Origin of the sequence: Pseudomonas syringae group sp. 243L2 (assembly GCF_032587875.1) — a bacterium.
In the GTDB taxonomy this organism is placed as follows: Bacteria; Pseudomonadota; Gammaproteobacteria; order Pseudomonadales; family Pseudomonadaceae; genus Aquipseudomonas; species Aquipseudomonas amygdali.
In genome coordinates, this window is the sequence record NZ_JAWHPL010000013.1 from 1 (window position 1) to 369,315 (window position 369,315).

The 369,315-nt window shown below is 58.6% G+C and carries 291 protein-coding genes, 2 tRNA genes and 8 pseudogenes; 183 read left to right on the plus strand and 118 right to left on the minus strand.

The genetic code is table 11. The features are described from left to right. Together RYB66_RS05790 and RYB66_RS05795 are read right to left on the minus strand one after the other, a co-directional pair. The coding region (locus RYB66_RS05790) for a contractile injection system protein, VgrG/Pvc8 family (RefSeq protein WP_316894044.1) at positions 1-313 on the minus strand (313 nt) is incomplete at its 3' end. Positions 314-381: 68 nt separating this feature from the next. Then, positions 382-900 carry an Hcp family type VI secretion system effector gene (locus RYB66_RS05795; protein ID WP_005777755.1) on the minus strand — a complete coding sequence of 173 codons (519 nt, stop codon included), beginning with the start codon at positions 898-900 and terminating at the stop codon, positions 382-384. 599 nt (positions 901-1,499) lie between these two features. On the opposite strand from RYB66_RS05795, the gene tssA reads away from it, so the two are divergent. The 12 genes and pseudogenes from tssA to tssM all read left to right on the plus strand — a co-directional run bounded on the left by tssA (position 1,500) and on the right by tssM (position 18,437). Then, positions 1,500-3,050, plus strand: a complete 1,551-nt coding sequence (gene tssA, locus RYB66_RS05800) for a type VI secretion system protein TssA (protein ID WP_016981947.1) — start codon at positions 1,500-1,502, stop codon at positions 3,048-3,050. A gap of 31 nt (positions 3,051-3,081) precedes the next feature. Continuing rightward, the gene (gene tssB, locus RYB66_RS05805) at positions 3,082-3,582 is read left to right on the plus strand and encodes a type VI secretion system contractile sheath small subunit (RefSeq protein WP_002553522.1); all 501 of its coding nucleotides are present in this window, start codon (positions 3,082-3,084) and stop codon (positions 3,580-3,582) included. Positions 3,583-3,610: 28 nt separating this feature from the next. Further along, a complete protein-coding gene (gene tssC / locus RYB66_RS05810) occupies positions 3,611-5,086 on the plus strand; it encodes a type VI secretion system contractile sheath large subunit (RefSeq protein WP_016981948.1) in 1,476 nt (491 codons plus the stop codon). An 8-nt stretch (positions 5,087-5,094) separates the two neighbouring features. Beyond that, a complete protein-coding gene (gene tssE, locus RYB66_RS05815) occupies positions 5,095-5,502 on the plus strand; it encodes a type VI secretion system baseplate subunit TssE (RefSeq protein ID WP_016981949.1) in 408 nt (135 codons plus the stop codon). 92 nt (positions 5,503-5,594) lie between these two features. Beyond that, positions 5,595-7,382: a type VI secretion system baseplate subunit TssF gene (tssF, locus tag RYB66_RS05820; RefSeq protein ID WP_044293270.1), complete on the plus strand. Its 1,788-nt coding sequence runs from the start codon at positions 5,595-5,597 to the stop codon at positions 7,380-7,382. Next, entirely contained in the window at positions 7,346-8,365 is a 1,020-nt protein-coding gene (gene tssG / locus RYB66_RS05825; protein WP_044293272.1) for a type VI secretion system baseplate subunit TssG, read from the plus strand. Before tssF ends, tssG begins: the two co-directional genes overlap by 37 nt. Continuing rightward, a complete protein-coding gene (tssH, locus tag RYB66_RS05830) occupies positions 8,362-10,956 on the plus strand; it encodes a type VI secretion system ATPase TssH (protein ID WP_016981952.1) in 2,595 nt (864 codons plus the stop codon). The genes tssG and tssH overlap by 4 nt, the downstream gene beginning before the upstream one ends. A gap of 1 nt (position 10,957) precedes the next feature. Beyond that, positions 10,958-11,899: pseudogene (locus tag RYB66_RS05835) on the plus strand (sigma-54 interaction domain-containing protein); the annotation flags it as partial. A 320-nt stretch (positions 11,900-12,219) separates the two neighbouring features. Next, positions 12,220-12,720 (plus strand): type VI secretion system lipoprotein TssJ, encoded by a 501-nt coding sequence (tssJ, locus tag RYB66_RS05840; RefSeq protein WP_316894143.1) that lies wholly within the window; start codon positions 12,220-12,222, stop codon positions 12,718-12,720. Continuing rightward, positions 12,717-14,048: a type VI secretion system baseplate subunit TssK gene (gene tssK / locus RYB66_RS05845; protein WP_005744160.1), complete on the plus strand. Its 1,332-nt coding sequence runs from the start codon at positions 12,717-12,719 to the stop codon at positions 14,046-14,048. The genes tssJ and tssK overlap by 4 nt, the downstream gene beginning before the upstream one ends. An 8-nt stretch (positions 14,049-14,056) precedes the next feature. Continuing rightward, positions 14,057-14,920 carry a type IVB secretion system protein IcmH/DotU gene (icmH, locus tag RYB66_RS05850; RefSeq protein WP_005777743.1) on the plus strand — a complete coding sequence of 288 codons (864 nt, stop codon included), beginning with the start codon at positions 14,057-14,059 and terminating at the stop codon, positions 14,918-14,920. A gap of 13 nt (positions 14,921-14,933) precedes the next feature. Continuing rightward, positions 14,934-18,437: a type VI secretion system membrane subunit TssM gene (gene tssM / locus RYB66_RS05855; RefSeq protein ID WP_016981955.1), complete on the plus strand. Its 3,504-nt coding sequence runs from the start codon at positions 14,934-14,936 to the stop codon at positions 18,435-18,437. Between the two features lie 43 nt (positions 18,438-18,480). Here the strand turns inward: tssM and RYB66_RS05860 are convergent, their stop codons facing one another. Then, positions 18,481-18,939 (minus strand): metallophosphoesterase family protein, encoded by a 459-nt coding sequence (locus RYB66_RS05860; protein WP_016981956.1) that lies wholly within the window; start codon positions 18,937-18,939, stop codon positions 18,481-18,483. Between the two features lie 123 nt (positions 18,940-19,062). Further along, positions 19,063-20,079, minus strand: coding sequence for a zinc-dependent alcohol dehydrogenase family protein (locus tag RYB66_RS05865; RefSeq protein ID WP_010202983.1), 1,017 nt, complete (start codon positions 20,077-20,079; stop codon positions 19,063-19,065). 181 nt (positions 20,080-20,260) lie between these two features. Between RYB66_RS05865 and RYB66_RS05870 the strand changes: the two genes are divergently transcribed. Then, entirely contained in the window at positions 20,261-21,160 is a 900-nt protein-coding gene (locus RYB66_RS05870; RefSeq protein WP_005744155.1) for a LysR family transcriptional regulator, read from the plus strand. A 58-nt stretch (positions 21,161-21,218) separates the two neighbouring features. Here RYB66_RS05870 and RYB66_RS05875 read toward each other — a convergent pair whose 3' ends face one another. After that, positions 21,219-21,797: an ATP phosphoribosyltransferase regulatory subunit gene (locus tag RYB66_RS05875; RefSeq protein ID WP_005777737.1), complete on the minus strand. Its 579-nt coding sequence runs from the start codon at positions 21,795-21,797 to the stop codon at positions 21,219-21,221. Between the two features lie 309 nt (positions 21,798-22,106). Continuing rightward, positions 22,107-22,610: a GNAT family N-acetyltransferase gene (locus tag RYB66_RS05880; RefSeq protein WP_005777735.1), complete on the minus strand. Its 504-nt coding sequence runs from the start codon at positions 22,608-22,610 to the stop codon at positions 22,107-22,109. Positions 22,611-22,748: 138 nt separating this feature from the next. Between RYB66_RS05880 and RYB66_RS05885 the strand changes: the two genes are divergently transcribed. After that, a complete protein-coding gene (locus tag RYB66_RS05885; RefSeq protein WP_005777734.1) occupies positions 22,749-23,588 on the plus strand; it encodes a TauD/TfdA dioxygenase family protein in 840 nt (279 codons plus the stop codon). A 92-nt stretch (positions 23,589-23,680) separates the two neighbouring features. Next, on the plus strand, positions 23,681-23,917 hold the full coding sequence (locus tag RYB66_RS05890) for a hypothetical protein (protein WP_005777732.1): 237 nt from the start codon (positions 23,681-23,683) through the stop codon (positions 23,915-23,917). A gap of 66 nt (positions 23,918-23,983) precedes the next feature. Here RYB66_RS05890 and RYB66_RS05895 read toward each other — a convergent pair whose 3' ends face one another. Further along, a complete protein-coding gene (locus RYB66_RS05895) occupies positions 23,984-24,523 on the minus strand; it encodes a Bro-N domain-containing protein (RefSeq protein ID WP_005777730.1) in 540 nt (179 codons plus the stop codon). A 392-nt stretch (positions 24,524-24,915) separates the two neighbouring features. Then, complete coding sequence (locus RYB66_RS05900; RefSeq protein ID WP_005744147.1) at positions 24,916-25,419, minus strand: GAF domain-containing protein; 504 nt, start codon at positions 25,417-25,419, stop codon at positions 24,916-24,918. Positions 25,420-25,651: 232 nt separating this feature from the next. Between RYB66_RS05900 and RYB66_RS26535 the strand changes: the two are divergent. Both RYB66_RS26535 and RYB66_RS26540 read left to right on the plus strand, forming a co-directional pair. Then, positions 25,652-26,689, plus strand: a pseudogene (locus RYB66_RS26535) (methyl-accepting chemotaxis protein); the annotation flags it as partial. 255 nt (positions 26,690-26,944) lie between these two features. Next, positions 26,945-27,544 (plus strand): annotated as a pseudogene (locus tag RYB66_RS26540) (methyl-accepting chemotaxis protein); the annotation flags it as partial. Positions 27,545-27,614: 70 nt separating this feature from the next. On the opposite strand, the gene RYB66_RS05910 reads toward RYB66_RS26540, so the two are convergent. Next, a complete protein-coding gene (locus RYB66_RS05910; protein WP_005744145.1) occupies positions 27,615-28,520 on the minus strand; it encodes a LysR substrate-binding domain-containing protein in 906 nt (301 codons plus the stop codon). A gap of 103 nt (positions 28,521-28,623) precedes the next feature. Here RYB66_RS05910 and RYB66_RS05915 point away from each other — a divergent pair, with 103 nt between their 5' ends. Both RYB66_RS05915 and RYB66_RS05920 read left to right on the plus strand, forming a co-directional pair. Further along, positions 28,624-29,826 (plus strand): aspartate aminotransferase family protein, encoded by a 1,203-nt coding sequence (locus RYB66_RS05915; protein WP_057404034.1) that lies wholly within the window; start codon positions 28,624-28,626, stop codon positions 29,824-29,826. A gap of 124 nt (positions 29,827-29,950) precedes the next feature. Beyond that, the gene (locus tag RYB66_RS05920; protein ID WP_016981959.1) at positions 29,951-30,496 is read left to right on the plus strand and encodes a DUF4174 domain-containing protein; all 546 of its coding nucleotides are present in this window, start codon (positions 29,951-29,953) and stop codon (positions 30,494-30,496) included. Between the two features lie 53 nt (positions 30,497-30,549). On the opposite strand, the gene RYB66_RS05925 is transcribed toward RYB66_RS05920, so the two are convergent. Beyond that, positions 30,550-30,990, minus strand: a complete 441-nt coding sequence (locus RYB66_RS05925) for a CBS domain-containing protein (RefSeq protein WP_002553546.1) — start codon at positions 30,988-30,990, stop codon at positions 30,550-30,552. A gap of 222 nt (positions 30,991-31,212) precedes the next feature. Here RYB66_RS05925 and RYB66_RS05930 point away from each other — a divergent pair, with 222 nt between their 5' ends. Continuing rightward, positions 31,213-33,576 (plus strand): DNA polymerase II, encoded by a 2,364-nt coding sequence (locus RYB66_RS05930; RefSeq protein ID WP_016981960.1) that lies wholly within the window; start codon positions 31,213-31,215, stop codon positions 33,574-33,576. On the opposite strand, the gene RYB66_RS05935 is transcribed toward RYB66_RS05930, so the two are convergent. After that, a complete protein-coding gene (locus tag RYB66_RS05935; protein ID WP_005744139.1) occupies positions 33,573-34,418 on the minus strand; it encodes an NAD-dependent protein deacetylase in 846 nt (281 codons plus the stop codon). The genes RYB66_RS05930 and RYB66_RS05935 overlap by 4 nt on opposite strands. Before the next feature lie 165 nt (positions 34,419-34,583). Here RYB66_RS05935 and RYB66_RS05940 point away from each other — a divergent pair, with 165 nt between their 5' ends. Next, the gene (locus tag RYB66_RS05940) at positions 34,584-35,426 is read left to right on the plus strand and encodes a PhzF family phenazine biosynthesis protein (protein WP_316886971.1); all 843 of its coding nucleotides are present in this window, start codon (positions 34,584-34,586) and stop codon (positions 35,424-35,426) included. A gap of 70 nt (positions 35,427-35,496) precedes the next feature. Here RYB66_RS05940 and RYB66_RS05945 read toward each other — a convergent pair whose 3' ends face one another. The 3 genes from RYB66_RS05945 to RYB66_RS05955 all read right to left on the minus strand — a co-directional run bounded on the left by RYB66_RS05945 (position 35,497) and on the right by RYB66_RS05955 (position 38,482). Then, positions 35,497-36,336, minus strand: a complete 840-nt coding sequence (locus tag RYB66_RS05945) for a TIGR03915 family putative DNA repair protein (protein WP_016981963.1) — start codon at positions 36,334-36,336, stop codon at positions 35,497-35,499. Beyond that, a complete protein-coding gene (locus tag RYB66_RS05950; RefSeq protein ID WP_316886973.1) occupies positions 36,333-37,553 on the minus strand; it encodes a putative DNA modification/repair radical SAM protein in 1,221 nt (406 codons plus the stop codon). The genes RYB66_RS05945 and RYB66_RS05950 overlap by 4 nt, the downstream gene beginning before the upstream one ends. Before the next feature lie 71 nt (positions 37,554-37,624). Then, entirely contained in the window at positions 37,625-38,482 is an 858-nt protein-coding gene (locus RYB66_RS05955) for a LysR substrate-binding domain-containing protein (RefSeq protein WP_005777714.1), read from the minus strand. A gap of 256 nt (positions 38,483-38,738) precedes the next feature. On the opposite strand from RYB66_RS05955, the gene RYB66_RS05960 reads away from it, so the two are divergent. The 13 genes from RYB66_RS05960 (at position 38,739) to RYB66_RS06020 (ending at position 51,658) form a co-directional block, all read left to right on the plus strand. Continuing rightward, a complete protein-coding gene (locus tag RYB66_RS05960) occupies positions 38,739-39,581 on the plus strand; it encodes a transporter substrate-binding domain-containing protein (protein ID WP_029240997.1) in 843 nt (280 codons plus the stop codon). Between the two features lie 67 nt (positions 39,582-39,648). Further along, the gene (locus RYB66_RS05965) at positions 39,649-40,488 is read left to right on the plus strand and encodes a transporter substrate-binding domain-containing protein (RefSeq protein ID WP_316894049.1); all 840 of its coding nucleotides are present in this window, start codon (positions 39,649-39,651) and stop codon (positions 40,486-40,488) included. Further along, positions 40,485-41,906: an FAD-binding oxidoreductase gene (locus RYB66_RS05970; protein ID WP_016981966.1), complete on the plus strand. Its 1,422-nt coding sequence runs from the start codon at positions 40,485-40,487 to the stop codon at positions 41,904-41,906. The genes RYB66_RS05965 and RYB66_RS05970 overlap by 4 nt, the downstream gene beginning before the upstream one ends. Next, the gene (locus RYB66_RS05975; protein ID WP_316894052.1) at positions 41,903-43,120 is read left to right on the plus strand and encodes an aminotransferase class I/II-fold pyridoxal phosphate-dependent enzyme; all 1,218 of its coding nucleotides are present in this window, start codon (positions 41,903-41,905) and stop codon (positions 43,118-43,120) included. Before RYB66_RS05970 ends, RYB66_RS05975 begins: the two co-directional genes overlap by 4 nt. Next, complete coding sequence (locus RYB66_RS05980; protein WP_005744131.1) at positions 43,117-43,851, plus strand: amino acid ABC transporter permease; 735 nt, start codon at positions 43,117-43,119, stop codon at positions 43,849-43,851. The genes RYB66_RS05975 and RYB66_RS05980 overlap by 4 nt, the downstream gene beginning before the upstream one ends. Then, the gene (locus tag RYB66_RS05985; RefSeq protein WP_005744130.1) at positions 43,841-44,629 is read left to right on the plus strand and encodes an amino acid ABC transporter permease; all 789 of its coding nucleotides are present in this window, start codon (positions 43,841-43,843) and stop codon (positions 44,627-44,629) included. The genes RYB66_RS05980 and RYB66_RS05985 overlap by 11 nt, the downstream gene beginning before the upstream one ends. After that, positions 44,616-45,452, plus strand: coding sequence for an amino acid ABC transporter ATP-binding protein (locus RYB66_RS05990; RefSeq protein WP_005744129.1), 837 nt, complete (start codon positions 44,616-44,618; stop codon positions 45,450-45,452). Before RYB66_RS05985 ends, RYB66_RS05990 begins: the two co-directional genes overlap by 14 nt. A gap of 44 nt (positions 45,453-45,496) precedes the next feature. Then, positions 45,497-46,090, plus strand: a complete 594-nt coding sequence (locus RYB66_RS05995; protein WP_005744127.1) for a hypothetical protein — start codon at positions 45,497-45,499, stop codon at positions 46,088-46,090. Positions 46,091-46,144: 54 nt separating this feature from the next. Further along, the gene (metC, locus tag RYB66_RS06000) at positions 46,145-48,952 is read left to right on the plus strand and encodes a cystathionine beta-lyase (protein ID WP_016981967.1); all 2,808 of its coding nucleotides are present in this window, start codon (positions 46,145-46,147) and stop codon (positions 48,950-48,952) included. A gap of 57 nt (positions 48,953-49,009) precedes the next feature. Continuing rightward, a complete protein-coding gene (locus RYB66_RS06005; protein WP_002553552.1) occupies positions 49,010-49,138 on the plus strand; it encodes a hypothetical protein in 129 nt (42 codons plus the stop codon). After that, entirely contained in the window at positions 49,135-49,884 is a 750-nt protein-coding gene (gene aztA / locus RYB66_RS06010; RefSeq protein ID WP_005733071.1) for a zinc ABC transporter ATP-binding protein AztA, read from the plus strand. Before RYB66_RS06005 ends, aztA begins: the two co-directional genes overlap by 4 nt. Beyond that, positions 49,881-50,750: a metal ABC transporter permease gene (locus tag RYB66_RS06015; protein ID WP_002553554.1), complete on the plus strand. Its 870-nt coding sequence runs from the start codon at positions 49,881-49,883 to the stop codon at positions 50,748-50,750. Before aztA ends, RYB66_RS06015 begins: the two co-directional genes overlap by 4 nt. Before the next feature lie 11 nt (positions 50,751-50,761). Beyond that, positions 50,762-51,658 (plus strand): metal ABC transporter substrate-binding protein, encoded by an 897-nt coding sequence (locus tag RYB66_RS06020; protein WP_016981968.1) that lies wholly within the window; start codon positions 50,762-50,764, stop codon positions 51,656-51,658. A gap of 52 nt (positions 51,659-51,710) precedes the next feature. Here the strand turns inward: RYB66_RS06020 and RYB66_RS06025 are convergent, their stop codons facing one another. Beyond that, a complete protein-coding gene (locus RYB66_RS06025; RefSeq protein ID WP_005777696.1) occupies positions 51,711-52,859 on the minus strand; it encodes an aldose epimerase family protein in 1,149 nt (382 codons plus the stop codon). A gap of 248 nt (positions 52,860-53,107) precedes the next feature. Here RYB66_RS06025 and RYB66_RS06030 point away from each other — a divergent pair, with 248 nt between their 5' ends. From RYB66_RS06030 to araH, 4 genes are all read left to right on the plus strand, one after another. Beyond that, positions 53,108-53,980 carry an SMP-30/gluconolactonase/LRE family protein gene (locus tag RYB66_RS06030; RefSeq protein ID WP_057404012.1) on the plus strand — a complete coding sequence of 291 codons (873 nt, stop codon included), beginning with the start codon at positions 53,108-53,110 and terminating at the stop codon, positions 53,978-53,980. Between the two features lie 187 nt (positions 53,981-54,167). Beyond that, positions 54,168-55,181, plus strand: a complete 1,014-nt coding sequence (locus RYB66_RS06035; RefSeq protein ID WP_004664986.1) for a substrate-binding domain-containing protein — start codon at positions 54,168-54,170, stop codon at positions 55,179-55,181. A 55-nt stretch (positions 55,182-55,236) separates the two neighbouring features. Further along, the gene (araG, locus tag RYB66_RS06040) at positions 55,237-56,760 is read left to right on the plus strand and encodes an L-arabinose ABC transporter ATP-binding protein AraG (RefSeq protein ID WP_005757844.1); all 1,524 of its coding nucleotides are present in this window, start codon (positions 55,237-55,239) and stop codon (positions 56,758-56,760) included. Between the two features lie 41 nt (positions 56,761-56,801). Further along, a complete protein-coding gene (araH, locus tag RYB66_RS06045; protein WP_004664988.1) occupies positions 56,802-57,767 on the plus strand; it encodes an L-arabinose ABC transporter permease AraH in 966 nt (321 codons plus the stop codon). 185 nt (positions 57,768-57,952) lie between these two features. Here araH and RYB66_RS06050 read toward each other — a convergent pair whose 3' ends face one another. The 5 genes from RYB66_RS06050 to RYB66_RS06070 all read right to left on the minus strand — a co-directional run bounded on the left by RYB66_RS06050 (position 57,953) and on the right by RYB66_RS06070 (position 62,150). Beyond that, positions 57,953-58,195, minus strand: a complete 243-nt coding sequence (locus RYB66_RS06050; protein WP_316894145.1) for a hypothetical protein — start codon at positions 58,193-58,195, stop codon at positions 57,953-57,955. A 264-nt stretch (positions 58,196-58,459) separates the two neighbouring features. Next, complete coding sequence (locus tag RYB66_RS06055) at positions 58,460-59,773, minus strand: sensor histidine kinase (protein ID WP_005777679.1); 1,314 nt, start codon at positions 59,771-59,773, stop codon at positions 58,460-58,462. Continuing rightward, a complete protein-coding gene (locus RYB66_RS06060) occupies positions 59,770-60,471 on the minus strand; it encodes a response regulator transcription factor (RefSeq protein WP_005744114.1) in 702 nt (233 codons plus the stop codon). Before RYB66_RS06060 ends, RYB66_RS06055 begins: the two co-directional genes overlap by 4 nt. A gap of 51 nt (positions 60,472-60,522) precedes the next feature. Continuing rightward, entirely contained in the window at positions 60,523-61,302 is a 780-nt protein-coding gene (locus RYB66_RS06065) for a MipA/OmpV family protein (RefSeq protein ID WP_005777678.1), read from the minus strand. A 206-nt stretch (positions 61,303-61,508) separates the two neighbouring features. Further along, positions 61,509-62,150, minus strand: coding sequence for a TetR/AcrR family transcriptional regulator (locus RYB66_RS06070; RefSeq protein ID WP_005744111.1), 642 nt, complete (start codon positions 62,148-62,150; stop codon positions 61,509-61,511). A 91-nt stretch (positions 62,151-62,241) separates the two neighbouring features. Here RYB66_RS06070 and RYB66_RS06075 point away from each other — a divergent pair, with 91 nt between their 5' ends. Continuing rightward, positions 62,242-62,976: a nitroreductase family protein gene (locus RYB66_RS06075; RefSeq protein ID WP_005744110.1), complete on the plus strand. Its 735-nt coding sequence runs from the start codon at positions 62,242-62,244 to the stop codon at positions 62,974-62,976. Between the two features lie 44 nt (positions 62,977-63,020). On the opposite strand, the gene RYB66_RS06080 is transcribed toward RYB66_RS06075, so the two are convergent. Beyond that, a complete protein-coding gene (locus RYB66_RS06080) occupies positions 63,021-64,337 on the minus strand; it encodes an APC family permease (RefSeq protein ID WP_117139937.1) in 1,317 nt (438 codons plus the stop codon). A 230-nt stretch (positions 64,338-64,567) separates the two neighbouring features. On the opposite strand from RYB66_RS06080, the gene RYB66_RS06085 reads away from it, so the two are divergent. After that, positions 64,568-65,428: a CAP domain-containing protein gene (locus tag RYB66_RS06085; RefSeq protein WP_394342688.1), complete on the plus strand. Its 861-nt coding sequence runs from the start codon at positions 64,568-64,570 to the stop codon at positions 65,426-65,428. A 50-nt stretch (positions 65,429-65,478) separates the two neighbouring features. On the opposite strand, the gene RYB66_RS06090 is transcribed toward RYB66_RS06085, so the two are convergent. Further along, complete coding sequence (locus RYB66_RS06090) at positions 65,479-68,973, minus strand: hypothetical protein (RefSeq protein ID WP_316894053.1); 3,495 nt, start codon at positions 68,971-68,973, stop codon at positions 65,479-65,481. A 550-nt stretch (positions 68,974-69,523) separates the two neighbouring features. Here RYB66_RS06090 and RYB66_RS06095 point away from each other — a divergent pair. The 7 genes from RYB66_RS06095 to RYB66_RS06125 all read left to right on the plus strand — a co-directional run bounded on the left by RYB66_RS06095 (position 69,524) and on the right by RYB66_RS06125 (position 75,356). Beyond that, the gene (locus RYB66_RS06095; RefSeq protein ID WP_004660836.1) at positions 69,524-69,685 is read left to right on the plus strand and encodes a hypothetical protein; all 162 of its coding nucleotides are present in this window, start codon (positions 69,524-69,526) and stop codon (positions 69,683-69,685) included. A 122-nt stretch (positions 69,686-69,807) separates the two neighbouring features. Then, complete coding sequence (locus RYB66_RS06100) at positions 69,808-70,746, plus strand: FHA domain-containing protein (protein WP_029241021.1); 939 nt, start codon at positions 69,808-69,810, stop codon at positions 70,744-70,746. Next, positions 70,743-71,102: a hypothetical protein gene (locus tag RYB66_RS06105; protein ID WP_004660832.1), complete on the plus strand. Its 360-nt coding sequence runs from the start codon at positions 70,743-70,745 to the stop codon at positions 71,100-71,102. Before RYB66_RS06100 ends, RYB66_RS06105 begins: the two co-directional genes overlap by 4 nt. Continuing rightward, positions 71,099-71,437, plus strand: coding sequence for a tetratricopeptide repeat protein (locus RYB66_RS06110; RefSeq protein WP_002553567.1), 339 nt, complete (start codon positions 71,099-71,101; stop codon positions 71,435-71,437). Before RYB66_RS06105 ends, RYB66_RS06110 begins: the two co-directional genes overlap by 4 nt. Beyond that, positions 71,434-73,617: a type III secretion system export apparatus subunit SctV gene (gene sctV / locus RYB66_RS06115; RefSeq protein ID WP_316894055.1), complete on the plus strand. Its 2,184-nt coding sequence runs from the start codon at positions 71,434-71,436 to the stop codon at positions 73,615-73,617. The genes RYB66_RS06110 and sctV overlap by 4 nt, the downstream gene beginning before the upstream one ends. Then, positions 73,614-74,927, plus strand: a complete 1,314-nt coding sequence (locus RYB66_RS06120) for a type II and III secretion system protein family protein (protein WP_316894057.1) — start codon at positions 73,614-73,616, stop codon at positions 74,925-74,927. Before sctV ends, RYB66_RS06120 begins: the two co-directional genes overlap by 4 nt. Positions 74,928-74,939: 12 nt before the next feature. Beyond that, the gene (locus tag RYB66_RS06125; RefSeq protein WP_316894059.1) at positions 74,940-75,356 is read left to right on the plus strand and encodes a hypothetical protein; all 417 of its coding nucleotides are present in this window, start codon (positions 74,940-74,942) and stop codon (positions 75,354-75,356) included. A gap of 2 nt (positions 75,357-75,358) precedes the next feature. On the opposite strand, the gene RYB66_RS06130 is transcribed toward RYB66_RS06125, so the two are convergent. Further along, on the minus strand, positions 75,359-76,141 hold the full coding sequence (locus RYB66_RS06130) for a tetratricopeptide repeat protein (RefSeq protein WP_005743510.1): 783 nt from the start codon (positions 76,139-76,141) through the stop codon (positions 75,359-75,361). 151 nt (positions 76,142-76,292) lie between these two features. Between RYB66_RS06130 and RYB66_RS06135 the strand changes: the two genes are divergently transcribed. The 13 genes from RYB66_RS06135 to RYB66_RS06195 all read left to right on the plus strand — a co-directional run bounded on the left by RYB66_RS06135 (position 76,293) and on the right by RYB66_RS06195 (position 85,302). Beyond that, positions 76,293-76,904 carry a hypothetical protein gene (locus RYB66_RS06135; RefSeq protein WP_011168634.1) on the plus strand — a complete coding sequence of 204 codons (612 nt, stop codon included), beginning with the start codon at positions 76,293-76,295 and terminating at the stop codon, positions 76,902-76,904. Between the two features lie 21 nt (positions 76,905-76,925). Beyond that, complete coding sequence (locus RYB66_RS06140; protein ID WP_002553572.1) at positions 76,926-77,144, plus strand: hypothetical protein; 219 nt, start codon at positions 76,926-76,928, stop codon at positions 77,142-77,144. A 9-nt stretch (positions 77,145-77,153) separates the two neighbouring features. Beyond that, complete coding sequence (locus RYB66_RS06145; protein ID WP_054077310.1) at positions 77,154-77,585, plus strand: hypothetical protein; 432 nt, start codon at positions 77,154-77,156, stop codon at positions 77,583-77,585. Between the two features lie 3 nt (positions 77,586-77,588). After that, the gene (gene sctJ, locus RYB66_RS06150; RefSeq protein ID WP_005733361.1) at positions 77,589-78,368 is read left to right on the plus strand and encodes a type III secretion system inner membrane ring lipoprotein SctJ; all 780 of its coding nucleotides are present in this window, start codon (positions 77,589-77,591) and stop codon (positions 78,366-78,368) included. Beyond that, on the plus strand, positions 78,365-78,985 hold the full coding sequence (locus RYB66_RS06155) for a type III secretion protein (RefSeq protein ID WP_316894063.1): 621 nt from the start codon (positions 78,365-78,367) through the stop codon (positions 78,983-78,985). Before sctJ ends, RYB66_RS06155 begins: the two co-directional genes overlap by 4 nt. After that, positions 78,978-79,571: a FliH/SctL family protein gene (locus tag RYB66_RS06160; RefSeq protein WP_005743515.1), complete on the plus strand. Its 594-nt coding sequence runs from the start codon at positions 78,978-78,980 to the stop codon at positions 79,569-79,571. Before RYB66_RS06155 ends, RYB66_RS06160 begins: the two co-directional genes overlap by 8 nt. Further along, positions 79,568-80,896, plus strand: coding sequence for a FliI/YscN family ATPase (locus RYB66_RS06165; RefSeq protein ID WP_019741913.1), 1,329 nt, complete (start codon positions 79,568-79,570; stop codon positions 80,894-80,896). Before RYB66_RS06160 ends, RYB66_RS06165 begins: the two co-directional genes overlap by 4 nt. A gap of 73 nt (positions 80,897-80,969) precedes the next feature. Beyond that, the gene (locus RYB66_RS06170) at positions 80,970-81,455 is read left to right on the plus strand and encodes a hypothetical protein (RefSeq protein WP_316886988.1); all 486 of its coding nucleotides are present in this window, start codon (positions 80,970-80,972) and stop codon (positions 81,453-81,455) included. Further along, positions 81,452-82,507, plus strand: a complete 1,056-nt coding sequence (gene sctQ, locus RYB66_RS06175; protein ID WP_316886989.1) for a type III secretion system cytoplasmic ring protein SctQ — start codon at positions 81,452-81,454, stop codon at positions 82,505-82,507. The genes RYB66_RS06170 and sctQ overlap by 4 nt, the downstream gene beginning before the upstream one ends. Then, on the plus strand, positions 82,504-83,160 hold the full coding sequence (sctR, locus tag RYB66_RS06180; protein ID WP_004658168.1) for a type III secretion system export apparatus subunit SctR: 657 nt from the start codon (positions 82,504-82,506) through the stop codon (positions 83,158-83,160). Before sctQ ends, sctR begins: the two co-directional genes overlap by 4 nt. A gap of 4 nt (positions 83,161-83,164) precedes the next feature. Then, positions 83,165-83,434 (plus strand): EscS/YscS/HrcS family type III secretion system export apparatus protein, encoded by a 270-nt coding sequence (locus RYB66_RS06185; protein ID WP_004665006.1) that lies wholly within the window; start codon positions 83,165-83,167, stop codon positions 83,432-83,434. A gap of 6 nt (positions 83,435-83,440) precedes the next feature. Further along, positions 83,441-84,259 (plus strand): type III secretion system export apparatus subunit SctT, encoded by an 819-nt coding sequence (gene sctT, locus RYB66_RS06190; RefSeq protein WP_057404003.1) that lies wholly within the window; start codon positions 83,441-83,443, stop codon positions 84,257-84,259. Next, entirely contained in the window at positions 84,256-85,302 is a 1,047-nt protein-coding gene (locus tag RYB66_RS06195) for an EscU/YscU/HrcU family type III secretion system export apparatus switch protein (protein WP_004665008.1), read from the plus strand. The genes sctT and RYB66_RS06195 overlap by 4 nt, the downstream gene beginning before the upstream one ends. A 16-nt stretch (positions 85,303-85,318) precedes the next feature. On the opposite strand, the gene RYB66_RS06200 is transcribed toward RYB66_RS06195, so the two are convergent. Beyond that, positions 85,319-88,153, minus strand: a complete 2,835-nt coding sequence (locus tag RYB66_RS06200; RefSeq protein WP_057404002.1) for an ATP-binding protein — start codon at positions 88,151-88,153, stop codon at positions 85,319-85,321. A 668-nt stretch (positions 88,154-88,821) separates the two neighbouring features. Between RYB66_RS06200 and RYB66_RS06205 the strand changes: the two genes are divergently transcribed. Then, the gene (locus tag RYB66_RS06205) at positions 88,822-92,142 is read left to right on the plus strand and encodes a type III effector HrpK domain-containing protein (RefSeq protein WP_057404001.1); all 3,321 of its coding nucleotides are present in this window, start codon (positions 88,822-88,824) and stop codon (positions 92,140-92,142) included. 163 nt (positions 92,143-92,305) lie between these two features. Beyond that, the gene (locus RYB66_RS06210) at positions 92,306-93,064 is read left to right on the plus strand and encodes a membrane protein (protein WP_016982085.1); all 759 of its coding nucleotides are present in this window, start codon (positions 92,306-92,308) and stop codon (positions 93,062-93,064) included. A 5-nt stretch (positions 93,065-93,069) separates the two neighbouring features. Here the strand turns inward: RYB66_RS06210 and RYB66_RS06215 are convergent, their stop codons facing one another. From RYB66_RS06215 to mqo, 3 genes and pseudogenes are all read right to left on the minus strand, one after another. After that, positions 93,070-93,447, minus strand: a complete 378-nt coding sequence (locus tag RYB66_RS06215) for a response regulator (protein WP_002553587.1) — start codon at positions 93,445-93,447, stop codon at positions 93,070-93,072. Then, positions 93,444-96,440, minus strand: a pseudogene (locus RYB66_RS06220) (ATP-binding protein). The gene RYB66_RS06215 and the pseudogene RYB66_RS06220 overlap by 4 nt, the downstream one beginning before the upstream one ends. A 359-nt stretch (positions 96,441-96,799) precedes the next feature. Then, complete coding sequence (gene mqo / locus RYB66_RS06225; RefSeq protein ID WP_002553589.1) at positions 96,800-98,443, minus strand: malate dehydrogenase (quinone); 1,644 nt, start codon at positions 98,441-98,443, stop codon at positions 96,800-96,802. Between the two features lie 894 nt (positions 98,444-99,337). Here mqo and RYB66_RS06230 point away from each other — a divergent pair. From RYB66_RS06230 to RYB66_RS06245, 4 genes are read left to right on the plus strand one after another with little or no spacing between them, the layout of a single operon-like run. Beyond that, positions 99,338-100,009 carry a (2Fe-2S)-binding protein gene (locus tag RYB66_RS06230; RefSeq protein ID WP_005733376.1) on the plus strand — a complete coding sequence of 224 codons (672 nt, stop codon included), beginning with the start codon at positions 99,338-99,340 and terminating at the stop codon, positions 100,007-100,009. Beyond that, positions 100,009-100,992 (plus strand): FAD binding domain-containing protein, encoded by a 984-nt coding sequence (locus RYB66_RS06235; RefSeq protein WP_005777643.1) that lies wholly within the window; start codon positions 100,009-100,011, stop codon positions 100,990-100,992. The genes RYB66_RS06230 and RYB66_RS06235 overlap by 1 nt, the downstream gene beginning before the upstream one ends. Before the next feature lie 9 nt (positions 100,993-101,001). Then, positions 101,002-103,218, plus strand: a complete 2,217-nt coding sequence (locus tag RYB66_RS06240; protein WP_316894069.1) for a xanthine dehydrogenase family protein molybdopterin-binding subunit — start codon at positions 101,002-101,004, stop codon at positions 103,216-103,218. Positions 103,219-103,220: 2 nt separating this feature from the next. Beyond that, on the plus strand, positions 103,221-104,189 hold the full coding sequence (locus RYB66_RS06245; RefSeq protein ID WP_005743532.1) for an XdhC family protein: 969 nt from the start codon (positions 103,221-103,223) through the stop codon (positions 104,187-104,189). On the opposite strand, the gene RYB66_RS06250 is transcribed toward RYB66_RS06245, so the two are convergent. Beyond that, on the minus strand, positions 104,170-104,793 hold the full coding sequence (locus tag RYB66_RS06250; RefSeq protein WP_117139930.1) for an NTP transferase domain-containing protein: 624 nt from the start codon (positions 104,791-104,793) through the stop codon (positions 104,170-104,172). The two genes, RYB66_RS06245 and RYB66_RS06250, sit on opposite strands and share 20 nt — an antisense overlap. Before the next feature lie 128 nt (positions 104,794-104,921). On the opposite strand from RYB66_RS06250, the gene RYB66_RS06255 reads away from it, so the two are divergent. Next, positions 104,922-105,506: a flavin reductase family protein gene (locus RYB66_RS06255; RefSeq protein WP_005777639.1), complete on the plus strand. Its 585-nt coding sequence runs from the start codon at positions 104,922-104,924 to the stop codon at positions 105,504-105,506. A 221-nt stretch (positions 105,507-105,727) separates the two neighbouring features. Here the strand turns inward: RYB66_RS06255 and RYB66_RS06260 are convergent, their stop codons facing one another. Further along, positions 105,728-107,119: an aldehyde dehydrogenase family protein gene (locus tag RYB66_RS06260; RefSeq protein ID WP_117139929.1), complete on the minus strand. Its 1,392-nt coding sequence runs from the start codon at positions 107,117-107,119 to the stop codon at positions 105,728-105,730. Between the two features lie 102 nt (positions 107,120-107,221). Here RYB66_RS06260 and ptrR point away from each other — a divergent pair, with 102 nt between their 5' ends. After that, on the plus strand, positions 107,222-108,100 hold the full coding sequence (gene ptrR, locus RYB66_RS06265; protein WP_117139928.1) for a putrescine utilization regulator PtrR: 879 nt from the start codon (positions 107,222-107,224) through the stop codon (positions 108,098-108,100). A 13-nt stretch (positions 108,101-108,113) separates the two neighbouring features. Here ptrR and RYB66_RS06270 read toward each other — a convergent pair whose 3' ends face one another. Further along, positions 108,114-109,208: a tartrate dehydrogenase gene (locus RYB66_RS06270; protein WP_316894070.1), complete on the minus strand. Its 1,095-nt coding sequence runs from the start codon at positions 109,206-109,208 to the stop codon at positions 108,114-108,116. Positions 109,209-109,321: 113 nt separating this feature from the next. Here RYB66_RS06270 and RYB66_RS06275 point away from each other — a divergent pair, with 113 nt between their 5' ends. Next, entirely contained in the window at positions 109,322-110,233 is a 912-nt protein-coding gene (locus RYB66_RS06275; protein WP_005777635.1) for a LysR substrate-binding domain-containing protein, read from the plus strand. 16 nt (positions 110,234-110,249) lie between these two features. Here the strand turns inward: RYB66_RS06275 and RYB66_RS06280 are convergent, their stop codons facing one another. From RYB66_RS06280 to ribBA, 5 genes are all read right to left on the minus strand, one after another. Next, entirely contained in the window at positions 110,250-111,404 is a 1,155-nt protein-coding gene (locus RYB66_RS06280) for an ABC transporter ATP-binding protein (RefSeq protein WP_005743538.1), read from the minus strand. Continuing rightward, on the minus strand, positions 111,401-112,216 hold the full coding sequence (locus tag RYB66_RS06285; protein WP_316894072.1) for an ABC transporter permease: 816 nt from the start codon (positions 112,214-112,216) through the stop codon (positions 111,401-111,403). The genes RYB66_RS06280 and RYB66_RS06285 overlap by 4 nt, the downstream gene beginning before the upstream one ends. Positions 112,217-112,222: 6 nt before the next feature. Next, a complete protein-coding gene (locus RYB66_RS06290; protein WP_005743539.1) occupies positions 112,223-113,179 on the minus strand; it encodes an ABC transporter permease in 957 nt (318 codons plus the stop codon). Next, positions 113,164-114,189: an ABC transporter substrate-binding protein gene (locus tag RYB66_RS06295; protein ID WP_005743540.1), complete on the minus strand. Its 1,026-nt coding sequence runs from the start codon at positions 114,187-114,189 to the stop codon at positions 113,164-113,166. The genes RYB66_RS06290 and RYB66_RS06295 overlap by 16 nt, the downstream gene beginning before the upstream one ends. Positions 114,190-114,480: 291 nt before the next feature. Then, complete coding sequence (ribBA, locus tag RYB66_RS06300) at positions 114,481-115,590, minus strand: bifunctional 3,4-dihydroxy-2-butanone-4-phosphate synthase/GTP cyclohydrolase II (RefSeq protein ID WP_316894074.1); 1,110 nt, start codon at positions 115,588-115,590, stop codon at positions 114,481-114,483. A gap of 94 nt (positions 115,591-115,684) precedes the next feature. On the opposite strand from ribBA, the gene RYB66_RS06305 reads away from it, so the two are divergent. Further along, complete coding sequence (locus RYB66_RS06305; RefSeq protein ID WP_004665021.1) at positions 115,685-115,975, plus strand: DUF1330 domain-containing protein; 291 nt, start codon at positions 115,685-115,687, stop codon at positions 115,973-115,975. 51 nt (positions 115,976-116,026) lie between these two features. On the opposite strand, the gene RYB66_RS06310 is transcribed toward RYB66_RS06305, so the two are convergent. The 6 genes from RYB66_RS06310 to RYB66_RS06335 all read right to left on the minus strand — a co-directional run bounded on the left by RYB66_RS06310 (position 116,027) and on the right by RYB66_RS06335 (position 120,997). Continuing rightward, a complete protein-coding gene (locus tag RYB66_RS06310; protein ID WP_005733394.1) occupies positions 116,027-116,590 on the minus strand; it encodes an NUDIX hydrolase in 564 nt (187 codons plus the stop codon). Position 116,591: 1 nt separating this feature from the next. Further along, the gene (locus RYB66_RS06315; protein ID WP_002553605.1) at positions 116,592-117,344 is read right to left on the minus strand and encodes a GntR family transcriptional regulator; all 753 of its coding nucleotides are present in this window, start codon (positions 117,342-117,344) and stop codon (positions 116,592-116,594) included. 188 nt (positions 117,345-117,532) lie between these two features. Next, entirely contained in the window at positions 117,533-118,018 is a 486-nt protein-coding gene (locus RYB66_RS06320) for a flavin reductase family protein (RefSeq protein ID WP_002553606.1), read from the minus strand. A gap of 13 nt (positions 118,019-118,031) precedes the next feature. After that, positions 118,032-119,513: an aldehyde dehydrogenase gene (locus RYB66_RS06325; RefSeq protein WP_005743543.1), complete on the minus strand. Its 1,482-nt coding sequence runs from the start codon at positions 119,511-119,513 to the stop codon at positions 118,032-118,034. After that, positions 119,510-120,358 carry an alpha/beta fold hydrolase gene (locus RYB66_RS06330; RefSeq protein WP_117139924.1) on the minus strand — a complete coding sequence of 283 codons (849 nt, stop codon included), beginning with the start codon at positions 120,356-120,358 and terminating at the stop codon, positions 119,510-119,512. Before RYB66_RS06330 ends, RYB66_RS06325 begins: the two co-directional genes overlap by 4 nt. Positions 120,359-120,406: 48 nt before the next feature. Beyond that, the gene (locus RYB66_RS06335; protein WP_316894076.1) at positions 120,407-120,997 is read right to left on the minus strand and encodes an amino acid synthesis family protein; all 591 of its coding nucleotides are present in this window, start codon (positions 120,995-120,997) and stop codon (positions 120,407-120,409) included. Between the two features lie 271 nt (positions 120,998-121,268). Between RYB66_RS06335 and RYB66_RS06340 the strand changes: the two genes are divergently transcribed. The 4 genes from RYB66_RS06340 to RYB66_RS06355 all read left to right on the plus strand — a co-directional run bounded on the left by RYB66_RS06340 (position 121,269) and on the right by RYB66_RS06355 (position 125,475). After that, complete coding sequence (locus tag RYB66_RS06340; protein WP_002553610.1) at positions 121,269-122,408, plus strand: glutathione-independent formaldehyde dehydrogenase; 1,140 nt, start codon at positions 121,269-121,271, stop codon at positions 122,406-122,408. Positions 122,409-122,515: 107 nt separating this feature from the next. After that, positions 122,516-123,376: a glucose 1-dehydrogenase gene (locus RYB66_RS06345; protein ID WP_005743546.1), complete on the plus strand. Its 861-nt coding sequence runs from the start codon at positions 122,516-122,518 to the stop codon at positions 123,374-123,376. Positions 123,377-123,605: 229 nt separating this feature from the next. Beyond that, the gene (locus tag RYB66_RS06350) at positions 123,606-124,001 is read left to right on the plus strand and encodes a low affinity iron permease family protein (protein ID WP_005733403.1); all 396 of its coding nucleotides are present in this window, start codon (positions 123,606-123,608) and stop codon (positions 123,999-124,001) included. A gap of 43 nt (positions 124,002-124,044) precedes the next feature. After that, positions 124,045-125,475 (plus strand): NAD-dependent succinate-semialdehyde dehydrogenase, encoded by a 1,431-nt coding sequence (locus tag RYB66_RS06355; RefSeq protein ID WP_005733404.1) that lies wholly within the window; start codon positions 124,045-124,047, stop codon positions 125,473-125,475. Between the two features lie 71 nt (positions 125,476-125,546). Here RYB66_RS06355 and pbpG read toward each other — a convergent pair whose 3' ends face one another. Beyond that, entirely contained in the window at positions 125,547-126,482 is a 936-nt protein-coding gene (gene pbpG / locus RYB66_RS06360; RefSeq protein ID WP_002553614.1) for a D-alanyl-D-alanine endopeptidase, read from the minus strand. 267 nt (positions 126,483-126,749) lie between these two features. Between pbpG and RYB66_RS06365 the strand changes: the two genes are divergently transcribed. Next, complete coding sequence (locus RYB66_RS06365) at positions 126,750-127,310, plus strand: hypothetical protein (protein WP_005757910.1); 561 nt, start codon at positions 126,750-126,752, stop codon at positions 127,308-127,310. A gap of 96 nt (positions 127,311-127,406) precedes the next feature. Here RYB66_RS06365 and RYB66_RS06370 read toward each other — a convergent pair whose 3' ends face one another. Next, positions 127,407-127,589 (minus strand): hypothetical protein, encoded by a 183-nt coding sequence (locus RYB66_RS06370; protein WP_016982074.1) that lies wholly within the window; start codon positions 127,587-127,589, stop codon positions 127,407-127,409. A gap of 172 nt (positions 127,590-127,761) precedes the next feature. Beyond that, entirely contained in the window at positions 127,762-128,118 is a 357-nt protein-coding gene (locus tag RYB66_RS06375; RefSeq protein ID WP_002553616.1) for a hypothetical protein, read from the minus strand. A 210-nt stretch (positions 128,119-128,328) separates the two neighbouring features. Between RYB66_RS06375 and RYB66_RS06380 the strand changes: the two genes are divergently transcribed. After that, the gene (locus tag RYB66_RS06380) at positions 128,329-129,144 is read left to right on the plus strand and encodes a shikimate 5-dehydrogenase (protein WP_044344002.1); all 816 of its coding nucleotides are present in this window, start codon (positions 128,329-128,331) and stop codon (positions 129,142-129,144) included. 40 nt (positions 129,145-129,184) lie between these two features. Here the strand turns inward: RYB66_RS06380 and RYB66_RS06385 are convergent, their stop codons facing one another. Then, positions 129,185-129,847 (minus strand): YceH family protein, encoded by a 663-nt coding sequence (locus RYB66_RS06385; protein ID WP_117139923.1) that lies wholly within the window; start codon positions 129,845-129,847, stop codon positions 129,185-129,187. A gap of 154 nt (positions 129,848-130,001) precedes the next feature. On the opposite strand from RYB66_RS06385, the gene RYB66_RS06390 reads away from it, so the two are divergent. Both RYB66_RS06390 and RYB66_RS06395 read left to right on the plus strand, forming a co-directional pair. Next, positions 130,002-130,511: a DUF1993 family protein gene (locus RYB66_RS06390; RefSeq protein ID WP_002553619.1), complete on the plus strand. Its 510-nt coding sequence runs from the start codon at positions 130,002-130,004 to the stop codon at positions 130,509-130,511. 210 nt (positions 130,512-130,721) lie between these two features. Beyond that, positions 130,722-131,877, plus strand: a pseudogene (locus RYB66_RS06395) (MFS transporter). Here the strand turns inward: RYB66_RS06395 and nhaR are convergent. Beyond that, positions 131,874-132,776 (minus strand): transcriptional activator NhaR, encoded by a 903-nt coding sequence (nhaR, locus tag RYB66_RS06400; protein ID WP_117139921.1) that lies wholly within the window; start codon positions 132,774-132,776, stop codon positions 131,874-131,876. The pseudogene RYB66_RS06395 and the gene nhaR overlap by 4 nt on opposite strands. 132 nt (positions 132,777-132,908) lie before the next feature. Here nhaR and RYB66_RS06405 point away from each other — a divergent pair, with 132 nt between their 5' ends. Both RYB66_RS06405 and RYB66_RS06410 read left to right on the plus strand, forming a co-directional pair. Beyond that, the gene (locus RYB66_RS06405) at positions 132,909-133,145 is read left to right on the plus strand and encodes a hypothetical protein (protein ID WP_057403989.1); all 237 of its coding nucleotides are present in this window, start codon (positions 132,909-132,911) and stop codon (positions 133,143-133,145) included. Positions 133,146-133,188: 43 nt separating this feature from the next. After that, positions 133,189-133,947 carry a TerC family protein gene (locus RYB66_RS06410; protein WP_002553623.1) on the plus strand — a complete coding sequence of 253 codons (759 nt, stop codon included), beginning with the start codon at positions 133,189-133,191 and terminating at the stop codon, positions 133,945-133,947. Between the two features lie 98 nt (positions 133,948-134,045). On the opposite strand, the gene RYB66_RS06415 is transcribed toward RYB66_RS06410, so the two are convergent. Then, on the minus strand, positions 134,046-134,246 hold the full coding sequence (locus tag RYB66_RS06415; protein ID WP_316894079.1) for a hypothetical protein: 201 nt from the start codon (positions 134,244-134,246) through the stop codon (positions 134,046-134,048). A gap of 219 nt (positions 134,247-134,465) precedes the next feature. Here RYB66_RS06415 and RYB66_RS06420 point away from each other — a divergent pair, with 219 nt between their 5' ends. Continuing rightward, complete coding sequence (locus RYB66_RS06420) at positions 134,466-135,161, plus strand: peptidase C39 family protein (protein ID WP_044299218.1); 696 nt, start codon at positions 134,466-134,468, stop codon at positions 135,159-135,161. Between the two features lie 59 nt (positions 135,162-135,220). Here the strand turns inward: RYB66_RS06420 and RYB66_RS06425 are convergent, their stop codons facing one another. Continuing rightward, complete coding sequence (locus RYB66_RS06425; protein WP_005743559.1) at positions 135,221-136,504, minus strand: NAD(P)/FAD-dependent oxidoreductase; 1,284 nt, start codon at positions 136,502-136,504, stop codon at positions 135,221-135,223. A gap of 181 nt (positions 136,505-136,685) precedes the next feature. Between RYB66_RS06425 and RYB66_RS06430 the strand changes: the two genes are divergently transcribed. Together RYB66_RS06430 and RYB66_RS06435 are read left to right on the plus strand one after the other, a co-directional pair. Beyond that, a tRNA-Val gene (locus RYB66_RS06430) sits at positions 136,686-136,762 on the plus strand. 166 nt (positions 136,763-136,928) lie between these two features. Beyond that, positions 136,929-137,005: transfer RNA gene (locus RYB66_RS06435), tRNA-Val, on the plus strand. Positions 137,006-137,141: 136 nt separating this feature from the next. Here the strand turns inward: RYB66_RS06435 and RYB66_RS06440 are convergent. The 3 genes from RYB66_RS06440 to RYB66_RS06450 form a co-directional block, all read right to left on the minus strand. Next, the gene (locus RYB66_RS06440; RefSeq protein ID WP_005757221.1) at positions 137,142-138,203 is read right to left on the minus strand and encodes an SDR family oxidoreductase; all 1,062 of its coding nucleotides are present in this window, start codon (positions 138,201-138,203) and stop codon (positions 137,142-137,144) included. 127 nt (positions 138,204-138,330) lie between these two features. Further along, the gene (locus RYB66_RS06445; RefSeq protein ID WP_005743561.1) at positions 138,331-138,693 is read right to left on the minus strand and encodes an NUDIX hydrolase; all 363 of its coding nucleotides are present in this window, start codon (positions 138,691-138,693) and stop codon (positions 138,331-138,333) included. A 318-nt stretch (positions 138,694-139,011) separates the two neighbouring features. After that, entirely contained in the window at positions 139,012-140,088 is a 1,077-nt protein-coding gene (locus RYB66_RS06450) for an NAD(P)-dependent alcohol dehydrogenase (protein ID WP_005743562.1), read from the minus strand. Between the two features lie 267 nt (positions 140,089-140,355). Between RYB66_RS06450 and RYB66_RS06455 the strand changes: the two genes are divergently transcribed. Continuing rightward, positions 140,356-143,238: an EAL domain-containing protein gene (locus tag RYB66_RS06455; RefSeq protein ID WP_162882914.1), complete on the plus strand. Its 2,883-nt coding sequence runs from the start codon at positions 140,356-140,358 to the stop codon at positions 143,236-143,238. Between the two features lie 178 nt (positions 143,239-143,416). After that, positions 143,417-143,971: a hypothetical protein gene (locus RYB66_RS06460; RefSeq protein WP_117139919.1), complete on the plus strand. Its 555-nt coding sequence runs from the start codon at positions 143,417-143,419 to the stop codon at positions 143,969-143,971. A gap of 221 nt (positions 143,972-144,192) precedes the next feature. On the opposite strand, the gene RYB66_RS06465 is transcribed toward RYB66_RS06460, so the two are convergent. From RYB66_RS06465 to RYB66_RS06500, 8 genes are all read right to left on the minus strand, one after another. Continuing rightward, the gene (locus RYB66_RS06465; RefSeq protein WP_057401403.1) at positions 144,193-145,131 is read right to left on the minus strand and encodes a carbohydrate kinase family protein; all 939 of its coding nucleotides are present in this window, start codon (positions 145,129-145,131) and stop codon (positions 144,193-144,195) included. A gap of 22 nt (positions 145,132-145,153) precedes the next feature. Continuing rightward, a complete protein-coding gene (xylB, locus tag RYB66_RS06470) occupies positions 145,154-146,635 on the minus strand; it encodes a xylulokinase (RefSeq protein WP_016982067.1) in 1,482 nt (493 codons plus the stop codon). 9 nt (positions 146,636-146,644) lie between these two features. Further along, on the minus strand, positions 146,645-148,126 hold the full coding sequence (locus tag RYB66_RS06475) for a mannitol dehydrogenase family protein (RefSeq protein ID WP_316894081.1): 1,482 nt from the start codon (positions 148,124-148,126) through the stop codon (positions 146,645-146,647). A gap of 17 nt (positions 148,127-148,143) precedes the next feature. Then, positions 148,144-149,250, minus strand: coding sequence for an ABC transporter ATP-binding protein (locus RYB66_RS06480; protein ID WP_010202752.1), 1,107 nt, complete (start codon positions 149,248-149,250; stop codon positions 148,144-148,146). Positions 149,251-149,280: 30 nt separating this feature from the next. Continuing rightward, the gene (locus RYB66_RS06485) at positions 149,281-150,114 is read right to left on the minus strand and encodes a carbohydrate ABC transporter permease (protein ID WP_316894083.1); all 834 of its coding nucleotides are present in this window, start codon (positions 150,112-150,114) and stop codon (positions 149,281-149,283) included. Between the two features lie 10 nt (positions 150,115-150,124). After that, complete coding sequence (locus RYB66_RS06490; protein ID WP_002553634.1) at positions 150,125-151,057, minus strand: carbohydrate ABC transporter permease; 933 nt, start codon at positions 151,055-151,057, stop codon at positions 150,125-150,127. Positions 151,058-151,144: 87 nt separating this feature from the next. Further along, a complete protein-coding gene (locus tag RYB66_RS06495; RefSeq protein WP_003434156.1) occupies positions 151,145-152,467 on the minus strand; it encodes an ABC transporter substrate-binding protein in 1,323 nt (440 codons plus the stop codon). A 240-nt stretch (positions 152,468-152,707) separates the two neighbouring features. Further along, positions 152,708-153,613 (minus strand): AraC family transcriptional regulator, encoded by a 906-nt coding sequence (locus RYB66_RS06500; protein WP_002553636.1) that lies wholly within the window; start codon positions 153,611-153,613, stop codon positions 152,708-152,710. Positions 153,614-153,742: 129 nt separating this feature from the next. Between RYB66_RS06500 and cobF the strand changes: the two genes are divergently transcribed. Further along, entirely contained in the window at positions 153,743-154,501 is a 759-nt protein-coding gene (gene cobF, locus RYB66_RS06505; protein WP_316894086.1) for a precorrin-6A synthase (deacetylating), read from the plus strand. Here the strand turns inward: cobF and RYB66_RS06510 are convergent. Beyond that, the gene (locus RYB66_RS06510; RefSeq protein ID WP_316894088.1) at positions 154,498-155,832 is read right to left on the minus strand and encodes a glycosyltransferase family 4 protein; all 1,335 of its coding nucleotides are present in this window, start codon (positions 155,830-155,832) and stop codon (positions 154,498-154,500) included. The two genes, cobF and RYB66_RS06510, sit on opposite strands and share 4 nt — an antisense overlap. Next, complete coding sequence (locus RYB66_RS06515; protein WP_002553639.1) at positions 155,825-156,184, minus strand: response regulator; 360 nt, start codon at positions 156,182-156,184, stop codon at positions 155,825-155,827. The genes RYB66_RS06510 and RYB66_RS06515 overlap by 8 nt, the downstream gene beginning before the upstream one ends. A 333-nt stretch (positions 156,185-156,517) precedes the next feature. Here RYB66_RS06515 and RYB66_RS06520 point away from each other — a divergent pair, with 333 nt between their 5' ends. The 5 genes from RYB66_RS06520 (at position 156,518) to RYB66_RS06540 (ending at position 163,209) form a co-directional block, all read left to right on the plus strand. Continuing rightward, a complete protein-coding gene (locus RYB66_RS06520) occupies positions 156,518-160,030 on the plus strand; it encodes a response regulator (protein WP_316894090.1) in 3,513 nt (1,170 codons plus the stop codon). Between the two features lie 49 nt (positions 160,031-160,079). Next, the gene (locus RYB66_RS06525) at positions 160,080-160,901 is read left to right on the plus strand and encodes a CheR family methyltransferase (protein ID WP_004658107.1); all 822 of its coding nucleotides are present in this window, start codon (positions 160,080-160,082) and stop codon (positions 160,899-160,901) included. Beyond that, positions 160,898-161,512, plus strand: a complete 615-nt coding sequence (locus RYB66_RS06530; protein ID WP_002553642.1) for a chemotaxis protein CheB — start codon at positions 160,898-160,900, stop codon at positions 161,510-161,512. The genes RYB66_RS06525 and RYB66_RS06530 overlap by 4 nt, the downstream gene beginning before the upstream one ends. Next, positions 161,506-162,687 (plus strand): hybrid sensor histidine kinase/response regulator, encoded by a 1,182-nt coding sequence (locus RYB66_RS06535; RefSeq protein ID WP_002553643.1) that lies wholly within the window; start codon positions 161,506-161,508, stop codon positions 162,685-162,687. Before RYB66_RS06530 ends, RYB66_RS06535 begins: the two co-directional genes overlap by 7 nt. 144 nt (positions 162,688-162,831) lie before the next feature. Next, positions 162,832-163,209, plus strand: a complete 378-nt coding sequence (locus RYB66_RS06540; RefSeq protein WP_002553644.1) for a response regulator — start codon at positions 162,832-162,834, stop codon at positions 163,207-163,209. A gap of 69 nt (positions 163,210-163,278) precedes the next feature. Here the strand turns inward: RYB66_RS06540 and RYB66_RS06545 are convergent, their stop codons facing one another. Together RYB66_RS06545 and RYB66_RS06550 are read right to left on the minus strand one after the other, a co-directional pair. Further along, on the minus strand, positions 163,279-165,309 hold the full coding sequence (locus tag RYB66_RS06545) for a response regulator (RefSeq protein ID WP_004665050.1): 2,031 nt from the start codon (positions 165,307-165,309) through the stop codon (positions 163,279-163,281). Beyond that, a complete protein-coding gene (locus RYB66_RS06550; RefSeq protein WP_016982062.1) occupies positions 165,306-166,790 on the minus strand; it encodes an ATPase domain-containing protein in 1,485 nt (494 codons plus the stop codon). The genes RYB66_RS06545 and RYB66_RS06550 overlap by 4 nt, the downstream gene beginning before the upstream one ends. 220 nt (positions 166,791-167,010) lie before the next feature. Between RYB66_RS06550 and RYB66_RS06555 the strand changes: the two genes are divergently transcribed. Further along, positions 167,011-167,823, plus strand: a complete 813-nt coding sequence (locus tag RYB66_RS06555) for a crotonase/enoyl-CoA hydratase family protein (RefSeq protein WP_002553647.1) — start codon at positions 167,011-167,013, stop codon at positions 167,821-167,823. 39 nt (positions 167,824-167,862) lie between these two features. Further along, positions 167,863-168,699 carry an NAD(+) diphosphatase gene (nudC, locus tag RYB66_RS06560; RefSeq protein ID WP_057403978.1) on the plus strand — a complete coding sequence of 279 codons (837 nt, stop codon included), beginning with the start codon at positions 167,863-167,865 and terminating at the stop codon, positions 168,697-168,699. Here nudC and RYB66_RS06565 read toward each other — a convergent pair. From RYB66_RS06565 to RYB66_RS06590, 6 genes are all read right to left on the minus strand, one after another. Continuing rightward, positions 168,667-169,446 carry a TSUP family transporter gene (locus RYB66_RS06565; protein ID WP_057404017.1) on the minus strand — a complete coding sequence of 260 codons (780 nt, stop codon included), beginning with the start codon at positions 169,444-169,446 and terminating at the stop codon, positions 168,667-168,669. The two genes, nudC and RYB66_RS06565, sit on opposite strands and share 33 nt — an antisense overlap. A gap of 92 nt (positions 169,447-169,538) precedes the next feature. Next, a complete protein-coding gene (locus tag RYB66_RS06570; RefSeq protein ID WP_057403977.1) occupies positions 169,539-170,687 on the minus strand; it encodes a Gfo/Idh/MocA family protein in 1,149 nt (382 codons plus the stop codon). A gap of 102 nt (positions 170,688-170,789) precedes the next feature. Next, positions 170,790-171,557 carry an SDR family oxidoreductase gene (locus RYB66_RS06575; RefSeq protein ID WP_005743582.1) on the minus strand — a complete coding sequence of 256 codons (768 nt, stop codon included), beginning with the start codon at positions 171,555-171,557 and terminating at the stop codon, positions 170,790-170,792. A 27-nt stretch (positions 171,558-171,584) separates the two neighbouring features. Continuing rightward, the gene (locus tag RYB66_RS06580) at positions 171,585-172,652 is read right to left on the minus strand and encodes a phosphotransferase family protein (RefSeq protein ID WP_316894092.1); all 1,068 of its coding nucleotides are present in this window, start codon (positions 172,650-172,652) and stop codon (positions 171,585-171,587) included. A 213-nt stretch (positions 172,653-172,865) separates the two neighbouring features. Then, positions 172,866-173,183: an SCP2 sterol-binding domain-containing protein gene (locus RYB66_RS06585; protein ID WP_002553652.1), complete on the minus strand. Its 318-nt coding sequence runs from the start codon at positions 173,181-173,183 to the stop codon at positions 172,866-172,868. Positions 173,184-173,238: 55 nt separating this feature from the next. Continuing rightward, positions 173,239-173,949, minus strand: a complete 711-nt coding sequence (locus tag RYB66_RS06590; RefSeq protein WP_057403975.1) for a histidine phosphatase family protein — start codon at positions 173,947-173,949, stop codon at positions 173,239-173,241. 205 nt (positions 173,950-174,154) lie between these two features. Here RYB66_RS06590 and sohB point away from each other — a divergent pair, with 205 nt between their 5' ends. Next, the gene (gene sohB, locus RYB66_RS06595) at positions 174,155-175,177 is read left to right on the plus strand and encodes a protease SohB (RefSeq protein WP_057403974.1); all 1,023 of its coding nucleotides are present in this window, start codon (positions 174,155-174,157) and stop codon (positions 175,175-175,177) included. Positions 175,178-175,685: 508 nt separating this feature from the next. On the opposite strand, the gene RYB66_RS06600 is transcribed toward sohB, so the two are convergent. Next, the gene (locus tag RYB66_RS06600) at positions 175,686-176,180 is read right to left on the minus strand and encodes a DUF934 domain-containing protein (protein WP_002553657.1); all 495 of its coding nucleotides are present in this window, start codon (positions 176,178-176,180) and stop codon (positions 175,686-175,688) included. After that, positions 176,164-177,822, minus strand: coding sequence for a nitrite/sulfite reductase (locus RYB66_RS06605; protein WP_002553658.1), 1,659 nt, complete (start codon positions 177,820-177,822; stop codon positions 176,164-176,166). Before RYB66_RS06605 ends, RYB66_RS06600 begins: the two co-directional genes overlap by 17 nt. 555 nt (positions 177,823-178,377) lie before the next feature. On the opposite strand from RYB66_RS06605, the gene RYB66_RS06610 reads away from it, so the two are divergent. Next, a complete protein-coding gene (locus tag RYB66_RS06610) occupies positions 178,378-179,478 on the plus strand; it encodes an ABC transporter substrate-binding protein (protein WP_057403973.1) in 1,101 nt (366 codons plus the stop codon). A gap of 12 nt (positions 179,479-179,490) precedes the next feature. On the opposite strand, the gene metH is transcribed toward RYB66_RS06610, so the two are convergent. Next, the gene (metH, locus tag RYB66_RS06615) at positions 179,491-183,210 is read right to left on the minus strand and encodes a methionine synthase (protein WP_316894094.1); all 3,720 of its coding nucleotides are present in this window, start codon (positions 183,208-183,210) and stop codon (positions 179,491-179,493) included. 332 nt (positions 183,211-183,542) lie between these two features. On the opposite strand from metH, the gene RYB66_RS06620 reads away from it, so the two are divergent. From RYB66_RS06620 to nfuA, 3 genes are all read left to right on the plus strand, one after another. Next, the gene (locus RYB66_RS06620) at positions 183,543-185,675 is read left to right on the plus strand and encodes a fatty acid cis/trans isomerase (RefSeq protein ID WP_316894147.1); all 2,133 of its coding nucleotides are present in this window, start codon (positions 183,543-183,545) and stop codon (positions 185,673-185,675) included. A 180-nt stretch (positions 185,676-185,855) separates the two neighbouring features. Further along, complete coding sequence (locus tag RYB66_RS06625) at positions 185,856-186,878, plus strand: acyltransferase family protein (protein ID WP_005743590.1); 1,023 nt, start codon at positions 185,856-185,858, stop codon at positions 186,876-186,878. 70 nt (positions 186,879-186,948) lie between these two features. Then, positions 186,949-187,542 (plus strand): Fe-S biogenesis protein NfuA, encoded by a 594-nt coding sequence (gene nfuA / locus RYB66_RS06630; protein WP_002553665.1) that lies wholly within the window; start codon positions 186,949-186,951, stop codon positions 187,540-187,542. A gap of 67 nt (positions 187,543-187,609) precedes the next feature. Here nfuA and RYB66_RS06635 read toward each other — a convergent pair whose 3' ends face one another. From RYB66_RS06635 to RYB66_RS06650, 4 genes are read right to left on the minus strand one after another with little or no spacing between them, the layout of a single operon-like run. Beyond that, the gene (locus RYB66_RS06635; RefSeq protein ID WP_316894096.1) at positions 187,610-189,559 is read right to left on the minus strand and encodes an acetyl/propionyl/methylcrotonyl-CoA carboxylase subunit alpha; all 1,950 of its coding nucleotides are present in this window, start codon (positions 189,557-189,559) and stop codon (positions 187,610-187,612) included. Next, positions 189,556-190,416, minus strand: coding sequence for a gamma-carboxygeranoyl-CoA hydratase (locus tag RYB66_RS06640; RefSeq protein WP_010202696.1), 861 nt, complete (start codon positions 190,414-190,416; stop codon positions 189,556-189,558). Before RYB66_RS06640 ends, RYB66_RS06635 begins: the two co-directional genes overlap by 4 nt. A gap of 14 nt (positions 190,417-190,430) precedes the next feature. After that, the gene (locus RYB66_RS06645; protein ID WP_316894098.1) at positions 190,431-192,038 is read right to left on the minus strand and encodes a carboxyl transferase domain-containing protein; all 1,608 of its coding nucleotides are present in this window, start codon (positions 192,036-192,038) and stop codon (positions 190,431-190,433) included. Between the two features lie 13 nt (positions 192,039-192,051). Then, entirely contained in the window at positions 192,052-193,215 is a 1,164-nt protein-coding gene (locus tag RYB66_RS06650; protein WP_005743594.1) for an isovaleryl-CoA dehydrogenase, read from the minus strand. 182 nt (positions 193,216-193,397) lie between these two features. Between RYB66_RS06650 and RYB66_RS06655 the strand changes: the two are divergent. After that, a pseudogene (locus RYB66_RS06655) lies at positions 193,398-193,655 on the plus strand (hypothetical protein). A gap of 283 nt (positions 193,656-193,938) precedes the next feature. Here the strand turns inward: RYB66_RS06655 and RYB66_RS06660 are convergent. The 3 genes from RYB66_RS06660 to RYB66_RS06670 form a co-directional block, all read right to left on the minus strand. Beyond that, entirely contained in the window at positions 193,939-194,838 is a 900-nt protein-coding gene (locus RYB66_RS06660) for a hydroxymethylglutaryl-CoA lyase (protein WP_005777544.1), read from the minus strand. Between the two features lie 18 nt (positions 194,839-194,856). After that, complete coding sequence (locus tag RYB66_RS06665) at positions 194,857-195,249, minus strand: MerR family transcriptional regulator (RefSeq protein WP_005743596.1); 393 nt, start codon at positions 195,247-195,249, stop codon at positions 194,857-194,859. Between the two features lie 165 nt (positions 195,250-195,414). Beyond that, positions 195,415-196,344 carry a LysR family transcriptional regulator gene (locus tag RYB66_RS06670; protein WP_057404949.1) on the minus strand — a complete coding sequence of 310 codons (930 nt, stop codon included), beginning with the start codon at positions 196,342-196,344 and terminating at the stop codon, positions 195,415-195,417. Positions 196,345-196,527: 183 nt separating this feature from the next. Here RYB66_RS06670 and RYB66_RS06675 point away from each other — a divergent pair, with 183 nt between their 5' ends. Beyond that, on the plus strand, positions 196,528-197,757 hold the full coding sequence (locus tag RYB66_RS06675) for an acyl-CoA dehydrogenase (protein WP_057404948.1): 1,230 nt from the start codon (positions 196,528-196,530) through the stop codon (positions 197,755-197,757). Between the two features lie 26 nt (positions 197,758-197,783). Here the strand turns inward: RYB66_RS06675 and RYB66_RS06680 are convergent, their stop codons facing one another. Together RYB66_RS06680 and xthA are read right to left on the minus strand one after the other, a co-directional pair. After that, positions 197,784-199,127, minus strand: coding sequence for a phosphate ABC transporter substrate-binding/OmpA family protein (locus RYB66_RS06680; RefSeq protein WP_316894101.1), 1,344 nt, complete (start codon positions 199,125-199,127; stop codon positions 197,784-197,786). Positions 199,128-199,259: 132 nt separating this feature from the next. Then, complete coding sequence (xthA, locus tag RYB66_RS06685; protein ID WP_004658827.1) at positions 199,260-200,072, minus strand: exodeoxyribonuclease III; 813 nt, start codon at positions 200,070-200,072, stop codon at positions 199,260-199,262. Between the two features lie 191 nt (positions 200,073-200,263). Here xthA and RYB66_RS06690 point away from each other — a divergent pair, with 191 nt between their 5' ends. The 11 genes from RYB66_RS06690 (at position 200,264) to RYB66_RS06740 (ending at position 220,279) form a co-directional block, all read left to right on the plus strand. Further along, complete coding sequence (locus tag RYB66_RS06690) at positions 200,264-200,935, plus strand: GNAT family N-acetyltransferase (RefSeq protein ID WP_005743603.1); 672 nt, start codon at positions 200,264-200,266, stop codon at positions 200,933-200,935. A 59-nt stretch (positions 200,936-200,994) separates the two neighbouring features. After that, positions 200,995-202,719 (plus strand): autotransporter assembly complex protein TamA, encoded by a 1,725-nt coding sequence (locus RYB66_RS06695; protein WP_005743604.1) that lies wholly within the window; start codon positions 200,995-200,997, stop codon positions 202,717-202,719. 5 nt (positions 202,720-202,724) lie between these two features. Further along, positions 202,725-206,405 (plus strand): translocation/assembly module TamB domain-containing protein, encoded by a 3,681-nt coding sequence (locus RYB66_RS06700; protein ID WP_057404946.1) that lies wholly within the window; start codon positions 202,725-202,727, stop codon positions 206,403-206,405. Between the two features lie 105 nt (positions 206,406-206,510). Continuing rightward, positions 206,511-207,428 carry a LysR family transcriptional regulator gene (locus tag RYB66_RS06705; protein WP_016982324.1) on the plus strand — a complete coding sequence of 306 codons (918 nt, stop codon included), beginning with the start codon at positions 206,511-206,513 and terminating at the stop codon, positions 207,426-207,428. A 90-nt stretch (positions 207,429-207,518) separates the two neighbouring features. Beyond that, a complete protein-coding gene (gene tpx, locus RYB66_RS06710; protein ID WP_005743607.1) occupies positions 207,519-208,019 on the plus strand; it encodes a thiol peroxidase in 501 nt (166 codons plus the stop codon). 152 nt (positions 208,020-208,171) lie between these two features. After that, the gene (locus RYB66_RS06715; RefSeq protein WP_010202672.1) at positions 208,172-209,473 is read left to right on the plus strand and encodes an MdtA/MuxA family multidrug efflux RND transporter periplasmic adaptor subunit; all 1,302 of its coding nucleotides are present in this window, start codon (positions 208,172-208,174) and stop codon (positions 209,471-209,473) included. Beyond that, entirely contained in the window at positions 209,470-212,580 is a 3,111-nt protein-coding gene (locus tag RYB66_RS06720; RefSeq protein ID WP_005743610.1) for an MdtB/MuxB family multidrug efflux RND transporter permease subunit, read from the plus strand. The genes RYB66_RS06715 and RYB66_RS06720 overlap by 4 nt, the downstream gene beginning before the upstream one ends. Then, positions 212,577-215,684, plus strand: coding sequence for an efflux RND transporter permease subunit (locus tag RYB66_RS06725; protein WP_316887019.1), 3,108 nt, complete (start codon positions 212,577-212,579; stop codon positions 215,682-215,684). The genes RYB66_RS06720 and RYB66_RS06725 overlap by 4 nt, the downstream gene beginning before the upstream one ends. Further along, positions 215,681-217,150 (plus strand): efflux transporter outer membrane subunit, encoded by a 1,470-nt coding sequence (locus RYB66_RS06730; RefSeq protein WP_316887020.1) that lies wholly within the window; start codon positions 215,681-215,683, stop codon positions 217,148-217,150. Before RYB66_RS06725 ends, RYB66_RS06730 begins: the two co-directional genes overlap by 4 nt. Positions 217,151-217,318: 168 nt before the next feature. After that, a complete protein-coding gene (locus tag RYB66_RS06735; protein WP_005777528.1) occupies positions 217,319-219,430 on the plus strand; it encodes a putative bifunctional diguanylate cyclase/phosphodiesterase in 2,112 nt (703 codons plus the stop codon). Positions 219,431-219,532: 102 nt separating this feature from the next. Further along, positions 219,533-220,279 carry an SDR family oxidoreductase gene (locus RYB66_RS06740; protein WP_005743615.1) on the plus strand — a complete coding sequence of 249 codons (747 nt, stop codon included), beginning with the start codon at positions 219,533-219,535 and terminating at the stop codon, positions 220,277-220,279. A 48-nt stretch (positions 220,280-220,327) separates the two neighbouring features. Here RYB66_RS06740 and RYB66_RS06745 read toward each other — a convergent pair whose 3' ends face one another. After that, positions 220,328-220,486 (minus strand): hypothetical protein, encoded by a 159-nt coding sequence (locus RYB66_RS06745; protein ID WP_080164653.1) that lies wholly within the window; start codon positions 220,484-220,486, stop codon positions 220,328-220,330. Between the two features lie 293 nt (positions 220,487-220,779). Here RYB66_RS06745 and RYB66_RS06750 point away from each other — a divergent pair, with 293 nt between their 5' ends. From RYB66_RS06750 to glgB, 3 genes are read left to right on the plus strand one after another with little or no spacing between them, the layout of a single operon-like run. Continuing rightward, positions 220,780-222,798 carry an alpha-1,4-glucan--maltose-1-phosphate maltosyltransferase gene (locus RYB66_RS06750; RefSeq protein ID WP_316894104.1) on the plus strand — a complete coding sequence of 673 codons (2,019 nt, stop codon included), beginning with the start codon at positions 220,780-220,782 and terminating at the stop codon, positions 222,796-222,798. Between the two features lie 19 nt (positions 222,799-222,817). Further along, positions 222,818-226,144 carry a maltose alpha-D-glucosyltransferase gene (treS, locus tag RYB66_RS06755; protein ID WP_005743618.1) on the plus strand — a complete coding sequence of 1,109 codons (3,327 nt, stop codon included), beginning with the start codon at positions 222,818-222,820 and terminating at the stop codon, positions 226,142-226,144. Then, positions 226,141-228,366, plus strand: coding sequence for a 1,4-alpha-glucan branching protein GlgB (gene glgB, locus RYB66_RS06760; RefSeq protein WP_005743619.1), 2,226 nt, complete (start codon positions 226,141-226,143; stop codon positions 228,364-228,366). Before treS ends, glgB begins: the two co-directional genes overlap by 4 nt. A gap of 16 nt (positions 228,367-228,382) precedes the next feature. Here glgB and RYB66_RS06765 read toward each other — a convergent pair whose 3' ends face one another. Together RYB66_RS06765 and RYB66_RS06770 are read right to left on the minus strand one after the other, a co-directional pair. Then, entirely contained in the window at positions 228,383-231,046 is a 2,664-nt protein-coding gene (locus RYB66_RS06765) for an autotransporter outer membrane beta-barrel domain-containing protein (protein ID WP_316894106.1), read from the minus strand. A gap of 252 nt (positions 231,047-231,298) precedes the next feature. Next, positions 231,299-232,492, minus strand: coding sequence for an MFS transporter (locus RYB66_RS06770; RefSeq protein WP_005743621.1), 1,194 nt, complete (start codon positions 232,490-232,492; stop codon positions 231,299-231,301). A gap of 164 nt (positions 232,493-232,656) precedes the next feature. On the opposite strand from RYB66_RS06770, the gene RYB66_RS06775 reads away from it, so the two are divergent. After that, positions 232,657-233,790: a lactonase family protein gene (locus tag RYB66_RS06775; protein WP_016981269.1), complete on the plus strand. Its 1,134-nt coding sequence runs from the start codon at positions 232,657-232,659 to the stop codon at positions 233,788-233,790. 63 nt (positions 233,791-233,853) lie between these two features. On the opposite strand, the gene RYB66_RS06780 is transcribed toward RYB66_RS06775, so the two are convergent. Beyond that, the gene (locus RYB66_RS06780; RefSeq protein WP_002553692.1) at positions 233,854-235,443 is read right to left on the minus strand and encodes an ABC-F family ATPase; all 1,590 of its coding nucleotides are present in this window, start codon (positions 235,441-235,443) and stop codon (positions 233,854-233,856) included. Between the two features lie 398 nt (positions 235,444-235,841). Further along, positions 235,842-236,690 (minus strand): hypothetical protein, encoded by an 849-nt coding sequence (locus tag RYB66_RS06785; protein WP_005777524.1) that lies wholly within the window; start codon positions 236,688-236,690, stop codon positions 235,842-235,844. Positions 236,691-237,548: 858 nt separating this feature from the next. Between RYB66_RS06785 and RYB66_RS06790 the strand changes: the two genes are divergently transcribed. From RYB66_RS06790 to RYB66_RS06855, 14 genes are all read left to right on the plus strand, one after another. Continuing rightward, positions 237,549-238,250: a DUF3053 domain-containing protein gene (locus RYB66_RS06790; protein ID WP_005732846.1), complete on the plus strand. Its 702-nt coding sequence runs from the start codon at positions 237,549-237,551 to the stop codon at positions 238,248-238,250. Between the two features lie 96 nt (positions 238,251-238,346). Continuing rightward, positions 238,347-238,913, plus strand: a complete 567-nt coding sequence (locus RYB66_RS06795) for a GNAT family N-acetyltransferase (RefSeq protein ID WP_162181495.1) — start codon at positions 238,347-238,349, stop codon at positions 238,911-238,913. A gap of 117 nt (positions 238,914-239,030) precedes the next feature. Then, positions 239,031-239,456 (plus strand): DUF3830 family protein, encoded by a 426-nt coding sequence (locus RYB66_RS06800; RefSeq protein WP_002553696.1) that lies wholly within the window; start codon positions 239,031-239,033, stop codon positions 239,454-239,456. A 115-nt stretch (positions 239,457-239,571) separates the two neighbouring features. Next, positions 239,572-240,015, plus strand: a complete 444-nt coding sequence (locus RYB66_RS06805; RefSeq protein WP_005743629.1) for a hemerythrin domain-containing protein — start codon at positions 239,572-239,574, stop codon at positions 240,013-240,015. 49 nt (positions 240,016-240,064) lie between these two features. After that, positions 240,065-240,424, plus strand: coding sequence for a hypothetical protein (locus RYB66_RS06810; RefSeq protein ID WP_004665522.1), 360 nt, complete (start codon positions 240,065-240,067; stop codon positions 240,422-240,424). 346 nt (positions 240,425-240,770) lie between these two features. Further along, positions 240,771-241,622 (plus strand): transporter substrate-binding domain-containing protein, encoded by an 852-nt coding sequence (locus RYB66_RS06815; RefSeq protein WP_005777518.1) that lies wholly within the window; start codon positions 240,771-240,773, stop codon positions 241,620-241,622. Positions 241,623-241,685: 63 nt separating this feature from the next. Further along, positions 241,686-242,348, plus strand: coding sequence for an amino acid ABC transporter permease (locus tag RYB66_RS06820; protein WP_005777516.1), 663 nt, complete (start codon positions 241,686-241,688; stop codon positions 242,346-242,348). Positions 242,349-242,357: 9 nt separating this feature from the next. Next, positions 242,358-243,020 (plus strand): amino acid ABC transporter permease, encoded by a 663-nt coding sequence (locus RYB66_RS06825; protein ID WP_004665521.1) that lies wholly within the window; start codon positions 242,358-242,360, stop codon positions 243,018-243,020. Then, positions 243,017-243,808 (plus strand): amino acid ABC transporter ATP-binding protein, encoded by a 792-nt coding sequence (locus RYB66_RS06830; RefSeq protein ID WP_057404568.1) that lies wholly within the window; start codon positions 243,017-243,019, stop codon positions 243,806-243,808. Before RYB66_RS06825 ends, RYB66_RS06830 begins: the two co-directional genes overlap by 4 nt. A gap of 40 nt (positions 243,809-243,848) precedes the next feature. After that, positions 243,849-244,235, plus strand: a complete 387-nt coding sequence (locus RYB66_RS06835) for a RidA family protein (RefSeq protein WP_005743631.1) — start codon at positions 243,849-243,851, stop codon at positions 244,233-244,235. An 82-nt stretch (positions 244,236-244,317) separates the two neighbouring features. Continuing rightward, positions 244,318-245,082 (plus strand): IclR family transcriptional regulator, encoded by a 765-nt coding sequence (locus RYB66_RS06840; RefSeq protein ID WP_005743633.1) that lies wholly within the window; start codon positions 244,318-244,320, stop codon positions 245,080-245,082. A 16-nt stretch (positions 245,083-245,098) separates the two neighbouring features. Continuing rightward, complete coding sequence (locus RYB66_RS06845; protein ID WP_005743634.1) at positions 245,099-246,304, plus strand: amino acid deaminase; 1,206 nt, start codon at positions 245,099-245,101, stop codon at positions 246,302-246,304. Positions 246,305-246,332: 28 nt separating this feature from the next. Then, positions 246,333-247,256, plus strand: coding sequence for a sugar kinase (locus tag RYB66_RS06850; RefSeq protein ID WP_002553706.1), 924 nt, complete (start codon positions 246,333-246,335; stop codon positions 247,254-247,256). A 129-nt stretch (positions 247,257-247,385) separates the two neighbouring features. After that, entirely contained in the window at positions 247,386-249,878 is a 2,493-nt protein-coding gene (locus RYB66_RS06855; RefSeq protein ID WP_016981275.1) for a UvrD-helicase domain-containing protein, read from the plus strand. A gap of 10 nt (positions 249,879-249,888) precedes the next feature. On the opposite strand, the gene RYB66_RS06860 is transcribed toward RYB66_RS06855, so the two are convergent. After that, positions 249,889-250,155: a DUF1652 domain-containing protein gene (locus tag RYB66_RS06860; protein ID WP_002553708.1), complete on the minus strand. Its 267-nt coding sequence runs from the start codon at positions 250,153-250,155 to the stop codon at positions 249,889-249,891. Positions 250,156-250,543: 388 nt separating this feature from the next. Here RYB66_RS06860 and RYB66_RS06865 point away from each other — a divergent pair, with 388 nt between their 5' ends. Beyond that, positions 250,544-251,623 (plus strand): polyamine ABC transporter substrate-binding protein, encoded by a 1,080-nt coding sequence (locus tag RYB66_RS06865; protein WP_005777506.1) that lies wholly within the window; start codon positions 250,544-250,546, stop codon positions 251,621-251,623. Positions 251,624-251,642: 19 nt separating this feature from the next. On the opposite strand, the gene RYB66_RS06870 is transcribed toward RYB66_RS06865, so the two are convergent. The 4 genes from RYB66_RS06870 to RYB66_RS06885 are packed head-to-tail and all read right to left on the minus strand — an operon-like array spanning position 251,643 to position 254,507. Then, positions 251,643-252,356 (minus strand): ABC transporter ATP-binding protein, encoded by a 714-nt coding sequence (locus RYB66_RS06870; protein WP_005777504.1) that lies wholly within the window; start codon positions 252,354-252,356, stop codon positions 251,643-251,645. Beyond that, positions 252,357-253,208, minus strand: a complete 852-nt coding sequence (locus RYB66_RS06875) for an ABC transporter permease (protein ID WP_005743638.1) — start codon at positions 253,206-253,208, stop codon at positions 252,357-252,359. It lies immediately after the preceding gene. Further along, positions 253,205-254,215, minus strand: coding sequence for an aliphatic sulfonate ABC transporter substrate-binding protein (locus RYB66_RS06880; protein ID WP_005777502.1), 1,011 nt, complete (start codon positions 254,213-254,215; stop codon positions 253,205-253,207). The genes RYB66_RS06875 and RYB66_RS06880 overlap by 4 nt, the downstream gene beginning before the upstream one ends. Beyond that, on the minus strand, positions 254,130-254,507 hold the full coding sequence (locus RYB66_RS06885) for a hypothetical protein (protein WP_155276258.1): 378 nt from the start codon (positions 254,505-254,507) through the stop codon (positions 254,130-254,132). The genes RYB66_RS06880 and RYB66_RS06885 overlap by 86 nt, the downstream gene beginning before the upstream one ends. A 209-nt stretch (positions 254,508-254,716) precedes the next feature. Here RYB66_RS06885 and RYB66_RS06890 point away from each other — a divergent pair, with 209 nt between their 5' ends. Next, positions 254,717-255,403 carry a hypothetical protein gene (locus RYB66_RS06890; protein WP_016981277.1) on the plus strand — a complete coding sequence of 229 codons (687 nt, stop codon included), beginning with the start codon at positions 254,717-254,719 and terminating at the stop codon, positions 255,401-255,403. Positions 255,404-255,422: 19 nt separating this feature from the next. Here RYB66_RS06890 and RYB66_RS06895 read toward each other — a convergent pair whose 3' ends face one another. Next, the gene (locus RYB66_RS06895) at positions 255,423-256,418 is read right to left on the minus strand and encodes an aldo/keto reductase (protein WP_005777499.1); all 996 of its coding nucleotides are present in this window, start codon (positions 256,416-256,418) and stop codon (positions 255,423-255,425) included. A gap of 181 nt (positions 256,419-256,599) precedes the next feature. Here RYB66_RS06895 and lexA point away from each other — a divergent pair, with 181 nt between their 5' ends. From lexA to RYB66_RS06920, 5 genes are read left to right on the plus strand one after another with little or no spacing between them, the layout of a single operon-like run. Continuing rightward, positions 256,600-257,217 carry a transcriptional repressor LexA gene (gene lexA / locus RYB66_RS06900; RefSeq protein ID WP_010202582.1) on the plus strand — a complete coding sequence of 206 codons (618 nt, stop codon included), beginning with the start codon at positions 256,600-256,602 and terminating at the stop codon, positions 257,215-257,217. Continuing rightward, complete coding sequence (gene imuA / locus RYB66_RS06905; RefSeq protein WP_005777496.1) at positions 257,217-257,837, plus strand: translesion DNA synthesis-associated protein ImuA; 621 nt, start codon at positions 257,217-257,219, stop codon at positions 257,835-257,837. Before lexA ends, imuA begins: the two co-directional genes overlap by 1 nt. A 7-nt stretch (positions 257,838-257,844) precedes the next feature. Beyond that, positions 257,845-259,260 carry a Y-family DNA polymerase gene (locus RYB66_RS06910; RefSeq protein ID WP_005777494.1) on the plus strand — a complete coding sequence of 472 codons (1,416 nt, stop codon included), beginning with the start codon at positions 257,845-257,847 and terminating at the stop codon, positions 259,258-259,260. Beyond that, entirely contained in the window at positions 259,257-262,352 is a 3,096-nt protein-coding gene (locus RYB66_RS06915) for an error-prone DNA polymerase (RefSeq protein ID WP_046832860.1), read from the plus strand. The genes RYB66_RS06910 and RYB66_RS06915 overlap by 4 nt, the downstream gene beginning before the upstream one ends. A 55-nt stretch (positions 262,353-262,407) precedes the next feature. Next, a complete protein-coding gene (locus RYB66_RS06920; protein ID WP_005777491.1) occupies positions 262,408-263,259 on the plus strand; it encodes an urea carboxylase-associated family protein in 852 nt (283 codons plus the stop codon). Between the two features lie 4 nt (positions 263,260-263,263). Here the strand turns inward: RYB66_RS06920 and RYB66_RS06925 are convergent, their stop codons facing one another. Continuing rightward, the gene (locus RYB66_RS06925; protein ID WP_005743647.1) at positions 263,264-264,193 is read right to left on the minus strand and encodes a magnesium transporter CorA family protein; all 930 of its coding nucleotides are present in this window, start codon (positions 264,191-264,193) and stop codon (positions 263,264-263,266) included. Between the two features lie 4 nt (positions 264,194-264,197). Beyond that, positions 264,198-265,784: a RimK family alpha-L-glutamate ligase gene (locus tag RYB66_RS06930; RefSeq protein ID WP_005777489.1), complete on the minus strand. Its 1,587-nt coding sequence runs from the start codon at positions 265,782-265,784 to the stop codon at positions 264,198-264,200. 93 nt (positions 265,785-265,877) lie between these two features. Here RYB66_RS06930 and RYB66_RS06935 point away from each other — a divergent pair, with 93 nt between their 5' ends. Both RYB66_RS06935 and RYB66_RS06940 read left to right on the plus strand, forming a co-directional pair. Further along, positions 265,878-267,038, plus strand: a complete 1,161-nt coding sequence (locus tag RYB66_RS06935) for a GNAT family N-acetyltransferase/peptidase C39 family protein (RefSeq protein WP_316894109.1) — start codon at positions 265,878-265,880, stop codon at positions 267,036-267,038. Continuing rightward, positions 267,035-267,937: a polysaccharide deacetylase family protein gene (locus RYB66_RS06940; RefSeq protein WP_005743651.1), complete on the plus strand. Its 903-nt coding sequence runs from the start codon at positions 267,035-267,037 to the stop codon at positions 267,935-267,937. Before RYB66_RS06935 ends, RYB66_RS06940 begins: the two co-directional genes overlap by 4 nt. 7 nt (positions 267,938-267,944) lie before the next feature. Here the strand turns inward: RYB66_RS06940 and RYB66_RS06945 are convergent, their stop codons facing one another. The 4 genes from RYB66_RS06945 to RYB66_RS06960 all read right to left on the minus strand — a co-directional run bounded on the left by RYB66_RS06945 (position 267,945) and on the right by RYB66_RS06960 (position 272,540). After that, positions 267,945-269,204: a metal-dependent hydrolase family protein gene (locus RYB66_RS06945; protein WP_010202549.1), complete on the minus strand. Its 1,260-nt coding sequence runs from the start codon at positions 269,202-269,204 to the stop codon at positions 267,945-267,947. Next, a complete protein-coding gene (locus RYB66_RS06950) occupies positions 269,201-270,511 on the minus strand; it encodes an MFS transporter (protein ID WP_016981284.1) in 1,311 nt (436 codons plus the stop codon). The genes RYB66_RS06945 and RYB66_RS06950 overlap by 4 nt, the downstream gene beginning before the upstream one ends. A 188-nt stretch (positions 270,512-270,699) precedes the next feature. Next, on the minus strand, positions 270,700-271,611 hold the full coding sequence (locus RYB66_RS06955; protein WP_005743654.1) for a LysR substrate-binding domain-containing protein: 912 nt from the start codon (positions 271,609-271,611) through the stop codon (positions 270,700-270,702). 23 nt (positions 271,612-271,634) lie between these two features. Further along, a complete protein-coding gene (locus tag RYB66_RS06960) occupies positions 271,635-272,540 on the minus strand; it encodes a LysR substrate-binding domain-containing protein (RefSeq protein WP_002553726.1) in 906 nt (301 codons plus the stop codon). A gap of 154 nt (positions 272,541-272,694) precedes the next feature. Between RYB66_RS06960 and RYB66_RS06965 the strand changes: the two genes are divergently transcribed. Further along, complete coding sequence (locus RYB66_RS06965; RefSeq protein WP_010202544.1) at positions 272,695-275,742, plus strand: FAD-binding and (Fe-S)-binding domain-containing protein; 3,048 nt, start codon at positions 272,695-272,697, stop codon at positions 275,740-275,742. A gap of 145 nt (positions 275,743-275,887) precedes the next feature. Here RYB66_RS06965 and yghX read toward each other — a convergent pair whose 3' ends face one another. Beyond that, positions 275,888-276,775 carry a YghX family hydrolase gene (gene yghX, locus RYB66_RS06970; RefSeq protein ID WP_005777470.1) on the minus strand — a complete coding sequence of 296 codons (888 nt, stop codon included), beginning with the start codon at positions 276,773-276,775 and terminating at the stop codon, positions 275,888-275,890. A 402-nt stretch (positions 276,776-277,177) separates the two neighbouring features. Between yghX and RYB66_RS06975 the strand changes: the two genes are divergently transcribed. The 11 genes from RYB66_RS06975 (at position 277,178) to RYB66_RS07025 (ending at position 288,617) form a co-directional block, all read left to right on the plus strand. Beyond that, positions 277,178-278,233 (plus strand): GGDEF domain-containing protein, encoded by a 1,056-nt coding sequence (locus tag RYB66_RS06975; protein ID WP_005777468.1) that lies wholly within the window; start codon positions 277,178-277,180, stop codon positions 278,231-278,233. A gap of 108 nt (positions 278,234-278,341) precedes the next feature. Continuing rightward, positions 278,342-279,292, plus strand: coding sequence for a LysR family transcriptional regulator (locus RYB66_RS06980; protein ID WP_002553730.1), 951 nt, complete (start codon positions 278,342-278,344; stop codon positions 279,290-279,292). 240 nt (positions 279,293-279,532) lie between these two features. Continuing rightward, entirely contained in the window at positions 279,533-280,993 is a 1,461-nt protein-coding gene (locus RYB66_RS06985; RefSeq protein ID WP_005743659.1) for an NAD(P)-binding domain-containing protein, read from the plus strand. Then, positions 280,990-281,964, plus strand: a complete 975-nt coding sequence (locus tag RYB66_RS06990) for an ABC transporter permease (protein WP_002553733.1) — start codon at positions 280,990-280,992, stop codon at positions 281,962-281,964. Before RYB66_RS06985 ends, RYB66_RS06990 begins: the two co-directional genes overlap by 4 nt. After that, positions 281,961-282,881 carry an ABC transporter permease gene (locus tag RYB66_RS06995; RefSeq protein WP_316894113.1) on the plus strand — a complete coding sequence of 307 codons (921 nt, stop codon included), beginning with the start codon at positions 281,961-281,963 and terminating at the stop codon, positions 282,879-282,881. Before RYB66_RS06990 ends, RYB66_RS06995 begins: the two co-directional genes overlap by 4 nt. Continuing rightward, positions 282,878-283,894: an ABC transporter ATP-binding protein gene (locus tag RYB66_RS07000; RefSeq protein WP_316894114.1), complete on the plus strand. Its 1,017-nt coding sequence runs from the start codon at positions 282,878-282,880 to the stop codon at positions 283,892-283,894. Before RYB66_RS06995 ends, RYB66_RS07000 begins: the two co-directional genes overlap by 4 nt. Further along, a complete protein-coding gene (locus RYB66_RS07005; protein WP_005732069.1) occupies positions 283,884-284,897 on the plus strand; it encodes an ABC transporter ATP-binding protein in 1,014 nt (337 codons plus the stop codon). The genes RYB66_RS07000 and RYB66_RS07005 overlap by 11 nt, the downstream gene beginning before the upstream one ends. A 51-nt stretch (positions 284,898-284,948) precedes the next feature. Continuing rightward, positions 284,949-286,514, plus strand: coding sequence for an ABC transporter substrate-binding protein (locus tag RYB66_RS07010; protein WP_057404699.1), 1,566 nt, complete (start codon positions 284,949-284,951; stop codon positions 286,512-286,514). 70 nt (positions 286,515-286,584) lie between these two features. Beyond that, positions 286,585-287,112, plus strand: coding sequence for a CMD domain-containing protein (locus RYB66_RS07015; RefSeq protein WP_005743664.1), 528 nt, complete (start codon positions 286,585-286,587; stop codon positions 287,110-287,112). Further along, positions 287,112-287,699 (plus strand): peroxidase-related enzyme, encoded by a 588-nt coding sequence (locus RYB66_RS07020; protein ID WP_005743666.1) that lies wholly within the window; start codon positions 287,112-287,114, stop codon positions 287,697-287,699. The genes RYB66_RS07015 and RYB66_RS07020 overlap by 1 nt, the downstream gene beginning before the upstream one ends. 120 nt (positions 287,700-287,819) lie before the next feature. Continuing rightward, positions 287,820-288,617, plus strand: coding sequence for a phosphodiesterase (locus RYB66_RS07025; RefSeq protein WP_042915739.1), 798 nt, complete (start codon positions 287,820-287,822; stop codon positions 288,615-288,617). 31 nt (positions 288,618-288,648) lie between these two features. On the opposite strand, the gene RYB66_RS07030 is transcribed toward RYB66_RS07025, so the two are convergent. Then, positions 288,649-288,984 carry a DMT family transporter gene (locus tag RYB66_RS07030; protein WP_004662130.1) on the minus strand — a complete coding sequence of 112 codons (336 nt, stop codon included), beginning with the start codon at positions 288,982-288,984 and terminating at the stop codon, positions 288,649-288,651. A 24-nt stretch (positions 288,985-289,008) separates the two neighbouring features. Next, positions 289,009-290,124 (minus strand): decarboxylase, encoded by a 1,116-nt coding sequence (locus tag RYB66_RS07035; RefSeq protein ID WP_005743668.1) that lies wholly within the window; start codon positions 290,122-290,124, stop codon positions 289,009-289,011. Positions 290,125-290,677: 553 nt separating this feature from the next. Here RYB66_RS07035 and RYB66_RS07040 point away from each other — a divergent pair. From RYB66_RS07040 to RYB66_RS07115, 16 genes are read left to right on the plus strand one after another with little or no spacing between them, the layout of a single operon-like run. Next, on the plus strand, positions 290,678-291,748 hold the full coding sequence (locus RYB66_RS07040) for a DUF6001 family protein (protein ID WP_004667599.1): 1,071 nt from the start codon (positions 290,678-290,680) through the stop codon (positions 291,746-291,748). Next, positions 291,745-292,302 (plus strand): DUF6031 family protein, encoded by a 558-nt coding sequence (locus tag RYB66_RS07045; RefSeq protein WP_005743669.1) that lies wholly within the window; start codon positions 291,745-291,747, stop codon positions 292,300-292,302. The genes RYB66_RS07040 and RYB66_RS07045 overlap by 4 nt, the downstream gene beginning before the upstream one ends. After that, complete coding sequence (locus tag RYB66_RS07050) at positions 292,299-293,555, plus strand: aspartate aminotransferase family protein (RefSeq protein WP_046832861.1); 1,257 nt, start codon at positions 292,299-292,301, stop codon at positions 293,553-293,555. The genes RYB66_RS07045 and RYB66_RS07050 overlap by 4 nt, the downstream gene beginning before the upstream one ends. A 12-nt stretch (positions 293,556-293,567) precedes the next feature. Continuing rightward, positions 293,568-294,035, plus strand: coding sequence for a type II toxin-antitoxin system RatA family toxin (locus RYB66_RS07055; protein ID WP_005732080.1), 468 nt, complete (start codon positions 293,568-293,570; stop codon positions 294,033-294,035). A gap of 1 nt (position 294,036) precedes the next feature. Then, positions 294,037-295,146, plus strand: a complete 1,110-nt coding sequence (locus RYB66_RS07060) for an SDR family oxidoreductase (protein WP_005777451.1) — start codon at positions 294,037-294,039, stop codon at positions 295,144-295,146. A 34-nt stretch (positions 295,147-295,180) separates the two neighbouring features. Continuing rightward, the gene (locus tag RYB66_RS07065) at positions 295,181-296,197 is read left to right on the plus strand and encodes a fatty acid desaturase family protein (protein WP_005743673.1); all 1,017 of its coding nucleotides are present in this window, start codon (positions 295,181-295,183) and stop codon (positions 296,195-296,197) included. A 4-nt stretch (positions 296,198-296,201) separates the two neighbouring features. Next, positions 296,202-296,714: a dCTP deaminase domain-containing protein gene (locus RYB66_RS07070; RefSeq protein WP_004667600.1), complete on the plus strand. Its 513-nt coding sequence runs from the start codon at positions 296,202-296,204 to the stop codon at positions 296,712-296,714. A 2-nt stretch (positions 296,715-296,716) separates the two neighbouring features. Continuing rightward, positions 296,717-297,394 (plus strand): dCTP deaminase, encoded by a 678-nt coding sequence (gene dcd, locus RYB66_RS07075; protein WP_005777449.1) that lies wholly within the window; start codon positions 296,717-296,719, stop codon positions 297,392-297,394. After that, positions 297,384-299,279, plus strand: a complete 1,896-nt coding sequence (locus tag RYB66_RS07080; RefSeq protein ID WP_005777447.1) for a PEP/pyruvate-binding domain-containing protein — start codon at positions 297,384-297,386, stop codon at positions 299,277-299,279. Before dcd ends, RYB66_RS07080 begins: the two co-directional genes overlap by 11 nt. Next, the gene (locus RYB66_RS07085; protein WP_054082906.1) at positions 299,276-300,454 is read left to right on the plus strand and encodes a hypothetical protein; all 1,179 of its coding nucleotides are present in this window, start codon (positions 299,276-299,278) and stop codon (positions 300,452-300,454) included. The genes RYB66_RS07080 and RYB66_RS07085 overlap by 4 nt, the downstream gene beginning before the upstream one ends. A 24-nt stretch (positions 300,455-300,478) precedes the next feature. Next, positions 300,479-301,615, plus strand: coding sequence for a hypothetical protein (locus tag RYB66_RS07090; RefSeq protein ID WP_005743677.1), 1,137 nt, complete (start codon positions 300,479-300,481; stop codon positions 301,613-301,615). Then, on the plus strand, positions 301,612-302,658 hold the full coding sequence (locus RYB66_RS07095) for a hypothetical protein (protein WP_005743678.1): 1,047 nt from the start codon (positions 301,612-301,614) through the stop codon (positions 302,656-302,658). Before RYB66_RS07090 ends, RYB66_RS07095 begins: the two co-directional genes overlap by 4 nt. Before the next feature lie 14 nt (positions 302,659-302,672). After that, a complete protein-coding gene (locus RYB66_RS07100; RefSeq protein ID WP_005743679.1) occupies positions 302,673-303,260 on the plus strand; it encodes a hypothetical protein in 588 nt (195 codons plus the stop codon). After that, complete coding sequence (locus RYB66_RS07105; protein WP_316894118.1) at positions 303,257-304,840, plus strand: alkaline phosphatase family protein; 1,584 nt, start codon at positions 303,257-303,259, stop codon at positions 304,838-304,840. Before RYB66_RS07100 ends, RYB66_RS07105 begins: the two co-directional genes overlap by 4 nt. A gap of 38 nt (positions 304,841-304,878) precedes the next feature. Then, the gene (locus RYB66_RS07110) at positions 304,879-305,676 is read left to right on the plus strand and encodes a TIGR01458 family HAD-type hydrolase (protein WP_316894120.1); all 798 of its coding nucleotides are present in this window, start codon (positions 304,879-304,881) and stop codon (positions 305,674-305,676) included. A gap of 28 nt (positions 305,677-305,704) precedes the next feature. Beyond that, the gene (locus RYB66_RS07115; protein WP_005732092.1) at positions 305,705-306,445 is read left to right on the plus strand and encodes a GntR family transcriptional regulator; all 741 of its coding nucleotides are present in this window, start codon (positions 305,705-305,707) and stop codon (positions 306,443-306,445) included. Between the two features lie 58 nt (positions 306,446-306,503). On the opposite strand, the pseudogene RYB66_RS07120 reads toward RYB66_RS07115, so the two are convergent. Together RYB66_RS07120 and RYB66_RS07125 are read right to left on the minus strand one after the other, a co-directional pair. Next, positions 306,504-306,800, minus strand: a pseudogene (locus RYB66_RS07120) (LysR substrate-binding domain-containing protein); the annotation flags it as partial. Between the two features lie 142 nt (positions 306,801-306,942). Continuing rightward, entirely contained in the window at positions 306,943-308,391 is a 1,449-nt protein-coding gene (locus RYB66_RS07125; RefSeq protein ID WP_039847620.1) for a fatty acid desaturase, read from the minus strand. A 232-nt stretch (positions 308,392-308,623) separates the two neighbouring features. Between RYB66_RS07125 and RYB66_RS07130 the strand changes: the two genes are divergently transcribed. Continuing rightward, entirely contained in the window at positions 308,624-309,289 is a 666-nt protein-coding gene (locus RYB66_RS07130) for a hypothetical protein (protein WP_005777433.1), read from the plus strand. Then, on the plus strand, positions 309,283-310,398 hold the full coding sequence (locus tag RYB66_RS07135; RefSeq protein ID WP_316894124.1) for a hypothetical protein: 1,116 nt from the start codon (positions 309,283-309,285) through the stop codon (positions 310,396-310,398). The genes RYB66_RS07130 and RYB66_RS07135 overlap by 7 nt, the downstream gene beginning before the upstream one ends. Here RYB66_RS07135 and RYB66_RS07140 read toward each other — a convergent pair. Together RYB66_RS07140 and RYB66_RS07145 are read right to left on the minus strand one after the other, a co-directional pair. After that, complete coding sequence (locus RYB66_RS07140) at positions 310,346-311,293, minus strand: hypothetical protein (protein ID WP_005777429.1); 948 nt, start codon at positions 311,291-311,293, stop codon at positions 310,346-310,348. The two genes, RYB66_RS07135 and RYB66_RS07140, sit on opposite strands and share 53 nt — an antisense overlap. A 24-nt stretch (positions 311,294-311,317) precedes the next feature. Then, the gene (locus RYB66_RS07145) at positions 311,318-312,184 is read right to left on the minus strand and encodes a metal-dependent hydrolase (RefSeq protein ID WP_005777427.1); all 867 of its coding nucleotides are present in this window, start codon (positions 312,182-312,184) and stop codon (positions 311,318-311,320) included. Between the two features lie 137 nt (positions 312,185-312,321). On the opposite strand from RYB66_RS07145, the gene RYB66_RS07150 reads away from it, so the two are divergent. From RYB66_RS07150 to RYB66_RS07160, 3 genes are read left to right on the plus strand one after another with little or no spacing between them, the layout of a single operon-like run. Beyond that, positions 312,322-313,239: a fatty acid desaturase gene (locus RYB66_RS07150; RefSeq protein WP_010202464.1), complete on the plus strand. Its 918-nt coding sequence runs from the start codon at positions 312,322-312,324 to the stop codon at positions 313,237-313,239. Then, entirely contained in the window at positions 313,239-314,840 is a 1,602-nt protein-coding gene (locus RYB66_RS07155) for a GH3 auxin-responsive promoter family protein (protein WP_005777423.1), read from the plus strand. Before RYB66_RS07150 ends, RYB66_RS07155 begins: the two co-directional genes overlap by 1 nt. Further along, positions 314,840-315,925 (plus strand): aromatic ring-hydroxylating oxygenase subunit alpha, encoded by a 1,086-nt coding sequence (locus RYB66_RS07160; RefSeq protein ID WP_005777421.1) that lies wholly within the window; start codon positions 314,840-314,842, stop codon positions 315,923-315,925. The genes RYB66_RS07155 and RYB66_RS07160 overlap by 1 nt, the downstream gene beginning before the upstream one ends. Before the next feature lie 12 nt (positions 315,926-315,937). Here RYB66_RS07160 and dhaL read toward each other — a convergent pair whose 3' ends face one another. The 7 genes from dhaL to RYB66_RS07195 form a co-directional block, all read right to left on the minus strand. Continuing rightward, the gene (dhaL, locus tag RYB66_RS07165) at positions 315,938-316,588 is read right to left on the minus strand and encodes a dihydroxyacetone kinase subunit DhaL (protein ID WP_316894129.1); all 651 of its coding nucleotides are present in this window, start codon (positions 316,586-316,588) and stop codon (positions 315,938-315,940) included. Positions 316,589-316,591: 3 nt separating this feature from the next. Then, complete coding sequence (locus RYB66_RS07170; protein WP_016981314.1) at positions 316,592-317,593, minus strand: dihydroxyacetone kinase subunit DhaK; 1,002 nt, start codon at positions 317,591-317,593, stop codon at positions 316,592-316,594. 40 nt (positions 317,594-317,633) lie between these two features. Beyond that, entirely contained in the window at positions 317,634-318,749 is a 1,116-nt protein-coding gene (locus RYB66_RS07175; protein ID WP_005777414.1) for an erythritol/L-threitol dehydrogenase, read from the minus strand. A 29-nt stretch (positions 318,750-318,778) separates the two neighbouring features. Next, complete coding sequence (locus tag RYB66_RS07180; protein ID WP_057404724.1) at positions 318,779-319,534, minus strand: SDR family oxidoreductase; 756 nt, start codon at positions 319,532-319,534, stop codon at positions 318,779-318,781. Between the two features lie 135 nt (positions 319,535-319,669). Further along, a complete protein-coding gene (locus tag RYB66_RS07185) occupies positions 319,670-320,680 on the minus strand; it encodes a substrate-binding domain-containing protein (RefSeq protein ID WP_057404725.1) in 1,011 nt (336 codons plus the stop codon). A 51-nt stretch (positions 320,681-320,731) separates the two neighbouring features. Further along, positions 320,732-321,709, minus strand: a complete 978-nt coding sequence (locus RYB66_RS07190) for an ABC transporter permease (protein WP_005743693.1) — start codon at positions 321,707-321,709, stop codon at positions 320,732-320,734. Continuing rightward, on the minus strand, positions 321,706-323,193 hold the full coding sequence (locus RYB66_RS07195) for a sugar ABC transporter ATP-binding protein (RefSeq protein ID WP_057404726.1): 1,488 nt from the start codon (positions 323,191-323,193) through the stop codon (positions 321,706-321,708). Before RYB66_RS07195 ends, RYB66_RS07190 begins: the two co-directional genes overlap by 4 nt. Positions 323,194-323,474: 281 nt before the next feature. On the opposite strand from RYB66_RS07195, the gene rpiB reads away from it, so the two are divergent. The 3 genes from rpiB (at position 323,475) to RYB66_RS07210 (ending at position 327,431) form a co-directional block, all read left to right on the plus strand. After that, complete coding sequence (gene rpiB, locus RYB66_RS07200; RefSeq protein ID WP_004667607.1) at positions 323,475-323,936, plus strand: ribose 5-phosphate isomerase B; 462 nt, start codon at positions 323,475-323,477, stop codon at positions 323,934-323,936. A gap of 67 nt (positions 323,937-324,003) precedes the next feature. Further along, positions 324,004-324,984 (plus strand): sugar-binding transcriptional regulator, encoded by a 981-nt coding sequence (locus RYB66_RS07205; protein WP_004662175.1) that lies wholly within the window; start codon positions 324,004-324,006, stop codon positions 324,982-324,984. A 71-nt stretch (positions 324,985-325,055) separates the two neighbouring features. Beyond that, positions 325,056-327,431, plus strand: a complete 2,376-nt coding sequence (locus RYB66_RS07210) for a glucose/quinate/shikimate family membrane-bound PQQ-dependent dehydrogenase (RefSeq protein ID WP_057404727.1) — start codon at positions 325,056-325,058, stop codon at positions 327,429-327,431. Between the two features lie 81 nt (positions 327,432-327,512). Here the strand turns inward: RYB66_RS07210 and RYB66_RS07215 are convergent, their stop codons facing one another. Beyond that, positions 327,513-328,286: a helix-turn-helix transcriptional regulator gene (locus RYB66_RS07215; RefSeq protein WP_005743697.1), complete on the minus strand. Its 774-nt coding sequence runs from the start codon at positions 328,284-328,286 to the stop codon at positions 327,513-327,515. 299 nt (positions 328,287-328,585) lie between these two features. Here RYB66_RS07215 and RYB66_RS07220 point away from each other — a divergent pair, with 299 nt between their 5' ends. Both RYB66_RS07220 and RYB66_RS07225 read left to right on the plus strand, forming a co-directional pair. Then, on the plus strand, positions 328,586-338,080 hold the full coding sequence (locus tag RYB66_RS07220) for a non-ribosomal peptide synthetase (RefSeq protein WP_316894134.1): 9,495 nt from the start codon (positions 328,586-328,588) through the stop codon (positions 338,078-338,080). Further along, positions 338,077-355,863, plus strand: a complete 17,787-nt coding sequence (locus RYB66_RS07225; protein WP_316894136.1) for a non-ribosomal peptide synthetase — start codon at positions 338,077-338,079, stop codon at positions 355,861-355,863. Before RYB66_RS07220 ends, RYB66_RS07225 begins: the two co-directional genes overlap by 4 nt. A gap of 126 nt (positions 355,864-355,989) precedes the next feature. Here RYB66_RS07225 and RYB66_RS07230 read toward each other — a convergent pair whose 3' ends face one another. The 3 genes from RYB66_RS07230 to RYB66_RS07240 all read right to left on the minus strand — a co-directional run bounded on the left by RYB66_RS07230 (position 355,990) and on the right by RYB66_RS07240 (position 359,209). Continuing rightward, positions 355,990-356,658 (minus strand): helix-turn-helix transcriptional regulator, encoded by a 669-nt coding sequence (locus RYB66_RS07230; protein WP_042915731.1) that lies wholly within the window; start codon positions 356,656-356,658, stop codon positions 355,990-355,992. A gap of 281 nt (positions 356,659-356,939) precedes the next feature. Further along, positions 356,940-358,376 (minus strand): coniferyl aldehyde dehydrogenase, encoded by a 1,437-nt coding sequence (locus RYB66_RS07235; RefSeq protein ID WP_016981323.1) that lies wholly within the window; start codon positions 358,374-358,376, stop codon positions 356,940-356,942. Between the two features lie 152 nt (positions 358,377-358,528). Further along, entirely contained in the window at positions 358,529-359,209 is a 681-nt protein-coding gene (locus RYB66_RS07240) for a TetR/AcrR family transcriptional regulator (protein WP_005777396.1), read from the minus strand. A gap of 163 nt (positions 359,210-359,372) precedes the next feature. Here RYB66_RS07240 and RYB66_RS07245 point away from each other — a divergent pair, with 163 nt between their 5' ends. Genes RYB66_RS07245 through RYB66_RS07275 form a run of 7 tightly spaced genes read left to right on the plus strand, consistent with a single transcriptional unit; the run spans position 359,373 to position 366,334 of the window. After that, positions 359,373-359,798 carry a DUF2147 domain-containing protein gene (locus RYB66_RS07245; RefSeq protein ID WP_016981324.1) on the plus strand — a complete coding sequence of 142 codons (426 nt, stop codon included), beginning with the start codon at positions 359,373-359,375 and terminating at the stop codon, positions 359,796-359,798. A 28-nt stretch (positions 359,799-359,826) separates the two neighbouring features. Then, positions 359,827-360,708, plus strand: coding sequence for a TorF family putative porin (locus RYB66_RS07250; protein ID WP_057404730.1), 882 nt, complete (start codon positions 359,827-359,829; stop codon positions 360,706-360,708). A 10-nt stretch (positions 360,709-360,718) separates the two neighbouring features. After that, a complete protein-coding gene (locus tag RYB66_RS07255) occupies positions 360,719-362,347 on the plus strand; it encodes a xylulokinase (RefSeq protein ID WP_005777391.1) in 1,629 nt (542 codons plus the stop codon). Further along, positions 362,344-363,027 carry a class II aldolase/adducin family protein gene (locus RYB66_RS07260; RefSeq protein WP_005777388.1) on the plus strand — a complete coding sequence of 228 codons (684 nt, stop codon included), beginning with the start codon at positions 362,344-362,346 and terminating at the stop codon, positions 363,025-363,027. The genes RYB66_RS07255 and RYB66_RS07260 overlap by 4 nt, the downstream gene beginning before the upstream one ends. Beyond that, positions 363,024-364,505 (plus strand): aspartate aminotransferase family protein, encoded by a 1,482-nt coding sequence (locus RYB66_RS07265; RefSeq protein ID WP_316894141.1) that lies wholly within the window; start codon positions 363,024-363,026, stop codon positions 364,503-364,505. Before RYB66_RS07260 ends, RYB66_RS07265 begins: the two co-directional genes overlap by 4 nt. A gap of 10 nt (positions 364,506-364,515) precedes the next feature. Further along, positions 364,516-365,136, plus strand: a complete 621-nt coding sequence (locus RYB66_RS07270; protein WP_005777384.1) for a hypothetical protein — start codon at positions 364,516-364,518, stop codon at positions 365,134-365,136. A gap of 22 nt (positions 365,137-365,158) precedes the next feature. Next, positions 365,159-366,334: an MFS transporter gene (locus RYB66_RS07275; protein WP_016981329.1), complete on the plus strand. Its 1,176-nt coding sequence runs from the start codon at positions 365,159-365,161 to the stop codon at positions 366,332-366,334. A 210-nt stretch (positions 366,335-366,544) separates the two neighbouring features. On the opposite strand, the gene RYB66_RS07280 is transcribed toward RYB66_RS07275, so the two are convergent. Together RYB66_RS07280 and RYB66_RS07285 are read right to left on the minus strand one after the other, a co-directional pair. Next, the gene (locus tag RYB66_RS07280) at positions 366,545-367,456 is read right to left on the minus strand and encodes a hypothetical protein (RefSeq protein ID WP_039847656.1); all 912 of its coding nucleotides are present in this window, start codon (positions 367,454-367,456) and stop codon (positions 366,545-366,547) included. Between the two features lie 133 nt (positions 367,457-367,589). Next, positions 367,590-369,315: pseudogene (locus RYB66_RS07285) on the minus strand (hypothetical protein); the annotation flags it as partial.

The window sequence follows — 369,315 nt, forward strand, 5'->3', positions numbered from 1 at the left end:
TGCGATGCCCGAGCCGGGCCAGATGCGGGCGCAGGGTGATCGAGTAGTGCGTGAGGCGTGTGCCGGAGTCGCCTTGGGATACCTGATCAATCAAGCCGTGAATGCCCCCACCGTCAGGCACGAACTGCAGAAATGCAGGACGATTCAGCAGGTCTTCAAGGTCCAGCGCCGTGCGCTCGCTGACCAGCTCAAGCGTAAAGCAGAAGGGCTGGTTGATGGCCTCATGGCCGGTAAATGAAAGGATTTGAAAGTCATGCTCAAGGCCGTCGACGCTCAGGCTGAAGTAAGGTCGATCAGCGGGGTTCAGCGTCATATGGACCACCGTGCCTAGCCGGTTTATGAAAACCCCGCCGATCCTGTCGGACCGACGGAGCAGTGGAGTTATGCCGACTTTGGGCTTCTCCAGTCATCAGATCCGGTAGTGTTGGCCTTTACGTGATCCCAGATTATTTTGCGATAGCTGAATTGAACGTCCTCGAGGTGTCCAAAGTGCGAGTTCTTCGGATCCTGGCAGTTGTGCATGTAAGACTTGATGTTGACGATGACCGCATCCTCAAGGGTGGTGGTGTAATAGTGTTCCTGCTTGCCATCGATAGACGTCCGGTACCACTTGATTTCGACTTTGCTCAGTGTTGAGCCCGAACAAAGGGCTTCCAGAAGCAATGGCGAGGTTTTGTCAAAAATTTTTGTGACACAAGCAGACCCATGAATGCGTTGGCCAGCAGGCTGGCCTGACTGCGTATCACAGGGTGTAATAATGTTATGGCTGAAAGCCTGGATTATTGCTTCATCTTCATGGCCTTCCTGATAGACGTTGCCAACAGAGTCTGCTGTGAAAGCTCTTGCTGTCAGCGTTTTTTGATTGGCGTCTATGACAGTCATATAGGCGGGTGTAGGCATTAACGTTCTTCCTTACAGTCGATGGTACCTCACAAGCGAATCGGCTTGGAGATCGAAGCATGGCTATAACAAGTTACGTGCCAGGTATCTCTTAAGTCAGTAATGTCAGCTGGTTTGGCCATTTGCAGGATATGCAGAAGACGCTTGTAGTGAGTTTTCTTCGAGTAAATTGTGCAAGCTTTTGCGCACCGTTATCATTTTTTTGCGCAGCTTTCCAAGCTGCTATCTGAAAATATTAATATTTTCATATCTGGTCTTTCTGTGTGGAAAGTCACATTTTTCGCACGTTCTCCTGACAAGTTTTTTGGCCGTTCAGTAGTCCCTTTCGGTGAATTTTAGACCGAATACATCTGTGAGTTCTGATATGCATATAGCTGCGTATCGGTCAATGGATAATTAAAGCTATAAATATTTTGGTACATAAATTAATTGCTTCCTACATATTTGCTCTGCTCGGGTGTAAGAATTTTCCGAAAGTTTAATATCTTTCAGGTGTCACCTTGCTTGCTGGTTTTTATGACGATAAGGTTTGCCTGGTTTTATGAGTGGCTGGAAAAGCTTTTCACAATGAAGTGTACGCTATGTGGGGTGTATGATCAGTGGCAGGTAAAGACAAGCTCTCCATTCTATATCTGGATCTGGCTCGGCACCCTGTAGCGGCGGACGATTACGCAGGCGAAGACATTCGTTTTTCTACGATGTTTGAAGTCCTGGAGCGTGAGCTGGGCTGTACGCAGGCCGTTTTCGGGGAAGTGAATGTAGACTGGCTGCGGATCAGAGAGGGCTGTGAACATATTCTTTCAAACCAGTCCAAAGACCTGCGCGTCGCTAGCTGGCTGGCCTGGGCTCTATATGAATGCGAGTCTGTCAGCGGATTAGCTGCGGGCCTGGGGTTGATTCATTATTTGTGCAAAGAGCGTTGGCTGCTCTTTCATCCCAGAAAGTTACGAACACGTTCGGCGAGCATGCAATGGCTCTTGCTGAAACTTGAAAAGGCACTGGGAGAAGATATTTCCATTACTCACCAGCTTCCTGAGTTCCAGCAACTGCTCAGGCAGCTTGATGGCCTGGATGAAATATTTAATCTGTATCTGGGAAGTGATGCCCCGTTGCTGCTGCCGTTGCGAAGACGGCTCGCCCGTATGATTCAGCGTGCTGAGCAGGTCGAGAAAGAGCCTGTCAAGGTGGTGGAGCGCGTCAAGCAGGCTGCGGTTCAGTTATTTTCAAGTGACTCCGACATTGACAACGAGAGAGATGCGCAGCGGGCTTTAAGTATGCAAGAGAACTCCGTACGCAGCCTTTGCAGATGGTGGCTCAAGCAAAAAACTACAGATCTGCGGGCTTTTCGCCTTGGTCGCTCGCAGGTCTGGTATGCGGTGGATAGTCTTCCTGAAAGAAATAGTGAGAAAATAACGCAGTTAAGGAGATTGCCCGCTGACAAACTAAGTAATTACCAAGAGCGATTCGAACAGGGCCTTTACGCAGACCTCATTGTAGACCTTGAAGCAAGTCTTGCAGGCTCGCCTTTTTGGTTTGATGGTCAGCGAATGGTCTGGAACTGTCTGAAAGCCTTGGGTGGCGAAGCGGCAATGCGCGAGGTGGAGGTTCAATTTGCTTTACTTTTAAAGCGCATTCCAGACCTTGTTGAACTTCGCTTTCACGATGGTGTGCCGTTTGCAGACGTGGAGACGTTACAGTGGATCGCCGCTCATATCCTGGTTCCTGAAGTTCATGTCAGTAATGCGCGTGGCAGCGAAAGTCAGCATGACGCCTTAGAACAAAGCTCGTTGTATCACGATGCACTGCCGGTTTTGCAGAAAAAAGGACTGAAGGCCGCTGTGCGATTGGTGAATGATCATTTGAAAGGCGTGGAGGGCGGGCGAGAGCGATTTTTCTGCAAGCTATGCATCGCACGTCTCTGTATAGATGCAAAAAAATACGAGTTGGCGAAGGTTCAACTTGAGCACCTTGATCAAGAACTTCAAACAGCAAGCTTGCCGGTATGGGAACCCACGGTCTTCCTGGATGTGTCGCGCTTGTTATACAGCTGTTACGAGCGCATTGCTCTGAACGAAAAGGCAGTAGCGCGCAAAGAAGTAATTTACCAGAGGTTGTGTCATCACGACCTTGAGCGGTTTATTGATAGCTAATGCACAGTTGAATGAATTGAGGGGAAATGAGATGGCCAGAGAAGGCTCTGTAGCGCCCAAAGAACGGATTAACGTGACGTTCAAACCTGCTGTTGGTGGCGCACAGGAAGAAATAGAGCTGCCGCTGAAGTTGCTGGTTCTTGGCGATTTCATACAACGCGCGGACGAGCGAAAGCTTGAGGACCGTAAATCAATCAGTATCGACAAGAATAATTTCGATGATGTATTGGCGAAACAGGAGCTTGAACTGGTACTGAATATACCTGACCGCTTGCAGGCTGATAGCGGGGCTGACGAGCTGACTGTCAGCATCAAGGTCTCTTCGATGAAAGACTTCAACCCTGCCAGTCTCGTCGAACAGATTCCGGAGCTTAAAAAGCTGATGGAGCTCCGCAACGCCCTAATGGCGCTCAAGGGGCCGCTGGGGAACATGCCTTCTTTTCGCAAGGCCATCGAGCATGTCATTACGGATGAAACATCGCGTAAGAACGTGCTGGATGAGCTTGGCCTGGATGTCGCGTCGCAACGGTAATGTCGGATTTATTGTCAGGAATTAATATATGAACACAAAAGCCATACCGCAGCGCGACGCAAATGAGCTTCATCATGGAATTCTCGATCAGATTATTGCGCATACCCGATTAGAGCCTTTTGACGACGCCTATGGCATTGCCAAACGAGGGGTGGCTGCATTTATTGAAGAGTTGCTGAAGCCGCGTAATAACAACGAACCGGTCAAAAAAGCGCTGGTTGACCGGATGATTACCGAGATTGACGTCAAGCTGAGTCGCCAGATGGACGAGATCATCCATCATGTAGAATTTCAGGCATTGGAAGCTTCATGGCGTGGGTTGCAGTTACTGATTGATCGAACCGATTTTCGTGAAAATATAAAAATCGAGTTATTAAGCGTTTCCAAACAGGATCTTCTAGAGGATTTCGAAGATTCACCTGAAGTGGTTCAGTCGGGCCTCTATAAACACGTCTACACCGCTGAGTACGGCCAGTTTGGCGGTAATCCCGTTGGCGCAATCATCGCCAATTATTTCTTCTCGCCAAGCGCCCCTGATGTCAAGACCATGCAATACGTTTCAAGCGTTGCCTGCATGGCGCATGCACCTTTCATCGCTGCCGCGGGTGCCAATTTTTTCGGGCTTGAGCAGTTCACCGGTCTGCCTGACCTCAAGGATCTGAGCGATCATTTCGAAGGCCCGCAGTTCGCCAAATGGCAGAGCTTCAGGCAGCAAGAGGATGCTCGGTATCTTGCCTTGACGGTGCCGCGTTTCCTGCTGCGCAGTCCTTACGAGCCAGCGGAAAACCCGGTGAAAACGTTTGCCTACAAGGAAAACGTCGCGAATAGCCACGAGCACTATCTATGGGGAAATACGGCCTATACATTTGCGACGAAGCTGACAGACAGTTTTGCCAAATTTCGTTGGTGTCCCAACATCATCGGGCCACTGAGTGGTGGTGCGGTGGAAGACCTTCCCTTGCACCGGTTCCACAGCATGGGTGAAATCGAGACAAAGATTCCGACGGAGGTCCTGGTCTCTGATCGCCGAGAGTATGAACTCGCAGAAGAGGGGTTTATCGCGCTGACCATGCGCAAAGGAAGCGATAACGCCGCGTTCTTTTCCGCGAGTTCGGTGCAAAAGCCCAAGTTCTTTGGCAACCATTCGGAAGGCAAAATAGCCGAGCTTAATTACAGGCTGGGGACCCAACTGCCCTACATGATGATTGTCAACCGCCTCGCGCACTACCTCAAGGTGTTGCAGCGAGAGCAGATCGGGTCCTGGAAAGAGCGAGCGGATCTGGAGAGTCAACTTAATAAATGGATTCGCCAGTACATTGCAGATCAGGAAAACCCGAGCGCGGAAGTGCGAGGAAGACGCCCGTTACGCTCAGCGCAAATTATTGTTAGCGACGTTGAAGGTGATCCAGGCTGGTACCGTGTCAGTTTGAATATCCGTCCTCATTTCAAATATATGGGGGCTGATTTTACTCTGTCGCTGGTCGGGAAAATGGAAAAGGAATAGGTAACGCCATGAGAGGCCTCGGTAGTCTTTTTGAACGCCTTGCCGAAGTGAGGTTACAGCCGCCAGGCTTTTCTGAGGAAGAACAGTTAACGGCATCGGTAGCGACACATTTGTCGAACATGCTTGGCGCTCGTGCAGGAAGCGTGAAAATGCTACCTGATTATGGCTTGCCTGACTTGAATGACATGAGCATGAGCGCTCACGATATATTGAGGCAATCCCGAGTGGCGATCGAGAAAGCTGTCAGGCTCTATGAGCCCCGCTTGTCAGAGGTTTACGTCATGTCTGAAGGGCACTCGGAAGATAGGCTGACACTGCAATTTTTTATTGATGCAATTTTAAAAGCTGACGGCATTAAAAAGGCTGTTCGGTTTTCCGCAACTGTCAGCGAAGCCGGAAGGGTAAGGGTGAGTTGACTATGCCAAGTGATTCTCGCGAATCGGTTGTTTCCTGTTTCTTTACATAAACTCCGTTATTCATTCATAAAACAAGATCCGGCGGGTGAGCATTGTCATTTAACCATTACTATCAAGAGGAACTGATGGCCCTGCGTCAGTCGGGCCGGCAGTTTTCTGATCGCAATCCGGCATTGGCTTCTTTTTTGGGGCAGGCAGGTCAGGATCCCGACGTTGAGCGGTTGCTTGAAGGGTTTGCTTTCCTGACGGGTCGTTTGCGTCAAAAACTCGATGATGATCTGCCTGAGTTGACTCATTCGCTTATGCAATTGTTATGGCCCAATTATATGCGACCGATGCCGGCAGTGAGCATGTTGCAATTCGATCCGTTGATGGCTGTAGGGCCTGGTATAAGGGTCGAGCGCGATACCCCGGTAGAAAGTGAGCCCGTGAAGGGGCAGGTCTGTCAATTTCGTACCTGTTTTCCAACCGATATTCTTCCACTGAAGTTGGTAAATGTTTCCTACTCGGCCAGCGCGGAGGCGACGACTTTGACGTTGTGTCTGGAGATGACAGGTGACGGGCACCTGGGGGCGCTGGAGCTGAATAGGCTACGCCTGCACTTTGCAGGCGATCGTGCTATTAGCCAAGCGCTGTATCTTGGCCTCATGCGCAAACTTAAAAGCGTTAAGTTATTACTGTTGGATGAACAGGGCAAGCCGCTTCTGAATGGGGATGGCAAATCATATGAACTGAGCATTTCTGCAGATCAAGTACAGCCAGTGGGCTTTGCAGAAGATGAGTCATTGATCCCTTATCCGCTGAACACTTTTCGCGGTTATCGCTACCTGCAAGAGTATTTTTGCTTTCCGGAGAAATTCCTTTTTTCTGATATTGGCGGTCTCCAGATCATCACATCAGTGAGTGAAGATGTATTGAAAGTTGCTCGTGGCTTTCAGCTGATCTTTGAAATGCATGGCGAGGATATGCTGCACCTTCGGCCGAAGGTTGAACATATAAAATTATATTGCACACCCGTGGTCAACTTGTTCAAACAGGATGCACTCCCCATTTTGGCCGACGCACGACAGGATGAGTATCTGCTGATTCCTGCGCACTACGGTCATGGCAAGTGCGGGGTTTACTCGGTTGATACCGTCACCGGATGGCAGCCAGGAGGCAGGGGATATCAGAACTATGTGCCCTTTGAGTCCTTCGAACATGATCCGGCCGTCGATGTGCAGAGCAACGCCCCTTATTACAGCGTGCGTCATCGTGACTCCGTAGCGCATGGAGGGCTGGATACTTACCTGAGTTTCGATGCGCGTGGCGACCGAGACAACGAAACGATCTCGATTGGATTGACCTGCACCAACCATAATCTTCCACAGCAGATCAGGGCCGGCGGGATATGCAAGCCGTGCGAAGGCACTCCAGACTTCCTGCGGTTCAGAAATATTACACCAGCAACTAAAAGCTATGCGCCGCCGATTGGACGTGACTTTCTATGGCGCGTCATTAGTAACATGTCGCTGAATTATCTGTCTCTGGCAAGTATCGAAGCGTTAAAAGTCATTATCGAAACCTATGACTTGCCGCGTTATTACGACAAGCAAGCGGAGAAGGTCAGTCAGCATTTGTTAAGTGGGCTGAAATCGATACGTCACCAGCACGTTGATCGCTTGCATGATGGCCGGCCGGTGCGAGGCATTAAAACCGAGCTGCTCATTGCCCCTGGCGCGCTTGCAGACGAAGCCAGTCTGTTTCTGTTTGCTTCAGTCCTAAACGAATTCTTTGCGCTTTATGCCAGTTTGAATTCTTTCCATGAACTGCATGTAAAAACCGCTCAGGGAGGTGCTTACGAATGGACGCCACGCATGGGGCAGCAGCCGCTGCTCTGACTACGCTCAGTCAGCATATACGGGAATATTCCGTGTATCAGGCGATACCTTTGATCCTCGGGGTTTTACGTGAAGTTCACCCGGATGCCGATGATGAGCAACTGCATGCTTTTCTTGAATTAAGGGCAAATCCCAGTCTTGGATTTCCGTGTAGCGACATAGAACGTCTGGATTTTTTTCATGAGCACACTGACCTGTATGTCCGGTTGTACCTCAACGTGATGAGCCTGGTTGGGTCCGGTTCACCGCTGCCGGCTTTCTATGCCGAGCAGGCGTTGGGGGAACGGGACAAGCCTAATGCCACTCGGGATTTCCTGGATATTTTTAATCATCGCCTGCAAAAACTGATGTTGCCTGTCTGGCGCAAGTACCGCTATCACGCGGTGTTCGCCAGTGGCGCAACCGATCCTTTTTCCGAACATCTCTTTGCATTGATCGGTTTACATGGCGCGCGCATTCGAGAAACAACCGAGTTGAACTGGAAGCGGCTGTTGCCCTATCTGGGGCTCTTGAGCCTGCGTGCTCATTCTGCCGCGTTGATCGAGTCGGTGCTTCGTTACTACTTCAAGCATGCCCGGATGTTCATCGAACAATGTGTCGAGCGAACGGTTGAGATCAGTCGTGCTCAGCTCAATTGCCTTGGCAAAGCCAACAACCAGCCAGGGCGGAATATGGTGCTGGGTGTTCGTGTTCCAGATCGGAGTGGCAAGTTTCGTATTCATATAAAACAGCTTGATTGGGAGCGCTTCCACGAATTTCTACCCACCGGCCGGAGTTACCAACCGTTGGGCGCACTTGTGCGGTTCACGTTGCGCGATCCACTGGATTACGACGTTTGTCTCGAGCTTCTGAATTCGGATATCAGGGATCTGCGCATTGGCCAATCGAACACCTGTCACCTGGGTTGGACCAGTTGGCTCGGGCGTGAGCATGCCCAGGGGCTTGTGACGTTCAACAGACCGACCAATAAGGACTATTCATGATCGATGTAGACCTGCAGCAGCTCGTCAGAGCCCTTGATGCCCCTACACGCAGCGAGCTTGAGGGGGCCGCCGAACGTTGTGTTTCCAGAGGCAGTAGTAAAATTTCGGTTGAGGATCTACTGGTTGCCCTGCTGGAACGGCCTGATGGAATGCTTGCGCGTGCGCTGCTGGAGGCCGATGTTGCAGCTGACGAATTTGCAGGCTTCCTTCGCCAGCCGATCGAGCAAAGTGCAATCCGTAACCCGGTATTCTCTGCCGAGCTTGTTCAGTGGCTTCAAGACGCGCTGTTGATTTCCAATCTGGATTTGGGCGAAAGCCTCATTGACCAGGCTGCGTTGATTCTTGCCTTGCTGCGCAATCCTTCGCGCTATGCGGACCGTCCATACCAGCCGTTATTGGGCAGGATCAACATTGAACGCTTTCGCGATTACGCCCTTGCCCAGCAATCACCGGGCGTAGCAAAGCCAGCCCTGAATCAAAGTGAATCGCTACTTGCACGTTTCACTCATAACCTGACGCAGCAGGCCCGAGAGGGTTTGCTGGATCCCGTACTATGTCGTGATGACTGCTTGCGCCAGATGGTCGACATACTGGCTCGTCGACGCAAGAACAATCCGATTGTGGTGGGCGAGGCGGGTGTCGGCAAAACCGCAGTTGTCGAGGGACTGGCGCTGCGGATCGTTCATGGTGAAGTGCCTGATCTGTTGAAGAATGTCGAGCTACTGTCGCTGGATATGGGGTTGCTCCAGGCGGGCGCCAGTATCAAGGGTGAGTTCGAGCGTCGTTTGAAGGGGGTCATTGAGGAAGTCCAGTCTTCACTCAGGCCTGTCATTCTGTTCATTGACGAAGCCCACACGCTCATCGGGGCCGGTGTTCAGGCCGGAGGGTCGGATGCGGCCAACCTGTTGAAGCCTGCGCTGGCACGCGGGGAGCTGCGTACCATTGCAGCGACAACGTGGGCCGAATACAGACAATATTTCGAAAAGGATCCGGCGCTTGCACGTCGCTTTCAATCGGTCCGCGTAATGGAACCCACGGTGGAGCAGGCCATCACCATTCTGCGTGGGCTCGCGCCGTTATATGAACGCAGTCATGGCGTCTATCTGCGCGATGACGCTGTGGTTGCCGCTGCCCGGCTTTCGGCCCGCTACCTTTCCGGGCGTCAGTTGCCGGACAAGGCAGTTGACCTGCTCGATACAGCGTGTGCTCGTGTGCGAATCGGTCTGGTTGCCGTGCCTGAACGTCTTGAGCATCTGCGAGGTGAACTTGCTCGGCAACGAAGGCATTTTGAGGCATTACAGCGTGATGCCACTGCCGGGTTGTCGGTTGATGAAAGCTTGCTGGTTACGCTGGTTTCTGACCTGTCACGGATGCAGAGCGAGGCAGATGAGCTTGAGTACAGGTGGGCCAATCAACTCGCAGCCGTCAAGCGGCTCATTGGTCTACGCAGTCAACTGGCTGACCGAAAAGTACAGCAGGCAGGCGAGGGGAGCGACTCTCAATACACGCACGCGCTGGAGTCCGAGTTGACTGAAGTCCGGCAGGCTCTGATCGATACGCAAGTGGACGAGCGTCTGGTGAGCTTTGAAGTGTGCCCCAGACTGATCGCAGAAGTGGTGAGTGCCTGGACTGGAATTCCGGTATCGCGATTGGCTCAGGAGCACAGTGAACGGATTGACCGCTTCTCTTCGGAGCTACGTTTGCGCATCAGGGGACAGGAGCAGGCGATGCAGGCGATTGAAAAATCGGTGAGGGCATCGGCTGCCGGTTTGAATACACCCGGTGCTCCAACCGGAGTATTCCTTTTGGTCGGCCCAAGCGGTGTCGGCAAGACCGAAACAGCTATTGTTCTGGCTGACCTGCTGTATGGCGGCGAGCGTTTTCTCACGACGATCAACATGTCCGAATTTCAGGAGAAACACACCGTTTCCCGTTTGATCGGCGCACCGCCGGGCTACGTCGGTTATGGCGAGGGAGGCATGTTGACTGACGCTGTTCGACAGAAGCCTTACTCGGTGATTCTACTTGATGAGGTGGAGAAGGCGGACCCGGATGTACTGAATCTGTTCTATCAGATCTTCGATAAAGGCGTAGCCAACGACGGAGAGGGCCGGGAAATCAATTTTCGCAACACGCTCATTCTGATGACCTCCAACCTCGGCGCCGAGGTGATCCATGCCAACTGCCACGAGAGCACGCTCCCGGATGCCAAACAGCTGGCGATGCGCCTAGAGCCAGTACTCAGCGCACATTTCAAACCGGCATTGCTGGCCAGAATGCGCGTTGTGCCTTACTACCCCATCACGGGTGTAGCGCTTCGTGAACTGGTCGAACTAAAGCTGAGTCGCCTTGGAGAGAGACTTGAATCCCGTGCTCTCACCTTCAGCTACTCGCAGAGTCTGGTTTGTCATCTGCTTGAGCATTGCACACAAAGCGACAGCGGCGCCCGACTGATCGATCAGTTACTCGAGTCCTCCCTGACCCCGTTGATAGCGGACCATTTGCTCAGTGCCATGAGCAGTGGTAAAGCCTTATGCAGGGTTCATGCGGCGCTGGACAGCTCAGGCGGAATTGTCTGTGAATTCGAATAACTATGGGTTTACAGGACGTAGCGCTGCCCTGGGCCGAACAACCCATCTTCTGGGCAAGATTCTCGACAGCACCTGCACTGTATTGCTCACTGGCGAGACCGGAACGGGCAAGGAGGTCGTGTCTCGCGCTATCCACGAGCATGGACCTCGCCGCTCCAACGCATTTGTTGTGCAGAATTGTGCTGCGTTTCCCGAAGCTCTTCTGGAAAGCGAGCTGTTTGGCTATTGCAGGGGCGCGTTTACCGGCGCTGATCGTGATCGACCTGGCCTGTTCGACATTGCTCATGGCGGTACGCTTTTACTCGACGAAATTGGCGATATGCCAATGCTGCTGCAAGCAAAGCTACTGCGGGTGTTACAGGAGGGAGAGATTCGGCCGCTGGGCGCCAACAAGGTTCGCAAGGTCGATGTGCGAATCATTGCTGCTACTCATCGCGATTTGCCAAAGCTCATTGCAGAAGGGCGTTTTCGTGAAGACCTTTACTACCGTCTGGCGCAGTTTCCCATTGAGCTTCCTCCGCTTCGTCAGCGCGTGGGTGATATAGAAATATTGGCCCGGCATTTTTCCGACAAGGCATGCCTGCACTCACAACGAGATCTGGTGCAATGGTCGCAGGCTGCATTGAGAGCTTTATCGGGATACGCCTTTCCGGGCAACGTTCGGCAGTTGAAGGGGTTCGTCGAGCGCGCAGTGTTGTTATGCGATGACGGTGAGTTGAAGCTGGAACACTTTCCCATCCCCGCCAACCCGATAAGCAATCCGGCTTGCCTTTCGCTACGTGAGCGCATCGAACAGTTCGAACGCGACGTACTGCTTGAGTGTTTGCGCGATTGTAACGGCAACCGGAGTCGTGCAGCACGCACTCTCGGAGTGTCACGACGCACGCTGCTTTATCGCCTGGCGCATTTGAAGATCGGTGCTGCTCACGGACGACCTGATTAACTGCCGAATCACCACGATTGCCTAACTCATTATCTGGGACTTTTTTCAATGAACGTTCATTGTCGGCGCTCTGCGCCTTTTATGCTTGCTGCGGTGATTTGCCTTGGAGGGTGCACTGGCCATTTCAAGTTCAGCGATGATCAATACCGGGCTTTAGGCAGCCCGGAACCCACCAGCCGAAACGAAGTAATAGAAGAGTCGAGTGTGGGGCTTTCGGACATTGCCCACCCCCGTGTCAACGCATTCGATGGGCGTGAGCTGTCATGAGCCGCCGTTCGGTTGTATCACTGCCTCCATCAGGATTTACAGGGCTGATTTCAATGTGTCTTCACGTTAGCCGAGTCAAGCGGTCACTAGTGTTACTGCTGTTACTCACGCTCAATGGTTGTTCAGCACTCTCACCGTACTCAACGCAAACCCGTGTGGATATTCGACTGAATGCAGACAATCAGCTTAACCCTGATGTCAATGGCAGGCCCTCGCCGATTGTTCTCAAGGTCCTGGAACTCAGGCGTCCGGTGACCTTCGAGAATATGGATTTCTTTTCGCTTTACCAACGGACTGCTCAGGCACTCGGGCAAGACCTGATTGCAAGCGAAGAGTTTGAACTTCGTCCAGGCGAGAGTATTGAACTGAAGCTGAAACTGGATCAAGGCAGTCGTTACATCGGTGTACTGGCTGCCTATCGAAATTTGCCGGAAACCCAATGGCGTCACGTGATCAAGGTTCACCCCAAACAGCAGAATCGAGCCGTTTTCGTACTGGGTGAATCCGGCCTTCAACGGGCAGATAGCCAGACAGGCACAGGAAATCCGACATGAACGCGCACAAGGTTATCTGGCAGGAAGGCATGTTGCTGCGGCCGCAGCACTTTCAACATAACGATCGTTACTACGACCATCAATTGCGGGTTCGCACTCAGTTGGCGGGCGCCTACAACTGGGGGTTCACGACCCTTGAAATTGATCCGCATTTTTTGGGCTCGGGACAGATCGTACTTGCTCAGGCCTCGGGCATCCTGCCGGACGGTAGCGTGTTCGACATACGCGACCGTAACAGTCCATTGGCGCTGGATATTCCTGCAAACACTTCAAACATGCCGGTGTACATAGCGCTGCCGACAATGGCGGGCAATTGCATTGAGGCACGCAGCCATGAACAGGCGGAGGTGATCGCACGCTTTACAGCCTACGCAACGGATGTCCTGGATTCGAACGCCGGAGCAGACTGTTCCACTTCGGTGTTTTGCGCGCGCCCGGAATTTCGTCTGTTAGTGGGAGAGCCTCGGGGAGAGCACGCCTACACCCTGCTCAAGTTGGGTCATATTCTTATCTGCAGCCCTGACAAGGCAATAACGCTGGACACCGGTTTTTCACCGGCTTTCATCAGCGCCAGTGGTTCACGCTACTTGATGTCGTGCCTCAAGGAGGTTGTAGGTCTGCTGCAGCATCGAGGCGACATCATCGCCGAGCGCATCGGTACATACGGCCAGGCGCGTGGTGCAGAGACGGGCGATTTCATGATGTTGCAACTGATTAATCGCAACGCGTTGGTACTTCAACACTATCTCACTACCCGGCAGGTGCACCCCGAAGAACTGTATCGGGCGCTGTTATCTCTTTTTGGCGAGTTGTCGACGTTCGGCGATGAAAGCAGACGTCCTCGACTGGAGGGCAGCTATCAGCACAGTGATCAGGGCGCAACGTTCAAACGTTTAATGTTTGCCATTCGACAAATGCTGTCGATGGTTCTCGAGCAGCACGCGCAGGAGCTTGAGTTGCAGCCCAGGCAGTACGGCGTTCTGGTCTCGCCTCGGGTGGACCGTGAGTTGCTGGGGGATGCCTCATTTGTCATTGCCGCTCGTGCTGATTGCGATACCGAAGAGCTGCGTGGGCGACTGCCTTCGCACCTCAAAGTGGGCTCTGTGGAAAGTATTCGCGAACTGGTGAGTCTGCACCTGCCGGGTATGCGGCTCAGGCCGCTGCCTGTGGCTCCGCGGCAAATACCGTTTCACGCTGCAAAAGCCTATTTCATTCTCGATATCGATGACCGGGACCAAAGCGGAATCGATAAGTCAGGGGGATTTGCTTTCCATGTATCAGGTGAATTTCCGGGGCTTGAGTTGCAGTTCTGGGCGATCAGAAATTGAGTAGACTGATGGATATGCAAAGCAGTCGCGAAGACCATGCCGTTACCTATGGCCGGGACAATGTCTGGCCGGGTGATGACATGTTCACGAGTCCCCACGATGCGAATCTTTTCGAAGGTCTGCAGGAACGGTTGATCAACAACACCCTGCAGGTATCCGAAAAGCGGGTCAGTATCCATGTCAATTCGCTGGTTGCTGCCGCGAGCGAATTGCTGGCTCAGGTGTCCAGGCTGTCTGCAGCCGAAGAGTTTGGCGATATTGCGCTGCTGAACGTACAGCTATCGGACCAGATCAAGCTGTTCGAGGCCGAGGGCCGGCGAAACGCTATAGAAAATGATCAGCTACTGGCTGCGCGCTACGTGCTCTGTACGGTCGTGGATGAAGCTGTGTTGAACACGCCCTGGGGCTGCAAGAGTGACTGGTCGAAGATCAGTCTGCTGAGCCGGTTTCACAAGGAGACATTTGGCGGCGAAAAATTCTTTCACCTCCTCGAAAAGCTTTCTGCCAATCCGTTCAAGCATCTGCCGATGCTCGAGCTGATGTACCTGTGTCTGGCGCTCGGGTTCGAGGGGAAATACCGCTCGCACCGCCTTAATGGCCATGAACTGGAAGACATCCGCGACAGCCTTTATCGGCAGATAAGGCATGTGAGAGGCGACGTGTCCCGAACTCTTTCACCTCGCTGGCAGGGCGCACAATCCAAGGCTTCTGAACGGCTGCGTGTCGTACCGGTATGGCTGGTCGTGCTGTTCACCGTTATCAGCCTGGCTGTGCTGTATTGCGGATTTACCTGGGTACTCGGCGAGCAGCGTGAGGTCGTGCTCAAACCCTATCAGACAGCGTATCTGGCAGCGCTTGAGCTCCGGTCTTGAAATGAGAGATGCAATGAAAACCCTGTTCAAAAAACTTATCGCGCTGCTGTGCAGTACCTGGGCCTGGTCGCTGCTGTTGGTGCTTGTGCTGGCTGCATGTATCTGGATGTTCGGGCCACTGCTGGCGGTGGCGGATAACAGGTTTTGGGAGAGCCCCATTGCGCGTCTCGTATCGATCAGTGTGTTGTTTCTGGTCTGGGGCCTCGGGATTGTCTTCAACAACTGGCGCATTGGTTTGCAGAAAAAACAGGCGCAAGACAGCCATGCAGGTCACGAACTTCTGCGTAAGTCTGTCGCCGTGGAAAAAGAGCACCTGGAGCTTGTCAGTCGTTTCAAGGATGCCCTGCGCGTGCTCAAGGATTCTGCGCTGTATGGCGAATTGGGTGCCCGGGGTCGAGTCGAGCTGCCCTGGTATGCACTGATCGGCCCGCAGAGCAGCGGCAAGACCAGCCTGCTGGATTTTTCCGGACTCGACTTTCCCCTCGACAGGGTCGGGCGCAAACTGACGCACGACACGAGCAGCACCAGCAGTTGTGGCTGGTATTTTACCGAGCAGGCTATTTTGCTGGATACATCGGGCCGCTATCTTGACCAGCCTGTACCCGAGGTCGACGGCAGCGCCTGGATGACCCTTCTGGGGTTGTTACGGGGCCGCTACCGCGTACAGCCGCTCAGCGGTGTGCTGGTGACGTTGCCAGTGGACATTTTGTTTGACGAGCGTGACAAGCGTCTGGAGAAAATGGCTGAAGATGTGCGCGCGCGCCTGGACGAAGTTTTTCAGCAACTGCACGTTGATGTGCCGGTTTATCTGGTACTGACCAAGGCCGACTCGATAGCAGGTTTCGATGATTTTTTTGATCAACTGTCCCGTGAGGAAAGTGAGCAGGTCCTTGGAGTCACGTTCCAAAACGGCCAGAGTGGCACCGACAGCGGTGTTCTCATTCAGGAGTTTGAGACGTTGCTGCAACGGCTTGGCAGCCAGGTCATCGCTCGCATTCATCAGGAACGAGACAGCCAGCGCCGTGGCAAAATGCTTGAATTCCCCAACCTGCTTGGAGGTATCGCACACAGACTGGGGGTTTTTGTCGAACTCGCGTTCTCCGGAAATCGCTATCAGCGCGCCAGCCAGTTTCGTGGGTTCTACCTGACCCGTGCGCCGCAACTTGTTCAGAGCTCTCAAAAAGCTGATGGGGAGGGCAGTACCGGATTACAGGTTCCACAACCTGGAAAAGCACGGTTCATTCACGATCTGTTGCGGCATGTGATTTTCCCTGAGTCCGATCTCGCTGTTCTCAACAAGGAAGCACGCGGAAAGATTCTTTGGCGTCAGAGGGCAGTGTATTGCTCCGCGCTATTGCTTTTATCTGTGTTCGGAGTGCTATGGACGACTGGTTTCAGTGCTAACCACGACCGGCTGGAGCGGCTTCGTATTCTGGGTGAACAGTGGACGCAACAGCGTTCATCGCTCACCGCCGAGGATGATCTACTGACAGTCCTTGATAGCCTGAACACCCTTTACCAGGCCGCTCAGGTATTTCCGGACAACAGTGATGTCACTCTGTATGAGCGCAACGGTCTTTATCAGGGCGAGCCTGCAAATGATGTGCTTCTGCGCGCTTATCATGCCCAGTTGCAGGGCCAGTTGCTGCCACGAGTGGTGCGGATGTTTGAAGCCCGCATAATGGCCAGCCTGCAGGATCGCGAGCAGTTACTGGGCAACTTGCGCGCCTATCTGATGCTGGTTCAGCGTGAACACCGGATACCTTCTGCGCTGAAGGAGCGAGTGGCGACCGACTGGTCAATTCGTTATGTCGGGCATGCACAGGCTCAGCACGAGTTGAATCAGCATTTTGGGCGTGTGCTCGAACAGTCTTTTGCCTATCCGCTAAACGACGCATTAGTGGCGCAGGCTCGGCAGGTGCTGCGTAACGAATCCTTCGCCAACGTGGTTTATCGGGTATTGCGTGAAAAAGCGCGTGTACTTCCGGACTACAGCCTTGGCCACAACACCGGCCCTCAGGCAAAGCATTTGGCTGGTACTGACTATCGGATTCCCGGGTTCTATACACGCCAGGGCTACGAGCAGTATTTCGTTACCCGTGGTACAGCCGTGGTAACTGAAATCATGCGTGACAACTGGGTCCTGGGTGAAAGTGAACAGTACAACGCACATCAGTTGCGAGCATTGATGGTCGAACTGGAAAAATTGTACTTTCGTGATTACGCCGATCATTGGGCCGAAGCGATCGGTCGGGTTTCACTGCAGCCCTTTGAAGGAGCCAGCCAGGCTGCCGTGCAACTGGCCGGGCTGACGGCAGCGCATTCGCCTTTGCTGCAGTTGCTGGTCGAGGTGCGTGACAACACACTTTTCCCGGTCCTTGCAGACAGTCTCGGTGCTATGAAGGCCGAGGCTGAAAAGATTGCACCGGGCCCTGTGGCGCTCACCCAGGTTGCTGCGATTGGCGATACTTTGCAGCAGACAGTTACCGATAGCCTGCCCACAACGGCGAAGCAATCATTGCAGCGTCGCTTCGATCCTTTGCACCGCTTGCTGGATGAAGAAAATGGTCCTGCCGCCGATCTGATTACAGCATTGAACGCCATCAATGAATTGCAGATGCAAATGGCCGCATTGGGTCGCTCCGGTCAGCCTGAACTGGCGGCCTACGAGATGGCGAAGGGACGAATGTCCGGGCAGCGAGACGCCTTGAGCAATCTGCGCAATGCCGCGGCTGTGTTACCCCAGCCTCTGGGCGGCTGGTTGAGCGCGTTGGCTGAAGATACCTGGAGCTTTGTGCTGTATCAGTCTCACCATTACCTCAACCAACGCTACAAGGCAGAGCTTTACAGTTTCTATGAACAGTCTCTCGCCAAACGCTATCCATTCCATGCGCACAGCAGCAGTGATGTGGCGCTTAATGATTTTCGCGAGTTCTTCGGCGCGCAGGGCATAGCCGAGCGCTTCTTCGATAGCTACCTGAAGCCCTTCGTCAGTGGCGATCCTGGTGGTTATCGACTGCGCACGATTGACGGCTACAGTCTGCCGATGAGTCGTGCCTATCTGGATCAGATGGCGGGTGTTTATAAAATCCGCAGTAGCTTCTTTGCTCACCGCACGCAGGAACCGCAGGTGCAATTCACTCTAGAACCTCACACCCTCGATCCTGCTGTACGCCGCGCTCAGTTCCGCTTGGGTGATCAGTCACTTGAGTATCGTCACGGCCCCATCGTACCGATGTTATTCAGGTGGCCCGCTGATACTGAGGATGGACGTACAAGTCTGGTGATGGAAGGCATGGTCGGCCGGCCGCTGGGCATCGAAAAGAATAGCGGCCCATGGTCGCTGTTCCGCCTCTTTGACCTGATGCAGACCGAGCCCCTGAAGGGCCGTGATGTACTTGTGCTCAAGGCCGATATCGGAGGCATGCGGGCCAACTACCTGTTGTCGAGCCAGCGTGCGCCGAATCCTTTTGACATGAGTGCATTACGCGATTTTCGTATGCCTGCTCAGCTGTGATGATATTCAGATGGGTTCTCACACTCGATGCCTATCTAAATTGTCAGTCAACCAACTGCACCAGCGTCGGCTCCATCGAATCCGCGCCCACCTCAAGCAGCGCCAGCGTCACCGGCAACTTGAAACGCCGCCGCCCGGCGCTGCCCGGGTTCAGATACAGCGTGTCGCCGCGCCAATCGATAAGGGGTTTATGTGAATGGCCGGTAACGACCAGTTTCACGCTGTCATCCAGTAGTGCCGGAACATCGGCGATGTCGTGAACCAGTAGGGTTTGCCAGCCTTCGATGTCGAAGCGCAGGTGATCGGCGATGTTTTTTGCCCACTCGGCGTCCCGGTCGTTGTTGCCGCGCACGATGTGCAGCGGGGCGATGGCGCTAAGTTGGTCGACGATGTCCTGGCTGCCGATGTCACCGGCATGGATGATGGCTTCGCAGCCCTCAAGCGCCGTAATGGCTTCAGGACGAAGCAGTCCGTGGGTGTCGGAAATCAAGCCAACTTTCATCAGGGGCCTCGGGTCAGGAGCAGGGTAGGGAGGCAGTGTAACCCTTTGAGTTCGAATGGTTGATGGGGGACTGTGGCGTGCGACGCTCAGGAAGTATCCGCGCGTCGCAACCTCAAGACCGTGTCAGGCCTGACCAACCTTGATTACCACCTTACCAAACGCGCCTCTGGCCAAATGCTCGTATGCCTCGCGAGCTTGCTCAAACGGGTAAGCGTGATCGATTACCGGACGAATCTTGTGCTCGTTGAGAAAGGCGTTCATCCGGTCAAACGACGAGCGAGGTGCCACGGCGATACCGCGAAAGGTGGTCTGGCGGAAGATCATCGGCATCAGGTTCAGCGCCGAAGTCTGGCCGGTCAGAAAACCGATCTGCGCGATGCGCCCGCCCGCTTTGGTGGCCGCAACCGACTGATTGATGCCGTCGCCACCGGCTACGTCCAGTAACAGGTCCACACCCTTGCCGTCGGTGAGCTTCACTATTTCTTCTGCCCACTCGGGATGGGTTCGATAGTTCACTCCGGCGACAGCGCCCAGCTTCTTCACCGCTTGCAGATTTTCGTCCTTGCTGGAAGTCGCGATGACCTTGGCACCTAAGGCTGTCGCGATCTGTACAGCGAAGATCGATACGCCGCCTGAGCCCTGTACAAGGACGGTTTGCCCAGCTTCGATCTGACCGAAATCGACCAGTGCGTACCAGGCCGTGAGTGCGGCAATCGGCAATGTGGCGGCTTCTTCATCCGACATGGCATTCGGTGCACGTACGGCACTGTCTTCATGGATGATCATGTATTCAGCAAGTCCACCCGGCAACGGCGAACCGAAGCAATAATCCGGTTCGTCCGGGCCTGGCGGGCCGTCGATCCAGCGCGAGTAGAGGTGCGAATTCACGCGATCGCCTACTGCAAAGCGACTGACGCCTTCGCCTACCGCCACGACAGTACCGGCTGCATCGCTGACCGGAATCAATGGCTTGGGCACGCGATGCGGCTCGTAGATGCCGTCGACGATGGCCTTGTCACGAAAGTTGAGGGATACCGCACCGACTTTCACCAGCAGTTCACCTGCTTTGGGAACCGGCGTTTCAGCTTCTCCGAGCACCAGATTGTCGAGCCCGAAATCTTTTAATAGCCACGCTTTCATTCAATGTCTCCAGCAATCATGTTTGGGCTCACAGAGGCGGTTGCCTTGTGGGCGCTGAAGTCATTGTTGGTAAAACGCTAGTGCAGATAAATGGGCGCAAATCGACAGGATTGTTATCCTGCCAGGCAACAATAGCTCGGTATTTGTTCGGGGGAATTCGGCGGTGGACCTTTTACAGTCAATGCAGGTGTTCGCGAAACTTGCCGAGCTGGGCAGTTTTACTAAAGTGGCGGAGGCCACGCAGATAGGGCGTCCCCATGTGACCCGGATCATTCAGGATCTTGAAGCGTCGCTGGATGTCCGGCTGTTTCAACGTACGACCCGCAGTGTAAAACTCACTGCGGAAGGTCAGCGTTTTTACGAGCGCGTGAAGAACAATCTGGCCGATCTTGCCGAAACTACTTCCATGTTCGACCGAAACGGCTCGACCCTGCGGGGGCGTCTTCGGATTGATATCCCGGCAGCGTTCAGCCAGCGTAGTTTCATGGAGAGCCTGAAAGGGTTTACCCAGGCATTTCCCGACATCGAGCTGGCCCTGGGAGTAACGGACCGCACCGTGGACCTGGTCGCAGAGGGCATCGATTGCGCGCTGCGCATCGGGGAGTTACCCGATTCAAGTCTGGTGGTCAGGGAAATAGGCAGGGCCACGATGGTCACCTGCGCCGCGCCGTCCTACCTGCAAGCCTTCGGCACGCCGGAAACGCTGGAAGAGCTGGCAGATCATTGCGGGGTCAGCTTTCTGTCTGGTCAGAGTAATCGACCGTTACCCTGGCATTTCTCGTTGAATGGCGACGACTTTCCTGTTCTGCCGCGTGGTGGCATTACTGTCAACGAGTCCAACGCCTATGTGCAGTGCGGCCTTGCAGGGTTCGGTATTCTTCAGGCTCCGGGAATTACCGTTGAGTCGTTTCTGGCCAGCGGAGAGTTGGTCGAAGTGCTTGAAGCGTTTCGCCCGTTGCCGCGCCCGGTTTCTGTGCTGTACCCGAGCCGTACACACCTTGCGCCGCAGGTGCAGGCATTCGTCGCCTGGCTGAAAGAACATTTTCCGAAACTTCATCCTCGTTGGTTTGAAGTTCGCTAAATACGTGTAGCAGAGTAGAGAAGCGCCTCCTTGCAAAGGCGCTCCTGGCCAAGCGGGATTAATTACGCTCAAGCGCCAACACCAGCCGCTCCAGCCCGATGCCAAACCCGGCACCTTCCCTGTAGGCTCCGCCGCCGACCACCTGTTGCTGGGCGCCCAGGCGAGAGCAGCGTACCTCGAAGCCGTTGCCGTTCAGGTAGTAACTCAGGCCGCGTTTGACGGCAGTATTGAGTTCATAGTCCAGCCCCAGCGAGTCCAGAAAGCCTGTGCAGATGGCTTGGCTGCGTTGCAAGGCTTGCTGCGGTGACGGGCCAAGAATTTCCAGCCCCAGCTGGGTGAACTCACGGTAGCGTCCGGCCTGCGGTCGCTCGTAGCGATAACAACGTGCGACATAGAAAAACACTGCTTCGCGTCGCCCGTTGAGCAGGGCCTCACTGCGCTCCTGGAACAGGGCCGTTGCTTCCGGGATCAGGCAACAGGCGCGTCCGGCCTTGTCGTTGAATGCCCACATCTGGCTGATGATCTCGCTGCCGCCGGCTTTTTCGATAAAAGTGTCCTGACCCCATAACGCGGGGACTATCGCTTCTTCAGCACCCGCTTCGATGAAGATAGCTCCGGAAGCGGCTTTCTGTCTCACGCAGGGTTGTGGCTTCTGTTCCGGTCACGATGCGGGTTCCGCGTAGCATGGTCATGGTGGTGATCTCCGTTGTTTTCAGGTGGTTGTTTTAAAAGTAATAGGCAATAAAAAAGGCGCCGTGGGCGCCTAGGTTTGTTTCACTGATGGGTCAGAACGTGGATCTATGTCTGGCCAATCGATGAGCATAAGCAACCGCGGCGCCTGAGGTGGGGCCGTGAGGGTGATGTCGGTTACTGTGAGGAAATTGATTCATGGCTGATCCTTGCATGCTTTCGGCTATCGCTCAAGCGGTAGCTTCAGGGGCACCGCTCACCTCAGCCGGGCCATGCTCAAGGCATCGACGAATACGCCATCGCGCACGGCGTAGTTGCGCAGGCGTCCTTCCTGTTCAAAACCGTACTTGCGATAAAGGCCTTGTGCAGCCTCATTGTCGGCAAACACGGTCAGTTCTACCCGGTGCAGGTTCATCCAGTTGTCTGCGATGTCCAGCGCCGCCGCCAGCAGTTTCGAGCCGATGCCCTTGCCCTGCCAGGCGGACGCTACGCCCATGCCTATAGCGCCGACATGGCTTTGTCGGCTGCGCGAGTATTGTTCCAGGCCGAGGCTGCCGATGACTTCGCCGCCACTCAGCGCGACCAGTTTCACATGTCGCTCTGTGCTGGCTGCTAGGCGTTTGCGCCACACGTCGATGGACTGAAACGGCATTTGCAGCACCTGACGACAGACCGCAGGCTCGTTGTAGAGCGCAGTAACGCCTTCAATATGGGTTTCGTCCATGCGCTGAATGAGGATTTGCGGGGCAGGGGCGTGCACGTTGATTCATTCCTTGAACGGTCAGTGGATGGCCAGTGTAAGACGCAGGCGAGGTGTGGGGCCAGTCGGCTCAATAAGAGGTTGCGCAGATTTTTCCATAAGTGTACCGTTGTGTTCACTTATGAAGAGGATCGCATCATGTTAGCCACTTCGCTCGTTCAGCTGTCCCAGGAGCCCATCAAGCCAGGTATTGGTACGCGTATTTTCAACAGCAAGCAGGAGCTGCTGTCGGGTCAATTCGCCGGGGAAATCCGGGAACTGCTGGAGCAGCGAGGTGTGCTGGTGTTTCCGCAGATTGATTTTTCCGATGCAGAGCAGATCGCTCTCACCCGCACGCTGGGCACTTTCTGTCCGGAAGCCAGTGATGGCCAGAACATCACCAAGATCAGCCTTGATGTCAAAGAGAACCCGGCAGGCGCTGAGTTTCTCAAGGGCTCGCTCTACTGGCATATCGACGGTACGAGCAGCGATGTGCCCGTTCTGGCGTCGTTGCTATCTTGCAAGGTGCCCGCCAGTTGGGGAGGCAATACCGGTTTCTGTAATACCTATGCGGCTTACGAGGCGTTATCGAGCGCTGATAAACAACGTTACGAACGCTTACGAGTAATTCACGCGCCATGGGCATCGTTACTCTATTACAATCCCGAGCCTGGCCTTGCGATGCTCAAGGCCATGCAGGCTATCGGCGAGAAGGAGTTGCCGCTGGTCTGGAGGCACCGGTCCGGTCGCAAGTCGCTGATTCTGGGATGCACTGCGCAGCAGGTCGTTGGCGTCAGCCTGGCGCAAAGCGCGCAGATTCTGGTCGGCCTTCGCGAATGGGCCACAGCCGAGGCGTTCAGTTACAGCCATGCGTGGCAGACGGGTGACCTGGTGATATGGGACAACACCGGCACCATGCACCGTGCGGAAGCTTACGACCCCGCGTGCGGGCGAATGATGCACCGCACCAAGTTGCAGGGCGAAGAGCCTTTCGAGTGATCTGCCGGGCGCGACAAACGGGTGACGCCGTGGCTGTTATATCGAGTTGCTCATTGTGAGCTGAATCGTTTTGCCGGATTGGAGAAACGAGAATGTGCAGACCTAAAGAGCCCATCGCGGGCGTATTTCTACTGTTGGTTCTGGCGGCCGGAGGCTGGGTGGCTCAGGAGCCATTTCCTCATTTCGGGATTGATCTGCCTGCCGAGGCGTTATTGGACGGAGAGCATCCGGTCAAACCTGTGTCGCCTCGACACCGAACGCAATTTGATGAAAGCCAGTTCAGCAGCGCCATGCTTGAGCTCGTGCCCATGTACGCGACCGTAGAGTAAACCGTAGGCTGTGTACGAAAAGTCGGCCAGCGCGGCCACTTTTTGTACAGAGCCTGTTTGAAGCGCTCAGGCAGCCCGTTTGCCCAGCAACTTCAGACGTTTCAGCCAGCCATTTTTCTTGCCGGTCGCCTGGACCTGAACGATTTCCGGCATGTCGCGCAACTTCACCCAGATATCCCCGCGCCATTGAAGCGTACTCAGGGGTGTGCCCTGCCACTGCATTTGGCAGTGAGTGGGGCCGTCGTTATTGATATCAAAGGCGCGGGCGCTCAGTGCGGGCAGCACGTCTTGTGTCAGCCAGCGTCGCAGGGCGCGGTTTTCCGGGATGTAATGGTGAATCAACAGGGCGAATACCGCAGACTCGCTGATCAGCAGGCATTTTTGCCATTCGCCGTGGGTCAACAACCATGCGGTGCGGCGCTGATCGGCGTCGAGCTTGCGGGTGTTGCGCTCGTCCAGACGCTTGCCCATCAGGCGGGCGATGTCTTCCAGCGGGAACCAGGCTTCTGCGTGCATGACAACAGCACGCAACATGCGACGGTGGCGCAGGAAGAGGGTGGGTTCGTGGTTTTCGGTGCAGGGAAGAAGGGGGAATGGGAGATCCATTGATTAAACGCTCCATAGCGAACATAGAGCCCCAATCACGTCGCTAAACGAGAAGGTGGCAGCTGTGCGAAGGTTAGCGAACCGGTCTCTAATCTTTCGCACACCGGCAGACCCGAAGGTCTCCGACGCACAGCCGCCATAACGCGATGTTCATGTTGAGCATGAAACGCGATGTCGAGAATAGAGATTCGGATCGCTAAATCCGGCCGCTGATTTTGCAGCGACGGCGCACCTTAAATCCTCGATACAGCCCGCGCAAGCAACTGAAGTCTTCTCGGAAACTTCACACAGGGCGAAGAGATTTTTCAGTCGAGCGACTTCATCCTTTCCTGCAAAATCAACGCTTCGTCCGCATGAAACGTGTTTTTCACCCGCATCAAGCGGCAGCTACATCAGTCTGTTTCGCTGATGTTGGCGAAGAAAATACAGCCGATCAATCTGGCAAACAGAGTCAGTGTTTCCGCCAGATCGGGGTCGTCAAACAACGTCACGTCCGAGTCCAGCGCACATAGCGCGCCGTACAACTGTCCGTTCGGAAGATGGATCGGCACGCCTGCATAACTCTCGATGGCGTAGCGCTTTACCACCGGCCGGTTCGCGTAGCGGCCGTTTTTGCTGATCTGCGGTACGAACAACGCTTCGGGGTTGACGCAAAACTCACTGCACAGCGTGGTTTCCAGTTTGAACACGTCCCCATCGTCGATGCCCAGGTCAGTCGGGTCGTATACAGAACAGGCGATCCAGTCCGCGTCGGTGAACTTTGCGATACCTGCAAAGCGCATGCCTGTCAGTCGGGTGACCAGCCTTAAAATGTTGGTCGTTGCCTCTATTTCGGCAATCGCAGAACGTTCCTCTGTGGTCAGGCCGTCTCGAGAAGCTGTCAACTCCAGACTCATGCAATTCTCCGAAATACTCGATGTGTAGGTACAGCGGCCCATGCTAACCGACTGGCGTGAAAGGCCATACGGGTTATTCGACGAGCCGATGTTTATTTTCGAGCATGAATTTTGACGTCAACTTTTAAAGTTTGAAGCTGCCCTGCCGACAACTGTGGGTTGTATCAATGGCAAGGACAAGCCGCTTATAACCCCCACAATGACCAGACAAGGGCAATTTACGGTGAACACTATGCTGAACAATATTTCTGTAAGGTCCAAGCTTGTGCTCGGGTTTGCCTTGGTCATTGTGCTGACCGTGCTGATTGCACTCACCGGCTGGACGGGGATCAGTTCGCTGAGCGAACGAAGCGAGAGGATTGCCGATATCGGCAAGCTGAGCACGCTGACCCGTGATGTCCGTATAGCCCGCCTGGCTTATGCGCTCAACTACGATGCCGAGCGCGCCAGCAACTGGCTGAAAGCTATCGATAGTCTCGAAAATCATGTGAAGTATGCGCAGAAAGTTTTCGACTCTCCGCTGAATACCCCGCTGGTAAATGCTTCTGCTGAAGCGATGAAGGATTATCGTGTCCACTACGACAATCTGATGCAGGCAACTGCCGCCCGCGAGGCGACCCGGTCAGTGTTTGGCCAGTACGCTGACGCAGCCGCTGACGATTTGCAAAAACTGAACGCCATTGCCCGATCAGATGACGGCAGCGCCTCGCAGCGTGACGACATTATTCAGGCGATGACGTTGTTTCAGAAAATGCGCTTCGACTTGCGTGGTTACACCTATTCCCTGAAAACCGAGAACCGGGCACCGGCTGAAACGTCGATGAACACGGTGATTAATTTTGTTAAAAGTCTGAAAGGCTTCGATAGCCAGTCAGCGACGATCAAGCACCTTGTGGACGCTCTGCTCAGCTATCAGAACACGTTGAATCAGTTCACTGCGGCGCAGGAAAAGATCGATCAGGCACAGGCAGGGATCACTAAAACTATCGCCATTCTGTTTGATTCTGCCGACAAGCTGTCAGCCAATCAGGTCAGTCTGAGAATAGAAGACGTGGGCGAGGCCAAGACTCTTCTGTCCGTCTGGCTGATTGCAGCGTTGATCATGAGCGCCTTGGCGGCCTGGGTGATCACTCGTCTTATCGTCGGCCCGTTGCTTGACACACTGAAGCTGGCCGAGCGTGTAGCGGATGGCGATTTGACGTACAACCAGCCGGTCACGCGCAAGGATGAACTGGGCTTGTTGCAAGGCAGCATGCTGCGCATGACCAGCAACCTGCGCGAGCTGATTGGCGGCCTGCGCGATGGCGTGACACAAATCGCCAGCGCAGCCGAACAGTTGTCGGCTGTCACTGAGCAGACCAGTGCCGGGGTGAACACTCAGAAGAGTGAAACGGATCAGGTTGCCACTGCAATGCACGAAATGTCTGCGACTGTTCAGGAGGTCGCACGCAACGCAGAGCAGGCTTCCCATGCGGCGGTTAATGCTTCGAAGGAAGCCCGCGATGGCGAAGGTGTGGTTTCCAAGGCGGTTGCCCAGATCGAGAAGCTCGCGACTGAAGTCAAACACTCCAAATCTGCAATGGACGAGCTCAAGAGCGAAAGCAACAAGATTGGCGGCGTGCTGGACGTGATCAAGGCCGTTGCCGAGCAGACCAATCTGTTGGCGCTCAATGCTGCCATTGAAGCGGCGCGTGCAGGTGAAGCCGGACGAGGCTTCGCGGTGGTGGCTGACGAAGTAAGAAGCCTGGCCCAGCGCACGCAGACATCGACGGAAGAAATTGCTGCGTTGATCAGTGGCCTGCACAGCCGTACATCGCAAGTGGCTACTATCCTCGACAATAGCCAGGCTCTGACTGAAAACAGTGTCGAGCTGACACGCAATGCTGGGGTTTCCATCAATAACATGACCCAGGCGATCTCGACCATCGAGACGATGAACCACCAGATTGCCGCTGCTGCCGAAGAGCAGAGTGCGGTTGCCGAAGAGATCAACCGCAGCGTTCTGAACGTGCGCGACATTTCCGAGCAAACGGCGTCCGCCAGTGAAGAGACCGCGGCGTCCAGCGTCGAGCTGGCGCGCCTGGGTGTGCATCTGCAGAGCATGGTCAGCCGATTCAAGGTCTGACCGGCAAACTCCGGTGCGGGCAGCAACGCGCGCACCGGCGTCGGTTCGATGACATTTGGGCGGTAAGTGCTTACCGCCCCCAGAGCCCCATCGCGTACTCCACAAAACTTCTCACTTTAGGCAGCCGATAACGATCCTGCACATACAGCAGGTTCATCGGTCGTCTGGGTAAGTGATAGCCCGGCAGCAGCGCAACCAGCCGGCCTTCCTGCAAGTCTCGCTGAACCAGCGCATCCGGTAGCATCACTACGCCCATTCCAGCACATGCCGCCTGATAAAGACCGGCAGAGGTGTTGGCAACCATCGAGCCGTCGACATCCACCAGCACTTCACCTTCGGGGCCGGTCATACGCCATTGGGTGCCAGCCGTGCGCCACTCGTCTCCTGCCGGGTAGGAGAACGCCAGGCAATTGTGCGCACCAAGGTCCTCGGGGTGCGCAGGCGTTCCATGACGAGCCAGATAACTCGGCGCAGCGCAGATGGTCAGGGTGTAGTCCTGCATGGGGCGCGCAATCAGTGGCGAGGATTGCGGGATGTTCCCCAAGCGTATGGCGATATCGAAACCATTGTCGATCATGTCCAGACGCTGGTTGGTCAGCACCAGATCAAGTTTGACCTCGGGAAAACGTAGCGAGAACCCGGCAAGGGCCGGGGCCAGCACTTCCGAACCGAACGTCAGCGGCGCGGTGATGCGCAACGTGCCGCTGGGATCGCCCTGGGCCTGCTCGGCCAATTGCTCGGACTCGGCCACCAGCCCCAGCACTTCAAGGCAACGCTCGTAATACGCAGTGCCGAATTCCGTCAAGCGCTGACGGCGAGTGGTGCGCTGCAACAGGCTGACGCCCAGGCGCTGTTCCAGTGCGCGCAGGTGGTTGCCAACCATCGTGGTAGAAATCGAACACGCCTGCGCTGCCGCCGTCAGGCTGCCTGCTTCGACCACCTTTACGTACACACGCATCGCCTGAAACAAATCCATTATCAAGCCCTGCTTTAAAATGATTGAAGTATTTGGCTGTTTATCCATAAAGAGTGGTTAACGATACTGCAAAAACCGAAACATACCCAAGGAGCTTCACGTCATGACCACTGCCTGCCTGATGAGCACTTACCAACCTCTGGCCCTGAGCTTCACCCGAGGCCTGGGCACGCGTCTGTGGGACCAGAGCGGGCGCCAATACCTGGATGCTGTGGCGGGCGTGGCGGTGACCAATGTCGGCCACTCGCATCCGCTGCTGGTTGAGGCCATTCGGGATCAGGCGGGGTTGCTGTTGCACACTTCCAATCTTTACAGCATTGACTGGCAGCAGCGTCTGGCGCAGAAACTGACCGGTTTGTCGGGGCTGGATCGGGTGTTTTTCAATAACTCTGGTGCCGAGGCCAACGAGACTGCGCTGAAGCTGGCGCGCCTGCACGGCTGGCACAAGTACATCGAACGGCCTTTGGTGGTGGTCATGGAAAACGCCTTTCACGGCCGCACGCTGGGCACACTGTCGGCCAGTGACGGACCGGCTGTGCGCCTGGGCTTCAGCACCTTGCCAGGGGATTACGTCAAAGTACCCTTTGGCGATCTGGCGGCGTTCGACAAGGTCTGCGTGACTCACGGGCACCGCATTGCCGCAGTACTGGTGGAGCCGATTCAAGGCGAAGGCGGCGCGCAGGTCGCGCCAACCGGGTATCTCAAGACGCTGAGGGAGCGCTGCACCCGGCGTGACTGGCTGTTGATGCTCGACGAAATCCAGACCGGCATGGGGCGGACCGGCAAGTGGTTTGCCTTTCAGCACGAGGGCATCGTGCCGGACGTCATGACCCTGGCCAAGGGCTTGGGCAACGGTGTGCCGATAGGTGCCTGTCTGGCAAGGGGCAGGGCGGCGCAATTGTTCACCCCCGGCAGCCACGGCAGCACCTTCGGTGGTAATCCGCTGGCCTGTCGGGTCGGCTGCACGGTGATCGACATCATCGAACAGCAGGCCTTGGTGGAGAACGCTGCCCTGCAAGGCAGCCGCTTGCTGGAGCGGCTGCGCAACGTGCTTGGCGCTCACCCGCAGGTGCTGGAGATTCGTGGCCTCGGGCTGATGATCGGTATCGAATTGCGGCAGGCCATACCCGAGTTGACCCGGATCGCGGCCGAGGACTACGGCCTGTTGATCAACGTCACGCGCGGTAAGGTCATCCGTCTTCTGCCGCCATTGGTACTGAACGCTGCGGAGGTGGAACAGATCGTTCAAGGCCTGCTGGCGAGCCTCGACAGCGCCCTTTACAAATCGCTTGAGCGCTCTGCCTGAAGCAAGGGATTAAGGAAAAGGACTACATCGGGCTGTACCGGGATGACCCATATGCGGTAGAACAGTCCAGCATCGCGTATGTCTGCGCGCGATGGCTACCCAATGGATTTGAAAGGAGCCCACCATGTTAATCCGGTCCCTGACCCTCGCCACCCTGCTTGTCGCTGCCGGTACAGCACTTGCCGCTGACAGCGATGGCCCTTTGGCCCAGGAGCGCGGCAAGTCGCGCCCGCTGATCATCATCGCACCCAGCCCGGCTGATCCGGCGCTGAGCCACCTCAAGGACGCGCTGAAGGAGTCTGCCAATCATAAAGACTTCACAGAGCGCAATATGGTGCTGTTCACGGTGGTGAACACTATCGGCGAGCGTGACGGCAAGAGCATGGACCCCCAGTCGACCATGGCCTTGATTCGTGAATTGAAGCTGGGCGCGGGTGTCGGTACCAAGGTCATTCTGGTGGGCAAGGACGGCGAGAAAAAGATCGACAAGACTATCGGCAAGTCAGAATCGGTAGACCTTAGAGAGATCTTCGCCACCATCGACCAGATGCCAATGCGCGAGAAAGAGGCATCCGCGCCGCCACCAGAACCAGAGGCCAAGCCTGCACCGGCCGAAAAACCGGGCAAGCCAGTCAAGGGCGGGGCACCTGGCAAGACGCTGGATGACTGAGTGACCGGCGCAGCGTGCGGTAATCGCGCGCTGCGCCTGGCGTGCCGTTCGGCTCACTCGCCGCGAATGTACTGCTCAAGCTGCTGAATGAGACTGGCCTGTTCGGCAATGGCTTCCTTCACCAGGTCGCCGATCGACAGCAGGCCCAGCAGTTGGCCGTCTTCCACGACCGGCAGATGGCGCAGATGGCTGTCGGTCATGATCCCCATGCACGCTTCGACGCTCTGTTGCGAGTCGACGGTAATGACTTTGTTGCTCATGATTTCTCTGACCGGCGTGCCCACCGAGGAGCGCCCCTTGAGGATCACCTTGCGTGCATAGTCGCGCTCACTGACGACGCCGACCACCACGTTGCCCTCGACCACCGGCAGCGCACCGATATTCTTTTCCGCCATCAGCCTGAGCGCATCGAGCACCATCTGGTCCGGGCCGATGGTATGTACTTGCTGGTTTTGCAGGTCTTTCAATTTCAGTAGTTGGGCGACGGTTTTCATGCTGCTCTCCGTGATCGGGACCTGTAAGACTGTAGTGCATTTTCAGGCGCACTACAGAATCGTGCAGCGCGCAGAATCGAGCAACAAATAAATAGGGATGAGGGGCATAGACGCAATTAATTGACGGCACCTGAAAATGGCCTGAATTCGACTGCCGACCGCGCGCTTGATCTCACAGCCAAGTAGAATCAACGGTTTCGCCATGCGGTCGAGGTAGCAGCGTTGGATTTACAGCAAGGCTTCATCCTGAGTCGGCACTGGCAAGATACGCCCGCCGGGACCGAGGTCGACTTCTGGTTGGCTACCGATCAGGGGCCTCGCCATATTCGCCTGCCTTGCCAGCCCTCTGTCGCCTTCATTCCCGCCGAGCAGGGCGAGCGTGCGCGGTCGCTGTTGCGTACCGAGCGCGGGGTGGAATTGCGTCCGCTGGAGCTTTGCGATTTTCGTCATCGACCTGTGCTCGGTGTGTATTGCCAGCAGCACCGCCAGTTGATGAACATCGAAAAACTGCTGCGTAGAGGCAATGTCGATGTTTACGAGGCAGACATTCGCCCGCCCGAGCGCTATCTGATGGAGCGCTTCATCACCGCGCCAGTGCAATTCAGCGGTACGCCGAATGCCGAGGGCGTGCTTTGCGACGCGCAAATCAGGCCGGCACCCGATTACCGTCCCAGCCTGAAGCTGGCGTCGCTCGATATCGAAACCACGGCACGTGGCGAGCTGTATTCGATCGCGTTGGAGGGCTGTGGTCAGCGCCAGGTGTACATGCTGGGGCCACCCAATGGCGGCGACGAAGGGCTGGATTTTCAGCTCGATTATTGCGATACCCGCGCGCAGTTGCTGGAGTGCCTGAATGGCTGGCTGGCGTTGCACGATCCTGACGCAATCATCGGCTGGAACGTCGTGCAGTTCGACCTGCGGGTTCTGCATGAACATGCCCAGCGCCTGCAAGTGCCATTGCGGCTCGGGCGTGGCGGTGAAGCAATGGGCTGGCGGGAGCATGGCAGCCGTAACAATCATTTTTTTGCCGAGGTCAGCGGGCGACTGATCATCGACGGGATCGAGGCCTTGCGTTCCGCGACCTGGAGCTTTCCGTCGTTCAGTCTCGAGAATGTCGCGCAGACCCTGCTGGGCGAGGGCAAGGCCATTGATACGCCTTACCAGCGCATGGACGAAATCAACCGCATGTTCGCCGAGGACAAGCCTGCGCTGGCGCGTTACAACATCAAGGATTGCGAGCTGGTGACGCGCATCTTCGCCAAGACTCAGTTGCTGACCTTTCTGCTCGAACGCGCCACCGTAACGGGCCTGCCCGCTGACCGCAGCGGCGGTTCGGTGGCCGCGTTCTGCCATCTGTACATTCCGCTGATGCACCGCCAGGGCTTCGTCGCGCCCAATCTGGGCGAACGAATGCCGGAGGCAAGCCCCGGTGGTTTTGTGATGGATTCCCAGCCGGGGCTCTATGAGTCGGTGCTGGTGCTGGACTACAAGAGCCTTTATCCGTCGATCATTCGAACCTTTCTCATCGACCCGGTGGGGTTGATCGAAGGCATGCGTCATCCCGAGGACAGCGCGTCGGTGCCAGGCTTTCGCGGCGCGCGCTTTTCCCGCACCCGCCATAGCCTGCCAGCGATCGTGGAACGAGTGTGGCAAGGTCGGGAGACCGCCAAGCGCGAGCACAATGCGCCGTTGTCCCAGGCCCTGAAAATCATCATGAATGCCTTCTACGGCGTGCTGGGGTCGAGTGGCTGCCGGTTCTTCGATCCGCGGCTGGCCTCATCGATCACCTTGCGCGGGCATGAAATCATGCTCAAGACCCGCGACCTCATCCAGGCACAGGGCTATACCGTAATCTACGGCGATACCGACTCGACGTTTGTCTGGCTGGGCCGTCCTCACGGGCAGGAAGAAGCGGCAAGCATTGGCAAGACGCTGGTGCAACAGGTCAACCAGTGGTGGCGCGAGCACCTGCACAATGAATATGGCTTGCACAGCGCGCTGGAGCTGCAATACGAAACGCATTTTCGCCGCTTCCTGATGCCAACCGTGCGCGGCGCGGAGGAGGGCAGCAAGAAACGCTACGCCGGACTGGTCACTCGCGCCGACGGTTCCGAGGAGATGGTCTACAAGGGCCTGGAAACCGTGCGCACCGACTGGTCGCCGCTGGCTCAGCAGTTTCAGCAGGAGCTATACCTGCGCATCTTCAAGCGCCAGCCGTATCAGGATTATGTGCGTGACTACGTGCAGCGCACCTTGTCAGGCGAACTGGATGACCTGTTGATCTACCGCAAGCGCCTGCGCCGCAAGCTCGATGATTATCAGCGCAACGTGCCGCCACACGTGCGCGCCGCGCGGCTCGCCGATGAATACAACGATCAGCAGGGGCGTCCGCGTCAATATCAGAGCGGCGGCTGGATCAGCTATGTGATGACCACTGCCGGGCCGGAGCCTCTGGAGATTCGTCACGCGCCGATTGACTACGACCATTACGTGACTCGCCAGTTACAACCACTGGCGGATGCGATCCTGCCGTTTGTCGACGATGATTTCAGCACGCTGATCGGCGGGCAATTAGGGTTGTTCTAACGCGCGCTGAGCTGCTCGGCGATCCACGGCAGTACCTGCTCGCATGATGCTTCGATCTTCATTTCAAGCAATTCGTCCGCGCGGGTCTTGCCGTGGTTGATGGCGATGACCGGTTTGCCCTGTTCGACCATTGCCTTGCACAGGCGGAACGCCGACCAGGCCATCAATGACGTGCCAACCACCAGCAAGCCTCCCGCCTGTTCGACACTCGACGTTGCCTTGGCAGCGGTCTGCGGCGCGACGTTCTCACCAAAGAACACAACGTCCGGCTTGAGTCTGTCGCCCTCGCAATGCGGGCAACGGGGCACCTTGAAACCAGCCTCGAAAGCCGGGTCCAGCAGGGTGTCGCCATCGGGTGCCTGTTTGGCATCAACGCCTAGCAGATAGGGGTTTTGCTCCAGCATCTGCTCTTGAATATCCGCCCGCTCGCTGCGTTGCTGACAATCCAGGCACAGTACACGGTGCAGGCTGCCGTGCAGCTCGATGACGTCCTGGCTTCCGGCCTGACTGTGCAGTGCATCAACGTTCTGGGTAATCAGTCCGCTGATGGCATTTTCAACCTGCAATGCAGCCAGTGCCCGATGCGCGGCATTGGCCTGCGCCGCGCGAATACGCGGCCAGCCCAGCATCGCCCGTGCCCAGTAACGTTGGCGCGCAGCGGGGTTGCCGACAAACTCTTGATACATCATCGGCTGTTTGCCACGCCGCACGCCGTCCTTGTCGCGGTAGTCCGGAATGCCGGACGCGGTGCTGATACCTGCGCCGGTGACGACCAGAAAGGACTTGCCGTTCATTGTCTCGCAAAGTGTTTCGAGCTGACTGTAGGTTGTAGTGTCCAGCATCTTCAAACCTCGAATGACTCATGTTGTCCGGACCTGTGTCTGCCAGATTAGCAGGCGAGTGCGAGCTGTGAGCGGCCAAGGCGAGCGTTGGTTCAATAGACCGTTGTCTACCCGGTGGCGTGCGTGGCAACCTTGGTTCTTTAACACCTTGCCAAGGAAGCTCAGATGCGCTCGTTTCATTTCAAACAACTGGATGTGTTCAGCGATCAGCCTTTGCTCGGTAATCCGCTGGCGGTGGTGCTGGGCGCGGACGGGCTGAGTGATGAACAGATGGCCGCCTTTGCACGCTGGACCAACCTGAGTGAAACCACGTTTCTGCTCAAACCGACAGACCCGCGTGCCGACTATCGTGTGCGTATCTTCACCACACTTGAAGAGCTGCCTTTCGCTGGGCATCCCACCTTGGGCAGCTGTCACGCCTGGCTCGAAAGCGGTGGCGCGGCGCAGGGTGAGGAAATTATCCAGGAGTGCGGGATCGGTCTGGTGCGCATTCGTCGCGAGGGCAGCGGGCTGGCATTCACTGCGCCGCCTTTGTTGCGTTCGGGCACCGTAGACCCTGAATTGATCGAGCAGATCCGCCTCGGTATGAAGCTGGGTGCGGGTGAGATTCTGGATGCACGCTGGGTGGATAACGGCCCGGGTTGGGTCGCCTTCAGGCTGGCAGATCGCGCCAGTGTTCTGAGCTTGCAGCCGGATTACACACTATTGAGCGGCCTGATACTCGGCGTCGTTGCGCCATGGGACCCGGCAATCGATGGGGATGAGGCGCAATTTGAAGTGCGTGCCTTTATCCCGGGCGACGGTATGGCGGAAGACCCGGTGACCGGCAGCCTCAATGCCGGAATCGCTCGCTGGTTTCTGGAAGAGGGGCTGGCACCGGACAATTACATCGTCAGCCAAGGCACCGTGCTCGGCCGCAAGGGGCGACTCTCCATTCAGCGTGTAGGTGAGGATATCTGGGTGGGCGGCTCGACGGTTACCTGCATTGAAGGGCGCGTTTCGCTTTAGGCGCTTGTCGTCATAGACAACACCTGAAGAGCACAGAGTGCCGGGTAACAAGAGCCCGCGAGTGAAAGACTCAATCCCTGTGCGCAATCTTCTTGCCACGTCTGGCGGCGATATCGCTGGCCTGGCCGTCGCGTTGTTTGCCAGTCCGGGCCTGGGTGATGAGCGCTGGAATCAAAGGGCCTTCGGGCAGATTCTTCCAGAAGCGCGAAGGGAAGTGGCCCTCCATGACTTTGGGGTTCAGGCGTGCAGGATTGAAGATGTGGCTGTAATAGGTGAGCCACAACTCGCCATGCGGGTCTTCGACCTGCCGGGCCATGGTCTGCCACGCTTCAGGGCAGCGGCGCTCGTGGATCAGCTGTTTGCCGTCGTAATACACGCCGTCCTGAGGGGTAGCGATCATCCAGCGGTGCTGGCCCATGCGGCCGATGAAATGCTCACTGGCACTGAGCAGAATATCGTGCGCCGGCTCATGCCAGGCCACGTACTGCGGGCGCATGATGGCCGCGTCATCAGCGACAGGCGGCAAAGCCACAAAACGTAGAAACGCGTGCAAATGATGCGCCTCACGTCTGACCGACTTGAGACGACGGTGCAGCTCGCTGCCGAGTTTGTCGCCGGCCATCATGGCCGTGCGATCACCGTGGGTGACGCGCCACAGCACTTCGTACAACAGGCTCCAGCGCTGATCGCCCCGGTAGCGCGAGGCGCTTTCCAGCAGTTGCACCAATTCCAGCGGGACCCGGGCCAGAAAGGGGCCCTGTTCCTGCGGGTATTCTTCTTCGCTGCCAAACAGGTCGGCGGCGTCCGGTGACTTCCAGCTGACCTGGCTGGGGTCGATCTCATGGCTCAGCAGCCAGCGTGCCTGTTGCCGCCAGGTGCCGAACAGGTCGTCGCAGTCCAGACAGATCATCCCCACAGCCCCATTTGCTGAGGCTGCGGCCGGTCACGCAGCTGGTGATGCAGAAATTCGCTGGTGGTTTCCGCATGCGGCGGGTGGTAATCGCTGGTAATGATAAACGGCTTGGCCTTGGCCAGTATGCAGCGCATGCGGGTGAGGTCTTCGTAGCGGATACGCCGCTGCCTACGCAGCTCGACCAGCCGCTGGGTGGTACGAATGCCGATGCCTGGCACCCGGGCAATCAGCGCCGCGTCGGCCTTGTTCAGGTCCAGCGGAAACACCTGCCGGTTGCCCAGCGCCCAGGCCAGCTTGGGGTCAATGTCCAGCGCCAGGTCACCGGGGCCGCTGAGCAATTCACCTGCAGTAAAACCGTAGCCGCGCAAAAGGAAGTCGGCCTGATACAGCCGGTGCTCGCGCATCAGCGGCGGTGCAGCCAGTGGCACACTGTTGGGGCTGTTGGGGATCGGGCTGAACGCTGAATAGTAGACCCGGCGCAGTTTGAAGTTGCTGTACAGCGATTGCGCGCTGCGCAGGATGGTGCTGTCGTCAGTAGCGTCGGCACCGACGATCATTTGCGTACTTTGCCCGGCCGGGGCAAAGCGCGGCGATCGCGGCTCGTTGCGCACGGTTTGCTCGCCGGTGTAAATGGTTTGCATGGCCTGTTTGATCGACGCGACGTCTTTTTCCGGTGCAAGGGTTTGCAGGCTCAGGTCGGTCGGCAGCTCGATATTGACGCTGAGGCGGTCGGCATAGCGACCGGCTTTTTCGATCAGCGCCGGATCGGCGTCGGGGATGGTCTTGAGGTGGATATAACCGCGAAACTCGTGCACCTCGCGCAACAACCGGGCGACCTCGACCAGTTGCTCCATGGTGTAGTCCGCAGAGCGAATGATCCCGGAACTCAAAAACAGCCCGCTGACGCAATTGCGACGATAGAAGTCCAGCGTCAGGGTGACCACTTCTTCGGGCGTGAAGCGCGCACGGGGCACGTCGCTGGAGCGGCGGTTGACGCAGTACTGGCAGTCGTAAAAGCAGAAATTGGTCAACAGGATTTTCAGCAACGACACGCAACGGCCATCCGGCGTATAGCTATGGCAGATGCCCATGCCGTTGGTGGAACCCAGCCCTGATTTGTCCTGCGAGCTGCGCTTGGGTGCTCCACTGCTGGCGCACGACGCATCGTACTTGGCGGCGTCCGCCAGAATGCTGAGCTTGTCGATAAGCTGCATGAAGTACCCCTTTACTGTTTGCATGTACAGTATAGGGCTGTGCGCCTCGCCACAAGTACCGCACGGCGGAGTTATAAGCCCTGGCTTGTCCTTATCAACTCATAGGCCTTGCGCACCAGCGGGTTCAGGGTATTGGGCCGGATCCACAGGTGGTAGGTTACGTCCGGTAGCCGTGGCAGGCCGTCGTTCTCACCCAGCACGCGCATATCCGGGCCGAGCATTTCCATGCTGCGCGGCGTTACTCCCAGGCCTGCTCGGGTTGCAGCCTTGATACCGATCAGGTTGGACGCCAGATACGCTTGACGCCATGGAATGTTGGCAGCTTCCAGCGCCTGCAAGGCATAGCGCCGGTAAATGCTCGGTTCGTCGACCAGAATCAACGGCAGCGGCTCGCTGGGTACATGGATGTAGTGCGCCGAGCAGATCCACCAGACCGGAGAGGTGCGCAGTGCGAAGCCCTCCAGGGTCGGATCTTCACGAGTGGAAATAACCATGTCGACCTTGCCACGATGCAGGTCGTCCATCAGAAACGGGCTACGCCCCACGTCGATTTCCAGCCTCAGGCGCGGAGCTGAGCGAGCGATGTGGCTGAGCAGCGGCGGCAAAATGGTGTCGGCGATGTCGTGTGGTGAGCCGATGCGCAAGATGCCGCTAAGGCTGCTGTCGCGCAAGGAATTCAGGGCGTCGTCGTTGAGCGACAGCATTTGCCGGGCATGCCTGAGCAACTGCCGACCCGATTCGGTCAGGTGTTTCTGCCGCCCCTGTTTCTGAAACAGGCTGACGCCGACCTGCTGTTCCAGGCGCTGCATGTGTTGAGTTACCGAGGATTGGGTGCGCGCCAGTTGTGCACCTGCCAGGGCGAAGCTGTGGTAGTCGACCACCGCAACGAAGGTGCGCAGCAGTTCCAGGTCGAGGGTCGATGTCGGCATTGTCGAGTCGGGCGTTTTCAAGGTCGAACTCATATCAGGGCGGTGGGTTAATACATTACGTAGTTTTATGTTTATTGTGCAGTCTGTGTGACTGACTTCCATAGCTATCAACGTTTATTGAGTTTTAAGCCTGCAGAATCGCTTGCCGTACTTAAAGTTATAACCATATTTGATATTTGAATTTCCGTTAACGGATGGCGATCCGTAGTGTCGCGGCATCAGGTCGGGGGACGCCGATCATCAGCCGGGGAATTTCATGTCGAACAAGCGCTCATCCGTTTCAGGTTTTTTTCCCGCCATGCTGGGTGTTCTGGCCAGCCTGACTGTGAGCAGCGCGGCGCTGGCCGATGCCACGCTTGACAGGATTCAGGAGCGCCATCGTCTGGTGGTCGGCGTGTTGCTGTCGGGTGGACCGTTTGGCTCTATCGACCCGCAAACCCGCAAGCCCAAGGGCGTCAATGTGGAACTGGCCGAAGATATCGGCAAGCGTCTGGGTGTCGACGTTGAACTGGTGTCGGTACTGACCGCCAACCGTGTGCAATTTCTGCAGCAGGGTAAGGTGGACCTGTTGATTGCCAACATGGAATGGACGCCCGAGCGCGGCCAGCTGCTGGGCTCGGTGCCAACGCCGTTTTACCGCGTCGGTGGCACGGCCGCTGTGCTCAAGGACAGCAAGATAACCCGCTGGGAAGACCTCAAGGGCCAGCCAGTCTGCACCTCGCAAGGCAGCAGCTATATCAAGGCGCTGACCGAGTTCGGTGCCGACATCAAGGCGTTCAAAAGCTCGTCCGAATCGCTGTTGGCGCTGCGAGGCAACAATTGCGTGGCTGCCGTGCACGACGCCACGCTGGTCAACCCGCTGCTGGCCGGAAATGACGAATGGAAGGACTATCGCGCCATCACTCCGGAACTCAACCCGGCCCCGTCGGTGATCTGGACTCGTTCCGGGGAGGCCGACACTCAGAAGCGACTGGACAGCATCGTTCAGGAATGGCACCGCAGCGGTTGGCTGATCGAGCTGGAAAAACGCTACAACATCACTCCTCCTTCTCCAGCTCTGGTCGAGCTGCATGAGCAGTTCACGAGCAAGGGCGCCTGATCTCACCTTTCCCGTTTCACCATTCCCACGCCGATTCGTACGACCTCGGCCAATAAGGAAGGCATTCATGAGCAGCATTTTTTCGGGCAGGACGTGGACGGCGCTCGGGTTGATACTGTGTGCAGGTCTGGCCCAGGCTGATGCGACACTGGAGCGTATCAACGAGCGCCACAAGGTCAGTGTGGGAGTCCTTCTCAGCGGTCCGCCGTTCGGCACTATCGACCCGGCAACCGGCAACCATCAGGGCTATAACGTCGAGCTGTCCAAAGAGCTTGCCAAACGACTGAGTGTCGACCTGGAAACAGTTTCGGTGCTGGCACCCAACCGTGTGCAGTTTTTGCAGCAAGGCAAGGTCGACCTGTTGATTGCCAACATGCAGTTCACCGAAGAGCGGGCGCAGATTCTGGATTACGTGCCCACGCCTTATGAAGAAGTGGGTGGCGCGGCGTTGGTGCGCAAGGGCTCGGGCATCAGCATGTGGGAGGACCTTAAAGGCAAGCCGGTATGCGTGTCGCAGGGCAGTAATTTCATCAAACCCTTGCAGGAACTCTACGGCGCGCAGATCAAGGCGTTCCGAAGCCAGTCCGAATCGCTGCTGTCGCTGCGCGGCAATGGTTGTGTCGCGGCCGTGCATGTCAGCCCGACCATGCGCACCTTGCTGTCCGAAAAGGAATGGTCCGGCTATGAAATACCCGTGCCGACCGATCTCATCCCGTCCAGCTCGGTGATCTGGGTTCGCAAGGGTGAGCACGATATTCAGGCTCGCCTGGATGCCATTGTCCGTGACTGGCATCGCAGTTGCTGGCTGATAGAACTGGGCAAGCGCACCGGTATGGAGCCATCGCAGGCGCTGCGCGATCTGCATGAAAAGTTTCGCGGCAGTGCGCCACTGGCTGTCACACCATGAGCGAGCCGTTGTTCGCTGCGTTGCAGCAATTGTTGGGCGACAGCCATGTGCAGCGGGGTGCCCAGGCCAGCGATCGCTTGATCGACCGGCAAGGGCGCTATACCGGGCAGGTGATTGCTGTGGTGCATCCGGGTGATACCGAGCAGGTTGCCGAGGTGGTACGACTCTGCGTGGCACATTCAGCGCCGGTGGTGGTGCAGGGCGGTAATACCGGTTTGATGGGCGCTGCGACACCCGACGCCAGTGGTCGGGCGGTGCTGTTGTTGCTGGATCGCATGAATCAGGTGCGCGAAATCGACACTGACAATGACACCCTGACGGTCGAAGCGGGCTGCATCCTGCAAGATTTGCAGGATGCAGCCCGGCAGGCGGATCGTCTGTTTCCGTTGAGCCTGGGCGCACAAGGCAGTTGCACTATCGGGGGCAACCTGGGTACCAACGCAGGAGGCAATGCGGTGTTGCGCTACGGCAACATGCGCGAGTTGACGCTGGGGCTTGAGGTGGTTACCGCCCAGGGCGAAATATGGAATGGCCTGCGTGGTCTGCGCAAGGACAATACCGGTTATGACCTGCGGGATCTGTTCATTGGCAGCGAAGGCACGCTGGGTATCATCACCGCTGCGACGCTGAAGCTTTTTCCGTTGCCCAAGGCTCAGGCAATTGCCTTTCTGGCGTTTGACTCCCTGGCCGATGCGGTTGCCTTTCTGTCTCACGCCCGCGCCGGCCTTGGCGCTGGGCTGACGGCTTTCGAGCTGCTCAGCGCCGATTGTCTTGCGCTGCTGCGTGAGCAGTTCACGCAGGGGGCGCAGCCGTTTCGTAACGCACCGCAACCCTGGTTCGCGTTGCTGGAATTGTCGGATAACCGCAGCGAGGAACACGCCCGTGAAACGTTTGAAACGGTGCTCGGTGATGCGATCGAGCAGGGTTTGCTGGCTGATGCGCTGATCGCCGAGAGCCTGGCGCAGGGTCAGGCGCTGTGGTTGCTGCGGGAAAACATGAGTGAGGCGCAGAAACGGGCCGGTCGCAATATGAAGCACGATATTTCTGTGCCGATTTCTCGCGTCGTCGATTTCGTGACCCACACCGATGCCTTGTTGCAAGCGCACTTTCCAGGTGTCCGTCATTTCACCTTCGGGCATCTGGGCGACGGTAATCTGCATTACAACGTCGCACATCCGCTGGGCTCCAGCGTCGAGGCACACATGGTCAACTACGCCGCGTTGAGCCGGTTGGTGCATGACAGCGCGTATGCACATGGCGGCTCGATCAGCGCCGAACATGGCATCGGGCAACGCAAGCGGGACATGTTGACCGATTACAAGAGTCCGGTGGAGCTGGACTTGATGCATCGTATCAAGCACGCGCTGGACCCGCTCAATTTGCTCAATCCGGGCAAGGTACTGGAGGCTCGGACATGAGTATCGTTCTGTCAAAGCGAGTGCAGCGCGTTTCGCTGTCAGCCAATGCTGCAGCCAAATCACAGGCGACGGCCTTGCGTGAGGGTGGTGCCGATATCCTCGACCTGACCACCGGCGAGCCTGATTTCGATACCCCGCAGCACATCAAGAACGCTGCGTGCGAGGCCATCGACCGTGGCGATACCAAATACACGCCAACACCGGGGGTGCGTGCATTGCGTGAGGCAGTGCAGCGCAAACTGCGACGGGAAAATCATCTGGATTACTCATTGGCGTCCGTCGTGATCGCCAACGGTGCCAAACAGATCATCTTCAATGCCTTTGCCGCGACGCTGAATGACGGCGACGAGGTGCTGATACCTGTCCCTTACTGGCCGTCGTTCCCGGACAGCGTGCGTTTCAATGGTGGCGAACCGGTATTCATCGAGTGCGGGCTGGAGCAGGGCTGCAAGCTGACCCCGGAGCAACTGGAACAGCACATCAATGAACGCACCCGCTGGTTGATCCTCAACGGGCCGGGCAATCCCAGCGGTGCGGTGTATGACCGAGAGGAGTTACTGGCTTTGGCGCACGTGCTGCGTCGTCACCCGAACGTGCTGATTCTTCTGGACGAGTTGTACGAACATATCCGCTTTGACGGTCAAGCGGCCCTGAGCCTGCTCAATGTAGCTGCGGACTTGCAGTCGCGCTGTCTGCTGGTCGGCGGCGTGTCGAAAACCTATGCCATGACGGGCTGGCGTATAGGTTTCGGTGCCGGTCCGCAGGACCTGACCAGTGCCATGACGGTCGTTCAGTCGCAATCGACTTCGGGCGCTTCATCGGTGGGCCAGGCGGCGGCGCTGGCCGCTTTCGAAGGCGGGCTAGGGTTTCTTGCGGAGCAGGTGGCGGCCTACCGGCAGCGCCGCGATGTGCTGGTGGCGGCGCTGGGGCAGGTGGCCGGGCTTGAGGTGCTGGTACCGCAAGGTGGCTTTTTTGTTTTTGTGCGCTGTGCCGGATTGCTGGGGCGTTATCGTCCGGACGGCCAGCGCGTGAACAGCGATGCCGACGTGGTTGCCTGGCTGCTGGAGTCCGGAGTGGCCGGTGTGGCAGGCAGCGTCTATGGCTTGTCGCCCTGGTTTCGGCTGTCCATCGCGACGGCGACTGAAACGGTCCGCGAAGCCGGTCGACGTATTGCCCGCGCCTGTGCGCAATTGCATTCCGGTGAAACCACATGAACCACTGGCTTGAGTCGTGGGTGCAGTGGGCGGCCAGCGTCGGTTTGAACTACACCTTTTTGCTCGATGCCTATCAGCGCGGCACGATGCTGGAGGGGGCCGTCACAACCCTGTGGTTGTGCCTGTTCACCATCATTGGCAGCTTGCTGACGGGTGTCGGTCTGGCGGCAATGCTGACCTCGGGCAAGACCTGGCTGGCAGTGCCTGCGCGGGTATTTATCGAAGTGACTCGCAACACACCGACGCTGGTGCAGCTGTACTGCGCTTTTCTGGTGTTGAACATGCTGCTGACCCAGGCGGTCGGTGCAGCGAACCCGTTGACGCCTTTCGCCTGGGTGGTGATCGTGATTTCCCTGCATAAGGGTGCATTCCACGCCGAAGCGCTGCGGGCCGGTATCGAGGCAGTGCCCGCCGTGACCCTGGAAGCTGCCAGTTCACTGGCCTTTAACAGTCGCCAGTTGTTGTGGAACGTCCAGTTGCCGCTGGCCGTGCGTTTCGCTTTGCCGTCGTTGGTCAACAACCTGATTGATCTGGTGAAGATGACCGCCGTGGCGTCGGCCATTGCGGTGAATGACATCACTTACGCATCAATCATGATCTGGACACAGAGTGACAACGTGCTGGAACTGATGATTCTTCTGCTGAGCTTTTTCGCGTTACTCAGCTTTGCGGTCAATTGTGCGGGGCGTGCCCTGGAAGCCCGTTTGAGGATGCCCGGTTATGGCGATTGATTCTTCACTGACGACGCTCCCTGCGTGGTCGCGTCGTCACCTGGTTTCACTAAGCCTGTTGGTGCTACTGGTGATCGCGCTGGCGTGGTGGACTGCGGAAAGTCCGGTGTTCAGCGCGCTGCTGCAATGGTCGCCTGCGCTGGCGGCCGGATTTGCACAGAACATTCTGATCAGCCTGGTCGCCATCGCTCTGGGTTCGATATTCGGCCTGTTGGTCGGGGCGCTGGGGCTTTCGCCATTCAGGTTGCTGCGTCTGCCGGCACGGCTCTGGGTGCAGGTGTTTCGTAACGCGCCCTGGCTGGTGCTGATCTACTTTACTACCTATGTTTTTCCGTTCGAGATAAAAGTCGCCGGGACTTACATTGCCTTTCCTGACTGGGTGAAAGTCACCCTTGGCCTGGCACTGCCCGCCAGCGCCAACGTGGCCGAAATCTTTCGTGGCGCTGTGGCGTCGATTCCCGCTACCCAGTGGGAAGCGGCGCGCTCGCTGGCGTTTACCCGCGGGCAGATTTTTCGCTCGATCATCCTGCCCCAGTGCCTGAAACGCATGCTGCCGCCGTGGATGAACCTGTATGCAGTGATCACCATGGGCACTGCACTGGCTTCGCTGGTGGGTGTGCATGATGTGATCGACACAGCGCAGATCGCCAGCAATACGGTCAACCAGACCAGCTTCACCGTCATCATTTATTGCAGCCTGCTGGCGCTGTTCTTTGCCTATTGCTACCCCATTTCCCGTCTGACTCACTATCTGGAGCGACGTTATGCTTTCCATTGATCCCGCCGCACGCTCACTGGTCAGCCTGCGCGACCTGCACTTGTCGTTTGGCAGTAACCGTGTGCTCAAAGGCATTGACCTGGATGTCGAGCGCGGCCAGGCGGTGTCGATCATCGGGCCGTCCGGCTCCGGCAAGTCGACCATCCTGCGTTGCATCACCGGTTTGTTGCAGGCGCAGGGCGGCAGCATTCGTGTGGGCCAGACGCAAGTTGATGAGCTGACGCGTGAAGCCGAGCGTATCGAGCTGCGCAAGCGCGTGGGTTTTGTGTTTCAGCAATACAACTTGTTTCCGCATTTATCGGTGTTGGAGAACCTGGTCATAGCGCCACGCAAGGTGCTGGGCATCGAGCGCGGCGAGGCTGAAAAACAGGCGCGTGCATTGCTGGCCAAAGTACGCATGGAACACAAGGCTGATGCCTATCCAGGGCAGTTATCCGGTGGGCAACAGCAGCGCGTGGCCATTGCTCGTGCGCTGACGATGCGCCCGGAACTGATCCTTTTCGATGAGGTGACATCAGCGCTGGACCCGGAGACAGTCGGCGAGGTGCTGACTGTGATCCGCGAACTGACCGAAGAGGGCATGACCTGTTTGCTGGTCACCCACGAGATGCGCTTTGCCGAAGAGATCAGCGACCGGGTGTATTTCACCGAGAACGGGCGGATTGTCGAACACGGCAGCGCCGAGCAGATATTCCAGCGCCCGACCAGCGAACGCACGGCAGAATTTCTGCGTCATGCATTGGGCGAATCGGGACGTCGACAAGCGGCTGTAGGCGATCCGTTTTTATTGAGCAATATCAGCCGCTACAGCTTGTCCGTTTGAGCCAGAACTTCCAGCGCCAGAACTTGAAAAACCGGAGCAACTGCATGAGTCATCACGACCGAACCCACGTAATAGAAACATTTCTGCAACAGGTACGTATCATCCATCAGCGCGGCGTAGACCGTAAGGCCCTGACTGAAATCGTTGCGCTGCTGGAGACCCTGGCCGAGCGTCACGACCTGTTCAATTTCAGCGAGTTTCCCGCACCGGTTCCGGGCGAGGGCGATACTGCGTTCCGCTATCGTCTTAACGACGATGGGGAAACCCCGACGCTGTACATGAATTCGCTGCTGCCCGGTAAAAGCACGTTGCCGCACAACCATGAAACCTGGGCGGTGATCGTTGCGGTACAGGGCCAGGAAATCAATTACGTGTGGGCCCGTACCGATGATGGCAGCGATCCGGCCTTTGCCCGGCTGAAACTGGAAAAAGAAGTGGTGGTTCAGCCGGGCACGCCGATTTCGTTCCTGGGTGAAGACCTGCACGGCATCAAGGTCGAAGGCGATCAGCCGACCTTGCATTTCCACCTCTACGGGCGTCCGCTGGAATCGCTCAACGGCCGCTATGGAGTCAACCAGGAGGGGCGCGTGCTCAATTACAACGCTTCACAGATGGCACCTTCAATTCAGGCGTATTGAGCCGACGCCGCCTGCGTTCAGCGTTGTTTCCCTTCAATTCAAACGAGCCACCCAATGAGCCAGATCATCACCCCGGCGCAACTTCAACAATGGCTGTTCGACGGTCAGGAAATTGCCCTGTTCGACGTACGAGAGCACGGCCAGTATGGTGATGCGCATTTGTTTCACGGGGTAACGCTGCCCTACAGCCGTCTTGAACTGGACATCCGTCGTCTGGCACCCAACCCCAATGTCCGGTTGGTGATTTACGATCAGACAGGTAGCGACGTAGCGCCGCGCGCAGCCTTGCGCCTTGTTGCGTCGGGATACTGCAACGTACACCTGCTTGAGGGCGGTGTGCAGGGCTGGCAAGCGTCGGGGCGACAATTGTTCGCCGGTGTGCATGTACCGTCCAAGGCATTTGGCGAGTTGGTCGAGCAGGTCAGCCATACCCCGCACGTCACTGCCACCGAGCTGGCGCAGTGGCAGGCGAGTGGCGAGCCGTTGGTGGTGCTGGACGGTCGGCCGTTTGACGAATACCGCAAGATGACCATCCCCGGTTCCGTGTGCTGCCCCAACGGCGAGCTGGGTTATCGCATCCCGGAACTGGTCAGTGATGAAAGCACGCCGATCGTCGTCAACTGCGCCGGGCGCACGCGCAGCATTATCGGTGCCCAGACCCTGATCGACATGGGCGTGAAGAACCCCGTCTATGCTCTGGAAAACGGCACTCAAGGCTGGTATCTGGCCGATCTGCAACTGGAGCACGGCAGCGTGCGGCGTTACCCGGATCAGGTCGCGTCTGCGGCATTACCCCGTCAGCGCAGCGCTGCCGAGGCGCTGGCAAAACGGGCTCAGGTACACACCGTGACCGCCGAACAGGTCAGGCGCTGGGCGCAGGATTCAGCGCGCAGTCTGTTCCTGTGTGATGTGCGCAGCGCTGAGGAGTTTGCCACAGGCAGCCTGTCCGGTGCGCGGCACACACCGGGTGGGCAGCTCATCCAGGCCACTGATCTGTACATCGGGGTGCGTAACGCGCGGCTTGTGTTGCTGGACTCCGACGGCATTCGCGCACCGATTGTGGCCAGCTGGCTCAGACAACTGGGGCATGACGCTTGTGTGCTGGCTGACGGTGTCGACAGCGGGTTGTCATTGCCCACGACGTTGCCGGATGTGACGGTCAGCGACGTGTCCGCGGTTGAGGTGCCTGCCATTGGCGCCCAGGCACTGGCGGATGCGCTGAAAGACGCTGCGGTGGCACTGATCGACCTGCGTTCAAGCACGCGCTATCGCAAGGCCCGTATCGATGGCGCGCGCTGGTCGATTCGTCCGTTGCTGGCCAGTGCTCTGGCCTTTGAAACGAGGCCGGTTGTGTTGGTGGCCGACGACCCGATGATTGCGCAACTGGCCGTGCAGGAACTGCCGTTTGCGCAGCGCCAGCAGGTTCGCCTGCTCGAAGGCGGAGTTGATGCCTGGCAGGCAGCCGGGTTGCCGATGAGTGAGGGCAAGGCGAGTCTGGCCGATGAGCAATGCATCGACTTTTTGTTCTTTACCCACGATCGACATTCAGGCAACAAGGATGCTGCACGTCAGTACCTGGCTTGGGAAATCGGCTTGCTGGGGCAAATGACCGACGAGGAGATCGCTGGCTTCAAGCCATTGCAGCCCGACCACGCAATCGGCAAGGAGCGTGACCCGCTGGTGCGCACCCGCCTGGTGCATGCCGCACGCACGCTCAAGGGTAGCGGGGTGCGTGGCGTGAATGTGCCGGTCACGCGCTTGAGCACGGTGCTGTTCGACAGCCTGAGCGAGATGCGCGATGTACGTAAACGTCGCGACAGCGAGCGCTTGTTGAGTTATGGCGCGCGGGGCAACCCCACAGGCTTCGCTCTGGAAGATCTGGTCACAGAACTTGAAGGTGGTTATCGCACCCGGCTGTTCAGCAGTGGCCTGGCTGCGGTGGCGCAGACGTTTCTGGCCTATCTGCGTCCCGGTGATCATGTTCTGTTGACCGATGCGGTCTACTCGCCGGTGCGGCGCGTGGCGCAGGAGTTCCTGCAGCCCTTCGGCATCGAAGTCAGTTATTACGCTGCCGATGGCCAGGGGCTGGAAGCGCAACTGCAGGACAACACGCGAATGGTCTACGCCGAGGTGCCGGGTTCGCTGCTCTATGAGCTGTGCGACCTGCCGGCGCTGGCTGGCCTTTGCCGACCCCGCGGCATTCTTCTGGCGGTGGACAACACTTGGGGCAGCGGCTACCTGTACCAACCACTGCAACTGGGCGCGGACATTTCGATCATGGCCCTGACCAAATACCTGTGCGGCCATAGCGATGTGGTGATGGGCAGTGTCTGTACGCGTGAAGAGGTCTGGTCGCCGCTGGGGCGGATGGGCGACACCCTGGGCAACGCGGTCAGTCCCGATGATGCCTGGCTGATACTGCGTGGCGCACGCACTCTGGCTTCACGCATGGATGTTCATGAGCGTCAGGCGCTGGACGTAGCGGTGTGGCTCGCTGCGCACCCTCAGGTCGGCCGGGTTTTTCATCCGGGTCTGCCCGAGCATCCGCAGCATTCGCTGTGGAAACGAGATTTCAACGGCAGCAACGGCTTGCTATCGTTCGAATTGCGTGAAGACAATCCCGCGCTGGCAGAGCGATTTATCAGCGCTTTGCAGCTGTTCGGTCTGGGGGCTTCGTGGGGCGGTTATGAAAGTCTGGTTACGGTTGCCGAACTGGGTAATCGGCAAGGCGAGCAGGGCAGCCAACTCAATACCGTGTTGCGTCTGCACATAGGGCTGGAAGATGTGTCGGCGCTGATAGAGGATTTGCAGCGAGGATTTGACGCTTGTCTGGAGGTACAATCTCGCATGAATGTTATTTAATAACATTTTCGTGACTGGTATGTAATACTGTAACAAATAGTTGCAGGTTACTTTCGCGTGAAAACTCCTTTTGCCTCGATAGCAGGCTCCGTGCTGGCCCAATCGGCCTGGAAGCGGGTCCTGTTTTCTCTTGCGGTGCTGATATTGCTCTGGCTGGCCATCGGCTGGTCGGTGGCCATTCCATGAGTGCAGCCATTGCTCTGGAAAACCTTACTGTGGCCTATGAGCGCCGCCCGGCGGTGCACCACATCAGCGGGCGGTTCGAGGCGGGCAGCCTGACGGCCATCGTCGGGCCGAACGGGGCGGGTAAATCGACCTTGATCAAGGCCATCGCCGGCACCATGAAGCCCGCTCAGGGGCGCGTCGACCGTGGCCGCCTGGCGACCCGCACGATCGGCTACCTGCCCCAGGCCGCAGAAATCGATCGCAGTTTTCCGCTGAGCGTCGCCGATACCGTTTCGATGGGGGCCTGGCACAGCATCGGGCCGTTTCGCAGCCTGACACGCAATCATGCGCGACTGACCGGAGAAGCGCTGAGCACGGTCGGCCTGGAGGGTTTTGAAGGGCGCAGCGTCGGTTCGTTGTCGTCCGGCCAGTTCCAGCGGGTGCTGTTTGCTCGATTGCTGCTGCAGGATGCTTCTGTGATTCTGCTCGACGAGCCATTTACCGCCATCGACGCACGCACCACCCGTGATCTGCTGGAGCTGGTGCGCGCCTGGCATGGGCAGGGGCGCACAGTGATCGCGGTCCTGCATGATATCGAACAGGTTCGTCAGCACTTTCCGCAAACCCTGCTGATGGCCCGTGAAGCCATTGCCTGGGGCGAAACCTCGCAAGTGCTCAGCGCCGCCAACCTGCGCAAGGCGCGCAACATGGCCGAGTACTGGAGCCCGGACGCCTTGCTGTGTGATAGCGAGGACGAGCGCTCATGATGCTCTATAGCCTGGTCGTCGAGCCTTTTATCGAATTCGGTTTTATGCGCCGCGCGCTGGTGGCGTGTCTGGCACTGGGGATTGGTTCCGGGCCGGTGGGCGTGCTGTTGATGCTGCGCCGTATGAGTCTGGTGGGCGATGCCATGAGCCATGCGGTGCTTCCCGGCGCGGCAGTGGGCTTCATGGTCGCCGGTCTGTCGTTGCCCGCGATGGGCTTCGGCGGGCTGATCGCCGGGCTGGCAGTGGCTTTGCTGTCAGGGTTGGTGAGCCGGCTGACTTCGCTGCGTGAAGACGCCAGTTTTGCCAGCTTTTACCTGACCTCTCTGGCGGCCGGGGTGCTGATCGTTTCGCTGCATGGCTCCAGTGTCGACCTGCTGCATGTGCTGTTCGGCACCATTCTGGCCATTGATGACACGGCTATCTATATGGTCGGCAGCATTGCTTCCTTCACGCTGATTCTGTTGGCAGTGATCTATCGCCCATTGGTGCTGGAATGCTTCGATCCGGGCTTTCTGCGTGCGGTCGGCGGACGCGGCTCGCTGTACCACGTGTTGTTCCTGCTGCTGGTGGTGCTGAACCTGGTCGCAGGTTTTCAGGCGCTGGGCACCTTGATGGCCGTGGGCATGATGATGCTGCCGGCAACCGCGGCACGTTTCTGGACCAACTCGCTGAGTGGCCTGATGGTGATTTCGACACTGCTGGCGACCTTGTCAGGCCTGATCGGCCTGATCGTTTCCTACCACCTTGGCGTCGCCTCGGGCCCGGCCATCGTGCTTACCGCCAGTGCGTTCTACGGCCTTTCCCTGTTATTCGGGCGCACGGGAATCGTGCGCCGACTGTTTCCCAAACCTCACCTGGCTAACTGAAAAGGTACGTCATGAAACGATTGATGGTGTTGAGTTCCATAGCTGCACTGGCGCTGTCTGCGTTCGCCAGCCTGGCCCAGGCCAAACCGCTGGAAGCCGTTGCGTCGTTCACGGTCATCGCGGACATGGTCAGTACGGTCGGCGGCGACCGTGTTCACGTAAAGTCCCTGATCGGCCCGAACGGCGACCCGCATGTCTACGAGCCAACGCCAAGTGATGCTCAGGCATTGAAAAATGCCGACCTGGCGTTTGTCAGTGGCCTGCATCTGGAAGGCTGGATGGATCGTCTCATCAAAGCGTCGGGCTACAAGGGCAAGCCGGTAGTGCTCTCTGAAGGGACCAAGACCCGCAGCATGGACGAAGATGGCAAGCGTATTGTCGACCCGCACGCTTGGAACAGCGCCGCCAACGGGGTGATTTATGTGCGTAACATTATCGCCGCGCTGAAGAAAGCCGACCCGGAAGGAGCAAGCGAGTATCAAGCCAATGGCGATCGCTACATCGTCGAGCTGCAACAACTGGACATTTACGCCCGCGATCAGATTCATTCGATTCCGGCCGCCAAGCGCAAGATCCTCACTTCTCATGATGCATTCGGCTACTTTGGCGATGCCTATGGCGTGACTTTCCTGTCACCGTTGGGCTTGTCTACCGAATCGGAAGCGTCGGCAGCTGATGTCTCGAAACTGATTCGTCAGATCAAGGCCGAGCATGTCAGTGCCTACTTCTTCGAAAACTCCAGCGACCCGCGTCTGGTCAAGCAGATTGCCGAAGCCAGTGGTGCCCAGCCAGGCGGTGAGCTGTATGTCGAAGCCTTGTCGCCAGCCGACGGCCCTGCGTCAACCTACGCGAAGATGTTCCGTTACAACGTCGATACCCTGACTGCGGCAATGAAGCGCAATCAGTAACCTCGAGAGTCGCCACCCCCTGGGTTTCAGGGGCTGGGCGACTTCAACGTCCCTAGTTATTGAGAAACTTGAACACGGTGGTCTGGGTGTAGGCTTTGCCTGGGTCCAGTCGTGTGCTGGGGAATTTTGGCTGATTGGGCGCATCAGGATAGTGCTGGGTCTCCAGGGTAAAGGCACCCCAGTGCGGGTAGACCTTGCCCGCCTTGCCATGAATGCTGCCATCCAGGAAGTTGCCGGTATACAGCTGTACGCCTGGCTCTGTGGTGAACAGCTGCAGCCTGCGTCCTGATTGCGGGTCGCTGACCTCGGCGGCCAGTTTCTTCACATCACCCTTAGTGTCGAGTACCCAGTTGAAATCAAAACCGCCTTGTTTGGGTTCGGCATATTTCAACTGCTGGTGATCATCCTTTATGTGCTTGCCGAACGCGGTGGGCTTGAGGAAGTCCATCGGCGTGCCCGCGACGGCAGGCAGTTCGCCGGTCGGTATCAGCTTGTCGTTGACCGGTGTGTAGTGCGAAGCGTGCAGGGTGGCGACCTGTTTGAGTACATCACCACTGCCTGCACCCGCCAGGTTGAAATAGCTATGGTTGGTCAGGTTCAGCACTGTCGGCTTGTCAGTGGTGGCGCGGTAGTCAATCTTCAGCTCGTTTTTCTCATTCAGGCTGTAAGTGACTTCAGTTTTCAATGTGCCCGGAAAGCCCATCTCGCCATCCGGCGACACGTAGGTCAGCTTCACGCCGACCGAATCACCGGTCTTGGTTTCTTCTGCCTTCCAGAGTCGTTTGTCAAAACCCTGAGTGCCGCCGTGCAGGGCATTGGTCTTGTCGTTGAGCGGGACCTGGTAGGTCTTGCCATCCAGGCTGAACTTGCCGCCTGCCAGGCGGTTGCCGAATCGGCCGATGGTCGCGCCGAAATAAACCGTGCCGTTGTTCTGGTAGCCCTGAACATCGTCGAAGCCCAGGACGATGTCCTCGACCTTTCCGGCCTTGTCAGGCACCAGCAGCGATTGCAGCGTCGCGCCGTAGGTGATGATGCTGGCCTGCACGCCGTGACTGTTGCGCAGGGTGAATTTCTCGACGGCAGTGCCGTCGGGCAGTTGGCCGAAAGTGCTGTGCTCGCTGGAGAGTGCCGCGGCCTGTGCAGTCAAGGTGCTGATCATCAAGGACAGTCCAAGGGTGCTGAGGAGAGCATGTGTTTTCATCTGATCTGCCTGCTTTTATTGTTATTGGTAAGACTATTTGATCGGATTAAAGCCGATGCATGGATTTATAGCCTATAAAATGCCACTTGAAAAATAAATTGTAATACTATTTAGTAGTGCCAGCTTCACTGAAGCCGGTCGATCCGCTGGATGCCTGCGAAACAGGTCGACTGAGCACGCAGGTTGGACAAGACTGCGACGCAAACATCCAAAAAGTGCCTTTACAACAATAACAAAGGACATTTTCCATGAACTGGCTGCCCGTTTCCGAGCACCGTTTCAAGCTGGCCGAGGGCTCGTTCTGGGATGCCGCAGAGCAGGCCTTGTACTGGGTCGACATTGCCGGTTTTCTGGCTTGTCGGCTGGTTGCCGGGGAGTATCGCCAATGGCGCATGCCCGAGCCGGTGTCTGCGTTTATACCGACCGGGCAGGGCGACGCACTGGTGACTCTGGCCAGCGGCGTGTATCGCCTGGACCTCACATCCGAAAAAACTTCACTGGCGTTGTTTTGCGTCGCAGACCCGACCCCTGGCAATCGCGCCAATGAGGCCCGTTGTGACGCGCGTGGCCGCCTGTGGCTGGGCAGCATGCAAAACAATATCGATGCCGAAGGCGAAGACGTACCTTTGGTCCGTCGTTCGGGCGGGCTGTTCCGGGTTGAACCCGACGCCCGCGTGACGCGTTTGCTGGACGGGCAGGGCATCGTCAATACCCTGCTGTGGAATACCGACGGCAGCGTGCTGTACAGCGCCGATACCCTCGACGAAGTGATCTACCAATACCCTGTGCAGGAAGATGGCTCGCTGGGACCACGTCAGGTATGGGCGGCCGAGCAGGGCCAGGGTTCGCCCGACGGCTCGGCAATGGATGCCGAAGGTTATGTATGGAACGCGCGCTGGGGAGGCAGTTGCCTGATCCGCTTTGCCCCCGACGGCAGTGTCGACCGGGTCATCGAGCTGCCCGTCAGCCATCCCACCAGTTGTGTGTTCGGAGGTCCTGACCTGGAGACACTGTATGTCACCAGTGCAGCGCCTGCCGATGCTCATGGACGGCTCGATGGCGCGGTACTGATGGCGCATGTCGGCGTCAAAGGAACGCTGTGTCAGCGCTTCAGCGGTTGAAAAAAAATGCCGCGCCGTCGCCTTTTCTGCGGCGGCGTCGCGGTGGGAAATGCAGGAGTGACATTCGGTTACATAGCGGTCATTCATTGTATGGTATGACTATTTAATCGGTTCTCGGACGCCTCCGCGTTTGCAACCGCCACCTCGCTGAACGCTGTAGCTATTCAATAAAAATAAGGAGTTAGCTATGTTGAGTCGTCACGGGATTCGTTCCCTGTGCTGTGCCGCCGTCACCACCGCCATTCTGGGCATGAGTGGCATCACCTCCGCTGCTGATGAAGTCAAAATCGGCTTTCTGGTCAAACAGGCTGAAGAGCCATGGTTCCAGACCGAATGGGCGTTTGCTGAAAAGGCAGGCAAGGAGCATGGTTTTACCGTGCTCAAGATTGCCGTGCCAGATGGTGAAAAGACCCTTTCCGCTATCGACAGCCTGGCCGCCAACGGTGCCAAGGGCTTTGTGATCTGCCCGCCTGATGTTTCTCTGGGCCCTGCAATCGTGGCCAAGGCCAAGGCGCTCGGTTTGAAAGTCATGGCCGTGGACGATCGTTTTGTCGACGCCAACGGCAAATTTATGGAGGACGTGCCGTATCTGGGCATGGCAGCCTTTGAAGTGGGCCAGAAGCAAGGTGCCGCGATGGCCACCGAAGCGAAGAACCGCAAGTGGGATGAGGGCGGGTGGAAAGGCACCTACGCGATCATCAACACTTACAACGAGCTCGACACCGGTAAGAAACGCACTGACGGTTCGGTGAAGGCGCTAGAGGAGGCCGGTTTGCCGAAAGATCACATCCTGTTCACCGCGCAGAAAACTCTTGATGTACCAGGCAGCATGGACGCCACCAACTCGGCGCTGCCAAAACTGCCTGGCGATGCGAAAAACCTGATCATCGGCGGCATGAACGACAACACTGTTCTGGGGGGCGTACGCGCGACGGCGAGCAATGGTTTCAGCGCGAAAAACGTTATCGGGATCGGCATCAACGGCACCGATGCCATTGATGAGCTGAAGAAAAAAGAGAGTGGCTTCTTTGGCTCCATGCTGCCAAGCCCGGACAAGGAAGGCTACAACACCGCGCTGTATATGTATAAGTGGGTCACCGAGGGCGTTGAACCGCCTAAATATACCGCTATGGACGATGTGACACTGATCACCCGCGCCAACTTCCAGGAAGTATTGACCAAGATCGGTCTGTGGAAGTGAGTTGACTGGGGGGCCTGATTTTCAGGCCCCTCACACGTGCGAGGAGGTTGGTTTCATGCAACAGGCTATCGAGCAAACATCCATAAACGGTGCCTTGCGCTTCAATGGCATCGGCAAGGTCTTCCCCGGCGTAAAGGCGCTTTCGGACATCAGCTTCGAAGCGCGCCCCGGCAGTGTTCACGCCTTGATGGGCGAGAACGGTGCCGGTAAATCCACGCTGCTGAAAATCCTCGGCGGCTCTTATCAGCCCAATAGCGGCACCTTGCAGATCGGTGAGCAGAGCTACCAGTTCAAATCCACCGCCGAGAGTATTGCGGCGGGTGTGGCGGTGATTCACCAGGAATTGCATCTGGTGCCGGAAATGACCGTCGCCGAGAACCTGCTGCTTGGGCACATGCCCAATCGTTTCGGTTTGATCAATCGTGGCGCGATGTACCGTCGGGCAGGTGAGCTGCTCAAAGGCCTGGCTGACGAAATCGACCCGCGCACTCGCCTGGGTGATCTTTCACTGGGCCAGCGGCAATTGGTGGAGATCGCCAAGGCCATGTCACGCAATGCGCACGTCATCGCCTTTGACGAACCCACCAGCAGCCTGTCGGCACGTGAAATTGACCGGTTGATGGCGATTATCGTGCGGCTGCGCGACGAGGGGCGGGTGATTCTCTACGTGTCTCATCGCATGGAAGAAATCTTCCGTGTCTGTGATGCCGTAACAGTGTTCAAGGACGGTCGTTTTGTAAAAACCTTTGAGCAGATGGCTGATCTGGATCATGACCGGCTGGTGACCTGCATGGTCGGCCGGGATATTCAGAACATCTACAATTATCGTCCGCGCCAGCATCAAGGGCCTAGCCTGCGAGTGACCGGGTTACTGGGGCCGGGGCTGCACGAACCCGTGAGTTTTGCCGTAGAGAAAGGTGAAGTGCTGGGTTTCTTCGGGCTGGTGGGCGCCGGGCGTACCGAGCTGTTCCGTCTGCTGTCGGGGTTGACGCGCAGCACGGCAGGCACGTTGCAGTTGGACGGCAAGCCATTGACGCTCAAGTCCCCACGCGATTCGATCGAAGCAGGCATTCTGCTCTGCCCGGAGGACCGCAAGAAGGAAGGTATCGTGCCGCTGTCCAGCGTCGCGGAGAACATCAACATCGGTGCACGGCCCCGGCATGTGAATCTCGGCTGCCTGATTCAGGGCCGCTGGGAGCGCGACAACGCACGCAGCCAGATCAAGTCGATGAACGTCAAGACACCATCGCCTGAGCAACAGATCATGTTCCTCTCCGGCGGCAATCAGCAGAAGGCGATTCTCGGTCGCTGGCTGTCGATGCCGATGAAGGTCCTGTTGCTGGACGAGCCCACCCGCGGGATTGACGTCGGTGCCAAGTCCGAGATCTACGAGATCATTCACAACCTGGCCGCCGACGGGATTGCGGTCATTGTGGTGTCCAGTGACCTGATGGAAGTCATGGGTATTTCCGACCGCATTCTGGTGATGAGCGAAGGCGCGATCACTGGTGAACTCAACCGCGATGAGGCTGATGAATCGCGACTCCTGCAATTGGCTCTGCCTCGCACGCGCAGCTGATAACCGGTCCCCTGACCATGAACAATAATAAAGAGGTGCATATGTCTACCGAATCCAGCCTGCAGGCTCCCCGTCAGGGCATGAACCTGCGTCGTTTTGCCGATGACTGGGTGATGCTCCTGGCTGCCGTGGGAATCTTCCTGCTGTGCGCCGTGTTCATCGACAACTTCATGTCACCGCTGAACATGCGGGGGCTAGGCCTTGCGATTTCCACCGTGGGCATTGCTGCCTGCACCATGCTCTTTTGTCTGGCGTCCGGGCACTTCGACCTTTCGGTCGGTTCGGTGCTGGCCTGTTCCGGGGTCATCGCCGGGATTGTTATCCGCGACACCGACAGCGTGTTTCTCGGTGTTTCTGCCGCGCTGGCGCTGGGGCTGGTGGTTGGTCTCATCAATGGCATCGTGATTGCCAAGCTGCGCATCAATGCCCTGATCACGACCCTGGCGACCATGCAGATCGTGCGCGGCCTTGCGTATATCTTCTCCAACGGCAAGGCCGTCGGCGTCTCCAACGAGGATTTCTTCATCTTCGGCAATGGCCAGATATATGGCGTGCCGGTGCCGATCCTGATCACCATCGCCTGTTTCATATTCTTCGGCTGGTTGCTCAACTACACCACCTACGGGCGCAACACCATGGCCATCGGTGGCAACCAGGAAGCTGCATTGCTGGCGGGTGTGCATGTCGATCGCACCAAGATCATCATCTTCGCGGTTCACGGGCTTGTCGGGGCACTGGCTGGCGTGGTGCTGGCTTCGCGTATGACCTCCGGGCAGCCAATGATCGGTCAGGGCTTCGAGCTGACCATTATCTCGGCTTGCGTACTGGGCGGTGTTTCGCTGAGCGGCGGCATCGGCATGATCCGCCATGTAATCGCTGGTGTGCTTATTCTGGCGATCATCGAGAATGCGATGAACCTGAAGAATATCGATACGTTCTACCAATACGTGATTCGCGGCACGATTCTGTTGCTGGCGGTGATCATCGACCGACTGAAACGTCGCTGAACCTGTTGGCCGCTGTTATGGCATTGCTGTTTAGTCGCGAGGGCATGAGCGACATGGATGGAGATGCAAGTAGCGGCTGAGTTCAGGGGGCTGATCACTTGCAGAGTGGACAGGTAACAACGCTATTGTTCTATAACAGTGCAGCCGCAAAGTGACTACTTTGCGGCTGTTTTTAACCGGTGCTTTTAGCCGCGAGGAGGGCAAGGGAGGCCGGTATCGTCACAGGCGTTGTTGATACTGAAGCCGTTTTTCAGCCTTGTCGCTACTTGCAGTGGTGCAGATGTGGTGCGGGTGGCTTCAGTCTTGCCGGCCTCTTGCACGAGCGCATGTTTGCCATCGACAGCTGGTGCGGTTTGTATACCGGTGGCGGCAAATGCCGTGCCCTGCAGGCCGATGATTGCAATGGTTGTCACAACGAGAGCTTTCAATGCGGACTTTGCTGTTACTCGGTTCATGATGTTTTCTCTGCGTGGCTTAATGATGGGGTGGCTATAAATAACTGCATTAAAGTTGCTGAATAGCAGGTTATTGGCCACGTGAATAATGTATATTTTTTTTATGACGGTAAGGCTGTTTTTTGGCCTGTGAAAAAAATTTAACTTAGCGTGCTTATTAATAGTGTCGCACCGTTAATCTCATGATGTTTCTCATGCCATTCATGACGCTGAAGTTATAGAGGCTTGCTGTCGAATTTACCGGTACTGCACTAGCCGAGTCCGGAAATCCAGCTCCGCTCTGGTGCCTAGCGTCGGCATCGACTCCAGGGTCAGCGTCCACCGAAATCGTTCGCAGATGCGCCGCACCAGAAAAAGCCCCAGGCCTTTCCCGGTGCCCGCTCTGGTCGAGTTTCTCAGCAGAGACAGGTAATGGAGGGACGCCTGCGCAGTGTCGAAGCCTTCGCCCGAGTCGGTCACGCTCAATACACCGTCCTTGAGGCGCACGGTGATTGTTCCGTCATAGGTGTTTTCGGCAGCGTTACGCAACAGGTTGCCGATGGCAATGCGTAACATCGCCTCGGGCACTTGCAGGCAAAGCGTCTGGTGGATGTGCACCGAAAACTGCACGGGTTTGCCGTCCAGAAGGTGTTGGTGGTCCTTGACCAGGCCTGGCAACAGGCGGTCCAGCTCGACGGGGTCGTCCGGCGCTGAGGACATGGGCTCGCGCGACAAATACAGCAGCGCGACCATGATCTCGGTCAGGTTATCCACGGTTGCCCGCATGCGTTGAATCGGTGGCGCTGCACACGCGGGTAGCGCTTGCCTGGCCAGCACATCCAGCGCGCCGCTGATCACCGCGATCGGCGTACGAAACTCATGACTGGCCTGATCGAGAAGGGCGCGTTCCCGGGCCATGAATTGCTCGACCCGTTCCAGATGTGCGTTTATACCGCAGGCAATGTCTTTGAGTTCTTCCTGGTCGTATTGCACTGGCAGGCGTTGCGAAAGGCTTTCCGGATCGAGTTGCTTCATGCCTAGCGCAAGCGCCTGAACCGGGCGGTGCAGGCGCACGTATAGCCAGGCGATTACGGCAATGATCAGTATCAGGTTCATGATCAGAAAAATGCCACCGATCAGCGCGATGAGGTTCTGCTCCTGCTCCAGATCACTGATGTCGATTGCTGCTACCAAGCGTTCATTGCCCAGCGACGTCACCAGCACGGCATAGTCGGGATCGGTGAAACTCGAAGCCCTTCGATCCATATCGCCCTCGTTGTAGAAGCCTGGGGCGAGTGAAGCCAGTAAGGGCGGCATGCCGGGCGCGGGCGTTTCGCCCGACAGTCTCCAGACCTGAATCCTTCCGGCTTTCTGTGGCGCTGGCTGCAGCGAGTTTTCGAGAGCATTGTTTGTCGCAGTTTCAAGCAGCTCTTTCCAGATCGGGTGATCGACGAGTTCCTGGCTCATGAACGCCTGAGTGGTCAGGCCGATGGTCATCAACAGCCCGAAGCCGAGCAGAATTGCACTGATCAGGCGATGCAGGCTGCCTCGACGACCGGGAAGATTGATCATGGGCACACGCACAGGCGAAAACCGACGCCCGGCACCGTGTGGAGTAGCTTTTGCCGGTTGACCCGGTCGCCATCGATGGTCTTTCTGAGTAAATGCATGTGCGAGCGCAGCAGGTCGCCGTCGGGCACGCTGTCGCCCCAGATGAGCGACTCCAACTGTGCGCGCGTCACGACGTTTGGAGAGTTGCGCATCAGAACTTCCAGCAGGGTTCGTCTTATCGGCGAGAAGGGTAACGGGACGCCGCCACGCATGATGGTTTGGGTGCTCAGGTCGAAGCACAGATCGGCGACTTCCAGCACCTGCCGTACATCCGAGCGCTTGTGGCTGCGTGCGGCCAGCACCCGCAAACGAATTTCCAGTTCAGGCAGAGCCAGTGGTTTGACGATGTAATCGTCCGCGCCCGATTCAAAGCCTTGCAGCTTGTCGTCCAGTTGATCCTTGGCGGTCAGCAACATCACCGGCACCGGATTGCGCAGTTCAGTGCGCAGATGACGCAGGAGACTGATGCCGTCCATACGCGGCATCATCCAGTCCAGCACAATGACGTCGTAATGGTTTTCGGTAATCAGGCGCATCGCGGACTTGCCGTCGGGTGCGGCATCCAGAGTGTGTCCGCATGCTTCCAGGTAGTCGAACATGTTGGCGGCCAGCGCCAGGTTGTCTTCGACGATTAATACACTCAGTGACCGTTCGATCATAATGGGCTCACAGTGAGTCAACTCCAGGCGCTGCACAGACAGTTTTCGGCATCAGAACTTTCTCGAAATACCGATGAACATCGAGGTAGAGCTGTCGGTATCATGCTCTACCAGCGGGCTGTCGCTCAGTTCATCCGGCAGGGCGCTGTAGCGCAGGTTACCCGAGACTTCCCACTGTTTGCCCAAGGGTTGGGAAAAACCCAGACCGACATAGGAAACCGTAGCGCTGCCAGGACGGTATCGGGCAATCCCGCGTTGCTCTTCTTCTTTCAGCGTGCCGTAATAGTAATCCACCAGGTTGCCGGACATATGGGTAACACCGATGTTGGGTTTGAAGCGCGTTTGGCCCCAGTTGAAGGGGTACGCATATTCGAGGTTCATCGAGTAGCCGTCGCTCGCACCGCTGATGTCGTTTCTGGCGACCGCTTCAAGCTGCCCTGCAGTGCCACGCAGTTTGGCTACCAGCCCTGCGTCGATACCATTGTCGCGGTCTTCCAGCAGATCGCTGTTGATGCCGTTTCTGGCCAGTTCGCGGCGACCAAAGTCGTCACGGTCAATGCCGTCCATCTGCAAGGCGAGAATGGCATCCAGGGAGAACGATCCGGTGTTGATCAGGTGGTAACCCGCGGTTACACCTTTCACGTAAAAGCGCTCGCCTTCATAGTTGATCAACGGGATCGGATTGACCTGTGTACCGACACCGGCATAAGGGCTTTTGCTGATTGCAGCGCCCAGGCCCAGGCTGAAATCACCCGGCTCGGCATGGGCGAACTGCAACGACAGGGCAGGCAAGGCAACAACGGTCAGCGCGGGAAGGAAAAGCGGTTTCATGGCGGCGGCTCTCTGAGTGATCTTTCTGACGTGCATCAGTGTGCGATGGCGTGTGTCGTCTGCATGTCGCTGTCGGTGATCTGGCCACGTGTAACGCTCATCCTGCTCAGACAGCTCTCTATTGCCGCACCTTTGCTTTAGCCGGGCAGGCGCTGAAAAATGCTGGCTATGCGTCGAAAGCTGGTATTCATTCCTGCCATCATCTATCAGTTGGCGCGGCCCACTTCCTTGCAATCAGGCCTGAAAAGATAGTTTTCAAGCAAAGTCACTACCTCTTGAACGAATCCTGGTTGTGCGAGGAGCTTCGGCCGATCAGCTGTGACAGTGTGGATAATTGCGTGTACAGCGATACCCATCAGATAGATCGAGAGATCCGGATCAGGAACATTCTTCATAAATGGCCTTAGCACCTGAGCAAACTGGTGTTGTAGAGCATCCTTATCGTCCTCCAGCTGCCGGATCGTACGTGGCAATTCCTCATGAATAGCCTTGTGCAGGGCCGGCGCAACACGATGCTCAGCGACAATCATCTCGATGATCATGGTCAGTGCCTCTCGAAGCGACGGCTGATCAGGCAGAACCTGTAACGCGTTGAGCAGATCTGTGCGCGTGTCGGCGGCGTGCCGTCTCTGTAATTCAGCGATGACTGCTTCTTTGTTCGGGAAAAACTGGTACAGCGAGCCGATGTTCACGCCTGCGCGTTCAGCAATCGCGTTGGTCGTCAGTCCCTCCCAGCCGACCTTGGTCAAAATGTAAGTCGCCGCTTGAATAATTGCGTCAACTGTCGCGCGAGAACGCGCCTGAGCCGGGATTTTCCTGGGGTTGACGGGTGTTCGGCTTTTACTCACGGGCAGCTCCAGAACATGAGTTTTTAAAATATAAGCTTTAACTTACGATTTGAATTGTGACAACACAACGTTGATCACGAATCGAGAACTCATGACCATGAACACACAGGAATATTTACTTCCCTGGGATGGCTTTCAGGCAGCCAATCGCTTTCGCCGGGCCATACGCAAATTCAACTCGAACCCCATTGTCCCTGGCGACATTCAGTTGCTGCTTGCAGAAGCAGCCTATGCCCCCTCCAGCGGGAACATGCAGCCTTATCAACTGCACTGGGTCCGCGATCCTGGGCTCAAAGCGAATTTGGCGGTCGCTTGCAACGGCCAGAAAGCTGCAGCATCAGCGGCCGAGCTCATCGTGATCGTGGCGAGTCCTGCGCTGGGGCTGCGTACAGCCAACGCACAACTTGACCACGTTGAAGGTTCGTCTGTGTTGGGAACAGATTCGAAGGCCTACTACCGCAAACAGATAGGTATGTTTCAGAAGGTTCTCGGAGTGGGATCTTCTGTCTTGTGGTCGCCGATTGTTGCGCTTGCAGCGCTGATCCGACCGACCCTCTCGCTACTCCCCATCGGCCATATCGGCGGTCGGCAATGGGCGGCACGCAATGCCATCTTCGCAGCTCAAACCATCATGCTTGGCGCAGCCGCGAAGGGCATCGATACGTGCCCGATGGAAGGATTTTCAGGCGCGAAAGTTGCCAAACTTCTCCAGCTGCCACGTGGTGCCGTCATACCGCTGGTTATCGCTCTTGGCTATCGAGCAGACGATGCAAGAATCGAAGAGCGGTGGCGCAATCCGATTTCAGACATCGTCGTTACACACTGAAGTAAAGCCTGACTCACGCGCGTGGCATGCATCACAAATGCCGTTCAGCGCGGGTGTGAAACCAGCACTGAACTGCCTAATCGGGTCAGTCCATAAAGCGCGGCTCCGACAGCGAGCATCATGCCGGCACGCAACCAGGTTTCAGGGCCTTGCTGGGTCAGCAAAAGCAGGCAGGAAAGAATCGCCAATACCGGAATGACCCAGTGAACCTGAAAATGGCCGGCTTCGACCTTGTCACGCTTGAGCACCAGAACCGCGATATTGACGCTGAGAAACACGAACAGCAGCAATAACACCACGGTTTCAGCGAGCGTGGTGAGGGTGCTGGTAAAGGACAGCGCGATGGCAACCACTGTGGTTGCGAAAATGGCCACGCCGGGTGTGCGCCGTTGAGGCAGAACCGAACCCATCACCGCGGGCAACAGTCCTTCACGAGCCATCCCGAAGGTCAGTCTGCTGGCCATGATCATGGTCAGCAGTGCGCCATTGGCAACTGCAATCAGCGCGATCACCGCGAACCATGGGGCAGGTATCCCCAACCCTGAAGCACTGACGACATCCATCAGCGGGGCCTGCGAAGCTTTCAACTGTTCGACGGGCAGCACCATGGCCGCGCCCACGCCGACCAGCATGTAAACCACGCCTGCAATGAGCAGTGCACCGAATAGCGCCCGTGGATAAACCCTGCGCACATCCTTGATCTCTTCGGCCAGGTTGGCAGACGTTTCAAAGCCCACAAATGAATAAAATGCCAGTAGCGATGCGGCAAGAATCGCGGTGGCGGGTGAGGTAGTGTCCAGTTCGAATACACGTTGCGGCACACCATTGCCCTGACTGACAAACCAGACTGCGGCCGCAATCACCATTGCCAGCCCGCTCAGCTCAATCAGGGTCATTACCAGATTGGCCGACAACGACTCCTTGATGCCACGCGCATTCAACAGCGCGACAATCACCAGAAAGCCCACACATACCCACTGTGCGGGCCAGCTTACCAACGCCTGGAAGTAGTCGCCGGCAAACGCGACCGCCAGCCCGGCAGCACTGGTGACACCTGCCGCCACCATGGAAAAGCCGACCAGAAACGACAGCAGTGGCTTGCCAAAGGCTTTTTCGGCGTACACCGCCGCACCGCCCGCACGAGGGTATTTAGTCACCAGTTCCGCGTAGGATGCAGCGGTCAGCAAGGCGAAGCACAGGGCAATCAGCAGGGGTGCCCAGATGGCTCCGCCGACACGTCCGGCGATGGTGCCTGCCAATGCATAGACGCCAGCACCCAGCACGTCACCGAGGATGAACAGTGTCAGCATCGGTGCCGTGATTGCCCGGCGCAGCGACGGAGTTTCGGGAGGAGTGGCCATGGTGAAAGAATCCTTTCTCGGCAGTTACAGGAGGTCTGTAAGGAAGATCGTGATGGTCCGGGTAAATTCAACGTGATCGCGAGAGGCCCGGATCAGCGGTGCTTTTTGCCGGAACAGGCATTTGAATAACCACTGCACCTGAACATGCAGCATGAACCAAGAGGCTTTTTCAGGGTCCTATTCGGGCCTTGAAATTCATGGCGTGCCTTTTCCTTTTCGAGTCTGTGTTCATGCCTGAATCGCACCGTTATTTCTGGCGCATGTGCGTGTACCTCGTGCCTCTGCTGCCCATGTACGCCAGCCATGCCAGTGCCAGTGACGAGCGACAACTGGTCCAGGCCATTAACGATTTTCGGGGGCAACCTCAGCGCTGCGAAGCACGGATGACAAAAATCTCCAGGGCGCTGACGCTCAACACCAGCGTAGCGTTGCCGATCAATTTCGCTGGCAGTTCACGTGATGCGCTCAAGGCATCCGGTTACCAGGCGGTCACCGTCCGGACCATACGACTTGCGGGTGCGCAGAGCGCTGGTGAGGCGTTCGGCATGCTCGAAAAACGCTATTGCGGCGCTTTGCTTGACCCGCAATACGCCGACATCGGTATCACTCGCGAGCGTGGCGACTGGCGTGTGGTATTGGCGAAACCGTTGATCGACGAAAGCCTGGAAGATGCACGCTCGGCTGGCCGCATACTTCTGGCGCAGGTCAATGCCGCGCGAGCCAAGCCGCGCATGTGTGGCAAGCAGCCGTTTCCTTCGGCCAGACCGTTGAGCTGGAACACGACCCTGGAAATGGCTGCACAGGGGCACAGCCAGTCGATGGCCAGCGAGAATTACTTCACGCATCGCGGCTTTGATAACGACTCACCGGCAGATCGCGCCCGTGCGGCAGGTTACGGCGGACGGCAGATCGGTGAAAACATCGCAGCAGGGCAGAGCACCGTCAGCAAGGCAATGGCCAGCTGGCTGGCCAGCCCGGGACATTGCGCCAACCTGATGAACCCGATGTTTACCGAGGTCGGCGCGGCCTATGCGACGGCTACCAACGCCGATTACGGTGTGTACTGGACCATGCTGTTTGGCGCTCCCTGATCAACCGAAAAGCCGCCTGAACGGCGGCTTGTCGAACATGCATGAATGGCTCAGACCTTCGAGCCGCTCCAGCGCGGTGCTTCTCTCAATTCGTCACGCTTCTGTTGATCCGGCGATTTGTGTGGCTCGCCGTATTCCACGTGTAACGTGTCATCAAGGCGGTTGGTGGAAGAGCCGCCTTCCTGCGGCGTTTCGTCGAAATGCTTCCACTCGGCACTCTGGAAGCGGAACAGGCTGTCGTCTTCAGGCGCTTCGCGTTCGCGATAGTGGTGGATCGAGTAGTGTGCATATTCGACCTTGTCGCCCCAGTCGGACTGCAGCAAACCGTCTGCCGCCAGATCGCGATACCAGTCGTTTTCCTTTTCGGATGCTTTCTGCTTTTTGTTATGGTCGACGAAATAGCCAATGATCCCGCCAACGACAGCAATCACAACGCCGACGAGGAAGAATGGCCCGGCCAGCGCGGTGGCCGCCGCGCCGCCTGCACCCACCAGCGCCGCGGTTCCCAGTACGCCGGCTGACGCGCCGAAGGCACCGCCGGCAATCTGCAGGCCGCCTGCGGCCTGAGCGAGCTTGTCACCTGACTTCACGCCGTCCTTGATGGTGAATGCACCCAGTACGATATCGGCAAAACCACCAGCCAGATCCGTTGCAGGCCCCAGCACTTTGACGACCGAGCCCGCGATTTTATTGGCAGTTCCAGAGGGCAGTTTGGCCCCTGAAGCCTGCACGGCGTCATCCAGCCGCTGGGTGATGCCGCCCATGGCCTGGCGTTCCGCTTCTGCACCGCCAGCCATGTCGCCCAGCGTCGAATTGAGCCGATATTCATCAGTCGCATCCAGTGCGGTGCGGATCTCGCTCAGGTTGCTTGCGGAAATGCCGCTGACCCTGACTTCCTTGGCCTTGCCAAAGCTTTCCTTGCCCCAGATCTCCGGTAACGTCTTGTCCAGCCCCAGCATGTCCACCAGGCCGCCTTTGCCCATCAGGTCGCCAACCTGATCAGCCAGACGTACAAAATGGCTGGCACCGCCGGCAAAGCTCAGAAAGTCCTTGGCAATGCCCAGGCGCTGAATCGGTGTCTCGCCTAGCTTGCCGCCGTTGCCGACCAGTTGATAAATCGCCGAGAACAGCGACACGCCTGCCGCAACGGAGCCCATGACGCCTTTGCTATTGAGCGTATTGAAGATTTCGCCCAGTTTGCCGCGATCAGCGACCGGTATGTAGGGTTTGGAAAGGGCTGTCTTGATGTCTGCTTCGCTGACCGTGCCGTTTTTCTGATAGGCATCACCGACCTCCTTGAGCGCTTTGGCGATGTCTGCGGGCTTGGCGTTGCCCACGACACCTTCCTGAAGGAATTTTTCGAAGGTGGGCTGCAGGAAGCGCGGCATATCGACCAGAAAGCCCTTGAGCTCTGCCTTGAGCAGGCCGAACAGGTCCTTGGTGGCGAGGGCGTTATTCTCGTCGCTGATCTTCGACGGATCGGCGACCAGATCGTTGAGATCGCTGGTCAAACCGTCGGCCTGAATAGACTGTGCCGCCTTGCTGGCGCCTTCTGGATCGACCAGTGCAAGTGAGGACAAGGTGTCGCTCAGGTCTTTCTGCGCCTCTTGGCCAAGGCCCTGCTTTTTCAGGTCCTTGAGGTAAAGTACGTAATCGGGATTGGCGGTAAGGTCGAGCAGCTTCTGCTTGATTTCGTCCTTGCTGGGCACTTTGCCCAGTGCATCGGTCATCTTGCTCTGGTAGTCCTGCTGCACGGTAGGATCAGAGAACAGTGTGGTCAGTTGTTCTTGCAGCTTGCCGCCATCAATGATGTCGTGCATGTCGGCCGAACTGAGTTGGGTCTGTTTGCTGTCGAATTCGCGCCAGGTGCCGCCGAAAGCGCCTTTGGCCTCTTCATAACCGGTCAGGCCGCGACCGTTGTCATAAGCAGCCTGCGCCTCGATTGCCCTGACCAGTTTTGCGCGAGGGTCATCCTTGGCAATATCCCCTTTGTTCACACCGTCGCGGTATTGGTCGAGCAGTTCCTTGGTCGCCAGTTCGCCGACGTTCAGCTCTTCGGAATTCTCGTCATCCTTGTCGGCTTTCACGCCGGTTTTCTGCCCCATCAGATCCAGCTCGGCCACGGGCGGCAAGTTATGCCGACTGCGGGTTTCACCGATATTGCCGGTGCCCAGCTCATTCCATTTTTCCACCACGTCATCGTACAACTGCGGGCTGGAATCCTTGGAGACGATGAACTTGCCATCGCCGTTCTCGAAACGAATCAGACCCGCGCCTAATTCGTCCGGTGAACCGATGGTTATGTCCTGATTCTTCAAAAAGTCATGAGGCTCTGCCAACGTGTAACCTTCTTCCCGGCTGCTGTTGATCTTGTTCCAGGCGTCATGGAGGGTGGTTACTTTGTCGAATAGTTCAGGGGTCAATGCTTCAGTGACGACAATCCGCTCACCGCTCTGATTCTGATAGCTGATCTGGCTTCCTTCCTGGCCAGACACCCAAGTGAACTGTGTAATGTCGTTCAAGCTGGGAATTGGGGTGTTGCGGTCAGCAAGAATCTGCCCTTCGTTGACTGCTGTTTCCATCGCAGCTCTTTTTTGCGGGTCCGACACTATGGTTTGCAGCGCTGCCAGATAATCGAACAACTTCGGATTGTCGTCACGGGTGACCACGACCTTCTCTCCGTTGTGCTCGTAACGGATAGTGTCCGGGCCGACCTCATTCAACGGGCCGACGGTGGTGCCGAATACGGGTGGCCATACTTCGTTGTCACCCGCCCTGCGATAACCTTGCGCTTCGCTCGTGTTCAGCCCGGTCAGGGTATTGAAAGCGTCTTTGGCCGCGCTGTACAGCTCAGGATTGTCGCTCTTGGCCACGACAATTTTATTGCCGTCACGGTCGACATAACGCATCACGCCCGGCCCGACTTCATCCACCGGGCCGACCACTGCAAAGCCTGCAATGTTTTCCGGCGGCTTTTCGTCCGCGCCTGCCACCCTGTAGCCTTCGCGCTGACTGCTGCCTACGCCGGATAGCGATTTGAAATCCGATGCCACCTGTTTGAAGAGTTCCGGGTTCTGTTGCTGCGAAACGATGACCTTGCTGCCATCGGCGGCTTCATAGCGAATCAGCCCCGGCCCCATTTCGTCCGGTGCTCCGATACGGGCATAGCCGCTCAGCGTCGCTGGCGCGGCAGCATCAGCCTTGGCTGGGGAGTAGCCAGCAGCCACACTGGCCCTGAAACCTGCCACTCGGGGTTGGTCTTCGACGACCTGACGATAGAGCTCCGGGCTGGTGGATTTGCTTACCAGTACATGATCGCCTTCCTGGGTGACGTAGCGCACTGTGTCAGCCGCCACAGTGCCGGGCTTTTCTATCGATGCGTAACTGCCCAGCGCAGGTGCCTTTTCGTCTGCGCCCGCTGGCCGGTATTGGCCGCCATTGCGGTTGCTGGTCTGCAGCACCTGATTGAATCGCGTTCGGGCATTCGCGCCCGGTGCGGGGGGCGGAAGAGGGCCAGGCGCCGGGCTGATCGTGGACGTCGACATAGCATATAACTCCTGTTGTTAACCGCTGGACGTGGAGCAGGCGACTCAATAATTGAGTGCCGCGAGGCGAACGAAACCCTGTGTTCAATGACGAACTCTTTATTCGTGTGAATAGTTTGAACGGCGTCTCGTTTTCAAATCAAAAGAACAGGGCTTATGGGCCGACACTATCATTCCGACAAGTGAAGTGGCGGATCGCTAATCTCTTTTCACAACAATTCACACGCGTCGATAAATAATAACGGCTCTGGCGAACACCCCGTAAACGTTGGAGCCCCGTCTCGTGGTACATAAAAAATTAATATCACCAGAAATAAACCAGAAATAAATATCACTTTGATATCACCTTGGATTTACGGTATTAATTCGTTGTGAAATCTGATTTCACAACGTTTCACAGCATCGAACAAGTTTCGCTGATTACTATTAATTGGCAGCGCGGCAATTAGCTTAGTGTCTCTGCACCGTGTTGTGTAATGGCACATTGACCTGCTCTTGAGCCGGTTGTTAATCAGCAGATAGATCCCTACTCGAAGCAAGGAGAAACAACATGAGTTCGACTCCACCCGTAAGCTCCGGCAATTCAGACGCAGCAATCGATAAAATGTCGGCGACCTTTGATATGGCTATCGAGAAATCGGCCAAGATCACTGAAATCTCCACTGCCAAGAAAGCAGAGCTGGATGCTACCAAGCAACGTCCACAGAACTGACGTTGTCATGCAGGCAGCGCTACAGCTGCCTGCATTCACTGCGCATCGAAATTCTTCCGATCGACAGTTTTGCCCGGCTTTGACATGCCGTTTCCGGTAGATCACACGGTGGTGACTCGATCATGACAGCCTTGATCTCATTGAGCGGAACGCCCGACGCTGCTGTGCAGGAAAGCGGCGTAGCCCGGCTCGAAATTCTTCATGGTTTGCATCAGGGCGTTTCGCTGCTCCTGGACAACCCTGTCTATGTGATTGGCAGTGCTGTTCCGGCCGACCTTGTGCTGGGCGATGCTGATGTGGCCGAGCAACATGTTCGTCTGCGATTCTCCGTCGAACACGTCGCAATAGAAGCCTTGGGCGACGATGTGACGGTTTTCGACAGCCTTGGCCAACGTCGGGTTGTCAACGTCGGCCATGGTCAACGCATCTCCTTGCCTGTCGAGTTGCTGGTCGGACAGAGCAGGCTGTGCTTGCGCAGCACACGAAGTGCCCGACCCATCCCCGCTGTGTCCCGCCGCCTGGCGCTGCTTAAATGGCCAGCACTGGCTGCACTTTTGTTGCTGGTGACATGTGCCACTGCATTTGCCTTTCGTGCACCTGCCGAGTCGGTCCGGCACTCCATTGCAGATTCCGTCCCTGGTTCGTCAGTGCCCGGCAAGAACGCCCCTACACTTAGCCAGGCCCGAAGCTGGCTTGAGGGTGCGCTACAGGACGCCAGGCTCACGCAATTGCGGGTTGAGGAACGGGGCGGGCAGCTCAATGTTGAGGGCGCTTTTCCCGCTGCCCAAAAAAGCAGTTGGCTGCAGATTCAACAGGCCTTTGACACTCGGTTTGGCCAGCATATTGTCTTGACGCCCAACGTGCAGGCAAGCACGGCGCTTGCGGCACCTCGCGTGCGTTTTCAGGCGGTGTGGTTCGGTCGCAATCCCTACGTGATCGATGAGCATGGCAAGCGTGTCTACCCCGGCGCACTGTTACCAGACAACTGGAGGCTGGAGAGTATTGAGGGCAATCAGGTCCGTCTTGTACGCGGTGATGAACGGTTTGCCTTCACCTTATGAAAGTCGATCTGCGGCCCGTAGCGCCGCCTTCAGCCGACTCTTTGCCCGCTGTCGAGCGTGTTGCTCCGGCGCAGCCGCGTCAGGGAACCCGTTTCGAAGCGCTGCTTGATCAGCGCGAGCGCAAGGTTCGTCGGTCGTTGCGCGGCGAGCTGGAGCAGACCGGGCAGGCTTCTGGTGTCAATGCGCAGCTTTTTGGCACAGCGCGTTCGCTACAAGTACTGCGCTATGTGCTGGACGAAGTGTTACCGGCACTGGACGCCGAACCGGAGATCCGCGAACTCGCCGAAGACGTGATTCGTGAAGAGATCGACATGCGGCTGCTATTGGAACAGCAACGCGCCGAGGTGCAGTCATGAGCATCAGTCAGGATCGCGAATGCATAGAGTTGCTCCACGGTATGGGTGATCTGTACCGGCGCAGTGGCCAGCCACAACGTGCACTGGTGATGTTGCTGATTGCGATACAGCTGGCACCGACGAACAGCGCGCTGCTGCACAGCCTGGTGCTGGCGTTCACCGACAGCGGAGACACCGACCGGGCCATTGCGGCACTGGACAGGCTGGTCGAGCAGCAAGGCGAGAGCGCCGCGCTGCTTCTGTTGCGTAGCCGCGCGTTGTGGAAGGCCGGCCGCAAGGACGACGCGCGGCAATGCTTCAGACGCTACCTGGAAGCCCGGAGGGCTGCGCAATGACCCTCATGAATGCTCTGAATCGCCTGGCGGTAACTGCGTCTAAACGCACCGATGTGATCATCGTTGCGTTCATGCTGATGGCTATCGCGATGATGATCATTCCGATGCCGACCTATTTGGTGGACGCGCTGATCGGAGTCAACATCGCCCTGAGCCTGCTGATTCTCATCGTCGCGTTCTACATCAACCACTCGGTGGAGTTTTCCGCGCTGCCGCCGCTGATCCTGCTCAGCACGCTGTTTCGTTTGTCGCTCTCGATCACCACCACTCGCCTGATTCTGCTGGACGGCAATGCTGGTCATATCGTCAAGGCGTTCGGTGATTTCGTGATTGCCGGTCAGGTCGTTGTGGGGCTGGTCGTATTTCTGATCATTACGGTTGCCCAGTTCGTGGTCATTACCAAGGGCGCTGAGCGGGTCGCCGAAGTCGCTGCGCGTTTCACCCTGGATGCGATGCCCGGCAAGCAGATGAGCATTGATAACGACTTGCGCAACGGTGACATCGACCAGTTCGAGGCCAGACGTCGTCGTTCACGCCTGGAGCGTGAAAGCCAGATGTTCGGAGCTATGGACGGCGCCATGAAGTTCGTCAAGGGTGATGCCATTGCCGGGTTGGTGATTCTGTTCGTCAACTTGCTGGGCGGCATGATGATCGGCATGGTCCAGCGCGGTATGCCGTTCGCCGAAGCCGCGCATGTCTATTCGTTACTGACGGTCGGTGACGGCCTCATCGCGCAGATCCCGGCACTGTTGATTTCCGTAGCCGCAGGGACCGTGGTGACCCGCGTCAACAGCGACGGCGAAGAGCGTGACCTGGGCACCGAGATTGTCAGGCAGCTGAGCGCCAGCCATCGTGCGCTGGGTCTGACTGCGCTGATTCTGCTGGGCGTAGGCATGCTGCCGGGGTTTCCGTTGCTGGTGTTTGTCGGTCTGGCCGCCGTGCTGGGCGGCAGCGCGTTTATGCTCTGGCGCCGGGATCGTCGTGCCGCCCGGTCACTGGTCAAGGACGAGCTGCAAGAGCATGAAACGATGGCCGAGCCCGGGGCATCCTCTGGCGCTTCCAGGGCTTCGAACGATGCCGCGGAAGATGCCTTGGAAAGCGCCGAGCGGCCACGCGACAGCCAGGTGCTGCTGAGTATCGGAACCGGACTGGCCGAGGCCGCCCCGTTGCAGCCCCTGCGTCAGCGTATCGAAGCGTTGTGTCACGACATTCGTATCAATCTGGGTGTCGAGGTGCCGCTGCCCGAGGTTTATCTGGACCGCAGCCTGCCAGCCGATCGTTTCCAGGTCGAGCTTGAAGGTGTACCCGTCAGTGAGGGCGAATTCAGCGGCATGGCGCTTTTGCTGCAGGACGATCCGGTGCATGCACAACTGGTTTCTGTCGAAACCTTTGAAGCGCCTTCGCCGATCGGTTCCCGTCCCGGCCGCTGGGCAGGGCGCGAGCATGCGGAACGTTTGCAGGATGCCGGTATTGGTTTTCTGTTCGCCGATGAAGTGTTGCGCGAAGTACTGGACCGTACGTTGCGCCGTTATGCCGCCGACTTTCTGGGTATTCAGGAAACCCGCCTGATGCTGGAACAGCTTGAGGGTAAGTACGGTGAGCTGATCAAGGAAGTGCTGCGCATTCTGCCGCTGCAGCGTATCGCAGAGGCCTTGCGTTTGCTGGTCTCTGAAGGGGTATCGATACGCAATCGTCGCGGCCTGCTGGAGTCGATGGTGGAGTGGGGCAGTATTGAATCTGACGCGGGCAGACTGACCGAGCATCTGCGCGCAGGACTTGCGCGGCAGATCAGTCATCAGTATGCCGATCGCAACCGGGTGATCAGCGCCTTTGTACTGGCACCTGCGCTTGAAGAACAACTGCGCGCCACGCTGGCTCGCCAGGAAAAGAGCCGTGATTCGCTGCCCGATGACATCGGCCGGACCGTACTGGTACAGCTGCGTCGCCTGTGCGACATGCTGCCGGAACATGATTTGACGGTATTGCTTGTGCATTCGGAGCTGCGTCGGTGTATGCGCCGTCTCATCGTGCGCGGCGAGCTGCAACTGGCGGTTCTGTCCTTTCGTGAACTGGCCAGTGAATACAACCTTCAAGCGGTCGGCACTGTCAGCCTGACCGATGTCCTTGCACGCCCGGCATCCAGGGCCGGTGCTGTCACTCCTCTGGCGACTGCCTCATGACCTCAGTAAGCGTAATCCGGATGTTTCTCGTGGGTGTGGGCGCGTTGCTCATTGGCACAGGTTCATTTGCCGAAAACATTGCCAAAGGGGCCAAAGGCACAGTCGATCTGGCCATCGGTGAAGGCCGCGTTCTGCATTTTTCAGCCCCCGTGGACTCGGTGATGGTGGCCGAGCCGGGTATTGCCGACTTGCAGGTGGTGTCACCCGGCGTGATCTACGTGTTCGGCAAGGCCGCAGGGCAGACCAGTCTGATTGCCCTGGACAGCGAGGGCCGTGAGACCGCTGCGTTGAGTCTGGCGGTAAGCAGCGGCACTGCTGCTGTGACACGCCCGCTCAAGGCGTTGCACCCGCATAGTCAGGCGCGGATCAATGCCTCCGGCAGCCGGGTGATTGCCAGTGGCTCCGTGCAGGATGTCGGTGAAGCAACCGATCTTAATGCCTTGCTGAGCACCGAGGGGCAGAACTTTCAGTCGACGGTAAACAGTGCCACTTACGCAGGGTCGGCCCAGGTGAATATCCGCGTGCGTTTCGCCGAAGTCTCGCGCTCCGAGCTGTTGCGCTATGGCGTGAACTGGAATGCCTTGTTCAATAACGGCACTTTTTCATTCGGCTTGCTGACGGGGGGCGCTTTGGCCGCCGATGCAGCGGGCGGCGCATCGAACGTAATCAGCGCCGGGCTAGCGTCGGGCAATGTCAACATCGACGCGATGCTGGAGGCGCTGCAAAGCAACGGTGTGCTCGAAGTTCTGGCCGAGCCGAACATTACCGCCATGACCGGGCAGACTGCGAGCTTTCTGGCTGGCGGTGAAGTGGCGGTGCCGGTGCCGGTCAACCGCGAAGTCGTCGGTATCGAATACAAGCCTTACGGCGTGTCGTTGCTGTTCAGCCCGACGCTGCTGCCCAACGGGCGCATTGCGTTGCAGGTGCGTCCCGAGGTCAGCAGCCTGATGAGTACCACCACACTGGACGTTAACGGCTATCAGGTGCCGTCGTTCAGGGTGCGACGTGCCGACACTCGTGTGGAAGTCGGCAGTGGTCAGACGTTTGCCATTGCCGGGCTGTTCCAGCGTGAAAGCAGCCAGGACATGGACAAGGTGCCGATGCTGGGCGACATGCCGATTCTGGGCAATCTGTTCCGCTCCAAGCGCTTTCAGCGCAACGAAACCGAACTGGTGATTCTGATCACTCCGTATCTGGTCGAGCCGGTCAAGGATCGCGTGGTGGCGACGCCGCTGGACAAACAGCGCGCCGCCAGCACCGCGTCGGCAGGTCCGCGCAGTGGTGGCGCATTCGGCTTTTACATGAACTGAAAGGGAATGGCCATGAACCTTATCTGCGCTATGTCACGCCCGCCGGTTCTGATGCTTTTATGTCTGCTGGCAGGCTGCAAGACCCACCTCGACCCAGTGAGCTATTCACCGGATTATGCGGGGATCACCCGTGCCGATGGCCGTGTGGAGCTGGTGCCCCAGGCCTGTGTGCAATCGGCTGCACAGGACGAGATCGGTGTAGGTGAGGATTTTCAGCCATTGTTGCCGCCGGGCTGTGCCAGCAACCTGATTCTGCTGCAAATGGTCGAGCAGCGCGTAGATGTCATGCACGGCCGTGACACCGGGCCTGTCATGGCTGCACCGGTCGGGCGCGCCGCGCAGGTTTACATCGACGGGTATGACCGCGAAGAGCTGCGTCGGCGTCAGGCAGAGCAACAGGCCAGTACTGACACGCAGGAGGCCCGATGACCTCAGTTAGCGTCAATCAGCCCCAGTTCACGAGCCTGCTCGGCGCGGTCCGGTATGGCCTTGACACGCCGGGCTTCGGCGATCAGCTTGCCGCGTTCGGCCTTGGTGATATCGTCGAAGGTCATGTTTTTGAGATCTTTCTCTTTTCCGGCCAGGACCATGACCAGCAGCTGGTTGCGTTGATGCCGCGGTTGCGCAAGGGGCGACTGGCTGACGCTGCGGATGGTCTCCAGGGCCTTCTGGTCGTCATCGCCCAGGGCGTATGCCAAGGCCAGATTGCATCGGGTGTCGAGGTCGTTCGGGGCCAGTCGCAGGCTGGTGCCGAAGGCGCTTTGAGCAGCGTCGGCCTGGCCACTCAGAATGTGCGCGATGCCCAGACGGTTCCAGGCCTGTGGCTGCTGCAACGCGTCGGCGGCCTGGGTCAGCGCAGTGATGGCGCGTTCCAGCTTACCCTGACGCAACTGCGCAGTACCCAGGCCCAGCAGCGCATCCGAGTCGTCGGCTTTCAGCTCAAGCGCCCGCTGATAAGCGCGCTCTGCGCCACGCGTGTCGTTGCTGACGAGCAGGGCTGCACCGAGTTTGCGCCACGCCTCGACACCCGCTTCGGGCTGCTGCGTGGCGCGCTGGTAGAACGACGCTGCCGTCGTCGAGTCGCCGCGTTTCTCCAGGTCGGCGGCCAGTTGCATGAAGCGCTCGTAGCTGGCGTCGGATTTGGGCTGAGTCGAACACGCCGCCAGACTCAGGCAGCCGAGCAACAACAACGTGGGGACGGAACGAGGTGGCATGGGCAAGGCTCTTGTGAAAGGGGGCGGGGCGAGGCGTATCAGCCGTCGACAGCCTTTGAGGGCGAGCGCCATTTTATAGCCCCTGCGCTGAATAGCGACCGTTTTCTGAAGCCTGTCTGCCAGCGGCCGTCGCATTGTCACGGAGGGCGCCATGAAGCACTTCAGGGCTGACCCGCCAGTTTCAAAATTGCTGATGCTGATCCTGCTGTGCCTGTTATCCGGCGTGCTTAAGGCCGCCTCGGAGCGCCAGCCCGACTGGTTCTCAGAGCCTTACGCCTACGTGTTGGTTGATCAGGATATTCGCGGTGCGCTGACTGAGTTCGGTCAACACCTTGGCCTGATCGTGGTGTTTTCCGAGAAGGTCCGGGGCAACGCACGAGGCACGGTACGTGGCGAGGATGCCGGTGAGTTTCTCACCCGCTTGTGCGATGCGAATCAACTGAGCTGGTACTTCGACGGCAACGTACTGCACATCGCCGGTGCCGATGAGGTCGCCACCCGTGTGTTCGACCTGCAAGGGCCGCGGCTTGAAGAGTTGCAGCGTTATATGGCGCGGCTGGAAGTGTCCGGCCAGCCGATGTCCAGCCGCGTCAGCCCCGACAGCGACAGCCTTTTTGTTTCAGGGCCGCCAGCCTGGCTGGCGCAGATTCAGCACCATGTGGATCGTCAACCTGCCGCCGAGGTCGCGCCTGTAGTGCGTGAACGCGGCGTGCGGGTGTTTCGTGGCGGTGTCGTCACTCAAGTCGCTACCGACCGTCAGTAAACCGAAGAAGGAGCACTACCCATGTCCATCAACGCCGTAGACAGCAATGTAGACATCAATGTTTCCAGTCAGGAATCGCGCTTCAACGCCGCCGTCGAAAACGCCGAGCAGGCTGCCAGCGACAGTGAGTTCAACGATGCCCTGATTACCCAGGCGGTCACCATTGGCGGGCAGTTCATTATCATGCCGCGCGCTCAGGAAATGCTCAACGAAGCCCAATCTGACGACGACTCTGAATAGGTTCCGACCATGACCGTCAATCCAGCTGCATCACCGGCGGCGGCTGCCTTGCCTTCGCCGGGAGGAGGCGGGGTTCCGCAGGCTTCCCAGAACCTCTTCGAACACATGGCCGAGACTTCCAAAGGCATGCCGCAGGGTGCCAGCCCGCATCAGATCGGTAGCAACCTGATGGAGCGACTGGATGGTTTTATTGACCGCTCGCGGCAGTTCTCAGAGCGGGCCGATGCGCTGACTCAGGGTAATGCATTGCAGTCCGCCAATCATGCTCCGAGCCCAGCCACCAGCGCTGCCCAGGCGCCGGGCAAGGTAGGTGAGCCGCAGGTCGATCGCATCGTCCAGTCGCTTGGACGGATGTTCGATTACTCCATCGAAACCCAGATGGTGGTACGCGGGGCAACCCAGATATCCGGCTCTGCCAACACCCTTCTAAAAGGTCAATGAACCATGCCCAAACGCCGCCGTGTCTTGCGCCTGTTGATAGTGGCGACGCTTGCAAGCCTGTTGCAGGCCTGCGATATCGATCTTTACACCAACCTCGGCGAGCGTGAGGCCAACGCCATGCTGGCGGTGCTGTTGCGTGATGGCATCCCGGCCTCGCGCAAGGTTCAGGACAACGGTCAGCTCAAGGTGATGGTCGACGAAAAGCGCTTTGTCCAGGCGATGGCGGCTTTGGACGACGCAGGCCTGCCAGGGCAGAGCTTTTCCAATATGGGAGAGATTTTCAAAGGCAATGGCCTGGTGTCCTCGCCAGTGCAGGAGCGCGCGCAGATGGTGTATGCGCTGAGTGAGGAGCTGTCCCATACCGTTTCGCAGATAGATGGCATTCTGTCCGCGCGTGTGCATGTGGTGCTGCCTGACAATGATTTACTCAAACGGGTGATTTCGCCGTCCTCGGCATCGGTGCTGGTCCGTTTTGACCCGCGAACCGACATCAATGTGCTGATCCCGCAGATCAAGACGCTGGTTGCCAACGGCATCTCCGGTCTGGGCTACGACGGTGTTTCAGTCACGGCGATCAAGGCAGTCATTCCCGACAAGGCCAGTGCCCAGCCGCAGTTGGGCAGTTTCCTGGGCCTGTGGATGCTTGAAGATGACCTGCCAGCGGCACGCTGGCTGTTTGGCACTCTGCTGCTGGTTGCGCTGGTGCTTGCCGGACTGCTGGGCCGACAGTTCTGGCAGCGACGCCGGGGCGAGGGCTCATACGTGTTGAGTGAAGCGTCATGAATAAGGCGCTGACCAGCCAGTGGCATGCACTGGCCGAACGTCCCTTGGTCTTTGTCCGCGAGCGCTGTCTGGCCGAATGCCTTGAACGTGACGTTGATGCGGCCCGACTTGCAGCGTTACGCGATTCACCGCGCTTTACCGCGCGCCTTGAACAATTGCTGACCGGACATTTCAAGCTACAGCCGCTGGCGCAGCTGGACCTGCCTGTGGAACAGGATCTGGCTGTACTGCTGCTGAGCGAAAGCGATTTTTCGCATTTGACACGCCTGTGTGGTGCGGTCTGGCACGCGGCAACGCTGAGTCGGGAAATTCGTGGCGAAGTGGTCAGTGAGTACCGTCGCCTGCTGGGTAACGACACATTCTCGCTGGCCCTCTCTCATCGGCATCTGGCCGGTGCGGCCGATCTATTGCGTACACCTGCCGAGTTGCTCCAGGCCATCGATCGCGATGGTGCTGCCTGTGTGGCCGCCTGGCTACAGTCCTGTCCTGCACAGCTGCAGGCCTGGCTGCGGCTGCGTCTGGCTGAACCTGTGCACGCTGCATCGGATGATGCGAAACAGGTGACGGTGGTGCAAACCGTTGCTCAACATCTCACGGAGATCAGCAGCCATGAGTGATCTGCCAACACGACCAGGCTCCCGGGTGTTGCGTGCTGCCGACGCCGCTCGCTGGATCGACGGATTTGCCTTCATCGAAGCCGCGCATGAAGAGGCACGTTGCGTGCGGGAAAACAGCGCGCGATGGCTCGAACAGGCTCGCGCCGAAGGCTTCGAGCATGCCAGACAGGAGGGCGCCGAACGGGCCGCTGCATTGCTGGCACAGACCAGCGCCGAGGTCGACCGCTACCTTGCCGGCCTGGAAACTTCGTTGGCTGAACTGGCACTGGGTATCGCCCGACAGGTACTGGGAGAGATTGACGAGCGCGAGCGGCTGTTACGTTGTGCTGCGCAGGCGTTGGCAGCGTTTCGTCAGGATCAGGCGTTGACTCTGCATGTACCCGGCGCTGAAGTCGAAGGTCTGCGCCAGCACCTGGCCCATGCGCCGCTGCCCCTGCATTCGCTGAGTATCGAAGGCGATGACCAGCTCGAAGCAGGGCAGGCGCGGTTGGGTGGCCCGGCGGGGTCCGTGGAACTCGGGCTGGAGGCCCAGCTGGATAATCTGCGCCGTGCGTTGTTGCCGCTGGCAGAAGGTGATACGCGATGACTGAGGCCCTGACGACGCTGCTGCCCAACCTCGGGTTGCGCTTGCAATTCGCCCAGCCCAGGCCCATGCGTGGGACGCTGCGCAGTATTCGTGGCGTGTTGCTGCGCGCCAGCGTCGCCGGCGTAGGCATCGGAGAGTTATGTGTGCTGCGCGATCCGGGTAACGGCCGAGAGCTGTCGGCGGAAGTTATCGGCTTCGATGAAGATGACGCGATCCTGTCGCCTATCGGCTCGATGGAGGGCCTTTCGACGCGTACCCAGATCATCGCCACAGGCCAGGCGCTCGGCGTGCAGGTTGGCGATGCCTTGCTGGGTCGTGTGATCAGCCCTATGGGCGAGTTTCTCGACGGGCCTGCGCCGACTGCCACGCTCGGGATGCAGCATTATCCGTTGCATGCAGAACCTCCGGCGCCCTTCAGCCGCCAGCGAATCGTCAAGCCACTGTCATTGGGCATACGAGCTATCGACAGCCTGTTGACCCTTGGCCAGGGGCAACGCATGGGTATTTTCGGCGAGCCGGGGGTGGGCAAGTCTTCCTTGTTGGCGAGTATCGTTCGCAATAGCGATGCCGACGTGATCGTCATCGGGCTTATCGGCGAGCGTGGCCGTGAAGTACGCGAACTGCTTGAAGGGCAACTCGACGCCACGGCCCGGGCACGTACCGTGGCGGTGGTTGCCACCTCTGACCGGCCCGCCGCCGAGCGGGTCAGGGCGGCTTACGTAGCGACCACTCTGGCTGAGTATCACCGTGATCAGGGGCGCAATGTGCTCTTGTTGATGGACAGCCTGACCCGTTTTGCCCGTGCCCAGCGCGAAATTGGTCTGGCAGTGGGGGAACCGCCGACCCGGCGCGGTTATCCGCCTTCTTTTTTCTCGGCATTGCCGCGCCTGCTGGAGCGCGCCGGCCCTGGCCCGCAGGGCAGCATCACGGCGCTTTACACCGTATTGACCGAAGGTGATGCGGCCATGGACCCGGTGGCCGAGGAGACTCGCTCAATCCTTGATGGCCATATCGTGCTGAGCGCCGAACTGGCGCAGCGCGATCACTTTCCGGCAATCGATGTTTTACGCAGTCGCAGCCGCTTGATGGACCACATTGCGACTGCCGAACACAGGCACCTGGCATCACGGCTGCGTGAGTTGATTGCCCGCCGTCAGGAAATCGAACTGTTGATTCAGGTGGGTGAGTACGCGGCTGGCAGTGACCCGATAGCCGACGAGGCAATTGCCCGCCATTCGCCGATTGAGGCATTTCTGCGTCAGCCGCCCTCCGAACATGACAGCCTTGCGCAAACTCTGGCCCGCCTGCGCAAGGTGCTGGCATGAGCCCGTTTTTCGATTCGGCTCCTGATTCACTCTACGACTCGACGCCGATGGGTCTTTGCTATGGAAAAAAACGATGAAGAAGGCCGACCTGTACAGCCTGCAAGCCTTGCGTCTGTTGCGTGAGCAGCGCGCTGCCGCTCATCTTGGCACTCAACGGGAGCGCTGCCGTGATAGCCACACCGAGCTGGATCAGGCACGGGAAAAGTTACGCCTGCACCGGGAACAACTGGCTCAGGAGGCCGAGCAGGCGGTCGGCCAGCTCAGCGAGGGCCTGTCGGTCAGCGAGTGGAAGGTCGTTCAGGAGCGCTTGAAGCAACTGCATGACGAACGCAAGGCATTGCAGGCCGATGCCGATAATGCGGTGTTGAACCTTGAGACTGAAGAGCAGGCACGCAAGCGGCTCAGGCAGGCGCACCTTGAACAGTTGAAAAAGTCCCGAGCCTGGCAGAACCTCGTCGAACAGCGCATGCGCAACGATGCGCGGACCAGTGAGCAGCGCGATGAGGCCGATCAGGCAGACCTGCCCGTCAAAGGGTCCCAGCCTGGAGACGAGCGATGACGGTGTGCGTACAGCCAATGCCTTCGCCTCCAGGCATTGGTTCGGTCCGAAGCCGGCTTGCCCGGTTCGATGCTGATCTGCTGAGTTTGCATAACCTGTTGCATCGCCAGACAGCACCGTGGCGGATCGTTCTTGGGCAGCGCTCCATGCACGTGAGCTTGGCCAGCGCAGGTGGCGAGTGTCGCCGACCGGTGAGGGTGGCCATCAGGTTCGGACAGGCCTACCTCGAACTTGTCGTTCCGTCGCGTCTTTTCGAGCTGTCAGGGCTGGGCTGGCTGCCAGGTGCGTCAGTCGATACCCAGACCGACACCTTGTTACTGGAGCAGGCCTGGCTTAGCTGGATCGAGCCTCTGGAAACATTATCGGGCGAGCCTGTTCAGGTGCTCTCGTGGCCTGCACATCCGCTCGAAAATCCACTCAGGCTCGCGTTGGAAGTGCGGCCTGATGAGGGGCAGGCACAGACGCTGGAAATACATTTGAATGCTGACAGCGCCCGGCACGTCATCGCGCTGCTCGACCGTAACGCTGTTACAAGACCGCTGCCGCTTGATGCATTGGTACTCACGCTGAGTGTCGAGGCCGGGCAGGCACCATTAACCACCGCAGAGCTGCACAGTCTGGTGCCGGGCGATGTGGTCATGCTCGACACCCTTGCCGACACGCAGGTGCTGCTGCGACTGGGCAAGCGCTACCAGACGGTTGCCAGGCACCAGGGTGAAACCCTCGAATGGCTGGGTCCTCTGCGCACCGTCAGTCCCCATTATGTCTCCCACACTTTCAACAGGAACGATTCGATGAGTGAAATGACCGACGGTTCCGATCTGGATACTTCGCTGGATGAGCTGCCGCTTACGCTGGTCTGCCAACTGGGCAGCGTTGAACTGACGCTGGCGCAACTGCGCGAGATGGCGCCGGGCAGCCTGTTGCCGCTGGCCGGTTCGAGGCACGATGAGGTGGACCTGATGGTCAATGGCCGCCGTATAGGCCGTGGCGAGTTGGTGAGTATCGGCGACGGTCTGGGTGTGCGACTGCTGGGTTTCACTGCCTCATGAACGGTTACCAGCCGAACCTGATCGAAATCATTCTGGTCGTCGCTACTATCGGTTTGATTCCACTGGCCGTCGTGACGCTGACAGGATTCATGAAGATATCCGTGGTGCTGTTTCTGATCCGCAATGCGCTGGGCGTGCAGCAGACGCCGCCCAATCTGGTGCTTTACGGCATTGCGCTGATTCTGTCGGTATACGTGACCACGCCGCTGATCGGTGACATGTACCGGGAGGTGCAAGGCCGCGATCTGAGCCTGCAGAATGTCCAGCAACTGGAGGAACTCGGCAGCGCCTTGCGCCCGCCATTACAGGCGCACCTTTCGAAGTTCGCCAATGAAAGCGAACGCGGTTTTTTCGTCCAGGCCACTGAAACCATATGGTCGCCCGAAGCGCGAGCCGATCTGCGCGATGACGATCTTGTCGTGCTGATTCCGGCGTTCGTCAGCTCTGAACTGACCCGTGCCTTCGAGATCGGTTTTCTGCTCTATATCCCGTTTCTGGTCGTCGATCTGTTGGTCTCCAATGTGCTCATGGCGATGGGCATGTCGATGGTCTCGCCCACCTTGATTTCAATTCCGTTGAAGATTTTTCTGTTTGTGGCGCTCAGTGGCTGGTCACGACTGATGCACGGTCTGATCCTGAGCTACGGAGGCTGACGCTGTGGGCCAGGATGTTTTTCTCTCGCTGATGAACAAGGCGCTGATGACTGTCTTGCTGCTCTCCGCTCCGGCATTGGTCGTGGCCATTGTCGTCGGCCTTAGTGTGGGACTGTTACAGGCGCTGACCCAGATTCAGGACCAGACACTGCCGCAAGTGGTCAAGCTGGTAGCGGTATTGCTGGTGATCGTGTTTGTCGGGCCGTTGCTGGCCGGGCAGGTGGCAGAGCTGGGCAATCAGGTGCTGGACAACTTTCCCTTGTGGACCCGATGAGTCGTAATGGGCGCTGATCTGACCAATGCGTTCATCGAAATCGCTTATCCGGTGATCAGTTCCGCATCGCTGGCAGCTTCGCGGGCGATGGGTGTGGTGATCATTACCCCGGCATTCAATCGTCTGGGCCTGACCGGCATGATCCGTGGCTGCGTGGCAGTGGCGATCTCGGTGCCGATGATCTTGCCGGTGTTCTCGGCGTTCACTTCTATGCCCGAGCACAGCGGTTTTTTCCTCGCGGGGCTGATGATCAAGGAGTTGCTGATCGGGCTGCTGATCGGCCTGTTGTTCGGCATACCGTTCTGGGCTGCCGAGGTGGCTGGCGAACTGATCGACCTGCAACGGGGTTCGACCATGGAGCAGCTGGTCGACCCTTTGGGGCAGGGGGAAGCGAGCGTGATGGCCACGCTGCTGACCGTCATGCTCATTACACTGTTTTTCATGTCGGGCGGCTTTATTCTGATGGTCGACGGTTACTACCACAGCTATCAGCTCTGGCCAGTCACCGAGTTCACGCCGTTGTTCAGCAGCGCTGCCCTGACCTCCATTCTGGCCATTCTCGACCAGGTGATGCGCATTGGTGTGCTGATGGTCGCGCCCTTGCTGATTGCGATGCTGATCACTGATCTGATGCTCGCGTACCTGTCGCGCATGGCACCCAGTCTGCATATTTTTGACCTTTCACTGCCGGTCAAGAACCTGTTTTTTGCGGTGTTGATGGTGGTTTATATCGGGTTTCTGATTCCGGTCATGATTGACCAACTGGCGCAATTTCGAGGAACGGTCGAGGTTCTGAAAACGCTGGCCAGCGAGGGCTCGGGATGAGTGAGTCGAGCGAGGAAAAAAGCCAGCCGGCCTCGGACAAGAAGCTACGCGATGCACGCAAGAAGGGGCAGGTTGCCAAGAGCCAGGACCTGGTGTCGGGCATGGTCATCCTGATGTGTACCTTGTGCATCTCGGTGCTGCTGCCCAAGGCACGTGCGCAGGTCGAGGCACTGATAGATCTGACCGCACTGATCTATATCGAGCCGTTTGCAGAGGTCTGGCCACGGCTGCTCGATCACGCCGAGCAGATTGTCATCGGCATTACAGTGCCTGTGGTGGCTGTGACTGTCGGCGCGGTGATCCTGACCAACATCGTAACCATGCGCGGTGTAGTGTTTTCGATCGAGCCGATTCAGCCGGATATCAAACGTATCAACCCTACCGAGGGATTCAAGCGCATTTTCGCGATGCGCAACCTGATCGAATTTCTGAAGGGGCTGGTCAAGGTTGTGTTACTGGCGCTGGCATTCTATGTCGTCGGCCGCCAGGCGCTGCAGGCCCTGATGGAGTCATCGCGATGCGGCGAAGGCTGCATCGAGTCGACGTTCTATCTGGTCCTCAAACCACTGGTATTCACCGTGCTTGCAGCGTTTCTGCTGGTCGGCGCGGTAGACGTGCTGATGCAACGCTGGCTGTTTGGCCGTGAAATGAAAATGAGCCATAGCGAGCAGAAACGCGAACGCAAGGACATTGATGGCGACCCCATGATCAAGCGCGAACGCCAGCGTCAGCGTCGCGAAATGCAGGCACTGGCCACAAAGCTTGGGTTGGGGCGCGCCTCCTTGGTGATTGGCGACAGCGGAGGCTGGGTGGTGGGCGTACGCTATGTGCGCGGTGAGACACCGGTGCCGATAGTGGTCTGTCGTGCCTCCTCACAGGATTCGAGCACCTTGCTGGCAGAGGCCTTGTCGCTGGGCATTGCCCGCTGGCCCGACGCAAGTCTCGCCGAAATGATCGCCCGGCGCAGCGTAGCTGGTGATCCGGTGCCGGAAAATACGTTTCAGGCAGTGGCCGATGCGCTGGTGGCGCAGCGGCTGATCTGACGCCTGAAGCAGTGTTTCAATGCACCGCCGGGCAATGGCGATGGGCTGGTGTGCCGGGGGCGATTTTCAGCCGGTTGAGGTCAGCGTTGATGCGCCACGCCCAGAAATGTGTACCGTCCTGCCGAGCGATGTCCAGTGCCTGGGTCAGCATCTTGCGTACTTCTTCCAGCGCATGAATGTGCGGTTGACTGAGCATCAGCTGTGCCTTGACTCTCATGATCTCCGGCAAATACCAACGATCATGGTGTTCAACAGCGTTGGTGTGAATTTCATCCAGCGTTTCCAGCGCAAGGGGTTCAAGCCGCAGCGCGGCCAGACCTGATACGTACTCGGTATGCAGCATTGAACACAGCGGCGTTTCCACATGGTTGCGCAGCTGTTGAAGCGCTTCTCCCAGCAATGGCACGCCTGCTGCCGGGTCGCCTTCACGAATCAGCAGGATACTCTCATAGCAACTGGTCAACTGACGCCAGATATGCAGCGGTTGCCGTTCGCTGCTTTTTTTAAGCACATCCAGAAAGTGACGTGTCTTGTGCAACGTGCCTGCAATCAGCGTTGCGGGGATCGCACTGATGGCCAGGGTATACCAGAGCGTCGCGGGGTGACTCAGGGCAATGGCCTGCTTCACGTTGGTGTCCAGGGCAACCATCGCCTGGCCGGTATTGCCAACCAGCAACTGTACCTGGGCACGCAATGATTGTGCGGCAATTCGCTGGTCGAAATGCATGTCGATGATATGTGACGAAGCAGACCTTGAAGCGCCCAGAGCTTCTTCGATCGCCTGCCCGGCGGTTTTCATATCGCCCATGTAAAACGCGCTGGTGGCGCGCATTCGCCTGCCCAGCAACTGGCAGTCGGCGATTCTGTAATCCTTGCCCAGCGCGAGGAACCGCAAGGCTACTTCCTTACCCTTGCTGTGCCTGTTGCTGCAGGTGTGGTCGTTCCACTGGCCCCACAAAGCGCGCAGGCGGTATTCGGAGTCGTTAAGCTCTTCTGCATCCTCACTGACCTGTTGCCAGACCTCGCGCATTTTCTGCCCGGCACCGTAGGTAAGCATCAAAATACTGCCGGACATGGTCAACAAGCGCATACGCTGACGACGATCCATCTGTGCCTTTTCTTCGACGTGGCGCGGCGTACCGAGGCTGACCCAGTCCTGGTACTCGCGCACCAGCGACAGCCTGAGCCACAGGGGCGAGCTGCTCAGGGTCAGTTCTACACCAAGTTGTCGATCACCCTCGGCTGAAAAGGCCCAGGTCAGTGCTGCGCGAATGGTGTCGATCTCTGCGGCGTAGCGCTGGGTCCAGACGTCTTGTGTCAACTGATCGAGATCGAGTCTGGCCTGGTTGAGCAGGCGCAGTGCCCACTGGGCGTGGGCGCGGCACAAACGCGGCACATCATCGAGCTGAACGAGCTTGTCATGAGCATATAGACGCGTGGTTTCCAACAGCCGAAAGCGCTTGCCCTGGCTGTGGTCAAAGGTTCCGAGAAGAGATTTGTCGAGCAGGCTTTCCAGCATCGGTAGCGTCATGCGTACATCCGGCAAGCCGATATTGACGATTGCCATGACGCCATCAAGCGTGAATGAGCCGTTGAAAATGGACAGTTGACGCAGGAGTGCCTGCTCGTGCCCGGTGAGCATGCCGTAGGTCCAGTCCAGCGTGGCGCTTAGCGAACGCTGACGCGGTAACGCGGTGCGCAGCCCGGTCATCTGCAAGCGAAAACTGCCGTCCAGCAGCCCGACCAGATCGGCAATGCCGAATGTCCTGACGCGTGCAGCGGCCAGCTCGATTGCCAACGGATTGCCGTCCAGTTTGCGGCAGATGGCTGAGACCGCTTCGGTATCGTTGTCAGTCAACACAAATGCGGGGTCCTGCTCTCGGGCACGTGTGACAAACAGTTCCACACCCGAGTAGGCAATGGCAGTCTCGGCGCTGACAGTCTGGTTTTCGTCCGGTACTTGCAGGGGGCTGAGTTCATGCACCCATTCGCCTTGTACGCGTAATGGCTCACGGCTGGTGACCACTACGCAGCACAGTGGGGCATTGGCCAATAATGCTTCTACGGCAGAGGCGGTTTCATCAAGTACATGCTCGCAGTTGTCCAGTACCAGCAATTGCGGCCGCTTTGCCAGTGAGGACGGGATGTCACGCAGCGGCTGTTCGTTTTCAGTGCTTAAACCCAGGGCGAAGGCAATGCTGCCCACGACAGGCTGAGCGCAGGTGACCGGCGTCAGGTCAACGAACGCCGTGCTCAACGAGGCATGTGCAGCCAGGCTATCTGCCAGCGCCAGCGCCACAGTGGTCTTGCCCACGCCGCCAGGACCGGTCAAGGTCAGCAAGCGACGCTTCAGCGTCAGTTCATGCAACTGCCGGACCAGCGCGTCACGGCCAAGCACCTGGCGCTTTATCGCCGGTGCCGCAGCAAATGTGTCTTTTGCAGGTGCAGGTGCAGGTAGCACAGGAGCGGTTGCTGGTTGAACGCTCACCGGGGCGCTGAATCGATAACCCCTGCCTGGCACGGTGACGATATAAGTGAAATCGTCCTGCTCTTCCAGCGCTCTGCGCAACGTCACGATCTGCGCGCGCAGGTTGCATTCTTCCACCACCGCCTTGGGCCAGGCCAGTGTCAGCAATTCGGCCTTTTCCAGCAGTTCGCCGGGGCGTGTTGCGAATGCCACCAGCAGAGACATGGCGCGACTGCCCAGCGGTACCGGCTGCGAGTGCCTGAACAACAGCTGCTGTTGCGGGTGCAGCACAAAAGAGCCGAAGCGGATAGCTTCCTGCCCCTGGAGAGCGTCACGTGTTCTGATATCGACCATTGTACCCGGGCCGCCTGTTTCAAAATCCATGCTTAGACCTGTATCAGAAGTAACAACTGTGCTACCGCACCTTGCAGGAGCATGAAGTATTGATCTTTAAACGGTTTTTTTGATCTGCTTACATCCCGTAACGTCAGCTCGATGAGCTTGACGCGGCTGTTCGGCTGGGACGCTGAATCTTAATTAGCTGATGTGACCGTTTAGTTAGCTATGCATAAACCACGCCCGTAGTAATGGACACCATTTGCCGGTCAACCCGAGTACCGTCTGTCGACTGAGCGATAATTTTCTACAACCCTCATAAAGCGTCTCGGTGAGTTCGACGACTTCGGGCCCTGGACCGTTGGGATATTCATGCGAAAAACCGGCAATGTGCTGTATTTACCGTGCCTTCAAGGCTGTATGACTTGTCAGCGTGTCATCAGAAGTAAACCGTCTTGTTACCCGTAACGCGCTGCGTAATGAGGGCGCTGAGACAGCTGTTCGAGGTAACTTTCCGGTCTGTGTCATCCCTTCTTAACGCAAGTCCGATTTAATCGAGTGTGATCGCGGATGCCTGGTCTTTGATCAGGTCCCGTGCCTCTGCCTTTTAGTCAGGCCCAGCTCGCACCAGTCTGACTCATGGCGCAGCTCGTTCTTTTGCGCGGGCAGCAGTTGTCGCTGTGATTTTTCTGGTGACCAATGGAAGGATAAAGACAATGACCTCCGTCAGCAAAATCACCACTGAAAAGCCAAAAGACCCGTTAGACGCCAAGGCCTGGGAGCAGGCCGTGCAGCAGTCCAGGGATGCCGGTATCCAGTGGGAGTTACCTTCAGATGACAAGCGCTCTGCACAGGAAATCATTGACGACAACCCGTTGCTCAAAAGTCTGGGCGGACGAGGCGACCGTGGCGAAGCCAAACAGAACCTGATCGCTCAGGTAGGGGATTACACCAAGGATTCGAGCGCCGCATTCCGAGCTGTGCAACTGCTTGAACACATTGAGACCTTTGACGCCAATGGTAACCGTCTGGCCAGTAACGACATCGGCAATAATCGCATCGACGGGTATACCAGCAGCAGCGACGCGAAGCATGGCAGCGAAGCGGGTCGTTTGAAGGATTTCGGCAAGTTCGGTTTTTCCAGTCTGAAAGGCAAACTGCATGAGGTGCGATCCCCGGCTGACGACCCTGCCATCCGTGAGCAGGCCGAGAAACTGGGCATTCAGTGGGAGCGACCGAAAGGTGACGAGCGCGACGCGAAGGCCATAATCGACAGTGACCCGTTGTTGAAAAATCTGGGTAACCAGAGTGACGTCAAGGACATGCTCAAGGAGCAGGTCGGCGATTTCGAGCGCGATGCCGACGCAGCCTATCGCGCGACCCAGGTGCTGGCTCACATCGAACAGTTCGATGGCAACGGCGTGCGGATTGTCGGTAGCGATGTAGCGAACGGTAGCATTAACGGTTTCACCAAGAGTGGCGAGGCGAAGAACGGTACTGAAGCCGGTCGCCTGCAGGACTTTGGCAAGGACGGGTTTGCAAGCCTCAAGGGCGAGATGACCAACGTGTCGTCAGTGGGTGACAACAAGGAAGCACGTGAACAGGCCGAGAAACTCGGTTTTTTGTGGGAGTTGCCCAAGGATGACAAGCGTTCGGCCGAAGAGATCATCGACGCTAATCCGTTGTTGAAGAATCTGGGAAATCAGAGCGGCGTCAAGGACATGCTCAAGGAGCGGGTCGGCGATTTCGAAAAAGATGCCAATGCCGCGTTTCGTGCGGCTCAGGTGCTTGACCGGGTGACCCTGTACAACGAGAAGGGCGAGGTTCAGTCGGGTGGCCAGGTGTTCAACAGCAGCATTGATGGCTTCACCAAGGGCGCCGAGGCAAAGCATGGCACCGAGGCCGGACGGTTGCAGGATTTTGGCAAACTGGGCTTCGCCGCGCTGCCCGAGCTGAAAAAGACCGAAGACATCGGTAGTTACAAGGATTTTCTCAAGGCCAACCCTGACGCCGATGAGGCTTCAAGGCAGATCGCCAGATATGCGGCGATCATCGACGAAAATTACGACGCGATCAAAGGCAAGACCGGCTCTTCGGATTTCAACGCTGAAGCACTGACAGCCTACAAAGAGAAAAACCCTCAGTTGAGTGATGAGGTCAAGGAAGCGTTGGACTTCTGGTCGCAACCCGGTGCCTTTGCGTTGCTCGACAATGCGAAGAGCCCCCTGGAGCAGGGCACAGATGGCAAGGCCAGCCGCGGTGACATTCAGGCCTTCATCAAGACGGCTTCGCCGAAGGACGTCGGGGCGGTAGGTACATTGCTGGAAGCCGTTGCCGAAGGCAATCTGCTGGACAAGGTCAACACCGACCCGCTCAACAAGGATGTGTTCGATAACCCGCAAAATTACAGCGCAGAGCAGAAGGCTGCCGTACTTCAGGAACTCAAGGCTGCACAGAGTCTGATCGTGCAGGGCAGCGGTGCCGGGATGTGGAAGGACGACAAATCCAAGGTCCAGATCGCCAACAATGTACGCAGTCATCCCGATGCGCAGAAGCTCCTCGATGATGTCAACAAACATGTAGCGATGCTTGAAAAGGATGCCGCAGTAGTCAAGTTCTATAACGAGAATGCCACCAGCGAGGCAAGCAAGGTGCTGGAGGGCAGCGACGGGCTCAAGCGCGCGCTGCAAAGTACTTACGACAACGATATCAAGACCGGTGCTGCGCTGGACAAGCTGTGGGACGCCAATACCAAGGATGGCAAGACCGACCAGCAGACAGCGCTTGCTCAGTTCTACAGCTCGGCGCAAAGCGTTCAGGGCGCGCTGGGTTTCAGCAAACCGGGCGAAATTCAGGAAGCAGTGCAGAAATCCTCGCATAACAAGGATTTCGAGGCTTTCTATGAAAAATCGCTGGTGTCCGGTGAGCGCCTCAAAGAGCTGTTGAAAACTGAAAGCTTTGAAGTGGCGACCAGCCAGTTCAGCATGGAAGTGGCGATGTACAACGCCGCGCTGAACCCAGAGTTCACGGGTAAATACGACGACAAGCTGACAGAGAACTACACCGCGATTGCTCAGGAGAACGTCTTTAACGATGCCAGCTTCGAGGACCTGAAAAAAGCGTTCGGCAAGGAAGGCAGTGAAGCGCTGGATGAGGAGAAGGTCAAGGCACTGATCGATGAGATCAGCAAGAGCAACCCCGAACTGCTGATGAATGCCGATGGCAAACCCGCTACGTCTGACCAGATTCTTGGCGTTTTCAGAGGCAATTGGGATTTGCTGCGTCAGGGCACCAAGTCCATTTCCGAGCTGGGCCTGTTCAGCGATAACTCGTCGATAAAGGCCGCTTCCGGTGCCGGAGTCCTGCATGGCGTCAGCGGCCTCTTCATGGCCGGTATCACCATTGCTAAAGGCGCAAATGGCGCGGGGGCCCTGACTGATCGGCAAATCGTCGACATCACTACCGGTTCGGTACAAAGCGCAACGTTGCTGGTCGAGGGCGGCATCAAGAACGTCACGACCATGTTCAAGGACATCAAGGACGTACTGGAGCCGGACGTTTACAAAGACATCACGACTAACCTGTCGAAATTGGAAAACGCCGCGAAGGGGCTCGGTGGACTTGCCGGTGTGGCTGCGGGTGCTTACGGCATCTTTGATGGAGTGAAGTCGATCAGAAGAGGCGAGCTGGTTGCCGGTGGCATGAGCATCACTGCCGGATCTCTTGGCGCTATGGCAGGTCTGGCATCTGCAGCTGAAGGCGCTGCGGGCGTTCTGCAACTGACGGGCAGCGTGGTCCGTGCTTTGCCGCTGCTCGCTGGCAGCCTTGGTATTGCCGCAGCCGGCGTGGGCGCTCTGGCGTTGCTGATTCCCGGTCTGATCGAGGAAGGCAAGCAGGAAACGCGCGTTGACCGCTTCTCCGATCACCTCAGGGACTACCTGACCCAGTACGAGATCGACGGCGTCGAGAACGGCGACATCTATGATGTGCCGGACAGCGAGTGGCCGGGCCCAGAGGAAACCACGATCGCTTCGTGATGTGAGCAGGCTGGGGTAACCCGGCCTGTTTTTTTATGCGAATCCCTGCCTGCTTCAATCAGTTTTTCATTTCGGCCTCACACATTTCAAACATCTGGAGCCTGATCATGGCGACATTCGCGCTCTGCGAAACACGCCTTTATTGATCATCCAGGTAGACACAATGAACAAGCTGCCCCAGATAACCCTGGCCTTCTGGATCATGAAGATCTGCGCGACCACACTTGGTGAAACAGCGGGCGACTTATTGTCGATGACGCTTGATGTCGGGTATGCGATCAGCTCTCTGATACTGATAAGCCTGTTTGTAGCCACGCTCGTGACACAGCTCGCCGCAAAACGTTATCACCCGATGCTTTACTGGTTGGTCATTCTTTCCACCAGTACCGCAGGCACCACGATGTCGGACTTCATGGACCGGACACTCGGGCTTGGCTACGCAACGGGTTCTGCAATTCTGATTACCCTGCTGATGGTCATTTTTTGCGCGTGGTATGTCAGCGAGAAATCGTTGTCGGTAGACAGAGTCTCAACGCTGAAAGGTGAGCTTTTTTACTGGTTCGCGATTCTCATCTCCAACACGCTGGGCACAGCGCTCGGCGATTATCTGGCCGACGACTCGGGGCTCGGTTTTGCCGGGGGGGCAGTGCTGATCGGTGCTGCGATAGCGTTGGTCGTCGTCCTGCATTTCACTACCAGACTGTCCTCGATCATGCTTTTCTGGATAGCCTTTGTGTTGACGAGGCCATTCGGGGCAACGCTGGGTGATGTGCTGACCAAGCCCTACGAGAAGGGCGGGCTGGATTTCGGCACGATAGGGTCGTCCGCAGTGCTGCTCGCGGTGTTGCTGGTGCTGGTGGTGGTGGCGACTTACCGTGAGCGTAAACCTTCGCCAGCCGATAACAGGCTGATTGAGAGCTGACCCGGTCAGGCCTGAAGCAGTTCGCTCAAGGCCTCATTCAACTGCTCTGCACTGAACGGTTTGGCGACGCAGCGCCGGTCAACCCATACCTCGGGGATGCCCAGTCGCCCATACCCGGAGCAAAACATGAAGGGTATGCCGCGATGGGCAATGGCCGCTGCTATCGGGAACGAGTTACCGCCGATGATATTGATATCCAGAATGGCCAGGTCATAGTCGCCGTTGCGAGCATATTCAATGCCTTCGCCAAGCGAACTGGCGTGGTAGGCGGTAGCGAACCCCAGGTCCTCAAGCATCATCTCCATCAGCATTGCGAGCATTGTCTCGTCCTCGACCAGCAGCACTTTGGGGAGCGAGGTATGGTCGTCTGATTCTGAACTCATAAGCTGCCTTCCGGTTTGTCTGGCCAAGGGATCAGCATCGACCAGATAATGCCTGTGCTGGCGAACTGAATGTCAGCCTTGCCTTTGAGTTCTCTTTCGATACTGCGGCGTATCAAGCGAAAGCCAAAGCCTTTTACCGTGCTTGCGGCAATCGGCGGGCCGCCTGTTTCACTCCATTCGATCTTCAGCGTGGGAGGATTGTGCCCGGCGTCCAGGGTGGAGATCACCGTCACCTGGCCTGCTGCTGATGAAAGTGCACCATGCTGCACCGCGTTAGCCATCAGTTCGTGCAGAACCATTGAGAGCGTCAATGACACGCGCGGCTCCAGAGTTACCGGATTGCCTGTGAAGCTGATCTTGTGCGCCCCCGCGTTTACCGCTTGAAGCTGCTCGATCAGGTCGACCAGTTCAGTGGATATCCACTCTGCCCGGGCCAGGGCATCATGCGCCTGGCTCAGTGCAAACAGACGTGCATCGAAGCTTTTGCGAAAGGACTCCAGTGAGGCAGAGCTGTTGACCGTGAGAGAGGCGATGGCCTGAACGGTTGCCAGGGTGTTTTTGACCCGATGGTTCAGTTCGTTCTGCAGCCCCGCGCGGGTCAGGCGATCTTCCAGTTGCTGGCGCTCCAGTTTGCTGGAGATCGATTGCGCCAGTCGATGAGTCGTGCCGCTCTGTTTTAAAAACGTCGCCTCGCCAATGACATCCTGCCCCTGATGCATAGGCAGCGTGAAGGAAAATACACTTCCCGAATCGAGTGAGCTTTCGGTCCACAAGCGTCCACCGTGGGCGGTGATAATACCCTGGCATATATAAAGACCCAGGCCGTTGCCTCGCGGGTTGCCTTCCTTGACAGACCAGTAACGCTGGAAAATATAGGGCAAGTGTTCCGCCGGGATACCTATCCCGTCATCACTGACCTTGAACAGGACTTCATTTTCACTGGCGACCGCATTGATGTTGATTCGGCCACCTTTGGGGGTGAACTTAATGGCGTTACCCACTAGGTTGGAAAGCACCTGAAAGATTCGCTCCGGATCCGCATTGATGACCAGACCCTGCGCGGCTGTGCAATTGAGTTCGATATTCTTTTCAGTGGTCAGCATGACCAGAAGGCTGCATGCCTCTTCAAGCAGACTGGTGACACCCAGCGGCAAGCGTGAGAGCTGATAACGGCCTGCTTCAATCTGTGCGGTATCGAGCAAGTCTTCAAGAAGACTGTTCATGCGGGTTGTCGCTTTCTCGATGGTGCCCAGTGCGCGCCGGATGTTGCGGTTTTCAGAGTGTGTATCGCCGATTGCCCATCGCTGCATCATGCCGCACTGCATGATGATGATCGACATCGGGTTGCGCAGGTCATGGGACACCACCGCGACCAGCTCATCGCGCAAACGCACCGCCTCCTGCTCGCGCTGAACCTGGCGCTCCAGGTCGTTCTCCAGCGCTGAGCGGCGTATGTCTTCAGCACCATAAAGATCGCCCCGCGACCAGGGGCTGGCGATGCCTGTGACCTGCTGTTCCCACGCGTCGAAAGACTGTCTCGGGCGCAAGCGGTGGCGTGCGGAGCCTTCCGGGCTGGTACTCACATGGTGGGCCGGGTTTCCGCTCCAGTTCATTGTCGAGGTGAGCTGAGCACGAAACCACATGACCGCGTTATCAATCGGCTTGGGCAATGTAAAGGCAATGACGCCGCTCGCGACATCTCTGTAGGCCGCGCTTTCGGGATACTACTTGTGCATGGAGTGGGTATGAAAAACACCCAGACCCTGCAAGCCTGTCGTTCGCTGCGTCGACCGCTGGCGTGCCAGCCCTGTGTCCCGAATCCAGAGGTACAGCGCTTGCACCTGCTCGGTCGTAGGGCATACGCCGAACAGGTGAACCCGGTCGTCAATCAGAACCGCGACGCCGTCCGCCAGTGTCAAGGACTGAAGCAGTTCGGGTCGGCTCACCAGGCCGTCGAGGATTTCATGGTCGGCGCGACTCATTGCGTCTGCCAGTTGCCCGAGCAGGACAACTTTCTCTTCCCGTTCGCGCTGAATATCAGTTGCAACAATTGCGGAAATTTTTACCGACAACAGTTGCCCGATCATTGCACAGGCATCGCGCAGCTCTCTGGACACCAGCAGCGGTTCAGGATGCCCACAGGCGATAAGACCCCAAAGTTCGCCGCCGTCCAGCAGCGAGATGCTCATTGATGAGCGCACGCCCATGTTCTTGAGGTATTCGCAGTGAACAGGGGACACGCTACGCAGCGTCGAGAAGCCCAGATCGAGTGGCTGGCCTGTTGCAGGTCGCAGTGTCGGTATCAGGGGGACGGGAACGTAGGTTGCGTCCGGAATCACCCGAATCCAGTTCAAACGATACAGCTCTCGCGCCTGGGCAGGAATATCCGAGCCTGGGAAGTTCAAACCACTGTAACTGGGTAATAGCCCGGTCAACGCCTGGGCAACGACTTTGCCATGCCCCTCGGGCTCGAACCGGTAAATCATCACCCGGTCGTAGCCGGTAAGTGCCTGAATCTCGTGAACACTGATATCGAACAGCGTTTCCAGCGTGGTCGCTGCCTGCAGGTTGCGCAACACACGGGTAATGATTCTGGACTGTTCGTGGCCGGCTTCGACGAAGGGTTCCAGTTCAATAATCAGCACGTCATCGGTACGGTGCAGCGAAGCACTGTAGTGAGCGCTTCTCAGCGTCAGTCGTATCGGATCAATGTGTGGAGCAGCAGGGTGGTGGTACGCATTTTCGATAATCGTCGCCTGCTCGGGCGATAACAGCAATGACAGGGGCCTGCCCAGCAACGCGTCGCTGTCCAGCCCAAGCTCATTTGCGCAATTGGCGCTGACTTGTTCGATACAAAGCGGGTTGCCTGCAACGCTCAGCAACACGCCATGAGGCTGGATTGCGCCGGGCACCCGAATCGGTTCACGGGCACACTCGGCAAGCGCGGCTTCAAGCGCTGCATCTGGGCCTGTAGCCAGCATGGGCTCGATCATTTGCGTGAACTCCATAGGGTATTTCAACCGGAAACAGCCTGCCGCTGCCTTGGTACGACATGCAGTCGTTAAGCACAAAGAGCGATTCGGATAGTTTTTGTCAGCCGCGACAAAACTTTGAGCGACTAACAGCCCGGATGGACAGCGCAAGAAAATGCGAGGTTGCCGCGAAGGTGCGGCGTGGAGACCTGGATAATACAGCTCTGCTGATGCAAGCCAGAGAGTGAAGGAGGTGTGCCACCATAACAGGTGCCAAGAGGACGCGTGGCTTTAACTGTTTTTTCGGCCAGAAGGCGCCAATTACAAAAAAGCCCCGCCAGACATTGTCTGGCGGGGCTTTGCTTCAAGCTGTGAAAGCCTTAGAGCGCCATGTCACTGGCTGGATTGCTTTTCGCTGGCTGTGCAGCAGGTGCAGGTGTTGGAGCATTACCTGTCTTGTTCACCGGCGGCGGCGGAGTCAGTTGCAGGACTTCGGCTGTGTAAGCCCATTCCTCGGCAACGCGATCCGGGTTGTTGTTCAGCTTGGTGCCGTAGCTAGGCACGATCTGGCGCAGTTTTGCCTGCCATTCCGGAGTCGCTACCTTGTCCTTGAAGACTTTCTCAAGCACGCCCAGCATGATCGGCGCTGCAGTCGAAGCACCTGGCGATGCGCCCAGCAGACCGGCGATGGAGCCGTCCTTGGAAGCAACGATTTCGGTACCCAGCTTCAGAACGCCGCCTTTTTCTTCGTCACGCTTGATGATCTGTACGCGCTGACCGGCTTGCATCAGGCGCCAGTCTTCTTTCTTGGCGTTCGGGAAGTACTGCTGCAGAGCAGCGAAGCGATCGTCGTCAGACATCATTACCTGACCTGCCAGGTATTCGATCAGCGGGTACTGTTCGATACCAACGCGAGTCATCGGCCACACGTTATGCGTGGTGGTGCTGGTCAGCAGGTCGAAGTAGGAGCCGTTTTTCAGGAACTTGGTCGAGAAGGTCGCGAACGGGCCAAACAGGATCACGCGCTTGCCATCCAGAACACGGGTGTCAAGGTGCGGAACCGACATGGGTGGCGCGCCAGTCGACGCGATACCGTAGGCTTTGCCCATATGCTGCATGGCCAGAGTCTGGTTGTCGGTGACAAGCCACGAACCGCCGACCGGGAAGCCGCCGTATTCCTTGGCTTCAGGAATACCGGATTCCTGCAGAAGGTGCAGGGCAGCACCGCCAGCGCCGATGAACAGGAACTTGGTGTCGGTCTCGGTGACAGTACCGTCTTTCAGGTTCTTGTACTTGACGCGCCAGGTGCCGTCGTCGTTGTGATTGATGTCTTCGACTTCGCTCGACAACTGCAGATTGAAATTCTGCTTGGCTTTCAGATTGGCGACGAACTGGCGGGTGATCTCGCCGAAGTTGACGTCGGTGCCAATCGGGCTCCAGGTCACGGCCAGCTTCTGCGCCGGGTCACGACCTTCCATCATCAATGGAACCCACTTCTTGATCTGCTCGTGGTCTTCGGAGTACTGCATGCCGCTGAACAGCGGGCTGGCCTGCAATGCTGCGTAACGCTTGCGCAGGAACTGGATGTTGTTGTCGCCCCACACGAAGCTCATGTGCGGCGTGGAGTTGATGAACGAACGCGGGTTCTTCAGAACGCCGGTCTTGACCTGCCACGACCAGAACTGACGGGAAATCTGGAACGCTTCGTTGATCTCGATGGCCTTGGAGATATCAACGTTGCCGTTCTTGTCTTCCGGGGTGTAGTTCAGCTCGGCCAGGGCCGAGTGGCCGGTACCGGCGTTGTTCCAGCCGTTGGAGCTTTCTTCGGCCACGCCATCGAGGCGCTCGACCATTTCCATCGACCAGCTCGGCTCCAGCTCGTTGAGCCAGACCGCAAGCGTTGCACTCATGATGCCGCCGCCGACGAGCAATACGTCGACTTTCTTGGTTTCAGCCGCCTGCACGGGCATCAGGCCCATGGAAATGGCCAGACCCAGCAGGGCCGTGTTCACTTTTTTAAACATTCTGTCATCCATCTGATAAACGCCATCCGCCGACTACTCCTGAAGAAACGGCCTGTCACATGCATCGAAGCCTGCGACAAACGCTCGCACCCACAGGGACTAGAGGTGGACATACAAGGCCAATATAATACCGCTCGAGACCTCAATTTATGTCCTGCTGCGCTGACTTCTTATCATCATTGGATTCAGCGTCATGAGTGACATTTGCTCTGTTGGTGTGCGGCGACGCCCGGGAATATCACCCCTCGGCATCCTCCAGAAAACACACCTGGTCAGCCTGTTCACGGAGTCTGAGACGCCGCATCGGGGCATGGAGGCACGCCTGATGTGCAATTTAATGCACGCGTGCTGCGACATTCCCACGGTGGCATACCGGCAAAGACGCGGCATTTTCGCATAATGTGCACCTCGGTTGCGAGATGCCATCATCAAATCGGGCGCGAATGCCTTGATTTAGACGCTTCACAGCCTGCCCCCCATCTATATCGTCGTTTATGCGCGGGTCTTTAGCCGCTTGCCAGAATGTGGCAATCCGCCGGACCCCGTCGCCCGCGCACATTTTTAACTGCCGCACGGCATTCATGAGCCAGTTTCACAAGGGTGTTTGGATTTGCCTGGCTAATCAGCATCCCGACCACCTGCTAGTGTCAATACACGACTGTGGTGTGTGGTGGCTGCAATCTCCGGATACAGACGCCCGTCAAACAGTTGGAACTTTACCAGCGCTGGCCAGTTAAACACTTAACCGGTGATAGCGTTTTGGCTCTGATCACCCATGAAAGCCCGATGAAAGATCAAGGCAGCACGCCGTTGAGCAGGAGTACGCCCAGGCGGCTGACCACACAATAACGCCCGGCGCTTTACAGCAGCGTCGGCTATTACCGAGTGACCCTGATGAGTGAACCCAAAAAGCACAAGGATTCTGCTGTGGACAGCAGTGCCGTGCAGCCTTCGCGCCGAAACTTTTTGAAGTTCGGTGCTTCCGGCATTGCTGCGGCCACGCTGTCTACCTGGATACCCTCCGACGGCATGCTGCAGGCAGCCCCGGCGGCTCCTGTAATCGAAGACAGTGACGCGCCTGCAGCGGGCGAGCAGCGCATCCAGTTGAAGGTCAATGGCCAGGTTCATACCCTGAACGTGCCGGCCAACGCCGTTCTGCTCGACGTGCTGCGTGACCGCCTGCAACTGACGGGCACCAAAAAAGGCTGCGACCATGGCCAGTGCGGTGCTTGCACGCTGCTGGTCAATGGCGTGGCGATCAATTCCTGCCTTTCCATTGCCGTCCAGCATCAGGGCGACAGCATCACCACCATCGAAGGCCTGGCCGAGAACGGCAAGCTGCACCCGGTACAGGAAGCCTTCTGGGAGCACGATGCCTATCAATGCGGTTATTGCACGTCTGGACAGATAATGAGCGCGGTCGCGATTCTCCAGGACCCGAACATCCCTTCCGATGACGCCAGCGTCAGAGAAGCCATGAGCGGCAATATCTGCCGCTGCGGCGCCTACAAGAACATTCTCTCGGCCGTGCAGTCTGCGCGTTCGAAAATGGGAGGAGCTGCCTGATGCGAACGTTCGATTACGCTCGGGCTGCATCGCCCGCGCAGGCATTCAGCACTGCGTCGGGTGAGGGGCAGCGCTTCTATCTGGCAGGCGGCACCACGTTGCTTGATCTGGTCAAGCTGGATGTGATGCAACCGCAGCAACTGGTGGACATCAATCATCTGGCGTTGAAACAGGTCGAGTCGCTGCCCGATGGGCGTCTGCGCATCGGCGCGCTGGTGAGCAACACTGATCTGGCCAGGCATCCACTGGTGCAGCAGCGATATCCGGTGTTGTCTGAAGCGATTCTGGCAGGTGCTTCGACCCAGTTGCGCAATAAGGCCACCACCGCTGGCAATGTCATGCAGCGGGTGCGCTGCCCGTATTTCCGCGATGGTATTTCAGCCTGCAACAAGCGCCAGCCGGGCTCCGGTTGTGCAGCTATCGGCGGCATGAACCGCAGTGTGCATGCGGTGCTGGGCACCAGCGATCACTGCATTGCAACGCATCCTTCGGACATGTGCGTCGGCATGGCGGCCATCGGCGGGCAGGTAACCGTTCAGGGGGCCAATGGCTCGCGAGATATTCCTTTTGCCGACTTTCATCTGCTGCCCGGTGATACGCCGCAGCGTGAAACTGCGCTGGCGGCTCACGAGCTGATCACCCACGTGACGCTGGATGCACCGCTGGCAGGTGGTCGTTCTTCTTATCTCAAGCTGCGCGACCGTACCTCTTACCAGTTTGCCCTGGCGTCCAGTGCAGTGATTCTGGTGATGGACGGCAAGCGAATCACCGATGCGCGTATCGCGCTGGGTGGCGTGGGTACCAAGCCGTGGCGGGCCGTGGAGGCTGAACGTGCACTGATCGGTCAGCGTGCTGACATGGACACCTTTGCGCGGGTCGCAGCGCTGGCGATGAAGGGCTCCCGGGCCTATGAACATAACGCCTTCAAGATCCCGCTGGGTCAGCAGGTCATTGTCCGCAATCTTCGTGACCTCACGGCTTAGGAATCTCTCATGAGCGAAAACATCATTGGTGTGCCGCAGCGTCGTATCGACGGCGGCAAGAAAGTCAGTGGTCAGGCGCGCTATGCCGCAGACCATCCGATGGGCAAGATGCTGTATGCCTATGGCGTCTACAGCACCATCGCCAACGGGCGCGTGGTTGCCGTAAAGGATCAGCAGGCCAAGGCGATGCCTGGCGTTGTCGATATCTTCCATCATGGCAATTTTCCTGCTTTGCACCGTACTCCGAACACCAAGCTGAGCTTCGCCAAGATGCTTTCGGCCAGCAAGGCGGACGAGCATCGCCTGCCGTTCGAGGATGACCGGGTCTATTACCCTGGCCAGTTTGTCGCTCTGGTGGTGGCCGAAAGCTTCGAGCAGGCGAGGGCGGCTGCCCACCGCGTGACGGTCGAGTATGACGAGCGCCCGGCGGTCAAGGACCTTGACGAAGGCATGCGGGTCAATGGTGCCCGTGATGGCGGTGCCGGGCACAACCGGGGTAAGCCGGACAGCGCGTTTGACAGTGCAAAAGTCAAAGTCGATCAGACTTACACCACGCCGGTTGAAGTGCATAACCCGATGGAGATGCACGCCAGCACGGCGTGGTGGCAGGACGGTAAGCTGTTTGTTTACGAAAGCACTCAGGGCGTGGTCAACCACCGCAACCTGCTGGCCAACGTTTTCGACCTTTCGCCCGACCGCGTTGAAGTGCGCGCACCGTTCATAGGCTCGGGCTTTGGCGGCAAGCTGTGGCCATGGCCGCACTCCGTGGCAGCCTGCGCCGCGGCCAGGGTTACCGGTCGCCCGGTGCAACTGGTGTTGCCACGCGCGCAGATGTTTACCACCGTGGGCCATCGTCCGGAGACCCGCCAGCGCTTGCGTCTGGCCACCGATGCCAGCGGCAAGCTGGTGTCGATCCGTCACGAGTCGTTCAACAACACGTCGATGCTGGATGATTACACCGAAAACTGCGGTGGCGTGACCAAAAGCCTGTATGCCTGCGACAACGTGCTGGTCAGCCACAAGATCAGCTCTATCAACCGGGGTACGCCGACTTCCATGCGCGCGCCGGGTGCGGCACCAGGACTGTTTGCGTTGGAGTCGGCCATTGATGAGATGGCGTTGGCCAGTGGCATGGACCCGCTGGCATTTCGCAAGCTGAACCTGGCCGACAAGGATCAGAGCGTCGGCTTGCCGTGGTCCAGCAATCACCTGCCGGAAGCTATCGACAAAGCCGCCGAGCGATTCGGCTGGCACGCGCGCAAGGCCGACATTGGCTCAATGCGCGAAGGCGATGAAATCATTGGTTACGGCATGGGCGCCTGCAACTGGGAAGCCTATCAGGTGCCCACCGATGCGCGAGTCATTCTGCGTTCTGACGGTACGGCGCTGGCCCAGTGTGGCTTGCAGGACATCGGCACCGGCACATACACCATCGTGGCGCAGACTGTCAGCCAGTTGACCGGCACTCCCGTTGAGCGTGTTGAAGTAGAGCTGGGCAGTTCGTCCTTCCCGGCCGGTCCCGTTTCCGGTGGTTCATGGGTGACCGCCAGCGTAATGCCGGCGATTGCCGGGGCCACGCGTGAAGCGTTGCAGAAGCTGCGCCAGTACGCTGTCAGCAAGGATGCGGTGTTCGCCGGGCAGGACGCCGAGTCGATCAAGGTCGAAAACGGGCAACTGGTGATCGGCGAACAGCGCGCCAGCTTTGTCGACGTGCTGAAGGGGCAGCGCCTGTCGCGCGCTGAGGGTAATTTTCAAAGTGGCATGCCGGAGGCGGGCAAGTATTCCTTCCGCTCGTTCGGTGTGCATTTCGTCGAAGTGCGCTGGGATCCGGGCATTTCCAGCCTGCGCGTGTCTCGGGTGGTCAGTGCCATTGACGTGGGCAAGGTGGTCAACCCGCTGGCAGCGCGCAATCAGGTGGAAGGCGCAATCGTGATGGGTATCGGCATGGCGTTGTTCGAAGCCGGTGAATATGACCCGCGCAGTGGCATGCCGGTCAATAACAACTATGCCGAGTACGTAGTGCCGGTGCATGCGGATCAGCCGGATATCGACGTCTTGCTGCTCGATTATCCGGACTACAACCTGGGTGAGTTCGGTGCGCGGGGTATCGGCGAAATCGGTGTGACCGGGCTTGCAGCTGCCGTGGCCAATGCGGTGTATCACGCGACCGGCAAACGGGTGCGCAGCCTGCCGATCAGCAAGGAAAAACTGATGGCGGGGTTGTAGCAATGAAACAGCTCGATTTGCAGGTGGTGCAACAGGCTCGTGACTGGCTGGCTGGCGGCAAAGCCGTCTGGCTATGCACGGTTCTCTCTACGTTCGGCTCGGCCCCACGCGGGCCCGGGGCAATGCTGGTGGCGCTGAGCAGCGGTGAGCATCGCGGTTCCCTGTCTGGCGGCTGTGTGGAGGAGGACTTTCTCGAACGGGTCGCTGCAGGGCAGTTTCAGCCGGTCAATCAGGTCGTTCGCTACGGCGACGGCGGCTTCGCACCGACGCGGGCCTTGCCGTGCGGTGGTGTGCTGGACGTATTGATCGAGTTCATTGCACCGAGTCCGCAATCGGATGCACATCTGGGGGCTATCGAGCAGGCGCTTGCCGGACGCGAGCTGGTCAGCAGGCACGTGCAATTGGGCGGTGGGCAGAGAGAAATCGGACCTGCAACGATGGGCGAGGCGCGGGTGCAGGTGGACGGCGAACGCATCAGCATTCGTATGGGGGCGGTGTATCGCGTGCTGCTTGCCGGGCTATCGCCGGTGGCGGAGTTCTGCGCCAGTTTCGCCGTCGCGATGGGCTATGAAGTCATCGTCTGTGACCCGCGTGTCGAGGTCACCTCAGGGTTTTCGATGCCGGGTGTCGAGGTGCGCGGTGTATTGCCTGCGGTGTTCATTGCCGAAGGTGGCTGTCACAGTTCGACGGCGGTACTGGCGTTGACCCATGATCCGAAACTGGACGATCTGAGCATGCTTGAAGCCGTACGCACTGAGGCGTTCTACATAGGCGCGATGGGTTCGATGCGCACCAGCAGCAAACGTCTGGAGCGTCTGGGCCGGATTGGCGGGCTGGATGCCAGGGTGCTGGAGAGAATCCATGCCCCCATCGGCCTGAACCTGGGCAGCAAGACGCCTTCCGAAATCGCCATTGCGGTGATGGCTGACATCCTGCGCGTGGCCAACGGTGTCAGTCGTGCCGAGGTTTAAGGTATTGCGCACAGGCTTGCGCCAGCGCTGACGGAGTGTCGGCGTCGCGCAGAATGCCTGGGTCATCGCAATTCAGTACGTCACACACCTCCGGGTTGTTCATGATCAGGGCTTTAGCGCCCTGATCGCCTTCCAGCGTCAGCAGTGTCGGCCAGAACTGCCGACCAATGATCACCGGATGGCCGCGCTGGCCGCCATGCATTGGCACGGCAATGCGTTGAGGATTGGCCATTGCGGCCAGGTCACGCAGGGTCTGCGGCTTTATCCAGGGCATATCTGCAAGCAGAATGGCTACGGCCTCGGCAGCGGATTCCATTAAGGCGGCAATGCCGCTGGCGAGACTGTGGCCCATCCCCAGGTCGGCATGTTCGCTGCGGATGATTGTTACGTGTGCGGGAATACCCAGTGCTTCAGCGTCATCGTCCGTACGCAGTACCAGCCCCACATTGCAGAATTCGTTTCTAGCGTTTTCAAGACTTGCGGTCAGCAAGGTACGTCCACAGGGCAATGCTGCCTGTCGTTTATCGCCACCAAAACGCCTGCTTCGGCCTGCCGCCAGTACCAGGGCGAACACTTTGGGGTTCTGGCTGTCTATGCTGCTCAATCCGATGCCTTATGAGTCGTGAGAGGGTTCGCGTGCAACCACACCATGCAGTACGGCTGGTGTACGCAGAATGCCTTATTTCGCTGCTCTGCCGGTAGCGGTACGAATCATGTTTTCGAGGGTTTCAAGTGGACAATCACATTCGTCCTGTCGAGCTGGAAAAAGCCTACCGTCTGCTCAATCACGGCCCGACTGTGCTGGTGTCCTCCAGTCATGAAGGCACTCACAACGTCATGTCTGCAGCATGGGCCTGCGCGCTGGATTTCTCGCCGCCCAAGGTGACCCTGGTGATCGACAAGATGACCAAAACCCGCGGGCTGGTGGAGAAGAGCGGTTATTTTGCGTTGCAGGTGCCCAATCTGGATCAATTGCAGATGACCTTCGACGTCGGCACCCAGAGCAAGGTCTTCACCCCGGACAAGCTTGATAAAGCCAATGTCGACCTGTTTCTGATTGAAGATCATGTCACGCCGCTGGTTGTCGGTTGCTCTGCCTGGCTGATCTGCAAGGTCATCCCGGAGCCGCACAATCAACAGACCTACGACCTGTTCATTGGCGAAGTCATCGGCGCCTGGGCTGACACCCGTGTGTTCAACGACGGGCACTGGGAATTCGAAAAGGCCGACCCGAAATGGCGCAGCCTTCATTACGTGGCGGGCGGGCATTTCTATACGATTGGTGAGCCTGCGGTGGTGGAAACGGGCGAGGAGTAATCGCCCTGGACGCTTGGAAGACTGGACGCAGAGCGTCCGGAACGGCATGTCGACGCAGAGCGTCGCACGATAGTTGAAGTTCACGCACCCAGAGGTTCTTGTGGGAGCGAGCTTGCTCGCGAAGAGACCCGCATGACCGCCAAAGATTTATGCTGATGTGAGTCCGCCTTCGCGAGCAAGCTCGCTCCCACTGGGACATGTGTACTGGTGTTTCCCAACCCTCAGTGCCGATCGCGCCATACGGTCTGTGCATTGCAGAACTCGCGTACACCGAAGTGCGAGAGTTCACGGCCAAAGCCGCTTTTTTTCACGCCGCCAAACGTCACGCGCGGGTCTGAAGCGCTGTAGCCGTTGATGAACACACCACCGGTTTCCAGTTCTTCGGTCATGCGCTCTGCCAGTTGCAGATCACGTGTGTAGACCGTCGCGGTCAGGCCGAATTCGCTGTCATTGGCCAGCTCCAGAGCGTGCTGCGCGTCGCGGGCGGTAATGATTGATGCTACCGGGCCGAACAGCTCCTGCCTGAAGGAAGTCATCTGGTCGGTCACGTCGCCCAGTACGGTCGGCTCGTAGTAGTTGCCTTGGCCATCAGCCTTCTTGCCGCCCAGCAACAGTTTCGCGCCTTCGGCAAGGGTGTCCTGAACCTGAGCATCCAGTTCATCGCGCAGATCGAAGCGTGCCATCGGACCAATGTAGGTCTCGCCGGACAACGGATCGCCGATCACCAACTGGCGAGTCTGCTCAACGAACCTGCGCGTGAACTCCTCGACCACACCTTGTTCGATGATCAAACGCTTGGCCGCGGCACAGACCTGCCCAGTGTTCTGGAAACGACCGATGACAGCCGCTTTCACAGCCTGATCCAGGTCTGCGTCATTGAGCACGATGAACGGGTCGGAACCGCCCAGCTCCAGCACGCACTTCTTGAGCGCCGCACCGGCCTGAGCACCAATGGCCTGGCCAGCGCGAACACTGCCGGTCAGCGTGACGGCCGCAATGCGTGGGTCGGCAATGGCCTTCGAGACGCCCTCGGCGGTCACGTTGATGACTTCAAACACGCCCTCCGGAAAACCGGCACGCTTGAAAGCTTCCAGCATCAGGTAAGCGCAACCCATAACGTTGGGTGCATGCTTGAGCACGTAGGTATTGCCTGCCAGCAATGTCGGAATTGCGCCGCGCAATACTTGCCAGATCGGGAAATTCCACGGCATCACCGCAAGAACAGGGCCCAGCGGACGGTACTCGATGCGTGCCTTGTCATGCTCGACCTGAGTCGCCTCGGCCATCAGCATTGCCGGGCCTTGCGCTGCATACCAATCGCATAACTGCGCGCATTTCTCGACTTCGCCTCTGGCCTGCGTCACAGGCTTGCCCATTTCCCGGCTGATCATCTGGGCAATGTTTTCGGCGTCGTCGCGCAGGGCCTGGCCCATGGCGATGATCAGTTGCGCACGTTGCTGGACAGGCGTGCGCTTCCAGCCTGCAAAGCCGGCCGTCGCACGCGACAGGCTGCGATCCAGCATGGCGTCGGATTCGAAGGCGTAGTGGCCGATCTGTTCGCCTGAGGCGGGGTTGATCGAGATTGCGTGGGTGTTGCTGGTGACAGTAGTCATTGCGCCATCCTGTTGAGGTGGGAAGTGGGACCAGAATATAGGCGTGCAATGCTTTCTAAAACTGAATAATAATGATCGCATCGTTCATGATTGGAGAATGAAATGGATCTGGTTCAGCTGGAGATGTTCAAGGCGGTGGCTGAACACGGCAGCATCAGTGCCGCCGCGCAGCACATCCACCGGGTGCCCTCGAACCTGACCACGCGCATCAAGCAGCTGGAGCAGGATCTGGGCGTCGACCTGTTCATTCGCGAGAAGCACCGCTTGCGCCTGTCTCCCGCAGGCTGGAATTTTCTCGACTACACGCGACGCATCCTGGATCTGGTGCAGGAAGCGCGGCTGGCGGTTTCTGGCGAAGAACCACAAGGGCCTTTTTCACTTGGCTCGCTGGAAAGCACGGCGGCCGTGAGGATTCCGGCGTTGCTGGCGGTCTACAACCAGCAAAACGCCAAGGTCGAACTGGACCTGTCCACCGGGCCGTCCGGCACCATGATCGACGGTGTGCTTGCCGGGCGCCTGGTTGCCGCGTTTGTCGACGGGCCGGTGCTGCATCCATCACTCGAGGGTGTGCCGGTATTCGAAGAGGAAATGGTCATCATCGCGCCACTCAACCACGCGCCGGTCAAGCGCGGGCGGGATGTGAGCGGTGAAAGCATCTACGCGTTTCGTGCCAACTGCTCGTACCGGCACCACTTCGAACGCTGGTTTACCGAGGACGCCGCAGTACCGGGCAAGATCCACGAAATGGAGTCTTACCACGGCATGCTGGCCTGCGTCAGCGCCGGTGCCGGGTTGGCGCTGATGCCACGCAGCATGCTGGAAAGCATGCCCGGTTGTGCCATAGTCAGTGTCTGGCCCTTGTCCGAAAAGTTTCGTTACCTGCACACCTGGCTGATCTGGCGTCGAGGCACCGTATCGCGCAGCCTGACCCGCTTCGTGGAGTTGCTGGAAGAACAGGCCAGACCGCCGCAAGCCGGATGAGGTAACGTCAGCACTACTGCGCGGCAGATACCCGTCCGGCAATCGCTGCACCCACTTCCTGGGTCGAACGCATGCCGCCCAGGTCCGGTGTGACGTCGCCACTGGCAATCACTTGCTCGATAGCAGTGATGATCTCGTCATGAGCCGCTGTGAAGCGTTCATCGCCCTGGCCGAGGAATTCCAGCATCAGCGCGCCTGACCAGATCATCGCAATCGGGTTGGCGATGTTCTTGCCGAAGATGTCGGGCGCCGAGCCGTGCACCGGTTCGAACAGCGAGGGGAAATTACGCTCCGGGTTGAGGTTGGCCGACGGCGCAATGCCGATGGTGCCGGCACACGCCGGGCCGAGGTCGCTGAGGATGTCGCCGAACAGGTTGGATGCCACCACCACGTCGAAGCGCTCGGGTTGCAGCACGAAGCGCGCGCACAGAATATCGATGTGTTGCTTGTCCCAGCTGATGTCCGGGTACTGACTGGCCATCGCCTCGGTACGCTTGTCCCAATAGGGCATGCTGATCGCCATGCCGTTGGATTTGGTCGCGGACGTCACATGCTTGCGCTCGCGTTTGCTGGCCATCTCGAAAGCGAACTTGAGAATACGGTCGACACCGCGACGGGTGAACACAGATTCCTGCAACACGAACTCGTTTTCGGTGTTTTCAAACATGATCCCGCCCAGCGACGAGTATTCACCTTCGGTGTTTTCCCGCACCACGATGAAATCAATGTCGCCCGGTTCGCGATTGGCCAGCGGGCAGGGCACGCCGGGAAACAGGCGCACCGGACGGATGTTGGCGTACTGATCGAACTCGCGGCGAAACTTGAGCAATGAGCCCCAGAGAGAGATGTGGTCTGGCACTTTTTCCGGCCAGCCCACGGCACCGAAAAAGATCGAGTCGAAGCCTTTGAGCTGTTCAAACCAGTCGTCCGGCATCATCTTGCCGTGCTTCAGGTAGTAATCGCAGCTGGCCCATTCGAAGTATTCGAACTCCAGCTCCAGACCGTGCTTCGCGGCGGCAGCCTGAACCACGCGTACGCCTTCGGGCAGTACTTCAAGGCCGATGCCGTCACCGGCGATGGCAGCAATACGCAGCTTCTTGTTGTTCATGTCGGGCACTCTTGTCGGGCGGCTTGTCAGGGATGAGTCACACAGGCCATCCATGCTATAAGCACACGATATAAAGATAATCAGTCGATTAATGGATTGAGAAAATACGAATCGTGAATTATCCAAACCTTGATGACCTGAACGTGTTCGTCCACGTTGCTCGACGCTCAAGCTTCGTAGGTGCTGCCAATGAGCTGGGCATGTCCGCTGCTTATGTCAGCAAGCGGGTCAAACTGCTGGAGCAGAATATGAGCGTGGTGTTGTTGCACCGCTCAACGCGGCAAGTGTCGATTACCGAAGACGGCGAGCGAGTCTATGAGTGGGCTAAAGGCATTCTGGAGTCGGTGCAGCAGATGGGCGACGAAGTTGCCGCGCTGCACGGCGAGCCCAGTGGCTTGCTGCGAGTGGTCAGCAGCCAGGGCTTCGGTCGCCGTTTCGTAGCGCCTGCCTTGTCGGAGCTGGCGGCGCTTTATCCGAAGCTGGATATACGTCTGGATATTCAGGACCGGCTGGTCGACCTGATCGAGGAGGGCGTCGACCTGGACATCCGCGTCGGCAACGAAATTGCCCCGCACCTGCGTGCAAGACACCTGGCCAGCAACTGGCGCGTGTTGTGCGCGAGCCCCGCTTACCTGAAAGATCATGGGGTGCCACTGAGTATCGGTGAGCTGGCCAACCACGATTGCCTGGTGATCAAGGAGCGCGACCGTCCGTTCGGCATATGGCATCTCAATGGGCCGCAAGGCGCTGAAACCGTCAAGGTAACCGGCAGCCTGTCCACCAACCACGGCGAAATCGCCCGCCAGTGGTGCCTGGACGGGCGCGGTGTGTTGCTGCGTTCGCTCTGGGATGTGCGCACTGACCTGGCCGAGGGTCGGCTGGTTCAGATGCTGCCGGAATACCGTCAGGATGCAGACATCTGGGCGGTGCATACCTCGCCGCTGATGAGTTCGGCCAAGGTCCGCGTCACGGTGGAGTTTCTGCGTGACTACCTCGCCTTGCATCCCTCACCGGCAAACCGCTGACCCGTGCAGACCGGCGTCAGTGCGCTCCCGCTGCCTTGTTCAGGTCGCTGTCCGTCCATTCAGTGTAGATACACGCGTCGGCAGCGGCCCAGCGTACCCGCACCGGTTCGCCAGCTCTGAGCAGCATGCCGGTCGCTGAAAGCGCTTTGACAGTCATGGCAGTACCGCCTGTGGTGACCACCGAGCAGGTCTGGCTCTCGCCGAGAAAAAGCACCTCATTGACCTTGGCACTCACTTCGTTCCAGCCTGCTTCCAGTGGTGTGCCAGCAGCCTGTTCAACGCTCAGCGCCTGGGCTTTCTCCGGGCGAACCATCAGCAGAACGTCCTGATCGGTCTTCAGGCCCGGGGTCAGGCGAATCGCCAGCGCAAGGCCTTCAAACGTAGCTACGGCGTTGCCCTGTGCTTTGAGCCTGAGGAAGTTCGAGTTGCCGAGAAACGACGCAACGAAGGCATTTGGCGGGTCCTGATACAGGTCATAACCCGAGCCCAGGCCGACGATTTTACCGTGGCTGAAAATCGCGATGCGCTGGGACAGGCGCATGGCTTCTTCCTGATCGTGGGTCACATAGACGATGGTGATGCCCAGCCGACGATGCAACTGACGCAGTTCGTCCTGCAGGTCTTCACGCAGCTTCTTGTCCAGTGCGCCCAGCGGCTCGTCCATCAGCAGGATGCGTGGCTCGTAGACCAGCGCCCTGGCAATGGCGACTCGTTGCTGCTGGCCACCGGACAGTTGCGAAGGGCGGCGGTGAGCAAACTCTTCCAGCTGGACGAGCTTGAGCATCGCATCGACTTTCTTTTCGCGTTCGGCCGCAGGCAACTTGCGGATCGCCAGCGGGAAAGCAATGTTGTCGCGTACCGACAGGTGCGGGAATAGCGAGTAGCGCTGAAACACCATGCCGATGTCGCGCTTGTGCGGCGGCACATTGACCAGCGATTTGCCACTGACCAGAATCTCGCCCGAACTGGGCGTCTCGAAACCGGCGAGCATTGACAGCGTGGTGCTTTTACCCGAGCCACTGGAACCGAGAAAGGTCAGGAATTCGCCGTCCTGAATATCCAGGGAAATGTTGTCGACGGCGGCGAAATCACCGTAGTGCTTGTTCAGGTTGCACAGGCTGACCAGCGTTTTCTGATCCTGATGGGCGGGGTCTTTGATCACGGCACTCATGAAGTACTCCTGGCTTCGTTGCGGCGACGCAGGGTCGCGGCGATGAACATGATCAGCACCGACAGGGCGATCAGCAGCGTTGAGGCAACAGCGATGACCGGCGTCAGGTCCTGACGCAGGGTGGTCCACATTTTTACGGGAAGGGTTTGCAGGGTCGGGCTGGCCATCATCACGCTCAGCACCACTTCGTCCCACGAGACCAGAAACGCGAACAGTGCGCCAGCCATCATGCCCGGACGGATGCCGGGAAAGGTAACTTTGTAGATCGCCTGCAGGCGTGACGCGCCACAGATTACCGCGGCATCTTCAATGGACTGATCGAACAGTTTCAGCGAGTTGATGATCGAGATGATGGTGAACGGCAAGGCGACGATCACATGGCTGACGACGAAGGAAAACAATGTGCCGGTGTAACCGAGTTTGAGAAACAGGGCGTACACGGCAACAGCGATAATCACCAGCGGCACAATCATCGGCAAGGTGAAGACGCCGTACAGAAAATCGCGCCCGGGGAAACGGCCGCGCACCAGCGCGAAAGCGGTGGGCAGGCCCAGCGCCACCGAGGCAATGGTGGTCAGAATCGCGACCTTGAGGCTGGACATGGCGGCGGCCATCCAGTCCGGGTTGGAGAAAAACTGCTGATACCACTTCAGTGTCCAGCCGGGTGGCGGAAATACCATCCACTGTGATGAACCGAATGACAGCAGGACGATGAACAGGATCGGCAGCAACAGAAACAGCGCGATCAGGCCAGTGGTCAGGTACAGACCCGTACGCAGGCCTGGGCTCATGGCATTGGGTGTCAGGAGCATGGCGGTTTACCTCGCGTTACTGGCACCGACCGGCGATTCCGGCTGGAGCTTCAGGTAGAAGTAGAACAGCACCAGCGTAATCAGCACCAGCAACGCAGCGGCGGCACTGGCCAGCCCCCAGTTGAGGAACGACTGCACCTGCTGGACGATGAATTCGGGCAGCATCATGTTCTGCGCGCCACCCAGCAGCGCCGGGGTAACGTAGTAACCGAGCGACATGACAAACACCATCAGCCCCCCGGAAAACAGTCCCGGACGGCACAGCGGCAGGAATACCCTAAAGAAGTTGGTCCATGGGCTGGCACCGCAGATCGAGCCGGCCTGCAACACCATCGGATCGATGGCTTGCATGGTCGCCTGCAACGGCAGGACAATGAACGGAATCATGATGTAGCTCATGCCGATCACCACACCGGTCAGGTTGTGCACCATCTCCAGTGGCTGATCGATGATGCCCATCGCCATCAGCGCCTTGTTGACCACCCCGGACGCCTGCAACAGCACCAGCCACGAGTAGGTGCGCGCCAGCAGGCTGGTCCACATCGACAACAGCACAATGTTCAGAATCCAGCGTCCCCAGCCACGCGGTACCAGGGTGATGACCCAGGCCAGCGGGAAGCCCAGCAGCAGGCTGAACAAGGTCACCAGACCAGCGACGGAAAAGGTATTGAGCAGCACCCGCGAGTAAGCCGAGTTGGCGAACAGTTGTTCGTAGTTGCCAAGGCCCGGCACCGGCTCAAGCACACCGCGCAGCAGCAGGCCGATCAACGGGGCGAAGAAAAACAGTCCGAGAAAGATCAGCGCCGGAAGCAGATTGCGGCTGCCACGCCAGCGCTGAGCGAGGGAAGGGGATCGCTGCATGCTCGTCGCCTTGTCGTGTGCCGCACCGGCGGTGCGCGGAGCACCACCGGCCGGGATGGGTTGACGAGGAGCGACCGCTGTCATTTTTACTTGACCAGCCATTCGTTCCACCGTGTCGCAATGTCTGCGCCATTCTTGGCCCAGTATGCGAAGTCGAGAGTGATTTGATCGGCAACATGGGCGGTCGGCAGGTTAGGTGCCAGTGTTGAGTCCAGGCGCGCAACGCTCTGAGTGTTTACCGGGGCATAGGCACTGAGGTTGGAGAAGTCTGCCTGGCCTTTGGCGCTGGTTGCATTGGCGATGAACTTCATCGCGGCATCCTTGTTTTTTGCGCCTTTTGGCACGACCAGAAAATCAGCCATGACCAGATTTTGTTTCCAGCTCACACCCACCGGTGCGCCGTCCTGTTGCAGGGCATAGACCCGGCCGTTCCACATCTGGCCCATCGACACTTCGCCAGAGGCCAGCAGTTGTTGAGACTGTGCGCCGCCGCCCCACCAGACGATGTCCTTCTTGATGGTGTCGAGTTTCTTGAAGGCGCGGTCGAGGTCCAGCGGGTAGAGCTTGTCAGGTGCTACACCGTCGGCCAGCAGAGCCAGTTCAAGCACGCCAGGGCTTGGCCACTTATACAGCGAGCGTTTGCCGGGGTAGGTTTTGGTGTCGAACATGGCGGCCCAGTCGACGGGTGGTTTGGCACCCACTTTGCTTTCGTTGTAGCCAAGCACGAAGGAGAAGAAGAACGAACCGGCACCGTGGTCGGTGACAAAGCGCTTGTCGATCTCGTCGCGTTTGATGGTGTTGAAGTCCAGAGGCTCCAGCAGGCCTTCGCTGGCGGCACGCAGGGCAAAGTCGGCTTCGACATCGACAACGTCCCACTGCACGTTACCGCTTTCGACCATGGCCTTGAGTTTGCCGTAGTCAGTGGGACCGTCCTGTACGACCGTGATCCCGCTGGCCTTGCTGAACGGAGCTGCCCAGGCTTCTTTCTGGAAGTCCTGGGTGGAACCGCCCCAGCTCACGAAGTTGACGCTCTCGGCGGCGCTCGCGGCGACACTCGAGAGAGCCAGCACGCCGGCCGCCAGAACTGCTGCTGCACGTTTGTTCAACACCATTTTCACGCCCTCATTTGTTGTGTTTTGAGCGGGCTTTTCTTGCCCGCGTAATCGGGAGCAGTAGGTCCAATGGGCCTTGAAACCTGGTACAGGTCAGGAAGCTGTTATTAGTGCTGTCCCTTGGCGGGTGCGCCTGACTAAATCGTGTTTTTATGGAATGTCATATTATGGTATTCCAAACTTTCTGCAAGCGTTTTGCCCTGTCAAAATGCCTTCATCGAGTGTTTTTGCGGTAAACCCATGCGGTTGCCGAGCGGAGGCCGTGGGGTGTGCCCGTGGTACTTTTGCCGGTCAGCCGGGAAACGGAATATTTTCAATCACTTCCAGATCGTAGCCGGTCAAACCTGCGTATTTCAGTGGCGGGCCGAGGTGGCGCAGTTTGCCGACACCCAGATCCTGCAAGATCTGAGCGCCAGTACCGACCTCGGAATAGATACGCGATTGCGAGCGAGTGTATTGGCGCGGCGGCTGGGTAAGTTGCGGAATTCGCTCCAGCAACGCTTGTGAGGATTCGTGATTGGCCAGCACCACGACCACGCCGCGACCTTCTTGCGCCACCCGTTGCAGCGCGGCCCAGAGCGTCCAGTTCGACGGGCCGGTGTATTTGGCACCGACCAGGTCGCGCAACGGGTCGACCACATGCACGCGCACCAGAGTAGGGTCGTCGCGGCGGATATCACCCATCACCATGGCCATGTGTACGCCACCTTCGATGCGGTCTTCGTAGCTGAACAGGCGGAAGGTGCCGTGTACGGTGGGCAGGTCGCGCTCCCCAATCCTGACGATGGTGTGCTCGGTGCTAAGCCGGTAATGGATCAGGTCGGCGATGGTACCGATACGTATTCCGTGTTTCTCGGCGAACAGTTCCAGATCAGGGCGACGCGCCATTGTGCCGTCGTCATTCATGACCTCGACAATCACCGAGGCGGGGGAAAAACCAGCCATACGTGCCAGATCGCAGCCCGCTTCAGTGTGCCCGGCGCGGGTCAGAACACCGCCGTCACGCGCGCGTAACGGGAAGATATGACCCGGCTGCACCAGGTCTTCCCGTACTGCGTGCGGGTTGACGGCGGCCTGAACGGTACGCGCACGATCTGCCGCGCTGATGCCGGTGGTCACGCCCGTTGTCGCTTCGATGGACACCGTGAACGCGGTGGCGAAGACACTGCCGTTGCTCGGCACCATTTGCTCCAGGCCAAGACGCTGGCAGTGCTCATCGGTCAGCGTCAGGCAGATCAGCCCGCGTGCTTCGCGAGCCATGAAGCTGATTGCCTGTGCTGAACAGCAATCAGCGGCAAGCAGCAGATCGCCTTCGTTTTCCCGGTCTTCGTCATCAACCAGCAAAACCATTTTGCCCAGGCGGTAGTCTTCAATGATGTCTTCGATGCGGTCGAATGCCATGTTCAGTATCCCGGTTTTATGGGTAAACGAATCGTGGTATACCATAAGACAGAATATTTCACAGATTCCCCATCATTGAAACAGTGAGATCACGATGAAGGCTTATTGGATTGCACACGTCGATGTAACTGACCCTCAGCAGTACACTGAATACACCCAGCGTGCCCCCGCAGCGTTCGTGCTGTTTGGTGGCAAATTTCTGGCGAGGGGCGGGCGTTCCGAAGCGCTGGAAGGGCGTGCGACGCCACAACGTACGGTGATTATCGAATTTGAGTCCTACGAGCAGGCAGTTGCCTGCTATCACTCGCCGCAATACCAGAACGCCATGAGCCATCGACAGGGCGCAGCCAAGGCCGAAATCGTGATAGTCGAGGGGCAGCCTTGAGCAGCAGGCAAAATCCAGGTGCGGCCCGGACTGCTTCGCCTGGAGCTGCACTTAACGAATAAAATGGACCTTGCCGGTGTCGTCGTTGCCGATGTAGATGCCATACACCCCCGCCTGACGCTCTTCGATATAGCGTTCCAGTATCTGGCGGATGGCGGGGTAATAGATGCTGTCCCACGGGATGTCTTCAGGGGCGAAGAATTGGTAGTCCAGGGTTTCCGGGCCGAACTGGCCGGTGACTTCCAGGGCGATGGCACGGAACACGATGTAGACTTCGCTGATCCGCGGCACGCTGAAGATGGAATAGGGCGAGACGATTTCGGCACGCACTCCGGTTTCTTCCCAGACCTCACGCAGCGCCGCCTGCTCGGTGGTTTCGCCGCTTTCCATGAACCCGGCAGGCAGTGTCCAAGTGCCGGGGCGCGGCGGTATGGCGCGTTGGCACAGCAGATATTTGCCTTCCTGCTCGATGATGCAGCCGGCAATGATCTTCGGGTTGACGTAATGAATGTACTGGCAGCCGCCGCATATCAACCGCGCGTGGGTATCGCCCTCGGGGACGCGCTGAGCCAGGTCAGCGCATCCGCATTGAGGGCAGAAGCGCGGTGTGACCATGTCAGCGCCCTATGCGGGGTTCTTTGAGTGCCACGGGCGCGATGATTTCGCGGACTTTGGTGTCTTCGTCCTGCTTGGATTTCAAATATTCCAGTGCCACGCGTGCGGCGTTGCGCACGTGATCGACCGAGGCCTGATGCGCGGCCATCGGGTCGCCGCTCTTGATGGCCTCGACCATCAGTTCCATTTCCTTGTTGCTCGCACCGCGGCGGTTTTCCTGGGAGACCGATGTGGCGCGTAGATAGCTGATGCGCGCCTGCAACTGACGCAGCTGTGTTGCGGCGACGTGATTACCGGAGCCTTCCAGCAGCACGTCATAGAAACCCTGAACCGAATCGATCACTTGCTGCAGCTCGCCTTCCTTGAGCGCCTGGCGATTTTCCTCCAGAGCTTTTTCCAGGGCGCGAATGTCCTTGGGCTTGGCGCGCAGGGTGAACAGCTGAACAATCAGGCCCTCCAGTACGCACCGCAGCTCGTAGATATCGCACGCGTCTGCCAGGGTGATAATGGCAACGCGCGGGCCCTTGGCATCGGCGAACTCGACCAGGCCTTCGGATTCCAAATGGCGCAGCGCCTCGCGCACTGAGGTGCGGCTGACGCCCAGACGGTCACACAGATCACGCTCGACCAGACGATCGCCCGGCAGCAGCTGAAAATTCATGATCGCGCTGCGCAGCTTGTCCAGCACAATCTCCCGCAGGGTGACGGGGTTGCGGTTGACCTTGAAGGTGTCATCGAGTGGCAGGCGTTTCATCGGGTGTGCTCGGAATGGGGCTGTCAAAGTAAAAACGTGACTGGAAACCGTGGCTGGAAACAAAGTCTCGCTCATGTCGGCAGCCCACGAACCACGCGGGCTGCTGCATGGCCCGGACGGATGAACCCGGGTCGCGGCCGAGTTTATCACGCCGATGCCTGCAACCACCAAAACCGCCCGGCGCAGCCTCAGACGATGGCTGGCAGTGCGCCCATCTTGCCGCGGTGATAAACCATTGGTGTGACTGGTACAGCGGGCAGGATCAGGTTTTTCACTGCGCCGACAATGATTGCATGATCGCCACCGTCGTATTCGCGCCACAGCTCGCATTCAATGATAGCGGTTGCCTTGCCCAGCAGCGGGTTGCCCAGCTCGCTCAAGTGCCACTCGATGCCTTTGGTCTTGTCCTTGCCCTTGCTGGCGAACGCATAGGCTTCGACCTGCTGGTCGGCAGACAGCAAGTGAATGGCGAATTTTTTGCTGTCGCGCAGCACCGGGTAAGTGTCCGATGCGTAGTTGGGGCAGAACAGCACCAGCGCCGGGTCGATGGACAGCGCACTGAACGCACTGGCGGTGATACCGACCAGATTGCCCTCGGGGTCCAGCGTGGTAACAATCGTGACGCCTGAAGGAAATGACGCCATGACTTCTTTGTAGATACTCGGTTCGATCATCGCAGCGGCCTCGTTAACGCATGACAAATGGATCAGGCATGGGCGCCTGCGAAAGGTTGATCCACACCGTTTTCAGTTCGGTGTAGGCCAGTACGGAGTCTATCCCGCTCTCGCGGCCGTAGCCGCTGTTTTTGAAACCGCCGATAGGCGCCATGGCCGACACGGCACGATAGGTGTTGACCCAGATGATACCCGAGCGAATATCCCGCGCCAGGCGATGCGCACGGCCCAGGTCACGGGTCCAGATTCCGGCAGCCAGGCCGAACTGTGAGTCGTTGGCAATGGCCAGCGCCTCCGCTTCGTCCTTGAAACGAATCACCGATGCCACCGGGCCGAACACTTCTTCCTGCATGATTTTCATCGAGTTGCGGTCGCATTCTAACAGCGTAGGTTCATAGAACCAGCCTTTGCTGTCCAGCCTCGGGCGCTTGCCGCCCAGACGCAGGCGTGCACCTTCGGCCAGCGCGTCCGCCACCAGGCCTTCTACCACGGCCAGTTGCTGGGCTGTGGCCATCGGCCCCATTTCGGTAGTTTCATCCTGCGGATTGCCGATCCGGATACGACTGGCGCGCTCGGCCAGGCGTTCAATGAACTCATCGTAGATTTCGTCCTGCACCAGCAGTCGCGAGCCGGACACACAGCTTTGCCCGGACGCTGCATAGATGCCTGCGACCGCACCATTGATGGCACTGTCCAGATCGGCGTCGGCGAAAATGATATTCGGTGATTTTCCGCCGAGTTCCAATGACAGTTTGGCGAAATTCTCGGCGCTGCTGCGCACCACGTGGCGAGCCGTGGCCGCGCCACCGGTAAAGGCAATCTTGCGCACCAGCGGGTGGCGGGTCAGTGCAGCGCCTGTTGTCGGGCCGTAACCGGTGATGACGTTGACCACGCCGGGCGGGATACCCGCTTCAAGCGCCAGCCGCGCCAGCTCAAGCACGGTGGCCGAGGCGTGTTCCGATGGCTTTAGGACGATGGTATTGCCAGCCGCCAGCGCCGGGGCCAGCTTGATGGCGGTCAGGTACAACGGGCTGTTCCACGGAATGATTCCGGCGACCACGCCCATCGGTTCATGCACGGTGTAGGCGAACAGGTCCGGCTTGTCGAGGGGCAGGGTGCCGCCCTCGAGCTTGTCAGCCAGCCCGGCGGTGTAATGAAAGAACTCCGGCAGGTAACTGACCTGACCACGGGTTTCGCGAATCAGCTTGCCATTGTCGCGGCTTTCCAGCTGCGCCAGATTCTCTTTGTTTTCGGCGATCAGGTCGCCCAGTTTGCGCAGCAGCTTGCCGCGTGCCGTGGCAGTAAGGCCTCGCCACGCTGGGCCCTCGAAGGCTTTCTGAGCAGCCTGCACAGCACGTTCGACATCGGCTTCGTCGGCGTCGGGCAGTTGCGCCCACGGTTCAGCCAGCGCCGGGTTGAGGCTGTCGAAAGTCTTGCCGGACAACGCATCGACCCATTGGCCGTCGATGCACATCTGAAAGCGGGTAAGGCTCATGCAACTATCCCCTTGATCGAGTTGTGGGCAGTCGCCAATTTGTCGAGACCGGTTTTTTCAAAGAAGTCGAGTAACACCTGGTTGACCAGGCGCGGCGACTCAACCGGCATCATATGGCGTTGATCGGGCAGTATCGCGACTTCGGCACCGCTGATGCGCATGGCCAGCTCACGGGCCATTTCCGGCGTTGATCCAGGGTCAAGTTCGCCAGTGGCAATCAGGGTCGGTGCGCGAATATCGCCCAGATCTTCGGCGCGGTACATATCCTGGGTAGCAAACAGCTTGTAGGTAGTCAGGTAGCCTTGCGGATCGTTACTGGCCAGATTCTGCCGAATGGCCGCAATCTGCGCCGGGTTGGCCGCCTGATACTCACGGCTGAACCAGCGTGACAAAGCTTCGCCTGCGTTGGCGTCCGGCCCGTGCTCGGCGGCCTGGCTGGTGCGCGCAATGACGCCTGCACGCTGTTCAGGGCTGCGGTTGAACACGCTGTTGAGAATCACCAACCCGGCGAGAAGCTGCGGAAACTCCAGCGCGAATGCCCTAGCCACCAGCCCGCCCATCGAGAAGCCGACGACCGTCGCCTGGGGCAGTTGCAAATGCTCGAGCAACTCACGAAGTTGCTCGGCATAGCCCGGAAGGCCAGTGTCCGGGTCCGGACGCGGGCTGGCACCATGGCCGAGCATGTCATAAGCGATTACCTGATAATGCGTAGCCAGGCCAACGATCTGGCCGCCCCACATTTCCTTGTTCAGGCCCACCCCGTGAATCAACACCACGGGGTGACCTTGGCCGGTAGCCAGATAGCTGGTACCCGCCGGGGTGTGTTCAGCGGTGAGCTGAATCATGGATCGCTCCTGCGCAGAGGTTGGAAGATTGATCGCAGCTTTTATGGATTACTGAGCCTTTTCGGCGGCCAGTTCTTCCAGGTCGATATAACGATTGCCGATCCGCGCGTGCAGGCGTCCGCCGTTGGCGGCACCGAGGACTACGATGATTTCGTCGGCACGGGGCGAATCTTCGATGTGCATCTCCAGCGTGATGTAGTGCGAGCGCAGGCCTTCATCATCCTTGTGCATCATCGGAATCTGGATGGACGTGCCTGGGCCACCGCGCTTATTGGTAAAGCTCAGGTAGCTCTTGGCCTTGACGGCTTCACGGTAATGATTGCCAAAGCGCAGGGTATGGATCACCGCCGAAGCGTGTTCGATTTCGCCTTCCGCCCCGACCACTGCAGCCTTGCCATAGGCCTCGATGTTCTGCGCGCCGCCAATCGCATCGGTGAGGCGCTTGACCATAAACTCGCCCAGTGCGGAGCAGTTGGCGCGAATCTCCGGTTTCAGGTCTTCGACGAAACCACGGCCCAGCCAAGGGTTCTTGATCACGGCCGCCAACCCGATCATGGTGACCGGCTTGTCGGCGGCCTTGCCGCCCTCGATAAAGGTTTCTTCGGTGTACGTGACGATCTTGCGAATTTCAAAACTCATGAACGACTCCCGGAGTAAGTGCTTTTGTATTTCGTATGATGGTATACCATAAGATTGGGTGTGCAAATGCTTTCTTTGCAGTGAATACAGGGGCCGGGACTCATTTCATATTCCCGGATCAATACGCACGAACCGCTCTGGCTCGCGCTCATCAATGACCACTCGTCAGGTATGAAGGCAATCACTTTGAACAGGCGTCTTCTGGTCGTGACAGATATTCGGTGAGCCTTAAAAAGCCCTACCGAATTTTTCACCTAAGGAGACTCAGAACATGAAAGCCATCGTCTATGGCGGTCCGCGTGACGTCAGTGTCAAAAACGTACCGGATGCGAAGATCCAGAAGCCAACAGATGCTCTTGTCCGAGTGACCTCCACCAACATCTGTGGCTCGGACCTGCACATGTACGAAGGCCGCACGTCTTTCGAGACCGGGCGCATTTTCGGCCATGAGAATCTCGGCCAGGTGATCGAAGTCGGCGCCGGCGTCGACCGCATCAAAGTGGGCGACTGGGTGTGCCTGCCGTTCAATATTGGCTGCGGCTTTTGCGAAAACTGTGAGAAAGGCCTGACCGGTTATTGCCTGACCGCCAACCCGGGCAGCGCGGGTGCGGCTTACGGCTTTGCCGACATGGGCGATCATGAAGGTGGCCAGGCCGAGCTGTTGCGCGTGCCGTATGCCGACTTCAACTGCCTGCTGTTGCCTGAAGATGCTGCCGAGCGTGAAGAAGACTACGTCATGCTCTCGGACATCTTTCCTACCGGTTGGCATGCCACCGAGCTAGCCGGCCTGCTGCCTGGCGAAAGTGTTGCCATTTACGGTGCCGGTCCGGTTGGTCTGATGGCTGCGCACTCGGCAATGATCAAGGGTGCTTCGCAAGTCTTCGTGGTCGACAACCACCCGGATCGCCTGGCACTTGCAGCGAAAATGGGCGCGACGCCGATCAATTCGCTGGAGCAGGGTGCGGTGGATCAGATTCTCAATCTGACCAATGGCAAAGGCACTGATCGTGGTTGCGAGTGCGTGGGTTATCAGTGTTGCGACCGTCATGGTCATGAGGCCAATCACGTCACCATGAACAACCTCGTGGCCTCGACCAAGGCCACTGGCGGTATCGGTGTCGTGGGTGTTTTCGTGCCACAGGACCCGGGCGCGCATAACGATCTGGCGAAGGAAGGCAAAATGGCCTTCGATTTCGGCTCGTTCTGGTTCAAAGGCCAGCAGATTCGCACCGGACAGGCCAACGTCAAAGCCTACAACCGTCGCCTGGCCGAGCTGATCCACCATGATCGGGCCAAGCCTTCGCAGATCATTTCCCATCGTCTGAAACTTGAGGAAGGTCCTGCGGCCTATCAGCATTTCGACGCGCGCGATGAAGGCTGGACCAAAGTGGTTCTCAAGCCGAGTGCCTGATTGCTGCAACTGATCAACCCCCTTGTCGCCTTTGGCCGTGCCCGGCGACAAGGGGCAGCGCTATTTTTATTCAGTCAGTTTTTATTGAGCCAGGGAGATTTATTCAGATGAACGAAGAATACCCAAAGCCACCGTTTGCCAGTCAGCCGCAAGAGGTTCCAGGGTTGCAGGGTAAGATGGACCCTTATCCGGATTGCGGCGAAAAAAGCTACAAGGGCTCCGGGCGCCTGCAGGGCAAGATTGCATTGATCACCGGTGCCGATAGCGGCATCGGTCGCGCTGTCGCCATAGCCTTTGCACGAGAAGGCGCGCAGGTTGCAATCTCGTACCTGAACGAGCATGAAGACGCGGAAGAAACCAAGCGCTGGGTCGAAGAGGCCGGTATGAAGTGTCTGCTGTTGCCGGGTGATCTGGCTCAGAAGCAACAGTGCGAAGACATCGTGAGCAAGACGGTGGCTGAATTTGGCCGTATCGATGTGCTGGTCAACAACGCCGCGTTCCAGATGAATCACGAGACGCTGGAAGAAATCTCCGACGAAGAGTGGGTCAAGACCTTCGATATCAACATCACTGCGATGTTTCGTATCTGCAAGGCCGCGGTCCCGCATATGCCGAGGGGTGGCTCGATCATCAACACCAGTTCGGTCAATTCGGACATGCCCAAACCGACGCTGCTGGCGTATGCGACCACCAAAGGCGCGATTGCCAATTTCACCGGTGGCCTGGCGCAGTTGCTGGGCGACAAGGGTATCCGCGTGAACAGCGTGGCCCCTGGCCCGATCTGGACGCCACTCATCCCGGCGACCATGACCGACGAAGACGTCAAAAGCTTCGGCAGCGAGACCCCGCTGGGCCGTCCAGGTCAGCCGGTGGAAGTTTCGCCCATCTACGTTTTGCTGGCCTCGGACGAAGCCAGTTACATTTCCGGCTCGCGCTATGCAGTGACGGGCGGCAAGCCGATTCTGTGAATACATAGAACGTTAGTGCGGTTGAAGCGGTGCCTGGAGGGTGCCGTTTCTCCCGCATCAGGCGTGATATTTCAGGCGCGATGAATGGTCGGTGCCACTGCGGATATACACCTTCCGGGTTTAATAGGCATTGAAGCCTGTCAGTAAGCTGAACGGATCCAACTGTTGCAAGAAATTTCAATGCGTTAGCGGTGTCCATGTAAGACATCCCGTGTTCAGGCAGTTGTTAATGAAGTTCTCCAGATTTTCCCAATCCCTTTCGAAATGGGCCGGCAGCCCGGCCACTTTTGCTTCAGCCGTCGTGCTTATTTGTCTCTGGGCATTCACCGGTCCGTGGTTTCACTACAACGATACCTGGCAGTTGATCATCAATACGTCGACTACCATCATTACCTTCCTTATGGTGTTCTTGATCCAGAACACGCAGAACCGTGACAACGACGTCCTGCACCTGAAAGTCGACGAGCTGTTGCGCGTGACCAAGGATGCGCAGAACTCGTTGCTGAACCTCGACGGCCTCACGCAGAAGGACCTCAGGGCCCTGCGCAAGAAATACGAAGCCATGGGCGGCGAGCACGATATCGAGGCCCCTTTGCCAATGGCTGGTGCCGAGCAGCGAGTCTGATCGCTCAGTAACGCCGTTTTTTCAATTACCTATGGAGGTTTTCATGTATCCAGACGTACAGCTTTATATCGATGGCCAATGGCGCGCGAGCCGCGATGGCCGTTCCATTCCGGTCATAGACCCTGCAACCGGCCAGTCGCTGGGCAGTGTTGCACATGCCGGTATCACCGACCTTGACGAAGCCCTGGCGGCAGCCGAGCGTGGCTTTGCCACCTGGCGCGCCACCTCGGCCTATGATCGCTACAAGCTGATGCAGAAAGCCGCGAACCTGATTCGCGAGCGTGCCGACAACATTGCCCGGATCATGACCCAGGAGCAGGGCAAGCCCTTGGCCGAGGCGCGGATGGAAACCCTTTCTGCCGCTGATGTCATCGACTGGCTGGCCGAGGAAGGGCGTCGCAGCTATGGCCGTATCGTGCCTTCGCGTGGCGTGGCCATTGAGCAGAAGGTCGTCAAGGAGCCGGTCGGTCCTGTTGCGGCGTTCACACCGTGGAATTTTCCGATCAATCAGGTAGTGCGCAAGTTGTCGTCTGCACTGGCAGCCGGGTGCTCGATCATCGTCAAGGCTCCGGAAGAAACTCCGGCGTCGCCTGCCGAGCTGATTCGGGCGTTTGCCGATGCCGGTGTTCCGGCAGGCGTGATTGGTCTGGTCTACGGCGATCCGGCTGAAATCTCTGGCTACCTGATCCCGCATCCGGTGATTCGCAAGGTCACGTTTACCGGTTCGACACCGGTCGGCAAGCAACTGGCTGCACTCGCCGGGAAACATATGAAGCGGGCAACCATGGAGCTGGGTGGTCATGCGCCGGCGCTGGTGTTCGATGACGCTGATATCGACCTCGCTGCGCGCGTGCTGGCCACCGCGAAGTTCCGCAATGCCGGCCAGGTCTGCGTATCGCCGACGCGGATTCTGGTGCAACGCAAGGTGCTGGATGCGTTCACCGAGAGATTTGTGGGCCTGACCCGCGAGATCAAGGTCGGCAACGGTCTGGAGGCGGGCACCACGATGGGGCCGGTAGCCAACGAGCGACGTATTCCTGCGCTGGTCGATCTGATCGAAGACGCTGTGCGTGGCGGTGCAACCCTGTCTGCCGGAGGTAAGGCTGTCGAGGGGCCGGGCTATTTCTTCGAGCCAACCGTATTGAGTGGCCTGACACCGCAAATGCGCATCATGAACGAAGAACCTTTCGGGCCGGTTGCGCTGCTGGTGCCGTTCGACACGGTTGAAGAGGCTATTGCCGAATCCAACCGGGTGCCGTTCGGGTTGGCGTCCTACGCGTTCACGACCTCGATGAAGACCGCTCAGGCGCTGAGTACTTACATTGAGGCGGGCATGCTGTCGATCAACCATCAGGGTATCGGCTTGCCCGAAGTCCCGTTCGGCGGGATCAAGGATTCCGGTTACGGTTCCGAAGGCGGCACCGAGGCCATTGAGGCTTACCTGAACACCAAGCTGGTCACTCAGTACAACTGAGTGCGCAACGGGTAAATAAAAACGGTCGCGATGTGCAAGCATCGCGACCGTTTTTTTGTTGCACGTACCCTTCAGTCTTTGGCTTGAATACCGGTCTGTCTCATGACCAGATTCTTTTCTTTCTTGTACTGCAGGGCAACTTCAGGTGCCGGGCCGCTCTGGCCGGTTTCCATCCACTTGCGTATACGGCTGGCGTCAGCGAAGTGGGTGTACTTGCCGAAAGCATCCAGAATAACCACGGAAACCGGACGATTGGCCATGCTGGTCAGCAGCACAAGGCAGTGGCCGGCCTGATTGGTAAAGCCGGTTTTGGTCAGTTTGATATCCCAGTTGTCCTTGCGCACCAGGTGGTCGGTGTTGCTGAAACCCAGGGTGTAGGTCGGTTTGCGGAACGTCACCGTCTTTTGCTCGGTGGTGCTCAGTTCACTGAGCATCGGGTATTTGCGTGCCGCCATCACCAGCTTGGTGAGGTCGCGTGCGGTGGATACGTTGTAAACCGACAGGCCGGTAGGTTCGACATAGGCGGTATGTTTCATGCCCAGTGCCTTGGCCTTGGCATTCATCGCCAGAATGAACGCGGGATAACCACCGGGATAGCTGTGCGCCAGGCTCGCCGCAGCGCGGTTTTCCGACGACATCAGGGTGATCAGCAACATGTCGCGGCGGTTCATTTCACTGCCGAGTTTGACCCGGGAGAAAACACCTTTCATTTCCGGGGTCTGGGAGATATTGACCGGTATGACTTCGTCCATCGATTGTTTGGCATCAAGGACTACCATCGCGGTCATCAGTTTGGTGACCGAGGCAATCGGTACAATCACGTCCGGATTACTGGAGTACAGAACCTTGTCGGTTTGCAGGTCGATGACCATTGCGCTGCCTGAGGCGAGGTGCAGATTGGAAGGATCACGATTCAGAACAGCGGATTCGTTTGCCAGCGTGGTAGTGGAAAGCGCCGGGCCGGTAAGTACAAATAATAGGCCCAGAAGAGACAGACGAATTTTCAAGAGCAAGGCTCACTCGATAAAGGTGGTAATGGAAGGGATCGCGTCAAAACGCTGCATTTTATGAGCAGACTTTGCGGTATGTCGATGGGTGTCGTAGGGCGTTTCATTAATAAATGCAGGAAACGGGATTTCGTTAAGTTGCGGTTAAGTGGCTTTTTGCTTTCAAACCTGTTTAAAACCGAACCACAATTGAATAGTCGTGGTGTGAAAGGCCTGCACCGATTAGCATTCCATGCCATTCAGGTCACCGATTCAAGGAGTCATGCAATGCTCAAGGGGTTTGTCAGCAAGGATTACGCAGTACTGGTGATCATCGCTTCGCTGGTTGTCATCCTGCTGCTGGGTGTCGGCTTTACATCGCGCCCCAGTGACTGGGCAGGCTGGATGCAGGCCATCGGCCTGATCGTAGGCTTGATGGTTGCCGTGGCTGTACCCGCCATTCAGCGCAAGCAGGAAGCGGAGCAGGCGCGCAAGCAGGTACGTGACCGCGAAGTTGGCTACGCGCGGCGCATGCAGTATCTGTGTGGCGAGCTAAGCGAATTGCAGGGCCGTATCAGTCTCAACCTGACGCACCTACGCGCCACTGACCGGCACAGCTTGAAATACACATTGCAGGACTACCTGCATCGCCTGTTCGAGTCTCACAAACAGGACCTGAACGATGATCGCGTGGTGCTGGCTCACGAGTTGCGTCAGGTTGCCAATGACCTGATCGATGAACTCGACAGTGGTCGGACCGACCGTGTGGTGTTCATGGCACTGGAAAAGCGCTTGCAGAAGCTGGCACATCGTTGTCAGGTCAATGCTGCTATGGCCGAGCGCGGCTGAGGCGGATCGTCTGCTTTCCCTGGCTCAAAAAAAGCCCGCCTTCAAAGAGGCGGGCAAGGGGATGTGCGGAGCAACGCACGAGGTTCGCAGAAAAAATCAGCTGTTGAGGGGCTGGCACTGCATTTGCCGCGACAAGGCTTCCGCCACAGGCAAAGACGCCAGAGGGCCGCTGACCGGCTCGCCATCCTGAATCAGGTACCAGCAGGCCAGCAGACCTCGCTCTCTGAGCGGCGCTGGAACTGCACTGCCGACGACGGACATGATGTGTACCTTGGTCATAACTGCCTCCTCAATCCATGCCGCTACTGTAGAGGCCGATCGGGAAAGGTAGAAATCGACACTCTCAATAGTGGTCATTGATAACAACGAGGGTCGGGCACATTGCATCGGCAGGCGATAATGTGAGCACACCAATGAAAAACCCGCCTGAAGAGGCGGGTTTTTTGTTCGGTTACCAGCGGCCGCGTGGCGGGCCGTAGTAATAGCCCGGGCCTGGTGGTGGCCCGTAGCGATGGTAGTAGCCTGGCGGTGGAGGCGGTGGGTAGCGCTCGACAACCTGGTAGACCGGGGCCGGCTGATAATAGACCGGTGGTGGTGCGTAGTAGACCGGCTGTTGTTGCACATAAACCGGCTCGCGCTCTACGTACACGGTTCTATCGCGACTTGAAGATACCGCCGCCCCGACAACGGCAGCGCCTACGATAGCACCTACCACGGCAGGGCCACCCCAGCCACGGTCAGCATTCGCCTGGCCAGCAAGGGCCAGGGCACCTACAAACAAGGCGATCTTGGGGATTTGACGAATCATGATTGTTCCTCGCTCTCAACCCGTTGTCGCGCGCCTGCATCACTCTCAAGCACTGCCACGGGATAACACTATGACATCGAAATTGTAAGAATCTGCGAAAGTGCTGAGTAAATTTTATGTAAGGTGTGCGGCGCGTGTCCTCGCATTCACTGGTGCGTAGCATACGCTTTTATCGAATATTCAAGCCATTACCGTCTGGAGGAAACCCATATGCCCATTACTGCAAACAGAGACACATTGTTGTGCATGTCCATGGCCGCCCGTCCCGGCAACTTTGGCGTGCGTTTCCACAATCATCTTTATCAGCAGTTGGGCCTTAACTTCTATTACAAGACCTTCTCACCCAATGACCTTGCCGCTGCCGTGGCGGGCATTCGGTCGCTGGGGATACGCGGCAGTGCGGTTTCGATGCCGTTCAAGGAAGCCTGCATTGAACTGGTCGACGAACTTGATGCTTCCGCCGCCGCCATCCAGTCGATCAATACCATCGTCAACACCGACGGGCATTTGAAGGCGTTCAACACGGATTACATCGCGGTTGCGCAGCTAATGGAGAGCCACGCCGTCCCTCGTAGCGCATTTGCCCTGCGCGGCAGCGGGGGCATGGCCAAGGCGGTTGCGTTCGCGTTGCGCGATGCGGGTTTCACCGATGGCCTGATCGTGGCCCGCAACGAGCAGGCCGGTCGACGCCTGGCCGAGGCGTGTGGCTTTCGCTGGCAGGCGGAGCTGGGAAGCGTGCGACCACCTTTACTGGTCAACGTTACGCCGCTAGGCATGCAAGGTGCCCAGGCTGACGAGTTGTCGTTTGACTTGCAGGCCATCGATGCGGCCGAGACGATTTTCGATGTGGTGGCTACCCCTGCCGAAACGCCGCTGATCCAGGCTGCACGTCGCCTGGGCAAGCGCGTCGTGAGCGGCGATGAAGTCGCGGCGATCCAGGCACTGGAACAATTTGTGCTGTATACCGGCGTCCGCCCGACCGATGAGCAGTATCAACAGGCTGCGGCGTTCGCCAGGGCTGTATAGCCTTAGCCTGAGCGCCGGGCCGGACGGGGAACGCCGGGCATCACTCCAGTCTGGCAAGGCGCTCTTCAAGGGCCGCGACGCGCGCTTCCAGCTCGTCAAGACGCTGGCTGGCAGCCGGGTTTGCCGCATTACGCTCAGGCGCGTGTTGACGGGCTGCAAGCAGCTCTTGCAGATCATCCGGGTCGCCCAGCAGGTGCATGTAACGATCTTCCCGTTGACCGGACTGGCGGGGTACGAGCATCGCCAGGCCTCTGGCGATGAGCCGTTCCAGTTGATGGATGAGTTGCTCGCTGTCCTCGAAATCGTGCATACGGTGACTGCGCGTGAGCAGTTCGCTGACGGTTTGCGGGCCGCGCAGCAGCAAAAGGCCGGTCAGTATCACCTGCGCGGGGACCAGCTCAACGGCCTTGTCGACCCGGTGCTCCCAGCGATCAGCGCGACTGCCCATCACCAGACGCGTCAGGCCTCGACCCTCAAGAGCGCGCAGGCTCTGACCGACCTGGCCTTGAGTCAGGTTCATGACCGGATCGCGACTGGTCTTCTGGTTGCAGGCAAGCACCAGTGCATTAAGGGTCAGCGGGTAGGTTTCCGGGTTGGTCGCCTGTTTCTCGATCAGGCAGCCCAGAACACGCACTTCAGTGCTGTTGAGTTGCAGGGTCTCGGCATTCGGGGAGGATTCGGAGGAGGGCGATTCAATGGACATGACGCTTCCCTGAGTGATGGCGGTGGATCAGCGTAGGGCGTGGCGCACATTATTGCCAGTGTCTGTTGCGCTGATCTGCAGGGTCGCTGAAAAGTGTCACGGTGTTTGCCGTCAGGTGGGTCTATAATTGCGCCTTTCTCAATCAGGATATGTCATGTCTATTTCCCTGTACGCCGCTTCCATTCCTGTCTTTCAGCAAATGCTCAATGCGCTGAGCGATGTTCTGACCAAGGCCGAAGCCTACGCGACCGAGAAGAAAATCCAGCCGCCAGCACTGCTGCAGGCGCGTCTGTTCCCGGACATGTTGCCTTTTACCCGTCAGGTGCAGATTGCCGTCGATTTTGCCAAGGGTGCTTCGGCCCGCCTGGCAGGCGTCGAGATCCCGCAATACGATGACACCGAAACCACCTTTGCCGAACTGCAGGCACTGCTTGCCAAGACGCTTGCGTTCATCGGCAGCATCACGCCCGAACAGGTCGACGGCAAGGAGGGTATCGAAATCGTCCTGCGCCCCGGCACTGAAAAGGAAAAGCGCCTGAACGGTCAGGCTTATCTGCTCAGCTACGCCTTGCCGCAGTTCTTCTTCCATGTCACCACCGCTTACGACCTGCTGCGCCATAACGGCGTTGAAATCGGCAAGCGTGACTTCATGGGCAAGTTCTGATTCTGAAACGTGCGGTGCTGAAGCCTCGCTGATGTACTCGTCCCTCGGCGTTATGCGCAAATCCAACTGACTATCATGCCAATGCTCCGCATTGGCATGCATTGGCTGACGCAGAGCGTCACGAAATGCATTACCACGCGGAGCGTGGGAGCGAGAGTTGTTGGGGTGTCAGCCCTGTTTTTCGGGCTGTAGTGTTGTTCTGGAGTATTCATGTTGTTGCCCATACTTCTGTTGTCGGCCGCCGGTTTTACCGTGCTGACCACAGAATTCGTCATTGTCGGTCTTTTGCCTGCGGTTGCCCGCGATCTGGATGTCACGGTTTCGCAAGCGGGGCTGCTGGTCACCCTGTTCGCATTCACGGTTGCAGCGTTCGGTCCTTTTCTGACCGCTTATTTCTCGCGTTTCGAGCGCAAGCGTCTGTTCATCAGCATTCTTGTGCTATTCGGCTTTTCAAATCTACTGGCAGCGCTGGCACCCAATATTGCCGTGATGGGGCTGGCGCGGCTGATTCCTGCGTTGGGGCTGCCGGTATTCTGGGCGCTGGCCAGTGAAACCGCCGTGGACATCGTCGGGCCGCAGTTCGCTGGCAGGGCGATTGCCAGAATCGGTTTCGGCATCGTTTGCGCCACTGTGTTCGGCATCCCCATAGGTACTTTGATTTCCGATGCTTTCGGCTGGCGCAGTGCGTTTCTGGTGCTCGCCGGTCTGGCATTTGCCAAGGCTCTATTGCTGGCGGTCTATCTGCCACGGGCCGCGGCGAAGAAAAACCCGGTGTCGATCCTCAACCAGTTCGGTATTTTGCGCAGCCGGATGATGCAGGGGCATGTGCTGCTGTCGGTACTGGTATTCAGCGGCATGTTCACCGCCTACACCTATCTGGCGGACATGCTGGAGCGTCTCGCCGGGTTCGATGGCAGCCTGGTGGGCTGGTGCCTGATGGGGTTTGGCGCGGTCGGCTTGCTCGGCAACTCGCTGGGCGGGCGCATGGTTGACCGGCATCCGCTGATTGCCAGCCTGGTATTCTGCGCCTTCATGGTGGTCGGCATGGTCGCTGTGGTGCCCAGCATCCACTCGGTGTTCGCCTTGCCAGTCGCGCTGGCAATATGGGGTATCACCCAGGCAGCCTTGTTTCTGGTCAGTCATGTGCGGTTGATCAAGGCCGCGCCGCAAGCACCTGCGTTCGCGGCGTCGCTTAACATCGCCGGAGCGAATCTTGGCATCGGCATTGGTGCGATGATCGGTGGCAGGGTCATTGATCACCTCGGTCTGGGTTAACGTCGGTTTCGCCGCCGCTGGCATTATCGCTCTTGCGATTGTGCTGGCAGTGCTGCTGATCAGACGTGATTCCGGCCCGCTTGCCGCCTAATTTGCGTCGGTAAACAACTGGTTTCGTGCGCTTTCGGCGATGGCGACAACGCCAGGGTGTTTGACCTTGCGCTCTACGGTGATGGCGTAGAAGGATTCGGTCACCGCATCAGTGTGGCCTATCAGTTGTACGCCATACTGGTTCTGCACCTCATCGGCGATGACGCTGGGCGCAACAAAGACACCGCTGCCGGATTTGCCAAACGCCTTCATCAGCGCACTGTCATCGAACTCGCCGATGATGCGCGGCTGGATGCTCTGTTCGGCAAACCAGCGCATCAGCCTGCCGCGAACGACGGTTTCCTGGCCTGGAATCAATAGCGGCGCACCGTGCATGCACTGCGGAAAGCCACTTCCGATACGTTCTGCCACTTCACGGGTCGCAAAAAAGCTGACCCCGCATTCTCCCAGTTTCTGGCTGTAGCCCTTGATATCCAGGTGCTGCGGCATGGGGCTGTCCGAGATCACCAGGTCCAGACGCTGAATTGCCAGGTCTGCCAGCAGCCTTTCCAGTTTATCTTCCCGGCAGGTAATGCGAATGGACTCACTGAGGTTCATGGTCGGGGCAATCAGCCGGTACACGATGGACTTGGGCACCACATCAGCGACCCCGATGCGCAACAGCAGTTGCTGTTCATCGGGCTGCGAGCGCAGCAGGTTTTCCAGATCATTGCCCAACTGAAACATCTGTTCGGCGTAGGGCAGGGCCAGGCGACCCGCTTCAGTCATTTCCAGTTGCCGGCCTACGCGCTGGAACAGATCGACACCCAGTGATGCCTCCAGCAGGCTGATCTGCCCGCTGACGGTCTGCGGGGTGAGATTCAACTGCTCGCAGGCGCGCACGATGCTGCCGGTTTTGGCTACTACCCAGAAATAGTGAAGCTGACGGTAATTGAGCATGATCTCTGCCGATTCGGTAAAACCGAAGTATAAGCCTTATAAAATCGAATTTTCCGTATGTTTCAAAATGTCTAGAATCTGCTTCCAACGCCGGGCTGAACACGCCGCCCAGCCTTGCTTAACGAGGAAGCCATGAATAAAACTCTTTACGCTGCACTGCTGGGCTGCTCGCTGCTGGTAATGTCAGGATGCGATCAGATAGAGTCATCCACCAAGCATGTGGTGAATGCAGCAGCCGACACTGCAAAACAGGCGATTGACGAAACACATCAAGCCGCAACCAAGGCCATTGATGAGGCAAAACAGGAACTTTCGGTGCAGCAGCCACCACAAAGCTCGGCTGAAACCGAAAATACGACCGATAAATAAATCTGACTTACAACTAATATTGGCTCAGGCAGGGCAGTGATCTATGGAATACCTATTGGAACTCGCAACAAGTCCGGCAGCCTGGATCGCGCTGGCAACACTGGTGGTCATGGAAGTCGTATTGGGTATCGATAACCTGATCTTCATCTCGATCATCACCAACAAGCTCCCTGAGCACCAACGAGAAAAGGCCCGCAAACTGGGTATCGGTATGGCGCTGGTGATGCGCCTTGGATTGCTCAGCACCGTGGCGTACATCGTGCAATTGACAGAGCCGGTATTCGAGGTGTTCGGCCAGGCGTTCTCGTGGAAGGACATGATTCTGATCGCTGGTGGCCTGTTCCTGGTCTGGAAAGCGACGACGGAAATTCACCACAGCATGGACGTCAAGACCGAAGAAGAGAAAGCCCTGGGTTCGGTCGTGGCATTGAGCATGAGCGCGGCCATCGTGCAGATCCTGATGCTGGATCTGGTGTTCTCCATCGACAGTATCATCACTGCCGTGGGCATGACCGAACACTTGCCGATTATGGTCATTGCTGTAATTACTGCCGTCGTCGTGATGCTTGTTGCCGCCAACCCGCTGGCGAAGTTCATCAACGATAACCCGACGGTGGTCATGCTGGCCCTGGGCTTCCTGATCATGATCGGTATGACGCTGATCGCCGAAGGCTTTGGCGCTCATGTGCCCAAGGGCTACATCTACGCTGCCATGACCTTCTCGGCAGCCATTGAAGGCCTGAACATGCTGGTACGCAGAGCAAGACGCAAAAAGGCTGCTGCTCAGGTGTCCGCGCACTGATAGCAGGCCAGGCTGAAAAAAGGTCGACCCGGGTAACCGGGTCGACCTTTTTTGCATTTCCACTGCCGACAACTTTATTCGAGCGGCACAACTAACTATCAGCTGGCCACAGCAGCAGGTACTTTGACAGCCTTAGGTACTTTGACAGCCTTTACCAGGCTCGGCCGTTTTGCCGCAGGTGACGCTGCACTGTGCGGCTGGTGATGGCGACGGGATATGCGCATTACGCCCCACAGCATTGCACTGGCTACAGCAAGCCACGAAGCGAGCAGCATCACGATTGTCAGTTCCAGGCTCATAAGTGCCTCCACATTCCTGCTTTTGTTGCGGTCTTGATAACTGACAGTCTAGTACGGGGCATGTTTCGGTTAATTGACCAGTGGCGCAGGGCTATGAACTATTTTCTCCATTCGGCCCGATGAGCCGCAGTGCCTGACTATACCCTGAACCCCCAGAGCTCTATGATCGGTGTCCAGGCCGGGTCGTGGGTTGCCCGGCATCAGTTGAAGCGAGTGAACATCTTGTCGGTCTCTTTCTATTCCGGTACTGCCGGTGCATTACGTTCATGGCTGGTTTTAGCCTTGCTCACGGGTCTTGTCGGCTGTTCTTCAATGGTCACGCCCGAGATGAAACGCCTTCCGGACCGGGTCGAACTGACGTCGGTGCCTTTCTTCCGTGGGAACGCCTACCAGAGCGGACCAATGGTGCTGGCAAGCATGCTGGCCAACCAACAGGTACAGACCACGCCCGGCTTGCTCGACAAGCCGCTGCAACTGCCAGGTGCCGAAGACCGGCTCGAACAGAATATGCAGAAGGTTGCGCGGGAATACGGGTTCATGGTCTATCCGCTTGATGGTCAATTACACGACCTGCTGACTCAAGTGTCGGCGGGCTATCCGGTCATGCTGCGCTTTTCCCAGGGCTCTGCACTGTGGAAGAGCCCACGTTATGCCGTGTTGATTGGTTACAACCGGGTAAAGGAGACGGTGTTGTTGAATGCAGGCATGGATCGTCGCTATTCAATGAGTTTCAGCCGCTTCACATCGGCGTGGAAAGAGGCCGGCAGTTGGGCGGTGCTGGTTCAGTCGCCCCGGCAGCTGCCCGCCAACGTCGATCAGCAGCGCTGGTTGCAGGCCGCTGAAGCTTTATCGAAGTCCGGACAGGAGCAGGCGGCGGGCGAGGCGAAACGAACGCTGGCACGCGGCGTTAAATGAAATAAACGCGGCACAAACAAAAACGGCACCGATAAGGTGCCGTTTTACTGTCAGCGAACTTAAAAACCCAACCTGTCACGCAGGCTGTAATACCAGGCACCCAACGCAGTAAGCGGGGTGCGCAGCATCTGCCCGCCAGGGAAAGGATAGTGGGGCAGGTCGGCGAACGCATCAAAGCGCTCTGCCTGACCGCGCAACGCCTCGGCCAGTACCTTGCCCGCCAGATGCGTATAAGTCACGCCGTGTCCGCTGCAACCCTGCGAGTAATAGATGTTGTCGCCAAGCCTGCCAACCTGAGGCAGGCGAGACAGGGTCAGCAGAAAGTTGCCGGTCCATGCGTAGTCGACCTTCACATCCTTGAGCTGTGGAAACGCCTTGAGCATCTTCGGCCGGATAATGGCTTCGATGTTGGCGGGATCTCTGGCACCGTAGACCACGCCGCCGCCGAAGATCAGGCGCTTGTCGGCGCTGAGGCGGTAGTAATCCAGCAGGTAATTGCAATCCTCGACGCAGTAATCCTGCGGCAGAAGTGTTTTGGCCAGTTCATCGCTCAGCGGCTCTGTGGTGATCACTTGAGTGCCACAAGGCATCGACTTGGCAGCCAGCTCCGGAACCAGATTGCCCAGATAGGCGTTGCCGGCCACGATGATGAATTTCGCGCGGACCTTGCCTTGCGCCGTATGGACCACAGGGCTGGCACCGCGCTCGATGCGAATGGCCGCCGACTGCTCGTGAATCGTGCCGCCCAGGGTCTCGACCGCGGCCGCTTCACCCAGCGCCAGATTGAGCGGGTGAATATGGCCGCCGGTCATGTCCAGCAGCCCGCCGATATATTGATCACAGGCAACGACTTCGTTGATCCGGCGCTTGTCCATCAGCTCAAGGCCGGTGTGGCCGTAACGCTCCCACAGTCGCTGCTGGGCTTCCAGATGCGCCAGTTGCTTCCCGGTCAGCGCTGCAAATACACCGCCATCCTTCAGGTCGCACTGGATACCGTAGCGGGAAACCCGATCACGAATGATGGATGCGCCCTCAAAGGCCATCTGCCCCAGCAACTGCGCCTGGCGTGGCCCGACGGTTCGCTCGATCACATCAATGTCACGGCTGTAACTATTGACGATCTGCCCGCCATTACGCCCCGACGCGCCAAAGCCGACTTTTGCCGCTTCCAGCACCGTGACCCGGAATCCATTCTCCAGCAGGAACAGCGCACTCGACAGGCCTGTATAGCCAGCTCCGATGACGCACACGTCGGTTTCGACTTCACCCTGCAACGCTGGACGTTCCGGGGCGGCATTGGCTGAAGCGGCGTAGTAGGACTGCGGATAGGGCGTATTTGCCATCCTGAGACTCCGTTTAATATTCTTGACGATGTGGCGATCGTACCCGAGAACCAAAAGCTCTGCCAGCAACAGGCGAAAAGTGTCATTCCCTGCCAACGGGCAAAAAACGCTGTAATTCATAGGCTTAGAGAAAAAACAGATTGACAGGTATCTGAATATCCGTAGAATGCGGACCCACAGCAGGCACGTAGCTCAGTTGGTTAGAGCACCACCTTGACATGGTGGGGGTCGTTGGTTCGAGTCCAATCGCGCCTACCAGATAAAATCCGCTCTGCTGGGCGGTAAGAAAAGGGTCAGCCGAAAGGCTGGCCCTTTTTTGTCTATGGGTGCTGAACCCCAAGGTAAAAATTTCGCGTATTCAGAGAGTTACTGCAAAAAAGAATTTGACAGGCATTCGAATATCCGTAGAATGCCGACCCACAGCAGGCACGTAGCTCAGTTGGTTAGAGCACCACCTTGACATGGTGGGGGTCGTTGGTTCGAGTCCAATCGCGCCTACCAGATAAAATCCGCTCTGCTGGGCGGTAAAAAAAGGGTCAACCGAGAGGTTGACCCTTTTTTGTTGCGTCTGTTTCACTCGAAGCCAGTGCCTGCTCTTATGCCAACGCAGAGCCTTGGCACAAGAGGGCAAGCAGCTTCAGGGAATCAGTCGGTCACGGCGCAGCTTTTCAAATACCTCGAAAAACGCATCGTCACTCGCCTGGAACGCCGTGAAGCCCAGTTTGCGACTTTTCGACATATCCGTAACCACTTCGATCGGACGGCCCAGGTCGGCGTCGGTGTGCCATGGCGAAATCAGGCGATTGATATCACCTTCCTTGAGTTGATGCTCGCGGACAATATCGGTCCAGGCAGCCTGATCATCGGCCATCTGCGTTTCCAGCGGGGCTGGCTCGCTCGGAAAATCGGCTGGCTGCAGGTCGAAGTACTCGGCGATCTGCCCCCACATCCAGCTCCAGCGGAATACGTCGCCATTGGTGATGTTGAACGCCTGATTTGCCGCAGCAGGCGTCGTGGCGGCCCACAGTTGCTGATGGGCGAGCTGACGTGCATCGGTCATGTCGGTCAGACTGTCCCACTGCACGCGTGAGCCCGGAAACACGAAAGGTCGGCCGGTTGCCTTGCAGATCGAGGCATAGACGGCGAGGGTGGTCGCCATGTTCATCGCATTGCCGACCGCGACACCTGTCACGGTGTGCGGGCGATGGACGCTCCAGGTAAAACCGTCTTTCTCGGCGGCAGCGAAGACTTCATCTTCCTGCGCGTAATAGAAGTTCTCGATATCCAGGCGCGCTTGCGTCTCCCTGAACGGCGTTTGTGGCAGCGTGCCCTTACCGTAGGCTTCGAACGGGCCAAGGTAGTGTTTGAGCCCGGTGACCAGCGCAACGTGTTTCACACTGCCAGCGGGCCGTACAGCATCCAGCACATTGCGCACCATCGCAGCATTGACGCGGATGTTCTCTGCTTCAGTGGCCTGACGCGACCATGTGGTGATGAAAACGTGGGTGGGCTTCAAATCAGCCAGGGCCGCACTGACGGACTCCGGGTTCTGCAGGTCTGCAGCCACTGGAATTACGCCGGGCCGCGCTGACGGACTACGGGAGAGGGCGGCAACCTGCCAATCGTTTTCCAGTAACAACTGTGTGATTGCACTGCCGACAATGCCACTTGCGCCAACAACCAGGGCGGTCTGAGTCATAGGGGATCTCCTGAGACGGGGATGAAGGTAATGAACCGTCTGCTCTCTCAGAACAGCTTCAGGCCTGACCGTTCAACCCGATCTGGCTGATCACCCTTTGGCGTTGCGCCAGATGCTCGAAATGCTCTCAGGCCCGCTGGGCATATGACTTGACGATGGTCTTGGTCGCACTGCTGGCCTTCAAGTCTGCGAGTTTCTTCGGAGCCAGCCATTTGCAAGCGGCAATCTCATTCTGTGGCGAAGGCTCGCTTGAGGCCGGGACCTGCGTAGTGAACACGTAGTGAGTAACCTGATCTTTCTCATAAACCTCGAGATAGAGCAGATCAAGATTTTTCAGGCCTGTTTCCTCGCACAATTCACGCATGGCGGCCTGAGCAGGCGTTTCACCAGCCTCGATCTTGCCACCAGGCAATGCCCAGCGCGATTTTGGTTTGCGCACGTAGAGGACCTGGCCGTCGCGTTTGCAGATGACTGTCGCTCGTTGTTTCATGATTTGTTCACCTGTTAAAACGTCCGTTGACATGAGTATCTGCAAGGACTTCGTGAACTTGAGACCCAAAGGCAGTCAATGATAGTCACTAAAATGTAATAAATAGTTCATTTTTCTGGCCAGGACAAGCTCATGCCAGCATGAAGCAGGGTGGGCCAGGCGCAAGTGCGGGCTTCAAGCCGTTACCGACACTTACAGTGAGTATGAGTATCAGTGGGTTATTGTCTGTAGTCAGTTCATGCCTTGCGACGTACGGCATGTCTCGTGCGCGCAGCCATCCATGGCAGCGCTAGGCTCTTCAGGTGCATTCAGCCCGCATCATGCGGCGTTTGAGTCAGCAGGAATTTCCTGCTTGAGGCTGGCCATGTCGATGACGAAACGATATTTCACGTCGCCTTTGAGCATCCGCTCGTAAGCCTCGTTGATGTCCTGCATGGCGATCATTTCAATGTCTGAAACGATGCCGTGTTCGGCGCAGAAGTCCAGCATTTCCTGGGTTTCCTGAATGCCGCCGATCAACGAGCCTGCCAGACTGCGGCGTTTGAAGATCAAATTGAAGACTGCCGGAGACGGGTGCGGCTCTGCCGGTGCGCCGACCAGCGTCATGGTGCCGTCACGCTTGAGAAGGGACAGAAATGCATCCAGATCATGCGGTGCTGCGACTGTATTGAGGATGAAATCCAGGCTATTGGCCTGGGCTGCCATCTGCGCAGCATCTTTGGATACAACAACTTCGTCGGCACCCAGCCGCAAGCCATCTTCACGCTTGTCGGGCGATGTCGTGAACAGCACCACATGAGCGCCCATGGCGTGCGCGATCTTGACGCCCATGTGGCCGAGCCCTCCGAGCCCGACAATGCCCACTTTTTTGCCCGGGCCGACCTTCCAGTGGCGCAATGGCGAGTACGTGGTGATACCTGCGCACAACAGCGGCGCGACGGCGGCCAGATTGGCGTCGTGAGAGATGCGCAGGACGAACTTCTCCTTGACCACGATCTTGTCGGAGTAGCCCCCGAAGGTGTTCTCGCCGCCAAATACCGGGCCGTTGTAGGTGCCTGTGAAGCCGCTCTCGCAATATTGCTCGTCACCCTCTGCGCAGGGTGTACATTGCTGGCAACTGTCTACCATGCAGCCGACACCCGCGAGGTCGCCGACCTTGAAATGTTTGACGTCTGCACCGACTGCCGTTACCCGGCCAACGATTTCGTGGCCCGGAACCGAAGGATAGAGTGTGTTGTGCCACTCATTGCGTGCGGTATGCAGGTCCGAGTGACAAACGCCGCAGTAGAGAATGTCGATCTGAACGTCTTCGGCACCGGGTGAGCGGCGTTCGAACTGATACGGTTTGAGCACTTCCTGAGCAGACTGCGCTGCGTAACTGTAAGTCTTGACCATGACTGTCACCTGTTCAGTGGGGGAAGAATATGTAACGCCGCGAGCAAGCATAGCCGAGCCCTGCTCATTCACCTTGGCGGTCTCGCGACACACCTGAATCTGACCCGTATGGCAGCCGTGTAGTGCCCCATGTCACATGGATGTCATCTGACAGGCAAAGGGTCTGCCAAAAAGGTATGAACTTTGCAACAATGCAGCAGCACACTTGTTACCTTTGGTCATGGTTTTTACGGATGACCGTCGTCGGCTCATGCATCTGGTGTTTCCATGACAGTCTCACATCTGGCCACGGGTATATGCCCGAGCGTAGCGTTCAGTCCAGACACCACGTTGGCTGCCAACCATGACCGATTCGCCGGTCACGCGCCCATTGACGCACTTTTGAGCGCTGCACGGGAACAGATACCGGATATCGCCTGGGCAGCCTACGCTGCAGGCGAGCTGAAATGTCTGCTCGGGCAGGGCGACCCTGCAGTCGTCTGGCCTGCGCACATCGCTGCTGAAGACTTCGACACATACTGTGCTCAATCGCAGCTTCATTGCCGAGTCGCCGGGCAGGGCGAGGGCGTGTTGGGCTGGGTGCTGGCGCCAATGGCCGAAAAAGACCATCCCGCGCTGGTGGATCTCGCTGCCAGACTGGGTTCACTGTTGCAGACCGCTGCGTTGATCCGGGCGCAGAACACCCAGCGGGTTCTCTATGAAATCAGCCTGCTGGCCAGCTCCACGCTGGATCGTGGGGCTTTTCTGCAGGGTATTCATGAGCAGTTGAGTGCGCTGATCGATGCCGAGAACTTCTACGTCGCGCTGTATGACCAGCAAAGCCGCAAGATCACTTATCCGTATTACATCGACCGTTTCGATGACGAAGCGATGGGCCACGAGACGTTCGAATTCATCGACGCCGATCGAATGTCGCTCACCGGGTATGTCTTGAGCACCGGGCAACCCTTGTTTCTGGAAGCAGCCTGTATCGAGCGGGCAAAAGCCGAAGGTCGTTTTTTCTGGGTGGGGCGTCTGCCAGAGTTCTGGATGGGCGCGCCCCTGAAAAACGCCTCGGACGAAGTATTCGGCATGGTTGCGATGCAGGTCTATGACGTGTCCCGCGTCTACAGTGCTCAGGATCGCGCGTTGTTTTCCGTGGTGTCACGGCATGTGGCGATGGCCTTGGACCGACTGCTGCGCCGTACCGACCTGGAGCAGATTGTGGCACTGCGCACACAACAGCTTTCGGCAGCCAATGACGCCCTGCGCCAGGAAGTGCGCGACCGTGAACGCGCCGAGCACTTGCAGAGTGCTCTGTTCCAGATTGCCGAGCTTTCCAGCCAGCCGGGCGATATGAATGAGCTGTTTCGCAGCCTGCACATGATTGTCGGCGAGCTGCTGGTAGCACTCAATTTCTACATCGCCCTTTACGACAGCGCTACAGGCGAAGTGACCTTTCCTTATTACATCGACGAATTCCAGCCCACGCCGCCACGTTCACGGCGTGGGCAGCGCGGCTTTACCGAGTATGTGATAGGCCAGCGGCGACCGTGCCTGATCGATTACGACGATGCCCGCAGGCTGGAAAGCCTGGGCGAAATCGAGGTGCAAAAAAATACCGGTCGTTCTTCTTCCTGGCTGGGTATCCCGCTGTTCGATGGCGAGGAGGTGCGCGGCGTGCTGGTGGTGCAAAGCTATTCGAAGGATGTCAGCTATACCTTGCGTGATCAGGAACTGCTGACCTTTGTCTCTCGCCACATCGACACGGCACTGTCCCGGCGCAGCGCGGCAGAGGCAATCCACACCGCCAATGTGCTCCTCGAAGCCCGGGTTCGCGACCGGACCCGGGAGCTGGATCAGGCCAACGCCAGATTGCAGCATGAAAACTCCCACGACTCGTTGACCGGACTGCCTAACCGCAGTCACTTGCAACATCGCCTGAAACAGGCGTGGCAGGACTTTTGCCTGAACGGCCAGCAGCTGATTGTCATGTTCATCGATCTGGATCGTTTCAAGATGATCAATGACAGCCTTGGCCACCACTGCGGCGATATCCTCCTGGTGCAGGCCGCCGAGCGGCTGCGCAGTTGCATGCGTGAAGGGGATCTGCTGGCCAGGCTTGGAGGTGACGAATTTGCGGTGCTAAGCATCGATGCACCGTTACAGGCCGGTACGGATATAGCCCAGCGGATCCTGACCGCGTTCGAGCAACCGTTCGTGATTGACGATCACAGCGTCTTTTCTTCTTGCAGCATCGGCGTGGTGGGTGCTGACAGCCGCTTCCATCAGGAGCCGGCGGACCTCTTGCGTGATGCCGACACCGCCATGTATCGGGTCAAGAATGGTGGGCGTGACAGCTTCGCCGTGTTCAATCAGGCTCTGCGTCGGGAGGTGTCGGATCAGGTCGAGCAAGAGGGAGCGTTGCGCACGGCCCTGAAGCGTACTGATCAACTGATCCCCTATTTTCAGCCGGTCATCTGTGTCAGGACCGGAGAGTTACTGGCGTTCGAAGCGTTGATCCGCTGGCGCATGCCGGATGGACGGATCGTCGGGCCGGAAAGCTTTTTGCCCGCGCTGGAGGGTTTGCGCCTGATTGGTCGTCTGGATATCTACATGCTCAAATGCGTGGTGAACATCCTGGCGCAACCCGAGAACGGCCACTGGCCGCCAGTGCATGTGAACTGCTCCAGCTACAGCATCACCCGCCCGGCATTCGCTGCAGAAGTGCTGGCGATGCTTGCTGAACAGAATGTTGCGCCCTGGCGTCTGTGCCTGGAGCTTACGGAGGGGGCATTGGTGGCCGACCCTGAGCAGGCACGCCTGTCAATGAAGCAACTGGCCGAGCAGGGCATGTCGGTCATGCTGGACGATTTTGGCGCGGGGTTTTCTTCGCTCAGCTATGTGCATCAGTACCATTTCAGCGGCTTGAAAATCGACAAATCGTTTATCTTCGGACTGGCCTCCAGCATACGCAGCCGGGCCATCGTGCGGGCCATCGTACGCATGGCCGAATCCCTTGATCTGAACGTCGTCGCCGAAGGTGTCGAAGATCTGGAAACACTCGAGTTGCTGCGCGAGATCGGCGCGACCCAGGCGCAGGGTTACTACTTCTCTGAACCGTTGCCGATCGAGCTGTTGAACGTCAATACCGGTCGTGCGGCAGGCTGAAAGCAGCCTGTGTCGGCGAATGTTTGCCGCAAACGGCAGAATGTATGGGTTTTTTTGACAGTGCCGATCTTTAGCTTTTGAATTTAAGTTATAAAAATCAGTAACTTATGGATTTACTGTGCACTTGGCACTGGACTTGCTGTTGAACCTGAGCAACAGGTTCATCAGGAGGTGAAAGATGATTATTGGCACGAGTGCGCTTGAGCAGCTTGTTTCCCGGGCTGTGGTTGGGCGCAAAACCGTAGATGAGGTGTCTCAGGACGCATTCAGCTCGGTTGCCGCAGCTGGCCTGACATCAGGTTCAGCACCGGTTACCACGCCGGTCAGCAATTCAACATCGCAAGACAGCAAGCAGGACAACAGCGGTTACAACGAATCCTTCGCGCGGATGATGATCAATCTCAAGTCTGCCGGTGATTCGTCACTGTCGGAAAAGACGGCTGATCGCGACAACGGTGTCATCGGTTCAGGGGCCAGCGCCACCAGCACCACTGACACTGCGTCGACGGGTTCGGTAGAACAGAAGTTCATGGACTCTCTGAAGCAGACAGCCGAAGAGAAAGTGCGCGAGAAGCTGACGGGCGTCACCCAGAAAGACTACGACGCCATGGCACCTCAGGACCAACTGGCCATTGACCAGAAAGTCCAGGACGCGCTCAAGGACAAGCAGAACAACGTTGCAGATGACATCAACACCCGCATCAGAGGTATCAAGGCCGGCATGCTGGCTTGACCGGGCAGTGGGTTCAGTTGCTTGTTCGGCGACTGTAATGGCTCTTTCGTGAGCAAGCTCACTCCCACAAATGGAATGCTTTCCAAATGGGAGTGAATCCTGAAACTTCTCCCGCTTGGAACAGGTTCGGAATGTGGGAGTGAGCTTGCTCACGAAGACTTTAGTTCATGCGTTACATGTTGCGGATGTACCGCTGTTTTTGTTTCTCGTCGAAAACTGAATCACCCCAACTGATGCCGATACGGCAGATCCGGCCCGACCTTTGTGCAGGTCAGCGCGGCTGCGCCGACGGCAAAATTCAGCATCTCGTCCAGGGTTTCCCGTGACAGCGTCGACAAGCCTTGTGGCGTATCGAGCTGACGCTCGCTGAGGAAGGTCAGCAGCGCCGCCTGAAAAGTATCCCCGGCCCCGACGGTATCGGCGGTGACCACCGTTTTTGCCGGCACTGACCAAGTACCATGCTGCCGGGTAAAGACGCTGGCACCTTGCGTGCCGCGGGTGACGATGACCAGTTGCGTACGCTTGCCGAGCCAGCCTTCGGCGATTTTTTGTGGGTCACTGTCCGGGTACAACAGGTGCAGGTCTTCGTCACTGACCTTGATCAGGTGCGCATGTTCGGCGAACGCTGCGACCTGGCTGCGCCAGCGCTGAATGTCCGGTGCCGGGTTGAGGCGCACGTTGGGGTCCAGTGAAATCAGGCGTTTCGTACTTTCGCGGGCGACCAGCGCCAGCAGTGTGTCGGCAATCGGCTGCACCACCAGCGAAAAGGAGCCGACGTGAATGCCGCGTACCTGCGCATCGAGTTCCGGCAGATGTTCAAGGCGCAACTGCCGGTCCGCGCAGCCGTCGCCGCGAAAGCTGTAAGTCGGCGAGCCGTCGCTGCCCACGGCGACCATGGCCAGTGTCGTGGGCGCGTCGAACTCAACCAGGTGATCGGTATTGACCGTTTCCTTTTCCAGCACGGCACGCAGACGGCGGCCCAGGTAATCGGTGGACAGCCCGGCAAAGAAGCCTGCCTCCACACCCAGGCGGCGCAGTCCGATCGCAACGTTGAATGGAGAGCCGCCGGCAATCGCATCAAACCCCAATCTGTTCAGGGAACCGCTGTCATCAGCGCGGGTAAAAATATCGAACAGTGCTTCGCCACAAACCAGAAACATAAGTGCTCCATGAAAAAACGGTTCAAACCTTGCGCAGTTGCGCCTGATAACGCTGATAGACCTGCTGATAGGCGGCCACATTATGCACCACGGGGTGCGTCTCACTGCTTTGATCGAGACTTACACAGCGTTCGCACAGTTGCTGCAGGCCCTCAGCCTTACCGTTGGCGTGCGACCAGCACCATGCGGCCTGAATGGCCGCGCCCAGCGCGGCGGCTTCTGCGTGGTCGGTGCAGATCACCGGAGTATTCATGATGTCAGCTACGATCTGCCGCCATACCGCACTTTTGGAACCGCCGCCAATCAGGCGGATTTTCTCGCTTTTGATACCACTGTCGCGCAGCAGGTCCAATCCGTAGCGAAGGCCGAAGGTGGTGCCTTCGACCACGGCGCGGGACAGGTTGGCCTGGGTCAGATTGGTGCTGTCCAGGCCGACGATGCTGCCGGTGGCATCGGGCAGAGCGGGCACACGTTCGCCGTTCAGAAAAGGCAATATCAGCACGCCTTCGGCCCCTATCGGTGCCTGGGCGACGGCCTGGTTGAACCCGGCGATATCCAGAGCGAACAACTCACGAATAGCCGTGGTCGCATTGGTCAGGTTCATGGTGCAGATCAATGGCAACCAGCCACCGGAGGATGAGCAGAAGGTAGCGACCGACTCATGTTCGCTGACCCGCGCCTCATCGGCGTAGGCATAGACAGTGCCTGACGAGCCCAGGCTCATGGTGATCAGACCGGGCTGGATATTGCCCGTGCCAATGGCGCCCATCATGTTGTCGCCGCCACCACTGGACACCAGTGCGGCGGGGTTCAGGTCCAGCAGTCGGGCGATTTCAGGACGCAGCACGCCAACCGCTTCGTGTGCTTGCACCAATTGCGGCAGCGCCTTGCCCAGACGGCCGCTCGGGTCGATGTGCGCGAGCAGCGGCAGGTCCCACTCACGGGTGCGCACATTGAAATAACCGGTGCCCGATGCGTCTCCGAATTCAGTGCAGCAGCGGCCGGTCAGCCAATAGTTGAGGTAGTCGTGGGGCAGCAGCACCTTGTCTATATGCTCAAACAGCTGCGGGTACTGTTCCTTGGTCCACAGCAGTTTGGACACGGTATAGCCCGGCGCAATGACCAGACCAAGGCGTTGCAGGGAACCCTGCGCGCCGCCCAGGTAATCCAGCAAGCGCTGGTTTTCCGGGGCCGATTCAGTGTCGCACCACAGTTTGGCCGGGCGCAGCACCTCACCTTGAGCATCGAGTAGCACCAGACCATGTTGCTGGCCCGATACGCCGATGCCGAGAATCTGCTGCCCCGACACGCCAGACTGTGCCAAGGCATCGCGGGTGGCCTGTTGCAGCGCGTTCAGCCATTGCCCGACGTCCTGCTCGCGGCGGCCGTTATGGTCGCTGATCAGGCTATGCGAGGCCGAACCCTCGCCCAGCACAGTACCGCTTTCGGTATCGAGCACCAGCACCTTGGTGCCCTGGGTGCCGCAGTCAATTCCAAGAAACATGGGCGCACCTCAAAGGCGGTTGGCCAGAAGTTTTTCCAGCGTGCCACTGACGCCCAGCGTGCGCAGGTCATTGAGGTTCTGCTCGAACGCTGCGACAAACTCGGCTGATTTCGGAATGGCAACGCCAAATATTTCCTCAACCTGCAACAGCCGCTGGGTAATCAGCTCGTCGTCGGCCACCAGTGCCTGACAGAACTCGGCGCGCGGGTCGGGAATTTTGTAGGTCGTGCCGTTCTCGTCCACACCCTTCAGATACAGCGCCCACGCGGCAACGACCAGCGAGGCTCGCTCGAAATTGCCCTGATCGACGATCAGACGATTGATCGTCGGAATAGTGAACTTGGGAAATTTGGACGAACCGTCCGAACAGACCCGTTCCAGCTGATCGGCGATCGCCTGGTTGGAAAAGCGCTCGATCAGTGTGTCTTTATAGCCTTCCAGGTCGATGCCCGGCACCGACGCCAGCTGCGGCGTGACGTCCAGGTCCATGTAAGCGCGGATGTAGCGCACGAACAGCGGGTCATTCATGGTTTCGTGGACAAAACGATAACCCTTGAGGAAGCCTAGATAGGTCAGGGCAAGGTGGCTGCCGTTGAGCAGCTTGATCTTCATTTCCTCATAGGGCGTTACATCATCGGTGAACTGCACGCCGACCTTTTCCCAGGCTGGGCGACCGTTGACGAACTTGTCTTCCAGCACCCATTGCACGAACGGTTCGCAGACCACCGGCCAGGCGTCGTCGATGTGCTTCTCGTCCGCCAGCTTCAGCCGGTGAGCAGCGCTGGTCATGGGGGTGATGCGGTCGACCATCGCGTTGGGGAAGCTGACGTTGTCTTTGATCCAGTCATGCAGATCGGCATCGCGCAAGGTGGCAAACGCCAGCAACGCCTTGCGAGTGACTGCGCCATTGTGCGGCAGGTTATCGCAGGACATCAGGGTAAAGGCTGGCGTACCTTCGGCACGGCGGCGCGCCAGTGCAGCGCAGAGGAAGCCGAATACCGTCTTTGGCTGGTCCGGGTGTGCCAGGTCATGCTGGATCTGTGGCAGATGCGCCATGAACTGGCCATTGCTGTCGTCGATGCAATAGCCGCCTTCGGTGATGGTCAGCGAGACGATGCGGATGTCCGGGCTGGACAGCTTGTCGATCAACGCCTGAGTGCTGTCTTCGGCCAGCAGCATGCCGCTGATCGAGGCAATGACGCGGGTTTCGGTATCTGGCGTGTCGCCCAGTTCGTAGAGCGTGTACAGATAGTTCTGCTGCGCCAGTGCGTCACGTACGGCTTTGTCTTCAGGGCGCAGACCGACGCCGCAGATGCTCCATTCAAAGCCTTCGCCGCTGTTCATCAGTGCATCGGTGTAAAACGCCTGATGCGCCCGATGGAAGCCGCCAACGCCGATATGGGCAATGCCCTGGCGAGTGCTTTCGACGGTGTAGGCGGGCAGGGCAATGTCGGCGTCCAGTCGGGACAGATTGTTTTTGGTCAGTTTCATGAAGGGCTCTCCGGAACTCAGGCGGCGACAGTCTGCAAGGCTTTGGCAATCACCAGACCTTGAGCGTCGAACAGGTGGCATTGGGCACTGTCCAGGTGCAGGTTCAGCGTCTCGCCGTACTGGCTGGCCAGGTCGCCACGAATACGCATGGTCAGCGCCTCGCCCGAACGGGTGCGCACATGGCAATAGGTGTCGCTGCCAAGACGTTCGCTGACATCGGCAATCACCTGCAACTGGCAATCTTCGCTCTGGGCAAGGTTCAGGTGTTCCGGGCGGATGCCCAGCGTTACAGCCGCGCCAACGCTCTGTCCTGCGCCATTGACCGGCAGACTGATGCGCGTTCCGGCATCCAGCTCGACTTCACAGCCGGCGTTGTCCACTCGACTGATCTTGCCCTTGAGGAAGCCCATTTTCGGCGTGCCGAGAAAGCCTGCGACAAACAGATTGGCCGGGTGGTGATAAAGCTCCAGCGGCGAGCCGACCTGCTCGACCTTGCCGCCGTTGAGCACGACCACCTTGTCGGCCAGGGTCATGGCCTCAACCTGGTCGTGGGTCACATAAATCATCGTGGCCTGCAGCTCTTTGTGCAGGCGCGACAGCTCCAGGCGGGTTTGCACGCGCAGCGCGGCGTCGAGGTTGGACAATGGTTCATCGAAGAGAAAAATCTTCGGGTTGCGCACGATGGCTCGACCAATCGCAACACGCTGTCGTTGCCCACCGGACAACTGCTTGGGTTTGCGTTCCAGCAACGGGCCGAGTTCCAGAATGCGCGCGGCTTCATCGACCTTCTTCTTGATCTCGGCCTTGTCGCCACCCGCCAGATCCAGCGCGAATGACAGGTTCTTGCCTACCGTCATGTGCGGGTAAAGCGCGTAGGTCTGGAACACCATCGCCAGATCGCGTTTGGCCGGCGTGACCTGGGTAATGTCGCGGCCATCGAGTTCGATGGTCCCCGAGGTGACTTCCTCAAGCCCGGCGATGAGCCGCAGCAGGGTGGATTTGCCACAGCCCGAAGGCCCGACAAAGACCACGAACTCGCGGTCATTCACGTCCAGATCGATACCCTTGATGATTTGATGACCATCAAAGCCTTTTTGCAGGTTGCGGATGCTCAGGTTAGCCATGTTGGATTCCTTCTTGTTCTTTGAGGCGGGCTATTTGACAGCGCCGAACGACAGGCCGCGAACCAGCTGTTTCTGACTGATCCAGCCGAAAATCAGGATGGGCGCACACGCCAGGGTCGAGACCGCCGACAGCTTGGCCCAGAACAGCCCTTCGGGGCTGGAGTAGGAGGCGATCAGTGCCGTCAACGGTGCCGCTGCGGACGAGGTCAGGTTCAGTGACCAGAACGCTTCGTTCCAGCACAGGATCAGCGATAGCAGTGCTGTAGAGGCCAGCCCGCCCTTGCAGATCGGCATCAGCACGCGAAAGATCTCCTGGCGGGTGCTGGCTCCGTCCAGCCGTGAGGCCTCAAGGATCTCACCGGGAATATCCTTGAAATAGGTGTAGATCATCCAGACCACGATCGGCAGGTTGATCAGCGTGTAGATGATGATCAGCGCCAGCCGCGAATCCAGCAGGCCAAAGGTCTTGGCCAGCAGGTAGATCGGCATCAGCACGCCCACTGGCGGCAGCATCTTGGTCGAGAGCATCCACAGCAGGGTGCTTTTGGTGCGTTTGGTTTCGAAGAACGCCATGGAATACGCCGCAGGAATGGCGATCAGCATGGCCAGGGCGGTGGCGCTGAAGGAAATCAGCACCGAGTTCCAGGCAAAATGGAAGTAATCGCTGCGCTCCTGAATGTGCAGGTAGTTTTCCAGCGTTGGGGTAAAGAACAATTGCGGCGGCGTCGCAAAGGCGTCGATCTCGGTCTTGAAGCTGGTCAGCACCATCCAGAAGATCGGGAAGAACACCAGCGCAGCGATCAGCCAGCACAAGCTCCCGAGTAGCAGGCTTTGCAGGCGGCGTGATTGTTTGAGGGTCATCATGGCAAGGTCCTCATGACTTGTCGGTGAGGTTTTTGCCGATCATCCGGATCAGGATGATCGCCGCGATGTTGGCGATTACTACGGCGATCAGTCCGCCCGCCGAGGCCATACCGACGTCGAACTGCAGCAGCGCCTGGATGTAGATCAGGTATGCCAGGTTGGTCGAGGCAAAGCCCGGCCCGCCATTGGTGGTAGTGAATATTTCAGCGAACACCGAGAGCAGGAAGATCGTCTCGATCATGACCACCACGGCAATCGGACGTGCCAGGTGCGGCAGGGTCAGGTGCCAGAAGATCGCGATGGGGCCGGCTCCATCCAGACGCGCCGCCTCTTTCTGTTCCTGGTCCAGCGACTGCATGGCGGTCATCAGGATCAGAATCGCGAACGGCAGCCATTGCCAGGACACGATGATGATGATCGACAGCATCGGGTAATGGGCAAACCAGTCGATGGGCTGCGCACCAAAGAACTTCCACACCGCCGCGAGTACGCCGGACACCGGGTGGAAAATCAGGTTTTTCCAGATCAGCGCACTGACCGTGGGCATGATGAAGAACGGCGAGATCAACAGCACACGGACGATGCCACGACCGAAAAACTCACTGGCTTCGAGCAGCGCCGAAATCAGCACGCCGAGGATTACACTGATCGCCAGCACGCTGCCGACCAGTAGCAAGGTGTTACCGGCACCGGGCAGAAAGCCGCTGTCGGTGACGAAATACTGGAAGTTCTCCAGCCCGACGAACTCGTTTTCGCCGGGGGAGAGCAGGTTGTAGCGGATCAGCGAGAAATAAATGGTCATGCCCAGCGGCACGATCATCCACACCAGCAGAAGCGCCACTGAAGGACTGACCAGAAACCAGCCCGGCTTGAATCGACGGCTTTTGAGCGGTTGCTGTTCGCCGGACAGGTCCGTGCGTTCAGGGGAGGCTGAGGTATTCATGGGGAGCTCCGAACCGGATTGCACCAGAGTTGTTGCACAGGTGAGCGGCAGGGCGAAAGCGTTGGCCTTCACCCTGGTACAGGACGGTTACTTTTTCGGGTAACCCGCTCGTTTCATGTCACGTGCAGTCGCTGTTTGCGCATTCTGCAAGGCTTGATCCACAGTGGACTGACCTATGAGTGCTGCGGAGAACTGCTGACCGACGCTGGTGCCGATGGCCTGGAACTCGGGAATGGTGACCAGTTGAATGCCGACGTAAGGCACGGGCTTGAGGGTTGGCGACTTGGGATCGACCTTTTTCAACGACTCAAGCGTGATGTTGGCAAACGGCGCTGCCTTTTTGTACTCGTCGGTGTAGGTCGAGGCGCGGGTGCCCGGCGGTACGTTGGACACACCGTCGGTATCGGCAACCAGTTTGGCGTACTCTTTCGAGGTGGCCCACTGGGTGAACTCGGCAGCATCCTTGGTGTTCTTGGCGCTGGTCGGGATCGCCAGCGACCACGAATACAGCCACGACGAGCCCTTGTCGGTTACTTCATGCGGTGCGTAGGTGAAGCCGACGCTGTCGGCCACTTTGCTCTGCTTCTTGTCGGTCACGAACGAACCGGCAACGCTGGCGTCGACCCAGATGGCGCACTTGCCGCTGTTGAACAGCGCAAGGTTCTCGTTGAAACCGTTGCTGGAGGCGCCCGGCGGCCCGGACTGCTTCATGGTGTTGACGTAGAAGTTCAGCGCATTCTTCCACTCTGGCTGATCGAACTGTGGCGTCCACTTCTCATCGAACCAGCGTCCGCCAAAGGCGTTGGCCAGCGTGGTGATCAGCGCCATGTTCTCGCCCCAGCCAGCCTTGCCGCGCAGGCAGAGACCGTACTGTTCCTTGGATTTGTCGGTCAGTTTGCCGGCGAACTCGGCGATCTGCGTCCAGGTAGGGCGCTCTGGCATGGTCAGGCCGGCCGCCTTGAACAGGTCGGTGCGGTAGTAAGTGATCGAAGCTTCAGCATAGAACGGCAGGGCGAACAGTTTTCCGTCCACCGACAGGCCGTCACGCACGGAAGGGAACACATCGTCCAGCTCGTAACTGGCAGGCAGGTCTTTCATTTCCTGCAACCAGCCTTTCTGACCCCAGAGTGAGGCTTCGTACATGCCGATGGTCAGCACGTCGAACTGACCGCCCTTGGTGGCGATGTCGGTGGTCAGTCGTTGGCGCAGGACGTTCTCTTCCAGCACGACCCAGTTGAGCTTGATGTCGGGGTGCTTTTCTTCGAAGGTCTTGGAGAGGCGCTGCATGCGAATCATGTCGCTGTTGTTGACCGTGGCAATGGTCACGGTGCCTGCCGTGGCGCTGCCACTGAAGACGAAACAGGTACTGAGGACGGAACTGGCGAGCAGAAGTTTTGCTGAGTTCTTCATTGATCACTCCTCTTCCACGCCCAGTGAGCAGTAGAAGGATGGTTATTGTTTTTTTCTCTTCCGGAGGTGAGGAAGATGTGGATTGATTACACCGGCGTTCGGTCGGAAAGACAAATCCTGCGCCGCACTCTGACTGATACTTTTTTGCACTGATGCACGAAAGGCCGATAGAGCCGAATCGCCCATAGGCTGGCTTCGCCGCAACTGCAGCGTAGACGATAGGCGCAAGGGCAGGGTGAATCAGTACAGGTTTTGTTCGGTCAGGCGCTGCACGGCCAGGCGGCGATAATGCGAAGGCGTCATGCCCTTGAGTTGCTGGAAGCGCCGATTGAAATTGGAGATATTGTTGAACCCGGATTCAAAGCACACATCAGTGACCGGTTTGTCGCCATCAGCCAGCAATTCGCACGACTTGCTGATGCGCAGTCGATTGACGAACTCTACAAAGCATCGCCCCGTGGCCTGCTTGAACACTCTGGAAAAATAGGTTGGCTTCATGCCCAGATACTCGGCCACTTCCTCCAGCGGCAGCTCCCGGCCATAGTGGGCAAAGATGTAATCCACCGCCCGGTTGGTGCGATCGACGCTGTGCTCGTCAGCCGTATGGGCGACCGCAGTGCCAGAGAGCAACTGATAGTCGTCGCTGGCCGCCAGCAACTCGAGAAGAATGAAGAAATGACCCAGGCGGGTGATGCCACGTGAGTCGGCAATCTTCTGCATCAGCTTCATGGCCTGACGAATCGTACGTTTGCAGCGAAATTCGATGCCGTAGCGGGCGCGTTCCAGTAATGGCGTCAGGGTTTTTAGTTCGGCAAACACCTGATTGCCACTTTCCAGCAGTTCATCGGTGAAGTTGACCAGCATGTCGCGTTTGGCCACAACTTCACCCTCATCGATCTGGCTGATCCAGTTATGCGGCAGGTTGGGGCCGGTCAGAAACAGGCTGGCAGGGTTGAAATTGCCGATGTAATCGCCGACAAATACCTTGCCTGAGCTGGCCACAATCAAATGCAGCTCGTATTCCTTGTGAAAGTGCCAGCGCACCAGCGGACAGGGGAATCCGTGCTCGCGATAAATGATCGACAGCCCGTTGTGGTCGTCCATCAATTCGTAGGAAGGGTCGGCGATTCTTGTTGTTTTACTCATGGCTATGTCGTGTTCAGCAGTTGCCAGAACGATAATGTGCCTGATTTTCAGCTTCAATGCCCGGTCGCTGACAAAAATCACCTACGATCAGCCGTCTCACATGATTTGCCACAGTGGAGTGGTTATCCGATGAAACAGATCCTGCTGATTGGCATGGGGGCCGGTGATCCCGAGCAGATTACCTTGCAGGCCATTGCTGCGCTGAACCGTGCCGACGTGATCTTCATCCTCGACAAGGGCTATGTCGACGATGAGCTGCTGCGCCTGCGCAAAGCGCTTTGCCAACGGCATATCACTCATCAGGACTATCGTCTGGTACAGGTTCAGGACCCTCGGCGCGAAGGCGACCCTGATGCCTACGAGCGGGGTATCGAAAGTTGGCACGAGCAGCGCGCTGCATTGTTCGAACGGCTGTTGACCGATGAGCTTGGCGCAGATCAGGTTGGTGCATTTCTGGTCTGGGGCGATCCGTCACTGTATGACAGCTCCATGCGCATCCTTGACCGCGTATTGGCGCGCGGCAGGGAAACATTCGAATATCAGGTGATTCCCGGCATCACCAGTGTCCAGAGCCTGGTGGCGCAACACCGGATACCGCTCAATCGTATTGGTGAGTCGATTCACATCACCACAGGGCGACGCCTGGCGGCGGCAGCGCTTGAGCAACACAGCAATGTCGTGGTGATGCTGGATGCACAGTGCACATTCGAGCGTTACGTCGGGCAGGGGCTGGATATCTATTGGGGCGCTTATCTGGGCACCGCGGACGAGATACTGGTGTCTGGCAGGCTCGATGACGTGTGTGAGCAGATCAAGCTGTTGCGCGCCGAAGCGCGCGACCGCAGGGGGTGGATCATGGATACCTATCTGCTGCGCAAACCAGCTTAGACCGTATCTTCAGCCTTGTTACGGTTCTTGGCTTCGATCCACTGCGCCATGTACTTGGTGCTCTTGTGGTGATGATGGCGAAGCATGGCGCCGGTGAAGTTCGCCAGACGATGCTCGGGCAACTGGTTACGAAGGGTCTGAATGCGCTCGATCAGGCTCGCACAGTGTTGCCGATGCTGGTAACGCGCCTGCAGCATCGCCAGCCCGGCGTTCTGCGCCTCTAGCCAGCGGGTCTGGTCTTGATAGAGTCTGACCGCAGCATCAGCGATGTCTTTCGGGTTATCGGCGATGACGCCAGGCCACGGCAGCCCGCCGCTCATGGCTTCTGCGCCGATCACAGTGGTGATTGACGGAGTGCCGCAGAGCATGGCATCCATCAATTTGCCCTTGATGCCGGCACCGAAACGCAACGGCGCGAGACAAATGCGTGCTGATGACATGACCTGCAACGCATCTTCAGCCCAGTGCTTCACATGAAACCCTTGAGCGCCATTGTGCAGCGCTGTTGCCTTGGGTGGCGTGTAGGCACCGTAAATATGCAGCTGCGCTTCAGGCAATTGATGACGGATCAGCGGCCAGATTGCGGTTTTCATCCATAGCACCGCATCCCAGTTGGGGGCGTGACGGAAATTACCGATGCTGAGGAAGTGCGCGCGCTCTGCAAAAGGCCGAACGCTGTCGGGAACGCCGTCAATCATTAGCGGACACCAGTGCAGCAGCGAGGCGGGCAGCCCAAAGGAACCGGTCAGCAATGCCATTTCAACGTCGGATGTCATCAGGTTCAGGTCGCAGCGATACAACGATGCGACCTCGCGCTGCGCCAGCTCGCTGGAGGCGATCTGCTTGAAAAGCCCCGGCGTTGAAGTGTCGCAGATATCGCTCGGATCACCCGCGAAATCGCTGTTCAGCGAGTCCTTCAACATCTGATGGCGTGCATGGCGCAGGCTTTGAAAATCCGACGTTTCCAGAATGCGCAGGGCGTCGGGGCATTGTTGCTCGACGCGCCAGCCGAACTGCTCTTCGATCATGAACTGATCAAAAACAACGATATCGGGCTGCAATCTGCTGACAAAAAGGTCAAAACTGCTGTCATTGAGCGCGATTCGTACTTCCTCGATGCCCAGGCTGACCAGATCGGCCCTATGTTCACCTTCAGTGGCAGGGCTGGCAAAGGTAATCTGCCAGTTCTGCTCGAGGAAGCATTGGATCAGTTGCATCATGTGCCCGCTGGCAGCCGAAGAGCGTGGCTCGGGCCATACGTAGCCGATGATCAATACACGTGTACTGGCGTGCGTGTCGGTGTGACTGAAAGCAGCTTTGATGTCAGTCAAGGATGCTTTTTACCTTGTCACGCAACTGGTCGATCGAAAAAGGCTTGCCGATCGAATGCATGCCTGGCGGCACATCGATGTTCTCGGAGTAACCGCTGGCGAACAGTACCGGCAATTGAGGCCGCAGTTCGATGACCTTTTTAGCCAACGCGGTGCCCTTCATGTCGGGCAACCCCTGATCAGTCATCAACAGGTCGATGTGCCTGGTATCGTCAACAACGAAAGTCAGGGCTGAAGTGGCGTCCTCGGCTTCCAGTACCTTGTATTCCAGCTCTTCGAGCACGTCGACAATCAGCATGCGCACAATGGCGTCGTCTTCGACCACGAGAATGGTGCGGGCTGTGTCCGGCATTGTTGACTCCTTAAACCTGAAAAATGGTGATAGCGCAGACAGCATGGAATGCCATGCTTCCTTTTCCGGCAGCTCAGAGTAACCGAGCGCCGTCCTGTCCACTGTTGATACTGTCCCTGTATCAGTAAATAAAAACCGGGTGGAAGTTCAATCGGCGCACAAATACGGTGAATTGTGAGGGTGATTGATGGCTTTACGTCATGAACGCGATATGTGCGTGAGCTTATCACCGATTTATGTGTGAAATTTCAATCCTCTATGTCAGAAATAAGAGTGTTTTTCGTGGGTTTACGGCAAACTCTACGGTTTTGATCCACTCGTCAGGGATATTTCATGAATCGGACGTCTGTTGTCGATGAGCAACGCTTTCGAAAACTGCTGGGGCGTAACGTCGGCTTGCCATTGGGTGTGGGGGTACTGAGCGCCGTTTTCTTCATTTTGCTGATCAGTTATCTGCTCACGGCCATACAGTGGGTCGAGCACACTGACCGGGTGATCAATAACACCAACCGTTCGATGAAACTGTCGATAGACATGGAAACCGGCATGCGCGGTTTTCTGCTGACCGGCGATCAACACTTTCTCGACCCCTATGAAATCGCCAAACCGTTGCTGGTTGCCGAGCTGGACGGACTCAAGAGTCTGGTCGAAGACAACCCGACGCAACAGGACCGGTTCAGGCGTCTGTCCACGATGCAGCAGGAGTGGAATGCGTTTGCTCAGGAGATGATCAATCTGCGGCGCAACAACGGCGACTATCAAACTGCTGTGCTGGCCGGACGTGGCAAGCGAATTACTGATCAGATCCGCACCGAGTACGATCAGGCTGTCGAAATGGAACAGCAACTTCGGTTGACCCGCAACGCAGAGGTCACGCGCAGTACCATTCTTTCCGTCTGCCTGTATCTGATATTCGTGGTGATTGTCAGCGCTATCCTGGCGTATATCGGACGACGTGATTTGCTGTCGCTTTCGGCCACCTACAGCGAAAACCTCAGGCTGCAAGAAATCAATGCCGAGCGTCTGCAAAAAGTCGCCTGGTTGCGCAACGGTCAGAGCGAACTGGCCGAACAGGTACTGGGTCAGTTGACACTCGATATGCTGGGTCGAAACATCCTTCAGTTTCTGACTCAGTATCTGGGCGCGTCGGTGGCGGCGGTCTACATTCGCCAGGATCACGGCGGCTTGACGCGTGCTGCTTCCTACGGTTTTTCTCGCGAACAGGAGCAGCAGGAGCAGACCATTCATAGCGATGAAGGCATTGTGGGGCAGGCCGCACAACAGGACCGGATCATCACGCTGGATGAACTGCCCGAAAATTACTTCAAAGTGGCTTCCGGTTTGGGTGAAGGCTCGCCGCGCAGCATTGTGGCAGTGCCTACCAGCAATGACGATCAGGTCAACGGGGTGATCGAGTTGGGCTTTCTGCGCCCGCTTACCGAGCAGGATCTAGAGTTTCTTGAGCTGATCGCGGACAACATCGGCACTTCGATTGAAGCGGCCCGTTATCGCCAGCGTCTGCAAGAGGTGCTGGCCGAGACCCAGCAACTCAACGAAGAATTGCAGGTGCAGCAGGAAGAATTACGCACGGCCAACGAAGAGCTGGAAGAGCAGTCGCGTATTCTCAAGGAGTCTCAGGCACACCTGGAAACTCAGCAGGCCGAGCTGGAACAGACCAACGAGCAGCTGGCCGATCAGAGTCAGGCGCTGGCCGATCAGCGTGATGCGCTGGACCGCAACAACGAGGAACTGAGCATCGCTCAGGCCGAGTTGCAGGCGCGTGCGGACGAGCTGCAGCGCGCCAGCAAATACAAGTCCGAGTTCCTTGCCAACATGTCCCATGAGCTGCGCACGCCGCTCAACAGTTCGCTGATCCTGGCCAAGCTGCTGGCCGAAAATCCTGGCGAAAATCTGACCGCCGAACAGGTCAAGTTTGCCGAGTCGATCTATTCGGCGGGTAATGACCTGTTGAACCTGATCAACGACATTCTGGATATTTCCAAGGTTGAAGCCGGCAAGCTCGAAATGCGCCCGGAAAACAGCAGCGTATCTCGTCTTGTCGAAGGCCTGCGCAGCATGTTCCAGCCGCTTGCCGCCGAGAAAAAGCTGGCGTTCACGGTCGACATACAGGCAGGCGCGCCGACCATGCTGTTCACGGACCGCCAGCGTCTTGAACAGATTCTCAAGAACCTGCTGTCCAACGCGATCAAATTCACCGAAGCGGGCGCCGTCAGCATGGTCGTTTCGCGCCAGCCGGGTGCAGGCATCGTGTTTATCGTGCGCGACTCGGGCATCGGCATCGCCGAGGAGCATCAGCAGGGTATATTCGAGGCATTCCGTCAGGCAGATGGCACCACCAACCGGCGTTATGGCGGTACCGGGCTGGGGTTGTCGATCTCCCGCGATCTGGCGGCATTGCTGGGCGGCTCCATCAGTGTGACCAGCGCGCCAGGGCAGGGCAGTATTTTCAGCCTGGTGTTGCCGGAAAGCTATGTCGAGCAAGGCCCTCAAGAGCCAGGCAATGAGTCTGCGGTCATGCTTGCGCCTCCCGCGCCATCGTTGCCGGTTCCTGCCGCGCCGGTCATCCAGCAGTCGGCCCCGGTGCCGGTGGAAACACCTGTAGCCGTGTTTGCCGATGATCGTGACAAGGCACCGTTTCAGCGGCGCTGCATTCTGGTCATCGAAGATGAAGTGCGCTTCGCTCAGATCCTATTCGATCTGGCCCATGAGCTGGGCTATGACTGTCTGGTCGCACATGCCGCGGATGAAGGGTTCAACCTGGCGTCACGCTACACGCCGGACGCGATCCTGCTGGACATGCGCCTGCCGGATCACTCGGGCCTGACCGTGCTTCAGCGTCTCAAGGAGCTGGCACCTACCCGACACATTCCGGTGCATGTAATTTCGGTCGAGGATCGCCAAGAAGCTGCGCTGCACATGGGCGCCATTGGCTACGCCGTCAAGCCGACCACCCGCGAAGAGCTCAAGGATGTATTCGCCAAGCTGGAGGCCAAACTGACCCAGAAGGTCAAACGCATCCTGCTGGTCGAAGACGATGCGCTGCAACGTGACAGCATTGCTCGCCTTATCGGCGACGATGATATTGAAATCACTGCGGTGGGTTTTGCCCAGGAGGCATTGGACCTGCTGCGCGAGAATGTCTACGACTGCATGATCATCGACTTGAAACTGCCGGACATGCTCGGCAATGAGCTGCTCAAGCGCATGTCCACGGAAGACATCTGCGCCTTTCCGCCGGTGATTGTCTATACCGGGCGCAACATGACCCGTGATGAAGAAGCCGAGCTGATGAAATATTCGCGCTCTATCATCATCAAGGGCGCACGCTCGCCTGAACGCCTGCTGGACGAGGTCACGCTGTTCCTGCACAAGGTCGAGTCGCAACTGTCCAACGAGCGACAAAAGATGCTCAAGACCGCGCGCAGCCGTGACAAGGTCTTTGAAGCGCGCAAGATCCTTGTGGTCGATGACGACGTGCGTAACATCTTCGCCCTGACCAGCGCCCTGGAGCACAAGGGGGCAGTGGTGGAAATTGCCCGCAATGGTCTTGAAGCGATTGCAAAGCTCAATGAGGTCGAAGACATCGATCTGGTCCTGATGGACGTGATGATGCCTGAAATGGACGGTTACGAAGCGACCATCGAGATCCGCAAAGACCCGCGCTGGCGCAAGCTGCCGATCATCGCCGTTACTGCCAAGGCCATGAAAGATGATCAGGAGCGTTGTCTGCAGGCAGGTTCCAACGATTACCTGGCCAAGCCCATTGACCTGGATCGACTGTTTTCACTGATTCGCGTCTGGCTGCCGAAGATGGAGCGCATTTGAATGAGGGCTCAGTGGCCGTGCTTTCCGGGGCGCAAAAACGGATGGCATCATGCACCTTGATCGAAGCATAGAGATCGAGCTGCGCCTGCTGATAGAGGCTATCTACCTCCAGTACAGCTACGATTTCCGCGACTATTCCGGTGCGTCGATCAAGCGCCGCGTGATCCATGCGTTGCGTCAGTTCGATTGCGCGACCATCTCGGCCCTGCAGGAGCGTGTGCTTCATGACCCGGCAGCATTCATGCAGCTGTTGCAGATTCTCACCATCCCGGTGAGTGAGATGTTCCGTGACCCCTCGCACTTTCTGGCGATCCGCAACGAGGTCGTGCCGGTGCTACGCACTTACCCGTCGATCAAGGTGTGGATTGCCGGTTGCAGTACGGGTGAGGAGGTTTATTCAACGGCTATTCTATTGCGCGAAGAGGGGCTGCTGGAGCGGACCATCATTTATGCGACCGATATCAATCCCAGCTCTTTGGAGAAGGCCAAGCAGGGCATCTTTTCCATGGATAACCTGCGCACCTATACGGAGAACTACCGTAACTCGGGAGGGCAGCGCAATTTCGCCGATTACTACACGTCTGCCTACGATTACGCGATCTTCGACAAGACACTGTGCGAGAACGTCACTTTTGCCGATCACAGTCTGGCTACAGATAGTGTATTCTCCGAAACGCAATTTGTTTCCTGCCGTAACGTACTGATTTACTTCAACAAAAAACTTCAGGATCGAGCTTTCGGGTTATTTCATGACTCGCTGTGTCATCGCGGCTTTCTGGCGCTGGGCAGTAAGGAAACCCTGGATTTCTCTGCCTACGGCGGGGCGTTCGAGACGCTGGTGAAACCCGAGCGGATCTACCGGAAATTATGAGAACCACCTTTGACGATGACCTGTCCTGCGGCCCGTTGCCCGTGGTCGATGCTATTGTCGTAGGCGCGTCAGCGGGGGGTGTAGAGGCCCTGCTGAAAATATTCAGAAATCTGCGGCCGGGTTTCAGTCTGCCTATATTGATGGTGTTGCATTTGCCCGATGACCGGCGCAGCCAGTTGGCCCATGTATTTCAGAATCGCTTGGCGATCCCGGTCAAGGAAGCCGATGACAAGGAAGATATCGTGCCGGGCACTTTGTACGTTGCGCCAGCGGGTTACCACGTCTCGGTGGAGTCTGACTTTTCACTGTCATTGAGTCAGGAAGACAGGGTGTTTTACTCAAGGCCCAGTATCGACATTTTGTTCGGTTCGGCCGCGGATGCCTACGGCCCGCGACTGGCTGGCGTATTGCTGACTGGTGCCAATAATGACGGCGCACAAGGTTTGCTGCAGATCAAGAAGTATGGTGGTTTCACGGTGATTCAAGACCCCTCGCAGGCCCAGGCGTCGACCATGCCCGAAGCGGGCCTGGCGTTGCACTCGCCGGATTACCTTCTTTCCCTGAACGATATTGGCCGCTTGCTGGTCGAGTTGGAACGAACCGCATGTTAAGTGAAATTCAGGCAAAACTGCTCATCGTTGATGATTTGCCGGAAAACCTGCTGGCCCTCGAGGCGCTGATCAAGCGCGGTGATCGACTCGTCTACAAGGCACTCTCGGCGGACGAAGCGTTGTCACTGCTGTTGCAGCACGAGTTCGCGCTGGCCATCCTCGACGTCCAGATGCCTGGAATGAACGGGTTCGAGCTGGCCGAGATGATGCGCAGCACCGAGAAGACCAAGAGCATACCGATCGTTTTCGTCAGCGCTGCCGGTCGCGAGCTCAATTATGCCTTCAAGGGCTATGAAAGTGGTGCCGTGGACTTCCTGCACAAGCCGCTGGATATCCATGCGGTAAAGAGCAAGGTCAATGTTTTCGTTGATCTGTATCGGCAGCGCAAGGCCATGAAACTACAGGTCGAAGAGCTGGAGCGCAGTCGCCAGGAGCAGGAAGCCTTGCTCAAGCGTCTGCAGTCGACCCAGGGCGAACTGGAGCACGCGATCCGTATGCGTGATGACTTCATGTCCATCGTTTCCCACGAGGTGCGTACGCCGCTCAACGGTCTGATTCTGGAGACCCAGCTGCGCAAACTTCACCTGGCCAAAGACAACGCTTCAGCGTTCACCATGGAAAAGCTGCGGGCAATGGTCGACCGCGACGAGCGGCAGATTCAGAGCCTTATCCGCCTGATAGAAGACATGCTTGATGTCTCCAGAATTCGTACCGGCAAGCTGTCGATCAGGCCGAGCCCGTTTGACTTGAGCGAACTGGTCTGTCAGTTGCTGGAAAGCTTTGCCGCACAGATTGCCGCCGCCGATTCGACGGTCACCCGGTTTGCCGAAGAGCCGGTGATCGGCGTCTGGGACGAGTTCCGTATCGAGCAAGTGGTTGCCAACCTGTTGACCAATGCGCTGCGCTACGGTGCGCGCAAACCGATTGAAGTGCATGTGTACAGCAGGGAGGGCGAAGCCTTCATTGAGGTTCGGGATCAAGGCATCGGTATTACTGCTGAAAACCAGAAGCGCATCTTTCAGCAATTCGAGCGAGTATCGAGCAATCACGCTGTTGCCGGGCTTGGCTTGGGGTTGTTCATTTCCGATCAGATCGTCATGGCTCACGGCGGTCGTATCGAGGTGGAGAGCGAAGAAGGCAAGGGTTCGGTCTTTCGTATCTGCCTGCCTTTATAGATGACAGCTGCTGTCGATACAGGTGACAGCCGTTGGCGATGTAGGTGATAGCCACTGGCAATCAAGTTTAATCACACATCGGCGCAACCTCCCATGCATGCCGTGGTCGTAATGGCAGCTATTTATAAGATCAAAGGCAGTTCAATGAGCGCTGATGCAGAAAACGTCGTATTAATCGTCGAAGACGAACCCCTGATCCTGATGCTCCTGGCCGATTATCTGTCTGGTGAGGGGTATCGAGTCCTGAAAGCCGAGAATGGTGAGCAGGCTTTCGAGATTCTGGCGACCAAACCCCACCTTGACCTGATGATCACCGATTATCGATTGCCGGGTGGTGTCTCGGGTGTACAGATTGCCGAGCCTGCGGTGATGCTTCGACCGGAGTTGAAAGTGATCTTCATCAGCGGCTATCCGGCGGAAATACTCGATTCGGGCAGCCCCATTGCGCTGAAGGCACCCATTCTCGCCAAACCGTTCACCATGGAAACGCTGCATTCGCGTATTCAGGAACTGCTGGCCTGACAACGCGCTTTAACCGTCGAGTGAGCAGGCCGCCTTTCAGGCAGGAGTCGTGCACAGCCTGAGCGTTTCTCAGGCTTCTATCATTTCCCGCACTTTCGAGGTCAGGTGATCGAACGCAAAGGGTTTGGTGATCAGTTGCATACCGGTGTCCAGAAAACCTCCGCGAACCGCGGCATGTTCTGCATAACCTGTGATGAACAACACTTTGAGTCCCGGTCGCAGCTGCCTTGCGATTTCTGCAAGCTGCCGGCCATTCATGCCCGGCAGCCCTACATCGCTGATCAGCAAATCAATACGCTGGCCTGATTCCAGTATCGGCACGGCATCCAGTGCTTCGCCGGCCTCGATGAAGGTGTAACCCAATTCGCTGAGCACCTCACTGACCAGCGTCCGGACAGCAGGGTCGTCTTCGACAATCAGCACGGTTTCGCCATTTTCGGCGTAAACGGCATTGCTCTGGAAACTCTGCTCGGCTTCATCTGCAAGCCCCTTAAAGCGCGGCAGGAACAGCTGTACGGTAGTGCCTCGGCCTACTTCACTCTTGATTGAAACATGACCATGCGACTGTTTGCTGAAACCGTAGATCATTGAAAGACCCAAGCCGGTGCCCTGGCCGATAGGCTTTGTGGTAAAGAACGGGTCAAACGCACGGCTGATCACTGTTTCCGGCATGCCGCAGCCATTGTCACTGACGCTCAGCACCACGTAATCACCGGGCAGCAGGTTCTCATGGGCATTGGTAAACGATCTGTCCAGCTGCTGATTGAAGGTTTCGACTACCAGCGTGCCGCCGTCGGGCATTGCATCGCGTGCGTTGAGCACCAGGTTGAGCAGGGCGCTCTCCAGCTGGTTAGGGTCCGCTTCTGCAGTCCACAGATCGCTGGCCATGCGCAATTGCAAATGAATGCTCTCGTTGACACTGCGCTGCAACAGTTCGTCCATGGCATTGACCAGATGGTTCATCTCCACCGGCTTTGAGTCCAGTGACTGGCGCCGCGAGAATGCCAGCAAGCGATGGGTAAGTGCTGCGGCGCGATTCGCCGAGGTCACACCCAGGTCGATCAGGCTGTTGAGGTCCTCTATATTGCCGCGCGCCAGGCGTCTTCTTATCAATTCCAGGCTGCCGATGATCCCGGTCAGCATGTTGTTGAAGTCATGCGCAATACCGCCGGTCAATTGGCCGACTGCTTCCATTTTCTGTGACTGACGAAGAATGTCTTCCTTGTGGCGCAACTGCGAGGTGCGCTCTTCGACCTGTTGCTCCAATGTTTCATTGAGACGCCGCAATTGCGACTCGGCTTGCTTGCGTTCGGTGATGTCAGAGGTCACGCCTGCCAGAGAACTGACCAGACCGTTCTTGCCGCAAATGGCGCGGGCGCGCACATCCACCCAACTGAGTGAGCCATCCGGCCAGACGTTGCGGTATTCGATGATCAGATCAACACCGGTGTCCAGGCTGCGCTGAAGCGCCGACTGCATTCTGGGCTGATCTTCGAAATACACAGCAGCGAGCCAGTCGTCGTAATTGAACGTGTCCTGTTCGTTGCGGCCATAGTGACTTTTAGTAATATCCGAACAAGTCAGTTTGAGGTATTCCGCTTCCAGCAACCAGGAGCCCAGCCTGCCGGCCTTGAGCGCATTCTGCAGACGGCCTTCACTTTCGTGCAGGTCCTCCATGCGCGCTCGTGCTTCATACTGACGTCTGCGCCCGCGCACGGCCGTGACGACCAGGCTGACCAGAGTCGCAGGATGGAAGGGGCGTTCGAGAAAGGTCACATTGCCCAGTAGATTACCCATCCGTGCAGACGGATTGTGATCCGGACCGCCATGATGAGTCATCAGGACGATCGGCAGATCCGACCACGCTGGCTGACGACTGATGAGGTCCAGCAGCGGTTTAATGTCACTGTTGCGCAACGCCTCATCGGCGATGATTGCCAGGCCAGCGCCCGAGCTCAACTCTTTGACCAGTTCGAACAAGTCATGGGCCACCGTTGCCAGGTAGCCGGCTTCATCGAGGATCCGCATAGCGATCTGACTGTCTCGACCTCTGGGCGCCAGAATGATTGCGCGCTCCGACAACAGTCCTGGAATACTCACAGGTCGTCATCCTCAAGCAGCGGTTTCTTGTCGCCAAAGTATGACGGCACCCCGCGCAGTACGCCTTGGAAGGCTTCAAGCGGCTTACCGATCTTCAGACCGTTGGCACTGATGCGGTATTCACGAATAGTGGACTCGTGAGTGCCCGTGCGCTTCTTGATGATGGATATCGCGCGACGCACCTGACCCAAAGCTTCGAAATAACGCAACAGAATAACGCTGTCGGCAAGGTAGGTAATGTCGACCGGTGAGCGCATGTCACCGACCAGCCCGTGTTGTGCAACGGTCATGAAGGTCGATGCGCCCTGGCGATTGAGGTAGAGCAGAAGCTCATGCATGTGCAAAACCAGTGCGCTCTCTTCCGGCATTGCCGCCTGATAACCGTTGATGCTGTCGATGATCACGGTCTTTATCTGCTTACGGTCCACTGCGCGCCTTACGCGGTGCGCAAACTCGCCAGGAGAAAGCTCAGCCGCGTCGATCTGCTCGACCACCAGATTGCCGGTTTCCTGAAGCGCCCGCAGGTCAATCCCGAGCTTGAGCATGCGTTCGAACAGCAGGCCCATTTCTTCATCGAATATGAACAGCCCCACGCGCTCGCCACGTGCCACTGCCTGTGCCGCGAAAACCAGTGAAATAAGCGATTTACCGGTCCCGGCAGGGCCCAGAATCAGCGTGCTGGAGCCGCTTTCTATGCCGCCGCCCAGCAGGTCGTCCAGTTCTGTGATGCCGCTGCTGACCTGAGTGCGGGCGTAATTGGAGCGGTGTTCGGCCGCTACAAGACGTGGGAATACATGGATGCCGTTCTCGGCGATGGTGAAGTCGTGGAAACCGCCGCGGTATTTCTGGCCGCGGTATTTGACGATCTTCAACCGTCTGCGCTCGGCACCATAGGTGGGTGTCAGCGCTTCAAGACGGATAACCCCGTGGGCCACACTGTGTACGGTTTTATCCAGCGCTTCGGTGGTCAGGTCATCGAGCAGCAATACCGTCGCGTTATAACGCGTGAAGTAATGTTTGATGGCCAGAATCTGGCGTCTGTAGCGCAATGAACTTTGCGCCAGAAGACGAATTTCCGAGAGGCTGTCGATCACCACGCGAGAGGGTTTGACCCGCTCCACCACCTCGAATATCTGCCGCGTCGCTTCGCCCAGCTCCAGATCCGAGGAGTACAGCAGGCTTTGATGATGATCCGCATCAAGCAAGCTTTCAGGCGGCGTCAGCTCGAAAATATTGATCTGCTCGTCAAGCTCCCAGCCGTGTGAGGCAGCACCCGAGCGTAGCTCGCTTTCAGTCTCGGAAAGGGTGATGTACAGCGATATTTCACCCGCTGCTGCGCCTGCCTGCAGGAACTGCAGTGCCACAGTTGTCTTGCCGGTTCCGGGTTCTCCTTCAAGGAGAAAAACATGACTGCGTGAAAGACCACCCGCAAGGATGTCATCCAGACCTTCAATCCCGGTTGCCGCTTTTGACGTATTCAAGTATCGCCCTCTAATAACCCATATAGGTTTTGCTATCACTGATTACTGGACCTCCCGGCATTCTGACCGTTCACACTATTTAACGGTAGCGGGTACAGCGAATATATAAACGCGGCTGGCGGTCGGTCCGGTAAATGTCACTTAAGCCCGGTTACGATGATTGCGTCGCTGTTGTTATAGTCCAGCGCCTGAATACTCAACATGCCCTGAGGATCACGTCGTGACCGATTATCAAAGTTTCCGGGTCGAGCTGGCTGACAGCATTGCTCACGTACAGATCAACCGGCCTGAAAAGCTCAACGCAATGAACGAGGCGTTCTGGACTGAAATAATCGGCATATTCGACTGGATTGAGCGCAATGACGAAGTGCGGGCAGTAATACTCAGCGGAGCGGGTAAACATTTTTCGTCGGGTATCGATCTGGCATTGCTGGCTTCTGTTGCCAACCAGATGGGCAAGGATCCAGGCCGTAATGCCCGGCTGTTGAGGCGCAAGATCCGTGACATGCAGGCTTCGTTCACTGCAGTGGCAAATTGCCGAAAGCCGGTTCTGGCTGCTATTCAGGGCTATTGCCTGGGTGGTGCCATAGACCTGATTTCGGCCTGTGACATGCGTTACGCCGCCGCCGACGCCCAGTTTGCCATTCGCGAGATCGACATGGGCATGGCGGCGGATGTAGGAACCCTGCAACGTCTGCCGCGAATCATCGGCGATGGCGTGCTGCGTGAGCTGGCTTATACCGGGCGTACCGTGGGAGCTGAAGAGGCGCAGAGGATCGGGCTGGTCAATCGCACCTTCGATGACCTGGAAGGTCTGTTGCAGGGCGTCTTCGCGGTGGCCCGGGAGATAGCCGGCAAATCACCCATTGCCATCGAAGGCACCAAGCAAATGATCAGCTACATGCGCGATCACCGAGTGGAGGACGGCCTGGAACACGTTGCCATCTGGAACGCAGCCATGCTGCAATCACCTGACCTGAAGCTGGCGATGGTTGCGCAGATGAACAAGCACAAGCCGGTCTTCGATAATTGATTCATGATAGAGCTCGAATCTGAGCAAAGGAGTTTTTCCATGGCGCACCCGGAGCGTTGGACAACTGCAGTTCTGGATGTCGAGGCCGATGGTGGTTTGGCTGTGGTCCAGAGTGATCAGGGTTTTTTGCTGGATACCAATGGGGCAATGTTCCCCAGAGGCTGGCTGGCGGGGCTGGATTTGCCAGTGCAGAGCGAGCACGGCATCGGCTATTTTGAGGGTGAGTCTGTCTACCTGCTGGTGCTTGAGCGCTCGGTTGCGGTCGAGGGCTGTTCGTGGCAAGGCTTGCGTCAGTTCATGCTGGAAGGCGATTTTGCGGTCTTCCAGATGCTCGGCTACGCCGCGCAAGTCAGTACGTGGGCCAGAGAACATCGCTTTTGCGGAGCCTGCGGTCGTGCGACGGTGCAGATCCGTGGAGAGCGGGCGATGTTCTGCGAGCACGACAACCTGCGTCTGTACCCGCGTATTTCCCCGAGCATGATCGTGCTGGTCACGCGGGGCGATGAAATACTGCTGGCCCGCTCACCACGGTTTGTCACCGGCATGTACAGCGCGCTGGCAGGGTTTGTAGAGCCGGGCGAGTCTGCCGAAGACTGCGTGCACCGCGAAGTGATGGAAGAAGTGCAGGTGCGCATCAAGAACCTGAAATACATGGGCAGCCAGTGCTGGCCGTTTCCGCACTCGATGATGCTTGGCTTCCATGCCGAATATGATAGCGGCGACATAGTGCCCCAGGCGGAAGAAATCGAGGACGCACGCTGGTTTCATGTTGATGACTTGCCGCCGTTACCGGCCAACCGTTCTATCGCCCGCTATCTTATCGAGGCGTATCTGGCCGAGCGCTCAGGCGCCCCCGAACCAGTGCTGCCAGGCTAGGCGCACGGTCAGGCCCAATACCACGGTGATGAACACAGGGCGGATGAATTTGGCACCGCCCTTGATTGCAGTGCCTGCGCCGAAGTAGGCACCCAGCATTACCGCAAGGCCCATGCTCAGGCCGATGATGTAGTCCACCTGGCCGGAAAATATGAATACCGAAAGCGCCACGGCATTGCTGACGAAATTCATGCTGCGTGCCACGCCGCTGGCCTTGACCAGATCCACCGGGTAGAGCAGCAGTGTGCTGACCGTCCAGAAGGCGCCGGTACCGGGCCCGGCAACACCGTCATAGAAGCCCAGCCCCAGCCCTTGTGGCAGTTGCCATTTCTTTTTGATCGGAGCATTGCTATCCAGTGGTGCCTTGGGCGTGCCGCCAAACAGCAAGTACAGCCCGCAACCGAACACAATGACCGGCAACATCTGGTTCAGCCATTCGGCTGGCAGGTAATGAGCAATGATCGCGCCGGCTGCAGCACCCACCGCAGTGCCGACCACTGCGTGTATCCACTGTCTGGGGTGAAACAGTTTGCGGCGATAGAACGTGAAACTGGCGGTTGCCGAACCGAACGTCGAACTGAGCTTGTTGGTGCCCAGCACCAGATGCGGTGGCAGACCGGCTGTCATCAGGGCGGGTGTAGTAAGCAGTCCGCCACCACCGGCGATGGCGTCTATAAAACCCGCGATGAACGCAACGACAGCAAGAATGGCGAGGGTGGTCAGGTCGACGCTGAGTTCAAAAGGCATGGTGGCAAGCGTGCTTATAGGGGAGGCGGGAGGGGGCAGAATGGCTGCCTGAATGTGGCCCATTCTACCCCCTTGCCAAGCGTTGCAGGAAGTCAGATATCGCTGAGCGCGACCCAGCGCTGCTCGGCGGCGGCGAGGCGAATGGCAGTCGCCAGACGCTCGATCTGCCAGGCTTCTTCGAAGTCCGGACCACGGCTGCCCTTGCCGCATACCGCAAGAATGAGTGCCTGTACCTCAAGTGCCTTGAGTTCGTTGTAACCCAGCTGATGGCCCGGTGCCGGGCAGAATGCCGCGTAACCGGGTTGCGCAGGGCCTGCCAGAAGACGTTGAAAACCATCGCGCCCAGCTGCGCCAGTGCGGTAAATGCGCAGTTCGTTAAGGCGTTCCTGATCGAATGCCAGTGTGCCCTTGGTGCCGCTGATTTCGAAACTCAGGTGGTTTTTGTAGCCGTGTTTCAGCCAACTGCTACTGAAGGTTCCGCGCGCACCGTTGGCAAAACGCAGCAGTGCGTGGGTCTGGTCATCCACTGCGATGCTGCGCATTTCCTGGCTTCCGTTACTCGCAGGGCGTTGGCGGTGTACGGTGCTGGAGTCAGCGCAGACCGCTTCGACATCGCCCAGCAAATGGCGAGCCATCGCCAGCAAGTGGCTGCCCAGATCAGCCAGCGCGCCGCCCGCATGCGCCGCTTCGCAACGCCACGACCAAGGGGACGACGGGTTGCCCATGAAGTCCTCGCAGAACTCACCCTGAAAACTGACGATATCGCCCAGTTCGCCCGCGTCGATCATTTCCCTGGCAAGGCCGATCATAGGGTTGTGCTGGTAGTTGTAGCCAACCTGAGTAACAACCCCGGCGGCCTTGGCGCTACGGCGCATGTCGTCGGCTTGGGCGAGGCTCACCGCCAGCGGTTTTTCGCAATACACTGCCTTGCCTGCGGCGATGGCGGCCATGGCCATGGGGAAATGCAGGTGATTGGGCGTTGTGATCGCCACGATCTGCACCTGCGGATCACTGATCAGGTTCTGCCAGTCAGCGTGGCTGTGATCGAAGCCCCAGGCGCTAGCGCACTGCTCGGCCCTGACGCTGTCCGCATCCGCCAGGGCGGTCAGCCGAATGCGTGCCGGCAGATCAAGGGCGGCATTGGCATTGCCGAAGGCCAGGGCGTGGGCACGGCCCATGAAACCGGTGCCGATCAGCCCGATGCCCAGTTGCGCCAGCGACGTAGAAGGGTTTTCCCGCATGACATTCTCCAGAGAGGATTGTTGTTATGCGGAAAATATATTCCATAAATATAAAATATGGAAAATTAATTCATTTTTCAGCGTGGCAGTCAGTTCCAGACATCAGGATAAAAATCCGCCGTCGACATTAAGTGCAACGCCGGTGGTGTAGCTGGATGCTGCGCTCGCCAGATACAAGACCGCGCCAGCCATTTCGCTGGGCGCTGCGACGCGTTTCAGCGGAATCTGCGCCAGGGCCATGTTGAGAATCGCATCGTTCTTGACCAGCGCCGATGCAAATCGGGTATCTGTGAGGCCGGGCAGCAAAGCGTTGCAGCGAATTCCGAACTCGGCGCATTCCTTGGCGAACACCTTGGTCATGTTGACCACCGCCGCTTTGGTCATTGAATAGACACCTTGATAGGCACCCGGCGACACCGCATTGATGGATGCAACATTGATAATGCTGCCACCGCCGCCTTCGCGCATCAGCTTGCCGGCTTCCACCGACATGAAGAAATAGCCGCGAATGTTAACGTCGATGGTCTTTTGAAACGCGCTGAGGTCGGTGTCCAGCACATTGCAGAATTGCGGGTTGGTGGCTGCGTTGTTGACCAGTATATCCAGGCGCCCGAATTGCTCGCGAATCTGGGCGAAAACGCTGGTTATCTGCTCCATCTCGCCAATATGGCAGGCAATGGCTGTGGCCTTGCCGCCCTCGCTGATGATGGCGTCGGCAACCGCCTGACACCCGTCGAGCTTGCGGCTCGACACAACAACGTGCGCGCCCTGTTGAGCGAGCAGCCTGGCAATGGCTTCACCGATTCCCCGGCTCGCACCTGAAACAAAAGCAACCTTGCCATCAAGGTCGAAAAGCTGGGTTCTGGACATGTCGTTTCCTTGTCTTGGCGTTGGCGGTCAAAGGCTGGATTTGGTGATTACATTCAGGCTCATCTGCTCCAGTAGCCTGTTCATGTCAATGAACCGGGCAAAGCGTTTGTCCTGAGTCTGTCCATGGAAAAAACGGTAGTAAATCTGTTGCACGATACCGGCCAGACGAAACAGGCCGTAGGTGTAGTAGAAGTCGAAATTGTCGATACGGATGCCCGAACGTTCGGCGTAATAGTCGACGAACGCCTGGCGCGTCAGCATGCCGGGGGCATTGCTCGGCTGGCGACGTGTCAACTGAACCGGCAGCGGGTCGTCAGCCTGGACCCAGTAGGCGAGGGTATTGCCCAGGTCCATCAGCGGATCACCGAGCGTGGTCAGTTCCCAGTCCAGCACGCCGATGATGTTCATCGGGTTATCCGGATCGAGGATCACATTGTCGAAGCGGTAGTCGTTATGCACGATGCTGGAGGTGGGCGAGTCGGCGGGCATTTTGTCTGCCAGCCACGCCTGGACCTGCTCCCATGCCGGGGCGTCCGGGGTTCGCGCTTTTTCATAACGCTCCGACCAGCCCGAAATCTGCCGTTGCACGTAACCCTGGGGTTTGCCCAGATCACCCAGGCCGCACGCTTGGTAATCAACGCGGTGCAAGTCCACCAGTTTGTTGATGAAGCTCTTGCACAGGTCTTCAGTCTGTCGTGCATCCAGCGCCAATTCGGGCGGCAGGTCAGAGCGCAGGATGATCCCCTTGACGCGCTGCATCACGTAAAACTCCGAGCCGATCACCGACTCATCCGTGCAGTGCAGGTACGCTTGCGGGCAATAGGGGAAGGCATTCCTGAGCTGATTGAGAATGCGGTACTCACGACCCATGTCATGTGCCGATCGCGCCTTGTGTCCGAACGGCGGGCGCCGCAGCACCAACTCGCGCTCTGGGTACTGAATCAGGTAGGTCAGGTTCGATGCGCCTCCGGGGAACTGACTGATCGCCGGGGTGCCATGCAGATCCGTCAGATGCGCCTTCAGGTACGGATCTATCAGGGAGGAGTCCAGTTCTTCGCCGCTGCGAATCCCGGTGGGCTGGTCAGTCAGTGCCATACGTATACCTTGTGTTTATTATGGTCAGCTCAAACTATTGACTAATCTAATGATCGTCTGAACCACGAGCAAGCTCGCGGCAGCGTTATAGACTAGCGTGTTGCCGGGCAATCAGCGGCTCTGATTGCTGCTTTGTACAGAGCGGCACAGACAAAAAAACCGAAGCCGGCGGGGCTTCGGTTTTTTGGGTGCAGCTTGCAAAGCGTCAGGTGTTTAAACCGGGAACAGTTCGCTGAGCTTCATGGCCAGCATCATGTCGCCTTCGGCGCGCAGCTTGCCGCCCATGAATGCCTGCATGCCATCGGTCTCGCCGCTGACAATGCCCTTGAGGGTTTCGCTGTCCATGACCAGGGTCACGTTGGCGTCCGGGTTTTCGCCTTCCTGCAATTCGCAGGTGCTGTCCTTGACGATCAGGGCGTAGTGCTTGTCTTCGTCGGTAATATGGAAACCGAAGACCAGGTCCAGACCGGCAGCAGCAGCCGGGTTGAACTTGTTCTTCATGGTTTGTACGGCGTCTGCTACTGAGGTCATGTCTTGATCCTTTTGTGGTGAGTACTTGCGTCCGCAAGGACGCGATTGGCCGGGCTCAGCGATAGGTAATGAGCGCCGGCGTCTTCAGCAGTTGCAAGTGTGTGTAACCGTTGAAGGAAGCCAGGGTAACGTCGTTGCCTTTGAATTTGAGCTGATGCAGCGAAGTGTTGACGATATGCCAGTGCAGCTCCAGTGCCTTTGCTGCAGGCATTCCGGTAACGAGGTGGAGCAGGGCAGTAATGGTGCCGCCGGAGGTGAACACGGCAATACGCTCATGCGGACCTGCGTCCTGAAGAACTCTGTCCAGGCCTGCCTTGACGCGGTCTACGAAACCTTGCCAGCTTTGCAGCCCCGGTGTGTCGTGCTCGCCACTCAGCCAGCGTTTGGTAATCAGGTTGAACAACCGATGAAACCCTGCGGGGTTGCCGGCGACGTCGCGCAGAATATCCAGTGCTTGCGGTTCATCGACAAGCATCGCCGGTATCAGCGCCCTGATCACGCCTTCAGCGTCGAATTCATCGAAGGCGCTGTCGAGCTGTACGGGAGGCGTTTCAATACCTGCTTCTGTGTACTGGCCCAGCACATGCTGTGCCGTGTCTTTCTGGCGCAGGAGCTCACCCGATACACACCGGTCAAAGGTCATGCCCGACTGCGCGAGGTGAGCCCCCAGCACTTGTGACTGACGAATGCCCATGGGCGACAGGACGTCGTAATTGTCTGCACCAAATGAGGCCTGGCCATGTCGTATCAGATAGATGCTGCCCACGTCCGTGTTGTCTCGGTACGTTGAAGGTGGGTCGAGGTTATGAGGGATGCCGGGCGACTGTCAATGAAAAAACATACGCTCGTTTGAAATCATCGTTTTAATGGTTTGTAACGGCTCGATAGCTGGTGCGTCGCACGGGGCGTCGGTATGCTGCATTCATTGGGGCCCTTGATTGGTAAGGGCCTGACGCAAATGAGGGATATTCGTGGATTTCGTTGTCGATTACGCAAGTTTTCTGGCCAAAACCGTGACGCTGGTGATCGCCATCGTGGTGGTGCTGGTTGCCATTGCGTCCATGCGTGGCAAGGGGCGTCGCAAAACGGCCGGGCAACTGCAGGTCACCCGGCTCAATGATTTCTATAAAGGCCTGCGTGAGCGGCTCGAGCAATCCTTGCTCGACAAAGAGCGCCTCAAGACGCTGCGCAAGGAGCAGGGCAAGGCCCTGAAAAAAGAAAAAAAGCAGGCCGAGCCAAAATCCCGTGTCTATGTGCTGGATTTCGACGGTGACATCAAGGCCTCGGCTACTGAAAGCATGCGTCATGAAATTACCGCTCTGCTGACGCTGGCCACCGACAAGGACGAAGTGGTCCTGCGTCTGGAAAGCGGTGGCGGCATGGTGCACAGCTATGGTCTGGCGTCCTCGCAACTGGCACGCATTCGGCAGGCCGGTATTCCACTGACCGTATGCATCGACAACGTTGCGGCCAGTGGCGGGTACATGATGGCCTGCATCGGCAACAAGATCATCAGCGCACCCTTCGCCATCCTCGGGTCCATCGGCGTCGTGGCGCAGTTGCCGAACGTCAATCGCTTGCTGAAGAAGCACGACATCGATTTTGAAGTGCTGACCGCAGGCGAATACAAACGCACCCTGACGGTGTTTGGCGAAAACACCGAGAAGGGTCGCGAGAAATTCCAGCAGGACCTGGACATCACCCACGACCTGTTCAAGAACTTCGTTTCCAGCTACCGCCCGCAGTTGTCCATCGACGAAGTGGCGACGGGTGAGGTATGGCTGGGCATGGCAGCGGTCGACAAACTGCTGGTCGACGAACTCAAGACCAGCGACGAGTACCTGGCCGAGCGCGCCAAGGATGCAGACGTGTTCCACCTGCACTACGTGCAACGCAAGAGCCTGCAAGAGCGCATGGGCATGGCTGCAGCCACCTCGGCGGATCAACTGGCCACAAAGTGGTGGGGACGTTTGACTCAGCAGCGGTTCTGGTAGGCATTGTTTAAGGGGGTAACGACTTGCGCCAATGCTCCGGTGCGAGCGATAACCTCAACTATCGTGCGGCGCTCTGCGTCGCACATCAAGATCGGACGCAGAGCGTCCAGAGCCGCGTTTCCACGCTGGAGCGTGCGGAACGATAATCTCCAACTATCGTGCGACGCTCCGCGTCGTCACGCTGTCTCGTGACGCTCTGCGTCACAATTGGGCTGCCGCGCAACGTCATGCCTTGCCCGTAATCACGGCACATAAACCAAAGCGCTTTTTATCACGATGGCACTGGCGACGCAGAGTGCGACGTTAGTGACAGGGTGCCTGATCTCGCAGGACGACCATGTGACGCAGAGCGTCACGAAAGACATTACCACTCGGGGCGTGGGAACGATAATCTGAGCCGAACGCCAATCACCTGACACCACAGAACCACGAACTGCATGCCTACGCGGAGCGCAGGCACGATAGTCATCTCAAGTGAGCGAAGGGACGATGGAGCAGGTCGCCTGAATCAGCGGCGCCGGAACAGCGGTAGCGGCTCGTCGGTTGCAGCCTGATAGGTCACCGAAAAGTCCTTGAGGCCTTCCAGCGCCTCGTACGGGTCCTTGTCGGCACGCACTGCAAAGGCGTCGAAGCCACAGCGGCGCATGTAGAACAACTGATCGCGCAACACGTCGCCGATGGCACGCAATTCGCCCTTGTAGCCAAAGCGATCACGCAACAGGCGGGCGTTCGAGAAGCTACGACCGTCAGTGAAAGCCGGAAAGTTCAGGGCGATGACCTGAAACTGGTCCACATCTGCGCCAATCTCTTCGGCTTCTTCATCACTGTCCAGCCATACGCCCAAACCGCCATCGCGTGCCTTCAATGCATGCGCGTGTTCGCGCCACAGTGCCAATGGCACGATCAGGTCGTCGCAGTTCGACAGGCTGTCAAAGGTGGTTTCCTTCGGCAGCAAGTGCCAGGTTTCATCAATGACTTCGTTGTTCTTAATGATTCGCTGCATAGACGCGCTCCTTGAAAGGGTCAATGCCAATACGTTGGTAGGTGTCGATAAAGCGCTCGTCTTCGGTACGTTTTTCAACGTAGACGTCGATCAGCTTCTCGATCACGTCCGGCATCGCCTCCTGGGCAAAGGAAGGGCCGAGGATCTTGCCGAGGCTCGCATCACGGCTGGCACTGCCGCCGAGTGAGACCTGATAAAACTCTTCACCTTTCTTGTCCACGCCCAGCACGCCGATATGGCCGACGTGGTGGTGGCCGCAAGCATTCATGCAGCCGGAAATATTCAGGTCCAGCTCGCCGATATCGAACAGGTAGTCCAGATCGTCGAAGCGGCGCTGGATGGATTCTGCAATCGGAATCGACTTGGCGTTGGCCAGCGAGCAGAAATCACCGCCAGGGCAGCAGATGATGTCGGTCAGAAGACCAATGTTCGGTGTGGCAAAACCATTGTCGCGCAGCTCGTTCCACAGGGTGAACAGCTCGGCCTGCTCGACGTCGGCCAGGATGATGTTCTGCTCGTGGGAAGTGCGCAGTTGACCAAAGCTGTAGCGATCAGCCAGATCGGCGATGGCGTCCAGCTGCTTGTCGGTCACGTCGCCCGGCGCAACGCCGGTGGGCTTGAGCGACAGGGTCACAGCAATGTAGCCAGGCTTTTTGTGGGCCAGCACATTGCGTTGACGCCAGCGAGCGAAACCTGGGTGTTGAGCGTCCAGTGCTGCCAGTTCGGCGTGCTGGTCGCTGAGAGCCTTGTATTGCGGGTCGACGAAGTGCCGGGAAACGCGCTGCACTTCGGCTTCGGTCAGGGTGGTCTGGCCACCACGCAAGTGCGCCATTTCGGCGTCGACCTTGGCGGCGAACACCTCAGGCGTCAGTGCCTTGACCAGAATCTTGATCCGCGCCTTGTACTTGTTATCGCGACGGCCATAACGGTTGTAGACCCGCAGAATGGCGTCGAGGTAACTCAGCAGGTCCTGCCACGGCAGGAACTCGTTGATGAAGGCACCTACAACCGGCGTACGGCCAAGGCCGCCACCCACCAGGACACGAAAGCCCAGCTCGCCGGCTTCGTTGCGCAACGGTTCAAGACCGATGTCATGTACTTCGATGGCGGCGCGATCACTGGTCGAACCGTTGATTGCGATCTTGAACTTGCGCGGCAGGTAGGCAAACTCCGGGTGGAACGTGGTCCACTGACGGACGATTTCGCACCATGGGCGTGGGTCCACCAGCTCGTCTGCAGCAACACCGGCAAACTGGTCGGTGGTCACGTTGCGCAGGCAGTTGCCGCTGGTCTGGATCGCGTGCATCTGCACGGTCGCCAGTTCAGCGAGAATATCCGGTACATCTTCAAGCGCAGGCCAGTTGAACTGTACGTTCTGGCGAGTACTGATGTGCGCGTAGCCCTTGTCGTAGTCACGGGCAATTTTGGCCATCATGCGCGCCTGACGCGAGGTCAGCTGGCCGTATGGAACCGCCACACGCAACATCGGCGCAAAGCGCTGCACATAAAGACCGTTTTGCAGGCGCAACGGTCGAAACTCTTCTTCGCTCAGTTCCCCGGCAAGGTAGCGTCGGGTCTGATCCCGGAACTGCTTTACGCGGTCCTCGATGATCTTCTGATCGTAATCGTCGTATACGTACATATAGGTCCTGTTCTCAGGCTTCGTCATGAAGCAGGGCAGTTGCGTCAGTCCGGGCACACGCCCGTCACTTGCGGTAGCCTGCTTCATCTGGTCAATTCTGCGCGCACGGCCGCGCACTCCGTCGGGAGCGAAGGCGACGATAGCAGCTTGCAGATATCGATAAAAGTGATGTTTATATATATGCAAATCACTAAAAGCGATAAGCAAAAAGGCGTTCGGTCATATCCCTGCTTGCCGTGTGGGCAAGACTCGACTTAACTGTGAATTGACCGATGCCGAATGAGTGTCGTAACCCTTCCTTTCATATGCAATCACCCATAAGACCGACAAGAGGCGATGCGATGAGCAAGCACCCGAAAGTAACCAAGCCGGGCAGATCCGTGGACACCTGGGCCATTCTATTCATTGTCGTACTGGCCGTGGGCGCCGCGATGTTCTGGGCCAGCAGCCAGTGACAGGCTGAACAAAGAATTTGCCGGAGTCTCCAGAACCTTGCTGTAGCAGCCGATAACTCGCGTGTAGCGATAAATTCCTGCTACCTCAAGGTTCGTTGATATGAAGGCGCTATTTGTTGGCTGGCTAATGCTATTCGGCTTTTGGTGGGCCGGATCCGCATGTGCCGCCTCGGTGGTATTTCTGAGTCCCGGTACAGAAACCGATGGCTATTGGCAGAGCCATGCCCGGGTGATGCAGACGGCCGCCGATACCACCGGTATGTCACTCAAAATTCTCTATACCGATCGCGACACCCGCAAGTTGCTGGCCATGGCGCGCGATACGCTGCAAGGGTATGTGCGTCCGGACTACCTGATGTTTTCCAATGAGTTGAATGTCGCCCCTGAAATCCTGCGTATGTCTACAGGCAGCGGGGTCAAGCTGTTCGCCGTCAACAATACACTGACGGCGGATCAGATTCGTATTCTGGGTGATCTGCCGTCGCGCTATCCGGATTTCATTGGCAGCCTGGTCGGCAACGACGAGCAGGGTGGTTATCTGACGGCGAAAAGGCTTATCAGCCTTGCTCACCCGGTCATGGACGGGCAGGAGGTTGAAATGCTCGCGTTCTCGGGCACCAACACCACGCCTGTGTCCCTGTTGCGTGAAAAAGGCATGCTGCGCGCCTTGTCAGAGCACCCGGAGGTGCATTTGCGGCAAATTGCGCTGGGAGGATGGCGTCGGGATCGCGCACTCGAGCAGGCGCGCGTGTTGTTCAAACGCTACCCGCAGACACGCCTGGTATGGGCTGCCAATGAGCAAATGGCGTTCGGTGCGATGGATGCATTGCGGGAAAAAGGCGGTAAACCGGGTGAAGATGTGTTGTTCAGTGCCATTAATGGCACCTCGCTTTCATTGCAGGCCCAGCTCAATGGCAACCTGAGCGTGGTTGCTACCGGGCATTTCACCCTGGGCGGATGGGCAATCATCCTGTTGCACCGCTATGACACTGCCCAGCGGCAAGCCCGGCAACAGGTCGGCGCGCGCACTATCGATGTACTGCACCTGGTCGAGCCGAAGGACACGCAGCGCTTTCTGAACGCAACCCGCGAGGAGCGCTACCGGCTTGATATTCAGGCATTCAACGTGGGGGCTTTTGGCGCGGACTCACCGTTTTCCCTGAAAAACATGTTGCCGCCTGATCGCCCAGGCGGCAAGTAGCCGGGTCAGTGCTTACTCGTCATAACCCAGGTTCGGTGCCAGCCAGCGCTCGGTGACGCTCAGGTCCTGGCCTTTGCGGGCGGTGTAGCTTTCGACCTGATCCTTATCCACCTTGCCTACCGCAAAGTACTGCGCCTGAGGATGGGCAAAATACCAGCCGCTGACGGCCGCAGCCGGGAACATTGCGTAGTGCTCGGTCAGGAACACGCCGCTTTTGCCGGGCGTATGTTCGGGTGTGCCTTCCGGCAGTGGATCGAGCAGGGCGAACAGGGTGCCTTTTTCGGTGTGATCCGGGCAGGCCGGGTAGCCGGGAGCCGGACGAATGCCCATGTATTGCTCCTTGATCAACGCCTCGTTGTCCAGCGCCTCGTCTTTCGCGTAACCCCAGTATTCCTTGCGCACCTGCTGGTGCAGCCATTCGGCACAGGCCTCGGCCAGACGGTCGGCGAGCGCCTTGACCATGATCGAGTTGTAGTCGTCGCCCTTGTCCTGATACGCCTTGGCAACTTCTTCGGCACCAATGCCGGCTGTGGTGATGAAGCCACCGATGTAGTCGGTCAGGCCACTGTCTTTCGGCGCGACGAAGTCGGCCAGCGAGAAATTCGGCTTGCCGTCAGGCTTTATGGTCTGTTGGCGCAGGTGATGCAGCTTCGCCAGCGGCTTGCCGTCGTCGCCATAGACTTCCAGATCATCATCGTTGACCTGATTGGCTGGCCAGAAGCCGAATACTGCACGAGCGCTGATCAGTTTCTCGTCGATCAGCTTGCGCAGCATCTGGGTGGCGTCCGCATACAGCGCGGTGGCCGCTTCACCGACCACTTCGTCGGTCAGGATGCGCGGGTATTTACCGGCCAGATCCCAGGAGATGAAGAACGGTGTCCAGTCGATGTATTCGGCCAGCACGTTAAGGTCGATATCCTGCAGAACCCGGGTGCCGGTGAAGGTCGGTTGGGCAGGGGTGTAGTTTTCCCAGTCGAACTGCGGCTTCTTCGCCACCGCCGCGCCATAGCTCAAACGCTCGGTGCGCGCACTGCGTGCCGAGGTACGCTCACGTACTTCGACGTATTCCAGGCGGGTCTTTTCGATGAAGGCCGGTTTCAGTTCTTTCGACAGTAACTGGGTCGCCACGCCCACTGCACGTGAAGCGTCGGTGACGTAGATGACTGCATCATTGCTGTATTTAGGCTCGATCTTGACCGCAGTGTGGGCTTTGGAGGTGGTCGCGCCACCGATCATCAAGGGCAGATGGAAGTCCTGGCGCTGCATTTCCCGGGCAACATGGACCATTTCGTCCAGCGATGGGGTGATCAGGCCTGACAGACCAATGATGTCGCACTTTTCGTCGCGCGCCACCTGAAGGATTTTCTCGGCAGGCACCATCACCCCGAGATCGACGATGTCGTAACCGTTACAGCCCAGCACCACGCCAACGATGTTCTTGCCAATGTCATGGACGTCGCCCTTGACCGTGGCCATGAGGATCTTGCCCTTGGCTTCGGGCTTGTCGCCTTTTTCCAGCTCGATGAACGGGATCAGGTGCGCGACTGCCTGTTTCATGACCCGTGCGGACTTCACCACCTGAGGCAGGAACATCTTGCCTGCGCCAAACAGGTCACCGACCACGTTCATGCCCGCCATCAATGGGCCTTCAATCACTTCGATGGGGCGGGTGAATGCCAGACGCGACTCTTCGGTGTCCTGCACGATATGAGTGGTGATGCCCTTGACCAGCGCATGCTCCAGCCGTTGATTGACCGGCCAGCTGCGCCATTCCTCGGTTTCCGCTTCCTTGACGCTGCCATCACCCTTGAACTTGTCGGCAATTGCCAGCAGTGCGTCGGTGCCTTCGGCGTTACGGTTGAGCACCACGTCTTCGACGCAGTCACGCAGTTCAGCAGGGATCTGGTCGTAGATTTCCAGCTGGCCGGCGTTGACGATGCCCATGCTCAGGCCATTGCGGATCGCATGCAGCAGAAACACCGAGTGGATCGCTTCACGCACCGGATTGTTGCCACGGAACGAGAACGACACGTTGGACACGCCACCCGAGGTCAGCGCATACGGCAACTCGTCACGGATGTAGGCGCAGGCGTTGATGAAGTCCACGGCATAGTTGTTGTGTTCTTCGATACCGGTGGCGATGGCGAAGATGTTCGGGTCGAAGATAATGTCTTCCGGCGGGAAGCCCACTTCGTTGACCAGAATGTCGTAGGAGCGCTTGCAGATTTCCTTCTTGCGCGCCTCGGTGTCGGCCTGCCCCTGTTCATCGAAGGCCATGACCACCACGGCTGCCCCATAGCGCTTGCACAGGCGGGCGTGATGAATGAACTGCTCGACGCCTTCCTTCATGCTGATGGAGTTGACGATGCCCTTGCCCTGGATGCATTTGAGGCCGGCCTCGATCACTTCCCACTTGGACGAGTCGATCATGATCGGTACGCGGGAAATGTCCGGCTCGCCTGCGATCAGGTTGAGGAAGGTCACCATGGCCTTCTTCGAGTCGAGCATCCCTTCGTCCATGTTGATATCGATCACCTGGGCACCGGCCTCGACCTGCTGCAGGGCGACCTCCAGCGCTTCGGTGTAATTGTCTTCACGGATCAGGCGGGCGAAGCGGGCAGAGCCGGTGATGTTGGTACGCTCGCCGACGTTGACGAACAGCGACTGGCGATCGATGGTGAAAGGCTCAAGGCCCGACAGACGGCAGGCCTTTGGAATGTCCGGAATTTCGCGTGGCGCATAGCCCGAGACTGCCTCGGCAATCGCCTTGATGTGCGCCGGGGTGGTGCCGCAGCAGCCGCCGACAATGTTCAGGAAACCGCTCTGGGCGAACTCTTCGATGATCTTCGCCGTCTGGCTCGGCAGTTCGTCGTATTCGCCAAAGGCGTTGGGCAGACCGGCGTTGGGGTGCGCAGATACATGGGTGTTGGCCTTGTTGGCCAGCTCTTGCAGGTAAGGGCGCAGCTCGCTGGCACCCAGCGCGCAGTTCAGACCGACCGAGATAGGTTTGGCGTGGCTGATCGAGTTCCAGAAGGCTTCTGTGGTCTGTCCCGACAGGGTACGTCCCGAAGCGTCGGTGATAGTCCCGGAAATCATGATCGGCAGTTCAAAACCCACTTCTTCGAACACGCCCTGCACGGCAAAGATCGCCGCCTTGGCGTTAAGTGTGTCGAAAATGGTTTCGATCAGGATCAGGTCGGCACCGCCCTCGATCAGCCCCTTGGTGGCTTCGCTGTAGTTCTCGACCAACTCGTCGAACGTGACGTTGCGATAGCCAGGGTTGTTGACGTCCGGCGACAGCGAGCAGGTGCGACTGGTAGGGCCCAGCACGCCCGCCACGAAGCGCGGCTTGTCCGGCGTTTCAAGGGTTTTGGTGTCTGCGACCTTGCGTGCCAGGCGCGCGCCTTCCACGTTCAGCTCGTAGACGATCGACTCCATGCCATAGTCGGCCTGGGAGACCTGAGTGGCGTTGAAGGTATTGGTTTCGAGAATGTCGGCACCGGCATCCAGATAAGCCTTCTCAATGGCGCCGATCACGTCAGGCCGGGTCAGGATCAACAGGTCGTTGTTGCCCTTGACATCGCTTGGCCAATCGGCGAAACGCTTGCCCCGATAGTCCTGCTCTTCAAGCCTGTAGCTCTGAATCATGGTGCCCATGCCGCCATCGAGGATCAGAATCCTCTGTTTCAGAGCAGTGAGAAAGGCTTGATGGCGGGCGCTGCGGTCAGACATGGGGGCTACCTTGAGAAGGTCGATACTTTAAAGGACGGGATGATAGCAAACCGGAACGGTTTTGGTGGTGCTGCGGCTTTTGCATGAAAATCATTCATGTTGGAGGCAATGACGGCCTAGTAGAATTGTGCCATTTTTAATGACAGAGCCTACGGGATATGCCGCACCGTTTGTTGGCAAGCATCGCCTTGCTTTTTATCTGCTGTGCTGCACAGGCCCAGACACCCTCATCCACACCCGCAAGCCCGGCTATTTCCTACGTAAAGGATATTCAGCCGATCCTTACCGAGAAATGCGTTGCCTGCCATGCCTGCAACGACGCTCCCTGCCAGTTGAACCTGGGCAGCGGGGAAGGCGTGAGCCGTGGTGCCAGCAAGATCCCGGTTTACCAGGGCGAGCGCAGTGAGGCGGTAGCGCCGACCCGACTGTTTTATGATGCGCGTGATACCGAGGCGTGGCGCGGCAAGGGTTTTTACTCTGTGCTGGAGGCCCAGGGCAGTCAGGCAGCCCTGATGGCGCGCATGCTCGATCTGGGGCGCAGCGCGCCTTTGCCAGCCAACAGCAAAATTCCGGACGAGATCGCACTGGGCATCAATCGCGAAAATGTCTGCCCGCTGCCCGGCGAATTCAACGCCTATGCCGCAGCTCATGCGCAACAAGGCATGCCACTGGCGGTGGCTGGCCTGACCGATGCCGAATACCAGACGCTGCAGCGCTGGCTGGCTGCCGGTGCCCCGGTCGAGCAGCAGGGCATTACCCCGAGTGTCACGGAAACGGCGCAGATCAATGCCTGGGAGGCGCAGCTCAACGAGCCTGGCGCGAATCAGGCGCTGGTCGGTCGCTGGCTGTTTGAGCACCTGTTTCTGGCACACATCTATTTCGAGGGCGGCGAAGCGGGGCACTTCTTTCAGTGGGTGCGCTCGCGAACCCCAAGCGGCAAGCCTGTGGACCTGATCGCTACTCGTCGCCCCGACGATGATCCGGGCAGTGACTTCTATTATCGATTGATCCCTGTGCAGGGCGTGATCGTTCACAAGACCCACATTACCTATGCCATGAGCCCGCAGAAACTGACGCGGGTCAGGCAGTTGTTCTATGGTAACGACTGGAAGGTCAACGCACTGCCTGGCTATGGCCCTGGCCATCGGGCCAATCCGTTTCTGACCTTTGAAGCCATTCCGGCAGCGTCGCGCTATCAGTTCATGCTCGACAATGCCGAGTATTTCGTCCGCACCTTCATTCGCGGACCGGTTTGTCGCGGGCAAATCGCGACCGATGTGATTCGCGATCAGTTCTGGGTGCTGTTTCAGGACCCTGCGCACGACCACTACATCACCGATGCGGCTTATCGCGGGCAGGCCACGCCTTTACTGGCCATGCCGGGGCAGAACGATGATGTCGGCAGCGTGCTCAGCCTGTGGCTGTCGTACCGGGACCGGCGTAATCAATATGAAGACATGCGCCGCGACAGTTACGCGAAAATGCCGGCACCGGGGTGGAGCACGCTGTGGGCTGGCAACGACAATGCCTTGCTGACCGTTTTCCGTCATTTCGACAGCGCTTCGGTCAATAAAGGCCTGATTGGCGACGTGCCGCACTCCATGTGGTTGTTCGACTTCCCGTTGCTGGAGCGTACCTATTACCAGTTGGCGGTGAACTTCGATGTCTATGGCAATGTTTCACATCAGGCACAGACCCGGCTGTATTTCGATTTGATCCGCAACGGTGCCGAAATCAACTTCCTGCGCCTGATGCCCGCCGATCGCCGGGAAGACATACTCAGCGATCTTTATCAGGATGGCGGCAAGATCAAGATGTGGATGGATTACCAGAAGATCGATGACGATACGCCAACCGGTATCAAACTCGATGAAAAGGCCCCGCAGCGCGACTTTGCGTTCAAGCTGATCGAGCGTTCCGGCAGCCTCAATGCCGCGCCTGATCCAATCAACCGCTGTAGCGGGGCGTATTGTTCTCGGCCGAACCTCGACAGCAGTTTTGCCCAGGCGGAACAGGCACTGAGCCGTTTGACCTCACGCCCGGCGGCGGGCCTGAAAGTCATCGATCAATTGCCGGAAGCAAGCATGCTGCGCATCGAGGGCAGCGACGGCAAACGCATGATCTACAGCATGCTGCGCAACCGTGCGCACAGTAACGTCGCGTTTCTGCTGGGCGAGTCTTATCGCTATATACCGGGGCTGGACACACTGACCGTCTACCCGGGCGTGCTCAGCAGTTATCCGAATTTCATCTTCAATATTCCGGTCGCACAGGTGCCGGCCTTTGTCGATGCCATGCAGCAGAGCAAGGATCAGGCGAGTTTCGAACAAATCGTCCAACGTTGGGGCATCCGTCGTACTCATCCACTGTTCTGGAGTTACTTCCACGATCTGAATCGCTACGTTCAGGAAACTGAACCACGCGAAGCGGGTGTGCTGGACATGAATCGCTACGAGAGCCTCTGAAAAACCGGGGCTTCACGCCGCAGGCCCTTGTGCAACATGGCCTGCGGCCATCTTTACTTCCTGAACGAAATGTATCTCGCGCGATCTTTTTTCCAAAAAGGGGGTCCGAAATGGTGCGCGTCATAGGCCGGTTTATCAAACGACCCATGATTGAAAGTCAGGCAGTAGAGGTTTTTTGTGATGTTGATTTCAGTTCAGGCGCTACGGGCGTTCGCAGCGTGGGTCGTGGTGTGTCATCACTTCATGCAGATTTTTTTCGATTTCAAGGCCAGCGGCCCGGTGGGACAGTTCTTTGTGTCGAAGGGCGCGGTCGGCGTTGATATCTTCTTTGTCATCAGTGGTCTGGTTATCTTTTTGTCGACGCAGAACAGCGATATGCCTGCACGGCGCTTCATTCTGCATCGTCTGATTCGAATTGTTCCAGCCTATTGGCTGTATACCGCCGCCATGGCGTTATTGTTGCTGATTGCAGCACCGATGCTCCCGCATCAGGTCATCGGCTGGCAGAACTTCCTCTTGTCACTGGTATTCATTCCTTCCGAAAACCCCGGTGGTTATGGCCTTTACCCGACGCTTAACGTCGGCTGGACGCTCAACTATGAGATGTTTTTCTACCTGCTGTTCTCGGTGGTATTCCTCTTTCAACAGCGTCACCGGCCGCTGATCATTGCCGCAGCGCTGTTTGCGGTCAGTGAGGTTCTGGCCCGCACCGGGCTGATCAGCCGCTTCTATGGCAACGACATTATTTACGAATTCCTGCTGGGTATCGGCATCGGCATCCTCTATCGCCGTGGCTGGATCAAACAGGCGCTATGGCTGCCGCTGGCGGGTATTGCGGTAGGGCTGTATGCGATCAATCACCTGACCAATGAGCAGCGTCTGCTCAACTGGGGCCTGCCGAGTGCCTTGATCGTGCTGTCGTGCATCTCGCTGGAACCGTATTTCCAGGGCAACAGGTTGCTCAAGGTACTGGGCGATTGCTCGTACTCGGTCTACCTGCTGCATGTCTTGGTGCTGTACGGCGGGTTGCTGATGGCGCAGCGCTTTGGCCTCAGTCCTTATGTGGTGTTCGCGTTCTGCGTGCCGATTATCGCCATCGGTGCCTGGGTCAGTTATGAGTGGATCGAGAAGGGCCTTTACCGAAGGATGAAGAGCTGGCTGGACGGACGCCGAGCGGTCAGCCGGGCGCAGGCATTAACCTGACAAAAATACTAGGACTTTGTGTGACGGTGCCGATTGGCGTAAACTGCTGGCACGTCTGCGAGGAATTTTCATGACCGCTATCACTATTACCGATGCCGCCCACGATTATCTGGCCGATCTGCTGGAAAAGCAGAACACCCCGGGCATTGGCATCCGCGTATTTATTACCCAGCCCGGCACTCAGTACGCCGAAACCTGCATTGCCTACTGCAAGCCGGGTGAAGAAAAGCCGGAAGACAAGGCTATCGGCCTGAAGAGCTTCACCGCCTGGATCGATGGTTTCAGCGAAGCCTTTCTGGATGATGCCGTAGTTGATTACGCCACTGATCGCATGGGTGGCCAGTTGACCATCAAGGCACCAAACGCCAAGGTGCCAATGGTCAATGCCGACAGCCCGATCAACGAGCGCATAAATTATTATCTGCAAACCGAGATCAATCCGGGCCTTGCCAGTCACGGCGGTCAGGTCACGCTGATCGATGTGGTTGAAGAAGAGGCAAAAAATATTGCTGTTCTGCAATTCGGTGGCGGTTGCCAGGGTTGCGGTCAGGCTGATGTCACGTTGAAGGAAGGTATCGAGCGTACGTTGCTTGAGCGCATTCCCGAGCTGTCGGGCGTTCGCGATGTGACCGACCATACGCAGAAAGAAAACGCTTACTACTAAGCCGTTCTCTGATACGCAAAACGCCCTGACTGTTCAGGGCGTTTTCATGTGCGGCCGTCGCTGGTGGTCAGGTCAGTTCCACCAGTGCTGCGCCTTCGTTGACCATCTCTCCCTCATGGCAGTAAAGCGCTGTAACGACTCCGGCACTGGCTGCGCGGATGCTGTGTTCCATCTTCATGGCCTCCAGCACCACCAGTTGCGCCCCGGACTTGACCGCCTGACCCACTTCAACCAGCACGCGCACTATGTTGCCATTCATGGGGGCGGTCAGGCCGCCATGCTGGCTATCGCTGAGGTCGGCCTGCGCGATGGGGTCCAGTCGCGTGATGGTGTGCAGGTCGCCTTGCCATTTGAGGTAAAGCGTATCGCCACGGCGTATCGCCAGATGCGAGCGGCGCACGCCGTTGTGTTCGACAGTCAGATGCTCGTTGCTGAGTTTAAATGGTGAGTCGCTGCTGTTGCGCAGGTAGACGGTTCGGGTTTGACCATTGCAGCTCAGCCGCAGATCCGTCTCCGCAGGCAGGCCTGCACGAAAGCCTGTCGTGACCGCCCAGGGCGAGTGCAAGTCGTCTTGATCGACACGTGCCGGTTCGCTCTGGCTGAAGGCCTCGGCGGCGGCCTGCCAGAGTTCCTCACACAGTTCACCCGTTTGCGGCAGCAATTTATCCTGATAGCGGGGGATGAAGCCGGTGTCCAGTTCCGCGGCGGCAAACGCTGGATGGGCGATGATTCTGCGCAAAAATGCGAGGTTGGTTCTGACACCGCCCACTGCAAACTCATCCAGCATAGCGAGCAGGCGCAAACGGGCCTGCTCACGGTTTTCGCCCCAGGCAATCAGTTTGCCGAGCATGGGGTCATAGAAGGGTGAAATGTTGTCACCCTCGCTAACGCCACTGTCCACACGCTTGCCGGGGCCGGACGCGGATTCTCTGTAGAGTTCCAGCGTGCCGGTCGCAGGCAGAAAATCGTTGGCCGGGTCTTCGGCGTATAACCGGACCTCAATGGCGTGACCGATCAGTGGCACTTGTTCCTGAGTAATAGGCAGCGGTTCGCCTCTGGCCACCCGAATCTGCCATTCCACCAGATCCAGGCCCGTGATGTACTCGGTCACCGGGTGCTCGACTTGCAGGCGAGTATTCATCTCCATGAAGAAAAACTCGCCGCGCGCGTCCAGCAGGAATTCCACCGTGCCTGCACCCACGTAGCCGATTGCCTGTGCGGCCTTGACCGCCGCTTCACCCATGGCCTTGCGCAGTTCGGGTGTCAGGCCGGGCGCAGGTGCTTCTTCGACGACCTTCTGGTGTCGGCGCTGAATGGAGCAGTCGCGCTCATTGAGGTAGAGACAGTGACCATGGCGGTCGGCAAACACCTGAATCTCGACGTGGCGTGGGGTGAGGACGTATTTCTCCACCAGCATTCGCGCGTCGCCGAACGATGAGAGCGCCTCGCGTTGCGCAGAGGCCAGCGCTTCGGCCAGTTCGCCGCTGTGCTCCACAACCTTCATGCCTTTGCCGCCACCGCCTGCCGTGGCTTTCAACAGCACGGGGTAACCGATGCGTTCAGCGGCGCTGCGGAACGTCTCGATGTCCTGTGCGTCGCCGTGATAGCCAGGCACCAATGGCACGCCAGCTTGATCCATCAGCGACTTGGCGGCAGATTTGCTGCCCATGGCGTCGATGGCCGAGGCGGGTGGGCCGAGGAAAATCAGCCCGGCCTCTTCAATGGCACGGGCAAAGTCGGCATTTTCGGACAAAAAACCATAACCGGGGTGAATCGCTTGCGCGCCGCTTGCCCTGGCCGCATCGATAAGCTTGTCGATCGCCAGGTAGCTTTCTGCTGCCTTGCTGCCTCCAAGGTCCACACGGATATCAGCCTCACGGCTATGCCGTGCGTCACGGTCAATGGCACTGTGCACGGCGACTGTGGTGAGCCCCATGGTTTTCGCGGTACGCATGATACGACAGGCAATTTCACCACGGTTGGCGATCAACAGCGTGGTCAGCTCGGGGGTGCTCATGATTGCGAGTCCTTCTGTGATTCTTGCCGGGCTGCAAGCGCTGCTGGCGTTTGATCGCCGTGTGGCTGCCAGCCGGGTGTACGTTTTTGCAGGAAGGCGCGCAGGCCTTCCTGGCCTTCGGCGCTGGTGCGGATGCGCGCGATGGCGCTTTCACAGTAGCGACGCAATGCGGGTGTGAGTTCGCCGCTACCGACTTCGCGCAGCAACTCCTTGCTGACTCGCATGGCCTGCGGGCTGTTGAGCAGCAGGTTGTCGATCCACTCCTGCGTGCGGGCTTGCAGGTCGGCAGCCGGGTAGCACTCAGCTATCAGCCCCATCTGCTGCGCTCGCTGGCCATCGAAACGCTCGGCGGTCAGGGCGTAGCGCCGCGCGGCGCGTTCGCCGATGGCCTGTACCACAAACGGACTGATAACCGCTGGAGCCAGACCTATGCGTACTTCTGACAGGCAGAACTGCGCATCTGCCGTCGCAATGGCCATGTCGCAGCAACTGATCAGGCCCAGCGCGCCACCGAATGCTGCACCTTGCACCACCGCAAGCGTCGGGATTTTCAATTTGGCGAGGCTGTACATCAGCTCTGCCAGTTCACGGGCATCGTCCAGATTGGTGTTGTAGTCCAGCTCTGCGGCCTGCTGCATCCAGGCCAGATCGGCACCGGCGCTGAAATGCCTGCCACGCCCGCGCACCAGCAGAAAGCGCAGGCCGGCATCACTTTGCACCTGGTCCAGCGCGAGGATCAACTCGCGAATCATCTGCGCATTGAAGGCATTGTTCTTGTCCGGTCTATTTAGCCACAGCGTGGCGAAACCACGTGGGTCGGTGATCAACTCTATGGTCGCGAACGAGGTCGAAGTCATGGTCATTTCCCGCCTCACATCCGGAACAGGCCGAAGGTGGTAGGTTCGATGGGCGCATTGAGCGAGGCGGACAGGGCCAGCGCAAGAATGTCGCGGGTTTGTGCCGGGTCGATGACTCCGTCGTCCCACAGTCGGGCGCTGGAGTAATAAGGATGCCCTTGATGCTCGTACTGATCGAGAATCGGCTGCTTCAGTTCGGCCTGCTGCTCGGCGCTGAAGGCCTGGCCGGCACGTTCCGCCTGCTCGCACTTGACCTGCACCAGCACGCCCGCTGCCTGCTCACCGCCCATCACGCCGATTCTCGCGTTGGGCCACATCCACAGGAAGCGCGGGTCGTAGGCGCGGCCGCACATGCCGTAATTTCCTGCGCCGAAACTGCCGCCGATGATGACCGTGAATTTAGGCACCTTCGCGCAGGCCACGGCGGTCACCAGCTTGGCACCATGCTTGGCGATGCCCCCCGCCTCATACTTCTGACCGACCATGAAACCGGTGATGTTCTGCAGAAACAGCAGGGGAATTCCCCTTTGGCAGGCCAGTTCGATAAAGTGCGCGCCTTTTTGCGCAGCTTCTGCGAACAGAATCCCATTGTTGGCTAGAATCGCGATCGGGTAGCCATGCAGACGAGCGAAGCCGCAGACCAGCGTGGTGCCAAACAACGCCTTGAATTCATCCAGTACCGAGCCATCCACCAACCGCGCGATGACTTCGCGTACGTCAAACGGCTGCTTTGTGTCGGCCGGGATAATGCCGTACAGGTCATCGCTTGCGTACAACGGCGCAATCGGTGTGACAGTGTTCAGTTGACCCTGCTTGCGCCAGTTCAGATTGGCGATGCTGCGTCGCGCCAATGCCAGCGCGTGCTCGTCGCTGTCGGCATAGTGATCGGCCACCCCTGAGGTGCGGCAATGCACATCGGCACCGCCCAGGTCTTCAGCGCTGACTATTTCTCCGGTGGCAGCTTTTACCAGTGGCGGGCCTGCGAGGAAGATGGTGGCTTGCTGACGCACCATGATCGCTTCGTCGGCCATGGCCGGAACATAGGCCCCGCCTGCGGTACAGGAACCCATGACCACGGCAATCTGGGGAATGCCTTGTGCGCTCATGTTGGCTTGATTGAAGAAGATTCGCCCGAAGTGTTCGCGGTCCGGAAACACTTCGTCCTGGCGCGGCAGGTTGGCACCACCGGAGTCCACCAGGTAAATGCACGGCAGGCGGTTTTGCTGGGCGATGGTCTGCGCGCGCAGGTGCTTTTTGACGGTCAGCGGGTAATAGGAGCCACCTTTGACCGTCGCGTCGTTGGCGATGATCATGCACTCGACGCCCTCGACCCGGCCAATACCGGCAATTACCCCAGCGGCTGGAACCTCTTCGCCATACACCTGATGGGCGGCCAGTTGGCCGATTTCCAGAAACGGCGAGCCGCTGTCCAGTAGACGGTTGATACGTTCGCGCGGCAGCAGCTTGCCGCGTGACGTATGACGCTCCTGTGCCTTGGGCCCGCCGCCTTGGCGAACGGTGCTCAGCAACATACGGAGCTCTTCGACCTGCTTGAGCAGCGTGGTGCGATTAAGGGCAAATTCCGGCGAGCGGGCGTTGATGCGAGTCTGCAGAATGGTCATGGTAGCTCCGCAATCAACGGGTTTCGTTGAACAGTTCGCGACCGATGAGCATGCGCCGGATCTCGCTGGTGCCTGCACCGATCTCGTAGAGTTTGGCGTCGCGCAACAGTCGACCGGCCGGGAATTCATTGATGTAGCCATTGCCGCCCAGAATCTGGATGGCATCCAGCGCCATCTGCGTGGCGCGTTCGGCGCTGTAGAGGATCACGCCCGCTGCGTCCTTGCGCGTGGTCTCGCCACGATCACAGGCTTGGGCGACGGCGTACAGGTAGGCCCGGCTGGCGTTAAGCTGGGTGTACATGTCTGCGACCTTGCCCTGAATCAGCTGGAACTCGCCGATGCTCTGGCCGAACTGCTTGCGGTCGTGAATGTAGGGCACCACCACGTCCATGCAGGCCTGCATGATTCCGGTCGGCCCGCCAGAGAGCACGACGCGTTCATAATCGAGGCCGCTCATCAGGACTCTGACACCACCGTCCAGTACGCCCAGCAGGTTTTCCTCAGGCACCTCTACGTTGTCGAAAAACAGCTCGCAGGTATTGGAGCCGCGCATGCCCAGCTTGTCGAACTTGCTGCCGCGCGAGAAGCCTTTCCAGTCACGCTCGACGATGAATGCGCTAATGCCATGCGCAGCCTTTTGCAGATCGGTCTTGGCGTAGATCACGTAGGTATTGGCGTCAGGCCCGTTGGTGATCCAGGTCTTGCTGCCGTTGAGTACGTAGTGATCGCCGCGCTTGTCGGCGCGCAGCTTCATCGATACCACGTCCGAGCCTGCATTGGGTTCGCTCATGGCCAGCGCGCCAATGTGCTCGCCGCTGATCAGCTTGGGCAGGTATCGGGCTTTCTGCGCCGGGCTGCCATTGCGGTTGATCTGATTCACGCACAGGTTGGAATGTGCGCCGTAGGAAAGTGCCACCGATGCCGAGCCACGGCTGATTTCTTCCATCGCCACGACATGCGCCAGATAACCCAGGCCTGCGCCACCGTATTCCTCGCTGACCGTGATGCCGAGCACGCCCATCTCACCGAATTTGCGCCACATGTCGACTGGGAACAGGTTGTCCTTGTCGATCTGCGCGGCGCGCGGGGCAAGCTCTGCGGCGACGAAGGATTGCAACTGGTCGCGCAGCATGTCGATGGTTTCGCCCAAGGCGAAGTTCAGGCTGGGGTAACTCATGGGTAGCGTTCCTGTTTTATTCTTGGAGATGATTCTTTGCGGATTGGCTATGACCTTTACGTTAACGTAAACCTGCGGATGTGTGCTGTCAATCAGGCTTGTGCGCAGAGGGTGGGGGAGAGTCGGGAGGCAAAAGCAAACGCTGGAAAGCACGAAGGGGAGCCTGGGCTCCCCTTCAAGGTATGTCTCTATGCTCTTTTTTGTTTTTCGGGTGGCCTGTTGTTGTTTTTGGCGACCTGGCCCTTCACTGCTTTTTTGAGCGGTCCGCATGCGGGACCAAGAGCAAACGTATTTTTTTGAGCGCTGATCAAGCTTTCATCATGTGATCCAACCAGTTCGGGAGCTGCCTCAGGGCAGTTTTGTTATTCTCTGTCTGGCTGCAGAACGACTTGCAAGGCAAGCAGTTCAGAAAAGCTGTCCACTTCAAAAAAATCTGTTAGCTACGTCTCTGTCCGTGTTGTTCTTGTTGTGTCAGAGCCGGTACGTGTTGTTTTTATTGGGTTGCTGCGTGTTTTTATTTTTGTTGTACAAAGGATATAGCAGGACCCGTGCCAGTTTTTTAAAAGCCCCGTAATACCAGGAGCTGAACGTCTTTTTCGGGCATCGGGCCATCTGATTCAGTGGCCGAGTGTTTCTGTGTTACCCGTTTGTCTCGACTGAACGCGGGGCAGGGTAACACTGTGTGACAAGTTGTCGCACCCTGTTACCGACAGGTGACAGTCGTTACGCAGACAGCCGGGCCCTGGCCACGCGCGAGCCATTGCTGCGTTGCAGTACGTCGCAGATGCGCTGGCCTGCGGCGATGACCTGGTCCAGATCTACCCCGGTTTCAATGCCCATGCCCTGCAACATGTACTGCACGTCCTCAGTGGCAACATTGCCGCTGGCACCCTTGGCGTACGGGCAGCCGCCCAGGCCTGCCACGGAACTGTCGAAGACCTGGATACCTTCCTCCAGGCTGGCGTAGATATTCACCAGCGCCTGACCGTAAGTGTCGTGGAAGTGCCCGGCAAGCTTGCCTCGCGGGATCTGCGCAGAGACGGCGTTGAACAGCGCTCGCGTGGCCCCCGGCGTGCCGGTGCCGATGGTGTCGCCCAGCGAAACTTCATAGCAACCCATCGCGTAGAGTTCGTTGGCGACGGCTGCGACCTGCTGCGGCGAGACACTGCCCTCATAAGGGCAGCCCAACACGCACGACACATAACCCCGAACCTGCACACCATGCATCTGCGCCGCCGCCATGATGGGCGCAAAGCGCTCCAGGCTTTCGCTGATCGAGCAATTGAGGTTACGCCGGGAGAACCCTTCGGTTGCCGCTGCAAACACCGCGACCTCTCTGACGCCGGCCGCCAACGCATCTTCGAACCCGCGCAGGTTGGGTGCCAGGGCAGAGTAGATAACGCCTTCACGCCGCTGGATATTTTCGAACACCTGGGCGGAGCCAGCCATCTGCGGCACCCATTTGGCCGAGACAAAACTGCCGACTTCAATGTGGCTCAGTCCGGCTGCCGTCAGGTCATCCACCAAGCGCACCTTGTCGTCGATACTGATCGGTTGTGCTTCATTCTGCAGGCCGTCACGCGGGCCGACTTCAACGATATTTACCTTTTGTGGAAGAGACATGGCAGTGCCTTTTGGTGGTCAGTGTGAAGTGGCAGCAGTTTTATCGAGCGCAGCCCGGCAACGCTCTTCGGCGGTGTCCAGCTCCAGTTGCATTTGCCGGATGTCCAGCAATTGTTGTTCGAGCTGTTCACGGCGCTCGGCGATCTTGCCGAGCATGGTCTGCAACTGCTTCTGGTTATCACCGGCAGGGTCGTACAGCGAGATCAGTTCCTTGCATTCAGCCAGCGAAAAACCGATGCGTTTGCCGCGCAGGATCAGTTTCAGGGTGACTTTGTCACGGGCGGTGTAGATGCGCTCCAGTCCCTTGCGTTCAGGGCTGAGCATGCCTTGCTCTTCGTAAAAGCGGATCGCGCGGGTGGTGATATCCAGCTCACGGGCGAGCTCGGAAATGCTGTAAGTCTGACTGCTCATGGTGTCGCTCAAAGAGATATTCAGCACTCAACCTACGGCGTGCTTTACGTAAGCGTCAAGCAGAAGTCGTGTTGTCAAGGCGCGCCAAGCCGCGCCTGCCAAATTAGAAACGACTTTAACAAATTTAAATATTTAATTTAAAAACAATGGCTTGGTGTTTTTATCTCATGCTTTCTCGAGGCTTTGTTCCTGCGCCACGACCCGCTGTGAAAGCTCGATGATCTGTTCGCGCATCCAGCGGTTGGCTGGGTCCTGATCAGTGCTTTCATGCCAGTACAGATGGGTTTCGACCGAAGGCACATCGTTGACCGGTAAGTGGACATAGTGCAAATCGTTACGGCGGGCGAAGCGTTCCGGTATGGTCATGACCATATCAGTCTGCTGCAGGACCTGTGTCGCCATCAGGTAATGCTGCGAGCGCAACGCAATCCTGCGCTGAATGCCCATCTTGCCCAACGCCAGGTCCACGTGCCCCAGTCCGCTACGCCGACTGGAAATATGGATGTGTGCCTGGCTCATGTAATCATCCAGCGTCAACGTGGCCTTGTTTGCCAGCGGATGCGTCTTGCGCATGCCGCACACATAGCGGTCTTCCATCAGTTTGACGTGGCGAACCTGCGGGTCGGTATTGAGCGGTGCATCCACGGCGAAGTCGAGGCGCCCGGCAGCCAGCTCCTTGGTGGTTTCCCGACGCTTGGACAGAAAGCTTTCGATGGTCACTGCAGGCGCAAGGCGTCGCAGCCGCTGGAACAGCGTCGGCAGGATCACGGCCTCGGTCAGGTCGGTCATGCTGATGCGGTAATTCTTGTTGGCCTGCAACGGGTTGAATATACGGCTTTCCTGCACTGAGACCCTGAGCAATGAGAGTGCACTGCGCACCGGGCCGATGATGTTTTGTGCCATCGGTGTCGGCACCATGCCTTGAGCCGTGCGCACAAACAGTGGGTCGTTGAAGGTCTCTCGCAGCCGCGCCAGGGCGTTGGACACCGCAGGCTGGGTAATGCCGACGATCTGCCCGGCCCGGGTCAGATTGGCTTCGGTGTAGATGGCGTCGAAGACAATGAAAAGATTGAGATCGACCTTGCTCAGGTTCATTGATGAGCGCCTCGTGCTGTTATTTTGATTCGCTGTTCGGCAGGCTGGGGACGCCGCAGCGGTGATGGATCATATATCGGTTATGAATGTTTATACACGCCGAGAATAGATTAGATAAATGTATGGCGTTTCTCTAGCATCAGGATCATGCATTCGACACCCTGATCGAGAAGGTAGTGGCCCATGGATTTCGCGTATTCCCCAAAGGTGCAGGCATTGCGTGAGCGCGTCACCGCGTTCATGGATGCATACGTTTATCCGGCCGAGCCGGTTTTCGAACAGCAAGTGGCCGAAGGCGACCGCTGGCAGCCCACCGCGATCATGGAAGAACTGAAAGCCCGTGCAAGGGCTGAGGGGTTGTGGAACCTGTTTTTGCCGGAGTCTGCGCTCGGTGCTGGCCTGAGCAATCTGGAATACGCGCCGCTGGCGGAAATCATGGGGCGTTCGATGCTGGGCCCCGAGCCGTTCAATTGCTCTGCGCCTGACACCGGCAACATGGAGGTGCTGGTTCGCTATGCCAGCGAGGAACAGAAAGCTCGCTGGCTGGAACCGTTGCTGCGCGGCGAAATTCGTTCTGCTTTTGCCATGACCGAGCCCGAGGTGGCGTCATCGGACGCCACCAATATGGCCGCGCGCGCCGAGCACGATGGCGACGAATGGGTGATCAATGGCCGCAAGTGGTGGACTTCAGGTGCCTGCGACCCACGCTGCAAAATTCTGATTTTCATGGGCCTGAGCAATCCTGACGGGCCGCGCCATCAGCAACACTCGATGATTCTGGTCCCGGTCGACACGCCGGGCGTGAAGATTGTCAGGCCGCTGCCTGTGTTCGGCTACGACGACGCGCCCCACGGGCATGCCGAAGTGGTGTTCGATAACGTCAGGGTGCCGTTTGAAAACGTCTTGCTGGGTGAGGGGCGCGGCTTTGAAATCGCTCAAGGCCGGTTGGGACCAGGCCGCATTCACCACTGCATGCGCTCCATCGGTATGGCTGAACGGGCACTTGAGCTGATGTGCAGGCGCTCCGTAGACCGGGTTGCCTTCGGCAAACCACTGGCCAGGCTGGGGGGCAATATCGACAGGATTGCCGATTCGCGCATGGAGATCGATATGGCCCGCCTGCTGACCCTGAAGGCTGCCTACATGATGGACACAGCAGGCAACAAGGTCGCCAGAAGCGAAATCGCGCAGATCAAGGTGGTAGCGCCGAACGTGGCGCTGAAGGTCATCGATCGGGCGATCCAGATGCACGGCGGTGCGGGTGTTTCCAATGATTTCCCCTTGGCCTACATGTATGCCATGCAGCGCACGCTGCGTCTGGCAGACGGCCCGGATGAAGTACACCGCGCCGCTGTCGGCAAGTATGAACTGGGCAAATACCTGCCGGCAGACAGGGAGCGCAGCCAGTCCTGAACTGGTAGTCGATAATTGCGCCCAGGCTACTGCACCCAGACTTCGACCCGACGGTTCTTGATCCGGCCGTCATCGATCTCATTGGTGGCTACCGGCATCTCATCTCCCAGGCCAACGATGTCGCGAAATGTCACGCCGCTTTTCAGCAGCTCGCGGCGCACTGCCATGGCGCGCAGCCTTGAGAGCAGGGCTGCGCGAGCCGGGTCGCTTTTGGCATCACCAAAGCCGACCAGCGTGACATGTTGATTGAGCTTATCGCTGGTTTTCAGGTACTCCGCTACCCGCTTGAGGTCCTGCTGCGCCTTGTTGTCCAGCCTCGCGCTGCCCTGGGCAAAGCGAAAGTTGACCGACAGCCGTTCGGCGTTGCGCGCCAGTGCCTGATAGTCCGCAGGCATCTGCGCGGTAGGCTGCACCTTGAGTGCCTGCACGGTCTGCGCGACAAAGCCGCTCTGTGCGACGATGGCCTGACCCTCGGCGCTCTGCGCGAAACGGACCAACGCCTGCGCCCAGCGTTGATGAGTTGAGGTGGGCACATAAAAGTAGAGCCGTCGCGACAGAGGATAATCCTCGGTGGCAATCAGACTGACAGTCGGGAGCATCGGTCTGGAGTCACCATCGGCAATGGCCACCGCTTTGGCACGCCTGATGGATGGTAGCCCGATAAAACCGATGCCATTGATGTCCTTGCTGACGTCGTCGGAGAGCTGTTCGCTGGACTCAAAGCGCGCGGCTGTGCCGGACAGGTTCTTGCCGTACTTTACAAGTATCAGGTCCTTGAATGTTTCATAGGTGCCGGACTTCTCATCGCGAACATAAAGATGAATCGCTCCCGGATTTCCACCCACTTCGGCCCAGTCCCTGACTTCCCCGCTGAAAATGCGCGCCAGCTGCAGCGTATCCAGCTGTCTGACCGGATTGCCTGGATGCAGAATCACAGCAACGCCATCGATGGCAATGGTTTGCTCGCTTGCTGCGCTTTTCAGGTCGCCCAGGCCAGCCAGGTCCTTGGCTTCCTGATCCTTGATAGGTCGTGAAGAGGCGGCAATATCGGCGTTACCTGCTTTGAGCGCAGTAAACCCGGTGCCTGAACCATGTGCGGCGACTTCGATACTGACCGTCTGCCCTGCGGCGGTAGTACCGACGACGCGCTGTTCATTCATGACACTGCCGGCAACAGTCTGCACTGATTGCAGGCCTTGCTGGCGCATCAACCCTTCAGCCAGTGCGGGGCCCAATTGGGCATTGATGGTATTTGAGCCTTGAATGCGCAAGGCCGGTATTTCACCCGCGGGCAGCGGCAGTGCCGCCAGCGCAAGGGCGGGCAGGGTGGCGCTCGACAGAGTCAGCGCCGTTAGCAAAGCGCGCAACATCGGCGTCACCATGAGTCACGGGAGGGTGCCGGGAGAATAAGACAGAAAGATTTCCGGAATATGACGATTGCTCGACCACTGCGCGCGCGACCCGTTTATGCATAAAGCCGGATCGCACGATAGGGCGCTTTTTCAGTTCAGTTCCAGCCAGATCGGCGCATGGTCCGACGGCTTTTCCATGCCGCGCAAATCGTAGTCCACCCCGGCCGCCTTGATGCGTGGCTGCAGGCCGGTAGAGGTCATGATCAGGTCGATGCGCAGGCCGCGCTTGGGTTCGTCTTCAAAGCCGCGGCTGCGATAGTCAAACCAGCTGAATCGGTCGACGACTTCAGGGTACAGATGACGGAAGCTGTCCACCAAGCCCCAGTTTTTCAAGCGTTCCATCCACTCGCGCTCTTCGGGGAGAAAGCTGCACTTGCCGGTCTTCAGCCAGCGCTTGGCGTTGTCGGCACCGATGCCGATGTCGCAGTCCTGCGGAGAAATGTTTACGTCACCCATCACGATAAGCGGCTGCTCGTTGCTGAAATGGCTCTCCAGCAAGGTCTGCAGATTCTCGTAAAAACGCTGTTTGGCTGGAAATTTGGTCGGGTGATCACGGCTCTCGCCCTGCGGAAAGTAGCCATTCATGATGGTGACCGGCTGCCCATTGCTGTCGGCATAAGTGCCCCAGATGAAGCGCTTCTGCGATTCCTCGTCGTCGCCTTCAAAACCCTTATGCAGGGCCAGCGGAGGATTGCGTGATAGCAGGGCAACACCGTAATGGCCTTTCTGGCCGTGGAAATGCACGTGATAGCCCAGCGCTTCGACTTCCGCGTGGGGGAACTGCTCGTCAGAAACCTTGGTTTCCTGAAGGCCGATTACGTCAGGCTGATGTTTGTCGATCAGCGCCGCCAACTGATGAGGTCGAGCGCGCAGACCATTGATGTTGAACGAGACGATTTTCATAAAACGGCGGTCCTGAGCAAAAACAAACAGCGATGCTAGCTGACCTGTGGTTTCAGGACCAGCACCGTGTAAGGCACCGCGCAAACACAGGCCCGGACAAATCGTTGGAACTGTTATCAAGTGCCATCACTCGAAAGCCTGCTTGCCAAAACTGCTGCGCCAGACGCAGTTCCGTTAACACGAGGCCCTTTATGTCCCTACCTGCTGCCATCACGGGTGAAGTTCGTCAACTCGACAGTGGTTATTCCCGTGAAACCCGCTCCTTGCTGTTCAGGGCCTATCGGCACGATCCGACGTTCGCCTATCTGTTCAATGCCGAGCGCGAGGGATATGAGCAACGCGTATTGGCGACCATTCGCCAACTGGTCAAACAACACTTCCTGCAGGACCAGCCTGCACTCGGTCTGTTTCTGCAGGATCGGCTGGTCGGCGTAGCGCTGATCGCGCCACCGCAACGTCGTCTGGGCGTCACTGAAAGCTGGGCCTGGCGTCTGCGCATGGTGATGGACACCGGCCTTGGTTGCACCCAGCGTTATCTGGCTTATTACAACGCGGTGCTGGCCTGTGTTCCGTCCGAAACCGTGCATGTGCTGCCGTTGATAGGCCTGGACCCGGAATTTCAGGGTCAGAAGCTGGGGCAGGATTTGAGTGAACAACTGCTTCGGGCGCTGCACGATTGGTGCGCGGTGGATGAGCACTCTCAGGGCATCGTCGTAGACACGGGAAATCCTCGTTATCTCGAGTTCTATAAGCGACAAGGCTATGAGGAAATCGGCGAGATTGCAGTAGGACCTGTCCGAGAGCATGTGTTTTTTCACCCTAATCCTCAGGTTTCACTGCCGGTCCCTGACGTAACGGTCTGAATCTCCGACAATTCGTGGGCTTCCAGTGCGGCCCGTCGATCGTGTTAGCATCTACGCCCATGAAGCTTTTCAGACTATTCAGCAGCCTGTTTCTGATGACCATGAGTGCAGCGGCGCTTGCACAGGCCCGCCTCGACGTCAGGATCAAGCCCGCCAACCCGGAACTCAAGGCCAACGTCGAAGGGTATGTGGGGGACCTGGGCGAGCGTGACGTTCAGGCGTTGCGTAACTTCAGCCTGGGTGCCGAACAGCAGGCAGAGAAAGCGGCTCAGGCGCTTGGCTATTATCAGGCGCAGATCGACAGCGAGATCAAGGACGCTGACCAGCCGCGCCTGGTGATCAATATCCAGCCGGGCGAGCCGATTCACCTGCGCAATGTGGTAATCCGCGTCGAGGGTCCGGCAGCATCGCTGAAAGCCTTTCGGGTACCCAAAAGCGACGCGCTGAAAACCGGCGCGGTGCTCAATCATGGCAACTATGAGGATGCCAAACGCCTGATCCAGAATCAGGCGTCGCGTTACGGCTTTTTCAGCGGCCACTTTACCAGCCAGCGCCTGGCTGTTGACCCGCGAGCCGGGCTTGCCGACATCGAGCTGGTCTATGACAGTGGTCCGCGCTACTCGCTGGGCAAGGTCATGTTCAGTGGCAATGCGCCCTTCGATGAAGATTTGCTCAAGCGCATGGTGCCGTTCAAGGAAAATACTCCTTACGATTCACAACTGATCGCCGAATTGACCCAGGCCATGCAGGGCAGTGGCTATTTTGAAGGCGTGCGGGTCGATGCCGCGCCTACCGCAGCTGACCATCAGGTCATTCCGGTAACCGTTCAGCTTGAAACCCGTAAACCCCGAACCATGGGCCTTGGCCTGGGGTACTCAACCGATGTCGGTCCGCGTGGCAAAGCCAACTGGACCCGACACTGGGCCAATCCACAAGGGCACAGCTACGGGTTCGAATCGGAAATATCCGCGCCTCGGCAGAATGTCGGCCTGTGGTACGACGTGCCGCTCGATCCGCCGTTGACCGATAAACTGCGTTATGCCGGTGGCTATCAATACGAAGAGATTGCTGGAACCGACAGCCTCAGCAAGCTGCTGACTGCCGGGCCCGAATGGCACAGCAAACTGCCCAGCGGCTGGGAACGGGTTATCTCACTGAAATGGCAGCGTGAAGAATACCGGCTGGGCGACGATTCGGGTCTGAGCACGCTGCTAATGCCCGGCATCAGTTATTCGTACCTGCGCAGCGATAACAGTATCGATCCCCACCAGGGCTACCGTTTACAGTTCGACACCCAGGTGGCCAAGGAGGGCATGTTGTCGGATGCCAATCTGGTGCATGCCAATGTGCTGCTCAAAGGGCTGACGACAGTCGCTCAGAACCATCGCTTTCTCGGGCGCGTGCAACTGGGTGGCAACCTGACTGACGGTTACACCTCGATACCGCCGTCGCTGCGTTTTTTTGCCGGTGGCGATCAAAGCGTACGAGGGTATGACTACCAGAAACTGTCACCGACCAACTCGGACGGCGACCGCATTGGTGGGCGTTACATGTTTGCCGGGAGCGTCGAGTACCAGTATTCCATTGCGGATAAATGGCGGCTCGCGACTTTCATCGATCAGGGCAACTCATTCAACAGTCTGGACAAGCCAGACCTGAAAACCGGCGTCGGTTTTGGGGTGCGCTGGGTATCTCCGGTGGGTCCGCTGCGTCTCGATCTGGCGCACGCGCTGGATGACGACGGTGGCATTCGCCTGCACTTCTCGATGGGGCCGGAACTTTGAACAGGATGAACATCAGGCGTGGTGCAACGATTGCCGGACTGAGCGTGATCGCATTACTGCTGCTGGTGATCGTCAGCGTCGGGGTGCTGCTTGGGACCCAGGCAGGCAGCCGGTGGGCGCTGGCTCGCGTGCCCGGCGTGCAACTGGAAAACTTTCAGGGCCGCCTGGGCGGGCAGTGGAGTGCCGAGCGCCTGGTGTGGCAGCAAGGCGCAGACCGTGTCGAGGTGCATTCTGTCGATTTCGCCTGGACGCCAGCCTGCCTGCTGAAGATGACCTTATGCATTGATCGCCTGCACGCGGGTCAAGTACTGCTGCGCTTTCCTCCAAGCAGTGCGCCGAGCGACGAAAGCCCCATGAATTTGCCAGCCGTCAAGTTGCCGCTCGCCCTGCAACTGGGTGATATACAGCTGGGCAGCCTCCAGCTGGATGGCGTCGAACAGCTGCGCGACCTCAAGCTGGAGGCGCACTGGACCGCCGAAGGCTTGCAAATCGACAGCGCGCACCTGCAACGTGATGCGCTGGTGCTGGACCTCAATGGTCTGCTGAAGCCCGAGGGCGACTGGCCATTGAGCGTAAAAGGTCAGCTGCAACTGCCGCCACAGGACGGTCAGCCCTGGACGCTGGCGCTGGATATTCACGGTGACGTGCTCAAGACCCTGCAACTCAAGGCGGACAGCAGCGGCTATCTACCAGGGCAACTGACCGGTGAGCTGCAACCTTTGACCGAGCATTTGCCAGCACGATTGAAACTGACGGCAGAACATTTCAAACCCAGCGCAGCATTGCCCGATACCCTGCAACTCGACCAGTTGCTGTTGACGGCCGAAGGCGATCTCGTCTCGGGTTACCAGATCAACGGCACTGCCAGCCTGCCCGCAGAAAAAGGCCCTGTAGCGTTGTCGTTGCAGGGGCGTGCGGATGCCAACGGGGCAACCATTGCAGCGCTTGATCTGGCCGCCAACGATCAACAGCGTCTGGCCATCAACGGCACGTTGAACTGGCAGAGTGGTTTCTCGGCTGATGCGAGCATCGACTGGCTGGATTTCCCCTGGCAGCGTCTGTATCCGCTGGCGTCCGAACCGCAAGTGTCGTTGCACGCCTTCAAAGGTGAGATTTCCTACACGGACGGCAATTATCTTGGCAATTTCAACGCCAGCCTCAAAGGACCTGCTGGTGCGTTCACGCTGATCAGTCCCTTCAGCGGCAATTTGCAGGAAGTCCATCTGCCGCAACTGGAGCTGGTCGCAGGGCAGGGTAAGGCCAGCGGTTTTCTGAACCTGCAATTTGCCAATGGCTTCGGCTGGGACACTGCACTTGATCTGAGCGCGCTGGACCCTTCATTCTGGGTTGCCGAATTGCCCGGCACACTGGCAGGGCCCTTGCGCAGCAAAGGTCAACGGGTCAACGAGAAGCTTGAACTGACTGCCGACCTGGACCTCAAGGGACGTCTGCGTGGCCAGCCTGCGCTGCTGCAAGCCAAGGCTGACGGTCGTGATCAGCAGTGGAATGTCAGCAATGTGAACATTCGATTGGGTGACAACCGGGTTCAGGGTAATGGCAGTTTGCAGGAGCGTCTCAAAGGGCAGCTGGATCTTGACCTGCCGCGTCTGGCTCAGTTGTGGCCGCGCTTGCAGGGGCAGGCCAAAGGCAGGCTCGACCTGACAGGAACGCTTCAGGCACCACAAGGGCAACTGGCATTGCAGGGCAGTCAGCTCGCCTTGCAGGACAATCGTCTGCAAAGCCTGACTCTCAATGCCCGCCTGGATCAATCGCAGCGCGCGACCATCAACCTAAAGGGCGTTGGCATTCAGGCCGGCGACACCGGGTTGGGTACGTTGCTGGTGGACGGTCAGGGTACGCTCAAGGCGCAACAATTGAAGCTGGACCTGCAAGGGCCGTTGCTCAAGCTTGCGATCGCATTGGACGGCGGCCTGGACAAGGGCGACTGGCGTGGTCGGCTGGCCAGCGGCACCGTACAGAGCGGCGGACAGAACTGGCGTTTGCAGCAACCGGCGAAGATTGAACGCCTGGCCGATGGTCGGCTGAACTTCGGTGCGCATTGCTGGCTGTCCGGTGCCTCCAGCCTGTGCGGTGGCGATCAACGACTGATGCCGGAGCCACGTTTGCGCTATCAGCTGAAGAACTTTCCGCTCGACAGCCTGGCGCAATGGATGCCAAAGGATTTTGCCTGGCAGGGCGCGCTGAATGCCGACGTTCAGCTTGATCTTCCCGCAGCGGGCCCCTCCGGCAAGGTTACGATTGATGCCGGAGGCGGCACGCTGCGGGTGCGCAACAAAGACCAGTGGCTGGACTTTCCGTATCAGACACTCAAACTCAACACCACACTGGCACCCAGACGTATCGATACGCGTCTGGATTTCGAAGGCGGCAAGCTGGGCCGGTTACTGCTCAATGCGCAGATCGATCCACTGGCCAGAGACAAGCCTCTGTCAGGCGATTTCGGTCTCTCCGGGCTGGACATCTCGGTAGCACGACCCTTTGCGCCAATGGTGCAGAAACTCAATGGCCGCCTGAACGGCAATGGTCGATTGTCAGGCAGCTTGCTGGCACCTCTGGTCAACGGCAGCGTGACACTTGAAGGCGGTGAAGTGGCGGGTGCCGAGTTGCCGATGGAACTGCATGACCTCAAGGTGCAGGCGTTGATCGCCGGGGAGAGCGTACAGCTCATCGGTGGCTGGGAAAGTGGCAGCACCGGGCAGGGGAGCATCGGCGGTCAGGTGGCCTGGGGGCAGAATCTGAACGTTGATGTGAGCCTCAAGGGCGCGCGTCTGCCGATCAATGTCGAGCCCTACGCGGAAGTGGAGGTAGCGCCTGACCTGAAAATTTCCATACAGGGTGAGCGATTGGCTATTTCTGGCAAGGTGCTGGTACCTAAGGGAGCTATCACCGTGCGTGAGCTGCCGCCGTCTACGGTCAAGCTCTCGGGCGATACGGTGATCGTTGGGCAGCAGACCGAGGAGGGCGCGCCACCGCTGGCAGTGGCCATGGATATCGATGTGGAGGTTGGTCAGGAAAAGCTCGCCTTCAGCGGTTTTGGGCTTACTGCCAATCTGGTCGGAAGGGTGCACATTGGCGACAACCTGGACACCCGTGGTGAGCTGAACCTGAACGACGGCCGTTACCGTGCCTACGGGCAGCGGCTGACCATCCGCAAGGCGCGCCTGCTGTTTGCAGGCCCTGTGGACCAGCCCTATCTGGATATCGAGGCCATTCGCCAGACAGATGACGTGATCGCAGGCATTCGTCTGACCGGCAGTGCCGAGCAACCCACCACCGAAGTGTTTTCCGAACCCGCGATGAGCCAGGAGCAGGCGCTCTCCTATCTGGTCATGGGCAGACCGCTGAGTACCTCGGGCGAAGACAACAACATGGTCGCTCAGGCTGCACTGGCGCTTGGCGTTGCCGGTAGCTCGTCGACCACCGGCAAGCTCGCGGACAATCTGGGTATCAAAGACTTCGAACTGGACACCTCGGGAACCGGCGACAAGACCAATGTGGTTGCCAGCGGCAAAATCACCGAGAAGCTCAGCCTGCGTTATGGCGTCGGTGTGTTTGAACCGGCCAATACCATTGCGTTGCGCTATCTGCTCAGCAAGCGCGTGTACCTTGAGGCTGCAAGCGGTGTTGCCAGTTCGCTGGATATTTTCTATAAAAGAGACTTCTGAATACTGGCCTGCGGCTGTAATGGCGCTGGCCTGCGTTCAACCGGTTTACCCTGTTAAAACAGTGTGACCCTTCTCACGCTCTCTCTATTCAGGCTGCCGGTAATCATGGATCGATTCAACGCCATGCGCGTATTCACCCGTATCGTCGAGCTGGGCGGTTTCGCCAGGGCGGCCGAGAGCCTGCATATGCCCCGTGCATCCGTGACGATTCTGATCAAACAACTGGAAGCTCACCTGGGCGTGCAGCTCTTGCAACGCACTACGCGTCAGGTCAGCACCACGCCTGACGGCAAGGCCTACTACCAGCGCTGCGTAAGCCTGCTGGCCGATCTGGATGACGCCGAAGCTTCCTTCTCTGCGGCAGGTGCCGAGCCCAAGGGGTTGCTGCGTGTTGACCTGCCAGTGAGCCTGGGGCGCATGATCGTGATACCCGCGTTGCCTGAATTTGCCCGGCGCTACCCGCAGATCCGGCTGGAAATCGGCATGAGCGACAGACCGGTCGACCTGATCCGCGAGGGCGTGGACTGTGTCTTGCGCGCCGGAGCAGCATTGGACGAAACGCTGGTCGCCAGGCCGCTGGGCAGCCTGACCCAGATCACTTGCGCCAGTCGCGATTACCTGCAGCGATACGGTATGCCGCTAAATCTGCCGGACCTCGCGCAACATCAGGTAATCGAATATTTCTCGACCAGCACCGGCAAACGCTATGGTCTGGAGTTCATGGCCGGTGGCGTGGAGGTCGATCAAGCGTTGGCCTGTTCTATTTCGGTCAACAGTGCCGACGGTTATGTAGCGGCTTGCGAGGCGGGTTTCGGCCTGATACAGGTGCCGCGTTACCATGTCGCCGCACAATTGCGCAGCGGCATACTGGTCGAGGTGCTGCGGTTGCATCGTCCGCCGCCGCTGGCGTTGACGGTGCTTTACCCACCTCATCGCCAGCTGTCACGACGGATCAGGGTATTCGTCGATTGGCTGGTGGAATTATGTGCCCACCCAGATATCAGGGACAGACTGGTTTCCTGAGAAAATTCGGAATTATCCTATATAGGACACGGCACACTTTCGTGTTTAACTTCCGGTTCTTTTATTCATCTCAAAAAAGGAATGTGTTTCATGGCTCAAGTAACCCTCAAAGGCGGCCCTGTTCAAGTCAATGGCAAGCTGCCTGAAGTCGGCAGCAAGGCACCTGCCTTCACGCTGGTGGGTGAAGGTCTTGCCGACAAGACCCTGGCTGACTTCGCTGGCAAGCGCAAGGTGCTGAACATTTTTCCGAGCGTCGATACACCGACCTGTGCAACGTCGGTACGCAAATTCAACGCCCAGGCAAACGAGCTGAGCAATGCTGTTGTTCTGTGTATCTCTGCTGACCTGCCGTTTGCCCAGTCCCGCTTCTGCGGCTCCGAGGGTCTGGAAAACGTCAAGAACCTGTCTTCTTTCCGCGCTGCCGATTTCAGCGAGCATTACGGCGTTGCAATTGCAGACGGTCCACTGAAAGGTCTGACCGCTCGTGCGGTGGTTGTTCTGGACGAAAACGACAAAGTGCTGCACAGCGAACTGGTAACAGAGATCGCTAACGAACCCGACTACGACGCTGCATTGGCTGTGCTTAAGTAACTTTCCGCAACACTTCGACGGCCTGAATCCGCTCAGGCCGTTTTTTTGTTTGTGCTTCATACGTTTATCGAAAGTAAGTGCTTGGTAAAGGCGCTTTGCTTGTAACGCATCTGTGCTTATTGTTCAGCCTTCTGAAGAAGCCCCCACCTGTAATGGTTGATTTATTCATGCAATCGTCTGGCTCTCGTAAATCCCGTCGCTGGTTGATCAGTTTGTTGATCCTGTTGGTCATTGTTGCCCTGTGCTGGTGGCTCTGGCCTGCCTCCACTCCCGGCAAAGGGGCCGAGAGCAAGAAGCATGGTGCAGGTGGCATGGCGCGGCCTGGCTTCGGTGCATCGGCTGTCGCTGTCCCGGTGCGGGTCGCCCCGGCAACCGAAGGCGATTTCCCTATCTACTACAAGGCGCTTGGCACGGTAACGGCGATGAATACCATCAATGTGCGCAGCCGTGTGGCGGGAGAGCTGGTCAAGCTTTATTTCCAGGAAGGGCAGATGGTCAAGGCGGGTGACCTGCTGGCGGAAATCGATCCGCGCAGCTATCAGGTGGCATTACAGCAGGCCGAAGGTACGCTGGCCACCAATCAGGCGCTGCTCAAGAATGCTCAGCTCGACGTACAGCGTTACCGTGGGCTTTTTGCCGAGGACAGCATTGCCAAGCAGACCCTCGACACTGCCGAGTCGCTGGTCAATCAGTACAAAGGCACGATCAAGACCAATCAGGCTGCCGTGGCTGACGCGAAGCTGAGCCTGGACTTCACACGCATTCGTGCGCCTATTGCAGGTCGTGTCGGCCTCAAACAGCTGGATGTCGGCAACCTGGTTGCCGCCAACGACACCACGGCGCTGGTGGTGATTACCCAGACCCAGCCCATTTCGGTCGCCTTCACGCTCCCGGAAAAGGACCTGTCGAAAGTCATTTCCCGATACCGCACCGGCGACAAGTTGCCCGTCGAAGCCTGGGACCGTGGCGATACGAAAATGCAGGCTTCCGGTGTACTCGCCAGCCTCGATAACCAGATCGATGTGACGACCGGCACACTGAAGTTCAAGGCCCGTTTCGATAACGGTGACGAGATCCTGTTCCCCAACCAGTTCGTCAATGTGCGTCTGCGCGCCGATACGTTGAAACAGGTGACACTGGTGCCAACGGCTGCCGTGCAGTTCGGCACCGACGGGACCTTTGTCTATGTCCTGGACGGTGACAAGAAGGTCAAACTCAAATTGTTGAAGACCGGCCCGAGCGACGAGACATCGACGGTGATCACCGAAGGTCTGGCAGCCGGCGAACGGGTCGTGCTTGAAGGCACCGACCGTCTGCGCGACGGCGCTGAAGTCGAGGTCGTCAACGACAGCAAGGATGTACCGGCGGGTCCGGTTCAGAAGCTGCAGGGCAAGCCTGACAGCAAGACTGACAAGTCGGCAGCACTCGGCAAGGTGGAAAAACCAAACGTATGAACATGTCGCGCCTGTTCATCCTGCGTCCGGTTGCCACCACGCTGAGTATGCTGGCAATCGTCCTGGCGGGTCTGATCGCCTACACCTTGCTGCCGGTGTCGGCGCTGCCTCAGGTCGACTATCCGACCATTCGGGTGATGACGCTGTATCCCGGTGCCAGTCCGCAGGTCATGACCAGCTCCGTCACTGCGCCTCTTGAGCGTCAATTCGGGCAGATGCCCGGTTTGACCCAGATGGCCTCGACGAGCTCGGGCGGCGCGTCGGTCATTACTTTGCGTTTCAGCCTCGAAATCAATATGGATGTGGCTGAGCAGCAGGTCCAGGCCGCGATCAACGCGGCCACCAACCTTCTGCCTACCGATCTTCCGGCACCGCCGGTCTATAACAAGGTCAACCCGGCAGACACGCCGGTTCTGACCCTGGCGATTACCTCGAAAACCATGCTGCTGCCCAAGCTCAATGATCTGGTCGATACACGCATGGCGCAGAAAATCTCGCAGATCAGCGGTGTCGGCATGGTCAGCATTGCCGGCGGCCAGCGTCAGGCTGTGCGGATCAAGGTCAATCCGGAAGCGCTGGCCGCCAACAGCCTGAACCTGTCTGATGTGCGGACCCTGATCGGCGCGTCCAACGTCAACCAGCCCAAGGGTAACTTCGACGGGCCAACCCGGGTTTCGATGCTGGATGCCAACGACCAGTTGAAGTCTCCAGAGGAGTACGCCAACCTTATTCTGGCCTACAAGGATGGCGCTCCCCTGCGTCTGAAGGATGTGGCCGAAATCGTCGACGGTGCCGAAAACGAACGTCTGGCGGCCTGGGCCAATCGGAGTCAGGCGGTGCTGCTGAACATTCAGCGCCAGCCGGGCGCCAACGTGATCGAAGTGGTCGACCGGATCAAGGCATTGCTGCCGTCAATCACCGAGAACCTTCCGGCCGGCCTCGACGTCGTGGTCCTGACGGACCGCACTCAGACGATCCGCGCGTCGGTGACCGATGTTCAGCACGAACTGTTGATCGCGATTATCCTGGTGGTGCTGGTAACCTTCCTGTTCCTGCGTCGTTTCAGCGCGACGATCATTCCCTCTATCGCCGTCCCGCTGTCACTGGTAGGCACCTTCGGCGTCATGTACCTGGCGGGCTTCTCGGTCAACAACCTCACGCTGATGGCCATGACCATCGCGACCGGTTTCGTTGTTGATGACGCCATCGTGATGCTGGAAAACATCTCCCGGCATATCGAGGAGGGCGAAACACCTCTGCAGGCCGCCCTGAAGGGCGCGAAACAGATCGGTTTCACCCTGATTTCCCTGACCCTGTCGCTGATTGCAGTACTGATCCCGCTGTTATTCATGGCTGATGTGGTCGGGCGGCTGTTTCGCGAGTTCGCGATAACCCTGGCAGTCGCCATCCTGATATCGCTGGTGGTATCGCTGACCCTGACGCCCATGATGTGCGCGCGGTTGCTCAAGCGCGAGCCAAAGGAAGAAGAGCAGAGCCGTTTCTATCGTGCCAGCGGTGCCTGGATCGACTGGCTGATCGATATCTACGCGGGCGGGTTGCGCTGGGTGCTCAGGCATCAACCACTGACCCTGTTGGCGGCATTGGCCACTCTGGCACTGACTGTGCTGCTGTACATCGTTGTGCCCAAGGGCTTCTTTCCGGTGCAGGACACCGGCGTGATCCAGGGTATTTCGGAAGCGCCACAGTCGGTCTCCTTTGCTGCCATGAGCCAGCGTCAGCAGGCGCTGGCTGACATCATTCTCAAAGACCCTGCAGTGGTCAGTCTGTCTTCCTACATTGGTGTTGACGGTGATAACGCAACGCTCAACAGCGGGCGTCTGCTGATCAACCTCAAGCCCCACGCAGAGCGTGACCTCACCGCATCCGAGGTGATCCAGCGCCTGCAGCCAGAGGTAGACAAGCTTTCGGACATTCGTCTGTTCATGCAGCCGGTGCAAGACCTGACCATTGAAGACCGGGTCAGTCGTACTCAGTACCAGTTCAGCATGTCATCGCCCGACGCCGAGCTGCTGACGCTGTGGAGCGAAAGGCTGGTCGAGGCGCTCGGCAAACGGTCCGAGTTGACGGATGTGGCCAGCGACCTGCAGGACAAGGGCCTGCAGGTATATCTGAACATCGATCGTGATGCGGCCAGTCGGGTAGGGGTCACCGTTGCAAATATTACCGATGCGCTGTACGACGCATTCGGTCAGCGACAGATTTCCACCATCTATACCCAGGCCAGCCAGTACCGCGTGGTGCTGCAAGCCGCGTCGGGCAGTGAGCTCGGTCCTGCCGCACTTGAGCAGATCCACGTCAAGACCACCGATGGCGCACAGGTAAAACTGTCGAGCCTGGCACGCGTCGAGCAGCGTCAGGCGCAGTTGGCCATCGCTCACCTCGGGCAGTTTCCGGCAGTGATGATGTCGTTCAACCTTGCGCCCGGCGTTGCATTGGGCAAGGCCGTGCAGGTCATCGAACAGGTTGAGCAGGACATCGGCATGCCGATTGGTGTGCAGACCCAGTTTCAGGGCGCTGCCGAGGCATTTCAGGCATCGTTGTCGAGCACGTTGCTGCTGATTCTGGCGGCTGTAGTGACCATGTACATCGTGCTGGGCGTGCTCTACGAGAGCTATATCCACCCGATCACCATCCTCTCGACACTGCCGTCGGCAGCAGTGGGTGCCTTGCTGGCCTTGCTGATCAGCGGAAATGATCTGGGGATGATCGCGATCATCGGTATCATTTTGCTGATCGGCATCGTCAAGAAGAACGCGATCATGATGATCGACTTCGCGCTCGACGCAGAGCGCAACCGGGGTGTTGCACCGGAAACGGCGATCTACGAAGCGGCGCTGCTGCGTTTCCGGCCGATTCTCATGACCACCCTGGCAGCATTGTTCGGCGCCATTCCGTTGATGCTTGCCAGCGGCTCCGGCGCAGAGTTGCGCCAGCCACTGGGGCTGGTGATGGTCGGCGGTCTGCTGGTCAGCCAGGTACTGACGCTGTTTACCACGCCGGTCATCTATCTGTATTTCGACCGGCTTGGCCGTCGCTGGAGTCGCAGGCCTGCCGACCCGGACCGGCTGGAACGGGCTGACGCATGAACCTGTCCGCACCGTTTATCCGTCGCCCGGTTGCGACCGTACTGCTGAGCCTGGCGATCCTGCTGCTGGGCGCGGTCAGCTTCCGCTTGTTGCCGGTCGCGCCGTTGCCGAATATGGACTTCCCGGTGATTGTGGTGTCCGCCAGTCTGGCGGGTGCCAGCCCCGAGGTAATGGCCTCCACTGTGGCCACTCCGCTGGAGCGTTCGCTGGGCAGTATTGCCGGGGTCAATACCATGACCAGCAATTCAAGCCAGGGCACGACACGGATCATTCTGCAGTTCGATCTCAATCGCGACATCAATGGCGCGGCGCGGGAAGTGCAGGCGGCAATCAATGCTTCACGCAACCTGCTGCCCAGCGGTATGCGCAGCATGCCGACCTACAAGAAGGTCAACCCGTCCCAGGCGCCGATCATGGTCCTGTCTATGACGTCGACGGTGCTGGAAAAAGGTCAGCTTTACGACCTGGCATCCACCATCCTGTCACAGAGCCTGTCGCAGGTTTCCGGGGTCGGCGAAGTGCAGATCGGCGGCAGTTCGCTGCCAGCGGTGCGTATCGAGCTGGAGCCACAGATGCTCTCCCAGTACGGCGTATCGCTTGACGACGTGCGTACCGCGATTACCGGTGCGAACGTGCGGCGGCCAAAGGGTTTTGTGGAGGATGATCAGCATAACTGGCAGGTTCAGGCCAACGACCAGCTGGAAACCGCAAAGGACTATGCGCCGCTGATCATTCGCTACAAGGATGGGGCGACCTTGCGCCTCAAGGACGTCGCGAAAGTCAGCGATGCCGTGGAAGATCGCTACAACAGCGGGTTTTATAACAATGACCGGGCGGTGTTACTGGTCGTCAACCGCCAGGCGGGTGCCAACATCATTGAAACCGTGGCGCAGATCAAGGCGCAATTGCCAGCCCTGCGGGCCGTGCTGCCTGCCAGCGTGAGCCTCAACGTCGCGATGGATCGCTCGCCGGTGATCAAGGCGACGCTTCACGAGGCAGAGATGACCCTGCTGATTGCCGTGGTTCTGGTGGTGATGGTGGTATTTCTGTTTCTCGGCAGTTTTCGCGCATCGCTGATCCCCACTCTGGCGGTTCCGGTATCGCTGGTAGGCACCTTTGCGATCATGCACCTGCTCGGTTTTTCCCTGAACAATCTGTCGTTGATGGCCTTGATCCTCGCCACCGGACTTGTGGTGGACGATGCAATCGTGGTGCTGGAAAACATTTCCCGGCACATTCACAACGGTCTCGACCCCATGAAAGCGGCCTTTCTGGGGGCCAAAGAGGTGGGCTTCACCTTGCTGTCGATGAACGTCTCGCTGGTGGCGGTGTTCATTTCCATTCTGTTCATGGGTGGGCTGGTCGAAAGTCTGTTTCGCGAGTTTTCCATTACCTTGTCGGTGTCGATCGTCGTCTCGCTGATCGTATCCCTGACCCTGACGCCGATGTTGTGCGCGCGCTGGCTCAAACCCCACGATTCGGGCAAGGACAATGCCTTTCAGCGCTGGAGCGAGCGGGTCAACGACCGCATGGTCGCTGGCTATGACCGCTCGCTCGGCTGGGTCATGCGGCATCGCAGGCTGACACTGCTCAGCCTGCTGATTACCGTTGTGGTGAATGTCGCGCTGTATGTGGTGGTGCCCAAGACCTTTCTGCCACAGCAGGACACCGGGCAACTGATGGGTTTTGTACGCGGTGACGACGGTCTTTCGTTCTCGGTCATGCAGCCGAAAATGGAAATCTTTCGCCGTTCGATTCTGGCAGACCCTGCGGTGGAGAGCGTTGCCGGTTTTATCGGCGGTAGCGGTGGCACCAATAACGCCTTCATGATCGTACGCCTCAAGCCGATTGCCGAGCGCAAGCTGTCTGCCGAAAAAGTGGTCGAGCGCCTGCGCAAGAACATGCCGCATGTGCCCGGTGGCAGACTATTTCTGGCGCCTGATCAGGACCTGCAACTGGGGGGTGGTCGCGAGCAGACCAGTTCGCAGTATCAGTACATTGTGCAAAGTGCAGACCTGAGCAGCCTGCGGCTGTGGTATCCGAAGATCGTTGCGGCGCTCAAATCGATTCCGGAGCTGACGGCCATTGACGCCAGGGAAGGGCGTGGGGCGCAGCAAGTGACCCTGGTGGTCAATCGTGATACGGCCAAACGGCTGGGCATCGATATGAACACGGTCACGGCGGTGCTCAACAATGCCTACAGCCAGCGTCAGGTCTCGACCATCTATGACAGCCTTAACCAGTACAAGGTGGTGATGGAGGTCAATCCCAAATACGCTCAGGACCCGGCGACGCTCGAGCAGGTTCAGGTGATTACTGCCGACGGGCAGCGCGTGCCGCTGTCGAGCATTGCTCATTACGAGCGCAGTCTGGCGAATGATCGGGTTTCGCATGACGGTCAGTTCGCTGCCGAAAACATTTCCTTTGATCTGGCCGAAGGTGCCAGCCTCGACAAGGCGACGGTGGCTATCGAGCGCGCAATTGCCGCCATCGGACTGCCGTCCGACATCATTTCCAAGATGGCCGGGACCGCCAACGCCTTCGCCTCAACCCAGAAAAGCCAGCCCTGGATGATTCTCGGTGCGTTGCTGGCGGTGTATCTGGTGCTGGGGATTCTTTATGAAAGCTACATCCATCCATTGACGATACTCTCGACACTGCCATCGGCAGGCGTGGGTGCATTGCTGACGATCTATGTGCTTGGCAGCGAATTCAGCCTGATCTCCCTGTTAGGGCTGTTCCTGCTGATTGGCGTGGTTAAGAAGAACGCAATCATGATGATCGACCTGGCCCTGCACCTTGAACGTGATCAGGGAATGACGCCGCAAGAGTCGATACGCAGTGCATGCCTGCAACGCCTGCGCCCCATTCTGATGACCACGATGGCCGCCATTCTGGGTGCATTGCCGCTGCTGCTAAGTACCGCGGAGGGCGCTGAAATGCGCAAGCCGCTGGGCCTGACCATTATTGGTGGGCTGATCTTCAGCCAGATCCTGACCCTCTACACCACCCCGGTGGTTTACCTTTATCTCGACCGTCTGCGCCATCGTTACAATAAATGGCGTGGCGTGCGTACCGATGCTGCTCTGGAAACCCCGCTATGACCGAACGCCTGGCCTTTATATCCCGCCCGACAGGGCTGATTCGTCCACTCGCGCTGGGGCTCTGCGTTGTGCTGCTCAGCGCTTGCGCTGTTGGTCCGGATTACCAGAAACCGTCGATGGCCGCGCCTGCGAAGTTCAAGGCCGCTGAAGGCTGGCGTGCAGCTACACCCAGTGATGCGATGGCCAAAGGTGCGTGGTGGGAGGTGTACAGGGATCCGCAACTGAATGCGCTGGTCGAACGGCTCAACACCTCCAACCAGACCGTCGCCCAGTACGATGCGCAGTACCGGCAGGCACAAGCACTGGTGCGTAGCTCCAGAGGCGCATTTCTGCCGACACTGGATCTGACCACCGGCAAGACCCGCTCGGGGCAGGGCACAGGCACATCCAATACCGGTACGAATACCGGCGCCTCGGGAATTCGCAACAGTTACAACGCTCAACTGGGCGTCAGTTGGGAAGCCGATGTGTGGGGCAAGTTGCGCCGTGGGCTGGAGGCTGACACCGCCAGTGCGCAGGCAAGTCTTGCGGACCTGGCAGCGATGCGCCTCAGCCTGCAATCGGAGCTGGTGCAGAATTATCTGCAATTGCGGGTCATTGACGAACAGAAACGTCTGCTGGAATCCACTGTGGACACCTATCAGCGCTCTCTGACCCTCACCCAGAATCAATACCGCGCCGGTATTTCAGGAAGTGACGCTGTCGCCCAGGCGCAGACACAGTTGAAAAGCACTCAGGCCGACCTGATCGATCTGGCCTGGCAGCGTGCACAATTCGAGAACGCCATAGCCGTGCTGATGGGTATGGCGCCCGCTGACTTCAATCTGCCGGCCAGCACTTCGATTCCGCAATTGCCGCAGATCCCGCCAGGGCTGCCGTCACAGTTGCTTGAACGCCGACCGGACATTGCCGCGGCCGAACGCTCGGTCATGGCGGCCAATGCCAACATCGGCGTCGCCAAGGCCGCTTACTACCCAGACTTCACGCTGAGCATGAGCGGCGGTTACAGCAGCAGTACGTTCGCCAACTGGATCAGCCTGCCCAACCGCTTCTGGTCGGTAGGGCCGCAACTGGCGTTGACGTTGTTCGACGGTGGCAGGCGGACGGCGGAAGTTGATCGTACCGAGGCCGTGTACGACCAGACTGTCGCCCAGTACCGGCAGACCGTGCTGAATGGTTTTCAGGAAGTCGAAAATTACCTCGTTCAACTCAAGGTCTACGAGCAGGAGGCCGCCGTGCGCCAGGAAGCGCTGGTATCGGCTCGCGACTCGTTGCGCCTGACCAACAACCAGTACAAGGCCGGGCTGATCGGTTATCTTGACGTCGTCAACGTACAGGCCACTGCTTTGAGCAATGAACGCAGTGTGCTGAACGTCCTGCAAAGTCGCTTGATTGCCAGCGTTCAGTTGATTGCCGCATTGGGTGGCGGCTGGAATGCCGAAACAGGTTTGACCCTCAGGGAGTGAGTGCTTCACGGAGCAAAGGCGTTTTTTCTTGAACTGTTCGTGATAAATGAAAAATCAATAGCTAGTTGCCATCTTTTCGACCAGATACCGCGACATTTGGCAGCTATTGCGTACAATCATCCCCCGCAGTATCGGCATGGACGCGCTCATTGGGTTCCAGGTGCGTTTATGTTGATTGGCAGCTACACCCCGTCGCTCGTCGTGGTCTCCGTTCTCGTCGCAATTGTTGCTGCGTACACTGCTCTCGATCTGGTTGGCCGTATTATTTCGGCCAGGGGCCGCGCCGTTTATGTATGGATTGCGGGCGGCGCATTCGCAATGGGCGTTGGCAGTTGGTCGACGCACTTCATCGGTATGCTGGCATTCGTCCTGCCTATCGACGTTGGCTATGATGTGCCGTTGGCACTGTTGTCCTTGCTGATCGCAATACTGTCTTCCGGTTTCGCGCTGTGGCTGGCCGCCCGGCCACTATTATCCGCCGCGCAGATTGGCCTGGGTGGGTTGTTGCTGGGGCTTGGCATCAGCGCCATGCATTACACCGGCATGGCGGCAATGCGCATGCAACCCGGCATCGAATACACGCCCTGGTTGTTTGCGCTTTCCCTGGCGATCAGCATTGCCGCCTCTGCGGCGGCGTTATGGATAGCGTTTCGTCTTCGCCAGCAAAGGCCCAGGGTATACCTGATGCGTGCGGTAGCGGCAATTCTGCTGGGAACGGCCATCATCGGTATGCATTACACCGGCATGGCGGCGGCCACCTTTGCCGATGGCAGCTTTTGTGGTGCGTTGCCCGATGGGTTGAGCAGCAATGGACTGGACCGAATTGTTCTGGTCGCCAGTCTTTCGATACTGGGTATCGCGTTGTTCAGTTGTATTCTCGACTCCCACCTCGAGACACGTACCGCTGTCCTGGCCAATTCCCTGACTGAAGCCAATCAGGAGCTTACCCACCTGGCTCTGCATGACAACCTCACCGGACTGCCGAACCGTGTGTTGTTGACGGATCGCATCGAGCAGGCGATGAAGAAAGTCAGCGAAAGCGGCGGCTGCTTTGCGTTGATGTTCATGGACCTGGATGGTTTCAAACCGGTGAATGACGCATTCGGCCACCATACCGGGGACTTGCTGTTGCGGCAGGTCGCTTTGCGTCTTCGTAACAACCTGCACCGGCACGACACGCTGGCAAGGATCGGTGGTGATGAGTTCGTGCTGCTGGTCGAACTGCATGACCCGCAGGATGCGTTGGCTGTCGCAACGCGTCAGGTCAATGAAATAGGCAATCCGTTTACCATCGGCGAGCATCAATTGCAGATTTCGCTGAGTATCGGCATCTGCATGTACCCCGGCAATGGCAATACCCAGCACGAACTTCTGATCAACGCCGATGCCGCCATGTATCACACCAAAGCGGCCGGCAAGAACGGCTACAGCTTTTTCGATGCGTCGATGAACAGCAACGCACGCAATCAGCTGCAGATGTCTCAGGACTTGCGCAAGGCGATCAAGCACAGGCAGTTCTGTATCTATTACCAGCCCAAGTTCGACGCTTTGACCGGATTGCCCCTCGGCGCAGAAGCGCTATTGCGCTGGAACCATCCGGAACAAGGCGTTATGGGCCCCGATCAGTTCATCGCCATGGCAGAGAAAACCGGCCTGATCATTCAGATCGGCGAGTGGGTACTGGATGAGGCTTGCCGACAGATGCGTGAGTGGTACACCCAGGGCTACGCGCACTGGCGCATTGCGGTGAACCTGTCAGCGTTGCAGTTCTGTCATGCCGGGCTGGTCACTGCGGTGGCGGATACCCTGGCCAGACATCAGCTCCCGGCCAACTGCCTGACCCTGGAAATCACCGAGACTACGGCCATGCATGACGCCGATGCCAGCCTGGCGGTGTTGCAAAGGCTGTCGGAAATGGGCGTGGATCTATCGATTGACGATTTTGGCACCGGTTACTCCAGCCTGATGTACCTGAAGCGCCTGCCCGCCAATGAAATCAAGATTGATCGAGGTTTCGTGCGTGACCTTGAGCATGACACCGACGATGCCGCCATCGTGTCTGCCATTGTTGCGGTAGGGCAGGCGTTGAACCTGCGGATCGTCGCTGAAGGCGTAGAAACAGCGGTTCAGAAGCGCTTCCTGACGCACTTGGGATGTCACTCCCTGCAAGGCTTCCTGCTCGGTTATCCTTTGCCGGCTGAGCAATTTCTCGACGAAATTCGCGCCGCCGAGGCGAAGGCGGCAGTTGACGTGCCCGATGTTGGGCAACCGGCTTTCTGAAGCGCATGGATGGCGCTGGACGGCAAAGGCTGGCACGATCAGAAACGTCTGGCTAACCTGCGGGTGTTAGCTGCGCCTTGATGCTGGCTTCAGAGAAAAATCATGGAAAAAGTCCTCATTATTACCGGTGGCTCGCGCGGAATCGGCGCAGCCACTGCGCGTCTGGCCGCTGTACAGGGCTATCGGATCTGTATCAATTATCTGTCTGACCATGCCGCAGCCGAAAAGACGGCAGGGCAGGTCAGGGCCCTGGGTGCTCAGGCGATCACCTTGCAGGCCGACGTCAGCAACGAAGACGAGATCATGCGCCTGTTCTCCAGGGTCGATTCGGAACTCGGCCGCGTTACCCATCTGGTCAACAATGCAGGCACGCTCGCTCAGGCTTCTAGAGTCGAGGACATGTCCGAATTCCGCATGCTTAAAATGATGATGAGCAACGTCGTCGGGCCGATGCTGTGCAGCAAACATGCCTTGTTACGCATGCTGCCGAGTCACGGCGGGCACGGTGGCAGCATCGTCAACGTATCCTCGCTCGCGGCCCGTCTGGGCTCGGCAGGCGAATATGTAGACTACGCGGCTTCGAAAGGCGCGCTGGACACGTTCACCATCGGGCTTTCCAAGGAAGTGGCCGGGGAGAACATTCGCGTCAACGCAGTGCGGCCAGGGTTCATCTTCACCGACTTTCACGCCCTGAGCGGCGATCCGTTCCGCGTCAGCAAACTCGAGGGCGCACTGCCAATGGGCCGTGGCGGTACGGCGGAGGAAGTGGCCGAGGCCATTCTCTGGTTGCTGTCGGACAACGCGTCGTATGCCACTGGAACGTTCATCGATCTGGCGGGCGGGCGCTGAAGGCGTGCATGATCTGGCAAGCGCCTTCAGACACCGCTTACTGATCCGTCACACTGTTACAGGTGGCGCATTGGCGGGCGGATCGCCTACCGGCGTCTGATTGGGTGGCGGCGTTGAGGGCGGTGGCTCCTGCTCGGGTACTGGCTCGGGCAGAACGGGGTCGTCGATGTTTGGATCAGGTACTTCTACAGGATTGGGTAGAGTCATGGTTGCTGCCTCCTTGTTGACCCTTTTTACGACCCCCCGGCCTGATTGATGATTCAATTGATTTGAACCGGATAACCCTTGCCCGATTGTTCTGCCCTGCGTTTGGCTCATGTTCAATGCGCCCACCTGACAACCTCAAAACCTTTGAACTTTACCTTCGTTGACCGCTCGGAACCTAGGCAGCTGAATTCGACGAGTCTTCTGCATTTCGCGATTGTCCGCTGCCATACCGTCAATTTTTCCATTGCATGGAATGCACAGGAGCGTCCCTGGGGCGTGAGGAGTGATGCTCGATGAGTGAACAGCCATACGGTCCGGATTCCCTGGCCACCGATGTACCGCACCCAACCCAACCCTTGTCACTGATCCAGGCGCTGCAATTGCCCCGCATCGTGATCGAAGACACGTTGCCAGTGATCGACGGTGGCCTGTTTGCGGCCAAGGCGATCATCGGGCAACCGGTCACCGTGACCAGCAAGGTCTACGCCGACGGGCACGACAAGATGGCGGTCAATATCCGCTGGCGCGCTGCCGATGAAGACACCTGGCATAGCGCGCCAATGCACGAACTGGGCAATGACAGCTGGGTCGGTGAGTTCACCCCGACCTCGGTCAGCCGCTATGTGTTCCGCCTTGAAGCCTGGATCGATCAGTTCGGCAGCTATCGTTATGAACTGGACAAGAAGTTCGGCGCTGGCGTGCCTGTCGACCTGGAACTGGAAGAAGGGCGCATTCATCTGGTGCATGCCGCTGAACGCAGCCAGCACGAGCAGCGCCAGCAGATTGAAGGCCTGCTAGGCCAGCTGGAGCAGGGCGATAAAGACGAGAAAGTCGCGTTGCTGTTGCACAGTGAAACCGCAAACCTGATGAAGCTGGCCGATAATCAGGCCTTCTTGAGCCGTAGCGTTGAATTTCCGCTGGATGTGGAGCGTGAGCTGGCGCAGTTTGCCAGCTGGTACGAGCTGTTTCCTCGCTCGATCACTGACGACCCTGCGCGCCACGGCACCTTCAACGATGTCCATTCGCGTCTGCCGATCATCCGCGACATGGGTTTCGACGTATTGTACTTCCCGCCGATTCACCCTATCGGCCGTGCCCATCGCAAGGGGCCGAACAACTCTCTGACCGCAGGGCCGGATGATCCGGGCAGCCCGTACGCAATTGGCAGTGAGGATGGCGGCCATGAAGCCATTCACCCGCAGTTGGGCAGCCGTGAAGACTTCCGTAACCTGGTGAAGGCTGCGGCCGATCACGGGCTGGAAATCGCACTGGACTTCGCCATTCAATGTTCGCAGGACCACCCTTGGCTCAAGCAGCATCCGGGCTGGTTCTCATGGCGTCCGGACGGCACGATCCGCTATGCGGAAAACCCGCCGAAGAAGTATCAGGACATCGTTAACGTCGATTTCTACGCGCCTGATGCCATTCCCGGTCTGTGGCTGGAATTGCGTGACATCGTTCTGGGCTGGGTGAATGAAGGCGTGAAGATTTTCCGCGTCGATAATCCGCACACCAAGCCGCTGCCTTTCTGGCAGTGGATGATCGGCGAGGTGCGCAATCAGCATCCTGAGGTCATGTTCCTTGCCGAAGCGTTCACCAAGCCTGCCATGATGGCGCGGCTGGGCAAGGTCGGTTACAGCCAGAGTTACACGTATTTCACTTGGCGCAACACCAAGGCAGAGCTGTCCGAGTATTTCACCCAGCTCAACGAAGTGCCTTGGCGTGACTGCTATCGCCCGAACTTTTTCGTCAACACACCTGATATCAACCCGCGCTTCCTGCACGAGTCTGGCCGTCCTGGATTTCTGATCCGTGCAGCGCTGGCCACCATGGGCTCCGGGCTGTGGGGCATGTATTCGGGGTTTGAGTTGTGTGAAGCGGCACCGATTCCCGGCAAGGAAGAGTATCTGGACTCGGAAAAGTACGAGATTCGCGTTCGGGACTATGCCGCACCGGGCAACATCATTGCCGAGATCGCCCAGCTCAACCGCATTCGCAGGCAGAACCCCGCGCTGCAAACGCACTTGGGCTTGAAACTGTATAACGCGTGGAATGACAACATTCTGTACTTCGGCAAGCGTTCGGCGGATGGCAGCAACTTCATTCTGATTGCCGTCAACCTTGACCCCTTCAACGCACAGGAAGCAGATTTCGAGCTGCCGCTGTGGGAAATGGGCCTGCCGGATGACGCGGCGACGTCGGGTGAAGACCTGATGACCGGACACCGCTGGACCTGGTACGGCAAGTATCAGCACACGCGTCTTGATCCATCACAACCGTTTGGAATCTGGCGTATCCAGGCTGCGCAATAACACTCCCAAGGAGTCAGTAATGGCCAAGAAGCCCGGTGACGCGACATTCATCAAAGACCCGCTCTGGTACAAGGATGCGGTGATTTACCAGGTTCATGTGAAATCGTTCTTCGATTCCAATAACGACGGGATCGGCGATTTCGCGGGCTTGATCGAAAAGCTCGACTACATTGCCGCGCTGGGGGTCAACACCATCTGGTTGCTGCCGTTCTACCCGTCGCCGCGCCGGGACGATGGCTACGATATTTCCGAATACCGCGATGTGCATAGCGATTACGGCACCATGGCCGATGCCAAGCGCTTCATTGCCCAGGCGCACAAGCGTGGCCTGCGGGTGATCAGTGAGCTGGTTATCAACCATACGTCCGACCAGCACCCGTGGTTTCAGAAAGCGCGTCATGCCAAGCCCGGCTCCAAGGCACGGGATTTCTATGTCTGGTCGGACACCGACCAGAAGTACGACGGCACGCGGATCATTTTTCTCGACACAGAAACGTCCAACTGGACCTGGGACCCGGTCGCCGGGCAATACTTCTGGCACCGTTTTTACTCCCACCAACCAGACCTGAACTTCGATAACCCGCATGTACTTGATGCGGTGCTTGAAGTCATGCGCTTCTGGCTGGACCTGGGCATTGACGGTTTGCGTCTGGACGCTATCCCGTACCTGATCGAACGCGATGGCACCAATAACGAGAACCTTCCGGAAACCCATCAGGTGCTCAAGCGTATTCGCGCCGAGATCGATGCGAACTACCCGGACCGCATGCTGCTGGCCGAGGCCAATCAATGGCCGGAAGACACCCAGCTGTATTTCGGCGACAGCAAGGGGCCGGATGGAGACGAATGTCACATGGCGTTTCACTTCCCGCTGATGCCGCGCATGTACATGGCGCTGGCGCAGGAAGACCGCTTTCCGATCACCGATATTCTGCGCCAGACACCGGAAATTCCGGAGAATTGCCAGTGGGCGATTTTCCTCCGCAACCACGACGAGCTGACCTTGGAAATGGTGACGGATCGTGAGCGTGATTACCTCTGGAATTACTATGCCGCTGACCGCCGCGCGCGGATCAACCTGGGTATTCGTCGACGCCTGGCACCACTGGTTGATCGGGACCGCCGCCGGGTCGAACTGTTGAACAGCATGCTGTTGTCGATGCCCGGCACGCCGACGCTGTATTACGGCGACGAGATCGGCATGGGCGATAACATCTACCTGGGCGACCGGGACGGTGTGCGCACGCCCATGCAATGGTCGATCGACCGCAACGGCGGCTTTTCGCGGGCCGACCCGGCCAGCCTGGTATTGCCGCCGATCATGGACCCGATGTACGGCTTTCAGTCGGTCAACGTCGAAATTCAGGAGCGTGACCCGCACTCGCTGCTGAACTGGAATCGACGCATGCTGGCGGTGCGCAAACAGCAGAAGGCATTCGGGCGTGGCACGCTGAAAATGCTCTCGCCGTCGAACCGCCGCATTCTTGCGTATACCCGCGAGTACACGGCACCCGATGGTCACAGCGAAGTGGTGTTGTGTGTTGCCAACGTTTCCAGCGCCGCTCAGGCTGCAGAGCTTGAGCTGTCGGCTTACGCAGGCACAGTGCCGGTGGAAATGCTCGGTGGCAGCGCATTTCCGCCTATCGGGCAGTTAAGCTATTTGCTGACGCTCCCGCCGTATGGTTTTTACTGGTTTTTACTGGCTTCGGAGAATCAAATGCCCAGTTGGCACGTTGAACCCGCGCAGAGCATGCCGGACTTCCCGACTCTGGTGCTCAAGAAGCGCCTTGAGGAGTTGCTCGAAGAGCCGCTGCGCAGCACCATGGAAAAAACGTCACTGGCTGTTTACTTGCCAAAACGCCGCTGGTTCGCAGGCAAGGGCAAGGACATAGAGCAGGTCAATATCGCGTATGCGGTGCGTTTCGGCGATGAGGCGCACCCTGTGTTGCTCAGCGAAATAGAAGTGACTGCAGACGGCCAGACCGATCGCTATCAGCTGCCATTCGGCTTGCTCGCCGAAGACGACATCAGCAGCGCGTTGCCACAGCAACTGGCACTTGCCAGAGTGCGGCGTAATCGTGATGTAGGGCTGATCACCGATGCGTTTACCCTGGAAACCTTCATTCGTGCAGTGATTCAGGGCATGCAGTCGGATACGGTCATCCCCTGCGCTGACGGCGAGTTGCGTTTCGAGCAAAGTTCGCAGCTGGCACCGCTCGCCCTCACCGCAGAGTCGGAAGTGCGCTACCTGTCTGCCGAGCAGTCGAACAGCTCGGTGGTCGTCGGTGGCAGCCTGGTGCTCAAACTGATTCGTAAAGTCAGTGCCGGGACGCACCCGGAGCTGGAAATGGGTGCTTTCCTGACCAACGCTGGCTTCAAGAATATCTCGCCGTTGCTGGGCTCTGTGGTGCGTGTCGGCAACGACGGAAAACCGAATCTGCTGATGATTGCCCAAGGCTACCTGAGCAATCAGGGTGACGCTTGGGAGTGGACACAGAACAATCTGGAACGCGCAGTACGCGATGAGTTGGCGCATGGCGTTTCCGGCCAGGAACAGCATTACAATGCGTTGCTGGAGCTGGCGGACTTTTCGCGTAGCCTTGGTCAGCGTCTCGGTGAAATGCACCAGATTCTGGCGTCGCCTACCGACAATGCAGACTTCGCTGTTGAAGTCACCAGCAGTCAGGACAGCAAGGCCTCCGGAACCAGCGTCAATGCTCAGCTTGAGCGCGCCTTGCAACTGCTTGAGCAGCGCAAGGGCGATCTGGAACAGGACGATCAGCAACTGGTCAGCGATTTGCTTGCACAGCGCAAGCAGATTCGTCAGCGCGTCGAAGGTCTGGCCAAGCGCTCGGCAGGTGGCCTGCGGATTCGCGTGCATGGTGACTTGCACCTCGGGCAAGTGCTGGTGGTCAAAGGCGATGCCTACCTGATCGATTTCGAGGGTGAACCGGCCCGCGCACTTGAAGAACGCCGTGCCAAGCACAGCCCGTTCAAGGATGTCAGCGGTGTTTTGCGCTCGTTTGACTACGCTGCCGCCATGGCAGTACGCAGCGCACAAAGCGTCGATACCTCGCCTGAGGCTGCCGGTGCTCGCAAACGTGTCGCCGAGACCTACCTGGCGCAGGCGCGGGAAGCCTTTATCGAAGGTTATCGCTCGGCAACGAGCGGAATGGCTCATGCCTGGAAAGATGCAAAAGGGGAGGACGCCGCACTGGAATTGTTCACTCTTGAAAAAGCTGCTTATGAAGTGATCTACGAAGCCGAGAATCGTCCAGCCTGGTTGGCCGTTCCCTTGCAAGGCTTGCGTGGGTTGCTGCAACCGTCTGATGGAGAGCCAATATGAATGCGCCTCACAAAACCGGCACAGGCCGCCGCGCGATTCCCGCTGCTGCGGACCTCGACGCGCTGATCCGCGCGGAACACCGTGATCCTTTCTCGATCCTGGGTCCGCACGGTGACGGCGGCAGCGGGCAATACGTTCGTGCCTATCTGCCCGCTGCGTTGAGCGTGCGTCTGCTGGCCAAAGATGATGGTCGCGAGCTGGGCGAGATGGAAATGAGCGAGGTGCCGGGGTTTTTCGTCGGTCATCTCGAGCAGCCACAGCCTTACCTGCTGAAAATCCAATGGGCTGGCGGCGAGCAGATCACCGAGGACCCTTACAGCTTCGGTCCGCTGCTGGGCGAGATGGACCTTTATCTGTTTGCCGAAGGCAACCACCGCGACCTGAGCAGTTGCCTGGGCGCGCAAGTGACCAACGTCGATGGCGTCGACGGTGTGCGCTTTGCGGTCTGGGCGCCGAATGCCCGCCGTGTGTCGGTGGTCGGCAGTTTCAACAGCTGGGATGGTCGTCGTCACCCGATGCGCCTGCGTCACCCGACCGGCGTATGGGAGATTTTCGTTCCGCGTCTGCAGCCCGGTGAAGTCTACAAATACGAGATCCTCGGTGCCCACGGGATTCTACCGCTGAAAAGCGACCCTATGGCTCTGGCCACTACGCTGCCGCCCGACACCGCGTCAAAGGTCTCTGCGCCACTGCAATTCGAGTGGAACGACCAGGAATGGCTGCAATCACGGACAGGCCGCCACGATGTTGCCGCGCCGCTGTCGATCTACGAACTGCACGCAGGCTCGTGGCAGATGGAGCAGCACGAAGACGGTCAATGGCGACAGTACAACTGGCGCGAGCTGGCTGACCGCTTGATTCCCTATGTGAAGGAACTCGGCTTCACCCACATTGAGCTGATGCCGATCATGGAGCACCCGTTCGGGGGGTCATGGGGCTATCAGTTGCTGGCCCAGTTTGCACCGACTGCTCGCTACGGTTCGCCGGAAGATTTCGCCGCGTTCGTTGACGCCTGTCATCGGGCTGAAATAGGCGTGATTCTTGACTGGGTGCCTGCGCATTTCCCGACCGATACCCACGGCCTGGCGCAGTTCGACGGCACCGCGCTGTACGAGTACGCCGACCCCAAGGAAGGCTTCCATCAGGACTGGAACACGCTGATCTACAACCTGGGGCGCACCGAAGTTCACGGCTTCATGCTGGCTTCGGCGTTGCACTGGCTCAAGCATTACCACATCGACGGTCTGCGCGTGGATGCGGTGGCGTCAATGCTGTACCGCGACTATTCGCGTAATGCAGGCGAATGGGTGCCAAATCGCTTTGGCGGACGCGAAAACCTCGAGGCAATCGACTTTCTGCGTCATTTGAACGACGTAGTTGCGCTGGAAGCCCCAGGGACCATGGTGATTGCGGAAGAGTCGACCGCGTGGCCGGGTGTCAGCGAGCCGACCCAGCAGGGTGGGCTGGGCTTCAACTACAAGTGGAACATGGGCTGGATGCATGATTCGCTGCAGTACATGGAGGAGGACCCGATCAATCGCGGACACCACCACGGCAAGCTGAGCTTCGGCCTGGTGTACGCGTGGTCAGAGCGCTTCGTACTGCCTATTTCCCATGACGAAGTGGTACACGGCAAACATTCGCTGATCGACAAGATGCCGGGTGACCACTGGCAGAAGTTCGCCAACCTGCGCGCTTATCTGTCGTTCATGTGGACGCACCCGGGCAAGAAACTGCTGTTCATGGGCTGTGAATTCGGTCAGTGGCGTGAGTGGAATCACGACCGTGAACTGGACTGGTACTTGATGAAATACGCTGAACATATTGGCGTGAAGAAGCTGGTCAGCGACCTGAACCGAATCTATCGTCAGGAAAAGGCGTTGCACCAGCGCGATGCTGATCCAGCGGGCTTCCAGTGGCTGATCGGCGACGACCAGGCCAATAGCGTGTTTGCCTACCTGCGCTGGAGCAATGATGGCGAGCCGCTGCTGGTGGTGGCCAACATGACGCCAGTGCCGCGCCTGGATTATCGTGTCGGCGCGCCGGTGTCAGGTGCATGGACTGAGTTGCTGAACAGCGACGCGGAAACCTACGCAGGTTCTAACATGGGCAATGGTGGGGAAGTGAACACCGAAGACGAGCCAGCACATGGGATGGAGGCTTCACTGAAACTGAACCTGCCGCCACTTGCCGTGCTGATCCTGAAACCAGTCAAGGTGTAAGCCAAAGTTTTATGCATTACCACACCAGCCTGATGCCCAGGCTGGTACTTGTTCCGACTGCGCCGTGGTCGTCCAGATCACGGAGGCAGTCAGCATTCCAGTGCACACTGGCGCTGTTGCTCATTTTCGCAATCATTCCTGCGCCCAGGCTGCCCGTCGTTGACCGATGCTGAGCCCTGATCTGCTCTGCATGATCGAACGTAAGCGCGTCATGGCCACCCGCAGTGCGCCAAAAGCTGGCCCGTAGGTAGGGCTCTAGCGGTGCGCCTGCTACCTGATAGCTGCCCTTGAAACGCATACCAATACGCCCTGTGGTGTAAGCCTGGCTGTCGAATCCAAGATGGGCAATGCCGTCATGCTGGTCCTGAAGGTCTATGCGTTGGTAGATGATCTGTAGCTGAGGCTCTGCAACCCAGCGCTGTGAGAGTGGCAGCGGATACCCGGCCTCTGCAGACAGGCTCATCACATGGCCTTCAATGTCGACACCTGAGCCCCAGACGGAGCGGCTGCGGCCGTCCAGGCGAGTGCCCATCGCGACTGCGTCAACGTACCCGCCACCGGGTGTCGTCAGCGTCCAGTAGGCACCCAGGCTTTCCCCGTTCAGTTTCAGATGGCCTGTTTCGTAGTTTCTGAAACCTTCAGCAAAACCCTTCACCTTGCCATCCAGACGGTTATGCGCGACGAACAGCCCGACGCGCTGGCTCCACCCGTTTTCCAAGTGCCAGGCATACAGATCATGGCCGATCTGGTAGCCCTTGAATGAAGCGTCCAGGCTTGGGCTCACGTCTCCAGACCAGCGTTGCCTGAAGTCGCTGCCAAACACACGTGCCCATCCGGCAGGCGCCATGCCGTATTGGGCCAGTAGCGCCTGATCACCCTGGCGCTCATGAAAGGTGCCCAGTGAACTCTGGGTCAGTAATGCTGCTACGGGCGTCACTACCGAGTAATTGGCGACCTCGGGGCGATACAGGGCAATCGGCGCTGCGCCGCGAACAGGTTGCGGTAATGGCGGGGTTCCCGGGGCGGGTACTGGCAATGTAGCTGCGGGCAGGGAAGGCACCGGGCTGACCGGTGGATTGGGCGGTGCGGGCTGAGGCGCAGGCTCGGAGGTTGTTGGTGGCTCGGCTATAGGCTCAGGTTCAGGTGTCGGGATGGGTGACGGTGAAGGAGACGGTACTGGTTCAGGTGCTGGCTCGACAGGCGAGGGCGCTGGCTGCGGCGGAGAAATCATGGCAGAGCGCAGGAACCAGCTATTCTCTGAGCCGGCAGAGGCTCCTCCCTTGAACAGATAATATTGATAGGCACCAGCGGACAGTGGGTCTTGCAACGAAAACGCTGCATTGTCGCTGCTGGCACCCTCGATAGCTTGCACCACTTCGATGCCATTGCCTTGAGTCAAGGCACCCAGGCCGCCCGAACGGCTGACGGTTATCCGGGTTGAACCACTGATATGTCCCTGTGCAACTACCAGCGTGTCGCTGGCAGATGCGTCATCGCCAAGCGCCGACTGCAACAGCAGTCTCCCATCGCGACCGGTGTAATTGCCTCTCACAGTCAGTGTGTCGGTGAGCGAATGACCTGCGCCGATCAGGGCCAGCGTTCCGGCATTATCGAGCGTGGCTTGGGATGCCGGGTTAAACGGGACGACACTGCCGGAGGTTGAGGTCAGCCTACTGCCCGCGTCGATATTCAGCGCACCTGTATCGCTTGTGCTGTCGCCCAGCACCAGCGCCCCGGCCAGATCCAGCTGCGAGCCGTTGCTCAGGTTGACGGTCTCCCAGTTGCCATAGCGACCCGGCTGCAAAGACACAGTGTTATCAAACGTCAGCACGTCATTGCCAGGGCCGCCGTCAAGCAGCGGGTTGGCGCTCAGGTAATATTCGCTCAGGTTGTACAGCCGCGCCGCATCATCGCCGTCGGCCATCAACACACTGTTGCGGGCGTAGCCACCGTTCAGCCAATTGAAGCTGTCATTACCGGCGCTGGCACGAACTTCACCACGAATATCGCCACCGCTGAGGGTGATCAGGTCGTCGCCGCCGCTGACGCTGACATTGCCGCCCACAGAGCCGCCCAAGAGGGTGATCGTATCCCTGCCAAAGCCGGTTACCAGGTTGTTGATGATCGTGCCACCGGACATCTCGAACACGTTGTTGTCGAGCTTCATGTCAACTCGGCCAATGCTGCCGCCGGTCATCACCGCAACGTCGCCGTCCTCGAACGCACGAGTGATGGTGCCTCCGGTCATCAGAAAGGTATCTCGCCCGTCGCCCTGGGCCAGCGAGCCCAGCGTACCGCCGCTCATGAAAAAGTCGTCGGGATCGTCGCCCTGGTTCAGGCCGCCGCTGATCTCGCCCGCCGACAACGTGAATGAGTCGATTCCGGCACTCTGGGTGACGTTGCCGAGAATACGGCCTGACTGCATATCAACGCTGTCGATTCCTGACCCATAGCTGATATCGCCGGCGACCGTGCCTGTTCCGCCTTTGGGAAATATCAGAATGTGATTGCCGCTCAGACCGATAAATGGGCCGCTGATGTCACTGTCGCAGACTTGAACGCCGGACGACGTCGAGGACCCAAGTGCGCAGGCTCCCTCCGCACAGGACGGGATAATGGCCAGCATAATGAATGGCAGAACATTACGGGTGTGGTACAGATGAATACAACGGATTTTCATGACAGCTCTCCCGGCCAGGCAGGCAGCAGGGAGGCAATCGAAACGGATCAAGGCGCCAGACTGCCACGCTCAGTGACGTCGCCCCAAGGCTGGCGACGGTCGCTTTGCGGGCCTGTTTTCAAGGCCCGCAGTACGAAGTCAAGAGGTCGTTGGCCGATGCGTCAAGAAGTTGACCGACCGGTGGCGAGATTTAAACTTTTTCTACCAACTATTGGAATTACAAGTAAAAAACTTATGCGCTAAAAGTAGTGTTCATGCTGGATATGTTTGGTTGGCGGTGCGGCGTGATAACCAGATTGTCAGCGCCAGCGCGCACACCGACAGCAACGCCGCGTAAAAAAATATCCAGTCATAGCCCTGACCCAAGGCAATAGCCCCCATTACAGGGCCGGCAATTGCCAAGGCCAGATCGAAGAACACAGCGTAGGCACTCAGGCCTGCGCCTCGGCTGGGGGTAGGTACGCTTTTGATCGCTTCCACGCCCAGCGCCGGGTAGACCAGTGAAAGCCCCACACCGGTTAGTCCGGCCCCAGCCAGAGCAATGCCGCTGCTCGGTGAAAGCCAGAGCATCAGCAGTCCGCAGATCTCCACAGCCATGCAGACGATGGCCGCGTTGTAGCCGCCGAGGCGGTTGATGGCACCGATGAACAGCAGGCGGGCGAGGATAAAGCACACGCCAAACATGCTCAGGCAATAGGCCGCACCTTCCCAGCCGCGGCTTAGATAAAACAGGGTGATGAAGGTGGTCAGCGTGCCGTAGCCGATGGAGGACAACGTCAGTCCCAGACCATAAGGCGCGATCCGGCCGAACACTGACCAATAGGGCAGGCGCTCACCGACTACGACCGGTACCGATGGCTTGTTGCGGATCAGCCAAAGTGCCAGCCCTGCCATCACGATCAAGGCGATCCCCAGGCTGTTGAAACCCACGGCATCGATGACAATCACGCCCAGCGGTGCACCAATGGCTATCGCACCATAGGACGCGATGCCGTTCCACGAGATTGATCGGGCCGTATGTTCTGCGCCGAGTTTGCCGATGCACCAACTGATAGTGCCAACTCCGATAAGCCCTTGGGAAACGCCGAGAAACAGTCGCGCAACGATCAGAATCAACAGGCTCAACGTGGCGAACTCCTGAAGCAGCGTTGCCAGTAACGTCATGCTGCCACTGATGACGATGCCCCACAGTCCGAACACGATAGAGCGCTTGCTGCCCAGCGTGTCGGTCGCCCGGCCGGCAAAAGGTCGACTCAGCAGCGTTGCCAGGTATTGCGAGGCAATGGTCAGGCCTGCAATCAACGGGCTGAAACCCAGCTGGTCGTGAACATAGCCGGGCAGCACCGCAATAGGCAGGCCGATGCACAGGAAGGCGATGAAGGTGTATAAAACGATGGAAACGATCTGCAGGGTAATCGTCATGGAACCGGAGTGTGCGGCAGGCATTGGGCTCTTCGCTGGCAGGCGGTGGGAGTGCCTCATCATGGCGTGCACTGTGACTAAAAGAAAGCAGGCTAACGGTTTTATGGGGGCTGATTATCAGGCAGTTGCTGTTCTGTAGATATGGTCATAGGATGACTGATCACACCACAATAATAAAAAGGTTCACCATGAGAAATATTCTATTGCTGGCCGCTGCAGTCGGTTGTTCGTTTGGCCTGCCTGCCCAGGCAGCCACGTTTGCTTACATTTCCAGTCCCACTGACGGCCTTATATCCCAATACCGTCTGGATGAGCAGAGCGGCGCGCTCAGCCTGGTCGAGCAGACCAAAGCCGGAGACCAGGTCAATCCGATGGCCATCTCACCGGACGGCAAAGCGTTATTTGCAGCGCTGCGTTCCAAGCCTTATCAAGTGCTGAGTTTCAGCATCGAGCCTGCAACAGGGCATCTCAAGCCGCTGAGCCAGGCACCATTGGCCGAGAGCCTGGCCTATTTGTCTACCGATCGCAGCGGGCGCTTCCTGTTCGGCGCATCCTATGGTGCCGATTTGCTCAGCGTACAGCCCATCGATGCGCAACACCGCCCAAGCGACAGTATCCAGACCTACAAGACCGGCATGCATGCGCATTCGGTGCGCACCGACCCGAGCAACCGTTTTGTATACGCCGGTAATCTTGGCGTTGATCGTGTTCTGCAATACCGGCTGGAGCCAAAAGACGGCAAGCTTGTTCCCATTGGCGAGGGCTACGTTGCGGTTGCCGAGAATACCGGCCCGCGCCACTTGGCATTCTCTTCCGATGGCAAATTTCTGTACGTGGTTGGCGAAATGAGTGGCACCGTCACTGCCTTCGCGATCAACCAGAAAACCGGTGCGTTGAAGCAGACAGGCGAGGCGGACGGTATCCCGAAACGCTTGAACCTGGCGCAGGGGCAAGCCCGCGATGCACGCAACAACGATCTCAAGGACGATCCTACCCCGCGTATCTGGGCGGCAGACATTCGCCTCGCGCCGAATGGCAAGTGGCTGTTTATCAGCGAGCGCACTACCAGCAGCGTGTCGGTGTTCAAGGTCGAGCCTGCCAGTGGCAAGGTGACGTTTGTCGAAAACTATCCGGTGCAGGAAAAACAGCCACGCAACATTGCGGTGTCACCCAATGGGCGCTGGTTGCTGGTGAGCGGTGAGAAAAGCGACAAGGTCGGTAGTTACGCCATTGCGGCGAACGGTGCCTTGCAGCGGGTCAGCGAAGCGCCCTCGGGCAAGGGTGCGCTGTGGATTGAAATGCTCAGCCAGCCGGGCCAGTAGCGGTTTTGAAAATAAAAAGCCCTGTCACAAGACAGGGCTTTTTGCTGTAGCAGCCTGACAGGCTTAGAACGAAACGCCCTGGCTGCGCAGGTAGTCGTCGTAGGTACCGCTGAAGTCGATCACGCCGCTTGGGCTGAGTTCGATGATGCGGGTTGCCAGCGAGGACACGAACTCGCGGTCGTGGCTGACGAAAATCAGGGTGCCCGGGTAGTTTTCCAGCGCAAGGTTCAGCGCTTCGATGGATTCCATGTCCAGGTGGTTGGTCGGTTCGTCCATCACCAGCACGTTCGGTTTTTGCAGGATCAGCTTGCCGAACAGCATGCGGCCCTGTTCACCACCGGAAATCACTTTGACCGACTTGAGGATCTCGTCATTGGAGAACAGCATGCGGCCCAGAGTGCCACGTACCATTTGCTCGCCGCCTTGCGTCCACTGGCCCATCCAGTCGAAGAGGGTAGATTCGTCTTCAAAATCGTGAGCGTGGTCCTGAGCGTAGTAACCGATTTCCGCTGCTTCGGTCCACTTGACCGTGCCTGCATCGGGTTGCAACTCGTTGACCAGGGTGCGCAGCAGGGTGGTCTTGCCGATGCCGTTCGGACCGATGATTGCAACACGTTCGCCGGCTTCGACCTGGAAGCTGAAGTCCTTGAACAGTGTCTTGCCATCGAAGCCTTTGGCCATGCGATCGACAATGACCGCCTGACGGTGCAGCTTTTTGGTTTGTTCGAAACGAATGAACGGGCTGACACGGCTGGACGGCTTGACCTCGGCCAGCTGGATCTTGTCGATCGCCTTGGCTCGGGACGTTGCCTGCTTGGCTTTCGATGCGTTGGCCGAAAAGCGGCTGACGAACGATTGCAGCTCGGAGATCTGTGCCTTCTTCTTGGCGTTGTCGGACAGCAATTGCTCGCGGGACTGGGTCGCGACGGTCATGTACTCGTCATAGTTGCCCGGGAACAGGCGCAACTCGCCGTAATCCAGGTCGGCCATGTGCGTGCACACGCTGTTCAGGAAGTGACGGTCGTGGGAGATGATGATCATCAGGCTGTTGCGCTGGGTGAGGATGTTTTCCAGCCAGCGAATGGTGTTGATGTCCAGGTGGTTGGTCGGTTCGTCGAGCAACAGCACTTCCGGATCGGAGAACAGTGCCTGCGCGAGCAGCACGCGCAGTTTCCAGCCGGGCGATACTTCGCTCATAGGACCGTTGTGCTGCTCGATGCCGATACCCAGGCCCAGCAGCAGTTCGCCGGCACGGGACTCGGCAGTGTAGCCGTCCATTTCCGCAAACTCGGTTTCCAGCTCGGCCACGGCCATGCCGTCGTCTTCGCTCATTTCCGGCAGCGAGTAGATGCGGTCGCGCTCGGCCTTGACCTTCCACAGCTCTTCATGGCCCATGATCACGGTGTCGAGCACCGTGAATTCTTCGTAGGCGAACTGATCCTGGCGCAGCTTACCCAGTCGTACGTTCGGCTCCAGCATCACCTGACCGCCCGAAGGCTCGAGGTCGCCACCGAGGATTTTCATGAAGGTGGACTTGCCGCAGCCGTTCGCGCCAATAAGGCCGTAACGGTTACCGGCGCCAAACTTGACCGAGACGTTCTCGAACAAGGGTTTGGGGCCGAACTGCATCGTGATGTTAGCTGTGGAGATCAATTACTTTACCTATCAATAACTTGGGCAATAACTGGGGAGCGCTGGTGTCAGCGGGTGTCGGGTTTTAGACCCGACCGGAGCTGTTCAGCCTGCTCCGCCTGAGCATGAGCTGATCCAACGGGCATACGTCTACAGCAACGGCAGCCTGCCATGGCCGCGTTGCCGGGATATGAATGTGGGGGTTCATGCCAGACATTGGCGCGCATTGTCGCATAGGTCGGGCGGCAGTGACATGGTGGACGGTGCCGGATTGCCGAGTTGTCCACGTTCCGGCCTGCTCAGGAGCCTGTTGGGTAGCCTTGCTCAAAGCGTGTGCACAAGGCAGAGGCAGGCGCGATTTCAAAAGAAGTCGCAGAAGAAAGATACTGAGTCGTCACATTGCCTGATCGGGAGGTCGTTTACGTTCGGCTAGCGCTGTAACGGGCAACGCTCACTTTAAGTCGGGCCTCATCAATGCTCAACTTGGGAATGACTTCATCCGGAACTCGCGAGCTGTCGGATAAATTGAACACTTGAAAATCATCCCCGACTACATGCTTCGACATAAGTTCCAGTGACGGGAGAATTCTTGATTCGTAGTGCTGGTCCAGTCCACAAGGCGAGCACACATCTGTCGACGATTCATAGAATCGGCCTGCAGACTGGTTCATATCAAAGCCCACAAGAAAGACGCTATCAAAACCAAGGTGATAAGACAATTGCAAGGCGAGATACATGACCGTGCGAGCGTCGAAAAACCCCAATTCCAGGTTTTTGCTGAAGCCGATATCCCTGCTTCTATGACTCCATAAAGACACTTTTCTGACCAGTGCGTCGTCTCGTGAGCAGAGCGCCGCAACCGTGGATAACCTCGGTGATTTCTTCAGCGCATAGGCGCGCCCGGAAGGCCTGGGAATGCCGGAGCTGAACTGGTCTTCCCAGAGGCCGACATTCTCGCTCTCGCGCATTGCCGCGGCGAACAGCTCGGGCTGCTGATTGGGAAAGTCCCGGTCAGTACACACGTAGAACAATGGTTTGATGTTCGTTTCTGCAAACATCGAGAACGCCCCGTTCATGGTAATCATAGGGACGTCCGAAAAATCTTGAATCGGGAAGTTTCGGGCAGATTGACCTGAGCCAATCAGAAGAACCGGGCCTTTTCTGGTGCCTCTACATTTGCCGAAATCAAGTACGCGGGTCGGCTTCGGAATGTGGTCTTCAGCCGATTTGCGAAGATAAGCAGTCGCATTGATGGATTGACTAGTCATGACTACCCTGTAAGCACTAGTGGCAAATTAGTTGGGACATTTTGCGCGCAATACTACTGGCTGGTGGCCATTAGTTCAACATCAAAGAGTTTCGAAAGCGTATCATACTGGAAACATCACGCCACAGATTGATGGCTCATTTTTGAGAATTTGCCATTTCTTTACAATGTTCTCGGATGTAAGGCATGGCGCGCGGCGTTGTTTAATGTTAATTGACTAGTATCAAACTAGTGGTTAATGCTCCTGTCGCTAGATGCACTTAACGCAACAATACTGTGTATGCACACAGTCTTGGCGCTGTGCGGGGGAAGGAAGGCGCGAGAGGGTGAGGCTGCAAGGCCCGGCTATTACCGGGCCTCCTTGTTGTGACGAATTTGTTGGTGGCTAATCGGATTTCCGTTCCTGCCGCTTCCTCCTGAACCAGCTCCCCAACGCGTGGAAAGGGTGAATGAACATCGCAATCGCTCCGAGCAGAAAGACGATGGAGACAAGGATCAGGCCAAGGCCCTCGTGTGCAAACATAGTGATTGACTCCTGTTGTTCACTTTGTCGGTCCGCTGAAGACTAGCCGCTGAAACGTTTCACCTCATGAAGAAAAGTTAATGAACTTTCCAGGCGGGCGCCGCGAGGCGAGCTTTTGCCTGGCTAGTGCTGTCGCGCCGAAGCTATGAAGTACTCGCGTTTGTTGACTCAAATAGCTGAGAAGGAGCGGATTTTCCGTGAGCCGGTCTGGGGACGGGACTTCTCAAAATTCACCTGTCGCGGAACTAGATGAGGTGACGACGAGACTATAAGCACGCTCGCGTTCATCGGGCCGTGCCTATGAGCGCGCATTCTCATCACCCGGAGGTTCCTGACATGAAGTCCCTTTTCCGTCCAGTCTTGCTGCTGGCTGTTGCTTTACCCCTGTTGCTGACTGGCTGCGGGGATAAGGAGCCCGAACAACGCACTGCGTTCACTCAGTTTCTGCAAACCCGAATTATCGACAAGCCAGGTGTGCACGTTCCCAAACTGACGGACGATGAAAAGAAAGCCTTTGGTGACTACAGCTCGCACTATGCCGTTATTTCCGACTTCGGCGCGGGCATGGACACTGCAGTGCAGCCTCTCGCTGGCTTGATGCAGAAAGGATCCTTTCGCTCGGTAAGCGATGTCATTCAACGTCGCGCAGACCTGGCTGCCGTGCAGACAGGTCTGGATGAGGTCGGCGAGAAGTTGACCATCGAGCAGGGCAAGGCCGATGCGGCACATGCCAAACTCAAGCAGCCCGATGACTTGAAAGTCGTTTACGACAAGGCTTATGACCGGACTGTGAGCGTGCCCGCCAACACGTTCCGTGAAGTCTTGCCGCAAATAAAGGGCACGTTTTCGAGCGGTCTGAAGGTTGCCGATTATGTGGACGCGCACAAATCGCAAATCGATATCTCCGGTTCGGCGATAACCGTCAAGGATCCGGTCGTACAGGCTGAACTCAACAAATTGCTGCAAGAGCTGAACGAGCAGGGCAAAAACGCTCAGCAGGCTCAGGCTCGCCTGCAATCGCTCATGACCGGTCGCTGAGACTGATCTGGCAGCTTGCCCCGGCCTTGTTGCCGGGCCAGGCCGTATGTCGGGTATGATTCGCGTGTCTGTTTGCCTGACCCGGGGCCTGCCTGTTTGATAATCAAACCTCTCTTATCGACGATTGCCCTGCGTGAAGCAGTGCCCGCTGACGCTATATGCCTGAGCGCGCTGGGCATGCAGGTCTTTCTCGACACCTACGCAACGCAGGGCATCCGTGAGTCCATCGCACGCGAAGCCCTCGACGCATTTTCCCCGCAGGCGTTTGCGCATCTGCTTGGCGCATCGGAAACGCTCATTATCGTGGCTGAATCTCTTGGGCATCTGATCGGCTTCGCTCAGGTAACGCTGTGCGTCGATCACCCGATGCTCGGCGTATCGACGGCTGCCGAGTTGCAACGCCTCTATGTGCAGGAACGCTTCACTGGATGTGGAGCAGGGCGACTGTTACTCGAAGCCGCCGAGCAGCGCGCTACGGCCAGAAAGGCGGCGTTGATGTGGGCGACTGTCTGGGTTGGCAACCCGCGCGCGTTGGGGTTTTATCCGCGGCAGGGTTATGAAGTAAAAGGTTCGCCACGTTATGAGTTTCAGGGCGAAACGCATGAGAATAGGCTATTCGCCAAACTGCTCGGCGGGTCAAATCTGACGCGGAATTCTGTTTGATCAACGATTGCAGATGTGTGTCCCTGTGAGCGCAGCGGAACTCCGTGACGCCTCACAAGACTCGCGTTTATCCTTGCGCATCATTCTGAGCATTGTTGCCTTCAAGGAGTCGTTGCAGTGACCACCATCAAAATTACCGCAGGCGGATACGAGTTTCTGGCCGAAGCCAATCCGGATGCGCCGCAAACGGTGGAAGCGTTTCTCAAGCTGCTGCCTTATCGGCAGAAATTCATTCATGTGCGCTGGAGTGGCGAAGGCTGCTGGGTGCCGCTGGATGATTATCAACTGAAGCTGAATGACACGTTGATCGGTTTCGAGAACGCAACGAGTCATCCTTCTGTGGGCGACATTCTGTTTTATCCGGGTGGTTACAGCGAAACCGAGATTATCCTGGCGTACGGTTCGTGCTGTTTCGCCAGCAAGATGGGGCAACTGGCCGGCAATCACTTTCTGACCATCACTCAAGGCAAGGAAAACCTTCGCAAACTGGGCGTCAAGACGCTTTGGGAAGGCGCTCAGGATGTGGTTTTCGAGCTGGCCTGAGCCTGCGGTTATTGCGCAGTAGTCATTTGCCAGCATTTCTCGGAACTGCTGATCTTCGCCAGGGGTCTAGTCCACAATGCTTCCAGCTCCCGGAAGCCGACCTGGAGACAAGACCTTGAATATCTTTGAAGCATTGCGTGAAAGCCATGATCGTCAGCGCGGTTACGCCGACGCACTGATCCAGACCAGCGGCGACAGTGTCGAACGGGAAAAAGCCTACAAACAGCTCAAGGATGAGCTTCAAGCTCATGAGACAGCCGAAGAGCGGTTTTTCTACATTCCCCTGATGGCCCACGACAACGGCGTGGACCTCAGTCGCCATGCCATTTCCGAGCATCATGAAATGGACGAGATGATGGAAGAGCTCGATGAAACCGAGATGTCGAGCCCGGCCTGGCTGGCGACTGCGAAAAAGTTGTCGGAAAAAGTGCATCACCACTTGAAGGAAGAAGAGCAGAAGTTCTTTCAGATGGCAGGCAAGTTACTTGATGAAAAGCAGAAAGAGAGCCTGGCTGGTGAGTACGTGAAGGAATACGAAGAGCAATTGGCTGAGGGGTAACAGGCCCGTGCAGTGCTAGAATCGGCTTTTTTATCAGCTAAGGCACGACATGAAGCTTCTGTTTTTGACGAGCGCAACGGTGATTGCGGCAACGGTTCTGGCCGGGTGCGCAGCGCCTTCAAACTCAGCACGTGCGGCAGGGCCATTCAAGGTCCTGTCGAGTGCCAAGCAGGATGCCGCCGTTGCCCAGTGCATTCAGGTGACCTGGCAGAACGAAGCGATGTTTGGCACATCTTCAGATGTGTTCCTGCATGATCTTTCCGGTGGCGGCTTCACCGTGTTCACTACCGAATCCAGGTATTTCGCAGACGTACACGCCAAAGGTCCTGCCACTGCTGTCGAGTTCTACGCCCCGCAGGGCGATACCCAGGCCGCCTTGCGATCTGCTGCGATTGCTACCTGCCTCTGACTGAATCTCTTGCCAATGCTCCCGCATTGGCAAGCAGTTCGTGGCGCTTTGCCTCCTATCTTCACTGCGGCGCGACCATTGCGCCTGCACCAGTACTGCGTACTCGATAGCGCGCGCGCACAAGAGTGGGGCCTTACCACTCAAACGTGACAAATGGTAGCGATGTCCTCAAGCCGTAATATCACCCAGCCATCAACTCCTTCATCTCCAGCCTTTTGATTTGCCTCGACATTTTTATGCGGTGTTTTTCGCAGGCCTCGTATGGCACACTTTCTGCTATCTATTCCGTTGTTACATACCATTGTCCGCTATAGCGGAATAAAAATACTTCGGCGGAGTCTATGTCATGCATCGCGGACCTTCTTTTGTGAAAGCTTGTGCGTTTGTCCTTGCAGCCTCATTCACGCTGGTCAACGCGGCTCAGGCCGCCGAAGGCAGCAAGCTGGATGCAGTATTGAAACGTGGCAATCTGGTGGTGGGTACAGGCAGTACCAATGCCCCATGGCATTTTCAGGGAGCGGACGGCAAGTTGCAGGGTTTCGATATCGACATCGGCAGGATCATCGCCAAGGGCCTGTTCAATGACCCGAGCAAGGTCGAGTTCGTGGTGCAGTCCTCGGATGCGCGAATTCCCAACCTGCTGACCGACAAGGTTGACATCAGTTGCCAGTTCATCACCGTTACCGCCAGTCGTGCACAGCAGGTGGCGTTCACCTTGCCGTACTACCGCGAAGGCGTAGCGTTGTTGCTGCCTGCCAACAGCAAATACAAGGAAATAGATGACCTTAAAGCCGCAGGCGACGGCGTGACCGTTGCCGTGCTGCAGAACGTATATGCCGAAGAACTGGTGCATCAGGCACTGCCCAAGGCCAAGGTCGATCAGTACGACAGCGTTGACCTGATGTACCAGGCGATCAACTCGGGGCGCGCCGACACGGCAGCCACCGACCAGTCTTCGGTGAAATACCTGATGGTGCAGAACCCTGGGCGCTACCGCTCGCCGGCTTTTGCCTGGAGCCCGCAAACCTACGCTTGTGCCGTCAAACGTGGCGATCAGGACTGGTTGAACTTCGTCAACACCGCCTTGCATGAAGCCATGACCGGTGTCGAGTTCCCGGCTTACGCCGCTTCGTTCAAGCAATGGTTCGGTGTCGATCTGCCTGTGCCTGCAATCGGTTTCCCGATGGAATACAAATAAGTCCACTCTGACCTTCAAGGGCAGGGCAGGCCATCGGGCTTTCCCTGCCAGGTACGGGCAAGCATGAATTATCAATTGAATTTTGATGCCGTATGGCGCGACTTTCCCAGCTTGCTGGCGGGGTTGGGCCTGGGGCTGGAACTGGCCCTGATCTCGATCGCCATCGGCTGTGTGATCGGGTTGGCAAATGCATTTGCGCTGCTGTCACGTTACAAGGCACTGCGAGTTGTCGCGTCGATCTACGTCACCGTGGTGCGCAACACGCCCATTCTGGTGTTGATCCTGCTGATCTACTTCGCCTTGCCCGGGCTGGGCATTCGCCTGGACAAGCTGGCGTCGTTCATTGTCACGCTGTCGCTGTACGCTGGCGCCTATCTGACCGAAGTTTTCCGTGCCGGTTTGCTGAGCATCCACAAAGGTCAGCGCGAAGCAGGGTTGGCCATCGGTCTGGGCGAGTGGCAGGTGAGGGCATACATCATCGTGCCGGTCATGTTGCGCAACGTGTTGCCAGCGCTATCCAACAACTTCATTTCGCTGTTCAAGGACACCTCACTGGCAGCCGCCATTGCGGTGCCGGAGCTGACCTACTACGCGCGCAAGATCAACGTCGAAAGCTACCGGGTGATCGAAACCTGGCTGGTGACCACTGCACTCTATGTAGTGGCCTGCTATGTGATCGCCATGCTCTTGCGCACCCTCGAACAACGTCTGGCGATTCGCCGCTAGGAGGTTGTCATGTATCAACCCCCTGGCTGGTTGCAGGAGTTGTGGACCGCGCGAGAAGTGCTCTGGTCCGGCTTTTTGACCAGTATCCAGTGCTCGGCGCTGGCGATTGCCGCAGGTACGCTGATCGGCATGCTGGCCGGTCTGGTGCTGACCTACGGCGGATTCTTCGCACGGTTGCCGATCCGACTCTATGTGGATCTGATACGCGGTACGCCGGTGTTCGTGCTGGTACTGGCAGTCTTTTATATGGTGCCAGCGCTGGGCTGGCAAATCAGCGCGTTTCAAGCTGGCGCAATAGGCCTGACGTTGTTCTGCGGCTCTCACGTATCGGAAATCGTGCGCGGTGCCCTGCAGGCCATTCCCGCTGGCCAGCTGGAGGCTGGCAAGGCGATCGGGCTGCGTTTCAATCAGTCGCTGCGCTATGTGTTGTTGCCGCAGGCCATGCGCCAGATCCTGCCGACGTGGGTCAATTCCTCGACCGAGATCGTCAAAGCTTCGACACTGCTTTCAGTCATCGGTGTGGCTGAACTGTTGTTGAGCACTCAGCAGGTGATTGCGCGCACGTTCATGACCCTGGAGTTCTACCTGTTTGCAGGTTTTCTGTTCTTTCTCATTAATTACGCCATTGAGCTTCTTGGGCGGCAAATCGAAAAACGGGTGGCATTGCCATGACACAGACTCATAACGCAACCCCCGGCCCGGCGCTGCTCAGCATCGAAGGCCTGCACAAGTCCTATGGCGCAGTGGAAGTGCTCAAGGGGGTCGATCTGCGTATGCAGAAAGGCAACGTTGTTACCCTGATCGGTTCCAGTGGCTCGGGCAAGACCACCTTGCTGCGCTGCGTCAATCTGCTGGAAGAGTTTCAGGGCGGTCATATCCGGCTTGAGGGGCAGGATATCGGTTACAGCGACGTAGGCGGCAAGCGCACCCGTCATCCGGAGCGGGTTATTGCACAGCACCGGGCAATGACTGGCATGGCATTTCAGCAATTCAACCTGTTTCCGCACCTCAGCGCTCTGCAGAACGTGACCCTGGGCCTGCTCAAGGTCAAGAAGATGCCCAAGGATCAGGCCATTGCCCTGGCGGAAAAGTGGCTGGACCGGGTCGGGCTGCTGGAGCGCCGCAATCACTTCCCCGGCCAGTTGTCCGGTGGTCAGCAGCAGCGGGTCGCAATTGCCCGTGCCATTGCCATGAATCCCAGCCTGATGTTGTTCGATGAAGTCACTTCTGCGCTCGACCCGGAGTTGGTCGGCGAAGTGCTGAGCGTTATCAAGGACCTGGCCGAAGACGGCATGACCATGCTGCTGGTGACTCACGAAATGCGTTTCGCCTATGAGGTTTCAGACCAGATTGTATTCATGAATCAGGGGCGTATCGAGGAGCAGGGGCCACCCAAGACACTGTTCGAGCAACCGAAATCGACGCGCTTGAGCGAGTTTCTCAAGAACATCCGTTTTTAACGTTTCACGACGTCCAATGCTTCAAGACAAGGAAAAACTCATGACTATTACCCGTTATGGCGCAGGCAGCACCGCAGGGGGCGGCCAGCCACGTCCATTCGCCCGAGCAGTCGAGGCCGACGGCTGGTTGCACGTTTCTGGCCAGGTGCCTGCGCAGGATGGCGAGATTATCGTCGGCGGTATCGTCGAGCAGACCCACCAGACCATGCGTAATCTGATCGCGATCCTCGACGAAGCCGGTTATGCGCTCGAAGACGTAGTACGTGTCGGCGTGTGGCTGGAAGACCCACGGGACTTCTGGAGTTTCAACAAGGTGTTCGGTGAATACTTCAGCCCCGAGCATGCACCGGCGCGCGCTTGCGTGCAGGCCAGCATGATGGTCGACTGCAAGGTCGAAATCGACTGTATTGCCTACAAACGCAAATAGCACACGTACAGCTACACGTTGCAAGCCGGAAGCCCGATCACCTGAGGCTTTTGGCTTGCCGCTTTCCCAAGGAACGAATCTCATGACCGAAGACACTATCAAGCGCCGGGCACGTGGACTGGACCGGGCGTTCGATATCCTGGATTTTCTCAAGGAAAAGGCCAGGCCCATGCGCCCCAATGAGATTGCCAGCGGGATCGGCAGCCCCAAATCGACGGTTTACGAGCTGGTGGCATCGTTGCTGGAGCGGCGGATTCTGGAGACGGTGGGCAAGGACGGGCATGTCTATCTGGGCCGTCAATTGTATTTTCTGGGGCAGGCACACTTGCGGCACTTCGATTTCACTCGCGAGGCGGAAGTCTGCCTGGGCGAGATCGTCAGCCAGACGCGGGAAACCGCGCAGATGTGCCTGCTCAACGGCCGGAAATACACCGTTGCGCTGATGAAAGAGGGTGAGCGGCATTTCAGGATTTCCTCGGACATCGGTGAAAACGCGCCCATCCCGTGGACCGCTTCCGGGCGTCTGCTGCTCAGCCACCTCAGCGATCAGCAGATCATCGACCTGATTGATCCCGAAGATTTCATCCTCCCGGGTGGCGAGCGTCTGCCGCTGGAAACCTTTTTGCGGGAGATCCGTAAGGCAGGCGAAGAGGGTTTCTTCTCCTTCGATAGCGTGGCCGACACCTTCACGCACTGCTTCGCCGCGCCGGTGAAAAACGAGCACGGTCAGTGCATCGCAACCCTGTGCATTGTCGCGCCGCGTGCCGATGCCAAGACCCATTACGACGATTATCGGCGGGTGCTGATCGACAGCGCCAACAGCCTGGCTCGTCGAATCAACGAATAACTGCAGGAGATTACTGATGAGCACCGCCGTAATGGACAAGGGTATTGCGCAACCGGGTGACAGCCTGGTCACTGATGTCAGCCTGCCTGCACTGGTCATCCATCGTCAGGCGCTGGATCACAATATTCGCTGGATGCAACGTTTTGTCACTGACAGCGGTGCAGAGCTTGCACCGCATGGCAAGACCAGCATGGTGCCAGCGCTGTTTCGGCGACAGTTGGACGCGGGCGCATGGGGCATGACCCTCGCCACGGCGGTCCAGACCCAGGCCGCTTATGCGCATGGCGTACGGCGGGTGTTAATGGCCAATCAACTGGTCGGCGCGCCGAACATGGCGGTGATTGCCGATCTGTTGGCTGACCCGATGTTCGAGTTTCATTGCATGGTCGATCACCCAGACAATGTCGCTGCACTGGGCCAGTTTTTCGCGGCACGCGGCCTGCGCCTGAACGTGATGATCGAATATGGTGTACCCGGTGGACGCTGCGGCTGCCGTACCGAAGAGCAGGTCTTGGCCCTGGCGGATGCTGTTCAGGCGCAACCGGCGCTGGCGTTGACGGGTATCGAGGGTTACGAAGGCGTCATCCACGGCGACCATGCCATCGATGGCATCAAGGCTTTTGCGGCGTCGCTGGTGCGCCTGGCTGTCGACCTGCAGGACAAGGGCGCATTCGCTTTGGATCGCCCGATTGTCACTGCATCCGGCTCGGCGTGGTACGACCTGATCGCTGAAGCATTCGATGCCCGGGCCGTTCGCGAGCGGTTCCTCAGCGTGTTGCGCCCTGGCAGTTATGTGGTGCATGACCACGGCATCTACAAGGACGCGCAGTGCTGCGTGCTGGACCGACGTGCCGAGCTGAGCGAAGCGCTGCACCCTGCGCTGGAGGTCTGGGCGCATGTGCAGTCCATGCCGGAGCCGGGTTTTGCGGTGATCGCCATGGGCAAGCGCGACGTTGCCTACGATGCAGGGCTGCCCAACCCGCTGCTGCGTTACAAAGCTGGCGTGCAGCCTGCATCAGGCGACGACGTCAGTGCCTGCAAAGTGACCGCCGTGATGGATCAGCACGCTTTCATGACCGTCGCGCCCGGATGCGAGTTGAAAGTTGGCGACATCATTTCCTTCGGTACCTCACACCCGTGTCTGACCTTCGACAAGTGGCGTTCAGGTTGTCTGGTGGATAATGACATGCGAGTGATCGAGCCTTTCAGCACCTATTTCTAATTCCGGTATTGGCAGGAGTAATCGTCTCATGAGCCTTCCACGGGTCGCCCTGATCGGCGAATGCATGATCGAGTTACAGCAGCATGCCGACGGCAGCCTGCGTCAGAGCTTCGGCGGTGACACGCTCAATACGGCGGTTTACCTTGCCCGATTGTTGGGTGAGCGGGCCAAGGTGGATTACGTCACGGCGCTGGGTGACGACAGCTTCAGCGATGCAATGTGCCGGATCTGGGCCGATGAGGGCATTGGTCTGGGCAAGGTGCAACGCCTGCCGGGGCGTTTACCCGGGCTCTACTGCATTCAGACCGATGCCAATGGCGAGCGTCGTTTCCTCTACTGGCGCAACGAAGCCGCCGTGCGGGACTGTTTCATGACGCCTGCGGCCGAGCCGATCCTCGCGGCGCTGGCCAGCTACGACGTGCTGTATTTCAGTGGTATCACCCTGGCGGTACTTGGCGAGCAAGGCCGCGCCCGATTGCTGGAAGCACTGGACCGTGCTCGTCAACGTGGGGTCAGGGTTGCCTTCGACAATAACTATCGGCCTCGGCTGTGGGCCAGCGTGGAGCAGGCTCGCGAGGCCTATCAGGCATGCCTGCAGCATGTGGATCTGGCGTTGCTCACCGAAGACGATGAGCAGGCGCTCTATGGTTATGCCGACAGTGAGCAATTACTGGCGGCCTATCGAGGTCGCGGCATCGGTGAGATCGTCGTCAAGCGCGGCGCGCAAAGTTGTCTTGTGGAAGCCGGCGGCGAGCGTTTCGACATTGCGTCGCAAAAGGTCGAGCGTGTCGTCGATACCACGGCAGCAGGGGACTCGTTCAGCGCTGCCTATCTGGCCGCCCGCCTCATGGGGGAACACCCGCGACAGGCTGCCGAAGCAGGTCATCGTCTGGCCAGTGTGGTGATTCAACACCCGGGTGCGCTGGTACCAAAATCGGTCATGCCAGTCTGATGGCACCTGCGACGGAACATGCAGTTGATCGGCTAACGCACTGACAGACAAGCATTTCGCTGGAACCTGCGCGCAAATCCGGCCACCATAGGCGACCTTTTTGCCTGCAAGCCATCCACCGGAGTCTGCGTGCCTGACGACCTTCCTTCTGCGCTTCCTCATGACCTGGATGTCGATCTCATGCCGCCTCGGCAACTGCCGTTTTTCAGGCGTCTGTTATCGCGCCTGATGGGCCGCGGCCTTACAGCGTTGGGCTCGCAGCACACGCCGTCGTGGTTCCAGGGCCATGCCGACGGCTATCTGAATGGGCACATAGAGGGCGTGCGCGAGGGTTATGCCGACGGCTACCTGGATGGTGAGGAAGCAGCGCGTCAGGTGCTGGTCATCAACGATACCCGGCCTGTCCGACATCGCGGCCCCAGAGTTGACGACCATCTGTTCGACGACTGGCGGCTGGCGCTCACGCCTGAACTGAAAAAGCGTATCAAGGCCGATGTCGCCGAAAAGCTCCCTGCGCATGCTCAGCCCAGCACGGCGCAGTGGAAGATGATTTTCAGCGATACGCCATCTACCTACGTCATTGCCGGGGCGGGCGCAGGCAAATCTACATCGCTGGTGCTGCGCATTCTGCTGTTGCATCACTACCTGGGCTTTGAACTGAATGCGATGACAGTCGTGACCTTCACCCGTGAGTCGCGCAAGGACTTCATCGGCAAGCTGATCGAGGTGATGGCCTTGTGGGGGCATGTGACGGGGCAGAAACAGGCTCGTGACCTGGTTCGCACCTTTCATTCGCGTATTCTGCCGCTGGTGCGCAGCCTGCCGGGTTTTGAGCAGCTCAGGGCGTTCGAGAACCTGAGCAGCCAGTCATCCGGCCTGGAAGAGGCGGACAGCAATCCTTTCGACCTGCGGATCAACGACGCGCAGCGTCAGCAACTCAATCTCTGCTACCGCGACCTGTACGCCGGCAATGAGCGTTTCCGCGAAGTCATGGCGCCGCTGTATCGCCATGCCTTGCAGCTCAAGGAACTGGATCGCGACCATCCTGACGTGCAGAAGCGTGTCGCGGTGACCGAGCTATCCTCGAAACGGGATGAGGAGTGGTGTGACACCGTCGAGGACTTGTGGATTCGCGCAGGAGCATGGCCTATAAAGGGCATTGAGCCTATGCGCCAAGCTGTTGAAATAAATGGATTTACCTTTTATTTTCACGGCTATATTGCCGAGCTGGACGCCTGGGTTGTGCTGGGCCTGGACGCCAGTGAAGACCAGCAACTCAAGCGGCCGGGTGCCAAATTGCCAGTGTGGGCCGAGGGGGTCATAAAGCGCACCCTGTTTCAAGCTTTCTGCAGTAAGCCTTTGATCTGGCTGGATAACTATCAGTCTGCCAGCAAGCTATTGCAGTCATTGGCGGGCGACGCAGTTGCCGGGCCCGGATTCGACTATCGGGTCAAGGGTGAGCTCGGTGCTGCGCCGCTACTGGACTGTTTTGTCACCGCCGCCAGCTTCATCGAGAACCTGGGACTGGATGTACCCAATGCCGTGTCCGAGATGAGCTTTGCCAGCGACGACCCGGATCGTTTCTTCTTCGAAGCGCTGAGTCTTTTCTGGAAAGCTTTCGAAACGCACCTGCTGGCTCAGTCGCCTCCGATCATGACCTATAACCGGATGTTTGCGTTGTTCGGTGAAACATCGCCGGAAAACCTCAAACACGTCAGCGACCAGATGCTCAGACCGCTGTCGCATTTGATGATCGACGAGTTCCAGGATGTGTCGCCGCAGATCGTCTCATGGATACGCGCCAGCCTGCGCGAAATCCGGCGTCGTGGTCCCGCTCTGCATACAGGCCGGATCGCTCAGCATTCATCACTGCTGTGTGTCGGCGATGACTGGCAATCGATCTACGGCTGGCGCGGCAGCTCACCCAAGTATTTCATGGAGTTCGCCAGGGAGTTTTCGTCACCGGCGACCACCAGAGTCATGCTCAGTGACAACTTCCGCAGCCATCAGCACATTATCGATGCCGCAGAGCATATTGTCCGGGCAGCTCCGGCGATTGCGGGCAAGAAGGCTCGTGCCAGCGGCATGCCGCAAGAGTTGCTGCCGGTCACGGTGCTGGATCGTGACGAAGACGAACTGGCCGAGCGTGTAGCCGAGCACTACAACGACGGTGACTCGATTCTGCTGCTGTACCGCAAAGGCAGCGAGAAAAGCCGGTTCTCGGAGCGTTTGCAGACATTGATCGATGCTGACGCGGCGATGGGCGCGCAAGGTCGTCGCATCAGGACGTTGACGTACCACAGTTCCAAAGGCTTGCAGGCGGATGCTGTGTTTTTGTTGGGCGACTGCCAGCATCTGACTGTCTCGCCTTACAAGAATCAGGTTTACCGTTTGGCAGGGCTGGGTGATGCGAGCGATCTTCAGCCCTTTGATACAGCGCAGAAGGATGAAGTCTTGCGCCTGGCTTATGTCGCCATTACTCGTGCGGCGCTGCATTGCTATTGGTATATCGATCAAGGCACCGGCGGCGGGGAAAGTGCCCAGATGCCTAAAGCTTCAGACAGAATTGCCCATGACAAGCCTTTCTTTGAAGACTTGCGCGGTAAAGTCCGAACAGGCTGAGGCTGTCATCTCAGGAAAAACCGGCGACCTGTTGCTGCGTATGAGTGCCGAACAATTCCAGCTCATCCTCGATGGCTTCGATGATGCGCTCTACATCTGCGGCATTCATCACCGTGGAACACGGCAGGCCTGCGATGGCGACGACTGTCTCACCGCTGGCGCGGTCGAAAAGTCGTGCAATCATGCTGCCGGGAGCATCCATCGAGGCTTCAAAGCCTACCGGATGGAAGTGCCAGCGCATCAGTTGGCACGCATTGGGGAATGTGACTTTGTTCATGACAATGGCCCACCTTAATCAATCGAGCATTTCCCTTGCTCCAATGGGTAGGCAGACAGCCAGAATTCGTCCGGTAAAGCATGATGCCGAGAAGATAATCAGCGCAGCGGACTATCGGTCGGTCGGGTTGCTTTCCAGCAGGATCGCTGAGCGGTCTGACGAGTACTGAAAATAGCATTTGCCAGCACCGTTCTGGAAAAATTTTTTATGACGCAGCACAAAAAAATCAATTATATGGCTGTCATCATCGCAAGGTATCAATGGGCACGTTCCATGCATTTGTCATTCACCCCGGAGAAGGCCCCGTAGTGAACTGAATTTGCTTGACGAAGGTGGTTTTCATGCCCGGTCTGGGGCAAGCTATCGATATTGACCCGAGGAGCTGAAAATGCTGAGAAAATCCCTTGCTGCACTGATGTTGCTGGCCTCGACCAGCCATGCGGCGGAGACGGTCAATATCTACAACTGGACGGATTATATCGCCCCGGACACTCTGAAAAATTTTGAAGCGGCCACCGGTTTCAAGACCTCTTACGAGACTTTCGAAACCAATGAGACGCTGAACACAAAGCTGATTGCTGGCCATTCCGGGTACGACCTGGTCTTTCCGTCCATTCATTTCATGGGTCGACAGATTGAAAACGGCTTGCTCAAGACCCTCGACAAACGGCAGCTCCCCAACTGGAAAAACCTCAACCCGGTTCTGCTCAAGGCACTGGAGGGCAGTGATCCGGGCAACCAGCATGGGTTTCCCTACCTGTGGGGCAGCACCGGAATCGGCTATGACATGGCGAAGGTCAAGGCCATTCTTGGCAAGGACACACCGCTTGACTCATGGGATCTGGTGCTCAAGCCGGAAAACATGAAAAAGCTCGCCCAGTGTGGTGTCGCTTTTCTGGACAGCGCACCGGCGCTGATCCCTATCGCTCTGAACTACCTCGGCCTGCCACCGCACAGCGAGGTGCCGGACGACTACAAAAAGGCCAAGGCGCTGCTGGATGAGGTACGGCCGTATGTGCGCAATTTCAGTTCAGCCGACTATATTGGCGACCTCGCTACGGGCAAGATCTGTGTGGCAGTGGGCTACTCAGGGGATATTTCCCTGGCGCAGGAGCAGGCCCAAAAAGCGGGTAACAACATCACAATCAGCTATGTGGTTCCAAAGGAGGGCGCGCCAATGTGGTTTGACATGATCGCCATCCCGGCTGATGCCCCTGATGTCAAAGGTGCCTACGCGTTCATGAACTACCTGCTGCGCCCGGAAGTGATCGCCAACATTACCAATACGGTGCATTACGCCAACGGTAACGAAAAGGCCGACGCCCTGATCAATCCCGGCCTGTGGACGGATACCACTGTCTATCCAGACGCCGACATGCTGAGCCGCTTGTTCGTGATGTCTCAGGTCCCGGTTAATATCGAGGCGTTGCGCCAGGGACTCTGGAAAGAGTTCAAGGCCGACAAGTAAGGCTGCGAGGCGACCGACGTCAAATGATATGCGCCTGATGCAGCTCGGTCAGTGCCTGAGCTTTCAGTCGAGCCAGTAACGGATCGCGGCGATCCCTTGGTGCTTGCAGCCCGACCGGCAGTTGCTGGGTGATCGTGCCGGGGCGGCTGCCCATCACTAATACCCGGTCGCTCAGGTACAACGCCTCGTCGACATCGTGAGTCACCAGCAACAGGGTGATAGCGTGACGCTCGGCCAATTGCAGCAGCAGGTCCTGAAGCTTCATTCGGGTAAACGCGTCCACTGCGCTGAAAGGCTCATCCAGTAGCAATACCGTAGGGTGCGAGTACAGACCGCGAGCAATGGCCACGCGTTGCGCCATGCCTCCGGACAATGCTTTTGGCAAGGCATCGGCGAAACCGGACAGGCCCACTTCCTCGATCAATTGACCGACCCATCTGCGGTCGTAGCCAGCATCGTCACTGAAGCCGATATTCTGTTCGACGGTCAGCCAGGGCATCAGGCGCGGTTCCTGAAACACAAACGCGACTTCTCCCTCAATGTTGTCCACCGAGCCACGAAAGTCCTGCTCCAGCCCGGCGACAATTCTGAGCAGCGTGCTTTTACCGCAACCGCTTGGCCCCAGCAGGCTGACGATCTCACCTGACTGTAATGACAGATCGATATCCTGCAGTATGGTATTGCCAGCGAATGCCTTGCGGTCTACGCGTATGTTCATCAACGATTCCGGCATCTATCGACCCTCGCGGCTTTGACCGGTGAATGTGTCCCGCCAGGCCAGAAAGCGTTTTTCCAGGCCTGCCAACAGGCCGTCGCTCAACTTGCCCAGTGTCGCCAGAACGATGATGGCCGCCAGCACGATGTCCGGGCGCGAGGTTTCGCGTCCATCACTGAGCAGGTAGCCCAGGCCTTTTGTGGCCGCGATCAGCTCGGCGGCTACCAGAAACATCCATGACAGGCTCATGCCGTTGCGCAAACCGGTGAACAGGCCGGGCAGGGCGGCGGGCAGAAGAATACGCCGGGTCAGGCGATAGCGACTGAAGCCATACATCTGGCCGACTTCCACCAGCTTTCGGTCAATGCCCCGAATCGCGGCCACGCCGTTGAGGTAGACCGGAAAAAACGCACCGATGGCGATCAGCACAATCTTGGATGTCTCGCCAATGCCCAGCCACAGCAGTAGAAGCGGCACCCAGGCCAGGCTGGGGATGGAACGAAGCCCGGCGAACGTCGGCTCCAGATACGCCTCCGCCTCACGGCTGAGCCCCACCCACGCGGCAAATACCAAGGCCAGGCTTGCGCCGATCACAAAGCCGCTGAGCACACGCAACAGGCTGGCACTTATGTGTTTCCACAACGCACCATCGGCCAGATCGCGCAGTGTCAGCACGATCTCGCTGGGTGCTGGCATCTGGTAGGAGGGCAGCCAGCCGATGCGCACGATAATTTCCAGCAAAACAATGATTACAGCGGGGACTACCAGGCCTTTGAGCGGCGTTTTGTAGCGCTGCCAAAACGTGCGCTGCGCCTTGTCAGGCAAGGCCGCCTGCGCACAGGCAGGCAGGGACTTGTCTGGGCTGGTCATGGCGTTGCGATCACGGCTTTGGAAAACTCTGGCGTGATCAACTGATCGATCACTTGTTCGACTTTCACGCCTTTGCGCACCAGGTCCTCGGACACCAGAATCGGTGCTGCGGACTTGGATGCTTCTACATCTTTTTCGCTCAGCTGCGGGTTGCTCAGGTCTGTGCGGGTCAATTGCAACCTGGCGACTTCCAGCGGCAGGCCTGACTCGTCAGCCAGCAATCTGGCCAATTCGTCGGGGTTCTTCAGCGCCCATTCGCGGGCTTTTTCATAAGCGCTCAATACCGTCCTGATCGCCTGTGGATGCTCCTTGGCGTAGGTTTCCGTGACGCTCAGTACGCCATAGCTGTTGAAGTCCTTGTTGCGGTAAAGCAGGCGCGAGCCGGACTGTATTTCACTGGCCGCCATGTGCGGGTCAAGCCCTGCCCAGGCATCTACGTCGCCTTTTTCGAGGGCGGTGCGTCCATCGGGATGCTGCAGGTGCAGCAACTCGACATCATCCTTTTTCAGCCCGGCCTTCTGCAGCGCGCGCAAGGTGAACAGATAAGGGTCGGTGCCTTTGGTGGCGGCGATTTTCTTGCCTTTGAGTTCGGCAACCGATTGCAGGGGAGAATCCTTGCGCACCACCAGAGCCGTCCATTCTGCCCGGCTGTAGACATACACCGATTTGATCGGGCTGCCGTTGGCCCTGGCCAGCACCGCAGACAGGCTGGCCGACGAAGCAAAGTCGACGCTGCCACTGTTCAGGTATTCCAGCGAGCGGTTGCTGCCCTGGCTCAACACCCAGGTGACTTTCGCCTCCGGCAGGGCTTTCTCCAGCCAGCCAAAATGCTTGAGCGCCAGGCTGACCGGCGAATAATAGGCGTAATCCAGGCGGACTTCGGCAGGCGCGGTTTCAGCGGCCTGTGCTACTCCCTGCAGGCTAATCGCCAATGTGCAGGTCGTTACCATCCAGCGAATCAGGGCTCGCGGCGTTTGCAACCAAAAAGAAATAGGGGGTTGTGGCATAGTGAGCGTCCAGATCGGGGAGACAAGGGCTGCAAGACTGGTTTGCATATTTCAAAAACAGCAGTCCAGAGAGCATGAAATTCACAAATGGAATATTGCATGCTCTGTGCCAAGGGTCCGGGTGCTTGAACAGCAAGGTATCAGGGCAATTTTCCAGTGTGAGTGATGTTGATCTGGCAGCAAGGTGTTGAACTGTTGTTGCCTGGTAAACAGTAAGGCTCACGGCCTGTTTTTCGACGATTTTCTGACAGTTTTTCTGCTTTTCGGGTGATTTTTTTCGCCAGGTTTGCAACAGAATCGTTTTTTGACACTCCTAATCGTCCACATTCTTAATTTCGAAACATGTGAGCACTAAGATTCGCGCGTGATCCATGAGTGTGCGCCCACTGCGCCCTTGGTTGACTGATCCGCAGAAATTCTTGGGGCGAGCTGCATAAGCCTGCGTATTCGCACCAGCCAGATGGCTGATCCCTTTCAAATGCGCACCGGACTCAGAAAATAATGAATATGCCGAAAATGCCTTCGATCACCCGACTCCAGCGCCGCATCGCATGGTGCTTCTTCCCATCATTACTGGTGGCTTCTGCCCTGGCCCTGTTCACCATGGGCAAGGGGGTTCATGCCGAGCCCAAGAACGGCACGCAGACACTGGTATTTCTTCGTCATGCCGAAAAACCGGCCATGGGGCTGGGGCAACTGAACTGCCAAGGGCTCAACCGGGCCATCGAACTGTCGGAGGTCTTGCCCAGGGAATTCGGCAAAGCTGACTTTATCTTCGCCGCCAACCCCAGCCGACACGTGGAAGAGGGTGAGGGCGACCTGTCCTACAGCTACGTGCGTCCGCTGATGACGGTAGGGCCCAGCGCAATCAAACTGGGTCTGCCCGTCAACCTCGACTTTGGTGCCAACGACACCGCAGACCTGGCCGATGAGCTGATGCGGGACAAGTACCACAACGCAGTTGTCTACACCGCCTGGTCGCATGGCTACCTGCCGGAGCTGATCAACAAGGTTGCTGAAGAAGCGTCCGGCAAGAGCACTAACCTGCTTGATGACTGGACGAACGATGATTTCGACTCAGTGATTGTCGTCACCCTGAAATGGGTCGATGGCAAGGCCACGCTCGATTACAAGAATCAAAAACAGGGCCTCAACAACGGCACCGAGACCTGCCCTGAGGCGACCTGATCTCGAACCACAAACGTTTTCAGCCGTTGAGCGACTTCATCGACTCCGGGCTGTAACGCTCGCCCGACACGGCCCCTTGCGCCGGGAAGATCGCATCCAGTTGAGCCAGCTCATCGGTACTCAGCGTCAATGAAGCTGCTGCCACATTGCTTTCCAGGTACTTGCGCTGTTTGGTGCCCGGGATCGGAATGATGTCGTCGCCTTGAGCAAGTACCCAGGCCAGCGCCAGTTGCGACGCGCTGACGCCTTTGGCCGCAGCCAGTGCCTTGACCTTTTCTACCAGTGCCAGATTGCGTTTGAAGTTTTCGTCCTGAAAGCGCGGGCTGAAACGACGATAGTCATCGGCAGCGAAATCGTCCGGGGTGCGCAATGCGCCAGTCAGAAAGCCACGGCCCAGCGGGCTGTAAGCCACGAAAGCAATACCCAGGCGACGGCAAGTGGCGAGCACATTGTCGTGCTCCGGATCGCGTGACCATAACGAATATTCACTTTGCACGGCGGCCAGCGGATGCACGTTGTGGGCTCTTTCGATGGTCGCTGCGCTGGCTTCGCAGATACCTATATGGCGAACCTTGCCAGCCTTGACCAGCTCGGCCATGGCACCGATGGTGTCCTCGATGGGCACATTGGGGTCGACACGGTGCTGATAGTAGAGATCAAGATAATCGGTATTCAGCCGTTTCAGGCTGGCATCGATGGACTGGTGAATGTACGCCGGGCTGCCATTCACGCCACGCGCATGCGGGTCATCGCCACGCACGATGCCGAACTTGCTGGCCAGGTAAATACCTTCGCGTTTGCCTTCAAGAGCCCGGCCGAGCAACGTCTCGTTGGTGTGCGGGCCGTACATGTCCGCTGTATCGAAAAAGGTGACACCCAGCTCCAGTGCGCGGTGCAAGGTGGCGATGGATTCCTTTTCGTCGATGCCGGTGGTGTAGAAGTCCGACATTCCCATGCAGCCCAGCCCGATGGCAGAAACCTGCGGACCGTGGTGACCCAGTTGGCGCGTGATCACAATGAACTCTCCTGATCGTTGAAAGAGCCATCAAGTCTCTACGCTTTGGCTGGCGCAATAAACCGGGTGTTTCTTATTTCACTGTTGTGAAAATCCGAATAATTAACGTTCACAAAGCGCGAGAGCGTGCGGCGTCAATCCGACAAACCGTACTAGTCATAAAATCACGAGTGGAGTACAAATGTACTCCATGAGCACATTATCTCCCCGTCGCAGCGCAATCCTTACCTTCATCCGCGATCGCATCGCGCAGCAAGGGCAATCGCCGAGCCTGGCGGAAATCTCCGAGGCTTTCGGTTTTGCTTCACGCAGCGTGGCGCGCAAGCACATTGTGGCCCTCACAGAAGCCGGTCTGATCGAGGTCGTAGCGCACCAGGCCCGGGGTATTCGCCTGCTCAACAGTGAGCCACGGCCCGAATTGCTCGAACTTCCGGTATTGGGGCGCGTAGCTGCGGGCGCACCTATCGGGCCGGACCTCGATATTCACACCACACTGCATCTGGACCGCAGCACGTTTACCCGTGTGCCGGACTACCTGTTGCGCGTGCAGGGCGACTCGATGATCGAAGACGGTATCCTTGATGGCGATCTGGTCGGCGTGCACCGTAACCCGCAGGCCAGTGACGGCCAGATCGTCGTTGCCCGCCTGGACGGCGAAGTCACTATCAAGCGCCTGCATCGCAGTGCCGATCAGGTGCGCCTGTTGCCGCGCAACCCGGCCTACGAACCGATCATTGTCACGCCTGATCAGGACTTCGCCATCGAAGGCGTATTCTGCGGGCTGGTCCGGCGCGAATGATGGGCGCGGTGGTCAGCCTTGACGCCTTGCTGGATGAGCGCAGGGTCTGGAAAGGCCGTCAGCAGAGCGCGCCGCAGGTCAGCCCGCACCCCAGTGGCCATGCGCTGCTCGATAGCGCCTTGCCCACTGGCGGCTGGCCTGCTGCCGCCCTGACTGAAATTCTCATCCCGGCCAATGGCAGTGGGGAATTGCGTCTGCTGTGGCCAAGTCTGGCAAGGTTGTCCGCGATCGGTGAGCGCATTGTGCTGGTTGCACCGCCCTACATTCCGTACCCGCAAGCCTGGCTGGCCGCCGGGGTCGATCTGCGCCAATTGGTCGTCATCGAGGCCGGTCCGCGCGATGCCCTGTGGGCTGCCGAACAGTGCCTGCGCTCCGGCAGCTGTGGCGCGGTCGTGTGCTGGCCCGGCATGGTCGATGACCGTGCGCTGCGACGTTTGCAGGTCGCTGCCGAAACCGGGCAGACCCTGGCGTTTGCCTGTCGCCCGCAGCAGGCCGCCGCCAATCCGTCACCGGCGGCCCTGCGCATCGCTGTCGATACCCGTCCTGCACAATTGCGGGTGCTCAAGTGCCGTGGCGGGCTTGCGCCGCCTTTCCCCATTCCATTTTCGACCGACGCCTGAGGTTCTTATGCTCTGGGCCTGTGTCTTGCTGCCGCAACTGGCGCTCGACGGCGTCATGCGTCGTCGTAACGATCCCGATGAACCTCTGGCGCTGATCAGCGGCAGTGCTCAACGTCGCGTGTTGCAAGCCGTCAATCCGGCGGCGCGTGCGCTGGGTTTGAAAGCCGGGCAGTCGCTGACGGCCGCTCAGGCGCTGGTGTCGAACTTCTCCACGGTCGAGCATGACCCGGCCGACATTGAGCGCTTGCAGCAACTGCTCGCGGCCTGGGCGTACGGTTTCAGCTCCAATGTCAGCCTCAAGTACCCTCGAGTGTTGCTGATGGAGATTGAGTCCAGTCTCAAGCTGTTCGGCCCTTGGCCGGTGTTCGAGGCACGCTTGCGTGAAGAGCTGACCACGCAGGGTTTCCGGCATCGCATCGTGGTCGCGCCCAACCCGATAGCCGCACGGATGCTGGCCAACATGCATGACGGGCTGAGCATTGATTGCCCGCAGGCGTTGCGCCGCAGCCTGGAGCATATGCCGCTGGAACGCATCGGTCTGAGCCGTGAAACCGCCACGGCCCTGACACGCATGGGGCTGCGCTCTGTGCGGCAGGTGCTGGCCCTGCCGCGCGATACACTGGCGCGGCGGTTCCCGGCCAGCGTGCTGCAGCATCTCGATACATTGCTTGGCGAACGACCGGTGGCACTGGAGTGCTACACACCGCCGGACTTCTTCGATGTACGCATCGAGCTGAATTTCGACGTCGAGTCGCATCAGGCCCTGTTGTTTCCGCTCAAGCGGCTGATCGCCGATCTGGCTTTGTTCCTGGCCGGACGCGACAGCGGTGTGCAGCGATTTTCCCTGCATCTGGAGCACGTTGAAGGTCCGGAGACTGTGGTGCCAGTCGGACTGCTGAGCGCCGAGCGCGATGCGTCGATGCTGTTCGAACTGGCCCGCGGCAGGCTTGAGCAGGTGCTGGTCGCGTCGCCGGTACGTGCCGTGCGCCTGCTGGCGCGAGACTTGCCGGATTTTGTCCCGGCGCACCGTCAGTTGTTCGATGAGCGCGTGCAGCAGACCTTGCCCTGGGAGCAACTGCGCGAGCGCCTGCGTGCGCGACTGGGTGACGAGTCTGTGAATGGCTTGCGCGCTCAGGCCGATCACCGTCCTGAATGTGCCTGGCAACCACACAGCACAAGCAAACCGGTCTTGCCGGCCAAAGCTTGTATGCGCCCGGGCTGGTTGCTGCGAGAACCCCAGCCGCTGCCACTTCATGCCACGCGCATCGTGGCGGGGCCCGAGCGAATCGAGTCAGGCTGGTGGGACGGCGGCGATGTACGCCGCGACTACTATCTGGTCGAAACCTCCAGCGGCCAGCGCGCCTGGGCCTATCGCAGCGTGGGCGAGCAGGGTGAACTGCTGCTGCATGGCTGGTTCGCATGACCAGCGAATACGCCGAGCTGCATTGCTTGTCCAACTTCAGTTTTCAGCGCGGCGCCTCAAGCGCCCGTGAGCTGTTCGAACGAGCCTTGCGCCACGGCTATCAGGCGCTGGCCATCACTGACGAGTGCACGCTGGCCGGTATCGTACGTGCCTGGCAGGCGTCCATCAGCACCGGCCTGCCGTTGATCATCGGCAGCGAAATGCACATCGAGAACGGGCCGAAAGCCGTGCTGCTGGTGGAAAGCCAGACAGGTTATGAGGCGTTGTGCAAATTGATCACGGTGGCACGCCGCAGAGCCAGAAAAGGTGAGTACCGGTTGTTGCGTGAAGATTTCGAGCCGTCTCCGGACGGGTTGCTGGCCATCTGGCTGCCGGAAATCGAAGGCGACGCGCAAGCCTGCCTGGCGCATGGACGCTGGTTGCGTGAGCGCTTTGCCGAGCGCCTCTGGCTCGGCGTGGAGTTACATCGCGGCGCGGATGACGAGCAGCGTCTGGCCGACTTGCTGGCGCTGGCGCAATCGTTGGGTATCCCGGCAGTTGCCAGCGGTGATGTGCACATGCACGCGCGCGGTCGGCGTGCCCTGCAGGACACCATGACTGCCATTCGCCATCACACGACCGTGGCCGAAGCAGGGCACCTGTTGTTTGCCAACGGCGAGCGCCATTTACGGCCACTGGATGCGCTTGCCGAGCATTACCCGGACTGGCTGCTGGCCGAATCGGTGCGTATTGCCCGGCGCTGCACGTTTGATCTCAAACAATTGAAATATGAATACCCGCACGAGCTGGTCCCCAAAGGCCAGACACCCACGTCGTGGCTGCGTGAACTGACCGAGCGCGGTGCCCGCAAACGCTGGCCGAACGGGCTGACGCCAGCCACCCGCGCGCAGGTCGAGAAGGAACTGGCCCTGATCACGGAAAAGAAGTTCGACAGCTACTTTCTGACCGTGCATGACATCGTCGAGTTTGCCCGCAGCCAGCACATCCTTTGTCAGGGACGCGGCTCGGCGGCCAACTCGGCAGTGTGTTATGCGCTGGGGATCACCGAGCTGAACCCGGAAAAGAGCAACCTGCTGTTCGAGCGCTTTATCTCCAAAGAGCGCAACGAGCCACCGGACATCGACGTGGATTTCGAGCACGACCGCCGCGAAGAAGTCATTCAGTACATATTCAGGCGTTATGGTCGGGGCAGGGCGGCGCTGACCGCAGTGGCCAGCACGTATCACGGCTCGGGCGCAGTGCGTGATGTGGCCAAGGTGCTGGGTTTGCCGCCTGACCAGATCAACGCCCTGGCCGATGCCTTTAGCCGCTGGAGCGATTCGCTGCCGTCGCCCGAACGCCTGCGCGAATACGGCTTCGATGCCGACATGCCAATCCTCAAGCGTGTGCTGGCACTCACCGGCGAGCTGATCGGCTTTCCTCGGCATTTGTCGCAACATCCGGGCGGCTTCGTGATTTCCGAGCATCCGCTGGAGACGCTGGTGCCTGTCGAGAACGCCGCGATGGCCGACCGCACGATCATTCAGTGGGACAAGGATGACCTGGACCTGGTCGGCCTGTTGAAAGTCGACATACTTGCACTGGGCATGCTCAGCGCTTTGCGCCGCACGTTCGATCTGGTGCATCTGCACCGGGGCAAGCGCTGGACCCTCGCAGACCTGCCGGGCGACGACCGGAAAACCTACGAAATGATCAGCCGGGCCGACACCATCGGCGTGTTCCAGATCGAGTCGCGTGCGCAGATGGCCATGCTGCCGCGCCTCAGACCGGAAAAATTCTACGACCTGGTCATCGAAGTCGCCATTGTCCGGCCGGGGCCGATCCAGGGCGACATGGTTCACCCATATCTGCGTCGGCGTAATAAAGAGGAAGCCATTACCTATCCGCCTAAACTAAAAAGCGTCTTTGAGCGCACCCTGGGCGTGCCGCTGTTCCAGGAGCAGGTCATGGAAGTGGCGATCATCGCCGCTGGTTACACACCGGGCGAGGCGGACGAACTGCGCCGAGCGATGGCCGCGTGGAAACGCCACGGCGGGCTGGAGCCGCATCGCGAACGGCTGCGCACGGGCATGCTGAAAAACGGCTATGAAGCGGACTTTGCCGACCGGATCTTCGAACAGATCAAGGGCTTTGGCAGTTATGGTTTTCCCGAATCCCATGCCGCCAGTTTCGCCTTGCTGACCTACGCCAGTTGCTGGCTTAAGTGCCATGAACCGGCAGCGTTCACCTGCGCACTGATCAACAGCTGGCCGATGGGGTTTTACAGCCCGGATCAATTGTTACAGGACGCCCGTCGCCACCACATTGAAATCCGCCCGGTGGATGTGCGCTACAGCGACTGGGATTGTTCGCTGGAGCCGCTCGATCATCCCGACAGCACGCGCAATCTGGCGATTCGCCTGGGGCTGCGCATGGTGCGTGGTTTTCGCGAGGATGATGCCCGGCGCATCGAAACGGCCCGCTCGAAACGGCTGTTCAGCGATGCCACAGACCTTAGCCTGCGTGCCGGTTTGGACGCTCGCGCCGCTGAAGCACTGGCGGATTCCGGGGCCTTGCGTGGCCTGATTGGTCATCGGCACCGGGCGCGCTGGGAAGTGGCAGGGGTGGAAGCCCAGCGACCGTTGTTCAACGACTTGCCCAGCGAAGACACACAGGTAACGCTGCCGCTGCCGACGGTGGCCGAAGACCTGATGGCCGACTACGCCACTCTGGGTACCACCCTTGGTCCGCACCCACTGGCCTTGCTGCGTCGGCAACTGGCTGCCAAACGCTTTCGCAGCTCACAAGACTTGCTGAGCTTGGAAAACGACCGAACCCTCAGCGTGGCGGGGCTGGTCATCGGCCGCCAACGACCGGGCACCGCCAGTGGCGTGACCTTCGTGACGCTGGAAGACGAATTCGGCATGGTCAACGTCGTGGTCTGGCGCGACCTGGCCGAGCGACAGCGCAAGGTCTTGGTGGGCTCGCAATTGCTGCAGGTGTTCGGGCGACTGGAATCGAAAAGCGGCGTACGGCACCTGATCGCCCAGCGGCTTTATGACCTGACGCCGCTGTTGACTGGACTGGATGTGCGCAGCCGGGATTTTCAGTAATCGGGCCTGTAATTTGCAGTAGCAATCGGTACATCCTGCCAACGAGAAGCCCTGTATGTACAAAGACTACCCAGCCGCTTACCAGGTCAGCAAAGGCGCGGCGCTGCAAGTGGATACGGCCTTTTACGAGCGTATCCGCACGAATGCGCAGCAGCGTAACCTCGTCGAGCAATTTGAAGTGCCGATCCGCACCGGACGGGCCTGGAAGGTCAAGGCCGGTCAGGTGTTTCGTGTTACCACACCGGTTGGCCCGCAGGTGGGCGATTTCAATCTGTGGAACGCCAACGACCCTCGGGAACGCCTGTGGGCGGCGCGCACGCGTCAGTTGCAGGGCGCGCATGTCAGCACCCATGACCGGCTGTGGTCGAACCTGCCGTTTTTACGGCCGCTGGTCACCATCACCGATGACAGCCTGGCCAGCTCCGGGATCGACGAGCATGGTGGCCGCCTGCACGATTTGCTCGGCACGCGCTGTGATCCCTACGTCAACAAGATGCTGACCGGCGAAGACTTTCATCATCACTGCCATTCGAACCTGACCCGCGCAGTGCTGCCGCACGGGCTGACCGAATTCGATGTGCATGACGTGTTGAATATCTTCCAGTGCACCGGCCTGAACCATGACGACATGTACTTCATGAAAGCCTGTCCGGCGCAAAAGGGCGATTACCTGGAGTTCTTTGCTGAAATCGACCTGCTGTGCGCCTTGTCGACCTGTCCGGGTGGCGACCTGTCACTGCCGATGTGGGGGCCTGACGCGCAGGACCCGTTAAGCGTTTGCCGTCCGCTGGGCGTCGAAATCTACGATCTCGACGCTGCGTTGCTGGAGGGTTGGCAGTCTCCCGAACGTGCAGCTTATAACGGTCAGCATGGCTTGCAGATTGCCAAGGCTGAATGGGAAAAATAACCGCTCAGGCTGCGCGAGCCATCTTGCGCAGCCCCCAGACCATCACCGCCCCCAGCCCGAGCATGGCCAGAAGCAGTGCCGGGTAGGCCACCCACCAGTGCAGCGGGGCGGTCATCATGCTGAATTCCGACATGCCGCCGATCCCGGCAATCAGGTTCAGGGGCAGAAACACCACATTGATTAGCGTCAGTTTGCGCAGCAGGGTGTTGGTGCTGTTATTGACCAGATTTCCGCGTGCATCCATCAACCCGGCGAACACCGTGGAATAGATCTCCGCCTGTTTGTAGCACTGGTCGTTCTCGATGATCATGTCGTCGATCAGCGCCAGGCTGTCGGCTGCGTATTGCCGGCCTTGCGCATGGTTGCGCAAACGCGTCAGGACCGCCCCGTTGCTGTGGATGGCATTGATGTAATACACCAGACTTTCGCTGAGGTTGAACATCTGCAGCAAATGGCGGTTTTCCAGGGAAGAGTTGAATTTCTGCTGCAATTCCCGGGCGACCATCTTGATGACTTTCAAATGGCCCAGATAGTGATGAATATTGTTGAACAGCAGCTCCAGAAGGATATCCAGCGGCTGGTCTAACGGGCGGTGAGCCCCCAGCGCGCTCAAGGGTAGCTCGTCATCGCAGATCAGCACCAGCTGGTCCCGGCTCAACAGCACGCCAAAGGACGAAACGTCGAACGAGAAGCTGTCCTTGCCCGAATAGTTCTCGGGACGTTTCCAGATAACGAACAACGCATCAGGGTGAAACTCGATGCGCGAAATTTCGTCGGGGTCGAGTGCCGAGGCAACGGCATGCTCATCAAGGTGAAATCGCTCCAGCAATAATCTGCGTTCCCCGGCATCGGGTTTGCTGAACCACAGCACCTGAGCCTTTTGCGGGTCACATGCCAGCAACTGGTTGTTGTCGAGTTTCAGGCCCTGAATCATCGTTTCACCATGCCTGGCCGAGGCGTTTGAGCTCAAGACGGCGGACGAATTCTTCCAGCACCAGGCTGTACAGATCATCCTGCAGATAAGCGTCTTCGATGCCGGCGTCCAGATTCGGGTTGTCGTTGACCTCGATCACCACCACTTGATCGCCTGACTGTTTCAAGTCCACGCCATACAAGCCGTCACCAATCAGGTTGGCGGTCTTGAGCGCCAGTTCGACCACGGCGCGCGGCGCTTCGTGCACCGCCAGGGTACGGCATTCGCCAATGACCTCGGCACCGATTGCCTTGTGGTTGTAGATCTGCCAATGCCCTTTGGACATGAAGTACTGGCAGGCGAATATCGGTTTGCGGTTGAGAATGCCAATGCGCCAGTCGTACTCGGTGTAGAAAAACTCCTGAGCCAGCAACAACACCGAATGCTCGAACAGCTGGGTCGTTGCCGTGTGCATTTCCTCGGGTGTGCTGACCTTGATCACGCCTCTGGAAAAACAGCCATCGGGAATCTTCAATACCAGCGGGAAACCCAGGCGTGTGGCCACGTGCTGCAGTTCTTCCGGGCGATCCTTGTAGAGGATTTCCGTTCGCGGCATGCCCAGATCATGGCTTTTGAGCAGATCGGTCAGGTACACCTTGTTGGTGCAGCGCAGGATCGAGGTGGAGTCATCCATGACCACCAGCCCCTCGCTTTCGGCTTTCTTGGCAAAGCGATAGGTGTGGTTGTCAACGCTGGTGGTTTCACGAATCAGCAGCGCGTCGTACTCGGCCAATCGGGCGTAGTCTTTCTTCTCAATCAGCTCGACATCGATGCCCAGGCGCTGACCGACGCGGATGAAATTGGCCAGCGCCTCGGTGTTGGACGGTGGCAGCTGTTCCTGCGGGTCATGCAGGATCGCCAGGTCATAGCGGGCCATGCGCCGGGAGCTGGGCTGGCGCCAGACGTTGCGGCTGAAGCCTTCCAGCGCCATGGCGAACTCATCCTGCTGATCATCGCGCAGGCGCGGCAGAGCGCCGGCCTTGATACCAGCAATGTGCCAATTGTCACGCTTGCGAAACTCCACCATCAGGATCGGGCAGGGGAAGACTTCAAACAATTGACGGGCGAGATCCTTCAACGGCTCAAGTGTGGTCTGACCGAAGTAAAGTGTCAGGGTAAACCCTTCGGTGTCGTCATAAGGGTGATCCTGAAGTGCGGTTTCCAGCAACTTGTCCAGGTCATCGAGGGCCAGGCCGTAGAGTGACTTGCGGGTCAATTCGCTGATGGTCTTTACCGAGGGAATGACATTGTGCTGGCGCGCTTCGGCCAGCAGGGAACAGTAATAACCGTGGCCCAGGTATTTGTAGCTGCGGCACAGGTTGATGACTTGCACACGCTTGCCTGCCGTGGCTTTCAGCGGCTTTTCCAGATAATCCTGGGCGCTGATCAGGTTTTCGCTGGGGAAGTACGATGCCCAGTCTTCGAGCCGTTCGACAATAATCACCAGTTGCCTCTGCGCTGCAAAGAGTGTTGTGGGGTCTGCTCGTCGGGTTGTTGCTGAAAGCGCAAGTTGCGCAGATACTTCGTTCATCTTCACCTGTGCCGCTGACATGTGTAATCGATCCGATGGGAAACAAGTCCTTTCTATTAAGCATGTGCTTTTTGAAATGTCCCGTTTCGTTACACAACTTTTACGGCGGTGCAGATGGACTTTATATTTCGCGATGCAGTTGAAACCGATGTCGACGAATTGCTGCTCTTGGAGAACCAGTGCTTTGACGGCGACCGTCTGACCGCGCGCAGCTTTCACTGGATGATTCGCCGCGCCAATGCCAGCCTGATCGTCGCCGAGCAGGCCGGACAGCTCACCGGCTATGCGCTGGTGCTGTTTCATCGGGGCACCTCGCTGGGGCGTTTGTATTCGCTGGCGATTGCCGATGCGGCGCGGGGCAAGGGGCTGGGCAAGCAGTTGTTGCAACGTGCCGAGCAGCAGGCCGTGGGCCGCGACTGCGCTTACCTGCGCCTTGAGGTGCGCCCTGATAACCACGCGGCTATCGGGCTGTACGAACGCAACGGCTACCGGCGCTTCGCTCAGGTCGACGACTATTACCAGGACCATGCCCCGGCGCTGCGTTACGAGAAGCGCATCGTCGAGCATGCCCGGCTGGACAGTCGTTCAGTGCCTTACTACCAGCAGACTCTGGAATTCACCTGTGGCCCGGCCTGCCTGTTGATGGCGATGAAGGCTCTGCAACCTGCGCGTTTGATGGACCGCGCCGAAGAACTGCAGATCTGGCGCGAGGCGACCACGGTGTTCATGACCTCCGGCCACGGTGGATGCAGTCCTCAAGGGCTGGCGCTGGCTGCCCGGCGACGGGGCTTCGCCGTGAAGTTGCTGGTGTCGGTGGCAGGCCCGCTGTTTCTGGGCGGCGTGCGCAGCGACAACAAGAAACAGGTGATTCGCCTGGTTCACGAGCAGTTCTGTCATGAGCTGCGAACCTGCGGTGTAGAGACGCTGCCCAACCGCTCATTGAACCTGCCTCGCGTACTGGCCGAGGGCGGCAAGCCGCTGGTGCTGATCAGCAGCTATCGCCTGACACGCTCCAAGGCACCGCACTGGGTGATGGTCACCGATTGCGACAGCGATTTTGTCTACCTGCACGATCCTGATATTGATCACAGCCTGCATCGCCAGGCCATCGACTGCCAGCATATGCCGGTAAGCCATGCCGATTTCAATCGCATGAGTTGTTTCGGCACCGATAAACTGCGCGCCGCAGTGATTGTGTTTGCCGCGCCTGTGGATGATCATGCGTGCGCTTCCCAAGCGGCTTCAGCAGCCCGGCCACAGGATCCCGTACATTGATCAAGTCAGCCCTCAAGGCCCTTTGCGCACTGGCCATCGCCGCGAGCCTGTCGGCCTGCATCAGCGCGCCAGTCCCTCTGACGCCAAAAACTGCCGAACAGTTGCGGCAGCAGCCACCAGTGCGGTTCCTGCTGAGCTTTGATGACGGCCCCAGTGCGTCGACTTTTTACAACCCCAGTATCACCGTACTCGACAGCCTGGCCGACAATCCGTTGCAGCCGAACATCAAAGCCGTGTTCTTCGTGCAGACCGGCGCCACAGGCGCAGGGAATAGTGATCAGGGGCGGGCGATCATGCATCGTCAGCATGAAGAGGGGCATTTGCTCGGCTTTCATACCGCCACGCCGCACCACACCAATCATCGTTCGTTGACCGATGAGGAGCTGGAGCAGTCCCTGACCCAAGGCTGCGCCATCATCGCCTCGATTACCGGCGTGCCGACCACGTTGTTGCGCCCGCCGTTCTGGAACTACGACAAACGCACGTTCAGCGCCTACCAGCGTCATGACCTGCATGTATTACTGACTGACCTGAGCGCCAATGACGGCAAGATCTGGGGCTATAACTTCAGCCTGCGCCGCCGTTCGAACATGGTCAGTCAGCTCTCGCAAGTACGTGAACGCATCGCCGCCGGAGAGCTGCCTGCGGTGGACGGGGTGATTCCGGTGGTGGTGACCTTTCACGACCTGAACCGCTACACCGCGCGGCATGCGCGAGAGTACCTGCAGATACTGGTCGACAGCGCCCATCAGACCGGCGTGCGACTTGCCGACAAGCCGTTCTACGACGACAGCGCGCAGTTGCAGCGCGCTGCCCTGGCGCGCACGGTCAAGGACGCGGGGCAGCCTGTAAGGCTACCCGGCGCATGGAACTGGATCTGGGACCACAACGCTCACTGACGCCCGGTCAGACCAGGGTGTTCTTACGCACGTGACCGCCCTGAACAATCATCGCCAGATGCTCGCCCTGACCGACCAGGCAACCGATATCGCTCAGCGGGTCGCCATCCACCACCAGCAGATCGGCTATCGCACCGGCGCTGATGCAACCCAGTTCACCCTCGCGCTGGAGTATCTGCGCCGCAACACTTGTTGCACTGCGTAACGCCGCCAGATTACCGAGCAGTTCGGCGCGAATCTTCAGTTCGTGGGTCTGGTACTCATGCATTTCCCCCAGTAAATCCGAGCCATAGCCCATCGGTACGCCCGCTTCGGCGAACAGCAGCAGGGCGTTGCGGCCGGCCTGGCGCACATCCTCGATTTTGGCCACCGAGTCCGCTGGCAGGCCGAAGCGCTCGCCGTACTCGGCAAGCATTTCATAGGTGACCTGAGTCGGTACCGCAAATGCGCCTTTTTCGGCCATCAGTCGGGCGGTGTCGGCATCCACCAGGTTGCCGTGCTCGATGGTTCTTACGCCGCATTCTATGGCGCGCCGAATCGCTCGTGCGGTATAGGCATGGGCCATCACGTAGGTGTTCGCAGCGGCGGCTTCGTCAACGATGGCGCGAATCTCTGCCTCGCTGTATTGAGTGTTGGCAATCGGATCGGTTGGTGACGAGACGCCGCCCGAAGCCATGATCTTGATCTGGTTGGCGCCCTGTTGCAGCTCTTCGCGCACGGCCAGACGCACGTTATCGACGCCGTCCACTACGCGGGCGATGGCCCCGGCCCGAAAGCAGCACGAGCAAGGCTCGTTGAGCAGCAATTCGCCGCGTGCGCGCATGTCGCCATGGCCGCCGGTCTGCGACAGTGCTTTGCCCGATGCGAAGATGCGCGGACCTGGAATCAGCCCCATCTGGATCGAACGCGCCAGCGCCCAGTCGGCACCCCCGGCATCACGAACAGTGGTAAAACCGCGGTTGAGCATCGCAGCCAGAATCGGTAATGCGCGGTACATGATGATTGCGTTGGGTTGCAGGGCATTCATGCCCAGGTTGGCGTTGGAAGCCAGCACATGCACATGGCAGTCGATCAGGCCGGGCATCAGGGTTCTGCCGCCCAGATCGATAATCCGCGCGCCAACCGCGGCAGGCTCGCCTTCGGCACGCACGTCGATAATGCGCTCACCCTCGATCACGACTTCCTGGCCGGAAATCAATTGCCCTTTTTGCAGGTCCAGCAGGCGACCGTTGCGCAGGATCAGGCGTGTAGGATCAGCAATACTCATTGGAAAGCTCCAGACAGGGGACGATGGGCAGCAGGCGCACGGTCGCGATACAGCAGCGCACCAATACCGCTGACGACGGCCGCGAACATGATGTAGAAAGCGGGTGCCAGGTTGCTGCCGGTCGAGGCAATCAGCCAGGTGATGGTAAAGGTGGCAAAGCCGCCGAAAATGGTGACGGCAAAGTTGTAGGCCACCGAAAGCCCGGTGGATAGCACGTGGGTGGGCAGTAATTCGCCAAAGGCCGCAAGGATCGAACCGATGTAACCGGAAATCAGCAGGCCGAGTACCAGCTCAAAGACCAGCAGCGAAAACAGTCCCGGCATCTGGTTGATGAACAGGAACATCGGGTAGGCGCTGAAGAAGATGGCAATTGCCGAGCCCAACAACCATGGGCGATGCCCGCTACGGTCTGCGAGGGCGCCGACAATCGGTGTGGCGACGATCAGTACCGCGCCGCCCATCATGCCGGCGCTGAAGCCCATCCATGACGGCAGGCCGAGCACGCGCTGGGCGTAGGAGGGGATGTAAAACAGGATGGCATAGGTGCAGACGGTCCACAGCACGACCAGCGAAAAGCTGATCAGGGTCTGGCGCGGGTAGGTCTTGATGACTTCGCGCAGAGGCGACTCGACTGGTTTTGCGGCCTTGTAGGCAGGCGTCTCATCCACCCGGCTGCGAATATAAAAGCCGACCGGCCCGATCAGTGTGCCGATCAGAAACGGCACCCGCCAGCCCCAGCTTTCCAGCTGCGCCTGGGTCAGGTAACTGGACAGCACCGCGCCCAGCGCGGAACCCAGCAGCACCGCGACGCCGATGCTGGCCTGAATCCAGCTGGAGTAAAAGGCTTTTTTGCCCTCAGGCGCATGCTCGGTCAGGAATGCGGTGGCACTGCCCATCTCGCCACCGGCAGAGAACCCTTGCAGCAGTCGCGCCAGAACAATCAGCAGCGGTGCTAGATAGCCAATTTGCGCGAAGCTGGGCGTCAATCCGATGATCAGCGTCCCCAGCGCCATCAGCAGGATGGTCAGGGATAAAGCCGCCTTGCGCCCGCGCCTGTCACTGTAGATGCCCAGAACAATGCCGCCCACCGGACGCATGAAGAAGCCGACCCCGAAGGTCGCCAGCGCCAACAGGTAAGAGGTCAGCTCGCTGCCGGTGGGGAAGAACACTTTGGCAATGATCACCGAGAAGAAGCTGTAGACCGTGAAGTCAAACCATTCCAGGCCATTGCCGATCACCGTAGCGGTCACCGCGCGGCGTGTCTTTTGTTCATGGGTGCGTGAAGCAGAGGATCGTAATGTGCTCACTGAATAGGCTCCTGCATGCGATACACGCAGGGAGGCCCCCTGCAGTGGCTGCATTGATTAAGGGGCAGGGTTGATGTAAGTGCGGCTGAGTCAGGTCTTTTTGCCCGTTTCAGTCGAGAGTAGGTGTTGGGCCGATTTTAAGAAAACGCTTATTGCGCAGGTTTGCATGCGCCAGACGCATGCAAGCGTCAGGGGCAGGGTGTCAGCGTGGCTATTTCATCTGTCAGCCATTTCTCGAACGCTCGCGCAGCGCGCCGGGGCGTCTTGCCGCTGGGGGTCAGCAGGTAATAGCCGCCTATTGCACCCACACTTTTCTGGCAGGCCGGCACCAGCGCACCGGACTGCACGTGACGGTCAATCATCGGTTGCCAGCCAAGCACGATACCGTGCCCGGCGACAGCCAGGTCGACCAGCACCGGATACAGGTTGACGGTCATGCGCTTGCGGATCAGCGACGCATCAACGCCCTGACGGCCGAACCAGTCTCCCCAGGACAGCCACTGACGTTGCCCGTCTTCCAGCATCAGCAGGCAGTGGTCCAGCAACTGTGCAGGTTCCAGCAGTTGGCCGTTCAGGTAGTCTGGCGAGCAGTAGGCATTTACCGATTCGGCGAACAGCAAACGACTGTCGAGGCCCGTTGGTGATGTTTCGCGCAGGAAATACAGCGCCAGATCGAATTCCGCACGAATCAGCGAGTCCAGCCCGTCGACCACTCGCAGGCGGATATCCACGGCGGGGAAGGCATCGCGATAGCGTCCCAGCAAAGGGCCCAGCCACAGTGCGGCTACGCCGCTGGAACACGCCAGCGTCAGTTGTTGTTCGCCGCTATGGGTAATGACTTGTGCCGTGGCCTCTGCACACAGGGTCAGCACGCGCTGGATCTGCTCGGCGTAAATCTGCCCGGCGACCGTCAGATGAATGCGCTTGTGCTCGCGACGAAACAGCGCGCGGCCGAGAAATTCCTCCAGTTGCGCGACCTGACGGCTGATCGCGCTCTGGGTGAGGTTCAGTTCGCTGGCGGCACGGGTAAAACTAGCGTGCCGAACGGCGGCTTCGAAGGCGATCAGGTTCTGCAAGGGTGGAAGGGGCTCGATACGCACAGCGGCTCCTGTTGCGGGCAGGTCTACAAAGGGTCGGGAAATGGCGTCGATAGCAGCCAGTCCCTGAACACGCACAGCGATGGCAGGTTCTGAAAGCGCGTCGCGTACGCCAGGTAGTAATTGCGCCCACTGTCCAGCGGCTCGAACAGGGTGACCAGTTCTCCGCTGTTAATTTCGTCCTGCACCAGAATGCGCGGTACCAGTGCGATACCGATGCCCGCCGCCACAGCCTGGATCAGGTGCGAGGTCAGTTCGAAACTCGGGCCGGGGCGCATGATGTGGTGGTCCAGCCGATTACTGTCGAACCAGTCCGACCAGGCATTGGGCCGCGATACCACGCTCAGCAACGAATGCTGGGCCACCTGCGCCGGGGTGATCGTCTGGTAGCCAACAAGCGCAGCAGGGCTGGCAATGACCACCAGTTTTTCGCTGACCAGCGGGTGGGCGATGTAACCGGGCCAGTTGCCGTTACCCGCACAGATGATCGCGTTCATTTCGCTGGCTGCCGGCGTCAGGTCGGCATGCACGATGCGTGAGTGGATGTGCACCACATAGCCCGGATGCCGGGTGTAAAAATCATTCATCCGCGGCAGCAGCCATTTGGAGCCGAAGGTGGGCAGCACGGCCAGGTGCAGCGTGCCGCCTTCTGCCTTGTGCGCAATGGTTTGCAGGGTTGCGCTGCGAATACGGCCCAGCGCCGCGGCCAGCTCATGCTGGTACAAGGCACCGGCAGTGGTCAGTTCGATACGTCTGCCATCACGCTTGAACAGCTCGACTTCCAGTTGGGCTTCCAGCGCCTGCACCTGGCGGCTGACGGCGCTCTGGGTCAAGGCCAGTTCGTCTGCGGCTTTGGTAAAGCTGCCATGCCGCGCGGCCGCCTCGAAAGCGAGCAATAAAGACATGGAGGGCGTCAGTCTTCTGGTGTTCATTCATAAAACTCATGGAAAAACGGCATCTTTTACGTTTGCACTGAAGCATGACACGCCGGAGAATCACGATAACCGTTGATGACGCCATGCATACGAGCGTTTCGAAGCATACGTGCTTTGCATATAAAACGCCTAGCCAGCCAGGAAGACCACCATGATTGCGCTGTTGAAACCGACCTCCGAGCAGGTCGGTCACTATGACCGTTTCCTCAATGCCTTGGTGGAGGGCGGCTTTCGCGGCGAAATAGCCAGGGACCTCGGCTCGCGTACTGTGCTGGCCACTGACAACTCCATCTACCAGCGCCTGCCGCAGGCTGCGGTGTTCCCGATGGACAGCCATGATGTGGCAATTGTCGCCCGCCTGGCAGCGCGGCCCGAGTACAAGCAGGTGGTGCTGACCCCGCGTGGCGGAGGCACAGGGACCAATGGGCAGTCGTTGACCGACGGCGTGGTGGTCGACCTGTCGCGGCACATGAACAATATCCTTGAAATCAACGTCGAGGAACGCTGGGTGCGGGTGCAGACCGGCGTGGTCAAGGACCAGCTCAACGCAGCGCTGAAGCCGCACGGGCTGTTTTTCGCGCCGGAACTGTCGACCTCCAACCGCGCCACGATTGGCGGCATGATCAACACCGACGCCAGCGGGCAGGGCAGTTGCACCTACGGCAAGACCCGTGACCATGTGCTGGAACTGACGACCGTGCTGCTCGGTGGTTCCTACGTCAACAGTCAGGCATTCAGCGCTGAGCAGCTGGCCAGCGAGCAAGCGCGTGTTGACCGTGCCGGCGATGTGTATCGCTGTGCGCAGCAGATCGCCGATACGCAGGCGCAATTGATCAAGGACGTTTTTCCGCCGCTCAACCGTTGCCTGACCGGTTACGATCTGGCGCACCTGCGTGAGGAAGACGGGCGTTTCAACCTCAACAGCGTGCTGTGCGGTTCCGAGGGGTCGCTGGGGTTTATCGTCGAGGCCCGACTCAACGTCCTGCCAATCCCCAAACATTCGATTCTGGTCAACGTTCGTTATGCCGGTTTCATGGACGCTCTGCGGGATGCCAAGGCGTTGATGGCGCACAAGCCGCTGTCCATCGAGACCGTGGACTCCAAAGTGCTGATGCTGGCCATGCAGGATATCGTCTGGCACGGCGTGGCCGAGTATTTCCCGCAGGACCCGGCCACGCCGACTCTGGGCATCAACCTGATCGAGTTCAGTGGTGATGAGCTGGACGAAGTGGAACAGCGCGTCCATGCATTCGTCGCTCACCTGCAAAAAGACACCTCGGTGGTGCGCCTAGGTCATACCCTGGCAACCGGCAGCGCTGCGGTAAACCGCGTCTACGCCATGCGCAAGCGTTCGGTAGGGCTGCTCGGCAACGTCAAGGGTGAAGCGCGGCCGCAGCCGTTTGTTGAAGACACGGCTGTGCCACCGGAAAACCTTGCCGATTACATTCAGGAGTTTCGTGCGCTGCTGGACAGCTACGGCCTGCAATACGGCATGTTTGGCCATGTTGATGCAGGCGTGCTGCACGTACGACCGATTCTGGACATGAAGGACCCGGCGCAGGCGGCACTGATTCGCCCGATCTCTGACGCCGTCGCCGCGCTGACCAAGCGCTACGGCGGGCTGCTGTGGGGCGAACATGGCAAGGGCCTGCGTTCGCAATACGTGCCTGAATATTTCGGCGAGTTGTATCCCGCATTGCAGGCCCTTAAGGCTGCCTGCGACCCGTTCAACCAGCTGAACCCCGGCAAGATCGCCACGCCTGCGACGGTGCCGGAATCACGCTTGACGCTGGTGGATGAAGTGACGTTGCGCGGTGATCTGGATCGCACTATCGATGAACGGGTCTGGCAGAGCTACGACAGCGCGCTGCACTGTAATGGCAACGGTGCCTGTTACAACTACGACACCGACGATGCCATGTGTCCGTCATGGAAAGCCACGCGTGACCGCATTCACTCACCCAAGGGCCGCGCTTCGCTGGTCCGGGAATGGCTGCGTCTGCAAGGCGAGCAGGATGTCGACGTCCTGACCGGCAGCGCCAGGGCGCGGAATGCCAATGTGCTGAAAAGCCTTGCCGAGCGAACTGTCAACAGCGTGGCCAGAGTAGCAGGGCAGAAGGATTTCTCTCATGAAGTCTACGATGCCATGGCCGGTTGTCTGGCCTGCAAGTCCTGCGCGGGGCAGTGCCCGGTCAAGGTCAACGTGCCTGAGTTCCGTTCGCGTTTTCTGGAGCTGTACCACAGCCGCTACCTGCGCCCGATCAAGGATTACCTGATTGGCTCGCTGGAGTTCAGCATCCCGCACCTGGCGCGGTTTCCCCGGTTGTACAACGCGATCATGGGCGCAAAACCGGTGCGTTACCTGCTTGAGCACGTCGCCGGTATGGTCGACAGCCCATTGCTCAGCCTGATGGACTTTCGCGCGGCCTGCGCGCGCTGGAATGTCGGCATTGCCACGCCGCAGCGTCTGGCCGCGTTGAGCGAGCAGGAGCGCAAACGTACGGTGGTGCTGGTTCAGGATGCGTTCACCCGATACTTTGAAACCTCGCTGGCAGCAGACTGGCTGGAGCTGATCTCGCGCATGGGTTATCAGGTTTATCTCGCACCGTTCGCACCCAACGGCAAGCCGCTGCACGTGCAGGGTTTTCTGGCCGCGTTCGAGAAGGCTGCCAGTTTCAACAGCCAGTCGCTTGGCAAGCTGGCAGGGTACGGCATTCCGCTGATCGGTCTGGACCCGGCCATGACCCTGGTCTATCGCCAGGAGTACAGCAAGACGCTGGGCAGCGAGAGCGTACCGACCGTCATGCTGCCGCAGGAATGGCTGGCTTCTGCGCTTGAGGAGCAGTGTGACGCTCCGTCAGGTGAGACGTATTACTTCCTGCCGCATTGCACTGAAAAGACCAACGAGCCCGCCAGTGTCGGCCTTTGGCAGAAAGCCTTCGCTCGCGCCGGGCTCAGGCTTGATGTGCTGGCCAGCGGTTGCTGTGGCATGTCCGGCACTTATGGGCATGAAACCCGAAACGCGAAAACCAGCGACACCATCTATCGTCAGTCCTGGCAGCCGCTGGTGGCCCGGCATGGCGTTGAAGGTCGACTGGTCGCCGATGGCTACTCATGCCGCAGCCAGGTCAAGCGCCAGGATGGCAAAGTGGTGCAGCATCCACTACAGGTACTGCTGGAACGGGTGAGGGCGCTATAGAGAGGACGCAGAGCGTCCAGAACGGCATGCCCACGCGGAGCATGGGCACGATAGTTACAAAACTATCGTTCCTCACGCTCCAGCGTGGGAATGCCTTGCGTGATGCTGCGCGTCACAGATCTGTGCCGCGCCGTTCGGCCAGAACTTAGACCAGGTACTTGTTGAACCACCCCAATGTGCGGTCCCAGGCCAGTTTGGCCGCGGCTTCGTCGTAACGCGGGGTGGAGTCATTGTGGAAGCCGTGGTTGGCGCCCGGATAGATGTACGTTTCGTACGTCGTGCCAGCCGCTTTCAGGGCTTTCTCATACGCGGGCCATCCTTCGTTGATGCGGATGTCCAGTTCGCCGTAGTGAATCATGACCGGCGCCTTGATCTTCCCCACGTCTTCGGCGTTGGGCTGGCGGCCATAGAACGATACGGCAGCGCCCAGTTCCGGGTACGCCACGGCTGCAGCATTGGCCACGCCGCCGCCATAACAGAAACCGGTGATGCCGACCTTGCCGGTGCTCGCGTCATGCTTCATCAGCCACTCGATGGCAGCGAAGAAATCGTTCATGAGCTTTTCCGGGTTAACGGTCTGCTGGAGCTCCCGACCCTTGTCGTCATTGCCCGGATAGCCGCCGACCGAGGACAGGCCGTCAGGTGCCAGCGCGATGAAACCGGCTTTGGCCACACGGCGGGCAACGTCTTCGATATAGGGGTTCAAACCGCGGTTTTCATGCACCACGACCACTGCCGGTACTTTGCCGGTGGCTTTTGCCGGGCGTACCAGATAGCCACGAACCTGACCATGCCCCTTGGGGGAGGGGTAGGACACATACTCGGCAACGATATCCGGATCGGTGAATTCCACCTGTTCGGCCAGCGCGTAGTTGGGGCTGAGGGAAGCGAGCAGCGCGCTGGCGGTCAGGCCGCCGAAGGTGAACAGCGCAGCCCGATCGAGAAACTCGCGTCGATTGATCCGGCCGTGCGCGTAGTAGTCGTAAAGCTCAAGCAATTCAGGGGCAAAGTCTTTTGCAGTGAGACGTTCCATCAGTACGCTTCCTTCTGAATCATTCAGGGCTGCCTGCGTGTTGGCGGGCTGATGGGCGCAGCGCGATCAACACAATGTCCGGTCCCGATAGTATTTCCAGAACACCGGGATCGCTACTGCAAATTGAAGAAAAGCCGTCATCCCTTACCGATCTCGCCAACGAGCCTGATGTGCAGGCCCGTGCCTGCTGCCAGTGGTTCAGGAAAATCAGGCATCTAATTGCACTACTTGCCATCAGTGATGTCCATTTGACTCCTTCGGCACATGCCATGGCGTTTGCGCTGTGCAAACCAACATATTATCGAGCCGCCGTATCAAGCAGCGTCGGTTCAGGCCGACAACACATCATGATCTTCACCCCACGCTCATGGTCATATTCCACCTGCATTTCGAGATAACGTGATGATGACCCTCCCGACGGAAGACCGCACCCAGCTGTTCAAGGACACGGCTATCCAGTTCTGGAACCACATCACTCCGATCGTGTATGTCGCGCTGGGCATTCACTGTGTCTTGCTGGTGGTGTTCCTAGGGCTGGGCATGAAGGTCCTGTGGGTAGCGAACATCGTCAGCACGCTGCTCTACATCAACTGCCTTTACCTGATCCGCAGACAGCGCTATCGCCAGGCCGGACAGCTGATGTGTCTGGAAATCATCGGCCATGCACTGCTCGCGACATGGGAGTTGGGCTGGGAAAGCAACTTCAGCTTCTACCTGTTCTGCGTGATCCCGATCATTGCCTTTACCTTTCAACTGGTCGCTATCAGACGCATTGCCTATAGCCTGGCGATACTCCTGTCGCTGGTCGGATGCTTCGCCTTTCGCCGGCACATGGGCCAGGAATCAGGCCTTAGCCAGAACGTGCTCGATGCGTTCGGTATCGTCAATGCGCTGGTGGCCACTGTCCTTTCGATTTATGCCACCGCACTCTCGGTACGTTTCACGTCGTCGATGCAACTGAGCCTGTTTCATATTGCCAACCGCGACAGCCTGACCAATCTTTATACGCGCAGGAGAGTCCTGCATCGCATACGCGAGCTGGAGGCAAGGCGTCAGGGGTTCTCGGCTTCACTGATCCTGCTCGACATCGATCATTTCAAACAGATCAATGATCTTCATGGGCATGAGACCGGTGACGCGGTGTTGCAGCGGGTGGCCGAAGTCATCAGTTCAAGCGTGCGCAACAGCGATATGGCTGCCCGTTGGGGCGGTGAGGAGTTTTTGGTGCTGATGCCGGACACCGCGCCCGATGATGCACTGCGGGTGGCGGAGCGCATCTGGCGGCGTATTGCTGAAGAGGCCGGTCAGATCGATGAACGCAGCATTGCGGTCACCGCAACCCTTGCCATGGCAACCCTTGCCGCGGGCGAGACCTTTCAGATAACCCTCAATCGTGCCGACACGTCGCTTTATCTGGGCAAACAACAAGGCCGAAACCGGGTAATGATCGCCGGGTGAGGTGTTCATTCACCCAGTGCTCCATCAGCGTGTAGACTTTCGCGCTTTGAACAGAGGGCGCATTGCGTCGCGCTTCCTCATTGGCTATGTATCGATCAAGGCATGCTTATGGATTTGCGTCAGCTCGAAGCCTTCGCGGCGGTCATGTCGGCAGGCAGTGTCACTGCTGCCGGGAAAATGCTCGGCCGTTCCCAGCCATCAGTGACCCGAGCCATTCAGGAGCTAGAGCAGGAGTTGGGTTTTGCATTGTTTGAGCGCAGCGGGCCGAAGGTCACGCCTACCCACAAGGCGTTCATGATGTATGGCGAAGTGGAGAGCGCGCTGCTGGGCGTGCGGAATATCCGCCAACGTGCGCAGCATATTGCCCAGGAAGAAAATCACCAGATCAAGCTGGTAGCGATCTCGGCCCTGGCGGCTGGTTTGCTGCCCACGGCCTTGTCGCGCTTGCCTGAACATCTGCGTCCGCAACAGATCCAGTTGCAGAGCATGTCCCCGGAGAATGTGGTTCAGGCTGTATTGTCGAAAACCATGGACCTGGGCGCGGTCAGCCTGCCGCTGGAGCATCGCGGCCTGGAAATCCACTGGATCGGCGAAGCGCCTTGCGTGGCGGTATTGCCTGCCGATTCTGCGCTCGCCACCCATGAAGTGCTGTCGATGGAGCTGCTGCGTCAGCAAACGCTGATCACCATGGCCAACCCGTATCGCTTTCGTCGACGCATCGACAAGGCGTTTCAGGACGCGGGCGGTCAGCCGCCGCGCATGCTTGACACCAATACGTCCCTGATCGCCATGCAAATGGCCAGAGTCGGGTTGGGTATTGCGCTGGTCGATCCTTTCACCGCCATCGGCGTGCCGTTGCAAGGTGTGGTGGTCCGGCCGATCGCCTGCAACATCCCGTTTTTCTTCGGTCTGATTTCAGCCTTCGCCAGCCCGTTGTCCGATGTGGCAAGCGCGCTGATCGATGAGATTGCCGACAGCGCAAAAACCCTGTTGCCGGCAATGATCATGCACGAAGCCAGCGCGCACGATGCCCTGTTGCAGAGCATTTATGCCGAGTGAGCGTGAGGTGCAATGCGTGTCGTGACGCTCCACGGCACCGCACGCAGAGCCCGTTAAAATTCCATTCAGTAATATCAATATGCTTTTTTGCGCATTGCGAGAATAAAAAGCGCCTCTTACTATTCGAATTAAGCATTCAAAGGCTTAAAGAATTCATTTAATGCGACATTGGAATGATTCTTGAAGTGTTTGAGTCACCGCTTGGGCTTGTGGCCCGAACATTTTTTCGAGTACCGATCAATGTCAGATGTAAATGCACCTGCCGGTCTGGCGGCCCTGGAAGCTCGTTTGCAGCAGGATCTGGCCTGGCTGGACCTGCCCGCCAGGCCCTGGGTCAAAGCCAGGATGAGCGCCGGGCAGGCAGTGCTTGATGTGGCGATCATCGGCGGTGGCATGGCTGGTCTTGCTCTGGCCGCAGAACTGCGCAACCTCGGCGTGGCGGCGGTGATTTTCGATCAGTCCCCGGCCGGTTTCGAAGGCCCTTGGGCAACCACCGCGCGAATGGAAACCCTGCGTTCGCCAAAGCAACTGACCGGACCGGCGCTGGGGCTGCCGGCGCTGACGTTCCGCGCCTGGTACGAAGCGCAATTCGGTATCGACGGCTGGGCATTACTGGACAAGATTCCACGCCTGCAATGGGCCGAATACTTGCGTTGGTATCGCAAGGTGCTGGCGCTGGACGTGCGCAACGAACACCGGGTGAGCCGGGTCGCACCCAGAGCGGACGGCCTGATCGAACTGGATATCGTGACGCCTGTGCAAACGCAATTCCTGCTGGCCCGGCATGTGGTGCTCGCCACGGGCCGTGACGGTCTGGGCGGCCCCTGGGTGCCGGATTTTGCCCGGCAGTTGCCGAAGCATTTGTGGACGCATTCGGCGGCGGGCCTGCAGGATGACTGGTTCACCGGCAAACGTGTGGCAGTCATTGGCGGTGGCGCATCAGCCATGGACAGCGCCGCCACTGCGCTTGAAGCGGGCGCAACGCGGGTTGACCTGCTCATCCGGCGTGCCGAGCTGCCTCGCATCAACAAAGGCAAGGGGGTCGGTAACCCGGGCATGGTTCACGGTTATTGGCGCCTGCCGGATATCTGGAAATGGCGTATTCGCCACTACCTGAACACTCAGCAAGTGCCACCGCCACGCGGCAGTACGCTCAGAGTTTCTGGTTCGGGCAAAGCCCGCTTCATGCTCGACAGCCCGGTGCTTTCAGTCGAACAGAACCCGGCTGGCGGCGTGTGGCTGAACACGCCCAAAGCGTGTATCGAGGCCGATTTTGTGGTGTTTGCCACCGGGTTTCGTACCGACTTCCGCCAGCGCCCTGAATTTGCCCCGTTTTCGTCGCAGATTCGCGTCTGGCAGGATCGTTTCGAAGCGCCGCAAGGCGAAACCGACAGCGAACTGGCGTTGCTGCCGGACCTGGGCAATTGTTTCGAGTTTCAGGAAAAGACCCCCGGCGGCTGTCCAGGGCTGAACCATATCCACTGCTTCAGTTACCCGGCAGCGCTGAGCTATGGCGCGGTGTCCGGGGATATTCCTGCCATCAGCGAAGGCTCCAAGCGTTTGGCCCATGCCTTGGTCGGGCAGCTGTTCAATGAGGACATCGCGCTGCATTTCGACACCATGCTCGATTACGCCGAGCCAGAGCTGCTGGGCGATGAGTGGGTGGCCAGCCAGCCGACCGCCGAAGAGCTGCGCCAATGATCGGCTGGGCGCTGCGCAGGCTCACTCAGTCGTTGCTGGTCATTCTGTTGATGACCGTGGTGGTGTTCGTCGGCCTCAATGCCATTGGTAATCCGATGGATATTCTGGTTGGTGAAGACCTCAATCAGGCCGAACGTCTGCAGGCCATCGCTCATCTGGGGCTGGATCAGCCGCTGTGGCAGCAGTACCTGATTTTTCTCAAAGGCGCGGTTCACGGCAATCTTGGGCAAAGTTTTGTGTACCACGAAGATGCCATGCGCCTGATTCTGCAGCGCTTGCCCGCGACCTTTGAGCTGGCGTTCAGCGCCTTGTTTCTGGCCGTAGTCATCGGTGTGCCGTTGGGCATGTTCGCTGGTATGTACCCCGAGCACCCGCTTTCCCGGCTGATGATGGCTGCCAGCATCGTCGGTTTTTCGCTGCCGGCGTTCTGGGTGGCATTGATGATGATCATGCTGTTCTCGATCACGCTGGGCTGGCTGCCGGCCAGCGGTCGGGGCGAAACCCGTGAATGGCTGGGTGTGCAATGGTCATGGCTGACGCTGGACGGTTTGCAACATCTGCTACTTCCTGCGCTGAACCTGGCGCTGTTCAAGATTTCGCTGGTGCTGCGCCTGACCCGTGCCGGAGTGCGTGAGGTGCTGCCTCAGGAATTCGTCAAATTCGCCCGGGCCAAGGGCCTGTCGCCGATGCGTGTGATGTGCATGCATGTCATGCGCAACACCATGATCCCGGTGGTGACGGTGCTGGCCATGGAACTGGGTTCGACTATCGCCTACGCCGTGGTAACCGAGAGCATTTTTGCCTGGCCCGGTGCCGGCAAGCTGATCCTCGACAGCATCAACATGCTTGATCGCCCGGTGGTGGTCGCTTACCTAATGGTGGTCGTGGTGATTTTCGTGGTGCTCAACCTGATCGTGGATGGCCTGTATTACCTGCTGGACCCACGCGTACGCATCGAGGCCTCCCGATGAATGTCATTGAAAAAGCCCCGATCGGCAGCACGCTGTTGCAGGCTCAATCGCCATGGCGGCGGGTGCTGACCGAGTTCTTCAGCTCACCGACTGCGGTGACAGGCCTGATGGTCCTTTTGGTCATTGTGCTGGTGGCTGTCCTGGCACCCTGGATCGTGGTGCAGAACCCCTACGACCTGATGCAGCTCAACGTGATGGATGCGCGAATGCCGCCAGGCAGCCTCAACATGGACAGCGGCTATACCTATTGGCTGGGCACCGACGGACAGGGTCGCGATCTGGTCTCGGCGATTATCTATGGCCTGCGCATCAGCCTGTGGGTCGGCATTGGCTCGGCGCTGATTGCGGCAGTGATCGGCACGTTGTTGGGGCTTGTATCTGCGTATGTCGGCGGCTGGGTCGATGTCTTGCTGATGCGTCTGGTCGACTTGCTGCTGTCATTCCCGGTCATTCTAATGGCGCTGATGATTCTCGCCTGGCTGGGCAAGGGCGTCGGCAACGTGATGCTTACCCTGATAGTGCTTGAATGGGCCTATTACGCCCGTACAGCGCGTGGTCAGGCGCTAACCGAAAGCCGTCGCGAATACGTCGATGCAGCGCGCGGGCAGGGCGTTGGTCCGCTGCGCATTGTGATCGGCCACATTCTGCCCAACTGCCTGCCGCCGCTGATCGTGATCGGCGCTTTGCAAATCGCCCGCGCCATTACCCTGGAAGCGACCCTGTCGTTTCTCGGTCTGGGTGTGCCGGTGACCGAGCCTTCACTGGGGCTGCTGATTGCCAACGGCTTTCAGTACATGCTCAGTAATGAATACTGGATCAGCCTGTTTCCGGGGCTGGCACTGTTGATCACCATCGTGGCGATCAATCTGGTCGGTGACCGTCTACGTGATGTTCTTAACCCGAGGTTGCAGCGATGAGCCTGCCTGAAGTGTCATTCGCGTCAACCCCGGTTACACAGCCAACCCTTGATGTGCGAGGGCTGTGCACCTCGTTCCATACCCGCGCAGGCGTGCTGCCGGCGGTGCGTGATGTGTCCTTGAGCGTGCAGCCGGGGCGTATTCTCGGCCTGGTCGGTGAGTCGGGTTCGGGCAAATCGGTCACCGGGTTTTCGATTCTCGGCCTTGTCGATGAGCCAGGGCGCATCAGTGGCGGGCAGGTGCTGTTCAAAGGGCGTGATCTGACCAAACTGTCTGCCTCGCAACTGCGCGGCATTCAGGGCAACCGGGTGGCGATGATTTTTCAGGACCCGATGATGACCCTCAACCCGGTGCTACGGGTCGACACGCAAATGATCGAAGCGGTGCGCGCGCATAGCCCGCTCGGCAGGCGAGAGGCCCGTGAGCATGCCAGTCGTACTCTGGCGCTGATGGGCATCGCCAGCCCTGAAGAACGCCTGCGCGCCTATCCGCATCAACTGTCTGGCGGCATGCGCCAGCGAGTGGCGATTGCCATTGCGCTGCTGCACGCCCCGGACCTGATCATTGCCGATGAGCCAACCACTGCGCTGGACGTCACCATTCAGGCGCAAATTCTCAGTGAGGTGCAGAAGCTGGTACGTGAGCAGGGCACCTCACTGATCTGGATCACCCATGATCTTTCCGTGATTGCCGGGCTGGCTGATGACGTGGCAGTGATGTACGCCGGACGCATTGTCGAACAAGGCCCGGTCGCCGAGGTGCTGGATCGCCCGCAACATCCTTATACACAGGGGCTGATCGACAGCCTGCCAAGTCGCAACAAGCGTGGCCAGCGCCTGCGTCAGATACCCGGCATGGCGCCGGACCTTCTGTCTACGCCTGCCGGCTGCGCCTTTGCGGCGCGCTGCTCCAGAGCGTCGCAGATATGTGTACAGAGCGACCCCGAACCCCACGAGGCGGGACCGCGCCAGACGGTTCGCTGCTTTCATCCGGGAGCTGCCGATGCCCAGTGATCTGATTCCCCTTATCGAGCTGCACCAGGTCAGCAAGACCTTCGGCAAACCGGTGGCCGAACACTCTCTTCAAGGACTGCTGCAGCGACTGCACCTGACCCGTCCGAAACCGGTGACCCATGCTGTGGATCGAATCGATCTGCGGATCATGCGTGGCGAAGTGGTCGGGCTGGTGGGCGAGTCGGGCTGCGGCAAATCGACCTTGGGACGCATGGTCGCCGGGCTGCTGCCGGTCTCGTCAGGTGTCGCGTCGGTGGACGGCAAGCCGCTCGACAGCCTGACGACGCAGGAGCGCAAGGCGCTGCGCCTGAAAGTACAGATGATTTTTCAGGACCCGTCCTCAAGCCTCAACCCGCGCCTGCGGGTCGACCGTATCGTCGGGGAGGGCGCGCTGCTGCATGGCCTGACCGACCGCAAAGGGGCTGATGATTACGTCAGTGCCCAGTTGCAACGTGCCGGGCTCAGCCCGCAGTTGCGCCAGCGTTATCCCCATCAATTCAGTGGCGGTCAGCGTCAGCGCATCGGCATTGCCCGTGCACTGGCGGTGCAGCCGGAACTGTTGGTATGCGACGAGTCGGTAGCAGCGCTGGACGTGTCGATTCAGGCCCAGATTCTCAACCTGTTCATGGACCTGCGCGACGAGCTGGGCCTGACCTATCTGTTTATCAGTCATGACCTGGGCGTGGTCGAGCATCTGTGCGACCGCGTGGTTGTTATGTACCTGGGCCGTGTGGTCGAGACCGCATCGGTCGATGACCTGTTTGCGCGTGCCAATCACCCGTATACCCAAGCCCTGCTGGCGCAGATCCCGCGCTTTGATATCCGCAGTACCCGTTATGACGCGATCCAAGGGGAAATCCCCAGCCCGCTGAACCCGCCAACCGGGTGTCATTTCCACCCTCGCTGTCCGCACGCCATGGCGCGCTGCCGCGAGGAAGTTCCAGCGCTGAGGGAGGTTTCGCCGAACCACCAGAGCGCGTGCCATTTGAATGATCAACGCTGAACGAGCGCCTGAAGCTCGTCACCCTCTGCCATTGCGTACAAGGAATCACCCATGAAACCACTCGTTCGTTCGTTGTTAGCGTCGGCCCTCGTTCTGGCCGCTGGCAGTGTCTCGGCGCAGGACTTGCGTATCGGTTATGCCGACCCGGTATCGTCGCTCGATCCCCAGCTCAACAACTATGCCGGCGACCGTTCGGTGGCGCTGCATGCCTTTGAATCGCTGGTCAGCCGCCGCGATGACAAGACCCTGCCGGGCCTCGCCAAGAGCTGGAAGGTTGTCGACGACACCACTTGGGAATTTGCCCTGCGCGATGACGTGAAATGGCAGGACGGCACGCCGCTGACCGCCGACGATCTGGTCTTCTCCTTCGAGCGCGCCCGCAGCGTACCCGGCAGTGTCGCGTCTTATGCAGGTGCCATGCGCACCGTTGAATCGGTCAAGGCCAAGGATGAGCACACGCTGATCATCAAGACTCGTCTGCCTAACGCCAACCTGCTGCCGGACGTCGATTCGATCTACATTGTCAGCCGTCATGCAGGTGCGACCGCCAGCAGCGCCGATTACAACTCGGGCAAGGCCATGATCGGCACCGGCCCTTACCGGTTTGTCTCATTCGTGCCGGGTGATCGCACTATCTTTGCCCGTAACGACAGCTACTGGGGCGCGAAACCAACCTGGGACAAGGTTGATTTTCGCTTCATCGCCACCGCCGCCAACCGTACTGCGGCCTTGCTGGCGGGTGATGTGGACGTGATCGACAAGGTGTCGCCCACCGATGTAGAGCGCCTGCGCAAAACGCCGAGTGTCAATGTCTTCGCCTATCAGGGCCTGCGTGCGCTGATCATTCAACCGAGCTTCCGTGCCGGACCGAATGAGTTCATTCGTGACAACGCAGGCAAGCCGCTGGCCGAAAACCCGCTGCTGGATGTGCGGGTGCGCAAGGCGCTGTCCCTGGCGATCAACCGCCCGGCCATCAATGAACGCATCATGCAAGGCACCGTCACCGAGGCCAATCAATGGATGCCGGCCAATACGTTCGGTTACAACCCGCAGATCAAGAACATTCCCTATGACGTCAAACAGGCCAAGGATCTGCTGGCGCAGGCAGGCTTTCCCGAAGGCTTCCAACTGACTGTGCATGTGCCAGGCGACCGTTATCCGCAGGCACCGGAGGTCATGCAGGCGGTGGCGCAATTCTGGACGCGGATCGGCGTCAAGGTCCAGCTGGAGGTATTGCCGTGGGCTGTGTACGCGGGCAAGGCCAACAAGAATGAACTCGCGATCAGTGTGATTGCCTGGGGCAACGGGACTGGCGAAGCGGCATATGCCCTGACCAACATTCTGACCACGGTCGACAGCAGCAAGGGGCAGGGCGCGTCCAACTGGGGGCATTACAGCAATCCGCTGGTAGACAAGGCACTGGCTGATTCGACCGCCGAATTCGACGAGGCCAAACGGCGCAAGATTCTTCAGGACTCGGTTCAGGTGGTCAGCGACGACGTCGGCATCATCCCGCTGTTCCACTACCAGAACATCTGGGCGGCGCGCAAAGGCCTGAAGGTCGAGCCGCTGGTCAGTGACCGCACGGCGGCAACCATGGTTACCGAACAGCCTTGATCTCCTTTCATTCACGTGCCGCTTCTTGAAGCGGCTGCGCGCATGCAACCACAGCATTGCAGGACCTGTCATGACATCGACCACTGAACATTCGACGCCTCCGGACACTCTGGATAGTCTGTTGGGCATCGCGCCAGCCAGCCCGTTGCACGCAATTCGGCATGCGCGGGACAAGGTCGCACTGGCGACCCAGGGTAGTCAGGATTTGTTTTTTGCCCCGACGCTGGAGCACAACCTGTCGTTGAACGAGCGTCTCTGGGTTGCCTATTACGCGACCCTGCTGAGTCTGCAACCGACCCTCAGCGAGCATTATCTTTCGCAATTGCAGGCGACTGGCGCGCAGGCAAGCGTACTGGCCGATGTGAGCGCCAGCCGAATCGACCTGCTGGAGGACCCGCGCCTGGCTGCGATCCTGCGCTTTACCCGCACCCTGATCGAGTCTCCGGTACACGGTGATCAGAGCGCGTTGCAGGCGCTGCAAAAACAGGGCCTGAGCACCGCTGAAATAGTGGTGCTGGCGCAACTGATCGCATTCCTGTCCTACCAGGTGCGTCTGGCCGCAGGGCTGGGTGCGTTAAAGTCTGCCGGAGCAGCCTGATGAGCGAACTGATTGAAATTGAAGGCTTCACCAATCAGGTACTGGGCTGGAAAGCCTGGCTGCCAACCGTGGACCTGAACAGCGCGACCGCCGGGCAGGTTGCGGTGCTTGAAGAAAGCCATCCGCAGGCCAAGACCTCGGATTACTACCTGACCCTGGCACATCACCCTGACATCCTTCGTCAGCGCTCACAGGCGTTCAACGCGATCATGTACGCACCGGGTGGCCTGTCGCGCGCCGAGCGGGAGCTGGCGAGCACTGTCGTGTCGCGGATCAACCGCTGCGTCTATTGCGCGTCAGTGCACGCGCAACGCTTCGAACAACTGGCCAAGCGCAATGATGTTATCGCCCAGGTATTTGCCGACCCCCATACGGCAGGTACGACCGCGCGTGAAAAAGCCATCGTGCAGTTCGCCATCGACCTGACGCTCGAGCCGGCCTCGCTCAACGCCGGGCATATCAATGCACTGCGCGAGCAAGGGCTGGACGATGCGCAGGTGCTGGACCTGATTCACGCTATCTCGATATTCGCGTGGGCCAATCGGCTCATGCTCAATCTGGGAGAACCAGTGTTTCCCGAGGTTTAAAGACTGCGGTGTTCTCAATCGCTGCCGCGCTTCAGTAATGGCCGGGGCGAAGTCTGGCCCGGTCGTTGCAGGTTCGCTGTACTAGTGGATAAGCGACCTGGTCACGATTGAGGTAACGGAATGCTGATAGCGCACATTTCTGACACGCATGTACGACCCAGAGGGCTACTCTATCAAGGCGTTGTCGATTCGAATGCAATGCTGGCGGCTGCCGTCGACACGATAAACGCCCTGGATCCGCCGCCTGATCTGATTCTGTTCAGCGGTGATCTGGTGGACGAGGGGCGACCCGAGGAGTACGCAATGGCCCGAGAGCTGCTGCAGCCGCTGCGCCAGAGGCTTTTGATGATACCGGGCAACCATGATCATCGGCAGAACCTGCGTAATGCCTTCCCGGAGCACGATTACTTCATCAATGAGGAAAACTGCAGCTTCGTCGACTCAGGTTCCGCGCCGATGCGCATTATCGGGCTGGATATCAGCGTGCCCGAACAGCATCACGGCGATATGACCGATACTGCCACCCAATGGCTGGATCGCATACTGGCGCTGGAGCCTGACAAACCGACGCTGATCATGATGCATCAGCCGCCGTTTTCAAGTGGCATTCACTGCATCGACGCCTATCGCTGTGAAAGGGGCGAGCGGCTGGCCGAGGTGGTCTCCAGATACCCGGCTGTCGAGCGAATCGTCTGCGGTCATATTCATCGTTTCATGCAGCTGCGCTTTGGCGGCACGCTGATGTGCACGGCCCCGAGCACGACGACGGCCATTGCCTTGCAACTGCGCCCGGATGCTGCCGACGCTTCCTATGTCGAGCCTCCCGCGCTGTTGCTGCACCACTGGAAGGCCGACACCGGTCTTATTACCCACTGGGTGCCAATAGGCCGTTTCGAGGGGCCTTTTGACTTCGCTTGAACCGACATATGAGCCTGGCAACCATGCGCTGTCAGGCCACTTGTTCCTTGGCCAGATTGACCAGAATGATGCCCGCGATGATCAGGCCGATACCGCTCACGGCCATTAACGTGGGCACCTGTTGATAGCGAAACGCGGCAATGACAGTGATCAGCGTAATGCCCAACCCTGACCACATGGAGGTGATCAGGGACATGGGCAAGTCCCGTTGTGCATACCCCAGGCAGACGATTCCGAGCCCGTAGCCCGCGATAGAGGCAATAACCGGGACCCAACGGGTAAACCCGTTACTTTCTTTCAGTGCGATGGTCGCCACTGTTTCAGCGACAATTCCTGCAAGCAGGAACAAATAGGCTTTTATGAGCATGGCGGCAGATCGCTTTTCAGGCATTCAGGAAGGGAGAGAAATGATGCGGTCGGCGTAAAACCCGTTGAACGGGGTGCGCAGGGACACCGAGTAAGCGCCGGTCGATTGGAATTCCAGCCAGTCGCTTTCCCTGATATCGCTGGCGAGCGAGTAGGGGAAGGCCAGGCGATCCATGCTGTCGCAGGTGGGGCCGAAGATATTGAACGTGTTTTCCGCAGCACCGGTGTAAGGGGTGCCTTCTCGCCACACGCGTGCGGGAAATTGCAGCCACTGCTGGGCTGAGAGCAAACCGCCAAAAATACCGGCACCACAAAAAACGCTCTGTTCGCGTCTTGAAAGCACCCGTGCAAATAGCGACATGCCGCCGTAGACCAGACCACGACCCGCTTCGCAGATCAGGTTCAGGTCCTTCAGTGTCGGGCTGGTCTGGATATGCTCGCAGACTCTGCCAACCAGGTCTGGCGTGTTACCCATGGAGTTCAGGTAATTACCCGGAAACCCGCCACCGATATCCAGGTGCCTGACGTGCTCGGCGGTGTCGCGCACAATGGCATCGGCGTCATTGAGGGCCGCGAGCCACGGGCCGTCTTCAAGGGCTTGCGAACCGACATGGAATGACAGCCCGAGTGACCACTCGGTGCTGGACGCCACTTGATGCACCAGTTGCGTCGCTAACACCGGACTTGCCCCGAATTTTCCTCTGAGATCATAAACCGCCGTCGACTCGGAGGGTGCGTAGCGCACGAACAGGCTGATCGTGCTGTCGCGTTCGGGCAACACGTCCCGCAACTTCGAGAGTTCCTCCTCACTGTCGAGCACAAATGAACGCACGCCATACCGATAGTAAGCCTCGTGCAGGCAATGGCGGGACTTCACTGGGTTCATCAGGTATTGAACTGCATTGGGCAGCGTGTTGTGTACCGTCTGCACCTCTGCAAGCGACGCCACGTCAAAATGATTGATACCGCCCTGGCTCAAGGCTTCAAGTACTTGCTCAAGTGGATTGGCCTTCATTGCATACAGCACGGTACCTGGAAAACAGCCACTGAATTGCTGCGCATTCCGGGTGATCCAGCGCGGGTCAACGGTATAGAAGGTGTCGTTGGTGTCGTCGGCTAATTGTGCAAGAAGTGTGTCCACGTTGAACTTCCCTGGCTTCGAAGTGTGAGCAGAGCTTGAGCAAGCTTCGTGCCACTGCTTTATCAGACGGCTGAACAAACTTAACGGCAGTGATCTAATAAACATGTATACAAGACGATAATCCAAAACAGTGCGATTTCGACGTTATCGAGTCGGCGTGGTGCAGTTGCTTACGCGCCCTGAAATAATAAAAATGGATAGCACTTTGCTACTTTTAAAAGTGGCTTATACATAATTCGATACATATATTAAAGTTTTCATATTTCGAAAGTTCACGGAAAAAAGTCATTTAAATTAAAGGCTTGCCGATCTTTCAGTCACGCTTTAGGCCGGCGTTGGCGATTATCTGGCACCTTGCCAATACACGATGATCAATAACGGTGGCACGCCACTTGCTGGGTACAACATCGTGAAGTAATGGGGCTTGTTCCATTGCGTCAGCGCTCGCGTTAACGACGACAAAGTAATTCATGGTCATGGATCAGGCAGGGGGTTGCTCGGCAAGCCGAATAGCAGCCCCAATGAAGTCACCGTTATCGAGTGGAAGGTGTACATGGATTTTCGTGCTTTTTATTCAGGCAACGCCCTGCAGTTTCTGGCCTCGCGCCAACTTGCTTTTTCTGAACTGGAAGAGGTTGTAAAACGCCAGTATGCCGATGCACAACTGGCGCTGATCAGCAGCTCTCCCGTACATGGCATCGCTAATGCGGCCAGTGATATAGACCTGATATGTGTGACCGATGATCGGCAGTCCGATCAATCGATGGCCTCGCAGATTTACCACAATGAACACCATATGGAAGTGGTGGCATTTGCCCGAGAAGAAGTTCACAACGCGTTCTCCCAACTGGCGACGGACGCACACAAAACTACCGCACAGAAACTCGTTGCATTCAAGCAGTGGGACAAGCAGCAGGCGGTATCGCGAAAGTACCTGGAGCGCCTGGTCTGCGCGGTGTCGACCGATCAGTCGCTTCCTTATCTGGACAGTCAGAAGGACTTGAGTTCGATCTGGTCGGTGGCAGCGTTCGACGACTTCCGCCAGAGCGCCTGCTTTTCAGTGCTGGCCTGGCGCAGTGGCGAATACCGCGCGGCCGCCGCCTATGCCTGCAACGCCGCACTGTTTCTGATGAACGCGACGCTGGCCAGCCACGGCTGGGTCAACTCCAATCGCAAGTGGACACTCCTGCGATGGGACCGCGCGCTCAACCGGCACGGCATGCTGAATGACGACGGCCTTGCCCGTGCCATCGGGCAGTTGTGGCAACGCGCCTATCCTGCCTGCCGCAATGGATTGCAGGGAGCAGGCCTCATGCAATTGTGTGAATTGACCCAGCTCGCCGAGCAAACCTTTGCCTGCGAAGCGGACTATGCCGCATTAAAACCAGGTATCGAGCGTTCCGCCGCCAGTGCGTTTTTGCCGGGGGTCGACTTTGTGCTCACCGACGATCAACAGGCGACGCTATTGGCACGTCTGGATGTGCCAGAGCTGTCCAGCACCCGCCCGATCGATCTTGCCGAGCAATCACCTGAGGCTGCCGCCTGTCTTCTGCGCGCTGCGCGTGCCGGACTCGTCAGCTTCTCACTCAAGGATCACAACCCGATGCAGGGAGCACACGCATGACTGCAATTTCAGCACAGGCAGCCGGTCGCCAGTGGTTTCCCCGGCTGAGTGGCGGCTATGTATACCCGGCAGGGCCTTACGCGCAAAAGCTGATATCAGTGGCCTGGTTGCTGATGACCGAGCTTGAAGCCTATCTGGAGGACCTCGAAGGCGCGGCGAACGAGCCTCAAGTGGTGGATGCGCTGAGAATCAAGCTGGCTGAATTGATGGTCGACATTGACTGCCGACTCGCCGGTGCCGACACCCCGAACGAGTTGCACCAGTTCGCCTTGTTCAGTGAATACGGGCTCACAGACGTCGTTGCTCACTCCGGGCCAGTCGCCGTCGAATGGCTGGGCGTGCCCACGGATACCGATGCCGACCGCAGTGATGAGGCGAGCCGGTTAATCGAGCTGTTCAAGGAAGTTCTGCAGGCCTTTCCCGGAAAGCTGTTCAACCCGTTGCTGCCGGGTACTCAGGGCCAGGTCCTGCGGACCCTGCGTGACTGGGACCGCTCCTGCCGCCTGGCAGGACGCGATGCTGCCTTTCTGGCTCCTTTGATGAGGTCTCTATGAACAGTCATGTCATGACCGCGCCTGCAAGTGTGCCGGTGCGCAAATCATCGTTTGTCGAGCGTTACGGGGCGGTTTTCGGCCGCGAGCAAGGCCTGATGCTGCGAATGGCAGGGCTTACCGCAGCCGAGCACTCGGCCCAGGGTTCGTGGATAACCGATGACACCGGCCGGCGCTGGCTGGACTTTGGTTCATTCGGGCTGCATCTGCTGGGCCATCGGCACCCCGCGGTGGTCGCTGCTCTGACGCGGCAAGTGACGTCGCTGGGCCTTTCAAGTCGGATATTGGCCAACGAACCCAGCCTCAGCGCAGCCGAGCGCCTGGTGGCCTGTATCGGTCGGCCGGGCAATGGCGTGCTGTACGGCAACAGCGGTTCGGAGGTCATCGAAGCGGCGCTCAAACTGGTGCGCATGCAGACCGGCAAGCGGCGAATCATCGCGTTGACTCATGCTTATCACGGGCGCACGAGTGGCGCGCTGGCGGTCAGCTATGGCTACAGGGGGCACGCCTCGCTGATGCATGCCGAAGATGTGGTGTTCATCGATGCCGGTGATCTGGACGCTGCACGCAAGACACTGGCAGAAGGCGATATTGCAGCGGTCATCGCCGAGCCTGTTCAGGGAGAGGGCGGAATCAGGCCGGTGGACCTGAGCTTTCTGGGAGAACTTGCCGGGCTATGCCGCGAGCATGACGCGTTCATGATTCATGACGAGATTCAGTCAGGTCTGGGGCGCAGTGGTTCGTTGGTTTGCGGCGCGCCAGCCGACATCATCGTGTTCGGCAAAACCCTGGGCGGTGGCGTGTTCCCGGTTGCCGCCGCCATTTACGACAGCAGTCGGTTCGGCGCGCCCGCGCGTGATCCTGTCGTGCATGCCTCGTCCTATGCGGGCAGCGCCCTGGCCGGGGCAGTGGTCAACGCGGTGCTCGACGTGGTTAGCGATCCCGCATTCTGCGAACGCGTCAATGAGCTTGGGCAAGTGGCCATGGACATCCTGCGCAAACGTCTGCAGGACTGCCCGGCAGTGGCTGAAGTACGCGGTAGTGGCCTGATGATCGGTGTGGAGTTCACCTCCAGCAACTATGTGGCGCAGACCCTGATCGAGGCCGCACACCGCAACGTGCTGCTGGCTTTCTGCCTGAGCGCAACCCGGGTACTGCGGGTTTATCCCGACGCGACCATCACCCGGGACGACCTCGAACAGGGCATCAACAGTTTCTGTGATGCCGTCGATGCGGCCTATCGTTCCATCCAATGACGGAGATTTCCTATGCCTGATGTATCAACCAGTGTGCTTCTTGGTGACTTCGAGCCTGGCGAAGTGTGGCCGATCCTCTCGGACTTCGCCCGCTATCCCGACTTCATGAGTGATGTGCTGGAGGTGATCGTTCACCCCCGGCAGAGTGAATATGTCTCCAGTACGTGGCGCGTGCTGATCAATGGCAGCGAGCTGACCTGGACCGAGCAGGACTGGCTGGTGACGAACGAGCGTATCGAGTTCAAGCAGACCGATGGTGACCTTGAGGTCTGGTACGGCGAGTGGCTGCTGATACAACGCGCCGATGGCTTGCATGTGGACCTGAATGTCACCTTCGACCTTGGCATCCCGTCGCTGGCCGAGGTTTTGCACCCCATAGGCGAACGAGCGATTCGCGCCAATAACATCCAGATGCTCGACGGTATACGCAATCAATTGCTCGCTCGCCGTCATCAGCGGGTTGCGGCAGGGGGCTGTTGATATGCGTTCGACACTGATCATTACCGGTGCCAGCGGCGCACTGGGCTCCTGGTTCGTGCGCGACTGGCTCAGTCAGCATCCGGAGTCGCATGTCATAGCCTTGTGTCGTTCCGGGCAAGCTGCCAGTCGCTGCCTGCAAGACCTGCCGGTGGACAGCCGCTCGCGGCTTGAGTGCCGTATCGCCGACCTTACCGACGCCGCTTCCCTGAATGCGCTGGCGGACACCATGCCAGTCATCGAGAGCGCCACGGCAGTCCACCTCGCTGCCGATGTGGCCTGGGACAAGACGTTCGAAGAGATGCATGAGCTGAATGTCGAAGGTGCGCAGCTGTTCTGCGGTTTTGTCCAGAAACTGGTGCGCAAGCCTCACTTCATCTATGTGTCCACGGCTTTCACGCAGTGTGAAGGCTGGACCTATCGCAACGGTTATGAGGAAAGCAAGGCCGCTGCGGAGCGGGGTTTACGTGAAACCTTCGGCAGGCAAATGCCGATTTCCGTGTTCAGTTGCAGTCTGGTCATCGGCGCTACGAGCGACGGCGCAATCAGCCGTTTTCATGGGCTGTATCCGTTGATCCGCTTCATCAATACCTTTTCACCACCGTTTCTGGTCGGCAACCGCCAGGGGCTGTTTGACCTGGTGCCTATCGACTGGGTGGTCGACGAATTGATCCACCTGGTCAGTCATTGCGTTGCAGGTGGCGACGCGCGCGAGGTCGTGGCATCGGCAGGGGATGCGCGGCTGCCTTATGAGCAGGTGATCCGCATCATCGAGTCGCGTGTCGACCGGGCGCGCCAGGCAGCAGGCGTTGCGCCGCTTACCCCGGCACCGATCCTGCGCAGTCGGCAATGGGCGTTCCTCAAGCGCTCGCTGGTTGCATGGCGGCCGGAGGGTATTTCAACCAGAGATTTCCGCTATTTCGAGCGCTTGTTACAGATCTACGGCGTGTACGCCGAAAGCGATCTGGTCAGACCCCCGTTGAATGTCCGGCACCCGGCACCCAGCGCAGAAATATTTTTACCCAGAGCGGTGGATTACTGGCTGGCTCATGCGCCCGATGCGCGGCTCAGCCTCGACAGGCTTGTCGCGAAATCAGCGGCAATGCACGGTTAGCAGGCCCTTTCAACGATTGAACGGGAGATGAAAGATGGAAGACACAATCGAACTCGACACGATGGACAGTGGCGCTTACGACCGACGCTCGGAGCGCGCCAGGTTGGCACGCGATAACCTGTCACTGACCTCGGATCTCAAGCAACTCAGCAACTGGCGGCAGGCATTGCAGATAGGCGTGCAGTGGGCGGTGATCGTCGCCGCAGTCACGCTGGCTGAAGTCAGCGATTCGACGCTGGTTTGTATTGTCGCCGTAGTCGTCATTGCGACGCGACAGCACGCGTTGCTGGTACTCATGCACGACGCGGCGCATTTGCTGATCAGCCGTGACAAGCGGCGTAACGACCTGATCTCCAACGTCTTTCTGACGTTTCCTCTGACATTGAGCACGTCACGTTATCGGGCTCACCATATTGCCCATCACAAGCACCTTAATACGCCTGCCGACCCGGACTACGCCGATGCGTTCGCACCGCCAAGTTCGGGGTTGTTCTGGCAGGCCTTGCTGCGCGACATCAGCGGGTTGTCGACCCTGCAATCGTTACGCACGATGGACAGTTTCAGCGTGATCGGGCTTTTCACCAGCCCTTCGCCCGCGACCCGCACCGAGCGCTATCAGGCTTTGGCTTTTTATGCCTGCGCAGTGCTGCTCATCAGCGCTTTCAGTGCCTGGCCGGGCGTGCTGTTGTACTGGCTGGCACCGCTGGTGTTCTTTCTTCCGCCGATTCTGCGCATTCGCAGTCTGTCGGAGCATGCCGGGCTCTCGACCCGGAGCGTGAAGCGCGATGCACGCAGCGTCAGCCCGGGCTGGCTGGAACGAGGGTTGTTTGCACCGTGCAATATCAACAGGCACTGGGAGCACCACCTTTTTCAACAGGTGCCCAGCTATCACCTGGGCACCTTGTCGCGACGCCTTGCTCAGCGCCTGCCAGGCTCGGCCGCCGCCTGCAACACCGAAGGCTATCTTTGGGGCGCGCGCAGCATGCGGGCCGAATTGTACGGTGCGAACGGGCAGGCACGCGCCGTGGCGTCTCTGGATCAGGAGGCTTGAACCCATGATGCTGACCGGTTCTGAAATAGTGAAAATGCGCGAAGTCGGCAGTGTCGTCATCGAGCCTTTCGACCCCATTCATGTCGAGGTCAATTCCTACGGCTGTCACCTGGCGGATCTGCTTCTGGAGTACCGCAGCGACCGCATCGATCCTCACGGGGAGCTGGAGGTGGTCGAGCATCATATTCCGCCCGAAGGCTTTGTGTTGTACCCCAACCGCTTTTACCTGGGCGCCACGGCCGAGCAGATCGGCGGTATCGATTTTGCCAGTGAGCTTTACGCCAACGTTTCCACCGCCTCCTGTGGCGTTTTCATTCAGACCAGTGCGCCGCTCGGCCACACCGGCGCGGCCATCAGCTGGACCCTGGAGATCGTCGTTACCCAGCCGGTGCGGGTCTATGCCGGCACCAAAGTGGCCAAGGTCTGCTTCTGGGCAAACTTCGGCCTGACCACCTGTTATGCGGGACGCTACTTGGGCTCCAAGAGCACCGTGCCCTCGAAAATCATTCTGGATTGACCATGATACTGACCGGTAGTGAAATCGAAAATCGTGTGCGTTCGGGTGAAATCGTCATCAGTCCTTTTTCCCATGAGAACGTCAATCCCAACAGCTACAACTTCCGCCTGCATGACCAGATGAAGGTCTACGAAGACGATGTGATCGATGTGCGCACCGAGGCGTCCACCCGAACCATCGAAATCGGCCCGGAAGGCTATGAATTGCAGCCGATGAAGCTGTACCTGGCTTCAACCATAGAAACCATGGGCAGCACCCATTTCGTACCCACTTATGCGGCGCGTTCCTCGATTGCAAGACTGGGGATGTTCATCAACCTGTCGGCCCCACTGGGCGACATTGGTTTCGTCGGACGTTGGACCTTGCAGTTATATGCGCTGAACCGCATCCGTGTTTACCCCGGCATGAACATCGGTCAGATGATGTTCTGGAACGTCAAAGGCGATATCGAGCTGTATTCCGGGAAGTACCAGGGCGCGACCGAAGCCTTCGCGTCACGCATATTCATGGATTTCGAAAAGACGCCACGCCCACAGCCACTGGTGGTGCCCAATCTTGCGCCGTTTCCGGTTCTGGCAGCCCAGGAGGACGTTGATGCAGTCCCGGATGCACTGACCAGTGGGCCCGCTCGGAGAGCCACTGACCTTCCACTGATAGCAGGAGGCCGTCGTGTCCAGTAAATACTCAACCCTGCAACAGCTTGCCGATACATTGCCGGTGCCGCCCCTGAGCGCACTGGACGATGCAGACTACCGCGTGCTCTGGCACGACTTCGCAGACCGCAAGCAGGCTATTGAAGACACGTTGAAAACCGTGCGCATCACCGCAGGTGCCTTCCTTGACGAACACATGGACAGAATCGCCCGGCTGGCCGAGTTTGAATGGAGTGAGGCTGCCGACAGCCATCTCCAGGCGCTGCTTGAGCAAGCGGGCTTTGATGCCGGCAGCGAACTTGCCGTACGTTCTTCGGCGAATATCGAAGATGGTAATCAGCACAGTTTTGCCGGGATTTTCAGCACACACCTTTCGGTGCAGGGGCTGCAAGCGCTCAAGACGGCGGTGCTTGATGTATGGCGCTCCGGAGTTTCCCGCCAGGCCATTCTGGAACGCTTGCGAGCGTCGATGCTGGAAACGCCGGTAGAGATGACGGTGATCGTGCAGCGCATGGTCAAGGCCCGCTTCGCAGGCGTAGCCTTCAGCCATGATCCGTTGAGCGGGGAGGCAGTAACGCTGATTGAAACCGTCGCATCGCTGGGCGAAGCGATGGTCTCCGGGGTAGAGAAGGGCATGTCGGCGCGGGTCAGCGACCAGCAATTACTGGGTTGTGACCCCGCGCTGGAGCCTCACAAGGCGTTGCTGCTGGAAGTGGCGACACTGGCTGCCAATGCATCTGCGGCGCTGGGGCTGCCCGCCGATATCGAGTGGGCGGCTGATGACCAGAAACTCTGGCTGCTTCAGGCAAGGCCCGTCACCAGCCTGCGCGAAGCACGCAGCCTGGAGCCGGTCCTTGAATGGGCCGAACTGTATATCGCCAGTGATGATGCGCTAATGGATTTCCGGCCATTGCCTGCCTTTGCGCAGTATTTTCGAAGCAAGCGCCGCCCGCTGGCGTTGTTCGCGCAAACCCACGGCGTTTCTGCGGGCCAGGCGCTGTTGGTCAAGGCAAACCGTCAGGGACTGGTCGAGCCAGCAATGAGCCAGGTGCTTTTGGACCGACTCAATACCGATCAGGTCGTGCTGGACTTCTCCGATCAGGTACGCCAGCAGATCCTTGAGCGCGGCGCATTGCTTGAACGGCTGCTTGAGCTCAGTGATGAGCGTGTTGTGTGTTTTGTGGTCCGCGAGTTTCTGAAAGGTGAAACAGGGCTTATCACTCAGGCGTGCGATGACGGCTCCACGACCTGCGAATGGTCATCGGAAGGCTTGCTGGCGATCAATCGCGGCATCGCCGGAACGCAACGCGCCCGGCTGGTAGCGCACGATCCGACTGGCCCGGCAGATGCCCTGCAATTGCACAGCATTACTCACGCCGCCGGCGAACTGTTGGGCTCGGTGCAACTGGAGTGGGTGAGAGCGGGGCAGCAGTTGCACCTGATTGATTTCTCGCCGTTGTCGACGTTCGTGCAGGTAGAGGACTCAACGGAGATCCGCCTGATTTCTCCAGGTTATGCCGACGGGCCGGTGGTTGTAGTAACTGCCGGTCGGCAACTGGAAGAACTGAGTATCTCGGCCACCGTGTCGATCAACTCGATCCCCACGTCCAGCTCTCTGGGGGCTGAACTGGAGGAGCTTGAGCGACAACTGCGTGCTCATGACGGACAAGCCATTGTGGTCTCGCCACGCCCCTACGCGGCACTGGCGGCGTTGCTGCCGTTCGCACGCGGTTTTGTCTTCGAGCAGGCGTCCATGCTTTGTCATCTTTCGATCCTCTTGCGTGAACACGGCATCCCCGCCGTGGAGTCCGAGGCGCTGTATCAACAGGGGCTTGCCGGACAACGGATCACTTTCAGTCAGAGCCCGAAGGCGCTGCCTCACTCTGTCAACGAAGTACGGGAGCTACAATGACTACGGATATTTCACTGCTGTTCTTCGATCCGCACACCCTCAACGGCAGCCTTGATTCTGCGCTGGTTGCCATTGTCGACACAGAGGCTGCGCGGGCCCGTCACTCGGACAACGGTCTGTTCATTCCCAGTGGTACGTTGCATGCGCAGTGGCTTTCCAACGCTCATCACACCCATGTGCCGATGCCGATGAAGGACTTCGACTTTCAAGTCTTCAATGCCGGGCAGCGCAAGCGTACGCAAGACAGTCGTTCACGCATGCATGTGCTGGACCCGACGCTTCACCGTCGGCCGTCCGATCAGGCGCTGATGGCCACTCTGGCGGTGACTCATCACCTCGGTAAATGCAGCGTTTATCACTATATCCATGAAGGCGAAGCCGGTGCCTTGTTCCTGCACCTGATGGATGTCGAACCGGTAGAACGCGCTTCCTGGAGGGCCTGGCAACGTTTGGCCAGATCCGCCGCGGCGCGTGTGGCCGCTTCGCAACCGATGCTCAGCGACGACTGCTGGTACGTGCGCTGGCGCCCGGAAATGGAGCTGGAACGTAAATTCACCTCGTTTCAGATACCTGACATGTGGCAGTTGTCCACCGCGATGCACAAAGCGTTCGGAGAGGGCGCTTTCAAGGACCTGGTGCTGGAAATCGACCGTGACTTTCAAACCTACGATTATGAATCGCACATTTTCGAAGTGACGGGCGACCCGCTCGAAACCGGTTACATCTCGTTCATTCCTCAGGCCGATGGGCTGATGGCGGTCAAACGCAAATGGTTTCTCGAAAACGCCGAATTGCGCCGCGAGGACTTCAACACCGATCAGCCGGTAGCGTTTGCCGACATCGAAAGTCACGCCCGCTCGATGACCTCGGCAAATCTGTGTCGGCTCAAGCCGTTCAGGCGCACCCGGATCGACATCAATTTCGAATCGCTGAGGACCGGCAATGGTTTTGGCGCGTATTTCGATGTCTGCCGCATGGTTGACGGCAGCGCAGAGTTCGCTCAGGTCGAGGTCGAGTATTGCCGCAGCAGAACATTGCACACGCTACGTGAAGTTGAAGAGGACTTTGAAACCGTATCCAACGTGATGCGTGATTTTCTGGCGGAGCGAAACCTGCCGTTTCAGCAGGATCTTTATTCGAAACTCGACTTTGCCCGTGAGGCGAGTCGGCTCTGAATTCACTTTGCCGGGGAGATAATCATGTCGCAATCCACGACCACGCAAACGGCTATTGTGTTTGGTAGCTGGAAGATTCGCCATCAGGAGCCTTTCGGTAGCGATGACCACACGTTATATGCCATCGCTGCGGACACGGCGTTGCTGGGCGAGCTGACCGCGGTCGCTGACCTGCGAGGCAGCCACCGGGTTCTGGCCCGCTGGGACGCCGATGGGGCAATGCTTCTTGATGATGAAAACGGTGATCTGGGCGACGAAACTTGCCACAACCTGTCCGGAGCCGCCATCCCGCTTGCGATCATCACGTTACAGGCGGACCACGTATATATCAGTCACCTGCTGAATCGCATTGATGTGCATCGTTCGCTTTTCGTACAACCTCCGCTTGAGATCGACCAGCCCGCAGTCCCGCAGAACCTGTTGATGGCTCTGCGCGACGCGTTCGAACGTAACCACTTGGCGATCAACAATTGGGAATGTCGCTACGCCACCACCGAGCAGACGTATGTCGAGTCCTTCGAACTGCCCCCCGACTGCCATGCGCGGATGCTCGGCGAGGCCTGGTTCGATGCCAGTTTCAGCCCGGCAATGGCGCCGTTCACCAGCCAGTGCGGTGACGAATTTCAGGTCTGGGATCATCAGGTGACCGCCGCCCGTGATGAAGACGGGGGCTATGTGTGGGTCGAGCATTGCAGCCGCAAACGCAAGCTGGCGGTCAATGAACCCATCGTGCAGTTGTTTCGCAGTGCGCCGGGGAGCTTTTCGGGCACTGTGAAGAACCTGTCGCTGGGCTCACCGACGCTGGAGGCTATGGCCATGAGCGTTGACAGCACATTGCAGGCACTTGGCGAGTATCGACGTTATGCATTCAGTGCGCCGTGCGAGTCGGTGCAAAGCGGCAACCTGTTCGTGATCACGTTCGAGACCTGCACGCCACTCGCTGCGCATTCGGCCAGCACGACACGCGGTGACGTGCGCTTTCTCAAGTCCCGAGGCGTAATAGACCCTCAAGCAATCAACGCCGATCTGCGCGAGCTGATGAAACGTCTGCACGCGTTTCTGGACGAGCGTCGCCAGGAATGCTGGCCGCTGGCCGACCGTTTTGCATTTCTGCACTCGCCATCGCCCTTTATCGCCACCCGGGAGAGCCTGTACTCATGAGCCGCTATCTTTGCAATGGACGCTATCGATTCGAACTGGATGATCAGACCTCGGGCTCCGCACTGGCGCAGCGGCTGCGAGTCTTCCTCGCACCTTACTTTGCCGAAGTCGCGGACGACGGCCAGACCACCGTCGACTTGAGGGTCCGGCTGCACGACAGCACCGCCTTCAAGCCGGAATGGATTGGCCTCTGCGCCACCCCCGACATCATTCGCGAAACCTATGCCCCTGGTTTTACCCTGCGTGTTCTGCGTGGCCACGACCCTCAGACCGGTCTGGACTACGCCTGGGATGCCGATACGCAGGTCGGCTACCGGATTGACCGGGCGCGTCACACTGTGGATTTTCACGGCGACGAAAATGCATTCATCCACTTGATCGAGCTGGTGCGCTACTACGGCCTGCTGGTCGAGCAGGCCAAAGGCAGTGTGATCATGCATGCGTCGGCGGTGGTCGGGCCGGACGGTGGAATCGTTGCAATCGGCGGTGCGAAGGGAGCTGGCAAGACCACTACCATGCTGGATCTGGTGCTGTCCGAGGGGTATCTGTACTTTTCCGGTGACAAGCTGTTGCTGGACTGTATCGACGGCCGGGTTCGTGCCCGTGGCTGGCCGGACTACCCGCATGTCGGTGTCGGCACGCTACGTACACACCCCGAACTGGCCAAACGACTCGATCTGGCTGCGGTGGCCGATGACCTGTCGATTGCACACACCGAAAAACGCCTGTGCATGCCAGAAACCATGCGCGCCGCACTCAAGGCCAGCCCTGAAGGGTGTGGCTGGCTGCAAACAGTCGTACTGCCCAATGTAGCTGCGCGGGGCAAGTTGCAGATCCATGCGATGGGGCACGATGCGATTCTGGAGCAAATCCACTCGCCCACGCTCTTCGAGTGGCCGCACCGTTTCGTGACCTCAACCTGGCACGGCCTGCTTGACGCCACTTCGCTGACCGATACCGTGCCAGCGCAGATCGTCCGGGGGCTGCTCGGCGTGCAATGGCAAAGTCGTGTCGGCGTGGCGCGTGAACTCATCAGCGCCTGAGATAAGGAGATCCCATGAACCACGCTACCCAATTGCGTCTGGCCCTGGTGGCCCCCAGCGGCTCCGGGAAGAGCACGACCGCTCAGTTGCTGCGTGAGCATTTCGAAGAGGCCGGGCTGTCGGTAGAGGTCATCAAGCTGGCCCAGCCACTGTATGAGTTGCAAGGCATGTTTTACGAACAGGCCGGGGTGGAGCTGGCAAGCGGCAGTCAGAACCAGCGCCTGCTGGAGTGCATCGCGCGCGAACTAAGGGTTCTGGACGGTCAGTCGCTGGTCAAGAACTTCGCACGGCGGTTGATGCAGTCCCGCGCGCAGGTTGTCATCAACGACGACCTGCGCGATGACACCGTCGACTGGCCGTATCTGTATGAGCAAGGCTTTCAGGTGATCAAGGTGCTGGCAGATTCATCCTTGAGGCAATTGCGTCTAGGCCTGCGCGGCGACATCAGTGTGGTGGAAAACAGCGCGCTTGATCTACAGATGCGCCGGATCGACGCGGATTACGTACTGCCCAACAGCGGTTCGCTGGCGCAACTGAAGCAGCGTGTTGCAGTGGTGGGCCGATGGGCAATGCTCGGTGTTCAGCGCCGGATAGCTTCATGAAAGGCGCTGATCCGTTGATCTGGCTGTTGATCGACGGGCTGTCGTGGGAGCTGGTCAACCGTTATCGGACAAGAAAACCTGAACAGCCCTCTGCGCGCTGGCCGTGTTACCCGCTGTTGCCGTTGTCGCCCAATTGTCAGACCCCGCCATCGTTGCTGTCGATTTTCAGCGGCACACAGGTCAGCGAGCACGGTTTGACCGGCTATCTCGTCCCCGCGCCGACAGCTCGTAACTGTCTGGCCGTGGCGGATGCCTTTCAGGCCTGGCCGCGCGATATCGACATGGTCTGGGACGAATGGGCTCGCCAAGGCATCACCTTTCGCCTGTGCGCGGTGCCCTTTGTCCAGCCGGACAGGCTGGGCAGCGCATTGCTCGGGCAAAGCTGTGTGTATGAGGGCTTTTCCGTACCTCCCGAGTTGATCGAAAACGGCGGGCACCTGCGCATCGAGAGGCTGGGCATGGCTGCCAGGGTCAGCTCGCGCGGTGACGGTGCAATGCTCGACTGGCCAGCTGAGGATGGCCGTGCACCCTGCTGGTTACCGCTGGGCAGTACGGTGCACTTGCCGCTGCCGGAGAAAGGGCCTGGCAACGTTTGCAAGGCAATTGCGCTGCGTGCCGTATGTGTCGAAAACCGGATAAGTGTGGTCAGTTTCGGCTACCAAGAGGTTCAGGCGCTGGATTTGCAGAGCGACAAAAGCAAGGCTTATGTGGCCAGGGACCTGACCGTGCTGTATCGCAGCGGGCAACTGGGCAAGCGGCTGGATGAAGGCGGGCAGGGCACAGCGGAGTGGCTGTTGCTGGAACTGATGCGGGAGATGCATGAAAGCTTTTGCAGTGACATTGTCGGCGCAGTCCGTGCGGGTGATGCACAGCGAGTCATCGGTTATTACCCGGTGGTCGATCTGCTTTCGCATCATTTGCTCAAATACCTTACGCCAGACTGGGCCAGTGAGCGCATGCGCGAGGTCGGGCAACAGTTGTTCGATGAAGTATCGGGTTGGGTCGACGAGCTGATTCAACGCTGCATGGATGCGGCGGGTGGCGAGGTACGCTGCGTCGCTCATTCGGATCACGGCATGGCCCCGGTCCATCACGACCTATACCCCAATGCATTTTTCGAGCGTCAGGGCTGGCTGGTCTATGACTCGGCGGGCGTGCCGGATATGCATAAAAGCGCGGCAGTCTTTCATCCGGCAGACAACGGTCTGCTGCTGTTCAATGAGGCGCGGCTCGCGATGTCGGGGCATGACCCTCGTTCAGTCACCGAAGCCTGGCGGCAAAGCCTTGCGCAGCCTTTTCAACATGAATGGACGATGTTCGAGTGTCCGGGCGAGCAGCGTTTCCCCGAAGGCTGGACGGGCTCCTGCTATTGGCAGGCTCCAAGAGGGGCCCGGCTGATTGCGGCACGTTCAGAGCACTGTGTCCGCCTTAGCCGTAAAGGTGGCGACCACACGGTGTGTGCCTCTGACCCGTGGTTGCGTGGCGTGGTGCTGGATGCCAGCAGCACGCCATTGCCACGTCCTGCCAACCCTGAACTGACATTGCCCGAGATTCGCCAATGGCTGACTGCCAAATTGTGAAACCTGCCCCGATCATTTCAGCCACAGGGAGCTTATCCATGAATTTTGACAGCCTGCTGTTGGACATCGACGGTACACTCATGCTCAAGGGACAGCCTTTACCCGGTGCAGCCGAGGCACTGAGTTTCGCCAGGGCTCAGGGGCTGCGCCTGCAACTGCTGACCAACACCACGGCAAAGATGCCGGAGGCCCTGGCGCAAGAGCTGTGTCAGGCCGGAATCGAGGTGGTCCCCGACGAAATTCAGACTGCCACAACGGCCTGTGTGGGCTATTTGCAGCAGCATGCGCAACTCAAGTGCCATCTGCTGGTGCCCGACTCGATCAGAGCGGCCTTCAACGGCATTCTTACAGACGATACAAACCCTGACGTGGTGGTCATCAGCGATATTGGCGAGGCATTCGATTACGCAACGCTGAATCGCTGCTTCCGCATGCTGCGGGGCGGCGCTCGGCTTATTGCGTTGCAAAAAAACCTGTTCTGGTTCGATCGTGATGGGGAGCGTCTCGATTGCGGCGCCTTCATCGTCGGTCTTGAGGCCGCAGCGCAGGTGCAGGCGTTGGTCATGGGCAAGCCGTCACCGATGTTTTTCGAGGCTGCCCTGCGCAAACTCGATACCTGCGCCAGCCGCACCCTGGTGGTGGGTGATGATGTTTTGACCGACTGCGCCGGGGCAAAAGCCGTTGGTGCCAGCAGCCTGCTGGTGCGTACCGGGAAATATGATCTCGCACTTTTTGATGCCCATAGGCACAACGTGGATGCGGTGATTGACGGCATTGCAGATTTTCCGCGCTGGTGGGCGTCCGGCAATACCGCAGATCGTCATGACCAACGTTAAGTAACCGGATTACAAGGACGAATCATCAATGCAGACAGCATGTGCCAAAAAGTCGAAAGAACGCCCGGAAAACATATCGGAGCGGATTTACGCTCGCATCAAAGAAGACATTTCCGAATTTCGTCTATTACCCGGCGAACGATTTACTGAAGGTGAGGTGGCCGAACGCGTTCAGGCCAGTCGTACACCGGTCAGACAGGCATTGTTCCGGCTGGAGCAGGAAGGGTATGTGGAGGTTTATTACCGCAGCGGCTGGCAAGTACGTCCCTTTGATCCCCGACATTTCGAAGAGTTGTATGACGTGCGTGTGGTGCTTGAACTGGAGGCGCTTGCCAGGCTGGGCTTGATGGACCTGAGCGTCGAGCCGCTGATCGATGAACTCACACGCACCTGGCTGGTGCCGAAACACGAGCGATTGAGGGACACCGATATCCTGGCCAGATTGGGCGAGCGGTTTCATTGTGCGTTGGTAGAGGCGGTGGGTAACCGGGAAATGGCGAGGCTGCATTACGAGATTACCGAGAAGACCCGGACTATCCGCCGTCTTGAGTTCAGCGCCTCAAGAGTCGATGCAACGTACGAAGAGCATGGCAGCATTCTTCAGGCCCTCTTGCAACATCAACCTCAACAGGCTCAGCAGTTGCTGGAAGCGCATGTCGAACTCAACAAGGAGGAAGCGCGCAGAGCCACCCAGCATGTTTTACGGCGCGCGCGGCATTACGCCGAGAAAAGCCGCGAGCCCGCCAGGCTGCGCGTGCAAACACAATGAGCGATGGCTGCGGGGCTGCGCGTTTCGGTCGTTTGATGAATCACCGGTAGCGCAATGCCTCCAGCACCTGAATCAGGCGTCCGGCTTCGATATGCACGGCGACAAGGTCATGCGGGATGTAACTCAGGCCGAAGCCATCGAGTGCAGCATCCAGCAGTGGATAGACCCCGTTGAACGTGAACTGACCGGTGACACGCACGTTCATGCTCTCGCCATCCTTGGCGAACTCCCAGGCGTACAGCCCGCCATTGGTGGGCAGCCGCAGATTGTTGCAACGACGGGCTGTCAGGTCTCTGGGCGTCTCGGGTTTGGTGCGGTTCTCGAAGTAGACCGCAGAGCCAACTACCGAAAGACGAATCCGCGTGTGCAGATTCGCTGCGTGATGTCCGGATCACCTTACAGGGCTGTCATTTGGTCAACAATGGGGTGTTATCGGGATAGGCTCATGAGCTCAGCTCATGAGTAAACATTGAAGAAGACGCTCGTACAATGAGGTATCAGTATTTTTGCCTGAGCCTCGACCACATCAACGACGCAAGCGAGCGGGATGCCATGAGCTGTTCCTCGGCTCGAACTGCAGAGGGCAAGGCATGCCAGGGTATGCTGGCGGTTCGGTGATGCTGCAAGTGCAGGTTGATATGGTAGGGCCAGATGAAAAACCGCCCCAGCCAGCCGACGCGCCAGGCGTATGTCCATTCTTCCCAGCCAGGTGTGACGCCGGGGCCGCCGCTATGCTCGGCCATGCTGCGAATCTTCTGCAGCAGGGTGCCGACCGTAATCAAGGGCAGGAACCACAGCATCGCTATCAAACCGAACGTTTGCGCCGAGCATTGCCAGATGAGGGCGGCGACAATCATCAGCCAGACCAGCGCTGCCGCAGTCAACGGGCGGGTCATCGCTGGCGGCGCGCCTCCTGCGGCCTTGTAGGCGGCAATATTGCGCAGCGTATTGATCAGCAGCAAGTCTCCTAACAGTTGTCTGGCCAGCAGCTTCGTGGTTAACGGCCGGAAATGCCAAGGCTGGCGGTCATAGAGAAAGCGTCGTTCCGGGTCCTGTTCGGTACCCGCGTGCTGGTGATGGTCCAGGTGCAGGGGGCGGTAGAATTCGATCGGCACCAGGCCTGGAACACCGATAGCCAGATTGATCAGAAAGTCGTTGATACTGCGCTGTCGAGTCAGGTGGTAGTGGGTTGCATCGTGATACAGCACGAACAACGCGTGCTGTCTTGCCGCCACGACGAGCACAGCCAGCAGATAAAAGCGCCAGTCTGCCAGGTAAATCGCGACACGAATCGTGACCAGTATGCACAGCCATTCGAGCAGCAGTGCCGATAGGGTGCGCATGTCCACCGCACAGCGACTGAGGACCAGAGTCGTAATGCCGCATGCCAGACCGATCACCAGGCCAGAGACCATGTCGGTGAAGACATGCTGCCCGGTGGTCATCACCGTCAGCATCAGTACCGCGCTCCAGAGGGCAAATACCCAGGCCGATCGCAGCCGCAAACCGCCCATGACGACGCTGATTGCAACGGGCAACGCTACATGCCCGCTGGGTGAGGCCGCCAGTGGCGCATCGAGCCGGTACAGCCAGTCGAGCCACGCAGACCCGGTTTCAGGACGCAGGATCATGGTCGGCCAGAACAGGTGGCTGATCAGGCACAGCCCGGCGGCCAGGGCGCCAGCGAAAAAAACCGGCAGCAGCCATGAGGACTTACGGCCCATGTACACAAGCACTGGCATCACCAGCGTATAGCTGAGATACAGCGGCAGCGTGAACGGCAGCAAGGGCATATGAAGGTCGACGATGCCTGGCTCGACGAGTCTTACAGCGCCCATTGGAACGTGTGTCACCAGAAAGTACAGCAGGCCGGTGACCAGCAGGTAGACCAACAGCCAGGTAACGGGGCGATCAGTGCTGGACGTGGCGCAGTGATGAGGATGCATGGATGCGAAGCCTGGTTCATTCAGTACGTGCACAAGCGAACACCCGGACAGGCCAGGCTGTGCGCAGCGATGATTTCAGAAGAAACGGGACATTGTGCGGAGAGACTGATTGCCCTCGGCGGCCCGGCAATTCAGAATCTGGTCATTGTGTTTCCATACATCGAAGGCCTCCATGAGTTTGTGCGCGACCGCCGTTGGGCGCCCCGATTTACGATCAGATGATATCGATCGGATGTTCGAGATTTATTCTGCCTGCTATCAGGATACCTGCCGGGCTCGATTCGAGCAGGACCTTGACGACAAGACGCATTGCGTCGTTCTGCGTGACACCCATGACACGATTATGGGGTTCACAACGCTGAAACTGTTTGAAATGAGCTGGGACAATCAGCCCTGCAAATTCGTTTTTTCCGGGGACACTATCATCACCCCTGAACACTGGGGCAGCCAGCAACTGGCCTTCGCCTGGTCAAGACTGGTGGGCGACCTGTGGCGTCAGGCTCCCGATGTTCCCCTGTACTGGTTTCTGATCTGCAAGGGGCACAGAACCTATCGCTATCTGCGGGCAATGGTACTGGATTACGCACCGCGTGCGGGTCATTCGACAGCGCCTCGTGTCCAGGCCTTGATGAATCACCTGGCACATACGCGTTTTGGCGATGCCTACGACCCGGCAACCGGTGTGCTGTCATTCAAGACACCGCAGGGGCGCCTTAGCGCGGAGCTTGCACTGATCTCGGAAAATCACGCGAAGCTGCCGGAAGTCGAGTACTTTCTGCAAAAAAACCCTGGTTACGCCGAGGGCGACGAACTGGTCTGCCTGTGTCGTCTCACCCCCGAAAACCTGCGGCCGCTGGCTCGACGGCTGTTTATGACCGAGCAGTATTCGGCGTGCTGATTCGTCAGGCCGGTGCGGCGGACAATTCGCAACTTCTCGACTTTCAACGGCGACACACGATGCGCGGGAGCATGCCGCTGCGTTTTGATCGCAGCCCGGATTACTTCGCCCTGCATCGCTGTCATGCCGACGATCAGCGCACCTGGATAGCCGAAAGCCCGGACGGTGAACTGCGCGGCGCGGCGAGCCTGGTGGTGCGTGATGGCTACCTGCACAGTGGTGTCGAGCCGGTCGCATATCTGGGCGATCTGCGACTGACGCCGGATCGCAGACTGTCCGGGTCATGGATGGCCGAGGTAGAGGCGCGTCTCGCGGATCTTTCCCGTGAAACAGGCGTGCAGCATGCCTATTGCTGCATCATCCGTAACAACGCCCTGGCGACCCGGTCGCTGCTGCGAGGGCGACGAGCAAACCCGCTGAAACTCGCACACTGGCGTGGCTACAGTAACGTCTCGGTGTACGGCCAGCGTGGCTTGAGTAGCGTTCCCCGCACGAGCGCCAAGGTGAGGGTGGTACGCGCAGCCCCCCGGTATCTGGATGCGCTGAGGGCGTTTCTCGATAGCGAGTCATCCCGACAATCGTTCGGCTGTGTGTTCAGCGAGGCGGAATTTGAGCGCAGGCTGAGTCAGTGGCCGGATTTCGGCATTGACTCGTTTCTGCTGGCTGTCGATGACCGCGACAACCTGCTCGGCTGCGTCGCGCCCTGGGATGCAGGGAAGATAAAACGCATCGTCGTCGAACAGATGCCCTTGACGCAGCAGTTACTGCGGCTTGGCTACAATGCGCTCGCACCTCTGGCAGGCCGACCGGGTATCGCTGCGCCGGGCCAGGCACTGCGGGATATCTACCTGACCCACCTGCAGGTTCGCCATCGTGACCCCGAGGTGTTTTGCGCACTGCTGGATGTTGCCTGGAAGCAGGTCCGCAACGACTATTCGCTGATGCAATTATGCCTATACGACCAGGACCCGCTGTGGAAGGCAATGCATCGTTATCACGCCTTTTCCTTGCCGATGGACCTTTACACGGCACCCTGCGGCAGCCACGCAGCCGACTTTAAAGAGGCTTGTGCGGCGAGTATCCCTGGCTTCGAAATCTATCTGGTGTAGAGCCTTCTGGCGCACGTGTCTGGTGCAGGACGTCCAGCAATGTTCGCCAGAATCTTGCCGGGTCAAAGCCTGCGCCGCCCAGTATTGGCTGACCATGATCCAGATCCGGCAGGCAGATCTGCGGTACGCCTGGCAACGACAGGTTTTCCATATAGAACTGACCGTCATGCGCATGCCCGGGACGCAACGCATTCAGGCGCTGATGGTGAGTATCGAAGTGTGAGCGGCGCGCAGCGGACCAACTGACGACATGCAGGCAGTGCAGCGTGTCGGGCAGGGCGCGGAGCATTTTGGCAACCTGTGGGTCGCGGCTGCTGCTGATGTCCCGGGTGCCAGCAGCCAGCGGAGCGCTGTTGATCATCGCCTGACGGAACCTGTCCATTCGGTAACCTCTGCCAGCGCCGGCGGCACCGTGGCCCAGCAGCGCATCAATGATCGGCGATGGTCCTGCGGGAGGTTGCACCAGAACGACGCCGTCACAGGCGTCGAGCAGGTTCTTGTTCTGTGACAGCGCTGCCAGCGTATCCAGACCACCCTTGCTATGAGCCAGCACCACAAAACGCTGGCCTGGCTTGAGTCGGCTGCCGAGTAGGGTCGCAATGTGCCTGCCTTGCTCAATCACACCGCGCGAAGAGCGCACCGGCATGCGCAGGACATCGTGCCCCGCAGAGGTGAGGGACCGGGCACAGGCGCGATTGCAGTAGAGGATGAACTCCGAGTAAAGACCTGCAACCAGCACGACCAGGGTGTCTTTTGGCAGGACGGGCAAGGGCGCTTGCCAGCGCTGCAGGAACAGATCGGTCCAGTCCAGCTCCGCAGGATGACGCACGAACGCTGTAGCCGGGAAATGCCCTTGCCATTCCTCGAAGCCCTCGGGTTTCCAGATCGTCCTCATACGAGCCGATCCCGGAAGCTGCCTTCAGCGCTGTTCATCAAGCGCCTGGCGAGCGTTGTCGAGTAGCTCGCGTGTGTCGATTCGGTCAGGATGGAAGCCAGGCACGAACCAGAACAGCCCGGCAGGCACGATTCGCGAAAGCAGGCCCGGATTGACGAACAACCACCACTGCAGGCGCAGCCATTCGCGCCAGTTGCGGTGTTGCCGGTCCCCGCGCACGAGGTGATAGGTGAAGTAAGTAAGGTCGAAAGTGAAGTACACCGAAAGGCTCGTCATCGCTACCCAGCGAAGCAGGTAACGCCGCAGCGGGTTAGGTTCCACCTTGCACAGCACGTCATAGGCCACTGCCTTGTGCTCGATCTCTTCCATTGCGTGCCAGCGCCACAGGCGGGCCATCGTCGGGTCGGCGCCCGCCATGAATGCCGGATTTCGCAGAATCTGCTCGGACAGTATTGCTGTGATGTGTTCAAGGCTGGCCGTCAGTGCCAGACGAAAGCTGGCCGGTAATCGCTCGCTTTCCTTTCTGCGCCGCAACAGCATGCGTTCCAGCTTTTCGACCGGTGCGCCCTGTGCGCCCAGAAGCAGGTTATAGGCACGGTGCTCGCGGATGTGCGACGCTTCCTGATAGACGAAATCGTCGACGGCCTTTTCCAGAGCGCTGCCTTTGTCGAGCTTGTGGCGAAAGTGCACCACACTCTCGATGAAGATTTTTTCCCCTTGGGGAAACATGAACGACAGACAATCGAAAAAGCGCGTGGTGTGCGTCCGGCCGTCATGCCAGCAGCGGGGGATACTGGCATCGAAGGTGAAGCGTATTGATCGGTGCGCGATTACCTGCGGGGAAAGCATGGCCGCCGAGCGTCTGGACAGAATTCGTTTGAAGAGCGACATGGGGCTCGGCTTAGCGTGATGTCAAGGTGCACAGTGTGCCAGACTCCGGCAGGCTTGAAACTGCCGAATAACCATACTGACGTTCCGGCAGGTATACTTCGGGGCTTTCGAATGTGGTCATTCAGGCGCAGATATATATGGATATTTCCCCGGCACGCCGCTTCGACAAGGCCAACCTGGCTGTACTGGCGCTTCAGACGCTGTTCTGGGGCGCTACGCTCACCTGGCTGTCCCACACCGGTGCGGGTTCATGGAAATGGCTGGTCCTGATTCCGTTCTGTCTGGTCATGCAGGGTGTGTTCTCGATGATGCACGAGGCGTTTCACAGCCTTGCGCACAGCGAAAAAACCATCAATTACCTGATGATGTGGTGGGCTTCGACCCTGTTCGGGGCGTCCGCGACGCTGATCCACATCAATCACCTCGGGCACCACTCACGGAACCGCACACGTGCCGAACTGGCCGATTTTGCGATGCCGGATGAATCGCTGCTGCGTAAGCGGTTGGAATACTATTTTGCGGTGCTCGGCGGTATCTGGCTGGCGGCATTCGTCGGCAGCCTGCTGCTGCCCTTGCTGCCTCCACGTATAGCAGATCGATGGTCGCAGAGCGGTGAGGTCAATACTTACGCCGCGGCGTTCAAGGATTTCTCGATCAGCGACTTTCGGCGCATCCGCAAGGAAGTCATCACCGGTATTATCGTCTGGCTGACGTGTGCCTATCTGTTTGGCTGGTCCTGGGAAGTGGTTCTGATTGCCTATATCGCATTCGGTTTTTCCTGGTCATCGCTGCAATGGGTCTATCACATGCGCACCCCGATAGATGTCGTCGAAGGTGCCTACAACATGCGCGCGCCACGCTTGGTCCGCTGGGCATTCCTCAACTTCAACTACAACCTGACTCACCACCGCCACTCACAGATGCATTGGCAGCTCATGCATGCGGCATCCAGTCTCAAGGAAACCCGCCCTCTATGGTTCGGCTGGCTGCAGGTGTTCATGCCTCCGCAGCGACTGCCCGATGACCTGACTCAGCTCGACAAGACCTACTTTTGATGCAGGCGGGTGAAGAGGTGAAAAGGGCCTTGTGGTGCTCGTTCATGGACAGTGCTCACGCCACGCTCGATCACTGGCAAAGTCTGTTCGAGCAGCCCGAGCAATCTCAGCAGCGTTTATTGATGCTTATGCTGTCGGCCAACCGTGACTGCGCCTTCGGCCAAGCCCATGATTTTGCCGGAATCCGCGATGCCGAAGAGTTTCGCAAGCGGGTACCGATTCATACCTATGCCCAACTGCAGCCCTGGATCGAGCGTGCGCAGCAGGAACAAGGGCCGATACTGACCGCCAGTCCGCCGTTGTTCTTCGAGCGCAGCAGTGGCAATAGTGCACTGCAGAAACACATCCCTTATACGCAGGAGTTCCTTGGCCAATTACAGGGTTCGTTGACGGTATGGCTGGCGGATATGTACCGCCAGGTCCCGGAAATCAGCCAGGGCAGCGGGTACTGGTCCATGTCGCCGCCCTTGCAGCAGCCTGCAACGACGGCCAACGGCATACCGATCGGCAGTGTCAGCGATCTGCAATATCTGCAAGGCAGTGCAATCGCCGGGCTGGCCGGCACATTGCTGATTCCTGAACTGGCCAGCGACGTGGCGCACTGGCGCAGGCAGACGCTGCTCGCTCTGATTGCAGATGCCGGGTTGAGCTTTATCAGCGTGTGGAGCCCAACGTTTCTTACCAGCCTGCTACAACCGTTGCTCGACACTGAAATGCTCGAAAGTCGGCAGGTAGTTGCCTGGCTCGAAGAAAGGTTGCCGGTACCCCGCCGGAAAGCCTTGCGCCACGCACTTGCTCATGGGGTATTCACCGAGTTGTGGCCACGCCTGGCTGCGGTAAGTTGCTGGATGGACGGGCCAAGCCGCGTGTACGCCCAGCAACTGGCTGTGCGTTTTCCTCAGGCGCGCTGGTTAGCCAAAGGATTGTTCGCGACCGAAGGCGTGGTCAGCCTCCCGTTCGGGGAAGGGGCTGGCTGCCCGTTGGCGATAGGCTGTCATTATCTGGAATTCATCGGGGACGACGGGGTGCCGAAAGAGGCTCACTCCCTGCGCATGGGGGAAACCGCGCAAGTGCTGTTGACTACCGGTGCAGGTCTTTACCGGTATGCACTGGGTGACCGGGTGCGCGTAGTCGGTAAACTCGCCGGAACGCCGCGTGTGGAGTTTGTCGGGCGCTGCGCAAGTACCTGTGACCTGGTGGGCGAGAAGCTCGATGAGCAAGTGGTCGAGCGAGCCCTTGCGCAATGCATGGACGCAGCCGACAGCGCATGCCTGATACCCGACTCCAGCAGCACACTGCCGCATTATGTGGTGCTGTTGTGCACCTCAACGACGACGCTGGCAAGCATTGGCCGCGCTGCGTTGGCCAACGATATTGAAATGGCCCTGCAGCGTTCCTTTCACTATGCACATGCGCGCACGCTGGGTCAGTTGGGGCCGGTACGCATGCGTTTTGTCTGTGGCGGGGCGCAAAAACTCGCAGAATTGCTGCAGCGCGCTGCAGAGTCGACGGGCATTCGTGCAGGCGACGTCAAGCCGCGTGCATTGATCAGCCGTCTGGACACGGCTGAGGCGCTTCTTGCAATCACGGAAGGATCTTAATGCACACAACGTTGAGCAGTGAAACCGATACCCATGGCGACGGCACACGTGAGCAGTGGTATGTGGCGTGCACGCAAAAACAGCTGCGCAAAGGCAAGCCATACCGGGCCACGATACTCGGCCTGAATATCGTTCTGTTTCGCCGCCGCGATGGGCAGCCCGCTGCGCTGCTGGACCAATGTGTGCACCGTGGCACAAGGCTGTCAGCCGGCAAAATCAAGGATGATTGTCTGGTATGCCCGTATCACGGCTGGCGCTATGACGCGAACGGTCAAGTGGTACATATTCCCAGTGTAGACGCCAGGCAGGGCGCAGCGAAGTCGCCTGACTATCGCTACCGGCAGCGCCGTTTTGCCGTCTGCGAGCAGGACGGCCTGGTCTGGGTTTACACCGGCACGCGCGATGCTCGCGAAACACCGATATTTCGGCTGCCTGCCTATGGCGAGCGGCCATGGCAATCCTATTTCATGATCAACACCTTCGACGCCGATGTCGGCAGTCTGGTGCAGAACTTTCTGGACGTGCCGCACACGGTGTTCGTTCACGAGGGTATTTTTCGCTCCAGCAGCGGTCGAGCCATGGAAGCGACGCTCTCCTGTAAGGCTCAGAGCATTGAGGTTGTCTATCACGACGAAGTCGACGAGATCGGGATGATGCAATGGCTGACCAACCCGGACGCCGAGCCGCTTGTGCATACGGATCGTTTTCTCGCGCCTAATGTGACGTTTTGTGATTACCTCTGGGGGGCACGCTCAGGCTTTCTGATCGTGAGTCAGATCACGCCAGTCCATGATCGCCAATCGCGCGTTTACACCTACATTGCCTACCGTTTTCCAATTCCGGCCTGGGTGCTGCGGATATTGCGTCCTTTCATTCATCTGTACACGCACATCGTGATTCAACAGGACGTCAGAATCATTCGGGCGCATCGCGAAGGGCTCGACAACGCGGCTGGTTTCAAGCCGTGCAATGTGCCTGCCGATGCAATCCACGTCGGCGTCGAGCAACTGCTTGCTGCGGTCCGGCGCGGCGAGGCGCTGCCGCAAGCACAGCGCCGCGAGCGGCGGATTCGATTCGAGCTTTGATAGTGCGGTGTTTTAACGGTCTTTCAGCCTCGGCTGCACTGAATCCGCCAATTGCGTCAGGATCAGGCAGCACGACACCGCGCCGGCATCCAGCACGCCAAGCGATCGTTCGCCCAGGCGACTCGCTCGGCCTATCTTCGCTACCAGATCACGGGTTGAATCGCGCCCTTGTGATGCGGCGCTTTTCATCGCATCAAGCGCGGCGCTGAATGATTCACCCCGGGCGTGGGCCTGCTCGAAGGTTTCGACGGCCGGAATCAGCGTATCCATCAGGCATTTATCGCCGACGCCGGCTTCGGTGATGTCCTGCAGTGAAGTGAGGCCGCCACGCAGCAGTTTGGCGAAGGCCGCGGCATCGATCTCCTCGCAGCCGCGTACCTGATCGGCCATGCCGATAAACAGGCTGCCATACAGCGGGCCCATGGATCCGCCGATGCCTTCCATCAGGCTCAGGGTCAGCTCATCCAGCGCCTCGGCGAGGCTCAACTGGCGGCCTTCGATGATACGACCGCAGTGGGCGAAGCCCTTGGCCATATTGATGCCATGGTCGCCGTCACCGATCGCGCCATCTACTTCGCTGAGGTATTCGCGGTTGGCGACGATCACGCTCACCAGGTCGGCAACGATGGCAGTGCCATGTTGGGTAGAGAATTGCTCGCTCATGGTTCACTCCGCCTGGGTCATGCCGATGGAACGGCAAGGGTGGTCGATCAGGGTTTTCAGTTCGGCGTCCAGGCCAAGCAGCGTCAGGGTTACCCCCATCATCTCCAGCGACGTGAAGTAATTGCCCACGTAGCAACGATGGATTTTCAAGCCCCGAGCCTTGAGCAGACGCTCGACTTCGGCGTAGAACACGTAGAGTTCCATTACCGGTGTTGCTCCGAGGCCTGAAACCAGCACGACTACGCTGTCGTCCACGCTGAAATCCCGGTCGGCCAGAATCGGCGCGAGCATGCGTTCTGCCATGGCCGCCGCAGACTCGATGTCGATGACTTCGATACCCGGTTCGCCATGGTGACCGATGCCCAGCTCCATTTTGCCGTCGGGGATCTGAAAGTTGGGTTTGCCGACCGCCGCGATGGTGCAGGGCGTCAGGCCGATACCGATGGATCGGCATTGATCCACGGCCTTTTGCGCGACACGGATCACGCCGTCCAGATCGTAACCGTGTGCGGCGGCAGCGCCACCGACCTTCCACATGAAAATTTCCCCGGCCACGCCACGACGCTTGGCGATATCGGCTTTCGGCGCCGAGGCCACATCGTCGTTGGCCACCACGGTGCGCACTTGCAGGTCTTTGCTGGCGGCCATTTTCATCGCCAGCTTCACGTTCATATTGTCGCCCGCGTAGTTGCCGTACAGGCAGGCGATGCCTGCACCGTGATCGGCCGCGCGAAAGGCGTCGAAAAAGCTCTTGGCAGTAGGCGAGGAAAAAATCTCGCCGACCGCTACCGCATCTACCAGCCCTGGACCGACATAGCCGAGAAAGGCCGGTTCATGACCCGAGCCGCCGCCGGTAACGATACCGACGCGCCCTTGCTCCGAAGGCCGGGTTTTGCTGATGACCCGTGGATTACTGTCACTCTGCGTCAGTTCGGGGTGCGCGACCAGAATGCCGCGCAGCATGTCCTCGACCACCTGGTCCGGATCGTTTATCACTCGGTTCATAACGCGATTTCCTGTGTTCTTTTTATAAGGATCGGGTGGGTCAAGGTTGCAGAACGACCTTCAATGATTTGTCGCCACGCTCCATGACCGCGAACGCCTCCTTGAACTCCGCCAGGGGGAATTTGTGCGTGACAACATCGCGCATGTCGATCTTGCGATTGCCGATAAAGTCGATGGCACGCGGGTACATGTAAGGCCCCAGATGGGAGCCGAGTACGTCCAGTTCCTTGCGGTCGCCAATGATCGACCAGTCCACCGTGGCCTCGTCGTTGAACACGCTGAACTCCACAAAACGCCCGAGTTTGCGCAGCATTGCCAGGCCCTGATTGACCGCCTTGTGATGCCCTGTGGCTTCTATATAGATGTCGCAGCCGTAGCCGCCGGTTATCTCACGGATCTTCGCCAGTACATCGACCTCGGCCGGGTTCCACACCTCGTCAGCGCCCATGCGCAAGGCGAGGGCGGCGCGCTCGGGTTTCATGTCCAGCACAATGAGTTTTTTCGGGTTGCGCATACGCACTGCGCCAATGATCCCGAGGCCCAGCGTGCCCGCACCGGCGACCACCACGATGTCGTCGAAATCGACATTGGCTCGTTCTGCCGCGTGCAACGAGCAGGCCAGCGGTTCGATCAGGATCGCTTCGTCCGGGGCAATCGAATCCGGCACTTTATGGATGATGCCTTCTTTGGTGAAGATCATGTACTGGGCCATCGCGCCCTGCACGTTGTTCTGAAAACCGTACAGGTCGTGTTTCTGACACATCCAGTATTGCCCGTGGTTGCAGAAGCGGCAGCCCCAGCACGGGACGATCTGCTCGGAAATCACCCGGTCGCCGATCTGCACGCCACGCTTTTCTGCGCCTGGGCCGAGCGCGACCACCCGGCAGACAAATTCATGGCCCGGAATCATCGGTGGTTTGACGTAACGGGGCTGCTCGGCATCGCCCCAGAATGACGGAGCGCCGCGGTAGGTCTTGATGTCGCCCATGCAAATCCCGCACAGCTCTACCTTGGTGAGGATTTCGTCGGGGCCTGGCGTCGGCACATCGACGGTCTCCAGCCGGTAGTCTTCCGGGCCATAGCAAACCACCGCCTGCATGGTGGACGGAATCACGGGAGAGAGTTGTTCGGCAGTGCGTTCAATGACGGTGGACATGACGATAAACCTCGCAACAGAAAAGTGAATTACTGGATGCTGTAGCCGCCGTCGATCACCACGTTTTCGCCGGTGATCATGCTGGCGGCATCGCTGAGCAGGTACAGGGCCAGCCCGGCTATCTCCTCCGGCTGAGCGAAGCGGCCTGCCGGGATCTGCGATTTGGCCCGCTCTCCGAGTTCGCCCGCCCAGGCTTTTTTGCCCAGCGCGGTCTCGACGATGGTGGGTGAGATGGCGTTGACGTTGATGTGCGGTGCCCACTCCATGGCCAGTACTTTGCTCATGCCGACCACGGCAGCCTTGCTTGCGCAGTAGGCGACATGCCGGTCCAGGCCGATTACGGCAGCCTGCGAAGCGAGGTTGACGATGCGCCCGCTGCCTTGGGTGAGCATGTGCCGGGCGCAGGCCTGCGCCACGAAGAAACTGGCCTTCAGATTGATATCCAGAGTGGTGTCCCAAGCCTCTTCGCTGACATCGACAGCCTTGTCCAGCACGGCAACACCAGCGCTGTTGACCAGATAGTCGATGCGCTTGAAGTGCTCAAAGACGGTGTCGATGGTGCTATTGACCTGATCGATCCTGCGCAGATCGACCGTGATGCCGATGTTCCCGCTGCCAAGGCTGGCAGCCACGTCGACCACTGTAAGGTCGCGGTCCAGAAGTGCGACCCGAGCGCCTCGCTCGACCAGCAGGCGGGCACAGGCAAGACCAATCCCTGCGGCCCCGCCGGTGATGACCGCGCAACGGCCATTGAGATCGAAGGCCTTGTTCCAGAATTCAGACATGAAAATGACTCCTTTAGCGCTGTTTTTTGAAGACTCAAACACGTCAGCTTTTGATTCTGGCCGAAGGCCGTGGGAGCGAACCGGGCGACGCTTCGCTCCCACGCCCTTCGGGCAGAAGCGGGAATCTCAGACCGGTTACTTGCCGCCGCTGACCTGTTGATACAGCGCATCGGCGTTGGCGTCGGTGACCGGTACCCAGGGCAGGATGTAGTTCTTGTCCGTGCCGTCGCCCCATTTGACGTCCTTGGCGTAGCGCTGCCAGATCACCGACTGTGGCTTGTAGTCTTTCCCGGCCAGGGTGCGAAGCGCGACATCGAGGGCACCCTGGGACTGGGCCTGGGCGTCTTGCAGGAAGGTCGTGATTTCGTTTTTCTTCGCCGCCTGGATGGCGTCAGGCATGCCGTCGATGGAGGTGATCGGCACATCGGCAGGCTTCAGATTGCGGGATTTCACCGCTTGCAGGGCGCCGAGAGCCATGTCGTCGTTTTGCGAAATGATCCCGGAAATGCCGCCGTTCTGATGCGCGTTGAGCCAGTCTTCAGTCAGGGTCTGGGCTTCGGCCCGGGACCAGTTGGCGGTTTTCTTCTCAATGATCTTGATGTCCGGGTGTTTGCTCAGGACTTCCAGCTCGCCTTTTTCACGATCAATCTGGGCTGACTGGCCAATTGGCCCCTGAATGATCACCACGTTGCCTTTGCCTTTAAGCTTGTCGACCATGGCCTGCGCCTGGAGGCGACCGCCCTCGACATCGTCGTTGCCGACGTAGGGCACTTTGTTGCCGGCAACCCGGGTGTTGGAAGCGATCACCGGAATGTCGTTCTCCATCGCTCTTGCCACGGTGCCGACACCTGCCTTGGTGTCGATGGGCACAAAAATGATCGCATCGTAGTGCTGGGTGATCATGGTTTCGATCTGGTTGTTCTGGGTCAGTGCGTCGTAGTTGCCGTCGAACACGGTGATCTTCACGGTGCCGTCCTTGACCGCCGGATGCTCCTTGAGCTCACGTACCCAGTTCTGCATGAACTGGCCCTTGAGGCCGTATACCGCCGCGCCGATTTTGTAGGTTTTGCCATCGGCGGCCAGGGTGATGCTGCTGGCGAGCAGGGAGAGCGCCGCAACAGCGGCCAGGGATGTACCGAATTTCATGATGAGAACCTCGTTATTGTTGTAGTCAGTCGTTCATACAGAGGAAAAGGCCTAGCGTTTTTTCTTGCGCCACACGTCAATCAACACCGCAAACACGATGATCAGGCCCTTGGCGACCTGCTGGTAATAGGACGACACGCCGAGCAGGTTCAGGCCGTTGTTGATCACCCCGATCAGCAATGCGCCGAACAGTGTGCCGACGATGCTGCCGGTGCCTCCCGACAGGCTGGTGCCGCCGATGACCACCGCGGCGATGGCGTCCAGCTCATAAGACATACCGGCCTGGGGCAGGGCGGAGGTGGTTCTGGCGGACAACACCACGCCAGCCAGTCCCGCCAGTAGCCCGGAAACCACGTACACCGAAAACATCACCTTGCGCACACCGATCCCGGAGGTGCGTGCGCTCTTTTCGTTGCCGCCGACGGCGTACACATAGCGGCCATAAGTGGTGTAGCGCAGGACCATCCAGAAAATCAGCGCGACCACGGCAAAGATGATGATGGGCACGCCAATCGGGCCGACCCTGCCGATGCCCAGCGCCAGATACTCTTCGGGCAGGTCCGTCACCGGGCTGCCATCATTGAGGATGAAGGTCATGCCACGGGCGATACTGAGCATGCCCAGGGTGGCCACAAACGGCGGGATTGAAAGGTTGGCGACCATGAAGCCGTTGACCACGCCGAGCATGGCCCCGGCGAACATACCTGCGCTGACCGCAGCCAGAAGGCCGTAACCCTGTGTCGCCACCAGCGCGCTGCATAACCCGGCGAACGCCAGAATAGAGCCGACGGAAAGGTCGATGCCCTTGGTCAGGATGACGTAGGTCATGCCGACCGCGAGAATGCCGTTGATCGACGTCTGGCGCAGAATGTCCATCCAGTTGCGCCAGGTCATGAAATATTCGCTGGCAAAGGCCATCACCAGGCACAGCAGAATGAACACTAGCGGCAGGCCAAAGCGATCAACGGACAAGCGCAGGCGGCTGCGTGGCGCAGTGGTGGCAGGGGCGACAATGGTTTTGGCATTCATGAGGCAAGACTCAGCAGGACTTCCTGGGAAAGATCGGCATCGCTGCTGATAGTCACCAGCCTGCCACCCTTGAACACAGCGATTCGATCACTCAGGCGCAACAGTTCCGGTGCTTCCGACGAAACTACGATGGCGGCCCCGCCAGCGCGTACGAACTGATCCAGCAGGTGATAGATTTCCTGTTTGGCGCCCTCGTCAATGCCTCGGGTCGGCTCGTCGCAGAGCAGGCAGACCGGCTCGGTCGAAAGGCATTTGGCGAGAACCACTTTCTGCTGGTTGCCGCCGCTCATCGACGCAACGGGCAGATCCAGTGATGCGGTCTTGATCTGCAGGCGCCTGACCATTTCTTCGGCCAGCTTGTGCTCTTTGCGCGCATCGATCAGCGACCAGTTCGACAGCTGTCTATAAGCCGACAAGGCGATGTTGGAAAGGATGCTGCCACTGAGCACCAGGCCGCTGTCCTTGCGGTCTTCGGTGACCAGTGAAACGCCTGCGCGGATGGTTGCCTTGGGCAGACCGATCGGCATGGGTTTGCCTTGCAGGGTGACACTGCCCGAGTCGGGCGTGGTCAGGCCGTACAGGCAGTTGAGAAACTCGCTGCGACCCGACCCCATCAGCCCGTAGATGCCGAGAATTTCACCGTGACGCACGTGCAGGCTGATGTCTTCGAATTCGCCGTTGCGGCTCAGGCTTTCGACATTCAGGCAGCACTCGGCGACGCATTCACGACCGGCCCTGTGGTCGATGCGCTGCAACTCCTGGCCCACGATACCGCGCACCAGGTGTGTCCGGTCGATATCAGCCATGCGTCCGCTTTCGACGAAAGCGCCATCGCGAAAGATGCTGTAGTCGTCGGCAATCTGCGCCAGCTCGCTGAGGCGGTGAGAGACATAGATGATGCCTGCGCCTCGAGCAGCCAGACGGCGGATGGCCTTGAACAGGGTTTGCGCCTCGCGCTCGCCAATCGCCGAGGTGGGCTCGTCCATGATCATCACTTCACAGTCGTGACTGAATGCCTTGGCTATCTCCACCAGTTGTATCTGCGCCACACTCAGCAAGTGCATGGGGCTGGTGGCGTCGACATCGAACTCCAGCTCTTCCAGCAGCTCGCGGGTGCGCCGATTCAACTCCTTGCTGTCAACGATGCACCCGGCCCTGCGCGGTTCGCGGCCCAGCCAGATGTTCTCGGCGACGGTCATGAAGGGGATCGGCTCCAGTTCCTGGGTGATCATTGCGATTCCGGCTGCGAGAGCGTCGCCAGGACGGCTGAACTGAACCGGTTCACCATTGAGCAGGATGGTCCCGGCATCGCGCTGGGTGATGCCCATCAGAATACTCAGGAAGGTGGACTTGCCCGCGCCATTGCCGCCACACAGGGCATGCACGCTTCCGGCTCGCAATGACAGACGCCCATCGCGCAGGGCGGGGATACCGGCGTAAGCCTTGGTGACATTTTCAGCCTGGAGCAGTAATGGCGTAGCCATTGGCGTGTCCTCGTGCTGTGAATTCTTATTAGGTGCACTGATGCGTTGCTCAGTGAGCATATGTGTATCAAATGAAATTCTGATCAGTCAATCTCTTTCATATAAAAGTTTTAAAGCGTCGATTTCTGGCTTCGCTCATCGCAAATGAGAGCTTCTGATCAGTGTTCATGCAAAAAAGCCGCTTGACAGTGCGTCGTTAATGCCTGAGAAATGACTGATCGGAATTTCACCGATTGAACATTTGGTCAGACAATAAGAACTCGACAGCGGAGCCTGATGCCATGAACACACCTTTCCCGGTGGCTATCGGATGTGATGAAGCGGGTTATGAACTCAAGGAATTGTTGAAGCGCCATATCGAGTCACTGGGTTATCCGGTGACTGACTTCGGCACTCATTCCACTGCGCCGGTGCTCTATCCGGACATCGCTCTGGCGGTCGCCACGGCGATCAATGCCGGCCAGCAGCGGCTTGGCGTGCTGGTCTGTGGTACTGGAATAGGCATGGCCATCTCCGCCAACAAGGTCCTTGGCATTCGTGCAGCTCAGGCCCACGACACCTACTCGGCAGAGCGGGCACGCAAGAGCAACGATGCGCAAATTCTTTCCGTCGGTGCACGAGTGATCGGTGCGGAACTGGCGAAAAGCATCGTCAAATCGTTTCTGGAGTCAGAGTTCGAGGCGGCTCGCTCCGGCGCCAAGGTCGAGCGTATTAACGCGATAGAGCGCGACGGGCATCAATAGAGAGTGGACGGCACAGGGCGGGAGTAGGGAGAATGCGCCTTTGACGTCGAAACGGAAGCTTGTCCACATGAGTGACAGTACCCAGCGCATGGCCAGCGACATCGATCTGATGACTGAAGTCGCGATGCTCTATTACCTTGAGAACGTCACTCAGGAAGCCATCGCCAAGCGCTTTGACCTGTCGCGCGCAAAAGTCAGCCGACTGCTCAAGCGCGCACGCGATGAAGGTATTGTCGAAGTGCGCGTGCTGCAGCACCCGGCAATGAACAACGAGCTGGAGCTGGCGCTGGTAGAGCGCTTTCAGCTCGACAGGGCGCTGATAGCAGTCGACCACAGCGACCCCGACACCCAACGTTCGGCGGTCGCCAGCCTGGTTGCCAACTACCTGAACAAAACCCTGAGCGATGGAATGATCGTTGCCGTGGGCATGGGCCGCAACGTCGGCGCAGTGGCGGATAACGTGTTTTTGCCGGTCACGCGCAACTGCACATTTGTCTGCGCCATTGGCGGTTCGCTCAAGGCTGGCGAATACATGAACCCCGATCATATCTGCCGCCGTCTGGCGCTGCGCTTCGGTGGCGAAAGTGAAAGCCTGTACGCGCCTGCCCTGGTGGCCAACCCCGAGCTGCGCAGCATTCTGATCAGCAATGACACTGTGCGCTCCACACTGGACCGTGCCCGCCGCGCAGACATGGCGCTGATTGGCATCGGTGACATGAGCGAAAACAGCAACATGGTGCGTATGGGCTGGTTTTCTCCGCAGGAGATTGCCCAAGCCAGATTGTCCGGTACCGTGGGCGATATGATGGGCTATGATTTCATCGATATTCACGGCCAGCCGGCAGTCAACGCCATTCAGGGCAGGGTTATCGGCCTGACCGTGCAAGAGCTGTTTCGTATCCCGGATGTAGTGGCCATCGCCAGCGAAAACACCAAAGCAGCGGCCACGCTGGGTGCATTGCGCTCAGGTGTGATCAATACCCTGGCGACCACTGTCACTAACGCCCATACCATCCTTGCGCTGGATGACGCGACGCGCAAAAACTGAACCGACACGCAGGATGGCGTGGCGTCGAAAACCTTTGCAGCGCAAGGTCATAACAAGAAAGGACAAGGACGATGATTCTGAAAGTGACAGGTATCGTAATCGCGATACTGAGTTTTATTCTGCTGTTCATGGGGGCGCAACTGGTCGCTGCCGGGGGCTCTCCTGCCTACTCGATCATTGCTCTGGTCTTGCTGGCCACGGCAACCCTGATCTTTCTGAAAAAGAAGTCGGCGCTGACCCTGTACGCATTGCTTATGTGGGGGATTCTGATCTGGATCATCTACGAAGTCGGCTTTGACAAATGGCAATGGATCCCCCGCGGTGATCTGTTTGCGCTGATCGGCCTCTGGCTGGCGCTGCCCTGGGTGGTGCGGCCGCTTTATCAGGCAGGTTCGAGCTTCGATAACCGTCGTTTTCATCCCTTTCTCGGCAGTACGCTGGGGGTGATGCTGGTGATCGTGGTTGCGCTCATGTTTCATGACCCGTACCCGCTTCAAGGGCAGATCAGTAATGCAACGCCCACCCGTAGCGCCGAGTCGGCAGGCAAGGACTGGGCGGCTTATGGCGGGACCACTGCCGGTCAGCGTTTTTCCAGCCTTGATCAGATCACCCCGAAGAATGTCGGCAAGCTGTCGGTCGCCTGGGAGTACCACACCGGCGACCTGCGTGACGCAGGCAAGGATGCGGGCGAGTACACCTTTGAAGCGACGCCGCTGAAGATCAACGACCGGGTGTATGTATGTACCCCGCATAACGAAGTGCACGCGTTGAACCCGCAGACCGGGGAACTGGCCTGGAAATACACGCCCGAGAAAAAACGCTCCTACTTGCAGCAGCATCAGACCTGTCGGGGCGTCAGCTATTATTCCGCTGCATCCAGCCCTGATGGCCAGGTGCCACAGCCCGCTCAATGCGCAAAACGCATCATCACCGCCACCGCGGATGCCAGGCTGGTCTCGCTTGATGCAGACACCGGTAAATTGTGCGGCGATTTCGGCAACGGTGGCGTGATCGACTTGAGCGTCAACATGGGCGAGATTCGTCCACACGCGCTGATGCAGACCTCTGCGCCACTGATTGCAGGCGAGTTGATCGTGATTGGCAGTTCGGTGATGGATAACGGCTACGACGACGGCAACCCGTCCGGCGTCATCCGCGCCTATAACGTCATGACTGGCCAGCTGGTGTGGAACTTCGACCCGCAAAACCCCGACACTACCCAGCCGATAGCGGCCGACCAGAACTATCCGCAGGACACACCTGTTGCCTGGGCAACCCTGAGCGCCGATGTTGAAAACGGTCTCGTGTACGTTCCCTTCGGCAATGCCTCGCCCGACGAAACCGGCACGCGGCGTGACCCCGCCAGCAATACCGAGCAGTTTCGCGATGCGCTGGTGGCGCTGGACTTGAAAACAGGTGCGCTGCGCTGGAAGTTTCAGTCGTCGAACAATGACCTGTGGGATCGCGACAACCCTTCACAGCCGTCGCTGCTTGCTGTGGGAAAAGAAGGCAACAGGCAGCCTGCGTTGCTGTTGCCGACCAAAGTCGGGAATATCTTCGTGCTCAACCGCCTGACCGGCGAGCCGATAGTGCCTGTTGACCAGGTCAGCGTTCGCACCGAAGGCGGGGTTGCGGGCGAGCGCTTCGCGGCGACCCAGCCGGTCTCAAGGCTTAACTTCATCCCTCCGGCGTTGACCGAGAAGTCCATGTGGGGCATTACGCCTTTCGATCAGATGGCCTGTCGGATTACCTACAACTCACTTCGTTATGACGGCAATCCCTGGACACCTGCGACAGAGGCGGGGTCGCTGATCTATCCCGGCAACATCGGTGTGTTCAACTGGGGCTCGGTGGCGGTTGATCCTGACCGCCAATTGCTTATTGCAGCACCGGTACGCCTTGCTTATATCTACAACCTGATAAAGCGACCCGATCAGGACGCGCAAAAGCGTTTGTTCACTCAGGAAGGCAAGCCGTACTGGAACGAAAACTTCAACGGTGACTACGCCATCCGCATCTCAAGGTTCGCCTCCAGCCTTGGCATTCCCTGCACCGCGCCACCATGGGGAACCCTGGCAGGGGTTGACCTGGCCACCGGCAAAACCGAATGGACACGCCGGGTCGGCACCACCAAAAATCTCAAGACCAGCTTCATGCAGGAGCGTTTTCCAGTCGGTTTTCCGATGGGCATGGTCGCCCATGGTGGTCCGCTGGTTACCGCAGGTGGTCTGGTATTCCATGGGGCGACAGCGGATAACTTCTTTCGCGCTTACGATGTGAATAACGGAGACGTGCTCTGGGAGCATGAATTGCCGGCTGGAGGGCAAGCGACGCCTTCGACCTATACCGGCAGTGATGGCAAACAGTACGTGATCATCGCGGCTGGCGGCCACGGATCGCTTGGTACGACACTGGGTGACAGTGTGATTGCGTTTCGGCTTGATTGAGATCGGGTCAGGGCAGGGGAAAGGGCCGGAAAAGGCCCTTTTCAGCATCCGTATGATGCCTGCGCATTGCGTCAGGCAGTATCAGCCGCCTGCCATCCAGCGTGCCAGGCCATGCCGGCCGCTGACGCCGAGTTTGGCGGTGGCGCGCTTGAGGTAGGTTTCCACCGAGCTGTTCTTCACCTTCAGGCGCTGCGCCATTTCGGCCACAGTGCCGCCGGTCAGCAAACCCAGGCACACCTCCTGCTCGCGTGCGGACAGCGTGACCGAATCCTGTGCCAGCCTGCCACTGAATGCCTGATCCAGAGAACCGGGCTCCGGCTCGATACGGGGCTTGCGATGGCCTGCCTGAGCAAGGATTTGCGCATGATGCTCGACCAGCGGCAACAGTGTGTCGGAGAGACTCTTGAGCAATGAAAGCTCGGTCAGGGAAAACGCGCGCAGGGAAGTCAACCTATAAACGCAGATGATCCGTCGACGGTCACCGCTGCTGGAAACGAGATTGCACTGGTGAGTGTTTTGCTGTGGGCGTTGCGCGTCAAGCGGGGTTTTGAGCTGGACCAGCAACGGTGCCTGCATGTGCAGAATGCTTGATAACAGAGGATGGTCAGTTGTTTCGGTGCTCGGAGGATCGTGCTGCAGGCCGGCGCTGCCGAGTAGATTGATGCGACTGATACTGCTTTGACGCACGTCCAGCGTCCATTCACTGAGCTCAAGCCCGTGAATAGGCACCAGCGAACCCACCAATTGCAACATCTGCTCGGAAAATGTGCCGGCACCGGTACTGGAAACCAGTTGAGCCAATTGCAGATAGAAGCGTGGATCGTCGCTGTATTCGAAATGTTGCGCCGTGTTCATCTTGAGCTTTCCTGATTCCGACCGCGCAAAAAGGACCTTGGTCGACTGCTGCGCGGTAACTACTGATTGCAATAACTGACAAGCCTGATGACTGGACTGGGTCTTTGGTATTCAGCCAAAGCTTTTGTCGTGCGTCTGTAACGGAAAACGGGGACAGATTTTCAACCTGCCAAACATGTATGAGCGATAAAGAGTGGCAATAAGCCAGTCGCCGGGGTCTGTCCGGGTTTAAGGGGCCATACATAGGCAAGTCGGCAGTGCTTAATCCGCGGCCTACCTGTCAAGAAGGACCTTGAGCCATGTTTGCCCCAGCCGCTGAAACTTTCCCTCTGACCGCTGCTCAGCGTGATATCTGGCTTGACCAGATCAGCCGTGGCGATTCTCCGCTTTACAACATCGGCGGCTACCTGCAACTGACCGGACCGGTTGACCCGGCGAATCTGCATCGAGCGTTGGAACAACTGGTTGCCGCTCACGAAAGCTTGCGCACAGTGCTGATGCCGGGAGCAGGGACGGATGGCTTGCCGCTTCAGTCATACGCTGCTGTCATGCCGCTGACCCTACCTTTACACGACTTCAGTGATCACCCCGAGCCGACCCGTGCAGCGCAAGCGCTGGTCAATGACCACATGCGGCGTCCATACGCACTGGGTGGCAGCCCACTGCTCGATTTCCGCCTGATCCGTCTTGCCCAGGATCAACACTGGCTGGTGGGCCAGGCCCACCATCTTATTCTTGATGGTTGGGGCTTCGGCCAGTTGTTCAAGTCCCTTGGCGAGCTTTACAGCGCATTGATGGCAGGTGAATGCCTTGAACTCAGTGCGCCAGGTTACCGAGCCTTCATTGCCGACGACGCGCAGTACCAAGCGTCGAAGCGCTATTCGCTGGACAAGGCCTATTGGCTGGAAAAATACCGTGAACTGCCGGAACCGTTGCTGGTATCGCGCTATCACAACCGTCGGGCGACAGATCCGGCGCCGTCCCATGCCTGGGTGCAGGCACTTCCCCAGGCATTGCATGTGCGCATGAAGCAATTTGCCGAGCGCCACAATGCGTCGGCGTTTCATGTCTTGCTGGCGGTTCTGCATGTCTATTTCACGCGCACGGCGCAACGCGACGAATGGATTGTGGGCTTGCCGTTACTCAACCGCAACGGCGCGCGCTTCAAGGCCACCCTGGGCCACTTCGCCCAGGTCAGTGCGGTGCGCATGGCCTTCGCCGACGGGCTGGACTTCGGTGCTCTGGTGGTCGAGGTCCGTGACGCGCTGAAACGCGACTTCCGTCATCAACGTTTCCCACTGAGCGAGCTCAATCGCAGCCTGGAATTATCCCGCGAGGAGCGCGCGCAGTTGTTCGAAGTCTCGGTGTCCTACGAGCTGGAAGACCACGATTACTGCTACGGCGAAGCTGAGGCACACACGGTAAAAGTCTCCAATGGCTATGAGGCGACGCCGCTGGCCATCCACTTGCGCACCAACAGCTACAACGACGATGCGGCGCTGCATCTGGTCCACCATCGCGCCTGGATCGAAGATACCGAAGCCCAGGCCATCGCCGGGCGTCTGCTGCACATACTGGAGCAGGGCCTTGAAAGCCCGACGCTCAAGCTTCAAGACTTCCACATTTCAGCGCCAGCCGAGCAATTGCAGATACAGGCCTGGAACCAGACTGAAAAAACTGCTGCCGACGAGCAATTGATTCATCGACGCATCGAGCAACAGGCACGAATCCGCCCATATGCGGTGGCAGCGGTTTATCAGGGGCAGCACCTGACCTACGCGCAACTCAACCGGCAGGCCAATGCGCTGGCCCAGCGCCTCATCTACCAGGGCGTACGGCCTGACGACCGGGTTGCCATCGTTTCCCGCCGTAGCCTGGAGACCCTGGTCGGGCTGTTGGCGGTCCTCAAGGCTGGGGCTGCCTATGTGCCCATCGACCCGTCACACCCACGCGAACGTTTGCATTACCTGCTCAGCGACAGTGCGCCGGTGGTGGTGTTGACGCTATCAACGCTGATCGACCGTCTGCCACCGCTGGCAATGCCGCTGATCGAGTTGGACCACTGCACAGACAGCGAGGGGGCTGACAACAATCCGCAGGTAGCGGGGCTGAGCAGTGACAATCTGGTTTACGTGATCTACACGTCGGGCTCCACCGGTCAGCCGAAGGGCGTGATGGTGGAGCATCGTACGCTGGCCAATCTGGTTGACTGGCATTGCAGTGCGTTCGATGTGAAGGCGGGCAGTCATACGTCCAGCCTCGCCGGCTTCGGCTTCGATGCAATGGCCTGGGAGGTCTGGCCGACCCTGTGCGCTGGCGCAACCCTGCACCTGGCCCCGGTTCAGGACAGCGGGGAGGACATTGAAGCGATGCTGAACTGGTGGCGTGCCCAGCCGCTGGACGTCAGCTTCCTTCCGACTCCAGTGGCTGAGTACGCCTTCAGCCAGGACGAAGAACATCCGACCCTGCGCACTCTGCTGATCGGCGGCGACCGCCTTCGTCAATTTGTTCATAACCGCCGTTATGCGGTGGTCAACAATTATGGACCGACCGAAACGACGGTAGTCGCCACCTCTGGCCAGATATTGGCCAACGGCTCGCTGCACATCGGCGGCCCCATCGCCAACACACGGGTTTACGTGCTCGATGAGCAGTTGCAGCCAATGCCCGTGGGCGTTGCCGGTGAGCTTTACATCGGTGGCGCAGGCGTTGCGCGCGGTTACCTGAACCAGCCGCAATTGACCGAAGAGCGGTTTGTCGCCGACCCGTTCAGCGATGTCGAACAAGCGCGTATGTACCGCAGCGGTGACCTGGTGCGCTGGAACGCCGACGGGACCCTGGATTATCTGGGGCGCAACGATGATCAGGTGAAGATTCGTGGCATGCGCATCGAGCTGGGAGAAATCGAGGCGATGCTGGCCAGCCTGGAGGGTGTCAAGGATGCGGTGGTACTGGTTCGCGACTTGCAGCTGCTGGCCTGGTTCACTGAAACGTCTGCGGTCGACACCGACGCACTGAGCCCTGCGATGCGGGCGCGACTGCCGGGTTACATGGTGCCGCGCGCGTTCACGCGTCTGGCTTCACTGCCGCTGACGGCCAACGGCAAGCTTGACCGTCGCGCGTTGCCTGACCCGGACCCGGCGTACCTGCTGGGGCAAGCCTATGAGGCACCTAAGAGCGAGGTGGAGATCGCCATGGCGACCATCTGGGCGCGAGTCCTGGGTGTGGAGCGGGTAGGGCGACACGATAACTTCTTCGAATTGGGCGGTCATTCCTTGCTGGCCGTGAACCTGGTCGAGCAACTGCGCAAGGCGGGGCTGATGGCAGATGTGCATGCGCTGCTCAGCCAGCCGACACTGGCTGCTCTGGCCGCTTATCAGCAAGATGCTCAGGCATTCAAGGCACCTGCAAACCTTATCCCGCCAGGGTGTAACCGGATCACACCGCAGATGTTGAGCCTGGTCTCGCTTGAACAATCGGCCATTGATCGTATTGTCGCCAGCGTGCCGGGCGGTGCTGCCAACGTGCAGGAAATCTACCCGCTGGCACCGTTGCAGGAAGGCATTCTTTACCATCATCTGACCGCCGGGCAGGGCGATCCGTACCTGTTGCAATGGCGTCTGGCGTTCGACACGCCGCAGCGCCTATGCGCGTGGGCCGATGCGTTGCAGCACGTTATCGACCGGCACGACATTCTGCGCACCTCAGTGGCCTGGGAGGGGCTGGAAAGCCCGCAACAGGTGGTCTGGCGCAACGCTGAACTGACCGTACAGGCTATCGAGTTCGATGCCGACGAGGAAACGGCGATCATCGACCGTCTGCAACGGCGCTTTGACGCCCGTCACCATCGACTGGACCTGTCACAGGCACCGTTGATGCGTCTGGTGCATGCCCATGAACCGGCAAGCGGAGAAACAGTCGCCATTTTGCTGTTCCATCATCTGGTTCTTGATAACACCGCGATGGAAATTGTCAGCCGCGAGATGCAGGCGTTGCTGTTCGGCCAGCGTTCTGACCTAAGGACGCCGGTGCCTTATCGTAACTATGTAGCGCAAGTGCGGCTGGCCAGCGATGAGGCCGGTCACAGCGCATTTTTCAGCGAAATGCTTGGTGATGTCGAAGAACCGACCTTGCCGTTTGGCATACAGGACGTGCGTGCCGACGGCAGTGGCATAGAGGAGGATCGACGGTCACTTGACCACGCCCTGGCCCTGCGACTGCGCGAACAGGCGCGGCAACTCGGTGTGAGCGCGGCAAGCCTGATGCATCTTGCCTGGGCGCGGGTCCTCGGGGTGCTGGCCAACCGTCGGGACGTGGTGTTCGGCACCGTATTGTTGGGGCGCATGAGCGGTGAGGGGGCTGATCAGGCACTCGGCGTATTCATCAATACCCTGCCACTGCGGGTCGATACGGCGCTGACCACTCGGGCGGCCGTCAAAGCCGTCCATTCGAAGCTGTCTGCACTGATCGCTCACGAACAGGCTTCGCTGGTGCTCGCTCAAGGCTGCAGTGCCGTTGCATCAGGTTCGCCGCTGTTCAGTGCACTGCTCAATTACCGCCACAGCGCTGACGTAAAGCCGCAGGACGGTGAAGGTCTCTGGCAAGGCGTGCGGGTGCTCGGCGGCGATGTGCGCAGCAACTACCCGTTGACGCTCAGCGTGGACGATCTGGGTGAAGGCTTCGACCTGCATGTCTTGGCGCTGCAAGGCATGGGCGCCGAGCGCATCGCTGGCTGGGTGCTCAACACGCTGACGCATCTGCTGGAGACGCTGGAAGAGGCGCGGCCACTGAAGCTGGAAAACGTTTCGATTCTCGACGCCGAAGAGCGCAGCCATTTGCTGCTCGATTTCAACAACAATGAACAGGGCTTTGTGCAGCACTGCACGGTGAATGCGCTGATCGAAGCGCAGGCCGCCAGTCGACCCGACAGTCCTGCGGTGATTCAGGGCGGTAACGTCCTGACCTACGCGCAGCTGAACGAGCGTGCCAATCACCTGGCTCACCATCTGATTGGTCTGGGTGTCACAGCAGATGAGCGAGTCGCATTGTGTCTGCACCGTGGCCCGCAGCGGCTGGTCGCCATGCTGGCGGTGCTCAAGGCCGGTGCTGCGTACGTGCCGGTAGATCCGGTCTACCCGGCAGAGCGCATTGCTTACCTGCTGGAGGACAGCGCACCTCGCGTGGTCCTGACCGAAGATTCGACGCGCGATCTGGCGGGCGATACAACGCAGTTGAACATCGAGCAGATTAACTGGCTTGAAGCGTGCGCCAGCAACCCGTCGGTAGCGGGCTTTGATGAGCATAATCTGGCTTACGTCATCTACACCTCCGGTTCCACCGGCCAGCCCAAAGGCGTCATGGTTGAACACTGCACGCTGGTCAATCTCGTGCACTGGCATTGCCAGGCGTTTGATCTGCAGGCTGGCAGTCATACGGCGAGCGTGGCGGGTTTCGGGTTTGACGCCATGGCCTGGGAAGTGTGGCCCGCATTGTGTGCCGGTGCCGTACTGCATCTGCCACCGGCACAGGTCGGCAACGAACACGTGGATGAGCTGCTTGACTGGTGGCTGGAGCAGCCACTTCAGGTCAGTTTCCTGCCGACTCCGGTGGCTGAACAAGCATTCAGACGCCCTCGTCAGCATCCGACTCTGCGCACGCTGCTGATCGGCGGCGACCGTTTGCGTCAGTTTGACCGCGACCCGGGTTTCGCCGTGATCAACAACTATGGCCCGACCGAAACCACCGTGGTGGCCACCTCTGGCGTAGTAAAACCGGGTGGCTCGCTGCATATCGGAGGTCCGATTGCCAATACCCGTGTTTACGTACTGGACGGGCAGTTACAGCCCGTACCTGTGGGTGTCATCGGCGAGCTGTACATCGGCGGCGCAGGTGTTGCACGGGGCTATCTGAACCGGCCGCAGATGACCGAAGAGCGTTTTATTGCCGACCCGTTCAGCGACAAGGCGCAGGCACGTATGTATCGCAGCGGCGACCTGGTGCGCTGGAACGCCGATGGCAGTCTGGATTACCTGGGGCGCAACGATGATCAGGTGAAAATTCGCGGCATGCGTATTGAACTTGGCGAAATCGAGGCGACCCTGGCCAGTCAGGCGCAGGTCCAGGATGCCGTGGTGCTGGTGCGCGGCGAACGTTTGCTGGCCTGGTTTACCGAAAACTCACCCGTCACCCCCGATGTCCTGCGCGAAGCGCTGCGCGCGCGCCTTCCCGCGCACATGGTGCCGCTGGCCTTTACACGCCTGGACACGCTTCCCTTGACCAGTCATGGCAAGCTGGATCGCAGTGCCTTGCCGGACCCTGAACTGGAAGAACTGAGCGGGCAGGCCTACGAGGCACCGCAAGGCGAAACAGAGACCATCATGGCCGGTCTCTGGGCGCAGGTGCTGGGTCTGGAGAAAGTCGGACGGCACGACAACTTCTTTGAACTGGGCGGTCATTCGCTGTTGGCGGTCAGCCTGGTCGAGCGCCTGCGCAATGCGGGCCTCAGCGTCGATGTACGGGTGTTGCTCGGCCAACCGACCGTTGCCGCTCTGGCCGCATCGGTAGGCAAAGGCCGTGAAATTTCTGCGCCTGCCAACCGCGTTCCAGCCGGTTGCACGCACATCACGCCGGATCTGCTCAGCCTGACACAGCTCGATCAGACGACCATCGAGCGTATAGTCGCCACGGTGCCTGGCGGCGCGGCCAACGTGCAGGAGATCTACCCGCTGGCACCGTTGCAGGAAGGCATTCTTTATCACCACCTGACCGCCGAGGAGGGCGACCCGTACTTGCTGCAATTGCGCATCAACGTCGACAGCCCGGAGCGCCTGGCGGCGGTGGCCGACGCGCTGCGCAAGGTCATTGCCCGGCATGACAGCCTGCGCACTGCAATCGTCTGGGAAGGACTGGACATGCCGCAACAGGTCGTCTGGCGCCAGGCTGATCTAGTTGTCGAGCGTGTATCGCCAGCGCAAATCGATGCGCCCGCAGGCTCGGCACGCTTGAACTTGAGCTGTGCGCCGCTGATTCGTCTGGCCTACTGCCCGGACGCAACGGGTTCTGGCCTGTCTGCAACGCTGATGTTCCATCACATCGTGGTGGACGCCACTGCGCTTGAGGTCATGCGTGAGGAAATGCTCGCCCACCTGCGCGGCGAGTCTGGTCCAATGCAGCCCGCCGTGCCTTATCGCAACTATGTGGCGCAGGCGCGTCTGGGTGTCAGCGAAGCGGAGCACGAAGCTTACTTTCGCGAGCAACTGGGCGATATCGACGCGCCGACGCTGCCATTCGACCTGCGCGACGTGCAGGGTGACGGCAGCTCCATCGAGCACGCGCAGCAGGTGCTGCCTGATGCGCTTCTGCAAAGCCTGCGCGGCCAGGCTCGGCAACTTGGGGTCAGTGTCGCCAGCCTGCTTCACTTGGCATGGGCGCGCGTTCTGGCTGCGGCCACCGGCACTGACCGGGTGGTATTCGGCACTGTCCTGCTGGGTCGTTTGCAGGGCGGTGCGGGTGCCGACCGCGGCATGGGCATGTTCATCAACACACTGCCACTGCGAATTGATCTGGGTAACGTCGGTATACGTGAAAGTGCACGCGCTACTCACGCCCGGCTTGCGGCGCTGCTCGGTCACGAACATGCGTCTCTGGCTCAGGCCCAACGCTGGAGCGGGGTGGCCGCGCCCTTGCCGTTGTTCAGTGCGATTCTCAACTACAGACACGCCGCAGGCCAGGCCCGTCAGGATGCGCAGCTCGATGCGTGGCGCGGTCTGGAAATTCTGGCAAGCGAGAAGCACACCAACTATCCGTTGAGCCTCAACGTCGATGACCTGGGCGATAGCCTGCGCCTGAGTGTCACCGTGCCACCTCAGGTGGGTGCGCAACGTATCTGTGGTTATGTGCAACAGGCGTTGACAGGCATCGTTGACGCGCTTGAATGCCAGCCGGATCTGCCGGTGCAGCATCTTTCTGTGCTGAACGCCGAAGAGCGCCAGCGTTCGCTGGTCGACTTCAACGCTACGACGGTTCATCACGATCTTCAACAAACCCTGCAAGGGCTGTTCGAGGCGCAGGCGGTGCGCACGCCGCAGGCTGTTGCCCTGCGCGCCGGGCGTTCGCAGCTGAGCTATCGACAGCTCAACGAACAGGCTAACTGTCTGGCCCATCACCTGATCGATCTGGGTGTGCGGCCCGATGATCGCGTAGCGATCTGTGTCGAGCGCGGCCTGTCGATGGTCGTTGGCCTGCTGGCCATTCTCAAGGCCGGTGGCGCGTACGTGCCGCTTGACCCGGGCTACCCGCGCGAGCGCCTGCAATACATGGTCAAGGACAGTGCGCCGGTGGCTTTGCTGGTGCATGCAGGCACGCGCAATCTGCTCGACGATGAACACACCCTGCGGGTCGACCTGGACAGCTCGACCTGGGACATGCAGCGCGGTGATAACCCGCGTGTCCCCGGCCTGATGCCGAATCATCTGGCGTACGTGATTTACACCTCGGGCTCCACCGGCACGCCCAAAGGGGTGATGGTCGAGCATCGTAACGTCAGCAATCTGGTGCAGTGGAGTTCGCGACTGTGCCCACCCACAGCGGCCAGCGCATTGTTGCAAAAGACGCCGATCAGCTTTGACGCCTCGGTCTGGGAGATTTTCTGGCCGTTGAGCAGCGGTATCCCGCTGGTGCTGGCCCGCCCTGACGGCCAGCGCGATCCTGCGTATCTGGCGCAGTTGATTCAGGAGCGTCAGGTCAGCGTGGTGCAGTTTGTTCCGGTGCTGTTGCAGCAGTTTCTCGACCTGCCGCAAAGCAGCCAGTGCCTCAGCCTGACCGACATCGTCTGCGGCGGTGGCGAGCTGACCATCGCCCTGGCCGAGCAGTTACGCAAGCAACTGCCGCAGGCACGCCTGCACAACGTTTATGGCCCGACCGAAACCACGGTGGATTGCAGTGTCTGGACACTGGAACCCGACCAGGCCGTGCCGGAAAGTGCTTTGCCTATCGGTTGCCCGATCAGCAACACGCGATTGTATGTACTCGATGCCTATGACCAGCCTGTACCCTTGGGTGTTATCGGTCAGTTGCATATCGGTGGTGCCGGGGTAACCCGTGGTTACCTGAACCTGCCGCAAGCTGACGCCGAACGCTTTATCGACAGCCCCTTCGTGGCGGGTGACCGGCTGTACCGCAGTGGCGATCTGGTGCGTCAGCGGGCGGATGGCAACCTCGAGTTCCTCGGCCGCAATGACGATCAGGTGAAAATCCACGGGCTGCGTATCGAGCCTGGCGATATTCAAGCCTGCCTGATCCGTCATCCGGGGATTGAACAGGCCGTCGTGCTGGTTCGCGACGAGCAGCCGGGCGGCCAGCGGCTGGTGGCCTATTACACCGGCACACCACTGCCGGTCGAGACACTGCGTGAGGCGCTGCGTGCGCAGCTGCCGGATTACATGGTGCCTGCACTGTTCGTGCACCTGGACGCCATGCCGCTGAGCCCCAACGGCAAGCTGGACCGCAAGGCTCTGCCTGCGTCCGGCGGCGATGCGCTACTGACCCGCCCTTATGAGGCACCGCAAGGCGAAACCGAAGCCTTGCTCGCCAGACTCTGGAGCGAGCTGCTCGGAGTCGGGCAAGTCGGACGACACGACAACTTTTTCGAACTGGGCGGGCACTCGCTGCTGGCGGTGAACCTGACTGCGCGCCTGCGCCAGGAAGGCATCGAGGCCGATGTCCGGGCGCTGTTCGAACAACCTACGCTGGCAGGCTATGCAGCCATCACAGAGAGCATGGAGATAATACTGTGAGCATCAACGAACTATTGGCGGCACTCAAAGCTCACGCTATTCACCTGACGGTCAAGGACGGACAACTGGTTGTGCAGGGCAATCGCCGTGCATTGACCGAAAACGGTCTGCTGGAGCACCTGCGCGAGCACAAGCCGGCGCTGATAGAACTCATCGAACAGGGCGATTACCAGAACAGCAAACGCGGCGCACTGACGTTGCCCGCCAATGGCATTCCTCAGGGCTGCGAGCAAATCACTGCGCAGATGCTGACGCTGGTGGAGCTTGATCAGGCAACCATCGACCAGTTGCTGGACGCAATACCGGGAGGTGCCGCCAATGTGCAGGACATCTACCCGCTGGCTCCGCTGCAGCAAGGCATTTTGTACCATCACGTTACCGCCACTCAGGGCGACCCGTATGTGATGCAGGTGCAATTCGCCTTTTCTGATCAAGCGCGTCTGAAGGCATTCGCCCAGGCGCTGCAAACCGTCATCAACCGGCATGACATTCTGCGCACCTCAGTGCACTGGAACGGTCTGGAAACCCCGCTGCAAGTGGTCTGGCGTCACGCTGAACTCAAGGTCGATACCTCGCCGAGCGCCGAAGGCATGACCATGGTGCTGGGCCAGGCACCGCTGATGCGTCTGGTCTGCCATGAGCCGGCGCAAGGTCAGGGGATGCAGGCTACGCTGCTGTTCCACCATATCGCCATGGACCACAGTGCGCTGGAAGTGGTGCGTCATGAAATACAGGCGTGCCTGTCGGGGCAGGCCGGGCTGCTGGGTGTACCGGTACCGTTCCGCAACTATGTCGGGCAGGCGTTGCTGGGCGTCAGCGAAGAACAGCATGAAGCGTTCTTCCGCGACATGCTCGGCGACCTCGATGAACCGACCCTGGCGTACAGCCTGCAGGATTTGAGCGGTGACGGCGATGAGCTCGAAGAGCACAGTGTCACGCTTGATCTGCTGCTGTGCCAGCGCTTGCGCGCTCAGGCGCGGAGCCTGGGAGTAAGCGTCGCCAGCCTGTTTCACCTGGGCTGGGCACGGGTGCTGGCAGGCCTTGCCGGACAATCGCGAGTCGTCTTCGGTACTGTACTGATGGGGCGCTTGCTGGGTGCCGAGGCCACGGAGCGGGCGCTGGGCATCTTCATCAATACCTTGCCGCTGCGTCTCGATCTGGACGATCAAGGCATACAAGCCGCAGTAAGGGTAACCCACCAGCGCCTGACCGCACTGATGCGCCATGAACACGCACCACTGGCACTGGCCCAGCGTTGCAGCGGGGTGCAAGCGCCGACGCCGTTGTTCAACGCCTTGCTCAACTATCGTCACAGTTCACCAGCGCAGGCTTCCGGTGAAACATGGCAGGGCATTGAGGTGCTGCATGCTCAGGAGCGCAGCAACTACCCGCTGGTACTGAGCGTCGATGATCTGGGCGAAGCGTTTGGCTTTACTGCACAAACTACCGCAGGTATCAGTGCGCAAAGCATTTGCGCTTACATGCAATGGACCATGGAAAGTGTGCTCGATGCGCTGGAGCAGACGCCGCAGATGCCCGTCGATCAGCTTGATATGGTGCCCACCAGCGAGCGAGCGCAGCTTCTGCTCGGCTTCAACGACAGACATGCCGACTATGAACGCCGGCTGACGATTCACCAGCGCATCGAACACCTGGCGGAGCAACAGCCTGATGCGATCGCCGCGCAGGTGGGCGAGCAATGCCTCAGTTACAGCGAGCTGAACGCGCATGCCAATGCGCTCGCCCAGCACTTGATCGGCATCGGCGTACAGCCCGACGATCGCGTTGCCGTGGTTGCACGACGCAGCCTAGAGACGCTGGTCGGCTTGCTGGCCGTACTCAAGGCCGGGGCGGGCTACGTACCGGTTGACCCGGCGCATCCGGATGAGCGTATCGTCTATTTGCTGACTGACAGCGCACCGGTTGCGGTATTGACGCAACAGGCATTTGTGGAACGTCTCAACGGCGTTTCAGGGTTGCAACGGCTGGAAGTACCGCTGATCGACCTTGACCTGGCGAACTGGCCGCAACAGCCAGGCAACCCGCACATCGACGGGCTCAATTCGACTCATCTCGCCTACGTGATCTACACCTCGGGCTCGACCGGTCAGCCCAAGGGCGTGATGGTCGAGCACCGGACGCTGAATAATCTGGTCGACTGGCACCGCGCCGCCTTCGATCTGCGCGCGGGCCGTCACACCGCCAGTGTGGCGGGTTTTGGTTTCGACGCCATGGCCTGGGAAGTCTGGCCAGCCTTGTGCGCCGGGGCGGCGTTGCACCTGCCGCCTGCCGAGATCGGCAATGAACAGCTCGATGCGCTGCTTGACTGGTGGTTGACCCAACCGTTGCAGGTCGCATTTCTACCTACGCCTGTTGCCGAGTACGCCTTCAGTCGCAACCTGCGTCACCCGACCCTGCGCACGCTGCTGATCGGCGGCGACCGTCTGCGCCAGTTCCATCGTGATCCAGGCTTCGCAGTGATCAACAACTACGGCCCGACCGAGACCACCGTGGTCGCCACCTCAGGCCGCCTGTTCCCCAATGGCAGCCTGGACATCGGCAAGCCCATCGCCAATACCTCGGTTTATTTGCTGGATAACCGCCAGCAACTGGTCCCGCTGGGTGTGGCAGGCGAGCTGTACATTGGCGGCGACAGTGTCGCTCGCGGTTACCTGAATCAGCCGCAACTGACTGCTGAACGCTTTCTGCGCGACCCTTTCTCCGGACAACCACAGGCGCGCATGTACCGCACCGGCGACCTGGCACGCTGGAACGCAGATGGCACGCTGGAGTACCTGGGCCGTAACGACGACCAAGTGAAGATTCGTGGCGTGCGCATTGAACTGGGTGAAATAGAAAGCCAGCTCGGCCAATTGCCAGGTATCGAGGAAGCGCTGGTCCTGGCTCGCGAAGATGAGCCAGGGCAACCGCGCCTGGTGGGTTACTTCACTGAACGTGCAGACGCTCCCACCACCACAGTAGAGCAATTGCGTACCGCGCTGCTGGCCCGCCTGCCGGGTTATATGGTGCCCGGCGCATTGGTACGACTGGAAAGCTGGCCACTGACGGCCAACGGCAAGGTCGACCGCCGTGCATTGCCAGTCCCCGACCGCGATGCGCTGTCAACCGGGGAATACCAGGCACCGCAAGGTGATCTGGAGAACGCACTGGCTCAGATCTGGAGCGAATTGTTACAGGTCGAGCGGGTAGGGCGTCATGACCGGTTCTTTGATCTGGGTGGCCATTCGCTGTTGGCCATGCGTATGGTTTCTCAGGTGCGCCAGCGTCTGTCACTTGAGCTTGCCCTTGGCGACCTGTTTGCCGACAGTTCGCTGATCGCGGTGGCGCACTGCCTGACGGCTGCCGCGCGCAGCCAGTTGCCTGCCATCGACGTGCAGCCACGCACCGGCCCTGTTCCGCTGTCGTCTGCTCAGCAGCGCATCTGGTTCATGGCGCAAATGGAAGATGCCAACAGCGCCTACAACATCTCATTGGGCCTGAAACTGAGCGGCCCGCTGGACAGCCGTGCCTTGACGCGTGCGCTGGAACGCATTGTCGCCCGCCACGATAGCCTGCGCAGCCAATTCAGCCAGGAAGACGACAAGGCCTGGGTGCAGGCAGCGTCCGCCACGGTAGTGCCCGATATTGGCTGGCAGGATTTGCGTGGCCAGGACGCAGGGGCCTTACAGGCGGTAACAAAGGAAGAGGCAGCGCAGCCCTTCGATCTGCACCGCGACCTGCCGATTCGTGGTCGCTTGCTGTGCCTGGCTGAAGACCGTCACGTTTTGCTGCTGACCGTACACCACATCGTTGCCGATGGCTGGTCGCTGGGTGTTCTGACCCGTGAACTCACCGCGCTCTATCAGGCGTTCAGTCAAGGCCAGGATGATCCGCTGCCTGCGCTGACGCTGCAATATGGCGATTACGCAGTGTGGCAGCGCAACTGGCTGGATGCCGAACGGTTGAGCCATCAGGGCGATTACTGGCAGCAGGCACTGGCGGGTGCGCCGGTATTGCTGACCTTGCCCACTGACCGTCCACGGCCTGCGCATCAGGACTATACCGGGGCCAGTGTCACGCTGGAGCTCGATCCGCGCCTGAGCAGCGACCTCAGGACCTTCTGCCATGAGCAGTCGGTGACACCGTTCATGCTGTTCATGGGGGCCTGGGCCGCATTGCTGGCGCGGTTATCCGGCCAGGAGGAAGTCGTCGTCGGCATGCCGGTTGCCAACCGCCGCCATGCCGAAATCGAAGGCCTGATCGGTCTGTTCGTCAATACCCTGGCCGTGCGTGTCGATACCTCGGGCGAGCCGGATGCTGTGACGCTGCTGGCCCGCATCAAGGCCCGCGTGGTGGCGGCGCAGGACCATCAGGACCTGCCTTTCGAGCAGGTGGTGGAGCGCTTGCGACCGCCTCGCAGTCTTTCGCATAGCCCTTTGTTCCAAGCATCACTGACCTGGGACGGCAGCCAGGGTCTGGATTTGCAACTGGGCGACATGCACCTGGAACCGCTGGAAGAGCAGGCCGCTTTCGCAAAATTCGACCTGGCGCTGAGCGTCGGCGACAGCGCCGATGGTTTCCGCTGCATCGTGGAATATGCGACAGCGCTGTTTGACCGCAGCACCATCGAACGCTATCTGGGTTACCTGGAGGCGATATTGCGCGGCATGATCACCGACAGCCAGACGGTCGTGAACCACATTCCGCTCTTGTCGGGTAGCGAGCGTCGGCAGTTGACCGACGGTTTCAATGCACCCGATGCGGTTTACCCGCAGGGGCTGACCCTGCACAGCCAGTTTGAAGCACAAGTGCAGCGCACGCCGGATGCGATTGCCGTAACGTTCGAAGATACATCCTGGAGCTACGCGACACTCAACGCCCAGGCCAATAAAATTGCACATCGCCTTATCGGCATGGGCATCAGTGTCGATGACCGTGTTGCCATCTGCACGCAGCGGAGCCTGCAAATGATCGCGGGCCTGCTGGGCATTCTCAAGGCCGGTGGCGCCTATGTGCCGCTGGACCCCGCTTACCCACTCGAGCGTCTGGCCTACACCCTCGGCGACAGCGCGCCAGTGGCGTTGTTGAGTCAGCGGTCAGTACAGCACGCCCTGCCGGTGTCAGATGTGCCGGTAATCAGTCTCGACGATGCCGATTTGCAGGACGAGTCCGTCTCTAATCCGCAGGTGCCGGTAAAGCCCACTAGCCTGGCTTATATCATCTACACCTCGGGCTCAACCGGTCAGCCCAAGGGTGTGATGATCGAACACCGCAACGTTGCACGGCTGTTTTCGGCCACCGAAGACTGGTTCGGTTTCAACGAACAGGATGTCTGGGCACTGTTTCACTCATTCGCCTTCGACTTCTCGGTCTGGGAAATATGGGGCGCATTGCTGCACGGCGGCCGTTTGTTGATCGTGCCGCAACTGGTCAGCCGCTCGCCGGAAGACTTCTACAACCTGCTGTGCAGCGCAGGAGTTACGGTGCTCAACCAAACGCCGAGCGCGTTCCGGCAACTGATCGCTGCCCAAAACGAGAACGAGCAGGCGCACTCGCTGCGCCAGATGATTTTCGGCGGTGAAGCGCTCGAAACGGCGATGCTCAAGCCGTGGTATGCACGCAACGTAAACGCTGGCACGCAACTGGTGAACATGTACGGCATCACCGAAACCACGGTGCATGTGACCTATTATCCATTGCAGACCGAAGACGCCATGCGTGTCGGTGCCAGTCCTATCGGCAGGCGCATTCCCGATTTGCAGATGTATGTCCTCGACGCCCGCGGCGAGCCTGTGCCGGTAGGTGTGGTTGGCGAACTGTATGTTGGCGGTGCCGGTGTGGCGCGGGGTTATCTGAACCGTGAAGCGCTCACGGCCGAACGTTTCCTCGACAACCCGTTCAGCACTGCACCGGATGCGCGCATGTACCGTACCGGCGACCTTGGACGGTGGATGGCCGACGGTAGCCTGGAATACATGGGCCGTAACGACGAGCAGGTCAAGATTCGCGGGTTCCGTATTGAGCTGGGTGAGATCGCGTCTCGCCTGAACGATCATCCGGATGTCATCGACGCTGTGGTAGTGGCACGCGAGGATGTGCCGGGCGACAAACGACTGGTTGGCTATTACACCTGCGGTGAATATAAAACCGGGCTGGATATCGAGCAGTTGCGTGCCTGGCTGTCGGGGCTGCTGCCCGAATACATGGTGCCTGCGGCGTTTGTAAGGCTGGCCAGCCTGCCAGTCACGGCGAACGGCAAACTGGACCGCAAAAGTTTGCCGGCACCGGATCGCGACAGTATCGCCAGCCGTGCCTATGAAGCGCCGCAGGGTACGATCGAAATCGCCTTGGCCAGCCTCTGGGCCGAATTGCTGCATGTGGAGCAGGTTGGGCGTCAGGATAACTTCTTTGAACTGGGCGGCCACTCATTGCTCGCCGTGACCCTGATTGCGCGTATGCGTCGTCTGGACATGCGTGCCGACATTCGTGTTCTGTTTGTTCAGCCAACACTGGCAGCGCTGGCTGACGCCGTCGGTCGCGACACTGAAGTCAAAGTGCCGGCCAACCTGATCGATGCGCACTGCCAGCGCATTACACCCGAACTGCTGCCATTGGTAGCGCTGGATCAGCCAGCCATCGACCGTATCGTTGCGAAGGTGCCGGGCGGTGCCGCCAATGTGCAGGATATTTATCCGCTGGGCCCCTTGCAGACAGGCATTCTTTACCACCACCTGACCGCCGGGGACAGCGATCCCTACCTGTTGCAGCCGCAGTTCGCATTCGCCGACGTGTCGCGGCTGAACGCTTTCTGCGATGCATTGCAGCGGGTGATCGAACGCAACGATATGCTGCGCACCGCGTTGTTCTGGGAAGGTTTGCAAACGCCGGTGCAGGTGGTCTGGCGTCAGGCTCCCATGCTCGTTCAAGAGACAGCGTTGCACGACCTTTTCAATGCCCCACGCATGGACCTTACTCAGGCACCGCTGCTGCATCTGGTCTATGCCCATGACCCCGCCAACCACAGGATTGCGGCGGTTCTGCGTTACCACCATGTAATCATGGACCATATTGCCCTTGATGTACTGAGCCATGAATTGCAGGCCGTACTGCTGGGCAACGAAGCTTCGCTCGCAGCGCCCGTGCCGTACCGAAATTACATCGCCCACGTCCTGCAAGGGCCTGGCGACGAGGCCCATCAAGCGTTCTTCCGCGAGCAGTTGGGCGATGTCGATGAGCCGACCCTGCCTTACGGCCTGGTAATGGCATCGGCAGATCAGATTCCTGGCGAGGCCCGACTCACACTGGACATCGACCTGTGCCATCAGGTTCGTGATCAGGCAAGGCAACTGAGCGTCAGCGCCGCTACTTTGATGCACCTGGCCTGGGCTCAGGTCCTGGGGCAGTTGTCCGGGCGTGAAAGCGTGGTATTCGGCACCGTACTGCTTGGACGGTTGCGCGGTGGCGAAGGCGGCGAGCGGGCCTTGGGTGTGTTTATCAACACCTTGCCGCTGCGCATGGACCTGGGCGGGCATTGCGCGCGCAGTGCGGTCCTCGACCTGCACGCTCGTCTGGTCGGCATGCTCACCCACGAGCATGCTCAGTTGGCACTGGCCCAACGATGCAGCGCCTTGCCGGCTGGCGCGCCGCTGTTCAATACGTTGCTCAACTACCGCCACAGCGCTGTGCCTGAGGTTGATGACCAGGCAAGCAACGCTGCATGGCAAGGGATTGAGGTCGTGCATGCAGAAGAGCGCAGCAACTACCCGCTGACCCTGTGTATCGATGACTTCGGCGATGCGTTCAGCCTGACTGCCCAGACTGCGCCGGGTATTGATCCGCAACGGATTTGCGCCTATGTGCAACAAGCTCTTGTCCATTTGGTGCAGGCACTGGAGCAGCAATCGGAAACGGCTTTGATCGAATCATCGGTGCTGCCGGAGGCTGAACACACGCTGTTGTCGGCCACGTTCAACAACACCCGTCGTGAATACCCCCGCGAGCAGCTCGTGCATCGCCTGTTTGAGCGCCGTGCTGCGCTGCATCCGCATGCAGTGGCTGCCGTGCATGGCCGCCGTTCGCTGACTTATGGGGAGCTGAACGAACGTGCCAACCACCTGGCCCATTACCTGCTGGGGCAAGGTGTGAAGCCCAATGAGCATGTGGCGATTCTGCTGCCTCGCTCGCTGGAACTGGTGATCAGCCAGTTGGCGATCGGTAAATGTGCAGCGACCTACGTACCACTGGACGTCAACGCGCCTGCCGAGCGGCAGCATTACATGCTCGATGACTGCCAGGCGAAATACGTGTTGACGCAGAGCGCCATGTCGACAGCCTCATCCGTGCGGCGTATTGATCTGGACCGCCTGACTCTCGACGACCAGCCTGCGCATGATCCGGGCCTGCCACAGGCCTCTGATACAGCGGCTTACGTCATGTATACCTCTGGTTCGACGGGGGCGCCAAAAGGCGTACGTGTCGCCCATCGCGGTATCACCCGACTGGTATTGAACAACGGTTATGCCGACTTCAACGAGCAGGACTGCATCGCCTTTGCCTCCAATCCGGCGTTCGATGCAAGCACCATGGAAGTCTGGGGTGCGTTGCTCAACGGCGGGCAGTTGTTGGTGATCGAGCACACCACGCTGATTGACCCGATGCGTTTCAGCGCGGCCCTGCGTCAGGGCAATGTCAGCGTGCTGTTTTTGACCACCGCGCTGTTCAACCAGTACGTGCAACTGATTCCAGAGGCACTTGGGGGTCTGCGCCTGCTGCTTTCAGGCGGAGAGCGCGCAGACCCGGCCAGCTTCCGCAAACTGCTTGCCCAGGCACCGGGTCTGCACCTGCTGAACGCTTACGGCCCCACCGAGACAACCACCTTCGCCACTGCCTGCCAAGTACGAACGCTGGCCGATGAGGCCGAGTACGTGCCTATCGGTCGACCCATCGGCAACACCAGTGTTTACGTGCTCGACGCTCATCAGCGCCTGACACCGCTGGGAGCTATCGGCGAGCTTTACATCGGTGGCGACGGTGTGGCGCTGGGTTATCTGAACCGCCAGGATCTGACCGACGAGAAGTTTATTGCCGACCCGTTCAGCGATCAGCCTGGCGCCATGCTGTACCGCACCGGCGATCTGGGTCGCTGGCTGGATGACGGCCAACTGGAATGCCTGGGACGCAACGACGATCAAGTGAAAATCCGTGGCTTCCGTATTGAGCTGGGCGAAATTGTCAATTGTCTGCACCAGTTGCCGGGGGTCAGAGAGGCCGTTGTTCTGGCTCGTGAGGACGAGCCGGGCAATGTACGTCTGGTTGCCTATTTCACCAGCCAGCCGGAGTCCGATGCCCCCGGGCCGGAGCAAATGCGTGCGCATCTGCAGGCCAACCTGCCTGAATACATGGTTCCGGGAGCCTATATAGAGCTGACCGCGCTGCCGCTGACTGCCAACGGCAAACTTGACAGCCGTGCGCTGCCCAAACCGGATCACTCGTCGCTGCTGGGGCTGGCCTACGAGCCACCGCAGGGAGAGATTGAAGTGGCTCTGGCGCAGATCTGGGCGGAAGTTCTACAGATTGAACAGGTAGGCCGCCACGACCACTTCTTCGATCTGGGTGGGCATTCCTTGCTGGCCATGCGCATGGTGTCGCAGGTGCGTCAACAGATGGGCATGGAGTTGCCGTTGGGCGAGCTCTTTGCGCTGGGTGAGCTGGCTGCCGTCGCCAGTGCGCTGGCCGGTGCCGGGCGCAGTGAACTGTCGCTGATCCTGCCTGCACCGCGTGATCAGTCGTTACCGCTGTCGTTCGCCCAGCTGCGCTTGTGGTTCCTGGCGCAGATGGAGGGTGGCAATGAGGCGTACAACATCCCGCTGGCCCTGCGCATACAGGGCTTGCTGGATGTAGCTGCGCTGACCGCTGCGGTATCACGGATCGTCGAGCGCCACGAAACCCTGCGCAGCCGGTTCATCGCCTGCGAAGAGGGCGCAGAGGTGGTGTTTACTGCGCCTGCGGCCATGCCGGTCCTGCATGTTGAAGATCTGCGTCAAATGCCGGAAACACTGGCCGAACGTGTTGCTGTAGAGGCCACCGCAGCGTTCGATCTGACGCGTGGGCCACTGATCCGTGGCTGCCTGCTACAGGTGGAAGACGAGCAGCATGTGTTGTTGCTGACGGTGCACCACATCGTCGCCGACGGTTGGTCGCTGGGCGTGCTGACTCGCGAGTTGCTCGCGTTGTACCCGGCATTGCATCAGGGCAAGGACGATCCCCTGCCAGCTTTGGCTATTCAATACGCCGACTATGCGGTATGGCAGCAGGGCTGGATGAGCGGCGAGCGCTTGCAACATCAGGCAGCCTATTGGCGACAAGCCCTGGAAGGCGCACCGACGCTACTGACGCTGCCTGCCGACCGGCCCCGCCCGGCGCAGCAGGACTTCGCCGGTGCCAGCCTGAACGTGCGGCTGGACGGGCCACTGACGGCAGGCTTGCGAGCGCTGGCGCAACGGCAAGGCGTCACGCTGTACATGACCTTGCTGACCGCATGGGGCGCATTGCTGGCGCGTCTTTCCGGTCAGACCGAAGTGGTGGTCGGCAGCCCGATTGCAGGACGCGGTCGTGCGGAGCTGGAAGGGCTGATCGGGCTGTTCGTCAACACCCTGGCCGTGCGCATCGATACAGCCTCGGCGCTGACCGGTAATGCATTGCTGGCACAGGTCAGGGAGCGGGTACTGGAGGCTCAGGATCATCAGGACCTGCCATTCGAGCAGGTGGTGGAAATTGTCCGGCCGACCCGCAGCCTGGCTCACTCCCCGTTGTTCCAGACCACGCTCAACTGGCTGGCCGGGGAAACCTCGTTACCGGACATGGACGGTTTGTCGCTGAGCGTGGTCGAGCAGGAGAGTCAGGTCTGCAAGTTTGATCTGTCGTTGAACCTCGGCGAGCAGGATGACTCGCTGTTTGGCACGTTGGAATACGCAACCGCGCTGTTCGATGAGCCCACGGTGCAGCGCTATTACGGCTATTTCGAACAGTTGCTGCATGCGCTGGTGAATAATGAAAACGCGGTGCTGGGTGATATTCCGCTGGTGGGTCCGCAGGAACGTGAGTACCTGCTCGAGAGCCTTAACGCCAGCGCGGTGAGTTTCCCGCAAGGTCAAACCGTTCATGGCCTGATCGAAGCTCAGGCCGCACGTCAGCCTGAAGCAGTCGCTGCCCGGGTTGGCGAGCAGTCGCTGAGCTACGCAGAGTTGAACCGCCAGGCGAACAGCCTTGCCCATTATCTGATCAGCCTTGGCGTGCGCCCGGACGATCGGGTGGCGGTGGTTGCGCGCCGCGGGCTGGACACGCTGGTGAGCCTGCTGTCGATCCTCAAGGCCGGTGCCTGCTATGTACCGGTGGATCCGGCGTATCCCGATGAACGCCTTGGCTACTTGCTGACCGATAGCGCACCGGTGGTGGTACTTGCTCAACAGACCTTCATCGCACGCCTGCCAGCGTTGGCGGTGCCGGTGATTGCGCTTGATCGACCCGAGTGGCCGGCGCAGGCGGATAATCCGCTGGTGGCGGGGCTGACGTCCCGCGAACTGGCTTATGTCATCTACACCTCGGGCTCGACCGGGCAACCGAAAGGCGTGATGGTCGAGCATGGCACCCTGGCCAACCTGGTGCATTGGCATTGCCAGGCATTCGATCTGCACGCAGGCAGCCACACTGCCAGTGTTGCCGGTTTCGGCTTTGACGCAATGGCCTGGGAAATCTGGCCGGCACTGTGTGCCGGTGCAACGCTGCACGTTCCACCTGCAGACATCGGTAACGAGCAGCTCGACGCGCTGCTTGACTGGTGGCTGGCGCAACCGCTGCAAGTAGCCTTTCTGCCGACCCCGGTGGCTGAATACGCGTTCAGTCGCGAATTGCATCATCCGACCCTGCGCACGCTATTGATCGGCGGCGACCGCCTGCGTCAGTTCCACCGTGACCCGGGCTTTGCCGTCATCAACAACTACGGCCCGACCGAGGCTACGGTGGTGGCCACCTCGGGTCGTCTGCTGCCGGATGGCAGCCTGGATATTGGCACACCGATTGCCAATACCCGCGTGTACCTGCTCGACGACCAGCAGCAACTGGTGCCATTGGGCGTCGCCGGCGAGTTGTATATAGGCGGCGAAGGCGTGGCACGGGGTTATCTGAACCAGCCGCAACTGACTGCCGAGCGCTTCCTGAGCGACCCGTTCAGTGGGCAGCCGCAAGCGCGTATGTACCGCACTGGCGATCTGGCGCGCTGGAATGCCGATGGCACGCTGGATTATCTGGGCCGTAACGATGATCAGGTGAAGATTCGTGGCGTGCGTATCGAGCTGGGCGAAATCGAGGCGCAGTTGGCGGCATTGCCGGGTATCGAGGAATCGCTGGTTCTGGCCCGCGAAGACGAGCCTGGGCAACCACGTCTGGTGGCGTACTTCATCGAACACGCCGCTGCCTCCGCCATTGAGGTCGCCGGACTGCGTGCCGAGATGCTGGCTCGTCTGCCAGGCTATATGGTGCCAAGCGCTTTTGTGCGCCTTGACGCCTGGCCGCTGACCGCCAATGGCAAGGTGGATCGCCGCGCCTTGCCTGTCCCGGACCGCGACGCTCTGCCGGGGCGTGAATACGAGCCGCCGCAAGGTGAACTGGAAATAGCCGTTGCCGAGATCTGGAGCGATTTGCTGCAGGTCGAGCAGGTAGGGCGCAACGACCACTTCTTCGAACTAGGCGGCCATTCGCTACTCGCCGTCACCCTGATCGCTCGCATGCGTCGTCGCGGCATGGACGCAGATATTCGCGTTTTGTTTGCCCAGCCAACCCTCGCGGCCCTGGCCCGCGCCATCGGCAACGGCAGTCAGGTGAAGGTTCCGGCCAACCTGATCGGTCCGGATTGCACCTCGATCACCCCGGACCTGCTGCCCTTGGTGAAGCTGGATCAGGCAGGCATTGATCGCATCGTCGCCAGCGTGACCGGCGGTGCGCCCAATGTTCAGGACATCTACCCGTTGGGGCCTTTGCAGGCAGGTATTTTCTATCATTACCTGTCAGCCGGTGACGATGACCCTTATCGCTTGCAGGCACGCTTTGCATTTGCCGACCGCTCGCGGCTGGATGCCTTTTGCCAGGCGTTGCAGCAGGTCATCGCCCGTAACGATGTGCTACGTACTTCGCTGTGCTGGGAAGGCCTGGAAACACCTGTGCAAGTGGTTTGGCGTCATGCCGACCTGCCGGTGATCGAATTGCCGCTGGCGGCACTGGCCGATCCCGAACCGCTGGACCTTGTCCGTGCACCGCTGCTGCGTCTGGTGCACGCCGATGACCCGGACAACCAGCGTATCGTCGCGGTACTGCTGTTCCATCACCTGATCATGGACCACGTTGCCCTCGACCTGCTGAGCCGGGAATTGCAGGCAGTACTGCTGGATCAGCAGGCGCAACTGCCCGCGCCAGTGCCTTACCGCAATTACATTGCGCAGACCTTGCTGGGGGCGGGTGAGCACGCGCATGAAACGTTCTTCCGCGAGCAATTGGGTGACCTGGACGAACCCACCCTGGCGTATGGCCAGACTTCGCTGCCGGGGCCGGATGTTCCGAGTGAAGCCAGGCTGCGCCTGGATTCGGCGCTGAGCCAGCGGTTACGCGATCAAGTACGGCAACTGGGTGTCAGCCCTGCCAGCCTGATGCACCTGGCCTGGGCTCAGGTACTGGGCCGCTTGTCCGGGCGCGACAAAGTGGTGTTCGGCACCGTACTGCTCGGTCGCCTGAACGGCACCGAGGGGGCAGAGCGCACGCTCGGGGTGTTCATCAATACCTTGCCGCTGCGCATTGACCTCTTCGGTCAGAGCACACGCGATGCGGTGTTGCAGACCCATCTGCGTCTGACCGGATTGCTTGCCCACGAGCATGCCTCGCTGGCAATCGCCCAGCGTTGCAGCGCCTTGCCTGCGGGCGCGCCGTTGTTCAGCGCGTTGTTGAACTACCGCCACAGCACTGCGCCCGGAGAGCACGACGAGGCTGCCGAAAAAGCCTGGCAGGGGATCGAACTGTTGCAGGCCGGTGAGCGCAGCAGCTACCCGCTGACGCTCAGCGTCGATGACCTGGGCGAGGCGTTTGACCTGTCGGCGCTGACCACGACGGGCATCGATGCCCGGCGTGTCTGCGCGTACCTTTCCTGCGCCGTAGAGAACCTGGTGATCGCCCTTGAGCAAAAACTTACCGCGCCGATTCAGTCGCTGAATATTCTGCCGGTCGCTGAGCGAAACGAACTGCTCAATGGCTTCAATGCCCAAGCGCTCAGCCCAGAGAACCCGCTGACCATTCACCAGCGTATTGAGCAGCAGGCGCTTGATCAGCCGCACGCTGTGGCTGCCCAGGCAGGCGACCAGCGCTTGAGCTACGCGGAGCTGAATGGTCGTGCCAACGCACTGGCCCATCACCTTATCGGCTTGGGCGTACGTCCGGATGACAGTGTAGCGGTAGTGGCGCGGCGCGGGCTTGAAACACTCACCGGCTTGCTAGCGGTGTTGAAAGCCGGGGCAAGCTATGTGCCGGTCGATCCGGCACATCCAGACGAGCGCATCGGCTATCTGCTTGAAGACAGCGCACCTGTCGTGGTGCTGGCTCAGTCCGGCCTGCTGGCGCGTCTGCCCAGCCTGGCTGTACCGGTGGTTGTCCTAGATCGCCCGGACTGGTCGCAACGCACCGACAACCCGCATGTTCCGCAAATGACCACGCGTCAACTGGCTTACGTGATTTATACCTCGGGGTCCACCGGACTGCCCAAAGGCGTGATGGTCGAGCATCGGACGCTGAACAATCTGGTGGACTGGCACTGTCAGGCATTCGATCTGCGTGCGGGCAGTCATACCGCCAGCGTTGCCGGGTTTGGTTTCGACGCGATGGCCTGGGAAGTATGGCCTGCGTTATGTGCCGGTGCGGTATTGCATCTGCCGCCTGCGGAGATTGGCAACGAACAGCTTGATGTGTTGCTCGACTGGTGGCTGGCGCAACCTCTGCAAGTCGCGTTTCTGCCGACACCGGTGGCCGAATATGCATTCAGTCGTGAGTTGCGCCATCCGACCCTTAAAACCTTGTTGATTGGTGGCGACCGTTTGCGTCACTTCAATCGCGACCCTGGTTTCGCGGTGGTCAACAACTACGGTCCGACGGAAACCACGGTGGTTGCCAGCTCCGGTCTGATGGAGCCGGGCAAGGTCTTGCACATCGGCAAGCCTGTTTCCCATGCGCGGCTTTATGTATTGGATTCGCAGGGCCAGCCAGTGCCGCTCGGGGTGCCCGGCGAGTTGTATATCGGCGGCACAGGCGTAGCACGTGGCTATCTGAACCGCCCGGAGCTGACCGCCGAGCGCTTCGTTGATGATCCTTTCAGCGACAGCAGCGAGGCCAGAATGTACCGCTCCGGCGACCTGGTGCGCTGGCTGGCTGACGGGACCCTTGAATACCTGGGCCGCAACGACGATCAGGTCAAAATCCGTGGGGTACGCATCGAGCTGGGCGAGATTGAACAGCACCTGGCGCAATGCCCGGGCGTTGGCGAAGCCGTTGTGACTACGCAACGTCTGGAAGATGGCTCGTTGCGCCTGGTGGGCTACTTCACCCGTCGCGACGCTGCGCTCGACAGTGCTGCATTGAGAGCGCACCTGCTAGGGCAATTGCCGGAATACATGGTGCCTGCGGTCTTTGTCGGTCTGGATGCACTGCCGTTGACCCAGAATGGCAAGGTCGACCGCAAGGCCTTGCCAGCCCCGGACATGGCCGCGCTGGCGAACCATGCTTATCAAGCGCCGACCACGGCATTGGAGGAGCGTCTGGCGCAGCTGTGGGCCGAGGTTCTGGAAGTGGGCCGAATCGGCAGACACGACAGCTTCTTTGAGCTGGGTGGCCATTCGCTGTCGGCGATCCGTCTGGTCAGCCTGCTGCAAAAAGCGGGCTTGTCACTGTCTCTGGCCGAGTTGTTCCAGCATCCGAGCATCGCAGCGCTGGCCGGATTGCTCGACCAGCGTCCGACACCCTCGGTTGAAGCTCAGGAGGTCGTCACGGTAAGGGCAGGTGGCAGCGAACCGCCTCTGTTCCTGATTCATGACTTTACCGGTCTGGATGCTTACTTTCCGGTCCTTGGACAACACCTGCAGGGCGACTTCCCGATCTACGGCTTGCCGGGGGTTGGCCTTGGCCAGCAGCAATTGCGCACCATGGAATGCCTGGCGGCGCGGCTGGTGGAACGTATTCGGCAGGTCCAGCCACGCGGTCCTTACCGGCTGGCAGGCTGGTCGTTTGGCGGGGTTCTGGCCTATGAAGTGGCGACTCAACTGCTCGGTATGGACGAGCCCGTAGCATTTCTCGGCCTGATCGACAGCTACGTGCCGCGCCTGACTGATCAGGGCAAGGCCCGCTGGCAAGGACCTGACCTGCTTGAGCGGCAATTACTGTCGCACTGCATCGCGCACTGGAAAGCCCAGAGCGGGGCGGGTGCTGCTGCATTGGCGCGTCTGACCTCATTGAGCGGACAGGCGACCCTGCCAGACTTTGAAACCCTACTGAAACTTTGCCGCGACGAGGAGCTGCTGTACGAGGAACTCGCGCAGGCCAGCGATCAACAGTTGCATCACTACCTGGACCGGGAAGTGGCGCACGGTCACGCCCTGGCGCATTACCAACTGGAACCGCTCGGTTTGCCGATCCACCTGTTCTGCGCAGAGCAGCGTCCAATGGCACCGACAGGCACCAGTCCTACATTGGGCTGGGGTGAAGTCCTGCCAAAAGGCCAGTTGCGTTGTGTCAGCGTGCCTGGGGACCACATGACAATGATGCAGGCACCTCACGTGGATACGCTCGGTCGGAGTATCAGTACGGCGTTGCATGCAGTACCCGATACACCGCCGTCGACACCGGCTTATCAATCGCTGTTGGCCATCCAGAGCGGGCGGGATGGACATGCGCCATTGTTCTGCGTGCCGGGTGCCGGTGACAGCGTCACCAGTTTCATCGGCCTGGCCGAAGCGCTGGGGCCTGACTGGCCTATCTATGGTCTGCAGCCGCGCGGTCTGGACGGCCGCAGTGCTCCGCACAGCAGGGTGGAAGCTGCAGCGCAGAGCCATGTGCAAGCCATCGAAGCAATGTATCCACACGGCCCATTGCATCTGGTTGGGCATTCCTTTGGTGGCTGGGCGGCGCATGCCATGGCCGTCAAGCTTCAGGCTCGTGGTCGCGAGGTTGTCTCGCTGACCCTTATAGACAGCGAAGCGCCTGGTGGCGACGGACTGCGCAGCAAGCCCTACACCGCGACGGCAGTGCTGGAGCGGCTGATCGAAGCGTTGCAGTTGTCCGCTGGCAGAAGCCTGGAAATCGACCCTCAAGTGTTTGCCGACAGCGATGGAGACACTCAACTGCACCTCCTGCAACAAGCCATGGTGCGCGTCGGGCTGTTGCCACCGCGTCTGGCAGCACAGGCACTGCAAGGGATTGCTCGTACGTTTGCCAGCGCCATACGGACTGTCTATCGACCAGAACCGGGAGGCTACAGCGGCAGGGCCAGCCTGGTGCTGGTGGATGATCCGCAACTGGATGCTCTGGACAATCAGCTCGAGCAGGCGTCATCTGCAACAGGGTGGCAACACCTGATGCCGCAGCTGACGCTATGGCAGGGACCGGGCAATCACTTCAGCGTCCTCAAGGCACCAGACGTTTACAGTCTGGCGGCCTGGTGGTACGACGGATTGGCAATTGGCGTGGGAGAAACGCAATGAACCGTTTGACAGGACAGGCAGGCCACAAGCCAGGCCAGCGCTACCGGCGTTAAGGCGGCATGGGCGGGGTGATCGATATCGCCCCGTCCTGTGGCATTGGCTACCTATTGCGCTCTTGAACGTCTTTCAACAGGCTGAACAAGCGCTTTCCGATGAGCCATACATCCAGCGCATCAGCGAGTGCCGACCGCTGATGCCCAGTTTGATGGCGGCGCGGCGCTGGTAACTGCCTACCGTATTGACCTTGAGCGCAAGCCGTTCGGCCTGTTCGATTGCGGTATGACCGGCGAGCAAACCGATGCACACCTGCATTTCCCGCTCGGACAATGTCTGACCTGTTTCGCGCAACCGGTCATGAAAACGCTCTTCAACGCTTTCGGTTTTTTTCGGTTCGACAGTGATCATTGTCATTTGCAAGGCATTGACATGTCTTTCGAGTATCGAGAATAAAAGCGGAGAGATAGTGCTTAGCTGACGACGTTCATTGTCCGAAAACTCATGCGCAGGCAGCGCCCTGAAGACGGTTATCTTGCAGCTGAAGTTCTCCGAGGCCTGCGCGGGATAAAGATGGATCGAGTCGCTGAGCAGCAGGGTGCCGGGTGAGGATGTCACCGTTTCGTTGAAAACCGTGGGTGCCGACGCGGGCAACGTTTGCCATGGCTGGGGCAGTGAGGAGAGGTGGGTGGCATCCACGGCAAGCTGAGTATCGATAAGCTTGTGGAACATGCTGGAAAAATGGCCGCTGCCGATGCTGGCTATGGCCCTGCCTATGTGGGGTAGTAGTGTGTGTGGCATTGAGTCATCCATGATTTCAGAAATGCTGACACTAGCTTAGACGTTAAACGCAAACAGCGGTCACATCAACTTGGCCGTGGGTGATGTGGCCGCTAGATGCCCGCGTTAGATGCCTCTTAGAACACGGCTAGTTGAAGTGAGCCAAGAATAACGATCTGATGTTACATAAATAATGAGTCATCACAAACAGTGATTATCGTTGGCGGTGCGAAAGGCAGGGCAGGCGGGCATATCGACCCGGGGCGACGTCCTGTCACCTGACGCGGTTGCTCGGCAAGCGTCTATTTGCCGAGCATGAAGCGGGTTACAAGGCGTGTCAGCCGTCCATAAGGTGCCGAGACCTTGTCAGACATGTTGAAGCGACTCAACTTGAGAACACCGCGTGCATGGGACAGACGAACGAAGCCCTCATAGCCGTGATAGGCCCCAGTGCCACTTTGCCCGACGCCGCCGAACGGCAGATCATCCTGAGTCGCGTGCAGCATGGTGCCATTAATGGTCACGCCACCGGATTGTGTCCGGTTCAGCACCTGATTCACGGACGTCTGGTCGTTGGAAAAACAGTAAAGGGCCAGAGGCGCGGGGCGATCATTGATGAAGGCTATGGCTTCATCCAGGGAGTCATAGGCAAGTATCGGCAGCAGCGGACCAAAAATCTCTTCCTGCATCAGGTCCGCATCGAGCGGTACATCCGTGAGCGCCATGGGCGCAATTTTACGTTCGAGGGTCGACACCGGCGCACCGTGTTGCCATGCTTTCGCCCCCTTTGAGATGGCCTGGTTGGCCATGCTCACGAGGCGGTCGTGGTGGCGCTGGGAGATGATCGAGGTGTAGTCCGGGTTACCTTCGAGTGTCGGATAAAGTTTTTTCGCGGCGGCCAGCCACTCGCCGGCAAAACTGTTTACATGTTCGCGCGGGACCAGTATGTAGTCGGGTGCGACGCAGGTCTGCCCAGCGTTGAACAGTTTGCCGATAGCAAGCATCCGTGCCGCTTTTTTAATCGAATAGTCCTCGCAGATCACTACCGGTGATTTGCCGCCCAGCTCCAGTGTCACCGGCGTCAGGTTACGCGCAGCCGCCGCCATGACATGGCGACCTACATAGGTCGACCCGGTGAACACCAGGTGGTCAAAGGGCAGTTCACTGAACTGGCTTGCCAGCAGGGCATCTCCCGTGACCACTGTGACCTGCTCGGCAGAGAATGTTTCACCCAGCAATTGCCGGAGCAGCTCAGAGGTTCTGGGGGTCAATTCCGAAGGTTTGATCATCACCCGGTTGCCCGCTGCCAGTGCCTCTATCAAGGGCACCAGCGTCAGCGTCAGCGGATAGTTCCAGGGCGCGAGAATACCGACTACGCCCAGCGGCTGATAAATGACCCTGGCAGTCGCGGGCTTGAAAACAATACCCACCTTGCGTCGGGAGGGCCGCATCCACGCCTTGAGATGCGAGCGAATGTGCTTGATGCCGTTGATGACAGGCATCAGCTCGCCGAGCCTGGTTTCAGCGAAGGAGCGGTTGCCGAAGTCTGCGCTGACCGCTTCAAGCAACCTGTCCTGATTGTCGCTGACCACCCGCAGAATGGCGTTGAGGTCGGCGATTCGTTGAGCGTAGGAGGGCACCCCTTGCGCGCGAACTGCAGCTTTCTGCGCCTCGAACAGCTCGGTTAGCCCCGGAGCGGGAGACGGCGTAGTGGGCGTGATCCTTGCGGGCTGATTCATGAAGCTGCTCCTGTGGCTGCGTATTTTTATAAGATAGATGCAGTGTTGCGATTACGTTCTGGCTCACGTAACCGTACAGAACCATCGCCAACCGATGAAGGGGCGATCCGGCCGGTTCAAGTGGCCGAAACGGTCAACCTGTTCTCGCGTATTCATTTGTCAGGTGCAGGTTCGGGATCAAGGCGATCCAGATGGCTGACGATCATTGCCGCCACCATGGCGCAGGTCTTCGCCGGGTCGAGGGGCTCATCGAACAGCAATTCGATGGTGGCGTGAATCATCTCGACCGCCACACGGGCAACCATTGCTATCTGCTTGGGGTCAGCCTCGGGAATGGCGCTGGCAATAATCGCGGCCTGGGCTTTGGACACCCTGCGGTGAGAGTCGAGCCGCACATGCTCCAGCGCAGGAACCGCCCTTAAAGCCTTCAGCGTCCACATGCCGCCCAGCGTGGCTTCGGTAACCCGGTAAGTATCCAGAATCAGTTCGGCAAGCGCCTGCTCCAGAGCCTGCGGCGTACCTGCGATCAGTTCGGGGGTGATCCAGTGATCAATCCGCTCGTTCTGCTTCTCCAGCAAACGTTCACCAAGAACCGTCAACAGCGCGTACTTATTGGGGAAATAGCGGTACAGCGCTGGCGGTGTAAGGCCTGCCCGTTCGCACACCAGATTGGTCGACAAGCGCTCTATACCGACCTCGCACAAGGTGTTTGCGGTGGCGACCAGAATACGTTCGTAGGTTTCAGTAGCGCGTTGCTGCGCAGGCAGCTTCTTGCGCTCGGCGGTTTTGCCTGCGACCTGCGCAGGAAAGGGTTCAGTTTTCAGCCTGGCCATAAGTACCTGTCAAAAAAGAGTGGGGCGTCAGCAGGACGGTCGAAAAAAACAGTTGCTCCACGATAAAATGATAGCTATAACTATCGTGTAGCGATGACTATCATAACTGAAGCGTCGTTAGTGTGACGGTCTGTTAAAACAAAAAATAAAAAAAGGTGACGCTATGAACGCACGGCAATGGCTTTTCCTCTCTTCTGTTCTGATGTGCTCCACCGGTATTCATGCTGCTGCGGGACCGATGGAGGCAAAGGGCCTTTGGTTGACGGCGGAAAAAGACGCCGTGGTCAAGCTTGACGACTGCGCAGACAAGGTAGGCGCCATCTGCGGGCAGGTTGTCTGGGTCAAGGATGTTGCCTCGACGTCGAGTGACTGCGGTGTACAGATTCTACAGCTGACCCGCTATGACCAGGATGCCTGGCGCGATGGCTGGGTGTACGACCCCCGTGATCAGAAAAAATATAAGGGCGCTGTCCGGGTCAAGGACGGACGCCTCAATGTAAGGGCTTTTGTCGGCACCGAAGTTCTCGGCAAGACAGAGCAATTCGAGCGTATCGCAACACTGCCTCCTGCCCCGGTTTGCAAATTGTAAATCCGGCCCCTCAGCGTGGGAGAGAATCATGCGCACTTATTCAACTCGCTATGTAATGGCTGCAGCATTGTGCTCCGCAGCAGGCAGCACCCTGGCTATCGCAGATGAAATGTCGAGCTACGCGGTGGATATCACCGCCAAGGCCAGCTCGGACATTCGCACCCGCGGCATTTCCGATTCCCTGAATCGTCCGGGGGCCAGAGTAACCATTCAGGTCGCTCATGAAACAGGTCTGGTGGCGCTCGCCGAATTTTCTACGGTCAGCAAGAAGCAGTTCCTCGACGGTGATGGTCTGGGAGTGCTGCTCGCAGGGGGTTATCGCTTTGGCGATCCCGATGCCTGGCACTATGGTGTGGGGCTGGCGACGGAGATGTTTCCTGGGGCTCAGTTCAAAGCGCCCAATCGCTTCGATTTCGAGACCTTCACGCCGGGCGATGAGCACACGACCAATTACAACAGTCAGTTCGCCGTGCTGGAAATCGGTTATGGCGCACTTGAAGGCCGAATTGCCAGGGTTCTGTCGAAGAACTACCGGGGCGCCAACAGCGGTGGCGTGTGCGGTGCGCAATTGCAGTTCCGTGAGGACCCGACCAAAGGCCTGGAATGCTACGCCAAGGGTGACCAGAACTCCCGAGGCAGCATGTTGTATGACCTGGATTATAAATACGCGCTGGGCATCAATACCAACCTCAAACTGCACGCCGGTTATCAGCAGATCGCCAACTTTTCGGAAGCGAACTTCGCTGACTACGGCGTAGGTCTGGTCCATCACTGGTGGGGCTTTGACTGGGGACTCGACTGGGTGACAACCAAGACCCGGGCGCGTGAGCTGTATATGGCCGAAGACGACGGACATGTGCGAACCACGGATGGCAATCGCTGGGTGGCGTCGATTTCCCGCACATTCTGAGTAGACCTTTATGACTTCGCTTTTCATTTCCCGGACGCCTGAGGCGGTTACCGGCCTGGAGCAACTCGTCCTCGCGATTGACCTGGGAACGTCCGGCTGCAAGTGCGCACTGGTCTCCATGGAGGGAGACATCCGTGCCTGGGCGTTTCACGGTGTGCCGTTGCATGTCAGTGGCCTGAGTGCAGAGCAGGAGCCGGAGGACTGGTGGAGTGCTTTCATGCTTGGCGCCAACGAGTTACTGGGAGCCGACCCGCTCAGACGTCGTCAGGTCGTGGCCATCTGTTGCTCCACGCAAAGCGAAGGCACGGTCTGTGTCGACCGCAATGGGGCCGCGATTGGCCGGGCACTGCTGTGGCTGGACAAGCGAGGCGCCGACTCCATAAAACAGCGAATGGGCGGAGGCTGGTGCAATCTGGGCGGCTACGGGCCACTCAAGCTCTGGCGTTCGTTGCGACTGACAGGCGGGGTGGCGTCTCTGTCCGGGATGGACTCGGCCGGGCACATGGCCTACATCCTTGATCATGACCCGGCACGGTATGAAAAGACCCACAAGTTCCTGAATGTGCTCGACTACATGAACATGCGGTTGTCGGGTCGTTACTGTGCGACGGGCGACTCGATGCTGACCGCCTGGATTACCGACAACCGGGACCCTCACCGCATTCGCTACGATGACGGGCTGATAAGGGCGCTGGGCATCGACGCTGGCAAACTGCCTGAGCTGGTGGGCTCGACCGAAGTCATTGGCACATTGAAACCCGAGCTGGCGGATGTACTGGGGCTACCTCGATCAACGCCCGTGGTTGCGGGTGCCGTAGACACTTCGGCAGTGGCTGTTGGTGCCACGGTACGTGACTTTGCTCCACACCTTTACCTGGGCACCTCGTCCTGGGTAGGCGCTCATGTACCGTTCAAGAAATCCAGTGTTCGTCACCATATTGCTGCGGTTCCCAGTGCGGTCAAGGGCCGTTATCTGGCAATGGCCATGCAGTCGGCTGCAGGTGCCAACCTGTCGTTTTTGCGTGACAAGGTGCTTTACCACCCGGACGAGCTGTTGAGCGATGAGCAACAGCCGGATGTGTATGCCTTGCTTGACCGTATTGCAGCGCGTGTGCCGCCGGGTTCGCGGGGGCTGATCTACACGCCATGGCTGTGTGGCGAACGCTCCCCGGTTGGTGATCCGAGCCTGCGTGCCGGCTTGATCAACCTGAAACTCGAACATTCCAGGGAAGACATTATCCGGGCCTTCATGGAAGGCGTTGCCCATAACACACGCTGGATGCTGGAGCCGTTCTCGCGGTTTATCGGCCAGTCGAGCGGAATCATCGTCGCCACCGGCGGCGGAGCGCAATCAGATGTGTGGTGCCAGATCATGGCCGATGTCTGCGGGCGGGTCATTCAGCAACCGCACAACCCCATTCAGACCAACGCCCGCGGAGCGGCATTCATCGCTGCAGTAGCGCTCGGGAAGTTGCAGTTCAACGATCTTCCGACACTGCAAAGGCCGCATCGACTGTACGAGCCATCCCGGTCAACCCGAAACCTGTATGACGACCGCTTCGCCACGTTCAAGGAAGTCCGCAAACGCCTGGCACCGCTGTATCGCAGGTTGAACCCATCGCAGGAGACGACACCATGAACAATGTCCAACAACAGATCGTCGACCTGTCGCGGCACCTCTCACGCCGCGGCTTCTTCGCCGCCACCGGCGGCAACCTTGCGCTGCGTATTGACGCGCTGCACATCGCGGTCACACCGTCGGCCACCGATTATTTCAGCATGCGACCGGAGGATATCTGCGTTCTGCGACTCAAGGATCTGCAGCAACTGTCAGGTGAACGTTCGCCTTCGGTGGAAAGCGAGTTGCACGCCAAAGTCCTGCGCAGTCGCCCGGATGTCAATTGCAGTATCCATACCCACCAACCCCTGGCCAGCGCTTGCACATTGTTCGGCAAAGCGCTGGACGTGCCTTACCCGCCGCTATGGAAATCGCTGGGCAAACGCATTCAATTGGTGGGTTACGCGCCGTCCGGCTCCGGCTGGCTGGCCGGCAAGCTCGGCAGGGCCATCCGGCCGGATCACAACGTTTACCTGATGCGCAATCACGGCGTTCTGTGTTGCGGTCCGGATATCGAGACCACCCTGACGCGCCTGGAGGACCTGGAAACATTCTGTCGTGATCATCTTGTCAACCAGATCAAAGTCAATACCCGTGGAAAACCTGAGTCACGCGCTGCAGTGGCCCGCCTGATCAATGCCCTGACCAGTTCCAGCTTGCACGCACTCAGCCCTCAGACTTTTTCAGAGACTCAATCATGAACAAACCTCTTGATCCTGCCAGCATGCCTGCAATTCCCGAATCGGCTGTATCGCAATGGCCGGACGTCGATTCCCTCTACCGCCGGTTCGACGAACTGGTGAAGCAGCCCATTCGCCCGATCAAACGCGAAGCAATGAGCAAGGTCATGGGCTATTTCGACGAGCGCTGTCAGGGCTCCAAGCGTCTTTCCGAGGCAGCCAAAAAAGTCATACCGGGAGGTGTGCAACACAATCTTGCGTTCAACTATCCATTTCCGCTGGCCTTCGCCCAGGCCAAAGGTGCGCACCTGACGGATGTCGACGGCAATCGCTACACCGATTTTCTACAGGCAGGTGGCCCCACCTTGTTGGGTTCGAATCACCCGGCCATTCGCGAACAGGTCAACCGTATTCTCGATGAATGCGGGCCGGTGACCGGCTTGCTGCATGAATACGAAGTCAAGCTGGCCGAACTGGTCTGTGAAGTGATGCCCGGTGTCGACATGCTGCGCTTGCTGGGCTCGGGCACTGAAGCGGTGATGGCAGCGGTACGCCTGGCACGCGCCTACACCCGCAAGAAGTGGGTGATCAAAATCGGCGGCGCCTATCACGGCTGGAGCGACCAACTGGTCTACGGCATGCGCTTGCCGGGCACCGGACGCATGGAGGCGGTGGGCATTCCGCGAGGCGCTACGGCTAACACCCAGGAGAGCCCGCCCAATAATCTGGATGCATTACGCCGCAGGCTGCAGATCAATCGCCTTCGTGGCGGCACTGCAGCGATTATGGTTGAACCCTTCGGCCCGGAAAGTGGCACACGCCCGGTACACGCCGACTTCAACCGACAGTTGCGTGCACTGTGTAACGAATTTGGCGCACTGCTTATTTTCGACGAAGTAGTCACCGGGTTCCGTGCGGGTCTGGGCGGCGCGCAAGCTTATTTCAATGTCATGCCGGACATCACGGTACTGGGTAAATGCCTGACGGGAGGCTACCCGATGGCGGGTGCCATTGGCGGACGCAGAGACGTGATGCAACTGCTTGCCGGTGGCATTGGTAAATCTTCCCGAAGGGCGTTCGTGGGCGGGACGCTGTCGGCCAACCCGCTGTCGTGCGTCGCCGGTTATTACGCGCTGCTGGAGGCGCGCCGCCTGAATGCGCCGGCGCTAGCGGGCAGGGCGGGCGACCGCATGCGCGCAGGACTTGATGAAATCATCAATCGACGTGGCTTGCCTTATGTTGCCTACAACATGGGCTCTATCGTTCATCTGCAGACCTCCGGTGTGTTGCTGCTCGACACCAGTAATCCGCTCAAGCTGCTGAGGGCACGCAATGAGGCCAAGACCCGCAAGCACATGATGGAGGAGATGGGGGCTGCGTATACCGCTCATGGCCTGATCACCCTCGCGGGCAGCCGTATCTACACCAGCCTGGCAGACACCGACGACGTCATTGATGACGCGCTCGATCGGTTCGACGCCGTTTTTCAATGGGTGTGAGGTGAGCACCATGCGCGATTTACTTCGAAAACAGTGGTTTGAGCTGCGCGAACGGATGATGGGTCAGGTGGACTCACACAGCAGTATTTCATTGCGCTTGCCAGGCGAACAGGGCATGTGGCTGGGGAAACTCGACGACCTGGCACCCCAGGCTGTCGCGTTGTCCGATTCCGCAGAGGACGAGCGCCAGACCCACGCGGCGATCTATAGGGTTCGTGCCGATGTCGGCGCGATCCTGATCGGCGGTGGGGCCTTTGCAAAAAGCCTTGTCGATTTTGGCGGGGTCCTGCCGATTCTATTTGATGAGCAGGCGCGTCATATAGGCCACATGGGTTCGCCCGCCAGTGCTGATAGGCCCCTGGCACATGCATTGACGCGTGGCGGCAATGCCGCCGTTATCGATGGAACTCCGGTTGTGATGGGCACCACAGGCCCTCGAATGGTGCTCAACGCAGAATTGTTCGAGAAATGCGCGAAAGCCTACACCCTGGCCAAGGCGTGCGGCACACACCTCACGCTGCTGCCTTGGTGGGTGGTGCTGGTCGCCAACGGAAGGCTGATGAAAGACGAGAAGCGGGCGGCGCAGTGCTTTGCCGAAGGCAAGATCCCACCAGAAACCCGCGGTTACTAAAACTTCTCAAGAGGCGCATGCCATGCAAACGTCGTCCGCTGTAACTCGCAGGCATTTGAGTGCCGCATTGGCACTGGGCTCTGTCGCGGTACTGATGGTGGGGCTGCAGCCGCTGCTGCTGGGCGAATTGCTCGCGCAAAACCATGTGTCGCTTGAGGGCGTAGGGCTGGTAGCCATGGGCGAAATCGTGGCGCTGGGGCTGGGCGTGGTACTGGGTGACTTGCTGCGGTCAATGCTCAACCTGCGCCTGCTTACGGTCATCGCCATTCTGTGCGCAGCCGGAATGGACCTGGTTACGGCCAATGTTACTGGCGACGGGCCGTTAACGGCAGCTCGTGCGCTGGCGGGACTGGCCGAGGGGCTACTGTTATGGGGGGCCGTGAGCCTGATCGTTCAGGGGCCTGCGCCGGATCGGGTCGCAGGTGTGTTCATGGTGGTCCAGACACTGGCTCAGGCGCTGATAGCTGCAACACTTGCATACCTGATATTGCCTGATCAAAGCGTCTACGCAGGCTTTGTGTTTCTTGGAATTCTCACCGCAGGCTCCGTGCTGTTCGTTGCCTGGCTACCCAAACGCCTGCCGCAACAGCCTTACAAACAACCGGATACATCAGGCTTCAAATGGAACCTGAAGCAGGTCCTGCTGTTGATGCTGGTGTTCATGCAGCTCTCGGCGGTAGGCGGGCTTTGGGCGTACCTGGAACCGCTGGGCATTCACGCAGGACTGGATGCGCACTCAGCGCAATTGCTTGTCTCGGCGATGCTGTTCATGCAGGTCCTGGGCGGCTGTCTGGGCATTTTGCTGGTGCGCCGGGTGCCTGACTATTCGATGCTGGCCGCCGCCGCACTGCTCCTGGCGAGCATTGCGCTGGGCATGTATGTAACGGCTGATCAGGGCGTGAACGTATTTCTGGGCCTGTGCGGTCTTTTTGCCCTGATCTACCTGATGTTGACGCCGTTTCAAGTGCGCATTGCGCTTCATATTGACCCGTCGGGACGCATAGCAGGGCTCATTCCGGGCATGCAACTGCTGGGCTGCGCATTCGGACCGTTGCTGGCGTCGCAGTGGGTGTCTGACGACAACGCTCAACCGGTGCTGCTGGTCAGTGTCTGGCTGTCGGTTACGGCGCTGTTTCTGGTTGCGCTGTTGCACCGGCGGGCCGTCAGTAGAAGGGTTGGCGTTGCACGCAGAGCTTGAACCGTGCGCGAGCAGCAGCGGCGGAGCCATTGCAGTTGAAAGGCACGCCGCCGCCTTCGGAGTTATTTTGAAACTGGTGGTGTCTGGATCGTTCAGGTGATGCTGCTGACATGCAGACTACCGCGACGCATTTGGGCACTTGCCGAAAGCGCTATGCCTCTCTAGCGTGTGACATCGAGCGCAGATCCACCTCAGGCGTGAGATGGCACCTCATGATCCGTAATCCACATACCGCGCCATAAGGTTAGGGCGGCTAAACGTATCGATCGCATAAACCCGCTGCCACATGGCATCGACCTCGGCCTTGAACGTGGCGTCATCCATGTCGACCCAGTAGCGAGGGTCGCGACCGCGCTGCTGATCGTAGCTGGCAGTGACCGGATCCAGGTGCCGGTACGGTTCAAACAGTGGAATGTCCGGAATCGGGCCGCTGGTGTCCATGTAGTTTTGCAGGAAGTCCCAGAGTGCGCAGGGGCGTTGCTGGAAGTCGTCGGCGTTCATCAGCATATGAAAATTGATCTTACGGTCTTCATAGCGATGCTGAAGCAGTAGCCCGTATGTAGGACCGTGAAGATTATGGGTGGTGGTCATGTAGGCGTCGAACTCATAAAAAGGCGCAACGAATTCGTCGATCACACCTTCTTTTCGATGGCGTTTATAGTCGAATATAGTGACCAGACCGGTTCTGCGATTAAGCTCCCAGAGTGGGCCTTTTGGGGGGCGGAGCCAAACCAGAGGGAAATGGTAAATGACAACGTGGCCTATAAGCCAAAGCAGTAAAGGGCTACCTAAATACAACGGGTAGGCCCCTAAAAGTAAGTCTACGGTTACCGCCTGCCATGGTTTATGGGATACCGATATCAGAGACAGGTGTGCTAGCACTATGAAAGGGGAGAGCACGATGAATCCTCCTTTCCCGAGTTGTAATGAGATCAGCCAAAACCGTGACCAGCGTGGAAGAGGCGCAAATCTGAAATGCTCGTGGTCACACTTATTGTGAAGTTCGACTTCTTGATGGAGTGCCGGCATATCGGTTCCAGCTGTTTTGTTTTTCTCTTTTTCTTTCGCTACTTGCTCCCAGATCCTCATTTTTTCTGGGGTGGACTCCTCAAGGAGTTTCATTGATGTCGTCTGTTGAGTTTTTCCCCAAGGGAGTCGGGCCGAGCAAGAGTGATATGGCTCCGTGCGCAATGATGCCTGCTCGGGAATATTGCCAGGTCGGTAGGCCAGGCTTTCGTAGTGGCGCTCATTCGGATCAATCATTGGAAGAGGCCTTGTGAGCTTCTTCGTCAGCCCAGAATGGCTGGTTGATTTTGTTAAAGTTGGCCGTTGCCCAATCTTGGCTATATTGAGTCGGGTCCTTGATCGGCGGAGCAGGGAAATAGCGTTGCTCTCCTCCGCGGGTCAAGATGAATTGTGCCCTCACTGCCCATTGGTAATAGTGTCTACTGCTACCAGTAGGTGAAGCTTGACTAGCTGGCGTGGCAAAAAATAACTCCAATGCGTCCAGGTGAAGACGCTGGGCTTTGGGCGCTTCAGATCTGTCAGCGATTTCAATTCCTGCGCGATAAGGTACACCCTGATTATTCGCTCTTTCGGTAATCCGGCACAGCTTGCAGACAGCGTGAATGCTCAGGTTTTCGAGACTGCCGATAAGTCCCGGCAAACGACTCTGCAGGCGAATGATTGTGTCCGCGCTACGTATGGCATGCGGTATCTCTGTGCGAGGATAAAATGCGGCTTGTGGCTCATAAACCGGGTTTTTTTCTATTGAGATACTGATGCCGGCAAGCAGGCTTGTCAGCCGGTAAAAGGCCTCTGAAGTTTCCTGTAAATACCGGTCAATTGAATGGCTCTCGCCGAACGGACCGTTTGCCAACCATGACTCCAATGGCGTCGAACTGAGCAAGATAACCACTCCTACGCCCACGCCTATCAGCAATAATGCGGCCCAGCCCAATACCGTGAGATTGAGGAGCGTTGCAGCCGCCCCGAACAAGGTTCCCAGCGAACCTGCTAGCCCACCTATAGATATCAGCAAATATCCGTACAGGGCTTGATCGTTCCACTGCCATGCGTGCCATGCGTCAATAGCATTGACTACGGAAAGAATTCCTCCGGAGAAAAAAATACCTATGATTCGACCAGTCACTTTTTCAGTTAACTTTTTGGCTAGAGTTTCACCAAAAAAAGTAGCCGCCTTTTTCGAGGAGATATTGAATAGCGTCTTTCTGGCAATAGATAGTGATGATCGTTGGCCTGCCAGCTTGACGGCCAGAGCCTCCAAAGCAATTGCCAAGTCTAGGTACGCACCTCCAATACCACCAATTGCTCTCAAATCATTTTTTTCTCTAGCAGTTTGTCTCAACGCTTCATATTCCGAACTCACATTCCAAACCTCCAACATCAACACCGCCAGACAAAACGGTGTCGACCCCAGCACCCGATAAGCCGCCTTGTTCTTCTCCGAATCCAGCCCCTCAATGGCCTCGCTCAATCCGCTCTTCGCCCGAATATGACCCAGCTCCGCGTCACCCACCGCGCCTGCTGCTTCCCGAACTTTTTTGAGCGTTCGGTTCATGTCGCCGACCACCTGCGCGGTTTTGTGGCCGCGTGGGATCACCAGCACCAGATGGTCGCCCTTGGGCAGGCGGATAGAAGAGGGATGCGGTGGGGCGATGTCGCCAAATGGCGTTCCGTCGGGTCTCAGGTATTCGCCGTAACTTGTTTTTGGCAGAGACTCTCTGCCGGGCAGGTCTTCCAGGCCGAATACGTAGTGTTGCGGCGTGACCAGATTACGGCGGATCAGGAAGGCCGCACCAAAATGCTCGGGCATCATGCTGCGCAGTTGTTGTACGCCTCGGCCCTGGCGGTTGACGTTGATCTTGTCGGCGTTTGCACCGAGGCGTTCTTGCATCCGGGCCAGTCGGTCGTTTGCCGACCGGACCTTGGCATTGGCGCTGTTTGCATTACCTTTGGCT

Coding starts and splice junctions, on each gene's coding strand:
- mqo (WP_002553589.1), bottom strand. CDS start 98,443: ATGTTTAAAAAAGTGAACACGGCCCTGCTGGGTCTGGCCATTTCCATG.
- RYB66_RS06140 (WP_002553572.1), top strand. CDS start 76,926: ATGTCCATCAACGCCGTAGACAGCAATGTAGACATCAATGTTTCCAGT.
- RYB66_RS05865 (WP_010202983.1), bottom strand. CDS start 20,079: ATGAAAGCGTGGCTATTAAAAGATTTCGGGCTCGACAATCTGGTGCTC.
- RYB66_RS06515 (WP_002553639.1), bottom strand. CDS start 156,184: ATGCCGGACACAGCCCGCACCATTCTCGTGGTCGAAGACGACGCCATT.
- RYB66_RS06705 (WP_016982324.1), top strand. CDS start 206,511: ATGGATCGATTCAACGCCATGCGCGTATTCACCCGTATCGTCGAGCTG.
- RYB66_RS06580 (WP_316894092.1), bottom strand. CDS start 172,652: ATGGCACTGACTGACCAGCCCACCGGGATTCGCAGCGGCGAAGAACTG.
- RYB66_RS07230 (WP_042915731.1), bottom strand. CDS start 356,658: ATGCCACACACACTACTACCCCACATAGGCAGGGCCATAGCCAGCATC.
- RYB66_RS06660 (WP_005777544.1), bottom strand. CDS start 194,838: ATGTCTCTTCCACAAAAGGTAAATATCGTTGAAGTCGGCCCGCGTGAC.
- ptrR (WP_117139928.1), top strand. CDS start 107,222: ATGGATCTGGTTCAGCTGGAGATGTTCAAGGCGGTGGCTGAACACGGC.
- RYB66_RS06535 (WP_002553643.1), top strand. CDS start 161,506: ATGTTAAGTGAAATTCAGGCAAAACTGCTCATCGTTGATGATTTGCCG.
- RYB66_RS07255 (WP_005777391.1), top strand. CDS start 360,719: ATGACTTCGCTTTTCATTTCCCGGACGCCTGAGGCGGTTACCGGCCTG.
- RYB66_RS06380 (WP_044344002.1), top strand. CDS start 128,329: ATGCCCATTACTGCAAACAGAGACACATTGTTGTGCATGTCCATGGCC.
- RYB66_RS06540 (WP_002553644.1), top strand. CDS start 162,832: ATGAGCGCTGATGCAGAAAACGTCGTATTAATCGTCGAAGACGAACCC.
- RYB66_RS05975 (WP_316894052.1), top strand. CDS start 41,903: ATGAGTATCGTTCTGTCAAAGCGAGTGCAGCGCGTTTCGCTGTCAGCC.
- tssJ (WP_316894143.1), top strand. CDS start 12,220: ATGTGTCTTCACGTTAGCCGAGTCAAGCGGTCACTAGTGTTACTGCTG.
- RYB66_RS06985 (WP_005743659.1), top strand. CDS start 279,533: ATGTCAGATGTAAATGCACCTGCCGGTCTGGCGGCCCTGGAAGCTCGT.
- ribBA (WP_316894074.1), bottom strand. CDS start 115,590: ATGGCATTCGACCGCATCGAAGACATCATTGAAGACTACCGCCTGGGC.
- RYB66_RS06330 (WP_117139924.1), bottom strand. CDS start 120,358: ATGATTCAGCTCACCGCTGAACACACCCCGGCGGGTACCAGCTATCTG.
- metC (WP_016981967.1), top strand. CDS start 46,145: ATGAGCCAGATCATCACCCCGGCGCAACTTCAACAATGGCTGTTCGAC.
- RYB66_RS05915 (WP_057404034.1), top strand. CDS start 28,624: ATGACCACTGCCTGCCTGATGAGCACTTACCAACCTCTGGCCCTGAGC.
- RYB66_RS06935 (WP_316894109.1), top strand. CDS start 265,878: ATGGACTTTATATTTCGCGATGCAGTTGAAACCGATGTCGACGAATTG.
- RYB66_RS06640 (WP_010202696.1), bottom strand. CDS start 190,416: ATGACTTCGACCTCGTTCGCGACCATAGAGTTGATCACCGACCCACGT.
- RYB66_RS06740 (WP_005743615.1), top strand. CDS start 219,533: ATGGAAAAAGTCCTCATTATTACCGGTGGCTCGCGCGGAATCGGCGCA.
- RYB66_RS07235 (WP_016981323.1), bottom strand. CDS start 358,376: ATGAATCAGCCCGCAAGGATCACGCCCACTACGCCGTCTCCCGCTCCG.
- RYB66_RS06910 (WP_005777494.1), top strand. CDS start 257,845: ATGCTCTGGGCCTGTGTCTTGCTGCCGCAACTGGCGCTCGACGGCGTC.
- RYB66_RS06235 (WP_005777643.1), top strand. CDS start 100,009: ATGCGAACGTTCGATTACGCTCGGGCTGCATCGCCCGCGCAGGCATTC.
- RYB66_RS05895 (WP_005777730.1), bottom strand. CDS start 24,523: ATGGATCTCCCATTCCCCCTTCTTCCCTGCACCGAAAACCACGAACCC.
- RYB66_RS06875 (WP_005743638.1), bottom strand. CDS start 253,208: ATGACCAGCCCAGACAAGTCCCTGCCTGCCTGTGCGCAGGCGGCCTTG.
- RYB66_RS06500 (WP_002553636.1), bottom strand. CDS start 153,613: ATGAGTAAAACAACAAGAATCGCCGACCCTTCCTACGAATTGATGGAC.
- RYB66_RS06995 (WP_316894113.1), top strand. CDS start 281,961: ATGAATGTCATTGAAAAAGCCCCGATCGGCAGCACGCTGTTGCAGGCT.
- RYB66_RS06195 (WP_004665008.1), top strand. CDS start 84,256: ATGAGTGAGTCGAGCGAGGAAAAAAGCCAGCCGGCCTCGGACAAGAAG.
- RYB66_RS06290 (WP_005743539.1), bottom strand. CDS start 113,179: ATGGCTGGTCAAGTAAAAATGACAGCGGTCGCTCCTCGTCAACCCATC.
- RYB66_RS06160 (WP_005743515.1), top strand. CDS start 78,978: ATGAGTGATCTGCCAACACGACCAGGCTCCCGGGTGTTGCGTGCTGCC.
- RYB66_RS06315 (WP_002553605.1), bottom strand. CDS start 117,344: ATGAAACGCCTGCCACTCGATGACACCTTCAAGGTCAACCGCAACCCC.
- RYB66_RS06815 (WP_005777518.1), top strand. CDS start 240,771: ATGCATCGCGGACCTTCTTTTGTGAAAGCTTGTGCGTTTGTCCTTGCA.
- RYB66_RS06155 (WP_316894063.1), top strand. CDS start 78,365: ATGAATAAGGCGCTGACCAGCCAGTGGCATGCACTGGCCGAACGTCCC.
- RYB66_RS07175 (WP_005777414.1), bottom strand. CDS start 318,749: ATGTCCACCGTCATTGAACGCACTGCCGAACAACTCTCTCCCGTGATT.
- RYB66_RS06120 (WP_316894057.1), top strand. CDS start 73,614: ATGACCTCAGTAAGCGTAATCCGGATGTTTCTCGTGGGTGTGGGCGCG.
- xthA (WP_004658827.1), bottom strand. CDS start 200,072: ATGAAAATCGTCTCGTTCAACATCAATGGTCTGCGCGCTCGACCTCAT.
- RYB66_RS07195 (WP_057404726.1), bottom strand. CDS start 323,193: ATGGCTACGCCATTACTGCTCCAGGCTGAAAATGTCACCAAGGCTTAC.
- RYB66_RS06325 (WP_005743543.1), bottom strand. CDS start 119,513: ATGAGCCTTACCCGCTTTCAGATGTGCATCGACGGCCAATGGGTCGAT.
- RYB66_RS05900 (WP_005744147.1), bottom strand. CDS start 25,419: ATGAGTCTGGAGTTGACAGCTTCTCGAGACGGCCTGACCACAGAGGAA.
- RYB66_RS06385 (WP_117139923.1), bottom strand. CDS start 129,847: ATGTCCATTGAATCGCCCTCCTCCGAATCCTCCCCGAATGCCGAGACC.
- RYB66_RS06945 (WP_010202549.1), bottom strand. CDS start 269,204: ATGAGTATTGCTGATCCTACACGCCTGATCCTGCGCAACGGTCGCCTG.
- RYB66_RS06965 (WP_010202544.1), top strand. CDS start 272,695: ATGATTGCGCTGTTGAAACCGACCTCCGAGCAGGTCGGTCACTATGAC.
- RYB66_RS07170 (WP_016981314.1), bottom strand. CDS start 317,593: ATGAACCGAGTGATAAACGATCCGGACCAGGTGGTCGAGGACATGCTG.
- RYB66_RS06105 (WP_004660832.1), top strand. CDS start 70,743: ATGAAAGTCGATCTGCGGCCCGTAGCGCCGCCTTCAGCCGACTCTTTG.
- RYB66_RS06215 (WP_002553587.1), bottom strand. CDS start 93,447: ATGAGTTCAGAATCAGACGACCATACCTCGCTCCCCAAAGTGCTGCTG.
- glgB (WP_005743619.1), top strand. CDS start 226,141: ATGAATGCGCCTCACAAAACCGGCACAGGCCGCCGCGCGATTCCCGCT.
- RYB66_RS06440 (WP_005757221.1), bottom strand. CDS start 138,203: ATGACTCAGACCGCCCTGGTTGTTGGCGCAAGTGGCATTGTCGGCAGT.
- tssK (WP_005744160.1), top strand. CDS start 12,717: ATGAACGCGCACAAGGTTATCTGGCAGGAAGGCATGTTGCTGCGGCCG.
- RYB66_RS07190 (WP_005743693.1), bottom strand. CDS start 321,709: ATGAATGCCAAAACCATTGTCGCCCCTGCCACCACTGCGCCACGCAGC.
- RYB66_RS06960 (WP_002553726.1), bottom strand. CDS start 272,540: ATGAACACCAGAAGACTGACGCCCTCCATGTCTTTATTGCTCGCTTTC.
- RYB66_RS07240 (WP_005777396.1), bottom strand. CDS start 359,209: ATGGCCAGGCTGAAAACTGAACCCTTTCCTGCGCAGGTCGCAGGCAAA.
- RYB66_RS05885 (WP_005777734.1), top strand. CDS start 22,749: ATGTTAGCCACTTCGCTCGTTCAGCTGTCCCAGGAGCCCATCAAGCCA.
- RYB66_RS06775 (WP_016981269.1), top strand. CDS start 232,657: ATGAGAAATATTCTATTGCTGGCCGCTGCAGTCGGTTGTTCGTTTGGC.
- RYB66_RS06475 (WP_316894081.1), bottom strand. CDS start 148,126: ATGAAACTGACCAAAAACAATCTGTCCCGACTGGACGCCGACATTGCC.
- nudC (WP_057403978.1), top strand. CDS start 167,863: ATGGCGCACCCGGAGCGTTGGACAACTGCAGTTCTGGATGTCGAGGCC.
- nfuA (WP_002553665.1), top strand. CDS start 186,949: ATGACCGCTATCACTATTACCGATGCCGCCCACGATTATCTGGCCGAT.
- RYB66_RS07140 (WP_005777429.1), bottom strand. CDS start 311,293: ATGAGGACGATCTGGAAACCCGAGGGCTTCGAGGAATGGCAAGGGCAT.
- RYB66_RS05945 (WP_016981963.1), bottom strand. CDS start 36,336: ATGATCTGTCTGGACTGCGACGACCTGTTCGGCACCTGGCGGCAACAG.
- RYB66_RS05920 (WP_016981959.1), top strand. CDS start 29,951: ATGTTAATCCGGTCCCTGACCCTCGCCACCCTGCTTGTCGCTGCCGGT.
- RYB66_RS07050 (WP_046832861.1), top strand. CDS start 292,299: ATGAACAGTCATGTCATGACCGCGCCTGCAAGTGTGCCGGTGCGCAAA.
- RYB66_RS06345 (WP_005743546.1), top strand. CDS start 122,516: ATGAACGAAGAATACCCAAAGCCACCGTTTGCCAGTCAGCCGCAAGAG.
- sctQ (WP_316886989.1), top strand. CDS start 81,452: ATGACGGTGTGCGTACAGCCAATGCCTTCGCCTCCAGGCATTGGTTCG.
- RYB66_RS06835 (WP_005743631.1), top strand. CDS start 243,849: ATGACTATTACCCGTTATGGCGCAGGCAGCACCGCAGGGGGCGGCCAG.
- RYB66_RS07105 (WP_316894118.1), top strand. CDS start 303,257: ATGAAAGGCGCTGATCCGTTGATCTGGCTGTTGATCGACGGGCTGTCG.
- dcd (WP_005777449.1), top strand. CDS start 296,717: ATGATACTGACCGGTAGTGAAATCGAAAATCGTGTGCGTTCGGGTGAA.
- imuA (WP_005777496.1), top strand. CDS start 257,217: ATGGGCGCGGTGGTCAGCCTTGACGCCTTGCTGGATGAGCGCAGGGTC.
- RYB66_RS06645 (WP_316894098.1), bottom strand. CDS start 192,038: ATGACCATTCTGCAGACTCGCATCAACGCCCGCTCGCCGGAATTTGCC.
- RYB66_RS06480 (WP_010202752.1), bottom strand. CDS start 149,250: ATGGCTAACCTGAGCATCCGCAACCTGCAAAAAGGCTTTGATGGTCAT.
- araH (WP_004664988.1), top strand. CDS start 56,802: ATGTCTACCGAATCCAGCCTGCAGGCTCCCCGTCAGGGCATGAACCTG.
- RYB66_RS05995 (WP_005744127.1), top strand. CDS start 45,497: ATGAGTCATCACGACCGAACCCACGTAATAGAAACATTTCTGCAACAG.
- tssB (WP_002553522.1), top strand. CDS start 3,082: ATGGCCAGAGAAGGCTCTGTAGCGCCCAAAGAACGGATTAACGTGACG.
- tpx (WP_005743607.1), top strand. CDS start 207,519: ATGGCTCAAGTAACCCTCAAAGGCGGCCCTGTTCAAGTCAATGGCAAG.
- RYB66_RS06390 (WP_002553619.1), top strand. CDS start 130,002: ATGTCTATTTCCCTGTACGCCGCTTCCATTCCTGTCTTTCAGCAAATG.
- aztA (WP_005733071.1), top strand. CDS start 49,135: ATGAGTGCAGCCATTGCTCTGGAAAACCTTACTGTGGCCTATGAGCGC.
- RYB66_RS07030 (WP_004662130.1), bottom strand. CDS start 288,984: ATGCTCATAAAAGCCTATTTGTTCCTGCTTGCAGGAATTGTCGCTGAA.
- RYB66_RS06445 (WP_005743561.1), bottom strand. CDS start 138,693: ATGAAACAACGAGCGACAGTCATCTGCAAACGCGACGGCCAGGTCCTC.
- RYB66_RS06605 (WP_002553658.1), bottom strand. CDS start 177,822: ATGTACGTATACGACGATTACGATCAGAAGATCATCGAGGACCGCGTA.
- RYB66_RS07160 (WP_005777421.1), top strand. CDS start 314,840: ATGCACACAACGTTGAGCAGTGAAACCGATACCCATGGCGACGGCACA.
- RYB66_RS06575 (WP_005743582.1), bottom strand. CDS start 171,557: ATGTCCAGAACCCAGCTTTTCGACCTTGATGGCAAGGTTGCTTTTGTT.
- RYB66_RS07215 (WP_005743697.1), bottom strand. CDS start 328,286: ATGAACACGGCGCAACATTTCGAATACAGCGACGATCCACGCTTCTAT.
- RYB66_RS06450 (WP_005743562.1), bottom strand. CDS start 140,088: ATGGTCAAGACTTACAGTTACGCAGCGCAGTCTGCTCAGGAAGTGCTC.
- RYB66_RS06675 (WP_057404948.1), top strand. CDS start 196,528: ATGGATTTCGCGTATTCCCCAAAGGTGCAGGCATTGCGTGAGCGCGTC.
- RYB66_RS06020 (WP_016981968.1), top strand. CDS start 50,762: ATGAAACGATTGATGGTGTTGAGTTCCATAGCTGCACTGGCGCTGTCT.
- RYB66_RS06210 (WP_016982085.1), top strand. CDS start 92,306: ATGAACAAGCTGCCCCAGATAACCCTGGCCTTCTGGATCATGAAGATC.
- RYB66_RS06830 (WP_057404568.1), top strand. CDS start 243,017: ATGACACAGACTCATAACGCAACCCCCGGCCCGGCGCTGCTCAGCATC.
- RYB66_RS06735 (WP_005777528.1), top strand. CDS start 217,319: ATGTTGATTGGCAGCTACACCCCGTCGCTCGTCGTGGTCTCCGTTCTC.
- tssM (WP_016981955.1), top strand. CDS start 14,934: ATGAAAACCCTGTTCAAAAAACTTATCGCGCTGCTGTGCAGTACCTGG.
- RYB66_RS06520 (WP_316894090.1), top strand. CDS start 156,518: ATGAATCGGACGTCTGTTGTCGATGAGCAACGCTTTCGAAAACTGCTG.
- RYB66_RS06495 (WP_003434156.1), bottom strand. CDS start 152,467: ATGAAGAACTCAGCAAAACTTCTGCTCGCCAGTTCCGTCCTCAGTACC.
- RYB66_RS07110 (WP_316894120.1), top strand. CDS start 304,879: ATGAATTTTGACAGCCTGCTGTTGGACATCGACGGTACACTCATGCTC.
- RYB66_RS05960 (WP_029240997.1), top strand. CDS start 38,739: ATGTCGAACAAGCGCTCATCCGTTTCAGGTTTTTTTCCCGCCATGCTG.
- RYB66_RS06080 (WP_117139937.1), bottom strand. CDS start 64,337: ATGGCCACTCCTCCCGAAACTCCGTCGCTGCGCCGGGCAATCACGGCA.
- RYB66_RS06720 (WP_005743610.1), top strand. CDS start 209,470: ATGAACATGTCGCGCCTGTTCATCCTGCGTCCGGTTGCCACCACGCTG.
- RYB66_RS07260 (WP_005777388.1), top strand. CDS start 362,344: ATGAACAATGTCCAACAACAGATCGTCGACCTGTCGCGGCACCTCTCA.
- RYB66_RS06680 (WP_316894101.1), bottom strand. CDS start 199,127: ATGTTGCGCGCTTTGCTAACGGCGCTGACTCTGTCGAGCGCCACCCTG.
- RYB66_RS06305 (WP_004665021.1), top strand. CDS start 115,685: ATGAAGGCTTATTGGATTGCACACGTCGATGTAACTGACCCTCAGCAG.
- RYB66_RS06170 (WP_316886988.1), top strand. CDS start 80,970: ATGAAGAAGGCCGACCTGTACAGCCTGCAAGCCTTGCGTCTGTTGCGT.
- tssH (WP_016981952.1), top strand. CDS start 8,362: ATGATCGATGTAGACCTGCAGCAGCTCGTCAGAGCCCTTGATGCCCCT.
- RYB66_RS06015 (WP_002553554.1), top strand. CDS start 49,881: ATGATGCTCTATAGCCTGGTCGTCGAGCCTTTTATCGAATTCGGTTTT.
- RYB66_RS05870 (WP_005744155.1), top strand. CDS start 20,261: ATGCAGGTGTTCGCGAAACTTGCCGAGCTGGGCAGTTTTACTAAAGTG.
- RYB66_RS06030 (WP_057404012.1), top strand. CDS start 53,108: ATGAACTGGCTGCCCGTTTCCGAGCACCGTTTCAAGCTGGCCGAGGGC.
- RYB66_RS07070 (WP_004667600.1), top strand. CDS start 296,202: ATGATGCTGACCGGTTCTGAAATAGTGAAAATGCGCGAAGTCGGCAGT.
- RYB66_RS06075 (WP_005744110.1), top strand. CDS start 62,242: ATGACCATGAACACACAGGAATATTTACTTCCCTGGGATGGCTTTCAG.
- sctV (WP_316894055.1), top strand. CDS start 71,434: ATGACCCTCATGAATGCTCTGAATCGCCTGGCGGTAACTGCGTCTAAA.
- RYB66_RS06870 (WP_005777504.1), bottom strand. CDS start 252,356: ATGCCGGAATCGTTGATGAACATACGCGTAGACCGCAAGGCATTCGCT.
- RYB66_RS07150 (WP_010202464.1), top strand. CDS start 312,322: ATGGATATTTCCCCGGCACGCCGCTTCGACAAGGCCAACCTGGCTGTA.
- RYB66_RS06465 (WP_057401403.1), bottom strand. CDS start 145,131: ATGTTTCTGGTTTGTGGCGAAGCACTGTTCGATATTTTTACCCGCGCT.
- RYB66_RS06060 (WP_005744114.1), bottom strand. CDS start 60,471: ATGATCGAACGGTCACTGAGTGTATTAATCGTCGAAGACAACCTGGCG.
- RYB66_RS06700 (WP_057404946.1), top strand. CDS start 202,725: ATGAACATCAGGCGTGGTGCAACGATTGCCGGACTGAGCGTGATCGCA.
- xylB (WP_016982067.1), bottom strand. CDS start 146,635: ATGTTTCTTGGAATTGACTGCGGCACCCAGGGCACCAAGGTGCTGGTG.
- RYB66_RS06165 (WP_019741913.1), top strand. CDS start 79,568: ATGACTGAGGCCCTGACGACGCTGCTGCCCAACCTCGGGTTGCGCTTG.
- RYB66_RS06125 (WP_316894059.1), top strand. CDS start 74,940: ATGAACCTTATCTGCGCTATGTCACGCCCGCCGGTTCTGATGCTTTTA.
- RYB66_RS06695 (WP_005743604.1), top strand. CDS start 200,995: ATGAAGCTTTTCAGACTATTCAGCAGCCTGTTTCTGATGACCATGAGT.
- RYB66_RS07245 (WP_016981324.1), top strand. CDS start 359,373: ATGAACGCACGGCAATGGCTTTTCCTCTCTTCTGTTCTGATGTGCTCC.
- RYB66_RS06335 (WP_316894076.1), bottom strand. CDS start 120,997: ATGAGTTTTGAAATTCGCAAGATCGTCACGTACACCGAAGAAACCTTT.
- RYB66_RS07220 (WP_316894134.1), top strand. CDS start 328,586: ATGTTTGCCCCAGCCGCTGAAACTTTCCCTCTGACCGCTGCTCAGCGT.
- tssG (WP_044293272.1), top strand. CDS start 7,346: ATGGACGCCACGCATGGGGCAGCAGCCGCTGCTCTGACTACGCTCAGT.
- RYB66_RS05935 (WP_005744139.1), bottom strand. CDS start 34,418: ATGCTGGACACTACAACCTACAGTCAGCTCGAAACACTTTGCGAGACA.
- RYB66_RS06570 (WP_057403977.1), bottom strand. CDS start 170,687: ATGCGGGAAAACCCTTCTACGTCGCTGGCGCAACTGGGCATCGGGCTG.
- RYB66_RS07015 (WP_005743664.1), top strand. CDS start 286,585: ATGACATCGACCACTGAACATTCGACGCCTCCGGACACTCTGGATAGT.
- RYB66_RS06820 (WP_005777516.1), top strand. CDS start 241,686: ATGAATTATCAATTGAATTTTGATGCCGTATGGCGCGACTTTCCCAGC.
- RYB66_RS06135 (WP_011168634.1), top strand. CDS start 76,293: ATGAAGCACTTCAGGGCTGACCCGCCAGTTTCAAAATTGCTGATGCTG.
- RYB66_RS06460 (WP_117139919.1), top strand. CDS start 143,417: ATGATTATTGGCACGAGTGCGCTTGAGCAGCTTGTTTCCCGGGCTGTG.
- RYB66_RS06410 (WP_002553623.1), top strand. CDS start 133,189: ATGGAATACCTATTGGAACTCGCAACAAGTCCGGCAGCCTGGATCGCG.
- RYB66_RS06320 (WP_002553606.1), bottom strand. CDS start 118,018: ATGATCGAACCGAGTATCTACAAAGAAGTCATGGCGTCATTTCCTTCA.
- RYB66_RS05910 (WP_005744145.1), bottom strand. CDS start 28,520: ATGGATTTGTTTCAGGCGATGCGTGTGTACGTAAAGGTGGTCGAAGCA.
- RYB66_RS07055 (WP_005732080.1), top strand. CDS start 293,568: ATGCCTGATGTATCAACCAGTGTGCTTCTTGGTGACTTCGAGCCTGGC.
- RYB66_RS06865 (WP_005777506.1), top strand. CDS start 250,544: ATGCTGAGAAAATCCCTTGCTGCACTGATGTTGCTGGCCTCGACCAGC.
- RYB66_RS06130 (WP_005743510.1), bottom strand. CDS start 76,141: ATGCCACCTCGTTCCGTCCCCACGTTGTTGTTGCTCGGCTGCCTGAGT.
- RYB66_RS06975 (WP_005777468.1), top strand. CDS start 277,178: ATGATGACCCTCCCGACGGAAGACCGCACCCAGCTGTTCAAGGACACG.
- RYB66_RS06610 (WP_057403973.1), top strand. CDS start 178,378: ATGAAGGCGCTATTTGTTGGCTGGCTAATGCTATTCGGCTTTTGGTGG.
- RYB66_RS06035 (WP_004664986.1), top strand. CDS start 54,168: ATGTTGAGTCGTCACGGGATTCGTTCCCTGTGCTGTGCCGCCGTCACC.
- RYB66_RS07130 (WP_005777433.1), top strand. CDS start 308,624: ATGTTCGAGATTTATTCTGCCTGCTATCAGGATACCTGCCGGGCTCGA.
- RYB66_RS05860 (WP_016981956.1), bottom strand. CDS start 18,939: ATGAAAGTTGGCTTGATTTCCGACACCCACGGACTGCTTCGTCCTGAA.
- RYB66_RS07065 (WP_005743673.1), top strand. CDS start 295,181: ATGGAAGACACAATCGAACTCGACACGATGGACAGTGGCGCTTACGAC.
- tssE (WP_016981949.1), top strand. CDS start 5,095: ATGAGAGGCCTCGGTAGTCTTTTTGAACGCCTTGCCGAAGTGAGGTTA.
- RYB66_RS06635 (WP_316894096.1), bottom strand. CDS start 189,559: ATGAGCACCCCCGAGCTGACCACGCTGTTGATCGCCAACCGTGGTGAA.
- RYB66_RS06145 (WP_054077310.1), top strand. CDS start 77,154: ATGACCGTCAATCCAGCTGCATCACCGGCGGCGGCTGCCTTGCCTTCG.
- RYB66_RS06365 (WP_005757910.1), top strand. CDS start 126,750: ATGCTCAAGGGGTTTGTCAGCAAGGATTACGCAGTACTGGTGATCATC.
- RYB66_RS06840 (WP_005743633.1), top strand. CDS start 244,318: ATGACCGAAGACACTATCAAGCGCCGGGCACGTGGACTGGACCGGGCG.
- RYB66_RS07185 (WP_057404725.1), bottom strand. CDS start 320,680: ATGAAATTCGGTACATCCCTGGCCGCTGTTGCGGCGCTCTCCCTGCTC.
- RYB66_RS06245 (WP_005743532.1), top strand. CDS start 103,221: ATGAAACAGCTCGATTTGCAGGTGGTGCAACAGGCTCGTGACTGGCTG.
- RYB66_RS05990 (WP_005744129.1), top strand. CDS start 44,616: ATGCTTTCCATTGATCCCGCCGCACGCTCACTGGTCAGCCTGCGCGAC.
- RYB66_RS06625 (WP_005743590.1), top strand. CDS start 185,856: ATGTTGATTTCAGTTCAGGCGCTACGGGCGTTCGCAGCGTGGGTCGTG.
- RYB66_RS06765 (WP_316894106.1), bottom strand. CDS start 231,046: ATGAAAATCCGTTGTATTCATCTGTACCACACCCGTAATGTTCTGCCA.
- RYB66_RS07155 (WP_005777423.1), top strand. CDS start 313,239: ATGCAGGCGGGTGAAGAGGTGAAAAGGGCCTTGTGGTGCTCGTTCATG.
- RYB66_RS05950 (WP_316886973.1), bottom strand. CDS start 37,553: ATGCAGCTTATCGACAAGCTCAGCATTCTGGCGGACGCCGCCAAGTAC.
- RYB66_RS07125 (WP_039847620.1), bottom strand. CDS start 308,391: ATGCATCCTCATCACTGCGCCACGTCCAGCACTGATCGCCCCGTTACC.
- RYB66_RS05980 (WP_005744131.1), top strand. CDS start 43,117: ATGAACCACTGGCTTGAGTCGTGGGTGCAGTGGGCGGCCAGCGTCGGT.
- RYB66_RS05965 (WP_316894049.1), top strand. CDS start 39,649: ATGAGCAGCATTTTTTCGGGCAGGACGTGGACGGCGCTCGGGTTGATA.
- RYB66_RS06785 (WP_005777524.1), bottom strand. CDS start 236,690: ATGACTAGTCAATCCATCAATGCGACTGCTTATCTTCGCAAATCGGCT.
- treS (WP_005743618.1), top strand. CDS start 222,818: ATGGCCAAGAAGCCCGGTGACGCGACATTCATCAAAGACCCGCTCTGG.
- RYB66_RS06355 (WP_005733404.1), top strand. CDS start 124,045: ATGTATCCAGACGTACAGCTTTATATCGATGGCCAATGGCGCGCGAGC.
- RYB66_RS06530 (WP_002553642.1), top strand. CDS start 160,898: ATGAGAACCACCTTTGACGATGACCTGTCCTGCGGCCCGTTGCCCGTG.
- RYB66_RS06095 (WP_004660836.1), top strand. CDS start 69,524: ATGAGTTCGACTCCACCCGTAAGCTCCGGCAATTCAGACGCAGCAATC.
- RYB66_RS07060 (WP_005777451.1), top strand. CDS start 294,037: ATGCGTTCGACACTGATCATTACCGGTGCCAGCGGCGCACTGGGCTCC.
- RYB66_RS06295 (WP_005743540.1), bottom strand. CDS start 114,189: ATGGTGTTGAACAAACGTGCAGCAGCAGTTCTGGCGGCCGGCGTGCTG.
- RYB66_RS06690 (WP_005743603.1), top strand. CDS start 200,264: ATGTCCCTACCTGCTGCCATCACGGGTGAAGTTCGTCAACTCGACAGT.
- metH (WP_316894094.1), bottom strand. CDS start 183,210: ATGTCTGACCGCAGCGCCCGCCATCAAGCCTTTCTCACTGCTCTGAAA.
- RYB66_RS07085 (WP_054082906.1), top strand. CDS start 299,276: ATGACTACGGATATTTCACTGCTGTTCTTCGATCCGCACACCCTCAAC.
- nhaR (WP_117139921.1), bottom strand. CDS start 132,776: ATGCTCAATTACCGTCAGCTTCACTATTTCTGGGTAGTAGCCAAAACC.
- RYB66_RS06230 (WP_005733376.1), top strand. CDS start 99,338: ATGAGTGAACCCAAAAAGCACAAGGATTCTGCTGTGGACAGCAGTGCC.
- RYB66_RS07005 (WP_005732069.1), top strand. CDS start 283,884: ATGCCCAGTGATCTGATTCCCCTTATCGAGCTGCACCAGGTCAGCAAG.
- RYB66_RS05795 (WP_005777755.1), bottom strand. CDS start 900: ATGCCTACACCCGCCTATATGACTGTCATAGACGCCAATCAAAAAACG.
- RYB66_RS06600 (WP_002553657.1), bottom strand. CDS start 176,180: ATGCAGCGAATCATTAAGAACAACGAAGTCATTGATGAAACCTGGCAC.
- RYB66_RS07090 (WP_005743677.1), top strand. CDS start 300,479: ATGTCGCAATCCACGACCACGCAAACGGCTATTGTGTTTGGTAGCTGG.
- RYB66_RS06485 (WP_316894083.1), bottom strand. CDS start 150,114: ATGATGACCCTCAAACAATCACGCCGCCTGCAAAGCCTGCTACTCGGG.
- RYB66_RS06915 (WP_046832860.1), top strand. CDS start 259,257: ATGACCAGCGAATACGCCGAGCTGCATTGCTTGTCCAACTTCAGTTTT.
- RYB66_RS06375 (WP_002553616.1), bottom strand. CDS start 128,118: ATGATTCGTCAAATCCCCAAGATCGCCTTGTTTGTAGGTGCCCTGGCC.
- RYB66_RS06340 (WP_002553610.1), top strand. CDS start 121,269: ATGAAAGCCATCGTCTATGGCGGTCCGCGTGACGTCAGTGTCAAAAAC.
- RYB66_RS07265 (WP_316894141.1), top strand. CDS start 363,024: ATGAACAAACCTCTTGATCCTGCCAGCATGCCTGCAATTCCCGAATCG.
- lexA (WP_010202582.1), top strand. CDS start 256,600: ATGTACTCCATGAGCACATTATCTCCCCGTCGCAGCGCAATCCTTACC.
- RYB66_RS07180 (WP_057404724.1), bottom strand. CDS start 319,534: ATGTCTGAATTCTGGAACAAGGCCTTCGATCTCAATGGCCGTTGCGCG.
- RYB66_RS06205 (WP_057404001.1), top strand. CDS start 88,822: ATGACCTCCGTCAGCAAAATCACCACTGAAAAGCCAAAAGACCCGTTA.
- RYB66_RS05940 (WP_316886971.1), top strand. CDS start 34,584: ATGCGCTCGTTTCATTTCAAACAACTGGATGTGTTCAGCGATCAGCCT.
- sctT (WP_057404003.1), top strand. CDS start 83,441: ATGGGCGCTGATCTGACCAATGCGTTCATCGAAATCGCTTATCCGGTG.
- RYB66_RS07100 (WP_005743679.1), top strand. CDS start 302,673: ATGAACCACGCTACCCAATTGCGTCTGGCCCTGGTGGCCCCCAGCGGC.
- RYB66_RS06750 (WP_316894104.1), top strand. CDS start 220,780: ATGAGTGAACAGCCATACGGTCCGGATTCCCTGGCCACCGATGTACCG.
- RYB66_RS06850 (WP_002553706.1), top strand. CDS start 246,333: ATGAGCCTTCCACGGGTCGCCCTGATCGGCGAATGCATGATCGAGTTA.
- RYB66_RS06890 (WP_016981277.1), top strand. CDS start 254,717: ATGAATATGCCGAAAATGCCTTCGATCACCCGACTCCAGCGCCGCATC.
- RYB66_RS07275 (WP_016981329.1), top strand. CDS start 365,159: ATGCAAACGTCGTCCGCTGTAACTCGCAGGCATTTGAGTGCCGCATTG.
- RYB66_RS06310 (WP_005733394.1), bottom strand. CDS start 116,590: ATGGTCACACCGCGCTTCTGCCCTCAATGCGGATGCGCTGACCTGGCT.
- tssC (WP_016981948.1), top strand. CDS start 3,611: ATGAACACAAAAGCCATACCGCAGCGCGACGCAAATGAGCTTCATCAT.
- RYB66_RS06790 (WP_005732846.1), top strand. CDS start 237,549: ATGAAGTCCCTTTTCCGTCCAGTCTTGCTGCTGGCTGTTGCTTTACCC.
- RYB66_RS07040 (WP_004667599.1), top strand. CDS start 290,678: ATGGATTTTCGTGCTTTTTATTCAGGCAACGCCCTGCAGTTTCTGGCC.
- RYB66_RS06585 (WP_002553652.1), bottom strand. CDS start 173,183: ATGACCTCAGTAGCAGACGCCGTACAAACCATGAAGAACAAGTTCAAC.
- RYB66_RS06270 (WP_316894070.1), bottom strand. CDS start 109,208: ATGAACAACAAGAAGCTGCGTATTGCTGCCATCGCCGGTGACGGCATC.
- RYB66_RS07000 (WP_316894114.1), top strand. CDS start 282,878: ATGAGCCTGCCTGAAGTGTCATTCGCGTCAACCCCGGTTACACAGCCA.
- yghX (WP_005777470.1), bottom strand. CDS start 276,775: ATGGAACGTCTCACTGCAAAAGACTTTGCCCCTGAATTGCTTGAGCTT.
- icmH (WP_005777743.1), top strand. CDS start 14,057: ATGGATATGCAAAGCAGTCGCGAAGACCATGCCGTTACCTATGGCCGG.
- RYB66_RS05925 (WP_002553546.1), bottom strand. CDS start 30,990: ATGAAAACCGTCGCCCAACTACTGAAATTGAAAGACCTGCAAAACCAG.
- RYB66_RS06730 (WP_316887020.1), top strand. CDS start 215,681: ATGACCGAACGCCTGGCCTTTATATCCCGCCCGACAGGGCTGATTCGT.
- RYB66_RS06770 (WP_005743621.1), bottom strand. CDS start 232,492: ATGCCTGCCGCACACTCCGGTTCCATGACGATTACCCTGCAGATCGTT.
- RYB66_RS07205 (WP_004662175.1), top strand. CDS start 324,004: ATGAGTGACAGTACCCAGCGCATGGCCAGCGACATCGATCTGATGACT.
- RYB66_RS06055 (WP_005777679.1), bottom strand. CDS start 59,773: ATGATCAATCTTCCCGGTCGTCGAGGCAGCCTGCATCGCCTGATCAGT.
- RYB66_RS06280 (WP_005743538.1), bottom strand. CDS start 111,404: ATGAGTGCCGTGATCAAAGACCCCGCCCATCAGGATCAGAAAACGCTG.
- RYB66_RS06350 (WP_005733403.1), top strand. CDS start 123,606: ATGAAGTTCTCCAGATTTTCCCAATCCCTTTCGAAATGGGCCGGCAGC.
- RYB66_RS06665 (WP_005743596.1), bottom strand. CDS start 195,249: ATGAGCAGTCAGACTTACAGCATTTCCGAGCTCGCCCGTGAGCTGGAT.
- RYB66_RS06285 (WP_316894072.1), bottom strand. CDS start 112,216: ATGCTCCTGACACCCAATGCCATGAGCCCAGGCCTGCGTACGGGTCTG.
- RYB66_RS07020 (WP_005743666.1), top strand. CDS start 287,112: ATGAGCGAACTGATTGAAATTGAAGGCTTCACCAATCAGGTACTGGGC.
- RYB66_RS06715 (WP_010202672.1), top strand. CDS start 208,172: ATGGTTGATTTATTCATGCAATCGTCTGGCTCTCGTAAATCCCGTCGC.
- RYB66_RS05955 (WP_005777714.1), bottom strand. CDS start 38,482: ATGCCGACATCGACCCTCGACCTGGAACTGCTGCGCACCTTCGTTGCG.
- rpiB (WP_004667607.1), top strand. CDS start 323,475: ATGAACACACCTTTCCCGGTGGCTATCGGATGTGATGAAGCGGGTTAT.
- RYB66_RS05970 (WP_016981966.1), top strand. CDS start 40,485: ATGAGCGAGCCGTTGTTCGCTGCGTTGCAGCAATTGTTGGGCGACAGC.
- RYB66_RS06745 (WP_080164653.1), bottom strand. CDS start 220,486: ATGACTCTACCCAATCCTGTAGAAGTACCTGATCCAAACATCGACGAC.
- RYB66_RS07250 (WP_057404730.1), top strand. CDS start 359,827: ATGCGCACTTATTCAACTCGCTATGTAATGGCTGCAGCATTGTGCTCC.
- RYB66_RS07095 (WP_005743678.1), top strand. CDS start 301,612: ATGAGCCGCTATCTTTGCAATGGACGCTATCGATTCGAACTGGATGAT.
- RYB66_RS06240 (WP_316894069.1), top strand. CDS start 101,002: ATGAGCGAAAACATCATTGGTGTGCCGCAGCGTCGTATCGACGGCGGC.
- RYB66_RS06980 (WP_002553730.1), top strand. CDS start 278,342: ATGGATTTGCGTCAGCTCGAAGCCTTCGCGGCGGTCATGTCGGCAGGC.
- RYB66_RS06925 (WP_005743647.1), bottom strand. CDS start 264,193: ATGATTCAGGGCCTGAAACTCGACAACAACCAGTTGCTGGCATGTGAC.
- RYB66_RS07045 (WP_005743669.1), top strand. CDS start 291,745: ATGACTGCAATTTCAGCACAGGCAGCCGGTCGCCAGTGGTTTCCCCGG.
- RYB66_RS06455 (WP_162882914.1), top strand. CDS start 140,356: ATGACAGTCTCACATCTGGCCACGGGTATATGCCCGAGCGTAGCGTTC.
- RYB66_RS06405 (WP_057403989.1), top strand. CDS start 132,909: ATGAATAAAACTCTTTACGCTGCACTGCTGGGCTGCTCGCTGCTGGTA.
- RYB66_RS06100 (WP_029241021.1), top strand. CDS start 69,808: ATGACAGCCTTGATCTCATTGAGCGGAACGCCCGACGCTGCTGTGCAG.
- RYB66_RS06065 (WP_005777678.1), bottom strand. CDS start 61,302: ATGAAACCGCTTTTCCTTCCCGCGCTGACCGTTGTTGCCTTGCCTGCC.
- RYB66_RS07145 (WP_005777427.1), bottom strand. CDS start 312,184: ATGTCGCTCTTCAAACGAATTCTGTCCAGACGCTCGGCGGCCATGCTT.
- RYB66_RS07115 (WP_005732092.1), top strand. CDS start 305,705: ATGCAGACAGCATGTGCCAAAAAGTCGAAAGAACGCCCGGAAAACATA.
- RYB66_RS05890 (WP_005777732.1), top strand. CDS start 23,681: ATGTGCAGACCTAAAGAGCCCATCGCGGGCGTATTTCTACTGTTGGTT.
- RYB66_RS06920 (WP_005777491.1), top strand. CDS start 262,408: ATGTACAAAGACTACCCAGCCGCTTACCAGGTCAGCAAAGGCGCGGCG.
- RYB66_RS06860 (WP_002553708.1), bottom strand. CDS start 250,155: ATGAACAAAGTCACATTCCCCAATGCGTGCCAACTGATGCGCTGGCAC.
- sctJ (WP_005733361.1), top strand. CDS start 77,589: ATGCCCAAACGCCGCCGTGTCTTGCGCCTGTTGATAGTGGCGACGCTT.
- RYB66_RS06415 (WP_316894079.1), bottom strand. CDS start 134,246: ATGAGCCTGGAACTGACAATCGTGATGCTGCTCGCTTCGTGGCTTGCT.
- RYB66_RS06725 (WP_316887019.1), top strand. CDS start 212,577: ATGAACCTGTCCGCACCGTTTATCCGTCGCCCGGTTGCGACCGTACTG.
- RYB66_RS05985 (WP_005744130.1), top strand. CDS start 43,841: ATGGCGATTGATTCTTCACTGACGACGCTCCCTGCGTGGTCGCGTCGT.
- araG (WP_005757844.1), top strand. CDS start 55,237: ATGCAACAGGCTATCGAGCAAACATCCATAAACGGTGCCTTGCGCTTC.
- RYB66_RS07010 (WP_057404699.1), top strand. CDS start 284,949: ATGAAACCACTCGTTCGTTCGTTGTTAGCGTCGGCCCTCGTTCTGGCC.
- RYB66_RS06810 (WP_004665522.1), top strand. CDS start 240,065: ATGAAGCTTCTGTTTTTGACGAGCGCAACGGTGATTGCGGCAACGGTT.
- RYB66_RS06650 (WP_005743594.1), bottom strand. CDS start 193,215: ATGAGTTACCCCAGCCTGAACTTCGCCTTGGGCGAAACCATCGACATG.
- RYB66_RS07025 (WP_042915739.1), top strand. CDS start 287,820: ATGCTGATAGCGCACATTTCTGACACGCATGTACGACCCAGAGGGCTA.
- RYB66_RS06490 (WP_002553634.1), bottom strand. CDS start 151,057: ATGAATACCTCAGCCTCCCCTGAACGCACGGACCTGTCCGGCGAACAG.
- RYB66_RS07210 (WP_057404727.1), top strand. CDS start 325,056: ATGATTCTGAAAGTGACAGGTATCGTAATCGCGATACTGAGTTTTATT.
- RYB66_RS06370 (WP_016982074.1), bottom strand. CDS start 127,589: ATGACCAAGGTACACATCATGTCCGTCGTCGGCAGTGCAGTTCCAGCG.
- RYB66_RS06845 (WP_005743634.1), top strand. CDS start 245,099: ATGAGCACCGCCGTAATGGACAAGGGTATTGCGCAACCGGGTGACAGC.
- RYB66_RS06930 (WP_005777489.1), bottom strand. CDS start 265,784: ATGTCAGCGGCACAGGTGAAGATGAACGAAGTATCTGCGCAACTTGCG.
- RYB66_RS06565 (WP_057404017.1), bottom strand. CDS start 169,446: ATGCCTTTTGAACTCAGCGTCGACCTGACCACCCTCGCCATTCTTGCT.
- RYB66_RS06670 (WP_057404949.1), bottom strand. CDS start 196,344: ATGAACCTGAGCAAGGTCGATCTCAATCTTTTCATTGTCTTCGACGCC.
- dhaL (WP_316894129.1), bottom strand. CDS start 316,588: ATGAGCGAGCAATTCTCTACCCAACATGGCACTGCCATCGTTGCCGAC.
- RYB66_RS06110 (WP_002553567.1), top strand. CDS start 71,099: ATGAGCATCAGTCAGGATCGCGAATGCATAGAGTTGCTCCACGGTATG.
- cobF (WP_316894086.1), top strand. CDS start 153,743: ATGAAACAGATCCTGCTGATTGGCATGGGGGCCGGTGATCCCGAGCAG.
- RYB66_RS07280 (WP_039847656.1), bottom strand. CDS start 367,456: ATGAAACTCCTTGAGGAGTCCACCCCAGAAAAAATGAGGATCTGGGAG.
- RYB66_RS06525 (WP_004658107.1), top strand. CDS start 160,080: ATGCACCTTGATCGAAGCATAGAGATCGAGCTGCGCCTGCTGATAGAG.
- sctR (WP_004658168.1), top strand. CDS start 82,504: ATGAACGGTTACCAGCCGAACCTGATCGAAATCATTCTGGTCGTCGCT.
- RYB66_RS06990 (WP_002553733.1), top strand. CDS start 280,990: ATGATCGGCTGGGCGCTGCGCAGGCTCACTCAGTCGTTGCTGGTCATT.
- RYB66_RS07270 (WP_005777384.1), top strand. CDS start 364,516: ATGCGCGATTTACTTCGAAAACAGTGGTTTGAGCTGCGCGAACGGATG.
- RYB66_RS06085 (WP_394342688.1), top strand. CDS start 64,568: ATGCCTGAATCGCACCGTTATTTCTGGCGCATGTGCGTGTACCTCGTG.
- RYB66_RS06425 (WP_005743559.1), bottom strand. CDS start 136,504: ATGGCAAATACGCCCTATCCGCAGTCCTACTACGCCGCTTCAGCCAAT.
- RYB66_RS06260 (WP_117139929.1), bottom strand. CDS start 107,119: ATGACTACTGTCACCAGCAACACCCACGCAATCTCGATCAACCCCGCC.
- RYB66_RS06880 (WP_005777502.1), bottom strand. CDS start 254,215: ATGCCACAACCCCCTATTTCTTTTTGGTTGCAAACGCCGCGAGCCCTG.
- RYB66_RS06090 (WP_316894053.1), bottom strand. CDS start 68,973: ATGTCGACGTCCACGATCAGCCCGGCGCCTGGCCCTCTTCCGCCCCCC.
- RYB66_RS06025 (WP_005777696.1), bottom strand. CDS start 52,859: ATGAAAACACATGCTCTCCTCAGCACCCTTGGACTGTCCTTGATGATC.
- RYB66_RS06825 (WP_004665521.1), top strand. CDS start 242,358: ATGTATCAACCCCCTGGCTGGTTGCAGGAGTTGTGGACCGCGCGAGAA.
- RYB66_RS06200 (WP_057404002.1), bottom strand. CDS start 88,153: ATGGATTTTGAAACAGGCGGCCCGGGTACAATGGTCGATATCAGAACA.